Genomic DNA, 461,373 nt, shown 5'->3' with positions numbered 1-461,373 from the left:
GGTCCTCGGCGTCCTGGTCCTGCTCTTCGTCCCCCCGGCGCCGGTCCGCGCAGGAGGCCGGTTCGACTACCCGGGCGCCGCCGGTCTGGCCGTCGGCCTGGTGGCGCTGCTGCTGGCCGTCTCCAAGGGCGGCGACTGGGGCTGGGGCAGCGCGAACACGCTGGGCCTGCTGGCGGCGGCGATCGTCGTCCTGCTGCTGTGGGGCGCCTTCGAGCTCCGTACGGTGGATCCGCTGGTCGACCTGCGCACGACCGCGCAGCGTCAGGTGCTGCTGACCAACGTGGCCTCCGTCGTGGTGGGCTTCGCGATGTACGCCCAGTCGCTCGTGGCGCCGCAGCTCCTCCAGCTGCCGGTGGCGACCGGCTACGGCCTGGGCCAGTCGATGGTCGCGGCCGGCCTGTGGATGGCTCCGGCCGGGCTGGTGATGATGGCCGTCTCGCCGTTCGGCGCGAAGCTCTCGGCGGCCCGCGGCCCCAAGGTGTCGCTCCTCACCGGCTCCGTGATAACCGCGATCGGCTACGGCCTGGCGCTCGTCCTCATGGGCTCGACCTGGGGCCTGGTGGCCTTCGCGTGCGTGATCAGCGTGGGCGTCGCCTTCGCCTACGGCGCGATGCCGGCGCTGATCATGGGCGCGGTGCCGCTCTCCCAGACCGCGGCGGCCAATGGATTCAACTCCCTGGCCCGGTCGGTCGGGACATCGGTCTCCAGCGCGGTCATGGGCGTGGTGCTGGCCCAGATGACTGTGGCGTCCGGCGGCTTCACGATCCCGTCGGAGGCGGGCTTCCGTACGGCGTTCGTGATCGGCGGCGCGGTCGCGCTGGTGGCCGCGCTGGTGGTCCTGGCGATCCCGGGCCGCAGCGGGACGAAGCCGGGGCCGGCCGTGGAGGCGGTCCCGGTCGCCGGGAGCCCGAGCCCCTCGGGCGTCTGAGGCCGACCGGCGCGGTGCGGGACCCGGGGCGCCGCGCCCCGGGTCCCGCACCCGCGCTCAGACGAAGTCCAGCGCCCCGGGGCGCAACGCGGGTACGAGCCCTTCCGCCGCCGCCCGGGTGAGAAGCCCGCGGACCGCCGCGTAGCCGTCCTCGCCGAGATCCGCGGTGAACTCGTTCACGTACAGCCCGATGTGCTGGTCCGCGACCGCCGGGTCCATCTCCTGCGCGTGGCCCAGCACATAGGGCCTGGACACCTCGGGGTCGTCCCAGGCCTGCCGGACCGAGGCCCGTACCGTCCTGGTCAGCTCCCGCAGCCGCTCCTCACCCAGCGACCGCTTGGCGATGATCGCGCCCAGCGGGATCGGCAGGCCGGTCGTGGACTCCCAGTGCTGCCCCATGTCGGCCAGCGAGTGCAGCCCGTACTCCTGGTAGGTGAACCGCGCCTCGTGGATGACCAGGCCGGCGTCGACCTTGCCGTCCCGTACGGCGGGCATGATCTCGTTGAACGGCATCACGACGATCTCGCCGACGCCGCCGGGCACCACCTCGGCGGCCCACAGCCGGAAGAGCAGATACGCCGTCGAGCGCTCGCTCGGCACCGCGACCGTCTTCCCGGTGAGGTCCACGCCGGGCCCGGTGGTCAGGACCAGCGGGCCGCAGCCCCGGCCGAGCGCCCCGCCGCACGGCAGCAGCGCGTACTCGTCGAGGACCCAGGGCAGCACCGCGTACGACACCTTCAGGATGTCGAACTCGCCGCGCTCCGCCATCCCGTTGGTGATGTCGATGTCCGCGAACGTGACATCGATCCGTGGCGCGTCCGGCACCCGGCCGTGCGCCCAGGCGTCGAAGACGAACGTGTCGTTGGGGCAGGGCGAGAAGGCGATGTTCAGCGATTCGGTGAGGAGCGGTGCCTCGGTCGCTTCGGTCATGTGCGGGTCCAACCTTCCAGTACGGGCGCGAGCTTCCCGAAGGCCGCGGTGAGCGCGGCCAGCGCGTCGCCGATGCGCCAGGCGTCGCGGTCGCGCGGGCCGACGGCGTTGGAGACCGCCCGGATCTCCAGCACCGGCAGACCGGCCTGCGCGGCGGCCTCGGCCACCCCGAATCCCTCCATCGCCTCGGCCACGGCCGCGGGGTGGGCGGCCAGCAGCCCGGCCGCCCGTGCGGCGGTGCCGGTGACGGTGGAAGCGGTGAGCACGGTGCCGGGCGTCGCACCGGTGGCTTCGGCCACGGCCCGTACGAGAGCGGCGGGCGGGCGGTGCTCGACCGAGCCGAAGCCGAGCTCGGTGACGGGCACGAAGCCGTCGGGCGTCTCGGCGCCCAGATCGGCCGCCACGATCGCGTCGGCGACGAGCAGCGAGCCCGGTGCGGCGTGGAACCCGCCGCCGATGCCCGCCGAGACCACCAGGCCGTACGAGCCGAGCGCGAGGGCGGTCGCCGTGGCTGCCGCGGCGGCAGCGGGTCCGACACCGGCCGCGATCACCTCGAAGGGACCGGTTCCCGCGCCCTGGTCCGCGGGGTCCCCGAACGCGCGCGTGACCGCGTCCCGCTCAGCGGGGACCGCGGTCACGATGAGTACACGCAAGACGTCAGGCGTCCTTCTTGAAGACGAACGACCAGAGGCCGAAGACCTTGGTGGTGCCGTCGCCCTCGGCGATGGCGATGGTCGAGGAATTGCCCTTGGCGCCGTACTGGGAGTTGAAGAACACGTTGCCCGGCACGGTCGTGTAGGTCTTCTTGCTGATGCCGGTCAGCTGCTGACCGTTGAGCAGCAGCACCCAGCCCTTGTCGGCGATCTTCGGGTCCACGCCGATCCGCACGGTCCTGTCCGGGTCGACCTTGACGGACTTGGTGCCCTGCTTGTCCGTGGCACAGGACTTGGTCTTGGCCATGTCCAGGCTCTTGCCGTCGTTGTAGCAGGCGGCCTCGGAGTGCACCGAGTTGGTGCCGACCGTCACGGTGGCCAAGGGGGTCGGCTTGCCGCAGGCGGACAGGACGAGGAGTCCGGCGGACACGGCACCGAGGGCGGCAGCGGTGCGGCGGCCCTTACCAGTAAGAAGCGCAACGGTCATGGGGCGAAGGCTATCGTCCGGCGCAGGTCATGCCACGCGGGGGTGCGGCGAGCCGCGTCGGGCGGCCGTCAGGAGCCCCCGTACGGTCGTGATCGCACCCGTCGCGACCAGCGCGGCCCCCACCGACGCGCCCAGCACGCCGTTCAGCGGCAGGACCATCGCGATGGCGCCGCCCACCACCCAGGCGAGCTGGAGCACCGTCTCGGACCGGGCGAACGCCGAGGTCCTGACGGTCTCCGGCACATCCCGCTGGATCATCGCGTCCAGCGACAGCTTGGCCAGCGCCTGGGCGAAGCCTGCGACCGTGGCCAGCAGCGTCACCAGCACCGAGGTGAAGAAGACGGCGGTGAGCACCGCGGTGCCCAGTGCCACCCCGAGCAGGGTGGCGATCATGATCTCGGGTCCGCGCGAGCGCAGCAGCGCGCCGACTGCCGTGCCCACCGCGTTGCCCCCGCCGGCCGCCACGCCCACGATGGCCAGCGACACGGCGGCGTTCTGCCCGGCCATCGGGTGCTCGCGCAGCAGGAAGGCCAGGAAGAAGATCAGGAAGCCGGAGAGCGAGCGCAGCGCGGAGTTCGCCACCAGGCCGTTCAGCACGGAGGGGCCGACCGTGCGCAGCGACGGCTTGCGCCCGTCGGCCTCCTCCATCAGCCGGGCCCTGCCCTCACCCTTCGCGGAGTCCACCTTGCGGGGCAGCGTGAACGCGAGGAACGCCCCGAACAGGAAGACGGCGGACGCCCCGTAGAGCGGCCAGGCCGAACCGATCCGGTGCAGTCCGGCGCCGATCATCGCCCCCACACCGGTCGCGAGCAGCCCCCCGAGCGTGACCCGGGAGTTGGCTTTGACCAGTGAGAACCGTGGTGGCAGCAGCCGGGGGACCACCGCGCTGCGCACGACGCCGTACGCCTTCGACGCCACCAGTACGCCCAGTGCGGCGGGGTAGAGCTCAAGGCCGCCGGTGGCCACGGCCCCCGACATGACGAGGGCGAGGGCCACCCGGGCCAGCATCGCCGCGGCCATCGCGGCCCTGCGGCCGTGCGGCAGCCGGTCGAGCAGCGGGCCGATCACGGGGGCGAGCAGCGCGAACGGCGCCATGGTGACCAGAAGATAGAGCGCGACACGGCCGCGGGCCTGATCGGTCGGTACGGAGAAGAAGACGGTCGAGGCCAGCGCAACCGTGATCATTACGTCACCCGCGCTGTTCACGGCGTGCAGCTCGATCAGTTTGCCGAGGCCCGACTCGCCCGCCCCATGGGCGTTCGTCGCCCGTCTGATCCCTTTTGCGGTACCAGTGAACGGCCGATGGAGGGCATGCCCGACGGCCCGCCCCACCCTGCGTGCCGGGCTGAATCCGTCGGACGACCTTGCGGTGGTCACCCCGTCATAGTGCCCCAACCCTGTACGACCCGAACCGGGATTCGGACGCGCAGGTGGGACGAGAGCCGGAGAAGGGGTAGCGTGCACGGAGGCTGCCGACCACTCCCGGGCGGGCCCGCGACGCCTGTCACCGCACCTCGCTGCGTTGTCGGAACCACCCAGTGACTTCGGTTACCGGGGCGGTCTCCGCCTTGCGATGCACGGCGCCAGACGCCGCGGGCTCCTCCGCCCGGGTGCGGCCGGCAGCCTCCAGCGCGCCACCGGCGGTTGCCCTTGGCTGTGCGCCTCTCCGTTATCCCGCAGAATGGGTGGGAGAAGGTGCGCCCCCGGGCATGTCGGGCGCGGACGTTGACGCGGTCCTCTGGTCCGCTCCGCCCGTTGCTCGTACGCGATGTTCGTCCGGCGCACCCGTGAGACGGCGTAGGAGAGAAGCGAGACCTGTGAGTGCTGCGACGACGAGAAGCCGTACCCCTGACCGCCTGTGCGCCGAGGCGGTCGACCTCGCCCGCGAGGCGGCGGAGGAAGCTGCCTTCCCCGGGGTGGTCGGCGAACACGTCTCTGTGGTGTCCGAGGGTGACCGGGTGGTCACCCACTACTTCGAGTGCAAGGAACCCGGGTACCGGGGCTGGCGCTGGGCGGTGACGGTCGCCCGGGCATCCCGGGCGAAGCTCGTCACGCTCGACGAGACGGTTCTGCTGCCCGGCTCCGACTCGCTGCTCGCCCCCGAATGGGTGCCGTGGAGCGAGCGGCTGCGCCCCGGTGACATGGGCCCCGGCGACCTGTTGCCCACCGAGGCGGAGGACCTGCGTCTGGAGCCCGGCTTCTCGGGCGAGGACGCGCCGCCGCCCAACTCCGTGCTCTCCGACGAGCTGGCGGAGCGGGTCGACGCCGAGGACGCCGAGGTCACCGACCGCGCGGCGGTTCCGGCCCGCGGCACGGTCGCCGCGGTCGCCGACGAACTGGGCATGCGGCGGGCGCGGGTGCTGTCCCGTTACGGCCTGCACCAGGCGGCGGACCGCTGGGACGAGGAGTACGGCGCGAAGACCCCGATGGCCCAGGCGGCCCCGGCGTCCTGTGTGTCCTGTGCCTTCCTGGTCCCGCTCTCCGGTTCGCTGCGGCAGGCCTTCGGTGTCTGCGGGAACGAGTTCGGCCCGGCGGACGGTCATGTGGTGTCGCTGTCGTACGGCTGTGGAGGGCACTCGGAGGCCGCGGTCATGCCGAAGCCGCTGCGGCCCGCGCCGCTGGTGCTGGACTCGACGGCAGCTGACCCGTTCGCGCTGCGGCCCGACCCGGAGGGCGGCTCGGTCTCGGCGGACGCCGCGTCCGGCGCGGACGACCTGGGGCACTCCTGAGGGGAGCCCCTGCCCGGCTCGGCGTAGTCGTCGCGTCCTGCGTGCTGGTTCTGGCCGCATGCGGATCCGGCTCCGGCTCCGGGGCGAGCAGTTCGCGGGGCTCACGCCATGTGACGAGCGCCGATGGGATCGTCACGGCGGCGAAGGGCAGCCGTGACGATGCTCCACATCTCTCCGGCAGAACGCTGGAGGGGGACGCGCTGGACGTGAGCTCCGCCTACGAGGGGAAGATCGTCGTCGTCAACGTCTGGAGCTCGTGGTGCCCGCCGTGCCGTGCCGAGGCCGGAAGCCTCGAAAGGGTCGCGAAGGAGCTCAAGCCGCAGGGGGTGGAGTTCGTCGGAATCAACACACGTGACGCCTCCACCGGTCCTGCGAAGACGTTCGAGAAGTCGTACGGCCTCACGTATCCGAATCTGTACGACCCGGCGGGAAAGCTCGTTCTCCGCTTCCCCGCGGGCAGTCTGAGCCCGCAGGCCATTCCCTCCACGCTGGTCATCGACCGGCATGGGAAGATCGCCGCACGCAAGCTGAGCGGGGTCGGAGCGGGCACACTGCACACGATGATCGGGCCCGTCCTGGCGGAGAAGTGATCCGGCTGCCTGCGTGAACGGCAGGCCCCTGTGTGCGTCAGGTCCGGGACCGCTCGTGGGGCCTGGTCGTCGAGGACGCGCAGTCCGGCGTCGAGTCCGGGCTGCGGGCCGGCATGACGGTGTGGGGAGTCAACGCTCCCGTTGCCCCGGACGGTGTGCATCGCCACTTCGGCAGCCTGCGCGACGCGGTGCCCGGGATCCTCGCTCTTGCGGGCGGGCGCCCCGGGGATGCCGCGGTCTGAGCGATCCCAGCGATCCAGCGGCGGAATCCAGATCCCAGCGATCCAGCTGCGGAATCCAGCCCTCCGGGGTACGGCCGCGCCCCTTCGGCATGGAGAGGAGGGGGCCCGGGCCGGCGCCCCGGGAAGCGGCGGACGGCAGGGCGGGAAACAAGCCAGCCACAGGGCCCCCGCCCCACCCGCGCCCCGCCCCGTACCCCCTCACGGGGTACCTTCACCCGGGACCGGGACGGTCCCCCACAACCCCGCCCCACAGAGGAGCACGAGCCGTGATCGTGAAAGCGACGGACGCAGCCGACCCCTTCGGGACGGCGCGCCTGAGGCGCGGCGTGCTCGATGCCTGGGCCACCACCCCCGCCCGCTTCCGCGAGGACGCCAACGCCGAGGAGGACCTCGCGCTGGGCGGCTACCGTGACCGCCTCGTCGTCGAGCTCGCGCAGAACGCCGCCGACGCCGCGGCCCGTGCCGGCGTCCGGGGCCGGTTCCGGCTCACGCTGCGGCCGGGCGAGGGTGAAGGCCCGGCCGTGCTCGTCGCCGCCAACACCGGCGCCCCGCTGGACGCCACCGGCGTCGAGTCACTGAGCACGCTCCGCGCTTCGGCCAAGCGCACCGACGCCGACACACACGCCGCCGTAGGCCGCTTCGGGGTCGGATTCGCCGCCGTACTCGCGGTGAGCGACGAACCGGTGGTCGTCGGCCGGCACGGCGGCGTCCGGTGGTCCCTCGCCGAGGCCCGCGAACTGGCGGCCGGCGCCGCCCGCACGGAGGCAGCAGACCCGGCAGAATCCGGAGGCCTCGCCGACGAGCTGCGCCGGCGCGAGGGACACGTACCGCTGCTGCGCCTCCCGCTGCCCGCCGAGGGCACCGCCCCCGACGGGTACGACACGGTCGTCATCCTGCCGCTGCGTGACGCCGGCGCCGAGGACCTGGCCCAGCGGCTGATCGCCGCGATCGACGACGCCTTGCTGCTGACCCTGCCCGGCCTCGCCGAGATCGTGGTCGAGACCCCGGAGAGCACCCGCACCCTGACGCGTGCGGAGCACGGCGCTTACGTCCACATCGACGACAGCGCGGCAGGCGGCGGCATCCACCGCTGGCGCACCGTCGCCCACCACGGCCCGCTGGAGCGGGCGCTGCTCGCCGGGCGGCCCGTCGAGGAACGGCTGCGCCCGTACTGGTCGGTCACCTGGGCCGTCCCGGTCGACGGGGACGGCGCCCCGGTACGCCCCGGCACCGCGCCCGTCGTCCACGCGCCCACCCCGACCGACGAACCCCTCGGTGTACCCGCGCTGCTCATCGCCTCGCTGCCGCTGGACACCGCCCGCCGCCACCCCGCCCCGGGTCCGCTCACGGACTTCCTGGTGGAACGGGCGGCGGACGCGTACGCGGAGCTGCTCGGCGGCTGGGAGCCGGTCTCCGTCGCCACCATCGACCTGGTGCCCGGGCCCCTCGGCAAGGGTGAGCTCGACGGCGCGCTGCGCGCCGCGATCCTGGAGCGGCTGAGCAGGGTCGCCTTCCTCGCGCCCGCGGCGCCGCAGGACGGTGCGGACGGCGGCGGTATGGACGGGGAGCCGGAGCCGGCGGGCGATGAGCGGCGCCACGCCCTGCGCCCCTTCGAGGCCGAGGTCGTCGAAGGGGCGGGCGCGGACACCGTGCGGGTGCTGGCCGAAGTGCTGCCCACCCTGCTGCCCGCCGGGCTCGAACGCCGCGTCGAGCTGCGCACGCTGGGCGTCGGGCGGCTGCCGCTCGGCGACGCCATCGACCGCATCGGCGGCGCCGAACGCGAACCGTCCTGGTGGCACCGGCTGTACGAGACCCTGGCCGGGGTCGACCCGGACCGGCTCGCCGGGTTGCCGGTGCCCCTCGCTTCGGGGCGTACCGCCGTCGGCCCCCGGCAGGTCCTCCTGCCGCTCGCCGACACCCCCGCCGATCTCGCCCGCCTCGGTCTGAAGGTGGCGCACCCGGATGCCGCACACCCCCTCCTGGAGAAGCTGGGCGCGCTGCCCGCCACCCCGCGTGCGGTCCTGACGACCCCCCAGGTGCGCGGCGCTGTCGCCGCCTCGATGGACGCGGGGGAGATCTGGTACGACGAAGGGGACGAGGGCGCGCTGGACGCCGAGGAGCTCGCCGATGTCGTGCTCGCCCTCGTGCGGGAGGCCGAGCTGGCGCCGGGCGACGAGCCCTGGCTCGCGGCGCTGGCCCTCCCCGACGAGGACGGCGAGCCCGCGCAGGCCGGTGAACTGGTGCTGCCCGGCAGCGCGTTCGCCGAGATCATGCGGGAGGGCGAACTGGCCCTCTGCGACAGCGAACTGGCCGAGCGCTGGGGTGAACAGCCGCTGACCGCCTGCGGTGTGCTGGCCACGTTCGCCCTGGTCCGCGCCGCCGATATCGTGCTGGACCCGGACGAACTGGAGCCGCGTGAGGGCGACTTCGCCGAGCCGGACGACGCCGGGCTCCTCGACGCGGTGGACGTCTGGTGCGAGGACGTGCTGGACCGGCTGCCGCAGGGCCCGGTGCCGCCCGTCGCCACGGAGCTCGTCGCCGTACGGGATCTGGAACTGGTCGACGACGACAAGTGGCCGCAGGCTCTCGCGCTGCTCTCCCGGCCGCCGCTGCGGGACGCCCTGACCCAGCCCGTGCGGGTGCTGCTGCCGGACGGGACGACCGAGTCCGTACGCCCGTACACCGCCTGGTGGCTGCGCGGTCACCCGGTGCTCGGCGGCCGGCGCCCTGCCGGACTGCGGGCCGCGGGCGGTGACCCGCTGCTGTCCGGACTGTACGACGAGGCCGATGCGACCGGTTTTGAGGACGAGCAGGTGCTGCGCGCCCTGGGCGTACGGACTTCCGCCGCCGCCCTGCTGGACGAGCCCGGCGGCGCCGCCGAGCTCCTCGACCGGCTCGCCGACCCGGACCGCGAGGTGGCGGCGCGCCAACTGCACGCGCTGTACGGGCAGCTGGCCCGGCTGGACCCGGAACAGGTGACGCTCCCGGACGATCTGCGGGCCGTGGTGGACGGTGAGGTGCGGGTGGTGGACGCCGCCGACGGGCTGGTGGCCGACGCCCCCGATCTGCTCCCGCTGACCTCCGGCGCCGCGCTGCTCCCGGTGGCCCCCGGGCGCGCCGCCGAGCTGGCCGAACTGCTCCAGGTCGCACGGCTCAGCGAGCGGGTCGAGGCCGAGGTGAGCACGGAGGGGGAGGAGCGCGATGTCCCCGACGCGGTCCGGGCGCTGCTCGGTTCCGGCACCCCGGATACGTATGTCGAGCACGCGGAACTGCTGGCGAACGGCGTCGAACTGGACTGGCACCGGACCCGTGACGGGGTGTTGCACGCGGCCACGCTGGAGGGTGTGGCGGCGGGACTCGCCTGGGCGGCGGGTCAGTGGCCGCGCCGTTTCGAGGTGGCGGCGCTGATCGAGGACCCGTCACGCACCGCCGAACTGGAGCGGGACCGCTGGTTCGACTGAGCCGGTGGCCGGTGGCCGGTGGCCGGGAGCGGCGGGGGAGGGCCGGGAAAGGGGCCGGTCACCACTCGGTTTCAAAATCTTCACAACGTGCACAACCATTCGCCCCCGTCGCTTGTCTTGTCTGTGGAGCCACCAGGCTCCACAGACCACATGGGCCACGCGGATGGACGAAACCTCCGCAGGTCCCTTCTCCACATGGGGAACAAAACATGCGCATACGTGCCACCGTGGCCGCCGTCACCGGCGCCCTGGCTCTCTCCGCTCTCGTCGTCCCGGCCGCTGCCCAGGCGGACGGGACCCACGGGGTGGGCCCGACGGCGATCCCCCGTTCCGTGTTCCAGCACACCGCGCCGTCCGGCGCGAAGGTCCGTGCGGCGCTGGTCGCGGGCGACCCGAAGATCAGCAGTGTCACCGTGAACAGTGGCAAGGACATCGTCCTCGGCACCACCGTCGCGAAGACCATCACGGCGAGCGTCACCGCCACCCACAGCACCGGCATCCAGGACGCCGTCATCTACCTGTGGCACGGCAGCAACATCGACACCGACGTCGACGGCTACCTCGGCCCGGACGTGGACGACGACTCCACGCAGATCGCCAAGTGCACCGCGGTGAACGCGACCACCTCGACCTGCAAGGTCTCCTTCAAGGTGGACCCGCGCTCGCAGTACGACCTGTACAAGAACAGCCTGGCCGGCACGTGGAAGGTCGCCGCCGCCGTCCTCGCCAAGGACGGCAGCTCGACCGAGAACACGGCGTACAAGTCCCAGCACGTCCAGCGCGCGTCGACCCAGACGGTCAACGCGGCCCCGGAGCCCGTGAAGAAGGGCAAGACCATCACGGTCACCGGCAAGCTGGCCCGTGCCAACTGGGAGACGTACAAGTACGCGGGCTACACCGGCCAGCCGGTGAAGCTGCAGTTCCGCAAGAAGAACAGCAACACCTACACCACCGTCAAGACGCTGAAGACGAACGGCACCGGCAACCTGTCGACGACCGTCAAGGCGGTCGAGGACGGCTACTGGCGCTTCAACTTCGCGGGCACGACCACGACTCCGGCAGCCATCGCCGCCGGTGACTTCGTCGACGTGAAGTAACCCGGCGCGTCCGGCGTGAACCGGGCCGCCCGCAGCAGCCGGAAGGCTCTGCGGGCGGCCCGTAGTCATCCCGGGTGGTGGCGGTCGACCCACCGCCACACCAGCTCGACGCCCAGTGAGGCGACCGCGGCGATTCCCACGCCCAGCCACGGCATGGACGCGCCCACGAGCTTCAGGGCGAAGAAGTGCTGGAGCGCGGGCACGATCATGACCAGCAGGAACGCCCCGGCCATCGCCAGCACCAGACAGACCCGCCACCAGGTGTACGGGCGGGCGATGATCGCCAGGACCCACATCGAGACCAGGAAGAGGGTCAGGGTCGCGACGCTCGTCTCGGCGTCCAGGGAGCCTGCCCCCACGTAGTAGTGCCGGGCGAGCACGTACGCCGCGAAGGTGGCGACCGCGGCGATCGTGCCGCACGGGATCGAGTAGCGCAGCACCCGCCGCACGAAGTGCGGTTTCGCCCGCTCCTTGTTCGGGGCCAGGGCCAGGAAGAAGGCCGGGATGCCGATCGTCAGGGTGGAGAGCATGGTCAAGTGCCGGGGCAGGAACGGGTACTCGATCTGGAAGCAGGACACCAGGATGGCGAGCAGTACCGAGTAGACCGTCTTGACCAGGAAGAGTGTCGCCACCCGGGTGACGTTCCCGATGACCCGCCGGCCCTCGGCGACGACCGAGGGCAGCGTGGCGAAGCTGTTGTCGAGCAGCACGATCTGCGCGACCGCCCGCGTCGCCTCCGAGCCCGAACCCATGCTCACGCCGATGTCGGCGTCCTTCAGGGCCAGTACGTCGTTGACGCCGTCCCCGGTCATCGCGACCGTGTGGCCGCGCGACTGGAGTGCGGCGACCATGTCGCGCTTCTGCTGCGGTGAGACCCGGCCGAAGACCGAGTGGGAGTCCAGCGATTCCGCCATCTTCTCCTGGTCGGCGGGGAGCTCCCGGGCGTCGACGGTGCGGTCGGCGCCCGCCAGGCCGAGCTTCGCGGCCACGGCTCCCACCGACACCGCGTTGTCGCCCGAGATCACTTTGGCGTCGACGTTCTGGTCGGCGAAGTAGCGCAGGGTGTCGGCCGCCTCGGGCCGCAGCCGCTGTTCGAGTACCACCAGCGCGGTGGGCTGCGCGCCGGACGCCCGGGGTCCGGCGCTGTCGCCGATGTCGTCCAGGCTCTCCGCCGCCCGTGCGAGGAGCAGCACCCGCAGCCCCTCCTCGTTGAGGCGTCCGACCTCCTGGAGGGCCGCGTCCCGCTCGGGCAGCAGCACATCGGGGGCGCCGAGCAGCCAGGCCGACGAAGCGCCGTCGCCCTCGGCGAAGGCGGCCCCGCTGTACTTGCGCGCCGAGGAGAAGGGCAGCGCCCGGGTGCAGCGCCAGCCCGAGGTGTCCGGGTAGGCGTCGGCGATGGCCCGGAGGCTGGCGTTGGGTCGCGCGTCGGACGCGCCGAACGCGCCGAGCACCCGGCGGACGTACGCCTCGTCCGCGCCGCCCAGCATGCGCAGCCCGGTCACGTTCATCCCGCCCTCGGTGAGCGTCCCGGTCTTGTCCAGGCAGACCACGTCGACCCGGGCGAGCCCCTCGATCGCGGGGAGCTCCTGCACGAGGCACTGCTTGCGGCCGAGCCGGATCACGCCGATGGCGAAGGCGATGGAGGTGAGCAGGACGAGCCCTTCGGGGATCATCGGGGTGATGCCGCCGACGGTCCGGGCGATGGAGTCCTTGAGGTCGTGCCGTTCGTGCACCAGCTGGCTGACGACGAGCCCGGCCGCGGTGGGGACCATCATCCAGGTCACGTACTTGAGGATGGTGGAGATACCGCTGCGCAGTTCGGAGTGGACGAGTGTGAAGCGGGACGCCTCGTCGGCGAGCTGCGCCGCGTACGCCTCCCGGCCGACCCGGGTGGCGGTGAAGGCCCCGCCGCCCGCGACGACGAAGCTGCCGGACATCATCGGGTCGCCCGGCTTCTTGAGCACCGGGTCGGCCTCGCCGGTGAGCAGTGACTCGTCGATCTCCAGGCCGTCGGCCTCGACGGTCTCCCCGTCCACGACGACCTTGTCGCCGGGGCCCAGTTCGATGAGGTCGCCGAGGACCAGGTCGGAGGTGGAGACCTCGCCCGCGGACCCGTCGCGCCGGACGGTCGGTTTGGCCTCGCCGATCACCGCGAGACTGTCGAGGGTCTTCTTGGCGCGGCGCTCCTGGATGATGCCGATGCCGGTGTTGGCGATGATCACGAAGCCGAAGAGGCTGTCCTGGATCGGTGCGACGAACAGCATGATCACCCAGAGCACGCCGATGATCGCGTTGAACCGGGTGAAGACATTGGCCCGGACGATGTCGGCGGTGGACCGGCTGGACCGTACGGGGACGTCGTTGACCTCGCCGTTGGCCACGCGCTCGGCCACTTCGGCGGTGGTCAGTCCGGTCGCGCGGGCCGGTTGCGGCAGCTCGACGGGGTGGACGGGATCCATTTCGGAACCCGCGTCGATATCCGGCCCTTGCGTCATGGATCCGACGTTAAGGCCAGAAGCACACGTTTACCCGGTGAGGGAGCGGAAGATCAGCCCTCGGGAGGAGCCGGGGCGGGGCGGGGGTCGTCCTCCAGCCGTACGGGCCCGGAGGGGACCCGGGGGGAGAGGGGCGGCGCCGGAGTGCGCTGCCCGGCGCGCGGGCCTACGCGGAAGCGGCGCCCGGGCCCGGGCCGGCGTCCGTTCCGGCCGCCGCGCGCTTGATCGCCGCGTCGCGCCCCCGTACGTACCAGATCCCGATGAGTCCGAGCGCGCCGCCGGCGGCGCAGGTCCAGAGCCACCACAGGTGCCCGTGGTCGTCGAACCAGCCGTAGAAGGGCAGCTGCACCAGGAAGAGGGCGAACCAGATGATCGTGCCGCCGGTGACGGTCGCGACGACGGGCCCCTCCAGGGGCTCGGGTGCCTCATGTACGGGTGTCCACTTCGCCATGGCGACAGTCTATGCGGGGGAGCGGGAGGCGGTGCCGGGCCAGGTGGCCCAAGGCTCTACGCGCGGAGATAGCGATCTTCGACTTATGTATTCATACTGAAACGGCTCTCGATTGGCTCGTTCCTTTCGTTTAAACGTCCAAATATGGCCGTTTCTCATCACATGACATTTGAGGTCGCGCGCATGTCACCCTCGGCCACCGCTCCGGTCGACGCTGTCCCACCATCGCCATCCGGCGGGCCGCAGAATGCCTTTGACCGTTATTTCAAGATCACCGAGCGCGGCTCCAGCATCGCCCGGGAGATCCGCGGCGGCTTCGCGACCTTCTTCGCGATGGCCTACATCATCGTGCTGAACCCGATCATCCTGGGCAGCGCGCACGACATGAACGGGCATCAGCTCAACGGGGGCCAGCTGGTCACCGCCACCGTTCTGACCGCCGCCTTCTCCACGCTGCTCATGGGTGTCATCGGCAACGTGCCGATCGCCCTGGCGGCCGGACTCGGGGTCAACACCGTCGTCGCCCTCCAGCTCGCGCCCCGGATGACCTGGCCGGACGCGATGGGCATGGTGGTGCTGGCGGGCATCGTGGTGATGCTGCTGGTCGCCACCGGGCTGCGGGAGCGCGTGATGAACGCCGTCCCGCTCAGCCTGCGCAAGGGCATCGCGATCGGTATCGGCTTCTTCATCCTGCTCATCGGCCTGGTCGACTCGGGCTTCGTCTCCCGTGTGCCGGACGCCGCGCACACCACCGTCCCGCTGCAGCTCGGCTCGGACGGCCATCTGCACGGCTGGCCGGTCCTGATCTTCGTCGTCGGTGTACTGCTGACGCTGGCCCTGATCGTCCGCAAGGTCTCCGGCGCGATCCTGATCTCCATCGTCGCGATGACGATCGCCGCGATGATCTTCGACGCCGTCGCCACGGTCCCCAGCTGGGGTCTGACCAGCCCGCACTGGCCTGGCAATCCGGTGGCGTCCCCGGACTTCGGGCTGGTCGGTCAGGTCAGCCTGTTCGGCGGATTCCACAAGGTCGGCGTGCTGACCGGAATCCTCTTCGTCTTCACCGTGCTGCTCTCGTCGTTCTTCGACGCCATGGGCACCATCCTCGGCGTCGGTGACGAGGCCAAGCTGACCAAGCCGGACGGCTCCTTCCCCGGTATCAACAGGGTGCTGTTCGTGGACGGCATCGCGGTCGCCGCGGGCGGCGCGACCTCGTCCTCCGCCAACACCTGCTTCGTCGAGTCGACGGCAGGGGTCGGCGAGGGCGCCCGTACGGGGCTGGCGAGTGTCGTCACGGGTCTGCTCTTCACGGTGGCGCTGTTCCTCACCCCGGTGGCGACCATGGTCCCCTCACAGGCGGCCACCCCGGCGCTGCTGGCGGTGGGCTTCCTGATCCTCGCGGGCTCGGTCAGGGACATCGACTGGTCCGACTTCACCATCGCCATCCCGGCGTTCCTCGCGATGGTGATGATGCCGTTCACCTACTCGATCACCAACGGCATCGGGATCGGCTTCATCTCCTTCACCGTCCTGCGGATCGCCGTCGGACGCTGGCGTGCGGTGCCGGCCGCGATGTACATCGTCTCGCTGGTCTTCGTCTTCTACTACGCGATGCCGGCTCTCGGCCTCACCTGACGCGGGCGGGTGCCCGGCCCCGGGTGACGCCGGGGCCGTCCGCGGGCGGTGCCTCCCACGGTTCCGCCCGGTGCCGGGCCAGGTCACTACCGGGCTATGTACGCCCGTAGAACTTCTCCGTCTCGTCGACGGCGGACTGAAACCGTTCGTCGAAGTCGTCGCGAATGAGCGTCCGGACCACATAGTCCTGGACGCTCATTCCGCGTTTGGCCGCGTGGTTCCGGAGCCGGTCGAGCAGCTCCCCGTCTATACGCAGGCTGAGCACGGTCGATGCCATACCGCACAGCGTCGTGCGACGGGCCGCCACCGCGCGTCACTTTCGCGCCTCGTCTCACTCGTATGGGTGATGTCGCTCACCGGATGGCATACGGGTTGGTCTTTAGCATAGGTAATGAGTTACGCTAACGAACATGCCTGACCTTTCGCCCGCCGACAAGGCTGCCGCCGTTGACTCACTGCGCTCCACCGTGATGCGCCTGAGCCGCCGGCTCAAGCACCAGCGCGTCGACGAGTCCCTGAGTCCGACCGAGATGTCGGTCCTGGGGACCCTCGCCCGCTGTGGCTCCGCCACCCCCGGTGAGCTGGCCCGCAAGGAGCATGTGCAGCCGCCCTCGATGACCCGCATCGTGGCGCTCCTGGAGGCCAAGGGCCTGGTCAGGCTGGAACCGCACCCCGACGACCGCAGACAGAAGGTCGTCAGCCAGACCGAGGAGGCGCAGGCGATGCTCGTGGAGAGCAGGCGCCGCCGCAACGTCTGGCTGGCCGAGCTGGCCGAGGGGCTGAACGAGGACGACTGGGTGAAGCTGCGCGCTGCCGCCCCCGTCCTGGAGAAACTCGCCCAGCTCTGACCCCCGTACGCGGTCACGCAGGTGACCTTGTCTATGCCCAGGAGGCGACCACTGTTGAGTTCGGGACCCGGAGCAGACTCCGCCCCCGCACCGCAAGAAACTGCTACCCGGACTTCGATGTTCAGCTCGTTGAAGATCCGTAATTACCGGCTGTTCGCCACCGGCGCCGTCGTGTCCAACACGGGCACCTGGATGGCGCGTATCACCCAGGACTGGCTGGTCCTGAGCATCACGGGATCGTCCGCGGCCGTCGGGATCACCACGGCCATGCAGTTCCTGCCGATGCTGCTCTTCGGCCTGTACGGCGGAGTCATAGCCGACCGCTTCTCCAAGCGGAAGCTGCTCTTCTGTACCCAGGGCGCGATGAGCATCGGCGGCCTCTTCCTCGCCGCGATGACCCTCACGGGCAACGTCGAGGTCTGGCACGTCTATGTCACCGCCTTCTTCACCGGGCTGGTCACGGTCATCGACAACCCGACCCGGCAGTCCTTCGTCTCCGAGATGGTGGGCCCGGACCAGGTCCGCAACGCCGTCAGTCTGAACTCGGCGAACTTCCAGTCCGCCCGCCTCATCGGCCCCGCCGTCGCGAGTGGACTCACCGCGGCTGTCGGCCCCGGCTGGGCCTTCCTCGCCAACGGCCTCTCCTTCCTGGCCCCGCTCACCGGCCTGCTGCTGATGCGCAGCAGCGAACTGCACCACACCTTCCGCACCCCACGCGGGAAGGGGCAGCTCCGCGAGGGCCTGAACTACGTCTCCAAGCACCCCGATCTGATCTGGCCGATCGTCCTGGTCGGCTTCGTGGGGACCTTCGGCTTCAACTTCCCGATCTGGCTGAGCGCGTTCGCCAACAACACGTTCCACGGCGGCGTCGGGATGTACGGCTTCTTCAACACCCTGATGGCGATCGGATCGCTGGTCGGAGCCTTGCTCGCGGCCCGGCGCGGGACCTCACGGCTGCGCATCCTGGTCGGAGCCGCGATCGTCTTCGGCGCTCTCCAGGCCGTCACTGCCTGGTCCCCGTCGATCTGGATGTTCGTCCCGCTGATCACGGTGATCGGCATCCTCGGCCTGACGGTCAACGTCACCGCGAACTCCTCGGTGCAGATGGGCACCGAACCGGAGATGCGGGGCCGGGTGATGAGCCTGTTCATGATGGTCTTCACCGGCGGTACGCCGCTGGGCGGCCCGCTCTTCGGCTGGCTCACGGACACCTACGGCGTCCGGGTGAGCTTCACCCTGGGCGGCGCGATCTGCGCACTGGCGGCGATGGGCGTGGGCCTGATGCTGGCCCGCGCGGCCAACCTCCGCCTGGAGGTCGACCTCAGGCGTGGCCGCAGGCATGTGGGCTTCGTACCGCGCGAACAGCTCGCCACTGCGGCGTGAGCACCGGCGGCTCCCGGGCGGGCCGGGACCGGGCGGCCGGTTCCGGTCACCCGGGACACCGGCCCGCTCGTGGGGTGCCCTGGTGCGGCCGGGTCAGTCGCGGGGGAAGTCGCCGGTCTCCAGGGTGAGGGCCACGGCGGTGCCGGTGAGGTCGATGGGGTAGCCGAAGTCGAGGGTCACCGTGCCGTGGTACTCGTCGTCCTTGGGCAGGGTGTGCAGCTGCCACCTGCCGGTGTACGGGTCGGCGATGACGTACACCGGAACGCCGGCGGTGGCGTAGGTGGCCTTCTTCGGCCCGTAGTCATTGGCCGCGGTGTTCTTGGAGATCACTTCGGCGACGAACTCGATGTCCTGGTAGCGCCAGCGCCCCTTCTCGTCCTTGACGGCCCCCTCCACAAGGGCCACGACATCCGAGGCGAAGCCGTTCAGCAGCCCCGGGAAGTCGATGCGTACATCGGACTTCACCCGCTGACGGGGGTAGACGGTGCGCAGCTGGTCATAGATGTCCGCGATGATGTCCCAGTGCGTGTCCCGCTGCGGTGACATGAAGATGTTCCCCCCGACGATCTCGACCTTGAATCCCTCGGGGGTCGGCTCAAGCCACTCGAACATCGAGTCCAGAGTGCGCTCGTCGCTGGTGTCGGCCATCTCGATCCTGTCGTCGACGACGGTCATCGTGGCGCTCCTCCCCACTGCCGCTGGGTGCGGGCAGTCGCGCGGTTCAACGATACGCACGGTGACCGCGATACGCCGGGAACGGGCCGCGCCCGGCGGCCGGTTCCGGTCACCCGGGACACCGGCCCGCTCGTGGGGTGCCCTGGTGCGGCCGGGTCAGTCGCGGGGGAAGTCGCCGGTCTCCAGGGTGAGGGCCACGGCGGTGCCGGTGAGGTCGATGGGGTAGCCGAAGTCGAGGGTCACCGTGCCGTGGTACTCGTCGTCCTTGGGATACGTGAAGACATGGCAGACGCCGGTGTACGGGTCCGCGATCAGGTAGACGGGGACCTGGGCGGCGGCGTACGCGGCCTTCTTCGGGCCGTAGTCGTTGGCGGCCGTGCCCTCCGAGATCACCTCGGCGATCAGCTCGACGTCCTGGTACCGCCAGCGGCCCCTGGCATCCTTGGCCGCTCCGGTGCTCAACTTCGCCACGTCGGGGGCGAACCCGTTCAGGTGGCCGGGGAAGTCGATCCGGACGTCGGACGTGACGTTGACGTCCATCCCGAACGTGTCCTCCAGCGCCCGCACGATCCTGCGGATGATCTGCCAGTGCGCGTCCCGTTGCGGCGACATGTGGATGGTTCCCCCGACAATCTCGACGTGGTAGCCCTCGGGGACGGACTCCACCTGCTCGAACAGCAGGTCCAGACTGTCGGCCATCTCGATCCTGTCGTCGACGACGGTCATCGTGGCGCTCCTCCGCACTGCCGCTGGGTGCGGGCAGTCGCGCGGTTCAACGATACGCACGGTGACCGCGATACGCCGGGAACGGGCCGCGCCGGGCGGCCGGTTCCGGTCACCCGGGACACTGGCCCGCATGAGGCTTTTCGTGGCACTGCTGCCCCCGCAGGAAGCGGCTCGTGAGCTCGGGGCGCCGGTCGCCCGGGCGCAGGCGTTGCCCGGCGCGGGCCGGCTGCGCTGGACCGAACGGTCCGGCTGGCACTTCACGCTCGCTTTCCTGGGCGAGGTGGACGACGGCCTCGTCCCCGCCATCGGATCCCTGATCGCGCGGACCGCGCAGCACCACGTGCCGTTCGCGCTGCGCATCGCCGGTGGCGGCCGCTTCGGGGACCGTGCGCTGTGGGCGGGCGCGGCCGGGGACGTGGACGCGGTGGAACGGCTGGCCGAGTCGGTGGGGGAGGCGGCGCGGGAGGCGGGCGCACCTCCGGAGGGCGCGCACCCCTACGTGCCGCATCTCACCCTCGCCCGCGGGGACGGTTCCACCGCTCTCACGCCGTACGCGGAGACCCTGGACGGGTTCGTGAGCAGCCCGTGGACCGTGCGGGACCTGGCTCTCGTGCGCAGCGGTGTGCGGCCCCGGTACGAGGTGGTCGCCAGCCGGCCGCTCGGGGCCGCCAAGTAACCTCGGAGCGTGGACCCGAAAACCAGGAACCGGATCATGGCCGGTGTGCTTGTGCTGCTGTTCGTCGTCGTCGCTGTGGCGGCCGCCGTCGGACAGTGACGGCGGCCGCCCGCGAGCGGCCCGGAATCACGCCTGCCCCGCGTGCCTGACCGGCCGGCCGGGGAGGCGTGCGGCTACCAGGCGAATGCCTCCGGCGACGGGCCCGGGCCCGGGAAGATCTCCTCGACGCCGGACACCACGGCCTCCGGGAGCTCCAGCTCGATCGCGCGCAGCGCCGAATCCAGCTGCTCCGAGGTCCGCGGGCCGACGATCGGACCCGTCACGCCCGGCCGGGTGAGCAGCCAGGCAAGACCGACCTCGCCGGGCTCCAGACCGTGCTTGTCGAGCAGGTCCTCGTACGCCTGGATCTTCGTCCGCACGGCCTGGTCGCCGAGCGCGTCGGCCGAGCGGCCCGACGTGCTGCGTCCGGTGCCGCCGTCCCGCTCCTTGCGGATCGCCCCACCGAGCAGCCCGCCGTGCAGCGGCGACCACGGGATGACCCCCAGGCCGTACTCCTGCGCGGCCGGGATGACCTCCATCTCCGCGCGGCGCTCCATCAGGTTGTAGATGCACTGCTCGCTGACGAGCCCGACCGAGCCGCGGCGGGCGGCCAGCTCGTTCGCCTGCGCGATCTTGTAACCGGGGAAGTTCGACGAACCGGCGTAGAGGATCTTGCCCTGCTGGACCAGGACGTCGATCGCCTGCCAGATTTCCTCGAACGGGGTGTTCCGGTCGACGTGGTGGAACTGGTACACGTCGATGTGATCCGTCTGGAGGCGCTTCAGCGAAGCCTCGACGGAGCGGCGGATGTTGAACGCCGAGAGCTTGTCGTGGTTGGGCCACGCCTCGGCGTCGGCGCTCATGTTCCCGTACATCTTGGTGGCGAGCACGACCTTGTCGCGCCGCCCGCCGCCCTGGGCGAACCAGGTGCCGAGGATCTCCTCGGTGCGGCCCTTGTCCTCGCCCCAGCCGTAGACGTTGGCGGTGTCGAAGAAATTGACGCCCGAGGCGAGCGCGGAATCCATGATCGTGTGGCTGTCGGCCTCGCTGGTCTGCGGCCCGAAGTTCATTGTGCCGAGGACGAGTCGGCTGACCTTGAGTCCGGTGCGTCCAAGCTGCGTGTACTTCATGGGGCTCAGCCAACCGCTTGGAGTGCGCTCGAATCAAGGATGTGCGAGCCATCCGGGGCTGCTGTCCGCCGGGCGCCGTCGCGGGCGGGGCGATGCCGGCCGGTGGGCCGTGTGCGGGCGGTCCTGCGTGCGGGTGGGGTGGCCGGAGGCCGGCTCAGTGCTGGAGCCGGGGCTGCGGGGGCGCGGTCCGCAGGACTTCCTTCGCGTGGGCGTTCCACTCGCGGAGGGTGTCGGACAGGGGTATGGACCCGGGCATCAGCAGGGAGTCACGGCGGTGGACCACCGTCTTCCCGTCCGGCTCGCGGTACAGGTTCTGCCACTGCACCAGTTCGGCCTGGTCCAGTTCGGTCTGTTCCGGGTCGGTGTTCAGGAGCCGCTCGACCTGCCCCGCGAGTCTGAGGAACTCGTGGTACAGGGTGCTGCGCTCTTCGGCCTTCCCCATGCTTTCCTCACAGTTGGATCAGCGAACCCGCATTCTGTTCACAGTATCCGCACACGGGTTCGGCGCGAAGGGGGGCCTGCCCCTCACTGTTGTCGTGGCGCCCCGGGGGTGTCCACGGCGTCTTCCGCGCACCACGGGGGGCCGCGCTTGTCGCGGGGCTCATGCCGGAGCCGCCGGTGAGCCGGGTGCCCGGCCGGGCCGCCTTCCGCCGGTGAGCCGGGTGCTCGGCCGGGGCGCCTTCCGCCGGTTGACCGCCGAGGGAAAATCAGCTGCGCCCGCCGCTCAAGTCGCCTACCGTCGGGCTGATTTGTGCGCGTGCTCGGGCCCGGCCGGCGATCTAGATATTGGGGATGATGGTGCGATACCGCACATTGGGACGCAGTGGACTGTCCGTGTCCGAGATCGGTTACGGCGCCTGGGGTATCGGTGAGACCAGCTGGGTGGGGGCCACGGAGGACGAGTCCGTCCGCGCTCTGCACCGGGCCATCGACCTCGGTGTGAACTTCATCGATACCGCGCGCGGGTACGGTGAGAGCGAGCGGATCGTCGGCCGTGTCGTCCGCGAGCGTGCCGGTGACGAGGTGCGCGTCGCGACCAAGGTGCAGCCCAAGAACGGTGTCTGGCCGCCGCCCTTCGGTCTCGACCCGGCCGATGCGTTCCCGGGTGAGCACATCCGCACGACCCTGGAGACCAGTCTGCGCCTCAGCGGCCTGGACCACTTCGACGTCCTGCAGTTCCACGTGTGGAGCGACGACTGGGTCGGCCGGGGCGACTGGCTGGAGACGATCGCCGCGCTGAAGCAGGAGGGGAAGATCCGCCTGTTCGGTGTCTCCGTCAACGACCACGACCCCGGCAACGCCCTCGCTCTCGTACGCAGCGGCACCGTGGACAGCGTGCAGGTCATCTACAACATCTTCGACCAGGGCCCCGCCGATGCGCTGCTGCCGGCCTGTGAGGAGCACGGCGTCGGGGTCATCGTGCGGGTGGCGTTGGACGAGGGCGGCCTCACCGGCCGCATCACCGCGGACACCACGTTCCCCGAGGACGACTGGCGCAACCGCTACTTCCGGGGTGACCGCCCGGCACAGGTCGAGCGGCGCGTGGCTGCGATCACCGCCGACCTCGGAATCGCGCCGGACGGGATCGCGGAGACCGCCCTGCGTTTCGTGCTGAGTTCACCGGCGGTCTCCACCGTCATCCCGGGGATGCGGACCGTACGCAATGTGGAGCGCAACACCGCCGTGAGCGACGGCCGGTTGCTCGGCGCGGACCAGCTCGCCGTTCTGGGGAAGCATCGGTGGCAGCGGAACTTCTACGCCTGAGGCTGCCGGCCGACGGCGGGCCGACGTTCCCGGGGGGCCGCTGTCAGACCTCGCTGGCACTCTGTGACCCATGACGAACACCGAACGGCCGATGCCCCCTCTGAACGCGGACGAGCGGGTGAATATGGAGAGCTGGCTCGACTTCTACCGGGCCACACTGGCTGCGAAGTGCGAGGGCCTCACGGAGGAACAGCTGCGGACGGCCTCCGTGCCGCCTTCGCCGCTGACGCTCCTGGGGCTCGTCCAGCACATGGCCGAGGTCGAGCGGAACTGGTTCCGCCGGGTGTTGGCGGAGGAGGACGCACCGGCCGTCCACGCCCGGCAGGCCGGCCCGCAGGGCCGCGACGGAGGCTTCGACCTCACCGATGACGGCTCGTTCGGGACGGCCCTGAAGACCTGGCAGGACGAGATCAGCAGGGCCCGTGCCAACTGCGCGGCGCGGTCACTGGACGACACCGCGCCATTCATGGGCGGCGCGGTGAGCCTGCGGTGGATCTACGCCCACATGCTCGGGGAGTACGCCCGGCACGACGGCCACGCCGACCTCATCCGCGAGCGGATCGACGGCAGCACGGGGGTCTGAGGCGCCTGTTGTACGGGTCGCGGGGGCCGGGGGCCGACAAGGCGCGCGTGACGCGGGCAGTTACCGGCTGCGATCGGTGGCGACCGGGTGCCCCGTCGACCAGGGGAGGAAGTGAACCCGGGGGAAGGCATCCGGCAGTATGCCGGGCAGGACCTCCATGCCGCCGGGCTCGCGCTGCGCCATCGATGCCCATGACGTGGGAACCGGCTCGAAACTCATGTCTGCGCCAGTGCCCCCACGGGTGACGAGGGGGCCGGCCCGCCGACCCCCCAGCCCTGGTACAGCGCCTCCGCGAAGGCGCTCGCCAGTTTCCGTTCGCCGCTTTCGTTCGGGTGCGTGCCGTCGTACGTGTCGGAGTGGATGTCGTACGACTCGGGCCGCGAGGCCAGCAGCAGCGGTGAGCGGGGCGCGTCCAGGTCCGCGACCACCTTCGCCAGCAGGTCGTTGAAGTGGGCGACCTCCACCGCGAAGGGCGCGTCGGTCTCGGCGCGGGTGTTCGGGATCACCGGGAGGACCACGGCGCGGATGTGCGGGTTCGCCTCGCGCGCCTCGGTCAGGAAGCGGCGGGCGTTGCGGGCGGTCTCCTCAGCGTCCGTGTAGAAGCCGAGGTCTATCAGGCCCAGGGAGATGAGCAGCAGGTCCACCCGGTGTGCGGCCACCGTCTCGCGGATCACCGGGGCCATGTGCTGCCAGCCCTCGCCCCAGGCCGAAAGATGACGGCGGGCCTCGGCGGGGAAGGCGGGATCCGCGTACGCCGTGCTCGACTCGTACAGCTCGGTGCGCGGTCCCACGATCTCGCAGCCGTCGCCCAGGTGCTGCCACATGCGGTAGCGCCAGGTGTAGTCGCCGGCGCGGCCTATGGTCATCGAGTCACCGACGAACATCATCCTCAGACGCATCCCGTCATCATCGCCGATGGCACGGGGATGGCAGTCTTGGGGGCATGCGTTCGCTTCAGTACGTCGCCGGGGCTGCGGCCACCGTCCTGTTCGCCCTTGTCCCGGCCGTGCCGGCGGCTGCGGACGACGGTGGCTTCACGATCAAGGACCCCCGCATCACGGAGTCCAGCGGCCTGGCCGCGAGCCGGCTCCACCCCGGTATCTACTGGACCCACAACGACAGCAGCGACGGCGCGTACGTCTACGCGGTGGACTCGAAGACCGGGCAGACCGTGGCCCGGGTCACGATGCGCGGGGTCGGGGCGCCGCGCGACGTGGAGGCGATCTCGATCGGGCCCGACGGTGACATCTACGTCGGGGACATCGGCGACAACCTCGACGGCAGCTGGGACCACGTCTGGATCTACCGCTTCCCCGAGCCGAAGCAGCTGAAGAAGGAAGAGACGGTCCGGGCCACCCAGTTCACCGTCAAGTACGCCGACGGACCACGCAACGCGGAGGCGCTGATGGTCCACCCGAAGACCGGCCGCGTCTACATCGCGTCGAAGAACCAGAGCAAGGGCGGGCTCTACGCGGGGCCCGCGAAGCTGTCCGCGACGAAGACCAACGTCTTCCGGCGGATCGACGACGTGCCGTGGGTGACCGACGGCGCGTTCTCGCCGGACGGGAAGCAGCTGACCCTGCGCGGCTACCTCGGGGCGGAGTCGTACGACTGGAAGCCGGCCGGCGGGCTCGGCACCGAGCACGAGCTGGGCGTGCCGTTCCAGGGACAGGCCGAGTCGGTGACGTACACACCGGACGGCTCGGCCCTGATGATGGGCTCCGAGGGGGCGCAGAGCCGGGTTCTGCGCTTCCCGGTGGAGAAGCCGAAGAGGACGGACAGTCCCAAGTCGTCCTCCGGGGGCGGGAGTTCGTCGAGCGTGGGAGGCGGCAACGGGTCCGGCGGCTCTCCGACGGCGTGGGGCATCGGTGTCTTCGCCGCGCTGTTCTTGCTGTTCATGGCGGTGAGGCGGCTGTTCGGGCGGGGGCGGAAGCGAGGCTGACGACGCTGTACGACGGTGCGCACCGTCCGTCTTCCGTGTCTCAACTCCGGCCGGGCGCCTCCCTTTCCCGACCCCCGCACACCCAGTGATCCGGCCGGGCAAGCGACGGAGGGAGCCTGGTCGTCGTGTCGCCCTTCGCCGCGTTCAGCTGGGGCTGGGTGAGGAAGAAGCAGCCGCTGAGGTCGGCTCCGGTGAGGTCGGCGTCCCGGAGGTCCGCGCCGATGAGGTCGGCCAACCGGAGGTCCGCGCCCGTCAGGTCGGCGGCTATCAGGCAGGCGCCGCGCAGCGTGGCACCGCGCAGATCGGCGCCCCGGAGACGGGCACCCATGAGGTCCGCGCCCCGGTGGTCCTTCTGCGCCCGGCCCGGCTGCGTCCGGCCCTTCCCTGCGCGGCCCTTCCCCGCCCGGCCCGGTGTAGCTGCTGTCGTCCCGGCGGGGGCGTCCGCTGCCGTCCTGGCCGGGGTGTCCGCCGTGGCGCGGACCAGGTCGCTGACGCGCACCAGCAGCGCATTGACCTGATGGTGGTGGGAGTCGACGTCCAGCGCGACCAGCTCCTCCGGCCCGAGGCGGGTGAGTGCCTCCGTGGTGCCGAGGAGACGCCGGAGATCCGGATGGACCGGGCGGGCCGGGGCGAGGGTCAGGGCCTCGGTCAGGTACCTGAGGAGTTCACGGAGCCGCCGTACGACGGGGAAGACGGCGAACATCTGCTGTGCGGTCTCCGGGGCCTGCCGCCAGTCCCGGCCGCCGAAGGTGACCTGGGACACCTGCTGCCCCGCGCCGAAGCAGTCGTACACGGTGCAGCCCGGGTAACCGCTGTCGCGCAGCCGGGTGTGGATGCCGCACCGGAAGTCCGGCGCCAGATGGGTGCAGGGACTGCCCGCGCGTTTGCCGGCGGCGAAGTCGGCGGACGCCGCGAAGGGGAGGGCCACGCAGCACAGCCCGAAACAGTTCGCGCAGTCGCCGTGCAGCGCGGGTTCCTGGGGCGTGGGGAGGGACACGGACCGAGCCTTCCGGAGAGGTGCGCCGGTGCCGGTTGCTCCGGGCCCGGGTGGTCATTTTATCGACCGTGCGCCATACCCGTACCAGAGGGAAGGCGGGTGCGGGCGGCGGGGGCCGTGGCCCGCAGCCGAAGCCCGGCCGGCGAGAGCCTGCACCCCGCACCCGAAGCCCGGCCGGTACGACGTCCCCGCCCACGCGCAACCGCGCCAGCTGCTCCGGGTGCTGGAGGAGGGTGAAGGTGCCCAGCGAGATCATGTTCGCGGTCGTCTCGTGGCCGGCGACGAGCAGGATCTCGGCCAGCTGGACCAGCTGGTCACGGTCCATGGCCCCCGATTCGAGCTGCCGGGCGGTCAGTTCGTCCAGCAGCCCCTCGCCCCGTTCGGTCCTCTTGCGCTCGATGAGCGCCCGGAAGTAGTCGTCCAGGGCTTCCCGCGCGGCGTCCACCTCGGCGACCCCGGGGCCGCGCAGCAGCTTGAGCGACTGGGTCTCGAAGAACTCGTGATCGCTGTACGGGACGCCGAGCAGCGCACAGATCACCATCGAGGGGACGGGCAGCGCGAAGGCGCTCACCAGATCCGCGGGAGCGCCCTGCGCGATCATCGTGTCCAGCAACCGGTCGACGGTCTCCTGGATCCGGGGGCGCAGGGCGGCGGTCCGTTCGAGCGAGAAGCCCGGGATCAGCATCCGGCGCTGGGTGTTGTGCTCGGGGTCGTCCACGCCGAGGAGCTCGACGCGTCGTCTGCTGCTCCCGGCCAGCCGTGCGGTGAGCATCGGGAAAGCGGGGTGCTCGCGGTCGGACGAGAGCCGTGGGTCGACGAGGAGTGCCCGGGCCTCGGCATGTCCGGTCACCAGCCAGACCCGGCGGCCGTCGAAGAGGGTGGCGGGCGTCAGCGGTGATTCCCCGGAGCCCGGGGGCCGGTACCCCGTCGGCGGCTGGTACGGGCAGGTGCGGTTCTGGGGGAAGGAGACGGCGGGCTGCCGGACCGCACACGAGACCGCTGCCGGACCGTACGCGGGACGGCCGCCCGGGCGGTGCCGGGCGCCTTAGCCTTCCGGTGTGCCCACTACGACGAACGACCCCGAGGCCTTCGCCACCGGGCGGCTCGACCTGGTCCCGCTCCGGGCCGCGCACGCCCAGGAGATGGCCCGGGTGCTGTCCGATCCGGCCCTCCATACGTTCATCGGGGGCAGCCCAGCGACCGCGGACGAGCTCCGCGCCCGGTACGCACGTCAGTGCGCGGGCTCACCGGACCCTGCGGTGACCTGGTGGAACTGGGTGATCCGGTTGCGTACGGAGGGAGTGGCGGCCGGGACCGTCCAGGCGACGCTGTCGGGTCCGGTGGCCGAGATCGCGTGGGTCGTGGGTACGGAGTGGCAGGGGCGCGGGATCGCGTCGGAGGCGGCGGTGGGGCTGGTGGCGCTGGTCGGCGAGGTGCCGGGAGTGCGCACCGTGATCGCGCACATCCACCCGGACCACGTGGCGTCCGCAGGCGTGGCCCGGGCTGCGGGGCTCAGGCCGACGGGGGAGTGGCAGGACGGCGAGGAGCGGTGGCGGGTGTCGCCGCTCGGGGTGCCTCCGGCCCCCGGCCTCTTCCCGGCGGGCGGCTGAGCCGCCCACGGCCCGACAGGGCTCCCGCACTCCCCTTGCGGCCGCCTGGTTCCGACGGGGTGCACAGGCGTTTACCCTGGGGGTGAACGTCTGTGCACCCCCAGGCCGTCCCTGGCCGGGGCCCACGTCACCCAGCCAGCCCGACGGAGAGCCATGCCCCCAGCGATACCCGGACCCCCAGCGACCTCAGGACCCACGGAGCCGGCCCGGCCGGCCGGCCGGACCGCGGCCGGCCCGACCGGCCAGGCAGCCGGCACCGGCCCCGCCGGCGGTACCGGGTCCGCGGGCTCCGCGACCGGACCCGGTACCGCCGCCCCCGGTGCGGCACCGCACCCCCGGATGTTCGTCGGGGTCCTCGCCTTCTGCGGTGTCGTCGTCGCCGTCATGCAGACGCTGGTCGTGCCCCTGCTGCCGCACGTTCCGGCGCTCACCGGAGCCACCCCCGCCGCGGCCAGCTGGCTCGTCACCGTCACGCTGCTGACCGGGGCCGTCTGCACGCCGGTGCTGGGGCGGGTCGGGGACATGTACGGAAAGCGCCGGGTGCTCGTCGCCGCGCTCGGGGTGCTGGTCGCCGGGTCCGTGCTCTGCGCGGTCAGTTCACAGATCGGGGTGCTCATCGCCGGGCGCGCGCTCCAGGGCGCCGCGCTCGCCGTCGTGCCGCTGGGTATCAGCATCATGCGCGACGAGCTGCCGCCCGCCCGCGTCCTGTCGTCCGTCGCGCTGATGAGTTCGACGCTGGGCATCGGCGCGGCCGTGGGGCTGCCGGTCGCCGCGATGGTCATCGAACATTCCGACTGGCACACCATGTTCTGGGCGTCCGCCGGGCTCGGGGTGCTCGACATCGTGCTGGTGCTCGCCGTCGTACCGGAGTCGCCGCTGCGGGCGCGCGGGCGGTTCGACGCGCTGGGGGCCATCGGCCTGAGCGGCGCGCTGGTCTGCCTGTTGCTCGCCACCACGCAGGGCGGCGAGTGGGGCTGGGGGTCCACGAGGGTGATCGCCCTGTTCGTGGCCGCCGTCGTGATCGGGCTGGTCTGGGGCCGGTACGAACTGCGGGTCGCCTCCCCCATGGTCGACCTGCGTGTCTCCGCCCGCCCCGCGGTGCTCTTCGCCAACCTCGCCGCGCTGCTGATCGGCTTCGCCTTCTACGCCAACTCCCTCTCCACCGCCCAGATGGTGCAGGAGCCGAAGAGCACCGGGTACGGCCTCGGCGCGTCCATCGTCGTGGGCGGACTCTGCCTGCTGCCCGGCGGGCTCGCCATGGTGGCGCTCTCCCCGGTCTCCGCGCGGATCTCCGCCCGGTACGGGCCGAAGGTCACGCTGGCGCTCGCCGCGGGCGTGCTGGCCGTCGGCTATCTGGTGCGCTTCTTCACCAGCCACAGCCTGTGGCTGATCATCGTGGGCGCGACGGTCGTCGCCTCCGGCACCGCCCTCGCCTACTCCGCGCTGCCCTCCCTCGTGATGCGCGCGGTCCCGGTGAGCGAGACCGGGGCGGCCAACGGGCTCAACACCCTGATGCGCTCGGTCGGGCAGGCCTTCTGCAGCGCCGTGGTGGCCGCCGTGCTCGCCAACGTGACGTTCCGGGTCGGCGGGCACACCGCGCCCACCCTGCACGCGTATCTGCTGGTCTTCCTGATCGCCGCCGGGGCCGCCCTCGCCGCGCTGGCCGTCACGCTCTGCATTCCGGGGCGTCCGGCCGGTGCGGCCGGTACCGTCGGGGAGCGAGGTCCGAACGCGCTTGTCCGGGAGGGTGCATGACCGTCGGTGGTACGGAAACCAGTACGGAAGCCGGTACGGGCCCCCGTGCGGGCGCCGGTGCGGGAGCCGTCGCCACGGGGCGTGACGCCATTCTGCTCGCTGCCCGGCGGGCGTTCACCCAGCGTCCGTACGCCGAGGTGACGATGCGCGGTATCGCCGCCGACGCGGGGGTGAGCGCCTCGCTGATCGTGAAGCGCTTCGGCACCAAGGAGGAGCTGTTCAACACGGTCGCCGACTTCGGTGCGGCAGCCGACGAGTTGTTCGACGCGTCCCTCGGTTCACTGGGCCGGCATCTGGTGCTCGCTCTCGTGCGCAGCCGCCGGGAACGTCAGGCAGATCCCCTGCTGCGGGTGGTCTTCTCGCTCGGCAACCGGGACGAACGCTCCCTGCTGAAGGAGCGCTTCCGGGAGCAGGTCACCTCCCGCCTGGCCGCTCGCCTCACCGGTGACGACCGTGAACTGCGGGCCGAGCTGATCGCCGGCCAGCTGCTGGGCATCGGCGCCGCTCTCAGCCTGCACCGTCCCGGCGCGGGCGAACTGGCCACCCCGGAGCGGCTGGCCGAGCTGTGCGGGCCCGCGCTCCAGCGTCTGATCGACGGGGCCTGATCGGCCGGGACGATCCGACGGGGCCTGATCGGCGCCCCCCTGCCGGTACGGCGTCGGGCCCGGAGACGGGCCGGACACGCCGGAGCCCCGGCGCCTCAGGGGCGGCCGGGGCTCCGGGACACGGATCCTGTGCGGAGCGGGACCTTACAGCTGCCCGATCACGTAGTCGATGCAGGCCGTCAGCGCCTCGACGTCCTTCGGGTCGATCGCCGGGAACATCGCCACCCGCAGCTGGTTGCGGCCCAGCTTGCGGTACGGCTCGGTGTCCACGATGCCGTTGGCGCGCAGCGCCTTCGCGACGGCCGTCGCGTCGATCTCGTCGGCGAAGTCGATCGTGCCGATCACCTGCGAGCGCTTCGCCGGGTCGGTGACGAACGGGGTCGCGTACTTGGACTCCTCGGCCCAGCCGTACAGGGCGCGGGCGGATGCCGCCGTGCGCGCGACCGTCCAGTCCAGGCCGCCCTGGGTGTTCATCCAGGTCAGCTGCTCGTTCAGGAGGAACAGCGTGGCGAGGGCCGGGGTGTTGTACGTCTGGTTCTTGAGCGAGTTGTCGATCGCCGTCGGCAGGCTGAAGAACTCGGGGATGTGCCGGCCCGACGCGTGGACGCGCGCCGCGCGCTCCAGCGCGGCCGGGGAGAACACCCCGATCCACAGGCCGCCGTCGGAGGCGAACGACTTCTGCGGGGCGAAGTAGTAGACGTCGGTCTCGGTGATGTCGACCGGCAGACCGCCCGCACCCGAGGTGGCGTCCACCAGGACGAGGGAGCCCTCGTCGGCGCCGGTGACGCGCTTGATCGGGGCGGCGACGCCCGTCGACGTCTCGTTGTGCGTCAGCGCGTAGACGTCCACCCCGGCCTCGGCCGCCGGGTCCGGGTGGGTGCCCGGGTCGGAGGCGATCACGGTCGGGTCGGCCAGCCACGGGGCCAGCTTCGACGCCTTGGCGAACTTGGAGGAGAACTCACCGAAGTTGAGGTGCTGCGACTTGGACTCGATGAGCCCGTGGGTCGCGACGTCCCAGAAGGCGGTGGACCCGCCGTTGCCCAGGATCACCTCGTAGCCCTCGGGGAGCTGGAAGAGGTCGCGTACGCCTGCGCGCACCGCGCCGACCAGGTTCTTCACCGGGGCCTGGCGATGGGAGGTGCCCATCAGGGAAGTACCGGTCGCGGCGAGGGCGTCCAGCGCCTCCGTACGCACCTTGGAGGGGCCCGCGCCGAAACGGCCGTCGGCGGGCTTGATGTCAGCGGGAATCCGGATCTCAGCCACGAGCCGGAGCGTAGCCGGTTCCGGGCGCTCGCGGACAAAGGGTCCGCTCGGTGAGACGGACGACACGGGGTGTGACGGGGGTCTCCCGGCGGCCGGGCGACCGCGCCCTCCGCCCGGCCCGCCCCGGGCCCCGGGGGACGCGGGCCGGGCCGGGCGGTCGGGAGCGTGGGGGAGCGGGGCGGGCGGCGGTGCTCAGCCGCCGAGCTTCACCGGCAGCGCGTAGAGGTCGTTCTGAGTGACCACCGGCTTGTTCCGCAACTCCGTCGCGGGGACGGCCAGGTGCAGCTCGGGGAAACGGCCGAAGAGCGCGGGCAGGGCGACGCCCGCTTCGAGGCGGGAGAGCGCGGCGCCGGGGCAGACGTGCGGGCCGTGGCCGAAGGAGATGTGCCGGTTCGGGGCGCGGGTGATGTCGAAGCCGTCCGCCGTCGGGCCGTGCGCCTCCTCGTCGCGGCCGATCGCTCCGAACGAGACGATCAGCCCCTCGCCCTTCGGCAGGATCCTGTCGCCCACCTCGATGTCCTCGGACGCGAAGCGGATCAGGACGTGCGAGGTCGGGGTGGACCAGCGGAGCGTCTCCTCGATGACGTTCTCCCACGGCACCTCGCCGTCGAGCACCATCCGGCGCTGCTCGGGGTGGGCCTGGAGGGCGACGACCGCGTTCACGATCAGGCTGATCGTCGTCTCGTGGCCTGCGGCGATCATCAGCTGGAGGGTGTTGGTGATCTCCTCGGTCGTGAGGTGGTCGCCGTCCTCGGAGGCCGCGATCAGCGCGCTCGTCAGGTCGTCACCCGGTTCGGCCCGCTTGGACTCGACGATCTTCGAGAAGAGCCTGCCGAGGTCCGCCATCATCTGCGGGACCTCCTCCGGCGGCGTCTGGGTGGAGAAGAACTTCTCGAAGAGGGTCTTCAGCCTGGGGTGGTCGACGGCGTCGACGCCCATCAGCTCGCTGACCACGTTCATCGGCAGCGGGTACGCGAACTCCGCCTTCAGGTCGACGGTCTCCCCGGCCGGCACCTCGGCGAGCCGGTCCAGCATCCCGGTGGTGAGCTTCTCGATGCCGGCGCGCAGCCGCTCCACCCTCCGCACGGTCAGCGCCTGCGCCACCAGGGTGCGGAGCCTGCGGTGCTCAGGGCCGTCGGCGGTCAGCATCGAACGGCCCGGGTTGGCCAGCCCGATCAGCGGCCAGTCCAGCGGGATCTCCCCGCGCTGCCACGCGCCCCAGACCTCGATGTCCTTCACCAGCCGGGAGTCGGTGAGCAGCTGCCGGGCCTCGGCGTGCCGCGTCACCGCGTAACAGGCCACCCCGCCCGGCAGGACGACCCGGGCCAGCGGCCCCGCTGCCCGCAGGGCGGCGCTCTCGCCGTCCAGATCCCGGACGAAGGGGTCCAGGGCGATGCTCTCGGTGTGGCTTCCGTGGTCGACCGGGCAACTCATCTGTGCCTCCTGGGGCGCGAACGGCCGTGCTGGGTGGGTCTTCGGGTCACAGTGCGGGAACCGGAGTGAAGGTGACGGGCAGGCTGGACAGACCGCGCAGCCAGGGAGAAGGACGCTGGGTGAGGCTCTCCCCGGGGGCCGCGAGGTCGATGTCGGGGAGGCGGTCGAGGATGACCTCGATCCCCGTACGCGCGACGACCTCCGCGATCTCCTGGGCCGGGAACGGACAGCGGTGCTCGCCGTGGCCGAAGGAGAAGAAGGCGTTGTTGCCGCCGGTCAGCGTCGAACCGTCGGTGCGGACCTGCGGGTCGGCGTTGGCGGCGGCGAGACCGAGCAGCAGCATGTCGCCGGTCTGGATGTGCCGCCCGCCGAGGTGGGTGTCGCGCGAGGCCCATCGGCCCGCGACGTTCTGCGTCGGGGTGTCCTCCCAGAGGACCTCGTTCATCGCCTCGGCGACGCTGTGCCGGCCGCCCGAGAGCGAGGCGGCGAACCGGTCGTCGGTCAGCATCAGCCGCAGCGAGTTGCCGATCCAGTCGGCGGTGGGCTGGTGGCCCGCGGCCAGCATGACCATCAGGTCCTGGGCGACCTCGTCCAGGGAGAACCCTGCCTCGTTGCCCAGCATGTGCGAGGCGACGTCCTCGGCGGGCGACGCCTGCCGGGCGATGAGCAGATTCATCATCGACTGCCCGAGGTGCTGCTGTCCCGCCAGGGCGAGTTCACGGCCGTCGATCATGTCGTTCAACGCCTTGACCAGGGCCGGGCCCTCGTCGTCAGGGAAGCCGTAGATCCTGGCGAGCACCCGGACCGGCAGCAGCATCGCGTACTGGCCGATGATCTCCGTGACGCCCTTGCCGCAGAAGGAGTTGATCAGCTCGTCGGCGTACTGCTCGGCGATGCGCCGCAGGGCGAACGGGTCGACCGACTCCAGCGCGTCGCCGATCATCGCGGCGCGCTCGCGGTGGCGCTCCCCCACGGTGTAGAGGATCGACGGCTGCTTGCGGCCGATCATCGGCAGCAGCGGCCAGTCGCCCGGGATGCGGTCCCACTGATTCCACAGGTCGGAGTCCCGGCTGAAGAGCACCGGGTCCGCGGTGACCTGGTGCAGCTCGCGGTAGTCGAGGACCAGCCAGGCCGGTACGTCCCCTTCGAGCAGCACCGGCGCCACCGGGCCGTGCGCGCGCCGCATCTCCCGGTAGAGCTGGGTGGGGTCCGTCTGGAATCGGGGGCCGCTCAGCCGAGTCGGCGGGGTGTCGGTGGTCATGTGGTGCTTGGCTCCCGTGCGGACGTCGCTGCGGATGTCGCTGCGGATGTCGAAGGCCCTGAGGGCGCTGTGGACAGGGCGTGCAGGTGCTGGAGGAGGGTGATCAGTACGTACTTGCTGGACGTACGGTCACGGGCGTCGCAGTCGATCAGCGGGATCTCGGGGGAGAGGTCCAGCGCCTCACGGAGCTGCTCCAGCGAGTGCACCGGGCCGCCGAAGTCGTTGCAGGCGACGATGAACGGCGTGCCGTGGTGCTCCAGCCGGTCGATGGCGTACCAGGAGTCGGCGATCCTGCGGGTGTCGACCAGGACGACGGCTCCGAGCGTGCCGGAGAACAGCCGGTCCCAGAGGAACCAGAAGCGCTCCTGGCCGGGCGCGCCGAAGAGGTAGAGGATCGTCCGCTCGTCGATGCTGATACGGCCGAAGTCGAAGGCGACGGTGGTGGCGGTCTTGGCCTGCACCCCGTCGAGGTTGTCGACGGCCGCCCCCGCCTGCGTCATCGTCTCCTCGGTGTTCAGCGGACGTATCTCGCTGACCGACCGGACCATGGTGGTCTTCCCTGCGCCGAACCCGCCGACGATGACGATCTTGAGACCGTTGTCGGCGGTGCCGGCCAGGGCGTTCTGGTTAGAGGTTGCGGAGTCCAACGAGCACCTGCTCCAGGATGTGAGGGTCGGGAAGGCTGTCGGCGCCGCGTGCGGTGCGCGGATGGCGGGCGCTGATCCGCCCCGTGTCGAGCAGGTCGCAGAGCAGGATCCGGGTGATCGAGACGGGCAGTCGCAGCCCGGCCGCGATCTCCACGACGGCCGTGGGACGGCCGCACATCCGCAGGATCGCGACGTGCTCGGACTGCATCCCCGGCGTGGGGTCGCACTCGCCGACGACCAGGGTCACCAGGTCGAAGACGGTGGCGTCGGACCGGCTGCGCCCCCCTGTGACGGTGTAGAGGCGGTCCGGGTCGTCGTCACGGCCCGGCCTGTGCCGGGGCGCCGGGGCGTTCACGCGCGCGGCTCCGCGCTGAGGTGTTCGCCCAGCTGCTCGACCAGTTCGCTCATGTTGTGCCCGATGAGGCCGACGTCGGCGGACTCGTCAGCGACGACGGAGAGGTGGGCGCCGTCGCCCGCCTCGACGATGAACAGCACGCCGCCGTAGAACTCGGCCATCGCGGTCCGTACGCCGCCGGTGCCGTCGCCGAACTCGATGGACGCGCCGTGCGAGAGGGACTGGATGCCCGCCGAGATGGCGGCCAGCTGGTCGGCCTGGTCGACGGAGAGCGCGTTCGTACGGCAGAGCTTGAGGCCGTCACGGGAGAGCACCAGGGCATGGCGGGCGCCCGGGGTGCGCTCAAGCAGGCTCTCCAGGAGCCAGTTGAGCTTCTCGTCGGTGGTGGTCGTGCTCATGAGCTGCTGCCTTCCGGGTTCGGGGAATCGCCACGTACGGCCTGGCGGAACGTGCTGAACCTGGCGGCGGATGTCGTGGACGAGGTCGAGTCGACGGGCTTGGACGACCCGGGGATCCGGGTGCCTTCCGGGTGTGCCGCCGCCAGGGTCTGGCCGCGCCGCCGCTGGGGCAGGCCGCCCTCGTTCGGACCGGCACTGGAGTGGGAGGGTTCCGGCTCGGCGGCGGGCGCGGGCGGGGACTGCTCCCCGGTGGCCTCGGCGGGGGCGGGGAGGCGCGTGGGCAGGGCCGCGGGAGGGGCGGTGCCGTCGGCCCGCCCGTGCGCTGCGGCCTCCGGGAGCGGGGCGGCCTGGGTCTGCTGCCCCTGCGGTGCCTGTACGGCCTGCGGCGCCGGTGCGGCCGTCCGGGAGGTGCGGGTGATCAGCTCGTGCGGGAGGAGGACCAGGACACCGGTGCCGCCGCGCGCCGAGGGGCGGAAGGAGACGGTCAGTCCGTGCTTGCGGGCCAGCCGCCCGACCACCGCGAGGCCCAGCCTGGTCCCGGAGAGGCCGGCCAGGTCGGTCTGCTGGGTGGTCTCCGATGTGACGGCCCGTTCGGCGCGGCGCAGCTGGACATCGCTCATGACCAGGCCGCTGTCCTCGATGGTGAGGATCACACCGGCCGGGACCTCCTCGACGTACACATGCACTTCGGCGGTGGGCGGCGAGAAGTTGGCCGCGTTGTCGAGGAGTTCGGCGAGGGCGTGCATGATGCCCTCGGCCGCGTGGCCGGCGATGGCGATCTCGCTGGTCGAGTGGAGCCGGACCCGCTGGTATCCGGCGATCCGGCCCATCGCGCCGCGCAGGATCGACTCCATGACGATGGGTTTGGCCCAGCGGCGCCCGGAGCGCGCACCGGCCAGGACGGCGATCGAGTCGGCCAGCCGGCCCGCCTGGGCGGTGCGGTGGTCGAGGTGCAGCAGATCGCCGAGTACGTCCTCGTCGGTGTGACGGTGCTCCATCTCGCGCAGGTCGGCGAGCATCCCGGTGGCCAGGGCCTGCATCCGGCCCGCGGCGTTGGACGCCGCGGACAGGGCGGCCGAGCGGGCGGACTCGGCGCGGTTGATCCGTGCGGTCAGCTCGGCGCTCTGCGCGTTGTACCGGGCGGTGAGCCCGGCAGCGGTGGCTTCACGCTGCGCGGTGAGCTCGGCCGCCTTTGCCTCGTGGGCGGCGGTCAGCTGGGCGGTCCTGGCCTCGTACTCGGCGGAGAGCCGGGCGGTACGCGCACCGAACTGCGAGTTCTCTGCGCTCAGTTGCTCGATTCGGGCGCGGAGCGTCCGAGACGTTCTGCCGGCGTGCAGCACCGCGTGGACGGCGGTGGCCACGGCGCCGCTGAACAGCAGGGCTGCCCCGGCCGAGCACCAGGCGAGTGGGGTGCGTACCGAGGCGGGGGCCACGGCCACCGCCCATACGCACAGCAGGCCCGAAGCGATCGCGGAGATCAGCAGAGCCAGTACGGTCGGGCGGAGCGGGGGGCGCTCTGTCATCTGGCGGAGTCCTCATGGACGGATAGGTCAGAAGGGGCGGGAGTGGGGTAAAACGGTCAAGCGTGACTCAAGTGACTCAGGTATTCCTGAGTAACACCTGTCAACTATAGGAGGGTTGGTGATCGGTTTGGGAAGTTGACGGTGTGGAAATTGTTTACTTGGGTACACATTTTGCACAGGGGCATGCTGGAGCCATGGGCGAGCAGCGGGACGGCCGCAACAACGGCCGCAACAACAGTCATGACAGCGCCGAGAACGCCGGTGATCTGGAGCGGGCCCTGCGCCGTTCTGTCCGCGGGGATGTCGAATTCGGGGTCACCGCCCGCTCCCTGACGACCATGGACGCCTCCAACTACCGCCGGGTCCCGCTCGGCGTCGTCGCCCCGCGCGACGCGGGCGACGTGGCCGCCGCGCTGGACGTGTGCCGCGCCCACGGCGTGCCCGTGGTGCCGCGCGGCGGCGGCACATCCATCGCGGGGCAGGCCACCGGCACCGGCGTCGTCCTCGACTTCACCCGGCACATGCGCGCGATCGTCTCACTGGACCCGGATGCCAGGTCCGCTGTGGTCCAGCCCGGCGTGATCCTCGACGACCTGCGGGCCGCGGCGGGCGCCCACGGCCTGACCTTCGGCCCCGACCCGTCCACGCACAACCGCTGCACGCTCGGCGGGATGATCGGCAACAACTCCTGCGGCTCCCACTCGGTCGCCTGGGGCACCACCGCGGACAACGTCATCCGGCTCACCACCGCTGCCTACCAGGGCGGCACCCACCACCTCGGACAGGGCTGGGACGGCGCGCCGCCCGGCCTGCGCGAACTCGTCGGCTCCCGGCTGGAGCTGCTCCGCACCGGCTACCCTGCCGGTCTGCCGCGCCGGATCTCCGGATACGCGATCGACGCCCTGCTCCCCGAGAACGGCCCCGACCCGGCCCGCGCCTTCTGTGGCAGCGAGGGCACCCTGGGTGTGCTGACCGAGGCGACCGTACGGCTGGTCGAGGCGCCCCGCGCGCGGGCGCTCGCCGTCCTCGGTTACGCGGACGAGGGCGACGCCGCCGACGCGGCGGCCGGGCTGCTGCGCCACCGCCCGCTGACCGTCGAGGGTATGGCAGCCGACCTGGTGCGCGAGCCCACAGGACTGCCGCGCGGTGGCGCCTGGCTCTTCGTCGAGACGGGCGGCGCCGATGAGGCGGAGGCCCGCGCGCGGGCCGGTGCGATCGCGCGGGCCGCCGACGCGCTGGACACCCTGGTCATCGACGACCCGGCGGCCCAGCGCACCCTGTGGCGCATCCGCGAGGACGCGAGCGGCACCGCGACCCGCACCACGGACGGCTCGGAGGCCTGGCCGGGCTGGGAGGACTGTGCCGTACCCCCGGCCCGGCTCGGCGCGTATCTGCGGGATTTCCGCGCGCTGCTCACCGCACACGGGCTCCAGGGCACCCCGTACGGCCACTTCGGGGACGGCTGTATCCACGTACGGATCGACTTCGACCTCCTCACCCCGGCCGGTGTCGGACGCTTCCGCACCTTCTCCGGCGAGCTGGCCGCGCTCGTCGTCGCGCACGGCGGCTCGCTCTCCGGCGAACACGGCGACGGGCAGGCCCGCGCCGAGCTGCTCCCGCAGATGTACGGGGACGAACTGGTCGCGCTCTTCGGCCGGTTCAAGGACGTGTGGGACCCGGAGGGCGGGATGAACCCGGGCATGCTCGCCAGGCCGCACCGGCTGGACGAGAACCTCCGCTTCGCGGTGCTGCCGCGAGAGCCGGTGGACGTGGAGTTCGGCTACCCGCACGACCAGGGGGACTTCACCGCCGCCGTACGCCGCTGCGTGGGCGTCGCCAAGTGCCGTACGGAGACGGCGTCCGGGACGGACGTCATGTGCCCCTCCTTCCGGGCCACCGGGGAGGAGCAGCACTCCACCCGCGGGCGCGCCCGGCTGCTGCACGAGATGCTGGCGGGCGAGGTCGTCACGGACGGGTGGCGCTCGGAGGAAGTCCGCGACGCCCTGGACCTCTGCCTCTCCTGCAAGGGCTGCCGGAGCGACTGTCCGGTCGGCGTCGACATGGCCACGTACAAGGCGGAGTTCCTGCACCACCACTACGCGGGCCGGCGCAGGCCCGCCGCCCACTACGCGATGGGCCGCCTGCCGCGCTGGCTGCGGGCCGCGGCGCCGTACGCCCGCACGGTGAACGCGCTGTCCGGGGTGCGGCCACTGGCCTCGCTCGCCAAACGGCTGGCGGGGATCGCTCCCGAGCGTACGATTCCGGCGCTCGCACCGCAGACGTTCCGGCGGTGGTTCGGCCGCCGCGTCCAGCCGCCCGCGCGCGTCGTCCTCTGGCCCGACACCTTCACCGATCATCTCTCCCCGGAAGTGGGCAGGGCTGCGGTGCGGGTCCTGGAGTCGGCGGGACTCGGCATCGCGCTGGCGCCGGACGGAGTGTGCTGCGGACTGACCTATGTCACCACCGGCCAGCTCGACCAGGCCCGCGCGGTGCTGCGCCGCACCCTCGACCGGGTGGAGCCACTGCTCGACGCGGGCCTCCCCGTCGTCGTCCTGGAGCCGAGCTGTGCGGCCGCCCTCAGGACGGATCTGCCGGAGCTGCTGGGGGACGACCCCCGTGCGCACCGGCTGGCGGCGGCGGTACGGACCTTCGCACAGGCCCTGGAGGAGGAAGCCCCGCAGTGGCGGCCCCCGGTGCTCGGGCGGGAGGTTGCCGGGCAGACCCACTGCCACCAGCACGCGGTCCTCGGCGACGCGGCCGAACGCCGGCTGCGCGTCAAGGCGGGCCTGACCGGCGAACTGAGCGGCGGGTGCTGCGGTCTCGCCGGCAACTTCGGGTTCGAGCGCGGCCACTACGAGGTGTCGGTCGCCTGCGCCGGGGAACAGCTGCTGCCGGCAGTACGGGCGGCGGCGCCGGGGGCGGAGATCCTGGCCGACGGCTTCTCCTGCCGCACGCAGCTGGCACAACTGTCTGAGCTGGGCGGGCGCCCGGCCCGGCACCTGGCGGAGGTGCTGGCCGAGGGGCTGGCGGCCGAGGGGCGGACCGGCGGGCCGGCCGGGGGGCGGGCCGCGCGGGGGGCGGACGGGACGTGACGGGACGGGCGGGCGGTGACGGGTGGCCCCCGCCCGGGCCCGTGAGCGCCCGGGGGCCCGAGGCTCCGCAACCGTAAGCGGGAGATACCGCTCCGGGCCCTTACTGTGGACGTCATGGATCCGATCGCCCCCGCCGACGCCAAGGCCCTCGACACCGCGCTGACCGACCCCTCCGCCGTGAGCGACGCCGCCCCCGGCGGCTCGGAGGCCGGCGGACTGCGCAGCCGTCTCGGGCCGCTCGGGCTGGTGCTGTCGGGCGGGATCTCGGTGCAGTTCGGGGCCGCCGTGGCCGTCTGGCTGATGCCCAGGGCCGGAGCGCTCGGCGTCGTCTCGCTGCGCCTGGCCGTGGCCGCGGTCGTGCTGCTCGTCGTGTGCCGGCCCCGGGTACGCGGGCTGTCGCGGACGGACTGGAGCACGGTCCTGGTCTTCGGGGTCGCGATGGCCGGCATGAACGGCTTCTTCTACCAGGCGGCGGACCGAATCCCGCTGGGCGCGGCCGTGACGCTGGAGGTCCTCGGCCCGCTCGCCCTGTCCGTGATCGCCTCACGCAGGCTGATGAACCTGCTGTGGGCCGGGCTCGCGCTCTGCGGGGTGGTGCTGCTGAGCGGCGGCGGCTTCGGCGGTCTGAACCTGGTGGGTGTGGCGTTCGCGCTCGCGGCGGGCGGGATGTGGGCCGCGTACATCATCTTCAGCGCCCGGACCGGCGCTCGCTTTCCCCGCGCCGACGGACTGGCCCTCGCGATGGCGGTGGGCGCCCTGCTGATGCTGCCCCTGGGCATCGCGGACGCGGGCTCGAAACTGCTCGTCCCGAGCACGCTGGGCCTGGGCGCGGCGGTGGCGCTGCTCTCGTCCGTACTCCCGTACACCCTGGAGCTGCTCGCCCTGCGCCGCCTCCCCGCTTCGACCTTCGCCGTCCTGATGAGCCTGGAGCCGGCCATCGCCGCGACGGCGGGCTTCCTCGTCCTGCACCAGGCGCTCTCCGGGGTGGACGCGCTGGCCATCGCGCTGGTGATCGTGGCCAGCATGGGGGCGGTCAGGACCCAGGTCACCGGGAAGTGACGCGGCGCGGGCGGCCCGGCCCCGGCCGCGCCTGTCCTGTGCCGGGTCAGCCGGTGGCGGCCTCCCGCGGCAGCTTCCGGAAGAAGGCCCGGATGTCCTCCACCAGCGGGCCCGGTTGTTCCATGGCCGCGAAGTGCCCGCCCCTCTCGTGCTCCGTCCACTGCACGATGGTGTTCGACCGCTCCGCGATGTGCCGCAGCGGTACGAAGTTCTCCTGCGGGAAGTCGGCCAGCGCGGTGGGGGCCGCCGACGGCTCGGGCGGCGCGCCCCAGTAGTCGGCGTGCGCCCGCTCGTAGTAGATACGGGCGGACGAACCGGCGGTCCCGGTCAGCCAGTACAGCATCACGTTGGTGAGCAGCTGGTCGCGGTCGACGGCGTCCTCGGGGCGGTCCTGCGAGTCGGTCCACTCCTTGAACTTCTCGGCTATCCAGGCCAGCTGCCCCACGGGTGAGTCCGTCAGTCCGTAGGCGAGCGTCTGGGGGCGGGTGGACTGGATGTCGGCGTACCCCTGACGGTCACGCGCCCACCGCCGGTTCCGCTCCCAGGACGCCTGGGTGCGTGCGCGTTCCGCCGGGCTCAGCGGGGCCAGCTCGGCCTCGGTGGGCTCCTCCGTCGCGGCCGAGCCGGGGAGCAGATTCAGATGGACGCCGATGACCCGGTCCGGATGGACGCGGCCCAGCTCACGGGAGATGGCGGCGCCCCAGTCGCCGCCCTGGGTGCCGTACCGCTCGTAGCCGAGGCGCCGCATGAGCGCGGCGAAGGCGGCGGACACCCGGCGGTACTCCCAGCCCGTCTCGGTGGTCGGACCGGAGAGACCGAATCCCGGGATGCTCGGCAGGACCAGGTGGAATGCGTCGGAGGGGTCGCCGCCGTGCGCCCTGGGGTCGGAGAGCGGTCCTGCCACGCGGGCGAACTCCACGATCGACCCGGGCCAGCCGTGCGTCATGATCAGCGGGGTCGCGTCCGGCTCCGGCGACCGGATGTGGGCGAAGTGGATGTTCGCCCCGTCGACCGTGGTGGTGAACTGCGGCCACTCGTTCAGCGCGGCCTCCGCCGCCCGCCAGTCGTAGGTGTGCCGCCAGTGGTGTGCGAGCTCCTTCAGGTAGGCGCGCGGAATGCCGTAGGACCAGCCCACTCCGGGCAGTTCGTCGGGCCACCGGGTGCGGTCCAGGCGGTCGTGGAGATCATCGATCTCGCTCTGGGGCACATCGACACGGAAGGGCCGGAGGCTCTCGGCGGAGGTCGTCGTCATGCTGCCGCATGCTAACGACTGCCCCGTCGCGGCGCCGGGCCGCCCGCTCCGGCGGGGCGAGCGGTACAGCGGGGCGGGACGACGCAGGCCGGGACGGGCCGATTCCCTGACCGTGTCCGGCCGGCGGTGATGAGGTGCCGCTCTCGTTGACAGCGGCTCCCCGCCCTCTCGATACTGACCGGTGGTTCAGTATGGCGGCCTGACCCGATCGCTGACCCGATCGCCGCCCCGATCGCCGCCCCGATCGCCGTTCCGGAGGAGAGGCACCCCGATGACCGCCCTGCCGACGCCCGCCCCGCCCGCCCCGTTGGTCTCCCTGACCTGGACCGATCACGTGACCGGCCGCATGGGCCATCTGGTGATCGACCGGCTGGTGCGGGGTGTGTCCAGCGGCGGTCTGCGGATGCGGGAGGGCTGCACGCTCGACGAGGTCGCCGGTCTGGCCCGCGGTATGACCATGAAGGAGGCCCTGCACTACGACGGCGATGACCCGCAGGCCCGGTACATCCCGCTGGGCGGGGCCAAGGGCGGCATCGACTGCGATCCGCGGAGCCCCGGCGCGTACGGCGTCCTGGTGCGGTATCTGCGGGCGATGCGGCCGTACATCGAGCGCTTCTGGACCACTGGTGAGGATCTGGGTCTGAGCCAGGACACCGTGGACAGGGCCGCCGCCGAAGCGGGCCTCGTCTCCTCCATCCAGGCCGTCTATCCGCTGCTGGACGACGAGCCCACGGCACGCCGTCGGCTGGCGGACGCCTTCGCGGTCGAGGTCGGGGGCATCGGCCTCGACGAACTGGCCGGCGGCTGCGGTGTGGCCGAGTCGGTGCTGGCGGTCCTGGACCGCGCGGGCGTCCCGTACGAGGGGACCCGCGTGGCGGTGCAGGGGTTCGGCACGATGGGCGGGGCGACCGCCCGGTTCCTCGCCCGGGCCGGCCTGAGGGTCGTGGCGGTGGCCGACGTCGAGGGCACGGTCGCCAACCCCGGCGGGCTCGACGTGGAGGCGCTGCTGGCCGCGCGGGACGCGTACGGGGCGGTGGACCGCACCGCCCTCGGCCCCCATGACACGGAGTTGCCGGGGAGCGACGCCTGGCTCGCCGCCGACGCAGATGTGCTGGTGCCGGCTGCGGTCTCCTACGCGATAGACGCGGACAACCAGGCGCGGATCACGGCGCGCTGGATCGTCGAGGCCGCCAATATGCCCGTACGGCCGGATGCGGAGGCACTGCTCGCGGAACGCGGCATCGCCGTGCTGCCCGATGTCGTCGTCAACTCCGCGACGAACGCGTGGTGGTGGTGGACGCTGTTCGGTGACATCGGACCCGACGCGGACGAGGCCTTCGCCCACATCCGGCGCTCGATGCGGGCCCTCGTCGGGCAGGTGCTGGCCCGGTCGGACGCCGGAGGGATCACCCCCCGCGCGGCGGCCCACGCGATCGTCGCGGACCGGCTGCCGGTGATCGCCGAGCGCTTCGGGTGGTACGGGGGGTGACCTCGGGCCTCCGTGCGTCCGTGCCTCCGTGCGGGGCGGCGGCCTCCGGGCGACCCCGGGCCCTGCCCCTCACGTGCCTGGCGTCCGGTACCGGCGGCCCGTGCGCCCGGGCGGCTTAGGGTGACGGGCATGGCGAGGGTCAGGTTGAGCGTGGAGGAGCGGCGTGGCGAGATGCTGCGCGCGGCCGTCGAACAGATCGAGGCGCGGGGCGTCTCCGCCGTGCGGATCGCCGACGTCGCCTCCGCGCTCGGTGTGAGCAACGCGCTGGTGCTCTACCACTTCTCGACCAAGGAGCAACTCGTGGCGGCAGCGTTCCGCCACGCCGCCGACAGTGACCTCGCCCAGCTGCGGAAGCTGCTCGGGCGCCGCACCACGGCAGCGCACCGGCTGCGGGCGGCGGTCCGCTGGTACGCGCCGACGGGGCAGGCCAAGGGGTGGCGGCTGTGGATCGAGGGCTGGTCGGCGGCGCTGCGCGACGCGGACCTGCGGGAGACGGCGCGCGAGCTCGACCAGGAGTGGAAGGCCGCACTCGCCGAGGTCGTCGCGGAGGGCGTGGCGGCGGGCGAGTTCCGGTGCGCCGATCCGGTGGCCGCGGCGTGGCGGCTGACGGCGCTGCTGGACGGACTCGCCGTGCAGATGACCTCGTACACCGGCTCCCTCGCCCGCGCCACGATGCTGGAGTGGACGGACGACGCGCTGGCGCGCGAGCTCGGCGTCGACCGCGCCGTCCTCACACGGACGGGTACCGCCTGCTTGCCGACGACCCGGCGCACACCGGGAGCCACGACACCCGGGTGAACGTGGGCTCTGGCAAAGGAAGCTGACGCGCCGTTATGCATCACCGCAGCGTGCCGGCCGCCGCCCGCCCGCAGGACGGCAATCGCTTCGAAAAAAGAATGCAAGCACGCTTGCTTGTTTTCCCGGGCGCTGCCATGCTCCCGGACACGAAGCCGTGCCCGGAGGGAGTGCCCCGTGTCCGATGCAGGTGCCGTACTGGATGATCTGGTCGATGAGAGCGCCGAACTGGACTCTCTCGTGGCCGGGTTGGGAGACGGCCAGTGGGCTGCCGCAACCCCGGCGCCCCGGTGGACCGTCGCCCATCAGATCGCCCATCTCGCCTGGACCGACCGGGCGGCGCTGCTCGCCGTGGCCGGGCCCGATGCCTTCGCCGGGGAGGTCGAGAAGGCGCTCGCCGCACCGGAGACCTTCGTGGACGACGGCGCGGAGGAAGGCGCGGAGCTCGACCCGCCCGTCCTGCTCGCCCGTTGGCGGGACGGCCGCGAACAGCTCCAGCGGGCGCTGCGCACCGCCCCGCCCGGCGCACGCTTCCCCTGGTACGGCCCGCCGATGAGCACCGCGTCCATGGCCACCGGACGGCTGATGGAGACCTGGGCGCACGGCCAGGACATCGCGGACGCGCTCGGCGTGGAGCGCCGGCCGACCGCGCGGCTGCGGCACGTGGCGCGAATCGGCGTGCGGGCCAGGGGATTCGCCTTCGGGGCGCGCGGACTGGACGTGCCCGCCGACGAGTTCCGGGTCGAGCTGAGCGGGCCGGGCGGAGAGCTCTGGGAGTACGGTCCCGCCGACGCCGTCCAGCGGGTCACCGGGCCGGCCCTCGATTTCTGTCTGCTGGTCACCCAGCGCGCGCACCGTGACGACCTGGCCCTGCGCGCGGAGGGTGCCGACGCCGACCGGTGGCTGGGGATCGCGCAGGCCTTCGCCGGGCCGCCCGGAGCCGGGCGCGCGCCGAAGGGCGCGGTGTGAGGCCGCTGCGGATCGGGAACGCCTCCGGCTTCTACGGCGACCGGTTCGGCGCGATGCGGGAGATGCTCACCGGGGGCCCGCTGGACGTGCTGACCGGCGACTACCTGGCCGAGCTGACCATGCTCATCCTGGGCCGCGACCGCCTCAGGGATCCCCGCCTCGGATATGCCAGGACGTTTCTGCGCCAGCTGGAGGAGTGCCTCGGCGAGGCCCACGACCGGGGGGTGCGGATCGTCACCAACGCCGGCGGTCTCAATCCGGCCGGACTCGCGGATGCGATAAGGGAGTTGAGTGGCCGTGTCGGCGTGCCGGTGCGGGTCGCGCAGGTGACGGGCGACGCCCTGCCGCTGCCCGAGGGTGCGCTCACCGCCAACGCCTATCTGGGCGGCGCCGGGATCGCGGCCTGTCTGCGGGGCGGCGCCGATGTGGTGGTCACGGGCCGGGTGACGGATGCGGCGCTGGTCACAGGACCTGCCGTCTGGCACTTCGGCTGGGAGCCCGGCGACCTCGACCGGCTCGCGGGCGCGGTCGCCGCCGGGCATGTGCTGGAGTGCGGGACCCAGGCGACCGGCGGCAACTACTCCTTCTTCACCGGGCACGACGTACGCCACCCCGGCTTCCCGGTCGCGGAGATCGGCGCCGACGGATCGGCCGTGATCACCAAGCACGACGGTACGGGCGGGGTCGTCGACATCGGGACGGTGACCGCGCAGCTGCTCTACGAGACGGGCCCCGCCCGGTACGCGGGTCCCGATGTCACGACCCGGCTCGACACCGTACGGCTGACCGAGGAAGGGCCCGGCCGGGTAAGGATCTCGGGCGTGCGCGGGGAGCCCCCGCCCCCGACACTCAAGGCGGGCGTGAGCCGTATCGGCGGCTGGCGCAACGAGGTCGTGTTCGTCCTCACCGGACTCGACATCGAGGCCAAGGCGGCGCTGGTCCGCGAGCAGGTGGAGGACGCCTTCGGCCCGGCCCGCCCGGCACGTGTGCGCTGGGAGCTGGTCCGCACCGACCGGGCCGACGCCGACAGCGAGGAGTGCGCCAGTGCGCTGCTCAGGCTGGTGGTGCGGGACGGCGACCGGGAAGCGGTGGGGCGGGCGGTGAGCGGGGCCGCCATCGAGCTGGCGCTCGGCAGCTACCCGGGCTTCCATGTGACGGCGCCGCCCGGGAAGGGCGCGCCGTACGGGGTCTTCGATGCGGTGTACGTGGACCAGGACGCGGTGGAGCAGGTGGCCGTACTCCCGGACGGGGAGCGGCTGGTGGTCCCCGCCCCGGCCCGTACCTCCGCCCTGGCCCCGGTCGCCACGCCCGCGCTCCCCGATCCGCTCCCCGGGGGCGGCGAGGTACGCCGGGTGCCGCTCGGGCGGGTGGCCGGTGCCCGCAGCGGGGACAAGGGCGGCGACGTGAACGTGGGTGTGTGGGTGCGGACGGACACGGCGTGGCGGTGGCTGGCGCACGCACTCACTGTCGAGCGGTTCCAGGAGCTGCTGCCCGAGACGCGCGGACTGGTGGTCTCCCGCCATGTGCTGCCGAATCTCCGGGCGTTGAACTTCGTGGTGGAGGGGCTGCTGGGGGAGGGGGTCGCGGCGCAGGAGCGCTTCGACGCCCAGGGGAAGGGGGTGGGGGAGTGGCTGCGGTGCCGCACGGTCGAGGTGCCGGAGGGAGTGCTCGGCCCGCCGTGACCGGGGAGCGAGCACCGGGCCACGCACGGGCCCCCGGCCGTGTCCCCGGGCCGTGGCCCGGGGCCCCGCCCCGCCGTGCCCGGCACCGAGCCCCGGGCGAATCCCGCGCACAGCCGTCCCCCGTCCAAGGAGCCCCGGATGACCACCCTCCGTACCGCCCTCGACCCCGAGTCCGCCGAGTACGCCGCACACCGCGAAGCCATGCTCGGCAAAATCGCAGCGCTGGAGGCCGAGCACACCAGAGCGCTCGCGGGCGGCGGTGAGAAGTACACCGACCGCCACCGCAAACGCGGCAAGCTCCTCGCCCGGGAACGCATCGAGCTGCTGCTCGACCCGGACACACCCTTCCTCGAACTCTCCCCGCTCGCCGCCTGGGGCACCGACTACCCGCTCGGCGCCTCGATGATCACCGGTATGGGCACCGTCGAGGGGGTCGAGTGCCTGATCACCGCCAACGACCCCACCGTGCGCGGCGGTGCCAGCAACCCGTGGACGCTGAAGAAGGCCTTCCGGGCCAACGAGATCGCGTACGCCAACCGGCTCCCCTGCATCAGCCTCGTCGAGTCCGGCGGCGCCGACCTCCCCTCGCAGAAGGAGATCTTCATACCCGGCGGCGCCCTCTTCCGGGACATCACCCGGCTCTCCGCCGCGGGGATTCCCACCATCGCCGTGGTGTTCGGCAACTCGACCGCGGGCGGTGCCTACGTGCCGGGCATGTCCGACCACGTCATCATGATCAAGGAGCGGTCGAAGGTCTTCCTCGGCGGACCCCCGCTGGTCAAGATGGCGACCGGTGAGGAGTCGGACGACGAGTCGCTCGGCGGCGCCGAGATGCACGCCCGGGTCTCCGGGCTGGCCGACTACCTCGCACTCGACGAGCCCGACGCGCTGCGCCGGGCGCGCCGCGTCGTCGCCCGCCTCAACTGGCGCAAGGCGCAGCCGGATCCCCCTGGCCCCGTCTCCCCGCCCCGGTACGACGAGGAGGAACTCCTCGGTATCGTGCCCGGCGATCTGAAGACCCCGTTCGACCCGCACGAGGTCATCGCGCGGATCACCGACGGCTCGGACTTCGACGCGTTCAAGCCGCTCTACGGGCCGAGCCTGGTCACCGGCTGGGCCGAACTGCACGGCTACCCCATCGGTATCCTCGCCAACGCGCAGGGCGTCCTCTTCTCCGAGGAATCCCAGAAGGCGGCCCAGTTCATCCAGCTGGCGAACCAGCGCGACATCCCGTTGCTCTTCCTGCACAACACCACCGGCTACATGGTCGGCAGGGAGTACGAGCAGGGCGGCATCATCAAACACGGCGCCATGATGATCAACGCCGTCTCGAACTCGAAGGTCCCGCACCTCTCCGTGCTCATGGGCGCCTCGTACGGCGCCGGCCACTACGGCATGTGCGGGCGCGCCTACGACCCCCGTTTTCTCTTCGCCTGGCCCAGCGCCAAGTCCGCGGTCATGGGACCGCAGCAGCTGGCGGGCGTGCTGTCGATCGTCGCCCGCGCCTCCGCGCATGCCAAGGGGCAGCCGTACGACGACGAGGCGGACGCCGCGCTGCGCGCCATGGTCGAGCAGCAGATCGAGTCGGAGTCCCTGCCGATGTTCCTCTCCGGGCGGCTGTACGACGACGGGGTCATCGACCCGCGGGACACCAGGACCGTGCTGGGTCTGTGTCTGTCCGCCATCCACAACGCACCGGTCGAGGGCGCCCGCGGCGGCTTCGGCATCTTCCGGATGTGACGCCGCCATGCGACCACCGAGCGCGAACGTGAGGACGCACATGATCAGCACTCTGCTCGTCGCCAACCGCGGCGAGATCGCCTGCCGCATCTTCCGTACCTGCCGGGCGCTGGGCATCGCCACCGTGGCGGTCTTCTCCGACGCGGACGCGGACGCGCTGCACGTACGGGAGGCGGACACCGCCGTACGGCTGCCGGGGTCGGCGCCCGCCGACACCTACCTCCGCGGAGACCTCATCGTCGCCGCGGCCCGCGCCGCGGGCGCCGACGCCGTCCACCCCGGCTACGGCTTCCTCTCCGAGAACGCCGGGTTCGCCCGTGCGGTCACCGGCGCCGGGCTCCTCTGGGTCGGCCCCTGTGCCGACGCCATCGAGGCGATGGCGTCCAAGACCCGCGCCAAGAAGCTGATGGCCGGGGCCGGTGTGCCCCTGCTGGCCGCCGTCGACCCGGCAGGTGCCACCGCGGACGATCTGCCGCTGCTGCTCAAGGCGGCGGCGGGCGGAGGCGGACGCGGTATGCGTGTCGTACGCGAACTCTCCGTGCTGGATGAGGAGATGGCGGCGGCCACCGCCGAGGCGCGGGCCGCCTTCGGGGACGACGAGGTCTTCGCCGAGCCGTACGTGGAGCGCGGGCGCCATGTCGAGGTGCAGATCCTGGCCGACGCGCACGGCACGGTCTGGACGCTCGGCACCCGGGACTGCTCACTCCAGCGCCGCCACCAGAAGGTCATCGAGGAGGCTCCAGCCCCCGGCCTCCCCGACGCCCTGCGCGCCACGCTGCGCGAAGCGGCCACCGCCGCCGCCCGCGCGGTGGACTACCAGGGCGCGGGCACTGTGGAGTTCCTCGTCGCGGAGAGCGGCGACCGGGCGTACTTCCTGGAGATGAACACCCGGCTCCAGGTGGAACACCCCGTCACCGAGGCTGTGTTCGGGCTCGACCTGGTCGCGCTCCAGCTCAGGACCGCCGAGGGCGCGCCGCTCCCGCCCGGAGGTCCGCCGCCCGCGTACGGCCACGCGGTGGAGGCCCGGCTGTACGCCGAGGACCCGGCCGCCGGATGGGCCCCGCAGACCGGCACCCTGCACCGGCTGGACGTGCCCGGCACCGGCGGGGCGCCCGGCGGCCGGCCCGCCGGAGCCACCGTCCGGCTGGACACCGGATACGCCGGGGGCGACACCGTCGGCATCCACTACGACCCGATGCTCGCCAAGGTCATCGCCCACGCCCCCACCCGCGCGGAGGCGTTGCGCGCCCTCGCGTACGCGCTCGACCGGGCGCGCATCCACGGCCCGGCCACCAACCGCTCGCTGCTCGTACGGTCGCTGCGCCACCCGGACTTCACCGCCGCCCGGCTCGACACCGGCTTCTACGACCGGCACCTGCCCGGACTCACCGCCCCGGCCCCCGACCCGCTCGCCGCGCTGGCCGTCGCCCTCGCCGACGCGGCGCGGGCACGGACGGGCGGCTGGCGGAACGTGCCGTCGCAGCCGCAGATCAAGACCTACCGCTCCGAGCCCGACGGCGATGTGCACGAGATCCGCTACCGCCTCACCCGGGACGGGCTGCACGCCGAAGGCTTCCCCGGCGTACGGCTGCACGCCGCCGCGCCGCACCGCGTCTCGCTCGAAGCGGGCGGGGTGCTCCGCCACTTCGACATCGACGTGTACGGCGACCGCGCCCACGCCGGACCGCACACCTTCACCCTGCTGCCCCGCTTCCCCGACCCGGCCACCCGCACGGCGCCCGGTTCGCTGCTCGCCCCGATGCCCGGGACGGTCGTCCGGGTCGCCGACGGACTCACGGCCGGGGACACCGTCACCGCAGGGCAGCCCCTCATCTGGCTGGAGGCCATGAAGATGGAGCACCGCATCACCGCTCCGGCATCCGGCACCCTCACCGCACTGCATGCCGCCCCCGGCCGCCAGGTCGAGGTCGGCGCGCTGCTCGCCGTCGTACAGCACGCACAGCCGGACACACAGGAGGCCCTGGAGTCATGAGCACGAGCACTGGTACGAGCACTGGCACACGTACGGGTACCGGCACCGCCGTCACAAGCGCGGCTGTGGAATCCGACGAGCGCGCGGCCCTGCGCGCGGCCGTCGCCGCCCTCGGCAAGCGCCACGCGGGCACGAGCCACCGCGACTACGACCGGCAGGCGCTCTGGGACGCCGCGGCGAAGCTCGGCTACCTCGGGGTGAGCCTGCCGGAGGAGTACGGCGGCGGCGGTGGCGGCATCGCCGAACTCTCCATTGTCCTGGAGGAGTTGGGGGCAGCCGGGTGCCCGCTCCTGATGATGGTCGTCTCGCCCGCCATCTGCGGCACGGTCATCGCGCGGTTCGGCACCGACGCACAGAAGCAGCGGTGGCTCCCCGGCCTGGCGGACGGATCCCTCACCCTCGCCTTCGGCATCACCGAGCCGGACGCCGGTTCCAACTCGCACCGCATCACCACCACCGCCCGCCGCGCCGAAGGGGGGGACTGGCTGCTCACCGGGCGCAAGGTCTTCATATCCGGCGTCGACATGGCCGACGCGACCCTGATCGTCGGCCGTACCGAGGACGCCAGGACCGGACGCCTCAAGCCCTGCCTCTTCCTCGTGCCCCGGGACGCCCCCGGATTCCGCCGCACGCAGATCGACATGGAGATCCAGGCGCCGGAGAAGCAGTTCGAGCTGGTCCTCGACGATGTGCGGCTGCCCCCCGACGCCCTGGTGGGCAACGAGGACGCCGGGCTGCTCCAGCTCTTCGCCGGGCTCAACCCCGAGCGCATCATGACGGCCGCCTTCGCGATCGGCATGGGCCGTTACGCGCTGGCGAAGGCCGTCGACTACGCGAAGACCCGGCAGGTCTGGAAGGAGCCCATCGGCTCCCACCAGGCCATCGCCCATCCGCTCGCCCAGTCCCACATCGAACTCGAACTCGCCCGGCTGATGATGCAGAAGGCCGCAGCCCTCTACGACGCGGGCGACGACCTGGGCGCGGGCGAGGCCGCGAACATGGCCAAGTACGCGGCGGGCGAGGCCTGTGTGAAGGCCGTCGACCAGTCCGTGCACACCCTCGGTGGCAATGGCCTCACCCGCGAGTACGGGCTGGCGGGGCTCATCACCGCGTCCCGGGTGGCCCGGATCGCACCGGTCAGCCGGGAGATGATCCTCAACTTCGTGTCCCACCAGTCCCTGGGCCTTCCCAAGTCCTACTGACAGGAGCGATGACGGTGTTGTTCCACAGTGAGTACGAAGACGTCCCCGTCCTCGACCAGCCCGTCCACGAAGCGGTCCTGGGCCGGGCGCACGCGTACGGAGACACCCTCGCGCTGATCGACGCGGTGGACGGCACCACGGTCAGCTACCGGCAGCTCGACACCTTCCACCGGTCGGTCGCCGCCGGGCTGGCCGGTGCCGGGGTGCGCAAGGGTGATGTGATCGCCCTGCACAGTCCCAACAGCATCGCCTACCCGGCCGTCTTCCACGGCGCGAGCCGGGCGGGCGCCACGGTCACCACCGTGCACCCCCTCGCCACCGCGGAGGAGTTCGCCAAGCAGATGGGGGACTCCGCCGCACGCTGGATCATCACCGTGTCCCGCCTGCTCGACGTGGCCCGCCGGGCGGCCGAACTGGTGGGCGGGGTCGAGGAGATCTTCGTCTGCGACCGCGCCGACGGGCACCGCTCGGTGCTCGACCTGCCGGAGTCCCCGGGGGCCGCGGCCGGACCCGCTGTCGCGTTCGACCCGGGTGAGGACATCGCCGTACTGCCCTACTCGTCGGGCACCACCGGCACCCCCAAGGGCGTCATGCTCACCCACCGGTCGGTCTCCACCAATCTCGCGCAGCTGCAACCGTTCGCCCGGATGGGGCCGGGCGAGCGGATTCTCGCGGTGCTTCCCTTCTTCCACATCTACGGACTCACCGCGCTGCTCAACGCCCCGCTGCGGTACGGCGCGACGGTGGTGGTGCTGCCCCGGTTCGAGCTGGGCCAGTTCCTGGCCGCCATCGAGGAACACCGCATCAACGGGCTCTATGTCGCACCGCCGATCGTCCTGGCCCTCGCCAAGCACCCGGCCGTGGCGCGCTACGACCTCTCGTCGCTGGAGTACATCGTCAGCGCCGCCGCCCCGCTCGACGCCGGGCTGGCCGCCGCGTGTTCGTCCCGGCTCGGGCTGCCGCCGGTCCGCCAGGCGTACGGCATGACGGAGCTGTCACCCGGGACCCATGTCGTCCCGCTGGACGCGGAGGACCCGCCACCGGGGACGGTGGGCAAGCTCCTTCCCGGGACCCAGATGCGCATCCTGTCCCTGGCAGGGCCTGCGCGTGATCTCGGCGTGGGCGAGGAGGGCGAGGTCGCCATCCGGGGGCCGCAGGTCATGAAGGGGTACCTCGGCCGGCCGGGAGCCACCGCCGGGATGATCGACGAGGAGGGCTGGGTGCACACCGGGGACGTCGGCCGGGTGGACGAGGACGGCTGGCTCTTCATCGTCGACCGGGTCAAGGAACTCATCAAGTACAAGGGCTTCCAGGTGGCCCCCGCCGAACTGGAGGCGCTGTTGATCACCCATCCCGCGATCGCCGATGCGGCGGTCATCGGCGTGTACGACGCGGACGGCAACGAGGTGCCCAAGGCGTTCGCCGTCCGGCAGGCCTCGGCGCGGCTGACGGAGGAGGAGCTGATGGCGTACGTCGCCGAGCGCGTCGCCCCGTACAAGAAGATCCGGCGGGTCGAGTTCATCGGCGCCGTCCCGCGTGCGACGTCGGGGAAGATACTCCGGCGCGAGCTGCGCGCACGGGAGCGGCGTACCGGCGGTCCGGAGAACGGGACCGGCGGCGCGGAGACCGGGGGGCAGCGCGTATGACGTCCACCTCGGGCACGGTCAGGACAGCGCACGACCGGGGGATCACCACGCTCACCCTGGACGCGCCGCAGCGGCGCAACGCGCTCTCCGCGCAGCTGGTCGCCGAGGTACAGGAGGCGCTGGCCAGGTCGGCCGCCGACGCCTCCGTACGCGCGGTGATCCTCACCCACACCGGGAACACCTTCTGTGCGGGCGCCGACCTCAAGGAGCCGCCCGACCCGGCCGCGTTCGTACGGCTGATGCGGGCGATCGTGGCACACCCCCGGCCGGTGGTCGCCCGTGTCACCGGGCACGTCCGGGCCGGCGGGCTCGGACTGCTCGGCTCCTGCGACATCGCGATGGCGGGCCCCGGGGCCACCTTCGCCTTCACCGAGTCCCGGCTCGGCCTGGCCCCCGCCGTCATCTCGCTGCCGCTGCTGCCGCGGATGGACGCGCGCGCCGCGGCCCGCTACTACCTCACAGGGGAACGGTTCGACGCCGCCGAAGCCGCGCGGACCGGACTGATCACCGGCGCGGCCGAGGATGTCGACGCGGCACTCGCGCCGGTCGTCGACGGTCTGCGCCGGGCGTCCCCGCAGGGCCTGGCGGCATCGAAGTCCCTGGTCACCGATACGGTGCTGGAGAACTTCGACCGCAGGACGGACGAGCTCATCGCCCGCTCCGCGTCCCTCTTCGCCTCGGCCGAGGCGCGCGAGGGCGTACAGGCCTTCCTCGAACGACGGGACCCCGCATGGGTGTGGTGACGGACCGGGAGGGCGGCAGCGGTGCGGGCGGCCCCGGAAGGGGCCCGAAGCAGGACCGCAGCCGCGCCACCCGGCAGCGCCTGCTGGAGGCGGCGGTGTCCTGCCTGGCCGAGCACGGCTGGGCGGGCTCCACAGTCTCCGCCGTCGCCGAACGGGCGGGCGTCTCCCGGGGCGCGGCGCAGCACCACTTCCCGACCCGCGAGGACCTCTTCACGGCGGCGGTCGAGTACGTGGCCGAGGAGCGCTCCACCGCCCTGCGCACCCTGCCCTCGCAGGACCGCCGCACGGTGGTGGCGGCCCTGGTCGGCCTCTATACCGGCCCGCTGTTCCGTGCCGCGCTGCATCTGTGGGTGGCCGCGTCGAACGAACCGCAGCTGCACGCCCGCGTCACCGAGCTGGAGGCCCGGGTGGGCAGGGAGTCGCACCGGATCGCCGTGCGACTGCTGCGGGCGGACGAGTCGGTGCCCGGCGTACGCGAGACGGTGCAGGGACTGCTGGACATGGCGCGGGGGCTCGGCCTGGCCAACGTACTCACGGACGACGGGGCGCGGCGGGAGCGCGTGGTGGCCCAGTGGGGCGAGCTGGTGGAAAGGGCGCTGCGGCCCGCAGACGCTGGGTGACCCGTTCCCGGAAGGCCCGTTCCCGGACGACCTGTTCCGGACGACTCGTTCCCGGAGGGGAGCAGCCGGGCCCTCCCGGCCCACCGGGCCTGCTCCGGCCGGCCGGGCCCGCCCCGGTCCGGGGGACCGCAATCGTTCACCCACGCGGAGCGGCCCGTTCCCGTCACGCCGGGGAACGGACCGCTCTCACCCGTCTCCGGGCCTGTACGGCAGGCTACGTCAACCCGCCGGAGCGCAGTGCGCGTACGAGGCAGCGGACTTGGCCCGCCGCGCTACTATCGGCGGCTGAACGCCCTTGACCAACAAGCCAGTTGGAGAAGATCTCATGCGGATACGTTCAGCCCTGCGCGCCCTTGCCGTCCTTCCGTCCCTCGCGCTCGTCCCGCTGGCGGCCGGACAGGCCGCCGCCGCAGCCCCCGTCACCAGCACCGCCGGGTCCTTCGACCCCTACGCCCATTCGCATGCCGTCTTCCAGTGGGGCGGCACCAACAGCCTGACCGGCATCACCCTGACGGGGTACGACGACGGCTGCGACGGCTACAAGATCGCCGTCCGCCTGGTGACCCTCACCAACAGCGGGGCCAAGCACTACTGGCCCTGGCACGGGTACACCACGGGATGCGGCACTTCGTACACCTACGACACGTACGCCAACGACTCGAACGGCATCCAGTACGCGACCCTGGACGTCGGGGTCTTCAGCGGCAGCACCCTGAAGGGACTCAGGGAGGCGAGCCCCTCCAGGCGCCCGAGCGCCTGACGCGGGGGCGGCGGCGCAGCGCCCGTACCCGCGCCGCCCGTACCCGGGCCGCCGCGCCCGGGCAGCCGGCGGCCCCGTCCTCGGTCATTCGGCCCGGACCGGGCCGGGGGAGGGCGCAGCACCCCGGCCCGCGCCCGCCTCAGCGTGTGGCGATGCTGCTGTATCCCTCGATCTCGCGGGGGTCGCGCGTCCCCGGACCCACATACGTGGCCGACGGCCGCACCAGCCGTCCTGTCCGCTTCTGTTCCAGGATGTGCGCGCTCCAGCCCGCTGTGCGCGCACAGGTGAACATCGACGTGAACATGTGCGCCGGAACCTCCGCGAAGTCCAGCACGATCGCCGCCCAGAACTCCACGTTCGTAGCCAGTACGCGGTCGGGGCGCCTGGCGTGCAGTTCCTCCAGGGCCGCCTTCTCCAGGGCTTCGGCGACCTCGAAGCGGGGCGCGGCCAGCTCCCTGGCCGTGCGGCGCAGGACCCGGGCGCGCGGGTCCTCGGCGCGGTAGACCCGGTGGCCGAAGCCCATCAGCCGCTCGCCCTTGTCCAGCGCCCGCTTGACGTACGCCGTCGCGTCACCCGTCCGCTCGATCTCCTCGATCATCCCGAGGACCCGCGACGGCGCACCGCCGTGCAGCGGCCCGGACATCGCACCCACCGCACCCGAGAGCGCGGCGGCCACGTCGGCGCCGGTCGACGCGATGACGCGGGCCGTGAAGGTGGAGGCGTTCATGCCGTGCTCGGCCGCCGACGTCCAGTAGGCGTCAACAGCCTTGACGTGCTGGGGATCCGGCTCGCCGCGCCAGCGGATCATGAAGCGCTCGACGACCGAGTCGGCCTTGTCGATCTCGCTCTGCGGGACCATCGGACTGCCCTGGCCGCGCGCCGACTGGGCCACGTACGAGAGCGCCATGACCGCCGCGCGCGCCAGATCGTCGCGGGCGGTGCGCTCGTCGATGTCGAGCAGGGGCTTCAGGCCCCAGACGGGCGCGAGCATGGCCAGCGCGGACTGCACGTCGACCCTGATGTCACCGGAGTGCACCGGGATGGGGAACGGCTCGGCGGGCGGCAGACCGGGGTTGAACGCCCCGTCGACCAGCAGACCCCAGACGTTCCCGAAGGACACGTGGCCGACGAGATCCTCGATGTCGACGCCGCGGTACCGCAGGGCGCCGCCTTCCTTGTCCGGTTCGGCGATCTCGGTCTCGAATGCGACGACTCCTTCGAGTCCGGGTACGAAAGCGGCTGCGGCGTCGGACATCAGGCGGCTCCTCGTGATGTGGTCGACCTACGGGTTCGGGCCGGCGGGGTTCGGCTTTCCGGTGCGGTTCACAGTGCGCCGGCGCGTCTGCGTGCGGAGGGACGAGTCTGACGGCTCCCGCCGGTGCGGGGAAGCGTGACATCCGGCACACCGGCATCCGTGCGGCAGGATGGCTCCGTGCCGAACCCTGAACTGAACCCCGCAGTGATGCGCGAGCAGTACCGTTCCGCCGTCCTCGACGAGAAGGACCTCGCCGCCGCCCCGATGGACCAGTTCGCCCGCTGGTTCGCCGACGCCGTCGCGGGCGGTCTGCACGAACCGAACGCCATGGTCGTCTCGACCGCGACCCCGCAGGGCGGTCCCTCCGCCCGTACGGTGCTGCTCAAGCACTTCGACGCGGACGGCTTCGTCTTCTACACCAACTACGGCTCCCGCAAAGGCCGTGAACTCGCCGCCAACCCGCAGGTCGCGCTGCTCTTCCCCTGGCACCGGATCGCCCGCCAGATCATCGTCACGGGCACCGCGTCCCGTATCGACCGTGCGGAGACGGTGGCGTACTTCCGGACCCGGCCGCACGGTTCGCAGCTCGGCGCGTGGGCGAGCGCACAGTCGTCGGTGATCGGCTCGCGGGAGGAACTGACCAGTCGCTATGAGCAGTTGGCGGCCCGCTATCCGGAGGGCACCGAGGTGCCGGTGCCGGAGGACTGGGGCGGTTACCGGGTCGCCCCCGGTACGGCCGAATTCTGGCAGGGCCACGAGAACCGGCTGCACGACCGGCTGCGGTACGTGCGCGGGGAAGCCGGCTCCGGGTGGTGTGTGGAGCGGCTCTGCCCGTGAACGGCGGGAGGGAAGGCGGCCGGGCCCCCGGCGGTCCTTCCGCACGCAGAAACCCGCGGGCTCTGGTTCCTCCTTGCGGAGGAGCCGGCCGGACTTACCGGCGAGCCCGCGGGTCGGTGACTGCTTGGGATTTCGGCCGGCGGTCCACCGGCACTGCACAGAGTGCGACGACGGGCGTCAGCCCGCAGCCACCTCGCAAGTCCGAGAAGAAATCACTTCCGGAACACCTCCCTTCTGGCGTGTGACACACATTAGGCACGGCTCCGGCGGCCCTCAACCGATTTATCCGGGCCCACCTTTTTATTCGGGCCCACCTTTTTCCGCGAACGGAGTGTGGGCTGCGTCACGGTCGCGTTGAATGATCCGACGTGCGGTACATGCAGTACATGCGGCGGACGCGTCCTGTTGGGGGTGCCGGATGAGTGGTTCCCGGATCGAGGCAGCCAGCGCGCTGGGGCCCGATGAGCCCGAGCCCCGTGGGGACGCGGGTGCAGGAGGGACCCCTGCTCCGGGTGTTCCGCCCGGTGCCGCCGACGCCGGGGGCCCCGGTGGCCCAGGGGACAGCGCGGGCCCGGATCTGCTCGCCGCGCTGCTCGACGGGATGGACGCCGCGCTCTGCGCTTTCGACGCCGGCACGGTGATCACGCACTGGAACCGGGAGGCCGAGCGGATTCTCGGCTGGTCCGCAGCCGAAGCCGTCGGCCGTACCGGCTTCGCGGGCTGGGCGGTGCGGGCCGCGGACGCCGACGAGGTGCAGGGCCGGCTGATGGCGGCGATGCACAGCCCCGGCCGTCAGGTCCACGAGTTCGCGCTGCTGCGCAAGGACGGAAGCCGGGTGCTCGTACGGACCCAGTCCTCCGGGGTGCAGGGCCCCGACGGCGAAGCGGCCGGGGTGTACTGCGCGTTCAGCGAGGTCCATGCGCAGATCGATCTGGAACGGGCGATCGCGCTCAGCGAGGCCCTGTTCGCCGATGCCTCCTGGGGGGTCGTACTGGTCGATGTCGATCTGCGGCCGACCGTCGTCAACGCCCATGCGGCGAGGGCGTTCTCCACGGGCCGCACCACGCTGCTCGGGCGCCCGCTGGGCGACCTCGTCGTGCAGGGTGCCGAGGAGCTGGAGGGTGCGCTCCAGCACGTACTCGCCGAAGGGGCGCTCTCCGCGCCCGCCGAGATGTGGGTGACGCTGCGGACCGCGGAGGGCGAGCGGCGGCGCTGCTGGCGCTGCGGCTTCGTCCGGCTGGCGTCACCCCTCGCGGAAGAGCCGGTTCCGCTCGGTGTCGGCTGGCTGTTCCGCGACGTCACCGCGGACCGGGAGGCCGAACAGGAGGCGAACCGGCTCCGCTTCCGCGGCAACCAGCTGCACCGCGCCTCGCGGGCCGCCGCCGAGTGCGAGGACCCGGTGGAGGCGGCGATGGCGTATCTGGACTTCGGGCTTGCCGGGTTCGCCGACCACGCGCTGATCGACATATCGGCCGATGCCGCCGTCTCCGATGCCCCCGCCTCCGGTGCCCCCGCCGTGGAGGCGCCGGGCGGCGGCCGGCTCGTACGGCTGGCCGGGACGCCGTCCGGAGGCGAGCCGGGACCGTGCCTGCCGGTTGCGGGCGCCGCCCTGCCGGTGCGCTACCGGACGGGACACCCGGCGCTCCAGGCGGTGGCAAGGACCGGAGCGGTGCGGACCAGCGCGTCGGCGGTGCGCCCGGTCCCCTCGCAGGGTGCGGCCCCGGACGAGGCCCGGGCGTGGGCGGAGGAGCGGCAGTGGCCCCCGGGCGCCGTGCACGCGCTGTGCATGGTGCTGCGGAGCCGGGGCCGGACGCTGGGGGTCGTGACGTTCCTGCGCGGTGCGGGCCGTCCCGCCTTCGAGCGGCCGGACGCGGTGTACGCGGAGAGCGTCGCCGTGCGGGTGGCTTCCGCCCTCGATCTGGCACGGTCGCTGGAGGAGAGGCGCTGAACGGCCCCGGGGGCGCCGCGGCCCTCATGAGGGGCCGTGACGCCCCCGGCCCGCCGCGCGCAGGGGGTCGGCGCGCTCTCAGTGCTGGTAGAAGATCCGGTCGCGGTACTCCGCGAAGACGCGGCCGTTCCACTCGTGGCCGCCGTCGACGTTGCCCGAGCGCAGCAGCGGGGGCTCGATGCCGCGACGGGCCAGCTCACCCGCGGCCGAGGCCATCATGGCCTGCATCAGCGCACTGGTGACGACCGTCGACGCCGGGGCGAAGGGCGCCTCGACACCGTCTGCGGTGAGCTCCGCGTCGCCCACCGCGATCCGGCTGTCCAGCACGATGTCGCAGTGGTCCTTGAGGAACGTACCGGAGGCGTGCCGCGACGTTGTCTCCTTCGTGTACGCCACCGAGGTCACGCCGATGACCTTCAGCCCGAGCGCGCGGGCGCTCATCGCCATCTCGACGGGGAGTGCGTTGCGCCCGGAGAGCGAGATGATCACCAGGAGGTCGCCCGCCGCTGCCGGGCTTGAGTCGAGCACCACGCCCGCGAGGCCGCCGACGCGCTCCAGGGCCGAGCCGAGCGTGGCCGGCCGGACGTCGACGCCGAGCGTCCCCGGGACACCGAGCAGGTTCATCAGGGCCAGGCCCCCCGCGCGGTACACCACGTCCTGTGCGGCGAGCGAGGAGTGACCCGCGCCGAAGGCGAAGAGCCGCCCGCCTGCCTGTACGGTGTCGGCGATCACGGAACCGGCTGCCGTCACGTTCTGTGACTCCTCGTCCCGCACACGCCGCAGCAGGCCGATCGCGGCATCGAAGAACTCGCCTGCAAGGCCGCTGCTCCCGCTGTTCTCGCTGCTCATGCGCCTCACGGTGCGGTCCGTACCAGGGCAGTGTCAATACCGCCCACGTCCTGCGCGGGCCGGTTGTCGGAGGTATGCGTCAGAATTGAACGAGGGCCATAGCAGTAGCGGAACATAGGGGCACGTATGAGCGGGCTGATCGACACTACGGAGATGTACCTCCGCACCATCCTTGAGCTGGAGGAGGAAGGTGTGGTCCCCATGCGGGCCCGGATCGCGGAGCGGCTCGACCAGAGCGGCCCCACGGTGAGCCAGACCGTGGCGCGCATGGAGCGTGACGGCCTGGTGGCCGTCGCGAGCGACCGGCATCTGGAGCTGACGGAGGAGGGCCGCAGGCTGGCGACGCGCGTCATGCGCAAGCACCGGCTCGCGGAGTGCCTCCTCGTCGATGTGATCGGACTGGAGTGGGAGCAGGTCCACGCCGAGGCGTGCCGCTGGGAACACGTGATGAGCGAGGCGGTGGAGAAGCGGGTGCTCGAACTGCTGCGTCACCCCACGGAGTCGCCGTACGGCAATCCGATCCCGGGCCTTGAGGAGCTGGGCGAGAAGGCCGAGGCCGATCCGTTCCTCGACGCGGGCATGGTGAGCCTGGCCGACCTGGACCCGGGCGCCGACGGGAAGAACGTGGTGGTGCGCCGGATCGGCGAGCCCATCCAGACCGATGCCCAGCTGATGTACACGCTGCGTCGCGCGGGGGTGCAGCCAGGCTCGGTGGTGAGCGTCACGGAGTCGGCCGGCGGCGTCCTGGTGGGCAGCAGCGGCGAGGCGGCCGAGCTCAACCCCGAAGTGGCTTCGCACGTCTTCGTTGCCAAGCAGTAGCAGTAGCAGGAGCAGGAGCAGTAGCAGTAGCAGGAGCAGTAGCAGGAGCAGTAGCAGGAGCAGGAGCAGGACCGGCGGCTGCGGCTGCGGAAGGACGGGGAGCAGGGGCGCCCCGCCCGGCAGGAGGAGTGGAGCAGGGGGAGCGGAGCAGGGCCGGAGGCTCGTCCGGTGCCCGGGCGGTGCGGTCGGTCCGTGCAATGGTGCGGGAACGGCCCCGGCCGCAGGCATCCCGTGCGAGGCTGGCGCCTACGGCCTGATGGCGCCGGCCCGACGCGAAGCGACCCGGCATGGTCCGTCCGGCAGGGAGGGAGCAGGTGCATGCGTCTGTCGCGGACCCACGGGGCTGTGACCCCTCGCGCTGCGAACCGCCGCGCCCCCACCCGCCGGCGGGCTCAGCGGGGCCGCACCCTGCCCCACCGGCCCTTGCCTCGCCTGGCCTCGAACGGAGAGGGCCCCGGCGCTCAGGAGCGCCGGGGCCTGACCTCCCCCGCACCGACCTGGAGCCCCGAGCTCTCAAGGTCGGTCTGGCCGGACCCTCATCCCCGAGTGGTCCGTCCCCCGCACGGAATCTCCCCCGGGCAGCACCCCTCAATCCTGCGGGGATGTCACTCGAAGGTGGGGTGTTGAGAGCCGGAACCGCATTTTCGAATGCGAGTTCGATAGCCTGGGGGCGTGACACCGGCTCGACCGCCGAGCCGGCACTGATCCAGCCACTGAACGAGCCCGAGCGGCCTGCCGCAGGTGCGGGGACCGATCACCCATCAGGGGATTGAAGGGGGTGCCAGAACAATGGTGCAGCGCATCGACGTGACCGGACCCGACGGCGTACGCCTTGCTGCCTGGGAGTTCGCCGACCCGCCCAAGGAGAGCGAGGGGGACGCGGAGCGGGCTCCCGGCGTCTTACTGCTGCACGGGCTGATGGGGCGCGCCTCGCACTGGGCCTCCACCGTCCGCTGGCTCTCCGAGCGCCATCGCGCGGTCGCTCTCGACCAGCGGGGCCACGGCCGCAGCGGAAAGCCCGCGGACGGCCCGTACACCCGCGACGCCTATGTGGCCGACGCGGAGGCCGCGATCGTCCAGCTGGGGCTGGCCCCCGTCACCCTCGTCGGCCACGCGATGGGCGCCCTCACCGCCTGGCAGCTCGCCGCCAAGCGCCCGGACCTCGTCCGGGCCGTGATCATCTGCGACATGAGGGCCTCCGCCCTGGGGATAGCCTCGCAGCGCGAGTGGGAGGACTGGTTCGCGGCCTGGCCCGTCCCCTTCGCCACGCTCGCGGACGTACGGAAGTGGTTCGGTGAGGACGACCCGTGGGTGGAGCGCCCGAACCCGTCACGCGGTGAGTTCTTCGCCGAGGTGATGGCGGAGAGCGCCGACGGCTGGCGCCCCGTCTTCTCCCGCCGCCAGATGCTGAAGTCCCGTGAGGCGTGGGTCCTCGACGCGCACTGGGAGGAGCTGGCCCAGGTGCAGTGCCCGGCCCTGGTGGTCCGCGGTCTGGACGGTGAGCTCGGCCGGGCGGAGTCGCAGGAGATGGTCCGGGTGCTGCCCCGCGGCGAGTACGCGGAAGTGGCCGAAGCGGCCCATCTGGTCCACTACGACCAGCCCGGGGCGTGGCGCGCGGCGATCGAGCCGTTCCTGGACGCGGTGCTCGCGCAGTAGCGGGAGAGCGCCGGGCCCCGGCGAACGGGCACAAGGCCCCGGCGGGTCCCGGCCGGCGAGCACCCGGCGGATGAGCGCCGGGACCCGGCGGGACAACGCCGCGCACACCGGGGCTTCACCCCTTGCTGACCGCCAGCAGGATCTCGGGCAGCCGTCCGGCCGCCTGGGGTGCGGCCAGGCGGAGCCCCGCCCATGCCGTCGCCGTCCCGTACAGGGCACCCAGCGGCAGCAGGAGCCACAGATACGGCTCGTTGCCCGTGACATGCAGGGCGATGAGCAGGGTGATCACCGGCGAGCAGAGCAGGGCGGCCGAGACCATGCCGCCGAAGACGGAGATCCAGGCGAGCCCGGCCTGGCCCGGAGCGACGTTCTTGTGGGCGTTGTCCTGCGGGATCGAGTACGGGAAGCGGGCGGATGTCACGGCTCCTGTGCCCAGCATGGCGCCGAGCAGGGCGAAGGCCAGCCCCATCGCCTCGGGGAGCGCCCCCCAGTCGCCCAGCAGCCCGGCTGTGACCACGGTGACCAGCGCCGTGTACGGGACGGTGACCAGGGCCAGCGCCATGGCGCGCGACCGCAGTTCGGCGAACGCGTCCCGGGGCGACGCGATGGTCTGCGCGACCATCCAGAACGCCGAGGTGTCCTGGCCGAACTGGTTGTACATCTGGATCCCGAGCATCCCGGCGGCGAAGCACGAGAAGTAGATGGAGCCGCCGCCCTGCACCGCGTTGAGCAGCGGCACGATCAGCCCGATCGCGAGCGAGGCGATCCACGCGGCCTTGGTCTTCGGGTCGCGCCAGATGTAGCGCAGGGTGCGCAGCATCACCGTCCCCGTACGCCCCTCGGGCAGCAACCGCGACAGGCCCCCGGCCGACTCCTTGCGGCTCGGCCCGGCCGCCGCGAGCGTCGATCCGTCGGGCGACGTCATCAGCCGCACCAGGGTGCGCCGCCAGGCGCTGAGCATGACCACCAGGAAGGCCGCGGCGATGGCGAGTTGGGCCACGGCCGGACCGTACGATCCGCTGCTCGCCGAGTCGACCGCGCCGATCGCGGACGCCGGCGGCAGCCACCGCACCACGTCACCGGTCGGGTCGAGCGCGGAAAGCCCGCCCGCCCTGCCGAGCCGCTGGGCGCCGAAGTTGACGGCCTGGATGCCGATCGCGATGACCAGGCCGCTCAGTACGGCGAGGTCGCGTCCCTTCCGCGAGGTGAGCAGCCGGACGTTGGCGGCGGCCACCGCGCGCGCCAGCGCCACACAGATCAGCACGGTGAGCGGCACGGCGATGACGGCGACCACCGCGGCCGCCGCGTTCGTCGCCACGGCGAAGGCCGAGCCGGTCGCGAGGCAGAGGGTGAACAGCGGTCCGATGCCCACCAGCGAGGCGGCGAGCAGGGCCCGGACGAGCGGTTCCGGGCGCAGCGGCAGCATCACCAGCCGGCTCGGGTCCAGCGTCTCGTCGCCGCCGGGGAAGAAGAGCGGCATCGCCGCCCAGCCCACCGCGAGCACGAGTGTGAGGATGACGGTCAGGGTGCCCGCGTGCGCGTGGCCGTGCAGCAGGACCAGACCGAGGAGCAGCAGCGCCGCGAAGACCAGGGAGACGGCGGCCGACGCGATGTACGCGGCCCTGCGGCCCGACGACTGGCGCAGGCCGTTGCGGAGCAGGGCGAGCTTCAGCCGGACGAAGACGGGGGTGAGGGCGGGCGCGGTCAGCTCGGTGCCGGGGGTGTCCGGGGTGGTGGTGAGGGCGGTGGAGGCGGTCATCGCGGGCCTCCGCCCAGCCAGTCGAGGCTGTCACCGGCGTTCCTGTCGTGCGCGCCGACCAGCTCCAGGAACGCCTCCTGGAGCGAGGGCGCGCTCCCGCGTACCTCGGCGAGCGGGCCCTGTGCGCGGATCCGGCCGCCCGCCATCACCGCCACCCAGTCGCAGAGCGACTCGACCAGTTCCATCACATGGCTGGAGAAGACGACCGTCGCACCCGAGCGCGTGTAGCGCTCCAGGACGCCGCGGATCGTCTGCGCGGACACCGGGTCGACACCTTCGAACGGCTCGTCCAGGAAGAGGACTTCGGGGTTGTGCAGCAGCGCGGCGGCCAGCCCGATCTTCTTGCGCATCCCGGTCGAGTAGTCGACCACGAGTTTGTGCTGGGCACCCGCCAGGTCGAGCACGTCCAGGAGCTGGGTCGCCCGCTTGTCGACCTCGGCGCCCGGCAGTCCGCGCAGCCGCCCGCTGTACGCGAGGAGCTCCCGCCCCGAGAGCCGCTCGAACAACCGCAGCCCCTCGGGCAGTACACCGATCCGGGACTTGACCGCGACGGGGTCCTGCCAGACGTCGTGACCCGCCACTTCGACGGTGCCCTGATCGGGCCTGAGCAGCCCCGTCACCATGGAGAGAGTGGTGGTCTTGCCCGCGCCGTTCGGGCCGACCAGGCCGATGAACTGCCCTGCGGGCAGTTCGAGGTCGATCCCGGAGACCGCGATCTGCTCCCCGAACCGCTTCCACAGTCCCTTTACCCGTACGGCCGCCTGGCCCGGCATGGTCTGGTCCGGCATGGTGCAGCGCCTTTCGGAGTCCCCGCTCTTGCGCCCACCCTACGGTCGGGGGGCGGCGGGCCGGGCCCGTACCCGGGGACCCGGGCTCTCACCGGGGCAGGGCCTACCCGCGGGGTTCCCGGGTCTCCTGGCCGCAGGCGTACGCCAGGGGGGCGGTCAGCTCGTCCGCGTCCGGCAGCCACCGGTTGGCGGCCGTCGGCCGCCGCGCCCACTGCACGGCCCCGGCGGCCCCGACCCGGGTGGGCGGCGCCGCGACGTAGTCGCCCTCGCCCCGGACCGACAGGTCGATCGTGGCGGGCGCCCACCCCAGCCTCCGTACCAGGCCGGGCACTTTGGCACCGGCACCCGGCAGCACGAAGAAGAGCATCCGGCGGCCGGGTGTGCGGGTCACCGGGCCGAGGGAGACGTTCAGCCGCTCCATCCTGGCCAGCGCGAGGAATCCCGCGGTCTCGGGGACATCGATGGCGTCGAAGGTCCGCCCGGTCGGCAGCAGGATCGAGGACCGCGGCTGCGCGGACCAGAGGGCGCGGGCGGCGACGGCGCTGCCGGTGGCCTCGGCGGCCCAGTCGGGGCGCGTGGGGTGTGCGCCGGGCGCGGAGCACGCCACGTCGCCGCAGGAGCACCGCTCGCCCCCTTCCCCCGCCACCAGCCAGGTGCCGGGGAGCACGTCCCAGTGGCGTTCCTCCGCGTACCGTGCGGCGCTGTCCAGCAGCGGTTCTGTGCGCTGCTCGGGGATCGGTGCGGCTTGCGTGCCCGTGGTGGTCTCTTTCACGAACAGCTCAACTCCCGCCGTCACCTTGGGTTACGGGGTCCCCAGCGATAGACGCGGGGCCGTCCGCCGGGTATCGGCCGGGGGCCAGGCGCGGGATCAACACGGCGGGTTCCGCGGCAGCTTGGCGGCATGTGGGGCGCATGGAGGCATGGGTGGGGGCGCGCGGGCGAATGCACCCCCGGGAGCGGGTATCCCTCACCGGGGCGGAAGGAGAATGCCGGGATTACTCCCGTCTTTCACCGCATTCTCCCGACATTTCCCGGGCAGTGATCAACCCGACCGGATCAGTGATCGCCGCACGTCTCAGGGGGTATTCATGGCCGCCAGGCCGCTCGTCGCCCGTCAGCCCAATGAACGGTTGCAGGCACTCATCCAGGAGGCCGGCTGTTCCAACGCCGGTCTCGCCCGACGCGTGAACATGGTGGGGGCGGAGCGCGGCGTCGATCTCCGCTACGACAAGACGTCCGTCGCGCGATGGCTGCGCGGGCAGCAGCCGCGCGGCCGGGCGCCGGGCATCATCGCCGAGGCGCTTGGCCGCAAGCTCGCCCGTACGGTCACGATCGACGAGATCGGGATGGCCGACGGGAAGAACCTGGCCTCCGGGGTCGGGCTGCAGTTCTCGCCGACGGTGCTCGGCGCGATCGAGCAGGTCTGTGAGCTGTGGCGCAGTGACGTGGGGCGCCGTGACTTCCTCTCCGGCTCCTCGGTCGCGGCCTCGGCTCTGGTCGAGCCGAGCAGGGACTGGCTGATCACCGGTGCGGACGCGCAGGTGGCACGGGCCGCGGGCGCGCGGGTCGGGCCGTCCGACGTCGAGGCGGTGCGGGCGACGACCGCCGCGCTCACCGAGCTCGACCACCGGTTCGGCAGCGGCCATGTGCGGCCGATCGTCGTCCACTACCTGAACAGCGTGGTGTCCGGGCTGCTGGCCGGTTCGTACCGCGACGGGGTGGGCCGTGAGCTCTTCGGCGCAGTCGCCAGACTGACCGAGCTCGCCGGGTACATGGCGGTCGACACCGGTCAGCCGGGGCTCGCCCAGCGGTACTACATCCAGGCCCTGCGGCTGGCGCAGGCCGCGGGGGACCGCGGCTACGGGGGCTATGTGCTGGCCGCCTCGATGAGTCATCTCGCCGCTGAGCTCGGCACGCCGCGTGAGATCGCGCAGCTGGCGCGGGCGGCGCAGGAGGGAGCCCGCGGCCGGGTCACCCCGCGCGCCGAGTCGATGTTCTACGCGGCGGAGGCGCGCGGCCATGCGCTGATGGGCGACGCCCGCACGGCGGAGGCGGTGGCGGGCAAGGCCCTGGCGGCGATGGACCGCGCGGAGTGCGGCACGGACGCGGGCGACGACCCGCAGTGGATCGCCCACTTCGACGGCGCGTACCTCGCCGACGAGCTGGCGCACTGCCACCGTGACCTGGGCCAGGGAGCGGCGGGCGCAGGCCGCGCCGAGGAGGCTCTGGCGGGCCTTCCTGAGACGAAGGCGCGCCGCCGGGGGATCGGGCTGGTCCTGCTGGCCACGGCGCAGCTCCAGCAGCGTGAGGTGGAGGAGGCCTGCCGGACGGGGGCCCGCGCGGTGGAGCTGCTGGGGACAGTGCGGTCGGGCCGGGGCTCGGACTACCTGGACGACTTGCGGGGGCGGTTGGAGCCGTTCGCGGAGGTGCCGGCGGTCCGGGAGCTGGGGGCGCGGATGGAGGTCCAGGCGGCGTAGCCCCCGCGAGGCGGGGAGAGGGCGGGAGAGGGCGGGACGGCGCTGCCGTGCTCGGCGGGCAGCGCCGCCCGCTCCCGCCCGCTCCCGCTCCCGCCCCGCCCGCTCCCGCCCCGCCCGCTCCCGCATGCGGGACAACTCGCCTGCTGCAGGGGCGAGAACAAGCCACTCGGCCGCGCGCACAGGCGTCCAGCGCCCCAAGTACAGCGCCGGGCGCCCCGCATGTGTTACATCGCACACCCCCAGCCCCTGCCCCGTGGCAGACGGCTCGGTTCACCCGGTAGCGTGAACCGACGATTCCGTAGGTCCACGTGCAGTAGGAGTCCCGGTGACGCAGAACGGACAGGGCGACGAGCCGCAGCTTCCCGCTGTACGGCCCGCGCACGAAGGTGTCGTACTGCCGTCCGACGGGAGCGGGCCGTACATCCCGGAGGTCGCGGGCGAGCACGCGATTCCCGCGGGTGGCCAGCCGTGGGGTCAGCCCTGGGGGCCGCCGGACGACGGCCGGCCGCAGCTGCCCCAGCAGCAGGGGCGCGCACCGCAGCCGCCGCACATACAGCAGCAGCCCCAGCAGCACCTCCCGCAGCTTCACCAGCCGTACTACGAGCAGGCGCAGCAGGATCCCCATCACCAGCAGCCGCAGTTCCCGCAGCACATGCCGCCGGAGCAGCCGCAGCACCAGCAGCACCAGAACGCACAGCACCAGAACCAGCAGCACCAGAACCAGCAGTACCAGAACCCCCAGCAACAGCAGCAGGGCCAGTACCCGTACCAGAACCAGCAGCAGCCCGCCGCGCAGCCGCTGCCCCCGGCCGCGCAGCCGCCGTCCGGTGGGCACCGCCGCCCGCAGCACGGCGCCCCCGCTCCGCAGCCGCAGCAGCCTTCTCCGTACGCACAGCCGTTGCCCCCCGAGGCCGTTCCTGGCGCGGGCGACAGCGATGCGACGCAGTTCATCGCCCCCGTCCCCGCGCTGCCCGAGAACCCGGCGGAGGCCACCCAGTACCTCGGTCACCACCGGCAGTCCGGGCCCGCCCCGGCGGCCCCCGGGTCCGACGCGGACCCCACCCAGTTCCTGCCGCCGGTCCCCGCCGGTCCGGCCGCCCCGGCCGGTGGCCCCTACGGCATCAGACCCGGCGCCCCCGAGGACCGGCAGCCGCCCGCCGAGTTCGACAGCCTCTTCCGTACGGACAACGCGGCGGCGGGTCCGCAAGCAGCCGGTGAGACGCAGCAGTTGCCGGTCTTCGGCCAGCAGGACCCGTACGGCGGCGCGCCGCAGGGCAACGGCCCGTACGGCAGGGCCCCGCAGCAGCAACCCGCCGCCCAGCCACCGCAGTACACCCCCGAGCCGGCCTCCCGGGAGACCGCGGGGACCGGCCGGCGCAAGTCGTCCCGTACGCCGATCATCGCTGCAGTCGTGGTCGGCTGCGCCGTCGTCGGGCTCGGGGCGGGCGCGCTGCTCAGCTCGGGTGGCGATTCCGGCAAGAAGGACGACAAGCAGCCCGCAGGCGCCACATCGACCGCCGGTTCGACGGCGCCCGAAGCGGCGAAGGACCCGGCGCAGCCGCAGGCCGTCGCGCTCGACAAGCTGCTCGCCGACAGCAACAACAGCCGCTCCGCGGTGATCGCGGCCGTGGGCAACATCCGGTCCTGCCAGAGCCTGCCGCAGGCGGCGGCGGCCCTGCGGGGTGCGGCGAAGCAGCGTCACTCGCTGGTCACGCAGCTCGGCGCGCTCTCCGTCGACAAGCTGCCGGACAACGCCAGGCTGAAATCAGCCCTGACCACCGGGTGGAACGCCTCGGCGACCGCGGACGAGCAGTACGCCGCCTGGGCCCACGCGGTCGCGGCCAACAACAAGAAGGAATGCAAGCACGGTCACGCGAAGCGGACCCCCGCAGCGGGCCGCGGGGACGCGGCCAGCGGTCAGGCCACCTCGGCCAAGAAGCAGGCGTCGGACCTGTGGAACGCCATCGCGGACAAGTACAGCCTGACGCAGCGCAGGGGCGACCAGCTCTGAGGGCCGGGAGCGGCGCTCCCGCGGCGCCCCCCGTTCAGGGTCGACGTCGCTCACTCCGAGAGTGACGCCTTCTCCAGGGTCGGGCCCACATCCACCGGGTCCTTCCGCAGCGCCACCAGCCGCCCGCCGCGCACCACTTGGTACGTCACCCGGCGGTTGACCAGCCGGGGGAAGTCCCGTGACGCCAGCATGTCCTGGAAGCGCCACTGCAGGGTGGGAGTGAGCCCGCCGGTCCGCACCGCGAAGCCGCCGTCGAGCGCGCGGGTCAGGTCGTCCGCCGTGATGCGGTCCTTGCCGAGCGACTCGATGACCTCCCGCAGCGCCGTGTACGCGATCCAGGTGGTCTCCGCGCCGGCGTCCGCCGGATCGATCCTGTTGTCGTCGAAGGCGTACGTGTCGATCACGTCGCGCATCGGCTGCCAGCGCGGGTCACCCGCCACCGGGTACCAGCCGGTGACGTAGGCGCCCTCGTACGGGCCGTCCTTGCCGCCCGTGCTGTCGACCAGCCCCTGTCCGACGCTGCCCAGCACGGAGGCGATCCGTACCTGCCCGCCGGTCCCCTGCTGCCGCCGGAACGAGTCGACGAAGGTCTGCGTACGTCCGCCGAGCACCGCGCTCACACACCCGGGGCCCGCCCCGCTGCCGGCGGACGGTGTGCCCGTCCCGGCGCCCACGGCCCTGAGCGCGGCGGCGGCCTGCGCGCCGTACTCGCCCGCGTCCTCGGTGGTGCGGATGTCCGTGGCCGGGGGCCGTCCGCTCTCCGCGAGGCCGGTGTCGAGGAGGATCGGCAGCTCGTCGCCGTCGACGGTCTCGGGCCTGACCAGCGCGACCCGGCCGCACTCCCCGGCGAGCTGCCGCCCGCTGCCCGCGAGCAGCGCCGCCTGGCCGCCGTTGACCGGGTAGGAGAGCGCGGAGCGGAACTCCTCGGCGGAGACGCCGTATCCGCCGATGTACGGGATGCCCGCCGCTTCGAGCGGCGGCATGAACGACTGGCCGTAGAGGCTGTACGAGCCGACGACCGCGACCGCGCCCTCCTTGACCGCCCGCTCGGCGCAGGCCCCGGCGCCGATCAGGTCGTTGTGGTCGTTGCAGGTGAGGACGCGGAGCCGGTGGCCGCCGATACCGCCCCGGGCGTTGACCCAGCGGGCGTAGGCGGCGGCCATGGCGGGCATTCCAGGCATGTCGGTCGCGCGGGTGGACTCGGGCGCCCAGGTCATGACGGTGACGGTGCTCCTGGAGCCGCCGGCCCCGCCGGGAAGCGCCCCGCAGCCGGCGAGGGAGGAGGCCCCGACGGTCGTGCAGAGCGCGAGGACGGAGAGGGAGCGTCGCCAACCGGTCATGGACAGCGACCCTGCCGCCCCACGGGTAACGCGGCGGTGGTCGGGTGTTGACGCTGGGTGATCGCAGGGTGAATTACGGGGGTCCGGAAGGCTCCGCCCGCAGGGAACGTACGATCGAAATCGTGCAAGGTTCCCCGAACGCTTCCCGCTCCGGCCGTCGCTCCACCACCATGGACGGCATGCCGTTGACTGACATGCCGTGGTGGCGCTGGCGCGCCAATGTGCGCTCCGCGCTGCATATGCTCTCCGATCCGGCCTTCCACCAGGAGTGCTGGCTGGCGGGCCGCCCGGAGTACGGGGACGTCACCGACGCCGTGTACCGGCTGGTCGAGGACACCTGGCTCGACAACTGGTCCGCCGAGAAGTACGTCGGGACGGTCTTCCGGGACTCCGGGGAGGCCGCGCTGGTGGATGTGGCCGTGCTGCGCGTGCTGCGCATCATGCACCAGGTCGGTGCGGATGCTCCCGTATCGGTCTATATGGAACATCACGGCTGGCCGGAGGCCGTACGGGCCGCGCGTGAGGCCCATGTGCGGCTGGCGGCTGCGGACGCCGACGATCCGGATGTGCCGCCGCGCACCCTGGAAGTGCTCCGCATCGTGACCAGGGCGGCCTGACGGCGGCCGGTTGTGGCACCCTGCTGTCATGACCGACCAGTACGTCCTCACGCTCTCCTGCCCGGACAAACAGGGCATTGTGCATGCCGTGTCGAGCTATCTGTTCATCACGGGATGCAACATCGAGGACAGCCAGCAGTTCGGGGACCGGGACACCGGGCTCTTCTTCATGCGGGTGCACTTCGCCGCGGAGCAGCCGGTCTCCCTGGAGAAGCTGCGCGCCAGCTTCTCCGCGGTCGGTGACGCCTTCCAGATGGACTGGCAGCTGCACCGCGCCGAGGACCGGATGCGGATCGTCCTGATGGTCAGCAAATTCGGCCACTGCCTGAACGACCTGCTCTTCCGCTCCCGTACGGGGGCGCTGCCCGTCGAGATCGCCGCTGTGGTCTCCAACCACCCGGACTTCGCCGAGCTCGTCGGTTCGTACGGGATCCCCTTCCACCACATCCCGGTGACCAAGGACAACAAGGCGGCGGCCGAGGCCGAGCTGCTCGACCTGGTCCGCAGGGAGAACGTCGAGCTGGTGGTGCTCGCCCGCTATATGCAGGTCATCTCCGACGACCTCTGCAAGGCGCTGAACGGCCGGATCATCAACATCCACCACTCCTTCCTGCCGAGCTTCAAGGGCGCCAAGCCGTACCACCAGGCGCATGCGCGCGGCGTCAAGGTGATCGGGGCCACGGCGCACTACGTGACGGCCGACCTCGACGAGGGGCCGATCATCGAGCAGGAGGTCGAGCGGGTGGGCCACGAGGTCACCCCTGACCAGCTGGTCGCGATCGGGCGTGACGTGGAGTGCCAGGCGCTCGCACGGGCGGTGAAGTGGCACGCGGAGCACCGGATCCTGCTGAACGGGCGCCGCACGGTGGTGTTCACGTAGCAGCAGGACACCCTCCGGAGCTGTACCCGGTCAGGCGGCGCCGTGCGGGTCCGGCGGCGCCGCGCGGAGTACCGGCGCCGATGATGTGCGTGGCCTCCGCGTCACATCCGGCTCAGCGATGCGGCGGCGAACAGCACGTCCCGGATCGCCTCGCGGTCGCCCTCCTGCCCGGCGACCGCCTCCTCCGGCTCCACATGCCCGGCCGCCAGCCGGCAGAACTCCACGCCGTCCAGCGCGACATGCGCCACCGCGTGGTCCGGGGAGCCCCTCACGGCCGTGGAGTCCAGCGGGATGTACCAGTCGCCGCCGCCCGCGCCCTCGATCTCAAGCCGCAGTGACCTGCCCGGCGCGCCGTCCCTGCCCGGTGGGCGGGGCGGGCTCGCCAGGCCGGAGCGGCGGCGGCCCGCCAGGGTGGCGGGCAGCATCCGGGCGGCCAGGTCGATCATGAGGTTGAGATGGGCCGAGGCCGGCGGGTCGTACGGATAGTCCACGGCGTCGGCGATATCACCCGCGTGCACCCAGCACTCGAAGGCCCGGTCCAGGAGCGAGTCGCGCAGCGGCAGGCTGAACTCCCCGTACGGCACGGAGATCCCGGGGAGGTCCTGGCCCGCGAAGGAGACCGTGCGCAGCAGGGTGTGGCTCCGCTCGCGCCACGGCTCGCGGATCGTACGGGTCGGGGGAGTGTCGAGCGCCCGCCAGTACTGCCGGGTGCGTTCCGTGGGGGAGTGCGACGGCGGCTCGCCGCCCGGGACGTCGGCCGACCCGTCGTCCAGGCCGAGCGCGGTCGAGACCAGTCCGTCGACGGTCAGCAGATGCCCGATGACCCCGGCGACGGTGGTCCGGTGGGCGGTGGCGTGCTCGTCCTCGTACCACTTCAGCCGTACCGGGGCGTGCCACTCGGCGTCGCCGAAGTCGTTCAGCAGGGCGTCCAGCCTGGCGGTCTCCGCGTCGTACGGCGCGGCCCACTCCGGGACCGGGATCCGGGCCGGCCGGCGGCCGAGGCAGCCCTGGAGCACCCGGGACCGCAGCATCGGGTCCAGGTCGAGGCTCCGCTCGGTGTGCAGCAGCGCCACGGCGTCGCGCAGCCGCAGCCCCTCGTCCGCACAGGGCGCGCAGTCGGTGAGGTGGTCCTCGACCGCCTCGGTCTCCTCGGGGGAGCAGGCCGACAGCGCCCAGGCGCCGAGCAGCGACTTCAGGACCTTGTGCGAGAGCTCCAGCGGCGGCGCGGGAAGGAAGGCCAGGTCGTCGGCGGCCCCGCGCGGTCCCGGTATCCGGGCCGGGAGCTCCTCGTCGGGAGGTCCGGCCGGTTCCCCGGCGGGCCCCGTCACAGGGCACGGCCGTATCCGGGCGGCGAAGCCCCTTCGGGGGTCCGGGTGTTGGCCGTGGAGAGCAGCTGGAGCCCCAGCCGGAGCCGCCGTCGCGCCTCGTCCTCGGTGACCCCGAGGTCGGCGGCGGTCTGCCGGTAGTCCCTGCGCTGGAAGTACGCGAGCTCCAGCGCGGCGCGCAGCGGCGCGGGCATGGAGGTCACGATGTAGTCGGCGCGGGCCGCCGCAGAGGCCCTGCGCACCTTCTGCTCCAGCTTCTCGGCCTCCGCCGTGGTGCTCTCGCCCCGGGCGGCCAGCGACGCCGTCTCCGACTGGCGCAGCCGCTCGACGGCCTGGCGGTGGGCGAGCGTGGCCACCCAGGAGCGCATGGAGCCGTGTTTGGGCTCGTACTCCTCCGGGTTCTCCCAGACGTGCGCGAAGACCTCACGGGTGATGCGGTCGGCGGACTCGTCGTCGTCCAGCACGCGGTGGGCCAGGCTGTGCACCAGGGAGGCGAGCCGGTCGTACAGCTCCCCCAGCGCGGCTGCCTCACCCCTCGTGAGCCGCTGCTGCATCCTGCGGTCCCACCGGGGTGGCGTGTCCTTCGGCATCAGACCCCCAAACCCCACACATCTGCCCCTCGTTCTTTCGACAGTAGCCGGAGGGCCCGTCGAGTGCGCCTCTTTGCCCCAAGTGCGCCCCCGGAGCGCCGACGGGTGGTAGGGGGAATCCACCCCTCTTCACCGCTGGTCGCGCCCCTGGTGCAGCCGTCGATCGCCCTTCCCCTGCCGCCGGTCCCGCCCCCGGGCCGGCCGTTGGGCGGCCCCTTCCGAGGGGGAATAAATATGATCTTTTCTGTCCGAAAACACCGGGCGTTTATGGTGGGGAAGGTGTTTCATGGGGGGCCAGTGGGGCAGCCGCCTGAGTGGAACGCAAACTTCCGGATTTTTCGGACCGGCAGACCGACAGCGGAGAGGTCCAGTCCCGTGATGCTGAACGTGATCGAAGCCGAACGCGGTGCATGGCTCGTCCTGCGCATATCGGGCGAGATGGACCTGGTGAGTTCCCCCGAGGTCAGGCAGCGGGTGCACGACGCGGTGGCCGTGGGCTGCCACGACGTGGTGCTCGACCTCTCGGACGTGGTGTTCTGCGACTCCAGCGGTGTCGGCGTCCTGATCGCGGCCCGCAGACTGATGCGCTCCTGCCAGGGACGGCTGAGGCTGATCCTGCCCGGCGACGGCGAGGTGGACGGCATGTCCGGCCAGGGCGGCGCCGCGCATGTGAACAAGGTGCTGGGCGCGCTGGGTGTCCGGCGGCTCTTCGAGGTGTACGCGGACGTGTACGAGGCCACGGCGGACGACGCCCAGCCGATCTCGGCGTAGCCGCGGGGCGGGCCCGGGTGCGACCGCGTGCCGCCGGCGGGCTTCGCCCGCGCCGGCGGTGATCCGCGGGGCCGGTCACAGGGTCCGGGGCCGGGGACGGCTCACCCGTACAGCTCCCGGAGCTTGTACTTGAGCACCTTCCGCAGTGCCTCGTTGCGCGGCAGGGCGTCCACCACCTCCAGCTGCTCCGGCAGCTTGTGCACGGAGAGGCCCTCGCCGCGCAGGAACGCCGACACGGCGGCCAGGGTCGGCTCCCCGGCTCCCGGCCGCCGTTCGACCACCGCGCACACCCGCTCGCCGCGCTCCTCGTCCGGGAGCCCGACGACCGCGGCGTCCGCCACCGCCGGGTGCTGGTGCAGCAGGTCTTCTATCTCCTTGGCGGAGATGTTCTCGCCCTTGCGGATGATGATGTCCTTCATCCGCCCGGTCAGTACCAGATGGCCGCTCTCCTTGAGATGGCCCACATCGCCGGTGACCAGGAAGCCCTCGGTGTCGAAGGAGTCCGCGCCCTGGGCCGGGTCCGTGTACCCCTGGCAGACCGCCTCGCCCCGCAGCCGGATCTCGCCGTCGACCCCGGCCGGCACCGGTGTGCCCGTCGCGTCCACGATGCGGATCTCCATCCCGGCCGGTGGACGGCCCTCCGTGGTGGCGAGGTTCTCGGCCGTGTCGTCGGGGGCGCCCATCGTGATCATCGGTACCTCGGTCATGCCGTAGCCGTGGGTGAGCCGGACGCCCATCTCCCGTACCACCGCGTGGTAGATCTCCGGCGGCTTCGGGGCGCCGCCCCCGGCCAGCAGCCGCAGGGTCGGGACCAGCCGCTGCCCGGGTACCTTGCGCTGCTCGGTGAGGAACATCGAGTAGAACGCGGTGGAGCCGCCCGCGACCGTCACTCCGTGCCTGCGGTACTCCGGCAGCGCCGTTTCCATCGCGAAGTGCTCGAAGAGCACGGCCGGAAAGCCGTAGAGGAGCAGCATCACCACGTAGTCGGGGCCGCCGATGTGCGCGAACGGAAAGGCCACCGAGCCGATGTCGTCCGCCGTGAGGTGCAGGGCGTGGGCCAGGCAGGAGCCGCCCGCGATCAGCGAGCGGTCGGTGTGCAGCACGCCCTTGGGGTCCGACGTGGTGCCAGACGTCCAGTAGATCCAGCGGACGGCGTTGCCGTCGGCGGGCGGTGGCGGGAGTACGGCCGGGTCGCCGTCCGGGAGGGTGTCGTACGCCTCGAAGACGCCCCGGGCGCCGAGCCGTCCGGCCATGGCTGTGTGGTCGTGGCCGCGCCAGCTGCCCGGTACGGCGAAGAAGCCGGCCCGGGACTCGCGGAGCGCGAAGCCTACTTCCCGGTCCCGGTAGTACGGGATCACCGGGGACTGGACGGCGCCGAGCCTGGCCAGGGCGAACGAGAGCAGCACGGTCTCGATCCGGGTGGGCAGCTGCCAGGCGACCACGCTGCCCGGCCGCACCCCCATCCCGTACAGGCCGGCCGCGGTGCGCTCGGCGCCGTCCCGCAGCTCTCCGAAGGTGAGGGTCCTGTCGCCCTGGAGCAGGACGGGCCGGTCCGGGGTCAGTCCGGCGCGACGGTCGACCAGTTCCCACAGCGTGCGGGACGCGCCCAGTGCGTGTGCGGTCTCGTTCATGCCTCTAACTCCCTCACCCTCGAACATAACTGACGGGTAGTCAGATCATTGCGAGAGCGTAGGACTCCGCGCCTTGTCGGTCCAGGGGGCCAGGGCTACCCTTATTTCTGACGACCCATCAGGTAATGGTCCGGACGGACGCCAGGGGAGGGGCACCATGACCGAACTGCCCGGGAGGCTCCCGTAATGGACCTCAGGGACACGGCGGACGAGGAGGCCTTCAGGGGGCGGCTGAAGGAGTGGCTCGCGAAGGCCCTTCCGGCGCTGCCGCCCGCACCGGACCCGCTGGACTGGCCGGGGCGGCGCGCGTACGACACGGCGTGGCAGCGGATGCTGTACGACGCCGGGTACGCGGGGCTGCACTGGCCGGCCGACGCGGGCGGGCGGGGTGCCACCCCGGCCCAGCATCTGATCTTCCTGGAGGAGACGGAGCGGGCCGGGGCGCCGTACGTGGGGGCCAACTTCGTCGGGCTGCTGCACGCGGGCCCGACGATCGCCGCCGAAGGGACGGCCGGGCAGCGGGCCCGCTGGCTGCCGCCGGTGCTGCGCGGGGACGAGATCTGGTGCCAGGGGTTCAGTGAACCCGGCGCGGGGTCGGACCTGGCGTCCCTGCGGACCAGGGCGGTCCGCGACGGCGATCACTATGTGGTCAGCGGATCCAAGATATGGACCTCGCACGCCGAGGTCGCCGACTGGTGCGAGCTGCTGGTCCGCACGGAACCGGTCGGCGGCGCGGTGCCCAAGCACCGCGGGATCACCTGGCTGGCGATGCGGATGGACGCCCCCGGTGTGACCGTGAGGCCGTTGCGGACGCTCGCCGGGTCCACCGAGTTCGCCGAGATGTTTCTCGACGAGGTGCGGATCCCGGTCTCCGACCGGGTCGGCGCGGAGAACGACGGCTGGCGCGTGACGATGGTGACCCTCTCCTTCGAGCGCGGCACGGCCTTCGTCGGTGAGGTCGTCGCCTGCCGGCGCACCCTCGGCGCACTCGCCCGTACGGCGCGGGGCGACGGGCGCTGGGCGGCGGACCCGGCGCTGCGCCGCAGGCTGGGCCGGCTCGGCGCCGAGTTCGGCGCGCTGTGGCGGCTCACCCAGTGGAACGTCAGCGAGGCGCAGGGCGGCGCGGGCGGGAAGGGCGGGGGATTCGGTGTGCCGGGTGTCGGCGGCTCGGTCTTCAAGCTCCGCTACTCGCAGGCCCGGCAGGAGCTGTACGAGGCGGCTGCCGACGTCCTGGGCCCAGACGCCCTCGACCTCGCGCACCCCTGGATCCAGGACCGGCTCTCCTCGCTCTCGTACACGATCGCCGCGGGCACCTCGCAGATCCAGCAGAACATCGTCGCCGAGCGAATCCTCGGCCTCCCCAAGGAGCGCTGATGGAGTTCCGGCTCACCGACGACCAACTGGCCCTGCGCACCGGCTTCCGCGCCCTGCTGGCCGGCCGTTTCGGGCCGGAGGCGCTACGGGCCGCCGTCGGGCGGCCGGGCCTCGACCGCGCTCTGTGGCGGGAGCTGGGCGAGGCCGGGCTCTTCTCGCTCCGGCTGCCGGAGGAGGCGGGCGGGGCCGGGCTCGGACTGCCCGAGGCCGTCCTCGTCTTCGAGGAGGCGGGGCGGGCGCTGCTGCCGGGACCGCTGGTCGCCACCCATCTCGCCGCAGGCAGCGTGCCGGGCGCCGACACGGGGCGGACGGTCGTCGCGGCGTCGGACGGCGCCCTGGTGGAGTGGCTCGCGGAGGCCGACGAAGTGGTGGGGGAGCCGGTGGACGCCCGGCCCGTGAGGTCGGTGGACCCGCTGACACCGCTGCACCGTGTCCACGGGCAACGGTTCCCGCGCCCCGCTGCCGTCCTGCTCACCGCGGCCCTTCAACTCGGCAGCGCGGCCCGCACCACCGAACTGGCCGTCGATCACGCGCGGCAGAGGGAGCAGTTCGGCCGCCCCATCGGCTCCTTCCAGGCCGTCAAGCACCTCTGCGCCCAGATGCTCGTACGGACGGAGGTCGCCAGGGCGGCGGTGTACGCGGCATCGGTGACCTGCGAAGCGAACGGGGGCGGACCGGGCGGGGACGGGGCGGACGGGGGCGGGCCGGACGCGGAGACCGCCGGGGCCAAGCTGCTGGCAGACGAAGCGGCCGTCCGGAACGCCCGGGACTGCCTCCAGGTACACGGAGGAATGGGATTCACCTGGGAGTCAGATGTTCATCTCCATCTGAAGCGGGCCTGGGTGCGGGCCGGGCAGTGGATCACCGGGGCCGAGGCGGAGGAGCTGATCGCCGCCGCACTGTGAGGGTCACCGGAGCGTCACCGAGCGTCGATACCGGGTTGTGTCCTTCGACAGGGCCGTCACGGGCCGGAGTCGGCGCCCCGCTCCGGTACGCTCCGGGGAATGCGAATGACCGTGTTGTGCGGATGCTCCGTTGGCACCTCAGAGGTGACAGCGGGTCGGGGAATGCGCGCCGTTCGCACCGTACGTGGGTGCGAGAAGGGCCCTCGTTCGACTGACCGCGACAGGCGTCGCACAGTATGCACCACGCCTACTCCTTCGCGCTGGAATATGCCCGAAGCGCTTGTTGCGGTGACTGTACGTCAACCATGCTGTCTCCCACGGGAATCACGGTCCGTGATCCCTGAGAGGCGCTAGGCGATGTTCCCTCAGTGCTCGCAAAGCCCTGGGTGGTTCCCCCGGCCGGTTCGGATGGTGTGAGCGGTGCAGGTGCTTCAGGTTCAGCTGGAGGTCGGACCCGATCCCGCAGAGGTGGGGCGGGCCCGCAGGTGGGCGCGATCCAGGCTTGTCGGGTGCGGGATAAGGGCCGACGAACCACTCGCCGAGACGTTGATTCTGCTGATCTCGGAACTGGTGACCAACGCCGTGGTTCACACCGGGTGTCCGGCGGTGCTGCGCATGCTGTTCGGTCCGGCCGACGACTCCGGCACGGTCCGGGTGGAGGTGGCCGACACCAGTGCCTGTCCGCCCCGGCCGCGCCACGCGGAGGGCGAGGACACCAACGGCCGCGGTCTCGAACTGGTCGACGGGCTCGCCGACCGCTGGGGCTGGCAGCCCGAGGGGCACGGCAAGTCCATCTGGTGCGAGGTCGACCGGGCCGGGTGCGAGATCGATCCGGGCGGATGCGAGGCGGACCGGGGCGTGTGCGAGGGCGCCGGAAGTGCGCCGGAGCGCATGGACGTTATCCGCGAGCCGGGGATCTACGACCCGCCACGCGCCGTCACATATCGGGTGTAACTCGCAAAGGTCTGCCCTGGTGTTGACGCGGAGTGGTGACCTGATCACTCTTGCAGGAGCGGTCCGCCCGTGGGGGGACGCCGAGGGTGCCGGGGGGTGTGGGGGCTCGGATCTCGGTGTGAATGGATCGCGGTCGGCGCGGCCCCTCTCGGGCAGGGAGGGGCGGTGCCCGCGTCGTTCCGGGTGGCGGCTGACGTGCCGCCGCCACCCGGAACTCGCCGTACGGCCGGGCCGTTGCCCACCACCGGGGCTGTCGCGCCTCCCCGTCGCGACCACCGCATCCCGCCGCTCGCCCCGCCCCTCAGAGCAACGCGACCGGCGCGACCGGCGCGCCCGTCCCGCCGGTGAAGGGCTCGGGTGTCGCGGAGAGCAGGAAGGTGTAGCGGTCCTCTTCTGCACAGGCTGTGGACAACTCTTCGAGATTCCAGTTCTGCCCCTGGGGCATCCCCATCTCGACCAGGTGCAGGGCGTGGACGGGCAGCCAGAGGTCCTCGTGCTCGGGCGGGAAGATCTCGAAGGTCACGGTGTCGTTGGCGACCGCCGCCACGTCCCGTGCGTGGAACCACTCCGGGGCGCGCACCGAGAGACCCGGTGACGGGTAGGTGTAGCCGTTCCGGTCGCCGCCGAGATACAGCCGGACCTGCCCGGTCCGCACGAGCACGATGTCCCCGGCGCGCACCGTCACCCCGGCGAGCTCCTGCGCCGCCTCCAGGTCCTCCGGTGTCACCGCCCGGCCGCCCTCCAGCCGGTCCACACCCCGGGCCCGCGCCACGTCGAGCAGCACGCCGCGCGATACGAGGTGGCGCACCGTGCCGATCCCGCTGAAGCCCGCCCCGCCGTGGGCCGTGATGGTGTCGGCGGGGCGGCCGTTGTAGAGCATCCCGGAGTGCGACGCGTGGGTGAGCGCGTCCCAGTGGGTGCCCGTCTGCAGGCTCATGGTCACGATGTCGTCGCTGGTGGCCACGGTGCCAGGACCGAAGAGCTCCTGGTTGATCTGGACCATCGCGTGCAGCGGGTTCACCCGTCCCGGGATCATCCCGGTCTGGACGCCGTCCTGTTCCAGGGCCAGCGCCAGCGGGACGCGGCGGCCTGTCCGCACGGTCGCCGCTGCCTCCCGTACGACCTCGTCGGTGATCAGGTTCAGCGTGCCGATCTCGTCGTCGGCGCCCCAGCGGCCCCAGTTGTTGACGCGTGCGGCGATGTCGTGGAATGCGGCCGGCAGGGACATCGGGCCTCCGGGGGTCTTGTGCTCGGCTGTCTGACTACCCGTAAAATCTAACGGTCCGTCAGAAACCGCGGGAAGGGGCCGGGCATGGGGAACTTCTTGGCAGGCAAAGTCATCGCTGTGACAGGCGCGGGGCGTGGCATCGGCCGGGCGGTCGCCCTCGCCGCCGCGGCCGAGGGAGCCCGGGTCGTCGTCAACGACTACGGCGTCCCCGTCGAAGGCGGTGCACCGGAGAGCGCGGTCGCGGAGGCCGTGGTCAAGGAGATCGTCGCGGCCGGCGGCCAGGCAGTCGCGGTCGCGGACGACATCTCGACCATGGCGGGCGGTCAGCGGATCGTCGATGTCGCGCTGGCACGGTACGGGCGGATCGACGGGGTCGTCTGCGTCGCCGGGATCCTCCGTGAGCGGATGCTCTTCAACATGTCCGAGGACGAGTGGGACCCGGTGGTCGCCACCCATCTGAAGGGCACCTTCACCGTCTTCAGGGCGGCGTCGGCGGTGATGCGCAAACAGGGCAGCGGCACGCTGATCGGCTTCACCAGCGGCAACCACCAGGGCAGCGTCGCACAGGCCAACTACAGCGCCGCCAAGGGCGGCATCATCTCGCTGGTGCGCAGCGCCGCGCTCGGCCTCCACAAGTACGGGGTGACTGCGAACGCGGTGGCCCCGGTGGCCAGGACCCGGATGTCCGCGAACGTCCCCATGGAGCTGAAGGAGATCGGCGAGCCGGAGGACGTGGCCGCCCTCGTCACGTACCTCCTCTCGGACCGGGCCCGCGACGAGCGGATCACCGGGCAGGTCTACACGATCGCCGGCCCGAAGATCGCGGTCTGGGCCCAGCCGAGGGAGCTGCGCGCCGGGTACGCGGAGGGTGCCGCGTGGACTCCCGAGCGCATCGCCGACTTCCTTCCGGGGACGGTGGGGGTGGATCCGATGCCGATGCTGGAACGGCTGGAGGAGATGGCGCGGGCGGCGGCGGCCAAGGAGCGGCCCCATGCGTGAAGGACCCGTGCCCGACGGCCGGGCCCCGGGCCGCGGCAGCACCGCCTGCCGGACGGGGGAGGCGCGGCATGGACTTCGCCCCCGGCCCTGACGACGCCGCGTTCCGGGCCGAGGCGCGGGCCTGGCTGGCGGACCGGTCCACCGGCCGGTTCGCCGCCGCCGAAGCCGTCGGCGGCCCCGGCAGCGAGCACGAGGGCGCCCGGCTGCGCCGGGCCTGGGAGCGGGAGCTGGGTGGCGGCGGGTGGATCGGCATCGGCTGGCAGGGCGACTTCGGCAACCGCCGGGCCACCCTGACCCAGCAGGTCGTCTGGGCCGAGGAGTATGCGGCGGCCCGCGCCCCCGGCCGGGTCGGGCACATCGGCGAGAACCTGCTCGCGCCCACCCTCATCGCCTTCGGCGACGACGAGCAGAAGGCCCGGTTCCTGCCGCCCATCGCGCGCGGCGAGACGCTCTGGTGCCAGGGGTACAGCGAGCCGGGGGCCGGATCCGACCTGGCGGCGGTGCGCACCGCGGCCGTGCGCGACGGCGACGGGGCCTACCGCGTCACCGGCCAGAAGATCTGGACCTCGCTCGCCCGCGAGGCGGACTGGTGCTTCGTGCTGGCCCGTACGGAACCGGGCGCGCGCGGCCACCACGGACTGTCCTTCCTGCTCGTCCCGATGGACCAGCCGGGCCGCGTCGACGTACGGCCGATCCGCCAGATGTCGGGCACCAGCGAGTTCAACGAGGTCTTCTTCGACGGCGCGCGGGCCGAGTGCGCCGTCGGCGGCGAGGGAAACGGCTGGCAGGTCGCCATGGGTCTGCTCGCGCTGGAGCGCGGGGTGTCCACCCTGGTCCAGCAGATCGGCTTCGCCCGTGAGCTGACGGAGGTCGTCGCCGCCGCGGTCGCCTCGGGCGCCGTCGACGACCCGGTCCTGCGCGACCGGCTGGTACGCCAGTGGGCCGAGCTGCGCACCATGCGGTGGAACGCCCTGCGCACCCTGGGGCGTACCGGCGACGCGGGAGCACCCAGCGTCGCCAAGCTGCTCTGGGGCGGCTGGCACCAGCGGCTGGGGGAGCTGGCGGTGCTGGTGCGCGGGGCGGGCGGCGCGGTCGGACCGTACGGCTGGACGCCCGATACCCCCTACGAACTCGACGCGCAGCAGCGGCAGTTCCTCTTCAGCCGGGCCGACACGATCTACGGCGGCTCCGACGAGATCCAGCGCACCATCATCGCCGAGCGGGTGCTCGGCCTACCGAGGGAGCCGAGATGAGGGGTGTCGTCTTCGACGGCAAGCAGGCCCAGGTGGTCGACGATCTGGAGATACGCGACCCGGGGCCGGGCGAGGTCCTGGTCGATGTCGCGGCGGCCGGTCTCTGCCACAGCGACCTGTCGGTGATCGACGGGACCATTCCGTTCCCGGTGCCGGTGGTGCTGGGGCACGAAGGCGCGGGTGTGGTCGAGGCGGTGGGGGCGGGAGTGAAGCATGTGGCACCCGGTGACCATGTGGCGCTCTCCACCCTCGCTGCCTGCGGGGCGTGCGCGGACTGCGACCGGGGCAGGCCGACGATGTGCCGCAGAGCCATCGGGATGCCGGGCCGGCCGTTCTCGCGGGGCGGGAGCCCGCTGTACCAGTTCGCATCCAATTCGGCCTTCGCCGAGCGCACGGTCGTCAAGGCCGTCCAGGCGGTCAGGATCCCGGTCTCGATCCCGCTCACCTCGGCGGCGCTGATCGGGTGCGGGGTGCTGACGGGCGTCGGAGCGGTACTCAACCGGGCGAAGGTCGACCGGGGGGAGTCGGTGGTCGTCATCGGCACCGGCGGAATCGGCCTCAACGTCCTCCAGGGCGCCCGGATCGCCGGTGCGGCGACGATCGTGGCCGTCGACGCCAACCCGCAGAAGGAGGCGGTGGCCCGGCAGTTCGGGGCGACCCACTTCCTCACGTCGGCTGAGGGTGTCCGGGACGTCCTCCCGACGGGCACCGACCACGCCTTCGAGTGCGTGGGCCGGGTGGAGCTGATCCGTCAGGCCGTCGACCTCCTGGACCGCCACGGCCAGGCGATCCTGCTCGGCACCCCGCCCCCGACGGCCGAGGCGTCGTTCCTGGTGTCGTCCCTGTTCCTGGACAAGGCCATCCTGGGCTGCCGGTACGGGGCTTCGCGCCCGCAGCGGGACATCCCGCTGTACGCGGGGCTGTACGAGCGGGGGGCGCTGCTCCTGGACGAACTGGTCACCCGGACGTATCCGGTGGAGGACTTCGCGGACGCGGTCTCCGATGCGGAAGGAGGAAGGGTGGCGCGGGGGGTGCTGACGTTCTGACGCGCCCGCCCCGGGAGCCGGTACGTGACTCCGCCCGGCCCCTCGGCCGCCGGGCGGGCCCGGCAGCGGGGCGGAGCCCCCGGAGGGCTCAGCCGTCGCACGGGGGCGGCGCGCGCAACGTCCTCACCTGCGGCGCCAACAGCGCACCGCAGGTGGCCAGCACCGTGAACCCCGCGCATCCGGCGAGTGCGGCGCGGGGGCCGACGGCCGCCGCGACCGGCCCCGCGGCCACCAGCCCCAGCGGGGCCAGGGCGAGGGAGCCGAACCAGTCGTAGGAGCTGACCCGCGACAGGATCTCCTCGGGGATCTCCCGCTGCATCGTGGTCTCCCACAGCGCGCCGAACACATCGCTGGAGAGGCCCGAGCAGAACATCGCCACACAGACCCCCCAGACCGGTGTGCCGGAGGCCAGCAGCGCCATCGGCGCCGCCACGGGGAAGACCGCCAGCACCGCCACCAGGATGGGGCGGCGCACCCGCAGCCGCAGGGCGAACGAGGCCCCGGCGACGGTCCCCACCGCCTGCGCGGCGACGATGGCGGACCAGGCGCGGGGCCCGCCGAGGTGCGCCTGAGCCTCCAGCGGCCCGAGGACTCCGGCCGTCGCGGAGGTGGCGGCCACCATGACGGCGGCCTGGCAGACCACGACCCACAGCCACTGCCGGGAGACGAACTCCTGCCAGCCGTCCCGCAGATCGGCCCAGCCGGACGACGCGGCCCGCGCGGCCGTCGTCAGCCGCAGCCCCCGGACGAGCCCCGCGCTCACCACGAAGGACGCGGAGTCGAGGGCGAGTGCCCAGCCCGCGCCGAACCGCGCGACGGCCGCGCCGGAGAGCGCGAGCCCGAGCAGCATCGCGCCGTTCGTACCGATCCGCAGTGAGGCGTTGGCCTGCTGGAGCCGCGCGGCGGGAACGATCTGCGGGACGACTCCGGACATCGCGGGAGCGAACAGCGCGGTCGCTGTGCCGGCCACCACCGCCAGCAGGCACATCGCCGTCAGCGGCGCATGACCGGTGAGCACCATCGCGGCGAGTCCGCCGTACGCGGCGGCCCCCAGGCAGTCCGCGATCACCATCAGCCGGGAGCGGGACATCCGGTCCGCGATGACGCCGCCGACCAGGATGAGGGCGAGTTGCGGCAGCGCCTGGCAGGCGAGTACCAGCGACAGCCGCCCGGGGGTGGCACCCGGCAGCGAGAGCACGGCGAAGGCCAGCGCCACCCGGGCGAAGGCGTTGCCCAGCACCGAGACGGTCCGCGCGGAAGCGAGCAGTGCGAACCGCCGGTCACGCCAGAGCGACGGCAGCGCCGCGGCACCGGACGGAGCGGCCGGGGCCACCGGGCCGTCGCCGGAGGCAGGAGCCGGGATCGTCACGGGGGCGAGTGTTCCCGGGTCGGCGGCGGCGTGTGCGGCGGGGTCCGCACCGGGGTCGTGCGGGGTCGCGGATGTGTCGGGGGGAAGCGCCATGGGCGGTCACCCTACCGAGAGGCGAACGAGCGGAAGCGGCTGCCCCAGCCGCCCATTCGGGCCAACTTTCTGTCCCGTACGGAGCAGTCGCGATTCAGCCGGAATTCGGCTTGCCCTCCCGGCGCGGAAGCCGTAGAGGCCAGGTGGCCCAAGGTATTTCGTGCGGCCGGGCGCCGCCGGTCCGATGCTTCCGGGAACTGTCATGCGCACGATGCGTGGCGTTCAGCCCCTCGGCCACCTCGTCCTGTGAATCTCAAGCGCGACAAGAGACCCCACAGGAGCCAGGGAGTCAATCCGTATGTCCGCAGACGACGCAGCACGCTCCGCTCTCACCGGCCGCCGCAGGTTCCTCGCAGGATCGGCCGCCGCGCTCGGCGTGGCCGCCGCCGCCCAGCTTCCGCTCTCCGGCAGCGCGTCCGCCGCAGCCGCCGGTACCGCCGTGTCCGCCTCCTCCGCCGCGGCGGCGAGACTCCCTGACGGGTTGTTCGGACTCGGTGTCGGGTCGGGCGATCCGCTGCCGGACGCGGTCGTGCTGTGGACCCGCCTCGCGCCCGACCCGCTGAACGGCGGCGGCATGCCCGACGCCCCCGTCACCGTCGAGTGGCAGGTCGCCGACGACGCGAAGTTCACCAAGATCGTGCGGAGCGGCACGGAGCGGGCGGTCCCGGCGCTGGCGCACAGCGTGCACGCCGACGCCAAGGGCCTCAGGCCCGGCCGCCAGTACTGGTACCGCTTCCGCTGCGACGGGCAGATCTCCGCCGTCGGCCGCACCCACACCGCGCCGTCGCCGCTCACGGCGGGCGGCACCCTGCGTATCGCGCTCGCCTCCTGCCAGAACTGGCAGCACGGCTACTTCACGCCCTACGCCGACATGCGCGCACAAGACCCCGACCTGGTGCTCTTCGTCGGCGACTACATCTACGAGTCCGCCCCGGCGGCAGGCTCGGTACGGCTCCACACCGGCAAGGGCGAGCCGTACACGCTGGACGAGTACCGCAACCGCTACGCCCAGTACCGGACCGACCCGGACCTCCAGGCGATGCAGGCGTACGCGCCCTGGGTGGTGACCTTCGACGACCACGAGGTCGACAACGACTTCGCGGGCGAGGTGCCGCAGGACCCGGCGAAGCAGTCGCACGACGCCTTCGTCGCCCGGCTCACCGCCGCGTACCAGGCGTACTACGAGCACATGCCGGTGCGGGCCGCCGCGGTGCCCGACGGCCCGCACATCCAGATGTACCGGCGCTTCGACTACGGGCGGCTCGTCCGGCTGAACATGCTCGACACCCGCCAGTTCCGGACCGACCAGGCCGCGACCCAGGCGGGTGCCGAGGACCCGGCCCGCACGATGCTGGGCGCGGCCCAGAAGGACTGGCTGCTGCAGGGGCTGACCCGGTCACCGGCGCGGTGGAACGTCATCGCCTCCCAGATCATGATGGCCGAGACCGACCTCCTGCCCGGCGCGGGCAAGCTCTGGTACTACGACGCCTGGGACGGCTACCAGGTCGAACGGAACGCGCTGATGCGGCAGTTCCAGTCGGTACGCAATCCCCTGGTGCTCTCGGGCGACCGCCACCTGACGATGATCAGCGATCTCAAGAAGGACTTCGCCGACCCGAAGTCCGCAGTGGTCGGAGCGGAGTTCGTGGGTACGTCCATCTCCAGCAGCGGCGACCAGGACCAGGCCGTCTTCCACGAGCAGTGGGACCCGCTGAAGGCGGACAACCCGCACTGGAAGGTCATCGACGCGCACCGCGGCTACCACCTGTTCGACATCGGGGAGACGTCGGTGGACGCCCAGGTGCGGGTGGTGGACACGGTGGTCAGCAAGAAGGCCACGGCCAGCACGCTCGCCCGGCTCCAGGTGCGGGCGGAACGGCCGGGCGTCGAAGTGGTGGGCTAGGTCCCGTCGTCCGGAACCGGCGGGAGCCGTCCGGAGCCGGATGGCGGCGCCGGGCGCCGGGGGGCGTCCGGAGCCGGCCGTGCGCCTCAGGCCGTGGCCCGTGTCCGGAACGTACGCCGGTACACCGTCGGCGGGACGCCCAGCGCCGACTGGAGGTGCTGGCGCATGGACTGGGCGGTGCCGAAGCCCGCGTCCCGGGCCACTTGGTCGACCGAGAGGTCCGAGGACTCCAGGAGGTACCGGGCACGCTCGACCCGCTGCTGGGTGAGCCACTGGCCGGGGCTGATTCCGGCCTCCTCGCGGAATCTGCGGGTGAAGGTGCGTACGGACATCGACTCCTGCGCGGCCATGTCCCGCAGCTGGATCGGTTCGTGCAGCCGGTCGAGCGCCCAGGCCCTGGCGGCGGTCGTCGTCGCCGACCGCTCGTCGGGCAGGGGGCGCTCGATGTACTGGGCCTGGCCGCCGTCCCGGTGCGGCGGGACGACGGTGTGGCGCGCCACGTCGTTCGCCACCGCCGTTCCGTGGTCGCGGCGCACGATGTGCAGGCAGAGGTCTATGCCCGCCGCCACGCCCGCCGATGTCAGGACGTCGCCGTCGTCGATGAACAGCACGTCCGGATCGACCAGGACCGAGGGGAACAACCGCTGGAAGCGTGCGGCGGACGACCAGTGCGTGGTGGCGGGGCGGCCGTCCAGATATCCGGCGGCGGCCAGTACGAAGCTGCCGGTGCAGATGGAGACGAGCCTGGTGCCGGGTCTGATGCGGCCGAGGGCCGCGGCCAGTTCGTCGGTCAGCCGGCCCGCCTCGTACACCGGGCCCAGTTCGAACGAGGCGGGGACGACGACCGTGTCCGCGGTGGCCAGCGCCTCCGGGCCGTACTCGGCCATGATCGAGAAGTCGGCGTCGGTGCGGACCGGACCCGGCGGGCGGACCGAGCAGGTCACCACCTCGTACAGCGGATTGCCCGCGGCGTCCCGGGGGCGGGTGAAGATGCGGTGCGGAATGCCTAGTTCGAAGGGGAGCAGCCCGTCCAGTGCGAGCACGACGACGCGGTGCGGACGTGGGTTCGGACGGGGCACGGGACCTCCCTGGTCGGTACGGGCGGCGCCGGCCCGAACGGGGCGGCGGCCGATGAGACGGGTCTGGTGGTCCAGACCTGTCCTTGATATGCATCAGACACTGTGACTGATAAGCACCCGACCGACCAGGTCATTTCCCGCACGACCCTCGTTCCGCCCGCACAGGCCGGGCCGCATACCGCACAGGCCGGGCCGCATACCGCACAGGCCGGGCCGCATACCGCACCGCCGGGCGGGCCGGCGGCCGGGTCTCCGGGTCTCTGGAACCGTAACTTCCGCTTCTTCTTCAGCGCCCGCACGGTGGCCAGATTCGGCGACGGCATGGTCCCGGTGGCCCTGGCCGCAGGCCTGCTGGACACCGGACACGGCGCCTCGTCGGTCAGTTTCGCCCTCGGCGCCTGGATGGTGTGCTTCGCCGGCTTCGTGATCGTGGGCGGGGTGCTGGCCGACCGGTTCACACCGCGCCGGATGATGGTGCTCGCCGACGCGATGCGGCTGGTGGCGACCACGGTGCTCGCGGTGGTCTTCGTGGCGGGCGCGCCGCCGCTCTGGCTCGTGTACGGGCTGAGCGCGGTCAACGGCCTGGGTGCCGCGCTCTTCCAGCCGGGAGTCGCCAGCATGCTGCCCAGGGTGGTGCCCGACGTGCAGCGCGGCAACGCGCTGCTGCGGGTCGCCGAGTCGCTGACGACGATGGCCGGCCCGGCGGCGGCGGGCGCGCTGGCGGGAGTGGGCGGGCCCGGCACCGTCTTCGGTGTGAACGCGGCGACCTTCGCGGTCAGTGGTGCCTGCCTCTTCCTCATCCGGATGGCGCCGATGGCCCGTACGCACGGCGAGACGCTCGTCGCTGAGATCGTGGGCGGCTGGCGGGAGTTCAGGGCCCGCAACTGGCTCTGGGGGGTCATCGCGGTCTGGACCGTGTACGGGGTGACGGTGCTCGGGCCGCTGACCCCGCTCGAAGCAGTCGTGGTCACCGAGCGGCACAGTTCGGCCGTCTACGGGCTCATGATGACGGTCAACGGCGCGGGCAACGCGGTCGGCGGGCTGATCGCCATGCGCGCGCGGCCCCGGCGCCCGCTCTTCGCGGGCACCTTCGCGCTGTTCGGGGTCATCGCCAACCTGCTGGTCCTGGCGTACGACGTACCGCTCGCGCTGCTGTCCGCCGGATTCTTCGTCGGCGGCGTGGCGTTCGCGTTCTGGCTGGTCATGTGGTCGACCACGGTCCAGACGCACGTACCCACCGAGGCGCTCAACCGGCTGCACGCCTATGACGTGGCCGGGTCGCTGATCATGCTCGCGGTCGGGCGGGCACTGGCCGGCCCGGTCGCCGACGCGGTCGGCGTCAAGCGGGTCCTGGTGACCGGAATGGCGATCAACGTGCTGGTGTGCGCGGTGTTGTTCGCGGTTCCGGCGATCAGGGGACTGAGGCGCAAGGGGGAGGAGTTGCGATAGGTCCGAGTGTCGTGGCCCGATCGTATCGAATGCTGTCCTCCCGGCCACTCACGCGGCTGGGGCCTGCCCGGTGATGCTGAACGTGTGACTCAGACATCGGAACCCCACGCCACCCAGCGCGGGCCGCGGCCACCGTCCCCGGTCCGCCGCCGACCGCGGGTGCACCGCGCCTGGTTCGTGGCCGCGGTCACCTTTGTGACGATCATCGGCGCAGCGGCCTTCGCCTCGCTGCCGGGGCTGCTGATCGACCCCCTGCATGATGAGTTCCACTGGTCGCGCGGCACGATCGGCCTCGCGGTCTCGGTGAACCTCGCGCTGTACGGGCTGACGGCGCCGTTCGCCGCTGCGCTGATGGACCGCTTCGGGATCCGCCGCGTGGTGGCCGTCGCGCTCACCGTCATCTCGGTGGGCTCGATGCTCACGGTGTGGATGACGACAGCATGGCAACTGATGCTCTACTGGGGCGTGCTGGTCGGCCTTGGCAGCGGGTCGATGGCGCTGGCGTTCGCGGCGACGGTGACCAATCGGTGGTTCGTTGCCAGGCGAGGGCTGGTCAGCGGTGTTCTCACGGCGGCGAGCGCGTCGGGCCAGCTCGTCTTCCTGCCGGTCCTCTCGTGGCTGGTCGTGCACCAGGGCTGGCGCCCCGCCGCCGTCACCGTGGCGCTCGCGGCGCTGGCGGTGGTACCCCTGGTGTGGATCCTGCTGCGGGACCATCCCGCGGACGTGGGACAGTCGGCCTACGGGGCCGAGGAGTTCGTACCGAAGCCGCCACCGGTGTCGGGGGCCGCACGGCGGGCGATCGGGGCGCTGGCCAGGGCGGCCAGGACCGGTCCTTTCTGGCTGCTCGCCGGGACGTTCGCGATCTGCGGGGCGTCCACCAACGGCCTGGTGAAGACCCACTTCGTCCCGGCGGCGCACGACCACGGCATGCCGGTCACGGCCGCCGCGTCGCTGCTGGCGGTGATCGGCGTCTTCGATGTCGTGGGCACGATCGCGTCCGGCTGGTTCACGGACCGCTTCGAACCCCGCCGGCTGCTGGCTGTCTACTACGCGCTGCGCGGGGTCTCGCTGCTCATCCTGCCGCTGCTGCTGGCGCCTTCCGTCCACCCGCCGATGGTTCTCTTCATCGTCTTCTACGGCCTGGACTGGGTCGCGACCGTGCCCCCGACGCTCGCCCTGTGCCGCGAACACTACGGCGAGGACAGCGCCATCGTCTTCGGCTGGGTACTCGCCTCGCACCAGGTGGGCGCGGCGCTGGTCGCGTACCTGGGGGGCGTGGTGCGGGACGTCTTCGGCTCGTACGACGTGATCTGGTACGCGTCCGGTGCGCTGTGCGCGGCGGCGGCCCTGATGGCTCTGATGCTCAGGCCGCGTGCGGACCGGCCGGCGGGTACGGCTGGTACGGGCGCGGTGGCGGGAGCGGCTGCCTGAGCCCGGAGGCGGGGGAGGAGGGGAAAGGGGGCGGACGGTCAGGACGCGAAGCGGCCGAAGGTTCAGGACGCGAAGCGGCCGAAGGCGCCCCGGTGGAAGAGGAGCGGGGAGCCCTCGGCGGATCCGCCCAGCGCCTCCACCCGGCCCACCACGATCAGATGGTCGCCGCCCGTGTGCACGGCATGGATGCGGCAGTCGACCCACGCCGGTACGCCGGAGAGCAGCGGCGCCCCCGTCACCGGGGCCGGCTCGTGGGCCACGCCCGCGAACTTGTCCGCGCCGCTCACCGCGAAGGCGCGGCAGAGACCGCCCTGGTCCGAGCCGAGGATGTTGACGCAGAAGGTCCCGGCGCGCGCGATGCGCGGCCAGGTCGTCGACGTACGGGCCACCATGAAGGCGACGAGCGGCGGGTCCAGCGAGAGGGATGCGAAGGACTGGCAGGCGAAACCGGCGGGCCCGCCGTCGTCCTGCGCGGTGATGACGGTGACGCCGCTGGCGAAGTGGCCCAGGACCCGCCGGAATTCACCCGGGCCGACCGGCGGCCTCTCGCCGTCGGCCACGGCCCGCAGATCGGGACGCGGGAGCGGATCGACCGGCCCGGTGGCCGTCGGGGCGCCTACCGACCTGAGATATCGGACGGCGGCGACCGCCATCCCTGCGTGTCCCATCATCTCCGTATTGAAACTGACGGCGTGTCAGATGTGAAGGGGTGTGCATTGCGCGTACCGCGTCCGAGGGGGGCCTCTCACCATGCCTACCGCCCCCGGTACACCGGCGTCCTGCGTTCCACGAAGGCTGCTACGCCCTCGTTCGCGTCCGCCGTCGTCATGTTGATCTCCTGGGCCGCCGCCTCCGCCGCGAAGGCCGTGGCGCGGTCCGATTCCAGTGAGGCGTTCACCAGGTGCTTGGTGAGGGCCAGGGCCCGGGTGGGGCCCTGGGCCAGCCGGGCGGCCCACTCCTGGGCCGTCTTCCGCAGCTCCTCGTCCGGCACCACCCGGTTGACCAGGCCGATGCGTTCGGCTTCCGCCGCGGCGAGCGCGTCGCCGAAGAACATCAGCTCCTTGGCGCGGTGCGGGCCGATCAGGCGGGGGAGCAGATAGGCGCCACCGCCGTCCGGGACGAGACCGCGGCGGGCGAAGACCTCGATGAAGCGGGCCGACTCCGCGGCCAGTACGAGGTCGCAGGCGAGGGCGAGTTGTGCGCCCAGGCCGGCCGCTGTGCCGTTGACGGCGGCGATCACCGGCTTCTCGCAGTCCAGCACGGCCGCGATGAGGCGCTGCGCGCCGAGCCGGATCGTGCGGGCCACGTCGCCCGCGACGCGTTCGGCCGGGGGGCGCGGGCCGCCCCGCAGGTCGGCGCCCGCGCAGAAGCCCCGGCCGGTCGCGGTGAGGACCACCGCGCGGATGCCGGGGTCGGCGGAGGCGGCTGCCAGCAGGGCGATGACCCGTTCGCGCTGGTCCCAGGTGAGCGCGTTCATCGCTCCCGGACGGTTGAGGGTGATGGTGGAGACATGGTCCGCCGTGATGTGGAGGATCTCTTCATCCTCGGGGGGAAGCGGCATGGGGTCGGTCGCCTTTCGGATCGGAGCCGGGGCCGGGCGGCGCCGGGGATGCAGCCCCTCCAGGGCCTGAGGAGCGGGAGCCGGAGCGGGGCCCCGGTGCTGCGAACCGGGGCCCCGCTCCCCTCACCGGCAGACCGCCAGCGCGTCCAGTGCCACCGCGCCCTGTCCGCGGCCCAGCACCATCAGCGGGTTCACGTCCAGCTCCGCCAGCTGGTCGCCCAGCTCAAGGGCCATGCGCTGGATCCGCAGCACCACCTCGACCAGCGCGTCCACGTCCGCCGGGGGCGCCCCACGGACGCCACCCTCCAGCAGGGCATGGCCGCGGAGTTCGGCGAGCATCGTGCGCGCCTGGTCCTCGCCGAAGGGCGGTACGCGTACGGACGTGTCGTCCAGGAGCTCCACCAGGACCCCGCCGAGTCCCACCGTCACCGTCGGGCCGAAGAGTGCGTCGGTGGTGACGCCCACGACCATCTCCACGCCCCGCTGCACCATCTGGCAGACCAGGATGCCGTCCAGGTCGACCGCCTCGTAGCGGGCGATGTCGCTCAGCTCCCGGTACGCGTCCCGCACCTGGCTCGCCGAGGTCAGGCCGACCTTCACCAGGCCCAGTTCGGTCTTGTGCCCCAGCTGCGCGCCGGACGCCTTCATGACGACCGGGTAGCCGACCTGTCCCGCGGCCCGGACCGCCGCCGCAGCGCTGGTCACCAGCTGTTCGCGCGGGACCCGGATCCCGTACGCCCGCAGCAGCTGCTTCGCCGCGTGCTCGCTCAGCTGCTGGTGGGGGCGCATCAGGGCCTGAGCTTTGCGGTAGGAGGGCGAGGGGGTCCGGGGGGCCTCGTCGAAGGGGGAGCGGTAGCCGGTGGTGAAGCGGTGGTGGTCCAGGTAGGCCTTCACCGCGGTGACGCAGTTGCCGAAGGTACGGAAGGTGGCCACCCGCGACGAGCCCAGCAGCGTCGTGCGGTACGCCTCCTCCGTGCCCACGGGTGACCCCCACACCACGCACACCAGCTTCTCCGTGGCCTCCGCCGCGTCCACCAGGTCCTGGGCCAGCCTGTCGCTCATCGGGGGGAAGGGACCGGTGATCGGACAGATCAGCACGCCCACCGCGGGGTCCGCCAGAATCGCGTCGATGATCTTGCGTCCGCGCCAGTCGCCCACCGGGTGACCGCCGTTGTCGACGGGGTTCGCGACGTTCAGGTACCCGGGTATCCAGGTGTGCAGCTCCGCCTGCTTCGCCGCCGACAGGACCGGCAGGCCGATCCCGGCGGCCGTCGCCAGATCCGCGAAGTGGGCTCCCGTACCACCGGAGATCGAGTACACCACCACGCCGTCGGCCTGCGGTTTCCTCGCACGGGCGAGCAGGGCCGAGGTGTCCTGGAGCTCGTCCAGGCCGTTCACCCGGATCACTCCGTACTGCCGCATCGCCGCGTCGACCACCCGGTCGGCGCCGGTGAGTTTCCCGGTGTGCGAAGCGGCCGACCTGGCGCCCGCTTCCGTGCGGCCCACTTTCACCGCTACGACCGGCACCCCGGCCCGCGCCGCGCGGTCCGCGGCCAGCAGGAAGGACCGGCCGTCCTTGAGGCCCTCGACGTAACAGGCGATGGCACCGACCTCGGGGCGCTCGGCGAAGTACGAGATGAAGTCCGCGGTCTCCAGGTCGGCCTCGTTGCCCGTGGGTGCCCAGTGCGAGAGCCGGATGCCCAGCTCCTGCATGGCGAAGACGGGGCGGCCCTGATGGCCGGACTGTGTGATGAGGGCGACCGCAGGGCCCTCCAGGTCGTCACGGAACCGCTCGAAGGCGTTCAGATTCGTGTTGGGGCCGAGCATCCGCAGCCCCGAACCTTCGACGGCCGCGGCCAGCCGGGTCTGGGCGTCCGCGCCCCGCTCGCCCGTCTCGGCGAACCCGGAGGCGAAGGCGACCGCGAACTTCACTTTGGCGTCCGACAGTTGGGGGATCAGTGGCAGGGGGTCCGCGACCAGCAGCACGGCGAGGTCGACGGGCCCCGGCAGCTCGGCCACCGAAGGGGAGCAGGGCAGCCCGAACACGGCCGTACGGGTCGGATGCACCGGGTGCAGTGTCGCGCCGACCCGTTCCGACCAGGCGATCAGCTGGCGGGTGATCCCGGTGTTGGGCCTGCCCTCGGTGTCGGACGCGCCGATGACGGCCACCGAGCCCGGCCGGAAGAACCGGTCGAGGTCCGGTACGGGGGCGTGCACCGGACGCCCGCTGACGTCCAGGTCGCCCTCCGCCGCCGCTGAGCCGTGGACGGCGACGGGGGGCTGCTCCCCGCAGGCCACCACGCGCGCATGGAAGTCGGTGGTGAGGGTGCCGTGAGTCGATCCAAGCATCGTTTCCGCCCGATCCTGCTCGATGGCCGAGTTACCTGACACTTAGTCAGATTACTGAACTGACGGCCCGTCAGGAACACTGCTGCACGCAAAAGACTGCGGCGGCGGGGGGAGCGAACGGGCGCCGCCCGGGAGGCGCCCCTGCGGCACCACCCGCCCCGGGGAGGACTTCCCCGCACGGCACCGGCCAATGCGGCCCGATGGGGCAGTCGGCCGTTTCTCGCCCCCCGGTCAGCCGGACGGCACGGCGCGGCGGTGGCCCCGCAGCGCGTGCAGACCGGCCGCCGTCGTACCCACGCAGAGGGCGGTGGCGCTGAAGCCCAGGGACGCGTGGACGCCGATGGCGGAGCCCAGCAGCCCGACGGTGAAACCGCTGCCCGCGCGCAGCCCGTTGGCGGACATGCCGTACACGCCGAGCACCCGGCCGCGGTCGGCGGCGGGAGCGAGCAGCTGCACGACCGTCTGGCCGATCGACATCGAGGCCAGGTTGGCGACGCCGCCGGCCAGCAGCAGCGCAAGGGCCAGTGGGTAGCTGGTGGTGAGGGCGAAGAACAGGCTGGTCGCGCCGTAGATCGCCGTACTGATCACGGCGGCCGGCACATGCGGTTTGACCCACCCGGTGGCCTCCAGCACGATGCCGCCGACGACCCCGCCCGCGCCGTTGGCGAACAGCAGCACCCCGTACGCGGTTCCGGCGCTGCCCGCGCCGAGGTCGTGCGCGAAGATCGGCATGGAGGACTGGAGCGAGGAGCCGACGAAGAAGGAACCGAGGCCGCCCAGGATGATCATGCTGACCAGGGTCCTGTTGGCGCCCACCTCCCGCAGTACGCGCAGTGACTCCAGCACCCCCACCCGCGGCCTGCTGTGGTGGTCGCGGGTGTGGCCGGTGAACCGGGTGCGGAAGAGGAAGAGCGTCAGCGGCAGATAGAAGGCGATGTTGGCGAAAATTCCCGCTGTCGGGCCGAGACCCAGCAGCAGCGCGGACCCGACCACCGGCCCGAAGAGGACCCCCAGACTCCGGAAGGTGGCGTTCAGCCTTACGGCGCTGGGCAGTTCGGCCGGGCCGACGAAGTCGTGCAGCATCAGCTGTTCGCCGGGGCTCCACAGGGATCCGGCCAGCCCGTGCAGGACGAGCAGGACGCACGCCTCCCACATGTGCAGCGAGTGGGTGAGGAACAGGACGCCCCAGGTCGCCGAGACGGCCATGAACAGCACCTGTGCGGCCTGGATGATGCGGCGGCAGTCGTAGCGGTCCGCGAGGGAGCCGAACCACATCGACAGCAGCAGGAACGGCACCCAGTGGCTGATGACCTGGAAACCGGTCAGGGCCGGGGAGTGGAACGTCTGCCACAACACCCAGTAGGTGATGACGTGTTCGATGTTGTCGGCCATCATCGCCAGGGCCGCTCCGAAGAGGTACGGACGGCAGTCACGGTTGCGCAGCGCGGCGAACTTCGGGGGCGGGGCGCCGGGCGGGGCGGCGGGCGCCCCGGTGGGCCGGGCCTCGGCGGGCGGTATCGCGTCCGGGGCGGCCAGGTGGGTGGGGACGCCGCAGGCAGCACACATCCTCGGTCTTCTCCTCGTTCGGTGTAGCGGGCCGGGTGTCCGTCCCGGATCGCTAGACTAGACGCACCGTTGCGTTGAGTCTAGGGTCCCCGACTATCCTGGGGCAGAGGGAGGCACCATGGGAGCCGATACGGACACCGCCGGACAAGGGGGCGCCGGTGCAGCGGGCCGACGCCACCACGGCAACCGGCACGGGCGCAGCGAAATCGCCCGGAGTGCCGTGCTGGAGGCGGCCGACGGCCTGCTCGCCGAGAAGGGCTTCGCGGGCGTCACGATGGAAGGCATCGCGGCTCGGGCCGGTGTCGCCAAGCAGACCATCTACCGCTGGTGGAGCGCCAAGACGGATGTCCTGATGGACGCCTTCCTGCAGGACGTGGCCGAGGAGCCGCCGCTGCCCGACCACGGCGATGTCGCGCGCGACCTGAACGACCACCTGGGCAGGCTGGGCCGTTTCCTCGGCGAATCAGATCCCGGCGCGGTCTTCCGGGCGCTCATGGCCCAGGCCCAGCACGATCCGGCGTTCGCCAAGGACTTCCGGGCCAGGTACCTCGACGAGCAGCGCCGCCGTGACCGCGCACCGCTGGAGCGCGCCGTGCGGAGGGGGGAGCTGCCGGCGGATTTCGATGTGGCGGCCGAGACGGACCAGCTCGTGGGGCCGCTCTACTACCGGATCCTGGTGACGGGCGAGCCGGTCGGCCCGGATTTCACCGAGCGGCTCGTCGAATCCTTCCTGCGCCGGCTGGGCTGACGGGACCGGGCGGCGGCTCCGCGCCCCGCCGTACCCCTCCGAAGCCTCCCGTGGCGCCCGCGCCGCTCCGTCGCCGCTGTCCCGGCCCCGGGCGCTCGCCCCGGGCACTCGCCCCGGATACTCGCCCCGGGTACTCGCCCTGGACGGGGGCCCGTCAGTGCCGCGCGATCGCCGAGGCGATCTTCCGTGCGTCGGCGGCCAGTTCCCGGAACATGCCACTGATCGGATTGGTGAACCCGGTGAAGTACAGGCCCGGTGCCTGCTTGGGGGTACGGCGCCCGTGCGCCACCGGGCGCCCGCGCCCGTCCAGTACGCCGAGGTGCCCCACCAGCGGTTCCAGCGCCCGCCGGTAGCCCGTCGCCGCGACTACCGCGTCCGGCTGGATCCGGGTGCCGTCGGCCAGTACGACCTTGCCGTCGTCGAAGGAGGCCACCGCGGCGACCGGTTCGACCCGGCCGGTCCGCACCGCGTCGATCAGCCCGACGTCCTGCACGGGGATCGCGCCCTCGCGTACCCGTGAGTAGAGGCCCGTGGCTGGCCGCGGCAGCCCCTGCGCGGCCAGGTCCGGCACCGCGATCCTGCACATCAGCGCGCCCGCCAGGTCCACCAGCCGCGTCGGGAGCCTGCGGACCAGGATGCCGGTGCGCTGTGCGGGCCAGCCGAGTGTGGAGCGCCGGACGATGTGCGGGACGGTGCGGACGGCGAGCCGCACCCGCCCGGCGCCGCCCTCGACCAGGTCGACGGCGATTTCCGCGCCGGTGTTCCCCACCCCGGCCACCAGTACGTCCCGGCCCGCGTACGGGGTGGCGTTGCGGTACTCGCGTGCGTGCGTCAGCTCCCCGGTGTACGTGTCCGAGCCCGGCCAGCCGGGCAGCTTCGGGGTGTGGTTGTAACCGGTCGCCACGACCACGGCGCGCCCGGTCAGCTCCCGCCCGCCGGTCGCGTGCAGCAGCCAGCCGGAACCGTCGGCGCGGTCGATGCGGGTGACCTCGACCCCGGTGACGATCTCCAGGCCGTGGTGGTCCGCGTACTTCGCCAGGTACCGCACGACGTTGTCCCGCGAGACCCAGCGTCCGAAGGAACGCGGCATCGGCAGCCCCGGCAGTGACGAGAGCCGCCGGGTGGTGTGCAGGTGCAGACGGTCGTAGTGGCGGCGCCAGGAGGCTCCGACGTCGTCGGACTTCTCCAGTACGACGGCCCGTACCCCGCGCTCGCGCAGTGCGGCGGCAGTGGCAAGTCCGCCCGGCCCGGCGCCGATGACGTAGACGGGCCGGTCGTCCTTCGTGTCGTCCATGGAACGGAGCGTAATCGCCCGTTCGCTTGATAGGTCTCGGTCAAGGGCAGAAGCGATTGCGAATTGATCACGCCTGCACGCCTCTTGCGTACGACGGCTTCCATCCGTTGAACTGACATGGCGTCAGATAGCTGTGGCGGGCGCGAGTCCCCGGAGACGAGTCGGGGCGGGCGCCCGGCCCACCTTCGGCAACCGGCCTACGCACAGGGCCTGTTGCCCGGCCGCGATGCACTGTCCCGGCAGGGTCCGGCCAGACGCGGTCACCCGGTCACCCGACCGTCCGCCCACCCGACCACCCGCCCACCCGCCCACCCGACTGCCCGACCACCTGATCGGACTCTCACATGACGGAACCAGCCCTCCCCGCCCCGGCGCGGGCACGCGTATCCGCCCCGGCCGCGCGGTTCGATCTGCCGGAACCGGACGCCTTCACCGCGCCCTACTGGGCCGCGGCGGCCGGGGGCCGACTGCTGATCAGGCGGTGCGCCGCCTGCGGCAAGCCGCACCACTACCCGCGCGAGTTCTGCCCGCACTGCTGGAGCGAGGACGTCACCTGGGAGCGGGCGAGCGGGCGGGCCACGCTCTACACGTGGTCGGTGGTGCACCGGAACGACCTGCCGCCGTTCGGGGAGCGCGTCCCTTACGTTGCCGCGGTGGTGGACCTGGCGGAGGGGCCGCGCCTGATGACCGAGATCGTCGACTGCCCGCCGGAGCGCCTCCGTATCGGAATGGCGCTCGACGTCACCTTCAGCGAACCGGCCCCCGGTGTCCATGTGCCGGTGTTCCGGACCGGCGGCTGAGCGGGCCTGCGCGCCCGACCGCCCGTCACCAGCCACTGAGCCCACCTCACCCGGCCCGCGGTCCCCCCTCGTCCCGCCCCGATCCCCCCGCGTGTTGAATAGCCGCATGACCGACATACAGGCTCAGCCGGAGGTGCGCGGGCTCGGACTGGGTCTGCGCCCCTGGGGCGCCGCCGATGCCGACGCGATGCTGCGCGGATTCACCGATCCCGAATTCCTGCGCTGGAACACCCCGCTGGGCCCCTTCACCGATCTCGCCGGGGCCCGCCTCGCGATCGGCAACCGCAACGCGGGGTGGCTGCGCGGGGACCTCGCGCAGTACGCCATCACCGAGGACGGCGTGGTGGTCGGCAGCGTCGGGCTCTCCGCCATCAACCGCCACATGTGCCGGGCGACCGTGGGCTACTGGGTGCTGCCCGAAGCGCGCGGCCGGGGCATCGCCACCCGCGCGCTGGAGCTCTGCACCCGCTGGGCCTTCGAGGAGGCGGGCCTCCACCGCATCGAACTGGGCCATGCTGTGGCCCACACCGCCTCCTGCCGGATCGCGGACCGCTGCGGTTACGCGTACGAGGGCACCCGGCGGGACGGTATGCACCGCGCCCAGCGCCCCGGCACCTACCGTGACGCGCATCTGCACGCCCGGCTGGCCACGGATCCGTACCCGGACCCCGGAGCGGACCCCGGCCAGGACCCCGGCACCGGGACCACCCGGCAGTGACCGGAAGGCCGCAGTCCGTATCCGCCGGGTAACGATCCGGGAGATCCGTACGCAGGAAATGATGACGAGGGAGGTCCGGTATGCGCGCTGGGCGTGGACTGACGGTCACTGGGTGGGTATTGGGCGGTCTGGGCGTAGTGCTCCTTGCCGTTGCCTCCCTCTGGGGATTCCGTGGGTACGAGTCGGTCAGCGTGACCAGCGACGCGATGGTCCCCGCGTACGCCAAGGGTGACCGGGTGGCCATCGAGAAGAACGACGGCGGCGGCCTGCACCACGGGGACGTGGTGCTCTACCGCACACCGGCCAGGTACGACGGCGCCGACGCCCTCCAGCGCGTCATCGGGCTCGGCGGCGACCACCTCGTCTTCGACGGGGAGCAGCTGGTGCTCAACGGCGAACCGCTGGACGAGCCCTACCTCGCCGACGGCGAGGGCCTGTCCGACGCGTACGACGTCGTCGTCCCGCCGGGCCGGATGTTCACCCTCGGCGACAACCGCGCCGAGGCGACGGACTCACGCCACTTCCTGACGGACCAGGCGGGCACCCTGCCGGTGAAGGCGGTCCGGGGCCGGATCATCGACAACCCGGCGATGCCCCTGCTCCTCGCCACCAGCGTGCTGGCCGGCACGCTGCTCGCGCTGGCGGGGGCCGGGTTCGGGCTCGCGGGCCGGGTGGTGCGGCGCCGGCGGCTGGCCGCGATGACGCGCTACGGCCAGAGCAGCTCCCGCACCCAGTCGCGGCTCTCCGTACGCCGGTAGCGCAGCCGGACATGGCGGCGCCGCGCGTCGCCCTGGAAGAACTCGACCTCGACCGGATCCAGTACGTACCGCGTCCAGCTCGGCACGGGCGCCTCCGGTTCCGCCTGTGCCCGCTCCCAGGCATCGGCCGATGCCCGTTCCAGCTCGTCCGCCGACCCGAGCACGTCGCTCATCCGCCCGGTGAGCGCGGCGGCCAGCGCCCCGGTCGAGCGGCCGTGCAGATCCGCCTGGCTCTCCGCCGCCGGAGCCGCGGTCACCGGCCCGCGCACCCGGACCTGCCGTGCCTGCGCCGCCCAGTAGAAGCCGAGCGCCGCCACCGGCCGCGCCGCCAGCTGGCGGCCCTTGGCGCTCCCGGAGTGCGAGGCGAAGTGCCATCCGCGGGCGTCCGCGCCGTGCAGCATCAGCGTCCGCACGTCGGGGCGGCCGTCGGCGCCGGCGGTGGCCAGCGTCATGGTGTGCGGCTCGGGCTGACCGGCCTCCGCCGCCGAGCGCAGCCACCCCCGGAAGAGGGGGAGGGGCGCGGCCGGGGCGGTACCGGGGTCGAACTCCGGCAGCTCCGGCAGGTCCCAGACCCGCAGGGTGTGCAGGAAGTCCGTGAAAGCGGCGTCGTCCTCGGCGGTGGGGTGCTGGGGAGTGGAATCCATGGCAGTCATTCTGGACCGCCGGGCGCGGCGCACCGGCCGCACGCCACGGCCGGTCACGCGTCGCGCAGCCAGGCCCTGAAATCGCCGAACCAGCCGAGCACGTCGCGCAAGTGCTGGTCAGGGTCGGTGAAGAGGGTGAGGAGCCTGGCGGCGGGGTCCACCACCGGGGTCGGGTCGCCGTCCTCTTCCTCCTCGCGGGCGAGCAGCTCCTGTTCGGCGTCGCTCAACTCCGCGCGGGGAACCGTCACCAGGGGATAGCCTCCCGCGACCGGCGGCCGGTCGGGCTCGTCCGGGTCGCAGCGCCACCGCACCCCACCGTCGTACCGCATCTGGACCTCCCCCAGATACCAGGACGCCACCTGCAGCAGCGTGGTGTCCCGCGCGCGGTCGGCGTCCTGCCAGGTGGAGAACCGGGAGCGGACGAGTTCTTCGAGCCGGTCGAGCGAGGCGGCCGTGAAGTCCCAGCCCCCACCGTGCTCGGCGGACCAGGCGGGGAAGGCCTCCCGCTGTGCGGTCAGCCAGGCACCGAGGCGGGGGTTGTCGGCCCATTCGGGAGTGTCGATCGCATCCATGCGCACAGAGCCTACGAGTGCCCATGCTTCCCCTTGTAACGATCCTGTGCGCAAAGGGAGTTGACCGGATACGCGCCCAGGAAACTGTGCGGCTCCTGTGCGTGGGGCGGGCTAGGGTCGGGCCTTCGGCGGCGCCATACATGTCACGGGGGCCCTTGGCGCCGCACGCACATCCACGTCCGGGCTCCCGTCGGAGAACCCACAGTGAACCGACTCATACCCGCGCAACACATCCGTAGTTCCAGCACACCGGGGCATCCAGGGCGCCGCCGCCGCTCTCTCGCGCGCACCACGCTCGCCCTGGCCACCGCCGGCGTCCTCGCCGTGGTCGGCCTGCCACAGCTGTCGGGTACCGCGTACGCGGACAAGGGCAAGCGCTGCGACGAGAAGTACGACATCAGGGACGGGACCGCCAACCCGGTCCAGCCCTGGGACCGGAGTATCCACGTCCGTGACAGAAGGGACTGGGACTCCTACACCTATGACGCCCCGCGTCAGGCCATGGACGGGCTCACGCTGAAGGGCACTCCGCAGGAGCAGCGGGCGTTCCTCGGAGGGCTCAAGCCGTACCAGCAGTACGCCAAGAACACCCCTGACCGCGTCTACGCGCAGTACCGCGACTACATGGCCAAGAAGTCCTGGAAGGACACCCGTTACGGCAGCTTCGAGAAGTGGCTGTCGGACGCGTGGATCCTGCCGAACAACAACAACCAGCGCGGGTCCTCCTTCGAGCAGAAGGCGGTCAGGGATCTGGGGCTGCTCGGCCCGGACTGGCTGTGCAACGAAGAGATCGAGATCAAGGACAAGAACGGCAAGACCGTCATGGTCAAGGACCCCAGAACCGGCAGGATGAAGCCGCTGGTCCGCAAGTTCGACGCCGTGAACTACAAGCAGGACAAGTTCGTCGAGTTCAAGGCCGGGCCCGGCCGGGACACCGGCCAGGACGCGGCCAACAAGGCGTTTCTCGAGGACCCCCAGCGCCGCAATGCCCGAGTCACCTACGTCAACGGCGAGTCGAAGGACTCCGCCACGACGAAGTACCTCGGAAGGCTGGGCGACCAGGCCGGGATGGACAACCGCGGCCGGCCCCGCGTCACAGCCTACGAACACCGCACCGAGAGCCTCCCGCAGTACAAGGCCGTCAAGGGCGTGACCAGGAGCGACCCGAACTTCGCCGCGGGCGGCAGCAACCGTGCCGCCGGTGGAGCCTCCCGCACGGTCGACCAGTCCCCGGCGACCCCGAAGGACATGGCCGACCAGCTCAGGCGCATCGGTGCGAGCGGCCCCCGGGGGGCCGGTGTTCGCGGGCCCGGAGGAGTCGACTTCTCCACCCTCGACCTCGCCTACGTCGGCAAGCCCGTCAAGGGCGAGGGCATGCCGTACGCCTTCTCCGCCGACAAGGTCCAGGACGAGTCCGCCCAGTACGGCTGGGGCGGCCGGGCCAAGGCACAGCTCATCTCCGACAGCTTCTTCGCCTGGCTGGCCCTGACACCGGACAAGTTCTGGGTCAACCTCAACCCGGACCAGCCCGACAAGATCATGGACCCGGCGTTCGGGAAGACCGACGCCGGGCGGGTGCTGCTCCAGGCCGACCTCCAGATGAAGCACGACTACGCGAGGGACCTGGACCCGCGCCAGGGCCTGGGCAAGAAGTACTGGGACGCCATGCGGGCCGCCGGGCTGCCGTGCGGCACCTCCCTGCGCAACTGGATCGTGCCCCAGCAGGCCAAGGTCCGCGCCGACGACAACGGCCTCTACATCCTCGACACCCCGCTGAAGGTCAACACGCTGGAGATCGACTTCAGGACGCCCAGCCCGAACGGTGACTGCCACCTGACGAAGGCGCAGCAGAAGACCGCCGCCGACCTGGCCCGGCAGACGATCACCCCGGACATCCAGAGGAAGGTCAACACCGCACCGGAGTACGCCGATCTGCGCCGCGTCTACAGCGCACGCGTGGCCGCCGAGTACATACGCCAGCAGGATGCCAGGGTGCCGTCGGAATACCACGCGATCATCAACAGCAACAACGTGAAGCGGTGGCCGCTGCGCAGCCCCAACACCTCGTGGACGCCGAGGAAGACGTACGACGACTACGTGACGTCGTTCACCAAGGGTGACTACAGCTACCCGTGCGAGTACGCCGGGCAGCAGAAGACCTGCGTCATGGGCGGCGTCGACTTCTCCAAGGCGCCCAAGCAGAACGTCAGCCGCGTCCAGTTCCAGACGCAGCACCGCTACCTGCCCAGGTCCGCCAAGATCAGTGCGCAGGCCATCTCGGACAGCGCCGAGAACGACCGCCTGGCCCTGCTCGGCGGTGACGGGCGGACCAGGGCCGCCGGCGGAGGCGGCGGCAGCACGCCGAGCCCGACGCCGACCCACTCCGCCCCGCCCACCGGTACGCCCAGCAGCCCGGCCTCGCACGCGCCGGTCCCACCGTCCACCCCGCCGGGCGGACACCGGGCCCCGTCCACCCCGGCAGGCCAGGGCGGCGGCGGCCTCGCCGACACCGGCACCCAGGTGCTCACCGTCGCCGGGATCGCCGTGGTGCTCCTGGCCGCCGGTGGCGGGCTGGTCTGGTGGCGGAGGCGCCGTACGACCGGCTGACCGTACGCCCGCAGCAGCGCAGCGCCCCGTCCGGGATATCCGGGCGGGGCCGTTGCGTGCTGTCGCCGTGCGCCCGCCAGGGATTGCGGGAGAGCCCTCAGCCCGGATCCCGGCAGAGCTGCGCCGTGACGACCGCGTGCAACAGCCCCGGGTCGACGAACGTCCCCTCCACGGGCGGTTCGCAGCGCCAGTGCAGCGGATACGTGTTGCCGTGCGGTGCGGGGATCCCGACGTACTGATCGCGGGCGGCGGGCCCGAAGCAGGTGACCCCCGGCGGCCAGTCGAAGTCGTACGAGGACCCCGGCGGAAACCGGAAGTACGTCCACCGGCCCCCGGCGACTTCCCGCATGGCGGGACCCGGCCGCCCCGTCCGTGAGCGTGGCGAGGTGGTGCAGCACGGCCTCACCGCGTACGCCACGCACCCGGATGGCGTCGAAGTGCACTTCGGTGAGACGGAGTTGGTGGCCCGAAGCCGGTACCCAGGCACGGAGATTTTCACTGGTCATGCCTGCAGGCATCGGCATGATTGCGTAGCGTGACCAGAGGATGTGGTGCACATCGGGACGATGTGGAAAGGCAGGGTGATCTTGTGGCAACCAGTAAGTCGAGTGACGCGAACACGGTGCAGCAGCCGTCCCCGGCACGCAAACACGTAGGGGATCTGATCAGGAACTTCCGCTCCCGGGCCGGCCTGACGAGACAGGACGTGGGCGAACGGCTGCTCATCTCGGAGTCCCTGGCAGGGGCGTACGAGCGGGGCGAGCGCATCCCGACGACGAGCTTCCTCAAGGACGCCGACCGAGCGCTGGACGCGCGGGGCGCGCTCACGTCCTGTATCCCGCTGATGGAGGACGAGAAGTACCCGCGCACGTTCGTGGGGTGGGTGCGGCTGGAGAAGATCGCGTCCAGCGTCAGTGCGTACGAGAACATGTTCTTCCCGGGGCTGTTGCAGACCGAGGAGTACGTCCGGGCGCTGTACGAGGAACGCGTTCCGCAGTTCTCCGAGGCGGAGATCGAGAAACACATCGAGGCGCGGCTGGAACGGCAGGCGGTGCTCGGCCGGGACCCGCTGCCGATCGTGGCGTACGTCATCGAGGAGTCGGTGCTCCAGCGGCCCATCGGCGGGAAGACGGTGTTGCGCAACCAGATGCTGCACGTACTGAAGTGCATGCAGACGATGCACCATCTGACGGTGCAGGTGATGCCCACAGCGAGGACTGCGCATGCGGGACTGAACGGCCCGTTCGCCATGCTCAGCACGCTGGATGGCCGCAACTGGGCCTACGAAGACGGCCAAGGCGGAGGTGTGTTGATCTCCGAACCGCAGCACGTCGACCAGCTCATCGACTGTTTCGGAAAGCTTCGGGCCCAGGCGCTCACGCCCTGGGAGTCCGCAGAACTGATCGAGGGGACGGCAGATCAGCTATGAACAGCGAACTGACCTGGTTCAAGAGCAGCTGCAGCGGTAACGAGGGCGGGAACTGCATCGAGGTCGCCTGCGACTGGCGCAAGTCGAGCTACAGCAATAATGAGGGCGGCAACTGCGTGGAGATAGCAGCCCACCCCAGCGCCGTCCACATCCGCGACTCCAAGGTCCCCGACGGCCCGGTCTTCACGGTCGCCCCGACCGCCTGGGCGGCCTTCGTGGAGCGGCTCCCGGCCTGACCGCCGTGCGTCGACCCGGCAGGACGGGAGGCGGGACCGCGTGGCCCGCTCTCCCGTCCCGCCTTCCGTCCGGTGGCACCGGTGGGCAGGCGGCCGGTCTTGGGCAGGGGTGCATAACGCTGAGGCGCGAGGGCCTTTCCGGCCGGTGCGGACGTCGCGATCCACACCGAACCCGGAAGGGCCTCGCCCGTTCAAGGTCGCTCAGCCGAGACCTCGCTCACCCGTCCACGGGCTCCCCGGACAGAACACCTGGATGGCCCCGGCCCCGACGGTGGAACCCTGTGCCCCGGGCCACTGCGTGTCCGGCATCTCGCCGGTGGCCTCGTGAACCACGGCAGAACCCTGCGCCCCGGGCCGTATGGCATGTGCATGCCCCTCGTGACGGCGCGATCACCTACCGTCGGCCGGGCGCCTGGTCTTGGCGACTGCTTTCCTGACCCTCGGGTGCCTCGTGACCCTCGGGTGCCTCGTGCGCACGCGAACGGCGGCTGCGGAGGCGTTCCAGGAGGGCCGTGCCAAGGAGCACGAGCCCGATGGCGACGATCTTGCTCACCTGGTAACCGGCCATCGGGCCGCCCGCGCCGCCGGACCCCAGGAACGCCCACAACGCCCAGGCGATCCCTGCGACGACGAGGAGGACGGCCCCCGCCGGGCCGATGCCCCACCACCACGGCGCCTGGGGGTGCTCCTCGTGTGCTTCGTGCTCCTCGTGCGCCCCGTTTTCCCCGTGTTCCTCGCGTTCCTCGGGACGGTCGCGTTCGTCGTGTGCCAAGGCTGTTCTCCGGGGGTGATGAGGGCGGACAGGGGCGCCCCATGCCGTCGCGGGCCGGGAAGGGGAAGACGCGTGGGCGGGTCACCCGGTTGCCTCCGGCGTGGTGGTTCGCACCCGCTGTCAGCGTGCGGGTCCGGCGTTCTCCTGGGTGCCGAGGACGGCGAGCAGGTCGAGGACACCGGCGCTGTCGGTGCCGACTGCGGGGGTGAACCAGAGCAGCCGCTGCCGGCCGTCCTCGCTGCTTGGGTTGAGGCAGTTGACCTCGATCATCTGCTCGGAGGGCTGGGAACCGGCGCCTCGTTCGAGTTCGTTGTAGTAGTCCGCCGATGCCCCGATGCCCCGATGCCCCGATGCCCCGATGCCCCGATGCCCCGGCGAGCCGGGCGACCTCGTCGCGGCGCAGTCCGGGCACCCGGCGCCGGGTGCCCGTGGGGGAATCCCACGTCGGCCGGGCGGATGCGTGCACGCCGCGAGCGCAAAAGGCTCCCAGCGCGGTGTACTTCGTGGAGGAGACAGTGGCGGAGATCACCGCCATCGGCGGGCGGGCGGTCTGCGCGCAGGCGGACGTGGCGGACGAGCCCGGTTGAGCACCCCGGAGGACATCGCCCAGGTGGTCGTCTTCCTCGCGAGCCCGGCGGGGCGCTGGGTGAACGGCCAGGTTCTGCGGGCCAACGGGGGCCTGGTGCGAGGACGCAGCCGGGGGCTGGGGTGTCGGCGGCAACGTCCTGACCGCCGCCCTGCGCAACGGCGGTTTCTGAACCGTCAACGGCGGCGCGAGACCCGCACCTTGAGCGGCTCCTGACGGTGCCCCTTTGCTTCCCCTTGCGCCGCGGGGCGGATTTCGTGCAGAGGCCGCATCGCCGCGACGGCGGTCAGCCCCGCCCCAGTACCACCGTGCCCGACGAGCAGAACCAGCCGCCGGTCCCCGACGCGACCGCCAGCTCCGGCAGCCGGCCGCCCGCCTTGTGCACCTGGCGGCCGGGACCCGCCTCACCGCGCAGTTGCCGTACGGCCTCCACGAGCAGGAACAGCCCGCGCATTCCCGGATGGCAGGCCGAGAGGCCGCCGCCGTCGGTGTTCACCGGCAGGTCACCGTCCCGCAGTAGCCGCCCCTCCCCGACGAAGGCGCCGCCCTCGCCCTTCGCGCAGAAGCCGAGATCCTCCAGGGTCACCAGCGTCATGTAGGTGAAGGCGTCGTAGACCTCCGCGAGGTCGATCTCCGCCGGGCCGACCCCGGCCCGCTCGAAGGCCAGCCGCCCGCTGACCGCCGCGGGGGAGACCGTGAAGTCGTCCCACTCCGACATCGTGGTGTGCGAGACGTGCTCCCCGGCGCCCAGCACCCACACGGGCGCCTTCGCACAGTCCGCCACGTACTCCTCTGCCACCAGCAGCACCGCGCAGCCGCCGTCGCTCCGGATGCAGCAGTGCAGCTTGGTGAACGGGTCGGCGATCATCGGGCCTGACAGCACCTCGTCCACGGTGATCGGGGTGCGGTACAGGGCGTCCGGGTTGTGGGCCGCGTTCGCACGGGCCTGTACGGCCACCGACGCGAGCTGCTCCAGCGTGGTGCCGTACTCGTGCATGTGACGGCGGGCGGCCATGGCGTACTTGGCGATGAGCGAGTGCCCGTAAGGGACTTCGAACTGGAGGGGGCCGCGCGCGCCGAAGGAGAGGTTCGACGTACGGCGCCTCGCCCTGATGTCCGCGCGGGCGGTGGAGCCGTAGACCAGCAGCACCGCGTTGGCGTGGCCAGCGGCGATGGCGTCCGCGGCGTGCGCGGCCATGACCTCCCAGGTGGAGCCGCCGACGGAGGTGGAGTCGATCCAGGTGGGCCGCAGCCCCAGGTACTCGGCGACCTCCGCAGGGGCCAGGGTGCCGAGCCCCGCCGAGCCGAAGCCGTCGATCACCTCGCGGCCGAGGCCGGAGTCGGCGAGCGCGCGGCGCGCGGCCTGGGCATGCAGGGCGTACGCGGTGGCGTCGTCCACCGCGTCGCAGTCCGACAGGGCGACACCGGCGACGGCGACCCGCCGCCGGGCGGATATGACAGAGGACATGAATCTGACGGTACATCAGATCCGCTGCGGGGCAAGGTGCCGGTGGTGGTCCGGAGTGTGGTGGGGGGTCGTGCCGCGCGGTGACGGCCTCCCGGCTCCGCACCGCGTCGCCTCTGTGCATCTGGGTCGACGCGCTCTACTATGACGCGCCGTCAGATCAGGAGAGGGGCCCGCCCATGGATGCCGCCTTCACCCCGGAGCAGGACGAGATCCGCCGTACCCTGCGCGCACTGCTGACCAAACGCTGCGGCCCGGAGAGGGTGAGGGCCGCGGTGGCCACCCCGGCCGGGTACGACCATGAGCTCTGGCGCACTCTCGCCGGACAGCTCGGGCTGCCCGGCCTCGCCATCCCGGCGGAGTACGGGGGCGTGGGGTGCGGACCCGCTGAGCTGGTGCTCGTCTCCGAGGAAGCGGGGCGGGCGCTGCTGCCGTCCCCGCTGTTCGCGACCGCCGCGCTGGCCGCGCCGCTGATCACCGCACTCGGTACGGAGGCCCAGCGCGCACGGCTGCTCCCGGCCCTCGCGGGCGGGGAGCTGACCGCCACGCTGGCGGCGCCTCTCGGCCCCGCGCTCGGTCTGCTCGGCGACAACGCGGGCGACTGGGCGGGCGGCGGCCGGGCCGGCGGTGTCCAGGCGCGGCCCTCCGGTGCGGGCTGGCGGCTGTACGGGCAGGCCGATCAGGTGCTCGACGGCCACAGCGCCGGGGTGCTGCTGGTCGCCGCGCACACCGGAGGCTTCGCGCGCAGCCGCACCCTGCTCTTCCTCGTACGGGCCGACGGGGCCGGGATCTCCCGCGTGCGGCAGACCGCACTGGACGCGACCCGGCCGCAGGCCCGCATCGAACTGCGTGACGCGGAGGCCGAGTTGCTCGGCGCGAGCGATGAGGCGGATGTGCTGGGGGCGCTGTCCCGTGCCGGGTGCGCGGCAGCCGCCGTACTGGCTGCCGAAGCCGTCGGGGCGGCGGACCGGGCGCTGGAGCGCACGGTCGAACATGTGCGGCAGCGTGAACAGTTCGGGCGGCCCATCGGTTCGTTCCAGGCGGTGAAGCACCGGCTGGCCGGGCTCTATGTGCAGGTGCAGGCGGCCAGATCCGCTGCCTACTACGCGGCCTGGGACCCGGCGGCAGGCGGACTCGCGCTGGCGCAGGGGCTCGAAGCGCTGCGGAGTGCGGCGTCCGACGCGGTCCAGCTGCACGGCGGGACCGGCTTCACCTGGGAGCACGACATCCAGCTGTACTTCAAGCGGGCGTCATCGGACGAGCTGCTGTTCGGGCCGGTCCACGGTCTGCGCGCACACGCGGCTGAGTGTGCCGGGCTCTTCACCGGCCGGGCCGCGGTGGCGGTCTGATGCTGCCGGGAACCCGACTTGTGCAGAAGGTCTCGTCCACCCGCACGTTCGCCAGGATCGCGCCGCATCTGGTCCCGGCGATGGACCGCACGGTGCACCGGCTGACCAGGGGCAGAGTGCTGCTCAGCGCGCAGATGCTGCCCGGGGTGATCCTCACGGCACGGGGGGCGAGAAGCGGTGTGCCGCGGGTTACGCCATTGGCGTGCATGCCCGAGAACCCCGCGAAGGGGGAGGCGGGGGACGGCGGGGAGGAGCGGCCGTGGCCGCGTACGTGGATCCTCGTCGGGTCGAACTTCGGGCGGCCCGGTCATCCCGCGTGGACGGCGAACCTGCTGGCGCACCCGGATGCCGAGGTGAGCTGGAAGGGGCAGGACATCCAGGTCAGGGCGCGCCTCCTGGAGGGTGCGGAGCGGGCGGCCGTGTGGGCCGCGGCGCTGGCCTTCTGGCCGCCGTACGCCGCGTACCAGGCCAGGGTGGACCGGGAGATCCGGCTGTTCCGGCTGGAGCGCCGCTGAGGCGGGCCGGCATGCCGGCGGGCCGGTGTGACGCTGTGCTGCCGTACGGGGTGGTGCTGTTGTGCTCCGTGCTCCGCCGTGCCCCGTGCTGTGGGTACACGGACGGCGGACCACCTCGGTGGTCCGCCGTCTGCGCGACAGGACGAAGGACGTGGTGGCGCCCCGTGGTTACTTTGTCGGCTTCTTGCCGGTGATGCCCAGGTGGACCAAGAGCGCCAGGTTCGGGCGGAGTTCCGCCTGTTTCACGCCCCAGGTCTGGAAGCCCTTCTGGTGGGCGGCGACAGCGGCGAGCATGGCGACCAGGGAGCCTGCCATCGCGGCGGGGCTGACGTCCTTGTCGACCCGGCCCTTGGCCTGGAGCTCCTTGACCGCTTCGGTCAGGGAGTTGGTGACGGAGTTCAGGATCTTCATGCGGATCTTGTAGAACCGCTTGTCACCCTCGGCCGCGCCGAGGTCGACCACGCGGAGGATCGCGTCGTGGCGGCGCCAGAAGTCGAGGAATCCCTCGACGAGTTCTTCGGCCGTCTGCCACCCGGCTTTTCCGGTCCAGGAGCGGCCGGAGACCAACTGGGTGAGCCCCGCCCCCTCCTTGGCCATTTCCTCGGCGATTTCGAGGACGGCGCCCTCGACGTCGGGGAAGTACTGGTAGAAGGTCGCGGGCGAAGTCCCCGCCTTCCGGGCCACGTCGATGACCTTGACGTCCCGGTACGGCGAGGAGCTGAGCATCTCGCTGAGGCAGTCGAGCAGCTTCTGCCGCGTCGCCTGACCTCGTCGACCGGCCACGCGGCCGTCGACGGTGCGTACTTGTCCTGTCATGCCGTCAGCTTACCGAGGGGTGATCGGAGCGCGATTCGGCTGACTGCAAATGGGGTTCGGGCTGGTAAGGGGGCGGTGTGCGGGCGGGGAAGTCATATTGTTATCAACAGGCTGTGGATAACTTCCGTGGACAACTTCCGTCATCGAATGTGACGGGCGTCACTTCTGGCGAGGCTTCACCGTACAAGCGGCGGGGCCGCCCCTCCGGCCCACGGGCGGCGCTGTGGGGCGCCATGTCCGGATCGCGGTGAGACACCCCGATCCGCCCCCGGGTTCGCAACGAGCACGTCAGCCAGGAACAATCGGGGTGCGCACCGCCGGGTGGTGCCCAGTGGTGAGACGCTGAACGCAGCTGTATGTCGCGGTCCCCCTTCCCCGGGGCCCGTACGGGGAGGTGGGAGGCGCGTGGTGGAGCAGCTGACGCAGCACGATCCGAGGCGGATCGGCCCGTTCGAGGTGCTCGGGCGGCTCGGGGCAGGCGGTATGGGGCTGGTCTATCTCGCCCGCTCGGCGTCGGGCAGACGCGTGGCGATCAAGACCGTGCGGACCGAGCTCGCCGAGGACCAGCTGTTCCGTGTCCGCTTCTCCCGCGAGGTCGAGGCCGCCCGCGCCGTCAGCGGCTTCTACACGGCCGCCGTGGTCGATGCCGACGCACGGGCCGCCGTGCCCTGGCTGGCCACCGCGTATGTCCCCGCACCCTCTCTCGAAGAAATAGTGAATGAGTGCGGGCCGATGCCGGCCCAGGCGGTGCGCTGGCTGGCCGCCGGGATCGCCGAGGCTCTCCAGTCGATCCACGGGGCGGGGCTGGTCCACCGGGACCTCAAGCCGTCCAATGTGCTGGTGGTCGAGGACGGGCCGCGCGTCATCGACTTCGGTATCGCGTCCGGCGTCTCCAACACCCGCCTGACCATGACGAACGTCGCGGTGGGCACCCCCGCTTACATGTCACCCGAACAGGCCAAGGACTCCCGGAACGTGAAGGGCGCGAGCGACGTGTTCTCGCTCGGCTCGACGCTGGTGTTCGCGGCCACCGGCCATGCGCCCTTCCACGGGGCGAACCCGGTCGAGACGGTCTTCATGCTGCTCCGCGAGGGCCCCAATCTGACGGGCCTGCCCGATGAACTGCGCCCGCTGATCGAGGCGTGCATGCAGCAGGAGTTCACGCGGCGGCCCAGCCCGGAGGATCTGCAGGCGCAGCTGGCGCCCCACCTCTTCGCGTCGGGCGGGGACGACAGCGGCACCGCGTCCGCCTGGCTGCCGGCCCGCGCCACCGCGATGATCGAGACCCGGCGCGGCGGCCGTCCGCCCGCGGTGCCGAGGCCCGCGAACCCCTCGCCGCCGCCGAGACCCGCGTACGAACCGCCGCAGCCGCCCCAGCAGCCCCGGCCGCAGCCGCAGCCGCAGCCGCAGCAGTCAGCCGTGGGCCGGCAGCCACAGCCGCAACAGCCGCACCGGACCGACTGGCGAGAAGGGTCCGTACGACTGCCCGGTGCCCAGGTGCCGATCGGCCCCGGACCACGCGTCTCCGAGGCCCGCGCCCATGCCGCCGCGCCCGCCGGGCCCGCGACCGGCTGGGTGCGCCCCCCGACGGGCCGGCACAGCGCCGAGGCGCCGCCCGCCACGGCGGCACCGCCCGCGCCCCGGGCCCCCGAGGAGGCCACCCGCTGGCGGCCCTGGCGCTTCCGTATGTCGAACGACGTCTGGGGGACCCCGGCCGTCGACGGCGACTTGCTGTACGTCACCTCCTTCGAGGTGCACGCCCTCGACGTGGGCAGCGGCCGGCGCCAGTTCAAGACCAAGGACGTGGCGTGGGCGATGGACGTCTCGGGCGGCCGGATCCACGCGTCCGACGGGCCGACGCTGTACGCGCTGGACGGCACCGACGGCACCGACCGGTGGCGCCTCTCGACCGACGCCTGGGTCTACTCGCTCCGGGCCGAGCGCGGCACGGTCGTCACGGGCACGCGGGGCGGCGGCGTCCAGGCGTGGGAGGCGGCCAGCGGCGAGAAGCTGTGGGAGCTGAGCGGTGCCCAGACGGACTTCGAGACACCGGAGTCCGGGCCCGCGATCCACGGGGACACGGTGTACGTCTGGAAGGACGGACGCCTCCTGGCGCTCGACCCCCGCACCGGCGCCGAGCGCTGGTCCTACCCGGTGGGGGACGCCGCCGCGTGCGGGGGAGTACCCGTCCGGGTGACGTCCGCCGACGACGGCTGTGTGTACATCGCGGCCGGAACGCGCGTCCTGTCGGTCGACCGCTCGTCCGGCCTGGTCCGCTGGCACTTCGAGGCCCCGGCGGTCTTCCTCTCCGCCCCGGCCTTCGCCCCCGGGCCCGCGGTGGCCGGAGGCGGCGTCTATCTCGCCGACTACCTCGGCACGGTGTACGCCATCGACGCCACGACCGGCAAGGACCGCTGGCGGATCGCCACGGAGTCCCGGCAGTCCCTCCATCCGCTGCTGATCGCGCAGGGCAACGTCCATGTGGGCAGCGGAAGCGCGCTCTACACGCTGGACGCGGTGACCGGCACCCCCAAGTGGCGGTTCGCGGCGGGCGGCGAGGTGGTCGGCGCGCCGGTGGTGGCGGACGGCCGGATCCACTTCGGCTCGGCCGACCACTGCCTGTACACCCTGGACGCGGTCGGCGGACAGCTCCGCTGGAAGCTGGCCACGGGCGGCGAGATCACCGGGTCCCCGGTGGTCCGCGGCGGTGTGGTGTACGCGTGCAGCAAGGACCGCTGTGTCTACGCGCTGGACGCGGCCAAGGGAACGGGGACGGGCCGGACCTGAGGGCTGTCCCGTAATCCCCGGCGGGCGCACGACGACAGCTACGGCGCCTCGCCGCGTTGTCGGAACGCCCGAATACATCCAGTATGCGAGCGCCCCCTCCGCCTTGCGATGCACCGCATCTGACGCCCCGCGCTGATCCACCAGGGATTACGGGACAGCCCTTAGGGCCTGTCCGGCGGATCAGCCGTCGCAGGTCACTCGCCGGGGGTCACCCGCCGCGGTCACTCGCCGGGCGGACGTGCCCGGGTGGCCCCGCCCGCCGTCCCGCCCGGTTCCTCGGGGTCCGTCAGCTCCGCGGGCAGGTCGGCCGATGAGAACGACAGCGTGTCGTGTTCGGCCCCCGGTTCGTACGGCCGGGCCGGCGGCGGCGCTCCCGCTCCGGACCCGGCGGCATCGTGGGGCGCGGGCGCGTCGTGCGCCGCCACGTCATGAGGCGCGTGGCGGGGGGCGGGGCCCGGCTCGTACGGCGGCGCGGCGGCGTAGGCGCCCGTACCCCCCGGCGCGGTCCCGGCCTCCGGCGCAGCCGCCCGCACCCGCCGCCCGGCCATCAGTCCCGCTCCCAGCAGCATCAGCACCCCGCCCACCAGCGCGTCCCCGACACCGAGGCCCAGCCCGCGACCTCCGGAGCTGATCGCGAGGCTGTGCTCGGCGATGCCGACGCGGACCATCCACAGCACGGTGAAGGCGAGGGTGATCAGGCCCGCCACCGTGACCAGCAGGCGGGAGCGGAGCAGGATGCCGATCACGACGAGGAGTGCCGAGAAGGCGAACGGGATCAGGATGGAGCCTCCCGCGTCGCCGGGCCTGCCCGTCGTGACGCCGTTGAACAGGTCCTGGATGCGGTACTCGGTGCCGTGGCGGCCGTCGTACCAGTTACGGAAGGGGCTGTATACGGCGGCCGCCGCTCCGACGAGAGCGACGAGGGAGCCAAGGACATTGCGCATCATCATCGGTCTCCTCCGACAGATCTCCACTCCGACGCTACGCCGGGGTCACGACAGCTGCCACCACAGCGCGGCGCCTGCTGTTAACGTGTCCGCCGAACGGGGGAGATGACATGATCATGCGACGTTTGCGATTCGGTGCCGTCCTGGTGGGGGTGGTCCTCGCGCTGACGGGCTTCTCGCGCCACAGCAGCCACAGCCACAGTTCCGGCGGCGGCTGCTCCAGCAGCAAGAGTCACAGCAGGTCCACCACGCACCACGACTACGACGACGACAGCTACGGCTCGTCGAGCGGGTACACCACGGGTTCGACGACGGGTTCCTCCAGCCGTTCCACCACGGGATCCACCGGTGGCACCAGAAGCCGTACGCCCGACCCCACGGCCACCGGCACCGTGGTGCGCTGTGCGAAGAAGGGCGACCCGGTGGCGACCGTACGGGTGTCGGCCACGGCGCCGAGCGGGCGGCACAGCTACCGCGTCCGTATGAGCTTCCTGGACGCGGACGGCTCCGTCACCGACACGGGCGACGCGGTCGTGCAGGTGACCGGCAATGCCAGTGTGACGGCAAGGGTGCCGATGTCGGTCCCTTCGGAGGCGGTCTCGGTCACCAAGTGCCGCATCGACTCGGTGACGTACGCCTACTGATTCCGGCGGCCTCCGGCTCCGCTATCGCACCCGGAAACCGCCCTTCCTGGCACCGAACAGCGCCGACTGCCGGTCCGGCGGCAGATTGCCGAGTGCCACCAGATGGGGGGCCTGCGCCAGTGCCTGCGCGCGGGCCCCTTCCTTCGCGGCCCACACCGCCCGCACCGTCCCCTGCACGGCCTCCGTCGGATACGAGGCGATCGTCTCGGCGCAGCCGACCGCGGCAGCCAGCTCATCGCCCGCGGGTGTCACCTCGCTGACCAGCCCGGTCTCGTACGCCCGCCGGGCCGAGACCCGCTCGGCCGTCCCCATCAGCGCCATCCGGGCGACCTCGCCGAACGGCATCCGCTGGGCCAGGTAGATGGTCTCGTAGGCGCTGACCATGCCGTACGTCGTGTGCGGGTCGAAGAAGGTCGCGTCATCGGCCGCGATCACGAACTCCGCCTCGCCCAGCAGGTAGAACGCGCCGCCGCAGGCCATCCCGCGCACCGCCGCGACCACCGGCTTCCAGAGGTCGTTGGCCTTGGGGCCGATCGCGATGAGCGGATCGTCGACGGAGTACGGGGACGGTGGCTGCGGCACCTCCGCAGAGCGGTCGATGCCGGTGCAGAAGGCGCGCGTCCCCGCTCCGGTGACGACGACCGCGCGGACCGAGGTGTCGAAGCGGAAGTCCCGCCAGACAGCGCCGAGTTCACCCGCGGTCGCCAGATCGACCGCGTTGAGCCGCTCGGGACGGTCGAGGGTGACGACCGCGACGCCCGTGCGCCGGTTCCGTTCGACGCGCAGGCTCACGGCCGCTCCAGCAGCCAGCGCGGCACGGTCGTCCCGCCGGACTCGGTGAAGGCGACCTGCACCCGGGCGCCGATGCGCAGCCGCTCCTGGGCCACCGAGTTCAGCGGGGCGTCCGGCTCCGCGACCACATTGCCCACCAGACGGATGTGCGGGGCGTCCGCCAGCTCCACCACGACCGCGTTGTACGGGGCCTGGGCCGCGTAGTCCGGCAGCAGGGGCGGGTGGGGGAAGACGAACGACCAGATGCGCCCCCGCCCGGACATCCGCCGCCACTCGCTGTCGAAGGACTGGCACCGGGGGCAGCAGGGGCGCGGCGGGAAGCGCAGCCGGGAGCAGGCGGTGCAGGACTGGACGCGGAGTTCGTGCCTGGCGGCGTACTCCCAGAAGGGCGCGCCGTCGTCATCGGTGACCGGCTGGAGCATCTGGTCTCAACTCCTCAGCAGAATCGCGGATGTGGGGACGCCCTCGCCTGCCGTGACGAGGCAGGTGCCGGCGTCGGGCACCTGGGCGGTGGAGCTGCCGCGCAGCTGTTTGACCCCTTCGGTGATCAGGTTGAAGCCGTGCACGTACGCCTCGCTGAGCCCGCCGCCGCCGGTGTTGACCGGCAGCCTGCCGCCGATCTCCAGCGCACCGCCCTCGGTGAAGGCCGCGCCCTCGCCGCGCCCGCAGAAGCCGTACCCCTCAAGAGAGAGCGGGACGAGCGGGGTGAAGGCGTCGTAGATCTGCGCCACGTCGACGTCGTCGGGGCCGAAGTCCGCGTGCTTCCAGAGGTGCCGGGCGGCGGTCCAGGCGGGGCCGGTCAGCGGGTCGTCGTTCCAGTAGTTGACCATGCCGTGGTGCTGGGCGGGCAGGCCCTGGGCGGCGGCGTGGACGTACACGGGCTTGCGGCGGCAGTCCCGGGCGCGGTCGGCGGAGACGACGACGCAGGCCAGCGCCCCGTCGGTCTCCAGGCAGTTGTCGAAGAGGCAGAGCGGGTCGCTGATCCACCGCGAGGTCATATACATGTCCCGGGTCAGCGGGCGCTCGTACATGATCGCGGCCGGGTTCTGGTTGGCGCGGTTGCGGCAGGCGAGGGCGACGTTGAAGAGGTGGTCGCGGGTGGCGCCGTACTCGTGCATGTACCGGCGGGCGAGCATGCCGATCTCGTCGGCGGGCCTCAGCAGGCCGAAGGGGCGGGTCCACTGGGCCGGGGTCGGGAGCTGGACGGCCGTGTTCTTCCAGGGGCGCGGGCCGCTGCCGCGCTTGCGCGAGCGCCAGGCGACCCCGACGGTGGCCTGTCCGGTCGCCACGGCGGACGCGAGGTGGGCGACGGTCGCGCAGGAACCCCCGCCGCCGTAGCCGGTCTTCGCGAAGAAGGTCACGTCCCCGGCGCCGATGGCCTTGGCGACCTCGACCTCGTCGGTCTCCTCCATCGTGTACGAGGAGAACGCGTCCACCTCGGACGGCGCGATGCCGGCGTCGTCGAGCGCGGCGAGGATCGCCCGGCAGGCCAGCGTCTTCTCGGATTCGGGGAGTTGCCTGGCGAATGCGGTCTGGCCGATCCCGACTATCGCCGTTGCGTCTTTGAGCGTCGCCACTGCCATCGCCACCTCCGGGGACGTCATGACTGCTGACAGCGGGGAAGGCTACAGCTAATCTGACGGATAGTCAGCTAACTGGTCTGGGAGGCATACGATGCGCGGGGACGTGGAGTGGGGCAGTGTTCCGGCGCTGGTACGGTCCGCTGCCGAACGGTACGGCGCGCGGGAGGCGGTCGTCGACGGCCGTACCCGTATCTCCTACGCGGAGTTGGGCGAACGGGTCGAGCGGGCCGCCGCCGCCTGCATCGCCTCCGGGGTGCAGGCCGGAGACCGGGTCGCGGTCTGGGCACCGAACACCACCGACTGGATCGTCTCCGCCCTGGGCGCGGTGACGGCGGGCGCGGTCCTGGTGCCGCTGAACACCCGCTTCAAGGGCGCCGAAGCCGCGTACGTGCTGGAACGCAGCCGCGCCAGGCTGCTCTTCGTGACCGGAACCTTCCTCGGCACCTCGTACGTGGCGTCGCTGCGACGCGCGACCGCCGCGGGGAGCGGATCCGGTCCGCTCCCCGCGCTTCCGCAGCTGGAGCAGGTGGTGGTCCTGTCGGACGACGCCCCGGAGTCCTTCCGCAGCTGGAAGGAGTTCCTCGCGGGCGGCGAGCACATCACCGGGGCGGCGGTGCGGGCGCGCGCGGACGCGGTCGACGGCTCCTCGCCATCGGACATCATCTTCACCTCGGGCACGACGGGCCGCCCCAAGGGCGCGGTCATCACCCATGCGCAGACCCTGCGCTGCTACGGCATCTGGTGCGAGCTGGCCGGGCTGCGGGAGGGCGACCGCTACTTGATCGTGAACCCCTTCTTCCACACCTTCGGCTACAAGGCGGGCATCATCGCCTGTCTGATGCGGGGCGCCACGATGGTGCCGCAGCCGGTCTTCAACGTGGACACCGTGCTCGCCAACGTGGCCGCCGAACGCATCTCGGTGCTGCCGGGGCCGCCCACCCTCCACCAGTCGCTCCTCGACCACCCGGCCAGGGACCAGCACGACCTCAGCGCGTTGCGGCTGGTGGTGACGGGTGCCGCGGTCGTCCCGCTCCGGCTGGTCGAGCGGCTGCGCTCGGAGCTGCGCATCGCGACGGTGATCACGGCGTACGGCCTCTCCGAGGCGAGCGGCATCGTCACGATGTGCCGCAGGGGCGACGACGCCGGGGTCATCGCCTCCACGTCGGGCCGTGCGATCCCGGACACCGAGGTACGGGTGTCGGCGGCGCCCGGCGAGCCGGGGGAGGTGCTGGTACGCGGCTTCAACGTCATGCGTGAGTACTTCGAGGCCCCGGAGGCGACGGCCGAGGCGTTCACCCCGGACGGGTGGCTGCGCACCGGTGACGTGGGCGTCCTGGACGCGGCGGGCAATCTGCGGATCACCGACCGGATCAAGGACATGTTCATCGTCGGCGGCTTCAACGCGTACCCGGCGGAGATAGAGCAACTGCTCGGCCTGCACCCGGATGTCGCGGATGTGGCGGTCGTCGGTGTGCCGGACGGCCGCCTGGGCGAGGTCGGCAGGGCGTATGCGGTACGGCGGCCGGGTGCGACGCTGACGGCGGACGAGCTGATCGCGTGGTCACGCCGCGAGATGGCCAACTACAAGGTCCCGCGCGAGGTGGAGTTCGTACCGGAGCTGCCGCGGAACGCGAGCGGGAAGGTGGTCAAGGGGGCGCTGCGGGGGCCGGGGCAGGGGGCCCGGCCTCGCGTGCCGCGCCCCCCGGGCAGGACGGCTCCGCCGCCCCGCTGACCGTCACCTCGCCCGGTACTCCGCCGGGGCGGCGGTGATGTGACCGTTGTCCGGGCCCACAGTGGTGTCGGCATGGAGGCTCGCGGCGCCGGTGGCCGTCGCGTGGACGTCGGCCAGGGCCGGCGCGGCGGACGCCGCAGCGGCGGCGACGACCAGGGCGGCGGTGGCGAACAGCTTCTTCGTCAGTGTCATGGCAGCTCTTTCCTTACGGGTGGGTGCGGACATGCGGCAGCGGCCGTGGTGGCTCCCCCTCCGGGCCACCACGGCCACTGTTTTCCCCCGGTTCCCCCGTGCCCCGTCGTGAAGGTCTCAGATCACACGGGCTTGTCGGTGATGTGCGCGTTGGCCGGCGATATCGCGGTCGGCTTGTCGGTGATGTGCGCGTTTGCGGGCTTCGCCACCGTAGGCTTGTCCGTGATGTGCGCGTTGTCCGGGTCGACAGCGGTTTCGCTCTTCGGCTCTGCGGTCATGGTCGTCAACTCCCCTGTTCGTGAAGGTCTGTGATGCTGAAGTCCGTCCGGCTGCTCCCCCGAGCGCTGCCGGACGGACGTTCCGCAGGCCGCTCACCTTAGACCGGCCGGCAATCGCCGGACGATCCAATTGGCCGGTGCGGGGCCCCTCCTGACGACCGCCTGCCCCCCGACGCGACGGTTCGTCGTGGAATGAGAATGTCGGGTCGCGATAAACAAACGATGAACGCCCCCTGCGCCGGGGGGAACCGGCTCGGTGCGGCGCGGTTCCGGAGCCCGGACCCGCTCGCTCCGGGGCCGGGCGCGGCCGGGATCGCGCCGCCCGGACCGGCGCGGCCGCGACGCCCCGCCCCGGCGGAGGGGTGATGCGCGGACCCCGGTCATGAGGTGACGACCGGGCCACCGGGTGCACGGGCCCGGCGCGCCCGTGTCAGGCCGCTGTCACCGGCGTCAGCAGCTCGCGTACCCCGTCCGCCTCCGGCGACTTGAGCTCCTCGTAGATGGCCAGCGCCTCCAGCCAGCAGACCCGCGCACGGCCGGACTGCCCTATGCCGGTCAGCGCGCGGCCCAGCACGGTCAGCACATTGCCGCGCCGCCACTCGCCGCCGATGCCGCGCAGGACGGTCAGCGCCATCTCCGCCCCCGCCGCGGCCTGGGCGCTGCGGTCCGCCGCGATGTCGACCTCGGCCAGCCGGAAGAGCGCCATCCCCTCCCACAGCCGCTGCCGGCTGTCCCGGAACACCTCCAGGGCCTCGGTCAGCCGTTCGGCGGCGGCGTCGAGCTGTCCGTCCTCGGTCAGCGCGAGCCCCAGCGCGTAGCGGCCGTTGGCCCCCTTGAGAGCGTGGCCCATGCGGTCGTACATCTCGGTGCCCTGGCGGGAGAGCGCCACCGCGTCGGTGACGTCCCCTGCGACGAGGTGCAGCCGCGAAAGATTGCACAGCGCGCTCGCCTCGCCCGCCATGTCCTCGCAGGCGCGGAAGCCCTGAAGGGCCCGGGTGAGATGTTCCGTCGCGGTGTCGAAGTGGCCCTGGTAGAAAGCCATGATGCCGAGGAGGTTGGCCGCCCAGCACGCGGACAGCCGGTCGCCGGTCCGCTCGGCGAGCCGGTCCGCCTCCTGCGCCTCCTGGCCGGCCTGGTCGAAGCGGCCCGCGACGTGGTGCACATAGGTCAGGGCGATGGCCGCCCGCCCCTCGGCGCGCGCGTCCCGCCCGGTCCTGGCGGCGTCCCGCAGCGTCGCCGCCGCGCTGCTGTACTCCTTCGAGTTCGCCCCCGACTCCGCGAGGTCCAGCGCCGCCCACAGCAGGTCCACCGCACGCCGCAGGGTGCCGGAGCCGGTGGCCGACTGTCGGACGCAGGCCAGCAGGGACATGGCCTCCGCGTACAGCCAGTCCTGGGCGTCGTGCCGGTCGGTGAAGGACAGCCCCTCGTACGTCGTCGGCTCCAGGTGATCGACCAGCCGGTCGCCCGGCCGCTCGATCGCGTACACCCGGGCCGCCGTCGCCAGATAGAAGTCGAGCAGCCGGGAGAGCGCCAGCTCCTGCTCGACGGGCGGCTGTTCGTCGCGCTCGGCGCAGGAACGCGCGTAGAGCCTGACCAGGTCGTGGTAGCGGTACCTGCCCGGCGCGGCCGATTCGAGGAGCGAGGTGTCGACGAGCGATTCCAGCAGGTCCTCCGCCTCCCGGGCGGGCATGTTCAGTACGGCGGCGGCGGCGGCCAGCGAGAGGTCCGGGCCCTCCGCCAGGCCGAGCAGCCGGAACGCCCGGGCCTGCTGGGGCTCCAGCTGCCCGTACCCCAGCTCGAACGTGGCCTTCACCGCCAGGTCGCCCGCCTGGAGCTCGTCCAGGCGGCGGCGCTCGTCGGCGAGCTTCGCCGCCAGCACCGAGACCGTCCAGGTGCGGCGGGCCGCCAGCCGGGAGGCCGCGATACGGATGGCCAGCGGCAGGAAGCCGCAGGCCGCCACCACGTCGAGGGAGGCCTGGCGTTCGCCGCCGACCCGCTCCGCGCCGACGATCTTGGTGAAGAGCTGGAGCGCCTCCTCGGGCGACATCACATCGAGGTCCACCAGATGCGCGCCCGCCAGATCGACCAGCCGGGCGCGGCTGGTGACCAGCGCGGCCGATCCGGCCGTGCCGGGCAGCAGCGGGCGTACCTGGGCGGCGTCGCGGGCGTTGTCGAGCAGGACCAGCACCCGGCGCCCGTCGAGCGCGGTGCGGTAGAGCGCGGCCCGCTCGTCGAGGGAGTCCGGAATGGCCGAGTCCGCAGTGCCGAGCGCGCGCAGGAACGCGCCGAGCACGGTCTCGGGTTCCGCCGCCCGCGACCCCGCCCCCTGGAGGTCCACGTACAGCTGTCCGTCGGGGAAGTGCGGCCGGGCCGCGTGCGCCACGTGCACGGCGAGCGTCGTCTTGCCCACACCGCCGATGCCCGCCAGAGCCGACACGGCCATCACCGATCCCTCCGCGGTGACCAGCCGGTCGCCCAGCTCCCGTACGAAGGCGGCCCGGCCGGTGAAGTCCGGCACGGTTGCGGGGAGCTGGGCCGGGTGCACGGCCGTCGGCGCGGGCGGCGCCGCCTCCTCGGCCGGCCTGGCGAGCTCCGCGTCCGCCTGCAGGATGCGCTGCTGGAGCCTGGCCAGCTCGGGCCGGGGGTCCACCCCCAGCTCGTCGGCGAGCAGCCTGCGGGTGTCGGCGTACACGGCGAGCGCCTCGGCCTGCCGTCCGCTGCGGTAGAGCGCCAGCATCAGCAGTTCGCGCAGCCGCTCCCGCAGCGGGTGCGCCGCGGTCAGCGAGGTCAGCTCGGAGACCGCCTCCGCGTGGCAGCCGACCTCCAGGTCCATGTCGAGCCGCGACTCGGTCAGCTGCAACCGCCACTCCTCCAGCGCGGCCCGCTGGGTCTCGGCGTACGGGCCCGGCACGTTCGCCAGGGGCTCGCCGTCCCACAGTTCCAGCGCCTGGTCGATCAGGGCGCGCGCCGTGGCGCGGTCGCCCGTACCGGCGGCCTTCTCGGCGTTCGCGGCCAGTTGCTGTGCCCGGTGGAGGTCGACGGCCTCGGCCCGGGTCCGGATCGCGTAGCCGCCCGACTCGCTGACCAGGACGCCGGGGTCCAGGACCTTGCGCAGCCTGGAGGCGTACGTCCGTACCGCTGCCAGCGCCTGCGATGGCGGGTCGTCGCCCCAGATCGCGTCGATCAGTTCGCCCGCGGTCGCGGTGCGGCCGTCCCTGGTCAGGAGGGCGGCGAGGAGGGCGCGCTGCTGCGGTGAACCAGGGGGCAGCGCCTCTCCGTCGCGCCAGGCGCGCACGGGTCCGAGCACGCTGAACGTGAGCCCGCCGAACGTGAGCCCGCCGTCCGGGCCCTGCTGCGGAGTCCGCTGCTCCGGTACGCGCGGCCCGCTGTCACGGTCCATAGCTGCCTCTGCCTCCTGCCCGTGCCTGCTGCCGTGCCCCTGCTGCCGCGGACGGCGACCGGTCGTCGTCCGCCCGCTGCGGGGGCCCTTGCATGATGCCCGCCCGGGTGGCGCGCCTCGTGCAAGGGCCCCTGTCGCACTGGCCAGTTTGCCTTGTTCATGGCGAGTACGTCAGCTCTGGGGGGCCCTCTCCACAAGCTCTTCGCCAACCGGCGCGCCGGAGCGTTGCCGCATCTTTCCGCAGGGAGGGCCGTACCGCTAGCTGACGGTTCGTCAGATCGGCGCTACGGTGGAGAACATGGAGACTTTCCCGAAGATCATCTCGGTGGACGACCACACCGTGGAACCTCCCCATGTCTGGCAGGACCGGCTCCCGTCCAAGTACCGGGACATCGGTCCGCGCATCGTCCGCGCCCCCCTCAAGTCCATGTCCTTCCTGGGCGGCAAGTTCGCCCCGGTCATGGGGGCCAAGGGCGACGACGGGCCGATCGGTGACTGGTGGGTGTACGAGGACCTGCACCGGCCGCTGACCCGCCTGGACACGGCGGTCGGATACGACAGGGACGACATCAAGCTCGAAGTCATCACCTACGAACAGATGCGGCCGGGGTCCTTCTCGGTGCCCGACCGCCTCGCCGACATGGACGTCAACCACGTCCAGTCCGCGCTCTGCTTCCCGACCTTCCCGAGGTTCTGCGGGCAGACCTTCACCGAGGCGTCCGACCGCGAGCTGGGGCTGCTCGGCGTCCGCGCGTACAACGACTGGATGGTGGAGGAATGGTGCGGTCCGCAAGCGCGCGGCCGCCTCATCCCGCTGCCGATCGTCCCGCTGTGGGACGCGCGGCTCGCGGCGGCCGAGGTCCGGCGCAATGCCGCCCGCGGGGTACGCGCTGTCGCGTTCTCGGAGATCCCCCCGCACCTGGGGCTGCCGTCCATCCACAGCGACGAGTGGGACCCGTTCCTCGCCGCCTGTGACGAGACGGGCACGGTGATCGGGATGCACATCGGCTCGTCGTCGAAGATGCCGTCCACCTCGGCCGACGCCCCTCCGGCGGTCGGGTCCACGATCACCTTCGCCAACTGCTGCTACTCGATGGTGGACTGGCTGATGAGCGGCAAGTTCGAGCGCTTCCCGAACCTGAGGATCATGTACGCGGAGGGCCAGATCGGCTGGATCCCCTACATCCTGGAGCGCGCCGACGTGGTCTGGGAGGAGAACCGCGGCTGGGGCGGGGTGGCCGACAAGGTCCACCGGCCGCCGTCCGAACTCTTCACCGAGCACGTCTACGGATGCTTCTTCGACGACGCCTTCGGACTGAAGAACCTCGACTCGATCGGGGTGGGCAACGTGCTGTACGAGACGGACTACCCGCACTCGGACTCCACCTGGCCCAAGTCGCGCGAGGTCGGCGAGGCGCAGATGGGGCATCTGGCTCCGGATGTGGTGGACCGCATCGTGCGCGGCAACGCGATCGAGCTGCTCGGCCTGACCGAGGACGGCCTCTGGGCGGGGTGACCCTGCCGCCCGGTGAGCACCGCAGACACCCACACACGAGGGGTACGTACCCATGGCACGGGTCTTTCCCGAAGGGCAGCTCGTCTACGGGATGCAGCTGCCCATCCAGTCCCAGAGCACCCTCTACGCGGAGGCGTGGGAAGCCGCCGCCACCCCGCACGACCTGGCGGAGATCGCCCGCACCGCCGACCGCACCGGCTTCGCGTACATCGCCGTCTGCGACCACGTGGCCATCCCGCGGCGGCTCGCCGGGGCGATGGGCACCGTCTGGTACGACCCGGTCGCCGCGCTCGGCTTCCTGGCCGGGATCACCGAGCGGGTACGGCTGATGAGCCATGTCGCCGTCCTCGGGCTCCGGCACCCGCTGCTGACAGCCAAGCAGTACGCGACCCTGGACCATCTCAGCGGCGGCCGGCTGATCCTCGGGGCCGGGGCCGGTCACGTGCCGGAGGAGTTCGACGCTGTCGGGGCCGACTTCCCGGGGCGCGGAGCTGTACTGAACGAGTCCATCGACGCGCTGCGGGCCGCCCTCGGCCCCGACGAGTACCCCGAACACCACGGTGAGCTCTACGACTTCGCCGGCCTCGCCCAGCTTCCCCGGCCCGCGCAGCGCCAGGTGCCCATCTGGGTCGGCGGGTCGTCACCGGCCGCCGTGCGGCGGGCCGCCGAACGGGCCGACGGCTGGCTGCCGCAGGGCGATCCGCGTGACCGGCTGCCCGGACAGATCGCCCGGGTGCGGGCGCTCAGGGAGGCGGCCGGGGTGACGGATCCGATCGAGATCGGCGCCATCACCGAGCCGCTGTACGTGGGAGAGCCCGGCCGGCCGGTCGGCCGCCGCACCCTGACCGGCAAGCCGGACGCCATCGCCGAGTCGCTGCGCGCCTACGCGGCCATGGGCGTCGACCAGATCCAGGTGCGGTTCCGCAGCAGGAGCCGCACCGAACTCACCGACCAGATGGCGGCGTTCGCCGCCGGCGTTGCTCCGCACCTCAACCAGTAGGGAGAGCGGTATGGGCAAGCTCGACGGGCGGGTCGTCGTCATCACCGGCGCGGCGCGCGGACAGGGCGAGCAGGAGGCGCGGCTCTTCGTCGCCGAAGGGGCGAAGGTCCTGCTCGGCGACGTACTGGACGAGCAGGGCTCGGCGCTCGCCGAGGAGCTGGGGGAGTCCGCCGCCTATGTGCGGCTCGACGTGACCCGGGAGGCCGACTGGAGCGCCGCCGTCGAGGTCGCCAGGGAGACCTTCGGCAGGATCGACGGCCTGGTCAACAACGCGGGGATCCTGCGCTTCAACGAGCTGGTGACCACTCCGCTGGAGGAGTTCCAGCAGGTCGTGCAGGTGAACCAGGTCGGTGCCTTCCTCGGGATCCGCACGGTCGCCCCGGAGATCGAGGCGGCGGGCGGCGGGACCATCGTCAACACCGCGTCGTACACCGCGCTGACCGGTATGGCGTTCGTCGGCTCGTACGCGGCGACCAAGGCGGCGATCGTCGGGCTGACGCGGGTGGCCGCGATGGAGCTGGCCGCGAAGGGCATCCGGGTCAACGCGATGTGCCCCGGGGCCATCGACACCCCCATGAGCAACCCGGCCCAGCTGGACCCGGACGCCGACCCCGCGGAGTCGTCCGCGGCCCTGGACGAGCTCTACCGCAAGCTCGTGCCGCTGGGGCGGGTGGGCAGGCCCGAGGAGGTCGCCAGGCTGGCGCTCTTCCTGTCGGGCGATGACTCCTCGTACATCACGGGACAGCCGTTCGTCATCGACGGCGGCTGGCTGGCCGGCGTGAGCATCTTCTGAGCCCCCGCCATCGGCCCGGCCGCGCAGCACAGGGCCGACTCCACGAAGGAGCTGACTGCCTGTCAGCTATTGACGCTCCCAGTGTGCGGTGCCACAGTCGACCTCACCACGATCTGACGGTGTGTCAGGTAGTCGGTCAGAGACCTAGGGACGGTGAACCCCTTTGGAATTCGGGCTCTTTGTACAGGGATACGTACCGAAGCAGCGCGCCCAGGCCGATCCCGGGGCCGAGCACAAGGCGCTGATGGAGGAGACCGAGTACGTCATCCAGGCGGACAAGTCCCACTTCAAGTACGCCTGGGCCTCCGAGCACCACTTCCTGGAGGAGTACTCGCACCTCTCCGCCAACGACGTGTTCCTCGGGTACCTCGCACACGCGACGGACCGCATCCACCTCGGATCCGGCATCTTCAACCCGCTGGCGCCCGTCAACCACCCCGTGAAGGTCGCCGAGAAGGTGGCCATGATGGACCACCTCTCCGAGGGCCGCTTCGAGTTCGGCTCGGGCCGCGGTGCGGGCAGCCACGAGATTCTCGGGTTCATGCCGGGCATCACCGACATGAACCACACCAAGGAGATCTGGGAAGAGACGATCGGCGAATTCCCGAAGATGTGGCTCCAGGACGAGTACGTCGGGTTCCAGGGGAAGCACTGGTCGCTGCCGCCGCGCAAGATCCTTCCCAAGCCGTACGGGAAGGCGCACCCGGCCATGTGGTACGCCGCCGGGTCCCCAGCCTCGTACGCCATGGCCGGCAAGAAGGGTCTCGGGGTGCTCGGGTTCAGCGTCCAGAAGGTCTCGGACATGGAGTGGGTCGTCGAGTCCTACAAGAACGCGGTGAAGGAGGCCGAGCCGATCGGCGCCTTCGTCAACGACAACGTCATGGTGACCTCGACCGCGATCTGTGCCGAGACCCACGAGAAGGCGGTGGAGATCGCGGTCGGCGGGGGGCTCAACTACCTCCAGTCGCTGCTCTTCCGCTACCACGACACCTTCCCCAGGCCGGAAGGCATCCCCGAGTGGCCCGAGCTCCTTCCCGAGTACAGCAAGGAGATCATCGAGCTGCTCATCGCCGAGGAGCTGATGATCTGCGGTGACCCGGGCGAGGTGCTCCAGCAGTGCAAGCGGTGGGAGCAGGCGGGGGCGGACCAGCTGTCGTTCGGCCTGCCGATCGGGATCTCCTCCGAGGACACCCTCAACACCATCAAGCTCATCGGCGAGCACGTCATCCCGCAGATCGACACGGACCCGGTCCACCGGACGACCCGCTTCAGGCAGGCCGGCGAGTAGGCCCGGCCCGGGCCGTCGACAGGAGCGGACGGCAGCTCCATCCCGGACGGCTGCCGTCCGGTTCCGGCCGGCGGATACGGGGGAGCGGCCTTCCCGTACCCGCCGGCCGGAGCCATGCGCCGGGCCGCACACCAGGGACTGCGGCCCGGCCGGCCCACCGAAGCCTGCGGCCCGGCCGGCACGCCGCTGCCTTCCCGCACCGCAGCCCGCCACACCGAAGAATGCAGAGAAGGGACCAGACCACATGCTCGACCACCTCATCCGCGGAGCGACCGTCGTGGACGGCACCGGTGCCCCCTCCTACGTCGCGGACCTGGGCATCCGGGAAGGCCGCATCGCCGTCATCGCGGAGCCCGGCACCGTCACCGAGCCCGCCGCGACCACCGAGGACGCGACCGGGCTCGTGCTGGCCCCCGGCTTCGTCGACCCGCACACCCACTACGACGCCCAGCTCTTCTGGGACCCCTACGCGACCCCGTCCATGAACCACGGAGTCACCACCGTCGCGGGTGGCAACTGCGGCTTCACCCTCGCCCCGCTCAACCCGGACCGCCCCGACGACGCGGACTACACCCGCCGGATGATGTCCAAGGTCGAGGGCATGTCGCTGGTCGCGCTCGAAGAAGGCGCGCCCTGGAACTGGTCGACGTTCGCGGAGTACCTGGACGCCCTGGAGGGCCGTACCGCGGTCAACGCCGGCTTCATGGTGGGGCACTGCGCCCTGCGCAGGCACGTCATGGGGCCCGACGCGATCGGGGGGCAGCCGACCGGCGAGCAGCTCGACGCGATGCTGCGGATCTTCCACGAGGCGATGGACGCCGGCGCCTGGGGGTTCTCCACCACCCAGTCCTCCACCCACTCCGACGGCGACGGCGCACCGGTCGCGTCCCGGCACGCGGCCCCCGCCGAACTGCTCGCTCTCTCCAAGGCGGTGGGCGAACACGAGGGCACCCAGATCGAGGCGATCGTCGCCGGCTGCCTCGACCAGTTCAGTGACGAGGAGGTCGACCTCTTCGTCGCGATGAGCGCGGCAGCGGGCCGCCCGCTCAACTGGAACGTCCTGACCATCGACGCCGCCGTGCCCGAGCGCGTACCGCGCCAGCTCAGCGCCAGCGACCGGGCACGCAAGGAAGGCGGCCGGATCGTCGCCCTCACCATGCCGATCCTCACCCCCATGAACATGTCGCTCGGCACCTTCTGCGCGCTCAACCTGATACCCGGCTGGGGCGATGTCCTGGCTCTGCCCGTGCCCCGGCGGATCGCCGAGCTGCGCGACGACGCGGTCCGTACGGAGATGCTGCGGCGCGCGAACAGCAAGGAGGCGGGCGTGTTCCGGCGGCTCGTCAACTTCGGCAGGTACGTCATCGGTGACACCTACTCCGAGGCCAACGCGGGGCTCAGCGGCCGGGTCGTGCAGGACATAGCGGCCGAGCGGGGGCAGGACCCGTTCCACTGCCTGGTGGAGATCTGCGCCAACGACGGCCTGCGCACCGTGCTCTGGCCGATGCCCACGGACAACGACCCGGACTCCTGGGAGCTGCGGCGCAGGACCTGGGAGCACGAGGACGTGATGCTCGGCGGCTCCGACGCGGGCGCGCACCTGGACCGGATGTGCGGCGCCCCGTACACGACACGCTTCATCGGCGACTGTCTGCGCGGGCGCAGGCTGGTCGGCCTCGAAGCAGCGGTGAAGATGCTCACCGACGACCCCGCCCGGCTCTTCGGGCTGCGGGAGCGCGGCCGGATCGAGGAGGGCTTCCACGCCGATCTGGTGCTGTTCGACCCGGAGCGCATCGCGGCGGGCCCGGCGACACTCGTGCACGACCTGCCGGGTGACAGCCCCCGCCTCGACTCACGGGCGATCGGCATCGTCTCGGTACGGGTCAACGGCGTCGAGACGATCAGGGACGACGAGATCACCGGTGCCGTGCCGGGCACCGTGCTGCGGTCGGGCCGCGACACCAGGACGGTGGCGACCCGTTGAGCGCGGGCCAGGGGCGAGCCCGCGGCGAGCAGGGCCTCTTCATCGACGGCGAGTGGGTGGCCCCGGACGGCGGCCACTACGACGTGGTCAACCCGGCCACCGAGGAGAGCGTGGGTCCCGCGCCCGAGGCGAGCCGCGAGCAGGTGTACGCGGCGGCTGCCGCAGCCCGTGCGGCCTTCCCCGGCTGGTCGCGTACCGCGCCCGGGGAGCGGGCCGCGATCCTCGACCGGGCCGCGGCCCTCATGCAGCGGGAATTCCTGCCGTACGCGGAGCTGGCTCAGGCGGAGAGCGGCGCCACCACCGGTACGGCGCGCGGGATGCAGGTCGGCGTGGGGGTGGCCCGCTTCCGGCGGTACGCGAAAGGCGCCCTGGAGCCGGTCGAGCAGGGCCTTCCGCCACAGATCAACGAAGCCGGGCCGATGGGGAAGGCCGGCATCTTCGGCGCGATCGCCGCCCGCAGGCCCGTCGGGGTCGTCACCTGCATCACCTCGTACAACAACCCCTGGGCCAACCCGGCGGGCAAGGTCGCACCCGCGCTCGCCATGGGCAACACGGTGGTCGTCAAACCGGCCCCGCAGGATCCGCTCTCCGTCTACCGCATGGCGGAGGCCCTGGCCGCCGCGGGAGTGCCGCGCGGGGTGGTCAACGTGGTGAGCGGCACGGGTACGGAGGCGGGCGAGGCGGCTGTCGACTCCCCGGACGTCGACATGGTCAGCTTCACCGGCTCCACGGTGGTCGGCCGGCGTATCGCCGAGGTCTGCGGCCGGGGCATGAAGCGGCAGCTGATGGAGCTGGGCGGCAAGGGGGCGGCGCTGGTCTTCGACGATGCCGACCTGGATTCGGCGGTGTCCGGGATCGGCACGACCTTCTCCTTCTACAGCGGCCAGATCTGCACGGCCCCCACCCGGGTGCTCGCCCAGCGCGGCATCCACGACCGCCTGGTGGAACAACTGGCCGCCTGTGCGGCCCGGTTGAAGGTCGGCGATCCAAGGGAGCGGGGCACGGTGGTCGGCCCGGTGATCTCGGCGGCCCACCGGGACCGGATCGAGTCGTACGTCGACCTCGGCCGGAAGGAGGGCGCGACGGTCGTGGCGGGCGGCGAACGGCCAACGTTCGAGCGGGGTTTCTACACCGCGCCTACGCTGCTCGCGGGGTGCACCAACGACATGCGGGTCGTCCGCGAGGAGATCTTCGGCCCGGTCGTCGTGGTCGTCCCCTTCGACGACGAGGACGAGGGCATCGCCCTGGCCAACGACAGCGATTACGGCCTGCTCGACTACGTGTGGTCCGAAGACGTCGCACGCGCCTTCCGCGTGGCGGGGCAGCTCCGGGCGGGCGGGGTGGGAGTGAACACCATCGGCCGCAACATGGAGGCGCCGTTCGGAGGCTTCAAGCAGAGCGGCGTGGGCCGCGACGTCGGCTCGTACGCCCTGCACGCCTACAGCGAGCTGCAGTCGATCGTCTGGCCGGGCTGATCGGGGGCCGGGCACCCAGCCGAAGCGCGACCGGACGACGGTATCCGGAACAGGACCGCGCCGTCCCGCTGGTACACCGGCGGGACGGCGGTTCCATCCCTTGCCGACGAAGGCGGACACCCCCTTCGAGCGAGCGGTACCGATCAGCATCGAGACGAATCCGCGTGCATCCCCCGGCGTGCGCCGTCGGCGACAACCGCACCGACGACGAACGCAATCCGGGCTCGCCCATGGCCAGGACAGACGCCCCCACCGGAAGCCGCAGAGCGGCGGTGTCCGGAACAACGGGTGGTCTCCTCGATCAGCAGCCGCCCCGGCGTACGGCCGATGACCCCCGAGTTGACGAAGGGGACTTGCCGGTGCGTTCCAGCACGGAACCGATCGCCCCCAGACCTTAGGGTTCAGAGAAGGAACGTCCCACGGGGAGGGGGGAACAGCATGACCGGCGCAAAACCGAAGGTGGACAACCCGTACCGGGCCCGACTGGTCGCCTTGAAGCATGAGTTGACTCTTGAGGTCGACGATCTCAAGAAGCTGCTCAAAAAGCCCGCAGCCGATGTCGGCGGCAAGCACGCGCCCTCTTGGGTCGGCAAGAATGCCCGGAAGTGGCATGCGGACGTCGAAGGTCACCGCACCCATCTGCAGAAGCTCGTCAGCGAGCTCGTCCCCGCAGTTCAGGCCGAGATCGACAGGGCTCCCGAAAAGGTGAGCCCTGAAGAGGCCAAGATGATGCGTATGGACCTGCAGGACTACTGAGAAGGTGCGGAGGGGGATCGAAGTGGTCAGGCCCGACGAAGGCGGAAATGGCGGCAATTTCTCAGGGATCAACCCGGAGAGATTGAAGGAGACGATCAGCGCACTCGAACGGGACCAGAAGTCGCTCCACTCCAGGGCGTCGTACTACAAGCAGCAGTTCGAGCGCTACGGCATCACGACGACCAGCGTGAACGGGCTGATCAAGATAGCTGGTTGGGCAGACGGCGAACTGCCCATGCTGCGCAGGCGTCATCACTTGGCGCTGAACATGGAAGTGGACTTCCCCGGCTTCAAGGGCATGACCCAGATCAACGAGAACGACGTGAGCAAGTCCGCCGTGACACAGGCGCGAAAGGATGGGAGGGCGCTCGGGGAGGAGTTCAAGAAGGCGCTGGACAGCGGAGACGTGGCCTCCGAGGACCTCTTCGACACCCTTGAGGCCCACTCCAGCGACGCAGACTTCGTCAACTCCTTCTACAAGGCGCTGGGCCCGGACCGTCTGGCGTGGATCTCCAACAGGATGGCTTCGCATCCATACGGTGATCGCTACGAGGACCACCCGGAGCAGTTGGCCCACGACCGGAACCTCATAGCGAAAACATTCGGCTCCTTCTCCCAGACGGCCTTCGATGGCCAGGCCGAGAAGCAAGAGCAGGAAAGCTGGAACAAGTGGCTCGACAAGTTCGTCTCTGACCCCAATGGAGGTTTCGGTCCGGAACGGCTCCTGCCCTTGCTCAAGGGGGGAGATTTCGACAAGGACTTTCTGGTTGCGGTGGGCGACCGTGTCTTTTCGAAGAAGAAGACTGATAACTATCAGTGGATGAATGGGACTGGTAGTGGTCAGGGGCCGTGGGGTTCAGATCACTACGCGCAGCTGTTCGCCGCCCTAGCGAGCAACCCTGTAGCAGCCGGCGAGTGGATGGACCATAACCCCAAGGTCGTGGATTCCGGCATCTATCCGGGCGGAATAACTGATAACGACAGTAGTCCGGGACGGGCGAAAGAGTTCGCCAAGGTCCTGCGTGCCGGCACCATCGGAATCGGCAAGGTGTCCCCCGTACTGTCCGAGAAAAATACGGCCATGCTCATGGTTAACAACTTCCACCACCAGAAGGACGACAAGCTCAAGGGGATCCATGCTCTCCCGGGGGTTCAGCTGCTGTACTCCGAACTCATGGCGAAGAATTGGGGCGCCATGGAGGATGCCGTCACCTCTCCGGCGCAGGATGGATACTGGAATTCTGGGAAATGGGATTACAAGGCGTTCAGTAAGAGCCAGAACCCGGACAAGCCCGGGGTTGAGGTGTCACCCGACCTCTGGCAGGCCCTCATGCAGGAGTCGATCCGCGAGCCGCATGCTGCGGCATCCATGAGTGCACTCTTCGACACGAGTCAGAGGAAGTATTCCCTCGCGACGACGCTCACTACTGTTTCGGATGACGACGCCAAGTCCTTCATCGCATTCAAGCAAGGGTTGATGGGTAACTTTTATGCCACGGCCTATGACGCAACAGAAAAGGCGCTCGGTGATGATGCGCAAGCGTGGGCTGATGACATCAATGGCTTCCGGGACGGAATGATCGATAATGCGATCGCACTTGGTAAGGGGGCGAAAAGCGGTGGTGGAGCCGGTGTCGCAGCTGCTGCGGGCGGCATCGGGCAGGAGTATGCGATGGGGCTGTTGACTAAGTGGCTGAAGGGCGGGGTCGAGGTGAAGCCGAGTCAGGCTCCGAAGGATCTGCTCGGTGCCATCAAGGCCTTGAAGGAGAATAAACTGGAGAACACGTGGCGCAGTGCGTTCAATAGTAAGGTCCAGATTATGGCCGCTCAGAACTTTGATCCCCGTAAGATTCCCAATTTTGTACCGGTTTCCTACGCGGAAGACGGAGAATCGAATCATGTATATACGGGCAGCCCCTGGGGGGACCCGAAGTACATCACGTCATCGAAGAATGACTTCGTCAAGGCAATCAAGGACAACGGTGGTGAAGTCGACGTAAGTAAAATGACTCCTCAGCAACGGGAGTCGTACAGTCGCTGGCTCGGGGACCCCGCGGTCGTAGCGAAGTTCGGGAGCGACCGGGTTTGGTTGCAGGTGCTTGGGCAGAAGTAGCGACTGCTGGGTTCAGGTTGTGCGGAAGGAATATCAAGAATCCTTGGAGTCCCTCTGCACTACCTGCCAGGCAACGAAACCGTCAGCATGCGACGGGCGAACCTCGAAATAGAAACCCGCTCCGTCGTGAAAGGCGAAGGAGTTCGGCCTGCGATCGCACAGAATGTCACTGTCGCCGTAAGCCCCGGTACTCTTCGCCGTAAAGTGCATCACTGCCTTGCCCGCTCCGGCGCAGACGATCTCCAAGACGTACCGCTTACCCCAATGGAGGTTCGTCGGCGTACGGCGGGTCACGCCGTCCTTCGCCAGAGCCCCGCCATGCAAGGCCGCCTTCCCCTCAGGAAGCGCAGCCTCGGCCTGCTGGCGGAGTTGTGTATCGCTCAGGGTTGTCGAGGGCGACGGAGTGCTGGACGCGGGAGAGGGGGAAGCTCCACTCTTCGGCTCCGAACCACCCGACGTGCAGGCGGCAGTTGTCAGGGCCAGGATGACGGTCGCACCGAGAGCAGGCGCGGCTGTCCGAAGCTTCCGGTTCAGTGTGCTGGGCATCGCTGCCGTGACTTTCCACGTGGACGTCGACATTGGCTGATGGTACTGGTGACCGCTGACCGAGCCTGCGAGAAGCCTGCCCCGCAGGTCACCGCGAGCGCAGGGCGGCTCCGCCCTGCGCTTCCGGCGGTGCGTGCCACCGGCCGGCCGTCAGCCGCCCGCCCCCAGGAACACCGGATTGGTCAGCGCCGCCAGTGCCCCCGGCAGTCCCGCCGCGGCCGGTGTGTGCCGGACCTCCGCGCGGACGTAGGTGGCATACGCGGGCGTGGTGTTCCACTCCACCGTGCCCGCGCCGGACGTGGGCAGCGGCGTGGAGTACAGCGTGCCCTGGTCCGTGACGAAGTGCGCCGTGCAGCCGGGGGCGCCCGTGACATCGAGGCGGACCGTCACCGGGGTGTCGGCCTCCACGCGGAGACGTTCGCCGATGCCGGCGTGGGCGGCCCGGCCGCCCGTGGCGCCGAAGGTGAGGGAGATCGCGGAGGACTCGGTGATGTACGAGTGGCCTGCCCGGATGCCCGCCAGGATGGCGTCCCTGCTGAGCTCGTCGGCCAGGACGACCGTCTGCGGGGTGCCGATCCGGTCGGGGTCCTTGTGGGCGTCACTGTTGCCCATGGCCGGGGTCCAGTCCGCGCCACCGCTGACCAGTGTGTTGTCCCAGTCCGCCACGGACACCTCGTCGTCCAGGGTGTACGGGCCGTTCCACACCTCGACCGCGTCCGCTTCGCCGAAGCCGAACTTCCAGTTGCACCCGATGCAGGTCGCGTGCGGGTGCGCAGGGACGACCAGGCCGCCCGCGCGGCGGATCTCGCGGGCGTAGTGGCCGAAGCGGTTGTCCCGGGCCCGGTAGCGCCAGTCGATCCAGCTGCCGTGGTCGGTCGAGATGCCCAGTACATGGCCGTTCCGGGTGGTGATCTCCTCCCCGGTGAGGATGAGCAGGTCGTCACCCCACAGCCCCTCCCACGCCCGGTGGCCCGAACTGGTGTTGTGCTCGCTGGTGTTGATGAAGTCGAGTCCGGCCGCACGGGCCAGCGCGGCGATCTCGGCCGGGGTGCGCCCGCCGTCCGAGTGCACGGAGTGGATGTGGCAGTCGCCCCGGTACCAGGCGCGCCCGCGCCCCTTCGCGCGCACCGGCGGGTACACCGGCTCCGGTGTCGCGGGCGTCGGGCCGAAGCGCAGGGTGAGTGTGACGGTGTAGGCGAGGCCTTCGGGGGCGGTGGTGTACGGGCCGAGCGCGATGTTCCACCGGCCCGCCCGTACCGGTCCCGGCAGATAGCCGGGGGTCGCCTCGTCGGCGCGGATGAAGAACTCACTGCGCGCCCCGCCCGACCAGCCGCGGAACCCCCGCCCGCCGAGCCCGGTGCCGTGTTCGTCGAAGATGCCGATGTCCAGGGCGTTGCCCTGGGTGCCGACCGGTACGGACGGCTTGTCGTACGTGTAGGAGACCGCCAGCTCGCGGACCCCAGCCGGGACGTCCACCGGCAGATAGACGTAGTCCGGGGAGCCGGGCGGCAGCGTGCCGCGTATGGTCTTCGTCCGGTCCGGGACGGCGCCACCGCCGCCGCCGTGTCCGCCCTCCCCGTCCGCCGCGCTCGCGAAGCTCACGCTTCCCAACGTAAGCGCGGCGGCGGCTCCCGTCACCAGCAGGCCGCGCCTGCCCAGCTCGCCGGGGGTCAGGTCTCCAGGGTTCATGCCAACGGCTCCAGGGGTCTGGGGGCTGGGGGGGGGACACGAGGGGTGCACCTGAACCCTGGTATTCAGCCGTGAACCGGATGAGAAGTGAAGGGGGCGGGCCGGAGACCGTGACACGGCGCTCGGATTTTCGCCCCGTACGCCATAGCCTCTGCGGCCACGGCCACGGCCACGGCCACGGCCACGGATCACGAGGCGAATGAGGGCGGACGTCATGCGGCTGAGTACCACGATCTTTCTGACCGACCGGACCATCACCCCGGTGCGGCTCGCACGGGAGCTGGAACAGCGCGGGTTCGCCGGCCTGTATCTCCCCGAGCACACCCACATCCCGGTCGAGCGGGCGACGCCGTATCCGATGGGCGGCGAGCTGCCCGCCGAGTACGGCAGGACGCTCGACCCGTTCGTCGCACTGGGGCAGGCCGCCGCGGTGACGGACGCGCTCGGCCTGGGCACCGGGATCACTCTCGTCGCCCAGCACGACCCGATCGACCTGGCCAAGCAGATCGCGACCCTGGACCATCTCTCGGGGAGCCGCTTCACGCTCGGCATCGGCTACGGCTGGAACAAGGAGGAGGCCGCTGACCACGGGGTCCAGTGGACGCGCCGCCGGGAGGCGGCCCGGGACCGGATGGCCCTGATGCGGGCGCTGTGGGCGGCCGAGCCGACGCCGTACGCGGGGGAGTTCGGCTCCGTACGGGCCAGCCAGGCGTATCCGAAGCCGCGGGGCGGCAGCGTGCGCACCCTGATCGGCGGCGCCGCCGGGCCGAAGCTCTTCGCTCACATCGCGGAGTACGCGGACGGCTGGCTGCCGATCGGGGGCGGAGGGCTCGGTGAGTCGATCCCGGTCCTGCGGCAGGTCTGGCAGGAGGCGGGCCGCGACCCGGAAGCGCTCCACGTGGTGCCGTACGCCGTGCTGCCGACGCCGGGGAAACTCGCGCACTACGCGGACCTGGGCATAGAGGAGGTCGTCCTGCAACTCCCCTCTGCGAACGAGGAGTCCGTCCTGAAGGTGCTCGACGGGTACGCGCCGCACCTGGCCTGAGCCGCTCCCCGGTGGTCCGCGTACGCGGGCACCCTGCGTACGCGCCGCACGTGTACGGGGCAGCCGGAGCCGGAGCCGGAGCCGGAGCCGGAGCCGGAGCCGGAGCCTGGGCAGGGCGGGGCGGGGCAAGGCAGAGCTGGGCAGGGCGGGGCGCGCCGGGCGACGGGGGAGGGGCCGGCCGGGGCTCCTCGACATGCGGCGACCGGCGAGTGGGCGGATCCTGGGTGTTGTGCTCCAGGAACCGAAGTACAGCGGCCAGGCGGTCCTGGTCATCCACAGCCACGTCCTGCCTGTGGCGGCCACGCTCGCCTTCTCGGCCGACGGGTGCTCGGGCGTCCTGCGCACCCAGGTCATCTCCGACGCCGATCTCGACTTCCCGGCGGAGCCCGTGCCGCTCACCCTGCTGCAGGAGCCCAAGGGCGAGGTCTGGGGGACCGTCTCGGTCTGCCGCCGCACGCCCGAGGGTGCTGTGTCGATGAAGTTCAGGGGCGTCGGCGGCTGATCGAACCGGGTGGCCCCGGCTCCCGGGGGGCCGGAACGGCCGACGAGGAGCACGCTGGATATATGAAAATGCCAGTCATCATCTACCCGCCGGACTCGTCCGGCGGGCGACATGTGCGATCCGGTACGGAGGACCTCGGCGTCGCCCACAGTCAGCACGACGTGGTCGAGCTGCTGCACGGGGCCGGTCTGGAGGGCATTGACGAGGTGGAAATAGCGACGACGTCGGTCATCGACTGGCATGGCGGCGGCCCTGATGTGTGGGCGCCGCCGGACCGGTGACCGGGCGGCGGCACACGCGGGCCGATCGACGGGGCCCGGCCGGCCGGGCCGCTGTGTGTTACCGGCGTAACGGCACGTCACTGTGGGCCCGGCGCCGCAGACAGTGCGAAATGGCGCTCGTATGCTCGCTGCATGACTGATCCGCAGCCCGCAGTACCCACCGCAAATGCCATGCGCCGCGCGCTCAGGCGGGCCAGGGACGGGGTGGCCCTCGACAGGGCCGAGGCTGCCGTGCTCCTCCAGGCCCGCGGCGACGACCTGCGCGACCTCTCCGCATCGGCGGCGCGTGTGCGGGACGCCGGCCTTGAGGCGGCCGGGCGGCCCGGAGTCATCACGTACTCCCGCAAGGTGTTCATCCCGCTGACCCGGCTCTGCCGGGACAAGTGCCACTACTGCACCTTCGTCACCGTTCCCGGCAAGCTCAGGGGCGCAGGCCACGGCATGTACCTCTCCCCCGACGAGGTACTGGCGATCGCCCGCCAGGGCGCCGAACTGGGCTGCAAGGAAGCGCTTTTCACGCTCGGCGACCGCCCTGAGGAACGCTGGCCGGAGGCGCGTGAATGGCTGGAGGCCGAGGGGTACGACGACACCCTGGCGTACGTACGTGCCATGGCCGTCCGGGTCCTGGAGGAGACCGGCCTGCTGCCGCACCTCAACCCGGGCGTCATGTCCTGGACCGACCTCCAGCGGCTCAAGCCGGTCGCCCCCTCGATGGGCATGATGCTGGAGACCACGGCGACGCGGCTGTGGAGCGAGCCGGGCGGCCCGCACTACGGCTCGCCCGACAAGGAGCCCGCTGTGCGGCTGCGCGTCCTGGAGGACGCCGGACGCTCCAACGTCCCCTTCACCACCGGCGTGCTGATCGGAATCGGCGAGTCCTACGAGGAGCGCGCCGACGCCTTCTTCGAGCTGCGGAAGGTCGCCCGCTCCTATCACGGCGTCCAGGAAGTCATCGTCCAGAACTTCCGCGCCAAGCCCGACACGGCGATGCGCGCCATGCCCGACGCCGAGCTGGAGGAGCTGGCCGCCGCCATCGCGGTGGGCCGCCACCTCCTCGGTCCTTCCGCCCGCATCCAGGCCCCGCCGAACCTGGTCGACGCGGAGTACGCCCTGCTCATCGGCGCCGGGATCGACGACTGGGGCGGGGTCTCACCGCTGACGCCCGACCACGTCAACCCCGAGCGCCCCTGGCCGCACATCGACGAGCTGGCCGAACGGACGGCCTCGGCCGGATTCCGGCTCCGTGAACGGCTCACCATCTACCCCGAGTTCATCCAGCGCGGTGAACCCTGGCTCGATCCCCGGCTGGTGCCGCACGTCCGGGCCCTCGCAGACCCGGAGACCGGACTGGCCCGCGAGGGCGTCAAGCCGTCCGGGCTGCCCTGGCAGGAGCCCGAGGAGGGCTTCACCGCCACCGGTCGCACCGACCTGCACACCACGATCGACAGCGAGGGCCGAACGTCGGACCGCCGTGACGACTTCGACGAGGTGTACGGGGACTGGGACGCCCTGCGCGAGCAGGCAGCCCCCGGCATGGTCCCGTCCCGGATCGACGCCGACGTCAAACAGGCCCTCGCCCAGGCCGCCGCCGATCCGACACAGCTCACCGACGACGAGGCGCTCGCCCTGCTGCACGCGGACGGCCCGGCGCTGGACGCCCTCACCCGGATCGCCGACGACCTGCGGCGGGACGTGGTCGGTGACGACGTCACGTACATCGTCACCAGGAACATCAACTTCACCAACGTCTGCTACACCGGCTGCCGCTTCTGCGCCTTCGCGCAGCGGCGCACCGACGCCGACGCGTACACGCTCTCGCTCGACCAGGTCGCCGACCGCGCCGCCCAGGCGTGGGACGTCGGTGCGGTCGAGGTCTGCATGCAGGGCGGCATCCACCCGGACCTGCCCGGCACGGCCTACTTCGACATCGCGAAGGCCGTGAAGGACCGAGTCCCCGGGATGCACGTCCACGCCTTCTCCCCGATGGAGGTGGTGAACGGTGCGACCCGCACCGGCCTGTCCATCCGCGAATGGCTCACCGCGGCGAAGGAGGCAGGTCTCGGCTCGATCCCCGGTACGGCCGCGGAGATCCTGGACGACGAGGTCCGCTGGGTCCTCACCAAGGGCAAGCTGCCCACGGCGACCTGGATCGAGGTCGTCACGACCGCCCATGAGCTGGGCATCCGCTCCTCGTCCACGATGATGTACGGCCATGTCGACCAGCCCCGCCACTGGCTCGGCCACTTCCGCACCCTGGCGTCGATCCAGCAGACCGCGCTGGCCAACGGGGTCGAGGGGTTCACGGAGTTCGTGACGCTGCCCTTCATCCACACCAACGCCCCGGTGTACCTGGCCGGTATCGCCCGTCCCGGCCCGACGGTCCGCGACAACCGCGCGGTGACCGCGATGGCCCGGCTGCTGCTCCACCCGTACATCCCCAACATCCAGACCAGCTGGGTGAAGCTGGGGGCGGAAGGTGCCGCGGAGATGCTGCGCTCCGGGGCGAACGACCTGGGCGGGACGCTGATGGAGGAGACCATCTCCCGTATGGCAGGCTCCAGTTACGGTTCGTACCGCTCGATCCAGGACCTGGTCGCCATTGCCGACCTGGCGGGCCGCCCGGCCCGCGCACGGAACACGCTCTACGGGCCGGTGCCGGACGAGCGGATGCAGGCGGCCCGCTCGTCGGACGGACATCTGCCCGAGCTGCTGCCGGTGCTGGACTGAGCAGTCCGGGTCGGGGAGCCATTGCGCGGAGGGGTGCGTACGGCCGGGTCTCGCCGCTCCGCGGCGGGGCCGGACCGCGATCGAGTCGTCACAGTCGAGTCGTCACAGGGGAGAGGCCATCGCATGGGTACGCCACCGCGCGGAGCGGACCGGGCTGACGGGCCACCGGTCCGGATCGGTGCTCTCGTCCCGCTGACCCGGCCCGGCTGGGCCGAGGCAGGACACCGTCTCCTCGCCGGATGCGAGTTGGCCGTCCGTGATGTCAATGACGCCGGCGGGATCGAAGGGCGACCGCTCGAACTGCTGGTCAGGGACACCGCGGCTGATCCGCAGCGGGCCGCGGCGGCCGTGGACGAATTGGCCGGCCTGGGAGTGGCCGCCGTGACGGGGGAGTACCACAGCGTCGTCGCGCGCACCGCTGCCGCCAGGGCCGACGCCCTCGGCCTGCCGTTCCTCTGCTCGTCAGCGGTGCTCGACGCGCTCACCGAGCAGCCGACGGACTGGGTGGCGCGCCTCGCCCCCGCACAGTCCCATGGCTGGCAGATCTACGCGGACTTCCTCATCGGCGCGGGGCACAGCCGTATCGCCGTTGTCACCGTGCCGAGTGTCTACTGGGCGTCCGGGGTCCGCATTCTCCGGGACCACCTCGCTCCACGCGGCGGCACCGTCGTCGAACTCGACATGCAGGAACTCACCCCCGCGGACGTGTGCGACGCACTCGCCGAACGGGGTGCGACAGCCCTTCTCCTCCTGGTCGGCACCCCGGAGCCGGCGGTGCCGATCGTCAAGTCGGTCCGCAGCGACCAGCGCCTCGCCGAGGTCCTGATCGGTGCGCCGGCCGGGCAACCGGAGTTCAGCGGGTGGATGGCGCTGCTGGGCGACGACGGCGCAGGGATCCCTTTCCTCCGCTATCTGCCCGAGCGGCTCGGCCCACTCGGTGTACGCGTCGGGGCGGCTCTCCACGAGCAGTCGGCCGAAGGGCCCTCCTTCGTCGCCTTCGAGGGGTACGACGCGGTCACGGTGCTGGCCGATGTGTTCCGTTCCCACGGTACGGACCCGGCCGATGTGGCCGCAGCGTGGCCGCACGTCGCGACCGAGGGCACCCGAGGGCCGATCCGGTTCTCCCGCACGCCGGGTATCAGCGTGTGGCAGTGGGCCTGGGCGCCGGTCCAGGTCGTCGACCGGGACCCGGCGGAATTGGGCCGCTTCCGGATCCTGCACACCGGCTGACAGGGGCGGGTGCAGGGGCGGCTGCCCCGGCGGAGAGTGGCTGCCCCGAGGTCCCCGCTGTCCCTTCTGCCACAATCGCCCCATGGCCGAAGACGAGACGGAGCACGGATATCTGCTGGACAACCAGCAGTCCGAGGCGGGGATCCGCTTCGGCGCCCTCAGCGAGCTGTTCGATCCGGTGACGTTCCGCCATGTCGACCAGCTCGGGATCACGGCCGGTATGCGGTGCTGGGAGGTCGGGGCGGGCGCTCCGTCCGTACCCCTCGGGCTGGCCGAGCGGGTCGGCCCGGCCGGAGCGGTGATCGCCACCGACATCGACGTGTCGTGGGCCCAGGACGCGGCCGGGGGCGTGATCGAGGTACTGCGCCACGATGTGGCGGCCGATCCCCCGCCGCCCGGCGGCTTCGACCTCGTCCACGCCCGGCTGGTCCTGGTCCACGTCGCCGATCGCGCCGAGGCGCTGCGCCGCATGGTCCAGGCGTTGCGGCCGGGCGGCCGACTGCTCCTGGAGGACGCCGACCCCGGATTGCAGCCACTGCTGTGCCCGGACGAGTCCGGCCCCGAACAGCGGCTGGCCAACCGGTTGCGCTCCGGCTTCCGCAGCCTGATGGCGGCGCGCGGCGCGGACCTCGCCTACGGGCGGACCCTGCCGAGGCTGCTTCGCGAGGCCGGTCTGGAGGACGTCCGGGCCGACGCCTACTTCCCGATCACCTCGCCCGCGTGCGGCGTGCTGGAGGCCGCGACCGTGCGGCAGATCCGTGGCCGCCTGGTGGCGGCGGGCCTCGCCACCGACGAGGAGATCGACCGGCACCTGGCGAACGTCGCCGCCGGGGGCCTCGACCTGGCCACGGCCCCCATGATCTCGGCGTGGGGCCGCCGCCCCTGATCCCCTGATCCGGCGGTTGCAACGCCCCTGTCACGGCACGGCCTCCGGCGGCCACTGTTCAGCTGTCGATACTGAACGCCACGAACTCAGCCCAGACGGCGGCAGGGAAGACGAGCGCGGGGCCGGCGGGGGCTGTCTTGCTGTCGCGTACGGGTGCGATGCCCGGGAAGTCGAGTGAGACCTCGACGCAGTTCGTGTCGCCGCCGTCGCTGAAGCTGGACTTGCGCCAGGTAGCGGTGGAGAGGTCGGTCACGGGGTGCCCTTCCGCACGGCCTCGATGAAGCAGCCCCAGGCCGGCCCGGGAAAGAGCAGCGCGGGGCCGGCGGGGACCTTGCTGTCGCGTACGGGGATGAGGTCGGGGATGTTGTCCGCGATCTCGACGCAGTTCGTCTGTCCGCCGTCGCTGTAGCTCGACTTGTGCCAGTGAGCGGTGGAGAGGTCGGGCGTTCGGTTCATGATCTGTGCTCCTCCAGGACGCCCCGGATAAACGCCATCGAGTCCGACGGGGACAGCGCCAGATCTCGGATTCGATCGTAAGCCAGGCGGTAGCTGGTGACCTTGTCAGGATCGTCGATCAACTCGCCGAATCCGTTGCCCTCGACGTAGGCAACAGAGCTGCCGTCCGGCTGCCACAAGACGGAAAGATGGCTACCCATGAGACCGTGAACGCCCGCGTCGAGCGGCAGAACTTGGACGACGACGGACGTGAGCTGGGCGACCTCCCCACCGCGTTCGCTGGTGCGGATCAGCCGCCCTGGCCGGCGCTTCCGATCGGGCCGATCTTCACCGGGGCGCCGGTGCCGTCCGTGACGGGCAGAGTCCTGGCGCCCGGCCAGTCGAGAGTGACCGACTTCGTCTCGTCCGGAGGGGTCACCACCAGCCCTGTGATGCGGATGCCGCTCCCGCCCGTCTTGTTGAACGGGTAGCTGATGGGAAAGTCGATCGCCTTCCCGTTCTTGAGGGTGGCGGAGATGGTCTCCTGGCCGGTGCGCTTCGCGGACAGCGGACCCGAGGCGGTCTTCAGGTCGACGCCCGCGTACCCGGATATCGTGCAGTCCCGGCCGCTGTGGTTCGTCAGCTCCACGACGACGGTGGCGTCGGGGTCGCCGTCGATGGTGCCGTCCTTAGCCGTGATCGCCAGATCGTCGGTGCGGCACTTGCCGCCCTTGCTGCTCCCGCCGGAGCCGGTCCCGGCAGCCGTGCCCTTCCCGCCGGTGCTCTTCCCGGCAGAGGCCTTCCCGCCGCCCTGATCCGAACTGCCCGAGCCCGAACCGCCGTTCGCGGACGAGGTGGAGGACGCGGTGGACGCTGCCGACCCGGCGGATGCGGACGACGATCCGCTCTGTCCTGCACCGGCATCGTCGTTCTGGCAGGCCGTGAGCGAGAGACCGGCGGCAACGGCCAGGGCTGCGAAGGTGAGCTTGCGAACGCGCATCGTTTCTTCCTCAGTATCGGTGGGCGGTGCGGGCCGCTCGGTACGGGTCGGTACGAGCGAGCGTTTCTGATCACCAGGACTCACCCGGCCCGGTGATCCGTTCCGCACAGCCACCTCCTAGGACATTCCTGTTACACACACAGTCCGGCCCGGCGCGCCCACCACCGGCCGCACCGACCGGTCGGCGCACGTCGAACGAACACCGCGACCAGAACCCACTTGGCGCGGTCTGGGGGCGGCTTGGCCTTCTCTGGCGAGGAGTTCGACGCCGGCGGCCACAAAGCCGCTGACGTGTTCGCCGCGGTCGTCGTCACGCCGACGGATGCCTGAGGGCTTTCCCGTCATCCCTGGCGGGGGCACGCCGTTGCCCGGTCAAAAACGACCTGCGGGACGTTGTTCCACATACCTACGTGTACCCGGATCGCACCTTCGACCGAGCGTTCCCGTTCCATTACAGTGCTGCGCAGTCGCAATCGAACGGACCGACGGGGAGGGGCCGGGTGAGCGCATCATCCACACCCCTCTGGGGCCGCAGCGAGCAACAGGACTTCCGCAGCCGCGTGCGCGGATGCCTGCTGGGCGGCGCCCTCGGCGATGCGCTCGGGGCAGGCGTCGCGGGGCTCGGGCTCGACGCGATACGCGAGGCCCACGGCGCCGGGGGCCTGACCGATCTTGTGCCGGTGTACGGCAGACGCGGGGCGGTCACCGCCGCCACCCAGCTCTCCCTGTTCACCGTCGACGGTCTGATACGGGCGCAGGTCAGGCGGGACACGGGCGCCTGGCACCCGCCCACCGACGTGTACCGGGCCCATCTGCGGTGGGCCGCGACCCAGCGCGACTGGGGGCCCGACGAGCGCCGTAAGGACAACGGCTGGCTCGCCTGCGAGGAGTGGCTGTACGACCGCCGCGATCCCGCACGGTGCTGTCTGGCCGGGTTCGGCGACGAGGTGATGGGCACGCTGGACAAGCCCAGGAACCCGGAGGCGGGCGACGCGTCGGCCGTGAGCCGGTCCGCCCCCTTCGGGCTGCTCGTCGGCTGGGAGCCGGGGCTGGTCTTCCAACTGGCCGTCGAGTGCGCCGCGCAGACCCACGGCATGCCCACCGGGTACCTCAGCGCCGGGGCGTACGCCGTCATCGTCCACGGGCTCGCACGCGGTGAGAGCCTGGACGCGGCGGTGCAGCAGGCACTGGGGCAGCTGGCCCCCCGGCCCGGCCACCAGCCGGTCACCGACGCCCTCCAGCACGCGCTCGGCGCCGTGCGGCAGGGAATGCCCAACCCGGCGCGCGTCGAGTCGCTCGGCGACGGCGAACTGGCCGAGGACGCCCTCGCGATCGGCGTGTACTGCGCGCTGGTCGGCGAGGACATCCGCCACGGACTGCGCCTCGCCGTGAACCACAGCGGCCCGTCCCAGGCCACCGGCGCGATCTGCGGCAGCCTGCTGGGTGCGCTGCACGGCGAGACTGCGCTGCCGCCCGGCTGGCTCGCGGAGCTGGAAGGGCGCTCCACCGTGCTCCAGCTGGCCGACGACTTCGCGATGGAGATGACCCAGGGCCCGGCGCTGCACGGTCCGGCCCTCACCACTCCGGCCTGGCTCTCCCGCTATCCGAGGGGCTGACCGGCCCGGAAGGCACGGTGGGGGCTCGCCCCGTCCGGAGCGAGCCCCCTCGCGTACGTACCTCCGACGGCCGGCGGCCGTACCCCTCGTCAGTCGTCGGTGTGCCCCCTGCCCAGCACCTTGTCGTCGGCCGGTGCGCCCTGCGCCGGCACCGCAGCCGCCGCCGCGTACGGGCCGCCGCCGTCCGTGTTCACCATCGCGATGATCGCGTCCCGCTCCGGCGTGTCCTCCGGCTTGACGAAGCCGATGAGGACGTACAGCACGAGCGAGATGGCCAGCGGCAGCGAGACCTGCCACTCCAGGGCGACGTCCGTGTTGGCCGAGCCGTCCAGGTGGTAGTTGGTGAAGTAGAACGCGAGCAGCCCGGCCGCCCAGCTGACCAGTGCCGCTGTCGGGCCGGACTTCCGGAACGAGCGCAGCAGTCCGAGCATGAACGGGATGGCGATCGGACCCATCAGCCCGGCCACCCACTTGATGACGACCGAGATGATGTCCTTGAACGTCGGCGAGTTTATCTGCGTCGCCAGCGCCATCGACAGGGCGAGGAAGCCGAGCGTCGAGATCCGCGCGGCCAGCAGTCCGGTGCGGCTGCTCCACTCGCGGGCCGACCTGGACATGGCCGGGGCGATGTCCCGGGTGAAGACGGCGGAGATCGCGTTGGCGTCCGATGAGCACATGGCCATCGTGTGCGAGAAGAAGCCGACGACGACCAGCCCGAGCAGCCCGTGCGGCAGCAGCGACTGGCTCATCAGGGCGTACGCGTCGGAGGCGTCCGGCTTCTGTGCGTGCACCAGCAGGGGCGCGCACCACATGGGGAAGAAGAGGACGACGGGCCAGACCAGCCACAGAAGGGAGGAGAGCATCGCCGAACGCGTCGCGGAGCGCGGCGAGTCGGTGGCCATGTAGCGCTGGGCCTGGTTCCACATGCCGCCGTTGTACTCGAAGGTCTTGATGAAGAGATACGCCAGCAGGAAGGTCATCGTGTACGGGCCGGCCGTCGGGTCGGTGTGGCCGCTGGGGAGCTTGTCCCAGACCGTCCACAGCGTGCTGAAGCCGTCGAGCTTGCCCATCGCGGCGACCAGCATCGCGACCCCGGCGATCAGCTGGATGATGAACTGCCCCAGCTCGGTGAGCGCGTCGGCCCACAGGCCGCCGACCGTGCAGTAGACGGCGGTGATCACGCCGGTGATGAAGATGCCCTGGGTGAGGGTGATGCCCGTGAAGACGGAGAGCAGCGTGGAGATGGCGGCCCACTTGGCGCCGACGTCCACGATCTTCAGCAGCAGCCCGGACCAGGCCAGGGCCTGCTGGGTCGGGAGGTTGTACCGGTCCTTCAGGTATTCGAGCGGCGACGCCACGTGCAGCCGGGAACGCAGCCGGTTGAGGCGGGGCGCGAAGAGCTTCGCGCCGATCCCGATGCCGATGGCGATCGGGAGCGACCACGTGACCATGGATGTGATTCCGTACTGGTACGAGATTCCGGCGTACCCGGTGAACATCACCGCGCTGTAGCCGGACATGTGGTGGGAGATGCCCGACAGCCACCACGGCATTCTGCCGCCGGCGGTGAAGAAGTCGCTCACGTCGTCCACGCGCTTGTGGGACCAGAAGCCGATCGCGATCATCACGCCGAAGTAACCGATGAGCACGGTCCAGTCGAGACTGTTCATGTGCCCCTCCAAGGGGTCCGCCTGTACTGAGTTCATCTCGAACGAACCTCGATGAACGGGAAACGCTTCGCCAGTACGTCGATCGGGCGGTGCCCCCGTGCGGGACCGGGGGACTGCAGGGATTGAACCCTCTTCGCCAAGGACCGGTCAAGGGTTCAGCGATCACAAACATGAACGCAGGTCAGTAATCAGAACGAATTTACTTCCTCTTGACCTCCGGACCCGTTGCTCTGGGAGTGACGGGGGCCACACCATGAGCGGGCACTTCGCCAGTGGCGGCCATCCGGAGGCAGGACGGCAGGGCCGCACGGGATGCGGGTCCCGTGCGGTCGAGAAGAGGAGGTCCGACTGAGGACGACCGGCAGGAGCGCTTCAGCGCATCAGTTCACCGGCGTTGACCAGCAGGGACTGGCCGGTGATGGCCCGCGAGCGGTCGGAGGCCAGGAAGACCGCGGCATCCGCCACGTCACCGTCCGTGGCCAGCTCGGGCAGGGCCATCCGGCCGGTCAGCCGGCTCAGTACCTCGGCCTCGGGGACGCCCTCGCTGCCCGCGGTGAACTGGACGAAGGCCTGCACAGGCGGCCCCCACATCCAGCCGGGCAGCACCGTGTTGACCCGGATCCGGTGCGGACCCAGCTCACGCGCCATGGAGTACATGGCCGAGGTGAGCGCGCCCTTGGACGCCGCGTACGCGGCCTGGTGGACCTCTGACGGCGCGGCCACCGACGACTGCGTCCCGACGATGACGACCGCCCCGCCCCGCTCCTTGAGTCCGGGCAGGCAGGCCCGCGTCATCCGCAGCGTGCCGAGCAGATTGACGTCGATCACGCCCTGCCAGGTGGTGAAGTCGGCGTCCTGGAGTCCACCGAAGTAGCTGTCCCGGGCGGCGACATGGACCACCGCGTCGATCCCGCCGAACCGCTCGACGGCCAGCGCGGCGAGCGCGTCGCACTGCGACTCGTCGCCGATGTCCGTGGGCAGGTGGGCGGTCCTGGTGCCCGCCGGGTCGATCTCGGCGGCGGATTTCACGAGGTTCGCCCCGGTCCGCGCACCGAGTACGGCGTTGCCCCCGTCCCGCACGACGGCCGCGGCCACCTGGTGGCCGAGACCCGCCCCTACGCCCGACACGATGACGGTCTTCCCGGCGAGCACCGCGCCCGGGGTCGCGGTGGGCCGGGGTCCCGTGGACCCGGATTCCGCGGGACGGCTTTCCATGGTGGCCCTCCGGACTCTGGCAGTTTGCCTGACGGACCGTCAGAGTAGGTCCGTAAGACGGCGGAAGGAAGAGGAAGGATGGGGTGCGGATGAGCGACGAACCGTCCAGCGGGCGCGGGGGCAGCGGTACGGGGAGCGAGGTGTACGGCGAGCTGGCCTCGGTCGGCCCGTACGGGGTAAGGCCCGGCCACGCGCTGATCACCATGGTGGAGCCGCACCAGGGCCACGAGTACGCGTACAACCGCTGGTACGAGGACGACCACTACTACGCCGGTGCGATGGCGATGCCCTGGATGTACGCGGGCCGCCGCTGGGTCGCCACCCGTGACCTCCAGCGCCTGCGCTACCCGGAGGAGTCGGCGGTCGCCCGGCCGGTGACGGCGGGGTGCTACATCACGACGTACTGGGTGACCGAGGGCCGCTACGACGACCACATGAAGTGGACCGTGGGCATCAACAAGCGGCTGAACCGGGACGGCCGGGTCTACCAGGACCGTACGCATGTCTTCACGTCGTTCCAGGACCACGAGGCGACGGTCTACCGGGACGGTGCCGCGGGACCGCGCGATGTCCACGCACTCGACCACCCGTACGCCGGTCTGGTCGTCGAGGTGATCGACGCGGAAAGCCCGGGCCGGCGGGGCGAGTTGCTGGAGTGGCTGCGGGCGACGTACTTGCCGGAACGGCTCGCGGGCGGGCCGGCGGCGATGGTGACGGTCTTCCGGCCGACACTGCTGCCCGGGGACCGGATGACGTATGTGAAGCAGGTGGAGGGCGTGGACACCCGGCTCACGCTGCTCTGGTTCCTGGAGACCGATCCGAGGGAGGTCTGGGAGGCGCGCTTCACCGGACTCGACGGGGACTTGGTCGAGCGCGGCCTGGGGCGGGTGGAGCTGGTGGCACCGTTCATACCGACCGTGCCGGGCACCGACCGCTACGTCGACCAGCTGCGCTGACCGGTGCGGATACGGCCGCCGTTCAGGGGCGAGCCCCCTCGGCCGGGACGGCGATCCAGTCGAGAGGGCTCTTGTCCACGGTCGGGGTCTTCACGGGGCCGGGGATCAGTCGAGAGTGAAGGCGCCCTGGCCCGCTTCGGTCACGAAGCTGTTCCAGGAAGAGGGAACAAAGGTGATCGACGGGCCGTCGGTGACCTTTGAGTCCCGGACGTCGATGGCCTGAGTAAGGGGTGACTTGACCTCGACGCATGCGCCGTTTCCCGTGGAATAGGAAGACTTGGTCCAGTTCTCGGTCGCGCCCTGCTGAATTGCCATTTGTTCGCTCCGGTAAGCAGTGGTCGTGTACGCCAACGTTCTCGATGGCGTGATCGACGCTACTCGCGAACTCTTATGTCTGAGGCGGCCGTTCACTCGACCGGATGGCTTATAGCGGTTCGGTCTTCCGCTCCGGGGCGGCTGGGGTGTACCGTGCCGACCTCGATGTCGGGAATCGGACATACTCGTCTATTCAGCGCGCATAGCCCTTTGCGATATCCATGATGAACTGCCGCGTCTGATCCACGTTGAGGGCCTGCGCACGCAAGTGCTCGTACATCACGCTGTACTTCTGCACATCGTGCGCTTTCTCCAGATACAGGTCGCTGGTGACGCCCTCGATGTAGACCACGCTGGAATCGGCGGTGTCCGGGAATTCCAGAATTGCGTACTGGCCGTTGATGCCCGGGTGTGCGCCCACCGAGAACGGCAGTGCCTGCACGGTGACATGGGGAAGCTGGGACAGCTCGACGAGGTGTTCCAGCTGGGCGATCATCAGCTGCCTGTCACCGATCACCCGGCGCAGCGCCGACTCGTCGATCACGACCCAGAGGCGGAGCGGTGACTCGTCCGCGCTCACCCGCTCCTGGCGGCGCAGCCGGACCTGGACCCGCTTCTCGATGTCGGTCACCGCGGTCTCCGGCAGCGCTCCGGCGATCAGGGCCTCGGCGTACTGCCGGGTCTGCAGCAGTCCGGGGACGACCTGCGGGTCGTACACGCGCAGGCTGGCCGCGTCGGTCTCCAGACCGATGTAGACGCTGTACGGGATGTCGCCGAAGGCGTGCCACCAGCCCTGCTGGCGCGAGTCCTTGGCCATCTGCATCAGGGAGTCGACGATGCGGTGGTCCTCGACCTCGTACACACCGCAGAGATCACGGACATCGCGCTGGCTGATGGAGCGGCGGCCGTTCTCCAGGCGGCTGATCTTCGACTGGGAGACGAGCAGGCGCTCGGCGACCTCTTCGGCCGTCATGCCCTTGAGTTCACGGAGCCTGCGGAGCTCCTGGCCGAGCCGGCGCCGCCTGACAGTGGGATTGACGTTGGACGCCACGGGAACTGCACCTCCGGCTTTGACGTACTGAGCCCTACCGAGATGTGCCGGTAGGTCTTACTGCTCAGCAGATTGCCATCAATGCGACACGCTGCGCTGGCAAATGGCCAGAGAGTGAGGGCGCGGGGCCGGCGATATGCCGGCCCCGCGCGCTCGTACTGCGGCTCCCGAACCGGGTCTTGGGGACATCGGTGCGGCGGTTCTGGAGCTGCGCTCGTCCATCGTGCTGAGGCTGAGCTCACCCATTGCGGCTGGGCTCAGTGCGCCGCCACGCGGGCCATGGGCCCGTGGTGCGACTGCATCGGCGCGGCATTGCCCGGTGCCGGTGCGGCACGGCGCGGCTGTACCGCCGCGCCGTTCTGGACGTCCATGACCGCGTGGGCCACGAGACCGCCCATGGGGTCGTGTCTGATCAGATCCCTGAGACGGGAGCGCGATGAACGCCCCTCGTTGCCGGGATAGAGGTGCTTGCCGAGTCCCACTGCGTGAGCGAGCGCGGCGAGCGCCGCGGTCCGCGGGTCCGGCGGTACGCCGGTGCGGATCGCACTGTCCAGCCGGGCTCGGATGTCCCGGCTGATTGCTGTCTCCGTCGCCTGGTAGCGAGTCGTCGGCAGCACTCCGCACATCTGGCCCGCCACGGCATGCACCATGCCGCACCGCTCCAGATGAGCGAGGTAAATCTGACGGAGCCCCAGCCGGGGCCCGCCGATCCAGTGGACTGCCCGGACCGGGCTGCCGCGCCTGCGCAGCAGTTCCAGTGCGGAGTCCAGTGTCGGATCTCCTGTCGGCCGTGCCATCACCACGGCGATACGATCCCCGTCCGGGGCTATCCGTCCTGCCAGAGCCAGCTCCACTAGCTGGGCTCCGGCCAGGCCGAGGTCGAGCGACTGCGGCTGCGCTGTGGTACCCGTGGTCGGGTCCAGAGCGAGCAGTAGAAGCTCTTCCGGAATCGTTCTGCGGCTCCTGCCCATCCATGCCTCCCCGCGTGGATGAGTGACAGGGTGACCCCTCTCACATTGGTCTGTCGAGAGTGCCTGGGTGTTTTGTACGTGAATCTAGACGTATGTCGTTCTTGTTCAGTGCAGCGGTTAAGCGCCCACACAGGACACTGGTAGATGGTTCGGACAGGCGGGATAACCCGCGCGGCGTATCCAGGAGGCATCGGTGGCGGGCGAGTCCCCCGACAGGTCGGAGCAGCGGAAGTCGTCAGAGGGGACGACTCCCGGTACGGGTGATCCGAGGCTTGCGGTCTTCCGCTCTGTGCCGGATCCGGAAGCAGGCGCGGTGTCCGGGTCGCAGTCGGGCGACGCCCGGTTGCGTGAGGCGGTGGCGGCCTGGGTCGCGGGCGCGGACGATGCGGCGGACGCGCCGGGCGGCTCCGGCGGGGAGAGCGCGCCGGACGCATCGGAGACCCGCGTCATGCCCGTGTTGCCCGCCGACGCGCCCGAAGCGGGCAGCGAGGCGGCCGGAACGGGCAAGGACGACCCGCGGTCGGACGGGGAACCGGCGGACGAGGGCGCTCAGGGCGCTTCCGCGGCCGTGACGGCCTCCGGAGTACCCGGGGACGCCCCGAAGGGCGCGGAGGCGCGTACGGACGCCTCAGGGGCCCCGGATGCCCCGGCTGGGACGGACGGCGAAGCGGAGGCCGGTGCGGCCGGCGCGAAGCCGGACACTCAGGCTGACGACGTGTCCGACGCCCAGGCCGACGACGAGTCCGACGCCGAGGCCGGGTCGGGCCCGGTTTCCGGCGTGGACGCGGACGACGCCGGAGCGCAGGCCGGTACTCCCGGTGCGAAGCCGGACCCGGACGCCGACGCCGGCGACGTGCCCGACGACACGCCCGAGACTGCTTCCGGCATCGCAGCTGCAAAGGTCACCCGGCCGGCGGCTCGGGAGAGCGGCGCGAAGACTGCCGCGAAGGATGAGGCCGCGAGCAAGGCTGCCCCGAAGGCCGACGCCCAGGCGGATGACGCGGCTGACGACGTGGCCGACGGCAAGGCCGGTACGACGACCGGCGCAACGACCGGCGCAACGACCGGCGCAGCGTCCGACGCGACCACCGAGGGCGCAGCGGACCCCAAGAGCGACACCAAGGCCGAGCTCAAGAGCGACCCCAAGAGTGACGCCAAGGCCGACCCCAAGACCGACCCCAAGACCGACCCCGAGAGCGATGCCGGTGCGGAAGGCGCGGCCGGCGGGAAGGGCGACGCGAAGGCCGGGCCGGCTGCGGACGGGGGAGCCGTCGATCAGCCGACCGGTGTATTCCGGGTGCCGTCCCGTCCGGTGGTCGACCAGCCCACCACCACGCTCAAGCGCAGCACCTTCGTGCCGCTGCGGCCCGACGACGTACCCGGCGAGCGCAGGAAGCCGACGCCCGCGACGTTCCCGTCACCGGCCAAACCGCCCGCCGCGGTCCCCGCCGCGAGCGGTGCCGCCGCGGCCGGCGGAGCCGGAGGAGCCCAGCCGAACATCGTCGAGCCCACCAGGCAGCAGCCGCTGCCGCCCAAGCCGCCGCTCGACCTGCTCGCCGAGCTGACCAACAGGCCCGCCCCGGCGGAGACGCCGACGCGCACTGTCGTACGGCGGTTCAAGATCTGGACACCGCTGGTCGCCCTGCTGGTGATCATCTTTGCAGCCGTACAGGCTTTCCGGCCGCTGCCTGACCCGAGTCTGACCTTGACCGCGGCGCCGTCGTACTCCTTCGGCGGCTCCAAGGTCTCGCTGCCCTGGCCGAACGAGGGGCAGGGGCAGATCTCGGTGGCCGGGCTCGGCACCGTGGACGGGTTCGGTGAGGAGAAGCCCGTACCGATCGCCAGCATGGCCAAGTCGATGACCGCGTACCTGATCATGCAGGCCCACCCCATGAAGCCCGGCGCGAAGGGTGCCTCGATTCCCGTCGACGCCACGGCGGAGAAGGAGGGCGGCTACGACAAGACCGGTAATGAGTCGACGCTGAACACCATCAAGAAGGGCGACGTCCTCTCCGAGAAGGACGCCCTCAGCGCGATCATGATCCCGTCGGCGAACAACGTCGCGCGGCTGCTGGCCCGGTGGGACTCCGGTTCGGAGGCGGCCTTCGTGAAGAAGATGAACGACGCCGCCGAGAAGCTCGGGATGACACACACGAAGTACACCGACCCCTCGGGTCTGACCGCCTCCACGGTCAGCACCGCCGCCGACCAGGTGAAGCTTGGCCAGGAGCTCGTGAAGATGACGGCGCTGATGGACATCACGAAGCTGCCGAGCTGGACCGACCCGTCGGGCAAGACCTGGAACAACTTCAACCGGCTGGTCCCCTACAACAACACGCTCGGCATCAAGACCGGTTCCACCACCAACGCCGGCGCCAGCCTGCTCTTCGCCGCGAAGCAGCAGGTCGGCGGCACGACGCAGTACATCGTCGGAGCGATCCTCTCGCAGCACAAGACGCCGATCATCGACACGGTGAACGCGGTGAGCAAGACGGCGCTCCTCGCCACGCAGTCCGCGCTGACGTCACGGAACGTGGTGAAGAAGGGGCAGGTCGTCGGGTATGTCGACGACGGGCTCGGCGGACGGACCCCCGTCGTCGCCACCAAGAACTTCGAGGCCGCCGGCTGGGCCGGCCTGAAGGTCGACATCAAGATCGGTTCCGGCAGCAGCACGATCCCGCACACGGCGAAGGCCGGAACGGTCGTCGGTCAGCTGACGGTCGGCTCCGGTCCCGGCAAGGTGACGGCCCCGGTCGCGCTCCAGAAGGACCTCGCCGAGCCCGGCTTCGGATCGAAGCTGACCCGCGTCGGCTGAGCCCCTGGCCGGGCATCCGCGTGAGCAACAGGGCTGCCCCCGCCGGTCTCCACGACCGGCGGGGGCAGCCCGTTTCGTACGTGTTAGCGTCGCTGGGCAACTCTGGGCGCGGGGACTGCGTCCTCCTTCGCAGGAGAGCGAGCCTTGGTGACCACTGCAGATCCGATACGTGAAGAAGGCAGAGAGAGCCCCCGTGCCGGGGGCCGCACCGGCCTGCTCACACGGTCCGGCGGCCCGGAGCAGCGGCCCTCGGACCGGATGCCGTGGTCCTGGCCGGCCGCCCACCCCGTCGTCACCGCGACCGCCGTCGCCGCCGTCACCCACATCCTCTGGTTCCTCTTCTTCGCCAACAGCGGCGGCGACCTCGCGGCGCAGGACGCCTGGGCCGAGTTCGTCGGCCGCCACCCGGCCTCCGCGTACAACCTCGCCTGGTACGGCGGGATGCACCCCGTCTCGTACAGCGTGGTCTCGCCGTATCTGATGTCCGTGCTCGGTGTCCGTTCGACGATGATGATCGCCGGTACGGTCTCGGCCGCGCTGACCGCGCTGATCCTCGTCCGGCTGCGCGCGGTCCGCAATCCGCTGCTGTGCGCGCTCGCGGCGGACTTCGCGTTCCTCTGCAACGCGCTGTCCGGACGGGTCACGTTCGGGCTCGGCACGATGTTCGCGGTGGGCGCCGTGGCCGCCGTCTTCTGCTGGCCGCGCCGCTGGCGCGAGCGCCGCTGGGCGAAGGCCTGGGTCGCCGCCCCGCTCGCCGGGATCGCGACCGCGAGCAGCCCGGTGGCCGGGCTCTTCCTGGGTGTGATCGCCGCAGCCCTGTTCCTCAACAAGCGGCGGCCCGGCGCCTACGCGGTGGGGCTCGCACCGGTCGTCGTGGTCGCGCTGTCCGCGTGGCTGTTCCCGTTCTCCGGCACCCAGCCGATGTCGGTCGGGACGGCTTCGCTCCCCTTCGTCTACGGGGTGTTCGTTTTCTTCCTGGTCCCCAGGGAGTGGCGGACGGTCCGCACCGGCGCGGCCGTCTACGCGCTGGGTGTTGTCCTGACCTGGCTGATCGACTCGCAGATCGGGTCGAACGTCTCCCGTCTGCCGATGATCTTCGCCGGGGTGGTGCTGCTCGCGGCGCTGCCGTACACGGTGCCGAAGTCACGCAAGTGGTACGCGGTGGTCATCGCCTTCGCCGGGCTCAATGTGTGGATCGGCTTCAAGGGCGTCGACGATGTGGTGCGTACCGCCCCCGCCGCCTCCTGGACCCGGGAGCTGGCACCACTGGTCAACGAGCTCCAGAAGCACGGCGCGGCCAGGGGCCGGGTCGAGGTCGTCCCCGCCAAGAGCCACCGGGAGGCCTCCGCGCTCTCCCCGTACGTCAATCTCGCCCGCGGCTGGAACCGCCAGGCCGACATGGAGCGCAACCCGCTCTTCTACGACGACACGCTCGACTCCGTCAGCTATCGCGCGTGGCTGTCGCGCTGGGCGGTGCGGTACGTCGTCCTGCCCACCGGCGCGCCGGACACCGGGGCAGGCCAGGAGGAGAAGCTGGTCCAGGACGGGCTGCCGTATCTCAAGCGGCTCTGGGGCGACGACAACTGGCAGCTGTTCGCTGTCGACCGGCCCACACCGATGGCCGATCCGCCGGGCACCGTGGAACGCGCGGAGGAGGGCGAGCTGACCGTCCGGGTCCGGAAGCAGGGCCGGGTGCTGATCAGGATCCCGTACTCGCCGTGGCTGGGTCTGGTCGACGGCGAGGGCAAGAGCGTCGAGCCGCCGCAGGAGACCGAGGCCTCCAAGGGGCGCGACGAGGGCGAGCCGAGGGTCTTCTCCAACACGCACGGCTGCCTGGTGAAGACGGACAAGGACGCGGACGGCGACGAGTGGACGGAGCTGCTCGCCCCGAAGGCCGGTGTCTACCACCTCGCCTCGCCCTACCGGCTGCCGCGCGGGACGCCGTGCCCGGACGAGCTGAAGGACACGCTTCCCGCGGGCGGACCGGACCAGCGGCCGGCCCCGGCCCAGCCCTGAGGCAGACCGGGCCCGGCGCCCGGCCCTGCCCCGGCGCCGGATCCGGCGGCGCCGGATCCGTCCGGTGTCAGATCCGCTTGGCGCTCCGCAGCGTCGCCGCGTAGTACCCGTTGCCGTCGAGGCGGGAGGTGCCGCCCTTGTCGCCGATGGTGGGGCCGTTCACCTCTTCGCGGCTGGAGACGAAGATCAGGTGGCCGTCCGTGTCGTGGCCCATGTACATGCCGACGTGGTCGAGCCGCTGCCCTGTCCGCTGGTCGAGCTTGAAGAAGACCAGGTCACCGGGTTGCAGGACGTCGATCGAGGTCGGCCGGTCCGCCGGGGTGATGCCCTTGAGCGGGAGGACGTCGGAGCCCAGCTTCGAGCGGGCGATGCCGTTCGCGGTGCGGGGCAGGCCGTCGCCCTGGCCGTCCAGCGGGGCCAGCGGGTAGCGCGCCCGGTAGCCGAAGATCGTCCGCATGAACCCGGAGCAGTCGATCGACCGGTAACGCGCCTTCTGCGGCTGGCGGGTGACCCCGTTGCGGAAGGTGTACGGGATGCCGAGGTAGTCGAAGAAGTCCGACTGTTCGAGGCGCAGGTCGTTGCCCTCACTGCCCACGGGGTTGATCGGCCCGAAGCTCGCGTCGCCCGCGTAGGAGACGCCCTCGTCGTCCTTCTTGACCGGCGCCCCCTCGACGTACTGGAAGGCGAACGCGAAGAGGTCGTCCTCCTCGCTGCCGTAGTACTTCTTGAACCAGTCCTGGAACCACTGCTGCTTCTCGGCGCCCTTCTTCCACTTCTCGGGCATCAGCCGTACCCAGCTCTCGGTGACCACCCGGGACTTGGTGTTGGCGGGCTCGGCGAAGGTACGGGAGGGGCCGGTGAGCGTGGCGGTACGGGCGTTGTCGGTGAAGGTGGCGAGCACCTTGCCCGCGGCGTCGCGCAGGACGGTGCGGGCGGGCGAGTTCAGCCGTTCCCAGGTCTTGCCCGCCTTCAGCGAGTCGCCCGCCGTCCGCAGCCCCGGCTTGTCGGTGACGGCCTGCACGGTGGGCGCCTTGGCCTGTTCGTCCTTGCGCAGCTCCACCGTGAAGTAGGCACTGGCCGCGAGCAGCGCGAGGACGGCGGTGGCGTGCAGGACCTGGCGGCTGCGCTTCGACTGCTTGGTACGCGGAGCGGTCATGGGATCACCTCAGGCAGACGGGAGGGCGCCGAGCAGGATGCCGGCGGTGAGGACGACGTAGGCGAGGAGCGAGACCGAGCCGGTGGCCAGCAGCGTCGCCCCCTTCGGCTGGCGGACCAGCTGGTAGGCGATGAGGCCCGGCACGATGAAGCCGAGCGTCTGGTTGGCGTACATCAGGGGGAACTCCACCTGGAGCACGATCATCACCGTCGCCTGGAGGATCACCCCGGTCAGGACCACGGCCGAGAAGAGCCGCTTGCCGTAGAGGATGACGACCTTCTGCAGCAACAGCACCGAGACGTAGGTGAGGACGGTGACCCCGACGACCATCGCGGCGCGCTGCAGGTCCTCGACGAGGGTCAGCGCCAGCCAGCCGGGCGTGATCATGCCGCCCGGCGAGAGGTTGGTCGTCAGATAGCAGACCAGGGAGAACATCAGGCCCAGCGCGATGCCGATGGCGGCGATCTCGGGCGTCAGGACGGTGGGGATCAACGGGGGTCTCCTGCGCTGTTCTGCCGGTTCTGCTGGTACGGGTCGTGCGACGGGTCCGGGTAGGCCTGTTCCGGGTGTGCGTGCTCCGGGGACGCCTGGTGCGGGTGGACGGCGGGCTCGAACATGCCGCGTGGCTGCGGCTGTTGCTCGTCCTGCTGGTACGACTGGTGATGCGGCTGGTAGCGGTTCTCGTACGCCTCCGGATAGGGCGCGTACGGATCCAGATGCGGCCGGTACTGCTGGAGCCCGAGCGTCTCGTCGTGCCGCGGGTGGTGCGGGTGCTGCGGGCCGCGCTGCTCCGGTACGGCGGGCTCCGTGTCCGGGGTCTCGTCGGGCGGGAGCTCGGCGAGGTGCTCCAGGAGCAGTTCGCCCTGGCCGTGGATGTTGCCGATGGCGATCAGCGAGGAGTCGGGGCCGAGCTGACCCAGCAGCGCGCCCATGAACTCCTCCGGGTCGCGTCGGTCACCGCCGAGGTCCACCGCACGGTCGCGCCACTCGGCGGGTATCGCGTCGATGGCACTCTTCGCGGGGTGGCCGATGACGAAGACCTTGTCGGGCTGGAGATCGGGGATGATCTCGCCCATCTGGCCATTGCGCTCGACCCGGTCGGGACGGCAGTTGATCACGACGTGCAGCGGGCGGTGCACGGCGCCCAGGTCGAGCAGCTGGTTGACGTTCATCAGCGTCGACTCGGGGTCGTTGGCCGCGAAGACGTTGGCGAACCTGAGCTTCTTGCCCTCGGGCGTCACATACCGCTCGACGGAGAGGACACCCGGGTCCGGCGGAGCGTCGTACATCCCCTTCAGTGCCGTCTCCCTCTCCACGCCCAGGAGCTCGGCGACCTTCAGCGCGATGGCCACGTTCTCCTTGAACGTGAACCAGCTGAAGCCGCGCAGCTCCTCGTCGCTGACCGTCTCCGGATCGGCGTACACCAGCTCGCAGTTCCGGGCGTCGGCCTCCTCCTGGAGGATCGCGAACCGGTCGACCTCGGCGGTGACACAGATACCGTCCTCCGGCATGGAGCGGCAGAGCGAGCGCGCCACGTCGTCCAGGGTCGGGCCCATCTCGGCCAGGTGGTCCTCGCGGACGTTGCAGAGCACGCCGATCGTGGAGCGGATCAGCTTGGACTGGTTGATCTCCTGGAGCGCGGGCATCACCGCCATGCACTCGATGACCAGCGCCTGCGGGTCGTAGGAGGCGGCGCGGCGCACGATGCCGATCTGCTCGACCACGTTCGCCAGGCCGAATTTCCGGTAGACCGGTTCCTCGGTGGCGTCGGGGTGGATGAAGCGGGCCGCGGTGCCCGTGGTCTTGGCGACGGTCACCAGGTCCCCGCCGCGCAGTGCGCCCGCGCAGAGCCGGGTGATGGAGGACTTGCCGCGGATGCCGTTCACCAGGACCCGGGCGGGGATGCGCTCCAGGTTGATGAAGTGGCGGCGCTGCTCGACGATGCCCGCAACCAGCAGGATCGCGCAGCAGACCACCAGCACGGTGTAGAGGAACAGCACGTCCGGTCAGGTCCTTTCGGCGTGGGTCGCGGGCGCCGCGGGCGCGTTGTCGCGCTTCGGCTGCGCCGGGAGCTGCTGGCGTACGAGCTCCAGCGAGCGGGTGACGGCGCCGACCTCGTCGTGGTGGCGGGGGTACAGGACCGTGCGGCGGTCTCCGTCGGCGAGGGCCTCGGCCTGGTCGGCGAGCGCCCGCAGCGGGCGTACGACGACGATGTGCAGCCAGCCGAGGCAGGCGGCGACGGCCGCCATGCCGAGCAGCCCGCCGAGCACGGTGAGGTTCTGCCTGCGGTACTCGGGGATGGCCAGGGAGCGTGCCGGCTGCTGGCTGACCACGGTCCATCCGAGGGTCTTGGCCGCTCCGCCGCCGACGAAGGGCGCGGCTGCCGCGATCTGCACGCTGCCGCCGTCGCGGTAGAGGATGCCGCTGGGGTGCGGGCTCATGCCGGTCTTCTGGTTGGTGCCCGCGACGAGCGTCCTGAGGCGTTCCCCCTTGAGCGGGTGGAAGGCCTGGTAGCCGGTGTTCCCGGCGATGAGCCGCTGGTCGGCGTCGACGACGCGGACCTCACCCAGCCCCGGCCGCTTCAGCAGAGCGTTCAGGAACTCGATGTGGAACTCCCCGACCACGGTGGAGCCGTTGCGGCCGGGGATCCCGGCGTAACCGACGATGACCGGCTTCTTGCCCGACTGGTTGAGCACGCGGATCAGATGGCCCGCCTTCGCCCGGCTCACCGGCTGGTGGGGGGTGTCCCCGGCGTGGGCGACGACCTTGCCCGACGGATCGACGACATACAGCGACTGGTACCGGTCGTGCTCCAGGCGGGTGCGTTCCAGGACCTTGCCCATGTCGGCGGGGGTGGCGTCGCTGCCGATCAGGGTGGCCACCGACAGCAGGTCGGCCTGGCCTTCGTTGAGGGCGCGGCGCACCCGGTCGGTGAGTGTGTCGGTGCGCTCACGCTGGTCGTTGACGAGCTGCTGCGGTACGACGGCGGTGTCGTCGGCGCGGTTGAGGAGCAGCATCATCGGGGCGCACCAGACGAGCAGCAGGGCGCCGCAGATCAGGAGGAGACCGCGGCTGCCGAAGCCGCCGATGCGGGCGATCCGGCCGCGCGGCGGGGCACCGGTCGCCCCGGCCGGCTCACCGAGCAGCTGTCGGCGGAGCCGCTCCAGTGCGCGTCCGATCCTTGCGGCCTCCCCGGCCGAGGGGGAGTTGACGGGCCGGGTCAGGTCGCCGCGGGTCAGTCTCCGGCTCTCCAGGAAGAGCCGGATCAGTGGCCGCTGGACGGTGCCGAGCAGCAGCGCGACCGCGAGGGCCCCGATGACGACCAGGGCGCCGGCCGCGATGAGACCGAAGAGCGGCCCGGCGACGGCGGTCGGATTCTCGGAGACCGGGACCATGGCCACGACGCTGAGTCCGAGGCCGGTGGCGATGGTCGGCTCACCGGGCTGCGGGCCGGCGAGCGAGGCGTACCCGGCGATGCTGCGGTCGCCCGAGTGCACGGCGCCGACCAGGCTGCCGCTGACACCGGGGAAGCCGCCGGAGCCGGGCTCGCGGGCGGAGATGGGATTCCGGCGGACCTTGACCGACGCCGTCTTCGCGAAGCTCTTCAGCTGCTTGTCGGCGCGCTGGGCGTCGGCGCGCTGGGTGGCGGTGCGGACCTGCTCGGGCTCGGGAATGCCGTCGCTGGAGAGGATCTCCGCGTCGGAGTCGATGACGGCGATGGAGCGGAACTGTCCCAGGCTGATACCGGGGAAGCGCAGATTGCTGGAGGCGACCAGGAGTTGCTGCGGGACGCCGGGCCACGACAGCAGGGCGAAGGAGAGCAGCCGCGTCTCACCGTTGGCGAGCCGGACCATGCGGGGGCTCAGGCCGTCCTTGGTGCTGAGCTTCGCGGTGTCGACGGCGCTGAGGGGGACGTTCTCGCCGCGGGCCGCCAGCAGTTTGCCGGACGAGATCTGGACGACGGCCGTGCCGGTCCACTTCTGGTAGACGCTGCTGACCTTGTCGAGCACCGCGTCGGGCGAGGCGGGCGCACCGGCGTCGAAGAGGCTCGCGGTCCGGCTCAGGTCGGTGAAGCTCTCGTCGATCGAGGCGCGCAGGGCGATGGCACCGTCCTCGGCGAACTGCTGCTGCGAGGTCAGTACGGCGTCGGCCACGGGATCCTGGACCGTGCGCCCGAGATTCAGGGCCGTGATCCCGGCGAGGGAGAGCAGCAGGACCGAGAGGACCGCGATAGGGGGTCGTATGCCACCCAGCAGCGACATGTCGGCCCGGCGGCGGACCTTGTGTCGCCGCTTCGCAGGCGAGGCGGCCATGAGCGTTCCCTTTCTGGCGCCTTCGCGTCCGGTGCAGGTCCCCGTGCGGGACCTTCGTTCCGGGACGTCCGGCGTGGTGTGGTGGTGCAGGCGGTGCGGGCCGTGCCGAGGCACAGGTGATCGGAACAGCGCCCGCGGAAATGCATGACACGTTCGAATTGGGAACGGTTGTAGAGAAATCGGCGGGTGTGACCGAGGCCACGTGGCGGCCCGTGCGACCCGTCGGAGCGGTACGCCCGGACGCCGCCCCGGCGCCGCCTCCCGTTCACCGGGCGACGGCTGCCGTCCCGGCCGCGGCCGTGGCTCAGCCGGGCAGGTTCTCCAGCGGCTTCAACCCGTCCTGCGCGGCCCCGCGGTTGAGCATCGTGCCCTCGGTGCGCTCGTACGCCAGCCGGTAGCGGGCCTTCTCCTCCGCGGTGAGCTTCCCGTCGCTGCGCAGTGCCGCCGCCACATCGATGAGCCGGTGATCCTTCACGGCACCGGGCGCCGGCGGGTTCGCCGCGTCGGACATGGGCGGAATGGAGACGAGCGTCGGCACATACCGCGCCTCGACGTCCCATGTGCCGCCCCGCTTGCGGAACTCGAACCAGCCGATGATGCCCTCCTCGGTCAGACCGGTCGGCACCTCGTGGCGCGCGACCTGGTTGCCGAGGCCGTACGCGATCCAGGTCCCGTCGACCTTCTCCATCGGCTGGACCACATGGGCGTGGTGGCCGATGACCAGGTTGATACCGGTCTCCCGGGCGATCCGGCGGGCCAGCCCGATCTGCCCCGCGCTCGGCTCGGGGTGGTGCTCGCGGCCCCAGTGGATGCTGAGGATCACCACGTCGGCGCCGGCGGCGCGGGCGTGCTGCTCGGCCTTCTTGATCCGGTCGAAGTCCGTCTGGTTGGTGAGCCAGGGCTTGTCCGCGGGGATCTCGCGCCCGTTGAACCCGAAGGCGTACGAGATCTGCGCGACCTTGACGCCCTTCACATCCATGATCAGCGGCTTGTCGGCCTCGGCGCGGCTGCGCGCCGAACCGGTGTGCTTCAGCCCGGCCTTGTCGAGCGCGTCGAGTGTGCGCTTCACGCCGGTCGCCCCGTGGTCGAGGGTGTGGTTCGACGCCGTGGAGCAGGTGTCGTAGCCGATCTTCTTGACCGCGGTGGTGATCTGCGGGGGGACCAGGAAGTCGGGGAAGCTGCGGAAGGGACCGTTGGGCTCGCCCACCACCGGCTCGAAGTGGCAGATCGCCAGATCGGCCCGGGAGATGACGGGCTGCACCCCGGCCATCAGCCGGTAGAAGTCGAGCCCCTTCTCCCCATCGGCCCTGGCGTCCTTGCGGGCCTGCTCGATGAGCGGCGGATGGATGAGGATGTCGCCGGCCGCGGCCACCGTGAAGGACTGGCCGTCACCCTTGGCCGGTGCGTCCGTTCCCGACGCGTCCGGGCCGCCGTCCAGGAGTGAGCACCCCACGGCGGCCAGCGCGAGGAGCGCCGCTGCCGCAGCGCGCGTTGTGAAGGGAACATAAGTACGTCGGGTCACCCGTGTATTTTTACTTGAATATGACGACTCCTTGGGCCGGTAAATCGGTGATTTTGGCAATATCGCTGGTCACGGCAGTGGTAGTGATTGCTGTGGTGCTCGTCACAGCGGGCGGGGGCGGGGATTCCGGTAAAGACCGGCCGCAGCGCGCCCGGCCCCCCGAGAGCGTCGACCTCGCCGCCCGGATCGACGAGTTCACCCACCAGGTGATCCGCCACAGCGCCTTCCGGCCCCCCACGGCCCTGGAGCGCCGCGCGGTCGCCGACGGTGTCGGCCTGTACCTGGACGGCCGTCGCACCGAGGCCGCCCGGCGCCTGGCCGAGGTCGACTTCGGTGTCTCCGCCTTCACCGACAGCGCCACCGGCCGCCCCTTCGCCGAGATCGCCGACCGGGCGCGGGAGTCCACCCGGGGGTGGGGCCGGATCTATATCGACCTGCCACGCGGCGGAGGCCATACGGCGTCGGGCAGCACGCCCGGGGCGTCCGGCGGGACATCCGGCGCCGCACGGCCTGCGGCCACCTGGTCCGTCCAGGTTCCGCACCCGGTCGCGGACGCCGACAGCGAGAAACTGGGCGTGGGCGCCTGGCGTGCCACACCCGGCGGGGTGCTGGTGATGGCGGGCGCCAACCGCAGAGCGGGCGAGAACGGCGCGGCCGATGTGGCCCACCGCCGCGACACCGTCTTCCACGCGGTCTGCGCCGAACTGGTCGACCACCGGCTGCCGGGCATCCAGGTGCACGGCTTCGCCGACTCCACCGAGCCCGACTACGACGTGATCGTCTCCACCGGCCGGGGCGACCACGGCCGCCTCTGGGGCGAGGGCCTGGCCGCGGCGCTGTCCCGGCGGGACTTCGAGGTCTGCCGGGTCTGGGTGCGCCGCTGCTCGCTCGAAGGCCGTACGAACGTACAGGGAAGGGAAGCCGCCGATGCCGGACTGCCCTTCCTGCACGTGGAGTTCAGCCGTACGGTGCGCGCGTCCCCGGCGCGGATCGCCCGCGCGGTACAGGCGATCGGAGAGGCGGCGGGGCTCGCGGGGCGGGCCGTCCGGGCAGGTGCCGCCGCGGTGCCGGACGTCAGTGCGTCCGCACCGGTGGTCGCGGCGGGCGGGCCGGTCGTCCCCGCCCGGATCGCCCGCGGCCCCCAGGACCGGCTCGTGGCCGGTCCCGGCGCAGGACACGACGGGCCGGGGCCGGATCACGCGTAGGGGGCCGGAGCGCGGTCAGGGGGCCGCACGGCGGTCAAGAGGCCGGATCGCGGTCAGGGCCGTCACCCGTGGGCGCCGGGCCGGGACGGGCGGCCCCCCGAGGGGAATTCCCCTGCCCGTGCCCGCGCCGGGTGGCAGGATCCCCTGGTGTGAGCAACGACCGCAGCGCGTTCATGACCATCGCGCGGACCGCGGCGCCGCTCTACGCGACCACCCTTGCCGCATCGGCGGGTTCGCTCGTCGACACGGTGCTGCTGGGGCGGCACGCGACGGCCTCACTGGCGGCGTTCGCGGTGGCCATCGCCGTCTTCGCGCCCGCGACCGCCACCGTGGCGGGTGCCCTGCGCGGGGTGATGCCGTTCATCACGCCCCACCGCGACGCCCCGGACGAACTGCTGCCCCTGGTGCGCGGCGGTATGTGGCTGGCGGTCGCGGTGGGCGGGGTGTGCGCGGCCGTGGTCGCAGCGGTGCCGCTCATCGCCGGACTCTGGGACGTGCAGCCCGCCGTGCTCCGGCAACTGGGGCTGCTGCCCTGGATGCTGGCGATCAGCGTGCTGCTCATCGCCGCCGGCGGTTCGGCCACCTCGGTCCTGGTCGCGCTGGGCCACTCCGCCCAGGTGATGCGCTCAGGTCTCGTGGGCACCGCGGTCTCCATCACGCTGTCGGTCCTGCTGGTCGGTGGCCCCGGTCCGCTCCCGAGTCGTGGACTCACGGGCGCGGGCGTGGCCATGCTCGCCTCCAGCCTGATCAGCACCGGCCTCAACCAACTGGCCCTGCGCCACCGGACGGTACTGGCGGGACGCCCGCTGTGGCCCGGCCGCCCGGACCCGCGGCGCGTGCTGCGGCTGGCCGCTGTGGGTATCCCGCTCGGCGGCACGGTCCTGGTGAAGTTCGCGGTCCTGGGCGTGCTGACCTTCGCGGCGGCCAGGATCAGTACGGACGCGGCGGCCGTGCACGGCGTCTCGGAATCGCTGGTGAACGTCATCTTCACGGCGGCGGTCGCGGTCGGCCAGTCCACGGTCCCGCTGATCGCCGACCACGCGGCGCGCCGCGATCTCGGCAGGGTCCGCGGCAGTGTGGCGGCGGGGGCCTGGGTGGCCCTGAGCGCCGTGGCCGTGCTGGGAGTCGCGCTGCTGGTGTTCCGCGCCCCCGTGATGGGCCTGTTCACCACGGACGACGCGCTCCACCACCGGGTGGCCGGACTGCTGCCCCTGGCCCTCGCGGTGGTGGCCGCGGACGCGCTGCAGGCGGTGGCGGGCTTCGCCCTGGTCGGCCTCAGGCGCACGGGCCCGAGTCTGGTGTCGACGGTGCTGTGGTTCGGGGCACTTGCCGCGCTGGCGGTGCCGGTGGCGGACACCTACGGCCTGACGGGCCTGTGGGCAGCGCTTGCGTGCGCGAACCTCCTGCAGGCCGGCACGAAGACGTACTCCTTCCTGCGCCACAGCCGCCTGATCGTGGGTGCGGAGGCGCCGGGCGGGACAGCGACCGGCATCGGGGCCAATGGTGTGGGTGCGGACGGTGACGTCGACGGTGCTGACGCCGGGACCGGGGACCGCGGCGCGGCGCGCCACGGCTGAGCATCCACTCCCGGCGCACCCCGCGGTGGTGCCGCACCCCGGCTGCTCCGTAGCCCGTACGGGTGGCCGGCGGCGGGTCCGCAGGACGCACCACGGCAGAGGGACAAGGCTGAGGGGATGGCCGAGAAGAGATCCGCATGGTGCTGAGACCTCCCCCGCAGTGCCCGCACTGCCGGGAACACCGTCCGCTGTGGAAGGACACCAGCACGACGGGCCCGAAGCGACCGGACCACTGGCGCTGGTACTGCACAGGGTGCCGGCAGGTGTGGGAGCCCACGCACGACCACAAGACGGCCTACCGGGAAGGGGCCCCCGCGGGGCCGGCCATGCCGTCCCTGCGCTGATCCGGGCTGATCCGGGCTGATCCGGGCCGGGGCGGGCCGGGGCGCGGCGGGCCCGGTCCGGCGCATCCCACGGCCGGACGCCGCAGGACCGGGCTGCCGGCGCCGGTTGAGCGTTGCGGCGGGCAACCCGCAGACCTCGGGGGCGCCGGGGCGTCAGCAGGTCAGCGGCCGGTGTCGGCCCCCGTATGAAGCCGGAGGCCGGGCGGCCCGCCGTGCCGTGCGGACTCCGGATGCGGGCCGCCGCTCAGCCGAGGTGGGTCAGGTTCTCGATCGCGGTCCGCGCCCACTCCTGCGCCCCCGTCGCCGTACCCGCCACCACCCCCGTGGCGACCGGAGCCAGCGCCCCCTTCAGCGTGGCCAGGGCGCGGCGGAGCCTGCCCGGTTCAGGGGTCTCCGGCTGGGTGACCGCTGCCAGGACCTCCCGGGCCGCCGCGTCGGCGTCCTCACGGTCCTGATCGGTGAGCCCCGCCCGGGGCAACTGCCGCAGCAGGTCGGTGACCAGCCGGGCGAGGTCCTCGAAGCCGGGGGCCACGGCGCTGTTGTTCTGCTGGTTCTGGTTGACCGAGCCGTTGTTCCAGGCGAACTGGGCTCCCGAGACAGCGGCGTTGAACACCGGCCCGTCGTAGTTGTTGACGTTCTGCGGCTCGTTCATGCGCGGGGACCGTCCTCGTTGTTCTGCTGCTGACCGGCGTTGGTGTTGTTCCATGACAGCTGCACTCCGTGGACCTCGGCGTTGAATACCGGGCCCGCGTAGTGGTTGACGATCGTGGGGGGCTGCTCGACCGGCTTCTCGATGTGCTTGACGACCGGCAGCGACGTGTGGAGGGAGACCAGGTCGACGAGGCCGTTGTCCCGTACGGCCACACCCTGCGTCCCGCGCACGGAACAGTTCACCAGCCGCCCGCCGCACGTGCCGTCGAAGCTCGCACCCGCTGTCGCGCAGTCGGTGAACTCGCTGTCCACGACGTCCAGACGGGCGGTGTCCGTCCCGCCGATACCGAAGCCGCCCGAGCCGGTCACCGTGAGGTTCCGCGCGACGAGCCGCCCCTTGCCGAAGCCGATGGCCCCGCAGGAGCTCACCGCGGAGACGGCACAGTCGTGCACGAACAGCTGGGCCTCCTCGCCGACGCCGAAGCCCAGGACGCCCCGCTCCGCCGACACGCCCTTCAGGGTGACCCGGGAGCGGCCCAGGACCTCCACGGCGGACATGTCGAAGTCCCGGAACACCGAGTCCGTGACGTCGGCCGTGGTCCCGCCGTCGCCCCGGGCCTCCAGGTGGGACGGGCAGCGCTCCACCCGGATCTGCTCGAACACCGCCTTGGCCCCGTCATGGACCCGCAGGGCGACGCTGGTCAGATCCGCCAGCTCGACCCGGGTGAAGCGGCCCCGGCCGGCGTCGGTGACGGCGATCCCGACGTTCCCTCCCGAGATGCGGCAGCCGTGCACTTCGGGTGCGCCGCCCTTGGTGGAGAAGACCGCGATGTTGCCCGCGCCGAAGACCTCGCACTCCTCGAACCTGCCGCGGCCGGAGGAGTGGACGTTGATACCGGTGTCACGGCAGGCACGGAAGGTGCAGCCGCGCACCACCGGGTCGGCGCCGCTCATCACCGCGATCCCGTGCTCCGCGTCGGTGACGTGTGTGCCGGTGACGGAGCCTTTGGACTGCTCGATGAAGGCGATGGCCTCCGCGTGCACCGCGTCGACCGCGCAGCCGGTCACGGTCAGTTCCGCCTGTGAGTCCGCCATGACGGCCGCTCTGCCGGTGCCGGTCAGCGTGCACCCGTCCACCTGGGCACGCGCACCGCTGACCCGCACCCCGTGGATCATGCTGCCCCCGATCCAGCTGTTCCGGACCGTTACGTCGGCCCCCTTGATCACCGCTAACGCGTTGTCGGTGGCGTCGACGAACCGGCAGCGTTCGACGAGCCCGGCCGCCCCGCTGAACAGGGCCCTGCCGTGCAGGAACACGCTGTCCCGCAGCGTCACCGAGGTGTTGGGCCTCGCGTGCACGCCGACACCGTTGTGCGCCCGGATCTCCGCGTGTTCCAGCGTGAGCGCCCCGGTGTGGCAGCCCACGACATCGGAGTCGTGGCCGATCAGTACGAGACCGTCCACCTGCACCGAACCGTGCGCGTCGAGGACGGAGCCGTGCGGCCGGCTCACCACCACGGAGCCCGGACCGCCGAGCGCGACCAACCGCACGTCGCCCCGGACGCTGAGCGCCTCCTCGTACCGTCCGGGCGCGATCTCGATCAGGGCGGCCCGGCCCCGCACGGCCGCGGCGGTGAGAGCGGACGTGATGTCGGGGTGCGCGCGCCGGCCACCGTGCGGCGAGACGAAGTACCTCGTGACCATTCCCGCCCCCCATGCGCGGTCCACGTACAGGTCGTGCGAGGCCGGATTCCTGCCGTCGCGCAGGGCGCCGGGTCTCCGGCCTGCTGCTTCTCTGTGCCCGGCAGAATCCGGACCCGCGGCACCCGCCTGCCCGGGCGGGTGCCGAATCCCCGCCGGGTGATTCCCGGCGCTGTTGTGCGCTGCTGATTCCCCCTGGTGGGCCTCAGGTTACCCGCGTCCGACGCTCCGTGGTGATACCTCAGTGCCGGACAGTTCCCCTGGCGCTGCCCCGGTACCGGACCGCTCCGGGGTGCTTGCCCCCGCACCGGACGGTCCCCTCACTCGTGCGGTCCGCCCCCTCGTGGCACGCGCGGGCGGCCGGTGCGCGCCGGATCGGACGGGCCCGTGCCGCACCCGCCCGGGCGGCTCACTACGCCACCGGGCTGTCAGCGTTAAGAAGGCATCAGAATTCTCGCAAATCCGGGCATGAATGGTCGGGATACGTACGCTGGCTCGGCTGTCGTATCGATGGCTTGATCCACGCCGTACGACAGGAGCACCACCGATGGCGACCTCCGTCCGCACCGATCGCCTGCGCGCCTGGATGCTGGAAGGCCTGACCGACCGGCCGGGGGAGCGTTCCGGCCCCGGTGGCCAGGCCCCCGCCTCCCCCAAGGGGCAGCGTTGGTGGCGGGTGATGTGCCTGACCGGTCTGGACTACTTCTCCACCCTCGGCTATCAGCCGGGTATCGCGGCCCTCGCCGCGGGGCTGTTGTCCCCCCTCGCGACCATCGTGCTGGTGGTGCTCACCTTGTTCGGCGCGCTGCCGGTCTACCGGCGGGTGGCGGAGGAGAGCCCGCACGGTGAGGGTTCCATCGCCATGCTGGAGCGTCTGCTGACGTTCTGGAAGAGCAAGCTGTTCGTCCTGACGCTGCTGGGATTCGCCGCGACCGACTTCCTGATCACCATCACGCTCTCCGCAGCCGACGCCACCGCGCACATGGTGGAGAACCCGCATCTCACCGATGGCCTCAAAGGGCACGAAGTCCTGATCACCCTGATCCTGGTCGCACTGCTCGGCGCCGTCTTCCTCAAGGGCTTCGGTGAGGCGATCGGCGTCGCGGTGGTCCTCGTGGGGACGTACCTCGCACTCAACGTCGTCGTGGTCGCGACAGGGCTGTGGCAGGTGATCACCCACCCGCATGTCGTCACGGACTGGACCACCGCACTGACCGCCGAACACGGAAACCCGCTGATGATGGTCGCCATCGCCCTCATCGTCTTCCCCAAACTCGCCCTGGGACTGTCGGGATTCGAGACGGGTGTGGCGGTCATGCCGCACATCGAGGGCGCCCCTGGCGACAGCGAGGAGAAGCCCGCCGGACGTATCCGGAGGACCAAGAAGCTCCTGACCACGGCCGCCGTGATCATGAGCGTCTTCCTCATCACCAGCAGCTTCATCACCACGCTGCTGATCCCGGAGAAGGCGTTCAAGCCGGGGGGCGCGGCCAACGGACGCGCGCTGGCCTATCTCGCGCACGAGTACCTCGGCTCGGCCTTCGGCACGGTGTACGACGCATCGACGATTCTCATCCTGTGGTTCGCGGGAGCATCGGCCATGGCCGGCCTGCTCAACCTGATGCCGCGCTATCTGCCCCGCTACGGCATGGCCCCGCACTGGGCGCGCGCGGTCCGCCCCATGGTCATTGTCTTCACCCTGGTCGCCTTCCTGGTGACGTGGATCTTCCACGCGAGCGTCGACGCCCAGGGGGGTGCGTACGCCACCGGTGTGCTGGTCCTGATCACCTCCGCCGCCGTCGCCGTCACCATCGCGGCCCGCCGGGCCGGCCAGCGAGGGTGGACCATCGCCTTCGGCGTGATCGCCGCCGTCTTCGTCTACACGAGCGCCGTGAACGTCGCCGAGCGCCCCGACGGTGTGAAGATCGGTGCCTGCTTCATCGCGGGGATCATGGGCCTCTCGCTGCTCTCCCGGCTGGCCCGCCTCTTCGAGCTGCGCGTCACCGACGTCGAGCTCGACGACACCGCCCAGCGGTTCCTCCGCGACACCGCCACGCGGACGATCCGGTTCATCGCCAACGAGCCGGACAGCCGTGATGCCACCGAGTACTGCGACAAGATCGAGCAGATCCGGGACGACAACGACATCCCGCCGGGCGACGACCTGATCTTCGTCGAGGTCACCGTCCTCGACCCGTCGGAATTCGAATCCGGACTGCGCGTACGGGGCGAAGTGCTGCACGGCCGCTACCGCATCCTGACGATGGAGAGCCCGACGGTGGCCAACGCACTGGCCGCGCTGCTGCTCCATGTCCGCGACACGACCGGCCGGCGGCCGCACATCTACTTCGAATGGACCGAGGGCAACCCGATGGCCAACTTCCTGCGGTTCTTCCTCTTCGGCCAGGGCGAGGTCGCCCCCGTCACCCGCGAGGTGCTGCGCGAGGCCGAACCCGACCGCACGCGCCGCCCGCACGTACACGCCGCCTGACCGCTGCCGTCGTCCGACCTGAGCCGTCCGCCCGCTCGCTGGCCGGCACACCGTCCGACCGCTCAGAGGCCGACATCGCGGGCCCGGTAGTCGTCCAGCGTCTCCCGGCGTACGAGCAGTCTGGCCCGGCCGTCGTCCACGGCCACCACCGGCGGACGTCCCACCAGGTTGTATCCGGATGCCATGGACAGCTGGTAGGCCCCCGCGACCGGTACGGCGAGCAGATCGCCGGGCCGGATGTCCCCCGGCAGACCGACATCGGCCGCGAGGATGTCGCCGGCTTCGCAGTGCCGGCCCACGACCGTGGCCGTGCGGGTCCCGGCGGTGGAGTGCCGCCCGATCAGCCTGGGCGCGTAACGGACCCCGTACAGCGCGGGTCTTGGGTTGTCGCTCATGCCCCCGTCCACCGCGACGAACGTCCGCTCTCCGGTGCGCTTGACCGAGAGCACGCGGTAGAGCGCCACGCCCGCAGGCCCGACGACGGCGCGGCCGGGCTCGATGATGAGGCGGGGGACGGGCAGCCGTGCGGCCGCGCAGGCCTCAGCCAGCTCGGCGCGGAGCCTGCGGGAGAGCGCGATGATGTCCAGCGTGGACTCTCCCGGCCGGTAGGCGATGCCGTGACCGCCGCCCATGTCCAGCTCGGGCAGGACGACCCCCTGGGTGTCCCGCACCCGCGCCATCAGTCCCACCATGCGGCGTACGGCCACGAGGTAAGGCCTGACGTCGGTGAGCTGCGACCCGATGTGGCAGTGCAGACCGGTCAGCCGGAGCTGTGGCTGCCCGAGAACACGGGAGATCGCGTGGTGCGCCTGTCCGTCGGTGAGGGACAGGCCGAACTTCTGGTCCTCCGTGCCGGTCCGGATTTTCGAGTGGCCGCCCGCGGATACGCCCGGTACCACGCGGACCATGACCCCCTGACTGCCGCGATGCCCTACGGCGGCGGCCAGTTGGGCGATCTCGGAGGGGCTGTCGATGACGATCCGGCCGACTCCGAGCCGCAACGCGGTCTCCAGGTCGTGAGGTGACTTGGCGTTGCCGTGCATGACGATCCGGGACGCCGGAAACCCTGCCGTCACGGCGAGTTCGAGTTCTCCGGCGGAGCAGACGTCGAGTCCGAGCCCTTCCGAGGCTATCCAGCGCACCATCGCGCGGGAGAGGAAGGCCTTGGCCGCGTAGAGGATGTCGGCGTCCGGGAAGGCGGCACGGTAGGCCCGGCAGCGCTCGCGTACTTCGCCCCTGTCCAGGACGTACGCGGGCGTCCCGAATCGCCCGGCGATCTCGGCGAGATCGACACCGCCGACGGCGAGGCCCTCGTGGGGGAGCCGTGTCGTCGAACCGGGCCAGACCGACAGATCGTCGTCGGCCGCGAACACGGGGGGCTGAGCAAGGGTGGTCGTCACGGTGTCAGCTTCTCCTCGCGCGGCATGGGCGGAGAGTCGGGCCGCCGGAGCTCAGCGACAGCACGGGCGGGGGCGCCGGCCCGGGCCGGAGGCGCGGTGAGCATCGGGTCGAGCGTCAGCCGTGTCACGCCGAGCGGTCCGGCCATCGCCCGCAGCGCGGGCTCGGAGAGGACGATCCACGCCTGGCCCTCGCCCAGCGTCGCGGTGAGCCGTGCCGCTCCGGTGAAGGCGACGGTGGTACGAACGCCGAGCGGGGTGCGGAAGAGACGGAGGGCAGCGCGCGCGGGTCCAGGCCGGACGGGTACGTACAGCGGCCCGGCCGGGGCCTGTTCTCCGGGCTCGGGGTCGTCGTAGCGGTGCAGACACATGGGAACCTCCCGGAGGAACCACGAGTAGCGGGTGACGTCCCGGGTGCGGGGAGGCAGACCGGGATACGGCACCGAAGCTATGCCCCGTCCGGGCCCCGGCCGGCGCCTCATGATGTTCCCCTGATGCCCGCCGGCCGAGTCATGACGGATCGCTGACGGCCGGTCCGCAGCGGCGTCAGAGGTACGTCAAGGATCGACCTCGCGGTGTCAGAAGGACGTCAGCAGGGCGCGTCACCCGCCGGAACGGCGATTACCTGAGACAGCTGCAGAGGACGTGCGAGAAGGGAGCGGCGATGGGCGACCGGGCGAACGAGGTCCGCCGTGACGTTTCCCGGCAGGCCTCCGGGTGCTGTGCGAGCCGGCGCCCCAGCCGGGCGGCGGCCGTCCGCCCTGGTACCGGCGGGGTGACGACGCGGTACGCCGGTGACAGCCGCTGGGCGGCCGACGCTCTCGTGGCGATCGGTGTCTCCCTGCTCCTCCCCGTGCTGCTGCCCACCGTCGATGCCATGGCCGGCGCCGCGGCCGGCGGCCGGTCACTGCTGTGGGCCGCCCTCGGCGTCGCCCTGTTCGCCGTCCTGTGGCCCACCCGGGTCACCGGTACCGCCGGCCTGCTCGTCTCCCGCGGCCTCGTCCAACGCGACCACGTCCATACGGATCGGCTCGTCGCGGTCTCCCGGCCGGACGGAGTCACGCAGCGACTGATCCTCCGGGACACGGACGGCAACCGCCTCGAACTCGGCATCCGTGTCCTGGTCGCGAACCCGTCCCTGTGGCAGATCCTGCACACGGGCGCCCGCATGAGCGTGGCCCGCGGCACTCTGACGACAGGCCGACTGCCCCTGCAGGAGGTGTCGCTCCGTATCGACCGGGAGCTGGCACGGAGCATCCTCGCTCTCTCCGGCCTGCGCTGAGCTCCGGCGGCCCTGCCCGTCCCGGCTGCCGTGACCGCGGCTGCGGCCCAGGAACTTCAGGGGCCGTGCAGCTCGGTCTCCCACGCTTCGAACGGCGGCTCCACCCGGTAGCCGGGGTCGCAGCACCTACGGATCCACTGGGCGGCGCGGTACTGAGCCTCGCCGTCGTTGAGTGTCTGTCCGTCTGCGTCTACTTCGAGGACGTTGGCGAAGATCGCGAAGATCATTTCGAGGTCGGAGCCGAACGTCACCAGGCGGGCACGGTAGTCGATCCCGTCGAGCAGATCGATATCGAGGGTGCCGTTGCCCAGATAGAACGCGAAGAACCGGAACGCGGCTCGCACGTCGGCCGGAAGGTGTGCCACGGGATCGTCCAAGCTGTCGGCGGAGCGCCGGTGTCCTGGTCAAGAACCGGTACACCGGAGGGCGGAGCCCCAGTGTGGAAGATCGCGCAGCGGGATGGAACGGAACCCCACGACACACGACGCGCCCCGGCGCGCCCGCGGCAGCTCTTCGGAACGCTCGGCGGTTTCTCTGCCAACACCCCGGCAACAGCGCCTGGCCCCGGTATTCTTGACGGGCGTGTTTGCGGCGTGGGCCGGGGCGGGTATGGCCGTGAATACAGGCCTTTGCCGTACCGGCTGCTCAGCCGACGGTGCGCGAAGGGCATCGTGGGTTGGGCGTCGGGGGCAGTGTGTGTGCCCCGTAGCCTGGTGACATGGCGTCATGGTGGTGGCTAGTGTCCGGCGCGTGAGCATCTGGACCTCTCTGGAGCCCGCTTCCACCACGGTGGACCCGGGCAGTACGGCCACGGTGCGGCTTCGGCTGCGCAACACGGGCGACGTCGTGGACGAGTACCGGTGCGTACCCGTCGGTGACCTCGCCCCGTACGTGACCGTCGAACCGCCGACCATCCGCCTCTTCCCCGGCACGACCGGCACCGTGGACCTCGTCTTCGCCCCGCCGCGTACCCCCGACGCCATCGCCGGGCCGAACCCGTACGGCGTCCAGGTCATCCCCACGGAGCACCCCGAGGCGACCACGGTGCCCGAGGGGAACATCACGATCACGCCGTTCTCCGAGATCCGCGCGGAGCTCGTGCCGCACACCGTCAAGGGCCGCTTCCGCGGGCGCCCCAAGCTGGCCATCGACAACCTCGGCAACACCAAGCTCACCGCTTCGGTCAACGGCAGCGAGAACGGCGACCAGCTCTCGTACGAGGTCCACCCGGCCAACGTCCAGATCGAGCCCGGCCGTGCCGCGTTCGTGAAGGCCACTCTGCGCCCGCGTCAGATCATCTGGTTCGGCCGCAAGCAGGACCGCCCCTACCGCCTCGCGATCCAGCGCTCGGGCACCAAGCCCCTCGACGTCGACGGGACCTACGTCCAGCGCGGGTTCCTGCCCCGCTGGCTGGCCACCTTCTTCGCGGTGTGCATGGCCATCGCGATCATCTTCATCATGGCCTGGTTCACCCACAAGCCCCAGGTCGCCACCCGTGCCACCGCCAAGCCCCAGGAAGCCGGCGTCGCGATCCCCGCACCCTCCGCGACACCGACCCTGCCACCGCCCGCGGCGAGCGTCCCGCCCCCCACCCCGTCAGCCCCCGTCCCCGACACCGGCAGCAGCGGCGGCGGCGCAGGAGGCGGCGGAGGCGGCGGCGGGGCCAAGAAGAAGCCGGCCGACCCGGCGAACCAGAAGCACGTACTGATCAAGAACCCGGTGACCAAGCTCTGCGCCGAACTCCCCGGCAGGGACAACGGCAAGATCAACGGCCCCGTCATCGAGAACGACTGCAACCCCACGGACGCGGACAACCAGGTCTGGGACCTGGAGATCCAGCATCCGCACGGCGGCCCCAACAACAACAGCCTCTTCCAGATCCGCAACATCAAGGACCGTCTCTGCATGGACCTGCCCGGCGGCGGCGCACAGCCGATCGGGGCCCCGGTGACCGAGTTCACCTGCGCCGGCACCCAGCCCGACAACCAGCTGTGGTGGCTCGACAAGCAGCGCGACGGCCACTACTACATCCACAACGCCGCGAGCAGGGACCTCTGCCTGAACGTCGACGGGTACAGCCCCCCAGGCAAGCCGATCACCACCAAGAACACGCTCAGCATCCAGAATTGCATCACCACGGACGACCGTGAGTGGGACATCGTCAAGGTGCCCCCGGGGCTCTAGCCCTGCGAACGGGAACGCCCGCCGTGCCCGTTGATGTCAGCTGTAGACGTCGAAGACCCCCAGCCATGACCGGCTGGGGGTCTTTTCGCTGGTGCGACCTGCGGTCACCGCTGACCATCGGTGGGCGAAGACCGACGATGGTCAGCGGTGACCGCAGTCTTCCCGCAGCCGGCCTACGAGCACGATCAAGGTCTATGGCTGGAGGTCCCGCTGGTACCAGGTGCCCGACTTGCCGCCGAGATCGGCCGGGGTGGCAGGACCGACCGGGACGAACCCGGCCTTGGTCAGGACTCTCCGGGACGCGGCGTTGTCATGGGAGGTGGCCGCCCGCAGTGTGCGCAGGCCGTACCCAGCTGTCGCCATCCGGCACAGCTCCCGGACGGTCGCGGTCGCCACGCCGCGGCCGGCGACCTGCTCAGCGACCCGGTAGCCGACCCTGGCGGCGCCGTCCTCCACGTCGTACAGGTTGAACCTGCCGAGCACCGAACCGTCCTCGGCGACGAGTACGTAGAAGGCGCAGCTGCCGGCCTCGTGCTCGGCCAGCGAGGCGTTGTACCGGTCGGTGAACCGGTCGAAGAAGTCGTCGCCGCGGTCGGAGATCGAGGCGGCGAAGTAGGTGCGGTTCGCCAGCTCGAAGGCCAGGACCGCAGGGGCGTGGTCGGCATGCAGCCGCTTCAGCTCGGGCATCGCCCGACTCTACCCAGAACGTGCGCTGAGGCCATCCGGGTTTCCGCCAGTGACAGACAGCCCCAAGACCAGGGCACACAACGATCTACGGCTGGAGTACCAAGCCCGATGCCGGTTTCCGGCCAGTGGTGGCACGGACGCGATCATGAAGAAGGGCCAGTTCGAGAGGATCAAGCCTCCGAACTGGCCCTTCAATGTTGTGCCCCCGGCAGGATTCGAACCTGCGACACCCGCTTTAGGAGTTCGATCCGGGCCCGCCCCGGACGCCTTCGTTGTCTGGTCCGACGGTTGTTCAGAGGTGCGGGTGCGTGCCGCCGTCCGACCTCGTTGATGTCAACTGTGGATGTCAGGAATCAGGATCGACGCGGCATCGGTCGTGTGGGCACTCGTCGTCTCGCTGGTGCGACTGTCGGAGGTTGTCCAGTGCGGCGCTGGGGAAGTCGTGCTGGACCCATCTCTTCCGGTAGCCGGCTTCGCCGTGGAGCCGCAACACCGTCTCGGCAGCCTCCGTGACTACATGGCCCAAAGAGCTACGCGGCTGTGTCGAACTCCAACAGGGGATGCCCTGATCATCGGGCGCGTTCCAGCTCTCGGACACGTCCGGGAATTGGGAGATGGTGATTTCCACGCTCGCTTCGTGGCGCCGGAGCCTCCACCTGACTTCGACAGGTTCAAGGTCGAAGGAGACCCGCTGGGCAGCGTCTGTCTCGTAGAGACCAGCGACCGCGTACAAGAGGTCGGAGAGGGCGTTGGTGCAGTAGCTGACGGTGTCCTTGCGTGCCGACGTGCTGTCTGCGATTTGGTACGTCGCCCACCCGCTGCCGCTCAGTTCCCAGGTGAACTGGAGGTCACCCTTCATTTCGCCCCTCCCGCGTCCGTTCAAGGACGGTACCGCCTGCGTCAACGGTCTCGACGGTTGATCGGGACCTCGTAGACGATCTCGCAGTGAGCGGCGGGCACGATGATGTCCGCCGTCTCTACGGGCCGTCCCTCGTCGCTGTAGTACGTCCGTCGGATGTGCGTGACGAGTGCGGCCTTCTGGATGCCGAGGAGAGACGCCTCCTCGGTGGTCGCCTGCCGCGGCTCCGGCTGTTCCACCGCGTGGCTGACGGTGATGCCGATCTCGGCCATGCGGTTCACGACGCCCGCCCCGGCGTGCGGCCCACCCTCGGGAAGGACGACAAGTGTGCCGGCGGTGAGGTCGTACGGTTCCCAGCTCGTCGACAACTGCACCGGCCTGGCGTCGGCCAGAAACTCGTACACGGTACGGACGCACAGGTCGCCTTCGGTGATACCGAGCCGAGCCGCGATGTCCGTCGGGGCAGGGACCTTGGCCTCGGTCCTGCTCTCCCAGTCCCCCTGCTTGCCCAGGGCCTTCATGTCCGCGCGGAACGGGGAACCGTCGCGCTGCTCGCGCGCCGTGGAGCGGACCACTCGCACGCGCCGGCGGGGCTCGGCGACGTACGTGCCAGAACCGGCGCGTCCTTCCAGAACACCTTGGGAGATCAGTAGCTCCTGAGCCCGCCGGACCACGTTCTCGCCGACGCCGCACTCCTGGGCGATCTGGGCGCGTGAGGGCAGCCGATCGCCCGGCGTCCACTCGTGATCCGCGATCCGCTGCCGAAGGGTGTCGGCGATGCGGAGATAGGGCGGCTGCTCAGGCATATGGAAAATCTAGTCCACTAGCTCTAATCTAGTTAACTAGCTTCACGTAATGTGATCACCTGGCGACGGAGACACCTGTGCCCGCTTCCGAACTGAGCGCCGAGAACATCGCCGCCCGGTTGTCCGCCGCCGGACTCACCCCGCGCGTGGAGCAGTACGCGCGACACACGTCGATCGAAGTGGAGGTGCCGGACGACTTCCCCGCCGGCTCATGGAGGGAGGTCCTGGAGGTGGTGGCGGTTGCCGATCGTTTCGGCCTTCTCGCCAGCAACGTGAACGGCCGCACTTTATGGGCCGCCGTATGCAGAACGGTCCCCGCGACGGGCGATGTCCGGGGACCTGGCCATCAGCGATAGGAGCTGATCAGCTTGTTCAACCGTATCCGCCGTGCCCTCTCACGCACCAGTGAGCGGTGCCTCTCGAAGAGTCTGCACAGCCACCCCTTAACACCCACCCGAACGAGAGTCGTTCACCTCAGCGCCTCCAATCCGCCCTCGCCGTCGACAGGGCGGCCCCAAGGCCACACCGAGGTTCTCGTCGGGCAGGAGATGGAGCTTGTCCGCCCATATGTGCTGGCCAGTGAGGAACGGAGGCGGCGACACCAGGCAGTTGTACTGCCCGCCTCCCTTCTCCGCACCCGGCTTACCGCGGCGGAGGCCCTCTGATGCCCGCTCGTCAGCAGCCACGCGTGGCGATGAAGGCGGCCTCCTACAAGTCGAGTTCGTGCTCGATCGGTACTCATCGCGAATGCGCGCACTCCACTCCGGCCGTGGCACCGGTCGGAGTCCCCGTGATCTACGAAGTGTGCGACTGCTCCTGCCACCCGATCGTCGTCCCGCCCACCCAGAGGGAGTTGGCCACATGAGGAGATGGGCGCCCAGCGGGGGTATCGCAGCCAACGTCGAGATCACCTCGGCCAGCGTCCAGCGCGGCGACGTCATCCAGATCGGCGGCCAGCCGTGCCGCGTGGCCGACATCTTTCAACTGCCGGGATTCGCAAAGCGGCTTCGCTTCGAGTCCGGCGAACTGCTCACCATGCACTCGCGGACCCGGCTCGTCGCACTGCGGATGTCGGGAAGGTGGTGACGGTGCCCGTGGCTTCCCGCCGTCAGGTCATCGCCGACGATCTCAGGGAGCAGATCTCGACCGGCCGCATCAAAGCCGGCGAACGACTGCCCTCGGAGGCAAAGCTCGCCACTCGCTACACGGCACCGACACTGCGCAGCGCTCTCGCGATTCTCCAAGGAGAAGGGCTTGTGGAGAAGATCCACGGCAGGGGGAACTTCGTCCGGTACCCCCTGCGCAGAATCACGTACATCGGCGGCGGTCGCACATCCGATATGGCAACCCCGCCCCCGGCACCCCTCCGCATCAACGTCCGCGCCACCCAGCTTCATGCACGAGGACATCTGGCCAGTCTCTTGCGTGTGCCGGCAAGCAGTCCGCTGACGGAATTCCTCTGCCTCTGCCACGACGGGAACTCACCGCACAGCCTGGCCCACATCTACGTTCCCCGCGACCTGGCACCTGTTGACGGGTACGACGAGTCGCTCTGGCACGAGGGAGTGGATTCCCGGCTTGCTCAACTCCGCCCGCCTTTGGCCGAGGTCCAAGAACAGGTCACCGCGCGCTTCCCGACACCATCGGAAGCAGCGACTCTCCGAATCAGCTCGGCCCTGCCAGTGCTCGCGATAACTCGCCTGGCGGCCGACACCACGGGACGCGTCGTCGAGGCGGCACTCCTGGTGCTTCCCGGCGACCGCGCAGACGCCCTGTTCACCAACCGCACGACGAGAGAAGAGAGGGGAACGGAAGGATGATCACCCATAACGAGCTGCGACTCCTCCCATGGTCGGGCCCCGAGGGCAAGCCCTGCTACCTGAGTACCGACGACGCCGACAGCTACCTGTCCCGCCTGGCTGACAACACCGAAGCGGTACAACTCGGCCTGGCTGCCGAACTCCTGGAAGCGACGGATGTACCTGGCGATAGGGATGCGGACCTGGAGGAGCTGCGCGTCTTGGCGGTGGACTTGACGGGAGCTCTGCGCGATGTCCTCCGCGTAGCGATCAGCCGCGGTCACCGTCTGTCTGCACCGGAGTTCGGTGATGGCGAAGAGGACGGCGAGGGTCCGCGACTCCCGGCAGCAGCCTTTGGCTAGCAACAAAGGAAACCTCCAACGCAGGGGAGCCCCAGCCCCCGTCTGGGGCTCCCTTACACTGATCCACCAGCTCGACATACACCTCAGCGCATAGCAGAGGCTGGGGTTTCTACACGACCTCTTCGTCCCGAAGCAACTTGGGATGCGCTCTGCTCCTGGTCTCCTGGGCCTGTCACCTGCGCTGGTGGTCCGCTGAGGTCCACGGTTGTTCGCGGTTGGCGTTGCGATTGTCAGGCAGTTAGGCACGCCGTGCACTCTCCCTTGGCATGCCTGACCGGACGGCAAGCCCCCAGTCTCGGACTCATGTGGTGCGACCAGTTCTGCCGAGATCTTCAGCGACCATGATCCGGAGGGGCGCCCGCGTCACGACCGCTGCCTTTTCCTCTATTGCGGTCCTGTTTCTCGCTTTTCTTTGCTGGTGGCACCTTATGGCGAAATTCCGCCATCACGGAGCGGCCAATCTCGGAAAAAGTCCTGTATTCTTTCCTCTTGTGTTTTTTCTCATTGTCTGAGCGGGCTTGCCTTCTATCGTGGTCGCTTAAAGAGTATTCACTCATTACCTCTAGGGCCAAAGCTGGCACTGCGTAAAGGGCTTCGTCTAGCAAATGCTCGATTGGGACTGCTTGTTTGCTTGTGTCGACGTTCACGGCAGTCGCCCAAGTTGCGGGTTCGTAGCGGGCCAGCATGGAGAGTGCGTGTAGCGCCGCCCACCATGCAAGTAGCGGGTGCATGGGAAGGGAATTCCCGGTAAGTGCCGGAAAAGCGATTGAGCGGCCGCGGTATCGAGTCCCATGTAAAGAGGCAAAGCCACCTGAGGCGTACCTGCGTAGAGGGTTCAGATAAATTTGCCCTTCCAGGCCGCCTCTTGGGGATGCTAGAAAGCTGTACTCCTGCAAGCCCTCCAGCGGCCACACTGTTGGATAATGCTTGAGGAAATCCCCGAGCGACGGCAATTTTTTCGGGACTCCAGTCAGCACAAGCACGCCCGGCGAACCGCGGTCCCCCCAGTCGTCGCGAGTGCGATCCGAACCTTCTGAAATTTCCAAGGCCGGATAATGGTCCCTGTCGGAGAGTGTGTGCCCCCTCATTTCTGGGATGGAGTCCCAAAGTTCAGCGAGTTGCACGGGGGCGGGGAGTGATGGAGATTCCAGGAAGCGGGCCAGCTGAGTAAAAGATCCTTTTCCCTGGTCGCGAATCGTCAGCGCGCCAATGTTTCCTCGTGTGGCAGCTTGGGATATCCCTGGGACTCTAATTCCGTGACCGAAGAGTTGCCAATCCTCGGGGTCGCTCAACCTGTCGGTATGCGTTGCCGCCGCGATAGCTCTACCCATCTGGGAAAGGCCATAGAAAGCGAGCACGGGGCGAGTTTCATACCCGACTTCTTCTGCGGCTCTAAAATATTGTTCCGACTGCTCTAGTGAGGCAGAAAAAACGTCCTTCTTCCTCTTGTTCTGCCTGACAGGGTCAGGTGGGGAAGAGCGTAAGGAACGCAGGGATCTCCACGTCTGCTGCATATCTGTCATTTGCCCTCCAAGTAGCCCTCGCTTGCCCCATGATTGCTGGTCTCAGGTGGCCTGTCGACAGGTTTGCGCGCCTTGCAACTAGTAATGCGGCGTCCTGCTCGGAATGGTGGCCCTGTTAAGGCAACCCCATCTCCACCCCCTGTTCCCATCCCGTCCGCCGTCGACCCACACACCGTGGACCACGTCTGCTCGGCTCTGCCTGGGTCGACGGTGGACGGGATGGGAGACCTCCCCACGCTCACCACGATGTGCCCGCGGCCGGGAACGGCGCCCCCTCCCACCCGGTGCCGGCCGATCCCCCGCCGGAGGCATCGTCCTTGAGCGCGGAACGGGCTGGCCCGGGTCCTATCCACACGTGGACGAGTGTTCAACGCAGGTCGAGCACAAGGCAGCCTGTGCTCGGCCCAGTCGTAGTGCTGTGCTGTTGAGCCACAACTGATCATCGGCGGCCGTGACCTGTGGCTTTCTACTGGATCATCGCTCTGAACTGCGGCGCAGCAGTCGTCAGTTGTCAGCGCTGGTAATCAATGAGCGTCCTTGCGCGGCCCCAGGACGGTCCGGGAGCGCTCGTTCGTACAGCTAAGAACAACTGGACGCCACTTTCAGCGACTTGGCCGGGTGCGAGCCCGGAGAACCGTTGCGCGGAGTGGTTTCGCTAACAGCATCCCGATTGTCAGTGGTGCGGTGGATGATGGTTGTGTGACGGAAACGCCTCCTGCTCCCAAGCCTGTCCCAAACGCCGACCACGCATGGAAGGCGTTGGGATTGGTCATAGATTGGATCAAGCACGCTGAGACCAAGGCTGCTGCGGCTTTGGCCGCTGCTGGTGTCACTGGTGGAGTGCTTTACAACATCGTCAAGGACGTTGGGTCGCCGTCCACTTGGCTGATCTTCAGCTCGATGTTCTGCGGACTCGCAGTCGCCGGGGCGGGGGTGTGCGCCGGTCTGGTGCTCTGGCCTCGTCTCAAGATGTCCGAAGAACCCACCAGCCTGCTCTATTTTCACCACATCGCGCGAGGGCATGCGGATAGTGGTACATATGCAGAATCTTTGATCGCTCTCACACAAAATGCCGAGGCTCTCGTTACTGAGATTGCAGGGCAAGGGTGGGCCAACGCGAAAGTGGCGCATAGGAAGTACATGTGGGGCGGTCGGTCGATTCGCTTCCTGCTCGTCGCTCTTTTGCTGCTCGCTATCACGTCAGCGCTGCGTGTCGTCAACTAGAATGGTGGTGCCTAATGGACAGTAATCACAAGGCGTATAGCCATGTCGCGAGTGCCGCCAGGATTCGAGAGTATCTGACCGGATCGCAGACTTTCGAGGAAGTGGACTCGCTGCCGGACCGGAGCAAGTTGACTTTCTCGAACGGATTCTATGCGAACTGTTCGGCAATCTTCGTTGACATTCGAGAGTCATCCCAACTCCCCAATCATTACAAGCGTCCTCGGCTGGCGCGAATCTATCGCGCCTACCTTTCCGAGCTAGTTGCCATCTTCAACGGTGACACGAATACTCGAGAGGTCAACATTGCTGGTGACGCTACGTGGGCCGTGGTTAACACCCCGCTCAAGAGGGATATTGATGCAGTATTCTCTATGGCGGCTCAGGCTAATTCCATGGCGAATATTCTGAACTATGAGATGAAGAAGGCGCAATATTCTGTCCCAATCAAGGTGGGCATCGGAATGTCCTGGGGGCGGGCTTTGATGATCAAGGCGGGCTATAACGGGAGTGGGATTAATGACGTGGTCTATATGGGGGACGTTGTGAATCACGCGGCCAAGCTCGCCAATCACGGGAACAGTAGCTGGAACGTGCCTGCTCTCGTAACGTCGTCTGTGTTTTATGAAAATCTAAACGACCACAATCAAAAACTGCTCAATTACGACCACGGTCGCCAGTGCTATACGGGGGATGTCGTTTGCTCGGCCATGGAAGAATGGTTCAAGGAGAACTGCAAGTGAAGCACTCGAATCTGACCGGTGCTCTGCTTAGTTCGGTCGGCGGCGTGCTTGGTGAAGTCGCAAGGTCGGCGGAGCTGATTTGGGACGAGTGATCATGGCCCGTTAAGCTGATGGCGAGTCGGGCAGTCTGTGGGCCTGCCCGCTAAAGCACGACGTTGGGCCGTGATCTTAGAGGCTCGCCCCAAAATGGCTGCCTAAAGCCGTGGAGCCGACGAGCAATGCTGGAGACCTGTGGATCAGTTCCGGCAGGAACGCGGAAGGCGTACCTTCCCGAATGATCCTTTGATGGTCTCCGAGTAGGCCCGCGTTGCAGCGCGGGTCGGGAAGGCACGCCCGTGCTCAGCGTAATCACTGACGACGGCTCGACCCAGTCCGGCTCCTTGATCGACGAGATCGTCCGCGAGGGCGCCCGTCGGATGCTGGCCGCCGCGCTGGAGGCGGAAGTCAACCAGTACATAGCCGAGTTGGCTGCCGAGACCGACGAGCGTGGGCACCGCCTGGTCGTCCGCAACGGCCACCACCGGCCCCGCACCGTGGTCACCGCGGCCGGCCCGGTCGAGGTCACCGCGCCGCGGGTGAACGACCGACGCGTCGACGACGCAACGGGCGAGCGCAAGCGGTTCTCCTCGAAGATCCTGGCTCCGTGGTGCCGCAAGTCGCCGAAGATCTCCGAGGTGCTGCCGCTGCTCTACCTGCACGGACTGTCGTCCGGGGACTTCGTCCCCGCGCTGGAGCAGTTCTTCGGCGGCGCCGCCGGCCTGTCCCCGGCCACTGTCACCCGGCTGACGAAGCAGTGGAGCGACGACCATGCGGCCTTCCAGACCCGGGACCTGTCCGACCGTGACTACGTCTACGTCTGGGCCGACGGCGTGCACCCGAAGGTCCGCCTCGGCCAGGCGCACTCGTGCGTGCTGGTCCTGCTCGGCGTGCGACTGGACGGCACGAAGGAGCTGATCGCGCTGGCTGAGGGCCTGCGGGAGTCCACCGAGTCGTGGGCCGACCTGCTGCGCGACTGCCGACGCCGCGGCATGCGCGACCCCGAGCTGGTCGTCGGCGACGGCGCTATGGGCCTGTGGCGGGCGCTCGCCGAGGTGTTCCCGGCCGCCCGGCCGCAGAGGTGCTGGGTTCACAAATCCCGCAACGTCACCAACTGCCTGCCCAAGTCCGCGCAGCCGGGGGCGACGAAGGCGATGCAGGAGATCTACAACGCCGAGGACCGCGGCCACGCTGAGAAGGCGATCGAGGCGTTCGCGAAGACCTACGGCGCCAAGTTCCCCAAGGCCGTCGCGAAGATCACCGACGACCGGGAGGAACTGTTCGCGTTCTACGACTTCCCGGCCGAGCACTGGATCCACCTGCGGACCACGAACCCCATCGAGTCCACGTTCTCCACGGTCAAGCTGCGAACCAAGGTCACCCGGGGAGCCGGCAGCCCGGCGGCCGCGCTCGCGATGGTGTTCAAGCTCGTCGAGTCCGCCCAGGCGCGATGGCGCGCGATCACCGGCGCCCACCTCGTGGCCCTGGTCCGTTCCGGTGCGCGCTTCGAGAACGGCGTCCTGGTCGAGCGGGTCGAGGTGGCGGCATGAACGACGTGTTTGCGGCACTTGAAGCGCTGACTGACCGTGATCCGAACCGTCGGGATGTCGCCGCCGCCGACCTCGGGGACCGCCTGCGCGGCACCGCACTCGACACCGACACCGCCCGCCTGGTCGTCGGTCGCCTGGTCAGCCTGGCCCTCAACGAATCAGTGACCAGGGTCCGCGAGTCCGCCCTGAACTCGATCAGCGAGGCGTTCAACCACCACCGCCTGCCACTGGACCTTGTCGAACCCCTGGCGTCCGCCATGCCGACGATGGAGCGCGAACTCCTCGAACACGCTCTCTACATCCTCGGCGCCACCCACGACCCGCGGGCCCGGCTGCTGATCGAGCCGTTCCTCCACCACTCCGACCCACAGGTGCGCGACGAAGCCGGGCTCGCAGCAGCCGAGATCCCCGCGTCGGAAGGCCCCACCCACAACTCTTGACTATTGCTCGGAGCCGACCGCCCCAGCCATAGAGGGTGTTTTTTCCTGACCTCGCCCGCATGCACGCAGCGGGCCGCCGGGCCCGGCCAGCCGGGGCGCAGACGGGAGGCAGGCCGGGCCGCTGAGGCGGCCCGCGCCCGCGCCGTGCGCGGGCCTTGATGAAGTAGAGAAACTCTTACCGCACCAGCCACTCAGGCGGCTTGGGCGTCCTAGCCCTCAGAGAGCGATCGGCCTTTAAGCCAACGCCCGGTCGGCAACTCGCTCAGCCGTCGGCTCGGATCGAAGTCCCAGAAGATGTAGTCGCTGACGTGGGGACACGCCAGGCTACGCACCAACGCTTCGAGCAGCTCGTCTGCCTCCGCCTCAGTCGCGGTGTCGGCTTCCATGAGGCGCCGTGCCAGTCGGACCGCGTCCTCGTGGCTCATCCTCCGTAACGGGTCCGCGCTCACCGGCTCGTGTTCAGCCGGCGCCCATCATGGCGCGATCGCGATGGGCCTTCGGCGGGGCGAGCTGATTGTGCCGTGGGGTTCTCTACGACGACGATCCCAAGAGCCGTCGCCGTCGAACCGTTCCGCTGCCCGCGCTGTGCATCGCCCCGTTGCGCTGGCACCGGATGCGTCAGGCGGCTGCACGCGTCAAGGCGGGGGAGGGGTGGCAGGAGTCCGACTACGTCTTCACCACCCGTACCGGTCACCAGGTCGAGCCGAGGAACGTCTACCGCTCCTTCACTCGCGTCGCCCGGTCCGCCGGACTGCGCGTGGTCCGCCTGCACGACGCCCGCCACGGAACGGCGACGCTCCTCACAGCGGCCGGAGTGGCGCCCCGGGTGGTGATGGAGATCCTCGGCCACAGCCAGATCAGCATGACCATGGACGTGTACGCGCACGTCGTACAGGACACACAGCGCGAGGCCATCAGTCACATGGACCGGCTGCTCAAGAGGCGTCCCGGTCGTCAGTGACCGTGCCCGTTGATGTCAAAAGTAGATGCCAAAGGCCCCCCACCTACGGATTTCCGTAGGTGGGGGGCCTTTGACCTGTGTGCCCCCGGCAGGATTCGAACCTGCGACACCCGCTTTAGGAGAGCGGTGCTCTATCCCCTGAGCTACGAAGGCGAGCGGTCGGTCAGTGACCGACCCCCGACAGGGTACCGGATGGGAGCTCCGAGGGTCTTGCCTGTCCCGCCCCGGCTCTGTGGCCGCGCCGGGCACCCGGGGTTGGTGGTGACCGGCGCGGCGCGACGTGGAGTGGAGCGGGGGGCGTGCGGATTACTCCTCCACGAGCATTCCGCTGCGCAGGCTCTTCAGGATGCGCGACAGGAGCCGGGAGACGTGCATCTGGGAGATGCCCAGCTGCTGGCCGATCTGGGACTGGGTCAGCTCCTCGCCGAAGCGCATCTCCACGATGCGGCGTTCGCGGCTGTCCAGCTTGCTCAGCAGCGGCGCCAGGGCGTGCAGATCCTCGACCGTCTCCATCGCGGGGTCGGCCTCGCCCAGGACGTCCGCGAAGGTGCGGCCGCTCTTGGTGGCCTGGCCGTCGCCATTCGACTCGTTCGGCATGTCCAGCGAGCCGGCCGTGTAGCCGTTGCTCGCGACGATGCCCTCGACGATCTCGTCCTCGGTGAGCCCGAGGTGCTCGGCCAGTTCGGCGACGGTCGGGTCGCGGTCGAGCAGGACCGCCAGGTGCTCCTTGCCCTTGGCGATCTCGACGCGCAACTCCTGGAGCCTGCGCGGGACATGGACGGCCCAGCTGGTGTCGCGGAAGAAGCGCTTGATCTCGCCGACAATATAAGGAACGGCGAAGGTGGTGAATTCGACTTCGCGGGACAGGTCGAACCGGTCGATGGCCTTGATGAGACCGATCGTGCCGACCTGGTTGATGTCTTCCATCTCGCCGCTGCCGCGGTGACGGAACCGGCTCGCCGCAAAGCGGACCAGTGAAAGGTTCATCTCGATAAGGGTGTTACGGGCGTACTGGTATTCGGGCGTGCCCTCTTCGAGGACCTGGAGCTGGTCAAAAAAGATCTTGGAAAGTGCTCGCGCGTCCTTCGGGGCCACCTTGCCCGCGTCCTCGATCCAGGGGAGGTCGCCCACCTCCGCCGGCGCGGTCGCGGCAAGTGTCGCCAGCGCCGACTCGGCCGATGCCGACACGCCAGGTGCCGACTCAGTCGTGGCGGCATGCGCGGAATTCTGCGTCATGTTCTTCAGCCTCCCCAAGTAGCGGACCCCGTTCAATATTCGCTCCTGCCCTGGGGTCGCGGCTTCAATCCCCTCGGTAGAAAAGAGGGGATGAATGGGGTGGTTTGTCTGTGTTTCTCCCTGTGGTGCTCCTCCGATTTGTCGTATATCTACCGAGCGGCTGTCCGTCGGGTAGCTGTCTGCCGAGCGGCTGTCCGCCGGGCGGCCGGTCCTCGGATGCGGCGGGGTCGGGCGCCGCCCGGGATCTGCCTGCCAGGTGCCCGCCGCCTGCGCCTGCCACCTGCCGCCTGTCACCTGCCCCGGACCGGGGCGAAGGGAGCGGTGTGCCGGTTCCGACGGTGCCCGCCGGAACTGCGGCTGCCCAGCCCTTTCCGTTCCATGCATACGAGTGAATTGAGGCGCATTACTACTGGATCCTCTCGCCGGGGGTAAGCGCGCCATCACAAGGAAAGCGACGGGCGTGCCCAAGAAGGGCGTTTCCAGGGAACGTTTCTATCGGCGGGGTGAGTCGTATGCAGCAGGAGTTCGAAAAGCAGCGCATCGCTGTCGAGGCCCGTGATGAGTCCGGCGTCGATGGCCCCCGTCCCGCCGACTGGTCCTGTCGGCCGCGTCTCGCGGCCGAGGCCAGGGAGGCGGTCTCCGGGTTTCTCGCGGAACTGCATCCAGCTCCTCCCGCGCACACCGCGCAGAGTCTGGTTCTCGTGGTGTCCGAGCTCGTCACCAACGCATTGCGGCACGCCGGAGGTGTGACCGTCATGCGGCTCCGTGCGGACCGGCGGAGTGTCGAAGTCGCCGTCGCCGACCCCAGTCCGGCGCATCCGCAGGACCGCACCCCCGACCTCACCGGGCATACGGGCGGCTTCGGCTGGCCCATGGTGCAGCGGCTCGCCCGTACGGTCGCCGTGCGGACCGGACCAGACGGCGGAAAGGTCGTCTGCGCCACTGTGCTGCGTTGAGCCGCCGCCACGTCGAGCCGGTCGCCGGGTGGCGCCGCCTTGCGGTGGCGGCCCGGGGCTCCTGACGGGCGGTGGCGGCCCGGGGCTCCTGGCGGGCGGCCGGCGGCGGAGTGGTGCGTGTTCTTGACCCGGTGCAGATGCGGGCATAGCGTCCCAGGGGACTGAGCAAGCGCTTAGAAAGGGTCTTCAGTGCCGCAGACCGAGCCCCCCGCCGCTTCCCCCGATCCCGCCGCCCCTCCTGCGTCCGGCCTCGATCCTGCCGCGGTCGAAGCCGCACTGCGTGCCCCCGGCGCCCCCTTCGCCGTGGTCGCCGCGGAGGACGGCTCGCCGGTGTACGCGAGCGGACCGCGCACCCTGCGGGAGTTCGTCGAATCCGTCTGGGCCTTCGGGGACCAGCCGTTCCTTGTCGCCGAGAGCGGTACGTACACCTACGGCGAGTTCTTCGCCGCCGCCTCCGCGCTCGCCCGGCGGTTCGTGGATGTGTACGGGCTCGCGCCGGGTGACCGCGCCGTGATCGCCATGCGGAACCACCCCGAGTGGCAGATCGCCTTCTGGGCCGCGCAGTTGGCCGGGCTCGTCGCCGTACCGCTCAATGCCTGGTGGACCGAGGACGAGTTCACGTACGCCCTGGACGACTGCGGGCCACGGCTGCTCATCGTCGACGGTGAGCGGCTGGGGCGGGTGCTGCCCTGGGCCGGGCGGCAGGGCCAAGGTAAGGGCCAGGCCGCGGGAGAGGTGCGCGACCGGGGCCGGATTCCGGGGCAGGACGCCGGGCCGGGGGAGCCGCGGGGCGGCGACCGGCCGTGGATCCTCGCGTTCCACCACGGTGCGGATGACACACCCCTCGGCGGGGCGGACCGTTTCGAGCGCTACGCCGAGCTGCCCGCCGCCGATTCGGCGCTCGGCCCGCCCGATGTGGAGGTCCGCCCCGAGGACGACGCCACGATCATCTACACCTCGGGCACCACGGGCCGTCCCAAGGGCGCGGTCGCCACGCACCTCGCGCAGGTCGGCGCCATGATGAACCCGCTCTACCACGCGGCAGCCTCCGCGCTGGCGCGTGGCACGGTGCCCGGCCAGGGGCCCGCGCCCATCGCGCTGATGACCTTCCCCTTCTTCCATGTGGCCGCCTTCACCAGCGTCTATTCGGCGATGGCCGTGGGCGGCACCCTCGTCCTGATGCGGAAGTGGGACGCGGACAAGGCCCTGGCAGCCATCCGGGCGCACGGCATCACGCACTACGCGGGCGTGCCCGCCACCGCCCTGCAGCTGCTGGAAGCGGCCGAGCGCGGTGGCGACGGACTGGACAGCCTCGCCATGCTCAGCACCGGGGGCGCGGCAGCCCCGCCCGAGCTCGTACGCAGTGTCGTGGCCCGCCACAGCGGACGGATCGAGCCCCGGAACGGCTATGGGCTGACCGAGACGAGCGGCGGCGTACTGGCGAACTTCGGAGCGGAGTACCGCGCCCACCCCGGGAGTGTCGGCCGTCCGACGCCTGCCACCGAGGTGCGGATCGCGGACCGGGCCGGCCGCGCGCTGCCCGACGGCGAGGTCGGCGAGCTGTGGCTGCGCGGGCAGGCCCTGGTCCGCGGGTACTGGAACGCTCCAGGCGCCACCGCTGCCGCCTTCCAGGACGGCTGGTTCAGGACCGGTGATCTCGCGACCGTGCAGGAGGGGCGGGTCAGCGTGGTCGACCGGATCAAGGACATGGTCGTCCGCGGCGGCGAGAACGTGTACTGCGTCGAGGTGGAGTCCGCTCTGTACGAGCATCCCGATGTGCTCGACGCTGCGGTGCTCGGGGTCGCGCACCCGGTCCTCGGTGAGGAGGTCGCCGCCGTCGTGCAGCTGCGGGCCGGCAGTGCGGCCACTCCCGACGCGCTCCGGGCGCATGTCGGGACCTCGCTGGCGGCCTTCAAGGTCCCCGCGTACGTCTTCCTGCGGGCGGAGCCGCTGCCGCGCAACGCGACGGGCAAGGTGCTCAAGCGGGAGCTGCGCGGGCCGGTCCAGGAGCAGGTGGCCGCGGGGCGGTAGGTCAGGAGCGGGTGATGCGCACCCGGTAGTCGCCGGCCTTGTCCTTGCCGGTGACGTTGATGATGATCCCGTGCGCCGCGTCGGTGAAGGTCTGGCCGACCGCGTACGGGGCGTCCGACAGCTCCGCCTGCACATTGGCCCGCAGGGTGCAGCCGCCGCTGTCGGGTGTGCTGTCGCGGACGGAGACCGGGCCCTGTCCGGTGTCGACGTCGCCGTCGACGCGGTAGACCAGCACGCCCGGGCGGCACACCGCGTCGTCGTTGCCTGAGCGGGTCCGGGCCTCGACCACGTAGGCGGCGGACTCCGACATCGGGATCACGGCCAGTTTGGTGCCGCCGCGCGTCGCCAGAGGGGACAGTGCCGCCTCGTGGGTGCCGGGCGTCGAGGCGCAGCTGACCTGGTTGTCGTCGATCCAGCCGAGCTTCCACTTGTGCCAGCCCAGCATGTCGTTGTTGGCACCCCAGTCCTCGGACATGATGTCCCAGTGCCCCACCGAGCCGCCGCCGCTTGAGGTGTAGAGGTCGGGGAGACCGAAGGTGTGGCCGTTCTCGTGGGGCAGGACGCGGTAGCCGGTGCGGCTGAACGAGCCGGATCCGTCGTCCTGACGGCTGTAGATGAACGACATGTTGGAGAGTTTCACGCCGTCCGCGACGGGCGCCTCGTCGTTGCCGGAGAAGGTCACCGAGAGCACGGTGTCCAGGGCGGAGGGGCCCGCGTTCGGGGTGGCCAGCACATTGATCAGGTCGTACTTGCGGAAGTCCACCTGTCGGTCGGCGGCCTTCACGATGTCCTGGGCGAGCCGCCGGTACCCCGGCTGATACGGGGAGCCCCGCTGTATTCCGTACGAGCTGAAGGGTGACGGCATCCGCAGCCAGCGCCTGACAGGGGCCTCGGGGTGGTAGGCGAGCCGGCCGTAGGAGCTGGTGCGGTACCAGGCGGAGGTCTGCGGGAAGAACTCGCCGTACCGCTTCATCGCGGGTTCCGACCCCATGGCGTCCGGAAAGTCGATCATGAGGGTGAGGGCGTGGACCGAGCCCGTCGAGCGGGCGTAGCCCGGTGCCGTGGGCAGGCCCTCGGACATCTGGACGCCCAGGGCGCCGCCGATCCGGCACGGGCCGAGCGAGACGGCGGAGCCCGTGTGGTCGGCGCGGACGGAGAGCTTCCCCGTGGTGGCCGCGGGGCCGCCCGGCGGTGTCCGCTGCATCAGGGTGGTGCTGCCCGACGTCAGCGCGGCCAGCGCGAGCGCCGCCAGGGTGACGACGGCGAGGGGACGGCGGGGGGAACGTATCCGTGAGCGGGGGGTGCCGGAGCCGGAGGGGCTGCCGCTCGACCTGGGGCGGGTCTGATGCATGCCTTCGCCTTCGGGCCGCGGCAGCCGACGGTTCCGAACTGCACTCGTTCGATCACCCTGTGTCGGGCGGGGCGGGGGCGCGCGCTGGGTGAGCCGATCGTGGACTTTCCGGGGCATTTCCGGCGTGACGCAGGTCACATGAGGCCGGGGAAATAACCGGGGACCGTTTCCCCGTTTGAACCCCTGTAACTGCGAAGCGGGGAGTCCTTCCCCGGTTGCGGGAACCAGAACACTTCGGGACCGACAGGGAAAGGGAAGGGGAGCGCCGTGGACACCGCCACCGCAGTCCGGCCGCGCACCAGGGCCGACGCCCTGCGCAACCGGGAGCGGATCGTATCGGCCGCGCGTGAGATCTTCGTGGAGTACGGGCCGGACGTGCCGCTCGACGAGATCGCCCGCCGGGCCGGCGTCGGCAACGCCACGCTCTACCGTCACTTCCCCGACCGGGTCGAACTCTTCCGGCACGTCGTTCTCTCCGTCATGGCCCGCGTCGCGGACCAGGTGGAGGCGGCCATCGCCGAAGAGCCCGACAGCTTCGCCGCGCTCCGCCGTTTTGTGCACGCAGCGGCCGAGGAGAAGATCGGCGCGCTCTGCCCGATGCTCTCCGACGGCTTCGACCGTGCGGACACGGAGATCATGGCGGCGCGTGACCGGCTCGCGGAGTCCGTGGAGGACCTCATGAGCCGGGCACGCCAGGAAGGGCGGCTGCGCTCCGACGTCGCGGTCGGGGATCTGTTCGTCGCCCTCTCCCAGCTCACCAGGCCGCTGCCCGGCGCGGGTTGTCTGGGCCTCGACCGCTTCGTCCACCGTCATCTACAGCTGTTCCTCGACGGGCTTCAGGCCTCGGCGCGGACGGCACTTCCTGGGTCACCGGCGACTCTTGAAGACCTGCGCCGGCCGTCGTAACGCAGACGTAATGGCCGGACCCCACGCTTGAACACGGACCACAGCCCGAACACGGACCACAGCCCGATCACGGACCACACCCAGAACACGACGAGGTCCGGACGGACCGGGGCCCGGACCCGCCGCACGGACACGCTGCTCGATCTCGACGTTTGATCACGACGCCTGAAGAGGACGCCCGAATTGCACGCCTGACCTCGATGCCCGACGCCCGTGTACGCGCTTGAAGCGCCCACCCGGAGCGCACGACCGCGAAACGCCCGCCCGTGAGCGCACCCTGCAGTGCGCTCCGGGAGTGCGCCTCACGACCCCTGTCCAGGAGCTCTGACTCGCTCCTGCGCGGACTTCTCGTTGCCCTGTCTTGACCTCTCCGCACCCCTAGGTGGCTCCCACCATGTCGAAAACTGCCGACATATCACTCCCTGATCCCAATCGCTGGAAAGCACTCGTCTTCATCGCCCTCGCGCAGCTGATGGTGGTGCTCGACGCGACGATCGTGAACATCGCGCTGCCGCACGCCCAGGTCGACTTGGGCATCTCGGACGCCAACAAGCAGTGGGTCATCACGGCCTACGCCCTCGCCTTCGGCGGACTGCTGCTCTTCGGTGGCCGCATCGGCGACCTCTGGGGCCGTAAGCGCGCCTTCGTCATCGGGCTGCTCGGTTTCGCCGCGGCCTCCGCCGTCGGTGGCGCCGCAGGCAACGAGGCGATGCTGCTCACCTCCCGTGCCGCGCAGGGTGTCTTCGGCGCGCTGCTCGCGCCCGCCGCGCTCTCGCTGCTCGCCGTGACCTTCACCGATGCCAAGGAGCGCGCCAAGGCGTTCGGTATCTTCGGGGCCATCGCCGGTGGTGGCGGCGCCGTGGGCCTGCTGCTCGGCGGGTTCCTCACCGAGTACCTGGACTGGCGCTGGACGTTCTTCGTCAACATCCCGTTCGCCGCTGTCGCCGCGCTCGGTGCGTACTTCGTGATCCGTGAGCCCGCGGGTGGCCGCAACCGTTCGCCGCTGGACATCCCCGGTGTGCTGCTCTCCACGACGGGCCTGGTCGCCCTGGTGTACGGCTTCACGCGCGCCGCGTCCGACGGCTGGTCGGACCCGGTCACCATCGGCATGTTCGTCGCGACCGTCGTCCTGCTCGGCGCGTTCGTCGCCGTCGAGTCGAAGGTCAAGGCACCGCTGCTGCCGCTCCGCGTGGTCGCCGACCGCAACCGCGGTGGCATCTACGCCTCGCTCGGCCTGGCCATCATCGGAATGTTCGGTCTCTTCCTCTTCCTGACCTACTACCTCCAGGTCGTGCAGGGCTACTCCTCGGTCAGGACCGGTTTCGCCTTCCTGCCGATGGTCGCCGCCATGATCACGGGCTCCACGCAGATCGGCGCCCGGCTGATGACCCGGGTGCCCGCCCGGTTCCTGATGGGCCCCGGCTTCGCCGTCGCGGCCGTCGGCATGCTGCTGCTGACCCGCATCGAGGTCGGTTCCTCGTACGCCGGAGTGATCCTGCCGGGCATGCTGCTGCTGGGCCTCGGGATGGGTACGGCGTTCATGCCCGCCATGTCCCTCGCCACGCACGGCATCGCACCGCGTGACGCCGGTGTCGCCTCGGCAATGGTCAACACCTCGCAGCAGGTGGGCGGCGCGATCGGTACGGCGCTGCTGAACACGATCGCCGCCTCCGCCACCACCGCGTACCTCACGGGGCACGCGGCGGCCGGCGGCAACGTCAAGCTGATCCAGGCACAGGCCCTGGTGCACGGCTACACCCACGCGATCTGGGTGGCGGTCGGCATCCTGGCGATCGCCTCGGCGATCGCGCTGACCCTCATCAACGCCGGTCGTCCCTCGGTCACTCCGACGGCTTCGGGCTCCGGCTCCGGGGACTCCGACGCGATCGAGGACGAGCTGCAGATCCCGGTGATCGCGCACTGAGCCGAGCGGGCTGACGCGTGCGGGGGCACGCGCCCCGCCGCACGTACGGGGCACGCGCCCCGCTGCAGAAGATCTGCCCTGGTTCCGCAGGGACGTCTCGGGAGTCCGGAGGCGTCAGCGGAGCCAGGGCAGATCCGCGTCCTCGCCCGGTGGCTGCAACCCTTCGGCCAGCACGCGCATGATCTCGCCGAGCTGGTCCGTCTGTTCGGGGGAGAGCCGGTCGAACAGCGCCTGCCGTACGGCGGCGACGTGGCCGGGAGCGGTGCGTTCCAGCACCTTCGTACCGGCGGGCGTCAGGACCGCGTTCTGGCCCCGCTTGTCGGACGGGCAGTCCTCGCGGCGCACCCAGCCGTTCCGCTCCAGCCGCGCGATGGCGTGCGAGAGCCGGGACCGGGTGATCTTCGCGTCCCTCGCGAGCTCGGTCATCCGCATGCGCCGCCGCGGCGCCTGGGCGAGCTTCACGAGCAGCCCGTAGTAGATGTGCGGCATACCGGCGTCCCGCTGCAGCTGGCGGTCGAGGTGGTCCTCCAGGAGCGTGGTGGCATGGAGGTACGCGCGCCAGATGCGCTGCTCCTCGTCGCTGAGCCAGCGCGGTTCGTCAGGGGGCGGTGCCGAAGTCATGTGCTCCACTGTACGACTCTTTCTTGAATATTAAACTAGATATGATTAAGGTTCCGGGTAAACGCTTGATACTTCAAGTAGTTCATCGAGGGAGTTGCCGCCCATGACCGCCGTCGCCCCGGAACGCATGCCCGCCCTGTACCTCTCCCATGGCGCGCCACCGCTCGCCGACGATCCGGTCTGGCCCGGCCAGCTCGCTGCCTGGTCCGCCGCCCTGCCGCGCCCCAAGGCCATCCTGATGGTCTCCGCGCACTGGGAGGACGCCCCCCTGGCGCTCGGCGCGACCGGCGCGGTCCCCCTCGTATACGACTTCTGGGGCTTCCCCGAGCACTACTACCAGGTGACGTACGGCGCCCCCGGCGCACCCCTGCTGGCCGAGAGCGTACGGAAGCTGCTGCGCGGCGCCGGTCATCCGGTCCAGGACGTACCGGACCGGGGGCTCGACCACGGGGCGTACGTCCCGCTGGTGGAGATGTACCCGGACGCCGGCATCCCCGTGCTGCAGATCTCCATGCCGACGCTCGACCCGCGGAAGCTGATGGACATCGGGCGCAGGCTCGCCCCGCTGCGGGACGAAGGCGTGCTGATCGTCGGCAGTGGCTTCTTCACCCACAACCTGGCGGCGCTGCGCCACGGAGGCACCCCCGGCTGGTCCGTGGAGTTCGACGCCTGGGGGCGCGAGGCGCTGGAGGCCCAGGACATCGACGCGCTGCTCGACTTCGAGCGGAAGTCCCCGTCCGCGCGGCTCGCCCACCCGCGGACCGAGCACTTCGCGCCGCTGTTCGTGACACTCGGGGCGGCCGGGGACGGGCTGGAGGACCGGCGCGATGTGATCGACGGCTTCTGGATGGGGCTTGCGAAGCGGTCGGTGCAGTTCGGGTAGTCCGGCTGGTCCGGGCAGGGGGTGCGCGGGTCCCGGACAGGGTGGTGGGGGCAGGATGCGGGGCCGGGCTGTGGGTTATCCGGTCGTGGGCCCGCCGACAGCCCCCGCCGCGCCGACAGCCCCCGCTGCCCGGGCCCTCCTGTCGAGAGGTCTCTCGAACCAGGCGACATCGTGGTAGACGCCGAACTTCCGCCCCACCTCGCGGTACGTGCCCACCGGGGTGAAGCCGAAGCGCGCGTGCAGAGCGGCGGAGGCGTCGTTGGGCAGGGTGATCCCGGCGTACGCCCGGTGCACGTCCTCATCGGACAGCGCATCGAAGAGCGCTTCGTAGAGCAGGGTGCCGATCCCGCGGCCCGCGGCGCCGGGGGCGCAGTAGACGGTCACCTCGACCGAGGTGGCGTACGCCGCCTTCGGCCGGAATGCACTGCTGGTTGCATACCCCAGAATCCGGGCAGACGGTATTTCCTGAGCAACCAGGAGCCTGTGCGGGCCGTCTTCAGGATGGGAGAGCAGCCATGGGCGGCGCTCATCGGGAGCGAAGACATTCGTGTCAAATGTGATCGCAGTCTCACGGACGTAGTGGTTGTAGAGGTCGGTCAGGGCCTCCAGGTCGGCCTCCCGGCCCGGCCTGACCTGCACGTCCGTACGGTCCGCTGACATGTGCTCTCCCTAGGTGGCCGGACAGGGTACTGCACGATCACTAAAAAGAGAGCGTACCTGGGGAATTCTGTCCGGATTCCAGTCGTTGTTTCCATCAGATGCAGGACACCGGAGAGGGTGTTCCGCACCACACCGCACCATCGAGCCACTGATTCGCGACCTCATCACGTTACTCACGTAAGGGAGCACGCATGGCAACCCGTGCCGTCGCCCGTCGTTCCGACCGGGCAAGCAGCGTTCGCGCCGTAGGCGGGGAGATCGCCGACCGCGACCTGGTCGGCATGTACCTCGATGAAATCGCACGTACGCCGCTGCTCGACGCCGAGAAGGAGGTCGAGCTGTCCCAGACCATAGAGGCCGGGGTGTTCGCCCAGCAGGTTCTCGACGGTTCCGTGCAGAGCGAGGCGGCCGGGGCCTCGCACGGTGAACTGGAGGCGCTGGTCGCCGCCGGGGAGCGCGCCAAGGATGTCTTCATCCGCTCCAACCTGCGTCTGGTCGTCGCTGTGGCGCGCCGCTATCCGCGCGCCGGTCTGCCCCTGCTCGACCTCATCCAGGAGGGGAACGCCGGCCTGGTGCGCGCGGTCGAGAAGTTCGACTACGCCAAAGGCTTCAAGTTCTCCACGTATGCCACCTGGTGGATCCGGCAGGCGATCACCCGGTCCATAGCCGACCAGTCGCGTACCATCCGGCTCCCTGTCCACCTGGTGGAGGAGCTGGGCCGGATCCGCCGTGTCCAGCGCGAGTTCAACCGCGAACACGGCCGTGACCCGGAGCATGAGGAGATCGCTGCCGAGCTGGACACCAAGCCGTCCCGTGTGAGCGATGTACTGGACTGGGCCCGTGACCCGGTCAGCCTGAACATGCCGGTGGACGACCAGGGCGAGACCCAGTTCGGTGACCTCCTGGAGGACACGTCGGCGGTATCGCCCGAGCAGTCGGTCATGACGCTGCTGCGCAGTGAGGAGCTCGACGAGCTGATCGGCAAGCTCGATCACCGCACGGCTTCGATCATCAAGATGCGCTTCGGTATCGACGACGGCCGGGAGCGGACGCTGACCGAGGTCGGTAAGGAGCACGGTCTGACCCGCGAGCGGATCCGCCAGATCGAGAAGCACGCGCTGCTCGAACTGAAGAAGATGGCGGACGACGTGGGCTTCGACGCGGCGGCGTGAGCTGCGCACCCGTCACTTTGTGGCCCTCCTGCGACCCTGCCCCCGGACCCGGCTACCGGGCGGCGCCGAGTGCGGCGCCGCCCGGTATTCGCAGGCCGGGGCGTATGCGTGAGCGCGCGAGCCTGAGGGAGTGAGCGCGGAGCGGCTTCCCGAGCGCCGCCCGGCCGGGGGAGCGGCGGGACTGCGCCCTCAGACGGTGAACACCGCTTCCCTGGGCGTCTCGTCCGTGTCGGCCCCCTCCTCCGCCGGTCCGGCGGCCGGCTCCGCCCCGCTGCCGGCAGGCGCCCGCTTGGGCAGGGCGAACATCAGCAGGAAGATCACACCGAGCACCCCGGCCACCCACCACAGCGAGTGCATGAAGGCGTGGACGAAGGCGTCCCCGGTCGCGCTCGGCGCCAGCCGGTCGCTGATCGAGCCGAAGAACACGACGGACACCAGGCCGAGCCCCAGCGCGTTGCCCATCTGCTGCACGGTGTTGATCAGGCCGGAGGCCGACCCGGCATGCTCCTTGGGGACGTCCGCGAGGACCGCGTCCGTCAGCGGCGCGACGATCAGCCCCATACCGACCCCCATGACCGCCAGCGGCAGCACCATCTGCCAGGACGTGATCGCTGTCCCGTACCGGTCCGCCTCCCAGATGTAGAGCAGCAGCCCGGCCGCCATCAGCAGCGCGCCCGCCTGGAGCACCTTGCGGCCGAAGCGCGGGACCAGCTTCTGTACGGACATACCGGCGGCGGCCGAGACGGCCACCGAGAACGGGATCCCCGTGACCCCCGCCCGCAGGGCGCTCCAGCCGAGGCCGATCTGCATGTACAGCGTCCAGACCAGGAAGAAGATACCCAGCGCCACGCCGAACGTGGCCTGCACCGCGATGCCGGCGGCGAAGCTCTTCACCTTGAACAGCTCCAGCTCGACCAGTGGTGAGCCGTCCTTCCGCGCCTTCAGCCGCTCGTACGCGACCAGCCCGCCGAACACGACGACGCTGCCCGCCATCGAGACGTACCCCCAGACCGGCCAGCCGAGCTCACGGCCGCGCGTCAGCGGGTAGAGCAGCATCAGCAGACCGACGACCACCAGCAGCACACCGACGATGTCCAGCCTGAGCGCCTTCGGGGCCCTGGACTCGGTGATGAACCTGCGCCCGAGGAAGAGCCCGATCAGCCCGACCGGCAGGTTGATCAGGAAGATCGGGCGCCACTCCAGGCCTGCGATGTTCCACTCGGTCAGCAGCGCGCCGAGCAGTGGGCCGGAGACCGCGCCCAGGCCGACGATCGCGCCGAACAGCCCGAAGACCTTGCCGCGCTCCTCGGCGGGGAAGGTGGCGTGCACGATCGAGAGGACCTGCGGCACCATCAGCGCCGCCATCGCACCCTGCAGGATCCGCGAGGCCACCAGCATCTCCGGGTTCGCCGCGAAGCCGCACAGTGCGGAGGCCAGCGTGAAGCCGCCTATGCCGATGAGGAAGAGCCTCTTACGGCCGTGGATGTCGCCGAGCCGCCCGCCGGTGATCAGTCCGGCGGCGAAGGCCAGCGCATAGCCCGCGGTGATCCACTGGATCTGGCTGAACGAGGCGCCGGTGTCCTTCTGGATGGACGGGATCGCGATGTTGACGATCGTCACGTCGACGAGGTCCATGAAGGCCGCGGTCATCACGATGGCCAGCGCGAACCACCTGCGACGGTCCGCCCTGAGCGCGGCCCGGGCGGCCTGTGCCGCCGGGGTGTCCGGCGCGTCCTGGGCGGTGGGCTGGGGTGTTGAGGTCATGCGGTGAAGCTAGTCGGTATATAGGTCAACCTGTGTCCCAGTTCCCGGGCATCCTGGGTCTCATGACGGACACGCCGGTACGGCTGCTGCACCTTCTCTCGCTGCTCCAGACCCCGCGCGAATGGCCCGGCAGTGAGCTCGCCGGGCGCCTCGCCGTCAGCAGGCGCACCGTGCGCCGGGACATCGACCGGCTGCGTGACCTCGGCTATCCCGTCCAGGCCACGAGGGGAGCCGAGGGCGGCTACCGGCTGGTGGCGGGCAAGGCCATGCCCCCGCTGGTCCTCGACGACGAAGAGGCGGTCGCCATCGCGGTCGGGCTGCGCGCCGGGGCCGGGCACGCGGTCGAGGGCATCGAAGAGGCTTCCGTACGGGCCCTGGCCAAACTGGAACAGGTGCTGCCGTCCAGGCTGCGGCACCGCGTGGCCACGCTTCAGGCCGCGACGATCCCGCTGACCAGCGGGGACGGCGCGACGGTCGATCCGGACACGCTGACGGTGATCGCGGGGGCCGCCACCGGGCCCGAGCGGCTGCGCTTCGGCTACCGGGCCGGGGACGGTACGGAGACGAAGCGGCTGGTCGAGCCGTACCGGCTGGTCTCCACCGGCCGCCGCTGGTATCTCGTCGCATACGACATCGACCGGGACGACTGGCGGACGTTCCGGGTCGACCGGGTGAGCCGGCCCTTCGCGACGGGGGCGCGATTCGTCCCGCGGGAGCTGCCCGCGGTCGATGCGGGGGAGTTCGTCAGCCGGTCCCTGTCGCGACGGCAGCCTTCGGTGGATCTCGACGTGACCTTCGAGGCCCCGGCGGAGTTCGTGGCGGCACGGCTGCCGAACGGGATGGGTACGCCCGAGGTACTGGACGAGCGACGCTGCCGTCTCCGGGCGCCGGTGGCGGACTCGCTGGAGTGGCTGGGGCTGCGGCTGGCGGTGGTGGACGCGGAGTTCACCGTGCACCACCCGCCCGAGCTGGTGGAGTACGTGGCGGAGCTGGGCGCCCGGCTGGGCCGTGCGGCGGGGACAGGGCGCGACCGGTGAGCCCCTCGGCCTGCCGGGAGCGACGAGTACGGCGGGTGAGCCGGGGGCGGCGAGGTGCCGGTGCCGGGGGAGTCGGAGTGCGGGTGCCGGGGTGCCGCGGTGTGGGCATGGGGTGGTGCGGGTGTCGGGGCGGTGCGGGTGTCGGGGGTGACGCGGGGTTCAGCGCACGCGGGCGCGGAGCTCCATCGCCGTGCGGGCCGCGCTCTGCGACGCGTACACCTCGCACATGTGACGGCCGTCGGGTGTCGCCGTGTGCTCGACCTCCCAGAGGCTGACCTCCTGGCCGTCCAACAGCAGGAAAGCGTGCTCGTAGAGGGTGAAGGCCGCGGGGCCCGCGCTCTCGAAGCGGCACTGGCTGCCGAGGGCCTGGCTGATCTGGTGGGCGAACGCGGAACGCAGCCGTCGCGCGATCTCCTCACCGGGGTGGTCCGGATTCTCCGCGCGGCGCAGCACCCGGCGGGCGTGGTCGGCCGATCGGTCCGCCGTGTACGTCCTGGCCGCCGCGGGCGGAGGAGGCGACTGGAGCGTGGTGAGGATGCCGAGGTCGTCCTCCGGGTCCTCGTCGGGGAACATCGCGGCGGCGTCGGCACCGCGGATCCGGGTCACGGCGAGCCTGGCCTCGGCCTCACCCGGATACAGCTCGTACTGCGGGCCCGTGCCGGTGCCCGTCTCGTACACCAGCTCCCACAGGGTCAGGTCGGTGCCGTCGGCGATGAGGAACGTGTGACGGTACGTCTCGCGGTGCAGCCCGGCGCCCGAGCTGTGGTGCGAGGAGTGCAGCGCGGTGCTGTGCGCCAGCGCGGAGCCGAGCCGCTCGACAGCGGCGTCGGGCAGCTCGAAGGCGTTCAGTGCGCGGTCGAGGAGTCGCGCGAGGTGCTCCTCGGTCGTCTCATGCGAATGGCTCAAGGTCTCTCCAGGCCGTCGCGGCAAGTCATGAGGTCGGAACTCAACGTAGCCCCTGGGTCTGACAACGTGGCCTTCGTTCGGCAAAACGAAGGGGGCGTGCGCGAAGTTCCCGGGCGCCCTGCCAACTCACGTGTCCGGCAAGTCAGTAGATGCTGTGTCAGTTCGGTTCGGTTCCCGGCCCCGTCCCGTACAGGTCACGATAGGCCGGAAACCGCCCACCGGGCCCCTCCACCGGCTCCGCGGCCCGGACGGCCCGCACCACGGCGCGGCTCAGCGCGTCGGCCCCGGCGGCCAGCACGTCGTTGAGGACGCTCAGGTCGGGGTGGTGTCCGGTGCCGGTGGCAAGTGCGAAGACGGTGTCGCCGTCATGCATCAGGTGGACGGGCCGCACGGCTCGCGCCAGGCCGTCGTGCGCCGTGCCGGCGAGCTTCTGCGCCTGGGCGCGGGTGAGTTCGGCGTCGGTGGCCACGACCGCCAGGGTGGTGTTCAGCGGGGGGCGCGTGCCGTCCTCGCGCGCCAGAGCCAGTTGTCGCTGTGCCTCCTCGTGAACGGCGGTCGCGGGGTAGTCGGGGCGGCCCTGGCCGTACTCGCCGTAGAGCACGCCCGTCAGCGGATCGACCGGTGAGCCCGCCGCGTTCACCACGGCCAGCGCGCCCACCGTGATGCCCGAGGCGAGGGTGATGCTCGCCGAGCCGACCCCGCCCTTGAGCCCGCCGGCCACCGCACCCGTACCGGCGCCGACGCTGCCCTGTCCGGCCGGTGTGCCGGGCGCCGTCTCCGCTGCGGCCTCCACGGCCGCCCGGCCGGTGGCCGCGTCCGGCCTGGCCCGCCAGTCTCCCCCGCGGCCCAGGTCGAAGATGCAGGCGGCGGGGACGACCGGTACCACCTGCGCGGGATCGGGGCCGACCTGGACGCCGCGGCCCTGTTCCTCCAGCCAGGCCATCACGCCGGAAGCGGAGTCCAGCCCGTAGGCGCTGCCGCCCGTGAGGACGACGGCGTCCACGCGCTGGACCAGATTGCGTGGGTCGAGGGCGTCCGTTTCCCGGGTGCCGGGGCCTCCCCCGCGCACGTCCACGGCGGCCACCACACCGCCGGGCGGCGCCAGGACGACAGTGGTGCCGCTCAGCGCGCCCGCGCCGGGTACCTGCGCGTGCCCGACCCGGAGCCCGGCCACATCGGTGATCGAATCGGGCTGCCGCGTGGGCGTGTTCGCGTTCGGGCCCACGGGGGAGTCCGGGTGTGCGGGAGAGCCCGGGTGTACGGGAGAGCCCGGGTGTGCGGGGGATCCGGGGTGCGCGGGCGGCTTCGGGGCGCCCTGGGCGCCGTCCTCACCCGCGAGCGGTGTCATACGGCGTCCTGACGGGGTGTCTGCTGCGGTCATGCCTCCATGGGACCACCCCTGCCGGCGAGGTGGCGCCCGCTGCTCCTGGCCCGTCCGGTCCCGGTCCTTCCGCTGCCCCTTCTCCCTCCCTTCGTGGCGGCCGGACCGGTCACGGCAGGGGGCACGCCACCAGGCACACGAATAGCGCATAAAAGGGATATCGCGGACTACGGTGACGCAGTGACCGAGTCCGCCTCCGCCGTACCGCCGCCGCACACCGGCTCCGTACGCACCGCACCGGCACGCACCGTGTCCGTGCGCGCGGCGGCCGCGGGCGCCGCGGTCTCGCTGGCGCTGATCGTGGCCATCGTGCTGGGCAGCCGTTTCCTGCACGACTTCGACTCGGCCCTCCTGCCGTACGCCGTCGCCAGCGTCTTCCTCGCCTTCGGCGTCGCCTACCGGTACACGGTGTGGATCTCCGCGCCCGGGGCGCGCAGGCTCTTCAACAAGGGCTGGAGCAGCTTCTTCTCGCGCGCCAACTTCCGCAGGGCGCCCACCGCGCTGCCGAAGATGATCGCCACCTATCTGGGCTTCCAGAAGTTCCTCGGCGCCAGGTCGCACGCCCGCTGGGCGGCGCACCAGCTGATCTTCTGGGGATGCGTCCTCGCCTCCCTGATCACCTTCCCGCTCACCTGGGGCTGGTTCACCTTCACGTCGGGCAGCGGCTCGGGGCCCGGATACGAGATGCGGATCTGGGGCTTCAAGATCCTCGGGTTCGACTCGCTGAACATCCTGGGCTGGCTGATGTTCCACGGCCTCGATGTCGCCGCCGTCCTGGTCATCCCCGGTGCCTCGTACTTCCTCTGGCGGCGGATGAGGGACCGGGGCGCCATGACGGGACAGCGGTTCGCCTACGACCTGGTGCCACTGCTCGCGCTGATCGTCATCTCCGTGACGGGACTCCTCCTCACCTTCTCCTCGGTATTCCTGCGGGGCGGCGGCTACGAGTTCCTCGCTGTGCTGCACATGGTCTCGGTGATCTTCACCCTCGTCTACGTCCCGTTCGGCAAGTTCTTCCACATCGTGCAGCGGCCCGCGGCCGTGGGAATGCAGCTGTTCAAGTACACCGCCCGCCAGGACGAAGAGATCTTCACCTGCCGCCGCTGCCACGAGCCGATCGACACCGGGCCGTACGTCGACAACCTCCGTGCCACCATGCGCGATCTGGACCTGGGCTTCGACGCCTGGGCCGAGTACTGCCCGCGCTGCAAGCGGGTGCTGCGCGGCAACGCCTACCTCACCCAAGTGAAGAAGGGCTTCAAGTGAGCACCCCGCAGGCCCCGGCTGTCCCGCACGGCGCACCCATCCCGCTCGACCCGTCCATCGCCCCTCCTGGCACCCGCAACTTCCGGGACGCGGGCGGTATCCCCGCCGACCAGTGGCACGCCGACCAGAACGGCGAGACGCTCGTCCCCACCCACTGCTGCTTCTGCGGGGTGCAGTGCGGCATGTACCTCCGTGTGAACAGGCACGGCAAGGTCTTCGGAGTGGAGCCCCGCAACCACGACATCAACCGGATGCGGCTCTGTCCCAAGGGGATCAACGCCTATCAGCAGGTCAACCACCCGGACAGGCTCACCGCGCCGCTGATGCGCCGCACACGCGACGAGCCCTTCGGAGAGGCCTCGTGGGAGGAGGCGCTCGACTTCACCGTCTCCGAGATCCGCCGCATCCAGGGGCGGTACGGCAACGACGCGTTCGGGCTGCTCGGCGGTGCCAGCCTCTTCTCCGAGAAGACCTATCTGGTCGGCAAGTTCGCCCGGGTGGCGCTCAAGACCCGACACGTCGACTACAACGGCAGGCTCTGCATGGTCAGCGCCGCCGGCGCCAACAAGCTCGCTTTCGGCATCGACCGGGCGGGGAACCCTTTCTCCGACATCCTCCTCACCGACTGCCTGCTCATCGCCGGGTCGAACGTCGGGGAGTGCTTCCCCGTGCTGACGCAGTACCTGTGGGGGGCCAGGGACCGTGGCGCCTCCCTCATCGTCATCGACCCGCGCGAGACGGCCATCGCCCGGACCGCCGACATCCATGTCGCGCTCAAGCCCGGCACCGACTCGGTCTTCTTCAATGCCGTACTGAACGTGGTGATCCGCGAAGGCCTCGACAACAAGGACTTCGTCGGGGCGCACACCACCGGCTGGGAGGAGGTCCGCGCCAAGGTCGCCGAGTACACCCCGGAACGCGCCGCAGGGATCTGCGGCATCCCGGCCGGGCAGGTGGTCCAGGTCGCCCGGACCTTCGCAGGCGCCGAGCGGGCCATGGCCTGGCACGCCCGCGGTATCGAGCACCACTCCCAGGGCGTCGAGAACTGCCTCTCCGTCATCAACCTCTGCGCCGCCACCGGCCACATCGGCCGCCCCGGCGCCGGCTACGGGACCCTCACGGGCCAGGGAAACGGCCAGGGTGGCCGCGAACACGGCCAGAAGTCCGACCTCCTTCCCGGTGGCCGGTCGATCACGAACCCGGAGCACCGCAGGCAGATCTGTGAGATCTGGGGCATCGAGGAATCCGAACTCCCGCCCGCGGGAACCTCGATGATGGAGATGGTCTGGCAGATGCGGCGCCAGGAGATCCGCGGACTCATCGGTATCTGCAACAACCCCTTCGTCTCCCTCCCCAACTACCGGGTGGTCAAGGAGGGGTACGACACCACCGAGTTCCACGCACAGTTCGACTTCTTCCTCTCCGAGACCGCGGCCAACGCTCACGTGGTCTTCCCTGTCACCACCTGGGCCGAGGACGAGGGCGTGATGGCCAACGCCGAGGCCCGGGTGGTCAAGCACAACAAGGCGCAGGACCCGCCCCCCGGGGTACGGACCGACACCTGGGTGATCGCGCAGCTCGCCCAGCGGCTCGGCGTCGGTGACAAATTCACCTACGCCGGTTCCCGCGAGGTCTTCGAGGAACTGCGCATCGCGTCGGCGGGCACCGTCAACGACTACTACGGCATCACCTACGAACGGCTTGAGGAGACCGGCGGTATCGCCTGGCCCTGCCCGTCCACCGATCACCCCGGCACTCCCCGGCTCTTCGAGGACGGCACCACGTACCACCCCGACGGCAAGATCCATCTGCAGGTGGTCGAGTGGCACCCGCCGATGGACCCGTACGACGACGAGCACCCCATGTCGCTCACGACGGGCCGCACGGTCGCGCACTTCCTCTCCGGCAACCAGACCCGCAGGCTGGGCGCGCTCGTCGAGCAGACCCCGCGTCCCTGGGTGGAGGTGCATCCGTCCCATGGCTTCACCTCCGGAGATCCCGTACGGGTCGTCACCCGGCGGGGCAGCGAGGTCTTCCCCGCGCTGGTCACCGAGGCCATCCGGCCGGACACCGTCTTCATTCCGTACCACTGGGCTGTTCCCACAGCGGCCAACGCCCTCACCATCGATGCGCTCGACCCCCGTTCCAAGATTCCCGAGTACAAGGTCTGCGCCTGCCGCATCGAGGCCGCCGAGCGGGTCGACGAGGTCCCCGCGCCGCCCGTCGCCCCCGGCGGGACGGCCTATGCCGGGACGCGGATCTCCCGGACCGACCCCCTGCCGCCGTCGGCCCCGCAAGGGCGTGGCACGGCGGAGAGGAGCTGAGCCCCGCCATGATGGGCAGAACGATCTTCATCGATCCCGGGCGCTGCATCGGTTGCCAGGCCTGTGTGTCGGCCTGCCGCGAGTGCGATTCGCACCGGGGCACGTCGATGATCCACCTCGACTACACCGATCCCGGCCAGTCCGTGGCCTCCCTCCCCACGGTCTGTATGCACTGTGAGGACCCGGTCGCACCGTGCGCCGAGGTCTGCCCCGCCGACGCGATCCTGGTGACCGCCGACGGTGTGGTCCAGGAGGCCGACACCACGCGCTGCATCGGCTGCTCCAACTGCGTCAACGCCTGTCCCTTCGGTGTACCGAAGATCGATCTCCAGGCGAAGCTCCAGCTCAAGTGCAATCTCTGTTACGACCGCACCGCGTACGGCCTCGCCCCCATGTGCGCCACGGTCTGCCCCACGGGGGCGCTCTTCTACGGAACGCTTGAGGAGCTCCGGGCCGAGCGGCCCGGTGTGCAGGTCGCCGACTCCTTCGCGTTCGGCGATGTCGTGGTCAGGACCGGTGTGGCGATGGTGGTCCCCGCCGACAAGGTCCAGTGGCCGGTGCCCGGCGGGCTTCCGGTTGTCGAGGTCAATGGAGTCGATGTGAGAGACGCGCCCGGTGTCGGCGGCGCCGGTGTATCCGGTGGCGGGGTCGGGGGTGCCGGTGGCGCCCGTGGTGTGCGCGGCGCCAGCAGCACCAGTGGCCCCGCGGCTGCCGGTGGGCCCGACGGCGCCGGTGGTGGTCCTGCCTCCGGTCCCGGGCCCGACGGCGCCGGTGGCGCGGCAGGCGGGGGCGGACGATGAGCGTCACCCAGCACCCTCCAGGCCAGCACTCTCCAGGCCAGCACCCTCCAGGCCGGCAGCCGCCCGGGCAGTCGCCGGGCACGCCTTCTCCGGGGGGCGGTCCGATGGACAGCGACGGGGCCCGCGAGGCGCTGAACGACCGGATCAGCGCGGACTCGCTCACCACGCGCCGCGACTACCTGCGGATCGTCACCACTGTGTCCGGGGGCCTGGCCGTCGGCGGCCTCGGTGTCGCCGGGGGAGTGCTGAAGCGGCACGGTGACAGTGAGGCGGCTCCCACCCCCAGGAAGGTCACCGACCGGTTGCAGCCCGGCGAGTCGGCCGACTTCCGGTTCCCCGGTGAGGAGGACCGCGCGGTGGCCGTACGGCTGGCGGACGGCACCCTCGCCGGGTACTCAGCCGTCTGCACCCACCTCGCCTGCGCCGTGCTGTGGCGCAAGGACCGCGGCACCGAGGGCGAGCTCTACTGCCCCTGCCACGAAGGTGTCTTCGACGCCAGGACCGGCGAGGTCACCGCGGGACCACCCCCTCGGGGGCTGCCACGGGTGCTCCTCGTGGAGCGGGAGGACGGCAGCGTCTGGGCCCTTGCCACGGCCCGCTCGGGTGAGGACACCAAGGACGCCGTCTGCCGGCAGTTCAGAAAATCCGACCCGGAGTCGACGGCGCGGCTCGGCTGTCCCGGTGTGACACGGGCGACACATGAGCGAGGGAAGCAGACGTGACTGACCGTGACTGACCAGCCGCTCCAGCCCGGATCCCGCCCCGAGCCGCAGCCCCGCTCCGAGCCGCAGCCCCGCTCCGAGCCGCAGCCCCGCTCCGAGCCGCAGCCCCGCTCCGAGCCGCAGCCCCGGCCGGGACCCGAGTACCGGCCGGGCAGCGCACAGCCCCGCCTCAACCGCCCGCTCGCCGAACGCTATCCACAGATCCGTCCCACCAGTGGGTACGCCGACCCGCGGATCCGGCACACCGGCCCCGGCCCCGGGGCGGGGAGCGAACAGGAACCGGAACGCTCCTCCAGGCTGACCGCCCGGCTCGTCCTCGCGATGTCCGTGGTGATCGGCCAGCTCTGGGCGCTGACCATCACCGTGAACGAGTGGATGGAGGGCAACACAGGCACAGCCTGGTGGGCCGCCGGCTTCCTCTGCCTGTCCTTCCTGGTGGTGCTGGGGCTCTGGCGCCTGGATCCGAAGGACCGCTGACGGCACAGGCCGGACAACGGGCCGAAAGGGCTGCCGGCCGGGCCGGGGGCGGGCGGGCCCGCACCGCGGCCGGGCGCCGTACCCTTGCCGTATGAGCACTGCCCCCGCCTCCGGCCCCCGCGACGACGGTGACCGCGGCCCCGAGACCCGCCCCGGCACCACGCCGTCGGCCTCCGGGCCGGAGGCCGTGTCCAAGCCGCTGCCGAAGCCGCGCGCCAAGGTGGTCTTCGACGATCCGCTCGACCAGCAGTCCGCCGACGAGACGGACCGCGGCTGGGGCGAGCAGGCATCGTCGGGCGGCAGCGCGGCGGACCTGGCGCGGTTCCTCGACGAGAAGCCGCCGCACCACATCTGAATCTGAGCCGCCCCTGGCCCCGGGAGCTGCGCCCCCAGGAGTGCCCTCAGGAGCTGTGCCCCGAACCGCGCTGGGCGAGCAGGATGTCCCTGATCTCCCGCAACAGCGCCACCTCGGCCGCCTCCGCCTCGGCCGTCTCCTCCTCCAGCGTCTGCTCCCTGGCTGCCTTGCGGGCGAGGTACTTGGCCATCGGCAGCACCATCAGGAAGTAGACGACGGCCGCTGTGATGACGAAGGTCAGGACGGCGTTGAGCACCGACCCCCAGAGGATGTAGATACCGCTGGTCACGTCGCCGGAGGCGCTGACGGCACAGGGTGCCTTGAAGCAGGACTTGTAGGAGTCCAGCTGTGAGGTGCCGAAGGCGCCGACCAGCGGGCTGATCACGCCCTTCACCACGGAGTTCACCACGGCCGTGAACGCGGCGCCGATCACCACGGCGACAGCGAGGTCGATGACGTTCCCCCGCATCAGGAAGGCCTTGAAGCCCTCCAGCACGGTGGGACTCTCTCTGCTCATCAGTCGGTCCTTCTCCCTGTGCGCCGGTGGCGGAACAGCCCGTCCCGCCACCTAAGGCGCTGCGCCACGAAGGTGTCCAATTGGCCTGCCCCGACAGGGGACATGGCCGCTCGTCAGTGCTAATCAGCACAGGGTCACCGCCAGTTTCGAGGTGGCTCCGGCGCCTGCAAGCGCGGTCGCCGTCGCACGGGAGACGGAGAGCACGACGAGCGCGCCCGCCTCGACGGAGGTGTCGCCCGCGACCGGCACATCGGACACCCGGACTCCGGTCGCCACCACCCGCGCCGTACGGCCGGCCGTCGGCGGGCCGGAACCCGCCGGGTCGACACCCACCGGACCGGCTCCCACCGGGGTGTCGCCGAACGCGATGACATCGACACGGTCGCCGCGGGCCAGCAGCCGGACGGTCGCAGCGTCGGCGATGCGTACCGGCGCGGATACCGGGGCGGTACGGCCGGAGGCCGCGGGGGAACCTGGCGGGCGGGCCCGCACGCCCGCCGGCCCGTCCGGCCCGGGGCGGGCCCTGGCGGCGGCGGCCGGGGGTTCCGCGTCCCCGGCGTCGCGTGGGGCCCAGGTAGCCAGTGCGGCAGCCGCGAGCATCACCCCTGCCACCGCCGTGCGCCGCCGGCGGCCCAGAGCGCGCCGCAGGCGATACCGCCCCGGACGCACCCGCAGGGGAGCGAACGGCGGCACTCCGCGCGGCTCGGGCGCGGACACGACCGGTACGGGCATGGGGATCATGGCAACCACCGCCTGGTGTGAGGAGTCTGGGGCGAGCTCCTCCCACGATCCGGCGTCCCGCGACATCCCGCCGAGAGCTGTGGACTACTCGCGAGTTGTGGACAACCGACTCACCCCGGCCCCGGCGCCCTACCCCTGTGCCGGCCCCAACCCCCGTACCGGCCCCAACCCCTGTACCGGCCCCGGCACCCGTACCGATACACCGGCATCGGATCCCGCCCCCTGCCCGGCACAGGGCCCTGCCCCGGCACAGGGCCCCCTGCCCCGGCACAGGGCCCCCTGCCCGGCACTCCCGGCACGGGACCCCTGCCCGGCACTCCCGGCACAGGATCCCACCCGCCGCTCAGGGCAGTTCGATCCCCGGGTCGACCCCGTCCAGCGACCGTGCGCAGTGGCACCCCTGCGACTGCTTCGCGGGCAGTCCGGCCACCGCGTCGAAGAGCACCGTGCGCAGCCGGTCCACATTGGCGGCGAAGACCCTCAGCACCTCGTCGTGGGAGACGCCCTCGCCGGCCTCGGCCCCCGCGTCGAGGTCCGTGACCAGCGTCATCGACGTGTAGCAGAGGCCCAGTTCGCGGGCGAGCACAGCCTCGGGATGACCGGTCATGCCCACCACGGACCAGCCCATCGCGGCGTGCCAGCGCGACTCGGCCCTGGTGGAGAAACGCGGCCCCTCGATGACGACCAGGGTCCCGCCGTCCACCGGCTCCCACGCATGCCTGCGGGCCGCGGCCAGCGCCGCTCCGCGGCCCGCAGGGCAGTACGGGTCGGCCAGCGACACATGGACCACGTTCGGGACGGTGCCGTCGGGCAGCGCCCGGCCGTCGAAGTACGTCTGCGTGCGCGCCTTCGTACGGTCCACCATCTGGTCCGGTACGAGCAGCGTCCCCGGCCCGTACTCCGGCCGCAGCCCGCCCACCGCGCACGGGCCGAGCACCTGCCGTACGCCCACGGAGCGCAACGCCCAGAGGTTCGCCCGGTAGTTGATGAGGTGCGGGGGCAGATGGTGGCCCCGTCCGTGCCGGGGGAGGAACGCCACCCGCCGCCCGGCGACCTCGCCGAGGAAGAGCGAGTCGCTCGGCTTCCCGTAGGGGGTGTCCACCGCGACCTCGGTCACGTCCTCCAGGAAGGAGTAGAAGCCGGAGCCGCCGATGACACCGATGTCCGCCGTCGGGGCCGCGGTGTGCCCAGCGGTCGCCTGGTCTGCCGAGTTCGCCACATTCACCATGCCGGTCACACTATCGGGGGCGGGGGAGTGGCCCCGGACACACCGAAGACCCCGCCGTCGGTGACGGCAGGGTCCCGGGAAACCGGTATCAGGCGGCCGAGCTGCCGCTGGAGGAGCTGCTCGACGAGGAGGCCGACGCCGAACCGGCCGTCTTCGACGCACCGGCCTTCGCGTCGGAGCCCGAAGAGCCGGACGAACCCGAAGAACCGGACGAGCTCGAAGAGCCCGACGAGGCCGAGTCCGACGAAGAACCCGCGGGCTTGGAAGACGCCGCCGTGCTGCTCGACGAGGAGCCGCGGCTGTCGTTCCGGTAGAAACCCGAGCCCTTGAAGACAATGCCGACCGCCGAGAACACCTTCTTCAGGCGTCCTTCGCAGTTCGGGCATACGGTCAGGGATTCGTCGGTGAACTTCTGCACCGCCTCCAGGCCCTCGCCGCATTCGGTGCACTGATACTGATAGGTCGGCACTTGCTCCTCCTGGCACTCTCACTCAGTGAGTGCTAACGACGCTCTATAGTGACGTATTCCGCTGGATCAGTCCACTGAGACCGGCACACGGTGACCGATCCCACGCGCGGCGCCGGGCTTGGTGCCGCGCCCGATCCCACGACCGACGCCTGTCGACGCGTCGAGTTCCGTGCTTCCGGACACTTCCCGGCCGACGGCCTGCTGCGGGTCCGCACCCGGCCCCGCGTCGCGCGGCGTCAGCCGTGACCGCAGAGCCAGCAGGGTGATCAGGGCCAGCACTGTGCCGCCCATCGGCACCAGGAACCCGGCGCTTGAGCTGTACGCGTCGGTCAGCTCGCCCGCCACCGATACCGCCGCGGCCTGTCCCAGTGCCACGGACCCGGTCAGCCAGGTGAAGGCCTCGGTGCGCGCCGAAGCGGGCACCAGGGTGTCCACCAGGGTGTATCCGCTGATCAGCGCCGGTGCGATGCAGAGGCCGACCAGCAGCCCGAGCCCCGCTATCAGCGGCGCCGTGTGCATCGCCCAGAGCCCGGACGCGGTGATGGCCAGTGCCGTGTACGCGACGAGCAGCCGGGACTTCGGTGCGATCTTCCAGGCGATGGCGCCGCAGATGATGCCGGCGAGCATGTTGCCCGCGGCGAAGACCCCGTACAGCAGACCGTTCACGCCTGGCCGGCCGATCTCCTCGGCGAACGCGGTCAGGGAGACCTGCATGCCGCCGAACACCGCGCCGATGCCCAGGAAGGCCACGGCGAGCACCCGGACACCGGGGACCGAGAGCGCGGAGACGGGCCGCACGGACGTGTGTCCGTTGTCACGGCCGCTCACCGCGGGCTGCGTGCGGCGCTGCGCGGCGAAGACGAGTCCGCCGATCAGGGTCAGGGTGGCCTCGGTGATCAGGCCGGCCGCCGGGTGGATCCCGGTGCACAGCGCGGTCGTGAGCACCGGGCCGATGACGAAGGTGAACTCGTCCGTCACGGATTCGAAGGCCGCGGCCGTCGACATGAGGGGCGAGCCCTCCAGCTTCGCGGCCCAGCGCGCGCGGACCATCGGGCCGACCTGCGGGACGGACGCACCGGTCGGTACGGCGGCGACGAACAGCGCCCACAGCGGGGCGTCCGCCAGCGCGAGGACCGTCAGGACGACCACCGAAGCGGTGTGGACGAGCACCCCGGGGAAGAGCACGGCACGCTGGCCGAAGCGGTCGGCGAGCTTGCCGCTCTGCGGCGCGAACAGCGCCATGGAGACACCTGTCACAGCGGCGACGACGCCGGCGCTGCCGTACGACCCCGTCGTGTGCTGTACCAGCAGCACGATGCCGATGGTCAGCATGGCGAAGGGCTGCCGCGCGGCGAAACCGGGCAGCAGGAACGTCCATGCGCCAGGTGTGCGCAGCAGTTGCCCGTACCCCGGACGGGTCTCGGAGACCGTGGACACCACGGCCTTGCCTTTCTGCCGCCTGGTGGCGCTCCCCTTGTCGTACGTGCATGCGCAGGCATGCGTACGGGAGCTGCCGAGAGCTGTCCTCTTGCGCGGAACTGCGGTAGGCCGGGCCGTTTCGTCGTGCGGAACACCTGCGCGGATACCGCGCACGCACCGCGACGGGGGTGCCTCGACCGCCATACGGTCGCGCCAGCTCTGCATCAGGCAGAGTTGGTCGATCAGGTCAATCAAGTCGATCGGGTCAAGCCGATCGCTTCATGGTACCGCTATTGGCGAGCCAGCCTGCCAGCTTGCCGCCCTGGCCGATGGCCCGCAGGCGTGCCTCGGCCGCGTCGCGCACCGGGTCGGTCGCCACCACGAGGAGTTCGTCCCCGCGCCGCAGCACGGTCGAGGGCAGTGGCACGAAGCTCGTGCCGTCCCGGACGACCAAGGTCACCGCCGCGCCCTTGGGCAGCCGCAGTTCGCCGACCTCGACACCGTGCATCCGCGATTTCTCCGGGATCGCCACCGACAGCAGATGCCCGCGCAGCCGTTCCAGCGGCGCCGATTCGATGCCCAGGTCCGACGCGGCCTCCGAGTTGTCGCCGAGGTTGAGCTTCCTGGCCAGCCAGGGCAGCGTCGGCCCCTGCACCAGGGTGTAGACGACCACCAGTACGAAGACGATGTTGAAGACGCGGGAGCTGCCGTCGATCCCGGACACCATCGGGATGGTCGCCAGGATGACGGGAACCGCTCCGCGCAGCCCGGCCCACGACATCAGGGTCTGTTCCTGCCAGGTCACCCGGAACGGCGCCAGGCTCAGCAGGACGGAGACCGGCCGCGCCACCATCGTCAGGACCAGTCCCACGATGACCGCGGGCCAGAAGTCACTGCCCAGCTCATGGGGGCTCACCAGCAGACCGAGCAGGACGAACATGCCGATCTGGGCTATCCAGCCGAGCCCCTCGGCGAACCCGCGGGTGGCCGGCCAGTGCGGCAGCTTCGCGTTCCCGAGCAGCATCGAGGCGAGGTAGACGGCGAGGAACCCACTGCCGTGGGCGATGGCACCGCCCGCGTACGCCATGATCGCGATGGCCATCACGGCGATCGGGTAGAGGCCGGACGCGGGCAGCGCGACACGGCGCAGCCCCCAGGATCCGAGCCAGCCGACGGCGAGGCCGATGGAGGCGCCGATCGCCAGCTCCAGGGCGATCTTGCCGACCAGTACGTACCAGTGGTCGACCGGTCCTGCCGTCGAGAACGCGATGACCAGGATCACCACGGGGGCGTCGTTGAAGCCGGACTCGGCCTCCAGCACTCCGGTGATCCGGGAGGGCAGGGGGACCTTGCGCAGGACGGAGAAGACCGCGGCGGCGTCCGTCGACGAGACCACGGCGCCGATGATCAGGGCCTGGCGCCATTCGAGACCCACCAGGTAGTGCGCACCCGCCGCGGTGATCCCCACGCTCACCGCGACGCCGGCCGTCGACAGCACGACGGCCATCGGCAGGACCGGCTTGATCTCTTTCCACTTGGTGCCCAGGCCGCCCTCGGCCAGGATCACGACCAGGGCGGCGTAGCCGATCACCTGCGTCATCTCGACGTTGTCGAACTTGACGTTGAAGATGCCGTCCTGGCCTATGGCCATCCCGATGCCGAGGTACAGCAGCAGGCTGGGGAGGCCGCTGCGCGAGGAGATGCGCACGGCGGCCACGGCGATCAGCAGGACGAGCGAGCAGATCAGCAGGAGCTCGTTGAGATGGTGGACAGTCAGTGGCCGTTCCTTCCCTCGTACGCCTGCAGGTACTTCGTTACCCTACCTAATCCTTGACGCTTCCTTGACGCTTCGCTTACTTGTGCGATGCCGGTGGGGATACCGCGTCCGGTGCGGACGGGCGCTGCGCCTATGGTTGCTCCAGCGCTCCGTCGGTACTACAGACCACCCTGCCCCTCGAAGGACAGCGATGCCCGCCGCCACCACCTCAGCCGCCCCTTCCGGCACGCAATCCGGCACGAAATCCCGCAGGAAGAAAGGGCGTCGCGCCAGGCTGATCGTGATCGTCCTGGTGCTGGCGCTCGTCGCGGGCATCGGGTACGGGACGTACTGGGGCGTGAGCACCGTGCGGGCGTCCCTGCCGCAGACGACCGGTGAGATCAAGGTTCCCGGTCTCTCGGGCAACGTCGATGTCGAACGCGACAGCTACGGCGTCCCGCAGATCTACGCGGACACCGACGCCGACCTCTTCCGGGCCCAGGGCTTCGTCCAGGCGCAGGACCGGTTCTACGAGATGGACGTCCGGCGCCACATGACGTCCGGCCGGCTCTCCGAGATGTTCGGGTCGGGGCAGGTCAAGACCGATTCCTTCCTGCGCACGCTCGGCTGGCACCGGGTCGCGCAGCAGGAGTACGACACCAAGCTGTCGCCGGGGACCAAGAAGAACCTCCAGGCGTACGCGGCCGGGGTCAACGCGTATCTGAAGGGCAAGGACGGCAAGCAGATCTCCGTCGAGTACGCGGCTCTCGGACTCACCAACGACTACAAGCCCGAGTCCTGGACACCGGTCGACTCGGTGGCCTGGCTCAAGGCGATGGCGTGGGACCTGCGCGGAAACATGCAGGACGAGATCGACCGTTCGCTGATGACCTCACGGCTGAGCACCCAGCAGATCAGCGACCTGTACCCGTCCTACCCGTACAGCAGGAACAAGCCGATCGTGCAGCAGGGCGGCATCGACCCGGTGACCGGGAAGTTCGACCAGGACGCGAACCCGGGCGGTGCCGCGGGCGGTTCCGGCACCGCGGGCGGCGCGGTCCAGGGGATGCAGTCGCAGCTCTCCTCGCTCTCGGACACCCTGGACAAGATCCCGGCGCTGCTCGGCCCGAGCGGCAGCGGTATCGGCTCCAACTCCTGGGTGGTCTCGGGTGACCTGACGACCACCGGCAAGCCGTTGCTGGCCAACGACCCGCACCTCGCGCCGCAACTGCCGTCCCTCTGGTACCAGATGGGTCTGCACTGCCGCACGGTCTCCAGCAGCTGCCACTACGACGTGGCGGGGTACACCTTCTCCGGGATGCCCGGCGTGATCATCGGCCACAACCAGGACATCTCCTGGGGCTTCACCAACCTCGGTGCCGATGTCACCGACCTCTATCTGGAGAAGGTCACCGGAGACGGCTACCTCTACGACGGCGAGGAGAAGCCCTTCACGACCCGCAAGGAGACCATCAAGGTCGCCGGCGGCGCGTCGCGGCAGATCGTCGTCCGTGGGACGAACAACGGCCCGCTGGTCTCCGACCGGGACACCGAGCTGGAGAAGGTCGGCCAGAAGGCCCCGGTGACCTCGGCCGCCCCTGACCGCAGCGACGGTTACGCGGTGGCCCTCAAGTGGACCGCGCTCCAGCCGGGCAACTCGATGGACGCGGTCTTCGACCTGGACAAGGCCAAGGACTGGACCGGTTTCCGGGCCGCCGCGAAGAACTTCGACGTCCCCTCGCAGAACCTGATCTACGCGGACACCAAGGGCAACATCGGCTACCAGGCGCCCGGCAGTATCCCGATCCGCGCCAAGGGCTACGACGGCACGATGCCCGCACCGGGCTGGGACCCCAAGTACCAGTGGAAGGGCACGATCCCCTTCGACCAGCTGCCCTACGAGTACAACCCGAAGCGCGGCTACATCGTCACCGCCAACCAGGCCGTGATCGACCCGAAGAAGTACCCGTACCTGCTGACCGAGGACTGGGGCTACGGCACCCGCAGCCGGCGGATCACCGACCTCATCGAGTCGAAGACCAAGGACGGCGGGAAGATCTCGACCGAGGACATGCAGAAGATGCAGCTGGACAACAGCAGCGAGATCGCCAAGCTGCTGACACCGTTGCTGCTGAAGCTGAACATCAAGGACCCCGACGTCCGCCAGGCCCAGAAGCTCCTCGAAGGCTGGGACTACACGCAGGAGTCGGACTCGGCGGCTGCCGCGTACTTCAACGCGGTCTGGCGCAACATCCTCAAGCTCGCCTTCGGCAACAAGCTGCCCAAGGAGCTGCGGGTCGAGGGGCAGTGCCTCAACGTGCCGCCGGCCGACAGCGCCTCGGGCCCCGCCGACGAGCAGGACAAGCTGGTGCGCGAGTGCGGCCAGCGCTCGGCCGACTCGGCGCAGCCGGACGGCGGTGACCGCTGGTTCGAGGTCGTGCGCAAGCTGCTCGACAAGCCGGACAGCGACTGGTGGAAGACGCCGAGGACCCGGCTCGACAAGGCCACCCACAACCGGGACGAGCTGCTGGGGCGGGCCATGAAGGACGCCCGCTGGGAGCTGACGGCCAAGCTCGGCAAGGACGTCGACACCTGGAACTGGGGCCGGCTGCACCAGCTGATGCTCAAGAACCAGACCCTCGGCACCGACGGCCCGGGCGTCCTCAAGTGGATGCTCAACCGCGGCCCGTTCAACCTGGGCGGCGGCGAGGCGGCGGTCGACGCCACGGGCTGGAACGCGGCAGGCGGGTACGGCGTCGTCTGGGTCCCCTCGATGCGCATGGTCGTGAACCTCAAGGACCTCGACAAGTCGCAGTGGATCAACCTGACCGGGGAGTCGGGGCACGCGTACAGCGCGCACTACACCGACCAGACGGAGAAGTGGGCCGACGGGTCGCTGCTCGACTGGTCCTTCAGCAAGAGCGCCGTCGACAAGAGCACGGTCGACAGGCTGGTGCTCAAGCCCTGACGGGGCGCGCCGGCGCCCGGGCGGCCCCTGGCGCCGCCCGCGGGCCCGCCGCGGGCAGGGGCGGGCCCGTCGGGTCAGGCGCTGAGGCGGCGGGCCCCTTCCGGGGTCACCACGGCTTGTACGGGGTGGTCGTGCGGTTCCTCCGGGACCCGTGCGACCACCTCGTCGCCGTACAGCAGCACCACCAGGGCGGGGTGCTCGCCCGCCCGCGCGAGCCGGGCGAGCACCCGGTCGTAGCTGCCGCCCCCGCGCCCCAGCCGCATCCCGCGCCCGTCGACCGCCAGCCCGGGCAGCAGGACGGCATCGGCTTCGAGCACCGCGCGTACGCCGAGCCGTGCGCCGCCCGGCTCCAGGAGCCCGCGCCCGGCGGGCACCAGCGAGTCCGCGCCCTCGTACGCGCCCCAGTCGAGGTCGTTGTCGGGCAGCAGCACAGGAAGCAGCACCCGGACCCCGCGGTCGCGCAGCGCGTCCAGGAGCGGGCGGGTGCCCGGCTCGCGACCGACCGACACGTAGGCGGCGACGGTGTGTGCGCGCGCGAGTTCCGGGAGTGCGACCGCGTGACCGGCGAGAACCGCGGCGGCCGATTCCACGTCTTGAATGGTCAGGAGGGCTCTCGCGGCGAGGAGTTGCTGCCGCAGGGACGTTTTGTCGCAGTTTCCGGGCGTCATCAAAAGTTCGCAATCCTCTCGTAACCTCAAATATGAGGATCTATTAAGCGGAGTATCATCTTCCGCCTCGAAGTCAACGGATATGGTGCTACGTATGACTCAGTCGCCACCAAGGATCAGCAAGGCTGTCATCCCGGCAGCGGGCCTCGGCACCCGGTTCCTGCCGGCCACGAAGGCCACTCCCAAAGAGATGCTGCCCGTGGTCGACAAACCGGCCATTCAGTACGTCGTCGAGGAGGCGGTCTCGGCCGGGCTCTCCGACGTACTCATGATCACCGGTCGGAACAAGCGTCCGCTGGAGGACCACTTCGACCGCAACTACGAGCTGGAGTCGGCGCTCACCCGCAAGGGCGACGCCGAGAAGCTCGCCAGGGTCCAGGAGTCCAGCGACCTCGCCACCATGCACTACGTGCGTCAGGGCGACCCGAGGGGCCTCGGCCACGCCGTCCTGTGTGCGGCCCCGCACGTCGGTGACCAGCCCTTCGCCGTCCTCCTCGGTGACGACCTGATCGACCCGCGGGACCCGCTGCTGGCGCGCATGGTGGAGATCCAGGAGCGCGAGGGCGGCAGCGTGGTGGCGCTCATGGAGGTCGAGCCGTCACAGATCCACCTCTACGGCTGCGCGGCCGTGGAGCCGACCGGCGAGTCGGACGTGGTCAAGGTCACGGACCTGGTGGAGAAGCCCGCCGCGGCCGACGCCCCCAGCAACCTCGCGATCATCGGCCGCTACGTCCTGGACCCGGCCGTCTTCGGCATACTGCGCAAGACCGAGCCGGGACGCGGCAACGAGATCCAGCTCACCGACGCCCTCCAGCAGCTCGCCCACGACGAGAAGGCGGGCGGCCCGGTGCACGGCGTCGTCTTCAAGGGCCGCCGCTATGACACCGGTGACCGCGGTGACTATCTGCGGGCCATTGTCAGACTCGCGTGCGAACGTGAGGACCTGGGACCGGACTTCAAGTCCTGGCTTCGCCGTTATGTCACCGAGGAGATGTAGCACGTGAGCAACACCCCGATCTGGTCGGTGGACGAGCACCTGGACGACATTCTCGGTGCGGTCCGCCCGCTGGAGCCGATCGACCTGCAGCTTCCGGACGCCCAGGGGTGCGTCCTCGTCGAGGACGTCACCGTCGAGATCTCGCTGCCGCCCTTCGACAACAGCTCGATGGACGGGTACGCGGTCCGTACGGTCGATGTCGAGGGTGCGAGCGAGGAGTTCCCGGCTGTCCTCACCGTCATCGGGGATGTGGCGGCCGGCGCGGCCGAGCTGCCCACGGTGGGTCCGGGCGAGGCCGCCCGGATCATGACCGGCGCCCCCCTGCCGCCCGGCGCGCAGGCTGTCGTCCCGGTCGAGTGGACCGACGGCGGCACCGGCGGGGGAGCCGCGACCACCATGCGGGCGGCGAGCGGTGCGCCCGAGGGCGCGAGCGGCGAGGTCCGGGTGTACCGCGCGGCCGAACAGGGCGCCCATGTCCGCGAGCGCGGCAGCGATGTCCGCGCGGGCGATCTCGCGCTCGAAGCGGGTACGGTGCTCGGCCCGCCGCAGATCGGGCTGCTCGCCGCGATCGGCCGGGGCTCGGTGCGCGTCCGCCCGCGCCCGCGCGTCGTCATCATCTCGACCGGGAGTGAGCTGACCCAGCCCGGCGAAGTCCTCGCCGAGGGCCGGATCTACGACTCCAACAGCTTCGCCCTGGCCGCTGCCGCGCGGGACGCGGGCGCCATCTCGTACCGCGTCGGGTCGGTCACCGACGACGCCGGGACGCTGCGCGCCACCATCGAGGACCAGCTGATCAGGGCCGACCTCCTGGTCACCACCGGTGGCGTGAGCGTCGGCGCGTACGACGTGGTGAAGGAGGCGCTGTCGTCCGTCGGGGACGAGGACGAGCACGGCAGCGGCATCGACTTCCGCAAGCTGGCGATGCAGCCGGGCAAGCCCCAGGGCTTCGGTTCGATCGGCCCCGACCACACCCCGCTGCTGGCGCTCCCCGGCAACCCGGTCTCCAGCTATGTCTCGTTCGAGTTGTTCGTGCGGCCGGCGATCCGCGCCCTCATGGGGATGAAGAACGTCCGGCGTCCGGTCGTCCGCGCCACCCTGGAGACCGCCAAGGCGATCACCTCGCCCGCCGGGCGGCGCCAGTTCCTGCGCGGCCGGTACGACGCCGAGAAGGGCACCGTCGCCACCGTCGGAGGCTCCGGCTCGCATCTGGTCGCGGCCCTCGCCCACGCCGACTGCCTGATCGTGATCCCCGAGGAGACCGCGGTGGCCGAGCCCGGCACCGAGGTCCAGGTGGTCCTCCTGGGCTGAGGAGGGCGCCGTGGCGGTACCGTGTCTGACCACACAGGCCTGACCGGGAGCACCACAGCAATGAGTACGCAGCAAGGGCTCACGCACATCGACGAGGTGGGCGCGGCCCGCATGGTCGACGTCTCGGAGAAGGACGTCACCGCGCGCACCGCACGCGCCAGCGGACGGGTCCTCGTCTCGCCACGCGTCGTCGAACTGCTCAGGGGCGAGGGAGTTCCCAAGGGAGACGCCCTCGCCACCGCCCGGATCGCGGGCATCATGGGCGCCAAGCGCACCCCGGATCTGATCCCGCTCTGCCACCCTCTGGCGGTCTCCGGGGTGAAACTCGACCTGAACGTCGCCGACGACGCGGTCGAGATCCTCGCCACCGTGAGGACGACGGACCGCACCGGGGTCGAGATGGAGGCGCTGACGGCCGTCACGGTCGCCGCGCTCACCGTGATCGACATGGTGAAGGCCGTCGACAAGGGGGCGGTCATCACCGACGTCCGGGTCGAGGAGAAGACGGGCGGCAAATCCGGCACCTACCGCCGCCCGGACCCGAAGGGGGCCGGAGCATGACGACGCCCGCCACCCCGCCCGGCCGCCCCTACACCGCGCTCGTGGTGACCGCGTCGAACCGGGCCTCGGCCGGGGTCTACGCGGACCGCGGCGGCCCCCTCATCGCCGAGGCGCTCACCGGACTCGGCTTCACCGTCGAAGGGCCGCGGGTCGTCCCGGACGGCGACCCGGTCGAGCGGGCGCTGCGCGACGGCGTCGCGGCGGCGTACGACGTCATCGTCACCACCGGCGGCACCGGCATCTCGCCCACCGACCGCACTCCGGACGCCACCCTGCGAGTCCTCGACCGTGAGATCCCGGGCATCCCGGAGGCCATCCGCGCCGAGGGGCTCGGCAAGGTCCCGACCGCCGCCCTCTCGCGAGGCGTCGCCGGGCTGGCCGGCTCGACCCTCGTCGTCAACCTCCCCGGTTCCACCGGCGGGGTGCGCGACGGACTCGCCGTACTCGGACGGCTGCTGGTGCACGCCGTGGACCAGATCCGGGGCGGCGACCACCCCAGACCCGCCGGGAGCATGAGCTGAACCTCTCACCGTGGCCCGTGGAACTGGCAGAAGGCCCTGTTGCCCTGCGCCCGATAAAACTGCGGGACCAGAAGACCTGGCGCGAGGTGAACCGGCGCAACCGCGACTGGCTGCGCCCCTGGGAGGCGACCGTCCCGCCGCCCGCGCCGGGCGGCCCGGTCGCGCAGCGCCCCACGTACCGGCAGATGGTGCGGCACCTGCGCTCGGAGGCGCACGCCGGGCGGATGCTGCCCTTCGTGATCGAGCACCAGGGACGGCTGGTCGGCCAGTTGACCGTCGCCGGGATCACCTGGGGGTCGATGTGCTCGGGCCATGTCGGTTACTGGGTCGACCGCGAGGTCGCGGGGCGGGGCGTCATGCCGACCGCCGTGGCGCTCGCCGTCGACCACTGTTTCCGCACCGTGGGTATGCACCGCATCGAGGTCTGCATTCGTCCGGAGAACGCGCCGAGCCGCCGGGTCGTGGAGAAACTCGGATTCCGCGAGGAGGGGCTGCGGCCGCGTTATCTCCACATCGACGGGGGCTGGCGTGACCATCTGGTCTACGCGCTGACCGCCGACGAGGTCCCGGACGGGCTGCTCAGCAGGTGGCGCCGGGCGCGTCCGGGAACGCCCGGGAAGCTGCTCTGACGACCGCCGGAATCCGTTCCGGACGCACTGCGGCCGGTTCTCCGACATCTCACCCGAAGAGCCCGTAAATAAAATAAGTGTTCGAAAGAGGCGGCCAATCGAGCGCGTTCCGTAGTGAACACGCCCACATTCGGAGACCGTTGATCCGAACAATCACAAAAAAAGTTCGAGATATCAGCGTGATCGCGCGACACACCGGGCCAATTGGCAGATGGCCCCATGCGGACCCCTCTACGGTGTGAGGGTGAGCAGTAGTGGCCTCATCTACGCAGTCATCGTCGGGGCCTGGGCCGCCTACTTGGTGCCGATGTGGCTCCGCAGGCAGGACGAGCTGAACGAGGCCCGTCCGACGGAACGCTTCAGCACCGCCATCCGGCTGCTGTCCGGACGGGCGGGAATGGAGCGCCGGTACGCCAGGGAGCTTCAGGAGCGCGCAGCCGGTGAGGGTGCTCCCGACGATGCGGTGCCGGACGGTGCGACGGACTCCCCGAGTTCTGTCGACGTCCGGGCCTTCGCCATGTCCTCGGTGGATCTGCAGGAGCCGGAGGACCGCCCGGAGCGGCCCGCTCCGCAGCCACGCAGGGGCGCCCCCGCCGGCGGCCCCGCCGCCGAGCGTGCCCGGCGCCTGAAAGTCCTCGCCCGCCGCAGACGCACCACCGTGCTCATCTTCCTGGCGTTCACCGTCGGTGCGATCGTCGCCGCGGTCGGCGGGCTCGGCCTCCTCTGGGTGCCCGCCGTGCCCGCGGTGCTGCTGAGCACCTACATCGTGTATCTGCGGACCCAGGAGCGGCGCCGCTTCGCCTTCACGATGGACCGGCGCAGGGCCGAGGTCGCCGCGCAGCGGCTGCGGGAGAACCGTCCCCGCCGCCCCGGCGCGGGCGCGGCCGGGCAGCACGACGAATCCACCTCCCGGCACCCCGCGCCCGAGCCCGCTCCGGCGGTCTCCGCGCAGGAGGCCGGCCGCCGTGCCCTGGTCGAGCAGACGGACCACGCGGAGTGGGTCGACCAGCAGCGCGAGCGCGGCCGGGACCACGGCGACAGCTGGGAGCCCGTCCCGGTGCCGCTGCCGACATACGTCACCGCACCGGTCGCGCCCCGCGCGCCCGGCAGCATCGACCTCGGGGCTCCCGACACCTGGAGCTCCGCCCGCTCGTCCAGCGTGGCCGAACCGGCACCGGAGGACGGCCCCGACCCGGACGCCTCCCAGGACCGGCAGGCTTCGGCGGCCCGCCGCGCTCGCGAGCGCGGGCGCACGCCGCTCTTCGACCAGTACGAGGACGAGGACCGGCCGCGCGCGGCCAATGAGTGAGCGGCCGGAGCGGGAACCGTGACCAGCGGGGGAGCGGATTTCCGAGTACCCCGGCCGGGGTGCTAAAGTTTCACTCGTTGCAAGGGCCTGTGGCGCAGTCTGGTAGCGCACCTCGTTCGCATCGAGGGGGTCTGGGGTTCAAATCCCCACAGGTCCACCGCAGCTCAGAGCCCCCGCCGGATTCGTCCGGCGGGGGCTCTTCGGCGTGTCCCGCGGTGCAGGTGACCGAGCCGCCGGTGATCACCGGCGGGCGCCCTCCACACCGGGCCCGGCCATGGACCGGGGCGATCCGCCGCCCGGCCCCCGGCCCTGAGCCCTACTCGAACGCCGCCGCCGCATCCTTCAGCGCGGCCGCGACCGCATCCGGGGAATCCGGCCCCGGTTCCCCGGGGCGGTAGGTCACCGACCGCAGCCGGCCGCTGTGGCGGAACGCGCCGTGCCGCTCGTACAGGGGCCAGGAGACCGGGGACTTCCGGTCGATCCCCACGCTGATCCCCTGGAACGGGGCCATGCCGATGAGCTGGTGCACGCTGGGCGGCGCGGCCCGTACCTCGCCCCCGGCGCGCACCGTGAACGCCCAGCGCAGACCCGGCTCCGCTGTGGCGGTGAGGGTGATCAGCTGTGTGCCAGGTGCCGCCGGGCCGGCGTCGGTCTCGTGGAGCACTCCGTACTCGTTGTAGGCGAAGCGGAGCCGGCCGTCCTCCACGTACAGGCTGTAGCCGCCGCCCTGGTCGCCGTGGGAGACCAGCACCCCTTCCCCCTGCTCGTCCACGGCCACGTCGATGGTGAACGAGCGCAGCGCGATCAGGCGGGACGAGCGGTAGCGCTCCAGCTCCGGGGTACCGGGCAGCAGGGTCAGCGGGCGGGACAGCCGTTGTTCCGCCGGGTTGCGGCGGGCGAGTGCCCCGCTCCCGTCGGGCAGCGGGAAGACGCCGTTGATCCGGGCCGCCTCCTCCCAGGCCGCCGACAGCTCCTTGACGAGTCCGGGCTGTCCGTGGGCCAGGTCGTGGATCTCCGTCGGGTCGGTCCTGATGTCGTACAGCGCCCACTCGGAGTCGTCGTACGGCGTGCCGGGCCTGTGCAGGGTGACGAGCTTGTGGCCGTCGCGGTAGTAGCTGCGGTTGCCCGTCATCTCGCAGTACTGCTCGGGGTGGGTGGACCGCTGATCCGCGTCGGCGAGTACGGGCGTGAAGTCGGCCCCGTCCGGCTCCTGGACCGCGACGCCGCGCCGCTCGGCCGGGCGCTCAAGACCGGCCAGCCGCAGCAGGGTGGGGGCGACGTCGGTGACGTACTGGTACTGCGTGCGCAGGCCGGGGGCGAGCCGGCCTTCGCGGGCGCCCCGGGGCCACGACAGCACGAACGGCACGCGGACACCACCGGCGTAGGTGTGCCCCTTGTAGAGGCGGAAGGGGGTGTTGGAGGCCATGCCCCAGCCGCGCGGGTAGTGCACCAGGCTGCGCGGGCCGCCGATGAGGGCCGGGTCGCGGTCCACGTCAGGGGTCCAGTCGCCGGGCAGCGCGGGGTGGTGCACGAAGCGGCTGAAGTAGGAGCGGGTGCCCTCGGCGCCGCCCTCGCCGGTGCCGCCGTTGTCGGAGGTGAAGACGATGATGGTGTTGTCGAGCTCCCCGAGGGCTTCGAGGGTCGCGGTGAGCCGACCCAGGTTCTGGTCGATGTTGTCGACCAGTGCGGCGTACACCTCCATGTAGCGCGCGTACAGCTTCTGTTGCTCCTCGGTCAGGCCGGCCCAGGCGGGCACCGAGAGTCCGGCCTCGGTATTCCGCTCGGGCAGTTCGGTGCCTGGCGGGAAGAGCCCGCCGTCGAGCTGGGCGGCGAACCGCCGCTCGCGCAGGACGTCCCAGCCCTCGTCGTAGCGGCCCCGGTGGCGGTCGATGTCCTCCTCCTTGGCCTGGAGCGGACCGTGTACGGCGTTGTGCGCCAGATAGAGGAGGAAGGGCTTGTCGGGGTCGTGGGCGCGCAGCGACTTCACCATGGAGATCGCCTGATCGGTGATGTCGTCGGTGTAGTAGTAGTCCTCGGGGAACTCGTCGATGTCCAGCGGGCTGTTGTCGCGGACCAGCTGGTGCGGGTGGAAGAGGCTGGTGAGACCTTCCAGGACGCCGTAGTACTGGTCGAAGCCCTTGCGCAGCGGCCAGTTGGCCCGGTCGTCGGCGGCGCTGGAAGCCGAGTCGCGCACCAGATGCCACTTGCCGACGGCGTACGTGGCGTAGCCGGCGTCGTGGAGCAGCTCGGCGAGGGTCGGGATGTCGTCGGCGATCTCCATGCCGTAACCGGGGAAGCCGGGGTCGGAGTTGGCGACCATGGCGTAGCCGACGCGGTGCGGGTTGAGGCCGGTGAGCAGTGCGGCGCGGGCCGGTGAACACAGCGGCATGGTGTGGTAGTTGGTGAGCCGGACACCCTCCTCGGCCAGGGCCGTGAGGGTGGGCGTGGCGATCTCGGAGCCGAAGGGGCCGATGTCGCTGTAGCCCATGTCGTCGACGAGGACGACCACGATGTTCGGGGCCTTCTCCGGTGGCGCGGTGCGCGCCGGCCAGGCCGGCTCCGACTCGGCGAAGGTACGGCCGACGCGGCCGGGGAAGCCCTCGTACGGGTCGCGTCGGGCGGGGTTGGTCCTGGCCTTCATGGGGCGGGCCGTCCTTCCGGGGCGGTGGGCGCTGTCAGGTCGCGGGCGCAGCGGAAGCCGCCGTGGCCCGTCGAGGAGCCGGGGGTGTTGTGGGAGCGGGCGGCGACGCGGTACCGGTTGCAGTACGAGGCGTGGCACAGGTAGGAGCCGCCGCGGATGACACGTTCTCCGGGGCCGAAGGCGTCGGCGCACCACTCCCAGACGTTGCCGGACGTGTTGTGGAGCCCGTGGCCGTTGGGCTCGTACGCGGTGACCGGCACGGTGCCGGTGCGTCCGCCCGGGCGGTCGGAGCGGTGCGGGAAGCGGCCCTGCCAGGTGTTGCACATCTCGCGCCCGCCCGGGGTGAGTTCGTCGCCCCACGGATAGCGGGCGCCCTCCTTGCCGCCGCGGGCCGCGTACTCCCACTCCGCCTCGGTGGGCAGCCGGGTCCCGGCCCACGCGCAGTAGGCGCGGGCGTCGTCGTACGAGATGTGCACGACGGGGTGGTCGGCCCGGCCCTCCAGCGCTGACCCCGGCCCCTCGGGGGCCGCCCAGGACGCCCCGGCGACCCCGAGCCACCACGGGGCTCCGGGCACCTGGCCGATGACGTGGCGCCCGGCTGCCGGGTGGAGCAGCAGGTGGAACACGTAGGAATTCCCGTGGTGTTCGGCGTCGGTGCGGTAGCTGGTGGCGTCCGCGAAGGCCGCCCACTCGGCGTTGGAGACGGCAGTGGTGGCGATGGCGAACGGCGCCACCGTCACCTCGCGCACGGGTCCCTCCCGGTCGGCCGGGTATCCCTCGCCGAAGGCGTCGCCCATCCGGAAGGAACCGCCCGGCAGTTCGGCCATCGGCCGGTGGGCGGCGGGCCGCGCCGGTACGGCCCGCGCTCCCGCCCCGCGCAGGGCGGGGACGGGAATCGGAGCCGGGCCCCCCTCACCCGTACAGGCACGTCCCGGGGCGCAGCACGCGCTCACGCGGGCACCTCCTTCCGCTGCGGGTGCGGCGCCCGGGGTACGGGTTCGGGCGCGGCGGCCAGCAGGGCGCGGGTGTACGGGTCGCGGGGGTGCTCGCAGACCTCGTCGGCCGGGCCGCTCTCCACGATCCGGCCCTGGTGCATCACCGCGATGCGGTGGCTGACCTGCCGGACCACCCCCAGGTCGTGGGCGATGAAGACCAGGGCGAGACCGAGGTCGCGCTGGAGGTCGGTGAGGAGGCCGACGATCTGTGCCTGGACGGAGACGTCGAGTGCGGAGACGGGCTCGTCGCAGATGAGGACCGACGGTTCGGGGGCCAGGGCGCGGGCGATGCCGATGCGCTGGCGCTGCCCGCCGGAGAAGGAGCGGGGGTACCGGTCGGCGACGGCCGGGTCGAGCCCCGCCCTGCGCAGCAGCCCGGCGACGCGCCGCTCCCGTTCCTCCCGGTCCCCGATACCGAAGGCGACCAGGGGCTCGGCGACGATCCGGCCGACCGTCATCCGCGGGTTGAGCGAGGCGTACGGGTCCTGGAAGACCATCTGTACCTGGCGGCGCACCGCGTGCAGTTCGCGGCGGGACGGCCGGGTGACGTCCGTTCCGTGCAGCCGCAGACGGCCGGCGTCCGCGGCGTGGGCGTGTGCCAGGACCCGGGCCAGGGTGGATTTCCCGGAGCCCGACTCGCCGACGATGCCGAGTGTCTCTCCGGCGGCGAGGGTCAGGGATACCCCGTCGAGCGCGGTGAAGCGGCGCCCCCGGGCGCCGCGGCCCCTGTACGTCTTGCGCAGGCCGTCTGCTTCCAGGACGGTCGCCCCGGGCGCGGGGCGGTCGATGGGGGCGGGTGTGCCCGGCGGGGCGGTGCGGCCCGCGGCGGGCGGGCAGGCGGCCCGTACCCCGTCCCCCGCGGGCGTGAGCGCTGGGGTCTCCGTACGGCAGCGGTCCTCGGTGAAGGCGCAGCGGTCGGCGAAGGCGCAGCCGTCACCGAGCACGGTGAGGTCGGGCGGGCTGCCGGGGATGCCGGTGAGCCGGGTGCCGGCAGGGGCGGAGAGCCGGGGGACCGCTGCGAGCAGGCCCGCGGTGTAGGGGTGGCGGGGGCGGGCGAGCACCTCTGCGGTGGGGCCGTCCTCGACGACGGTGCCGCCGTACATGACGAGGACGCGCGAGCAGGAGCGGGCGACGACGCCCATGTTGTGCGTGATGAGCACCAGCGCGGTGCCGGTCTCCCGGTTGAGGTCGGCCAGCAGGGTGAGGATCTGGTCCTGGACGGTGGCGTCGAGCGCGGTCGTCGGTTCGTCGGCGAGGAGGATGTCCGGCTCGCCGGCCAGGGCCGTCGCGATCAGGATGCGCTGGCGCTGACCGCCGGAGAACTGGTGCGGGTAGTCGTCCGCCCGGCGGTGCGGGTCGGGGATGCCGACGCGGTCCAGGAGCTCGACGGCGCGGGCCCGGCGGGCGGCCCGGTCGTGGTTGCCGTGGGCGCGGAGCACCTCGTCGAGGTGGCGGCCCGCCGTCAGTACCGGGTTCAGGGCCGTCATCGGGTCCTGGAAGATCATGCCGATCCGGGCACCGCGCACCCGGCGCAGTCCCTCCTGGTCCGCGGCGGCCAGGTCCTGGCCGTCCAGGCGGACGGAGCCGGTGGTGATGCGGCCGGTGCCGGGCAGCATCCGTGTCAGGGCGAGCGCGGTGGTGGACTTGCCGGAGCCCGACTCCCCGACGACGGCCAGGGTCTCGCCGCGGCGCAGCGTGAAGGAGACGCCCCGTACGGCACGCAGGGCCGCGCCGCCGGGGGAGGTGAACTCGACGCCGAGGTCGTGGACCTGCAGCAGTTCCGGTTCTGTCATCGGCGTATCTCCCGGTTGAGCGCCTCGGCGACGAGCGAGAGCCCGAGGACGAGCGCGGTCACGGTGATGAGGGGACCCGTCGCGAAGGCCGGGGCCTGGGCGAGATAGGGCATGGACTGGCTGAGCACGGCTCCGAGCGTGGGTTGCGGAGGCCGCACGCCCACCCCGAGGAAGCTCATCGCCCCCTCGATGAAGACGGCCACGCCCAGCGACACGGCGACCTGGACGATGAGCGGGTCGGCGGCGTTCGGCAGGATGTGCCGCACCAGCACCCGGCGGGCCGAACTGCCGCCGACCCGGGCGGCCGTGACGTACTCCTGTTCCCGCTGGACGAGGATGCCGCCGCGCAGCAGCCGCCCGAAGGCGGGGACCTCGGCGAGAGCGATGACGAGGATGACGGGAAGCCTGCCGGGACCGAGGATCGCGGTGATGGCCAGCGCCAGGATCAGCCCCGGGAACGCGAGCACGAGGTCGAAGACGCGCTGGACGACGGTGTCGGCGACCGGGTGCGCCGCCGCGGCGAGCGCGAACAGGCAGCCGATGACGGCGCCGCCGGGGACGGCGAGCGCGATGATGCCGAGGTCGGCCCGGATGCCGTAGAGCACCCGGCTGAGCAGGTCGCGGCCCAGGTCGTCGGTGCCGAGCGGGTGCCCGTGGGTACCGAGGGCGGCCAGGGTCCGGCTGCTCTGGTCGGTGGGCCCGTGCCCGGCGATGACCGGTGCCAGCAGCCCGGCGATTACCACCGCGCCGACCAGGACGAGACCGGTGCGGCCACGGGCGGTGGACAGGGCCCTGCGGTAGGGGTGGCGGCTGCGGGCCGGGCGGCGCGGTTCGCGGGTCGCTGCGGGCGGGGGCGGCCCGGCGGCCGGGAGATCGGTGGTCGAGGTCATGTGGTTACTCCCACCTGATCCGGGGGTCGACCCAGGCGTACACGAGGTCGGTGAGCAGCTGGACGATGACGAAGACGGCGACCAGGAGCAGCAGGAGGTCCTGGACGACGGGGTAGTCGCGGAGGGTGAGGCCCTGCTGGGCGAGCTGGCCGAGGCCGGGCCAGGCGAAGATCGCCTCGACGAGCACGGCTCCACCGAGCAGCTGGCCGGTCTGCATGCCGAGCAGGGTGACGACGGGGGGCAGGGCGTTCGGCAGGGCGTGCCGCCACAGCAGCCGGCGGGGCGTGACCCCGGCGGCGGTGGCGGTGCGGATGAAGTCCTCGGCGAGCGCGCGCTCGACGCCGTCCTTGAGGTAGCGCCCGAGGACGGCGGCGCTGGGCAGCGCAAGGCAGAGCGCGGGCAGCAGGAGGTACTGCGCGGCCAGGTCGGGGGCGGTGAGGAAGGAGACCCGGCCGCCGGGCGGGAGCACGGCGAGCGCCACGGCGAACAGCCACACCAGCAGGACCCCGCTGACGAACGGCGGTACGGCGAGGGCCGCGGTCGTGGTCACCCGGACGGCGCTCCGGATCCAGCGGCTGCGGGAGGTGGCGCCGAGCACGCCGAAGGCCGTGCCGCCCACGACGACCAGCACGAGTGCGCCCAGGGTGAGTTCGGCGGTCGCGCCGAGACCGTTCCCGATCAGGTCGGCGGTCCGGCCGCCGACCGCGTACGAAGGCCCGAGGTCTCCCCTGAGCAGGGAGCCGATCCAGTGCGTGTACTGGGAGAGCAGCGGTGCGTCGAGACCGAGCCGGTCGCGGATGGCGGCGACGGTCGCCGCGTCCGCGTCGGGTCCGGCGAGGGTGGTCGCGGGGTCGCCGGGGACGAGCCGCAGGATCGTGAAGATCAGGAAGGAGGCGGCGAGCAGGACGAGGAGGGCGGACGGCAGCCGCCGGAGCAGGTAGCTGCGCATGTCACACCAGGTAGGCGTGGTCGAGGTCGAGGTACGAGAACTTGTTCAGGGTGATGCCGTGCAGCCCGCGGGCGGCGACCTGGACCTGGCCGCGGACGACCAGGTCGATGATGAACGCCTCGTCGAGCAGGATCCCGGAGATCTCGTCGTGCAGGGTGTTGGCCCGCGCCGTACTCGTCTCGGGCTCGGTCCACGCCTCCCGCACGACCTGCGTGTAGTGGGCGGAGCGGTACTTCGAGGTGTTCTTGGCCTCGTTGAACGGATAGGCGCTCACAGCCAGGGTGGAGGGCTGCACCTGGGCGAAGCCGTGGCTCATGGTCCACAGGGCCGGCATGTCCTGGGAGATCAGCTTCTTCTGGGCGGTCGCCGAGTCGGTGGGCTGGAGCGTGACGTCGATGCCCACCTGTTTCAGGTCGTACTGGAGGGCCTCGGCGATCGCCGTGTCACTGGGCAACGCGATGTGCAGCAGGTCCAGTTCGAGCTTGCCGTGGCCGGCGGCCCGGAGCAGTTCGCGGGCCTTCCCCGGGTTGTGGGTGTAGTGGGTGCGGTGGGCCTCGGAGTAGGCGGGCGACGACTTGGGCCACGGGGCGGCGGAGGCGAGACCGTAGCCACCGAGGGTCTGCGCGAGGAGCCGCTCGCGGTCGACGGACCAGGCGATGGCCTGCCGTACGGACCGGTCGTTCAGCGGGGAGACCGTGGTGTTGGCGCCGAGGTAGACGGCGCCGGCGCCGGTGTCGTAGGTGGTGATGCCGAGCTTCGGGGCGGCCTTGACCACCCCGAGACTCTTGCCGGGGACGTCGAAGGAGAGCTGGGACTGGCCGGAGCGCAGGGAGGAGATCAGGGCGTCGGCCTGGGGTATCACCCGTATCTCCACCCGGTCGAGATACGGGCGGCCCGGCAGCCAGTAGCCGTCGTGACGGGTCAGGCTCAGCCCGGAGCCGGGGCTCCACTTCTTCAGCGCGAACGGGCCTGTGCCGATCAGCTTCTTGCCGGTGACAGCGGACTCGACCGAGGACGGATCCGTGATGATCATGAACTCGAAGAGGTCGAAGAGATTGTTCACGCGATGGGCGAGCTTCAGGACGAGCTCGTGATCCCCGCGCTTCTCGAAGCCGGTGACCGTGGCAGCGGTGCTCCGCAACTGGGCCGCGCGCACCGGGTTCTGCAGATTCTTCACCGCGAAGATGACATCGTCGGCGGTGAACTTCCGGCCGTTGTGGAAGGTGACGCCCTCACGCAGCCTGAGCGTGATGCTGCGCCCGTCCTCGGCGTACGTCCAGGAGGTGGCGAGCTCCGGCTGCGGTTCCAGGCGGTCGTCGTACCGGGTCAGGGTGTTGTAGATCAGCCGGTGCTGCAGGGACTGGTTGCTCTGCGAGAAGAGCAGGCCGGGGGTGAAGTCGCTGTTGACGGCTGCGTTGAGCGTGCCGCCGCGCCGGGGTGCGGCAGCGGTGCTCTTCGACCCGGACGAGGCATCCGAGACCGCCGACCGGCAGCCCGCCAGCCCCAGCGCCGACATCAGGGTGCCGCCCCCCGCGGCGCGCAATGTGGTGCGTCGGGAAGGCCCGTTGGGCATGGAGGGATGGAGCTCGGTCATCGAAACCTGCCTGTGACGGTGAGGGACGGTGAAGGACGGTCAAGGGCGGCGGTCCGGTGGGGCGGGCGCGCCGGGGTATTGCTTCCGCTGCGGTACGAATGGATCCGCAGCGGGGTACGGCGTGACGACTGAGGGGCTGTGCGGGGCCCCGGGCGCGTGAAAGGTGTGGGGGTCACGGATGAGCGTGGCCGCGGGGGAGAGCCGACCGGCCTGGCGGAGGTGGCGGGCCGGTGGCCGGGACCGCCGGGCAATCCGGGGGCCGGCTCGGTCGGACCGGGAGCGTGACGCCGAAGGGGCCGCGCCGACCGGGGGCTACGGGCATCCGGACCCGGCCCGCAGGGAAGCTGTTCCAGTCAGCCGTTCCGGTCAGCCGTTCCGGTCAGCCGTGGACGGCACAGACCGCGCTGGCCTGCCGACAGAGGTCGACGTGCCTGCGGGAGACGAGGCGCATGTCCGGGTTCACGGGAGCAATATGACAGCGGCTCCGGCGGACGGTCAACACACTCCGTCCGGATCCTGATACCGGGGCTGCCCGTCTCCCCGCCTCCGCCGCCTACTGGCCGGACACCGTCAGAGGGTTCCTGAACAGCGGGTTCAGCAGGATCGTGCCCGCCGCCACGGGCAGGGCCGCCGTTCCGGCATGCGGCCCCACAATCCGTTCGGGGTCGCCGCAGACGTGCGACAGATCGACCGCGGCGCCCCGGATCTCCTCCAGGTACCCGGGATCGACAAGGCTGGCGTACTCCGTGACCACGATCAGGTCCGGGTTGAGGACGTCCAGCAGCAGGGCTGCGGCCCGGCCCACCGCGCGGGCCCTTTCCCGCAGCAGCCGGTCCGCGCGCCGGTCGCCGGCCGCCGCCGCGTCCACCACCAGGGACACATCCGGTTCGGGAACGATCCCACGCCGTACGGCGGTCCGCCCGACGGCCGTGTTGGAGACCGTCGCCTCCAGGCAGCCCGACCGCCCGCAGGGGCAGGAGACCGTGGAGTCGGGGACGGGCAGATGCGCCACGTCGCCCGCGCCGGAACCGGGCCCCTGGTGGACGACACCCGCGATACCGAGAGCGGCGTCGACCACGTTGCCGATGAAGAGGTGGACCAGACTCCGGCGCGCCTCCGGGCGGCCGAAGAGGATCTCGGACTGGGCGATGGCCCGGGCATGATTGTCGATCCGCACCTGAAGTCCGCCCAGGCCACGGGCGAGTTCAGCGGCGAGCGGCCGGCCGCGCCAGCCCAGCGCGTCATGGCGTACGGCCGTCCCGGGACCGGGGTCCACCCAGCCGCCGAGCGCCGCGCCCACCCCGAGCAGTGGGCGGCTCCCGGCCGTGTCGGCGAGGAACCCGCGCAGCCCTTCCAGGATCCGGCGCGGAAGGTCGGCCGGGTCGATGCCGTCGTGCGAGAGCCTGCGCCCGTCCAGCAGCCGGCCGCGCAGGTCCAGCAGGCCGAACGTCGACGCGGGCACACCGATGTGCACACCGCCCGCCACCGGACCGCCCGACTCCCCGGTGTGCAGGTCGACCGGGATCTGCGGCCTGCCGACACCGGTACTCGCCGTCAGATCCGGCAACTCCCGTACCAGGCCGAGGCGGACGAGGTCGGTGCACTGGCGTGAGACGGCTGCCGGGCTGAGGCCGGAGAGCGTGGCGATCGTCCGCCGGGCGACGGGCCCGTGGTCGAGCACGGTGCGCAGCACCGAGGCGGCGTTGGCCTCGCGGCGGCCGTCACCGGTCGTACGGGTGGCCCGGGGAGCGGCTGTCATGAGGTCTTCCTTCGGTCCTGCGGCGCCGGGGCGGTCGCAACATTACGGTGGCATGAAATCGCGCCACCGTCCCCGGCCGGTGCGGGAGCGGGGGGCGCGGCTCGCCTCAGGGCCGGGGAAGAACCCATGGTCAGAGGCGATTTCACCGTGCGTGGGCCGGGGTTTCGCAGGCCCCGTGCAGGCGCCGATTCAACCACCGCACGACACCGCCCGGGCGCCGGGGCACTCTTGACGCGGGCCGACGGGCGCTGGAAACCTCCGGGGCATGTCCGCGACGGCCGTTCCCGAGGCGTGGCCCGCCCACGCCGCCCGCTCCGCAGCGCCGCTGGCGTGTCCGGGCTTCTGTACCGCCGCCTGACCGCACGCTCCGGTCGCGCCGTTCCGTAGCCCCGGCGGCTCCGCACCGCCCCATGACGCCGGCTCTCCACCCGCCTCGCCCACCGTCTGCTCCTCCCATTCCGACGCTCGGCCTCATTAATTCCTCTCCGAGATTAATCACTCGACGATCTCGGCTCCCGAAGGGAATCCCGTCATGTCCTCAGCGACCACCGCTCCCGCCACCACCGTCACCGTCCAGAAGCTCGGCGGCCGGATCGGCGCCGTCATCTCCGGAGTGCGCATCGGGGGCGACCTCGACCCGGCGACCGTCACCGCCGTCCGGGACGCGCTGCTCGCCCACAAGGTCGTCTTCTTCCGCGGCCAGGACCAGCTCGACGAGGACAGCCACGAGGCCTTCGGCCGGCTGCTCGGCACGCCGGTCGCGCACCCCACCGTCCCTTCGGCCGACGGCCGTTACTCGCTCGGCATCGACTCCGACCACGGCGGCCGGGCCAACCAGTGGCACACCGACGTCACCTTCGTGCCCGCCTACCCCGCCTTCTCGATCCTGCGCGCCGTCGTCATCCCGCCGTACGGCGGCAACACCCTGTGGTCCAACACCGCCGCGGCCTACGCCGGGCTCCCCGCACCGCTGCGCGCCCTCGCCGATGTCCTGCGGGCGGTCCACTCCAACGACTACGACTACGTGGCCCTGCGTCCCGAAGCCCGCCCGGAGGCCCTCGCCCAGTACCAGAAGGTGTTCACCTCGACGAAGTTCCTCACCGAACACCCGGTGGTACGGGTCCACCCCGAGACCGGTGAACGCGTGCTGCTCCTGGGGAACTTCGTCCAGCGCATCAGCGGGCTCACCGGCCGGGACTCCCGGGCTCTCGTCGATCTGTTCCAGTCGCACATCGAGCGCCCCGAGAACACCGTGCGCTGGCAGTGGCAGACGGGCGACGTCGCCATCTGGGACAACCGCGCCACCCAGCACTACGGCGTGGACGACTCCGACGACCACGAGCGCAAGCTGCGCCGCGTCACCATCGACGGTGACATCCCCGTCGGCGTGGACGGCCGCCCCTCCACCCTCATCTCCCCTGCGGAGGTGCCCGCACCCGCCTTCGGCATCGCATCGGGTGGCTCGGACGCCCGGGTGGCGGAGAAGGCGGGCGTGTGAGCGGCTCAGCTCCGTACGGCGGCGGCGCACCGGCGGACGGGGGCGCCACGGCGCCCGGGGCCGCCGGTGCGCCGCCGCAGGTGATCGTGGTCCTCACGGACCAGCAGCGCTGGGACACGGCGGGCGTGCACGGAAATCCGGCGGGGGTGACACCGGAATTCGACCGCGTCGCCCACGGGGGCACCCTGTTCGAGCAGGCGATCACCCCCAACCCGGTCTGCGCGCCCGCACGTTCCGCTCTGCAGACCGGGCGCTTCCCGACCGCGACCGGAGTCTTCCGCAACGGTCTCCCGCTTCCGCAGGACATCCCCACCCTGGCCGGCGCGTTCGCCGGGGCCGGGTACACGACCGGGTACATCGGCAAGTGGCACCTCGCCGGGGACGAAGGCCCGGACGGTCCCGTACCGCCCGGCCGGCGCGGCGGGTACGAGAAGTGGCTCGCGTCGGACCGGCTGGAATTCACCTCCGACGCCTACCGCACGGTGGTGTACGACGAGGAGGGCGAAGCGGTCAGGCTGCCCGGTTACCGCTCGGACGCGCTGATCGACGCGGCGATCCGGTTCGTGGCCGACCACCACGACCGCCCGTATCTGCTCTTCCTCTCCCTGCTGGAACCGCACCACCAGAACCCCACCGACGACTACCCGGCCCCCGCCGGCTTCCGCGAGCGGTACGAGGGCGCCTGGCTGCCACCGGATCTGGCCGCTCTCGGGCCGGGCGCCCCGCAAGGCGGCGCGCACCGCCACATCGCCGGATACCTCGGCCAGATCAAGCGGGTCGACGAGGGGGTGGGCCGGCTGCGCGACGCACTGCGCAGTCTGGGGACCGAGGACAACACGGTGCTTGCCTGGACCGCGGATCACGGTTCCCATTTCCGTACCCGCAACAGCGAGTACAAGCGCTCGGCCCACGAAGCGTCGGTGCGTGTACCGCTGGCGCTGACCGGTCCGGGCTTCACCGGCGGCGGACTCGTCCGCCGGCCCGTCGGCACCGTGGACCTGATGCCGACACTGCTGGACGCCGCGGGCATCGCCGTACCGGACGGTGTACAGGGGCGCTCCCTGCTGCCGCTGACCGGCGGCGGCCGTGATCCGGGCCGCCCCGACTCCGTGTTCGTGCAGATCAGCGAGGACCGGGTGGGCCGGGCCCTGCGTACCGGCCGCTGGAAGTACGCCGTGGAGGCTCCGGGCGCGGACGCCTGGAACGAGCCGGACGCGGAGCGCTACCGGGAGGCGGAGCTCTACGACCTGGCGTCCGACCCGTACGAGCTGGACAACCTGGCCGGACTCGACTCGCACCGGTCGGTCGCGGACGGGCTGCGGGACGCCCTGCTGGAGTGGCTGGAGCTGATCGAGGAGGCGAAACCCGTGATCGAGCGGGCCGCTCCGCGCCCCGCCGGTCAGCGCAGGGTGGAGTCCTTTCCCGCTGAAGTGCCCTGGGAGGGGGTGCGGTTCGGGCACTGAAGGCCCCGGCTCCCGCGAGTCTGCCCCGCCGGCTCCCCCGGCCCCGCACGTCAGCCCCGCATGTCAGCCCTCTGCCCCCTCGGACCCCCCTTAGAATTGGAGGAAGTTTCCAGAAACCACGGGGGTGGCGGAGAGGCGATCCATGAGCCCGAAGCAGCAACGCGGCGAGGCCACGGCCGACTTGCTCCTCGACGTCGCACTGCGCCTCTACGCGGCCGAGGGCCCGCGAGGCGTCACCGTCGGCGCGGTCACGCAGGTCAGCGGGGTCAGCATGGGGAGCCTCTACCACCACTTCGGCAGCGTCGACGGGCTGGTCGCCGCGCTGACGGACCGCTGGCTGACCCGGTTGCTCGGCGAGCTGGCGGCTGCCCTGCAGGGTGCGCGCACCGCCCGTACCGGTATCCGCGCTCTCGTCCGGGCCTATCTGTCCTTCATCCAGGAACACCCGGGCGCGGCCGTGCTCCTGCACTCCGCAGCGGCCGACAGCCGCACCATGGGGCAGGCCAGGGAGTTGCGCGACAGCCAGGAGGCGCGTATCTCGGCCTTCGCCCAGTGGATCGGGCCGCGCGTCCTCGCCGGTGAACTCGCCCCGCTTCCGCTGCCGCTGATCGAGTCGCTGGCGCTCGGGCCGGTCGTCGGAGTGGCCCGCCGGTGGCTCTCGGGCGTCGGCGACGTCGATCTCGACGAGGCCGCCCGGATCCTGCCGGAGCGGATCTGGCGTTCACTGGCTCCGTGAGACCAGGGCGCGTGAGGCCAGGGAGCGGGAGACCAGCGGGTCCCGTCGACGGGTGCGGCCGGCGGTGGCCGGCCGCACCCGCGCGCGTTCCGGTCAGCCGCCGAAGGTCTTCGTCGGCGGATGGGCCGACAGGGCCGGCTGGTTGAAGGTGACGGCCACTCCGTGCCCGCGCAGCCGGGAAGCGTGCTGGTCGATCTTCCAGCCGTCGATCCGTACGCCGATGTCCTGGTGGCGCCTGGCCTGCTCGCTGTCCAGCCGCACCCGGGCGGTGCCGGATTCGCCGGCTGCCAGGTTCAGGTAGTTGTCGCTGAACGTGGCGGGCAGGACGCGTTCGCCGGTCCGGGTGTCGTACACCTGGAGGTGCAGCATCAGCGCTACCGCCCGGCCGGTGTTCTCGACCTCCACCGTCAGCCCGACACCGTCCCGCCCGTGCTGTGCGCGGGCCACGACGGAGACGGCGGCTGCGGGTGCGTCGTCCAGGCTCACGAATCCCGCTGCCCGGACCGGATTCTCGACCCAGTAGAAGTTGCGGACCAGCTCCGTGCCGTGCGCGTCCTTGAACAGGAGCCGGACGAAGGCGACGTCGGACGGCGCGCTGCCGAGCTGTGGGGCGAGGGTGCCGATCACGGTGTGGTCGGACGCCGCCGCCCCGCCGACGCGCAGGGAAGCAGCGGCGAACTCCTTCCCGTTCAGGTCGTAGAGCGTGACGGCGACGGTGCCCCGCACCGCTGCCCGGGTGTGGTTGGCCACCACCACGTCGAGGGTCTGGCTGTCGAGGATCACGTTGACCCGCCGGCACGCGTGCTGGACCGCGTAGAACGACGCATGCGCCTCAAGGTCGTGGCTGTACATCTGCCAGACGAAACTGGGCTGGGCGGGATTGGTCATCCACATGATGACGCCGGTGCGCGGATACGGCTTGCCCGGTGCGGCGCTCGCCATGTTGGCGGCGTGCGCCTCATAGATCGCTTTGATGCACTCGTAGTTCATCAGCTGGGACTTGCGGGCGAAGTCCGGGAGGTTGCGCAGCTCGCCGTAGCGCTCCGCGGTGAGCTTGAGATATCCCGCTCCGCCGCCGTTGCCCCCGTTGCCGTTGACATCGCGGTCGGCCCAGAAGTCGTCCGGGTGCTCCCACGACGCCTCGGGCAGCATCTTCTTGATGAATTCGAGCGTGGGGATCGAGTACGAGCCGACCTCGTTGTGGAACGGAGGCCAGTGGGTGCCGTCGTTGAGGGAGAAATGAGTGCTCGGGGTGACCCAGTGGTACGGACCGCCCGAGCTGTACCCGCCGATCGGGTCCTTGCCGGTGTCGCCGGCCGAGCTGGTCAGCGCGGCGCGTCTGGGGTCCAGTTCGGCGACCAGCGAGTCCAGGCCGTCGATGAGCGGCTGCGGCGGAGGGCCTTCGTTGCCGCCGCACCAGAGCAGGACCGACGGGTGGTTGCGGAACCGCACGATGCAGTCGCGGATGTTGTCCAGGTCGCGGGCGACGTTCGCCGCCGGAGGGCCTTCGGTCGAGCAGAAGAAGTCCTGCCAGACGAGGATGCCGTACGCATCGCACGCGTCGAAGAAGTCCTCGGTGCTGCTCTGGCCGTTCCAGTTCCGGATCAGGTTGAGGTTGGCGTCGCGGTGCAGCCGCACCTGCGCACGCAGGCGTTCGCGCGGAATGCGCCTGAGTGCCTCGTCCAGGCCCCAGTTGCCGCCCATCACCAGGATCGGCTGGTTGTTGACGGTGATCGCCAGGCAGTCGGCCGGGGCGCCGGACGGTGACTGGACCGGCTTGGTGTACTCGATCCGCCGGATGCCGAAATCCACCGTCCGCTCGTCGTGGACCTGCCCACCGGACTCGACACCGATCGTGAGCCGGTAGCGGTAGGGCTCGCCGTAACCGTTGGGCCACCACAGCTTCGGGTGGTTCAGCCGCAGGGCGGCGATGTCCTCGGACGTCACCGTGACCGAGGACGAGCCCGCCGGTACGGTGACGGTCCTTTCGAACGCGTGCCCGTCGAGGGAGCCCTTCACCACCACGGACCGGGCCTTGGCGAACGCGCTGTCGACGGTGAGGTCGATCGCGATGTCGGCCGTGCGCAGATCGGCGGAGAGTTCCGGGTCGACGCGGACGTCGGCCAGCCGGACCGGTCCCGTGGTGGACCAGGTGACCGGCTGCCAGATGCCGAGGTCGCGGTCGGGGATGGTGGGCAGCCAGTCCCAGCCGGCCGTGCAGAAGGTCGTCGGCCCGTTCTTCAGGGTGATCCCGGTCTTGCCGCCGTTGCGCCCGCCGCGGGTCACGCCGCTGGCGTAGCTCGGCAGGGCCGGCGGGTCGGTGTAGTCCAGCGTGCCGACCAGCACCGCGAGATGAGCCGTGCCGTCCGCCTTCGCGACGATGTCCGTGACGTCGAAGACACCGCGCTTGAACGCGCCCTCGACGGTGCCGACCTCGGTGCCGTCGAGCCAGATGGTTCCCAGGTAGTTGATGCCGTCGAATTGCAGCCAGAACCGCTGCCCCGGGACCAGCCGCGGCACGGGGAACGCGACCCGGTACCAGTAGCCGGTGTCCTTGAGGGTGTCCGGGACCGTGTCGGTCACGATGTGGCCGTACAGCGGATCCGGGTACTCGCCGTTGGCGATCATGCTCGTGAGCGGCGTTCCCGGCACGACGGCCGGCTTCATCCCGGCGATGTGCTCCGCACTGGCCTGTCCGCCGCCGGGCACGGCCGTGCCGTCGGCCGCCGTGAAGGTCCAGCCGCTGGTGATCTCGTGGCCGCCGGTGCGGAGGGGGCGGGTGCCCGCGGCGGCGCCCGGCGCTGCGGCGGCGACGCCGGGCAGCCCGATCGCTCCGAGGACACCGGCACCTGCGATGGCGGTCCCACTGGACAGGAATCGCCTGCGATTCAACTGGGTCACGTCGCTCCCGATACGTTTGACAACGTTGTCAAGCTCTGTGAATTCCATGCTCGGCAGGCCCGGTTCCTTTGTCAAGGGATCGTGCAGGAACCCTGCTTGAGCGGCGGCGGTCCGACCGGTCGCTCACCCCCGCGCCCCCCGGCCGCATGCCCGGCTACCTTGTAGGCACGCGATTCGAACACCCGAGGAGCATCCCGTGACGGCCGGCAGTGACAAGCCTCTGATCGACACCAGCAGACCCCATCCGGCGCGCGTCTACGACTGGCTCCTGGGCGGCAAGGACAACTACCCGGTCGACCAGCAGGTCGGCGAGAAACTGCCGGTGGAGGCGCGTGGCAACGCCGCACGGAACCGGGCCTTCATGCACCGTGCGGCCGCGTGGCTGGCGCGCAACGGGGTGGATCAGTTCCTCGACATCGGTACGGGCATTCCGACCGCGCCCAATCTGCACCAGGTCGTCCAGGCGGTCGCGCCCGCCGCCCGGGTCGTCTACGCGGACAACGACCCGATCGTGCTGCGCCACGCGGAGGCGCTGCTCATCAGCAGCCCCGAGGGCGCCACCGACTACATCCACGCGGATGTGCGCGAGCCGGAGCTGATTCTCGAACGCGCCCGGGAACTGCTCGACTTCGGTCGGCCGGTCGCCCTGTCGCTGATCGCGCTGCTGCACTTCCTTCCCGATGACCAGGACCCGTACGGCATCACGCGCACCCTGGTGGACGCGCTGCCGCCGGGCAGCTGGCTGGTCCTCTCGCACGGTACGGCGGACCAGCACCCGGAGCTGGCGGACGAGACGAGGGCGGCGTACCGCAACGGCGCCATCTCGCTGCGGATGCGCACCCGGGCCGAGGTGGAGCCGTTCTTCGAGGGGCTCGACCTCGTCGCGCCGGGGCTGGTGCCCGCGGCGGAGTGGTACCAGGACGGGCCTGCTCCGGAGAAGGAGCGGAGCGGTTTCTACGTGGGTGTCGCCCGGGTCGGCTGAGCGTTCGCCTGCCTGCCTACCTGCCTACCTGCCTGCCTGCCTGCCTGCCTGCCTGCCCGGCTGCCCGGGTGGGGTCGGGCCCGGTCAGTCCGCGGCCGGTGTGAGCGCCTTCGCGAAGCAGCGGCTGCTCTCGTACTCCCGGTAGTGGCCGAACTTCGTGCAGGGCGCGTAGCCGCTGGAGGTGTAGAGCGCTATGGCCTCGGGCTGCCGGTCCCCGGTCTCCAGCACCATGCGGGTACGGCCCGCCGTACGGGCGCTCTCCTCCAGGGCGGCCAGGATGCGGCGGGCCAGACCCAGACCGCGCGCCTCGCGGACCACGTACATCCGCTTCAGCTCGGCGTCGCCGGGGGAGTACCCGTGGTCGGCCGCGCCGTCCTGGTTCCGCCAGCCGCCGGTGGCCACCGGTCTGCCGGTCTCGTCGTACGCCAGCAGGTAGAGACCGGAGGGCGGATCGAACATCGTGGCATCGAGCGGGGTGATGTCGCCCTCGTCGCCGTAGCGCTCGGCGTATTCGAGCTGGACCTGGTCGTTCAGCTTGACGGCGTCGGGGTGGTCGTAGCGGACCGGCAGGATATTCATGCGGAGAACCGTACATCTATGCAGAGGTGGGTGGGGATGAGCGGTGTCGGTAGGGTGCCGTGATGCTCACTGTGACAACCGTAAACGTGAACGGACTGCGCGCCGCTGCGAAGAAGGGCTTCGTGGAGTGGCTGGCGCGGACCGACGCCGATGTGATCTGCCTCCAGGAGGTCCGGGCCGAGCCCCAGCAGCTGACCGGCGAGGTCCGCGAGCCGGAGGGCTGGTTCACCGTGCACGCCCCGGCCGCCGCCAAGGGGCGCGCGGGCGTTTCGCTGTACGCCCGGCGTGAGCCGGAGCGGGTGCAGATCGGATTCGGCAGTGCGGAGTTCGACGGCAGTGGGCGGTACGCCGAGATCGACCTGCCCGGTGTGACGGTCGCGAGCCTCTATCTGCCCTCGGGCGAGGTCGGCACGGAGCGGCAGGACGAGAAGGTGCGGTTCATGGCGGAGTTCCTGCCGTACCTCCAGGGGCTCAGGGAGCGGGCGGCGGCCGACGGCCGCGAGGTCGTGGTCTGCGGCGACTGGAACATCGCCCACCAGGAGGCCGACCTCAAGAACTGGAAGGGCAACAGGAAGAATTCCGGTTTCCTGCCCGAGGAGCGGGAGTGGCTGACGCGCGTCTTCGCCGGGGACGGCGCGGCCTACGTCGACGTGGTCAGGGCGCTGCACCCCGATGTGGAGGGGCCGTACTCGTGGTGGTCCTACCGGGGGCGCGCCTTCGACAACGACGCGGGCTGGCGCATCGACTACCAGGTGGCGACCCCCGGGCTGGCCGCGAAGGCGGTCAAGGCCTGGGTCGAGCGGGCCGTCACGCATGACGAGCGGTGGAGCGACCACGCGCCGGTGACGGCGGTCTACGACCTGTAGGCGGGCGGCTCGGCCGGGGGCGCGCGGGGGCGGACGACGGCAGGCGGGCGCCGGGGCCTACTCCGGCCCCGGGCCGTTCCCGCCGTCCTTCTCCGCCCGCACCCGCCGGTCCAGTGACATCGAGAGCTCCGCCCCCACCACGTCCTTCGCCAGGGGTCGCACCCGCTCCATCGCCCCGGCGAAGTCCTCGTCGGGCAGGTGGGTGCGGACCAGGGTGGAGAAGAGTTCCGTGAGGGTCTCGGTGTGCTTGCGGACCTCGTGCCCCGCCGCGAGGACCGCGGCGAGCGGGACGCCCTGGCGGACCAGGGCCGCCGACACGTCCAGCAGGCGGCGGCTGATGTGGATGATGTCGTCGCCGTCCGTGGCGAGGTAGCCGAGGTCCAGGGCGGCCGCGAGGTTGTCCGCCGTGACCTCCCCCTCGAAGTAGTCCGCGAGCCGCTCCGGGGTGAGGCGGACCGGCTCCTCCTCGGTCCAGGCCGGGGGTTCGGTCGCGGCCAGGCCCAGGAGCCCGCCCACGTCCCGGCCGCTCTCGAAGGCCGTGGCGAGATCCGCGATGCCGCTGAGGGTGTGCCCGCGCTCCAGCAGGGCGGCGATCGTGCGCAGCCGGGCCAGGTGGTGCTCGTCGTACCAGGCGATACGGCCCTCGCGCCGTGGTGGCGGGATCAGTTTGCGCTCGCGGTAGAAGCGCAGGGTGCGCACGGTGATCCCGGCCGCATCGGCCAGCTCCTCCATGCGGTACTCGCGCCCCGTTCTTTCCTCTGCCACGCCGGAAGCCTATGCCGTACCGGCGTGAACTTTCCTTGGTCTGCCCCCTACCCATGAGTACGAAGCTGCTCTACGCTCCAACAGTGCCAGTGATTACTGGCAGAGTCCGGGTACTGCGGGAGGCGGCAGCATGGCCGAGCACGAGCACGTACGAGTGGCGGTGATCGGGTCCGGATTCGGTGGCCTGGGGGCCGCCGTCCGGCTGCGCCGCGAGGGGGTGACCGACTTCGTCGTCCTGGAGCGGGCCGGCTCGGTCGGCGGGACCTGGCGCGACAACAGCTACCCGGGGTGCGCCTGCGACGTACCGTCCCACCTCTACTCGTTCTCCTTCGCCCCCAATCCGGACTGGCCGCGTACCTTCTCCGGCCAGCCGCACATCCGCGCCTACCTGGAGAACGTCGCCGACACCTTCGGGCTGCGGCCGCACATCCGTCTCGACCACGAGGTACGGATGATGCGCTGGGACTCCGCCGGACTGCGCTGGGAGATCGAGACCACCCAGGGCACGCTGACCGCCGATGTGGTCGTCTCCGCGACGGGGCCGCTCTCCGACCCGAAGATGCCGGACATCCCGGGCCTCGACTCCTTCGGCGGCAAGGTCTTCCACTCCGCCCAGTGGGACCACGGAGCCGATCTGCGCGGCAAGCGCGTCGCGATGGTCGGGACCGGGGCGTCCGCGATCCAGATCGTGCCGGCCATCCAGCCCGAGGCCGGCCGGCTCACCCTCTTCCAGCGCACCCCGCCGTGGGTGATGCCCCGGATGGACCGCGCGATAAGCGGCGCCGAGCGGTGGCTGCACGGCAAGGTGCCCTTCACCGCGTCCGCGCGCAGGCGGCTGCTGTGGAGCATACGAGAGCTCCAGGTCAGCGCCTTCACCAAGCACCCCAACGAGCTCGGCCTGATCGAGTCGATAGGCAGGGCCAACATCGGCCGCTCGATCAAGGACCCGGCGCTGCGCGCCAAGCTGACGCCTTCGTACCGGATCGGATGCAAGCGCATCCTGCTCTCCAGTACCTACTACCCGGCGCTGGCGCAGCCCAATGTGGACGTCGTGGCGTCCGGGCTCAAGGAGATCAGGGGAAATACGCTGGTCGCCTCCGACGGGACCGAGACCGAGGCGGATGTGATCATCTTCGGTACCGGCTTCCATGTGACGGACATGCCGATCGCCGAGCGCGTGGTGGGTGCCGACGGCAGCACCCTGGCCGAGGCGTGGAAGGACGGCATGGAGTCGCTGCGCGGCGCGACGGCCGCCGGATTCCCCAACTGGATGACGATCATCGGCCCGAACACCGGCCTCGGCAACTCGTCGATGATCCTCATGATCGAGTCCCAGCTGAGCTATCTCGCCGACTACCTGCGCCAGTTGGACGTACTGGGCGGCCGGGTCGCGCTCGACCCGCGGCCCGCGGCGGTCGACGCGTGGAACGTACGCGTCCAGGAGCGGATGAAGCGGACCGTCTGGAACACCGGCGGCTGCACCAGCTGGTACCTCGACGCGAACGGCCGCAACACCACGATCTGGCCGGGCACCACGGCCGAGTTCCGCAAGGCCACCCGCGCGGTCGACCTCGGCGAGTACCGGGTCGTACGGGCCGGAGCCGGGGCCGAGCCGCCCATCGTGCGTCAGCGCACCGGCGACCACGACCGCGTCGCGGACGGCGGGACCGCCGGTGACCAGGGCCGCGCCACGGACCGGGAGTCGGTGTGAGCGGCGCCGGAGTGCGGGAGCTGACCGCCGTCTCGGCGGACGGTGCGCGGATCCATGCCGAGGTGCACGGGCCCGAGGGCGCCCCCGCCGTGGTGCTCTCGCACGGCTGGACCTGTTCGACCCTCTTCTGGGCCGCCCAGATCGACGCGCTCGCGCCGGACCACCGGGTGGTGGTGTACGACCAGCGCGGACACGGGCGTACCCACGTGGCGGATCCGCGCGGGTACACCACGGACCTCCTGGCGGACGACCTGGAGGCGGTGCTCGCCGCCACCCTGGCGCCGGGTGAGCGCGCCGTGCTCGGCGGTCACTCCATGGGCGGGATGACCATGATGGCCGCGGCCGGGCGGCCCGGGTTCAGGGAACACGCGGCGGCGGTACTGCTGTGCAGTACGGGCAGTTCCCGGCTGATCGCCGAGTCGACCGTACTGCCGCTGCGCGCCGGACGGCTGCGGACCCGGCTGACGGGCGCGGTGCTCGGGGCGCGTGCCCCGCTCGGTCCTGTCACACCCGTCTCGCGGCGGATCCTCAAGTACGCCACGATGGGCCCCGGTTCGGCCCCGGACCGGGTCGCCGAGTGTGCGCGGATCGTGCACGCCTGCCCCCGGGCGGCGCGGGTGGGCTGGTCGCACGTGCTCGCCGGGCTGGATCTGGGAGCGGGCGTGCGGGAGCTGACCGTGCCCACGGCCGTGATCGCCGGTACGGCGGACCGGCTCACCCCGGTGGTGCACGCTCGGGAGCTGGCCGCCGCGCTCCCCGACTGCCACGGCCTCACCGAGCTGGTGGGCGTCGGGCACATGACACCGGTGGAGGCACCCGGGGAGGTCAGCACGCTGCTGCGTGAACTGGCCGCCGCGCACCTGCCGGTGGACCTGGCTGACCGAGTGGAGAAGGAGAAGGCCGTATGAGCAGGAACAGCATGGAGGGCCAGGTCGCGGTCGTCACGGGGGCCGCGCGCGGGGTCGGTGAGCTGCTGGCCCGCAAACTCTCCGCGCGGGGCGCGAAGGTGGCGCTCGTCGGCCTGGAGCCGGACGAGCTGAAGGCGGTCTCCGGGCGGCTGCACACCGAGAGCGCGCACTGGCACGCGGACGTCACCGACCATGTGGCGATGGCGGCCGTCGCGCAGGAGGTCAAAGCGCGCTTCGGCAAGGTGGATATCGTCGTGGCCAACGCAGGGGTGGCCTCCGGCGGGCCCTTCACCGACTCGGACCCCGAGGCGTGGCGGCGGGTCATCGAGGTCAACCTGGTGGGCGGGGCGGTCACCGCGCGGGCGTTCCTTCCGGTGCTGACGGAGAGCCGCGGGTACTTCCTCCAGATCGCCTCGCTGGCCGCCATCACGCCCGCGCCGATGATGTCCGCGTACTGCGCGTCCAAGTCGGGTGTCGAGGCCTTCGCGCACTGTCTGCGGGCCGAGGTCGGCTACAAGGGCGTGCGGGTGGGCGTCGGCTATCTCTCCTGGACGGACACCGACATGGTGCGCGGTGCGGACGAGGACGAGGTGATGCGGGAGCTGCGGCAGCGGCTGCCGTGGCCCGCGAACCGCACGTATCCGCTGGGCCCGGCCGTCGACCGGATCGTGGCCGGCATCGAACGCCGCTCCTCGCACGTGTACGCGCAGTGGTGGCTGCGGGGGATGCAGTCCGTGCGGGGGTATCTGCCCGCCCTGATCGGCACGGTCGGCCAGCGCGAGATGCGGCGCTTCGAGCCGCGGCTCGCCGGGGTGGGCCGGGGGCTGGTGGGCGCCGGTGGCGCGGCGGACGAGAAGGCGCGTACGGAACGTCACTGATCGAAATGCGGTGAATCTTCCGTCGTGTCAATCTGGTCGAGGCCTGGAGGGCGCCGCCCTCCACCCCTCACACGTCACCGGGAGTTGAACCCCATGGGCATGAAGGACCAGTTCAGGGAGAAGGCGCAGCAGCTCGCCGAGCGGGGCAAGCAGTCGGGGGGCGGTGCGAAGGACGAGGCTCCGGAGCGTTCGGCGCGGCCCGGCGACGAGGCGGGCGAGCGCGGCGGGAACGCCGCGGACCGGGCCCGGGAGCGCGGCCAGGACGGAGCCGACCAGGTCCGGGACCAGTTCGACTCCTGACCGGTGCCGCATGGGCGCCGAGCGGTTCTGCGAGGGCGCGTCTCCCCGAGGGGGAGGCGCGCCCTCGCCGTGTGCGGGCCGTACGGCCGGCCCACGCACACGGCGATCGATGCCTCCGCGCCGCCTGTCGTGCCCCGCTCCCGCGGCCCCTACCGGGGCGGCAGCTCCGGCCGCCTCTTGTCCGGCACGTCCGAGTAGTCGGGCGGTTCCACCGCCGGCTTCGCCGCGAGCAGGTCCAGTGCGGTCCAGACCGCGTCGTCGAGTTGACCGTGGCGGCCCTCCGCCCAGTTCAGCGGGGTGCGCAGCGCCTCGATGTCCGGGTCCACACCGTGGTTCTCGACCGACCAGCCGTAACCGTCGAACCAGGCCGCGTTCATCGGGACCGTGATCACCGTGCCGTCCCCGAGGCGGTGGCGGCCTGTCATGCCGACCACGCCGCCCCAGGTCCGCCGGCCGACCACCGGGCCCAGGCCCAGGAGCCGGAAGGCCGCAGTGATCATGTCGCCGTCGGACGAGGTCGCCTCGTCCGCGAGGGCGACCACCGGTCCGCGCGGTGCGTTCGACGCGTACGACACCGGCTGGGCGTCCCGGGTGAGGTCCCAGCCCAGGATCGTGCGGGTGAGCTTCTCGACCACCAGCTCGCTGATGTGACCACCCGCGTTGCCCCGTACGTCGACGATCAGCGCGGGACGCGAGACCTCCAGGCGCAGATCGCGGTTGAACTGGGCCCACCCCGAACCGCCCATGTCGGGGATGTGCAGATAGCCGCACCGTCCGTCGCTCAACTTCCGCACGGCAGCGCGCCGTTTGGCCACCCAGTCCTGATAGCGCAGCGGGCGCTCGTCGATCAGCGGCACCACCGCCACCCGGCGGGAGCCGCCCGTGCCGTTCGCCGGGCTGAACGTCAGCTCGACCGTGGTGCCGCCCGCCGCCGCCAGGAGCGGGTAGGGGCCGGTGACCGGGTCCACCGGGCGGCCGTCGACATGGGTCAGTGCGGAGCCCTCGCGGATGCCCGTGCCGGCCAGCGGGGAGCGCGCCCTGGAGTCGGACGAGTCGCCGGGCAGGATGCGCTTGACCACCCAGGCGCCGTCCCTGCAGACCAGATTCGCACCGAGCAGGCCCATCACCCGCTGGTAGTGCGGCGGCCCCTCGTTCCTGCGGGCCGCGGTGACGTAGGCGTGCGAGGTGCCGAGCTCGCCGAGGACCTCGCGGAGCAGGTCGGCGAACTCGTCGGGGGAGGCGACCCGTTCGACCAGGGGGCGGTACTGGGCCAGGATCTGCGACCAGTCGATGCCGCACATCCGCGGCTCCCAGAAGTAGGCGCGGATGATGCGTCCCGCCTCCTCGTACGCCTGGCGCCACTCGGACGGCGGGTCGACATCGTGCAGGATGCGGCGCGGGTCGAGGAAGACCGTGGTGTCGTTGTCACCGGTCTCGGTCGCGGGGACCGCCCGCAGCTCGCCCAGGTCCATGACCACCAGCCTGCTGCCGTCGCCGCTGACGGCGAACCAGTCCAGGTGGTCGACCAGTTCGGCCTTGCGGGCCCTGGCGATGGCGAAGTGTTCGAGCGTGGGGCGGCCGGAGGTGTCGGCCGGATTGACGAAGGTCTCGCCGAGCGCGCCCGAGATGGGCCAGCGCAGCCAGACGAGGCCGCCGCCGCTGACCGGGCAGAGCGACGAGTACTTCGACGCGGGCACGGGGAACGGCGTGACCCGGCTCTCCAGGCCCTCGATCTCGACCAGTACCTTGCTGCCGTCCGCGCTGTCGTCCGACAGGGCGTCGACCGGGTCGAGACCGCCCGCCGCCGGACGGCCGTCGGGGGAGAGCGCGAAGGGCGAGGGTGTCGCGGAGGTGAGCGGCACCAGGTACGGGCGGCAGCCCAGCGGGAACGACAGGTCGCCGGTGTGCACGTCGTACACCGGGTCGAACCCCCGCCAGGAGAGGAAGGCCAGGTAGCGGCCGTCGCTGGTGAAGACCGGGTTCTCGTCCTCGAAGCGGCCGTTGGTGACATCGACGACGGTGGGGGCCATCGGCCCGGCGATCTTCGCGATCTTGATCTGCCGCAGCGAGCGGCCGATCCCGGGGTGCGACCAGGTCAGCCAGGTGCCGTCGGGCGAGAAGGCGAGATCGCGCACCGGGCCGTTGAGGGAGCGGATCAGCTCGGTGACCTCACCGCCGGCCTCCGTGCTCTCCGCGCCCTCCCCGCCTGCGCCGTCCGCCGCTCCGCCGTCCGCCGCTCCGCCGTCCGCCGCTCCGCCGTCCGCCGCTCCGCCGTCCGGCGGGCCGGCCAGGGCCTCTTCGGGTGCGTCCTCCGCGACCGTGAGCAGCAGCAGCCGCCCGTCGTGCGAGGCGATGGCCAGCCGCTCCCCCGCGGGGTCCGAGACGATTTCCTGGACGCGTCCCAGTTCCCCCGCGGCGAGCCGCCGGGGCGGCCGGTTGCCGGTGGCGCGCGGCATGTAGGCGATCTCGACGGCGTCCTCGCCCTCCGCGTCCGTGATGTACGCGATCCGTCCTGCGCTGCCGAGCATCTCGGGGAGGCGGACCCGTACCCCGGGGGTGTCCGTGATGGTGCGGGCCGGGCCGTCGCGGTGGGTGAGCCAGTACAGGCTGCCGCGTACGACGACCGCGCTCGCCCGGCCCGTCTCGTCGACGGACAGGCCGTCCACGTTGGCCGACGCCGGGACCTGGTAGCCGCGCCGGCCGGTGCGCGGGCTGCCGATGCGGACCTCCAGCTTGCGCGGTACCGCGCCCGGCGACAGGTCGTCGGCCAGCCAGATGTCGCCGGCGCACTGGTAGACCACCCGGTGGCCGTCGGTGGACGCGTTCCTGGCGTACCAGCTGTCGTGGTCGGTGTGGCGGCGCAGGTCCGTGCCGTCCGGCAGGCAGGAGTAGAGGTTGCCGATGCCCTCGTGGTCGGAGAGGAAGGCGACCCGGCCACCGACCAGCATCGGGCAGCCCAGATGCCCGTCGATCCCGGCGAGCAGCCGCTCCCCGTGCAGCCACAGGCGGCCGGTGGCACCGCCGCGGTAGCGCTTCCAGGCGGCCGGCTCGTGCGGGGGCTTCCCGGTGAGCAGGAGCGTGCGGCGCTCGCCCGCCACATCACCGACCGCGATGTCGTGGACCGGGCCCCAGGGCAGCTTGGCGCCCGGTGAGCCGTCGGTGGCCACCGTGTAGGCCCAGCTGAAGTGGGAGAACGGCTGGTTGTGCGAGGCCACGGCCAGGATGTCGCCCTCGGGTGTCCAGCCGCGGACCCGGGTGTCGAGCGAGCCCCAGTACGTCAGCCGCCGGGACGGGCCGCCCTGGACGGGGGCCAGATGGATCTCCGGGTCGAGGCTGCGCCAGGACGTGTACGCGATGTGCTCGCCGTCGGGGGAGAACCGCGGCTGGCCCACCCGGGTCCTGTCCGCCGTGATCCGCCAGGCCCGCTCGGGGCGCCCGGCCCCGGCGGCCAGCGGCGCGACCCAGAGGTCGTCCTCGGTCACGAAGCACAGCAGCTCGCCCCGGAGGTTCGGGAAGCGGAGGTACGCGGCGTCTCCCGCATCGGCTTGGCTCACCCCCCAATGCTTTCCGCGCGGAGGGGGCCCGGCAACTCGTGGGCGGACCGCCTCCGCCCCCGGCCGCTCTTATCCCGGCCCGACAACCGTGATCGAGTCCACAAGCGAAACGTTGCCGTTTCGCTCGGACGCGGCGTACCGTCATGGTGTACGAAACCGTTTCGCTCGGGAAGGCCGGGGATGGCGAGCAGACTGACACCGGAGCGCGAGGGTGAGCTGTACGCGGCCACACTCGATCTGCTGCGCGAGGTCGGCTACGAAGCCCTGACCATGGATGCCGTCGCCGCCCGTACCAGGTCCAGCAAGGCCACCCTCTACCGCCAGTGGGGGAGCAAGCCGGAGCTGGTCGCCAGGGCGCTGCGGTACAACAAGCCCGTCCGTATCGACGAGGTCGACACCGGTTCGCTGCGCGGGGACTTCCAGTCCATGGTGGCGCGCGGGGACGACTGCGAGATGGAACGGAACACCGCCTTGATGCGGGGTCTGATGCATGCCGTGCATGAGAACCCGGATCTCTTCCAGGCACTGCGCGAGCTGTTGATCGAACCCGAAGTGACCGGGCTCAACCTCATGCTTGAGCGTGCCGTGCAGCGCGGCGAGGTCAGCGCCGACAACCCAGCGCTGAAATTCGTCCCGCACATGATGGTCGGCGCCTTCGTCGCCCGTCAGCTGCTGGAGGAGCAGCCTGTCGACCAGGCGTTCCTCTCCTGTTATCTGGACGCCGTGGTACTCCCCGCTCTCGGCGTCCGGCAACCGGTCACCACCGTGACCACCACCTGAGCCACCGCCTGACACACCTGAACACCTCTCCACCTGACACGCCGCTCTCGTCGTCGGGCTGGTTCACTACGCCCTTTTCCACCCGACCTGACCGGGAGACGCCCTCGTGGCCACGTACCTCTACAAGCTCGGACGGTTCGCCTTCAGGCGCCGCCGTTATGTCGCCCTGGTGTGGGTGGCGCTGCTGGCGCTCGCCGGCTTCGGCGCCTCGTCCGCCGCCACCGCGACCGCAAGCTCCTTCTCGATACCCGGCACGGAGGCCCAGAAGGCCTTCGACCTGCTGGGACAGCGTTTCCCGGGCGCCAGCGCCGACGGCGCCACCGCCCGGGTCGTCTTCAAGGCCCCCTCCGGCGAGAAGATGACATCCGCGCCGAACAAGGACGAGATCAAGACGGTCGAGAAGGAGCTCAGCGCCGGCTCCTCCCAGATCGCCTCGGTGAAGGACCCCTACAAGGCGAAGGCCGTCTCCAAGGACGGCAGCACGGTCTACGTCCAGGTCACCTACAAGGTCAGCTCGATGGAGCTGACCGACAAGTCCAAGGACGCGCTCCAGGACACCGCGGACAAGGTCCAGCACAACGGGTACACGGTGGAGATCGGCGGTGACGCGCTCCAGGCCATGCCGGAGACCGGCTCCGGCGAGATCATCGGTGTCGTGCTCGCGGCCCTCGTGCTCGTGGTGACGTTCGGCTCGCTGATCGCCGCCGGGCTCCCGCTGCTGACCGCGCTCATCGGCGTCGGTATCGGCGTCTCGACCATCACCGCGCTGGCCAATGTGCTGGACCTGGGCAACACCACATCGACGCTGGCGATGATGATCGGTCTCGCGGTCGGTATCGACTACGCGCTGTTCATCGTCTCCCGCTACCGCGCGGAACTCGCCGAGGGCAGAGAACCCCAGGAGGCCGCGGGACGGGCCGTCGGGACGGCCGGCTCGGCCGTGGTCTTCGCCGGGCTCACCGTGGTCATCGCCCTGGTCGGCCTGGCCGTCGTGAACATCCCGATGCTCTCCAAGATGGGCTTCGCCGCCGCCGGTACGGTCGTGATCGCCGTCCTCATCGCGCTCACGCTCATCCCCGCGCTGCTCGGCTTCGCCGGAAAGCGCGTGGTGGGACGCAAGGCCCGCAAGAACCCGCCGGTCCCGGGCGCCGAGGTCAAGCCCAACGGCGGAACCCGCTGGGCGCGCGTCGTCCTGCGCCGCCCCGTCCTGGTGCTGCTCGTCGGTGTGATCGGCCTGGGTGCCATCGCGATTCCGGCGGCCTCCCTGCAGATGGGCCTGCCCGACGACGGTGCGCAGCCCACCAACACCACCCAGCGCCGTGCGTACGATCTGCTCTCCGACGGCTTCGGCCCCGGCTTCAACGGTCCGCTGACGACCGTCGTCGACGTCAAGGGCGTCGGCGACGGCAAGGCCGCGGTCGACGAGGTGCACCGGAAGATCTCCGGGCTCGACAGCGTGGTCTCGGTGGCGCCGCCGTTCTACAACAAGGCGCACGACACCGCGACGATCAGCGTCATTCCCAAGGACCGGCCGTCCTCGGTGCAGACCGAGGACCTGGTCCACTCCATCCGTGACGCGGGTGCGCAGGTCAAGTCGGACACCGGTGCCACGGTGCTGGTCACCGGCGCGACCGCGATGAACATCGACTTCTCGCAGAAGATGAACGACGCACTGGTCCCGTATCTGGCGCTCGTCGTCGGGCTCGCGTTCCTGCTGCTGATGCTGGTCTTCCGCTCGGTGCTGGTGCCGCTGAAGGCGGCGCTCGGCTTCCTGCTCTCGGTGGTCGCCGCCCTGGGCGCGGTCGTCGCTGTCTTCCAGTGGGGCTGGCTCGGCTCGCTCTTCGGCGTCCAGCAGACCGGCCCGATCATGTCGATGATGCCGATCTTCATGGTGGGTGTGGTCTTCGGTCTCGCGATGGACTACGAGGTCTTCCTGGTCACCCGCATGCGGGAGGCGTACGTCCACGGCGAGACACCGGGCCAGGCCATCGTCACCGGCTTCAAGCACGGTGCCCGGGTGGTCACCGCGGCCGCCGTCATCATGATCGCGGTCTTCTCCGGCTTCATCGGGGCCAGCGACTCGATGATCAAGATGATCGGTTTCGGGCTCGCCATCGCGGTCTTCTTCGACGCCTTCGTCGTACGCATGGCCATCGTGCCCGCCGTCCTGGCGCTGCTCGGCAAGCGTGCGTGGTGGCTGCCGCGCTGGCTGGACCGGGCGCTGCCGAACGTGGACGTCGAGGGTGAGGGCCTGAACAAGCACATCGAGGCGCAGACGAAGCGTGAGCTGATCGACGCCTGAGCGACCGGGCCGTCCGGGCGGCTCAGGTCCGCAGAGGCCCCCCGTGCCCCACGGCATGGGGGGCCTCTGCCCGCTCCGCGGGCCGGGGTGCTTCCTCGCGGGCCGCCCGCTTCGCGGGTGCCTCCTCGCTGGGCGCGGGGGCTGCGGGTGCTTCCTCGCGGGGCGCCCGCTCCCTGGCCTCCTCCGCGTGGGTACGGCGCAGGAACCGGATCAGCGGCGCGTTGTCGAACTGCACCACCGCCACCCCGTCCGCCGAGTAGAACTCCAGCACCACCTGGGCCCGCCCGCACGGCCAGATCCCGATGTCGCCGGAGCGCTGCGGAGTGCGCAGCCCCGCTTCGAGCAGCTCCCGCGGGAAGGACCACTCGTTGTCGCCCGGGAAGGCGAAGCGCACGGCACCCGGGTCACTTTCCGGCTCGTACCGGAGCGCGACGAAGACCACGGTCCACTGGCCGGGTACGTCGGTCACGACATGGCCTCGTACGGGTACCTCCACGGGGGACATGCGCGCTCCCTTGATCCGGTGATGCGGCTGACCGGTGTGCGAGTGACCGGTGTGCCGGTGATGCGTGCAGCGATCGAGATGCTGACCTTTTTGGGCTATTTACATCTAATGTCCCATATTTTCGCAGAGATGCCACTGCCGGGACGGTGCCGCCGGGGCGCGGACCCGCCGCTGACGGGCCCGCAGGCGCGGCCCGGCTCGCCGCCCGCTGCCGGCCCGTGGCCGCAGCTGGGAGGAAGGCGCTCTTGCGAGCCGTTCGCAACAAGGCTCTATCATCGAACGGTTCACCACCGCCGGTGCGCCTTCGAGGAGAGAGTCACCACATGCATGTCCCCGACGGATTCATCAACGCCCCCGTTTCGGCGGTGACCGGTGTCATCGCCGCGGGCGCGATCGCCGTCAGCCTCCGGGGCGCCCGCCGCGAGCTGGACGAGCGCACCGCTCCGCTCGCCGGCCTGGTGGCCGCTTTCATCTTCTCCGTGCAGATGCTGAACTTCCCCGTCGCCGCCGGTACCAGCGGCCATCTGCTGGGCGGCGCGCTCGCCGCGATCCTGGTGGGGCCGTACACCGGGGTGCTCTGTGTCTCCGTCGTCCTGCTGATGCAGGGCATCCTCTTCGCCGACGGCGGGCTCACCGCGCTCGGTGTGAACATCACGGACATGGCCATCGTGACGACCGTCGTCGCGTACGCCGTCTTCCGCGGTCTGGTCAAGGTGCTGCCCCGCCGCCGCAGCTCGATCACCGCCGCGTCCTTCGTCGCCGCGCTGCTCTCCGTGCCGTGCGCCGCACTCGCCTTCACCGCGATGTACGCACTCGGCGGCACCACCGACGTACCGGTCGGGAAGGTGCTGACCGCGATGGTCGGCGTCCATGTCCTCATCGGAATCGGCGAGGCCGCGATCACCGCACTCACCGTCGGCGCCGTGATCGCCGTCCGCCCCGATCTGGTCCACGGCGCCCGCGGCCTGACCGCCCCGCTCAAGCTCCGGGTGGGCGGTGAACTCGTCGACGCGCCCGCGGCCCGGCCGGTCCCGGCCGCCGCGCGCTCCGCACGGTCCACCCGCAAGGTCTGGGGCATCGGGCTGATCACGGCCCTCGTCCTGGCCGGGTTCGTCTCCTTCTACGCCTCCGCCAGCCCCGACGGCCTGGAGAAGGTCGCCCACGACAAGGGCATCGACGCCAAGGAGCAGCCGCACCACACCGGGGACTCCCCGCTCGCCGGGTACGGCGTCAAGGACATCTCCGACGCCCGGCTCTCCGGCGGTCTCGCCGGGCTGATCGGGGTCGGCGCCACGGTCGTCGTGGGCAGCGGGGTCTTCTGGGCGGTCCGCCGCCGCCGTGCGCAGTCGCCGGCCGGCCCGCACGCGGAAGCCGTCTGACATGGGCGCCGGCCACGCGCACAAGCTCTACCGGCACGGCCACTCGCCGGTCCATGACCTGCCACCGCACTGCAAACTCGCCGCCGTGTTCGCCTTCGTGATCGTGGTGGTCTCCACCCCGCGCGAGGCGATGTGGGCCTTCGCCCTGTACGCGGTGCTGCTCGCGGGAGTGACCGCCGTGGCGCGCGTCCCGGCCGGGTTCCTCCTGAAGCGCCTGCTCATCGAGATCCCGTTCGTGGCCTTCGCGGTGCTCATGCCGTTCGTCGTCCCCGGCGACCAGGTCCATGTCCTCGGCCTCTCACTCAGCGAGCCCGGCCTCTGGGGTGCCTGGAACGTCCTGGCCAAGGGCACCCTCGGCGTCGCCGCCTCCGTACTCCTCGCCTCCACCACCGAACTGCGCTCCCTGCTGCTCGGGCTCCAGCGGCTGCGGCTGCCGCCGATGCTGGTGCAGATCGCGTCCTTCATGATCCGGTACGGCGATGTGATCACCGACGAGATGCGCCGGATGTCGATCGCCCGCCGCTCGCGCGGGTTCGAGGCCCGTGGCGTACGGCAGTGGGGGGTGCTCGGCAAATCGGCGGGGGCGCTCTTCATCCGCTCCTACGAGCGGGGTGAGCGCGTACATCTGGCCATGGTCAGCCGGGGATACACCGGGACCATGCCCGTCATCGACGAAGTGACCGCGTCGGGCGCGCAGTGGCGGTCCGCCGCGGCACTCCCCGTCGCGGCCCTCTGTATCTGTCTGCTGGGATGGACCTTGTGACTACGACCCCCGCTGCCCCGCCCTCCCTTGAGGTCGCCGGTCTCGCGTACGCCTACCCCGACGGCCACCAGGCCCTGTTCGGGGTGGACCTGGCCGTCCAGCGCGGCCAGCGCGTCGCGCTGCTCGGGCCCAACGGCGCCGGCAAGACCACGCTCGTCCTCCATCTGAACGGCATCCTCACCGGCGGTGCGGGCACCGTGTCGGTCGCCGGACTGCCGGTGGCCAAGGCCAACCTGGCGGAGATCCGCCGCCGCGTCGGCATCGTCTTCCAGGACCCCGACGACCAGCTCTTCATGCCGACGGTCCGCGAGGACGTGGCGTTCGGCCCCGCCGCCTCCGGGCTGCGCGGCCCGGAGCTGGAGGCCCGGGTCACCGCCGCGCTCACCCAGGTCGGCATGGAGTCCTACGCGGACCGCCCCCCGCACCACCTGTCGTACGGCCAGCGCCGCCGGGTCGCGGTCGCGACCGTCCTCGCGATGGAGCCGGAGATCCTGGTCCTGGACGAGCCCTCGTCCAACCTGGACCCGGCGTCCCGCCGTGAACTCGCGGACATCCTGCGGTCGCTGGAGGTGACGGTGCTGATGGTGACGCACGACCTGCCGTACGCCCTCGAACTGTGCCCGCGCGCGGTGGTGCTCAGCGACGGCGTGATCGTCGGCGACGGACCGACCGGCGACATCCTGGCCGACGACGCGCTGATGAGCGCCCACCGGCTGGAGCTGCCGTTCGGATTCAACCCGCGCACGGTGGTCTGAGCCCGTGGACCTGCGCCTGGGCCCGCGGCTCCGCGACCGCGCGGGCCGGACCCGCTACGGCTCGTCCGCGGGCCTCGCGGGCACCTCGCGCAGCGACCAGGCCAGGACCGCCTCCCGTACGGGGGCGGGAAGCATGAGGACCTGCGGTTCGGCTTCGACCCAGCCCGGCTCCTTCGTGCGCTTGGCCTGCTCGATGTGATCGCGGTCGATGGGCAGGCCGGGATCCGCACCGGCGCCGTTCTCACCCTTGACGGTGACCCAGTACAGGTACTCCTCGCCCTCCTCGCGCAGCCTGAATACGATCTCGATGGCCATTCGTTCCCGGTCCAGCGTCGCTACGCACTCGTCGAGCCGGTTGTTGAGCATCTGCATCCAACGGTCGGCCTCCGGGCCCCCGTCGGGTCTGACCTTGGCCCGGGACAGCTCAACGACCAGGCCTTCGGGGATGCTTGCGGGTCTGTCGGCAGTCATGAACGCAGAGCCTGCCAGATCCCGCTCCCGGGTCGCCGCGTGGTCCTGCTGTCCTCCGCCCGCCACCCGGCGGGCCCGCGCCTTCGCGCACACGCAAGACCCACCCCCCGGCGACTCCCGCCCGAGCCGCACCGCACCATGGACCCTGTACGCCGGCCGGGCGTACCGCTAGACGTGGGAGCGCGACGTGGTGGACGTCCAAGGCACAGTGGCGGACGGATTCGAGACGGTCCGGGACGCCTTCGAGCGGAACTTCACACACCGTGCGGAGCGCGGCGCGGCCGTCACCGTCTACCGCGACGGGCACAAGGTCGTCGATCTCTGGGCCGGTACGAAGGACGTCGACGGCGCCGAACCGTGGGCGCTGGACACCGCCCAGGTCGTCCGGTCCGCGACCAAGGGGGTGGCCGCCGCGGTCCCGCTGCTCCTGCACCAGCGCGGCCAGCTGGACCTGGACGCCCCCGTCTCCACGTACTGGCCGGAGTTCAAGGCGGGCGGCAAGGAACGCGCCCTCGTCCGGCACTTCCTGGCCCACCGCACCGGCGTCCCCCTGATCGACCGCCCGCTCACGCCTGCCGAGGCCATCGACGGGGTGTCGGGGCCGCGAGCCGTCGCCGCCCAGCAGGCCCTGTGGGAGCCCGGCACCGAGCACGGCTACCACGCGCAGACGTACAGCTGGCTGCTGAGCGAGCTCGTCCGGCGGGTCACCGGCCGCACCATCGGCCGGTGGATCGCGGAGGAGATCGCCCGCCCCCTCGACATCGACTTCTGGGTCGGGCTCCCCGCCGAGGAGGCCCACCGCGTCGGCCGGATCGGCCCCGTCGCCGCCCCGCCGGTCGGTACCGGCCTCAAGCTCAAGCCGAAACGGTCCGTCACCGACGCCTACCAGGACCCCCACTCGCCGACCAGCCGCGCTTTCGGAGCCATCGAGCCGTTCCCCGACGAGAACGACGACGCCTACCGCGCGGCCGAACTCCCCGGCTCCGGCGGCATCTCGACCGCCCGCGCCCTGGCCCGTGTCTACGCCGCGATGATCGGCCACGTCGACAACGGGTCCCGCCTCTTCGCGCCCGCCACCCTCGCCCTGGCCCGCACCGAGGAGTCGTCGGGCCCGGACCGGGTGCTCGTCGTCAACACCCGCTTCGGCCTCGGCTTCATGCTGCACGGCCCGTCGGCCCCGCTGCTCGGCCCCGGCTCCTTCGGCCACCCCGGCCGGGGCGGCTCGCTCGGCTTCGCGGATCCGGAGTCCGGAATCGCGCTGGGGTACGTGACCAACGCGCTCCAGAAGGGCGTCACCGCCGATCCGCGCGCCCAGGCCCTGGTCAGGGCAGTGCACTCGGCGACATGATCGGAGCATGGATGCTACGAGGCGGTTCGATGGCCATGCGGTTCTGATCACTGGCGCGGGGAGGGGAATCGGCGCTGCCACCGCCCGCCGGTTCACCGAGGAGGGGGCCCGCGTCCTGGTCACCGACCTGGACGGGGCCCGCGCGGAGAAGACGGCGGCTGAGCTGCCCGGCGCGCTGCCTTTCACCTGCGATGTCACCGACCGGTCCGCCGTCGAGGCGGCCGTGGCGTACGCGGTGGGCGAGTTCGGCGCGCTCGATGTCCTGGTCAACAACGCGTACGCCTGCTCGCCCGACGCCCCGCTCTTCGAGGACGAGGACGACGAGTCCTGGGACCGCGATCTGGACGCCACGCTGAGCGGTGCGTTCCGGGTCTCGCGCGCCGCCATGCCGCATCTCGCCGCGGCGGGCGGCCGGGGCGCCATCGTCAGCATCGGCTCGGTCAACGGCGCCCAGGACTTCGGCAACCACGCCTACAGCGCGGCAAAGGCCGGCCTGGCCAGTCTGACCCGTACGCTCGCGGGCCACGCGGCGCCGCGTGGGGTCCGCGTCAACCTGGTGGCGCCGGGCACGATCCACACCGATGTGTGGGCGCTGCGCGGAGTCGAGGAGACGCTCGAACAGGCCGCGAAGCATTACCCGTTGGGCCGGGTCGGGGTCCCGGACGACATCGCGGCGGCCGTGGCGTTCCTGGCCTCGCGTGACGCCGCGTGGATCACCGGGGTGACCCTGCCGGTGGACGGCGGCCTGCTGACCAGCAACCTGGGTCTGCGGAACTCGCTGGGCTGAGGCAGGTCGCGGGCGGGCCTGGCGTGGGGCGGGTGTGCCGCGTCGCGGAAAGTGGGCTGGGTGCGGAATTCGTTGCGTGGAATGTGCGACGCAACGTATTCAGCTAGTGATCTGGTCATTCTGCTGCGAGATCAGTAGTGTTCCCGGTCGGCCACTCGACGAAAGGGACTCCCATGACCCGGTCCCCCCAGGACGCGCCCCCGGCCCGGCCGCTGGCGGAGACGGAGCGGACGCGCCACCGGCGCCTGCGCGAGCAGGGCAGCCTCGACCGTTCCGATCTGGACTCCATCCTGGCCGCCGGCTTCGTCTGCCACCTAGGGGTGACGGTCGACGGCACCCTGACAGTGGTGCCCACGGCCTACGGCTCGGACGGCGAGACCCTGTACTTCCATGGCTCGGTCGCCAGCCGCAGCCTGGTCGCGGCCCCGGACGCGGCCGTGTGCGTCACCGTCACCCACGTCGACGGGCTCGTCCTGTCCCGCTCGGTCTTCGAGCACGGCATCAACTACCGCAGCGCCATGCTCTTCGGCGTCCCGCGCCCGGTCACCGATCCGGACGAGAAGCTCGCGGGTCTGCGCTGCCTCACGGAACAGGCCGCGCCCGGTCAGTGGGACTACGCCCGGCGTCCCAGCCGCAAGGAGCTGGCCGCGACCGTGCTGCTCGCCCTCCCGCTCGACGAGGCGTCGGTCAAGATCCGCACCGGCCCCCCGGAGGACGGGGACGACCCGGACGCCGCACGTGAGGTGTGGGCGGGGACCCTCCCGCTCCACACCTCCTGGGGCGCTCTCGTACCGGACCCGCTGCTCAGGCCGGGCATCGAGGCCCCGCCGCACCTCGCGGAGCGTGCGGGGACACCCGCGCAGGAGGCCTGACGCGCCGGGCCGGTTCAGGCGGGCGCGGGGGCGGCAGCGGGCTCCGCCGTCCCGGGCAGCGGTGGATTGAGCCGCGCCGAGGCGACATGGCAGACCACCACCGCGACGATCACCAGCGGCATGACAGTGACACCGTCATGTCCCAGCAGCAGCGTGGCGAGCATGACGGAGGTCAGCGGCAGCCGCAGCAGCGCCACCGACATCGCGCCCATCCCCATGGCGGCGGCCGGGACGAACGGCAGCCCCGGGAGGTGGGAGAGCAGGATCCCGCCCGCGGCGCCGAGGAACAGTGCCGGGAAGATCGGCCCGCCGCGGAAGGCGGACAGCGAAACCGAGTAGGCCAGGCTCTTGCAGGCGAGCAGCAGCGTCAGCGCCCCCGCGGAGTACGTGCCGGTGCTGAGGAGGAGGTGCGGCAGCGCGCTCTGCCCGGAGAACAGCACATCGGATGTGCCCTTCCCGCTCCCTTCGGCGTACGCGATGGCCAGCCCCGCCACGACCAGGCCGGCCACCGGGGTCCAGACCGTGCGGCGGCGGTTCACACCCGGCTGCAGCCGCAGCGCCAGCCGGCGGACCCCGGTGCCGAGGAGCGCGGCGGCGATCCCGATGACCAGCGCGTAACCGAACTGGGCCACGTCGGGGCGCCCCGCGTGCGGCAGGTCCGGAATGGTCAGTGTCCCGACACCGACCCCTGCCCAGGTGCCGAGTCCGGTGAAGACCAGTGCGCCGATCCCCGCGGCGAGCAGGCCGGGGACGAGCACGATCCCCAGCAGCGGGCCGCCGAGCCCGGAAGCCTCCATCAGCAGAAAGGCCCCCACCAGCGGCGACCCCAGCAGTGCGCTGATCGCGGCGAAGCTTCCGGCTGCCGCGACCAGGGCCTGTTCCCGCGCGCCGGCACCGGGCCGCAGCAGGCGGAAGCCGTAGAGGGCGAGTCCGCCGCCGAGCGCGATCAGCGGAGCCTCCGGCCCGACCACCGCGCCGAAGGCGAGTGACGCGACCGCCGCGAGAAGGATGCCCGGCAGCTCGGCAGCGGGCGCGGCCCCTCCCGTCTTGAGCCCCTCCGCGGGCTGGTGACCGCCGTTGCCCGGCAGATACCGCACGATCAGGGCTGTGAGCAGGCCGCCGACGGCGAGCAGGGGCAGCGGCCACCAGACGGGCACCCCGTGGAAGCCGAGAGCGTGGGGCAGGCTGGAGAAGAGGGCCTTCTGGAGGTGCGCGACCGCCTGCAGGAAGCCGTAGGCACCGGCCGAGAGCACCACGCCGAAGAGCGCGGTGAGCAGCAGGAGCATGAGGTAGCCCCGGGTCCTCAGCGGGCCGAACGGATCCGCGCGCAGGGCGGCTTGCTGGTCTGCCGCCGGCTCGTCCGCTGTCATCGGGGCGTCTCCTCAGGGCTGTCCGGGAAGTCGGCTGTCCGACGAGCATGACAGCACGGCGGATGTTTCCACGTATACCTGGACATAATGCACCTCGGAGGCGGAACGCTCCTCCCTCTCAGCGACCTGGTTCCAGGCCGCTGAAACCATCGTGAAACCGCGTTGAATGCGGCCTGCCGGAACCTCATCGGCATGACGACAACGACTCCGCACTCCCTCGCCATCGAGGCCAGGGGAATGTGCAAGGCCTACGAGGACAAGACGGTCCTCGACGGCATCGACCTCGCGGTACCGTCCGGCACGGTCTTCGCGCTGCTCGGCCCGAACGGCGCCGGCAAGACCACCGCCGTCAAGATCCTCTCCACCCTCGTCACCGCCGACGCCGGCGACCTGCACGTCGGGGGCCACGACCTGGCAGCCGACCCGCGGGCCGTGCGGGCAGCGATCGGTGTCACCGGGCAGTTCTCCGCCGTCGACGGCCTGATCACCGGCGAGGAGAACATGCTCCTCATGGCGGACCTGCACCACCTCTCCCGCGCAGAGGGCCGCCGTACCGCCGCCGAACTCCTGGAGCGCTTCGATCTGGTGGAGGCCGCGAAGAAGCCCGCCGCCAGTTACTCCGGCGGTATGAAGCGCCGCCTCGACATCGCCATGACGCTGGTCGGCAGCCCGCGGATCATCTTCCTCGACGAGCCGACCACCGGCCTCGACCCGCGCAGCCGCCACACCATGTGGGGCATCATCCGCGAGCTGGTCTCCGGAGGCGTCACCGTCTTCCTCACCACCCAGTACCTGGAGGAGGCCGACGAACTCGCCGACCGCATCGCGGTACTCAGCGACGGCAGGATCGCCGCCGAGGGGACCGCCGACGAGCTGAAGCGGCTCATCCCGGGCGGGCACGTCCGGCTCCGCTTCACCGACCCGGACGCCTACCGGTCCGCCGCCGTCGCCCTGCGCGAGGCCACCAGGGACGACGAGGCGCTGTCGCTGCAGATCCCGAGCGGCGGCAGCCAGCGCGAGCTGCGCTCCATTCTCGACTGGCTGGACTCGGCCGGCGTCGAGGCGGACGAACTGACCGTGCACACCCCCGACCTCGACGACGTGTTCTTCGCCCTGACCGGCGGCACCGACGTACCCGGCCAGTCCACCCGGCCCGGCCAGTCCACCCACTCCACCCAGCCCGGCCAGACCGGCCAGTCCAAGGAGACAGTCCGATGAGCGCACTCTCCCTCGCCGTACGCGACTCGTCCACGATGCTGCGCCGCAACCTGCTGCACGTACGGCGCTACCCGTCGATGACGCTGAACCTGCTGCTGACACCGATCATGCTGCTGCTGCTCTTCGTCTACATCTTCGGAGATGTGATGAGCGCGGGCATCGGTGGCACCGACCGCTCCGACTACATCGCCTACATCGTCCCGGGTCTGCTGATGATGACTGTCGGCAGCACCGTGATCGGGGCCGCGATCTCCGTCTCCACGGACATGACCGAGGGCATCATGGCCCGCTTCCGCACGATGGCGATCTACCGGGGCTCCCTGCTGATCGGGCACGTCATCGGCAGCGTGCTGCAGGTACTTGCCAGCCTGGTCCTGGTCGGCATCGTCGCCGTCGCCATCGGCTTCCGCTCCACGGACGCCACCCCGCTGGAGTGGATCGCGGCGTTCGGGCTGCTCACGCTGTTCTCCCTGGCGCTCACCTGGATCGCGGTAGGGATGGGCATGGCCAGTCCCAACCCCGAGGCCGCCGGCAACATGGCCATGCCGCTGATCCTCCTCCCGCTCATCTCCAGTGCCTTCATCCCGGCCCACACGATGCCGGGCTGGTTCCAGCCGATCGCCGAGTACCAGCCGTTCACACCGGCCATCGAGACCCTGCGCGGCCTGCTCCTCGGCACCGGGATCGGCAACAACTGGTGGATCACGATCCTCTGGTGCGTCGCGCTGACGGCGCTCGGCTACCGCTGGTCGACGGCGCAGTTCAACCGCGACCCGAAGTAACCGCCATGACAGCGCGGGCAGCCTCCCGCAACTCGTCACGCCCCAGGGCGGCGTACTCCGACACCGCGTCGGTGTACGCCGCCCCGGCGGCGTTCCCGGTGGCCACGACCGCCTGCCGGGCGCGCTCCGCCGACATCGTCGGCTGGAAGTCACGCAGCACCCGGAGCCGTTCGGCCAGCGCGATCATCCGCCCGGCAGAGGCGTCACCGGTCACGAGCCCCGCCATGCCGAGCGCGTGCAGCACCGTCCCCCACACCGGCAGCTCCAGGAGCGAGCCGGGCGGCTCGGAGAGCAGGGTCCGCAACCGCTGCCGCAGCCGGTCGACCGAGTCCGCGACCGGTTCCAGGCGCCCCGCGTGGGCGTGCGCCGTCACCGCCGCCGACTGGATCTGCAGCGCCCAGGGGCCGAGCCAGGGATCGCTGCTCAGGACCGAGCCGGACGCGGGCATCCGCTCCACCGCGCGGCGCCACAGCCGGAGCCCGACCTCCGTCAGCCCGCGGGCGAGCGCTATCTCGGCGCGCCCGCCGAAGTCGGGGTTGTAGAAGTCGTCCTGCGGCTGGGGGTTGTCGCTCTCCGCCTGCCGCGCCCAGTACTCGGCCTCGTCGGGTTCGTCGCGCTGCAGGCAGGCGAGGACGAGGGACGTGCGGATCCCGATGTAGTCGCGCCCGTCGCCGAGCCGCGGCAGTACCGTGAGCGCCGCTCTGAGGTGTTCGTACGCTTCCTCCCCCCGCCCGGTCCGCATGCACAGCTCGCCCAGCCGGGAGTGCCCCATGAGCTGCAGGGACGGGTTGTCGAGGGGAGCCAGCGCGGGGATCATCCGCCGGGCCGATACGAGGGCCCGGTCGATGTCGTGCTCGTACTCCCAGACGTACGAGGCGATGCACTCGGCGATACCGGCGACCAGCGGCTGCTCGCTGTCGCAGAGCTGGTGCAGCACGTCGTAGCCGGGCGGGCGCATCTCGGGAATCGCGCTCAGTACGACCGCCGTGGCGCGCAGCAGCGTGTCAGGCCTGGCCGGAGGCAGCCTGCGGAGGCTGACGAGCTGGCGTACGGCCTGCAGGCCATAGCCCATGAGCAGGCTGGCCGCGCACAACACCGCGGCGGCGCGGGCGACTTCGACGTACTCGGGCGCCGGACGGTAATGCGAGAGGGCCGGTCCGGTATCGGCGGAGAGGGAGACGAGGCGCGGAAAGTTGGAGTCGGTGGACCACTGGGCGGCGAGGACGGCGGTGAGGGCGGCGGTGGTGGGCCCATCGGTATGGGCCAGCGCGTGCCGCAGGGCCAGCACGAGGTTGTCCTGTTCGGCCCTGATGCGCTCCCAGGCAGGCAGCCGGTCGGGGCCGAAGAGCACGTCGTGGTGGGTGACCCCGAACTCCCGCGCCCAGTCGAGGAACCTGCCGACCGCCTCGCCGTCCTCGCCCGCCTCCGCGCACCGGGCCGCGCAGAACTCCCGCACGGTCTCCAGCATCCGGAACCGCACGCCCGCCGGGGCCTCGGCGACGGTCAGCAGTGACTGACCGGCCAGCTGCTCCAGGAGGAACAGCGCGTCCTCCCCGAGGACCCGCTCGGCCGCCTCGCCGGAGAAGCCGCCGGGGAAGACCGAGAGCAGACGCAGCGCCGCCCGCGCGTCCGGTGCGAGCAGGTTCCAGCTCCACTCGACGACCGCGTGCAGCGTGCGGTGGCGCTCCGGTGCGTCCCGCGCCCCGCCGCTCAGTAGCGCGAACCGGTCGCCGAGACGCCTGGCGATCTCCGGCACCGAGAGCACCCGCACCCGCGCCGCTGCCAGCTCCACGGCGAGGGGCAGGCCGTCGAGGTGGCGGCAGAGCCCGGCCACCGCGTCCGGCGGCAGCTGCACGCCGGGCCGGGCGGCGCGGGCCCGCTGGGTGAACAGCTCGATGGCGGTGGCGGGAGCGAGCTCCGGCAGCGCGTACACCGCCTCCGACGTCAGGCCGAGGGGGGCCCGGCTGGTGGCGAGCACCCGCAGGTCCTCCGAGGACGAGAGCAGCGCCCGTACGAGGTCGGCGGCGCCCCGGACGACCTGCTCGCAGTTGTCGAGAACCAGCAGCGCCGTCCCGGAGCCGAGCACGCCGAGGATGCCGGACACCTGGTCGGCCGCGACGTTTCCGCTCAGGGCGCCGGGGCGGCCCTCGCCCGCGCCGAGCGCGGAGGCCACCTCCGCGGCCACGTCCTCGTCCGCGGTGACGCCGGCGAGCGGCACGAAGTACACGACCCGCTGCCCGGCCCGGCGGCTCACGGCGTGCGCGAGCCGGGTCTTGCCGAGGCCGCCGGGGCCCATGACGGTGACGGCCCGGGAGCCGTGCAGCAGCCGCTCCACCGCCGCGATGTCCTCGTCCCTGCCGAGGAGCTGGTTGGGCTCGTGCGGCACCCCGTGCCTGGCCACGGGCGCCTCGCCGCGCAGCAACTCCTGCTGTACGGCCCTGAGCCCGGCGCCCGGGTCCGTACCGAATTCGTCGCGCAGCTCACGGCGGTACGCCTCGTACCGCATCAGCGCTGCGGACGGGCCCGCCGTCGCCGCCTCGCCGCGCAGCAGTTCGGCGAGGACCTCCTCGTCGCGCGGGTGCTCCGACGCGGCCACGCCCAGGGGCCCGGCCGCCTCCGCGCGCCGTCCGAGGCGGGCCAGCGCGAGTGCCTGCGCGCGGACGAGCGCGCTGCGGACGGGGGCACGCTCGGCGCGCAACGCGGCTGCGGGGTCGCCGGATTCGGCGGTGGCTCCGTCCGCGGAGCCCTCCCACAGGGCGAGTCCTGCCCCGGCCGCGGCCAGCGATCCCGCGTGGTCCCCGGCCCTGGCCCGGTCGGCGCTCGCAGCGGCGTGCAACAGCAGGGCGGAGCTGTCCACCTGGTCGTCGGCGAGCGCGAGCCGGTACCCGGTCGGCGTGCTGACGATGACGTCGGCGCCCAGCTGCGTCCGGGCCCTGGAGACGAGGACCTGCAGCGCCTTTCCCGGCCGCTCCGGCAGTGCGTCCTGCCACAGCCCGGCCACGAGCCGCTCGGTGCTGCAACCCGTGCGCAGATCGCCCGCGAGCAGCGCGAGCAGACCGCGCAGCCGGGGCGCGGTGACCTCCTGACCGCGATAGGCGACACGCGGCAGCAGGGTCAGGTCGGTGGTCATCCGTGCAGATTAGCCAAGGCCGGCCCGCCGGGTTCCCGTCGCGGCCCGAACTCCCGGCGGACGGAGGGCTTCCGCCCCTCGCGCGGTGTTACGCGGTGAGGTGTCCGCCCTTCACGGCGGTGACGAAGGCGGCCCAGCCGGTGGCGGGGAAGATCAGGGCGGGGCCGTGGGGGTGCTTGGAGTCGCGGACGGGGATGGCGGTGTACCCGTCGGCCACTTCGAGACAGTCGTTCTGTTCGACGCCGCTGTGGCTGGACTTGCGCCACCCGCTCAGGACCGTGGCGTCTCTTACGACCTGCTCAATTCGAAGCATGCGCGTATTCCTTCGCTACGGCCCGTACCAGGGCCAGTGAATCTGCGTGTGACAGTGCATCACTCAGCGCCAGATCGTAGGCGGTCTGGCATTTGCTGACCAGCGCTGGATCGTCCATCAGATGCCCCATGCGCACACCCTCCGTGTAGGCAAGCGGAGGGGCGTCAGCGAACTTCATGAGGAAGAGCATTCCTTCTGCCAGGGCATGACACCCCACGATGAACGGCATGACGTGCAGCCGCAACCGCCCGGCTTCTGCCATGTCGGCGATTTTGTCGAGCTGGTCGGTCATAACCTTCGGGCCCCCCACTGTCCGGCGGAGCACTGCCTCGTCCAGCAGGCACCAGAACTGGGGCCTCGACGGCTTTTCGAACAACACGGCCCGAGCCTGACGGATTGCAACGGCCTCGTCCAGCTCTTTGTCCTCAGGGTTCGGTGAGGAGGTGCGGAAGACCGACCGCGAGTATTCCCTGGTCTGGAGCAAGCCCGGGACGAGCGACACCGAATAGTGCCGGATCTCGATCGCCTGTTGCTCCAACTCTGCCACGGGGGCGAAGTATTGGGTGTACTTCGTGTCGAGGTCATGCAGCCAGCGGGCGAAGAAGCCGTCTGTCCCCAGAACCCGGTCCAGGCGCTGCGCATCGTCCGGGCTGGGCAGACGCCGCCCCGCCTCCCAGTGACTGACCAAGGTCGGTGAGCAGACCACCCCCTCGCTCACCGCCTCCTGCGTCAGGCCCGCAGCGACACGCCGGATCCTCAGCTCCTCGCCGTACTTCTGGCGGATCGAGCGCGACTTGGGTGATCCGGTCACTGGGCCAACTCCTTCACTTGACGGTCCCGTTGTCAGGTCGAAACCCCTGGAAGCGTAGCGACGGACGCCACAGGCTGTGAGTTATTCGTCACAGTGCGACAGGAGCACGCAAGACCCCCGCGACCGCTGCAACGGTCCGGGGGCGTGGTCAACGCCTATCGAGGAGCGCCGACATGCTGCATTTTATTGACCGTCTCACCGGCCCGGTGGTCCGATTCCTGAATCGGCGGGGGCGGCGGCGGCCCGGCCCCCCGCCGCCCCCGCTCGTACTCCGCAGGCGCCGTCTGCTCGTGTGCCGGGCCTATCTGCCGCTCGGCCACCGGCTCCGCCCGAATCTCGGCTCGTTCTCGGCCCTGGCCTACGAGCGCCTGGAGTACAGCCGGATCGCCTGGTTCGACCTGCACGGCGCCGAGGCCGGGCCGCGCTGCCCGCTCCACGGGGTGGTGGTGCGCTGATGGAGCGGAACGCAGTGAACGCCGTGGTGCGGCGGTGGAGCCGACACCCTGCCTGTGTCGCCAGGGCGCGCACGGAACTCCGTACGACGCTGGAGAGTTGGGGCCTCGCACCGCTCACGGATGCGGCTTCGGTTGTGCTCTCCGAGTTGCTGACCAACGCCGGACGGCACGCCGTCGTCCCCCCGGGCCGGGAGATCGAGACCCGCTTCCTGCCGGTGGCGCACGGGCGCGGCATCCGGATCGAGGTGCACGACGCGTCGTCCGTACCTCCCCGTCCGCTCGATCAGGACCCGGAGGCGTCCGGCGGCCGGGGCCTGTTCCTGGTCGACGCGCTGGCCGATACCTGGGGTTTCGGCGAGCGGACCGGTCCCGGCAAGGTGGTCTGGGCGGAGCTGGGCCAGGACGGCGGTGGCAGCCGTGCCGGGTGAGCAGGATGTGTGCGCCGTCCTGGTGGTCCGTGGTGACCGCGTCAAGGTCCAGGGGGCGTGGCACGAGGTGCGGGCGTCGCGGCTGGACCGGTCCGCCACGGGCGGCGCCGTCATCGTGCTGACCCTGGCCGGAGGCTCGCCGCTCAGGGTGCCGGTCTTCCTGCGGCCGGTCGTGTCCCGTCGGGACCGCGATCCCGAGCCGGGTCCTGGCACCGATGAACTACGTTGATCATGCACGGATCCATGCCGGGTCGTCGTGCGGGTACGGAGGATGAGCTGCCTGTCGGCGCAGGGTGCCAGGTCGCCTCCGCCCGACCGGCTCGCCATGGGCGACGCCGGTGCGGGGGCGACGGCCGGTGACGACGTCAGCAGAATCGGAGAGACAGCATTGCGGTACGAGTCGTCCGCTCATCCCGACCCGACCGGCAGGTCCCAGGGCGGGAGGCCGGCCTCGCGCCGCAGGTTGCTGGGAGTGTCCGGTGCGGCCCTCCTCACGGCGGCGTGCGGCACCACGACGGGCAAGCAGCCGGGCGGGAGGCGGAGTGCGCAGCCGGACCCGGAGGGCAGCGGCGCACCCACCCGCCCGGCGCCGGACGGCGCGCTCGGGGTGAACTTCAACGAGGACCCGTCCGACATGGATCTCGCCCAGGTGAGGGCGCTTTCGGCGCAGTGGGTACGCGGCTTCGTCCCGATGACGGATGACCTCGACTCTCACGCCGCGGACCGGCAGCGGGCCGTCGCCAGGCTGCTCGACGCGGGCGGGAACGGCTTCCGGACGATCCTCTCGCTGAAGTTCCCCTTCCTGACGGCCGGGAGGCCGCTGCCCGAGGCGGGCAGCAGGGAGATGGAGGCGCAGCTGGCCCGCGTGGACCGGGTGCTGCACGCGGTCCTGGGGAGGACGGACATCCTCACCATCGGGAACGAGCCCTTCCTGGAGACCATGAAGGACGAGTGCGACGCGCGGCTCAACGTCTTCTACGAGCAGGTCGCCGAACACGTCATCGCCTACCGCGGGAAGCACTTCCCGCACGGCTGCAGGACCCGGCTGTACATGGGCGCCCTCAACCACCTCGACAGGGCGGAAGGGCGCACGCAGGCCACCGAGCGCTGGGTCGGCTTCGTCAACAGGAAGCCGGAGATCGAGGGCCTCGACATCCATCCGCACGTCGACTCCCTGGAGGCGGCCGGCACATACGTCCAGTACGTCGTGGACCGCCTGGGCAAGGGCAAGAAGTTCCTGGCCACCGAGTTCTCCCTGGTGCGGTACTGGCAGGACCACATGGGCGACAGGATTCCGGCGGCCTATGCCGCGAAGTACCAGGTGCCTCCGGGCACCCGCGTGTGGCAGGTGATCGGCAACGCGCTGGAGAGGCCCTTCCCGCAGCGGAGGTGGGACGACTTCCTCGCGATGAGTCCGTGGTTCGCAGCGCACGCGGACTATCTGACGCAGCAGGTAAGGATGTTCCGGGAGACCGGGAAGCTCGCGGTGGCCACCTACGGGGTGGTGCAGATCGAATCCATGCGGAAGGGCTGGGGCCCCCGCAAGGAGCCGTGGATCCTCAACCCCCTGTATGCGAACCGCACGGTCAGGCAGGAGGAAGGAAGGACCGGGCGGACCACCGTCTGGTTCGACTCGTTCCGCGCTCTGCAGAATTCCTGAGGGGTCCCGGCGACGGCTGTATTTGGCGCTCGCCGAGCATCCGAGCGGGGTGCCCGGCAACGGTTTTGTCAGTGCCGTACAAGCTGCCGGGGCGCCGCCCGCAAGGGCTCGTGGGGCGGTGCGCGGGCAGCTATCGTCACCGGTCATGACCGCATACGAGACCGTGATTGTCGGCACCGACGGGTCGACCTCGTCCTACGCGGCGGTGGACCGGGCGGCCGCCCTCGCCGTAGCGAACCGCGCCCGGCTGATCGTGCTCTGCGCCTACCGCCCCCTCGGCCGCGACGACCGGATCGCCGCCCAGGAGGCGCTCGGTGACGAGGCGTTCCAGGTCGAGGGGTCCGCGCCCGCCGAGCAGACCCTGCGGATCGCCCGGGGGCGCGCGGAGGCCGCCGGCGCGGGAGAGATCGAGACGGTCGCCGTGGAGGGGGACCCCGTCCAGGCGCTGGCCCGTGCGGTCGCCGACGGCAGCGCGAGCCTGGTCGTCGTCGGCAACCGGGGGCTGAACACCCTCGCCGGCCGGCTGCTCGGCTCCGTACCGTCCGACATCGCCCGCAAGGCGGCTGCCGACGTCCTCATCGTCCACACCACCTGATGCCCGGATGACCGGCCCGGAGCCCGACCGCACCCCGGCTGCCGGGCACGCCCGCGCCGCGGCCGCGGCGCTGGGGCTCGAAGAGATCCTCCTCGGGGGCGCCAGGAGCTACACCCGTGAGCAGGTGGCCGCGCTCTCCGGGCTGCCCGCGGAGCGGCTGCGCGGGCTGTGGCAGGCTCTCGGCTTCGCCGCAGCCGAAGACGATGCCGTGCTCTTCACCGACGCCGACGTGACCGCCGCCCGCACCGCCGCCCGGCTGTTCGGCTCCGGTCTTGTCGCGCCGGCGCAGGAGTCCGCCGTCACCCGGGCGCTGGGGCATCACCTGGCGCGGCTGGCGGAGTGGCAGGCGTCGCTCGTCGTAGCCGAGGACGGCAGGCTCGTCGGCGCCGGGGACGGCGGCGACAGCGCCGGTGCGGCAGGGACGGCCGCCGCGGTGCTGCCCGCACTCGAACACCTGCAGGGTTATGTCTGGCGCCGCCACCTCGCCGCCCATGCCGGCCGCGTCCTCGCCGCACCGCCGGACGCCGCACGCGCGGGTCAGGTGATCGGTTTCGTGGACATGGTCGGGTACACCACGCTGACCCGGCGCATCGGCGAAACGGCGCTCGTGGACGTCCTGGAACGCTTCGAGTCCCTCGCCACGGACATCGTCTCCGGACACGGCGGGCGCATCGTGAAGACCATCGGGGACGAGGTGCTCTTCGTCTGCGACAGCCCGGAGGCAGCCGCGGAGACCGCCCTCCGGCTGACGGAGGCGGCCGAACGGGACCCCGCCCTGCCGGAGTTGCGCACCGGGCTGGCCCACGGGCAGGTGGTGCACCGGCTCGGTGACGTGTACGGCGAGGTGGTCAACATCGCCGCCCGCCTCACCTCCGTCGCGCGGCCCGGCACGATCGTCACCGACGGAGCGTTCGCGGCCCGCATCGGCCGCACCCCGGGGGCGGACGGCGCGGGCGGGAACGGCGGCGGGGACGTCGCGAGCGGCGAAGGGCACGACACCACGGACGGCGGCGGTACGCCGTACCGGCTGCGCTCGCTGCGCCCGGTCTCGGTGCGTGGCTACAGCAAGCTCCGCGCGTACGCCCTGCGCCGGGCGCCGCACCCCCGCACCCGGCCCTGAACCGCCCGACCGGCGATGTCCTCCGCCGTCATCGCCGCGAAACCGGGCCCGTCAGGGGGTCGGCCGCGGCGTGCGGCACGGCCGCGGGTGCCCGCTCGCTCCGCGGCCGTTGCGGGGCTCCGCTCGCCGATCCGCAGGGCACTCGCCGGAACGGGCCCTAAGCGGTGTGCAGCATCAGCCCGATACCGACGACCATCAGCCCGGCCGCCGCGATTCTCGGTGCGCCGAACTTCTCCTTGAAGAAGAGCGCGCCGATCGCCGCGCCCACGATGATCGACGACTCGCGCAGCGCGGCGATCGGGGCCAGCGGAGCGCGGGTCTGGGCCCACAGGACCAGCCCGTACGCGACCACCGACATCGCCCCGCCGACCAGTCCGACGGTGGCGTGCGGGCGCAGTTGGGCGCCCAGCCGGCCACGGCGGCGGTACAGCGCGTACACCGGGATGGCGACACCCTCCAGGATCATCAGCCAGGCGATGTACCCGAGCGAGGAGCCCGAGTCGCGGACGCCGACGCCGTCGACCGTCGTGTACGAGGCGATCGCCAGGCCGGTGGCGAGCGCCGCGATGATCGCCGGCCACTGCGGGCGGGAGCCCTTCAGCCCCCAGAGGGCCACGCCGACGAGTCCGGCGCAGGCCACCGCCACGCCCGCCAGCTGCCAGCCGTTCGGGATCTCATGGACGAAGACCGCGGCCAGGACGGTCACGACCAGCGGCGCCGTGCCGCGCGCGATCGGATACATCTGGCCGAAGTCGCCGAGGCTGAACGACCGCATGAGCAGCAGCATGTACGTGACGTGCAGTGCGGCCGAGACGAGCAGAAACGGCCACGCGTCGGCGGCCGGGAAGGGGACGAACGGCGCGGCCAGCGCGCCGATCAGCAGTCCGCCCCCGGAGATCAGCGTGAAGGAGACCAGCTGATCCTTGATGTGGTGGGCAATGGCGTTCCAACTGGCGTGCGTGATCGCTGCGATGACGACGGCGAGGATGACCGTGAGTGTCACGCGGCGGACTCCCGCACACGCGGCGCCCCGGCGGGCCGGGGATGGGCAGTGGGTTCGGAAGTACTCATGGCCCCTCACGCTAGCGTCCGGTGTAGGTACCACGCGAACCGATTGATCCCCTGCCCGGAAGACCCCGGTACCGGGTCCCGTGGCGCCGGCCGCGGGCCACCGGCCCGATGCCCCCTGCCAGGGTCCACCGGCCCGATGGCACCGGCCCGATGTCACCGGCCCGATACCACCGGCCCGATGTCACTGGTCCGGATGTCACGTGCCCAGGCGTACCACCAGGGCGAAGAGCACGAGCGCGGCGAAGGCCAGCACACTGGCGCACGGCACGGCCCACAGCTCCCGCAGCCGGGCCTGCCGCTGCCATTGGCTCCGTACGCCGTCGGTATCCGCGGCACCCGCCAGGCACAGCAGCAGGGCGAGCACGGCGCCGAGCACGCACACCCCGTTCCACCCCGCGTGGGCGTGGACCACCCCGACCAGGGCCGAGCCGATCGCCCCGCCGGCGAAGTAACACGTCATGTAGGCGGAGGTGATACGGCCGCGGGCGTCCGGGCGAAGAGCGTAGATCAGCGACTGGTTGGTGATGTGCACGCCCTGGTGCGCCAGGTCCAGCAGCACGATGCCGGCGATCAGCATGGCCAGTTGATGCCCTCCCGCGGCCAGCAGCCCCCAGGAGCCGAGCAGCAGCAGCGCGCTGACCATCGTGGTCTGCGTGGTACGTCCGCGGTCCGCCAGCCGCCCGGCGAGCTGGGCGGCGACCGCGCCCGCTGCGCCGGCCAGCCCCAGCAGCCCGATCTCGCCGTCCGACCAGCCGTAGGCCGGACCGGAGAGCAGGAAGGCCAGCGACGTCCACAGCGCGCTGAAGCAGGCGAAGGCCAGCAGCCCGATCAACGCCCGTGCGCGCAGCACCGGTTCCTCGACGAGCAGCCGTGCGGTGGAGCGCAGCAGCCGTCCGTAGCGCAGACCGGTGGTTCCCCGGTACTGCGGCAGCGCCCGGTGCAGGGCGGCGGCCAGGAGGACCATCGCCACGGCCGCGGCCCAGTACACCGTGCGCCAGCCGCCGACCGATGCCAGGGCGCCGGACGCGGTACGGGCGAGCAGCATGCCGAGCACCAGCCCGCTCATCACCGTCCCCACGATCCGGCCGCGCCGGTGCGGGGCGGCCAGATCGGCGGCGAACGGCACGAGCACCTGCGCGGTCACCGACAGCAGGCCCGTCAGCGCGGTGCCGGCCAGCAGCAGCCCGGCACCAGGGGCCGCCGCGGTCAGCGCGAGCGAGCACGCCGTGGCCAGGGTCAGGCCGCACACCAGCCGACGGCGTTCCAGCAGGTCACCCAGCGGCAGAATGAGGACGAGTCCCAGCGCGTAGCCGACCTGGGCGACCGTCACCACCAGCGCGGCGGAGGCGGCGGAGAGCCGCAGATCCCGGGCGATGGTGTCCAGCAGGGGCTGGGCGTAGTAGTTGCTCGCCACACACAGGCCGACGGCCACGGACATCAGCACGACCGTGCCGCGCCCCGGGCCGTCGGCGGTCGCGCCGCCCGCGGGGAGCGGGGGAGTGCCCGCGGTGGACGGGGGTGGTGCGGCCGGGGAAGCCGATGAGGTGGCCACGTCCGTTTCCTTCCGGGAGTCCGCCGTCCGGATCCGCGGCACAGCGCCCTCGGCGCCGGCCGGTCCGGACTCGCGTTTCATGCTCCCCGGCCAGGGTGGATGAATCCAACAGATGGTTGTCATGCCAGCGATCGCGAAACACGATGAATGTCCTGCGGGGGTGACACGATGGACGGGTGGAACTCCGTCAGCTCACCTACGCCGTCGCCGTCGCCGAGACCGGCAGCTTCACCCGCGCCGCTCACCGCTGCTTCGTGGTCCAGTCGGCGCTGAGCCACCAGATCGCCCGGCTGGAGGGCGAGTTGGGGACCCTGCTGTTCGAGCGCACCAGCCGCCGGGTGCGGGTCACCGAGGCCGGTGAGGCGTTCCTCGGGCCGGCCCGCGAGGCCCTGGCCGCCGTCGAGCGGGCCCGCGGTGAGGTGGCGGCCTGCGGCAGCGAGGTCCGCGGCCGGCTGAGCATCGGCACCATCACCCCGCTCACCGCGGTGGACCTGCCCGACCTGCTCGCCAGCTACCGGGACCGGTATCCGGCCGTGCACGTCACCCTCTGCGCCAGACCGGTACGGGACCTGCTGCAACAGGTGCGCGACCACGTCTTCGACCTCGCGTTCGTCGACACCCGCCCCGGGGGACCCCCGGCAGGACTGGCCGGGCGGGTGCTCGCGTACGAGGACCTGGTCGCCATCGTCCCGCACGGGCACCGGCTGGCCGGGGCCGCGCCCGTCGGGCCGGGCCTGCTGGCCGGGGAGGACATGGTCGACATGCCGCCGGGCTCCGGCATCCGGCGGCACAACGACGCGGCGTTCGCGGCGGCCGGGGCCACCCGTACCGTCGCGTACGAGGCCGACACCATGGCGCTGCTCGAACAGCTCGTGGGGCACGGCCTCGGTATCGGCCTGGTGCCCGCTGCCACGGCCGCGGGCATGCCCGGGGTGAGCGCGGTGGCGACGGAAGGCGTGCCGCCGCGCACGGTGCGGGCGGTCTGGACCGCCTCCGCGGCCTCACCGGCGGCCCGCGCCTTCCTGCAGCTCCTGCGGGAGCGCACACCGGAGGCCCCGGACGGGGCGCCGGAGGAGACCCCGGCGGGGGAGACCCCGGCGGGGGAGGGCGGGCTCCCGGAGAGCTGACCACGGGAGGGCCGGGCCGGGGATCCGGCCGGTGAGCCGCCCCCGGGAGCCCGCCCCCGGGAGCCCGCCTCCGGGGCTCGCGCCCCCCCCGGCGGGGAGCCGGCTCAGGAACCCGCTGCCAGCACCGCTGCCACCACCGGACCTGCGGCATCGCCGCCGTGGCCGCCGGACTGGACGACCGCCGCCGCGGCCAGGTCGTCGCTGAACCCGGCGAACCAGCTGTTGGACTTGCCCTGTGCGTCGACCTCGGCCGAGCCGGTCTTGGCACCCTTGTACCCGCCGACACCGGCCATCGCCGCGGTACCGGTCCCGTACCCGGCCGTCGCTGTCGTGTGCATCATGTCCCGCAGCTGCTGCGCGGTGTTGTACGGCAGGGGCTGCGCGGTGGCCAGGGCCCCGCCGATCAGCGACCTGGGCACGATCACCGGCTGGCGGAACGCCCCGCTGCGTGCGGTCGCGGTGACGGACGCCATGTTGAGCGGGTTCATCTGGACCTGGCCCTGACCGATCATCGCCGCCGCGGTGTTGGGCCCCGCCGCCTGCGGGACGCTGCCGTCGAAGGTCGGGACGCCGACGTTCCAGACCGAGCCGATGCCGAAGTACTTCTTCGCGGTGTCCGGCAGCGCGCTGTCGGCCGCGATGTGGTGCTCGCTGAATCTGCCGAGCGGCTTGATGAAGGCGGTGTTGCAGGAGCGGGCGAAGCTCTGCTCCAGGGTGCCGCCCGGGATCGAGAAGTTGTCCAGGTTGTGGAATGTCTGGCTCTGCCACGTGACCGAGACCGGGCAGAGGATGGGGCTCTTCTCGCTCGCCAGCCCGTTGTTGATGAGCATCGCCGCCGTCATGATCTTCATGGTCGAGCCCGGCGCGAGGGTGCCCTGCATCGCCGCGTTGAAGCTGTCCGAGCGGTTGTTGGCCACCGCGCGTATCTCCCCGGTACTGGCCTTGACCGCCACCACGGACGACTCGCCGAACTTCTTCACCGCCCCTTCGGCCGCCGCCTGCGTCCGCGCGTCGAGTGTCGTGTGCAGCAGCGCTGGCGTGCCCTTGGAGAGGGTCAGCAGGGTCTTGGCCGGGGCGTCGCTGTCCGCCGACCCGTCCGCCCCGATGTACGTCTCGACGCCTGGCTTGCCGCCCGCCTTGTCGCCGTACTTCTGCCGCAGCGCGTCCAGGACCGGCCCGAGCGAGGGGTACTTCTCCTTCGTCAGCACGGCGCCGCTGCGGTCGACCGCCTTGATGGGCGCGGACTCCGCCTCGCCGGTGGTGAGCGTCTCGCCCTTCTTCAGGTCCGGGTGGACGACCGAAGGGTCCCAGTCCACCAGGGCCCGTCCGGTCGTCACCCCGCGGACGACGCTCAGCGAGGACGCGTACGACCAGGGCTTGGTGCTCCCCTCGAACGAGACGGTGGCCCGCACCGTGAACGGCACCTGGGCGCCGGTGGCCGCGCCGGGCGTCAGGGTCACCCGGGTGACGTGCGCGTCGGCGCGGTAACCGGCCAGCAGCGGCTGCGCGTCCGCCGCGTCGTTGGTCAGCTGCGCCGCGGCGGACGCGTCACCCTTCGCCCAGGCGGCGAGGAAGTCCTTCGCCGTACCGCTGATCTCGTCCGCGGTCGGCGGTCCGGTGCGGGCGGGCGCGGCCTGGGTCGTCCCCGTGGAGCCGCCGCTCCCGCCGCCCGAACCGTTCAGCCCGTTCCAGAGGTTGTACGCGCCGTAGCCCACCCCGCCGGCCACGACCACGAACACCCCGCCCGCGATACCTATCTTTGCCCCGTTCCGCACTGCTGCGTCCCCTCCCCAGGAGTCTCTTGAACATGTTCAAGAGAGTGATGCCGAGCAGCGTACGGGACCCGGGTGACGCCTGGGGAGTCGTTACCCGACCGGGACCATGGGCCCTGCCGTACGGGGGAGTTGCGGGGAGCGGCGGGCGGCCCGGGTCAGATCCAGGTACTCAGCCACATCCGGTTGTTCCACTGGCTCAGCGGGATCGCGTCCCCGGTGAACAGCGGCCAGAAGTAGATGAAGTTCCACACGATCAGCAGCACCAGCACACCCGCGCCGATCGCTCCCACGGCTCTGCGCCGTTCGCTCGACCCGGGCGGCCCCAGGATCGCCCCGATCATCATGGCGACGGCCAGGCACAGGAACGGCACGAAGACGACCGCGTAGAAGAAGAAGATCGTCCGCTGCTGGTACATGAACCACGGCAGGTACCCGGCCGCGATCCCGCACGCGATGGCCCCGGCCCGCCAGTCCCGGCGGAAGACCCAGCGCCACAGGATGTACAGGACCGCGAAGCACGCCGCCCACCAGAGCAGCGGGGTCCCCATCGCCAGTACCTCGCGGGCGCAGCTCTCGGTGCCCTGCGGGCATCCGTCGGTGCCCGGCTTCGGGGACTCGTAGAAGTACGAGACGGGGCGGCCCACGACGAGCCAGCTCCACGGGTTGGACTGGTACTGGTGCCCCTCGGTCAGGTTGACGTGGAAGCTGTAGACCTCGGCCTCGTAATGCCAGAAGCTGCGCAGCGACGCCGGGACCCAGCTCATGTCGAACTGCGGCAGGTGGACCGTGCCGAGCACCGGCAGCTTGACGTGGTCGGGGGAGAGGCCGGCGCGCCGGTCCGCCCAGTCGCGGAAGTAGCCGCCCCTGGTGGCGAACCAGCCGCCCCACGAGAGCAGGTACGTGACGACGGCGACCGGCACCGTCGAGACGAAGGCCGGCAGCACGTCGTGGCGCAGGGCGGCCCGGTACGGGCGGACCGCGCCGGCCGTGCGGCGGGCGCCCACGTCCCAGAGCACCGACATCACCGCGAAGAAGACCAGGACGTACAGGCCGTTCCACTTGGTCGCGGTCGCCAGGCCGAGCAGCACGCCGGCGGCGAGGCGCCATGGACGCAGCCCGAGCCGGAGCGTGCTCGCGATGTCGCTGTCGGGGCGCAGCCCGCCCTCCTCGCCCACCGGCAGTGCGGCGGCGAGCCGGGCCCTGCTTCTGTCCCGGTCGATCAGCAGCGCCCCGAAGGCCGCCACGACGAAGAACATCACGATGAGGTCGAGCAGCGAGGTGCGGCTCATCACGAAGTGCAGTCCGTCGACCGTCAGCAGCGCACCCGCCAGGCACCCGAGGAACGTCGAGCGCAGCAGCCGCCTGCCGATCCGGCAGATCATCAGTACCGACAACGTGCCGAGCAGGGCGGTCATGAAGCGCCAGCCGAACGGTGTGAACCCGAAGAAGTGCTCACCGATCCCGATGAGCCACTTGCCCACCGGGGGGTGCACCACGTAGCCGGGGTCGGAGGGCACCGAGACCCGGGACGGGTTGGCCAGGATCGCGTTGTTGATGTTGTCCGGCCAGTGCCCCTCGTACCCCTGGTGGACCAGCGCCCAGGCGTCCTTGGCGTAATACGTCTCATCGAATATCACGGCGTGCGGGCTGCCGAGATTCCAGAAGCGCAGGATCCCGGCGACCAGTGTGACCAGCAGCGGGCCGCCCCAGGCCGACCAGCGCAGCATCCGCGACGCGACGGCAGGGGGGAGCCCCAGCACGCTCCACAGCTGCGTGCCGGGGGTGTTGTACGGCGGCACCAGCCGCTCGCGCAGACCCGTTTCGTCCCGGCCCGCGTAGCCGAACCGGCGCAGCCTGCGTCCCCAGGCGGGCGGCTGTTCCCCGGCGTCGTGGCCCTGCTGGGCTTGAGGCGCTGTACTCGTCACCGCGCCATCGTAGGGAACCCGACTGTGTGAGTGGTGTGCACGGGGCTGGGAGAATGGAGTCGTGACAGGAATGCTGGTACTCGCAGGGACCCCCATCGGTGACGTGTCGGACGCGCCGCCCCGGCTCGCCGCGGAGCTGGCGACGGCTGATGTCGTCGCCGCCGAGGACACCCGGCGGCTGCGCCGGCTGACCCAGGCGCTCGGCGTCCAGACCACGGGACGCGTCGTCTCGTACTTCGAGGGCAACGAATCGGCCCGCACCCCGGAGCTGGTCGAGGCGCTGACCGGCGGTGCGCGGGTGCTGCTGGTCACCGACGCGGGGATGCCGTCGGTCTCCGACCCCGGCTACCGGTTGGTCGCCGCGTGCGTGGAGAAGGACATCAAGGTCACGGCGGTGCCCGGCCCGTCCGCCGTGCTGACCGCGCTGGCGCTCTCCGGGCTGCCGGTGGACCGCTTCTGCTTCGAGGGCTTCCTGCCCCGCAAGGCGGGCGAGCGGCTCGGCAGGCTCCGCGAGGTCGCGGCCGAGCGCAGGACGCTGGTGTACTTCGAGGCCCCGCACCGGCTGGACGACACCCTCGCCGCCATGGCGGAGGTCTTCGGTGACGACCGCAGGGCGGCGGTCTGCCGTGAGCTGACCAAGACGTACGAGGAAGTGAAGCGCGGCGGGCTGAAGGCGCTGGCGCAGTGGGCGGCGGAGGGCGTACGCGGTGAGATCACCGTCGTGGTCGAGGGCGCCCCCGACGCGGGCCCGCAGCAGCTCGACCCCGCCGAGCTGGTGCGCAGGGTGCAGGTGCGCGAGGAGGCGGGGGAGCGCCGCAAGGAGGCCATCGCGGCGGTCGCCGCCGGTGCCGGCCTGCCCAAGCGCGAGGTGTTCGACGCGGTGGTCGCGGCGAAGAACGCGGCCCGCACGGCACCCGGCGCCGGGCCCGTGCCACCGGGAGGTAAAGGACCCGCGTGATTGGCAAAGCGGGCAACGTGATCACGGGCCCTTTGGCCACGAGCAGGCCAAAAGCGGTCCAATAGTCGGCAGCACCTGATGCATTCCGGGAGCCGGAGGCGTCCACTGGAAGTGGGACGGAATCGCCCCACGGAAGGCTTGTCCGTCGGACAAGAGGAGCTGGCATGAGTGAGATAGTCGAGAGCACCGCACACGAGGCGTATTCATTCGCGTGCATGCGGTGTGGACATGGCTGGGAACAGGCCTACGAGATAGAGCACCACGTAGGCGCTTCCGGCGAGAACTTTGTCGTATACAGGGCCGACGGCGAGCGGGTGCCCTCGCCGCTTTCCAATCCGAACTGCATGAACTGCGGCGGTCATGTCGTACGCATCATGAGGTCGGGCCGGGTCTCATCGGTGCAGAATCTGCTCCATTACCCGAACAGCGTCACGACCCCGGCCGCTGCCGTCGCGACGGGTGCCGGGGGCGCCCCGCACCAGGAGGCCGGTGCCGGGTCCGAGCCGTCCACGAGCGCAGACGGGGCGCACCCCGCTCCCGGCGAACGCCACCACTGGCAGTTCCGGGATCTGCTGCACCCCTTCCACCGCGGCTAGTCCGCCCCCACCGGAGCGCGTGCGCCACCCGGCGGCCCGTAGGATCGGGCGCCATGAGCAAGGACACCGCCCCGCCGCTGCCCGCACCGCTCGCCGTGCCGGTGGCCGACTCGCACACCCATCTGGACATGCAGGACACCACGGTGGAAGAGGCCCTGGCCAGGGCCTCTTCGGTCGGGGTGACCACCGTGGTCCAGGTGGGGTGCGACCTCGCGGGATCCCGCTGGGCGGCCGAGACGGCCGCCGCCCACGCGAACGTGCACGCGGCGGTCGCCCTGCACCCGAACGAAGCGCCCCGCATCGTGCTGGGGGACGGGCCCTCCGGGGGAGGACGGCCGGGGCAGGAGGCGCGCGCCCCCGGCGGCGACGGCGCACTGGACGAGGCGCTCGGCGAGATCGACCGGCTGGCCGGGCTCCCCCAGGTGCGGGCCGTCGGCGAGACCGGACTCGACCGCTTCCGCACGGGACCGGAGGGCACGGCCGCCCAGGAACGCTCGTTCCGGGCGCACATCGAGATGGCAAAAAGGCACGGCAAGGCGCTTGTCATTCACGACCGCGAGGCCCACGCCGATGTACTCCGCATTCTGGAGGAAGAAGGGGCGCCGGACCGCACCGTATTCCACTGCTATTCCGGAGACGCCGAAATGGCCGAAGTCTGTGCGGCACACGGCTATTTCATGTCCTTCGCGGGAAACGTGACGTTCAAGAACGCCCAGCCGCTGCGCGACGCACTTGTCGTCGCCCCGCTGGAGCTCATCCTCGTCGAAACGGATGCGCCTTTCCTTACCCCTGCCCCCTACCGGGGGCGTCCCAATGCGCCGTATCTCATTCCGGTGACGGTACGGGCGATGGCAGAGGTACGGAACACCGGAGAAGAGGCACTGGCCGCCGCGATCATGGACAACACGGTCCGGGCGTTCGGGCTCGACGACCGCACCGCGTGACGCCCGGCGCGAGTCCGGGGCGCTCTCCACGGCCGTAGGCTTGACGGGTGAGCAGCACTGAACCCGAGGCATCCGAAGTCTCCGACGCCCTTCTGGGCCCCGCCGACATCCGCGAACTGGCCACCGCGCTCGGCGTGCGCCCGACCAAGCAGCGCGGCCAGAACTTCGTCATCGACGCCAACACGGTGCGCCGGATCGTGCGGACCGCCGGGGTGACCCGGGACGACGTGGTGGTCGAGGTCGGCCCCGGCCTCGGCTCGCTGACCCTGGCGCTCCTCGAAGCGGCCGACCGGCTGGTCGCCGTCGAGATCGACGACGTCCTGGCGGGTGCGCTGCCCGCGACGGTCGAGGCCAGGCTGCCCGCCCGCGCCGACCGCTTCACCCTCATCCACTCCGACGCGATGCAGGTCACCGAACTGCCGGGGCCGCCGCCCACGGCACTGGTGGCGAACCTCCCGTACAACGTGGCTGTTCCCGTCCTGCTGACGATGCTGGCCCGTTTCCCCTCCATCGAGCGGACGCTGGTGATGGTCCAGGCGGAGGTCGCCGACCGCCTCGCGGCCGAACCTGGCAACAAGGTGTACGGGGTGCCCTCCGTCAAGGCCAACTGGTACGCGCACGTCAAGCGGGCCGGCTCCATCGGCCGCAATGTGTTCTGGCCCGCACCCAACGTCGACTCGGGTCTGGTGTCGCTGGTCCGGCGCACCGAACCGATCGCGACGACGGCCTCCAGGGAAGAGGTCTTCGCGGTCGTCGACGCGGCGTTCGCTCAGCGCCGCAAGACCCTGCGGGCCGCGCTCGCGGGCTGGGCAGGGTCGGCGCCGGCTGCCGAGGCCGCGCTGGTCGCCGCGGGGATCTCCCCGCAGGCGCGCGGCGAGTCGCTGACGGTGGAGGAGTTCGCCCGGATCGCGGAGGGCAAGGTATGACGCTCCCCAGCGGTACGGGCGGGACGACCGGTACCGGCACCGGCACCGGCACCGGTACCGGCACCGGTACCGGGGACACCGCAGGCGTGACCGTCCGCGTCCCCGCCAAGGTCAACGTCCAGCTCGCGGTGGGCGGCGCCCGCCCGGACGGCTTCCACGACCTGGCCAACGTCTTCCTCGCGGTGTCGCTGTACGACGAGGTCACCGTCACCCCCGCCGACACCCTGCGCATCACCTGCACCGGCCCCGGCGCCGACCTGGTCCCGCTGGACCGTACGAACCTGGCGGCGCGGGCGGCCGAGCTGCTCGCGGCCCTGCGCGGCATCGAGCCCCGCGTGCACCTCCACATCGCCAAGGACATCCCCGTCGCGGGCGGCATGGCGGGCGGCAGCGCGGACGGCGCGGGCGCCCTGCTGGCCTGTGACGCGCTCTGGTCCACCGGCGCTTCCCGCGACGAGCTCCTCGGCCTCTGCGCCGAGCTGGGAAGCGACGTGCCTTTCAGCCTGGTCGGCGGAGCGGCGCTCGGCACCGGCAGGGGCGAGCGGCTGACACCGCTGGAGACGGGCGGCGCCTTCCACTGGGTCTTCGCGATGGCCGACGGAGGACTCTCCACCCCGACGGTCTTCCGCGAGTTCGACCGCCTCACCCCGGACGCGGGCCCGCCGGAGGCATCACCCGCGCTGATCGAAGCCCTGCGCACCGGCGACACCGTGGCCCTGGCAGGCGCCCTGTCCAACGACCTCCAGCCGGCGGCGCTCTCGCTGCGCCCGTCCCTGGCGGACACGCTCGCGGCAGGCACCGCGGCCGGGGCGCTGGCCGCGCTGGTCTCCGGCTCCGGCCCGACGACGGCGTTCCTGGCGAAGGACGCGGACGCGGCGGAGCGGATCGCGGCGGAGCTCCTGGAGTCGGGGACGTGCCGGTCCGCGCGGGTCGCGGTGTCGGGCGTGGCGGGCGCGACGGTCGTCCGCGGCTGAGCGCGGGGCCGCTGCTCCGATGGCAGCGGCCGCAGGACCTGTCGGCCGGGGCCAGTACGCTGGAGATCGATCACCCCCGTCCCAGGAGCGTCAATGGCCGTCAACCTCGTCAATGTCGAGGCCGTCAGCAAGGTCTACGGCACCCGTGCCCTGCTGGACGGTGTCTCCCTCGGCGTCTCCGAGGGCGACCGCATCGGCGTCGTCGGCCGCAACGGAGACGGCAAGACGACCCTCATCCGGATGCTCGCCCGTCTTGAGGAGCCCGACACCGGCCGCGTCACCCACAACGGCGGCCTGCGCAGCGGTGTCCTCACCCAGCACGACTCCCTCGACCCGCAGGCCACCGTGCGGCACGAGGTCATCGGCGACCTCGCCGACCACGAGTGGGCGGGCAACGCCAAGATCAGGGACGTCCTCACGGGGCTCTTCGGCGGGCTCGACCTGCCCGGCTTCTCCGAGGGCCTGGACACCGTCATCGCCCCGCTCTCCGGTGGTGAGCGCCGCCGGATCGCCCTGGCGAAGCTGCTCATCGCGGAGCAGGACCTGATCGTGCTCGACGAGCCCACCAACCACCTCGACGTCGAGGGCATCTCCTGGCTCGCCGGCCACCTCCGCGCGCGCCGCTCCGCGCTCGTCGTCGTCACCCACGACCGCTGGTTCCTGGACCAGGTCTGCACCCGGATGTGGGACGTCCAGCGCGGCGCCGTCCACGAGTACGAAGGCGGCTACAGCGACTACGTCTTCGCGCGGGCCGAGCGCGAACGCATCGCGGCCACCGAGGAGTCCAAGCGGCAGAACCTGATGCGCAAGGAGCTCGCCTGGCTGCGGCGCGGCGCTCCCGCCCGTACGTCCAAGCCCCGCTACCGCATCGAGGCGGCCAACGAGCTCATCGCCGACGTCCCGCCGCCGCGTGACACATCCGAGCTGATGAAGTTCGCCAACGCCCGGCTCGGCAAGACCGTCTTCGAGCTGGAGGACGTCACCGTCCGGGCCGGCGACAAGCTGCTGCTCCAGCACCTGACCTGGCAGCTCGGCCCGGGTGACCGGATCGGTCTGGTCGGGGTGAACGGCGCGGGCAAGACCTCGCTGCTGCGGGCGCTGGCCGAAGCGGCCCGTACGCAGGGCGAGACCCAGCCCGCCGCCGGGAAGGTCGTCGTCGGTAGGACCGTCAAGCTCGCCTACCTCTCGCAGGAGGTCGCCGAACTCAAGCCCACCCTGCGGGTGCTTGAGGCGGTGCAGCAGGTACGGGACCGGGTCGACCTCGGCAAGGGCCGCGAGATGACGGCGGGCCAGCTCTGCGAGCAGTTCGGTTTCTCCAAGGAGAAGCAGTGGACGCCGGTGGGCGACCTCTCCGGCGGTGAGCGGCGCCGGCTGCAGATCCTGCGGCTGCTGATGGACGAGCCCAACGTCCTGTTCCTCGACGAACCGACCAACGACCTGGACATCGAGACCCTGACCCAGCTGGAGGACCTCCTCGACGGCTGGCCCGGCTCGATGATCGTGATCTCGCACGACCGGTTCTTCATCGAGCGCACCACCGACCGGGTCTTCGCGCTGCTCGGCGACGCGAGCCTGCGGATGCTGCCGCGCGGAGTCGACGAGTACCTGGAGCGCCGCCGCCAGGTGGTCGACGCGCAGACCCCGGCAGCCGTGCAGGCGGTGGCCAAGGAGGCCCCCGGCACGGTGTCCGCCAAGGACGGCCGCGCGGCGAAGAAGGAACTCCAGAAGATCGAGCGGCAGCTGGGCAAGTTCTCCGACCGGGAGAGCAAGCTGCACGCACAGATCACCGAGAACGCCACAGACTTCGGGAAAGTGGCCGAACTGGACGCGGAGCTCCGCGAACTGACCACTCAGCGAGAAGAGTTGGAGATGCGCTGGCTGGAGCTGGCCGAGGACGCGTAGCTCTTTCCTGCCGTACCGCGCCGGCCGCGTAACGAGGGCATCACGGCCCGGTTCTCCCTTGGGCACAGGGGCGGACCGGGCCCTCTCGCTGCGCTCTTCGGGTGATAGAAAGAACTCCCGCTCGACTGACGTTGATGTGTGGGATCCACACCCGATTCGCTCCTTTCCGGTGGTTACGGCTGCCGGAATTGCGGGGGAGGCCGGTCGGGCAGTGGACCCCGCGTGAAGAGGTATGTGCTGATGACTCAGCCGCCCGACCAGCAGCCGCCGCAGGGCGGTTTCGGCGCGCCGCAGGACCCTCCGCCGGGTGGCTTCGGCGCCCCGCCGCCGCCCGCCCAGCCGCCGCAGATGCCGCCGCCGCCCCAGGCACCGCCGGGGCAGCAGTCCGCGCCCGCCCAGCCGCCCGTGCCGCCGCAGGGCCCGCCGTCCGGGCCGCAGCCCGGCTACGGCTACCCCCAGCAGGTGCCGCAGCCGGGCCCCTACGGATACCCGCAGCAGCCCCAGCAGCCCGGTCCGTACGGGCAGCAGCCCCAGCAGCCCGGCGGCCCGTACGGGCAGCAGCCGCCGCAGGGCCCCTACGGTCAGCAGCAGGGCCCCTATGGCTACCCCGCGCAGCAGTACCCGGGTGCGCCCTTCCCGCCGCAGGGCGGCGGGGGCAAGAACCCCTTCAAGGGCAAGCCGGGCGTCATCATCGGCGCGGCGGTCGCGGCACTGCTCGTCGTCGGCGCCGGGGTCTTCTTCGCCGTCGGGGGCGGTGACGACGGCGACAAGAAGCCGGTGGCGAGCGACAGCAAGAACACCGACGACAGGCCGACCTCCTCCGCGAGCGTCGATCAGGGCGACGGCAACGGCGACGGGCGCGCCGCGAACGACGACCTCAACGCCGGACGCAAGGCGGGCGAGGACAAGGTCCTGTGGCTGCAGACCAATGACGTGGCGCTGCCGCAGAACGGCGCGCAGAACTACGGCATGTGGTTCTCCGGGGACGTCGTCGTCCGCGCGATGTACAAGAAGGTCACCGCGTACGGGGTGAACGACGGCAAGGAGAAGTGGAGCGTGCCGGTACCGCACGCGATCTGCGCCGCGCCGCGCCAGACCACCCCCGACGGCAAGATCGTCATCGCGTACAAGAGCAACGACACCGACAAGGCCGACTGCAACCAGATGCAGGCCATCGACCTCAAGGCGGGCAAGGGCGGCTGGAAGAAGCAGATTCCCCAGGAGGGCAGCTTCGACATCATGAGCTCCCTGGAGCTGACGATCGCGGGCGACACCGTGACGGCCAGCCGGATGGGCCCCTCCAGCGCCTTCTCGGTCAGCGACGGGCACAAGATCTTCGGGCGGATGGAAGGCGCGTGCCAGCCGGACGCGTTCGCCGGGGGCGCCAAGCTGATCGCGGTCGAGTCGTGCACCAAGAACAGCCAGCCGGACGCGACCGAGCAGGTGCAGGAGCTCGACCCGTCGTCCGGCAAGTCCAAGTGGACGTTCAGGCTCCCCGCGGGCTGGCAGGTCAAGAAGGTCTACTCGCTGGACCCGCTGGTCATCTACTCGGCCAACGAGAAGAAGAAGTCCTGGAACATCTCCGTCCTCAAGCACGACGGGACCCGGCGCTCCCAGCTGACCACGAAGGACAGCTTCCGGCCCGAGTGCGGTCTCTCCATCATCGACCGTGACCTCCAGGGCTGCGTCGGTACGGCCGCCGACGCCAACACGCTGTATCTGCCGACCGAGGTGAAGAGCGGTGCGAACGCGGTGGTCGCGTTCGACCTGAACAGCGGCAAGGAGAAGTGGCGGGTGCCCGCGGGCGGCGACCGTACGATGCTGCCGCTGCGGATGGACGGCAGCAACCTCATCGCGTACAAGGAGCCTTCGTACGACGGCGGCGGCGCGGTCGTGTCCATCCCGTCGACGGGCGGCAAGGCGAGTGTGCTCCTGCAGAACCCGGCGTCGACCCAGACCATCGAGAACTCCTTCTACTCGAAGCTGGTCGCTTACCAGGACGGCCGGTTCTTCCTGATGTCGGGCCAGGTCAGGGGCAAGAAGGGCGACACCACCGAGAAGACGATGCTGGTCTTCGGCAAGTGAGCTGTCCCCGGACCCCCAACTCCCCCTCCACGAAGGCAGAACGATGACACAGCCACCTCAGCCACCGCAGCCGCCCAACGGCCCGCCGCAGGGAGGGTTCGGCGCGCCCAAGGACTCCCCGGCGGGCGGGTACGGTGCACCGACACCACCCCCCAACAGCCCCCCGGTCCCCCCGCAGATGCCGCCCGGGGCGCCGCAGACGCCCCCGCCGCCGCAGGGGCCCCCGCCTGCGGGTCCGCCCGCCGCGGGCCCTCCGCAGCACAGTGCCCCGCAGGACCCCGGGTACGGCTACCCGCAGACAGCCCCCGCCGGCCCCGGCTACGGCTATCCGCAGCAGCAGCAGCCCGGCGGGCCCGCGTACGGCTTCCCGCAGCAGCAGCAACAACCCGGCGTGCCTGCGTACCAGCAGTACCCGACGCAGCCCATGCAGCCCCAGCCCGGCAGCACCGGAGGCGGCGGGAAGTTCGGCATCGACGCGAAGATCATCACCGCCGCGGCCGTCGCGATCGTGCTGATCATCGCCGCGGGCTTCGTGTACGCGTCGGGCAAGGACTCCGACGCGCCCAATGTGTCCAGCGCAGGCCCGACCGGTGGCGGCGACAAGAACGGTGACACCGGCAAGGGCGCCGGGGGCAAGGAGAAGGTGCCCGCCGACACCAACTCCCGGGTCCTCTTCCAGATGCCGGCTCCGAAGGTCAAGGACGTCACGGCCGTCAACGGCTCCTGGACCACCGACAAGCTGTACGTGAAGTCCGGGGTCGACGAGGTCGTCGGCTACGACGCCGTCAAGGGCACCCAGGTCTGGAAGCTTCCGCTGCCGGGCCCGCTCTGCGCCGCGACGAGCCACGTCAGCAAGGACCACAAGACGGCCATCGCCTTCCAGCCGAAGGTGCCGACGAAGGCCAAGCCCTTCTGGGGCTGCTCCGAGATCGCCGCGCTCGACCTCGACAGCGGGAAGCTCCTCTGGCAGAAGTCGTACAACGACGGCGACCGCAAGGCCAGCGTCGACGAGGTGACCCTGGGCGCCGACACCGTCGCCACCGGCAGCACCAGCGGCGGGGCCGCCTGGGGGCTGGAGAAGGGCGAGCTGCGCTGGTCACCGAAGGTCTCCACGGACCAGTGCGAGGACGCCGGATACGCCGGCGGCCCCACCGCCCTGGTCGCCGTCCGCAAGTGCGGCGACTACGACAGCCCACAGGTCAGCGTTCAGAACCTGAACCCGAAGACCGGCGCGCCGCTCTCCACGTTCAAGATGCCGTCGGGTGTCGAGTACGCGCACATCGTCTCCGCCGCCCCGCTGGTGGTGGCCGCCGACGTCGGTGACACCGCGGGCGACGGCAGCGGCATCTCGGACTACTTCTCCGTCGACGCGAAGACCGGCAAGCTGCGCGCCCGGATCCCGGCCGAGGGGGACAAGTACGCCGGGAAGTGCGACAGCACCGAGGTCGAGCAGTGCAACAACCTGGCCGTCGGTGACGACCGGCTGTACGTCCCGACCGAGCAGCACGACGGCGTCGGCGACGCCGTCGGCCAGACCAACGAGATCGTCGCCTTCGACCTGGGCACCGGCAAGCCGGTACCGGGCCGTGCCGACGCGGGACCGGGCTATACGTCCTATCCCGTACGGATGGACGGCTCCAACGTCCTCGCGTACAAGACCGGCCCGTACAACAAGGGCGGCCAGGTCGTCTCGATCAACGGCACGACCCTCAAGCAGACGCTCCTGATGAACAATCCGGGCGAGGAGTCGGTCCGCGGGGCGGAGTCCAGCTTCGTGGTGGACAGCGCCGAGATCCGCTACTCCGAAGGCCGGCTCTATCTGGCCGACGACATGCTCAGCGAGTTCAGCGGCGACTCGGAGAAGCACTACCTGGCCATCGCGTTCGGTACCGGCTGACCGAACCTCCCGGGCTCGTCCCGGACATCCCTGCGGGGGCGCCACCCGGCGACGGGCGGCGCCCCCGCAGGCGTACCCGGCAGTACGTACGGCCCCTGCCCCCGGCGGGACAGCGCCTGGAACACCGGGAATCCCGCGATGCGGGGGCCTTCGCACCGGAAGGGGCGCGCGGCGCCGGACAAGCGTGTAACTTGCCGGGGCAGGAAAGCCGGGAGAGCGCTCCCGGCGCGGGGGGACAGGGGGGACCGCTCCATGGGCGTGCGGCTCATGGTGGTCGATGACCACCGACTGCTCGCCGAGGCGCTCGCCTCGGCGCTGAGACTCCGCGGGCACCGGGTGCTCGCAGCGGCGGCGCCCACGGCGGGCGCGGCCGACCTCGTGGTGAGCCGGGCGCCCGACGTCTGCCTGTTCGGCACGGCGGCGCCCGCAGAACCCGGGGTGTTCGACCCGGTCGCGCGGATCAAGAAGGAACGGCCTCAGGTGTCCGTCGTGGTGCTGGGGCCGGTGCCCGACTCGCCGGGCATCGCCGCGGCGTTCGCCGCCGGCGCCTCGGGCTACGTACGCCACGACGAGCGAATCGAGGGCGTCGAGCGGGCCATGGTGCAGGCGTGTGCGGGGGAGACCGCGGTCGCGCCGCAGCTGCTGCGGGCCGTGTTCACGGAGCTGCTCAATCCGGTGGCCCGGCCGGACGACGAGGGGCGGCGGCTGCTGGGCCTGCTCACCCAGCGCGAGGTGGAGGTGCTGGCCCGGGTGGCGGAGGGCGAGGACACCCGGCTGATCGCGGCCGGCATGCGGATCGCGCCGAGCACCGCCCGTACGCATGTGCAGCGGGTCCTGGTGAAGCTCGGCGTCGGTTCCCGCCTGGAGGCCGCCGCGCTCGCCGCCCGCACCGGGCTGCTCGACCACGCGGTGGTGCGAGCGCTGCCCGGTGGCCGGGACACGCAGGAGGGGCCGGACCTCACCTGAGTGAAGTCCGGCCCCTCCCCGGGCCGTTGCGGGACTCTCCTACGGCGTCCGCTGCTCCGCCGGGGCGTCGTCCGGGGTGGGCGGAGCCACCGGACGCAGCTTCAGCCAGACCAGGAAGAACAGACCGAGGGCCAGCATGGCGAGCCCGGTCCAGAGGTTGATGTTGATCCCCTGGGCCTTCTTCAGATCCGCGTCGGACGCGGTGATCCCCGCGATCGTCACGATGATCCCGTAGACCACGAACAGTCCGCCGATGATGCGCCGGATGTCGAAGAGGCGGGCCGCCGTCGCGGACTTCTTCTCCAGTTCGGAGACTTCGTTCTGCAGTTCAGACATGGTGGGTGCCTCCGATCAGAGCGAGTAGGGCAGGTAGCACAGGGCCGCGACGACGATCGCGCCCCAGCCGAGCAGGGCCGGCTTGCGGTACCAGGCGTCGTCGCCCTCGGCCGGTGCCTCCGGGGCGTCCGGCGACTCCGTCCCGTACACCAGACCGGCCAGTTCGGCCTCGGGCTTGGGGGCGGTGAAGAGCGTCACGAGGACCATGACGACCGCACCGGCGACGAAGCCGACGATCGCCGAGACGAAGTTGGCGCCCTGGTCGGTCGGGATGGTGATGATGCCCTGCTTGTAGATCCAGAAGTAGTTGACCATCGCGGCGGTGGTACCGGCGAGCAGCCCCCACACACCGGACTTCATCGAGGCGCGCTTCCAGAACATGCCGATGATGAAGACCACGAACAGCGGGACGTTGAAGAAGGAGAACAGCGTCTGGAGGTAGCTCATGATGTTGGAGAAGCTGGCGGCGATGAAGGCCGTGCCGATGGAGGCCAGCACGCCGATCGCGGTGATCAGCCGTCCGAAGCGCAGGTAGTACGCGTCGGGCTTGTCCTTCTTCACGTACCGCGCCCAGATGTCCGTCGTGAAGACGGTGTTGAACGAGGAGACGTTGGCGGCCATACCGGCCATGAAGGCGGCCAGCAGACCGGTCACGGCGATGCCGAGCACACCGTTGGGCAGCAGCTCCTGCATCAGCAGCGGGATCGCGTCGTTGTACGTGAGGTCCGAGCCGGGGGTGCCGATCTTCGGGGCGATGACGGCGGCGACCAGGCCGGGGATCATCACGATGAAGACGATGAAGATCTTCGGGATGGCGGCGATCAGCGGGGTGCGCTGGGCGGCCGAGAGGTTCTTCGCGGAGAGAGCGCGCTGCACCTCGGCGAAGTTCGTCGTCCAGTAGCCGAAGGAGAGCACGAAGCCCAGACCCAGGATGATCGTCAGCCAGTTCGCGCCGAGCGGGTTCGCGTGGCCGATCGATGTGCCGCCCCAGGCCGTCATGAAGTCATGCCCGTGGCTCTTGGTGAGGCTGTCGGAGAGACCGTCCCAGCCGCCGACCCGCTTGAGGCCGAGGATGGTCAGGGGTATCAGCGCGGCGAGGATGACGAAGAACTGCAGCACCTCGTTGTAGATCGCCGAGGAGAGACCGCCGATGGTGATGTATACGAGCACGAAGAGGCCCGCGACCACGATCGCGACCCACTGCGGCCAGCCCAGGAGCGCCTCCACGACGATCGACAGGGCGTAGAGGTTCACGCCCGCGATCAGCACCGCCGAGAAGGCGAAGAGTATGGAGCTCAGCAGGTGCGCCGACTTGTCGAAGCGGTGCAGCAGGAACTCCGGTACGGAGCGCACCTTCGACTTGTAGTAGAAGGGCATCATCACCAGGCCGAGGAAGACCATGGCGGGGATGGCGCCGATCCAGTACCAGTGGACGACGGCCACGCCGTACTGCGCGCCGGTCGCGGCCATACCGAGGATCTCGGTGGCGCCGAGGTTGGCGGCGACAAAAGCCAGACCGGTGACCCAGGCGGGCAGTGAGCGGCCCGACAGGAAGAAGTCGAGGCTCGTCTTCACGCTCGCTCTGGCAGCGAACCCGATGCCCAGAACCACGATGAAGTAGATCGCCAGAATCGTGTAGTCGAGCCCGTTCGTGGGGAGCCGGAGTCCGGCAGCCAGGTATTGCATGAGTACTCGCTTCGTTGCCAGAACTTTTCCGCTGTGGAACCTACGCCTAGGTGTTCAAAAATTGAACACATGCCTGGTGTTCTTTGTTTGATTGTGATCGGGCTGGTTGGTATGTCCTGATGAAAGCGCTTGCTACTTCCCCATTGACTGAACTGTTGACTTGTGGTTTGTTGTGTGCGGTTATGTTTGATAGGTCGCAGTGGGCGAGGAGCGCCAGCGTGAAGAAGACATCGACCCGTCTCGCCGACGGTCGTGAGCTGCTCTACTACGACGGCCGGGACGACACCGTCCGTGACGCTGTGGACCGGCGCCCCCTCGGCCCCGTCGCCACCGCGTCCGAGATCCGCACCGACCCGCTGCTCGGTGACGCCGTCGCCATCTCCTCGCACCGCCAGGAGCGCCCCTACCACCCGCCGGCCGACGAGTGCCCCCTCTGCCCCTCGCGCGACGGACGGCTCAGCGAGGTCCCCGAAGCCGACTACGACGTCGCCGTCTTCGAGAACCGCTTCCCCTCGCTCGCCGGCGACTCCGGCCGCTGCGAGGTCGTCTGCTTCACATCCGACCACGACGCGTCCTTCGCCGACCTCACCCCCGACCAGGCCGGCCTGGTCCTGGAGGCCTGGACCGACAGGACCGCGGAGCTCGCCGAACTCCCCTCGGTCAAGCAGGTGTTCTGCTTCGAGAACCGCGGCGCCGAGATCGGTGTGACCCTCGGCCACCCGCACGGCCAGATCTACGGCTACCCCTTCATCACCCCGCGCACCGCGCTGATGCTGCGCTCCGCAGACGCGTTCCAGGAGAGCAGCGGCGGGCGGAACCTCTTCGACGAGAACGTCGCCCGCGAGACGGCCGACGGCACCCGGGTGGTCCTGGACGGCGCGCACTGGGTCGCGTTCGTCCCCTACGCCGCCCACTGGCCGTACGAAGTGCACCTCTACCCGAAGCAGCGCGTGCCCGACCTGCGCTTCCTCGGCGACGAGGCGCGCGCGGAGTTCCCGGAGATGTACCTGGAACTGCTGAGGCGCTTCGACCGGATCTTCGACGGCCCGGACGGCGGGAAGGACGGGGCGGGCGAGCCCCCGACCCCGTACATCTCCGCCATCCACCAGGCGCCCTTCGGCGAGCTGGAGGGATACGGCATCAACCGGGACGAATTCGCCCTGCATCTTGAGCTTTTCACCATTCGCCGCACTTCGGGCAAGCTGAAGTTCCTCGCGGGTTCCGAGTCGGGCATGAACGTCTTCGTGAATGACGTGCCGCCGGAGACCGCGGCCGAGCGACTTCGAGAGGTAGCGAGCAAGTGAGCAAGAAGTATCTGGTCACCGGTGGCGCGGGATACGTCGGCAGCGTCGTCGCCGCCCATCTCCTGGAGGCCGGTCACGCGGTGACCGTGCTCGACGACCTCTCCACCGGGTTCCGCGTCTCCGTCCCCGAGGGCGCCACGTTCGTCGAGGGGCGCATCCAGGACGCCGCCCGGTGGCTCGACTCCTCGTACGACGGGGTGCTGCACTTCGCCGCGTCCTCGCAGGTCGGCGAGTCGGTCGTCGACCCCGAGAAGTACTGGCTGAACAACGTCGGCGGCACCACGGCGCTGCTCGCCGCGATGCGGTCCGCCGGAGTCCGCACCCTGGTGTTCTCCTCCACCGCCGCGACCTACGGCGAGCCCGCGACCGTACCGATCAGGGAGAGCGCCCCCACCGCGCCGACCAATCCGTACGGTGCCACCAAGCTCGCCGTCGACCACATGATCAGCGGCGAGTGCGCGGCGCACGGTCTGGCCGCGGCCAGCCTCCGTTACTTCAACGTCGCCGGCGCCTACAAGACGTACGGCGAGCGCCACGACCCCGAGTCGCACCTCATTCCGCTCGTCCTCCAGGTCGCCCAGGGCCGCCGGGACGCCATCTCGGTCTACGGCGACGACTACCCCACGCCTGACGGCACCTGCGTCCGCGACTACATCCACGTCGCGGACCTCGCCGAGGCGCACCTGCTGGCCCTGGAGGCCGCGGCAACCGGCGAGCACCTGATCTGCAACCTCGGCAACGGCAGCGGGTTCTCGGTCCGCGAGGTCATCGAGACCGTCCGCAAGGTCACCGGGCACCCGGTCCCCGAGCAGGCGGCCGGCCGCCGCGCCGGCGACCCGGCCACGCTCGTCGCCTCCGCCGACACCGCACGCGAGCGGCTCGGCTGGGCCCCCTCGCGCTCCGATCTGGCCGGGATCGTCTCCGACGCCTGGGCCTTCGCGCAGAGCACCCGCGCATCCGCGCAGGACAGTGTTGTCCCACAAAAGGGGAGTTGCTGAGGAATGAGTTTCGAGGAGCTGTACGGAAGTGCCCCCGAGGGCACCTGGGCCGCGCCGGGCCGGGTCAACCTCATCGGTGAGTACACCGATTTCAACGACGGCTTCGTCATGCCGCTCGCCCTGCCGCACACCGCGGTCGCGCAGGTCTCCCGCCGCTCCGACGGCGTGCTGCGCCTGTACTCGGCCGACATCGAGGGCGGCATCGTCCAGCTCCGCACCGACGAGCTCGAACCGCTCACGAACACCAGCTGGGCGGCCTACCCGGCCGGCGTCGTCTGGGCGCTGCGCGAGGCGGGCCACCCCGTCACCGGCGCCGACATCCACCTCGGCTCCACCGTCCCCACCGGCGCCGGGCTCTCCTCGTCCGCCGCCCTGGAGGTCGTCACCGCGCTCGCCCTGAACGACCTGTACGAACTGGGCCTGGACTGCAACCAGCTGGCGCTGATCGCCCAGCGCGCCGAGAACGCCTTCGTCGGCGTGCCCTGCGGCGTCATGGACCAGACGGCGTCCGCCTGCTGCGCCGAGGGCCACGCGCTGCACCTCGACTGCCGGGACCACTCGATACGGCAGGTCCCCTTCGACCTGGCCGCCCAGGGGCTGCGGCTGCTCGTCGTGGACACCAGGGTCAAGCACGCCCTGGGCGACGGCGCGTACGCCGAGCGGCGCGCGGGCTGCGAGGAGGGCGCCCGGATCCTGGGCGTCCCCGCGCTGCGCGACGTGCCGTACGAGCAGCTGCCCGACGCGCTGGCGAAGCTCGCCGACCCCCGGGTGCGCGGCTATGTGCGCCACGTCGTCGCCGACAACCACCGGGTGGCGCGGACGGTCGCGCTGCTCGACGCGGGCGACGTACGCGGCGTCGGACCGATCCTCACCGACGGCCACGCCTCCCTCCGTGACGACCTGCTGGTCTCCTGCGAGGAACTCGACCTGGTGGTGGCGTCGGCGAACGCGGGCGGCGCGCTCGGCGCGCGGATGACCGGCGGCGGCTTCGGCGGATCGGCGATCGTGCTGGTCGAGGAGGTGCAGGCGGAAGCCGTCTCCAAGGCGGTGACGGAGGCCTTCGCCGCGGCCGGGCACACGGCGCCGCGCATCTTCACGGCCACGGCGTCGGCGGGGGCGCGCCGCCTGGCGTGAGCTCCGCCGGGCGCCCCGGGCGAGAGCCCCGGGGCGCCCGGCACGTCCGTGTGGTGTTCCCCAATCACCGGACGAGCCCGGTGGACGCCCGTAGGCTGAATCAGAGCCACCGGTGGGGGCCGGTGCGCGGGCGTGGGGGTTCCAATGGTTCATATCCGTGTTCTGGTCGTCGACGACCACCGCATCTTCGCCGAGTCGCTCGCCGCGGCCCTCGCGGCCGAACCCGATGTGGAGGTCAAGGCCGCAGGCAGCGGGCCGGCCGCGCTGCGCTGTCTGGACCGGGCCGCAGCCGACGGGCGCGCCTTCGACGTGCTGCTGGTCGACGCCGACCTCGGGGTCTCCGCGGGCTGGGGCCCGCGTCCGGCGCCCGTCCCCGGTGAAGGGGAGGGCGAAGCGGTGGACGGCATCTCACTGGCCGCCGCGGTGCGCGCGACCCGGCCCGCGGTGCGGACGGTCGTCCTCGCGGCGCGCGACGACCCGGCCAGGGCGGCGCTGGCCCTGCAGACCGGGGCCTCGGGGTGGGTCGCCAAGGACTGTTCGCTCCAGCGGCTGCTGGCGGTGGTCCGGGGGGTCCTGCGGGGCGAGACGCATCTGCCGCCCGCTCTGCTGACCGGCGTGCTGCGCGAGCTGACAACGGCCCGCAGGCACCGCACCGAGGGCGAGCTGCTGGTCGAGGCGCTGACGCCGAGGGAGAGCGAGGTGCTGCGGTGCATGGTCGCGGGGCTGGGCCGCAAGGCGGTGGCCGAGCGGCTCTTCCTCTCCCCGCACACCGTCCGTACGCACATGCAGAACGTGCTGGGCAAGCTCGGGGTGCACTCCACACTGGCGGCGGTCGCCCTCGCGAGACGCGCGGGGGTGGGGCCCGCCGACCTCGCGGGCCTGCCGTCAGCCGGGGATGTTGTCGAACGGGGCGGTCAACTGGCGTAGCAGGCTGGCCAGTTCACCCCGTTGGGTGCGGGAAAGCTCGGCGAGCAGCGCACGCTCCTGGGCGAGCAGCCCCGCGAGTGCCTGGTCGGCACGGTCGCGCCCCTCGGTGGTCAGCCTGACCAGGACTCCGCGCCGGTCGCTGGGGTCGGGCAGCCGCTCGACGAGCCCCTTGGTGGCGAGCCGGTCGATGCGGTTGGTCATGGTGCCCGATGTGACCAGCGTCTGGGTCAGCAGCTGCCCGGGGGAGAGCTGGTACGGGTCGCCCGCGCGGCGCAGCGACGTCAGGACGTCGAACTCCCACGGCTCCAGATTGTGCTCGGAGAACGCGATCCGGCGGGCGCGGTCGAGATGGCGCGCCAGCCTCGACACCCGGCTCAGGACCTCAAGCGGTTCCACGTCGAGGTCGGGACGCTCTCGACGCCATGCAGCGACCAGCCGGTCGACCTCATCCTCCATGTGGATCAGTGTAGAGGGTCTGTCGACATGAAGTCTCTTGGCGTCAACTATCTTGGAAGCAACTATCTTGACATCGAGATAAAACCGGGGGAATGCTGAACCCATGACAGCACCCCTCTGGGATCCACAGCAGTACCTGCGCCACGCGGACCACCGCACCCGCCCCTTCCACGACCTCATCGGCCGGATCCCCGGCACCCCCGCCACCATCGCCGACCTCGGCTGCGGCGCCGGAAACGTCACCGCCCTGCTCGCCGAACGCTGGCCGCACGCCCGGATCACCGGCTTCGACAACTCCCCCCAGATGCTGGAGCAGGCCCGCACCTACGCCGGACCCCGGCTCGGCTTCGCCCCCGCGGACGCCGCCACCTGGACCCCCGCCGAACCGTACGACCTGCTCGTCTCCAACGCCCTGCTCCAGTGGGTCCCCGGCCACGCGGACCGCTTCCCCGACTGGCTGGACGCCCTCGCCCCCGGCGCCACCTTCGCCTTCCAGGTCCCCGGCAACTTCACCGCCCCCAGCCACACCATCCTCGCCGCACTGCGCGAATCCCCGCGCTGGAAGCCCCGTCTCTCCGGCGTCGGCGACCGGGCGGGCGCCGTCCTGGAACCGGCCGCCTACCTCTCCCGCCTCACCGGCCTCGGCTGCACCGCGGATGTCTGGGAGACCACCTACCTCCAGCTCCTCACCGGCGATGACCCGGTCCTCGACTGGGTCAAGGGCACCGCGCTGCGCCCCGTCCTCACCGCGCTCGCCGGCGACGAGGAGGCCACCGCCGCCTTCCTCGCCGAATACCGCGACCGGCTCCGCGAGGCCTACCCGCCGGGCCCGCACGGCACGGTCTTCCCGTTCCGCCGCATCTTCGCCGTCGCCCGCAAGGAGCACCGATGATCACCGCCGTCGACCACGTCCAGCTCGGCGCCCCGCCCGGCACCGAGGACGAGCTGCGCGCGTACTACGCCGGGGTGCTCGGCATGACGGAGATCCCCAAGCCACCGGTGCTCGCCGCCCGCGGCGGCTGCTGGTTCCAGTCCGGCCCGGTCCAGCTGCACCTCGGCATGGAGGAGGGCCACCGCCCCTCGGCCAAGGCCCACCCGGCGCTGCGCGTCACCGGCATCGAGGCGTACGGGCGGCTGCTGGAGTCCCGCGGCGCGAAGGTGGTCTGGGACGGCGACCTGCCGGGCCACCGCCGCTTCTACTCCTGGGACCCGGCCGGAAACCGCATCGAGTTCCTGGAGCCGGTGGCCTGACGGCCTTCGGTGACCACAGCGCGTCCCGCCGCACCGCCGGGGATGCCAGACGCCTCCCCAGGCCCGGCCAGAGCTCCTTCAGGGCGTCCAGCGTGATGTCGATGCCGATGTCGTACGGGACGCCGAGCTTGAGCTGATCGTGGTGGATGCCGGTCAGCGCATACGCCTTGGTCACCGGGTCGAGCTCGTACACCCGCACCACCGGATGCCGGCTCTCGCCGGTCATCTCGACCAGCCAGAAGTGCTCGATACCGGCAGCCGCGTACTTGCGCGGCTTCGTGTCGCGGTCACGGGCCTCCGAGTCGGGCGACACGACCTCGACGGCGAGCAGCACATCCGCAGCCTCGAAGCTCGTCTGCTCCGGGCCGGTGACGGCACCCGCCCGGATGACGGAGATGTCGGGCTCGGGGCCGTTGCGGCGGTCCAGGACGACCGTCATCTCCCGGCGGACCTTGAGGTGCCCGGGTGCGGTACGCCGCAGGCCCGTCATGAGCAGGTCGATCATGGTGCTGTGAAAATCCCGCTGTGGACTTACGAAAGGTGATGCCACGGCCATCGGACCGCAGCCAGGACCGTCCCCGTCAGCCCTTCCGGTGCCCTATGAGTCGTGGTTTCGGCTCCAGACCGTCCAGACCGTGCCACGCCAGGTTCACCAGATGCGCCGCCACCTCCGCCTTCGGTGGCTTGCGCACATCCAGCCACCACTGGCCGGTCAGCGCCACCATGCCGACCAGCGCCTGCGCGTACAGCGGCGCCAGCTTCTGGTCGAAGCCCCGCGCCTTGAACTCCATCCCCAGGATGTCCTCCACCTGGGTGGCGATATCGCTGATCAGCGACGCGAACGTACCCGTCGACTGGGCCACCGGCGAATCCCGCACCAGGATGCGGAAACCGTCCGTGTACTCCTCGATGTAGTCGAGCAGCGCAAAAGCGGCCTGCTCGCACAGCTCACGCGGATGGCCCGCCGTCAGCGAACCCGTCACCAGCTCCAGCAGCTGACGCATCTCGCGGTCGACCACCACCGCGTACAGGCCCTCCTTGCCGCCGAAGTGCTCGTACACCACCGGCTTGGAGACCCCGGCCTTCGCCGCGATCTCCTCCACCGACGTGCCCTCGAACCCCTTCGCGGCGAAGAGGGTGCGGCCGATGTCCAGCAGCTGCTCGCGGCGTTCCTTCCCGGTCATACGGACCCGGCGCGCACGCCGGGCCGCGGGCGGGCGGTTCTTGCCGCTGGTACTGCTGCCTTCGATCGCCACGTCTGTCATCATGCCGTTTCTGTGAGCTCGCTCTTGCGCCGGGCGTCGATCCGGTCGGCCGACGGCCAGCGCACGTCGTACGCCCAGCCCAGCTGCTCGAACCAGCGGATCAGGCGGGCGCTGGAATCCAGCTGGCCCCGCAGCACACCGTGCCGGGCGGATGTCGGGTCCGCGTGGTGCAGGTTGTGCCAGGACTCCCCGCAGGACAGGATCGCGAGCCACCACACATTGCCCGAGCGGTCCCGCGACTTGAACGGCCGCCGGCCCACCGCGTGGCAGATCGAGTTGATCGACCAGGTGACGTGGTGCAGCAGCGCCACCCGGACCAGCGAACCCCAGAAGAACGCCGTGAAAGCGCCCCACCACGACATCGTCACCAGGCCGCCCACCAGCGGCGGAATCGCCAGTGACGCCAGCGTCCAGTAGATGAAGTTCCGCGAGATCCAGCGGAGCGCCGGGTCCTTGATCAGATCCGGTGCGTACTTGTGCTGCGGAGTCTGCTCCTCATCGAACATCCACGCCATGTGCGCCCACCACAACCCCTTGAGCAGGGCAGGGAACGTCTCCCCGTACCGCCACGGGGAATGCGGGTCGCCCTCGGCATCGGAGAACTTGTGGTGCCTGCGGTGATCGGCCACCCAGCGCACCAGCGGCCCCTCGACCGCCAGGGAGCCCATCATGGCCAGCACGATGCGCAGCGGACGCCTGGCCTTGAAAGCACCATGCGTGAAATACCGGTGGAAACCGATCGTGATGCCGTGGCACCCGACGTAATACATCACCACGAGCAGCCCCAGATCGAGCCAGCTCACACCGCCCCAGCGCCAGGCCAGCGGCACCGCCGCGGCGAGAGCGAGAAACGGCACGATGATGAAGAGCAGCAGACCGAACTGCTCTACGGAGCCCTTGCTGTCCCCGCCGAGCGTCGCGGAGGGCAGTGGCGGGCCGGTCGGGGTCTGGGCGTCATCGATCAGATCGGGACCAATGGTCATAAGGGACGTCCCCCGTGGGGTGAGGAATGCGGCTGATGCCCGGCTACGGTTCCGTAACCTACGGCCTCGTAAGTATGTCAGCGAGCAGCCTCGCGGCAAGAGGCCTGTGGACGTCCCGGCGAGGCGGACACCTATCCTTGGTGCGTGTCGTCGGACAGCGCGGTCCGTTCTGTGACTTCTGGGAATGACACCCAGACCCCTTTGCCAGTCGTGCCAACACTGCAAGGAGCCGCACCTGTGAGCAGTGCCGACCTGACCTCCAACCCGACCGCCAGCCCCGAGCTGCGCGCCGATATCCGCCGTCTCGGTGATCTGCTGGGCGAGACCCTCGTACGCCAGGAGGGCCCCGAACTCCTCGAACTGGTCGAGCGCGTCCGCGCCCTCACCCGCGAGGACGGCGAGGCAGCCGCCGAGCTGCTCGGAGACACCGGCCTGGAGACCGCAGCCAAGCTGGTGCGCGCCTTCTCCACCTACTTCCACCTGGCGAACGTCACCGAGCAGGTGCACCGCGGCCGCGAAATGCGCGCCGTACGCGCCGCCGAAGGCGGACTGCTGGCCCGCACCGCGGACCGGCTCAAGGACGCCGACCCCGAGCACCTGCGCGACACCGTGCGCAACCTCAACGTACGGCCCGTCTTCACCGCACACCCCACGGAAGCCGCCCGCCGCTCCGTACTCAACAAGCTCCGCCGCATCGCCGAGCTCCTCGAAACCCCCGTCATCGAGGCCGACCGGCGCAGGCACGACCTGCGGCTCGCCGAGAGCATCGACCTCATCTGGCAGACCGACGAACTGCGCGTCGTGCGGCCCGAACCGGCCGACGAAGCGCGCAACGCCATCTACTACCTGGACGAACTGCACGCCGGGGCCGTCGGCGACGTCCTGGAGGACCTCGCGGCCGAACTCGACCGCGTCGGCGTCGAGCTGCCCCCCGGCACCCGTCCGCTGACCTTCGGCACCTGGATCGGCGGCGACCGCGACGGCAACCCCAACGTCACCCCCGCCGTCACCTGGGACGTGCTGATCCTCCAGCACGAACACGGCATCACCGACGCCATCGAGCTCATCGACTACCTGCGCGGACTGCTCTCCAACTCCATCCGCTACACCGGCGCCACCCAGGAGCTCCTCGACTCCCTCCAGCTCGACCTGGAACGCCTCCCCGAGATCAGCCCCCGCTACAAGCGCCTCAACGCCGAAGAGCCCTACCGGCTCAAGGCCACCTGCATCCGGCAGAAGCTCGTCAACACCCGCGAGCGCCTCGCCAAGGGCACCCCCCACCGTGACGGCCGCGACTACCTCGGCACCTCCGAGCTGCTCAGCGACCTCACCCTCATCCAGGCGTCCCTCCGCGACCACCGGGGCGGACTCTTCGCCGACGGCCGCATGGACCGCACCATCCGCACCCTCGCCGCCTTCGGCCTCCAGCTCGCCACCATGGACGTCCGCGAACACGCCGACGCCCACCACCACGCACTCGGCCAGCTCTTCGACCGCCTCGGCGAAGAATCCTGGCGCTACGCCGACATGCCCCGCGAATACCGCCAGAAGCTCCTCGCCAAGGAACTCAGGTCACGTCGCCCCCTGGCCCCCAGCCCCGCCCCCCTCGACGCGGCGGGCGAGAAGACACTCGGCGTCTTCCACACCATCAAGCAGGCCTTCGAGCGCTTCGGCCCCGAAGTCATCGAGTCCTACATCATCTCGATGTGCCAGGGCGCCGACGACGTCTTCGCCGCCGCCGTACTCGCCCGCGAAGCCGGCCTGCTCGACCTGCACGGCGGCTGGGCCAAGATCGGCATCGTCCCGCTCCTGGAGACCACCGACGAGCTGCGCGCCGCCGACGTCATCCTCGACGAAATGCTCGCCGACCCCTCCTACCGGCGCCTCGTCTCCCTGCGCGGCGACGTCCAGGAGGTCATGCTCGGCTACTCCGACTCCTCCAAGTTCGGCGGCATCACCACCAGCCAGTGGGAGATCCACCGCGCCCAGCGCCGGCTGCGCGACGTCGCCCACCGCTACGGCGTACGGCTCCGGCTCTTCCACGGCCGCGGCGGCACCGTCGGCCGCGGCGGCGGCCCCTCCCACGACGCGATCCTCGCCCAGCCCTGGGGCACCCTCGAAGGCGAGATCAAGGTCACCGAACAGGGCGAGGTCATCTCCGACAAGTACCTCGTGCCGTCCCTTGCCCGCGAGAACCTCGAACTGACCGTCGCCGCCACCCTCCAGGCATCCGCCCTGCACACCGCGCCCCGCCAGTCCGACGAAGCGCTCGCCCGCTGGGACGCCGCCATGGACGTCGTCTCCGACTCCGCGCACGCCGCGTACCGCAAGCTGGTCGAGGACCCGGACCTGCCGACGTACTTCCTCGCCTCCACGCCGGTCGACCAGCTCGCCGATATGCACCTCGGCTCCCGGCCCTCCCGTCGCCCGGGCTCGGGCGTCTCGCTCGACGGCCTCCGCGCCATCCCCTGGGTCTTCGGCTGGACCCAGTCCCGGCAGATCGTGCCCGGCTGGTACGGCGTCGGCTCCGGCCTCAAGGCGCTGCGCGAGACCGGACTCGACACCGTCCTGGATGAAATGCACGAAAAGTGGCACTTCTTCCAGAACTTCATCTCCAACGTCGAGATGACCCTCGCCAAGACCGACCTGCGGATCGCCAAGCACTACGTCGACACCCTCGTGCCCGACGAACTCAAGCACGTCTACGCCAGCATCGAAGCCGAACACGAACTGACCGTCCGCGAAGTCCTGCGCGTGACCGGCGGCCAGAAGCTGCTCGACTCCCACCCCGCACTCCAGCAGACCTTCGGCATCCGCGACGCCTACCTGGACCCGATCTCGTACCTCCAGGTCTCCCTGCTCGCCCGCCAGCGCGCAGCGGCCGAACGCGGCGAAGAAGCAGACCCGACCCTCGCACGGGCCCTGCTGCTCACCGTGAACGGCGTCGCCGCGGGGCTCCGCAACACGGGGTGACCCCCGGACGAAGACAGGGGGCCCGGGCGGACACCGCCCGGGCCCCCTGCCCTTTCCGCGACCTGCCCTTCCGAGACCCGGGGCATCCGCCCCGATCACACCGGGCCACCGCACGCCCGGGACGACGCGAGAAGAAGAGGGCCTGAAGAAGAGGCGCCGGAAGGGCAGGCCCGGGGAGAAAGCGCCGGAGAACCGGCGCGGGCGGAAGACGCCGGAAGGACAGGCGCCGAAGCAAGGCGCGGCTCAGAGCGCCACGAACGCCGCGATCAGCAACCCCGCCCCTGCCGCCCCCACCACCCAGGCCGTACGCGCCAACCGCAGACCGCCACCGATCACCAGAGCCGCGAGCAACAACGCACCACCCAGCGGCACCCAGGCATGCAACGCGCCCGCCCAGCCCGTCCTGATCGCCTCATCGCTGCCCGGACGGACCACCACAGGCAGCCGCTCGCCCTTCTCCGCCGCCGTCGACCTGTCGATCACCAGCCCCCGGTGGGCGGCCGAACCGGCCGACGGCACAAACGGCCCCGAACACAGGTCACCCGCACACGAGACCACCGTCAGTGTCCCGTGATCACGGCCCTTCGCGAGCAGCACATGCTGCGCGGTCCCCCACGACGACCAGAACCCGGCCACCACGATCAGCACCGCGACACAGCCCATGGCTGCCCGGCACGCGTACAGCAGGATGCCGCGACTCCGCTTCATGGGGCGCGATCCTTGGCCATAGGACCACGCCAGGTCAACCCGTCAGGCCGCGCACCGCCGACCCGGCAGCGCGCACACCCGGACACCCCACCCGAAGCCGCACCGGCCCCCACGTCAGGAGTTGTACGTGGTCTGCGCCCGCTCCAGCCCTTCGATGACCAGCGCCTCCACCGCATCCGCCGCCCGGTCCACGAAGTACCCGAGCTCCTTGCGCTCCGCGGGCGAAAAATCCTTCAGCACGAAATCCGCGACCTGCATCCGGCCCGGCGGCCGCCCGATACCGAACCGCACCCGGTGGTAATCAGGCCCCAGCGACTTCGTCATCGACTTCAGACCGTTGTGACCGTTGTCCCCGCCACCCAGCTTCAGACGCAACGTGCCGAACTCGATGTCCAGCTCGTCATGGACCGCGACGATATGGGCCGCCCCCACCTTGTAGAAATCCCGCAGCCCGGTCACCGGGCCCCCGGAGAGGTTCATGTACGACATCGGCTTCGCCAGTACCACCCGCCGGCTCGCAGGTCCCGGCGGTCCCAGCCGCCCCTCCACGACCTGAGCACGAGCCTTGTGCGCCTTGAACCGGCCCCCGATCCGCTCGGCCAGCAGATCCGCCACCATGAACCCCACGTTGTGACGGTTGGCCGCATAGTCAGGGCCAGGATTACCGAGGCCCACGACGAGCCACGGAGCGGTCGGATCGGGCGTCATCCCCACGTCTCCCTCTGCATGAATCCGCGCCTCCGCGCGGAACCGGCCCCCCGGCCAAGCCCGGGAAAGCCGGTGAACAGCCGACCGCCGCCCGCACCTTGCGGTACGAGCGGCGGTTTCGGACACACCCCGGGACACCACGGCCCCGGACCGCCGGACCAGCCGACGGAAATCAGCGCAAGGCTCAGGCCTCGGCGCCGGCAGCCTCATCGGCGTCCGCGGCGGGCTCCTCGGCCTGCGCGGCCACGACCTGGATCACCACAGCGTCCTCGTCCGTGGCAAGCGTCGTACCCGACGGCAGCGGAACGTCCTTCGCCAGGATCGAGTCGCCCGCGTCCATGCCCGCGACCGAGACGGTGACCGACTCGGGGATGTGCGTGGCCTCGGCCTCGACGGTCAGGGTGTTCTGCACGTACTCCAGCAGGTTGGCACCCGGCGCCAGGTCGCCCTCGGCGTGCACCGAGACCTCGACCGTGACCTTCTCGCCCAGCTTGACCGCGAGCAGGTCGACGTGGGTCAGGTTGCGCCTGATGGCGTCACGCTGGATCGCCTTCGGGATGACCAGCTCGGTGCGGCCCTCGATGTCCAGACGGAGCAGCGCGTTGGCGGTCTTCAGCGCCATCATCAGCTCGTGGCCCGGAAGCGTGATGTGCACGGTGTCGGCACCGTGACCGTAGATGACCGCGGGAACCTTGTTCTCGCGACGGATCTGGCGGGCAGCGCCCTTGCCGAACTCGCTACGGACTTCAGCGGTGAGCTTGACCTCAGCCATGTGGCACTCCTCGGAGGTGACGGAAACGAATGGGTCACCCGGCCACGTATCGCGGCCTGCTACGAAGAGCGCGTCGATAACGGAGCCCCGTACCCATGAGTACGGCCTCCCTCGCCGAGCAACTCCGTGAGTCTACCCGGCGGGGAGGCCGTCCCAGAAATCGATCTTCAGACCGCTGCTACGCCTGCTCCTCGAAGAGGCTGGTGACCGAGCCGTCCTCGAACACCTCACGCACCGCGCGGGCGATCGTCGGCGCCATCGACAGCACCGTGATCTTGTCGAGCTCCAGGTTGCCCGGGTCGGGCAGCGTGTTCGTGAAGATGAACTCGCTCACCTTGGAGTTCTTCAGACGGTCGGCGGCCGGACCCGACAGCACACCGTGCGTCGCCGTCACGATGACGTCCTCGGCCCCATTGGCGAACAGCGCGTCCGCCGCGGCGCAGATGGTGCCACCCGTGTCGATCATGTCGTCCACCAGGACGCAGACGCGGCCCTTCACCTCACCCACGACCTCATGGACCGTGACCTGGTTGGCGACGTCCTTGTCACGGCGCTTGTGCACGATCGCCAGCGGCGCACCCAGCCGGTCGCACCAGCGGTCCGCGACGCGCACCCGGCCCGCGTCCGGGGACACGATGGTCAGCTTGGAACGGTCCACCTTCGCGCCCACGTAGTCCGCGAGTATCGGCAGCGCGAACAGGTGGTCCACCGGGCCGTCGAAGAACCCCTGGATCTGGTCCGTGTGCAGATCGACCGTGAGGATACGATCCGCACCCGCCGTCTTCATCAGGTCCGCGATGAGACGGGCCGAGATCGGCTCACGGCCGCGGTGCTTCTTGTCCTGCCGCGCATAACCGTAGAACGGCACGATCACGGTGATGCTCCGGGCCGACGCCCGCTTCAGAGCATCGATCATGATCAGCTGCTCCATGATCCACTGATTGATGGGAGCCGTGTGGCTCTGCATCAGGAAGCAGTCCGCACCGCGGGCCGACTCCTGGAAGCGGACGTAGATCTCACCGTTCGCGAAGTCGAAAGCCTTAGTCGGCACCAGGTCGACCCCCAGTTGGGACGCGACCTCCTCGGCCAGCTCGGGGTGGGCGCGGCCGGAGAAGAGCATCAGCTTCTTCTCGCCGGTCGTCTTGATCCCGGTCACAGCACAGTCTCCTCAGACGTGTTGATTGCTGCTGGGCGAGCCAGCCGGAGGTATGTCCCGGGGCGTACCCCGGTGGCCCGGCCCGTGAGCCGAGCATGCGTCTATCACGGTACGCGCAGATGAACGCACGTGTTTCCGGTCAGCTTTCGCCGCCGGCCTCCCCGGACGCCGCCTGGGCCGCCCGCGCGGCGGCACTTCCCGGCCGCTTCCGGGCCACCCAACCCTCGATATTCCTTTGCTGGCCCCGGGCGACGGCCAGCGCACCCGCCGGCACGCTCTTCGTGATCACGGAGCCCGCAGCGGTGTAGACACCGTCCCCGACCGTGACGGGAGCCACAAACATGTTGTCCGAGCCGGTCCGGCAGTGCGACCCGATCGTTGTGTGGTGTTTGTCCTGTCCGTCATAGTTCACGAAGACACTGGCCGCACCGATGTTGCTGAACTCACCGATCGTCGCGTCCCCCACATAGGAGAGATGCGGCACCTTCGAGCCCTCGCCGATCGTCGCGTTCTTCGTCTCCACATACGTCCCGATCTTGCCCCGCGTGCCCAGCCGGGTACCGGGCCGCAGATAGGCGTACGGACCCACCAGGCCGTGCTCACCGACCTCCGCGCCGTCCGCCACCGTGTTGTCCACCCGCGCGAACGCACCCACCACGGTGTCCTTCAGCCGCGAATTGGGCCCGACCTCCGCACCCTCCGCCAGGTGGGTCGCGCCGAGCAGCTGCGTACCCGGGTGGATCACCGCGTCCGGCTCGAACGTCACCGTCACATCGATGAAGACCGACGCGGGATCGATGACGCTCACCCCGGCAAGCATCGCCCGCTCAAGGAGGCGGGCATTCAGCAGCGCACGCGCCTGCGCCAGCTGCACCCGGTTGTTGATCCCGACGATCTCCCGGTGGTCACCGGCGACGGACGCCCCGACCCGGTGCCCCGCGGCCCGCAGAATGCCCAGCACGTCGGTGAGGTACTCCTCGCCCTGGCTGTTGTCGGTACGCACCTTGCCCAGGGCGTCCGCCAGCAGGCGCCCGTCGAAGGCGAACACCCCCGAGTTGATCTCCCGGATCGCCAACTCCGCCTCGGACGCGTCCTTGTGCTCGACGATCGAGATCACCGCGCCGGTCGCGTGGTCGCGCACGATACGCCCGTACCCGGTGGCGTCCGGGACCTCGGCGGTCAGTACGGTGACGGCGTTGCCGTCCGTGGTGTGGGTCGTGGCGAGCGCCGCCAGCGTCGCACCGGTGAGCAGCGGCGTGTCGCCGCAGACGACGAGAACGGTGCCCTCGGGGGCCGCACCCAGCTCTCCGAGCGCCGTACGGACGGCGTGCCCGGTGCCGTTCTGTTCCTGCTGCACGGCGGTGCGTACGCCTGCGTCGGTCTCGGCGAGGTGGGCCTGGACCTTCTCGCGCTCGTGCCCGACGACCACGACGAGCTGCTCGGGCGCCAGCTCGCGGGAGGCGGCGACGACATGTCCGACGAGCGAGCGCCCGCTGACCTCGTGCAGGACCTTGGGCGTGGCCGACTTCATCCGGGTACCCGCACCCGCCGCGAGAACGACGACGGCGGCCAGGGGGACCTCCCCTGTTCGAGCGGATCCGAGACCTTGGGGGGGATTGGCGCTCACGGTGGTGCCCTTCGGGTGCGGGTGGTGGACGTCCGCAGAATACCGGGGGGCAGGGGCTCGGAAATGAGGGCGGGCCCTGACCGTGGAGGTCAGGACCCGAATTCTGTGCTCCCGGAGAAGGAATCGAACCCTCATTCATCGGACCAAAACCGATTGTCCTGCCTTTAGACGATCCGGGATTGAACACCCTTTATGTCCGATTCCAGTGACCGGGCGATTGGGCAGCCCCTACTATGCCGTACCACCAGCCTTCGATGCGACGATAAAGATCGGCGCTTTTGTTTACGCGGACCACGAGGCAGCCGTGGTAGCGCTCGCCGGTGTTCCGGCGGTTGGTCAGCGGGTTGTGCTTCTTGATGCTGGTCTTGCCGAACGAGCCGACCCCGTCCACCGCATCAGCCCAGTAGCGCTCCGCTGCGGAGGCGTCAGCCGTCTCGTGGATGTGGACGTGGAACTTCAGGTTGGCGGGGTCTACCTTCAGCAGGCGCAGCCATGCGAGGAACAGCCCGATCATGTGCGGGTCACTGTTGACGAAAACCACTCGCTCCTGCGGCCGGTGCGACTTGCTCTTGGTCCCTTCGGCCCAGTAGAGCGCGGCCCCCGTGATCATCAGTTCCCGCTCGGACAGGGCGCCGATCTCGTCCCGGGCCGCCTGTCTGGTCTGCTGCCGTTCCACCTCGCGCCGCTGAAGGGTGGCCTCCCAGCCGCGCTTCGCGATCGCCGAGGCGTCCTCTCGTGTGCGCCGGGGCGGCTTCGGCAGGTCCCGCACCCAGAGCGAGATCGAGCTCTTCGAGCACCCCAGCTCCACCTGTATCCCGTCGTACGTCATGCCCTGCAGCCGGAGTTCGCGTGCCTTCGCCCGCAGGTCGTCTCTCGCTTTCGGGCGCTCGGTCCGCCCGGGTGCGGGTTCGCCCTCCAGCAGGCGGTTCAGGATGTCGTTGTTGTCGATGAGGAGCCGGTCGCGGATCCGGCGGCGGCTGAGCCCCTCCCGGCGCAGCGCGATGGCTTGTTCGCGCAGGCCTTCGAAGTCGGAGTACTTGCTGTTTTTGCTGCGGATATCGGTCACGGTGACAGACTCGTCCGGAATGCGGACGTCCGGCTCGAAAGTCTGCTCGATTCACTGGATCGAGTGATCAGGGCGTAATGCGCGTAACCTCCCACATCGAAATTCGTGAGGCAGGGGCGCGCCCGCCCGTACGCTGGTTGCCATGACCGCAACGGGGGCGCAGAACGCCACTGCCACGGGGCTGACCACCCGTGGCTGGTGGTGGTGGGAGCGGCGGCGCAGTGCCGCGCTGGATGTGGGGCTGGGCGTCGTCTCGGCCCTGGAGTGTGGGCTGGAGGGGGTGGACTTCTCCGGGCAGGCCGGGCTCCCCGTGCCGTTCGGCGTGGTGTTCGGGCTGCTGGCCGGATTCGTACTGGTGCTCAGGCGGCGGTGGCCGATCGCTGTGGTGCTGGTGTCGATCGCCACCACGCCTGCCCAGATGGGTTTCCTGATGGGTATCGCCGGGCTCTACACGCTGGCCGCGTCCGACGTGCCGCGCCGTTTGACGGGTGCGCTGACCGTGATGGCGACGCTCGGCACGCTGATCGTGACGTTCATGCGGCTGCGGCACGGGGTGGGGGCCGAGGACGGGAGCCCGGGGCCGCTGTTCGTGGTGCTCGGGTCGGTGTTCATGTCGCTGGGGCTGACGGCCCCGCCGGTGTTGTTCGGGCTGTACATAGGGGCCCGCCGCCGGCTCATGGAGAGTCTGCGGGAGCGGGCGGACAGTCTGGAGCGTGAGCTTTCCCTGCTGGCGGACCGGGCCGAGGAGCGGGCCGAGTGGGCGCGAACCGAGGAGCGGACGCGGATCGCGCGGGAGATGCACGACGTGGTGGCGCACCGGGTGAGTCTGATGGTGGTGCACGCGGCGGCTCTGCAGGCGGTGGCGTTGAAGGACCCTGCCAAGGCGTCGAGGAATGCGGCGCTGGTGGGGGACATGGGGCGGCAGGCGCTGACGGAGTTGCGGGAGATGCTCGGGGTGTTGCGTTCGGGGGAGCCGGTGAGGGCCCCGGCGCCGGTGCCGTTGGCTGCGGTCGGGGTGGCTGCGGCGGCTGCTGCGGCGGCGGCCGTGGAGGACGGGCCGTGTCTGGACGAGCTGGATGTGCTGGTGGGGCAGTCGCGTGCGGCGGGGATGGCGGTGGAGCTGTTGGTGGAGGGTGCCGCCGTTCCGTATGACGCGTTGGTGGAGCAGACGGCGTACCGGGTGGTCCAGGAGGCGCTCACCAATGTGCACAAGCACGCGGCGGGGGCGAGGACGCGGGTGCGGCTGGCGCACCGGGGCAGTGAGGTGGCGCTGCAGGTCGAGAACGGTCCGTCGGACGCGGGGGCCGAGGACGCCGGTCTGCCGAGTGGGGGGAACGGGCTGGTGGGGATGCGGGAGCGGGTGACGGCGTTGGGCGGGGTGTTCGTTTCGGGGCCTACGGAGGCCGGGGGATTCCGGGTGTCGGCGGTGTTGCCGGAGCAGCGGCCCGCCGGGCGGGTGTGAGGTCTGCCGGGCGGGTGTGACCGTCGCTGGGACCGGGGGTGGCGCTGTCGGCCCGCTGGTCCGTATACCTGCCCGTCCGCCCGTCTGCCCGTCTGCCCGTCTGCCCGTCTGCCCGTCTGCCTGTCTGCCCGTCCGTCCGCCCGGTTGTCGGGTGGGGTCAGCCGGAGCCCAGCCGGGTGGGCTGCAGTCCGGTGATGAGCGTGGTGAGGCCTTGGTCGATGTCGTGGCCGAGGTACCAGTCGCCGGTGTGGTCGATGCTGTAGGTACGGCCTTCGGAGTCGATGGCGAGCAGTGCCCGGCCCTCTCCTTCGTCGCCGAGCGGGGCGATTTCGGTGTCGAGTGCGCGGCCGAGGTCGGCGAGGGTGCGGGCGAGGTGGAGGCCGCTGAGGGGGTCGATCCTGACGGGGGCAGGGGCTGTCTGGCGGCCGGGTGCGGGGCCGGTGATGCGCAGTCCGCCGAATTCCGCCCAGGCTTCGACGGCTGCCGGGAAGACGGCGTGCTGGTGGCCTGCGGGTGAGGTGTGGGCGCGCAGGGTGTCGGCCCACTGTTCGGCGCCTCTGATGTCCCAGCGGCCGGGGAGCCAGCCGGCTTCGCGCAGCGCGGTGTCGACGGTTTCGGGGAAGCGGGTGCTCGGGAGGGCGGCTGTGTCGGGTGCGTCCTGCGGGTGGGGCGGCATCGGCGGTGGCTCAGCCCTTCTCGGTGGTGGGGTCGACTGCGCGTACGCCGAAGTGGGCGAGCATCGCCGTGCAGGAGCGGCAAGGGGGTGCGTAGGTGCCGTGGAGGGGGTCGCCGTCCTCGCGGATGTGGCGGGCGGTGATTTTGGCGTGTTTGAGGGTGCGGCGGGCTTCGCCGTTGGTGAGGGGTTTGCGGGAGGCGCGTTTGGAGCGGGTGCCTTCGACGCCGGTGAGGTGGCGTGAGAGCAGGATCGCTTCGGGGCAGCGTCCGGTGAATCGTTCGCGCTGGCCGCTGGTGAGGGTGGTGAGGAAGTCCTGGACCAGGGGGTGGAGCGTCGGGGGCTGGTCGGCCTTGCCCGCGGTGGAGGTGAGGGTGTCGGCCCCGCGGACGGAGAGCGCTGCGGCCACCGTGGGGAGGATGCCGTCCCTGCGGTGGCGGAGTCGGGGCGGGCGGGATTCGGTGCTGCTCCAGCGCAGGCGTGGGTCGCCGGCGGCCCCGGTCTGTGGTGACTGCGACGTGTGTGGTGTCTGTGCGGTGTGCATGGTCGTGCTACCCCTCCCACCCCGCGGCGGCTGCCGCCGGTGTTGCGCCCCCCGGTGTTGCGGGGTCAGCCTGCCAAATGGGGCGCGGGATGGGGAAGCTGGGGCCTGTGATCGGTGTGGTGTGTCGGCTGCGGGTCACTCGAACGTGACCGTCCGTTACGTCGGTGTGCGGGGGCCCGGACTGTGCGGCGATGGGGCGGGACCGTCTCTTGCACCACCGCATAGGCTGTCGTTCCAAGCCATTCGCAGCAGGGGGCAACCGCCATGACGACAGGTCGGCTCGGGCAGCAAGCCGCGCCACCGAATGCGGCCTATGCCGGGCAGCTCGTGAGCTTCCCGGACCCGGTCCGGGCCGCGCGCCATCCCCGCGGCGTGCGGGTGGACGGGAACGGTTTCCCGGATTTCTCTCCGTACGCGCGTGCGGCTGCGGAGATCGCGGAGCCTCCCGAGGGTTTCGGTGTCGACGAGTTGAGACTCACGGACTACGTGTCGGCCAATGCCGCGCTGGCGGCGTCGGGGCACGAGTTGTGGGACACGATTCCGGCGGTTGCCACGCCGCACGGCTGGACCTGGCACCACGTGCCGGGTGTGCGCCGGCTGGAGCTGGTGCCGGTCGAGGTGAAGGCGCTGCTGCGGCATCACGGTGGGCTCGCGACGGCGGCTGTCGACCAGGACAAGCGGGGTACGCGGCCGTTGCAGGACACCCGGCCGGCTCATTTCGGGTTGCCGAGGGGGTCGGTGGCGGTGGGCGAGCAGCTGGTTCTGGGCGCCGAGGAGGATCTGGGGTACCGGCTGCCTGCCGCGTACCGGTCGTTCCTGAAGGCGGCGGGTGGCTGTGCGCCGGTCGGTACGGCGCTGGACGCGGAGTTGGGGCTGCTGGTGGACCAGCCGTTCTTCACGGTGCGCGACGAGGCAGCGGTCAATGACCTGGTGTACGTGAACAAGTGTCTGCGGGACCACCTGACGAAGGACTACCTGGCCGTGGGTTTCGTCCAGGGCGGGATCGTCGCGGTGAAGGTCAAGGGCGGCGGGATCGGCACGGTCTGGTTCTGCGCGTACGACGATGCCCGCGACCACGACGCGTGGCCGCCGGCGGAGCGGGTGGAGCGGTTGCTGCTGCCGTGCGGTGATGATTTCGATGCGTTTCTGGAGCGGCTCGCGGGCAACCCGCCGGAGCTGGAGACAGTGGCGAATCTGATGGTGGACGGCGGCTTCGCGCAGGCTGTCCCGGTCTCGGCCGAGGGGTGATGAGCCGATGGTGACCTTTGCGCAGGCGCAGGAGCGCGCGGAAGAGTGGGTCAACGGGGACGTTCCCGCGTATCAGCACCGTGAGGTGCGGGTGCGGGAGTTCGAGCTCGGTTTTGTGGTGTGGGCCGAGGACCGGCAGGACGGGCCTTCGGGTGGCGGCGGCCGTCAGCGGCTGGTGATCGCGCGGGACGGCGGTGAGGCGACGCTGTGGCCCGGGTTGCCGGTCGGCGAGGTGGTGCGGCGGTACGAGGAGGAGTACGGGGTGGCGGCGGGCGATGCGCCTGTGGCGCCTGAGCCGCCGCAGCGGATCGATCTGAATCAGACGTCGTTCCTGCTGACTCCGCCGGAGTGGTTGCAGGAAGCGGCGGACAAGCTGGGGATCCCGGACCGGCGTTCCGGCGCCGGTACGGGGGCGGGTTCCGGCGCGCTGTCCGGTGGCGGTGCGCCTGCTGCGGGGGACAGCTGGGGTGCGCCGGTTGGGAGCCCGTCGGCCGGAGGACATGAGTCCACGGCCGATGGCGGGGTGCCCGTGGACGGGACGCCCTGGGCGGGTACGGACACCAGTGTGGTTCCCGGTGGCGCGGACGGCTCTGTCCCGCTGCCCGAGACCGTGTTCGCGCCGCCGCTTGCGGGTTCGGACGACGAGGCGGCCCCGCCGCCCGCCGTGGCGCCCGAGGCCAGGACGACGCTGATGTCCGGGGGCAGCGGGCTGCCGAAGACATCCATCGCGCCCGCCCTTGACGTGTCCGAGCAGCCGCAGCAGCCTCCGGTGCAGCCGCAGCAGCCTCCGGCCCCGCAGCAGTCCTGGCAGCTTCAACAGCCGTCGCAGCCGCAGCCGTTGCCCCAGCCGCCGTCGCAGGTGCCGCCGCCGGGCCCGGGTGTTCCGCCGCCCGCGGCCGGGCAGGTGCCGGGCCCGGGTCCCGGTGCCGGTGACATCTCCGATGCCGCGACCAGCAAGGCCGTGTCGCCGCCGCGGGCGCCGCGGGGCAGTGGTGCGACCACGCCGCCGCCGCCCGGGGCCCCGGGCACGCCGGGTGCGCGGCCCGGCGCGGCTCCGCCGTTGCCGCCGGGTGTCCCGGCGGGCGGGTACGTACGGACGCAGATGGTCTCGAACCTCGGCCCCGGGGGCTCACCGCCGCCCGGCCCTCCGGCGCCTCCGCCGCAGGGCGGGAGCCAGGGTGGCGGCGTGCACCAGGCCGCGACGATGCTGGCCGGTCCGAGTCTGGGTGGCCAGGGGAGTCTCGGCGGGCCGAGGCCTGCGGGCCCGCCCGGTGCGCCGCAGCCGCCCGGTCCGCCCGGTGTTCCCGGTGCGGGCGTCCCGCAGCCGCCCGGTCCGCCGGGGCTGCCGGGCCAGGCAGGTCCGCCGGCGCCTCCGGCAGCCGGTGGCGGCGCGGGTGGGGACATGCACCACGCGGCGACGATGCTGGCCGGTCCGAGTCTGGGTGGCCAGGGGAGTCTCGGCGGGTCGAGGCCGATGGGTCCGCCCGGTGCGCCGCAGCCCCCCGGCCCCGTGCCCGCCCCGCAGGGCGCCGCGTACGGGTACCCGCAGCAGCCCCCCAGCGGTCTGCCGACGGTGGGTCCCGGCTATCAGGCCGTGCTGCGCTACCGCGCGCAGGACGGTTCGGAGCAGCAGCTCATCCGCCGTTCCGCGCCCGGCACCCCGCATCCGGAGTGGCAGATGCTCCATGAGCTGCGGGCCATGAACGTGCCGCCGCAGCAGGTCATCGAGCTGCATACCGAGCTCGAGTCGTGCGAGCTGCCGGGTGGGTACTGTGCGCGGATGATCCGGGAGACCTGGCCGCAGGTCCGGATCACCAGCGTCGCTCCGTACGGCAGGGATCATGCGAGCCGTCAGCAGGGGATGCAGCACCTCCTGACCCACCAGGGCGAGCTGCACCAGGTCGCGGACGGCCCGGCGCGGCCGGCTCCGGTGCGTGCTCCGCTGCCAGCGGTGCAGCCCGCGCCGCCGGTCCCGCCGCAGGGTGTCGCGCACGAACTGGGGCAGGCCTTCGGGCCGCAGGGCGTCTTCCGTTTCGATCAGCGGGCGGTGTCCCGCCAGGGTGTGCCGGAGATCGTGGCGCAGACCCTGGTGTGGGCGGGGTTGCCGGTCGACTTCGGACCGTTCTTCTGGGCGCAGGCGGTGCCGGGGCAGCCGGTGCCGACGCTGGCCGAGCTGGCGGCGCAGCGGCAGGTGCAGCCGGCCTCCGACGCGGGGTCGTACCTGGTGATGGGCTCCGACTTCGGGCGGGCGATCTGTGTGCAGTACGGCACGGCGAACATCGTGGCCGTGCCGGTGGAGGCGGGACCTGGCGGGCAGCCGGTGGCGCCGCAGTTCGTGAACTCCGGGCTGCCCGAGTTCGTGAGGTCGATGGCGCTGCTGGGGAGGATGTGGCGGCTCCGCTTCGGTCTCACTCCTGAGCAGGCCGGCCGGTGGACGGTCGACTTCCAGGCTCAGCTGATGATGCTGGATCCCGCGGCGCTCGGTTCGCCGGAGAGCTGGTGGTCGGTCCTGCTGGAGCAGATGTGGGACGGGCTGCTCTGACGTAGTCCTGGCACGACTTCCGTACGCCGTCGAGGCGCCCGGCCGCGAGCTGCGGCCGGGCGCCTCTGCCGTGCGCCCGTACGGGCCCGGCTTCCTCGTCCGCACGAGAGCGATTCGGGCACTCGGGTGAGGTTTTCGCCTCGTATCGGCGCGACCGCGTACGTCCGTGCGTACGGATACGAGGTCCGAAATCAGCCGTCCCGGACGGCGATGCCGACTTCCCGCGCCGGGTGGCGCATCCTGGAGGGACGGGATGGGCGGAGTGTCGCGGTATGGGTACTTCGCGATGATCTACCAAGATGTGCGCCGGGTCGCGTGGAGCGTCCTGTCGCGCATCGTGTTCGAAGAGGGGCTTGAAGGATGAGTTCAGCAGCGGTGTCACCTCATGGCTTCGCCGGCGTCCGGGGTCGTGGGTACCGGCCCGAGCAGGTCGACCGGTTCTTCGCGGAGCTCTCCGACGAGCGCGACGGGGCCTGGGAGCGCGCGGCGCGGCTGACCGTCCTCACGAAGGAGATGCAGGCCGCGTCCGCCGCGCTGGCCGAGCAGGTGGCGGCGCTGGCCCCGCAGACGTACGAGACGCTGAGCGAGCGGGCCCGGACGCTGATCGCGCTGGTCACCGAGGAGGCTGCCGGGCTGCACAGCGACGCGCTGGCAGCGGCCCAGCGGCTGCACGACGAGGTGGGCGGGGCCGTGCGTGAGCTGCGGGACGCGGCGCGGGCGGACGCGGACGCGGCGCTGGCCGCGGCAGAGGCGCACGCCCAGCAGGTGCTGGCGGCAGCGCAGAGCGCATCCGACGAGCTGCGGGTCGGCTCGCGCCAGGATGCGAAGCGGTGGCGCACTGAGGCGCTTGCCGTGCTGCGGGAGATGCGTGAGCGTACGGCGTCGGCGCTGGCGGAGCTGGAGAAGGAGCAGGCGGAGCGCGCCGAGGCGGCGGAGCGTGAACTGGCTGCCCGGGAGGCCGACTTCGACGCGCGTCATGCGGAACTGATCACCCGCGCCGAGGCCCGGCTGGCGGAGGCGCAGCGGATGCTGGCGGTGACGGAGGAGTCGGCCCGGCACGGTCAGGAGGACGCGGAGGCGCGGGCCGGGGAGCTGATCGCGCATGCGCGGGTCCGGGTGGAGCGGACGGAGCGTGAGACGGAGCGGGTGCTGCGCGAGGACGGCGAGGCGCAGGAGGAGTTGCGGGCTCATATGTCCCATGTGCGGAACAGCCTGGCGGGGCTGACGGGGAGGGCTCCGGCCACCGACGGCAGCTGACCGGGCCGGCGGCCCGCCCGCCCTGCCCGTCCCGCCGCCCCTGCCGCTCCGCCTCCCGCAGCACGCGGGAGGCGGAGCGGCAGGGGCGTGGTGGTCTCCCGGGCGGAGAAGTCCTCGGCTGCGCCGGTGCCTCGCTCCTCCCAGCACTGCCCAGGGCCGCGCTTCCGCGCGGCCCTTTTCACGTTCACGGGCCCGTGTACCGCGTTCCCCGTACACCTTTCCGGCCCCCCGTGACTGCCCCGTGCGTCTTCCGTGGCCGTCCGCGCGCGCCCTCCCCCGACAGGTGGCCTCCCCGTGCCGGGAACCCCTTAGGGGCCGCCCCCTACTTACGGGCCGGGAGCGTTCGTCCCGGCGGAGGACGTGGCGGGCCGGGCTGTTCCTTAGCGTTTGTTTACGGACGCCCGCAGTGGTGGGGGTGGGGAAAACCCCAGGGCGGATGCGGCTACGTGCACCAGTGTGCTGTGCGCCGCCGATCGACAGACTTCTCACATACCTGCTGACAAGCACGGCAGGACCGACTTAGGAGACAAACCGTGACAACGGCTGTGACCATTCCCAGGCACGGGGGCACTGGAGGGCGTACGGCCGTTGCCGCGCGAGCGCGGCAGGTCGTCAAGGCGTACGGGTCGGGGGAGACCCGGGTCGTCGCGCTCGACCACGTCGACGTGGACATCGCCCGTGGCCGGTTCACCGCGATCATGGGCCCGTCGGGCTCCGGCAAGTCGACGCTGATGCACTGCCTCGCCGGGCTCGACACGGTGAGCGGCGGGCAGATCTATCTGGACGAGACCGAGATCACCGGGCTCAAGGACAAGAAGCTCACCCAGCTGCGCCGGGACCGTATCGGCTTCATCTTCCAGGCGTTCAACCTGCTGCCCACGCTCAACGCCATCGAGAACATCACGCTGCCGATGGACATCGCGGGGCGCAGGCCGGACGCGCAGTGGCTGCGGCAGGTGGTCGAGACCGTGGGGCTCGCCGACCGGCTCAAGCACCGGCCGACGCAGCTCTCCGGCGGTCAGCAGCAGCGCGTCGCGGTGGCGCGCGCCCTGGCCGCGCAGCCCGAGATCATCTTCGGGGACGAGCCGACCGGGAACCTGGACTCCCGCGCGGGGGCGGAGGTGCTGGGGTTCCTGCGCAAGTCGGTCTCCGAACTGGGCCAGACCATCGTGATGGTCACGCACGACCCGGTGGCCGCCTCGTACGCGGACCGGGTGCTGTATCTCGCGGACGGCCGGATCGTGGACGAGATGTACGGTCCGACGGCCGACCAGGTCCTCGACCGGATGAAGGACTTCGACGCGCGCGGGCGGACGTCATGACCGTCTGGAAGACCTCGATGCGCAACTTCTTCGCGCACAAGGGGCGGATGGCGCTCTCCGCCGTCGCGGTCCTGCTGTCGGTCGGCTTCGTGTGCGGCACGCTCGTCTTCACCGACACCATGAACACCACGTTCGACAAGCTCTTCGCGGCCACCGCTTCGGACGTCACGGTGAGCCCCAAGTCGGCCGGGGGAGCCGACAACAGCACCCAGAACGGGAAGCCCGAGTCGCTGCCCGCGTCGGCGGTGCGCCAGGTGGCGAAGGCCGCCGGGGTGCGGTCGGCGCAGGGGGGCGTCAGCAGCATGAGCGTCACGGTCGTCGACGCCCACAACAAGGACATGGGCTCCAGCAATGGCGCTCCGACGATCGCCGGCAACTGGACGTCCGGCGAGACCCGGTCGATGGAGATCACCTCGGGTCACGCACCGCGCGGCCCGACCGAGGTGATGGTCGACGCGGACACCGCGGAGAAGCACCACCTCAAGCTCGGGGACGAGCTGCGCACGATCACCGTCAGCGGTGACGTCAGGGCCCGGATCTCCGGTGTCGCCACGTTCAAGGTGACCAACCCCGGCGCGGCCGTCGTGTACTTCGACACCGCCACCGCGCAGCATGCCCTGCTGGGCGCCCCCGGCCGTTTCACGAACATCTCCGTCGACGCCGAGTCCGGTGTGAGCGATGTCCGGTTGAAGCGGAACGTGGAAGCGGTCCTGCACGGCCCGTACACGTTCGAGACGCAGAAGGAGAACGCGGACTCCAACCGTTCGGACGTCGGCTCGTTCCTCGACGTGATGAAGTACGCGATGCTCGGCTTCGCCGGGATCGCCTTCCTCGTCGGCATCTTCCTGATCATCAACACCTTCTCGATGCTGGTCGCCCAGCGGACCCGTGAGATCGGTCTGATGCGGGCACTCGGCACCAGCCGCAAGCAGGTCAACCGCTCGGTGCTCGTCGAGGCCCTGCTGCTCGGGGTCTTCGGCTCCGCCCTCGGCGTCGGTGCCGGTGTCGGTCTCGCGATCGGCCTGATGAAGGTGATGGGTTCCATCGGCATGGACCTGTCCACGGAGGATCTGACGGTCAGGTGGACGACCCCGGTCGCCGGCATGCTGCTCGGTGTCATCGTGACGATCGTCGCCGCGTACGTCCCGGCCCGCAGGGCCGGGAAGATCTCCCCGATGGCCGCGCTGCGGGACTCCGGTATGCCCGCCGACGGAAGCGCGGGCTGGGTCAGGGCCGCGATCGGCCTGGTGCTCACCGGTGGCGGCACGGCGGCCCTGTTCGGCGCGGCCGCCGCGGACAAGTCCGGTCAGGGCTCGCTCTGCCTCGGGGCGGGTGTGGTTCTCACCCTCATCGGCTTCGTGGTCATCGGCCCGCTGCTGGCGGGTGTCGTGGTCCGGGCGATCAGCTCGGTCGTGCTGCGGATGTTCGGCCCGGTGGGGCGGATGGCCGAGCGCAACGCGCTGCGCAACCCGCGGCGTACGGGAGCGACGGGCGCCGCCCTGATGATCGGGCTCGCCCTGGTCGCCTGTCTGTCGGTCGTCGGCTCGTCGATGGTGGCATCGGCATCCGACGAGCTCGACAAGTCGGTCGGCGCCGACTTCATCGTCCAGAGCGACAGCGGCCAGCTGATCGTGCCGCAGGCCCGGAAGGCCATCGAATCGGCACCGGGTATGGAGCACGTCACCAGCTACAAGTCGATCGAGTCCCGGCTGACCGGGCCCGACGGGAAGAGCGAGGACGAGTCCGTCGTCGCGGCCGACCCGACGTACGCGCAGGACGTGCGGCGCGAGACCGTGGCGGGGGACCTGCCGGCGGCGTACGGCAAGGACGCCATGTCCGTCGGTGACACCTACGCCAGGAAGCACCACATCAAGGTCGGTGACACCCTGTCCGTCGCGTTCAAGGGCGGGCGGACGGCGCGGCTCAGGATCGCGGCCGTCACCTCCGACGACACGAGCATCGACCAGGGGGCGATGTACCTGAACATCACGACGGCGGCGCGTTATGTGCCCGCCGCCAAGATGCCGCCGAACGTCATCATGTTCGCCAAGGCCAAGGACGGCCAGGAGAAGGCCGCCTACGCGGGGCTGAAGAAGTCGGTGGCCGCGTACCCGCAGTACAAGGTGCAGGACCAGACCGACTTCAAGCAGGACCTGAAGGACCAGATCGGGCAGCTGCTCAACATCGTCTACGGGCTGCTCGCGCTGGCGATCATCGTCGCGGTGCTCGGTGTGGTGAACACGCTGGCCCTGTCGGTCGTCGAGCGGACCAGGGAGATCGGCCTGATGCGGGCGATCGGCCTCTCGCGCCGGCAGCTGCGCCGGATGATCCGGCTGGAGTCGGTCGTCATCGCACTCTTCGGCGCGCTGCTCGGTCTGGGCCTCGGGATGGGCTGGGGCACGTCGGCGCAGCGGATCCTGGCCCTGGAGGGGATGGGGGTCCTGGAGATTCCGTGGACGACGATCCTCACGGTCTTCGTCGCCTCCGCGTTCGTGGGCCTGTTCGCCGCCCTGATCCCGGCGTTCCGGGCGGGCCGGATGAACGTGCTGAACGCCATCGCGACCGACTGACGGCGGCCCGCTCCCCTCGCTCCGGCGCTGCCCGGAAAGGAGGCGAGCCGGGCGGCACGGAGACCGGGGGAGCACGGGGGGACGGGGGATCGGGGGAGCACGGGGGAGTTCCGGCCCCGGCGGACGCCAGGCGCGTCTGCCGGGGCCGGACCGCGTCCGGGGGCGGGGCGGGTACGGGGCGGCGCGGCGAAGCGGCCCCCGTACGCGGTCCGGCGTCAGCCGGGCGGCGACGACGGGGCCGTCGTGCGGGGAAAGGTGGGCGACCCACCCACCGTGCCCGAAGGGGAGGCACCGGACGACGCGCTCGGTGTGGCCGAGCCGGCCCCGGGGGGCGGGCTCGGGTGCTCCCGGTCCAGGGAGTGCCGGGGGCCGGGCGGCGCGGCGGGGAGGGCGGGGGCGGTGGGCTGGAACTGCAGCACGGCCGCCACCACCCCGCTCGCCAGGACGCACACGGTGCCGGCGGCGGCCGACGCCAGGACCCGGCGCCTGCGGACGGCGCCCCGCGCCGAGACAGAAGCGGCCGGGGCGGGCCGGGCCGCGCGACCCGCCGACTCCGCGGCCTGCTTCATCGCCCGGGCCAGCGCACGGTCGGCCCCGGTGCCCGTTCCGTACGCGGGCTGGTAATCGGTCTCAGACACCGTGCTCCTCCTCGGAGAGATGCGGCGCGAGCGAGGCCCGGGCGCGGGACAGATGGGTCTTGACGGTTCCCGCCGATATCCCCGTCTCGGCGGCCACCTGCTCGACGGTGAGGTCGCACACGTAGTGCAGGACGGCCACCCGCCGCTGCCGCTCGGTCAGCCGGCGCAGGGCGGAGACCATCGCGACGGTGCCCGGATCGGGCTCGGGTGCGGCAGCGGGGAGGGTGTCGCTGTGGCGGCGCCACGCCTCGGCGCTCCGGCCCCGCCTGCGCCAGCGGCTCACCGCGAGACGCCAGGCCACGGTCCGTATCCACGCCTCGGGCCCCGCGTCCCGGTACAGCGCGGAGCGCCTTCCCCAGGCCCGTACGAACGCCTCCTGCACCACGTCCTGGGCCTCGTGGAGGTCGCCGGTCATCAGATAGACCTGCCCCACCAGCTGTTTCGCGGAGTGAGCGTAGAACTCCTCGAACTCCTCGACGGTCATGCGGCTCCCAGGCGTGGACAGATCTCAGGCGTGGACCGGTCTCGGGCGCTGACAGGTCACGGGTCTCATGGAGGAATACGAGCGGAAGGCCCGTCCGGTTGACACGGCACGCCGACTTCTTCGCGAAGTCGTAGGCTGGAGACCCCCCGGCCCGTGCGACGTGTCGGGTCCTTCGCGTGGCACACCGCACCGCCCGTGCCACCCGCCCGATCCTGTCCGTCACCACTGATCTCCGGTTCCACCGGACGGAAAGCGTTCTTCATGAGCCTGCACGGTCTGCTCGATGCCGCCCTCTCGGACCCCGCGCTCGCCGAAGCGGTGAAGGCCGCCGGTGACGGGCACCGGATGCATGTCGACCTGGTCGGCCCGTCCGCCGCCCGCCCCTTCGCCATCGCCGCGCTGGCCCGCGAGACCCGCCGCACGGTGCTGGCGGTCACCGCCACCGGCCGTGAGGCCGAGGACCTGGCCGCCGCGCTGCGTTCGCTCTTCCCCGCGGACCAGGAGGACGCGGTGGTGGAGTACCCGTCGTGGGAGACGCTCCCGCACGAGCGGCTCTCGCCCCGGTCCGACACCGTGGGGCGCCGGATCGCGGTCCTGCGCAGGCTGGCGCACCCGCGCTCCGACGACCCGTCCGCCGGACCGGTCAGCGTGGTCGTCGCGCCGATCAGGTCCGTCCTGCAGCCGCAGGTCAAGGGGCTCGGTGACCTGGAGCCCGTAGCGCTGCGGTCGGGTGCGTCGGCCGATCTGATGGAGATCACCGAAGCGCTGGCCGCTGCCGCCTACGCCCGGGTGGAACTGGTCGAGAAGCGCGGCGAGTTCGCCGTCAGGGGCGGCATCCTCGATGTCTTCCCGCCGACCGAGGAGCACCCCCTTCGGGTGGAGTTCTGGGGCGACGAGGTCGAGGAGATCCGTTACTTCAAGGTCGCGGACCAGCGCTCCCTGGAGATCGCCGGGCACGGGCTGTGGGCGCCGCCCTGCCGGGAGCTGCTGCTGACCGACGACGTACGGGAGCGGGCGGCCGCGCTGGCGCTGGCCCATCCCGAGCTGGGCGAGCTGCTCGACAAGATCGCCGAGGGCATCGCGGTCGAGGGCATGGAGTCCCTGGCCCCGGTCCTCGTGGACGAGATGGAGCTGCTGATCGACGTGCTGCCCGCCGGGTCGATGGCCGTGGTGTGCGACCCCGAGCGGGTCCGCAGCAGGGCGGCCGACCTGGTGGCGACGTCGCAGGAGTTCCTTCAGGCGTCGTGGGCCGCCACCGCGGGCGGCGGGGTCGCGCCCATCGACGTGGGCGCGGCCTCGCTCCGCGGTATCGCGGACGTCCGGGACCGGGCGCGGGAGCTGGGCATGATGTGGTGGGCGGTGAGCCCGTTCGCCGCGGACGAGGACATCGCCGACGACATGATCAAGCTGGGGATGCACGCCCCGGAGACGTACCGCGGTGACACCGCGCGGGCCCTCGCGGACACCAAGGGGTGGATCGCCGACGGCTGGCGCACGGTGTATCTCACGGAGGGCCACGGTCCGGCGAGCCGCACCGTCGAGGTCCTCGGCGGCGAGGGCATCGCGGCCCGGCTGGACGCCGACCTGGGTGAGCTGACGCCCTCGGTGGTGCATGTGTCGTGCGGCTCCGTCGACCACGGGTTCATCGACCCGGCGATCAAGCTCGCGGTGCTCTCCGAGACCGACCTGACAGGACAGCGCACCGCCTCCAAGGACCTGGGCCGGATGCCGGTGCGGCGCAGGAAGACCATCGACCCGCTGACGCTGGAGACGGGCGACTTCATCGTCCACGAACAGCACGGGGTGGGCCGCTACATCGAGATGGTGCAGCGGACGGTGCAGGGCGCGACGCGTGAGTACCTGCTCGTCGAGTACGCCCCCGCCAAACGCGGCCAGCCCGGCGACCGGCTGTACATCCCCACCGACCAGCTGGAGCAGGTCACCAAGTACGTGGGCGGCGAGGCCCCGACACTGCACCGGCTCGGCGGCTCGGACTGGACGAAGACCAAGGCGCGCGCCAAGAAGGCGGTCAAGGAGATCGCCGGGGACCTGATCAAGCTCTACTCGGCGCGGATGGCGGCGCCCGGCCACTCCTTCGCCCAGGACACTCCGTGGCAGCGGGAGCTGGAGGACGCCTTCCCGTACGTGGAGACGCCCGACCAGCTCTCCACGATCGCCGAGGTCAAGGAGGACATGGAGAAGACGGTCCCGATGGACCGGCTGATCTGTGGCGACGTCGGGTACGGCAAGACCGAGATCGCGGTGCGTGCGGCCTTCAAGGCGGTCCAGGACGGCAAGCAGGTCGCGGTCCTCGTCCCGACGACCCTCCTGGTGCAGCAGCACTTCGGCACGTTCACCGAGCGGTACGCGCAGTTCCCCGTCGTCGTGCGCGCGCTGAGCCGCTTCCAGTCGGACACCGAGGCGAAGGCGACCCTGGAGGGTCTGCGGGACGGCTCGGTCGACATGGTCATCGGCACCCACCGGCTCTTCTCGTCGGAGACGAAGTTCAAGGACCTGGGGCTGGTCATCGTCGACGAGGAGCAGCGGTTCGGTGTCGAGCACAAGGAGCAGCTGAAGAAGCTCCGTGCCAACGTCGACGTCCTGACGATGTCCGCGACGCCCATCCCCCGTACGCTCGAAATGGCGGTGACCGGCATCCGTGAGATGTCGACCATCACCACGCCCCCGGAGGAGCGGCACCCGGTGCTGACCTTCGTCGGCCCGTACGAGGAGAAGCAGATCGGCGCCGCCGTCCGCCGTGAACTGCTCCGCGAGGGGCAGGTGTTCTACATCCACAACCGGGTCGACTCGATCGACCGTGCCGCGGCCCGGCTGCGCGAGATCGTCCCGGAGGCGCGCATCCAGACCGCGCACGGGCAGATGGGCGAGAGCGCCCTGGAGCAGGTCGTCGTTGACTTCTGGGAGAAGAAGTTCGACGTCCTGGTCTCCACGACGATCGTGGAGTCCGGTATCGACATCGCGAACGCCAACACGCTGATCGTGGAGCGCGGCGACAACTTCGGTCTCTCGCAGCTGCACCAGCTGCGCGGGCGGGTCGGCCGTGGACGTGACCGCGGGTACGCGTACTTCCTCTACCCCCCGGAGAAGCCGCTCACGGAGACCGCGCACGAGCGGCTCGCGACGATCGCGCAGCACACCGAGATGGGCGCGGGCATGTACGTCGCGATGAAGGACCTGGAGATCCGCGGCGCGGGCAACATGCTCGGTGGCGAGCAGTCCGGTCATATCGCGGGTGTCGGCTTCGACCTCTACATCCGCATGGTCGGCGAGGCGGTGGCCGACTACCGCACGGCCGTCGACGGTGAGGCCGAGGAGGAGCAGCCGCTGGAGGTCAAGATCGAACTGCCGGTCGACGCGCACGTCCCCCACGAGTACGCGCCCGGTGAGCGGCTGCGTCTCCAGGCCTACCGGGCGATCGCGTCCGCCACCACCGACGAGGACATCAGGGCGGTGCGCGAGGAGCTCACCGACCGGTACGGCAAACTGCCCGAGCAGGTCGAGAACCTGCTGCTGGTGGCGGGGCTGCGGATGCTGGCGCGGGCCTGCGGGGTCGGCGAGATCGTCCTGCAGGGGCCCAACATCCGCTTCGCGCCGGTCGAGCTGAGGGAGTCCCAGGAGCTGCGGCTCAAGCGGCTCTACCCCCGTACGGTCATCAAGGCGACGGCCCGTCAGATCCTGGTGCCGCGCCCGACGGCCGGGAAGATCGGCGGCAAGCCGGTGGTGGGCCGCGAACTCCTCTCGTGGACCGGGGAGTTCCTGGCGTCGATCCTGGGGTCGTGAGGCGGCGCCCCCGGGTTTCCCCCGGGCAGCCGCCCCTGGAGCGGCGCCCGGGGCGCGGACGCGCCCGGCACGCGGGCAGATCGGTCATCAAGCCCTCAAAGGGTAGAATCACCGCATTTGCCTCGGCTGTTTGATCTCCGCACCCTCCTGGGGGACGCATGAGCGCGCAGAGCGGTAAGGGCACGGGCGCGACCCCGGCACCCGGCGCGGGGGCGGGCCGGCTGCAGCGGCTCGGTGAGTGGTGCGCCCGCCATTTCGTGATCGTCATCGTGGGCTGGCTGGTCGCGCTCGGCGCGCTGCACGCTCTCCAGGCCGGCTTCGGGGGCACGTACTCCGACGACTTCTCGCTGCCGGGTACGCAGTCGAACACGGGCGCCGAGGTGCTCGGCCGCCACGACCCGGCGGCGGGCGGGATCGGCGCGCAGGTGGTGCTCCACGACGGGCAGAAGTCCCTGACCGCCTTCCAGGACCAGATCGGCCAGGCAGTCGGCTCACTGGGGAAGCTCCCGCACGTCCTGTCGGCGTCGAACCCGCTGCCGGCCTCGTCATCGGCCCCGCCCACCGGCGCGCTGTCCTCCGACGGCAGGACCGGCTACATCACGGTGCGCTTCACCGCCAACCCCACCTCGTTCGGGACGTCGTATCTGAAGGGCGTCGACTCCGCGGTGGCGCCACTGCGGTCGGCGGGCGTCGAGGTCGAGTACGGCGGGCCGCTCGGTGAGCTGGCCCGGCCCGAGCCCGCCGACCTGACCAGCGAGGCCATCGGGTTCGCGGTGGCCGTGGTCGTCCTGCTCGTCGGCTTCGGCAGCGTCATCGCCGCAGCCGTCCCGCTGGTCACCGCGCTGATCGGCGTCGTCGCCGGGCTGAGCTGTCTGGCGCTGCTCGCCGCCGCGTTCACCTTCGCGAGTGTCTCGCCGACTCTCGCCACGATGATCGGGCTCGGGGTCGGGATCGACTACGCGTTGTTCCTGATCACCCGTCACCGGCAGCAGTTCGCCGACGGCGCCGACCCGGTGACGGCCGCGGGGCGGGCGGTCGCCACCAGCGGCCGGGCCGTCCTGGTGTCGGGCTGCACGGTCGTCGTCGCACTGGCCGGGCTGTACGTGTCGCAGGTCGGCTTCATCGGCAAGCTGGGAGTGGCGTCAGCCGTCACGGTCGTCACCGCGGTGACCGGCGCCATCACCCTCGTGCCTGCGCTGCTGGGGCTCGCGGGGCGGCGGATCGACCGTTACCGGGTGCGCAGACCGGTCGCCGAGGGGACGGGCGCGCCGGGTGCGGGACCGGCCGCCGAGCCCGGCGGGCAGGTCGGTGGCTGGCACCGCTACGCGCAGCGGGTGGAGCGTGGACCCTGGCGGTTCCTGGTGACCGGTGTGGTCGTCCTCGGGGTGCTGGCGATCCCGCTGTTCTCCATGCGGCTCGGGCACATCGATGACGGCGCCGACCCCGGCAGCTTCACCGACCGGCGGGCGTACGACCTGATCGCCTCCGGCTTCGGCCCCGGCGCCAACGGCCCGCTGACCCTGGTCGTCGACCAGAGCAGAGTGCCGTCGGGCGACAGGTCCGCGCTGGCGGACAGCCTGAAGAAGGCGCTCACCGATGTCCCGGGCGCCGTCGGCGCCAGCAGCCTCACGCCCACCGGTGACGGGCAGTTGCTGACCGGGACGTCGGTCTCCCGTACCGCACCCCAGGCCGCGGGGACCAGCTCGCTGTTCAAGGAGCTGAAGAACACCGTCCTGCCCGGGGCGGTCTCCGGGACCGCCGCCACGGCCTATGTGACGGGCACGACCGCGGCCCAGGAGGACTTCCTCGACATCATCGCGGCGCGGCTGCCCCTCATCATCGCCGTCGTCGTCGCGGTCGCCTTCGTCATCATCCTGGCCGTGTTCCGCGGGTTCCTCGTGGCGCTCAAGGCCGCCGTGCTCAACCTGCTGTCCATCGCCGCCTCCTACGGTGTGGTCGTCGCCGTCTTCCAGTGGGGGTGGGGCGGGCCGTCGCTGGGCGTCCACGGGACGGTGCCCATCGAGAGCTACGTCCCGATGATGATGTTCGCCATCGTCTTCGGGCTCTCCATGGACTACGAGGTGTTCCTGCTGGCCCGGGTGCACGAGGCGTGGGTGCGCACCCACGACAGCCGGGGCAGCGTCGCGCACGGGCTGGAGATCACCGCCCGGGTCATCAGCTGTGCGGCGCTCATCATGGTCAGCGTCTTCGCCGCGTTCCTCCTCAGTGACGACATCGTCGTCAAGATGCTGGGTCTCGGGCTGGCCGTCAGCGTCCTCATCGACGCGACGGTCGTCCGGCTCCTGCTGGTCCCGGCCGTGATGACCCTCCTCGGCAGGAGCGCGTGGTGGACGCCGCGGTGGCTCGGCCGGGTACTGCCGCGCCTCGACACCGAAGGCCGCCAGGGCGCGAGCTGACGGCCCGGCAGCACACGCCGCCGCGCGCTGCGGGGCGCGGGCCCGGTCCTGCCGGGGGCCGTCAGGTGTGACGGCGGGCGTCCGGGGCAGCCGTATCCAGGATTGTGCGGTCACGCCCCCTATTCGCAGGACGGCTCTCCTTGATACGTAAGCGCTCCGCCCTCCCCGCAGTCCTGGCCGTCGCGGCCGCACTCGCCGTCGGCGGCTGCAAGGGCGGCGACCTCGGCACCTCCGGATCGTCCAGCGCTCCCGCCGGGCCCGCGGGCAAGGCCGCGCACGGCTCCGCGCTGGCCGCAGCCGACGCCCTGACCGTCAAGGGCCGTGCGCCGAAGACCGGTTACGCGCGCAAGGAGTTCGGCAGCGCGTGGTCCGACACCGACCACAACCACTGCCCGACGAGGGACGACGTGCTCAAACGGGATCTGCGCGACGTCCGGTACAGCAGCGGTGACTGCCAGGTCGCTGCGGGGACCCTGGCCAGGGACCCCTACACCGGGACGACGGTCAAGTTCGTCCGTGGCCACAGCAAGGTCGACATAGACCACGTGGTGGCGCTCTCCGACGCCTGGCAGAAGGGCGCGCAGCAGTGGGACAGGACCAAGCGGACCGCTCTCGCGAACGACCCGCTGAACCTGCTCGCCGTGGACTCGTCCACCAACCGCAGCAAGGGCGACGGTGACACCGCGACCTGGCTGCCCGCGTACAAGCCCTCGCGGTGCGACTACGTCGCACGCCAGGTGGCGGTGAAGAAGAAGTACGCCCTGTGGGTGACGGGCGCCGAGAAGAACGCGATGAAGCGGGTCCTCTCCGGCTGCCCGACGGAGAAGCTGCCGACCGGCTGAGGAGGCCGCGCCCGGTGCCGCGGAGCGCCCGAGGCCGCAGCCGGACGCGGAACGACCACGGCTGACGGACCGCCCCCCGGACGGCCCGTCAGCCAAGGCTGCCCGCGTGGTCCGGGCAACCGGGCAGGTCAGCTCCCGGTCGCCGGTACCCAGCGGATCCGGGTGGCGCAGACGGCGACGAGGAGGGCGGCTGCCGCCACCGCTCCCATGCCCCACACCAGGCTGCTGGCGTTCGCGATGAAACCGATCATCGCCGGTCCGGCCAGCAGGCCGACGGTCCCCATCGCGGCGACCAGCGCCAGCGCCTGCGGCCCCTGCCGCGCCGCGGCGACGTACACGCAGGGCGTCACGGCTGCCACCCCGAGCCCCACACAGGCGAATCCGATGAGCGCCGGGACCACACCGCCGGCCAGCAGGGCCAGCGCCAGACCCGCGCCGGCCAGCACGCTGCCGACCAGGACGACCCGTCCGTCGCCCCAGCGGGTGCGCCAGCCGTCGGCGAAGACACGGGCCAGCACCATCATGACCGAGACGACCGCGATGCCCAGCGGGGCCACGGACGCGGCTGCCTTCAGGACGTCCTTCATGTACAGCGCCGACCAGTCGTTCATGGCGCCCTCGGTCACGGTGCCGAACGCCATGGCGCACCCCATCCACAGCGTCATGCGTGACGGTACGGACATCCGGCGGCGGCTCTGGCTCTTCTCCGCCGGCTGCTGGTCCTCCGTCAGCAGGCCGGTCTGGGCGAAGGCGACCAGCAGCAGCAGGACCACGGCCGCCGCGCCGAAGTGGGCCGCCAGGGACGGGGTCAGCGTGTTGACGCCCGACGCCAGCAGAGCGGCGCCCAGCGATCCGGCGCTGAACGTCGCGTGCAGTTTGGCCATGGCCGTACGCCCGTAGGCGGTTTCGAGTGCGGCACCCTGCGCGTTCATGGAGACGTTCAGACAGCCGACGGCGATACCGTCGCAGCCCACGATGATCACGGCCACCGGATAGTCCGGCACCACGGCCAGGGCCAGCAGGAGCAGCCCGAGGCAGAGCGCCGACAGCGTGGCGAGGCGCCGGGAGCCCAGCCGCTTCATCAGCACGGTGACGAGCGGGAAGGAGACCGCCGCGCCCGCCCCGCAGGCCATCAGCAGCAGGCCCAGCTCCGCCTCGGTCAGATGGAGCTGGGTCTTGAGGGTGGGCAGCCGCGAAGCCCAGGTGCCGTACTGGAAGCCCAGGAAGCAGAAGAGCGCGGCGATCGCCACCTGCGCCCTGCGGAACGGATCGCGTATCCGGACCGGACGGCCCGGCCACCGGCGGCCGGCGGCGGCCGGGACGGCGTCCTGCGGGCCCGCCCCGGTGACGGGCCCCGTGGTGGCTGTGCCCGTGGCCGGGCCGGTGCCGGGGTCGGTGCCGATGTCGTGATGGGTCACTTCATACCGCCTTGGACATGTACACCGCGTTCGTCCCGTAACTTCCCGGGAGTGCGATGTCGCGATGGGCCGCGTATCCGTTCGCCGACCAGAAGGTCTCGCTGCCCGCGACGGAGATGAGGGAGATGCGTTCGTGCGTCCTGGACCGGGCCGTCACGGTGAGGTGGTGCAGCAGACGCTTCGCCAGCCCCCGGCCGCGCAGGCGTTCGGCGATGACGAGATCGTGCAGATGGAGGTTGTGCGAGCGGAAGACGGTCTTCTCCGTATGGGTCAGATCGGGGTACTGGAACAGCGGGTAGGGCAGCGCCAGGAGATACCCCGCTATCTGCCGGTCCAGGCGCAGCACGAAGCAGGTGGCCGGCGAGGGCCGCGCCCGGGACTCCAGGGCGGCCCGCCCCTCGGAGAGGGCGCAGGCGGCATAGGTGCTGGCTTCCAGCGCCGCGATGCCGCTCCAGTCGTCGGCGGATATGTTCGCTATCTGAACGTCCTGGTCCATTACGGCAGGCCCTTCGTGGAGGTCCCGGCGGCAGCCTGCCCGGCGGGGACGGCCCCCGCGCCCGATGCCCCGGCGGCGGACGCCGGCCCGTCCACGACCGTGTACGGAAGCGGGCTGAATCCGTTGAAGCCCTGCGTCGCGTAACTGGTCGCGTAGGCACCGGAGGAGAGGACCCAGACCGGGTCCCCCGACGCGACACCTTCGGGCACCTGGACGAGCCGGTGCGCATGGGCGTAGGCGTCGTCGCTGTCGCAGGTGGGGCCCGCGACCACGGCCGGCACGGTGGCCGCCTCCGGGTGGGAGGGGAAGGCCAGGCGGTACTGCAGCTGGTCCATCTCGTACAGGCCGTTGAACTTCCCGCAGCTCAGATACAGCCAGTGCTGGCGTTCACCGTTCAGCTGCTCCCTCGTGGACAGCCGCGCCACATGCGCCCGGATCGCCCCGTGGTCGGCGACCAGATGGCGCCCCGGCTCCATGACGAAGTCCAGCGGGGTGCCGGAGACCGTCCTGAGCTGCCGCATGCCCTCCCGGATCGCCGCGAAGATCTTGTCCATCGGCGGCTCCAGCGGAGTGCCCCGGCTGTCGAGGTATCCGAGTGCGGGCAGCCCGCCGCCGAGATTGACGTGGTCGGGGCGGATCCCGCGGTCCCGCAGGGCCGCCAGGACGCCGGAGATGCTCGCGAACGCGCCCTCCCAGGCCTCGGCGGTCATCTGCTGGGATCCGACGTGCACGGACAGCCCCGCGGGGGTCAGGCCCGCGTCCCGGGCCGCTTCCAGGACGCGTACGGCGTCGGCTCCCGAGCAGCCGAACTTCTTGCTGAGCCCCCAGAGCGCACCCTCCCCGCTGGTGGCCAGCCTGCAGAACACCCGTGAGCCGGGGGCGTGTGCGGCGATGGCGGCCACGTCCTCCGTGCTGTCGGTCGCGAAGTCCCGGACGCCGAGCCGGTAGGCGTCGGCGATGTTCCGGTCGGACTTGATGGTGTTGCCGTAGTGGATACGGCCGGCAGGGACGCCGGTCGCGATGGCCCGCACGATCTCGCTGGGGCCCGCCGCGTCGAACCCGGCGCCCTGTTCCGCGAGGCAGCCGAGCACCTCGTCCACCGGACAGGCCTTCATCGCGAACCGGATGTCCACGCCCGGGAGTTCCCACGTCAGCGACTCGTACTGGCCCCGGATGCCGCCGAGGTCGAAGACGATCCGGTCGTCGGTCGCCGCTGCCAGCGCGGCGTGCAGGGCGGTGTTCGGATGTCTAGCGCTCATGGATGCCTGCTTCCCTGCTCACCCGTATCAGTGGTCCCCACGCCTGGATCAGCAGCGCGAAGTCCTCCATGTCCCGCTGGGCCTCGTTGAGCAACTGCCCGCCGCGTGCCGCCAGGAGGTCCGCGAAGACGGCGTACCTGCCACCGAGCGTCCGGTACGAACGGTCGATGCTGCGCAGCCGCTCCTCGTTCTCCGCCCGGTCGAGCCAGCTGCTCTCCCGTACGAAGGTGAGCACCGTGTCCGCGCTGAGGCGGAGCCCGTCCTCCAGCAGCGCGTCGCCCGCTGTGGCCATCCGCTGGTAGACGGAGTTGAAATAGAGCATCGAAAGGAAGAACTTCACCAACCGCAGCTGGTACGCCATGAATCCGGCGTCGGTGCGCCGTTCCCCGGTGTAGTAGTTCACGATGTGGCGGTTGTGCAGGACACCGGGGAGCCCGGCGTCGTGCACCAGGTGCATCAGGAAGTAGTCGCTGCCGATGGTGTCGGTCGCGGGCGGCAGCGGCACACTCTCGTACACCTCGCGGTGGAAACTGACGTTGCACATGTCCACCCGCATGGGATCGACCAGGCCGACCGCCGAGTGGTCGTGGGTGAACGGGTCGGTGCCCGCCCCCGTGAAGGCCTCGGCGACCAGCTGTTCCTTCGCCTCCTCCGACCACTCGCGCGGGGCCCACAGGCTCACGACATCGTGGTAGACGGCAGGGTCGAGCCGCTGGATCTCGCTGATGTCCACGGACAGTTCCCCCACGAAGGAGCTGCCCACCAGTGACACCGTCCGCTGCGCGTGGGCCGGGTCGAGGCGGCTCTCCGACACCCCGGCCACCGCGTCGGCGGCGCGCTTGCCGAGTGACATCAGCTCGTGGTGGACGGGGAAGACCGTCCGGCCGTCCCGGGTCTGGTAGGTGCTGTCCGAGTCCCTCCGGTGCACCGAGTCGCAGCCGAGTGCGGCGGCGATCAGGAAGGCACGGTTCGTGCAGGCGCCGTACGAGACCCCGGACGGCAGCATGAGGTCGAGGAGGAGATCCGGCTTGGGCACATCGGCGAGGCTGATCATCCGCCGCAGTAAGGAGCGCTGTGCCGCTTCGTCCAGGTGGTGCACGATCACCTGCGGCGTTCCGGTGGCCTCGCCTGCGACCTTCGCGTGCTCCGCGAAGTCCTGCTCGCCTGAGGAGTCCAGGATCAGCAGGCGCACTTCGACGCCGAAGTGCTCCGCCGCGTACGCGGCCTCGGCGCGCATGGCCGATATGGTCGCGGCGCAGGCCCTGTTGGTGGGAAGAGTCAGACAGATTCGCTGCATGCCAGTTCTCCGGTCGTGCGCTCGGCGTTCCGGCCGCCGTGCCAGGTTTCGAGCCCCAGCAGCTTCGCGCCGAGGTCGCTCAGTGCGGCTCTGCCGTACCTGAGGGATTCGTGCCGGGTCGCGTCACCGACCAGCGTCTTGTTCCAGTCCGGTGTGGAGAGGGTGCGCCAGGATTCGATCCGGGACTTCCGCATCTCCTCGTGGGACTCCAGCGCGGGCATCATCGAGAGGTACTGGACGGCGCGGACGCCGCTCTCCGAGATGTTGCGCGCCACACCGTGCGCGAGCAGGCCGTTCCAGATCAGCAGGTCGCCCGCTTTCAGCTCCGGCTGTACGACCGGGAATTCGGCCCGGTCGGTGCCCGGCCTGATCGGGTCACGGCCGGCCGGCTGCTGGAGCTTCCACCGGTCGAACTGGCGGAACAGCTCGGGCGAGCACTGGAATCCGCCCCGCTCGGGCTCGGTGTCGTTCAGCGCGATGATTCCCTGGACCCGCTGGGGCAGCACGCTGAGCGTGGTGTCGACGTCCCAGTGGAGCTCGATGTCGAAGCCCTCTTCCGTGGGCGCGATCAGTGCGCGGTCACGGTTCCTGACGTTCGGCGGGTTCAGGTTGAGCCGGTCCAGGGTGACCCACAGCTCCTCGCAGTCCCACACGTCGACGAACGCGTCGTAGACGCGCTGCGCCTGGCGGCTGTCCCAGACGAGCTGGTGGTGGTACGCCTCCACGAAGCCGTAGATGTGCAGCTCCCGGTCGAGGTCCGACCGGAAGTTCCGGTCCGCGTACCAGGTGTCCGGACGGTCCGGGTCGAGCCCCTGGAAGTCCCACGTGAAGTCCAGCAGGCGCTGCGCCGCCGCGGCGGGAATCGCCTCTTTCACGACGATGTAGCCGTAGGTCTGCCAGAAGGCGAGGTCCTCTTCCGACAGCACGCGCAGCGGCTGCGACTTCTTGATGTCCCGCAGCGGTGTCCGGGCCAGGTACATCTCCCCGTCCGTACTGAAGTAGGGGGTGTCCGAAGAGGCTCGATGCAGATAGGGGTCGGACGTCGACATGCAACCACTCCAGGTCTGAATGTGCTGGTTCTGATCGGATCGAGCGCGGCCGTCCGCCGGTGCGGGGCGCGCCGCGCACCGGGCGTCCGCCGGCCGCGGGGAGCGGCCGGCCGGGCGCCGGGCAAGCGGTGTTCGCGGCCGGAGACGGGCACCGGACCGCGGAGGGGAGCCGTCGGCGGACCGTGGTCCTGCGGGACGGCTGCGGGGTGGGGAAGGTCAGGGCGGACAGAGGCGGGGCGGGGGAGGTGGCTTCACCCGCGTGACGTGGCTGCGGCAGCGTCGCCGCGTACGTCCCCGGGACCCGCACCGCGCGGCGGGAGGCTGTCCCGCCGCGCGGTGCGGGGACGAGTGGACCGGGGGGTGCGGTCCGGGGGCCGGTCAGCCCGCCAGGGCTTCGGCCGCGGCCACACCCGAAGCGGTGGTGGCTCCGTGGGTCGCGATGTGGACCGCCCCGCTGGTCTCCGCGGCGGGCAGTCCCATCTCGACCACGACGGAGTCGGGCCGGGCGGTCAGCAGGTGCTTGAGGGAGTCCGTCATCCAGGTGTGCCGGCAGGCGTCCCGGACCACGACCACCAGGGGTCGTCCGGCCGCAGGTTCCAGCGCGTACCGGTCGAGCACGGTCAGGTCGGCAGCCACGTCCTCCTCGTGGACCCCGGTCGAGGTCGTCCCGGCCAGCCGCTCGCGCAGCGGGGCGGCGACACCCCAGGGGGTCTCCTTGGCGATGGCGAGGTTCATCGTCGGGACGAGCTCCACGACGTGCGGCGCCCCGCCGAGCGGCAGGGATCCGCCGTCCGCCAGGGTCACGCGCAGGGCGCGCCGGGCGGCCACGAAGCCGATGTCGGACTTGATCCGGTGGGGTGGTGCGGCGTGGAACAGGCCGTTCGACCAGGCCGAGAACTCCGCTACCCGCGCCACGGCCTCCCTGAGCCGTTCCTCCGGGAGCTCACCGTTGCGGACCGCGGACACCAGAGCCGTACTCAGCAGGTCGACCACCTCGGGATCCGCGCTCTCGCCACCGACGCACACCGCGTCCGCGCCGCCCGCCACCGCCCGCACCGTGGCACCGTCGATGCCGTAGAGACCGCTCACGGCCCCCATCTCGATGGCGTCCGTGATGACCAGTCCGTCGAAGCCCATCTCCGTGCGCAGCAGGTCGACGAGGAGGCGCCGGCTCAGCGTGGCGGGGAGGTCGGTGTCGTAGGCGGGGACGAGCAGATGGCCGCTCATGACGGCCCGCACCCCGCTCTCCATGGCGGCGCGGAAGGGCGGCAGGGCCTGTTCCCTGATCTCGTCGGCCGACGCGTCGTAGCGGGGCAGCCCGAGGTGGGAGTCGACGGCGGTGTCGCCGTGTCCGGGGAAGTGCTTGGCGCAGGCCGCGACTCCGGCGGACTGGAGGCCGCGGATCCAGGCGCCGGTGTGCCGGGCCACCAGTGCGGGCGTCGAGCCGAAGGACCGGACGCCGATGACCGGGTTGTCGGGGTTCGAGTTGACGTCCGCACTGGGTGCGTAGGTCAGGCTGATGCCGGCGGAGCGGAGCTCGTGTCCGATGTCCCGGGCGACCGCTTCGGTCAGGTCCGTGTCGTCGATCGCACCCAGCGCCAGGTTCCCGGGGCGGGTGCTGCCGGTCAGCGACTCGATCCGGGTGACGTCGCCGGCCTCCTCGTCGATGGCGATGATGAGGTCCGGGTTCTCCGCGCGCAGCTGCCGGGTGAGTCGCATCAGCTGACCCGGGTTGGCGATGTTGCGTGAGAAGAGCACGACGCTCGACAGGCCCTCACCGATCCGGCGCAGCAGCCAGTCCGGTGCCTCGGTGCCCTTGAAGCCAGGTTGGAGGATCTTGTAGGCGAGGTGCGTCAGTTCACTGCTGGGTGTGCTGGGCAAGGTCAGCCGGGCCTTCCTGGCGTGCCGATAAGGGACCGAGCCGCCGCGTGCTTGGTCCAGACCAATTGGATAGTGGCCTGGACCACGCGTCACGTCAAGTGCCGTGTTCCCTCGCGCTCGCCCTTGTTCACCCGATATGACTGCCCGTCAGTACCAGCCCATCTGCCCTGTAATGGGACCGCGCGGCTCTGCCCGCGCGGCCTTCGCGCGGGGTGGACCCGTTCCCTCCGGAAGGGGCCCGCCCCGCCGAACAGGCTCCGCTTCGCCGGGAGTTCGCCCCGCGTTGCCGGAGCCGCCTCGCGCATCCTGCGATGCCGGGCGCCAGCGGCCGGCGCCGTCAGTCGTCGTGGCCGCGCACGATCTCCTTCACCTTGGCCACCGCGAAGCCCCACCCCTGCTCGGCGGTCGGCTTGGCCGGTACGGCGATCTCGTCCGGGTTGGTGAGGACGTCCAGCAGGACGGGGCCGGGTGTACTGAGGGCCCGCTGGACCGACCCTTCCAGATCGGCCGGGTCCGTCACCCGGATCCCGGTGATGCCCATGGCGGTGGCGACGGCGGCGAAGTCGGGGTTGTCGAGCACCGTGCCGAACTCCGGCAGGCCCACCTGCTCCTGCTCCAGCTTGACCATGCCGAGACGGCGGTTGTCGAAGACCACGAGCTTGACCGGGAGCTGACTGCTCCTGAGCGTCATCAGGTCTCCGAGGAGCATGCTCAGCCCGCCGTCCCCGCAGAACGCGACCACCTGCCGCTCCCGGTCCAGGCACTGCGCGCCGAGCGCGTGGGGCATCGCGTTGGCCATGGAGCCCAGGTTGTACGAGCCGAGCAGCCGCCGAGACCCGCGCATCTCGACGAAGCGGGAGAGCCAGACCGTGGCCATCCCGGTGTCGGAGGTGAAGACGGCGTCGTCGGAGGCGAGCCGGTCCACCGTGGCGGCCAGCGCCTCGGGCCGGATCCCGTGCTCCGGATTGTCCAGAGCCGAACGGGCCCGCCCTGCCGCCTTCTTGTCGTGCTCGGGGTCGGCCAGCCGGGCCTGCCCCTCGCGCCAGCTCTCGAAGTGCTTGCGTGCGCGGTCGAGATGGGCGCGGTCGCGGTCGCCGCCTGCGGTCAGCTGCCCCAGCAGGTCCCGCACGGTGGCGCCCACATCACCGACCAGCCCGGCCTCGACCGGGACGCGCCGCCCGATGTGAGTGGCCTCGGTGTCCACCTGGATGACGGTCCGGCCCTCCGGATACCACTCCCGGTACGGGAAGTCGGTGCCCAGGAGCAGCAGCGTGTCGGCGTCATGGAGGGCCGAGGCGGCCGCCGGGTTGCCGATCAGGCCGGTCTGACCGACCTGGTACGGGTTGTCCGCGCCCTCGAATCCCTCCTTCGCCTTGAGCGTCAGCACCATCGGCGCGGCGAGCCGCTCCGCCAGGGCCAGCACGTCCGCGCGGGCCGCGCGGGCGCCCTGGCCGACGAGCAGGGTGACCCGTTCGGCGCGGTCGAGGAGCCCGGCCGCTCCCCGGGTGGCCGACTCCTCGGGCCGGGTCACCGCCTGGCTCAGCGAGAAGCGGGCCTTGCGGTCCGTCGTCAGCTTCCGCCCTCCGATGTCGGCGGGCACCGTGAGCACGGCGACACCCTTGTGCCCGAAGGCGTTCCGCACGGCCGTCTCCAGCAGCTGCGGCAGCTGGTCGGGTGAGGAGACCGTCGCCCGGAAGACCGCCACATCGCTGAAGAGGGCGTCGTTGTCGACCTCCTGGAAGGCGTTGCTCCCGATCTCGGCCAGCGGCACCTGCCCCGCGATCACCAGGACCGGTGTGCGGCTCTTGGCCGCGTCGTAGAGGCCGTTCAGGAGGTGGACGGAGCCGGGCCCGACCGTGCCCATGCAGACACCGAGGCGCCCCGAGAGCTGGGACTGGGCGCTCGCGGCGAAGGCCGCCGCCTCCTCGTGGCGGCACCCCACCCAGTCCACGCCCTCGGTGGTGCGGATGGCCTCGGTCAGGGGGTTGAGCGCGTCTCCGACGACGCCGAAGACGTGGCTTACGTCGAGTTCGCTCAGGGCGTCCACGATGACGCCGGCAACGGTACGGGTCACAAGGTCCTCCAGTTCGTGCGGGCTTGTCGGTGATCGGCCTGCCGCAGGCGCGGGCGCGGGCGCGGCGGCAGGCCGGCGGGTGTACGGGGCACGCTCAGACGGTGAATCGGTCGGGGTCGGCGGTCTTCCAGTCGGCCGCCCAGGACTCGGGCGCCTCCGCGAGCAGCTGACCGGGTTCGAGCCACTCGTACATCTCCTCGTACGAGCGCACGGTGAACGGGTCGATACGGCGTCGCAGCATGTGCGGCCGCAGGTCCGCCGGGTCGGTCACGCCCATGCTGGCCATGATCTGCTGGGCGCTCGCCACAGTGGACCGCTGGAGCCGCTGGACCCGGAGCGTCTTGTCCCCGACGTCCAGCGCGCGGGCCCGCCGGGGGTCCTGGGTGGTGACGCCGGTGGGGCAGGTGTTGGTGTGGCAGCGCTGCGCCTGGATGCAGCCCACGGCGAACATCATCGCGCGCGCCGCGTTGCCGTAGTCCGCGCCCTGCAGCAGCCGCTTGACCAGATCCGCACCGGTGGCGATCTTTCCGCTGGCGCCGATCCTGATGCGGTCGCGCAGGCCGGCGCCGACGAGGGCGTTGTGCACGGTGATCAGGCCGTCGGTGAGCGGGGTGCCGATCTGGTCGGCGAACTCCAGCGGGGCCGCGCCGGTGCCTCCCTCGGCGCCGTCCACGATGATGAAGTCCGGTGCGGTGCCCTCCTCCAGCATCGCCTTGCAGACGGAGAGGAACTGGCTCCGCGAGCCGGGGCAGAGCTTGAAACCGGTCGGCTTGCCGCCGGACAGCTCCCGCATCCGTGCGAGGAAGCGGACCAGCTCGCGAGGGGTGGAGAACTCCCGGTGGTACGGGGGCGAGATGACGGTCTCGCCCTGCGGCACCTCGCGCACCCGGGCGATCTCCGCGTTCACCTTGGCGCCCGGCAGTACCCCGCCGATACCGGGCTTGGCACCCTGCGACAGTTTGAGCGACACGCACTTGACCTGGTCGTGCGCCGCCTTGTCGGCGAACTCCGCCGGCTCGAAGGCGCCGTCGCCTGTGCGGCATCCGAAGTACCCGGTGCCGATCTCCCAGACGAGGTCGCCGCCGGGCCGCAGATGGTATTCCGACAGGCCGCCCTCGCCCGTGTCATGGGCGAAACCACCGGCGGCGGCACCCCCGTTGAGCGCCAGCACCGCGTTCGCCGACAGCGAGCCGAAGCTCATCGCCGACACGTTCAGCAGCGCCATGTCGTACGGGCGGGTGCAGTCGGGCCCGCCGATCCGCACCCGGGGCGGAGTCTCCGGCACCGGGCGGGGCGCCATCGACGGCACCAGGAACTCGAAGCCCGGCGCGTACACATCGCGCTCGGTACCGAACGGCTCCTCGGCGGCCGTGCCCTTCGCACGCTCGTAGACGATGCTCCGGGTGTCGCGGTCGAAGGGCCGCCCGTCGTAGTTCCGTTCCACGAAGTACTGCTGCAACTCGGGGCGTATGCGCTCCAGGAGGAAGCGGGCGTGCCCGATGACCGGGTAGTTGCGCAGCACCGAGTGCTTGCGCTGCACCAGGTCCGCCACGCCGAGCAGCCCGGCCAGGGTGAGCGGTACGGCGGCGAACAGCCACCACCACGAGGCCCCGCCGGCGGCTCCCCATGCGGCGATTGCCGCAAAGACCGTCAAACCAACACAACCGATTCGTATCACTCAGGACGGCTTGCCCCGTTCGGCTCTTCCACACCTCGGGGAGCCCCAAAGGAGTCTCAAGGATCACGCGCGGAGGGCTTCGTCGGCCTGCGAGTCAACCCCTCACTTCTCCTGTGAACAGCAGGATCGAAACGCTGTTCACCATTCAATTGAAGCCTTGAGGACCGGGATTCCTGGCTCCCTTTGCGAGGGTCGGGTTCGTGGGTTTGACTGGAACCGCAAGGAACGAATCCCCCCATAAGGATGGGAAGCGTCATGAACTCCACTGAACCGCTGACCGACCGCCTGGCGACGACGGACCTCGATGAGGATGTCGAGGCCGCACTCAACCCGGGCGAGGCCGAAGGCGTCTTCCGTGACTCGCGTGAATGCGCGAGCCTCGCGCTGATCGGCGGATCGGGCGCCCTGCTGCTCTCGCCGCCGACCCCGCGCCCGAAGAAGGCGTAAGCAGTCGCACATGGACCAGTCAAGTGCGTCCTCCCGCATCGCGGGAGCTGTGCGTGACCTGGCGTCCGAGGTGGTCTTCGCTCTGCAGAGCGAAGACCACCTCTCCACGGTCTGCGGTGCCGCCGGAATCGGCGAGGACGACAGAACGGGGATCGCCGCGGTCAGGGTCATCGGAGCCGATCTGCTGCTGCCGAGCCTGCTGTACGGACGTGATCCGCACCCCGGTGACGTGGCGGTGCTCCAGCGTGCCGTCATCGACTTCCCGCCGCGCGCGGACGCGCCGGCGGCGACCGCCTGGAGCCACTGGGCGATGGAGTCGGCGCTCGCCCCGCCCCGCCCCGGCGGTGTGGTGACGGAGCCCGACACGGCCTGGCTCGAACAGGCCCCCTGGCAGGCGCTCACCCATCAGCTCTCCGTCCTCGCCCCGCTCGCCCGGCCCGCCTCGGCGTCGGCGGTCAACCGGGTCGCGAGCCGCCGCCCGGCCGATGTGGCCCGAGGCTTCGTCCGGGCCGTACGCCGCCGCGACTGGCTCCAGGCGGCCGGGGCCGGCCGCTGGCTGGCCACGCTCGACGGAGTGCCCGACACCCTGGGCCTGGCCGCAGGTCTGGACTTCGTCCAGCTCATGGGCGGTCAGGACCCCCGGGTGGCCCTCCATCTGCGCGCGGCCGGACTGATCAGGTCGGGACCGGCCCGGTGACGGCCGCCCCCGAAGCACGCACGCAGCCCCGGTCCCGCGCCACCGCACTCGTGCACGGTGTCGCGGGCGCGGCCCTGGACTGGGTACGGGACAACCGCGCCGGATTCGAACTGCCCGACGACGTCCTGGAACCCCACACCGACGTCAACCGCACCATGAAGCCGCTCGGCGAACTGGCGCAGCTGTGCACCACGGTCCGGCGCCGCAGTCACCCCGACGACCCGCACCGCACCGCCGCGGCCGCGCTCGTACGGTTCGCCTGGGAGCAGGTCCGCGAGGGGGAACTCCTCCTCGACCTGGCTCGCAACGAGCCGTTCGCCACCTATCCCTTCGAGATCTACGCGGCCTTCGCCGGTGAGGGGCTGCGCCACGAGGGCTTCGAACGCCTCGCGGCCGTCGTCGCCACCACCCGCTGCTGGGCGCGCACCGAACAGCACGCCAACCGCGAGCTGGGGCTGCTCAACTCCGAGCGGCGCGTCGGTGTTCCCCCGCACACGGCGGCGGAGCCGGTCCTGCGCCGCACCTGGCTCGGCGGGCTGTCCGAGCCTTGGACCTTCGAGCGTTCCTCCGGGTACGCCCTGACGCACGTGGTGTTCCACCTGACCGACTGGGGCAACGCCCCGCACCGGATGCCGCACGACGTCGCCGGATATCTCGGCACCTGGCTCCCGGCGTGGATCGACGGCTGCTTCGAGAACGGACAGTGGGACCTCGGCGGTGAACTGCTCGCCGTCGCCGCCTGTCTGCCGGGACCGCCGCCGGCGGAGCTGGTGGAGACCTGCTGGCCGGTGCTGGCCGCCGTACAGGACGCCACGGGCGCGGTCCCGGAGACGGGCCCGCCGCTCGTACCGGCCGGCGGAGCGCGGCCGGACGGGGAGGCGGAGCGCGAGGCACCCGTTGAGTTCCTGAACTGCTACCACTCGACGCTGGTCACGGCCTTCGCGGCCGCTCTGACCCTGGGCAGGAACGGTGCGGCGGATCCGGGACCCGACTCAGGAGGCTCCGTATGAACGACGACCCGCGGACCGGGAGCGGCGACGCCCGGGGCGGCAGCGGCAGTGACACCGCCGGCGCCGCGGACACGGGCGCGCGCATCCGCCAGATCCACGACGTCGGGTCACGCGCCCTGGAGTGGCTGTACGCCCACCGGGACGGCTTCCGCCTGGAGGACCACCCCGACCCCGAGGTCGGGGTGCTCGACCGTTTCAAGCCGCTCGGCGAGCTGGCGCTGATCGGGAAGGTCATCTTCCGCGAGGGTGTCGCGGGCTCGCAGCAGGCCGCGACCGCGCACAAGCTCCTCGACCACGCCTGGCACGAAATCCTCGACTCCGGGGCCAGGCTCGCCGATGGCCAGACCCGCGAGCCGCTGTCGCCGGTGCCCTTCGAGGTCTACGTACCGTTCAAGGAGCTCGGCTACAGCAACCCGCAGGTCGAGGCAGCGGCCCGGCTGAACCACCGGCTGCTCAGCCGGCAGGTCCTGGAGGTTCTGCCGGTCCGCAGGCTCGGGCTCTCCGCGATGGAGCGCCGCTTCGGACTCGCGCCCGGCCTGCCCGAGGACGAGGCCGCCGGGCGGACCTGGCTCGCCCACCGCCCGGAGCCGTGGACGGTGGAGGGCCACATCGGCTACGACATCACGCACACGGTCTTCCACCTGACCGACTGGGGCGAGAACCCGTCCGGTCTGCCCCCGGACATCGCCGGCTACCTGGCCACCTGGCTGCCGGTCTGGCTGGACGACTGGCTCGACCTCGGGCGGTGGGACCTGCTCGGCGAGCTGCTCGTCGTGGACGCCTGCCTGCCCGAGCCGACCCTGGACCCGGCCGCCTGGCGTGGCTTCGCCGCCGCCCAGCAGCCCGACGGCGCGATGCCCGTCCAGGCGGCGATGCCCGAGGGCGACGAGGAGTACGTCTTCGATCTCGTCTACCACCCGACCCTGGTGGCCGCTTTCGCCTCCGCGCTGGCGGTCTCCCGCGCCATGGCCGACCTGACCGCGCCGTCCCCTTCATGACGGCGACCGGCCAGGAGACGCGCACCGGGACCGGAACGGCGGGCCGCCTGGCCGCCGCCGCGCAGGCAGTCGACGCGCCCGGCGTGGTCATCGCCGTCAGCCACCGGGGCCGCCGTACGGTCCACTGCGGCGGCAGCGCCCCCGCGCCGCAGCTCCCGCGCGACCGGCAGCGGTACGAGATCGGTTCGGCGTCCAAGACGTTCACGGGGCTCCTCCTCGCGGATCTGGTCCACGCCGGCCGCCTCTCCTACGACGAGGCGGCAGCCGCTCACCTGGCCCCCGGCAGGGACGCCGCGCTCGGTAACCCCGCGACCCTGCTCCACCTGATCACGCACACCGCAGGGCTGCCCGCCCTGCCGGCCGGCTTCTACCCGCAGGCGCTCCGGCACTGGTCGACCGACCCGTACAGCGGCTACCCGGCGGAGAGCGTCGTGGCCGCCTTCCTCCGGTCCCGGCCGCGTCACCGGCCGGGCACCCGCTGGCACTACTCCAACTTCGGCGCCTCGGTCCTGGGCCACACCCTCGCCGCTGCCGCGGCCACCCCGTGGGAGGAGCTGATCGACCAGCACGTCCTGGCCCCGCTCGGACTGACCGGCACGAGCCTGCATCCGGACGCCGTGATCCCGGACGCCGAGCCCCAGGACGCCGCGGGCCCCGGCCCCGCGACGCCGGACGGGCCGGGCGCCGACGCCCAGGGGCACCGCCCGGACGGCACCACACCGGTACCGGGTCTGGCCATGGGCGGCTTCCAGCCCGCAGGCGCCGTACGCGCGACCCCCGGCGATCTCCTCACCTACCTGGAAGCACACCTGGACCCGGCCGGCTCCCCGCTGGAAGCCGCGCTCCGCGAGGTCTGCCCGCCGGTGCTCCGCAGAGGCCTCGGCCACCGCCACACGCACACCCTCACCTGGTTCCAGCATCCCTCGCCCCAGGGGCCGTTGTACTTCCACGCGGGCGCCACCACCGGCCAGCAGGCCTTTCTCGGCTTCCGGCCGGCCACCCGCACGGCGGTGGTGGCGCTGACCACCCGCCGTATCCGCCTGCGGGACACGTTCATCGCCACGGCGTACGCCCTCCTCAGCGAGGCCCCCGGCTGACCGCGGGGGCGGGGGGAGTGCGGGGCGGAGTGCCGTGCGGAGGGCGGACCGGAGCCGGGCGGCTGGTTCCGGTCATTTCCGCGAGATGCGCGGAGCGCTCTTCTTCCGTTCCGCCATTCGGCCTTGGGGCGTCATAAACTCCGCGATGCGGAGGTTACTTTCCGAACTTACTTCATCACGTGTAGTGTTTGTCGCGCCCACTTCCGACGCGGTCGTATTCCGTGAATCGTCTGCTCTGCGTGCCCCGATGGGAATGAGTAGCCCATGTCCACAGGCATTTTCAGAACACACAGTCCGACCGGGACCGGATGGCATGCCGTGGCGGGCCGGCCGCCGACCGCCCCGGCGGCAACGGCCCCGGCGGCGCCTTCCCCGGCCGCTGCCGCACCGGCCGTGACCCCACCGGCCGTGACCGTCGAACCCCTCTCGCAGGGGCGGTGGATGCTCGCCGCTCAGGGATACGTCCCCGTCTCGGTGCGCCAGACCTCCTCCGAGGTCCATCTCGTGTTCGCGCCGTCCCCGGGTCCTGGGGGCATTCCCGAGTGCCCGGCCGAAACAATTGAAACAATGGAAACAGTCGATTCGACCGCGCCGGTGGAACAACTTCCGGACCCCGTCCAAGTCGACCATGCCGCCCGCACCGTTCATGTCGCCGGACGCCAACTCGAACTGCCGCGGCTGGAGTTCGACCTGCTGGCCTATTTCGTCTCCCGACCGCGCCACGTTCACGCGCGCCATCAGCTCATCGCCGCCCTCTGGCCCGACGCGGGCGGCAGCGAGCGCACCGTGGACGTCCATGTCGCCCGGCTACGCAGGCGGCTGGGCCCGCAGTACCGAAAAGTCATCGCGACGGTCGTCGGCGTGGGCTACAAGTACGTCCCGGTGCTCGCCGGCCCCTAGCCGGCCGGGCCGCCCGCGCCGCCGCCTCCGTACCACCGCGGCCCCGGCGAGCACGGCTGCCGCGAGCCCCCCGGCCGCCGACCCGATCCGCAGCCCCGGCGGGCGGAACGTGCAGCTCACGCTTGACGCGCCGCCGGTCAGCGGTACCGCGACCAGGCCCAGATACGAGCGGGCGGGCCGGTCCGCGTCATGGCCCGCGTGGCACTGCCAGCCGGAGATGCGGGGCATCGCGAACACCGCGGTCCCCCGTGAACCCGCGGGCAGCCGGGCCCGCACCGCATCGCCCGTGACCCGGACCGAGCGTGCCCCCGTCGAGCTCAGACGCGCCACCGCCCTCGCCAGCCGGGGGCGGGAGAGACAGGCCGTCCTGCCGTGCGGATGCGGGGTGACCGCAGCGCCGCCAGGCGCCGGACCCATGGGCTGGAGTGCCGCGCGCCGGCCCCGCTGCCCGCCGCGCAGTTCCACCGCGGTGCCGCCGCCCAGCCGGACGGGCCCCGTGTGGTCCGGCGCCGAGTAGAAGACATCGGTCCCGGCCGGGCAGGCGTCCGCGTACGTATAGACGCGCGCGCCCAGCAGCAGTTCCTGGTTCCGGAACGGGGAGCGCCCGAAGCGCGGCACCGGGCCGGGCGGTCGCACGGTCACCAGTGGCGGAGCCGCCGAACGCGTCACCGTCACCGCACCCGCACCTCTGAAGCCCGGCGCCGACCGCACCCGGGCGCCCACCGAGAAGATCGCGTCCGTCACCGGACTGTCCAGCGACTGGACGCTCCGGCCGCGCGAGGTCCAGCCGCCCCCGAGCGCGGCCATCATCCGGGTGTACGGGTCCGGCGTCATGCTGCTGTAGTACGAGCCGCCCTCCCCGCCGACCAGCAGCGGGTCGTTCCCGGTGGTCTGCTCACGCCCCGGGTCGGTGCGGTAGCGCGGCCAGCCGTCGGCCCCTGCCACGGCTGCCGCCTCCTCGTCCAGATGGCGGCCCCAGGGCGCGTAGTCGTCCAGCCGGTGGATCTTGACCCGGTCCGCGTACGCCGTCGTCGCCGCAGCCTGCCCTGCCTGCGCTCCCACCAGCAGCAGAGCGGCGACGACCGGCGGCCACCCGCGCACCGCAGCCCGGCCCCGCGGGGTGCTCGCCGGGTGCGCGGACCTCCCCAGCAGCAGCAGTCCGGCCACCACGGCGGCCAGGCCGAGACCGAAGAGCGGATACGTATATACGGTGACCGTCCGCGAGGAGGCCGCGAAGCCGGCACCCGCCGCGAGCACCCCCGCCCCGCCGGCCAGGGCCCGGCCGCGCGGCACCCCGTAGGAAAGTGTCGTCCAGGCCGCGATGACCAGCAGACCGCTGAGGACGAACGTCTGCCGGTAGGGGCTGCCGTTCGGCGTCGCGAACGCGTGCCAGAGCAGATGCGTGGGCCGCCACTGCAGCGACAGCGTGACCAGCACCACGAGCCCTGCCCAGGCGGCCCGTTCGCGGCGCGGCACCGCGTGGTGGAAGACCAGCGCGCAGGCGAGCAGCAGGGTGCCCGTGCCGAGGAAGAGCGCGGGGGTGGAGAAGCTGTACGTGGCCGGGAGCGTGCGGGCGAACACATCGGTCCAGGAGGCCGGTGCGAAGGTCCTGGACCAGCCCGGGTAGGCATGCCGGGTCCCGAGGAAGACCGTACAGAGGAGCGGTGCGGCGAGTCCGGTACCCAGCAGGACCGTTCCGGCGGCCCGCAGCAGCACCCGGATCCGGCGGCGCTCCCCGCCCTCCTCCACCAGCAGCCGGACGAGCAGCACCAGCGCGGCCCCGATGGTCGCCATGTAGGCGGTGTAGAAGTTCGCCGTCCAGGCGAGCGCGACGACCAGCGGGCCCAGCAGCGGTCTGCGCTTCTCCCGGACCCACTCGCCGACCAGGCACAGCAGCGGGAAGGCGATCAGGCCGTCCAGCCACATCGGGTTGTACGAGGCCTCCAGGACCGACCAGCCGCAGAGCGCGTACGAGGCGCCGAACAGGCCTGCCGCCCACCAGCGGCCGGGCCGCAGGGCGAGGAGCAGTGCGGCCATCGCCGCCGCGGCCGCCGCCGTCTTGAGCAGCGTGACCAGATACACCGCGAGGTCGATCCGGTCTTTCGGGAAGAACGCGACCAGCAGCGCGAACGGACTGCTCAGATAGGTCCCCAGATCCGGCAGGAAGGATGTGCCGTACCCCGACTGCCAGTTGAGCAGCAGCCCGCCGTGTGCCCGGCCGTGCAGCAGGTCCTGGAGGTGGGCGTGGAAGGGGACGTACTGGTTGCCCAGGTCACTGATGCTGCGGTGGCGCGGACCGAAGGGGTCGATACGGGCGGCGGCGTCCCCGGCGCACACGGCCAGTACGGTGAGCAGGGCGGCCAGTACCGTGGCACGGAGACGGGGCGTCGCTGCCGGGCGGGGTCTCATGTCTCGAATATGGCAGTGAATGCGAGGAATCGGCCTGGAATGTGCCGAGTTCACCGACTGGTCGCCCGGACTTCACCGAGGCCGGACAGGATCCGGGCCACCGGGCTCCTGGCCGGTGCCACCCCCCGCTTTTCAGGAGCGCGTACGCAGATGAACACCGCACGGCCGGCCTCCAGGGCGCACCTCGGCCAGCTGGTCCGCTTCGCTCTGGTCGGCGTGGTGAACACCGGTACGTACTACGGCTGTTATCTGCTCCTGCTCACACAGCTTCCCTACCTCGCCGCGCACACCGCCGCCTTCTGCCTCAGCATGGTCGGTTCGTTCTTCATGAACGCCCGGTTCACCTACCGGATCCGGCCGACCTGGCGGAAGTTCCTGCTCTTCCCGCTGACCAACGCGGCCAACTTCGTGATCACCACCTGCGGGGTGTACCTGCTGGTGGACCTGGCGGGGCTCGGCGCCCACCGCGCGCCACTGGTGGCGGCAGCGGCAGCGATCCCGCTCACTTTTGTCATCTCGCGCACGATCATGCTCCGCCCCGACAACCGGGAAGCTCCCGAATCGTTGGTCGAACCAGTGGCCCCCGCCACGCCGAATGCCTAACATCGATCAACGCAAGGCCTTGTGCGCCCGCCCGTCGCCCGACCACCACCCTTCAAGGAGGCGCCGGGCGCCGCACCAACGTCCGCACAGACTCGCCGCCAGGAGGCTCCTTTGCACCGCCGCCGTCGCACTGCGCTCTCCGTATCCGCCGCGCTCGTCGCTGCGGCCCCGCTCCTCGCCGCCTGCGGCGGCCAGCCCCATCCGGGGGCCGCGGCCGTCGTGGGCAAGGACCGGATCACGGTCGCTGCCCTCCAGACGCAGGTGAACGCCGTGCGCGAGGCACAGAACAAGTCGCCGCAGGCGGCCGAGATGATCCGGAGCAGCAACAACCTCAGCGGGATGAAGCTCGGCAACATGATCTTCGACCGGGTGCTCGCCAGGGCAGCGGAGGACGCCGGGGCCAAGGTCACCCGCAAGGACATCCAGGACGCACGGGCCCAGCTGGTGAAGCAGGCCGGCAGCGAGCAGCGGCTCCAGCAGGTCTACCTCCAGCAGAACGGCATCGCCCCCGGCCAGATCGGGCAGGCGCTCCAGGAGCAGGTCACCGCGACGAAGCTGGCCGAGAAGCTGGGCGCGTCACTCGGGACCCCGCAGGGCCAGAGCGCCGTGCTCCAGGCGATGACGAAGACGTCCAAGGCCATGGGCGTGGACGTCAATCCGCGCTACGGGGTGTGGGACGTGAGGAAGAGCCAGCTGGGCGCGTACAAGACGCCGTGGATCACCCAGGTCACCAAGGAGCAGGCGGCGCCGTCCGCCGCGACCGGGGCGTAGCGCGGCGGGGTAGTTTCGACGGGTGACCGCTGACAACACCCCCGATGCCGCAGCCTCCGCCGTTCCCGGGGAGCAGGACGCCCCCGGCAGGGTCGTCCTGCTCACCACCAGTCACCGGGTCGCGCCAGGACTGCTGTCCTGGCCGGCCTGGCAGCTGCTGCACGGCGCGGACCTGGTGGTCTGCGCGGACACCGACCACCCGCAGCTGCCGTATCTCCGCGAGGCCGGGGTGACCGCGCGGCACGCGGCGCCCGGCGCGGGGCAGCTGGTGGAGGAGTGCGCGGGCGGCCGTACGGTCGTCGTCCTGCTCACGGGCGAGGGCGACCGCCGGCTGACCGACGGGCTGGCCGCCCTCGCGGGCAGCGGGCGGGTGCGGATGCCGGACCTGGAGCTGCTGCCCGGCTCGTACGACCTGCCGGGCGCGCGCCTGCTCGACCTGGTGCAGGTGATGGACCGGGTGCGGCGCGAGTGCCCGTGGACCTCCCAGCAGACCCACCGGGGGCTCGCCAAGTACCTGATCGAGGAGGCGTACGAACTCGTCGAGGCGATCGAGGACGGCGACCGCGAGGAGCTGCGTGAGGAGCTCGGTGACGTCCTCCTCCAGGTCGTCTTCCACGCGCGGATCGCGCAGGAGGGCACCGGGGAAGAAGGGGACGAGCCGTTCACCATCGACGATGTCGCGGGTGGCCTGGTCGGGAAACTGATCCACCGCCACCCGCATGTGTTCGGTGACGCGACGGCGGAGACCGCCGAGGACGTCCACGCCCACTGGAACCGTACGAAGGCGATCGAGAAGCAGCGGACGTCGGTGACCGACGGCGTGCCGGTCGGACAGCCCGCCCTCGCGCTCGCGGCGAAACTGGCCTCCCGGGTGCGGGGCTCCGGGCTCCGCGTACCGCTCCCGGCGGGGGAGGGCGTCGGCTACCGGCTGCTCGCCCTGGCCGCGAGCGCGGAGGAGGCAGGCACGGACCCGGAGTCCGCGCTGCGCGCAGCGGCGCGGGCGTACCGGGACGCGATCCGGGCCGCGGAGAGCGCGACGGACGGTACGGCTACCGTCGAGGAGTGACCGACAACAGCACCGCAGGCCCGGCCCCCGCCCTCTTCACCTGGGAGTTCGCGACCGACCCGTATCCGGCCTACGCCTGGCTCCGGGAGAACGCGCCCGTCCACAGGACCGCGCTCCCCAGCGGGGTGGAGGCCTGGCTGGTGACGCGGTACGCGGATGCGCGGACGGCGCTCGCCGAGCCCCGGCTGTCGAAGAACCCCGCGCACCACGCGGAGTCCCCGCACGCCAAGGGCAAGACCGGCATCCCGGGCGAGCGCAAGGCCGAGCTGATGACGCACCTGCTCAACATCGACCCGCCGGACCACACCAGGCTGCGGCGCCTGGTCTCCAAGGCGTTCACCCCGCGCACCGTCGCGCTCTTCGCACCCCGTGTCCAGGAGCTGACGGACCAGCTGATCGACGCCTTCGTGGCGAACGGGGAGGCCGACCTCATCCATGACTTCGCCTTCCCGCTCCCCATCTACGCCATCTGCGACCTCCTCGGCGTCCCGCGCGAGGACCAGGACGACTTCCGTGACTGGGCGGGGATGATGATCCGTCACGGGGGCGGGCCGCGCGGCGGTGTCGCGCGGTCGGTCAAGAAGATGCGGAACTACCTCGCGGAGCTCATCCACCGCAAGCGCGAGAACCCGGGCGACGACCTCATCTCCGGGCTCATCAGGGCGAGCGACGACGGCGAGCACCTGACCGAGAACGAAGCAGCCGCCATGGCCTTCATCCTGCTCTTCGCCGGGTTCGAGACCACCGTGAACCTCATCGGGAACGGCATGTACGCGCTGCTGCGCAACCCCGGCCAGCGTGCGCGCCTGGAGGCGTCGCTGGCCGCAGGCGAGACCGGCCTGCTGGCCACCGGCGTGGAGGAGCTTCTCCGCTTCGACGGGCCGGTGGAGCTGGCGACCTGGCGGTTCGCCACCGAGGAGCTGACCCTGGGCGGGCAGTCGATCGCGGCGGGCGATCCCGTACTCGTCGTGCTGGCCGCCGCCGACCGCGATCCCGCGCGTTTCACCGAACCGGACACGCTCGACCTCTCCCGTACCGACAACCAGCATCTGGGGTACGGGCACGGCATCCACTACTGCCTCGGCGCACCCCTCGCCCGGCTGGAGGCGCAGACCGCGCTCGCCACCCTGCTGCGCCGCCTTCCGGAGCTGCGGCTCGCGGGGGATCCCGGTGATCTGCGCTGGCGCGGCGGGCTCATCATGCGGGGGCTGCGCACGCTCCCGGTGGAGTTCGGGACACCGTCCGGCTGACGGTCCGACCAGGTCGGGAGTGACGGGCCGTCAATAATGTGACTTTCACGTGATCTCCGCTGCATCGACTTGTGACTGACGTTCGAGTGCGGCTACGTTCACCCCTCGACTCATCCGTCACATGGAAGGCCACCGCATGCGCAACGGGAACGGTCGGCACCGCCGCCCCCGTCAGGCTCCAGCTCTTGTCGTAGCGGCAGGAGTTACGGGCTCTGCCATCGCCCTTCCGCTGCTGGCGTCGACCGGCGCCCACGCGGCCGACGCCACGACCTGGGACCGGGTGGCGCTGTGCGAGAGCGGCGGCATCTGGAGCGCCGACCTGGGCAACGGGCACTACGGCGGTCTCCAGTTCTCGCAGGCCGGCTGGGACAAGTACGGCGGCGGGCAGTACGCGGCCCGCCCCGACCTGGCCAGCCGCTCCCAGCAGATAGCCGTGGCGCAGAAGGCCTACGCGGCCGAAGGGGCGAAGCTCTGGGCCAGTTGCGCGGTCATCGCCGGGCTCACGAAGGACGACGCGGCCACGGCCTCCGTCGATCCGGGCGCTCCTGACACGGTGACCCCGGCCCCCGGGAAGCCGTCCGGCGCGGCCACGGACCCGGACGGCGACACGGGTACGGGCGGCGACACGCATACGGGCGGGACGGGGCAGGCGCCGCCGAGCGCGAGTCCGTCGGATTCCCCCTCCGGGTCGTCCGGCTCGCCCTCCCCCTCCGGCACCTCGAAGCCCCCATCCCACGCATCTCCGTCATCCAATCCTTCTTCGGATAGTTCGGGCTCTTCGGGTGATTCGGGCACTTCGCACGGAAGTGCGTCCGGCGCCCCCTCCTCGCGCTCCACCCCGTCGGGCGCGGCCGGTGACGCCGACTCCGCTTCCGGGGGCTCCCCGGCGTCGCCGGGGGCCGGGAGGCACCGGGGCGGCGTGGCCGGCGACGGTGCCGGCGCGAGCCGTGACGAGGCCGGGCGACATGCCTCGCGCGTCGACAGACCCTCCCGCGATGACGCCCGGACGGACGGCAATTACACCGTCCGCGCGGGTGACAATCTCTGGGTCATCGCCAAGGCGCACGATCTGCCCGGCGGATGGCCCGCGCTCTACGCGGCGAACCACGCGACGGTCGGGGGCGATCCGGACTTCATCGTTCCTGGCCAGAGCCTTGATCTCGACCAGAAACAGGGGTAGTTCGAGGCTGTATGTCCGCTTCTGTTCGAGTGAGACATGGCTCTCGTCGGGCCGACTGAATGTCCGGACTGTCCGCCCGGCGCACGCCGCCCCTCACCTGCGAAAACGGAAAAAGCGCGGTCGTAAACCCGTGACTTCCCCGCCGATGGTCATCTTTGAATATCGGTGGGTCCTGTGATTACGGTCAGACCGCTCGCACCGCGGGCCTCTTCGATCGCCACGCCGAATCCTGCCATCGGTCGAGGGGAAGCAGTTGACGCTAAGAAGCGCCGCAGGCAGGAGCGGGGGACCCAGGTAAGTGCCGGGTCCGGCCGTCCGTTCAGAGTCACAGAACGGTACGAACCGGGAACGGCTTGGGGTGAAGCTGTGCGCTAGGTCGCGCAGCCGGGCAACTCATTGGCCCGAACCCGACAGCTCACCTCGTAGGCGTCGGTGAGGAGATTCTTCATGCTGTTTTCCAGCAAGTCCAAGCACCGTCGCCCCTCGAAGGCCGTCCGTATCGCCACGCTCGCCGGTGTCGCCGGTGCCGCTGTGGCCGTGCCGATGATCGGCGCGACCTCTGCCTCTGCTGCTTCGGTCTCCACCTGGGACGCCGTCGCGCAGTGCGAGTCCGGTGGCAACTGGTCCACCAACACCGGCAACGGCTACTACGGCGGCCTCCAGTTCAACAACTCCAGCTGGGCCGCGGCCGGCGGCACGCAGTACGCCCCGCGTGCCGACCTCGCCACCAAGGGCCAGCAGATCGCCACGGCGGAGAAGCTCCTCAAGATGCAGGGCCCGGGTGCCTGGTCCTGCGCCGGCGCCGGCAACCTGAGCAACGACGGTGTCGACCCGGGCGTCTCCACCTCCGGTGGCGGTTCCTCCAGCGCCGGCCAGCAGAGCCACAGCGACCAGCAGGCCGCTTCGCGCAGCGAGGCCCGCAGCAGCGCCCCGGCCGCGCCCAAGCAGGCCGCGCCGAAGCACGCCGCGCCCACCACGATCGAGAAGGGTGACGGCGAGTACAAGGTCAAGTCCGGCGACACCCTCGCCACGATCGCCAAGGCGAAGCACGTCACCGGTGGCTGGAAGAAGGTCTTCGACCTGAACAAGGACATCGTGAAGGACGCCAACCTGATCTACCCGGGTCAGCAGCTCCACCTGAGCTGACAGCAGCTCTCCTCAGCACCCCGGCCCGGCGCGACTCCCCCGTACGCGCCGGGCCGGGGGTCTCTCCGCCGGAGCAGCGCCGCGGTCCGCCCGCCGGTCCGGCAGGGGTGACGATCCGGATAGCATGGGATGGTCTGCTGACTTTCACACCGTCATACGATCTTTTGGACCCTTTTTCATTCAGGGTCCGGGCGCCCTTGCGGGCTGATGGCGCGGAGCCGGTTAGGCTCGTGCCGCAAGACCAAAGTGACCCTGCGCCCATAGCGTCACATTCCAGAAGGAGATGCTAGTGCCGTCCATCGACGTCGTCGTAGCCCGGGAAATCCTGGACTCCCGAGGCAACCCCACGGTCGAGGTCGAGGTCGGCCTCGACGACGGCAGCACGGGTCGTGCCGCCGTTCCGTCCGGCGCCTCCACAGGTGCGTACGAGGCCATCGAGCTCCGCGACGGTGACCCCAACCGCTACCACGGCAAGGGCGTCGAGAAGGCGGTCCTCGCCGTCATCGAGCAGATCGGCCCGGAGCTCGTCGGATACGACGCCACCGAGCAGCGCCTGATCGACCAGGCGATGTTCGACCTGGACGCGACGGAGAACAAGGGCTCGCTCGGCGCCAACGCCATCCTCGGCGTCTCGCTCGCCGTGGCGCACGCCGCATCCGAGGCATCCGACCTCCCGCTCTTCCGCTACCTGGGCGGCCCGAACGCGCACCTGCTGCCCGTTCCGATGATGAACATCCTGAACGGTGGGTCGCACGCCGACTCCAACGTCGACATCCAGGAGTTCATGATCGCCCCGATCGGCGCGGAGTCCTTCTCCGAGGCACTGCGCTGGGGCGCCGAGGTCTACCACACCCTCAAGAAGGTCCTGAACACCAAGGGCCTGTCGACCGGTCTCGGCGACGAGGGCGGCTTCGCGCCGAACCTGGACTCCAACCGCGCTGCCCTCGACCTGATCATCGAGGCCATCAAGGAGGCCGGCTACGCGCCGGGCAAGGACATCGCGCTCGCGCTCGACGTCGCCGCGTCCGAGTTCTACAAGGACGGCAAGTACGAGTTCGAGGGCAAGTCGCGCTCGGCCGCCGAGATGACCGAGTACTACGAGGAGCTCGTCTCCGCGTACCCGCTCGTCTCCATCGAGGACCCGCTGTACGAGGACGACTGGGACGGCTGGAAGGTCATCACCGACCGGCTGGGTGCCAAGGTCCAGATCGTCGGCGACGACCTCTTCGTCACCAACCCGGAGCGCCTGGCCCGCGGCATCGAGGAGGGCTCCGCCAACGCCCTGCTCGTCAAGGTCAACCAGATCGGTTCGCTGACCGAGACCCTGGACGCCGTCGAGCTCGCCCAGCGCAACGGCTTCAAGTGCATGATGTCCCACCGCTCCGGCGAGACCGAGGACGTCACCATCGCCGACCTCGCGGTCGCCGTGAACTGCGGTCAGATCAAGACCGGCGCCCCGGCCCGCTCGGACCGTGTCGCCAAGTACAACCAGCTGCTGCGCATCGAGGAGATCCTCGACGACGCCGCGGTGTACGCGGGGCGCTCGGCCTTCCCTCGCTTCCGCTCCAGCTGATACAGCCAGAGAACTGAATATAGAGCTGAAACAGCAGTAAAGGCGCAGCCATGCGCAGCCGTCCCCGTACCCGGTCCCGTACCGTGTCCGGGGACGGACGTGCGTGCATAACGGGGAGGCGGCATGGCAGGGAACCGGGACCGGTTCTCCACCGCGACCAGGCTCAAGGTGCTCGGAGAGCAGACCGCGGCCCGCGTCTACCGCTCCCAGTCCAGGCGCCAGGCCCGCAGACCCCGGCTCACCGGCCGGGCGGCCATGCTGCTGATGGTCCTCTGCACCCTGGTGGTGGCGCTCGCGTATCCGATGCGGCAGTACGTCTCGCAGCGCAACGACATCGCCGATCAGCGGCGCCAGGTCAGCGAGGCGAAGGCACGCGTCGAGGAGCTGCGGGACGAGAAGGCCCGGCTCCAGGACAACGCGTACGTGGAACGGCTGGCCCGTGAACAACTGCACTACGTGCGGCCGGGGGAGACCAACTACACGATGGTCGACCCCGACGCCCGGGCCCGGCCTTCCGGCAGCAAGGGCGCGACGGACCGGCCGTGGTACGCGAACATGTGGGACGGCGTGGACAGCGCCGACCGCACCAAGGCCCCCTAGGCCGTCCTCGTGCCGCAGCCGCCGGGCTTCCCTCTCTCACCGGCACCCCATTCTCCGGCACTCACTTCACAGACACTCAGATCCAAGGCAGGCATGGAAACGCCCCCTCCGCAGACCGACCGCACCGAGCCCACCGACGCGGACATCGCCGCGTTCAAGGAGCAGCTCGGCCGACCGCCCCGCGGCCTGCGCGCCATCGCGCACCGCTGCCCGTGCGGCAACCCGGACGTCGTCGAGACGGCCCCGCGTCTGGAGGACGGCACGCCGTTCCCGACGACGTATTACCTGACGTGCCCGCGTGCGGCCTCCGCGATCGGCACGCTGGAGGCGAACGGCGTCATGAAGGAGATGACCGAGCGTCTGCGCACGGACCCCGAACTCGCCGCCGCCTACCGCGCCGCGCACGAGGACTACCTCGCGCGCCGCGACGCGATCGAGGTCCTGGAGGGTTTCCCGAGCGCGGGGGGCATGCCCGACCGGGTCAAGTGCCTGCACGTCCTGGTGGGTCACTCGCTGGCCGCGGGACCGGGCGTCAACCCGCTGGGCGACGAGGCGCTCGCGATGCTGCCCGAGTGGTGGGCGAAGGGGCCGTGCGTGCCACGCGCGCGGGACGGCGAGGACCCCGCCCCGCTCGGCGGCTGAGAGCCCGTCCGGCGGCCCCCGCCGGGGCGGCCGCACTCCGGCGGGCAGGCCTCCCGCGTTGTTGGAATGTCCCGGTGGCTTCGCCATCCGGCAGGCTCCGAGGATCCGGGCCGGGACGCAACCCCGGCTCCACGAGAGGACACCCATATGACCCGCGTCGCTGCCATTGACTGCGGCACGAACTCCATTCGTCTGCTCGTCGCGGACGCCGACCCCGAGACCGGCGAACTCGTCGACCTGGACCGCCGGATGACCATCGTCCGGCTCGGCCAGGACGTCGACCGGACGGGCCGGCTCGCCCCCGAGGCGCTGGAGCGGACCTTCGCGGCCTGCACCGAGTACGCCGAGGTCATCAAGGCCCATGGCGCCGAACATCTGCGCTTCGTCGCCACCTCGGCGTCCCGTGACGCCGAGAACCGCGACGAGTTCGTGAGCGGGGTCCGCGACATCCTCGGCGTCGAACCCGAGGTGATCACCGGCGATCAGGAGGCCGAGTTCTCCTTCACCGGTGCGACGAAGGAGCTGGCAGGGCAGGGCGGCGAGTACCTGGTGGTGGACATCGGCGGCGGCTCCACCGAGTTCGTCGTCGGCGACGAGTCCGTCAGGGCGGCCCGCTCGGTGGACATCGGCTGCGTACGGCTGACCGAGCGGCACATCCGGCACGATCCGCCGACGCTCGGCGAGATCACCGCGATGCGCGCGGACATCGACGCCGCGCTGGACGAGGCGGCGGAAACAGTCCCGCTCTCCGGCAACCACACGCTCGTCGGTCTCGCGGGATCGGTGACCACGGTCGCCGGCATCGCGCTGGACCTCGACGCGTACGAGTCGACCGCGATCCACCACTCCCGCCTCACCGCGGCCCAGGTCGGCGAGATCGCCGGGAACCTGCTCATCTCCTCCCACGCCGAGCGGGCGGCGATCCCGGTGATGCATCCGGGGCGGGTCGATGTCATCGGGGCGGGCGCGATGATCCTGCACTCCGTGATGAAGCGGACCGGCGCCGGCGAGGTGGTCGTCAGTGAGCACGACATCCTCGACGGCATCGCCTACAAGGTGGCAGAAGATGTCGAAGCGGGACGAAAGCGTCACTGACCTGCGGTGATGCTCTGACGTGCGGCGGCCCCTGCCCTCTGGCGCTACGGGGCCCAGCGGTGACCGGAGGCAGCGCCTCTTGCGGCGCATGGGTGAACAGCGGTCTGTGCGCGATGAGTTCAGTGGCGCCCCATATGGGCCGGGGCTCGGCCGTGGTCACCGTCGGGCGTCCCTGGGCCAGGACCGCTTCGGCCTCCCGGGCCGGCAACCGGGCCGCCAACACGTCGGCTGCTTCCTCCAGCGCGTCGAAATCCGCGATCGGCACCAACGCCTACGCCCGCGACGGGCGCGCCGTCGCGGGCGATGCCCGACGGGATCGCAGGGGCTGCGCGCGGGGACGCCGGGCAGCGCCGAGGAGGCCCGCCCGCCGCGCCGCCCGCTGCCCCGGTGGGGTGTCTCCGAGGCGTCTCGGGGACCCTCCATGACAGCGTTGTCAGGCTTCCGGGGCGCCGCCGGGGGCCCGGCGGGCGGACCGCCGCGAGAAAGTTCGTGAACTTCTTCACAAGGAATTGGGGCCTGTCGGCCGAAGATCCCGGGACATGGGGCCCTGTCGGTGGTCCGCAGGGCCCTGTTCCGACTTTTACGGGCGGTGACGTGCGTGTTGCAGACGGATGACGCGGCGCGGTGGTCTATTCGGCGCGACACGGTCAGGGCCTGCTCAAGAGGGGTGAACAACGTTCGCCGGGGGGTGCTGGTTCCCTTGTGGGGGAGTGACCTCCGTCATGCGAGCCGCGCAGTGTAGCAGAGGTGCCCACCGACCTTGTGAAGGGGCGCACGAGGTACCCCCTCCCGAGAGGTGGATACTCGTTGCCATGAGCACCACGGAGCGTCCCAGGATCCTCGTAGTTGGAGGCGGGTACGTAGGCCTGTACGCAGCTCGACGCATTCTCAAGAAGATGCGCTACGGCGAAGCGACCGTCACGGTCGTGGACCCGCGCTCGTACATGACGTACCAGCCCTTCCTCCCCGAAGCTGCTGCCGGCAGCATCTCGCCTCGGCATGTCGTCGTCCCGCTGCGACGCGTGCTGCCCAAGGCCGAGATCCTCACCGGCCGTGTCACCACGATCGACCAGGACCGCAAGGTCGCCACGGTCGCGCCGCTGGTCGGCGAGGCCTACGAGCTGCCCTTCGACTACCTGATCATCGCGCTCGGCGCGGTCTCCCGCACCTTCCCGATCCCCGGCCTCGCCGAGCAGGGCATCGGTATGAAGGGTGTCGAGGAGGCGATCGGCCTGCGCAACCACGTCCTCGAACAGCTCGACAAGGCTGACTCGACGACCGACGAGGACGTCCGCCGCAAGGCGCTCACCTTCGTCTTCGTCGGCGGTGGCTTCGCAGGTGCGGAGACCATCGGTGAGGTCGAGGACATGGCCAGGGACGCCGCGAAGTACTACACCAACGTCAAGCGCGAGGACATGCGCTTCCTGCTGGTCGATGTGGCGGACAAGATCCTTCCCGAGGTCGGGCCGAAGCTCGGCGCGTACGGCAAGGAGCATCTGGAGTCCCGTGGTGTCGAGGTCTACCTCAAGACCGGCATGGACTCCTGCGTCGACGGTCACGTGGTGCTGAACAACGGCCTTGAGGTCGACGCCGACACGCTCGTCTGGACCGCCGGCGTCAAGCCGAACCCGGTCCTGGCCCGCTACGGCCTGCCGCTCGGCCCCCGCGGCCACGTGGACACCTCCGAGAAGCTCCAGGTGCAGGGCACGGACTACATCTGGGCCGCGGGCGACAACGCGCAGGTCCCGGACATGGCCGCCCGCAAGGCCGGTGTCGAGAACGCCTGGTGCCCGCCGAACGCCCAGCACGCGCTGCGCCAGGCCAAGGTCCTCGGCGACAACGTCATCTCGGGCATGCGCGGCTTCCCGCAGGGCGACTACGAGCACGCCAACAAGGGTGCGGTGGCCGGCCTCGGCCTCCACAAGGGCGTCGCGATGATCGTCATGGGCAAGGTGAAGATCAAGCTCAAGGGCCGTCTCGCCTGGTACATGCACCGTGGCTACCACGGTCTCGCGGTGCCGACCTGGAACCGCAAGATCCGGGTCGTCGCCGACTGGACGCTCGCGATGTTCCTCAAGCGTGAGGTCGTCTCGCTCGGCGCGATGGAGACCCCGCGCGAGGAGTTCTACGAGGCGGCCAAGCCGGCGCCCCGTCCCGCGGCGGCGAAGGCCGAAGCGGCTGCGCCCGACGCGGGGAAGAAGGCCGACGCCGAGAAGGCCAAGGCCTGACCCCGTAGTACAGCAGGTCCGTTCAGGTCCGGAGGGGCCGCCCGCCATCCGTGGTGCGGGCGGCCCCTCCGGCGTACCGGGACAGATGTACATGTATCCACCACGGATTTTGCGTTCCCGTTACGTGGTATTGGGACTGTGGCGGCAGGCGTTCGGTGTTTACCTACTGCTGAGCCTTTTCCATCTGTACGGAGGTGTGCGCCATGGCCGACGCCGCGCTGCGGCTGACCACTCTCGCCGAGGAGCTGCTGGGGGCCCCGCTCCCTGTCCGCATCCGGGCCTGGGACGGCAGCGAGTCGGGCCCCCCGGGGAAGCCCGTCCTGGTGATCCGTCACCGGCGGGCCCTGCGGCGGCTGTTGTGGAAGCCGGGGGAGCTCGGTCTGGCCCGTGCCTGGGTGGCCGGTGAGATCGATGTGGACGGCGACCTGTACGCGGCGCTCGATCTGCTCGCCGGGCTGATCTGGGAGCGCGAGGACCCGGCCGGCGTCCGGAAGGCACGTGTCCCGCTGCTCGACCCGAAGCTGCGGGCCGCCGCCCGCGGACTCCTCGACATCGGCGGGCTGCTGCCCCCGCCGCCTCCGCCCGCGGAGGAGATCAGACGCCGCCGCGGCCCCGTCCACACCAAGCGCCGCGACCGGCAGGCCATCAGCCATCACTACGACGTCGGCAACGACTTCTACGAGCTGGTGCTCGGGCCCTCGATGGTCTACTCCTGCGCCTACTGGGACGGGGACTCCACGCTGGAGACCGCCCAGCGCGACAAGCTCGACCTGGTCTGCCGGAAGCTGGCCCTCAAGGAGGGCATGCGGCTGCTCGACGTCGGCTGCGGATGGGGCTCGATGGCCATCCACGCCGCCCGCGAGTACGGCGCCCGGGTCACCGGTGTGACGCTCTCCCGCGAGCAGGCCGTGTATGCGCGCAAGCGCATCGCGGAGGAGGGGCTGACCGACCGGATCGAGATCCGCGTCCAGGACTTCCGGGACGTCAAGGACGGTCCTTACGACGCGATCTCCTCGATCGGGATGGCCGAACACGTCGGGTCCGTCGGCTACCGGAAGTACGCCGACGACCTGTTCGCGCTCCTCAAGCCCGGCGGCCGGCTGCTCAACCACCAGATCGCCCGCCGCCCGGAGCGCGACGAATCGGCCTATGAGATCGACGCCTTCATCGATGCCTATGTCTTCCCGGACGGTGAGCTGTCACCGGTCGGCCGGACCGTGGAGCTGCTGGAGGAAGCCGGGTTCGAGGCCCGGGACGTCGAGACGCTCCGCGAGCACTACGCGCTGACCCTGCGGGAGTGGGTGTCGAACCTGGAGGCGCACTGGGCGGAGGCCGTGCGGCTGACGAGTCCGGGCCGGGCGCGCGTCTGGCGGCTCTACATGGCGGCGTCCGCGCTCGCCTTCGAGAACAACCGGATCGGTGTCAACCAGGTGCTGGCCGTGAAGACCCCCGAGGGCGGGGCCTCGGGGCTGCCGCGCAGGGCCCGCGACTGGCGCTGACCCGCGCGATACGCCGCAGCACGGGGGCCCGGGACACTGTTGATGTCCCGGGCCCCCGTGCTGCGTATGACCAGTGGCGCCCGGCCTACTCCGTCTTGATCGCCGTCAGCATGTTCAGCCGTGCCGCGCTGCGGGCCGGCCAGAGGGCGGCCAGGATGCCGACGAACGCCGCGAGCAGCAGGAAGATGCCGATCCGGCCCCACGGCATGACCAGGACGTAGTGCGGGATGCTCGACTTGATGGTCTGGCCGATGGCCCAGGCCAGGAAGGTTCCCAGCGCGATACCGACCACCGCGCCGAAGACCGAGATCACCACGGCCTCCAGCCGGATCATCCGCTTCACCTTGGTCCGGTCCAGGCCGATCGCCCGCAGCATTCCGATCTCCTGCTGACGCTCGAAGACCGACATGGCCAGGGTGTTGACGACGCCGAGCACCGCGATGATCAGGGCCATCGCCAGCAGCCCGTACATGATGTTCAGCATGGTGTTGATCATGCCGCCCATGGCGTTGCGGATGTCCTGCTGGTCCAGGACGGAGATGGCCGGGTTGTCGCCCATCGCGTCCACCAGGGCCTGGTCGCCGGAGCCGCCGCCGTCCGTCTTCACGAAGACCTGCTGAATGTCCGGCTTCTTCTCGTGCGGGGTCAGCACCGACATGGGGGCCAGGACGGGCTGGACGAACTGGTTCTCCCTGAAGACCGCGCCGACCGTCAGCGAGCCCTTCTTGTCGTCCAGGAACTTCGCGGACAGCTTGCTGCCGGGCTTCCAGCCCTCCTTCTCCGCCGTCTTCTGCTCGACGGCGATCCGCCCCCGGGCGAGCGAGTCCAGCGAGCCGGAGACCACGGAGAGGTTGAGCACCCGCTGGATGTCGCCGGGCTTCACCCCGGAGACGCCCTGGTCGCTGCCGTCGATGACGATCTGGCTGCCGGCCTGCGGGGAGACCGCGGTGACGCCCTTCGCCTTCTCCAGTGCCGTGACCGTGGAGGGTGCGAGCGACATGCCGTTGGCCATCTCGACCATGTAGTCGCCCTTGAAGTTGTCCGTGGTCATCCGGTCCACGGACTGGCCCACCGTGACACCGATCACCGTGAGCCCGGTGACCAGCGTCAGTCCGATCGCCAGCGCGGAAGCGGTGGCCCCGGTGCGGCGCGGGTTGCGGACGGCGTTCTGGCCCGCGAGCTTGCCCGCCACCCCGAACACCCGGGTCAGCAGCGGCCGTACGAGCGCGATGACCGGGCGGGAGAGCAGCGGGATCAGCACGATCACGCCGATCAGGGCCAGGAAGGCACCTGCCGCGATCATCATCCGTCCGCCCGAGCCCGCCGACGCGCCGGCCATGATCACCGCGGCGCCGATCAGCGTGATGACGGCGCCGATCGAGTTCCGTACCACCAGGGACTTCGTCGTGGCGGGCAGGTGCTGGCTGCCCATCGCCGCGACCGGCGGGATCCGCGCCGCCCTGCGGGCGGGCAGCCAGGCGGCGAGCATCGTGATCAGCACGCCGACGAGCAGCGCGGCGAGTGCGGTGGTGGGCGCCACGACCAGCGGGCCGCCGGGCACCTTCGCCCCGAAGGAGCCCATCGCCGAGCGCAGCCCCACGGCCAGTCCGATGCCGAGTACGAAGCCGGCCGCGGAGGCGACCGAGCCGACCACCAGCGCCTCGGCGAGCACCGAGCGGGTGACCTGCTTGCGGGAGGCGCCGACGGCGCGCAGCAGGGCCAGCTCCTTGGTGCGCTGGGCGACGAGCATGGTGAAGGTGTTGGAGATCAGGAAGATCCCGACGAAGAGCGCGACCGCGGCGAAGCCGAGGAGCATCTGGTTGAGACCCGACATCTCCCGCTCGATCTGCTTGGCCTGCTCGTCGGCGAGCTGCCCGCCGGTCTGGGCGTCGGCGTTCTTCGGGAGGAGGGGCTTGACCGCGGAGAGGATCTTCGCCTGGGAGGCGCCGGGGGCCGCGGCGATGTCGACGTCCGCATACCAGCCGGGCTGCAGATAGAGCTTCTGGGCGACCGCGGTGTCGAACAGGACCAGGCTGCCGCCCGCGCCGACCGCGCCGTCGTCGGTGGTGAAGATCCCGGTGAGGGTGTACGTGCGCACCGGCCCGTTCGTCGCGACCCGCACGGTGTCACCGACGTGGTAGCCGCCCTTGTCCGCGGTGTCCCGGTCCAGCGCGATCTGACCGCTCCTGACAGGCCCGGAGCCGTCGGTGAACGCGTACCGGCTGTCCTTGCCCTGCTTGCCGGGGGAGTAGCCGGCGCCCTTGTTGGACCAGCCGTTGCCGATCAGCTTGCCCTTGTGGTCGGCGACGCCGGCGAATCCGGACACCCGGCCGGTGGCCGAAGCGACCCCGTCCAGGCCACGTATGCGGTCCAGGGTCTTCGTGCTGACACCGGGGGCGCCATCGGGGTCGTCCGAGTCGGCGTACGAGGTGACCGCGACGGCCACGTCGGAGTAGCTCTTGGCCGACTGGTTGCGGAAGGCGTGGCTGAGGGTGTCGGTGAAGACCAGGGTGCCGGAGACGAACGCCACGCCGAGCAGTACGGCGAGGACGGTCATCAGCAGCCTGGCCTTGTGCGAGAGCACATTGCGCAGGGCGGTACGGAACATGGTGGGTGTCAGTCCTGAGGTGAGGAGCAGGCGGGGCGGGCGGAGACGCTGGGGCGGTACCGGGTCAGCTGGTCCGGCCCCGGGCGTCGAACTCCTTCATCCGGTCCAGCACGGCGTCGGCGCCCGGCGAGAGCATCTCGTCGACGATCCGGCCGTCGGCGAGGAAGATGACCCGGTCCGCGTAGGCCGCGGCCATCGCGTCGTGGGTGACCATGACGACGGTCTGGCCCAGCTCGCGCACGGAGTTGCGCAGGAAGCCCAGCACCTCGGCGCCGGAGCGCGAGTCCAGGTTCCCGGTCGGCTCGTCACCGAAGATGATCTCGGGCTGGGAGGCCAGCGCACGGGCCACGGCGACGCGCTGCTGCTGTCCGCCGGAGAGCTGGGTGGGCCGGTGGCCGAGCCGGTCCTTGAGCCCCACCATCTCGATGACGCTCGCCAGCCACGCCTTGTCGGGCTTGCGGCCCGCGATGTCCATCGGCAGGGTGATGTTCTCGGCCGCCGTCAGCGTGGGCAGCAGGTTGAAGGCCTGGAAGATGAAGCCGATCTTGTCCCGGCGCAACTGCGTGAGCTGCTTGTCCTTGAGGGTGCTCAGCTCGGTCTCGCCGATGCGTACGGATCCAGAGGTGAAGGTGTCGAGACCGGCGACGCAGTGCATCAGCGTCGACTTCCCCGAACCGGACGGGCCCATGATCGCGGTGAACTCGCCCTTCCGGAAGTCCACGGAGACGCCGTCCAGGGCGACCACCTGGGTCTCCCCCTGGCCGTACACCTTGGAGAGGTCGGAGGCGCGGGCGGCCACCGCGGTGACGCGGCGGGCGGTGGTGGTCGAGGTCACGTGGAGCTCCTGTTCGGGACGGGATGCGGGGACCTCTTCATCCTGTCTGCCGCCCGGCGCCGGAACGTCCCTCCGCATGCCCGTTCCTCCGGCCGCCTTGAGAGTGACCGGGAGGCCGCCGCCTCCTCCTCCGGTATGACACCGCCCCTGAGAGCGTCCCCCGCCGGTACCCCGGACGGCCCTGCGGGCGGCAGGGCGGCACCCGGGCCCGGCCGCGTCAATGACGAGGCCGCCGGGCGGGGGCCGATGACCCCTGTCGGCGGCGAGTTTCCGTCATTCCCGTACCCCCCGGTACAGGGCCGTCACCACGTGCGGCATGTGCCGATGGCGCATCCACCGGCTGACGGACCTTCAGGCATCAATAAAATAAGACAACATCGGGTTAAGGGCCCGCAGTCCGGGCGGCGCATCCGGATAGTCTTTGAGACGCGAAAGCGGTGCCGCGCGTCTTGCCCGGATGGTGGAATGCAGACACGGCGAGCTTAAACCTCGCTGCCCCTCGGGGGCGTACCGGTTCAAGTCCGGTTCCGGGCACATCGCCGAGTGGCGGGCCGGCCGGCGTCAGGATCGCGAAAAGATCCTTCCCAGGCACTACGGCCTTCTCTTTGCTGTCCCATTACTCTGTTCATGAGGCCACGCACCGTGGCCACTGAGGAGTGAGATGAGGAGCAGCAACCCGGTCTTCTCGCGACGGGGCTTCAGCCGCGACAACGGCTACGCGGGATTCAACGCGGCGCCGCAGGCCGGGGGCGCCGCGGTAGGGACCAACCCGTACGCACCGAACCCGGCCGGCGGGAACCCGTACGCCACCAATCCGTACGCGACCGACCCCTACGGCCCGCAGGCGCCCGCCCGCACCGGCGGGATGACGATGGACGACGTCGTCTCGCGCACGGCCCTCACACTCGGCACGGTCGCTGTCGGCGCCGCGCTGGCCTGGGTACTGCTGCCGGTCTCCTCGACCAGTTACGGGCTGGCCTTCGGCGCCGCTCTGGTGGCCTTCGTGCTGGCGATGGTGCAGTCCTTCAAGCGCACGCCGGTGCCCGCGCTGATCCTCGGCTACGCGTTCTTCGAGGGCATCTTCCTCGGCGTGATCAGTGAGATGTACAACAGCCAGTGGTCGGGCGCGCCCTTCCAGGCGGTGCTCGGCACGATGGCGGTGTCGGCCGCCACCCTGGTGGCGTACAAGCAGCGCTGGATCCGGGTCACCGCGCGGTACGCGCGGATCGGCATGACCATCGCCCTGGCGTTCCTCATGGTGATGGTGGTCAATCTGCTGCTGGTCGCCTTCGGTGTGGCCGGGGACGGCGGGCTGCGCGACTTCGGCCCGCTCGGCGCGCTCGTCGGAGTGCTGGCGATCCTGATCGGCTGCTTCTTCCTGACGCTGGACTTCAAGCAGATCGAGGACGGCATCACCTACGGCGCTCCGCGCGAGGAGTCGTGGCTGGCCGCGTTCGGTCTGACCATGTCGCTCGTCTGGATCTACCTGGAGATGCTGCGGCTGGTGGCCATCTTCAGCGGCAACGACTAGGACCTGTCAGACAGGGCGGCCTCCGGTGAGGGCCGCCCTCGCGTGAGGGGCCCGTCCGGAGGTGTTCCGGACGGGCCCCTTCACGTTCCTCCGGCGGTGCGTTCCCCGGGCGGGTGGGCGCCGGTGGTGCGGGTCCGGTCGCCCGCAGGGCCTAGAGCAGCCGCCGTGCGGCTCGTCTCAGGTCGTACTCGTGGATGATCGCCTTGGCGTGGCCGTACGCGAGCTGGTGTTCGCTCCTGAGCCAGCTGACCTTCTCGTCGAAGCGGAGAAGAGTGGGGCCCTCGTCGACGGCGCGGAGCCAGTCGGACACTTCCCGGCCCGTGCACTCGGGGATGCGGGAGAGCAGGTTGCGGTGGGTCTCGTCGGAGAAGACTTGGGACATCGGCGCCTCCGGAGGCATTGCGCTGAGCCGGCCCTGGGGCCGACCGGTCTTACTGTGCCTTCCCTGCACCGTGCCTCAGCGCGGGCCCGTTGGCAACAGTCAGGACCGGGCGCGTAGGGTCGCGGCGTGCTCGATACGACGCCCCTCACCGCCGCGGCGGACCGCTTCGCCGACCGGCTTCGCTCGGCCCCGCAGAGCAGGCTCCAGCGCGGCGCTGCCGCCGCCGGGCTCGCCCTGGCCCGGGAACTGTCGTCGCGGGCCCAGCGCCTGGAGTCCCCGGACGCCGCCGTGCGGATCATGCCGGACGCCGGGGTGTTCGCCGTCGCCGACCAACTCACGGTCGCGGCCCATGATGTGGCCGAGGCGCTGCGAACGGCCCCGCCCGTGGAACTGGACGAGGCCGTGAAGTCGGTGGTGGCGGCCGAGGCCGGATCGGGGCTGTGAGGTCCGGGCCGGCTGCCGCGGTACTGCGGGGTGCGGTGAGGTTCCGTGCGCGGGGTTCCGTGCCTACAGCGACGCTATGACGCGGTCCGCGAGGATGTAGACGTTCTCCTCGCCGCACGTGAAGGTCAGCGCGTACGCGCCGGAGATGCCGGAACCGCCCAGCAGGACCGGGTTGTCGCCCGTGCGCAGGGCCTCGGAGAGCCGCTCGGCGGTCTCGCGGTGCCCCGGCGTCATACAGAGCGTGGTGCCGTCCGCGAAGACGTACACATCGAGCGTGCCGAGCGGACCCGGGCGGACGTCGGAGAGCGCGGTACGGGTCTCGGCGAGCTCTTCGAGGCGCGTCACCATGCGCTCGTGCTCCGTCACCACGGGGGTCTGCACCGGGACGAAGTCAGGGTGTGAGGGGTGCCGGCGGCGGGCCGCTGCCAGTTCGGCGCTGTCGGGCGCGTACTCGTCCGTGCCCGGCTCTTCGTCCGCGTCGACTGCCGACTCGACGGCCGGTTCCAGCTCGGAACCGAAGCCGGTCTCGAAGGCGGGGTCGAGGCCGGTGAAGTCGGTCTGACGGGGCAGGAAGAACGCGGCGTCCTCGCCGAGGCCCGCCAGGCCGCCCAGCAGGGACGGGGCGTCCGCCGCGTCCCTGGACTCCTGCGCGGCCCAGAAGGCGCGCGCCTCGGCCAGCTCGCGTTCGCGTTCCTCGGCCAGCGCTTCCGCGACGGCCGCGCGTATCTCGGCCGCCGGGGTCTCCTCACGCGCGGCCGGTACGGTCGCGCCCCGGGTGCCGCCGGTCGCGCCCGCGAGGTCGTCGCGCAGGGCGGCGATCTGGCGGCGCAGGCCGTGTGCGGCATGCAGGGACGCAGCGCCGACGGCCGTGGCGGTGGCCGTCGTCAGCAGCAGGGCAATCGACAAAGTGCTCACTGACTTACTCCCGGATTCAATCGTTCCCCGACTTCCTACATCAGCTTGTCGTGGGAGTGCTTCCGTCGGCAGTGCATTACGTCATGAATTGGACAGGTCTTTGGGCCCTGGTTTTCCCTTTGGGACAGCTGTGACCTGCGGGAATGAAAATCCCCGGGAGATAGGTCACATCCTGGGGGAGATTCGGTCACGACTGAGCGGCGAGCGGCATGGGCGGGGTCGAGTTGTGACAGTGCCGTCATCAACCATGCCTCTGTGTAGCGGAGTTGTGAAAGCCCCGGCCCCTCCTGAGGGAGGGGCCGGGGCTTTCACGCCGACGCACGGTGGCCGTTCGGATCCGTTGCGTGCGCGCCTGTGCCGTGGCTGTGGACGGCGGGGTCAGCTCAGGCGCTCGATGACCATGGCCATGCCCTGGCCACCGCCCACGCACATCGTCTCCAGGCCGAACTGCTTGTCGTGGAACTGGAGGCTGTTGATCAGCGTGCCGGTGATGCGCGCGCCCGTCATGCCGAAGGGGTGGCCGACGGCGATGGCACCACCGTTGACGTTCACCTTGTCCAGGTCGAGACCCAGGTCGCGGTAGGACGGGATGACCTGGGCGGCGAACGCCTCGTTCAGCTCGGCCAGGTCGATGTCGCCGATCGTCAGCCCGGCGCGCTTCAGGGCCTGCTTCGACGCCTCCACGGGGCCGTAGCCCATGATCTCCGGGGAGAGGCCGGTGACGCCGGTCGAGACGATCCGGGCCAGCGGGGTCAGGCCCAGCTCGCGCGCCTTGGTGTCACTCATGATCACCAGGGCCGCCGCGCCGTCGTTGAGCGGGCAGCAGTTGCCCGCGGTGACGCGGCCGTCGGGGCGGAAGACCGGCTTCAGGCCCTGGACGCCTTCCAGCGTCACACCGGCCCGCGGGCCGTCGTCGGCGGAGACGACCGTGCCGTCGGGGAGGGTCACCGGGGTGATCTCGCGGGCCCAGAAGCCGTTCTTGATCGCTTCCTCGGCGAGATTCTGCGACCGCACGCCGAACTCGTCCATGTCCTGCCGGGTGATGCCCTTGAGTCCGGCCAGGTTCTCCGCGGTCTGTCCCATCGAGATGTACGCGTCCGGGACGAGGTTGTCCTCGCGGGGGTCGTGCCAGGAGGCGCCCTCGCTCTTCGCCACGGCCTCGGTCCGCTCCTCGGCCTTGGCGAAGAGCGGGTTGTGCGTGTCGGGCAGGCTGTCGGAGTTGCCCTTCACGAACCGCGACACCATCTCGACACCCGCCGAGATGAAGACGTCACCCTCGCCGGCCTTGATGGCGTGCAGCGCCATCCGCGAGGTCTGGAGCGAGGACGAGCAGTACCGCGTGACCGTACAGCCGGGGAGGTGGTCCATCCCCATCTGCACGGCGACGATGCGGCCCAGGTTGTTGCCCTGCTCGCCGCCGGGCAGCCCGCAGCCCAGCATCAGGTCGTCGATGTCCCGGGGATCCAGCTCGGGGACCTTGGCGAGGGCAGCCTGGATGATGGTGGCGGTGAGGTCGTCGGCGCGCAGGTCCTTCAGCGAACCCTTGAAGGCGCGGCCGATGGGGGAGCGGGCGGTTGAGACGATCACGGCTTCGGGCATCACGGCTCCAGAGGGTGCGGTGGGGCTTGGGGGTCGGGTGACGGCAGGGGGCGTGCGGCGCCTCGGTGCGGGGCGGCTTCGGGCGATGAGCGGGCAGGGCTGATTGGAAGTTACCCGGCCGTACCCGTGAGGTCACCGGAGTCGGTGTGTGATGCGGGACTCTTTTCTAAGCGACCGCTCAGGATGGCCGGAGCCGGAGCCGGAGCCGGAGCCGGAGCCGGGGCCGGAGCCGGGGCGGGGCCGGGGCCGGGGCCGGGGTGGTGACGCGCTCCCGGCCCCGCCCCGGCCCCCGGGCTTTCTACCCGTGTGGCGCAGTGTCCGCCGGTTCCGGCGACTCGGGCGACTCCGGGAGGCGCCGGCGCCTGCGGTGCTTCAGCAGGGCCCAGGGCGCACGGGCGCCCGTGACCTCGGTGCCCGCCTCCGACGCCGCGGCCGACGCGGCCTTGGCCACCGGCAGGATGTCCTCGTCGCGGGCCGCGTCCAGGTGATCGGTCTCCGGCCACAGGCCCAGCACCGCGCAGAGGGTGGGCAGCACCGCCATCGCGGCCGTCGCGTAACCCTCCGCCGACGGGTGGTAGTTGTCCGGCCCGAACAGCTCCCGGGGGTTCGCCGCGAACTCCGGGCCCAGCATCTCGCCCAGGGACACCGTCCGCCCGCCCTGCTCGATCACTCCGATCGTCTGGGCCGCCGCCAGCTGGCGCGAGACCCGCCGGGCCAGCCACCGCAGCGGCTGGTAGACGGGCTCGACCGTCCCGAGGTCGGGGCAGGTCCCGACGACGACCTCGGCCCCCGCCGTACGCAGTCTGCGGACCGAGGTCGCCAGATGGCGTACGGACTGGGTGGCCGGCATGCGGTGGGTCACGTCGTTGGCGCCGATCATGATCACGCAGACCTCGGGCAGCCGCTCGGGATCGGCGAGCACCAGTCCCACCTGCCGGCCCAGGTCGTCGGACATCGCACCGGGAAGTGCGACGTTCCGCAGGTCAACCGGGCGTTCCGCCACCGCGGCGAGCCCCGAGGCCAGCAGGGCGGCCGGTGTCTGGCCCGCCCGCCGTACGCCCTGGCCCGCCGCCGTCGAGTCACCGAGCATGACGAGCCGTAACGGTTCCAGGTGCCCCGTACGGCCCGCGAAGGCCAGTCCGTACCGCCCGTCCGCACTCGGCGCCTGGGGGGCCCGCCCGCCGCCCACCGAGCGCTTCGCCAGCTGGACCTCCGCCAGCATCACCCCCACCGCGGCCGCCCCGACCAGGCCGATACTCCCGCCTCCGTATGCCGCGCCTGCGGCGATCCGTCGCGCCACCCTCGCTCTCGACACTGCCACCTCCTCATAGCCGTACACGTGCCAGGCGGTGTCCGGCCGGCCGGTCCGTCCGCCGCCTGGTGCGGCGACCGGCCGCCCGACCGGGCTCCGTCGTCCGGCGCGCACTTCTGCCGTAGTACCCGGACCCGCGCATAGTCCCGCTATGCCCTGATCCGCCCGTCCCGCAACTGCACGCACCGGACGCCGCTCACCGGTCCGCCCGGGAAACCGGACAACACCTAACTGCCCGGAGACCGGTGCTGCCCAATCTTGTCCAATACGCTGACCGCCATGGTGCACTTCCACGACTCGATGATCAGTCTCGTCGGCAACACCCCGCTGGTGAGACTCAACAACGTGACCGAGGGGATCAGGGCGACCGTCCTGGCCAAGGTCGAATACTTCAACCCGGGCGGCTCCGTGAAGGACCGGATCGCCGTCCGCATGATCGAGGCGGCCGAGCAGAGCGGCGAGCTGCAGCCCGGCGGCACGATCGTGGAGCCGACCAGTGGCAACACTGGTGTCGGGCTGGCGATCGTCGCCCAGCAGAAGGGCTACAAGTGCATCTTCGTCTGCCCGGACAAGGTGTCCACGGACAAGATCAACGTGCTGCGGGCGTACGGGGCCGACGTCGTCGTCTGCCCCACGGCCGTCGATCCGGACCACCCCGACTCGTACTACAACGTCTCCGACCGCCTGGTCAGGGAGACGCCGGGAGCGTGGAAGCCGGACCAGTACAGCAACCCGAACAACCCGCGCTCGCACTACGAGACCACCGGGCCCGAACTGTGGGAGCAGACGGAGGGGCGGATCACGCACTTCGTGGCCGGCGTCGGTACCGGCGGCACGATCAGCGGGACCGGGCGGTACCTCAAGGACGCGTCCGACGGCCGGGTCAAGGTCATCGGCGCCGACCCGGAGGGCTCCGTGTACTCCGGGGGCTCCGGGCGGCCCTACCTCGTCGAGGGCGTCGGTGAGGACTTCTGGCCTTCGGCCTACGACAGGACCGTGACCGACGGCATCGTCGCCGTGTCCGACAAGGACTCCTTCCAGATGACGCGCAGGCTCGCCAAGGAGGAGGGCCTGCTCGTCGGCGGCTCCTGCGGGATGGCGGTCGTGGCGGCGCTGCGGGTGGCCGAGGACCTCGGGCCCGACGACATCGTCGTCGTGCTGCTGCCGGACAGCGGGCGCGGCTACCTCTCGAAGATCTTCAACGACGAGTGGATGAACGACTACGGCTTCCTGGAGCAGCCCGGCACCGAACCCCGCGTCGCCGACGTGGTGCTGGGGAAGGAGGACGGCATTCCCCACCTGGTGCACATGCATCCCGAGGAGACCGTCGGCGACGCGATCGACGTGCTGCGCGAGTACGGCGTCTCCCAGATGCCGATCGTGAAGCCGGGGGCCGGGCACCCGGACGTGATGGCCGCCGAGGTGATCGGCTCGGTGGTGGAGCGCGAGCTGCTCGACGCGCTGTTCACCCAGCGGGCCTCGCTCGGCGACGCGCTGGAGAAGCACATGTCCTCCCCGCTCCCGCTGGTCGGCTCGGGCGAGCCGGTCGCCGACCTGATGGCCGTGCTCGGCAAGGCGGACGCGGCGATCGTGCTGGTGGAGGGCAAGCCGACGGGCGTGGTCAGCCGCCAGGACCTGCTGTCGTACCTGGCCCGCGCGGCGCGCTCGGCCTAGGTCCTGCCCGGCCGGGACCGACCCGTCCCGGCCGGGGCTGCCGTCGCTCTTCCCGCGCATGCCGTGCGCGGGAGAGCCACAGGCACCGCGCGGGCCGGCACGGAGCCTGCCCGTCCCGGCCGTCCGCGGCCGGCCACCGGCCGTCAGCCGCCCGCCGTCACGGCCTTGAGCTCGGCCAGCGTCTCCCTGATGAGCCGGGAGAGATCCGGCTCGCCGGTCCCGCTGACCCAGCTCTCGAAAGCGACCCGGAAGACCGCGATCCCCGCCTCGGCGGCCAGGCTCGCGGCCGGCTCCCCGGTGCCGCGCTTCCGCAACGCCCCGGCCAGCGCCGACGCGAGGGACGCCAGCTTGATCAGCTCGCGCTCCCGGAGCTCCGCGTTCGCGGCGATGACGCCCTGCCGCTGCCGGGCGTGTTCACGGCGGTCACGGAGGTAGCCGCCCAGCGGATCGAGCGCCGCGGCCACGGCGTCGATCGGCGCCGTCGCAGCGGGTGCATCGGCGAGATGGCTCACGAGAAGCTCCTGCATCGCCGCCGCCCCACCGAACAGCACCTCGCGCTTGTCGGCGAAGTGCCGGAAGAACGTGCGCTCCGTGAGCCCGGCCCGTTTGGCGATCTCCGCCACGGTGGTCTGTTCGTACCCCCGCTCGACGTAGAGCTCCAGTGCGGCCTGCTCCAGCCTGCCGCGCCCGTTGGGCTCCCATCGACTCATGCCGCAGATCCTACGTGATGACAGGCTCTGACATCAGGTGTTACGGTCGATGACAGGAACTGACATCGGGGGTCCGGTGCGGCCCACCCCGCACCGGACCCCGGCCATCTGGAGGTTTTCGCATGCGCGTCTTCGTCACCGGAGCGTCCGGCTTCATCGGCTCGGCCGTCGTCCCCGAACTCATCAACGCCGGTCACCAGGTTGTCGGGCTGGCCCGGTCGGACACCTCGGCCGCAGCCCTCACCGCGGCCGGGGCCGAGGTGCACCGCGGCGCTCTCGACGACCTCGCCGCCCTGCGCGCCGGGGCCGCCGCCTCCGACGGGGTGATCCACCTCGCGTTCATCCACGACTTCTCGCAGTTCGAGAACGCGGCAGCCGTCGATCTGCGGGCGATCGAGGCGCTCGGCTCCGCACTGGAGGGGTCCGGCCGGCCACTCGTCGTCGCCTCCGGCACGCTCGGGCTCCGGCCTGGGCGCGTGGCGACCGAGAACGACATGCCGGAGGAGGGTCCGGGCGGCGGGCTCCGGGCCGCTTCCGCGCGGGCGGCGCTCGCCTTCGCCGGGCGCGGTGTCCGCTCGTCGATCGTGCGGCTCGCCCCCTCGGTGCACGGCGAGGGGGACCACGGCTTCGTACCCGCGCTGATCGCCACCGCACGGGAGAAGGGCGTCTCCGGATACGTCGGCGACGGGGCCGCCCGCTGGCCGGCGGTGCACCGGCTGGACGCCGCCGAACTCTTCCGGCTGGCCCTGGAGAAGGCCCCGGCGGGCTCCGCGCTGCACGGCACGGAGGAGGAGGGGGTGCCGGTGCGCGACATCGCCGGAGCGATCGGGCGCCACCTCGGCGTTCCGGTGGCCTCCGTCGATCCCGGGGAGGCGGCCGGGCACTTCGGCTGGATGGGGGCCGCCCTGGCCGCGGACACACCGACCTCCAGTGCCCTGACGCGCGAGCTGCTGGGCTGGCGGCCCGCCCGCCCCGGGCTCCTGGCCGACCTCGCCGCGGGCCACTACTTCGGGGGCCCGGCCGCCTGACGGCGGCTCCCACCGGGGTGCGTCCGGCGGCCGTACGCCCCGGGCCACGGGGGCGGGGGCAGGCTTCGCCCAAGTGGTACACGGGCGACACGCCCGCGCAGCACCGGCTTAACACGGCTGCGGCAGATTGGTGGGTGCCGGCAGGGCGACCAGCCGGCACCACGAACGGCGTCACGGACCTCCGGAGCGGCTCCCGGCTTCCAGGACGCCTGGATGCGGCACCCCGGCCCTGACCCGGACCCGCGTCTCCTCGCGGGGACCGCCGTCGTCCCGCCCCCCGGCCAGCCGGGGGTGCGGCGGTCCCCGCGATCACCCCTGTCCGGCGCGCGTCAGTCCTGCCAGCTCGATTCCCGCGGGGACTTCGGGCGGGAGCGCCCGTGGAAGAGGCCGCCGTCGCGTGCGGCGTGGACGACGTTGACGCCCACGATTCCCAGCCAGGTGACGATCAGGCCGTCGAGACCCGCGTTGATCACCCCGATCGCCGACAGCGGGACGGCAAGGACCATCATCACGATCCCGAATCCGAACCGCTCACCGAACCCGCCCTCCGGCTGCTGCGGGCGGCTGCCGCCCCGGGCGGCGGCTATCTGCTGTTCGGCCATCTGCCGGCGCACCCGGCGGTCCACTGTGTCGTCGAGCCGCTGCTCGACCTTCTCCAGGAACGATTCGACCAGGGCCGATTCGTAATCCTCGCCCAGTTCCCTGCGGGCGTGCAGGGCTGCGTCGAGTTCCTTCTTCAACTCCGGGTCGCTGGCTTCCATGGGACCACGGTACGAATGCGGAGCGCGCGGAGCAGTGGGGCTAGCCCCCCAATTCCGCTGGGGTTGCACCCCCGGCCCCGTGGGCGCCTACGGCGCGGGCACCTGCTCCGGTACCGGCTCGGCGGCCCGGGTCAGGATGGTGGCCGCCGGGATGTGCGAGGTGTCGCGCCGTGCCAGCGCCCAGTAGAGCACCGCCGGGACCACGAGACCCACGATCCAGGAGATGTCGGCGCCGCCGAGCGGTCCGACCAGCGGCCCGGTGTAGAAGGACGTGGCCAGGAAGGGGAACTGCGCCACGAGCCCGATCCCGTAGACCACCAGCGCGTCCCACCGCCAGGCGCCGTAGCGGCCCTTCGGGTCGGAGAGGGCCGGGATGTCGTAGCGCTCCCGCGAGATCAGGTAGTAGTCGACGAGGTTGACCGCCGACCACGGGGTGAAGAAGGCCAGCAGGAAGAGCAGGAAGTCCTTGAAGGAGTCGAGGAAGCTGTCCTTGCCCGCGAGGGCCACCACGGTGCCGGCGACCATGATGACCAGGATGTAGAGCGTGCGGCCGCGCGGGGTCAGGGTCTTCTGGCCGCGGAAGCCGCTGACGCTCGTCACCATCGACATGAAGCCGCCGTAGGTGTTGAGCACGTTGATCGTGAGCTTCCCCAGCGCGATGACGAAGTACAGGACCGAGGCCATCAGTCCGGTGCCGCCGAGGCCGACCACGTACCCGACCTGGCTGTTGAGGAAGGCGTCGCCCGCCGTGGCCGCCACCAGGACGCCGAAGGTCATCGACCACTGCGAGCCGAGCGTCGTGCCGCCGAGCGTCCACCAGAACGTCGCGCGCCCGCTGGTCGTACGGGGCAGATAGCGCGAGTAGTCGGCCACGTAGGGGCCGAAGGCCAGCTGCCAGGAGGCCGAGAGCGAGACCGCGAGCAGGAACAGCGGGAAGGAGAAGCTGTGGTCGTGCAGGACGGTGCCCAGGTCGATCCGGTCGAGCAGCCGGATACCGAGGTAGACGAAGGCGATGGCGCAGATGACGCTCGCCACCCGGCCGAGCGTGTGGATGACCCGGTAGCCGACCACGGCCATCGCCGCGGTGATCACGGCGAAGACGATGATGCCCGTGGTGTCCCCGAGGTGGGTCAGCTTGCCCACCGCCTGGCCCGCCAGGACGGTGCCGCTGGCGAAGAACCCGACGTACATCAGGATCACCAGGGCCAGCGGGACCACCGCGCCCTTGACGCCGAACTGCGCGCGGGACGAGATCATCTGCGGCAGCCCCAGCCGCGGGCCCTGCGCCGAGTGGAGGGCCATCACCGTTCCGCCCAGCAGATTGCCGAGCAGCAGTCCGACGATCGACCAGAGCGCCCCGCCGCCGAAGACCACGGCCAGCGCGCCCGTCACGACCGCGGTGATGTGGAGGTTGGCGCCCACCCAGAGGGTGAACTGGGAGAAGGCGCTGCCGTGGCGCTCCTCGTCGGGTACGACATCGATCGACCGCTGTTCCACCAGGCCTGCCACTGGACGGCCTCCCTCTCACCACTGCGCTGCCACCGCCGGGCGGTGTGCGCCGACCGGCGATGTATCGATCTATGCAGAGTGTGGTGTGGTGAATGGAAGGTCAATAGGTTCCGGTCAATTAGCTGCTTCTTCAGACCGCCGGGCTGTCCATTGGGCGAAGTTCGTCCGCATATGAGACGGAAATTCGGCGCATCAGGCCGTCGTCGGTGATGTCGTACTGGCCGAGCCGCCAGAGCGGCGGCGAGTACGCGTGGATCGAGACCGCGTCGTCCGTCTCCCCGGTGAGCCGGTGGATGTGGTCGGGACCGAAGCAGAAGGAGGCCCCCGCGCCGACGGACGAGGCGAGGTGCCGGCCGCCGATGCGCGGGTTCGACTCGGTCAGCACGCCCTGGACCACGCGGACCGCGCCCGACGAGATGTCGTGGTCGTGCCAGCCGGTGTCGTTCTGCCGGGTCCAGCAGAGCAGCCAGATATCGACGTACTCGTCACGGTGCAGCGAGGCGTAGTGCCGGTCGGTGTCCGAGAAGGCGACCTCGGAGCGCCAGAGCTCCGGACGGGTGGCCAGGTCGTCGACCAGGGTCCTGAGTTCACGCTTGTCGAGATTGCGGTCGGGCAGTGCGGCGTCGTACGTCACGGGGTTGCTCCCTTCAGGAGGCGGGCGGGGTTACCGGCGCGCAGGGCGTGGACGGCCGCTTCGGCGCCGAGATCGGGGATGACCGGCGGGGCGTAGGGGCGGTCGCTGCCGGATACGACCACGTCGATGCCGACCGCCCGGACCAGGGCGTCCACGGCCCGGGTGCCGTACGAGGAGGTCTCGTAGAAGGCGTCGAAATCGACCGTCCCCCGGCCGCCGCCGCGGGCCGAGAGCCGCTCGCCGTGCAGCGGGGCGAGGCCGGCGAGTGCCGCGAAGCAGACCCGCAGCCGCGGGTGGCGCGGTCGGCCGAAGGCACGGAACGCGAACCAGGAGGCGTGCATCTGCTGGACGTACGGCACCAGCGCCGGCCACCACGGCGGCGTTCCGGGGGCGCTGGGGGGCGCCGCGCCGGGATGGACGAAGAGCGGCTTGTCCGCGCGGACGAGGGTGTCGACCAGCGGCGCGCAGTGCGCCCAGCCCGCCTCGTCCAGCAGCGCGGTGGCGGGCAGCTGGAGGCCCGCGCACCCCTGGTCCAGGGTGCGGGCCAGTGCTGCGGGGTCCGGCGCGACGAGTCCGGCCGACGCCCAGACGCCGAAGGGCGCGGGGAGCGCCAGGGCTCCGCTGTGGAAGGCGTTCAGCAGCGGGTCCGCCTCGGCGGGCGGCAGGTACTCGATGCCGAGCGGGCTGGAGAGCGAGACGAGCGCGAGGCCGAGGCCGTCCGTGTGGGCCAGCGCGGTGCGGGCGGCGACGTCGTGGTCGGCCGGGTCGACCACGTACGGCGGCTCTCCTCGCAGGTGGAGCGTCCAGCCGTCGAGGTACGGGGCGGTGGTGCGGGTGCGCAGCAGCTCGGTGAAGGCCGGCGGCCAGAGGTGCTGGTGGACGTCTGTGAGCACGACTCACCCTTCTGCCGAGCGATCTGCCGGGTCTGCCGAGCGATCTGCCGGGCCGGCTGTTAAGCGATTAAGTGACGCGCTTCAGTGAAACGCTTAACAAGCGCGGGTGTCAAGACGCGGCCCGGAGCGGGCCCAGGAACGGGCGCCACCGGTGTGCCCGTTGGCGGGGCGGGCTGTCGGAGGCGGCCGGTAGGCTTCTCGCATGGCCAGGCCGAGCAAGCGCACCACCCTCCGCGAGGTGGCAGAGGCCACCGGCCTCTCCACCGCCGCCGTCTCGTACGCCCTGCGCGGCAAGCAGGTCTCCAAGGAGACCGAGGAGCGGGTCCGCAAGGCCGCAGCCGAGCTGGGATACGAGGCCGACCCCATCGCCCGGGCGCTCGCCAGCGGCCGTACGAGCATGGTCGGCGTCCTCGCGGGTGACCTCCAGGACCTCTGGCAGCAGCAGTTGATGGCGGCCATAGGGCGCGAGCTCCTGGCGGGCGACCGCTACGCGCTGATCCTCGACGCGGGTGGCGACCCCGTGCGGGAGCTCGCCCTCGCCAAGCAGCTGCGCGATCAGCGGGTGGACGGTCTGCTCGTCTCGCCCGTCGACCCTTCGGCCGAGGGCTGGGCGAAGATCGCCGAGGCGGTGCCGGTGGTCTCCATCGGTGACTCGCTCCAGCAGGCCAGGACCGCCGGAGAGGTGCTCTTCGACAACCGGGCCGGGATCGACGCGGTGCTCACCTATCTCGCGGGCCTCGGGCACCGGCGGGTGACGGTGCTGACCCCGACGGGCCCCAGTACCCCCGACCGGCCGGCCGACGTCTATGTGCGCGAGGCCGCGGACCGGCTCGGACTCGATGTCGAAGTGGTGCCGTGCGCGCAGGAGTTGGGTGAGGCGACCGCCGTGGCGCGCGGGGTGGTCGGGGGTCGTTCCACCGCGGTCTTCTGCTTCTCGGACTCGATCGCGTACGGCGTGTACGCGGCGGCGGCCGAGGCGGGCCTGACCGTCGGCCGGGATCTGTCGGTCGTCGGTTTCGACGACCACCCGGTCTCCCGGGTCCTGACACCCGCGCTGACAACCCTGGACTGGGGCCTCGCGGAGATCGCGGCCGAGGCGGCACGGCTGGCCGTGGCGGCGATCGAGGGGCGCCGGGTGCGGCGCAAGCGGATCCTCTGCGCACCGCGGCTGGTGGAGCGCGGATCCGCCGCGGGGGCGCTGCCTCCCGGCCCCGGGCCGGCGGCCGGCGACCGGAACTGACCGCGGTCACCTGGAGCGGGGCCCGGGGGCCCGGCCGGCCGCCCGGCAGCCGGGAACCGGGACCCCCGGTTCCCGGCCGCCGGACAGGACGGGCCGTCCTGCGCCCGGGAGCCGGGAGCCGGGGCGGTCAACCGGTCAGGCCGGCACCTTGTGCTGCTTCAGCCACTCGTCCGCGACCCGGTCCGGGTCCTTCTTGTCCTTGTCGACCATGCGGTTCAGCTTCGTCAGCTCCTCCGTCGTCAGCACGTTGCCCAGCTGGGCCAGCGCCTTGCGGACCTTGCCGTCCGCCTTGCGGGCGGCGATCAGCGGGACGATGTGCTGCGCGGGCACCAGGTGCTTCGGATCCTCCAGGACGACCCAGTTGTTCGCCGCGACGTCCACATCCGTGGTGAAGATGTTGGCGACGTCCACGTCGCCCTTCTTCAACGCGCCCTTGACCAGGGGGCCCGACGAGTCGAGCGCCTTGAACTCCTTGAACTCCACGCCGTAGACGTTCTTCAGGCCGACGACCCCGACGACCCGCTTCTTCATCTCGGCCGCGGCGCCGAACACCAGCTTGCCGTTGGCCTTCTTGAGGTCGGCGAGGGTCTTGAGCCCGTACTTGTCGGCCGTCTCCCGGGTCACCGCGAAGCTGTCGCGGTCCTCGGCCGCCGCGTACGGCAGGACCTCCAGACTCGCGGGCAGCACGGCGGCCAGCGCGTTCTGCATCGCGCCCGCCTCCGTCTCGGTGGCCTTCTGGTTCAGGTAGAGCAGCAGACTGCCCTGGTACTCGGGGAGCAGATCGATGTCGCCCCCTTTCAGCGCGGGGACGATGATCTCGCGGGAGCCCAGGTTGGGCTTGACCGTGGTCTTGATGCCCGCGGCCTTGAGTGCCCCCGCGTAGAGGTAGCCGAGTATCTGGTTCTCGGTGAAGTTGGCGGTGCCTATGACCAGCCCGCCCGAGCTGCTTCCGGCGTCGCCGCCGGAGCCGCCCCCGTTGAGGGACGTGATGCCGGACGAGCAGGCGGCGAGCACGGGCGCCGATGCGCCGGCCAGCAGGGCGGTGAGTGCGGTACGTCGGTTCATCTCGGTCTCCAGAAGTCAGCGGGCGGTGTCGGGACGGCCGCGCAGCAACAGCCGCTGCACTCCGCCCAGGGCCAGGTCGGCGAGGACGGCGAGGACGGCGACGAGCACCGCACCCCCGAGCACCTGCACCAGGTCGCGCTGGGCGAGCCCGTCGAATACGTACCGGCCGAGTCCGCCGAAGCTGACATAGGCGGCGATGGTGGCGGTGGCGATGACCTGCACGGTCGCCAGCCGGATGCCGGTCATGATCAGGGGCAGCGCGAGCGGGAGCTCGACCTGCCAGAGGACCTGGTGGCCGCGGAGCCCCACGCCCTTCGCCGCGTCCTTGACCTCCGGGTCGACGGCGACCATGCCCGCGTAGGTGTTGGTGATGATCACCGGCACTGCGAGGGCGACCAGCGAGATGTACACCGGCCAGATGGAGAGCCCGCCGGCCAGGAAGACCAGTGTCACCAGACCGACGGTGGGCAGCGCGCGTCCGAAGGACGCCAGGTTGACCGCGATGAACGCGCCGCGCCCGGTGTGGCCGATCAGCATCCCGATCGGGAGGGCGATGACGGCCGCGATGACGGTGGCGAGCAGTGAGTACTGCAGGTGTTCGACGAGCCGGTGCGCGATGCCGTCCTGGCCCGACCACTGGGCGGAGCCGGTCAGCCAGGACGCGAGGTTCTTGAGGAGTTCCAGCATGGGTCAGGCGCCCCTCTTCATGGAATGGCGCTGCCGGGTCCAGGGCGTGCACAGCCACTGGACGGTGACGAGCAGCGCGTCCGCCACCAGGGCGAGCAGCAGGGTCAGGATCACACCGGCGACGACCGGGGTGGGGTAGTTGCGCTGGAAGCCGTCGGTGAAGAGCTGGCCGAGGCCGCCGTAGCCGATATAGCTGGCGACGCTCACCAGCGAGATCGACATGACGGTGGAGACCCGGATCCCGGCCATGATCACCGGGAGCGCCAGCGGCAGTTCCACGGTGAGCAGGGTGCGCAGCGGCCGGGTGCCCATGGCGGTGGATGCCTCGCGGACCCTGGCGGGCACCGCGTCCAGGCCCTCGACGGTGTTCCGTACGAGCACCACCAGGGTGTACGCGGTCAGGCCGGTGATGGCTGTCGTGCGGGTGAGCCCGGTGATGGGCAGCAGCAGGACGAAGAAGGCCAGCGACGGGATCGTGTAGAGGATGTTGGAGAGGCCGAGGACGAAGCCGCGCAGTGCGCGTACCCGGTGGGCGAGTACCGCGAGCGGCAGCGCGATCAGCAGGCCGATGAGGACGGCGGGCACCGCGGTGGAGAGATGGTCCGCGGTGAGGTGAGCCATCTCACCGGTGTGGTCGGGGAACCAGCCCCAGTCGATGGTCATGCGGCGCTGCCGGTCTTCGACGGGGCGTCGCCGGCGGCTCCGGCGCTCGTGTGGGCCTCGCCCGCACGGTCGTGGATGGCGTCCCGGGAGGTGACGCCGGTCAGTACGCCATCGGCGTCCACCCGGGCCACCAGCCCGGCCGGGGAGGAGACCGACTCGTTGAGCGCGGAGAGCAGCGAGTCGGTGTCGCGCAGCGCCCGTACGGGCAGCAGCGGGGCGTCGCCCGCGGTCCCGGCCGCCGGGGCGGTCTCCGTGTCGAGCCAGCCGAGCGGCCTGTTGTCGGCGGATACCACCAGCTGCCAGCGGCCGGTCCGCTCCGCCGCGGATTTCCGCTCGTCGGCGCGGACGACCGGGGCCGGCGTCTGCGGTATCCCGGCGAGGGTGGAGAGGGACAGCAGCTTCAGGCCGCGCTCCGCGCCGAGGAAGTCCGCGACGAAGTCGTCGGCGGGCCGGGCGAGCAGTTCGGCGGGCTCGGCGCACTGGACGAGATGGCCGCCGGTCCGGAAGACCGCGATGCGGTCGCCGAGCCTGACGGCCTCGTCTATGTCGTGGGTGACGAAGACGATGGTCTTGTTCAGGTCCTTCTGCAGCCGCAGCAGCTCGTCCTGGAGCTGGGTGCGGACCACCGGGTCCACCGCGCCGAACGGCTCGTCCATCAGCAGGACCGGCGGGTCGGCGGCGAGCGCGCGGGCCACGCCCACCCGCTGCTGCTGGCCGCCGGAGAGCTGGTGCGGATAGCGCTTGCCGGTGTCGGCGTTCAGCCCGACCGTTTCGAGCAGCTCCGCGGCGCGGGCCCGGGCCTTCTTGCGGCCCCAGCCCAGCAGCAGCGGTACGGTCGCCACGTTGTCCAGGATCGTCCGGTGCGGGAAGAGCCCGGACTGCTGGATGACGTATCCGATGCCGCGCCGCAGCTCGGCCGCGTCCGCTTCGAGTATGTCCTTGCCCGCCAGGCGGATGGTCCCCGACGACGGGTCGACCATGCGGTTGATCATCCGGAGCGTGGTGGTCTTGCCGCAGCCGGACGAGCCGACGAGGACCGTGATCTGCCCTTCCGGCATGTCCAGGCTGAGGTCGTGCACTGCGGTGGTGCCGTTCGGGAAGCGTTTGTGCACGGCGTCGAATTTGATCATCGGTCATCCCTTGCCCGGCTGCATATGGTCATGCAGAGTTCTCGGTGTCTGAATAATTTGTCAATGGGCTGCGGTAGAACACTGGCGACGTAGGTCCATCAGGCAAGATCGAATGTCGGAAAAGGAGGCGTTCGCGCATGATGCCGTACCGCACGGTGGACACCCAGACCGGCATTGTGGTCCTCGACGGTGAGTCCCTTCCGGTCGCCGACGTGGTCCGGCTGGCCCGCAGTACGGCCAGGCCCGTACCCGGGACCGGGGCGATGAAGCGTGTCGAACAGTCCTGGGACGCGGCGCGCGAGCTCGCCGCGTCGGGTCGGGTGTACGGCCGCTCCACCGGTGTCGGCGCCAACCGTAACGAGTCGGTGCCCTCCGGCGCAGCCGCCGACCACGGACTGCGGCTGCTGCGCTCGCACGCGGGCGCCATCGGGGACCCGCTGCCGGCCCACGAGGTCAGGGCCATGCTCGCAGTCCGCGCCAACCAGCTGCTCGCCGGAGGGGCCGGGCTGCGCCCCACTGTCGTCACCGCGCTCTGCGAGGCCCTGGAGTCCGGCGCCCACCCCGTCGTCAACGCCTTCGGCTCCGTCGGGACCGGCGACATCGCGGCCCTGGCCCAGATGGGCCTCGCGCTGGCCGGTGAACACCCCTGGGAAGGCGGCACACCGCCCGCCGCACTGCGCCTCGACAACAACGACGCCCTCGCCCTGATCAGCAGCAACGCCCTCACCCTCGGCCAGGCGGCGCTCGCGCTCGACGAGCTGCGCGGGCTCGTCGACGCGACCCAGGTGGTGGCCGCGCTGTCGCTGCTCGCCGTGGACGGATCGTTCGAGGCCTACGCGGAGCCGGTGCACTCGGCCCGCCGGCACCCCGGCTCGTACGCGGTCGCGGCCCGCAGCCGCCTGCTGCTCGGCGCAGCCGAGCGGCCCACCCCGCCGCTGGGCCGCATCCAGGACCCGTACGGCTTCCGCTGTGTCCCGCAGATCCACGGGCCCGCCCAGGACGCGGCGGACCTGCTGGAGCGCACCCTGGCCGTCGAGATCAACGCGGCGGCCGAGAATCCGCTGATCCGTGCGTCGGACATGGCCGCCTACCACCACGGTGGCTTCTACATGGCCCAGGTCGTCCTGGCGCTCGACCACTTCCGGCTGGCTCTCACCCAGACCGCCCGGCTCTCCACCTCCCGGCTCTCCGCGCTGAACGAGCCCGGCTTCACCCGGCTGAGGCCCTTCCTCGCCGACGGCGAGGCCGCGTCGTCGGGAGTGATGATCCTGGAGTACGCGGCCGGGGCCGCCCTCGGTGAGCTCACCGCCCTCTCCGCCCCCGCGTCCCTCGGGCACGCCGTCCTCTCCCGCGGCGTCGAGGAACAGGCCAGCTTCGCCTCCCTCGCGGCCCGGCAGGCGCTGCGGGCCGGGCGCGCGTACCGCTATGTGGTGGGCTGTGAACTGGTCGCCGCCGTCCGGGCGCTGCGCCAGCGCGAACTGCGGATCGACCCCGGTCTGCCGGTCGGCCGCGCCTTCGCCCTGGCGGACGAGGTGCTCGACCCGGATCTCGCGGACCGGCCGCTCACCGACGACGTGGAGACGGCGACCGCCCTTCTCGACCGGTTCAATGAGCTCTGACGCGGGCGGTTACCCGAAGCGGGGGGCTCCCCGCGGGGCGGGCGGTTCAATGAACTCTGATGTGGATGTGGAACTTGAGGGGGACGACGGTATGAGCGAGAGCCCGGCCGCACGGCTGCAACAGCTCTTCGAAGGGCACCGGCTGACACCGACCCAGCGGCGCATCGCGCACTGCATGGTGCGGCAGGCCGCCGACGCACCCTTCCTCTCCTCCGTCGAACTGGCCGAACTGGCAGGGGTCAGCCAGCCGTCCGTCACCCGGTTCGCGGTCGCGCTGGGCTTCGACGGGTATCCGGCGCTGCGCAGGCACCTGCGGGAGGTCGCCCCGGCCGGGCGGGAGGCGGCGGACGACAGCCTCAACGAGTACCAGCAGGCCGTCCGTGCGGAGATGGAGAATCTGCGCAGGCTCGCCGAGGTGCTCGCTGATCCCTCGCTGGTGGAGCGCGCGGGGCGGCTGCTTGCCGGTTCCCCTGCGCTGCCGGTGCTGGGCCTGCGCGCCGCCTCCTCGCAGGCCAGGGGTTTCGCGTACTTCGCGGCCAAGGTCCACCGGGATGTCCGGCTGCTGGACGAGGGCGGCACGATGCTGGCCGACCGTATCGACGCCTCGGTACGGGCCGGGGCCACGGTGCTGCTCTGCTTCGCGCTGCCGCGCCACCCGCGTGAGGTGGTCGATGCGCTCGCCTACGCGCAGTCGGCCGGGCTGACCGTGGTGACGGTCGCCGACTCGGCCTTCGCGCCGGTCGCCCGGCACAGCGACATCCTGATCCCCGCCGCCGTCGGCACCGGCCTCGCCTTCGACACGGCGTGCGGGCCGATGCTGCTGGGGCGGGTGCTGCTGGAGGCGATGTGCGACGACCTGCCGCAGGCCCAGTCGCGCCTGGAGGAGTTCGACGCGCGCGCGGCGGCGCGGGGGCTGTTCGTCGAGTAGCGGTCGCGAGCGTGGGGGAGCGGCCGCAGTCGCGGGGGAGTGCCGGAACGGATCACCGGTTCCGGCGCTCCCCCGTCTCTCACGGCGTACTCAGAAACCGTCGCTAATCTCCGCTCGGTCCGGAGCAGGGTGCGCGGAGGGAGTACGGACGTGGGGCGCGGCAGAGCGCAGACGCAGACACAGGAACGGAAGCAGGGTCGGCCGGCGGGGCCGGGGAAGGACAGGCCGCGGACCGTGGCGAGGGTCGCGGTGCTGGTACGGGCCGGGGCGGCGCCCCTGTGGTGGCTGGGGCTGGTGGCCGCGGCTGCCGGGACCCTGCCGCCCGGATTCACGGGGCGCAGGACCGGTCTTCTGGCCGGGGCCGCGCTCGCCCTGATCACTTGCGCGGTGGCGGCCCTGGTCCGCAGACGCCGGTTCGTCCATCTGTCGGGGTCGCCCTCGCGCGCGGGCCGGTCCGACTTCCTGCAGGACCGCGCTGTGACCGTACGGAACTGGCGGCGCGCCCACCGCTGGTGGCTGCTCGCGGGCTTCGCCGCGGCGCTCGCCTCGTCGTTCGCCCTTCCCGCCGCGGGCGGAATGGTCCTCGCCGGGGCGGGCGCGGGCCTCTGGCTCAGGGCGGTACTGCTGGGCCGCCGCGAACGCGCCGACGACCTGCTCTTCTGGGTCCGTACGGACTGGATCGCGCGGGGTCCCGCGGGGAAGGCGGTCAGGGGATACCGCTCGACGGGTGTCCTCGCGGGCGACGCCGCACCCGGCGGGGCACGGCGTCGCTGACGGGGGCCGGTCCGGCCGGGTCACACCTCCAGCTCGGCCTCGATCTTCTTGAGCTGGTGGCGGGCCATCGCGAGGTTCGCCCGGGACTTGTCCAGCGCCAGATAGAGGAACAGCCCGTTGTTCCCACGGCCCTTGAGCAGCCGGATCAGGTGGTACTGCTCGCCCAGGGTGATCAGGATGTCCTCGATCTCGTCCTTGAGACCGAGGTGTTCCATGGTCCGCACCTTGGCGCGCACCACGTCGGTGTTCCCGGCGGCGGCCACGGCCAGATCGAGGTCCTTGCCGCCGCCCAGGGTGCCGAGCGCCATTCCGCTGGTGTAGTCGACGAGAGCCACGCCGAGGGTGCCCTCGATCGAGCTCATCGCGGTCTTGAGTGTGGTTTCGGTGTTCGCCATGGGAGGCGTACTTCCTCTCTTGCTGGGGGCGCCGGAGCGAGTGGTGTCCGAGCGGTCGGTGGGCGGGCTGTCGGTGGGCGGGCGATGCGCGTGCGGGGGGTTCGTGTCCGGGGAGTCCACGGGCGGGTCCGCGTCCGTGTCCGGGCGGGCGGCACCGGAACCTGCGGTACGGGTACGGGTGCGGGCGCCCCGCGAAGGGGTGCCGCGCGCAGGCGGGTTGGTCATGGGCTCTCCTGGCGTTCGAGGGCGCCGTCGACCAGCTCACCGATCCGGGTGCTCGACCGGCGGGCCTCCAGGTGCAGCCGCCCCACGTTGGTGCGCGGCTGGGCGAGCAGGGTGAGGACGGCGGACCGGCCTGCCGCGTACGTCGCCACATAGCCGTGCTCGCCGCGGACCAGCAGTTCACGGAAGGCGCCCTGGCCCGTCGTCTCGGTCAGCCGCACCGCGACGCCCAGAGCGGCGGCGGTGAGCGCGGCGACGGACTCGCCCTCGGCCGATGTGGTGTCCTGCGCCAGTACCAGGCCGTCGGCGCTGGCCGCGAGCGCTCCGCTGATCTGGGGCACCCGGGCTCTCAACCGCCTGAGTTCATCCAGTACTTCGGCCTCCGCGGACATCAGTTGTCTCCTCTCGGCGCGCTGCCGCAGAGCGCGGATCACAGCGTGGCCTCCAATGCGTCTCGCAGCCGGCGGAGCAGGGCGACGTCCGGGTCCTGTGACACGTCGGCGACCGCGTCCGCGAACGGTGCGGGGACCGCGGGCACCTGCGGTACGGGCGCGCGCGGGGTCTCGACGGCACCGGCGGCTGCCAGCCTGCGGACGTCGATGAGGGTGTGGAAGGCCGGGCGGCCCAGCGCCCGGGCGATGTCGGGCGGGGTGCGGGCTCCGTCCACCAGGTCGAGCACGGCGCGCTGGCGCGGGGTGACCGGGACGTCGGGGTGGCTCCGCGCCCGCACCACCGGAGCGGTGTCGATGTCCGGGTAGGGCCAGAGCCGGTCGAGCAGTTCACGGCGGCGGGCCACCTCCCGCTCGACCGCGTCGGCGGGGACCGGGTGCACGGTGCCTATCCAGTGGGCGACGCCGTAGCGGAAGCGGGTGGGGCCGCTGCCGGGCGCGAGGGCGAAGTACGCCGCGTCGTGCAGCGCGCCGAGGTGGCAGATCTCCAGCTCGCCGTCCGCGACCTGACCGCTCTCGACCAGGAAACGGCCGACACGGCCATGGGCCCCGGCCCGGTCCAGTGCCTGCTGCCAGCCGTCGGGGCGCAACCGCCCCGACGCGGTCAGCAGGACGTCTATCCCGGGGGCCGCCGGGCTCTCGGCATGCACCACCTGGCCGTCGACCAGATAGAGCGTGCCGCGGTCACGCAGCAGGGCGCCGGTGGCGCGTTCGCCTGCCAGGCGGACGAGCATGGGCGAGATCCCGGCGGGTCTGGTGGCGGTCGTCATCACAGCACCAGTCGCTCGGCGAGGTCCCGCAGTCTTAATCGGGCGAGCGCCAGATTGCCCTCGTCGCGGTCGAGCCAGAGGTGCAGGAAGACACTGCTGTCGAAGGTCGTCTCGACGAAGCGCAGGATGTGGTAGCCAGTGCGGTTGGTGACGATGACGTCCTCCACCGGAGGCCCCGCCACCGCGGGCCCTGGCGCCTGGACTCCGATACGGGGCCCGGGCGCCCCGGCTCCGGTCCGCCCGGCCGCGTCATCCCCGCCGTCCTGCCCTTGAACGGCGGGGGACGGCGCGAACGCGGGGTGCTCGGCGGCCATCCGGGCCAGCTCGGCGGTCTCGGCCGCGGTCGCCTCGTGGTCGTTGTTCGGTGACTCGCCGATGGTCCCGAGCGCCAGCCCGCTGGTCCAGTCGACCACGGCGGCACCGAGGGAGCCGGGCAGCCGCATGGCTTCCAGCAGACACTCGTCGATTCCGGGCACGCGGAACTCCCCTCCCAGCGTGGTGCGCGTGGCCGCGGGGGCGGCTGTGCGGCAGTGACGGCAAAGTTACGCAACGCTCCCCCTGCTGGTGGGAGTTCTGGCATTTTCCAGCGGAACATGCGCGACAGGGTTAGGGTCTGCGTTCCGTCCGTCCGGGGGCAGTTGGCCGGGGGGCCCGGCCGGGCCCCCCGGGGTGACGCCGGGGCCCGGGGCCCGCCCCCCTCAGAGCAGCGCGTCCGCGTGGGCTCCGCCCGACTCGGCCACGATCTCCGCCACGCTCTGCGCGTCCCGTACCGTCGCGAAGCGGACCCCGGGCGCGCCGGACGCGGTCTCCGCGCCCGCGGCGAAGCCGTACACCGCGGGCCTGGCGAGGCTGTTGTACGCGTAGTGGTGCGCGAAGTAGTACGCCCCGGTGTCCAGCACGGCGACATAGTCCCCCTGGCCGAGCCGCGGCAGCTCGCGCTCCTCGGCCAGCAGGTCGCCCGCGAAACAGGCGGGGCCCGCGATGTCCTGGGCGGCGACGGCCGCCGTGCTGGGGCGGCCCTCGCTGTCGTACGCGGCGATCCGCAGCGGCCAGGACGCGGGCGCGTACACCGTCCTGGTGGCCACCTGGACCCCGGCGTGGGTGACCGCGATGGCCCTGCCGCCGGCCGATTTGGCGTACTCGACACGGGCCAGGATCGTGCCGTGCTTGGCGAGCAGCGACCGGCCGAACTCGGTGACCAGGCCGTAGCGGCCGTCGAGCAGGCCGGGCGCGGTGGCCTTGAGGAGCCGGGCGTACTCGGCGTACGTGGGGGTCTCCTCGTCCGACGAGAAGTTGACCGGGAGGCCGCCGCCGATGTCGATGGTGTCGATCTGCTGCCGGCCGGCCGCGGCGTTGATCTCCTCGGCCAGCTCGTGCACGGCCCGTACGCCCTCGGCCATCAGCGCCAGCGGAACGCCCTGCGAGCCGGAGTGGGTGTGCAGCCGGTTCAGCCAGGGGCGGTCGAGGAAGGCCCGGACGACCCAGGCGCGGGCGCCGTCGTCGCGCAGCGCCACCCCGAACTTCGAGGTGGCGGTGGCCGTCGACAGGGCGCCGATGGAGCCGCCGCCGATCTGCGGGTTGACGCGCAGGCCCAGGGGCGAGGTGGTGGGGGCCGACTGGACGAGGGCGTCGAGCCGGTCCAGCTCCTGCGGATTGTCGGCGTTCACCGCGATCCCGATGGCGAGCGCCTCGCGCAGCTCGGCGGGGGTCTTGGCGGGGGAGTCCAGGACGGTGTGCGCCGGGCGCACACCCGCCGCGCGGGCCAGCGCCAGCTCACCGGGGCTCGCGACCTCCGCGCCGATGCCCTCGGCGGCCAGCAGCCGCAGGACGGGCACCAGCGGGGCCGCCTTCACGGCGAAGGCGTGCAGCACGGGTGTTCCGGGCGGTGTGACCTCCTCGAACGCGGCGCGCAGTGCGGCGGCGCCGGCCCGGATGCCGTGGATGTCCAGCAGCCCGACGACGGGGGCCGCGGGGCCGGCGAGCCCGGTGGCCACCGCCGCCCGTACCGCCTGCTCTCGCCGTGCTGCGGCGCCCGTTTCGGAAGGTGTGTCGGAGACCGTTCCAGAACCCGTGTCAGAAGCCATGAGATCCAGCCAATCATCCACCGGGACGGGGTGGGGTTGCCGGCAGCTATTGACTAGTTCTATTCAGCTCGTCAAGATGTGAATAGTTCATGCAACAGTGTGGGATCGAGGAGGCAGACCATGTCAGGACCCCGGCCGGTACGGGCCCCCCGCGGTACGGAGCTGAGCACCCTGGGATGGCAGCAGGAGGCCGCCCTGCGCATGCTCCAGAACAACCTCGACCCCGAGGTCGCCGAGCACCCCGACAAGCTCGTCGTCTACGGCGGCACCGGCAAGGCCGCCCGCGACTGGCGCTCCTTCGACGCGATGGTGCGCACGCTGCGGACGCTCAAGCAGGACGAGACGATGCTCGTCCAGTCCGGCCGGCCGGTCGGCGTGATGCAGACCCACGAGTGGGCGCCCCGGGTGCTGATCGCCAACTCCAACCTGGTGGGCGACTGGGCCAACTGGGAGGAGTTCCGGCGGCTCGAATCGCTCGGGCTCACCATGTACGGCCAGATGACGGCCGGCTCCTGGATCTACATCGGCACCCAGGGCATCCTGCAGGGCACCTACGAGACCTTCGCCGCCGTCGCCGCGAAGCGGTTCAACGGCACGCTCGCCGGGACGATCACGCTCACCGCCGGGCTCGGCGGCATGGGCGGCGCCCAGCCGCTCGCCGTGACGATGAACGACGGCGTCGCGATCTGTATCGACGTCGACCCGCGCGCCATCGAGCGCCGTATCGAGCACCGCTATCTGGACGTCCGGGCCGACTCCCTTGAGCACGCGCTGCAGCTCGCCACCGAGGCACGCGACGCACGCAAGCCCCTCTCCATCGGCCTCCTCGGCAACGCGGCGGAGCTGCTGCCCCGGATGCTCGCCGAGGGCGCGCCCATCGACATCGTGACGGACCAGACCTCCGCCCACGACCCGCTCGCCTACCTGCCGCTCGGCATCGACTTCGACGACATGGCCGCGTACGCGGCCGAGAAGCCCGCCGACTTCACCGTGCGCGCCCGCGAGTCGATGGCCCGGCACGTCGAGGCCATGGTCGGCTTCATGGACGCCGGGGCCGAGGTCTTCGACTACGGCAACTCCATCCGTGGCGAGGCCCAACTGGCCGGATACAGCCGGTCGTTCGACTTCCCCGGTTTCGTCCCCGCCTATATCCGCCCGCTCTTCTGCGAGGGCAAGGGCCCGTTCCGCTGGGCCGCGCTCTCCGGCGAGGCCTCGGACATCCACAAGACCGACAAGGCGCTCCTGAAGCTCTTCCCGGAGAACGAGTCGCTGCACCGCTGGATCAAGATGGCCGGTGAGCGCGTCCACTTCCAGGGCCTGCCCGCCCGGATCTGCTGGCTCGGCCAGGGCGAGCGCGACAAGGCCGGGGCCCTCTTCAACGACATGGTCGCCGACGGCACCCTCGCCGCCCCGCTGGTGATCGGCCGCGACCACCTCGACTGCGGTTCGGTCGCCTCTCCGTACCGGGAGACCGAGGCCATGCTCGACGGCTCCGACGCCATCGCGGACTGGCCGCTCCTCAACGCCATGGTCAACGTCGCATCCGGCGCCTCCTGGGTCTCCATCCACCACGGCGGCGGGGTCGGCATGGGCCGCTCCATCCACGCCGGACAGGTCTCGGTGGCCGACGGCACCCCGCTCGCGGGCGAGAAGATCCGCCGGGTGCTCACCAACGACCCCGGTATGGGTGTCATCCGCCACGTCGACGCCGGCTACGACATCGCCGAGCGGGTCGCCGACGAGCGCGGCGTCCGGGTGCCGATGCGCGAGGGCGACGACGCGACCGGAGCCACCGCGGGCACCGCCGGCGGCGAGGACGATCCCAAGTGACCTCCTCATTCCATGAGATGTGGGCGGAGCTGCTGCCCGTCGGCCGCAGCTCCGCCTCCGGCGGGTACCGCCGCTACGCCTGGACCGCGGCCGACTCCGACTGCCGCGCCTGGTTCAAGGACCAGGCGCTGGCCCGCGGCCTCACCTACGAACTCGACCGCAACGGCAACCAGTGGGCCTGGCTGGGCGACCCGGCCGCCTCCGACGCCGTCGTCACCGGCTCGCACCTGGACTCCGTACCGGACGGAGGGGCCTTCGACGGCCCCCTCGGCGTGGTCTCCTCCTTCGCCGCGCTCGATGAACTCCGCCGCAGGGGAGCCGAGTTCACCAGGCCGCTGGCTATCAGCAACTTCGGTGACGAGGAGGGCGCCCGCTTCGGACTCGCCTGTGTCGGCTCCCGGCTCGCGGCCGGACAGCTCACCGTCGACCAGGCGCACCGGCTCCGCGACGGCGACGGCATCTCCCTGCCGGACGCCATGGAGCAGGCCGGGTACGACCCCACGGCCATCGGCCCCGACCCCCAGCGGCTCGCCAGGATCGGTGCGTTCGTCGAGCTCCACGTGGAACAGGGGCGCGCCCTCGACCTCAGTGGTGACCCGGTCGGCATCGCCTCCGCCATCTGGCCGCACGGCCGCTGGCGGTACGACTTCCACGGCGAGGCCAACCACGCGGGGACGACCCGCCTGGTGGACCGCCGCGACCCGATGCTCACGTACGCCGAGACGGTCATCGCCGCCCGCCGCCAGGCGGAACTCGCCGGTGCGGTCGCCACCTTCGGCAAGATCGCGGTCGAGCCGAACGGCGTCAACGCGATCCCCTCGCTGGTGCGCGGCTGGCTCGACTCGCGCGCCGCCGACCAGTCCACCCTGGACACCGTCATCGCCGGTATCGAGCAGGCGGCCAGGGAACACGGCGAGCGGGACGGCGTCGACGTCCGCGTCACCCGCGAGTCCTTCACCCCCGTCGTCGAGTTCGAACACGCCCTGCGCGACGAGCTCAGCAAGATCCTCGGCGGCGACGGCACCGGGGTGCCCGTTCTCGGAACGGGCGCGGGACACGACGCCGGGATCCTCTCCGCGTCCGTCCCGACCGCCATGCTGTTCGTACGCAACCCCACAGGCGTCTCGCACTCACCGGCGGAGACCGCCGCTGAGGACGACTGCCTGGCCGGGGTGACCGCACTCGCCGATGTACTGGAGGGCCTGGCGTGCAGGTGACCTACTGGCTGGAGCACGCCTGGCTCGACACCCATGTCGAGCCAGGCGTCGTCCTGGAGACCGGCCAGGGCCGGATCACGGCGGTCCGCACCGAGGTGCCGTCCCCGCCGCCCGGCGCCACGGCCCTGCGCGGACTGACCATCCCGGGCCTGGCCAACGCCCACAGCCATGCCTTCCACCGCGCCCTGCGCTCCACCGCCCAGGTCGGCTCCGGCACCTTCTGGACCTGGCGCGACGTCATGTACGGCGTGGCCTCCCGGCTGACGCCGGACTCCTACCACGCCCTGGCCCGCGCGGTGTACGCCGAGATGGCGATGGCCGGGATCACCGTGGTCGGCGAATTCCACTATCTGCACCACACACCGGGCGGCGCCCCCTACGACGACCCGAACGCGATGGGCGAGGCACTCATCGCCGCCGCCGCCGACGCTGGCATCCGCATCACTCTCCTCGACACCGCCTACCTGGCGTCCGGGATGATCGACAAGTACCGCAGCGCGGAGCCGGAGAAGCACCAGCGGCGCTTCTCCGACGGTTCGGCGCAGAGCTGGGCCGAGCGCGCCTCCCTGCTGAAGGACCGCGACCACGCCCGGATCGGTGCGGCCGTCCACTCCGTGCGCGCGGTCCCCGCCGACCAGCTCGCCACCGTGGCCGCCTGGTCCGAGAGCCGCCGGGCCCCGCTGCACGTACACCTCTCCGAGCAGACCGCGGAGAACGAGTCCTGCCTCGCGGCGCACGGCTGCACCCCCACCCGGCTGCTCGCCGACCACGGGGTCCTGGGACCCCGCACCACCGGCGTCCACAACACCCATCTCACCGACGAGGACATCCGCCTCCTCGGCTCCTCTGCGACCGGCACCTGCATGTGCCCCACCACCGAGCGCGACCTCGCCGACGGCATCGGCCCCGCCGCCCGGCTCCAGCAGGCGGGCAGCCCGCTCTCCCTGGGCAGCGACAGCCACGCCGTGATCGACATCCTCGAAGAGGCGCGCGCCATGGAGCTCGACGAACGGCTGCGCACGCGCACCCGCGGCCACTGGACAGCGGCGGCCCTGCTGCGCGCGGCCACCGCGGGCGGCCACGACGCGCTCGGCTGGCCCGAGGGCGGCGTCATCGAGACCGGTGCGCTCGCCGACCTCACGACGATCGCGCTCGACACGGTCAGAACAGCGGGACCGGTACCGCGCCTCGGAGCGGAGACCGCGGTATTCGCCGGCTCCGCCGCCGACGTACGCCACACGGTCGTGGGCGGCCGCCATGTCGTACGCGACGGAGTCCATGCCCTGGTCCCGGACGTCCCGCAGGCCCTGGCCGAGTCGATCGCGGCCCTGCGTCCCTGATCCCGTACCCGTAGGAGCACATCGCGATGACGAACCCCGCGACGACGAACCCCGCGCACACGAGCCCCGCCACCGGTGCCACGGCCATCACCCACATCGGCAGTCTGGTCACCAACGACCCCTCCCTCGGGGACGGATCCCCGCTCGGTCTGATCCAGGACGCGGCGCTCGTCATCGACGGCGACCGCGTCGTCTGGGTCGGTGAATCCAGCAAAGCACCCGCCACTGACAACGCCGTCGACGCGGGCGGCCGGGCGGTGATTCCCGGGTTCGTCGACTCGCACTCGCACCTGGTCTTCGCGGGCGACCGGACGGCCGAGTTCAACGCGCGTATGTCGGGACGGAGTTACTCGGCGGGAGGTATCCGCACCACGGTCGGCGCCACCCGCGCCGCCACCGACGAGCAGCTCTCCGCGAACGTGGGGGCGTACCTCCACGAGGCGCTCCGCCAGGGCACCACGACGCTGGAGACGAAGTCCGGCTACGGCCTGACCGTGCAGGACGAGGCACGGGCGCTGCGCATCGCGGCCGGCCACACCGACGAAGTCACCTACCTGGGGGCCCATATCGTCGCGCCGGAGTACGCGGACGATCCCGACGGGTACGTCGCCCTGGTCACCGGCGAGATGCTGGAGGCCTGTGCGCCGTACGCCCGCTGGATCGACGTGTTCTGCGAGAAGGGCGCCTTCGACGGCGACCAGGCCCGCGCGATCCTCACCGCGGGGCGGGCGAGGGGCCTGCATCCGCGCGTCCACGCCAACCAGCTCAGCTACGGCCCGGGTGTCCAGCTCGCTGTCGAGCTGGACGCCGCTTCGGCGGACCACTGCACTCATCTCACCGACGAGGACGTCACCGCCCTGGCCGACGGCGACACCGTCGCCACCCTGCTGCCGGGCGCCGAGTTCTCCACCCGCGCGGCCTGGCCGGACGCCCGCCGGCTCCTCGACGCCGGGGCGACCGTCGCACTCTCCACGGACTGCAACCCGGGCTCGTCGTTCACGTCGTCCATGCCGTTCTGTATCGCCCTGGCGGTGCGGGACATGGGGATGAGCCCGGACGAGGCGCTCTGGTCCGCCACCGCGGGCGGTGCGCGGGCCCTGCGCCGCACGGACATCGGACGGCTCGCTCCGGGGGCCAGGGCCGACCTGACCCTGCTGGACGCCCCGTCGCACGTCCACCTCGCCTACCGGCCGGGGGTCCCCCTGGTCGCGGGGGTGTGGCAGCGCGGAGCCCGGGTGATCTGACCCGGACGCCGGAGTCCCGGGCCGCCGGCACTCCCCGGACGCGCGAGGCCCCGGACACGCGAGGCCGGACACGCGAGGCCGGACGCGCGAGGCCCCGGTCGCGGACAGCGGCCGGGGCCTCGCGCGCTCACGCTCGGGGAGCGGCGCACGCGGAAGAGCCGGTCCCGGCGAGCGGGACCGGCTCTTCCGCCGAGGCGCTGCCCGGCCGGTGTGCCGGACGAGGCTCCTCGCGGCGGGGTGTCACTGCTCCAGGGTCAGCCCCTTGCGGAGCTTCACCAGCGTGCGCGACAGCAGGCGCGACACGTGCATCTGCGAGATGCCCAGCTCTTCGCCGATCTCCGACTGCGTCATGTTGGCGACGAAGCGCAGCGACAGGATCTGCCGGTCGCGCGCGGGGAGCCCGGCGATGAGGGGCTTGAGCGACTCGATGTACTCGACACCTTCGAGGTCGTGGTCCTCGTAGCCGATCCGGTCCGCCAGGGCGCCCTCGGACTCGTCCTCCTCGGGCTGGGCGTCGAGCGAGCTCGCGGTGTACGCGTTGCTCGCCGCCATCCCCTCGACGATCTCTTCCCTGGTCAGGCCGAGGCGCTCGGCGAGTTCCGCCACGGTCGGGGAGCGGTCGAGCTGCTGGGCGAGCTCGTCGCCCGCCTTGGCGAGGTCGAGACGGAGCTCCTGGAGGCGGCGCGGCACCCGCACCGACCAGGACGTGTCACGGAAGAAGCGCTTGACCTCGCCGATGATCGTCGGCATCGCGAACGTGGGGAATTCCACGCCCCTGCTGAGCTCGAAGCGGTCTATTGCCTTGATCAGGCCGATGGTGCCGACCTGGATGATGTCCTCCATCGGTTCGCTGCGGGAGCGGAACCGGGAGGCGGCGAACTTGACCAGGGCCAGGTTGAGCTCGACGAGCGTGTTGCGTACGTACGCGTACTCGTGCGTGCCCTCTTCGAGGGACTCCAGGCGCGCGAAGAGCGTCTTCGACAGGGCCCTGGCGTCCAGCGGCCCCACTTCGCCGTACGGCGGAATCTCAGGAAAATCCTCGATTCCGGACTCGATCCGGTGGGACGGGGTAGGCCGTGCAGTCGACGCACCGTTGCGGGATTCGTCGAGCCGGGGTGACATGGTGTCCTCCATGGTTCTCGGCATATGGCTGCCGATGCCTGTGTTCTGCGGTGTAGCGGCGCCTCCAAAGCCGGCCGTGTTCGAATGGTGTCGCTCTACCCCTATCGGCTTGTGACGGACAAGCGCAAGTACTAAATGTCCGTATTGTCAAGGTAAGTTGGGGTTGTTCGGCTACCAGTCGGCGTGCGGAAGGCGTAGTCTTCGTCGCACGTCAGCGACATTTCCAACGGCGAAGAGGAACGGACATGGACCGCGGGACGGTCGGCAGCACGAACCGGGGCCGGCTTCTGGTCGAAGTCAGGTCCGTCGGCCGGAGTGAGGTCGTGACTCCGGCGGGTGAGCTGGATCACCACACTGCCGAATTGCTCAGTGAACCGCTGGACGAGGCGCTGGACCGCGGCCGGTCGCGCCTGGTCATCGACTGTTCGCAGCTGGAGTTCTGTGACTCGACCGGGCTGAACGTGCTCCTCGGGGCCCGGCTCAAGGCGGAGGCCGCCGGGGGCGGGGTCCATCTGGCGGGGATGCTTCCGGTGGTGGCCAGAGTGTTCGAGATCACAGGCGCCGAGGCGGTCTTCACCTTGCACGATGATCTCGAAGACGCGCTGCGCGACTGACCGGCACACTCTGTTGAAGAAATTGAGTGTTGTCACCATGAGGCAGGGCAGGAGTCCCTCCGCAATCCCTGTACCGCTGACTTTTTTGAACCGGTGAATCGGTGAGGTGAAGCGCTGATGAGCACCACCCGGCAGCAGCCGCCGGGGGACCTCGGTCCCGAGCGCGACGACGCCGGACCTGCCTCTACCGTGTCCGCCGAAGGCCGCAGTCGCACGCTCTCCCTGCTGAGTGCGAGCGGCATCGTGCCGCTGGCGCGTGATTTCACGCGCCAGGCGCTCTACGACTGGGCCTGGCTGCCCGCAGAGAGCGCCGACCGCCGTGCGGCGGCGGAGGACGTCCTGCTGGTCGTGTCCGAGCTGGTGACCAACGCGTGCCTGCACGCGGAGGGGCCCGAGGAGCTCCGTGTCTCGTACGGGCAGAAAGTGCTCCGTCTCGAGGTGGCCGACCGCGGTGCGGGTCAGCCCGCCCCGCGCAGCCCGCACCGGGCCGGCCGGCCCGGCGGGCACGGCATGTTCATCGTGGAGCGGCTCTGCCTCGACTGGGGCGTGATCCGTACCCCGGGCAGGCCGGGCAAGATGGTCTGGGCCGAGCTGGCGGCACCCGCCTAGAGGTCACCCGCCTGGAGGGCGCCCGGCTCGCGGCGCCGGCCCGGTCGGGCCCCGCGCCGCCCGGAGGGCTCCTGGCCGCCGCCGGACCGGCTCCGGGACGGCGGGGCGCGAACGCCGCGGCGGTGTCCCGCCGACCGCTCCCGTCCCCTCGTTCCCCCCTTCCCCCTGAGCGCACCGATCCGGTGCGCTCTTTGTCTTCCCTCGGCAAGGGCTCCGGCGTACCTTGAGCGCCAAATCTGATGTGCCGTCAGGAACGCAGCGGCGGCATCCGGCATAAGGGGTTCGAGGTGTCGTACCAGAAGCGGACAGCGTGTGCGCTGGCGGCGGCCGTCGCGGGCTCGGTGGTGCTGATGACGGCACCGGCAGCCCAGGCCGACGTGGTGGATGTCAACTACCAGTGCAAGACGCCGATCGGGAACAAGGGCGCCGTCTCGCCCATCGACATCAAGGGCGTCAGGAGCGGGGGCGGCTACACCCTCACCATGTCCTTCCAGAAGGGTGTCTCGTCCAGCCCGGTCGAGCTGGGCAAGGGCGCCATGAAGCCCAGCGCGCTCATCAGGCTCGGCGGTGCGGAGAGCGGGACGGTCGCGGTCTCGGGAGCGACCAACACGGCGGCCATACCCGCCAACTCACCCATCAAGATCAGTGATCTGTCGGGCACCTACACCCCCAGGAAGAGCGGCAAGGTCACCTTCACCGCGTCGACGCTGACCATCAAGGCGCTCGGCACGACCACCACCTGTACCCCGTCCAACAGCCCCAAGCCGTCACTGACCCTGACGGTCGCGGGATCGGGCGGCGGTACGAGCGGGGGCGGCGGCTCCACGGGCGGCGGTGGCACGGGCGGTGGTGGCACGGGCGGTGGTGGCACGGGCGGTGGCTCGCAGAGCTCGACGGGCGGCAGCCTGCCGAAGACCGGTCCGCTCGACTCCACGATGGCGCTCGGCACGCTCGGCGGGACCGTGCTGCTGAGCGGGGCCGCCGGGGTGCTGTGGCTGACCCGGCGGGGCCAGCGGTCCGCCTGAGTCCAGCGGGGCGAGGAGGCGGTCCGAGCCGCACCGGCGACCAGGGGCGGGTCTGAGTCACAGGGAGTCCTTTCATGCTCACGCGTACCATCCGTTCCGCCGTGCTCACGGCTGCCGTACTGCTCTGCTCCGCCGTGCCCGCGCTCGTACCGGCGTACGCGGCGGCTCCGGCGGACGGCGGGCCCGGCTGGACGGTGGCCCCGGCATCCAGCGGCGGGACCAGGCCCAGTGCCGGCGGCCGGCCGTACTTCTATCTGGAGGGCGCGCCGGGGACCGTCCTGGAGGACGCCCTGACCCTGACCAATCCGGGGAAGAAGCCGGTGACGGTGCGGCTGCGGGGGGCCGAGGCGTACCACACGCCGGCCGGTGGGTCCGCGCTCCGCGCCACCGACACCACCTGGATCACCCCGGCGGCCCGCTCGGTGGAGCTCCCCGCGCGGACGAGCGCCCGGGTCCCTTTCAGCGTCACGGTCCCCGCCACCGCCGAACCGGGCGACCACCCGGCCGCGATCGTGGCTGCGGCCGGCGGGCGCGAGACCGGGGTGCGGGTGCGGTTACGGGTGAGCGGGCCGACGCTCTCCGCGCTGACCGTGGAGGACGTACGGGTCGACAAGGGCCCGGGGCTCATCCGCTACACGCTCGTGAACCGGGGCAACACCGCCCTCACCCCGCACCTCGATGTGCGCGCCGGCGGTCTCATCGGCGGCGACCACCGCATCGCCGGGCGCACGCTGCCGGTGGAGCTGCTCCCCGGGCGGCGTGTCTCCCTCACGGAGAAGTGGCCCCATCCGCCGGCCCTCGGCGCGGCGGCCGTCCACCTCGTGGTGACGGCGGGTGGCGGGGCCCGCTCCACCGGGACCGCGTCGGCGGTGTTCGTCCCGCGATGGTGGCCCGCGGGTCTCCTGGTGCCGGCGCTCGCCTGCGCGGGCCTCTGGTCCCTGCGGCGCAGACATGCCAGGCGGCCGGGAACGGGCGCAGGACCGGGGCCGTACGACGGCGAAGGCGCGGAGGGAAGCGACCGCGCGGACGCCGGGGACAGCGGCAGTACGGGCAGCGGCAAGAGCCCCGGTGGTACAGGCGACCCCGGCGGCAGCACCGACAGCGAACCGGCGACGGCGGGAGCGGCAACGTGAAGATCGGACCCGCCCGGTGGCTGCGGGCGCTCGGGAGCTGGGGCGCCGCCCTGGGCTTCCTCCTGGCCCTCCTCCCCGCCCTGGCCCTGGCCCCGGCCACCGGCGCCGCGGCGGCGGACAACCCCGGTGCCACGCTCTCCCGGCAACAGGCGGGCAAGGGCGGGGACATCACGGTCAAGGGCACGGGCTGGCGCCCCGACGCGCTCCTCATGATGCTGATCTGTGGTCAGGCCACCCCGGCCCGTGGGGTGATCGGCGGCACCAACGCCTGCGCCAACGCGGACGGGCGGGCCGTCACCACCGACTCCAGGGGCGGCTTCAGCAAGAAGCTGCCGGTCGCCGAGCCGCCCCGGCCCTGCCCCTGCGTGGTCCACATCGCGACGGTTACCGGTGAACAGGCCGCCGCCGACGTGGTGTTCGAGGTCGCGGGCCATCCGGTCGCGGCCCTGCCGAAGCCCCCGCCGGGCGGGCGGCTCGCCGTCCTGACCGGCGCCCGGCTGGAGGGATCGAGCGGGGTCCTCACCTGGTTCGGCGCGCCCCCCGCCCGCACCATCGTCTTCACCGTCGGCAATCTCGGCTCGACCCCCGTCAAGGACCCGCTCTTCTCGCTCGGCACCTCGCACGGCGTGTTCGCCCCGCAGTGGGAGGACCGGCAGTGGCACGGCACGGTCGCCCCCGGCAAGAAGGCACGGATCAGACTGGACGCCGAACTGTCGGCGGGCGCCCACGGCGACTACCAGGTCGCGGTGAAGTACGCCGGGAAGGTGCTGGTCGAGCAGCCCTGGGGGGTGGGGCGCCCGTGGGGCGTCACGTTCTTCTGGCTGCTGCTGTGCGTGGTCGTGCCGGCCGCTGTCTTCCGTATCGGTATGGCGGTCGTCGACAAGGCGGGGCCGCGGGCCGCGCGCGCCGCGGGCCGGTCCTGGCGCCGCAGGAACGCGCGGCCAGGACCCGCCCCGCGCATGCCCGCCTTCCGCAGGCCCGGGCGGGCCGACGCCCCGCCGCAGCCCTCTACGGCCACGGCTCTGCCGTGGTTCACCCCGGACACCGCACCGTCCGAGAACCACCCGGTCGAGAAGCACCCGACGACGAAGGGAAACTCGTGATCAGAAAACGGAGGATGAGCGCGGCAGGATGCGCGCTGATGCTCGGCGGTGCGGGGATCATGCTGGCCGCGGGCCCGGCTCGGGCCGCGGACGTCTCGTACAAGACCGAGTGCATACCGCCCGCGATCTCCGGGCTGCCGGCCATCGAGGGCACGACCCAGGTGGCCGTATCGGCCCCTGCCACGGCGAAGGTGGGCGACGAGGTCGACGTCGTGTGGAAGACGGTCTCGGCCGCTTCCAAGAACCCCGACATCCTCGACCTGGACTCGAACACCGTGCAGCCGACCGGCACGGTCAAGGTGGGCGGGGCGCAGACCGCGGACCTGGCCATGCAGGGCCCCCGGACGAACCCGCCCATCCCCAAGGGCAGTCCGATGGTCCTCTCCGACATGACGGGCAAACTGAAGCTGACCAAGGCCGGGGACGTCACGCTCACGGCCGACAAGTACAACATCAACGTCAGCAAGCCGATCTCCACTGACACCAAGTGCTCGCCCAAGGAGACGGTGAAGTCGTCGGTGACCATCAAGGTCACGGACGGCGGCGGTACCACCACGGGCGGTACGACCACCGGTGGCACGACGGCCGGTACGACTACGGGCGGTACGACCACGGGCGGTACGACCACCGGCGGCACGACGGCCGGTACGACCACGGGCGGTACGACCACCGGCGGCACCACCACCGGTGGCACGACGGCCGGGACCACTGCCGGCGGGACCACCACCGGGGGCAGCACCTCCGGCGGCACCGGCGGCACGACCGACTTCCCTGGCAAGGAGGTCTCCGTCGCGTACGCCTGCAAGACGCCCATCGGCAACAAGAACGCCACATCCCCGGTGAAGGTCAGTGCGAAGAAGAGCGGCGGGGACTACGGCCTCACCGTCAAGTTCAGCAAGTCGGTGATGGACAGCCCTGCCGACATCCCCGCCGGTTCGGTCGTGCCGTCCATGGAGGTCAAGCTCGGCGGCGCCGACAAGGGCACGGTCCATGTGGCGGGCCCGGCCAACAAGTCGGCCATCAAGTCCGGTGCGCCCATCGAGATCCCCGACCTCACCGGCACCTACAAGCCGGGCGCCGACGGCAAGGCGACACTCAGCCCCGGCGTGCTGACGGTCAAGGCTCTCGGGACGACCACCACCTGCACCCCGCCGGCGAACGTCGCCGTCTCGCTGGAGCTGGACACCTCGGCCCAGCCGGGCGGCGCGTCGGGCGGCACATCGACCGGCGGCACCACCGGCGGCGGTACCGCGGCGGGCGGCACGGGCACCAGCACCGGCGGTGGCCTCGCCGAGACCGGCGCGAGCGACAACGGCGGCCTGCGGGCGCTCGGCCTGGTGGCCGGCACGGTGATCCTGCTGGGCGGCGCGGTGTTCACCTTCACCCCGTGGCGGAGGCTGCGCGGCACCCGCTGACCCGGACCCGGGACGGCGGCGCCCCGCCGTCGTCACGGGGACGGCCCAGCGCCTACGGGACAGGCCCCCGCCGCACCGGTCAGGTGCGGCGGGGGCCTGCGTACGGGATACAGCGAGCGCGGAACGCGTCAGCGCACGTCGCCCATGAGCTCCTTGACCTTGCCGCGGTACATCCAGACCGCGAAGGCCGCGACCACCGCGAGCCCCGCTTCGAGGCCGACCATGCCGGACTTGTTGAGGTTCACGCCGGAGAGCGACATCAGGCTGGTGACGCAGTCGCCCGCCGTGACGGCGAGGAACCACACACCCATCATCTGGCTGGCGTACTTCGCGGGAGCCATCTTCGTCGTCACCGAGAGGCCGACCGGGGAGAGGCAGAGCTCGCCGACGGTCTGGACGAAGTAGATCGCCACCAGCCACATCGGGCTGACTTTCGAGCCGTCCGTCGTCGACATCAGCGGCAGCATGAAGACGAAGAAGGAGACGCCGACCAGGAAGAGACCCGAGACGAACTTGACGACCGTGCTCGGCTCCTTGCCCCTCTTGTTGAGGGCCAGCCAGATCCAGGCGACGACCGGGGCCAGCGCCATGACGAAGACCGGGTTCACCGACTGGTACCAGGACGTCGGGAAGTGGAAGCCGAACAGGCTGTTCGTCGTGGAGTTCTCACCGAAGAGCGACATCGTGGAGCCGCCCTGGTCGTAGATCATCCAGAAGATGGCAGCGGCCACGAAGAACCATATGTAGCCGGATATCTTCTTCTGCTCCAGGCCGGTCAGGTCCCGGTCGCGCTTGATGCGCGCCAGCACGCCGATCGGGATGAGCAGACCGAGCACGGTGATCGGGTAGAGCGCCCAGTTCTCCGTGAAGGTGCCGCTGAAGACCACGATGCCGTAGAAGACCGCGGCGATGATCAGGCAGATCAGGCCCTTGGTCAGGACCGAGTTGCGCTCCTGCGCCGACAGGGGCTTCGGGACGATGGAGCTGCGCTCGTTCAGGTGGCGCGTGCCGAGGAGGAACTGGATCAGGCCCAGCCCCATGCCGACCGCGGCGAGGGCGAAGCCGAGGTGCCAGTTGACGTTCTCGCCGACCGTGCCGATGACCAGCGGCGCGAAGAACGACCCGATGTTGATGCCCATGTAGAAGACGGTGAAGCCACCGTCCCTGCGCGGGTCGTCCGGGCCCTTGTACAGGTGCCCGACCATCGTGGAGATGTTGGCCTTCAGCAGCCCGGAACCGAACGCGACGAGCGCCAGTCCCGCGAAGAACGAGCCCGTGCCCGGCAGCGCCAGGACGAGATGCCCGACCATGATGACCGAGGCCGCGATGGTGACCGTCTTGCGGGCCCCCCAGACGCGGTCACCGAACCAGCCGCCCGGCATGGTGAGCAGGTAGACCATCGCCAGGTAGATCGAGTAGATCGCCGTAGCGGTGGCAGCGCTCAGATGCGGACCGGTGCTGGACACCAGGTACAGCGGGAGCAGAGCCCTCATGCCGTAGAAGCTGAAACGCTCCCACATCTCCGTCATGAAGAGCGGTGCCAGGCCGCGGGGGTGGCCGAAGAAGGTCTTTTCCGGGGTGTCCGGAGCCTTCGTCAGGCTTGACGCCATGGTCGTTCCTTGCTTCTCGGGACGCGCCGCAGATCGGTGACGCGCCCGGTGGGGGGTGGCCGGCACCGGCATGGTCCGCCCCCACCCCACGCCTGAGGGGCCAGCCGGATGTGTTCCGTACCGAGGGGGGAGACCGCACCGGGATCCACGCTCCGTGCGCTTCCTCGCACACGGGGCCCGGCCGCTAGGTCATTCACTGTCCACGCGGCCGGGAGGACCGACCGTGCACAGAAGAAGGGGGTCTTTGCCGCACCATGGCAGGCCAAAGAGCCCCAAGTACTGCTACAGGCGTCTCGCCACCATAAAGAGGCAGCTGCGGCATTTGAAAGGGGTTGAGACATGGATCACAGGCGAACGCCGGAACCAGCCACCGTATTCGAAGGTAGCAACGCGTGTGGCCACCCAGACTCGCAGCCCTTCACCGTCACCTCACGAGCACGACCCGTCGCGGTCTACCATCACCCTCATGACCCGTGTACTGCTCGCCGAGGACGACGCATCCATCTCGGAGCCGCTGGCCCGCGCACTGCGTCGGGAGGGTTACGAGGTCGAGGTGCGCGAGGACGGACCGACCGCGCTCGACGCCGGCCTTCAAGGAGGGATCGACCTGGTCGTCCTGGACCTGGGCCTGCCCGGTATGGACGGTCTTGAGGTCGCCAGGCGGCTGCGCGCCGACGGGCACACCGTGCCCGTCCTGGTGCTCACCGCCCGCGCCGACGAGGTCGACACGGTGGTCGGCCTGGACGCCGGCGCCGACGACTACGTCACCAAGCCCTTCCGGCTCGCCGAACTGCTGGCGCGGGTACGGGCCCTGCTGCGGCGCGGCGCCGCCGACACCGCCCCGCAGCCCGCCACCCACGGCGTACGGATCGACGTCGAGTCGCACCGCGCGTGGATGGGCGACGAGGAACTCCAGCTCACGGCAAAGGAGTTCGACCTGCTGCGGGTGCTGGTCAGGGACGCCGGCCGGGTCGTCACCCGGGACCAGCTGATGCGTGAGGTCTGGGACACCACCTGGTGGTCCTCCACCAAGACGCTCGACATGCACATCTCGTGGCTGCGCAAGAAGCTCGGCGACGACGCGGCGAACCCGCGCTACATCGCCACCGTGCGGGGTGTCGGCTTCCGCTTCGAGAAGAGCTGAGGCCCGCCGCCCGGGCTGTCCCTCCCGGGCGGCCCGGACGGCACTGACCCGTCCCCGGGGGCGCCGACTGCGACACTTGCCGCATGCGCCGCCGACTCATCAACTCCACGCTCGCCGTCGTACTCGTCGTGATCGCCGTCTTCGGCGTCTCGCTCGTCATTGTCGAGACGCGCACCATCAGCAGCAGCGCCCAGGAGAGCGTGGACTCCGAGGCGCTGCGCCTCGCGAGCATCGTCGAGAGCCGCATCGTCGGCGACGAACGGGTCACCGAGTCGGTCCTGCACGACCAGGTCGACGCCGACCGCTACGCCGTGATCAAGATCCCCGGCCGGGAGACCATCAGGCTCGGCACCGAGCCGCAGGGCGCCGTCATCCGGGGCAAGGCGTCCGGCGCGGACGGCGAGGAGGTCTCGGTCGAGGAGGCGGGCTCCACCGTCACCCGCGAAGTGGGCCGCACCCTGCTCATCATCGGCGCGGTGGCGCTCCTCGCGATCGTCTCGGCCGTGCTCCTCGCCGTACGCCAGGCCAACAAGCTCACCTCGCCGCTCACCGACCTCGCCGAGACCGCCGAACGCCTCGGCTCCGGCGACCCGCGTCCCCGGCACAAGCGGTACGCGGTGCCCGAGCTCGACCGGGTCGCCGATGTGCTGGACGCGTCGGCCGAGCGGATCACACGGATGCTGACCGCCGAGCGGAGGCTGGCCGCCGACGCCTCGCACCAGCTGCGCACACCGCTCACCGCGCTCTCCATGCGGCTGGAGGAGATCACCCTCACCGAGGACCTGGACACGGTGAAGGAGGAGGCCACCATCGCGCTCACCCAGGTCGAACGGCTGACGGACGTCGTGGAGCGGCTGCTGACCAATTCACGGGACCCGCGCACCGGCTCGGCCGTCACCTTCGATCTGGACGAGGTCGTCACCCAGCAGCTCCAGGAGTGGCGCCCGGCCTACCGCAGCGCGGGGCGCGCCATCGTACGGTCGGGGAAGCGCGGGCTGCGGGCCATCGGCACACCCGGCGCGGTGGCCCAGGTGATGGCGGCCCTGATCGAGAACTCGCTGATGCACGGAGGCGGCACCGTCGCGGTCCGTACGAGGGTCACCGGCACCCAGACGGTCGTCGAGGTGACGGACGAGGGTCCTGGTGTGCCGCCCGACCTCGGGGCGCGGATCTTCGAGCGGACCATCAGCGGCCGCAACTCCACCGGTATCGGCCTCGCCGTGGCCCGTGACCTCGCGGAGGCGGACGGCGGGCGGCTCGAAATGCTCCAGCAGCACCCGCCGGTCTTCGCGCTCTTCCTGAGCCGGGTCTCGAAGAACCCGCCGGCGCAGAGCGGCCCGCAGGACCAGGAGGACCCGAAGCCGACGATCCGGTGACCGGCCGCGCTTCCCCCCCCGGGGCTACTTCTGGTGGGCGACCAGCGGCTCGGGGGCCGGGGCCCGCTCCGGCAGCGTCCGGAACACCCAGGTGCGGTAGGACCAGAAGCGGAAGAGCGTGGCGACGGCGATACCGAGGAACTTGAAGAAGTTGCTCTGCAGCGGGGAGTTCCAGTCGGCGCCGTACGTCGCCGCGTAGAGGATCCCGTTCTCGATGACCGCCCCGGCCAGGCTGAACAGCAGGAAGAGCCCCATCTCCCGGCCCCTGCCGCTCTTCTCGCGGTCCCGGTAGGCGAAGTAGCGCAGCCCGACGTAGTTGAAGACCACCGCGATGACGGTCGCCAGCAGACTGGCCCGCACCACCGGCAGCGAGGTCGCGTGGCGGAGCAGGTTGAACGCCACCATGTTGACCAGCAGGCCCAGCGCACCCACCGCGCCGAATTTGGCCACCTCGCGCCAGAGGCGCTGCACGCGCGTCCGCATCCCGCCGGAATCGCTCATGGTGGTCGGTAGCCCCGTTCGGTCGGTTGAGTCAACGCGACCATGCTAGCCAGTGCTCCGTTCGGGTGTCCGGTCAAGGCCGTGACGTGCTGGCATGCGGCCCCTGGGCCTGCGGATACCCTGGGGTACGTGACGTTCCCCGTAGTCGGCATGGTCGGTGGCGGACAGCTCGCCCGGATGACCCACGAGGCGGGTATCCCCCTCGGCCTCAGATTCAAGCTGCTCAGTGACACCCCGCAGGACTCGGCTGCCCAGGTGGTCAGCGATGTCGTCATCGGCGACTACCGCGACCTGGACACGCTGCGCGCCTTCGCGCGCGGCTGCGACGTGATCACCTTCGACCACGAGCATGTGCCCGCCGCGCATCTTCGTGCCCTGCAGGCGGAGGGCATCCCCGTCCGGCCGGGCCCGGACGCGCTGGTGCACGCCCAGGACAAGGGGGTGATGCGCGAGAGACTCACCGCGATCGGCGCACCCTGCCCCCGCCACCGCATCGTCGCCGACCCGGCCGACGCGGTCGCCTTCGCCGACGAGGTGGGCGGCTTCCCCGTCATCCTCAAGACGGTCCGGGGCGGCTACGACGGCAAGGGCGTCTGGTTCGTACGCTCCCTCGCGGACGCCGAGGCCCCCTTCAAGGCGGGCGTCCCGGTGCTGGCCGAGGAGAAGGTCGACTTCGTACGGGAGCTGGCTGCGAACGTCGTACGCTCCCCGCACGGCCAGGCCGTCGCCTACCCGGTGGTGGAGTCCCGGCAGGTCGACGGGGTCTGCGACACCGTGATCGCCCCCGCGCCCGGCATCGGCGAGGAGCTCGCGGGCGAGGCCCAGCAGCTCGCGCTGCGGATCGCCGCCGAGCTGGACGTGACCGGACACCTCGCGGTCGAGCTCTTCGAGGTCCGCGGGGCGGACGGCAGGCCGGGCATCCTCGTCAACGAGCTGGCGATGCGCCCGCACAACTCCGGCCACTGGACCCAGGACGGCGCGATCACCTCGCAGTTCGCCAACCATGTGCGGGCGGTCCTGGACCTGCCGCTGGGCGACCCGCGACCGCGCGCCCGCTGGACGGTCATGTGCAACGTCCTGGGCGGCGACTACCCCGACATGTACCAGGCCTATCTCCACTGCATGGCCCGCGACCCCCAGCTCAAGATCCACATGTACGGCAAGGACGTGAAGCCGGGGCGCAAGGTCGGCCACGTCAACACCTACGGCGACGACCTCGACGAGACGCTGGAGCGCGCCCGTCATGCCGCCGGATACCTGCGAGGGACGATCACCGAATGACCTCTCCGTCAGCTTCTGCGGCCGCCGCCGGCCCCGTGATCGGCATCGTGATGGGATCGGACTCCGACTGGCCCGTCATGGAGGCCGCGGCCAAGGCCCTGGACGAGTTCGGGGTGGCGTACGAGGTGGACGTCGTCTCCGCCCACCGGATGCCGCGCGAGATGATCGCGTACGGCGAGCAGGCGGACGGCCGGGGGCTGCGGGCGATCATCGCGGGCGCCGGGGGCGCGGCCCATCTGCCGGGCATGCTGGCCTCGGTCAGCCCGCTGCCGGTCATCGGCGTCCCGGTGCCGCTGAAGTACCTGGACGGCATGGACTCGCTGCTCTCCATCGTGCAGATGCCGGCCGGGGTCCCCGTGGCGACCGTCTCGGTGGGCGGCGCACGCAACGCGGGCCTGCTCGCCGTCCGCATCCTGGCCGCTTCCGACCCGGAACTGCAGGACAGGATGCGGGAGTTCCAGCAGAAGCTGAACGACGAGGCAACGGAGAAGGGCACCCGGCTGCGCGCCAGGGCGGCGGGCGCGGAGACCTTCGGATTCGGAAAGTAGGCGGTCCCATGAGCAATCACCTCACCGAAGCGCTGGACCTGCTCGCCGAGTACCCGGTCGTGGACGGCCACAACGACCTGCCCTGGGCGCTGCGCGAGAACGTCCGGTACGACCTCGACGCGCTGGACATCGCCCGTGACCAGACGGGTCATCTCCACACCGACCTGCACCGGCTGCGCAAGGGCGGCGTCGGCGCGCAGTTCTGGTCGGTCTACGTCCGCAGTGACATGGCCGGCGAGGACGCGGTCAGCGCCACGCTGGAGCAGATCGACGCCGTGGACCAGCTGCTGACCCGCTACCCGGGCGACCTGGTCCGCGCACTGACCGCCGACGACATGGAGAAGGCCAGGGGGCAGGGCCGGATCGCCTCGCTGATGGGGGCCGAGGGCGGGCACTCCATCAACAACTCACTGGGTACCCTGCGCGCCCTGCACCGGCTGGGCGTGCGGTACATGACGCTCACGCACAACGACAACATCGCCTGGGCGGACTCCGCCACCGACGTCGTGAAGGCCCACGGGCTGACCGCCTTCGGCCACGAGGTCGTCCGGGAGATGAACCGCACCGGCATGCTCGTCGACCTCTCGCACGTGGCGGCCTCCACGATGCGCGACGCCCTGGGGACCTCCGTGGCGCCGGTGATCTTCTCGCACTCGTCGTCCCGTGCGGTCTGCGACCACCCGCGCAACATCCCGGACGACGTCCTCGCGCAGCTCCCGGCGAACGGCGGCATCGCGATGGCCACCTTCGTCCCCAAGTTCATCCTCCCCGAGGCGGTCGCCTGGACGGCGCGCGCGGACGAGAACATGCGCACCCACGGGCTGCACCACCTGAACACCACGCCCGCGGGGCTGAAGGTCCAGCGGGCCTTCGAGGAGGCGCACCCGCGCCCGATGGCCACCGCGTCGACGGTCGCCGACCATCTCGACCACATGCGCGAGGTGGCAGGCGTCGACCACATCGGCATCGGTGGTGACTACGACGGCACGGCCTTCACCCCGGCGGGCCTGGAGGACGTGGCGGGCTACCCGAATCTGATCGGTGAGCTGATCGGGCGCGGCTGGTCGAAGCCTGACCTGTCCAAGCTGACCTGGCTCAACGCGGTACGGGTGCTGCGCGACGCGGAGGACGTGGCCCGCGGGCTCCAGTCCGAGCGCGGCCCGTCCCACGCGACCCTGGCCGGGCTCGACGGCTGAGACGGCCCTCGCGGGGCCCGGCAGCCGGGAAGGCTGCCGGGCCCCGCGGCGTCTCCCACCGGCTCCGGCCGCCCCTGGCAGGCTCAGCGGCCGGAGCTCAGGCCCGCGGGCGCCCCATCGCCCGGTACACCCAGCCGGCTTCCCGCCAGGCCACCGCGTCCAGGGCGTTGCGGCCGTCCAGCAGTATCCGCTCGGAGGCCACCGCCCCCAGCGCCGCCGGGTCGAGCTCGCGGAACTCGCGCCACTCCGTGAGGTGCAGGACGACGTCCGCCCCGCGCACCGCGTCCAGCGCGGTCTCCGCGTAGCCGAGCGTCGGGAAGAGGCGCCGGGCGTTCTCCATGCCCTTGGGGTCGTAGACCGTGACCTGGCCGCCCTGGAGGTGGATCTGGCCGGCGACGTTCAGCGCGGGGGAGTCCCGTACGTCGTCGGAGTCCGGCTTGAAGGTCGCGCCGAGCACCGCGACGCGCTTGCCCAGGAAGGAGCTGCCGCCCACGGCCTCCCGCGCCAGCTCCACCATGTGACCGCGGCGCCGCATGTTGATCGAGTCGACCTCGCGGAGGAAGGTCAGCGCCTGGTCGGCGCCGAGCTCGCCGGCGCGGGCCATGAAGGCCCTGATGTCCTTGGGCAGGCAGCCGCCACCGAAGCCGATCCCGGCCCGCAGGAACTTGCTGCCGATGCGTTCGTCGTGCCCGAGCGCCTCGGCCAGCTTGGCGACGTCGCCGTCCGCTGCCTCGCAGACCTCGGCCATCGCGTTGATGAAGGAGATCTTCGTGGCGAGGAAGGAGTTCGCTGCGGTCTTCACCAGCTCGGCCGTGGGGAAGTCGGTCACCACGAACGGCGACCCCTCGCTCACCGGCCCGGCGTACACCTCGCGCAGCAGCTTCTCGGCCCGCTCGCTCTCCACACCGACGACGATCCGGTCGGGGTGCAGGGTGTCCTTGACGGCGAAGCCCTCGCGCAGGAACTCGGGATTCCACGCCAGCTCCACGCCTTCCCCCGCGGGCGCCAGCTCGCGGAGCACCCCGGCGAGCCGGGCCGCGCTGCCGACCGGCACGGTCGACTTCCCGACGACCAGCGCGTCCCGCTTGAGGTGCGGGGCGAGCCAGCGGAAGGCGTTGTCGACGTACGACATGTCACAGGCGTATTCGCCGTGCTTCTGCGGGGTGTTGCAGCACACGAAGTGGACGTCGCCGAACTCGCCCGCCTCCTCCCACGAGGTGGTGAAGCGCAGCCGTCCTGTCGCTCCCTCGATCCCCGCGACGTGGCGCTGCAGGATCTCCTCAAGACCGGGCTCGTACATGGGGACGCGCCCTTGCGAGAGCATCTCGATCTTCTCGGGGACGATGTCGAGGCCGAGCACATCGAATCCCAGCTCAGCCATGGCCGCGGCGTGGGTGGCACCGAGATAGCCGGTACCGATCACGGTGATTTTCAGGGCCATCGGGAAGCTCCAGGGGGCATACGGGATCGGGTGCGCGCCCGAGCATAGTCGGGCTGTTCGGTGCCCGGCTCTGCCCCTGTCGCCAACCTCACGTATCCCTGGGGGCGAGCAGCCCCTAAAATTGGGTTACTTAACGGTAGTTAGCATCTTGGGGAGTGAGTGACCTTGGCAGGTTCGCCCGATTTCGACCTGTACCGCCCGGCCGAAGAGCACGACATGCTCCGCGACTCGGTCCGTGCCCTGGCCGAGGCGAAGATCGCACCCTTCGCCGCCGCGGTCGACGAGGAGGCCCGCTTCCCGCAGGAGGCCCTGGACGCGCTGACCGCCGCCGACCTGCACGCCGTCCACGTGCCCGAGGAGTACGGCGGCGCCGGTGCCGACGCGCTCGCCATGGTCATCGTCATCGAGGAGGTGGCCCGCGTCTGCGCGTCCTCCTCCCTGATCCCGGCCGTGAACAAGCTGGGCTCGCTCCCGGTGATCCTCTCGGGCTCCGAGGAGCTCAAGAAGAAGTACATGAGCCGGCTGGCCAGGGGCGAGGGCATGTTCTCGTACTGCCTGAGCGAGCCCGACGCCGGTTCGGACGCGGCGGGCATGAAGACCAGGGCCGTGCGCGACGGCGACTTCTGGGTGCTCAACGGTGTGAAGCGCTGGATCACCAACGCGGGCGTCTCCGAGTTCTACACGGTCATGGCCGTGACCGACCCCACCAAGCGCTCCAAGGGCATCAGCGCCTTCGTGGTCGAGAAGTCGGACGAGGGCGTCTCCTTCGGCGCTCCGGAGAAGAAGCTCGGCATCAAGGGCTCCCCGACCCGCGAGGTCTACCTCGACAACGTCCGGATCCCCGCCGACCGCATGATCGGCGAGGAGGGCACGGGCTTCGCCACGGCGATGAAGACCCTGGACCACACGCGCATCACGATCGCCGCCCAGGCCATCGGCATCGCGCAGGGCGCCCTCGACTACGCCAAGGGCTACGTCCAGGAGCGCAAGCAGTTCGGCAAGCCGATCGGCGACTTCCAGGGCATCCAGTTCATGCTCGCGGACATGGCGATGAAGCTCGAAGCGGCCCGCCAGCTCACCTACTCGGCCGCCGCGAAGTCGGAGCGCCTCGACGGCGACCTGACGTTCTTCGGCGCGGCAGCGAAGTGCTTCGCGTCTGACGTCGCGATGGAGGTCACGACGGACGCCGTCCAGCTCCTCGGCGGGTACGGCTACACGCGCGACTACCCGGTGGAGCGCATGATGCGCGACGCGAAGATCACTCAGATTTATGAAGGCACGAATCAGGTTCAGCGCATCGTGATGGCGAGGAACCTGCCGTAACTGGGTTTTCGCAGGTCAGCGGCCGTTTTCGATGGCTCGCGGGCCGTGATCGGCTTCCTGTCCGTTCGGGACCGTTTCGGGCCGATCATGGGCGTCATGCTGGGGAAATCCTGGGCTGGCGCTGGGCGGGAAACCGCCCCTCACCTGCATAAACACAACGACCCCCGGCTCTCTGCCGGGGGTCGTTCGCATGGGCTCCCGCAGGCGACTTCCGCCTGTCCTTCGGTGGGGTCGTCCCCCGCGCTCCGGACCGCGCTTCATGTCCTGGACGTGTCCCTGGGCCGCTTCCTGGCCACGCACACCACGTCCGGGATTACGTCCGGAGCGAGCATGGTCAATCACTTGTGGGGCCAGCAGGAGGCCACGGCGGAGACGGAACATGGCCGGGACGTACGGCGTTGGTGGTCGAAGAGGAGTGGTCGGAAGTGCTCCGCAGGGTCAAGCTGGATGCGTCGTTCACGACCAGACTCCGGGCCGCGTGGGACGGCGCCACGCTCCGGAGCACGACGAAGGAAGTACGCGACCCGGCCATGGTGCTGCACTGCCACGTCACGCCCTCCGACTGGTCCAAGTACGTGGGTGAGTCAGAGGCGGCGGGTGGCTCGTACAACCGCATCCTGCCGTTCCTGCTCGGGTCGGTTCCGATGCTCGACGACGATCGCGTGAGCCTGCCGAAGGTCGACGGTCGGGAGCTGTCTGACGCCTACGCGTGGGCGACCGCCCGCCCGCGTGTGATCACGCTCGCCGAGGACGCCCGGCCACTGTGGCGGATCGTGCGGCGGTACGCGCGCATCCTGGGGGAGACCCTGCCCGAGGGACAGGCCGTGTTCATTGAACGGACCGCAGAGCAGACGCTCAGGGTCGCGGCCTGCCTGGCCGCCTCCGAATGCTCCGAGACCATCACGGACGGAATGCGGTCAGCCGCCTTCACGCTGGTTCGCCGGTCTGTCCAGGACGCTGTCCGGATCACCAAGGGAGCGACCGCACCGAAGATGAAGCGGCAGGCGCTCAGCCTCGCCGACAAGGTCCGTGCCCGGATTGAACTGCACGGTGGCCGGGCCACCTCCTCGCAGGTGCTCCCATACGTGGGGGCGTCGGCCGCTGAGGTCAAGGAACTGCCCGAAATAGTCGTCACCGTGGAACGGGAAGGAAAGGCCGGTCGGCCGAGGACTCTTTTCGCGCTCCGCGGTGACACTCCCGTTCACGCAGAGCAGCCGCAGACGGCTCCGGAGACGATGCCGGCCGCTCCGGAGCGTGAGCAGAACCGGTCCACGGTCGTACAGCTGGACTCCTACCGTTCAGCACCCGCGCACGCCCCCGAATCGAAGCGCTCGGAACCGCTCGCTGCCAACCCCTTCCGCGTGTTGCTCTGAACGCTCGAACAGACCGAAGAACACCCCCGCCAGTTCCTGCGGGGGTGTTCGCATGTCCAGGAGATCAGCGTTTTACGCTGCATACGATCAGGGTTCCGATGTGTCCCTCGGTGGGAGCGTCCAGGACGGTTGCGTCGATGTCCTGGAAGCCACTCTTGGCGAGAAGCGCGGACCACTTGCGGGGTGTGTAGCTGTACCGGTAGGTGAACATGGCCTTGCCCGCGAAGCCGCCTTTGTACATGCCCTGGGGGCCGTAGGCCCCTGGGATGGCCGGAGGTTGGGAGAAGACCAACGTGCCACCAGGGTTGAGCCGCTTGGCGATCAGCGGGAAGAGCTTCACCGGGTCGGTGAACCAAACCGCGCCGAAGATTGAGTAGATGGCGTCGTACGTCTCCGTGCTCGTCGCGAGGTGCTCAAGCACTTCCGTACAAATGAACTCCGCCCCCGTAGGCCCCCAGCGTTCGGTCAGGTGCTTGACGGCGACCGGAGACAGGTCCAAGCCCGTGACCTTGACTCCCTGGTTCAGGAGGAACGCCAATGCTCGCCCGGTACCGCAGCCGATTTCCAGTGCCGTTCTTGGTGAACCCAGGAGTTCAGGCCCTGGGCCGTGTCCGGCGTACTGCGTCCAGCAGAGCACCGGTTCAGCCTCCAGGGCCTTGTCCTTTGTGTTCTCGGCGAAGGTGTCCCAGAGTTCGCGTTCAGAGTCGATGTTGTGCTGAGCGGGCAACTGTCGTCCTCAGTTCCACGTTGGTTCGGTGCCCCGCCCTGGGGAGGGCGGGGCACCCCGTACAGGACGCGGCTAGTGGCTGTCGGGCACCTTGTTGTCGCACGGCGAGCACTCCGCCGCGTCCATGTCCCACAGCTCATCGTCTACGGCGAATCCGTTGTCCCGCAGGATGTCGGCCGTCCGCGTCACGGTGCCGTCGCAGCGCCGCTGGATCAGGGGAGCGTGGTGCTTGTACTGGCCGCTGTTGTATTCGTCGCACAGGGCGAAGTACAGCGGAGTGTCCAGGATCAGGGCGTGAACGGCCACGTCCACCGTGTAGCCGACGCCCATGTCCACGCCCTTCCGCTCCATGGCGGTGATCGTGTAGGCGATGGCCTGGCCCAGCAGCCGTTCGGCGGTGTTACGGGTCATGACGCTGTTGTCGCGAAGCAGGAGAGCGATTTCTCGATCCCACAGCGTCGGTTCGGTGTCGGTGATCAGGTGGGGCACTCGATAGGCCAGTGCGTTGAGGATGATCTGTGGCTCACGGGTGCGGGTCTGAACGGCTGTGCTCATTGTGCGTGCCTCCAGGGAGAAGGGTTGCGTGGAGCGTGCGGGCCGGCCAGTTGTGTTCAGACGCTGTCCCGGATGCGGCGCTCGCTCTCGGGAGCGCATGGGTTGTCCGCGTGAACGGGGCAGCGACACAGCGGGAAGCGGTTCGACGCGGAAGGCTCTGAAGCGGGTGCCACCTCATGTTTTGGAACCCGCTCTGTGATGCCGTCCCTCGTCACTCGATAGACCGCGATGGTCATCGCCATGCTTGCCTCCGGCTGTCAACTGGCTGTGCCAAGAACGGTAGGAAGAGGGGCAGCCAGGCAGGGCGGATGTTGCATGGTGTTGTAAGTCTTCATTCCTCGGTAGCGTCGAGGGCCTTCCTGATCAAGGCTTTGGCATGCGAGCCGTACACAGCGGCTCGTGCCATCTGAGCGAACGCGCTCAGGTACACGTCGATCTCGGCTCGATTCGTCACCCGGACCATGGCGGTCAGGGTTTCCACCTGAACTTCGCGATCATCGAATGCGTAGAAGGATTCGATGGGCCATACCGGGCGGCGTGACATGTGGGGGATGATTCCGAAAGCCAAGTTGGGGCGCCCGATGACGGACATGAAGTGTTCCAGTTGTTGCGCATGCTGCGGAGGGGCGGTCATCGGCATGTACAGGGCCGATTCTTCGATGAGGACGGACACTTGATTGCCCCGCAGAGTGGCGGCCGAGCGCTCCAGACGCGCCTGTACGGCGTCCTCAACGTCGTCGGGAAGACTCCTGAAGCGACGGATCTTACGGAGAATGCCCCGCGCGTACGCCTCCGTCTGGAGCATCCCGGGGAGGACCCCGCAGCTATATACCCGGAAGGAACGCGTCTCCTGGTAGATGCCGCTGCGTTGGGCCTTGCTGAGGCCGCCCTTCAGGTACTGGGTCCACTGGACGTACAGGGTCTTGGCCGTGCGCGTGGTCTCTATCAGTGCTTCAGCTTCTTCGGGCCTTCCGCATGCCGTGCACCATGCGCGGATGTCGGCAGGCTTGGGGATCGTCTTCCGGTGCGTGATCCGGTGAGTCTTGGAACGGTCCCAGCCGCACAGAGCGGCCAGCCGGGTCCCCGATAGATCGGCGTCTTCCATCATGCGAGTAAGCCGGTCGGCAACTGCCTTATGGGCCTCTTCAGCCGTCGACAGAGGTGAGGTCATGGACTGGCCGCTGTTCTGTTAGACGTTGTACTTGTTGTGCGGGACAGCTCGCTCCCAAACCGCCTCGAACATGTCAGCACACCGTGCCGCTACGCCCGCGTCTTCTGTGAAGTCCGTGTGCATCCAACGGCCGTCACCGTCAAAGACGTTGAACTGGACTAGCTTGCCGTCGAAGAGCCAGAAGTCGTTCCCGGGCAACAGCAGGTCGGATGCCTGCCGACGCGGCAGCCACCGGACGTCCTCCCCGCAAGCGACGTTGCCATACGTGACGTTGTGCTCCCACTTGATGTAATCCGAGGCTGGCTCACCCACCACCCTCGCGCGGCGCACCGTCACACCTCGGGCGGTGATGTTCTGGATGAGGCCGTGCCAGTCATCGCGCCACCACGACGAACGGTCGTCCCAGTCCTTGCGCTCCCCTGCTAGCCAGGCGTCGAAGGCGGGGTGTTCCCCGGGGACGGCATACGCGTCGCGGGTCTCAAGGTGGACTGCTGAGTGCTCACACTGCCTGAGCAGCTTGGCGAACTCAGCCAGACTCTGCGACACGGATAGCCTCCTTGAGAAGCGGGATCATCCTCGGTTCCAGAACGATCAGCGTCTCATCCTCGGCTCGCGGCGAGTCGGCCACCGTCCGAGCCTTAACGTCTCCCCCAGCTCGCCGCCCCTGTACGAGTAGCCGTCGGTCGTCATCCACCCAAACCGCCGGGCACCCGTTCACGTCGGACTCGGGATCTTTGCCGATGAAGGTGTAACCCATGGTGCGCCCTCCTGCTACGTGCGTTGCACTGCGTTGCAGTCTGTTACATGACCCTCACCCTTTGGGTTGATGAGGTCAAGAGGGCGGCTGTCGGGTCCGCGAGCACGACGGGGCCCGCGCCCGTCATCGCAGCATCCTGACCAGCGGATGGTCCCGCGTGATCATGGGGAAATGCTGGGGGAGACCTCCTGGAAGGAGGTGTTCGTGCAGGTCAAAGCGCTAAAGCCTGTAAAGCACCCAGCTCTACGAGGGTACGAACCAGGTGCAGCGGATCGTGATGGCACGCAACCTGCCGTAACCGCCACCGGTCCGTCCGACACGGGATCCAACAAGAGGGAGCCCCGGCCGTGTGCCGGCGGGGCTCCCTCCGCGCTGTCCGCAGGCGCGGCAGGGCGGGCATGGCAGGGCGGGCTCGGCCGGGAAACGTACAGGTATACGGCAGCACCTGCCCAAGGGGGCCGTTTTCCGCATTTCCCCCGCCCGGTCGTCGTTCCCCTCCGCACACTGGCGCCATGGAGGATCAGAAACAGCAGGCCCCGTCGCCGGAGGGGTTCTTCATCAACGTGCAGCGCCGGGACGACCCGGTCTCCGAGGTCACCGAGCTCGACGCGGTGGCCTCGGCGCGCGCGTACGGCGAGATCGTGGTGCGGGGGCCGCTCTTCGGCTTCGCCGCGCAGCGGCGCGGTGAGCGCCCCCGGTGGGGGCTGCTCGGCGGGATGGACACCGGGTACCCGCAGGACGCCCGGGACGAGCTGAACTCGTTCCTCTGGCTCAAGGCGAAGGACGGGACCGACAACCACCTGGAACGGCGCGAACTGCTCGCAGCGGTGGCCACTCTGGAGACCGAACCGGTGAACGCCGTGTCCGCCTGGGGCACGTGCTACCGCATCGTGCGCGCCGACGAGTTCGCCAGGATCGGCGGGGGCCGCTTGGAGCCGCCCAGGCCCACCGATGTCGACACCGGCGGATGGGACGGGCCGCAGGTCCGCCCGGCGTCGCGCGCCGACGGTTTCGTGATCGACCACGGGGCCGCGGTCGGGCTGACCGAGGGCCTGGACCGGGCCGGCCTGCAATCGCTGGCGTACACCTCACGGCGCTTCCCGCCCGATGTCCTGGCGGACTCCCGGCGCGCGGTGACGACCCACCCCGGCCTCGTGCTGCTGCCGGCCGCATTCCGGGTCATGGAGCACAAGGGCGACGCCTGGTCGATGGTGGGCGAACAGCACGGCACACCGCAGGAGGCGCGGCGGTCCCTGGTCCGGTACCTGACCGAGTTGCTGCCGGTCTCCGGCGGGACCGGCGAAGGGGACGCCGGGGTGTACGCACGGGCCGCCGAGCGGTTCGCCCGGCAGCGCAGACCCGATGAACTCCGGGTGCGGGGGCGCTGCTTCCAGATCGTCCGGGTGGAGCGCATGATGCGCATCGGCCCCGACGGACCCGAGACCCCGCGACGGTCGGACACGGACATCCAGGGGCCCGTCAGGATCCGCCCCGCGATGGACGAGTGGGGCAACCTGACCCACGGCGGCCCGCACCCGGACCGGTGAGCGGGCTGATCCGTAGACTCGGCCGAATGGTCCATGACACCTCGTCCGCCCGCCCGGTCGTGCTTCCGGCGGATCCCGGCTGGCAGGCGCGCGGCCGGGTCATCGCCGGTGGTCTCTCCGGCGCGCTCGGCCCAGCCGCGCTGCGGATCGAGCACATCGGCTCAACCGCGATTCCCGGTATGGCGGCCAAGCCGGTCTTCGACCTCCAGGTGAGCGTCGGCGACCTGGCCGCCGCGGCGGCGTTGTTCGAGGGGCCGCTGGCGGAGCTGGGGTTCCGGCGCTCGCCGTACGAACGCGACCACGTACCGGCCGGCTCCGGCGACGATCCCGCCCGCTGGGGCAAGCGGATGTGGTGGCTGCGGCCGGAGGACGGTGCGGGTGAGGCCGTCAACCTCCACGCAAGGGTGGCCGGTTCGCCCAACGAGCGGCTGGCGCTGCTGTTCCGTGACTGGTTCCGGGCGCATCCCGGCGCGGTGCCCGCCTACGCCGCGTTCAAGCGGACGCTGGCCGGGGCGGTCCCGGACGTCGGGACGTACGCCGATGTGAAGGACCCGGTGGTCGACCTGGTGGTCACGGTCGCCGAGCCGTGGGCGGCGGAGACCGGCTGGCGCCCGTAGGAGCACGCGAAGGACCCCCGGAGCCCGGCTCCGGGGGCCCTTCGCGGGACGCGCGGGGTCAGTTGCCCGAGACCGTCACGGTGTCGTCGTCCTTGAGCTCCTGCACCAGCTGCTTCATCTTGGTCTTGTCCCAGACCAGGTTGCCGCCGGTGGAGCCGGAGATCGGCATGTTCATCTGCTTGCCGTCACCGCCGGACACGCCCTTCATGGCCCAGAACATGGACGCCAGGTTCCACAGGCTCATGTCCTTGTCCACGATCACCGTGTCCAGGCCCGAGCCCATCACCGGGTAGAGCTTGAAGGGGTTCAGGACGGTGGACGGGGTGGCCGTCTGGGAGGCCAGGGCCGACAGGAACTTCTGCTGGTTCTTCGTGCGCTGGAGGTCGCTGGCCGCGAAGGCGTGCCGGGTACGGACGAAGGCCAGGGCCTGGCTGCCGTTGAGGGTCTGCTTCCCCGCCGGGAAGTCGGCGCCGGAGTCCTTGTCCTTGAACGCCTGCGGGATGTCCAGCTGCACACCGCCGACCGCGTCCACGATGCTCGCGAAGCCGTCGAAGCCGATCTCCGCGTAGTGGTCGATGTGCAGACCGGTGTTGTACTCGATCGTGCGCACCAGCAGCTCCGGGCCGTCCTCCGCGTACGCGGCGTTCAGCTTCGTCTGACGGCCGGTGTTCGGGTACAGCTTGCCGGAGTCGGAGCCCTTGTACGAGGGGATCGTGACGTTCGAGTCGCGGGGGAGCGAGACCATGGTGTTCCCGTGGTCACCGACGTGCAGGATGATCATGGAGTCGGTGCGCTTGCCCTCGGCGGAGCCGGTGTGCAGCTTCTTCTTGTCGGCCGCTGACATGCCGTCGCGGCTGTCCGAGCCGACGATCAGGTAGTTCGTGCCCTTGCCGGTGCCGGGACGGTCGATGACCTTGGCCAGGTCGACCTCGCGCCGCAGCTTCCCGTCGGCCCAGAAGTACGTGCCGATGGAGACGCCGAGGATCGCGACGACCAGGACCAGCGCGCCGATCTTGATGCGCCGGCGCCAGTTCGGCGGGGTGCCGGGACGCGTCGTGGGGCGCGGGCCGCCGGTGCCCTGGCCGCCCCCCTGGCCCTGGCGGCTCCCGGGCCCGCTGGGTCCGCCCTGCCCGTAGACCTGGCCCGTGTTGTAGCCACTGTCGTACGGGGCGTCGTAGCCCTCGTCGTACCCCTGGCCCTGCTGCTGTCCGCCGTACTGCCGCTGGGCAGGTGGAGTCGAACGCTGCACGTGCCGCATGACCCGAGCGCTCTCGGGCTGCGCGTTCTCACTGCCGCGTCCGTAACGGTCCCTGTCGTCCATGTGGACCAGTGTGCCGCCACGGTGCGTATGTATTACAGGGCGGGTGTGGAATCGGGTCAGTGCTGTTGCAGAGCTGATGCAAAGTGCCGTGGCGGAGGCCGCGCCTAAGCTGGCACGTATGACTGATCTTCCGGGCAAGCCCACCTCGGCCTCACGAACCACCCTGAGTCACATCATGACGGGCAACGACACCAACCTCCTCGGTACCGTGCACGGTGGCGTGATCATGAAACTGGTGGACGACGCGGCGGGCGCCGTGGCCGGGCGGCACTCCGGCGGGCCCGCGGTCACCGCGTCGATGGACGAGATGGTCTTCCTCGAACCGGTACGCGTCGGGGACCTGGTCCATGTGAAGGCCCAGGTCAACTGGACGGGCCGGTCGTCGATGGAGGTCGGCGTGCGGGTCCTTGCCGAGCGGTGGAACGAGTCGTCACCGGCCCAGCAGGTCGGCAGCGCCTACCTCGTCTTCGCCGCGGTCGACGCCGACGGCAAGCCCCGGGCCGTGCCCCCGGTGGTCCCCGGCAGCGAGCGCGACAAGCGGCGTTACCAGGAGGCCCAGATCCGCCGCACCCACCGGCTGGCCAGGCGCCGCGCGATCAAGGAGCTCAGGGAGCAGCGGATCGCCGACGGCATCGACGACTGAGCCGACGGCATCGACGAACGAGCGGCGGGACCGGCAGCGTGGACCGGGGCGGCAGCGCGGGCCCGGTCCCTACTTGCAGACCACCTGGTCGCCCGTGACCGCCGCGAACCTGCCCGGATCCGGCTCGTCCGCCCGCACCGGCGTCACCGTGGTGAAGTCCGTACCGAGCGTCAGCTTCAGCGTGGGGCCGATCCCCGCCACCGGGCGGAGCCGGGCGTGGGGGAGCGCCGCTGCCAGCGAACGCACCGAACGGTCCCACCGGGGGTCGTACTCGATGACCGTGTGCGCGGCGTCCGCGGCGCCCGGGGCCGTCACCGCGACCGAGGAGAGGAAGCCCGTGGCGCGGAGGCTCTTGTCCGCGCGGGCGGCCAGACCCGTGGTCGATGTGGCGTTGGCCACCTGCACCCTGATCCGGCCGGGGGGCACATCGACCTTCCGGCCCTTCGGCGCAGCAGCCCTGTGCGCGGCGATCGGCACGTCCTCGCGGATCTCCCTGAAGAGCTTCCCCGCTTTCGCCGTGTCCCATTTCACGGTCGAGCCGATACCCCTGACCCGGTAGTTCATCGTCCCGATGGGCACGGAGGTGAACTCCGACGACGCCGGCTCGAAGCCCCGCATGGCCTGCCCGAGGGAGAGCATCTCGTCCGGGCCGAAGCCCTTGTCCGCGCGGACCGAGTCGAAGACCGTGGACGCGACATCGCGGAACTTGACGGGGTTCAGCAGGACGCCGCTGCTGGTCGCCTTGGCGATGAGCGAGGCCATGAAGCGCTGCTGGCGCTGCATCCGGCCCAGGTCCGACGCCGCGTCGAGGTGCCGCGAACGCACGTACTGGAGCGCCCGGCCCCCGTCGAGCTTGCTGGTGCCCACGGGGAGGTCGAGCCCCGTGTACGAGTCCTTCAGCGGGCGGACGGTGCAGATGTCGACGCCGCCGAGCACGTCCACCGTCTTCATGAAGCTCGTGAAGTCGACCTCCAGATAGTGGTTGACCTGCACCCCGGTCATCTTCTCCACGGTCTCCACCGTGAGCTGGGGGCCGCCCTGCGCGTACGCCGCGTTCAGCCGGACCGGGTGGGCGCCGAAGCGCTGCCTGGTGGCGGGGTCGGTGTGCGCGGGCACCATCGCGTAACTGTCACGCGGCAGGCTCACGACGCTCACCCGTGAGTGGTCCGACGAGACATGGACGAGCATGATCGTGTCGGTGCAGTGACAGGGGGCCCCGCCCAGGTGGTACTTCTTCTTCTCCGCAGGTGTGATCTTGTCCCGGCCGTCGGTGCCGACGAGGAGCACGTTCATACCGCGGCCGGGTGCGGGGCGGTTCTTCATGTCCTTGAAGGGATCGATACGGCCGATGCCGTCCAGCTCGCCGATGAGGGCATGACCGATTCCACCGGCGCCCAGTACCAGGACGGACAGGGCGGTCGTGATGCGCATGCCCCAGCGGGGACGGCGCGCACGACGCGGCGGAGGCCTTCTGCGGCGGGGCGGGGACACGGGGGAAACTGGGACACCTCCGCGGAGGACGGGCAAGGGAAGCGGCCACGGTAGGCCGCTGTGATCAACATCCCGGGTAGGCCACCCGGGCGCCGCGCCCGGTGTCCCCCGTTCGCGGTAACGTGACCTCCCTATGAACGCCACGCCCGCTGTTTCTGTGATCATGCCGGTCCTCAATGAGGAGCGGCATCTGCGCAACTCGGTCCGCCACATCCTGGAGCAGGAGTACGACGGCGAGATGGAGGTGGTGATCGCCATCGGCCCGTCGTCGGACCGCACCGAGGAGATCGCCGCCGAGCTGGTACGGGAGGACCCCCGCGTCCACACCGTCGCCAACCCCACCGGCCGTACGCCCGCCGCGCTCAACGCCGCCATCAAGGCGTCCAGCCACCCCGTCGTGGTGCGGGTCGACGGCCACGGCATGCTCTCGCCCAACTACATCGCCACCGCGGTCCGCCTCCTTGAGGAGACCGGCGCGATGAACGTGGGCGGGATCATGCACGCCGAGGGCGAGAACGCCTGGGAGGACGCGGTCGCCGCCGCGATGACCTCCAGGATCGGCGTCGGCAACGCGGCGTTCCACACCGGTGGCAAGGCCGCCTCCGCCGAGACCGTCTACCTGGGTGTCTTCCGGCGCGAGGCGCTGGAACAGCAGGGCGGCTACAACGAGGAGTTCATCCGGGCCCAGGACTGGGAGCTGAACTTCCGGATCCGCGAGGCCGGCGGCCTCATCTGGTTCTCGCCCGAGCTGCGCGTCCAGTACCGCCCGCGCCCCTCGGTCCGGGCGCTCGCCAAGCAGTACAAGGACTACGGCCGCTGGCGCCACGTCGTCGCCCGCTACCACGAGGGCTCGATCAACCTGCGCTACCTCGCCCCGCCGACCGCGGTCTGCGCGATCGCGGCGGGCATCGTGGTCGGCGCGGCCGTCACCCCGTGGGCCTTCCTGGTGCCTGCCGCCTATGCCGCGGCCATCGTGGCGGGCTCGCTGCCGGCCGGCAAGGGGCTGTCGGCGAAAGCGCGGGTGCAGATCCCGGTGGCCCTGGCCACCATGCACATGTGCTGGGGCTTCGGCTTCCTGACCAGCCCCCGCGCGCTGGCCCGCAAGGTCATCGCCAGCCGCCGTCCGGCGGTCCGCGCCGTCGTCTGAGATTCGGGAAAGGGCCGGGCCCGGCCGCCGTGAGGCGGTCCGGTCCGGCCCTTTCCCGTGTGCGCCCCGGCCGGGCGGGACCCGGCTACGTCCAGGTGTACGCCTTGTCGACGTTCATGCACGCCGACTCGTCGTCCCCGTGCAGTGCGTTGGCCGAGTCCGGTGTCTTCCCGTCGTCCGCCGTGGACTTGGGGTAGAGCGTCCCCGTACGCCAGTCGCTCCCGACGACCACCGTGACCCCGGTGACCCGGGTGGACTTCTTCGCCGCCTTCAACGGCACGCCCAGGGCCTTCGCCACCGCCTGCGCGTCGCCCTCCAGATCGGCGCTGGGGAAGAGCACCTCGGTCGTCTTCTGCGGGTCCAGCGTCTGATCGGCCATGGCGTGTGCGAAGCCCTGCCCGGTCAGCAGCGCGGCGACCTCGCCGGCCCGGCCCTTCGACGGCAGCCCGCCATCGCCGCCCGTGCCGTTCCGCACGGTGACGCCGATGTCGGCCTTGGGCGCCGCCGGGTCGTCGGAGACCTTCTCGGCGGGCTTCTTCTTCGCGCCCTTGCCGTCCAGCGGGGTGTCGTTCCTGACCATGGCGAACAGCTTGTCCGCGTCACCCGGCTTCGGATCGACCTTCTCCCCGAACCCGGGCCGTACGGAGTTCACATTCGGCATGGTCGTCATGGTGATCCGCGACGTGGGGACCTTCTGGAGCTCCCCGGCGAGGTCGTACAGCTTCTTGATGTCGCGGATCCCGCTGTCGACCTTGAGCGCGTTGGTGGCCGCCTCGGCGAGGTCCATGAGCTTGCCGGGGTCGGTGAGCTTGGTGCCCTTGCGCAGCTGGCGGACCATGGAATTCATGTACTCGTGCTGGGCCTTGGTCCGCACGACGTCGGTGTCCGGCCAGAACCCGTACCGCGTACGCAGCCACTGGAGCGCCTGCTGCCCCTTGACCGAGGTGGTGCCCTTCTTGAGCTTGAGCCCCGAGCCGTGGCCGTCGCGGGTGTGCGAGTACACGTTGGCGTCCACACAGACCGGCACCCCGCCGATCGCGTCGGCCATGGAGACCACACCGGAGAAATCGATCCTCATGAAGTGGTCGATGTGGATGCCGGTGAGGGATTCCCAGGTGGCGACGGTGCAGCCGGCGCCGCCGCGGCCGAGCGACTCGTTGGCCAGCGTCCAGCCGGTCGCCGGATAGGTCTTGCCCTTCTCGTCCGTGCACTTGGGGATCTTCAGCACGGTGTCACGCGGCAGGCTGACGACCGACATGTTGCTGCGGTCGGCCGACACGTGCAGCAGCATCTGCACATCCGCCAGGGGAGGGGAGCCGAAGGTGTCCTTGGCGCCGCCGAGCTTCTGGTTCTCCTTGGAGTCCCGCGCGTCCGAGCCGATGAGCAGGATGTTCAGCGGGGTCTGGCCCGCCGCGTTGGCCGTCGGCTTCGGGGCCCGGTGGTCGCCGAGGTTGAGGGCGCTCTTCTGCAGATTGCCGTTCAGGTGGCGGTAGTAGAGATATCCCGCGCCCGCGGTGCCGATGATCAGCAGCGCCACGGACCCCGCCACCCAGCGGAGTATTCGGCGTTTCCCGCGTCTGGCCCGGCGCCGGGGCGTCTGCTGTCTGTGGTTCCCGCCGCCGCCCGATGGGCCGGCGGGGGCCGGTCGGGCGGCCCCCTCCTCGTACAGGCTGTCGTCCCAGCCGTGTTGGCGCGCGCCCGGAACGCGAGGCCGAGTCCCCTCCCCTCGCGTGCTGCTCTGTCCCACCAGGTCCCCCCTGCTACTCAGGTATGTCGTATGCCCCGGTGACCTGGCGTCACTTGGCGCACACGGTCTTGTCGGCTTCGACCTTCTGGATGTCGGCCGGCGCCTTTGCCGGAGCTGTGATCGGCGTGCCGGCGGCCTTGAAGTCCGCACCGAGGACGAGAGTCATCGGGGTGAGCCCGACGGAGTCCTTGGTGCCCGGCTTGAGCGCCGCGGCGGGCAGGCCCATGATGTCGGCGAGCTTGCGCGCCTGGTCCGCCTGGTTCGGTGCGTAGGTGAGGGTCGTCTTGGCCAGATCGGGCTTGTAGTTGCCGCCGTTCTCCGACTTCAGTACGCCCTCGGTGTTCTGCAGCCAGGTCAGCGTGGTCTGCGCCGACCCCGGTGTGGCCCCGCCGTTGAGCACCTTGACGCGGACGTCCGATGCGTTGGCCTGCTTCCCCTTGAGGAGTGCCGCCTGCTTGCTCGCGGCCTCACTCTTCTTCTTCTTGACCTCGGTGAGCGAGACGTCGCCGCGCATCATCGAGAACAGCGGGTCCGCCTGCGCGTGGTTCACGACGACGGTGGCGTGGACCTTCTCCGCGGGGTTGTCGAGGACCGGCAGCGTCGTGAAGGTGACGTTCTTCGGGTTCACCGACTTGAGGTCCATCGCGAGGCTCTTCAGATGGTCGATGCTGCCGATGCCGCTGTCGACGGTGAGCGCCTTCGTCGCCGAGTTCGCCAGGCTGTAGAGCTTGGTGGGGCTGGTCAGCGTGTCGCCCGATGTCATCTTGCGTATCAGGGAGGCGAGGAACTGCTGCTGCACCTGGATACGGTCCAGGTCGCCCTGGTTGCCGAAGCTGTGCCGGGTCCTGACGAAGGCCAGCGCCTGTTCGCCCTCGACCGTGGACTTCCCCGCCGGGAGCTTGAGGTGCGACTCCTTGTCGTCGACGGGGTGGGCCACACAGACGTCGACGCCGCCCACCGCGGTGCTGAGCGTCTTGATGGCGTTGAAGTCGGCCATCATGAAGTGATCGACCGTCAGGCCCGTTATGGCCTTGACCGTCTTCATGGTGCAGCCGGGGTCGCGGGAGTCCTGGCCCAGGCTGGTGTTGAAGCGCACCTGCGGTGTGCCCGGGATGGTCTTCGTCGACCCGTCGGGCTGCTTGATCTGGCAGTCCGGGATGTCGGTGATCAGGTCGCGGGGGATGGAGAGCGCGGTCGCGTTCGTCCGGTCCTTGGAGACATGGAAGAGGATGTTGGTGTCGGCGTGGCCGACACTCCCCTTGTCGCCGTAGCCCTCGTTGCCCTTGCCCGTGCGCTTGTCCGTGCCGATCAACAGGATGTTGACGGCCCGGTCCTTGGTCGAGCCCGAGGTGCCGCCGACCACATCGATCTTGTTGATGTTGCCGTTGAAGTGCTGGTACAGCAGGTACGCCCCGGTGGAGCCGGCGACGAGGACGAAGGCGGTCACGCCGCCTGTCCACAGCAGCGCCTTCTTCCTGCGCGACTTCTGCTGCTTGCGCTTGCGACGGCCCGGCGCCGTCTGCGGTGCACCGCCGCGCAGGCCCTCCGGAGCGCTGCCCGGCGCCCGGCGGCTGCGCTGGCCGGGCACGTCGCGGCGCGGTGACTGCTGCGGTACCTGCGGCTGTGAGCGCCGGCGGGAGGACTGCGCGGGCAGGGAATCCATGCGCTGAGTGCGGCCGGAGGCTGCGTCGGGATCCGACCCCGATCTGCTCCCCGACTGCGTTCCGGAGGGGTTCAGTCGCAATTCGTAATTGCCGGTTTCCGGGTTGAGCACCCACTGGTCTGCGGGGTCGATATCGTCCCGACCACGGCTATGCGCGTCCACGGTTGCCTGTGTCCTCCGTCGGTGCCACGCGAGGCGCCCTCCCCCCGGGCGCTCGGTCTTTCGTCCTGCAGTGCGCGACCACGTGGCCGGACGCACCGGATCGCGTCACACTATCTGCCCGGATCAATGTCCAGCGACGTGCGGGACACATTTGATGCCGCTTACAACTGGGCATACCACCCAATCCACATGCCCTGCGGATCCGGGTTTGAGAATTGTTTTACCCGCAGGCCGCAGAAGCCGCATTCGTCCCGGGGAAAGTGGACTGCGGAGAAGGCGACGGCTTGCCCTTCCCGCCGGTGCCTCCGGCGCTCCGCGCTCCCGGGGCCCCGGCGGGGTTCCCGGTGCTGCCCTTGGTCACATTGACCGGGGCGTCGTCCCGCAGCCGCTTGAAGAGCCTGTCCGCGTCCGGCTGCACGAGCTGGTCGCGGTTGCGGTTGTTGACGTACGGCTCGCGGGGCACCGTCAGGAACTGGATCTTGGCGGTGGGGATGTCGCGCATCCGCCTCGTCAGGTCGTACAGGTCCTTGAGGGTGTCCAGGCCGGGATCCGTGGTCAGCGACTTGGTGGCCGCGTCCAGCACCGGGTAGAGCCGGGTCGGGTTCAGCAGCACACCGTTGCTCTGCACCTTCTTCACCAGCGACCCCAGGAACTCCTGCTGGCGCCGCATGCGTTCGGTGTCGCTGCCGTTGCCGATGGAGTGCCGGACGCGCACGTATCCGAGCGCCTGCTCCCCGTTGAGGGTCTGCCGGCCCGCACGCAGCTTGAGATGGGCATCCTTGTCGTTCACCGGCTTCTTGAGGCAGACCTGCACACCGTCGACCGCGTCGACCATGCCCTTGAAGCCCTCGAAGTCGACCACCATGTAGTGGTCGACCCGGACGCCGGTCATGTTCTCCACGGTCCGGACGGTGCAGGCGGTGCCGCCGTACTCGAACGCCCAGTTGAACTGCACGAACTGTTTCTTCGTACGGGACTTGTCGGCCTTGATGCAGCTCGGCACGTGCGACATCAGGTCACGCGGCAGGGAGACCGCCGTCGCGCTCTTCTTGTCCGCGGCGAGATGCAGCAGGATCGTGGTGTCGGAACGCTGCGAGCCCTCGTCCCTGCCGTACTTCTTGTTGTCGCCGGAGCGCGAGTCCGACCCGATGAGCAGGATGTTCTCCGCGCCGGCCGCGACGGGGGCGGGGCGCTCCTTCTCGTATGTCCGCAGCTCGGCGGTGGCCGTGTTGTCCGTCCTGATGTTGTGGTCGAGCTTGTTGTAGAACCACCAGCCGACACCCGCGGCGGCGAGCACGACGAGCGAGACGCCGAGCGCTGTCCAGCGCACCCAGTGCCGTTTGTGCGGGGGTGGCGGCGGGACGGGGTTCGACGGGTCCGTGTCCTGGGCGTCCGTCTGCGGCTCGTCGTCGGGCGTGCCAGCACTGTCCGTCACGTCTGCGTCCATCCTTCACGGAGTCGGCGACGCGCTGGGCCGCCGATCGAACGGATAGACGACTGAACCGCGCGCTTGGTTGTGCTCTCTCCTGATCATGTACCGGAGACCGCGACTGTTCCCGGGGGCTCGTCCTGCGGTGGGCCAGACGGGTGTCCGTCACTGCGCGACGGAGTGGGTGACCCGCTCGCTCTCGACACGCTTCTCCAGGCCGCCGGCGCCCAGCTGGTCGAGATTGCGGCAGAGCACGACCGACGCGCCCGCCGCGAGCGGGGCGTACAGCCCGGCCGAGAGCCCCTCCCAGCTGTCGTACGGACGCCCCGACAGCAGCCGCGCGCCCGGGGCGAGTCCGACGCCCGCCGCGTCGCGCATGGCCTGCTCCACCACCTGCGCGCCGGTCAGCTCGGTCCCGCCGACGGAGAGCGCGGGTGCGTCTGGGCCGACCGGCGCGTACGGCACGAAGCGGTCACCCTGGCCGGGGACCTCGACCGCGTAGTCGGCGAAGCCCGCCGGCGGCTGCGGGAACCGGCCGCCGAGCGGGCGCAGTGCCAGAGCCACCCGCTCCCCGCCGCAGGCGCGCGCCGCGTCCAGGGTGTCGGGGCCGCTGACCACCAGGTCCGCACGGGCGGGGTCGCCGCCGATCTCCGCGATCACGCCCACCGACGAGCAGGCGACCAGCCACACCGCGCTCTGCCAGTGCGCCGGAAGGAGCAGCGCGAGCCGGTCGCCGGGCTCCGCCGACAGCTCGCCCTGGAGCAGATTCGCCGTCTTGGCCACCCAATTGGCGAAGGTCGCCACGGAAAGTTCGACGCGTTCACCGGTCGCGTCGTCGTAGAACGTGACCAGAGGGCGTGCCGGTTCCAGGGCGAGTGCGGATCGCAGCAGGTCGGCGGGGGTGTGGTCGCTGGCAGTCATGCGCGAAGCGTACGTCGCGGGGCCGCGTCACGGACGGTCGTCGCCGTGAGCCGCCGGCCGGGCGGCTGCGCCGGCGGGCCGATGCCGCGTCAGCTCCGGGATGCCGGAGACCAGCGCATATGTCCAAATCGTAGCTATGCGTGCTCCTATGACTTCCTCCGTGCTCTCCGCCTCGATCGCCGTGGCATGTGCCGCCGCGCTCGCCCTCCCGATCGCCGCACCGGCCGGGGCGGCGACGCCCCCCACCGGTTCCGCGGCCACGCCGTTCCCCGGCTCCACCCAGTCGCTGACGCTCCGCCCCACCACCGACCGGTCCACCGACACCTCGGCGGCGGCCGAGGTGTCCCGGCGTACGGTCAAGCCGTTCTCGCTGGTCGGCGTGGTCTGGAAGGACAAGAACCGCCACCTCGACGGCACCGTCGAGGTGCGGACCCGCCCTGTGGGGTCCACGTCCTGGACCGGCTGGCGGGCGGTCGAGACCCACAACGACGACCACGCGCCCGACCCCGGCACCGCGGAGGCCGCATCCACCGCCGTACGCGGGGCCACCGCCCCGCTCTGGGTGGGCAACTCGGACGGCGTCCAGGTCCGGGTCCGCGCCAAGGCCCCCGCGGGTTCCAGCCGCGCAGCGGTCGCGCCGCTTCCGGAGGGGCTGCGGCTCGACCTCGTGGACCCGGGCCCCGACCCCAAGCCGGACCCCAAGCCGACGGACCCGACGGCGACGGACCCGACGGCCGCCGACCCGACAGCGACGGACCCCACCGCTGCCGACCCCACCGCCGCCGACCCCACGGCCGCGGATCCCACCGCTGCCGGCCACCATGCCGCGGACCCCGCCGGTCACGCCCCGAGCACCGCGGGTCCCGAGTCCGACGACGAGTCCGACCCCAGCGAACTGCCCGCCCTCAGCAAGGAGGCCACCGCCGCCGACCTGGAGCGGACCACGGGGGACGAGGCGGGCCCCTACATCGCGCCCCGGCCGCGCATCGTCACCCGCAAGGGCTGGGGCGCCGACGAGAGCGTCCGCGAGTCCGCCTTCCTGTACACGGACTCCGTCAAGGCCGCCTTCGTCCACCACACCGCGACCGGCAACAACTACACGTGCGCGCAGGCGCCCTCGCTCCTGCGGGGCATCTACCGCTACCACGTGAAGAGCCTCGGCTGGCGTGACATCGGCTACAACTTCCTCATCGACAAGTGCGGCACCCTCTACGAGGGCCGCGCGGGCGGGGTGACCAAGGCCGTCCAGGGCGCCCACACCCTCGGGTTCAACGCCGACAGCACCGGCGTCGCCGTACTGGGCAGCTTCGGCTCGGCCGACCCGCCCGCCGCCGTCATCACCGCGCTCTCCCGCTTCACGGCGTGGAAGCTCGGCCTCACCGGCGCCGACCCGGCCGGGAAGACCACCCTGGTGTCGGAGGGCGGCAACCGCTACCCGAAGGGCACAGAGGCGAAGCTGAACGTGATCTCGGGGCACCGGGACGGATTCAGCACCGAGTGCCCGGGAGCACGCCTCTATGCCAAGCTCGGCACGATCCGCAGCGAAGCCGCCCACTACCAGGGGCGCTGAGTACCCGAGAGCTCCGTACGGCCTGCCCGCACCCCGCGCCTCAGCGTCTGCATACACTGGCCAGCCCGTTAACGGACCGCCCCGGCAGGAAGCAGAGACGTCAAGGTGACAGAAGCGATTCTCCTGGTCGGCGGCAAGGGCACGCGGCTACGGCCGCTCACGGTCAACACCCCCAAACCGATGGTCCCGGCGGCCGGAGTCCCTTTCCTCACCCACCAGCTCGTCCGTGCGCGGGCCGCCGGGGTCGACCACATCGTGCTCGCCACGTCGTACCTCGCCGAGGTCTTCGAGCCGTACTTCGGTGACGGCTCGGCCCTCGGCCTGCATCTGGAGTACGTCACCGAGCAGGAGCCGCTCGGCACCGGCGGCGCCATCCGCAACGTCGCCGAGCGCCTGCGCTCGGGACCGGACGAACCGGTCCTCATCTTCAACGGCGACATCCTCACCGGGCTGGACATCGAGGCGCTCGTCGCCACCCACGAGACGTCGGGCGCGGACGTCTCCCTCCACCTGACGCGGGTGGACGACCCGCGCGCCTTCGGCCTCGTCCCCACGGACAGCACGGGCCGGGTGACGGCGTTCCTGGAGAAGCCGCAGACCCCGGAGCAGATCGTCACCGACCAGATCAACGCCGGCGCGTACGTCTTCACGCGCTCGGTGATCGACACCATCCCCGCCGGGCGCCCGGTGTCGGTGGAGCGGGAGACCTTCCCCGGCCTGCTCGCGTCGGGCGCCCACCTCCAGGGCATGGTCGACTCCACCTACTGGCTCGACCTGGGTACGCCGCAGGCCTTCGTACGCGGCTCCGCCGACCTCGTGCTCGGCCACGCGCCGTCCCCGGCCGTCCCGGGCCGCTGCGGCGAGCGGCTGATCCTGGACAGCGCCACGGTGGCCGCCGACGCCAAGGTCAGCGGCGGCACCGTGATCGGAGCCTCCGCGGTCGTCGGGGCGGGCACCAGGATCGAGGGCAGCACGGTCCTGGACGGCGCGGTCATCGAGGAGGGCGCGGTGGTCACCGACTCACTGATCGGGGCCGGCGCCCGGATCGGTGCCCGCTCGGTGCTCACCGGCGCGGTCATCGGCGACGGCGCACAGGTGGGCGCGGACAACGAGCTGCGCGCCGGGATACGGATCTGGTGCGGGGCCGTGCTGCCGGACGGGTCCGTGCGTTTCTCCTCGGACCAGTAGCCTCTACGGAGTGGCAGGACGCTTTATCGCGAGAGGCGGCCCCGTCGACCTCTCCCTGGTCCTCGGGGTGCTCCGCCGTGGCCCCTGGGACCCCACGTACCGGACGACGCCGGACGGGGCGGTCTGGCGGGCCAGCCGTACGCCGGATGGGCCCGGCACGCTCCGGATCACGCCGGACGGCGCGGAGGCCTGGGGTCCCGGAGCCGACTGGCTGCTCGCCGGGGTGCCCGCGCTGCTGGGCGAGCTGGACGACCCCTCGGACTTCGTACCGCGCCACCGGCTCGTCGCCGACATGCACCGCCGCCGCCCGCACCTCAGGCTCTGCCGCACCGGTCTGGTCCTGGAGTCGCTGATCCCGTCGGTCCTGGAGCAGAAGGTCACGGCGGACGAGGCCTACCGCGGCTGGCGGCGGCTGCTCCGTGCGTCCGGCACCCCGGCGCCGGGCCCGGCGCCCGAGCACATGTACGTCATGCCGGATCCGCGCGGCTGGTCGCTCATCCCGTCCTGGGAGTGGCACCGCGCGGGCGTCGACAACAAGCGCGCGGCCACGATCCTGCGCGCGGTGCGGGTGGCCCGCCGGCTGGAGGAGGCGGCGGCGATGGAGCCCGCGGGCGCGGCCCGCCGCCTGGAGCTGATCCCCGGCATCGGCCCCTGGACCTCCGCCGAGACGATCCAGCGGGCCATCGGGGCACCGGACGCGGTCACGGTCGGCGATCTGCACCTGCCGGGCATCGTCGGGTACGCGCTCACCGGGCGCCGGGGTGTCGACGACGACGGGATGCTGGAACTCCTGGAGCCGTACGCGGGCCAGCGCCACCGGGCGGTCCGGCTGATCCTGCTGGCCGGCCGGGTCCCGCAGCGGCGTACGCCGAAGATGCCCCGGACGGACATCGCCCGGCTGTGAGCCGGGGGTTCCGGCCGGTGGACCGCCAGGGCCTCCGCCGTCCGGCGCCGCAGGCCCCGCGCGTGCGACGGCGCCCCGGGCCGGCCCCTACCGCACCGTGACGAAGTCCTCCACGGCGCGCTCCCGGCGCGGGGGAGCGGGGGTGGCGGGGCAGCCGATCGCCACCGCTCCCATCGGCTCCCATCCGGCGGGCAGCGCCAGCACCTCGCGGACCACGTCCCGGCAGAACATGGTCGACGAGACCCAGGCCGACCCCAGCCGCTCACCGGCGAGGGCCACCAGGAAGTTCTGCACCCCCGCACCGGTCGCCACGGTGAACATCTCCCGCTCGGCCGCGTCCCGCCGCGGGTCCCCGTACGTGTGCGAACCGTCGAGCACCATGCAGGGCACCGCCACGTACGGTGCCCGCCGCAGCACTTCACCGCGGCGCACCCGCTTGGCGATGGACTCGTCCGTTTTCCCGTCGCGCCGCAGATCCGCGATCCACGCGTCGCGCATCGCGTCCAGCAGCCGGGTGCGCGCGGACGCGGACTCCAGCAGGACGAAACGCCAGGGCGTCGTGTGGTGCGGAGCGGGTGCGGTGACCGCCGCCGCGACCGCCCGGCGGACCGCGCCCGGGTCCACCGGCTCATCGGTGAAGTCGCGGACCGTCCGCCGCTGGGTGACCGCCTCCCGTACCGCCTCGGACGTACCGAGCCGGAACATGTCGTCGGCTGCGACGCGCACCAGCGCACGGGCGCCCGTGGCGGGCTCCCCGTCCGGCTCCGCGCCCGCACCCGGCGTGACGACGTGCGGCAGACCGCGGACCACCGCGACCGGCAGACCGGCGGCCTTGCCCTTCACCAGGTCGCCCGCCGAGGCCAGTTCGTCCGCGGTGGCGACGACCGTGGCGCTCAGTGGGTTGCCGTGGGCGTCCGTGCCGCCGCGCAGGTCGTCGAGGACCCGCACCCCGGCGGCGCCGATCGCCACATCGGTGAGGCCGTTGCGCCATGGCCGCCCGAAGGTGTCCGTGACGACCACGCCCACCTCCACACCCAGGGCGTCCCGCAGGCCCTGACGGATCGTGCGGGCCGACCTGTCGGAGTCCTCCGGGAGCAACAGCACAGTCCCGGCAGGGGTGTTGGAGGCGTCGACCCCGGCGGCGGCCATCACGAGGCCCTGCCGGTTCTCGACGATGCGGAGCGTGCCGCGCCGTGCGACCACCCGTACCGTCTCGGCGTCGATGGCGGCCTCACGGTCCTCGGCCCGCTGGAGGCGTCCCTCGGCCTTGGAGACGATCTTGGAGGTGACGAGGACGACATCGCCGTCGGCCAGCTCCGGCGCCGCCGCCGCGATCAGTTTGGCCAGGTCGTCGCCTTCCCGTACCTCGGGCAGCCCGGGCACGGCCCAGACGCGGAACGACGTCACGCCCTTACCTCTTCGGCCAGGGCGAGGGCCTCGCGCGCCATCACCGTGGTCGTCTCCAGGTCGGTCATCATCAGCGGCACTGACCGGCAGCGGATCCCCGCCTCCTCGACGCCCGCCACGGACGCGGCGTCGACGGTGTCGACCAGCCAGCCGTCCAGCAGTCCCGATCCGTAGTGACCGGCCACCGCGGCCGCCGTCGACTCGACCCCGACCGCCGCGAGCATCTTGTCGGCCATCCCGCGCACGGGGGCGTCCCCGACGATGGGCGAGAGTCCGACGACCGGCACGCCCGCGTCGGCGATGGCCTCGCGGATGCCCGGTACGGCGAGGATGGTGCCGACGGAGACCACCGGGTTGGACGGCGGGAAGATGACGACATCGGCGGAGGCGATGGCGTCGAGGACACCCGGCGCCGGCTTCGCCTGGTCGGCCCCGACCGGCACCACGGCCGCGGCGTCGACCGACGCGCGCAGCCGCACCCAGTACTCCTGGAAGTGGATGGCCTTGCGCTCGCCGTCGATGTCGACGGCCACATGGGTCTCGACGCGGTCGTCGGACATCGGGAGGAGCCGCACCCCCGGCTGCCACCGCTCGCACAGGGCCTCGGTGACGGCGCTCAGCGGATAGCCGGCACCGAGCATCTGGGTGCGGACGATGTGCGTGGCGAAGTCCCGGTCGCCGAGCCCGAACCACTCGGGCCCCACGCCGTAGGCGGCGAGTTCGTCCTTGACGGTGAAGGACTCGTCGGTACGCCCCCAGCCCTGCTCCTCGTTGATGCCACCGCCGAGGGTGTACATCACCGTGTCGAGGTCGGGGCAGACCTTCAGCCCGAACAGATGGATGTCGTCACCCGTGTTGCCGATGACCGTGATGTCCGCGTCAGGCGCGGCCTGCTTGAGGCCGCGCAGGAATCGGGCACCACCGATGCCGCCGGCCAGAACCACAATGCGCATGCGGACAGTCTGTCAGGCGGAGCGGGATTCCCTGAGGGGTGGTGCCGGGAGCGCGGTGGCCGGGTGAGGGCGTGCGGTCAGGCGGGTACGGCGTCCTGCGCGACCGCGCACCGGGCGCTGTGCATCGGCATCTCGGTCAGGCCCGGATAGTAGATGTGCAGGCTGACGGCCGGTTCCAGCGAGTCGTTGACGACCTCGTGGGCGTATCCGGGTGCGAAGACGCGCTGGGCGCCCGCGCCGAGCGCGTGTCCGCCGCGTTCGGTCCGCTCGGTCAGCGTGCCGTCGAGGACGGTCAGTACACCGGACGAACGCCCGTGGCCGTGCGGCCCGCTGCCCTGCCCGGGGACCCAGCTCAGCAGCCAGACCTCGTAGCCGGGTGAGGCGGGGCCCGCCGGCGCGGAGCCGGGAGCCAGGGGCACGGTGCGCAGCCGGTGGTACCAGCGGGAGACCGCGTCGTACTCGACGAGGTGGGCCCACTGCGCGCGGTCGGCGGCGATGGAGCGTGCGAGTCCGGCGAACTCGGCCACGGTGGCCGGGTGCTCGCGAGCGGGCTGGAGCAGGTGCTGGACGGCGAGGATGTCGCCTGCGATCTGGAGGTCGCTGTCGCTGTTCATGGTGCGGGGGTTCCTCGGCAGTGGAGTGCTGGGGTGTCGCAGAAAACGCAGTCAGAGCTGCGGGAAGACGCTGGAGCTCGGTGGCATCAACAGCTGGAACAGCAACAGCACGCCTGGACAGCGCTGCGGAACCCACGGGCGTGGGTCACGGAGAACGCTGCGGTCGCTGGCATGTGAACTAGAAGAACGGCTGACGCGCCCCTTGTCAACCCAATGGCCGATTTGGTCGAAATGTTTCACCTCATCCGGTTACTCGGCCCGGCGCGAGGTTTGTTCGGGCGCCGTCGCGGAGACATGGCGCAGCAAGCCCCGCCGTAAACACCGCGGAGATCTCGTGACCGGACTGTGATCTTGATCGCTTCGGCGTGCGGGGCGTAACGGAACCGGCCTCGGCGGAGTCCCGGTCCATGAGGGCATCGCTCCTCCCGGACCGGGAAGGCGCAGGTATGGGCCAGTGGCATGTGTCAGGTTTTTCGTGATTTGAACACTTTCCGCATAGCCTTGGTTCCGCAGAGTGAATAAGGGGCCCAATAGCAGATCTCGGCTTGACTGGCCCGGATCCACACACTTGTAATTTCACTCGTGTCGTTCGGCCGAAATCGGTAGCGACAGCAACACGGGGACGCAAAGACGGACAAGGGGCGCACATGACCGAGCTGTTCCAGCAACTGCTGGTCGAGGACGCGGACGAGGAATTCGGCTGGCAGGAGCGCGCACTGTGCGCCCAGACCGACCCCGAGTCCTTCTTCCCCGAGAAGGGCGGTTCCACCCGCGAGGCCAAGAAGGTCTGCCTCGCCTGCGAGGTCCGCTCCGAATGTCTTGAGTACGCCCTCGCCAACGACGAGCGGTTCGGGATCTGGGGCGGCCTGTCGGAACGGGAGCGCCGGCGGCTGAAAAAGGCCGCTGTCTAGCGGCTCTCCGGCCACGTCCTCCGGCCGCCCGGCCGGGAAGCGGGCGCGCGCCCGGACAGCACATCCGGCCCGCCGTCCGTCCCCCTGGGGCGGGCGGCGGACTGCTGTCCGGGGCAGCCGTTAGTGTGGGGCCCCATCCGCGATGCACCAACGTCCCCACGGGGCGCGTGCGTCCACCGCATCCGCACACCAGCCTTCCGGGGGGCAACGGCCACCCGGACTCCGGCCGGAGGGGCCCGTACCTCGATGTCCGTGCACAGCCAATCGACGGCCCCTTACGAGGCCGCAACGCCTGCGTTCGCTCCCGCGCACCCACCCGAATTCCCGCAGCACGTCGTCACCGCGGTGCTCGTCACCCACGACGGCGCCCGCTGGCTGCCCGACGCGCTCGCCGGACTGCTCGGCCAGGAGCGGCCAGTCCAGAACGCCGTCGCGGCCGACACCGGCAGCGCCGACGCCTCCGCGAGCCTGGCCACCGAAGCGCTCGGCGCCGAGCGGGTGTTGCACCTGGCACGCCGCACCGGCTTCGGCGCCGCCGTCGACGAGGCGGCCCGCACCGCCGGCGTCCTCACCCCCGACGACCTGCCGTATCTGAAGCGGCCCAGCGGCTGGGACCCGGTGAGCCGCAGCTGGCGCGACGAGACCTACGACATGCCCGAACTGCCGCACGGCGAACCGGTGCAGTGGCTCTGGCTGCTCCATGACGACTGCGCCCCCGACCCCGACGCGCTCACCGAACTGCTGCGTGTGGTCGACAACGACCCCAGCGCCGTCATCGTCGGACCCAAGCTGCGCGGCTGGTACGACCGCAAGCAACTGCTCGAAGTCGGTGTCTCGATCGCCAACAGCGGTCGCCGCTGGACCGGTCTCGACCGCCGCGAACAGGACCAGGGCCAGCACGACCAGGTCCGCTCCGTCCTGTCGGTCTCGACCGCCGGAATGCTCATCAGACGGGACGTCTGGGAGGAGCTGGGCGGCTTCGACCGCAGACTGCCGCTGATGCGCGACGACGTGGACCTGTGCTGGCGCGCGCACGCCGCGGGCCACAGCGTCGTCGTCGCACCCGGCGCGGTACTGCGGCACGCGGAGGCGTCGGCGCGCGAGCGCAGGCCCATCGACTGCGTGGGCCGCTCCGTCGCCAGCCCGCACCGCGTCGACAAGGCGGGCGCCGTCTACACCCTGCTCGTCAACACCCGCGGCCGGGGTGTGCCGTACGTCCTGCTGCGGCTGGTCGTCGGCACCCTGCTGCGAGTGGTCGCGTACCTGGTGGGCAAGGCGCCGGGACAGGCGCTCGACGAGATCGCCGGGCTCGTCGGAACCCTGCTGCGTCCCGAGCGGATCCTCGCCGCGCGGCGCACCAGGGGAGCGGGCTCGGTCGAAGCGGGCGAGCTGCGACCGCTCTTCCCGCCACCCGGAGCCACCGTCAAGGCCACCGCCGAGCAGGTGGTCGGCCATTTCGGCGGTAGCTCCGACGTAGAGGCCGGTTCGCGGCACGGCGCCGTCGAATCCGGTCCGGGCGGCGACGACGCCGACTTCCTGGAGATCGAGCAGTTCGCCCGGCTGAAGCGGATAGCCCGCAGGCCGGCCCCCGTGCTGTTCGCCGTGCTCCTGTTGGTGTCGCTCGTCGCCTGCCGGGCGCTGCTGGGCGGAGGCGCCCTCGCGGGCGGCGCCCTGCTCCCCGCGCCCGATCACGTATCGGAGCTGTGGAACCGCTACGCCGATGTGTGGCACCCCCTCGGCACCGGCGGCACCCAGACCGCCCCGCCGTATCTCGGCATCCTCGCCGTGTTCTCCGCCGTCCTGCTCGGGCACACCGGACTCGCACTCACCCTGCTGCTGGTCTGCTCCGTCCCGCTGGCCGGCCTCACCGCGTACTTCGTCTCCCGCCCGCTCACCGGGTCGCGGCTGCTTCGGGCCTGGGGAAGCATCGCGTACGCCTTCCTGCCCGCCGCGACCGGCGCGCTGGCCTCCGGGCGGCTCGGCACGGCCGTACTCGCCGTCCTGCTGCCGCTGATCGCCCGCTGCGCCGTCTCGGCCGCCGGGCTCCGCGGGGAGCGCGGAAGCTGGCGGGCCGTCTGGGCCTATGCCTTCCTGCTCACCCTCGCCATGGCCTTCACGCCCGTCGTCTGGCCGCTCGCCGTGGTCGTCGGGATCGCCGTCCTCGCGCTGCACCGTGACGAGATCACCGCGTACGGGCTGCGCTTCCTCGCGGTCGCCGGCACGCCGCTCCTGCTGCTCGCCCCCTGGTCGCTCTCGCTGCTCGCCGGTCCCTCCGGCTTCTTCCGCGAGGCCGGCATGGAGTCCGGCAAGGGCTCGGCCTCCGCGCTGGACCTGCTCGGCATGAGCCCCGGAGGCCCGAAGACCGCGGGCGGGGTGCTGCTCATCGGAGTGGTGCTCGCCGCTCTCGCCGCCCTGCTGCGCGGAGAGCGGCAGTTCGCGATCCGCGGCGCGTGGGCGGTGGCCCTGCTGGGTCTCGTCTTCTCGGTCCTGGCCAACACGTCGGGCTGGGCAGGACCCGCGACGCTCGTCTACGGTCTCGCCCTGCTGGCTGCCGCCGTACTCGGTGCAGAGGGCGCTCGCGGACGGGTCGCCACCCAGAGCTTCGGCTGGCGCCAGCCGGTCGCCGGACTGATCGCCGTCGCCGCGCTGCTCGCCCCGGTCATCGCCGCCTTCGGCTGGATGATCAGCGGTGCGGACGGGCCGCTGGAGCGCCGTGACCCGGTGCAGGTGCCGGCGTTCGTCGCCGAGGAGAGCGGAACCCGCGACCAGGCCCGCACCCTGATCCTCGGCGGGACATCGCCCGCGGAGGTCTCGTACACCCTGGTGCGCGGCTCGGGCGGCCGGCTCGGCGACGCGGAGCTGGCCCGCACGGGCGGCAGCAGCCCCAGGCTCGACAAGATCGTCTCCAATCTGGTCGCGGGCTCCGGCGCCGACCAGTCCAGCCAGCTCAGCGGGTACGCCATCCGCTACCTGCTGGTCAGGGACGGGGCGCCCCGCCAGATGAGCCGGGTCCTCAACGCGACTCCCGGGCTGAGCAGGCTCAGTCAGCTGGACGGCAGCGAGCTCTGGCGGGTGGACCGGCAGGTCGCGCGCGCCACGATCGTCTCCGGCACCTCGCCGGACGCGGGCTCCGAACCGGAGTCGGTCGCCGCAGGCCCGGTGGACATCCACACCACCGTCCCGGCCGGCAAGCCTGGCCGGGTCCTGCGTCTCGCGGACGCCACAGCCCCGGGCTGGCAGGCCACCCTGGACGGCCGTGCGCTCACCAGGACGACCGTCGACGGCTGGGCCCAGGGGTTCGAACTGCCCGCGCAGGGCGGGAAGCTCGACGTGAGCTACAGCGAGCCCCTCACCCACACCCTCTGGATCTGGGCCCAGGTCGCGCTCGCGGTCGTGCTGCTGGTGCTCGCACTGCCCGGCCGCCGCAAGCGGATCGACGACGACCTCCCCGAGGAGGAACCCGGCGTACCCGCGGAGCCGGTGGCGGGCGAGGGCCGCAGGGCCCGGCGGCTGCGCGCCGCCGCCCAGGCCGAAGCAGCCGCGGCAGCGGACACGGCCGGTCCCCCGGAACACGCGGCGGACGGCCCGGCCGGCGAGCCGGACCCGTACGGGCCCTCCGCGGACCCCGTGGCGGAACCCGCAGGTACCGCCGACGACGACGGCTTCGCCCCGCAGTACGGGTCGGAGGTCCCGCAGCAACCCGCCTACGGCGAGTGGGAGCAGGCCGCGTACGCGACAGGCGACTACAGCCAGTACCCGGCCGGGCAGTACGCCGGTGAGCAGTACCAGGGCGGGCCGTACGCCACCGGCCAGTACGGCCAGGGCGACCAGTACGGCACCGGCCCGAGCGGGGACGGCATGCCCGGCGAGTACCCCGGAGGGCAGCAGCAGTACGACCCGTACCAGCAGCAGTCCGACGGCGCGTACGACCCGTACGGCTATGTGCCGCCGCCGCAGCAGCCGCCCTACCCCGACGAGAACGAGCACCGCCCCGACGGGAGCAACCAGTGAACCGCACCGCCATCGCCCTCGCGGCGGCCGTCGCAGCCCTCGCGGCCGTCACCGGTTTCGCCGTGGTCGCCGCGCCGTCGGACGGCGCCACGCCGCAGCAGGCCGCGGCCCGGCTGCCCGTCGAGCGCTCCAGCCTGGTCTGCCCGGTGCCCAGCACGTCCGACCTCGCGGAGACCTCGTACACCGCCTTCACCCCGGCGGGGAAGGGCGGCGGGGGCGCCGGTGGCGCGCAGTTGCTGCCGTCCGTCTCCGGCCCGGGTACGGATGCGAAGAAGGGCGGCAAGGGCAAACCGGGCAAGGGCGGTACGGCGGACACGAAGAAGCCCGTGGTCTCGCTCAAGGAGCCGGGCAAGCCCGTGGTCGACGAGGAGTCCGGCGGCGACACACCGGCTCTGATCGGCTCGGCCGACGGCCCGCTGGCCCCCGGCTGGACCGTCCAGCAGACCACGACGGTCGACGTCGGCGGTTCACGCGGGGTGCTCGGCACCAACTGCACTGCGCCGGACACCGACTTCTGGTTCCCCGGCGCCAGCACGGCTGCGTCCCGCCAGGACTATGTGCACCTCACCAACCCCGACGACAGCGCGGCCGTCGCCGACATCGAGCTGTACGGCAAGGGTGGCGCGGTCAAGTCCGGTGTGGGGGAGGGCATCACGGTCCCGGCGCGGTCCACGGTCCCGGTGCTGCTCTCGACGCTCACGCCCGACCCCGCCGAGAATCTCACCGTCCACGTCAGCACGCGCAGCGGCCGGGTCGGCGCCGTGGTGCAGTCCATGGACAACAAGCTCGGCAGTGACTGGCTGCCCGCTTCCACCGCGCCGTCCCGCAGGCTGGTCCTCCCCGGGATCCCGGCGGACGCCACCTCCGTACGGCTGGTGGCGCTCGCCCCCGGCTCGGACGATGTGGACCTCAAGGTCCAGCTGGCCGGCCCCGACGGCACGATCGTCCCGGCCGGCAACGAGACGCTGCACCTCAAGGCGGGCATGACCGGCTCCGCCGACCTGGGCGACGTGACGAAGGGCGCGGCGGGGTCGCTCGTGCTCTCCCAGACCGGCGGCAGCCGGGCCCCCGTGGTGGCCGCCCTGCGCGTGGTGCGCGGCAAGGGCAGCAAGCAGGAGGTCGCCTTCATCCCGGCGACCGCCCCGGTGGGCGGCCGGGCCTCGGTGGCCGACAACCGCGCCAAGGGCTCGGTGCTTTCGCTGGCGGCCCCCGGCGCCACGGCCAAGGTGCACGTCACCTCGTCGGCGGGCAGCGGCGGCGGCACGAAGACCGTCAAGGAGTACACGGTCAAGGGCGGTACGACCCTCGCGGTCAAGCCGACCCCGCCGCCCGGGCTCAAGGGCTCGTACGCGCTGACGGTGGAGCCGGAGGCGGGCAGCGGCGAGGTCTACGCGGCGCGCACGCTCGAACTCCCGCAGGACGGCGTCCCGATGTTCACGGTGCAGACGCTCCCCGACGACCGGGGCACGGTCTCGGTGCCGCGGGCGCGGCAGGATCTGTCCCTGCTGGACGACTGACCCGGACGGCAGGACCGGGCCGGCCCGGCACGGTCACGGGCCGGCCGGGTCAGTCCTGCCCGTACCGCGGGTCGACCGACTCCGGTGCCAGGCCGAGGAGTTCGGCGACCTGTTCCACGACGACCTCGTGCACCAGCAGCGCCCGCTCGTCGCGGTTCTTGGTGCGGATCTCGACGGGGCGCCGGTAGACGACGATCTGCGCGGACCGGTCCTTCTCGGCGGAGACGGCGCTGCCGAGCGGCACGGCCGTCTCGCCCGGCCACTCGTCGGCGCTCTCGGCCCCCTCGATACGGGGGACGTCGAGCACCAGGAAGTCGACTTCGGAGAGTTGGGGCCAGCGCCGTTCCAGGCGCTCCACGGAGTCCGCCACCAGATCGCGGAAGGAGTCCCCGCGACTGGTCGAGAGCGGGACCTGAGGAGGGGCCACGGGCCCGCGCATACCCCGCCCGTGCCGGTCACGGCGGCGCGGCCTGGGCTCGGCGGGCTCGGGCGGTAGGGAGCTGTCCATCACTGACGCAGGGTAGCTCTCCGTACGACGCGGGGAGGCCGACGGCGGCGGCCCGGCCCGCATGTCGCGCAATGAGTGTTCCTGCACGGTTCGGGATCGGTGGTCCGGCTGCTTTCGATCGGTCGTTTCGCACCGTCTGACTGGATATCGACGTAGGGATGACTGGATTCTTTTCGTCACTCGCTGTGTGTGCCTGTACCCGTGCAGGTCAAGCGAGTTGCTGCCGGGCGGGGTGGGGCGGTCTCCGCTCCGCGACACGGTGGAGTGACGCCGGGGCGAGTCGTCGCGGCCCGCTCAAGAGTGCGGTACGGTCCCATACCGTGAGCCCTGTACGTCGCTGTTCTCGCACTGCGTGCGGCCGCCCCGCCGTCGCGACGCTGACGTACGTCTACGCCGAATCGACCGCGGTTCTCGGTCCGCTCGCGACTTACGCTGAGCCCCACTGCTACGACCTGTGCGCCGAGCACGGTGAGCGGCTGACCGCCCCGCGCGGCTGGGAGGTCGTCCGTCTCACCGACGGGTCCGCCCCGGCGAGGCCGAGCGGTGACGATCTCGAAGCGCTCGCCAACGCCGTACGGGAAGCCGCCAGGCCGCACGAGCGCGCACCCGAGCCCGGCGTGCGCCCGGCCGAGAGCGGGCGCCGGGGCCACCTCCGCGTACTGCGCTCACCGGAGTCCTGACCGCGGTCCCCGGCTTCCGTCCCGTCCGGATCATTGACTTCCGGTTGCCATGAACATGAGCATTCCTCCACCCGTGAGGATCGAGGCCCCGTGTTTGTGCAGCCGCTGGAACCCGTAGCCGATTCACTCGCCCTGTCCGCCCTCGTCGCCGCACTGCCGCTGCTCACCGTCATGGTGCTGCTCGGCGCCGTCCGGATGAAAGCCCACTGGGCGGGCCTGACCGGCCTGGCCGTAGCCGTCCTGGTCGCGCTGTTCGCCTACCGCATGCCACTGGGCCAGACGCTCTCCTCGGGCGCGCAGGGAGCGCTCTTCGGCCTCTTCCCCATCCTGTGGATCGTGGTCAACGCCCTCTGGGTGTACCGGATGACGGTCCGCACCCGGCACTTCGACGTCCTGCGGCGCTCCTTCGGCCGGTTCTCCGACGATCCCCGGATCCAGGCACTCGTCATCGGCTTCTGCTTCGGTGCGCTGCTCGAAGCGCTCGCAGGATTCGGGGCCCCGGTGGCGATCTGCGCGGTGATGCTGGTGGCGCTCGGCTTCGACCCGGTGCGCGCCGCGGTCGTCGCGCTCGTCGCCAACACCGCTCCGGTCGCCTTCGGTGCCATGGGCACACCCGTGGTGACACTCGCGCAGGTCAGCGGGTTGCCCCTGCACTCGGTCGCCTCGGTCGTGGGACGGCAGACCCCGCTGCTCGCCGTCGTCGTCCCGCTCCTGCTGGTGGCGATCGTGGACGGCAGGCGCGGGCTGCGCGAGACGTGGGCACCCGCGCTCGTCTGCGGAATCGCTTTCGCAGCAGCCCAGTTCGCCGCGTCCAACTTCGTCTCCGTCCAACTCGCCGACATCCTGGCCGCACTGATCGGTGCCGCCGCCCTGATGGCCGTGGAGGGCGCCCGCAGGCCGGTCGCCGGACCGGTGCGGGCCACCGTGCTCACCGGCGAACGCAGCGAGGAGCTGCGGCACGCGGACCCGCGCCGCGATGTGGTGCGCGCCTACGCCCCGTACGGGCTGATCGTCGTGATCTTCTCGCTGGCACAGATCCCGCCCCTGAAGGGGCTGTTCGCCCACGCGACCCGGCTCCTCGACTGGCCGTTCCTCCACGTCGCGGACCCGCACGGCACCCCGGTCCCGGGGAACGTCTTCTCGCTCCCGCTCATCGCGACCGGCGGGACGCTGGTGCTGTTCGCCGGGGTGCTGACGGCCGCGGTCATCGGCGTGCGGCCGGTGGCCGCGCTCCGGGAGTGGGCGGCCACCGTGCACGAACTGCGGTACGCGATCCTCACCGTCACCTCCGTCCTGGCTCTCGCCTACGTCATGAACCTCTCCGGACAGGCCGCCACCATCGGCCACTGCGTCGCCGCTGCGGGGGCGGGGCTCGCCTTCCTCTCACCCGTGCTCGGGTGGTTCGGAGTTGCCGTCTCGGGATCCGACACCTCGTCCAACGCACTCTTCGGAGCGCTCCAGGTCTCCGCCGCCCACGAGTCGGGGCTCTCCCCGCAACTGCTGGCCGCCGCCAACAGTTCGGGCGGGGTCCTGGGCAAGATGATCTCCCCGCAGAATCTGACCATCGCGTGCGCGGCAGTGGGCCTCAAGGGCCAGGAGGGAGATCTGCTGCGCAAGGTGCTGCCGTGGAGCCTGGGGCTGCTGCTGGTGATGTGCCTGATCGTCACCGCGCAGAGCACGGCGCTCCTGGACTGGATGCTGCCGTGAGCCCCCCGGCCCCGAGGGTGCGCGGCCGGCCGGCGTGATGTCGCCGCCCGGCAGGCGCGCGCCGCAGGACCGGTGCGCGGAGAGTCCCGATTCCTCCAGGTAGTTTGATGGGCCCGAAGAGGACAGAGCGGATATCAGGAGGACCGACGTGGCTGGTGCTGTCGATTTGTCACAGGTCGTGAAGGCGTACGACGTGCGAGGGGTGGTGCCCGACCAGTGGGACGAGTCGCTCGCCGAGCTCTTCGGGGCCGCCTTCGTGCAGGTGACCGACGCGTCGGCGATCGTCATCGGCCACGACATGCGCCCCTCGTCCCCCGGCCTGTCCGGAGCCTTCGCCCGGGGCGCGGCGGCGCGCGGCGCTGACGTCACCCTCATCGGCCTCTGCTCGACCGACCAGTTGTACTTCGCGTCCGGGCAATTCGACCTGCCGGGAGCGATGTTCACCGCCTCGCACAACCCGGCCCGCTACAACGGCATCAAGATGTGCCGGGCCGGGGCCTCGCCGGTCGGTCAGGACACCGGCCTCGCGGAGATCCGTACGCTCGTCGAGACCTGGTCGGCGACGGGCGCTCCCGACGCCGCGCCGGAACCGGGCGCCGTCACCGAGCGTGACACGTTGAAGGAGTACGCGGCCCACCTCCTCTCCCTGGTCGACCTCTCGGCGATCCGCCCGCTGAAGGTCGTCGTGGACGCGGGCAACGGCATGGGCGGCCACACCGTCCCCACGGTCCTCGCCCCGCTCCCGCTCGACGTCGTCCCGCTCTACTTCGAGCTGGACGGGACGTTCCCCAACCACGAGGCCAACCCGCTGGACCCGGCGAACCTCGTCGACCTCCAGGCGAAGGTCCGCGAGACCGGCGCCGACCTGGGCCTGGCCTTCGACGGCGACGCGGACCGCTGCTTCGTCATCGACGAACGCGGCGAGGGCGTCCCCCCGTCCGCCATCACCGCCCTGGTGGCCGCCCGCGAACTGGCGGCGCACCCCGGAGGCACCGTCATCCACAACCTGATCACCTCCTGGTCGGTCCCCGAGGTCGTACGGGAGAACGGCGGCACCCCGGTCCGCACCCGGGTGGGGCACTCCTTCATCAAGCAGGAGATGGCCACGACCGGGGCGATCTTCGGCGGAGAGCACTCCGCGCACTACTACTTCCGCGAGTTCTGGAACGCCGACACCGGCATGCTCGCGGCCCTGCATGTCCTGGCAGCCCTGGGTGACCAGCCCGGCACCCTCTCCGAGCTGGTCGCCCCCTACGACCGCTACACCGGCTCCGGGGAGATCAACTCCAAGGTCGGCGACCAGGCGGCGAGCACGGCGCTCGTACGGGAGGCGTACGAACACCGGGACGGCATCACGACGGACGGCCTGGACGGGCTGACGGTGACGTCAGCCGACTGGTGGTTCAACCTCCGCCCGTCCAACACCGAGCCGCTGCTGAGGCTGAACGTGGAGGCGCGGGACGGGACCACGATGGCCCGTGTACGCGACGAAGTGCTCCGGCTGGTGCGCGGGACCGGATGACGGCGGCGGCGGAAGCGAGCCGTCCCGCCGCCCCGCATCGGCGGGGGCGTCCCCGATGCCCCGCACCCGCCCCGCCCCGGCGGTACGCTGACCTGGCCCAAACCGTATGTTCGAAGGGACCACCCCCATGCCGCTCGAAGCCGGTCTCCTGGAGATCCTCGCCTGTCCGGTCTGCCACTCCCCGCTCGACGACCAGTCGGCAGCCGAGGAGAACCCGGAGCTGATCTGCACCGGCAAGGAGTGCGGCCTCGCGTACCCGGTCCGCGACGGCATCCCGGTCCTGCTCGTCGACGAGGCCCGCCGCCCCGCGTAGCGGCCGGCGCCGCGACAGCCGCGGCGCACGGCCCCGCCACGCGCCCCACGCCCGCACCCGTACACGCAAGGCGAATCGGAGGAGGCAGACCCCGATGCTCGACGAGTCGTCGCTCGACGCCCCGGAAGCCCTGGCCCGAGCCGACCGCCGCGGTCTCCTCCGCGGCGCAGCCGAGGCCGGAGCCCGCGTCCGCACCGCCGCCCGGAACGCGGCCGAGGCAGGTCTCGCCGACCTGGAACCGGAAGGGCGGCCCCGCGCCGTGCTCGTCGCCGGGTCCGGCGCCGCCGCGACCGGTGTGGCCGACGTACTGACCGCACTGGCGGGCGCGGCCGCCCCCGTCACCCGGCTGCGCCCCACCGGAGTGGCCCCCGCCGCCGGCGCACTGCGCTGGGCCCTCCCCGGCTGGGCCGGCTCGGTGGACCTGCTGCTCATCGCCACCGCCGACGGCTCCGAACCGGGACTCGCGCTCCTCGCCGAGCAGGCGTACCGGCGCGGCTGCTCGGTCGTCGGTGTCGCCCCGCGCCGCTCGCCGCTGGCCGAGGCGGTCGACGGGGCCCACGGTCTCGTCGTACCGATGGCCGAGGCACCGTACGAGGAGCCCGAGGTGCCGTTCACCGAGGCAGCCCCCGGCACCCTCTGGGCACTGCTCACCCCGCTCCTCGTCCTGCTCGACCGGGTCGGCCTGGTCACCGCACCGCCCGAGACCCTCCAGCACGTCGCGGACCGTCTGGACAGCACCGCGGAACGCTGCGGTCCGGCCGTCGCCACCTACAGCAACCCGGCCAAGACCCTCGCGGCGGAGCTCGCCGGCTCGCTCCCGCTCATCTGGACCGAAGGCACCGCCGCGGCCCCCGTCGGCCGCCGCTTCGCCGCCGTACTGACCGAGCTGGCGGGACGCCCCGCTCTCGCCGCCGAACTGCCGGAGGCCCTGCGCGCCCACGGCACGCTGCTCGTCGGCCCCATCGCGGGCGACGCCGACCCCGACGACTTCTTCCGTGACCGGGTGGACGAGCCGCAAGCGCTGCACGCCCGGGTGGTGCTCCTCCGCGACCGCCCTGCGGGCGGTCTCACCGCGGCCCCGGCGGCCCGCGAGCTCGCTCTCGCGCAGGACACCCCGGTCAGTGAACTCGAACCGGAGGAGGGCAGCGAACTCGAAGTCCTCGCGGAGCTGCTGGCGGTCACCGACTTCACCGCCGCCTACACGGCTCTGGCCACGGCCTGACCGGGCACCACGCCCCTGGCCGGGAACGACACCCTCCCATCCGCCGGGTACGAGCACCCACCGCCCGCCGGCCCTGCCCCGAACCGCACAGCCGCCCCAGCAGCCCGGAAAGTAGCTTCATGGACCGCCTCGTCAACACCGTGCGCCCCTACGCCTGGGGCTCGCCCACTGCCATCCCGGCCCTCACCGGCGCCGAACCGACCGGTGAGCCGCAGGCCGAGATGTGGCTGGGCGCCCACCCCGGAGCCCCGTCCCGCATCGATCGCGGCGCCGGCGACCAGGCGCTGTCGGCTGTCATCGCTGCCGCACCCGAGGCCGAGCTCGGCGAGCGGGCCGTGGCCAGGTTCGGCCCAGGGCTGCCCTTCCTGCTCAAACTCCTCGCGGCCGGAGCCCCGCTCTCGCTCCAGGTCCACCCCGACCTGGGCCAGGCGCAGAAGGGGTACGAGGGCGAGGAGCGACGCGGAGTCCCCGTCGACGCCCCGCACCGCAACTACAAGGACGCCAACCACAAGCCCGAACTCATCTGTGCCCTCACCCCCTTCGACGGCCTCTGCGGATTCCGCGCCCCCGAGGACTCCGCCGACCTGCTCGCCGCCCTCGAAGTGGACTCGCTCAAGCCGTACGTGGACATCCTGCGCGCGCACCCCGAAGAGGCGGCGCTGCGCGAGGTCCTGACGGCCATCCTGTCCGCGGACCCCGCCGTGATGAGGACGACGGTCGACGAGGCGGCCGCCGCGGCCGAACGGCTCGGCGGCGCCCACGCCCCGTACGCCTCGATCGCCCACCACTACCCGGGAGACCCGGGTGTCATCGCAGCCATGCTGCTCAACCACGTACAGCTGCAGCCCGGCGAAGCACTCTTCCTCGGCGCGGGCATCCCGCACGCGTACCTCAACGGCCTCGGTGTCGAGATCATGGCGAACTCGGACAATGTGCTCCGCTGCGGTCTGACCCCCAAGCACGTCGACGTCCCCGAACTGCTCAGGATCGTCCGCTTCGAGGCGACCGAGCCCGGCATCCTGCGCCCGGAGGCGGCTCCCGACGGCGAGGAGCTGTACGAGACCCCGATCGACGAGTTCCGCCTCTCGCGCTACGTACGCCCCGAGGACGCGCTTCCCCTCGCCCTGCCGTCAGCCAGCGCACAGATCCTGCTCTGCACGGCCGGCGCCCCGCAGGCGGGCGAACTCGGCCTGAAGCCCGGACAGTCGGTGTTCGTCCCGGCGGGCGAGTCGGTCACCCTGAGCGGTGCGGGGACGGTCTTCCGCGCCACCGTTGTGGCCTGATGCAACAATGTGCGGCCGAATAGCGGTACCAACACCGCAGCACCGACGAAGGGAACACGTCCACCCATGAGTGCGTCAGGTGGAACCAAGGCGATCGTGGCGGCGCTCGGCGCCAACCTCTCGATCGCGGTAGCGAAGTTCGTGGCGTTCCTCTTCAGTGGCTCGTCGTCGATGCTCGCGGAGAGCGTCCACTCGCTCGCCGACTCGGGCAACCAGGGGCTGCTGCTCCTCGGCGGCAAGAAGGCCCAGCGCGAGGCAACTCCACAGCACCCCTTCGGCTACGGCCGAGAGCGCTACATCTACGCCTTCCTCGTCTCGATCGTGCTCTTCTCGGTCGGCGGCATGTTCGCGGTCTACGAGGGCTACGAGAAGGTCAAGCACCCTCACTCGCTGGACAACTGGTACTGGCCGGTGGGCGTCCTGGTCTTCGCGATCATCGCTGAGGGCTACTCCTTCCGTACGGCGATCAAGGAGTCCAACCAGACGCGCGGCGCGCTCTCCTGGGCCCAGTTCATCCGCCGTGCCAAGGCCCCCGAGCTTCCGGTGGTGCTGCTGGAGGACTTCGGCGCACTGATCGGTCTGGTCCTCGCGCTGGGTGGCGTCGGACTGGCCGTGCTGACCGACAACGGCGTCTGGGACGGCGTCGGCACGCTCTGCATCGGCACCCTGCTCATCGTCATCGCGATCGTCCTGGCCGCGGAGACGAAGTCCCTGCTGCTCGGTGAGGCGGCGGGCACCGAGGAGGTCGACAAGATCAAGGAAGCCATCGTCGACCACGCCACCGTGACCTCCGTGATCCACATGAGGACGCTGCACCTCGGCCCCGAGGAGCTCCTGGTGGCCGCCAAGATCGCCGTGCAGCACGACGACACGGCGGCGGAGGTGGCCCGCGCGATCAACGCCGCGGAGTCCCGTGTCCGCGAAGCCGTTCCGATCGCCCGGGTGATCTACCTGGAACCGGACATCTACAGCGAGAGCGAGGCCGCGGCGGGCGAGGACCCGAAGGCGACCCCGGGCGGCCCGGCGCCCGTACCGCACCACTGACACGGGCCACGGGCCCCGCCCCGGCCCCGTCACGAACACGGTCCTGGGCGCGGTATCCGGCCGGTCCGCCCCGTGGGCTGGGGGGCGACGGGCCGGTCGGTGTAGATTCGACGGGAGCCAGACGTCGCTGCTGATGGCGGTCGGGCGGTCCGTACTGCGGACCGGCCGAGGGAGAGAGGGCCTCCGACGGACTGCGCTGCGAGCGCTCGGGCATTCGTGTGCCTTTCCGCCCGTCGCCGCAGCATCCAGCCCGTACACCCTCGACCAACCTTCCGAGGAGCAGCTCGTATGACGACCGATGCCATCACCCAGGACTTCAAGGTCGCGGATCTTTCGCTGGCCGCGTTCGGGCGCAAGGAGATCACTCTCGCCGAGCACGAGATGCCCGGCCTGATGTCGATCCGCAAGGAGTACGCCGCCGCGCAGCCGCTGGCCGGCGCCCGTGTCACCGGCTCCCTGCACATGACGGTGCAGACCGCGGTGCTGATCGAGACCCTGGTCGCTCTCGGCGCCGAGGTCCGCTGGGCCTCCTGCAACATCTTCTCCACCCAGGACCACGCGGCCGCGGCCATCGCGGTCGGCCCGAAGGGCACCCCGGAAGCGCCCGCCGGCGTACCGGTGTTCGCGTGGAAGGGCGAGAGCCTGGAGGAGTACTGGTGGTGCACGGAGCAGGCGCTGACCTGGCCGAACACCCCCACCGGCGGCCCGAACATGATCCTCGACGACGGCGGTGACGCCACCCTCCTGGTCCACAAGGGGGTCGAGTTCGAGAAGGCCGGCGCAGCCCCGGACCCGGCGACCGCGGACAGCGAGGAGTACAGCTACATCCTCAAGCTCCTCAACCGCACCCTGGGCGAGAACCCGCAGAAGTGGACGCAGCTGTCGTCCGAGATCCGCGGTGTCACCGAGGAGACCACGACCGGCGTGCACCGGCTGTACGAGATGCACCGTGACGGCACCCTCCTGTTCCCGGCGATCAACGTCAACGACGCGGTCACCAAGTCGAAGTTCGACAACAAGTACGGCTGCCGTCACTCGCTCATCGACGGCATCAACCGCGCCACCGATGTCCTGATCGGCGGCAAGGTCGCGGTCGTCTGCGGTTACGGCGATGTCGGCAAGGGCTGCGCGGAGTCGCTCCGCGGCCAGGGCGCCCGCGTGATCATCACCGAGATCGACCCGATCTGTGCGCTGCAGGCGGCGATGGACGGCTTCCAGGTCTCGACCCTGGACGACGTGGTCTCCATCGCGGACATCTTCGTGACCACGACGGGCAACAAGGACATCATCATGGCCGCCGATATGGCCAAGATGAAGCACCAGGCCATCGTGGGGAACATCGGCCACTTCGACAACGAGATCGACATGGCCGGCCTGGCCAGGATCCCCGGCGTCGTGCGGGACGAGGTCAAGCCGCAGGTACACACCTGGACGTTCGCCGACGGCAAGGTCCTGATCGTCCTGTCCGAGGGACGCCTGCTGAACCTGGGCAACGCCACGGGCCACCCGTCCTTCGTGATGTCCAACTCGTTCGCGGACCAGACGCTGGCCCAGATCGAGCTCTTCACCAAGCCCGCCGAGTACCCGACCGACGTGTACGTGCTGCCCAAGCACCTGGACGAGAAGGTCGCCCGGCTCCACCTCGACGCCCTGGGCGTCAAGCTCACGACGCTCCGTCCCGAGCAGGCCGCCTACATCGGCGTCGAGGTCGAAGGCCCGTACAAGTCGGACCACTACCGCTACTGAGGCAACCGCTGCCCCTGGTGCGCACCGCGTCGCACCCTCAGCAGCCGGCACCGCAGAAGCAGTAGGTACCAGGCAGGCCCCCGCACCCCCGTGTCGGGGGCCTGCCCCGTACCGGCTCCGGAGAGACCCCAAGGACCCCATGCCCCGCGGCCGATATTCGCTCCACGATCTGCACGACCACACCCCCCTCGGTGAAGAACACTTCCACTGCGCGCCAGGCCCCTCCGGCTGGCGTTACGTCTCCCAGACCACCGCGCCCTCGGGCGACCACGCGGGCTCCGCCGACCTGGCCATCGACGAGCTCGGCCGCCCCATCCGCCTCGAACTCCACGCAGCGAGCTGGCAGGTCCGCGGCGCGGCCATCGAGGGCGTCACCTGGGTCCGTACGGACCCCACCGGGGTTCACGCCATCGAAGGCAACGCCCCCGCCCATGCCTTCACCGGCACGTCCCCCGCCTTTCTCGTCGCCACAGCCCGGCTCCTCCGCCTCACCCCCGCTTCCCCTGCCACGCGCGTCCGCCTGGTCGCCTTCACCGACCCGGTGCTGGCTCCCCGTAC

396 protein-coding genes, 4 tRNA genes, 6 pseudogenes and 1 riboswitch (2 of these 407 cut by a window edge) are annotated in these 461,373 nt (G+C 71.3%); of the genes and pseudogenes, 227 read left to right on the top strand and 179 right to left on the bottom strand.

The features are described from left to right. Positions 1-928, top strand: partial view of an MFS transporter gene (locus OG917_RS15250; protein ID WP_443058960.1) — the 3' portion only. 536 nt of this gene lie to the left of the window's left edge; the window shows 928 of its 1,464 coding nt (coding positions 537-1,464); the start codon falls outside the window, past its left edge; its stop codon occupies positions 926-928. Positions 929-985: 57 nt separating this feature from the next. Here OG917_RS15250 and OG917_RS15245 read toward each other — a convergent pair whose 3' ends face one another. Genes OG917_RS15245 through OG917_RS15230 form a run of 4 tightly spaced genes read right to left on the bottom strand, consistent with a single transcriptional unit; the run spans position 986 to position 4,375 of the window. Next, on the bottom strand, positions 986-1,858 hold the full coding sequence (locus OG917_RS15245; RefSeq protein WP_328318148.1) for a 1,4-dihydroxy-6-naphthoate synthase: 873 nt from the start codon (positions 1,856-1,858) through the stop codon (positions 986-988). Further along, a complete protein-coding gene (locus OG917_RS15240; protein WP_328318147.1) occupies positions 1,855-2,511 on the bottom strand; it encodes a futalosine hydrolase in 657 nt (218 codons plus the stop codon). Before OG917_RS15240 ends, OG917_RS15245 begins: the two co-directional genes overlap by 4 nt. 4 nt (positions 2,512-2,515) lie before the next feature. Next, positions 2,516-2,998, bottom strand: a complete 483-nt coding sequence (locus OG917_RS15235) for a DUF2771 domain-containing protein (RefSeq protein WP_328318146.1) — start codon at positions 2,996-2,998, stop codon at positions 2,516-2,518. Between the two features lie 27 nt (positions 2,999-3,025). Next, entirely contained in the window at positions 3,026-4,375 is a 1,350-nt protein-coding gene (locus OG917_RS15230) for an MFS transporter (RefSeq protein ID WP_328318145.1), read from the bottom strand. Positions 4,376-4,815: 440 nt separating this feature from the next. Between OG917_RS15230 and OG917_RS15225 the strand changes: the two genes are divergently transcribed. The 5 genes and pseudogenes from OG917_RS15225 to OG917_RS15205 all read left to right on the top strand — a co-directional run bounded on the left by OG917_RS15225 (position 4,816) and on the right by OG917_RS15205 (position 11,117). Then, the gene (locus OG917_RS15225) at positions 4,816-5,727 is read left to right on the top strand and encodes a DUF3027 domain-containing protein (RefSeq protein WP_328318144.1); all 912 of its coding nucleotides are present in this window, start codon (positions 4,816-4,818) and stop codon (positions 5,725-5,727) included. Next, on the top strand, positions 5,724-6,317 hold the full coding sequence (locus OG917_RS15220) for a TlpA family protein disulfide reductase (RefSeq protein WP_443059079.1): 594 nt from the start codon (positions 5,724-5,726) through the stop codon (positions 6,315-6,317). The genes OG917_RS15225 and OG917_RS15220 overlap by 4 nt, the downstream gene beginning before the upstream one ends. A 62-nt stretch (positions 6,318-6,379) precedes the next feature. Further along, positions 6,380-6,559: pseudogene (locus tag OG917_RS15215) on the top strand (phosphatase); the annotation flags it as partial. Between the two features lie 272 nt (positions 6,560-6,831). Beyond that, positions 6,832-10,020, top strand: a complete 3,189-nt coding sequence (locus OG917_RS15210) for a sacsin N-terminal ATP-binding-like domain-containing protein (RefSeq protein WP_328321903.1) — start codon at positions 6,832-6,834, stop codon at positions 10,018-10,020. Positions 10,021-10,229: 209 nt separating this feature from the next. Continuing rightward, positions 10,230-11,117 (top strand): calcium-binding protein, encoded by an 888-nt coding sequence (locus OG917_RS15205; RefSeq protein ID WP_328318142.1) that lies wholly within the window; start codon positions 10,230-10,232, stop codon positions 11,115-11,117. Between the two features lie 65 nt (positions 11,118-11,182). On the opposite strand, the gene OG917_RS15200 is transcribed toward OG917_RS15205, so the two are convergent. Together OG917_RS15200 and OG917_RS15195 are read right to left on the bottom strand one after the other, a co-directional pair. After that, positions 11,183-13,612: a cation-translocating P-type ATPase gene (locus OG917_RS15200; protein ID WP_328318141.1), complete on the bottom strand. Its 2,430-nt coding sequence runs from the start codon at positions 13,610-13,612 to the stop codon at positions 11,183-11,185. Between the two features lie 166 nt (positions 13,613-13,778). Then, the gene (locus tag OG917_RS15195; protein ID WP_328318140.1) at positions 13,779-14,063 is read right to left on the bottom strand and encodes a DUF2530 domain-containing protein; all 285 of its coding nucleotides are present in this window, start codon (positions 14,061-14,063) and stop codon (positions 13,779-13,781) included. Between the two features lie 183 nt (positions 14,064-14,246). Between OG917_RS15195 and OG917_RS15190 the strand changes: the two genes are divergently transcribed. Then, positions 14,247-15,698 carry an NCS2 family permease gene (locus OG917_RS15190; RefSeq protein WP_328318139.1) on the top strand — a complete coding sequence of 484 codons (1,452 nt, stop codon included), beginning with the start codon at positions 14,247-14,249 and terminating at the stop codon, positions 15,696-15,698. A gap of 94 nt (positions 15,699-15,792) precedes the next feature. On the opposite strand, the gene OG917_RS15185 is transcribed toward OG917_RS15190, so the two are convergent. Continuing rightward, complete coding sequence (locus OG917_RS15185) at positions 15,793-15,975, bottom strand: ribbon-helix-helix protein, CopG family (RefSeq protein ID WP_328318138.1); 183 nt, start codon at positions 15,973-15,975, stop codon at positions 15,793-15,795. Between the two features lie 133 nt (positions 15,976-16,108). Between OG917_RS15185 and OG917_RS15180 the strand changes: the two genes are divergently transcribed. Both OG917_RS15180 and OG917_RS15175 read left to right on the top strand, forming a co-directional pair. Next, the gene (locus OG917_RS15180; protein ID WP_328318137.1) at positions 16,109-16,546 is read left to right on the top strand and encodes a MarR family winged helix-turn-helix transcriptional regulator; all 438 of its coding nucleotides are present in this window, start codon (positions 16,109-16,111) and stop codon (positions 16,544-16,546) included. Between the two features lie 54 nt (positions 16,547-16,600). Further along, positions 16,601-17,929, top strand: coding sequence for an MFS transporter (locus OG917_RS15175; protein WP_328318136.1), 1,329 nt, complete (start codon positions 16,601-16,603; stop codon positions 17,927-17,929). A gap of 93 nt (positions 17,930-18,022) precedes the next feature. On the opposite strand, the gene OG917_RS15170 is transcribed toward OG917_RS15175, so the two are convergent. Together OG917_RS15170 and OG917_RS15165 are read right to left on the bottom strand one after the other, a co-directional pair. Continuing rightward, complete coding sequence (locus OG917_RS15170; protein WP_328318135.1) at positions 18,023-18,604, bottom strand: Uma2 family endonuclease; 582 nt, start codon at positions 18,602-18,604, stop codon at positions 18,023-18,025. Between the two features lie 156 nt (positions 18,605-18,760). Next, a complete protein-coding gene (locus OG917_RS15165) occupies positions 18,761-19,330 on the bottom strand; it encodes a Uma2 family endonuclease (RefSeq protein WP_328318134.1) in 570 nt (189 codons plus the stop codon). 130 nt (positions 19,331-19,460) lie between these two features. On the opposite strand from OG917_RS15165, the gene thpR reads away from it, so the two are divergent. Further along, positions 19,461-20,006, top strand: a complete 546-nt coding sequence (gene thpR, locus OG917_RS15160; protein ID WP_328318133.1) for an RNA 2',3'-cyclic phosphodiesterase — start codon at positions 19,461-19,463, stop codon at positions 20,004-20,006. A 173-nt stretch (positions 20,007-20,179) separates the two neighbouring features. On the opposite strand, the gene OG917_RS15155 is transcribed toward thpR, so the two are convergent. Next, positions 20,180-21,175 (bottom strand): aldo/keto reductase, encoded by a 996-nt coding sequence (locus OG917_RS15155; protein ID WP_328318132.1) that lies wholly within the window; start codon positions 21,173-21,175, stop codon positions 20,180-20,182. 154 nt (positions 21,176-21,329) lie between these two features. Continuing rightward, entirely contained in the window at positions 21,330-21,617 is a 288-nt protein-coding gene (locus OG917_RS15150) for a hypothetical protein (protein ID WP_328318131.1), read from the bottom strand. 356 nt (positions 21,618-21,973) lie between these two features. Between OG917_RS15150 and OG917_RS15145 the strand changes: the two genes are divergently transcribed. Further along, on the top strand, positions 21,974-22,939 hold the full coding sequence (locus OG917_RS15145) for an aldo/keto reductase (protein WP_328321901.1): 966 nt from the start codon (positions 21,974-21,976) through the stop codon (positions 22,937-22,939). A gap of 70 nt (positions 22,940-23,009) precedes the next feature. Then, the gene (locus OG917_RS15140) at positions 23,010-23,522 is read left to right on the top strand and encodes a DinB family protein (protein ID WP_328318130.1); all 513 of its coding nucleotides are present in this window, start codon (positions 23,010-23,012) and stop codon (positions 23,520-23,522) included. Between the two features lie 215 nt (positions 23,523-23,737). Here the strand turns inward: OG917_RS15140 and OG917_RS15135 are convergent, their stop codons facing one another. Continuing rightward, a complete protein-coding gene (locus OG917_RS15135; RefSeq protein WP_328321899.1) occupies positions 23,738-24,415 on the bottom strand; it encodes a GDSL-type esterase/lipase family protein in 678 nt (225 codons plus the stop codon). A 50-nt stretch (positions 24,416-24,465) separates the two neighbouring features. Between OG917_RS15135 and OG917_RS15130 the strand changes: the two genes are divergently transcribed. Further along, the gene (locus tag OG917_RS15130; protein ID WP_328318129.1) at positions 24,466-25,464 is read left to right on the top strand and encodes a WD40 repeat domain-containing protein; all 999 of its coding nucleotides are present in this window, start codon (positions 24,466-24,468) and stop codon (positions 25,462-25,464) included. 40 nt (positions 25,465-25,504) lie between these two features. On the opposite strand, the gene OG917_RS15125 is transcribed toward OG917_RS15130, so the two are convergent. Next, a complete protein-coding gene (locus tag OG917_RS15125; protein ID WP_328318128.1) occupies positions 25,505-26,461 on the bottom strand; it encodes a pentapeptide repeat-containing protein in 957 nt (318 codons plus the stop codon). A 166-nt stretch (positions 26,462-26,627) separates the two neighbouring features. Continuing rightward, positions 26,628-27,434: pseudogene (locus OG917_RS15120) on the bottom strand (cytochrome P450); the annotation flags it as partial. Positions 27,435-27,519: 85 nt separating this feature from the next. Here OG917_RS15120 and OG917_RS15115 point away from each other — a divergent pair. The 3 genes from OG917_RS15115 (at position 27,520) to OG917_RS15105 (ending at position 30,431) form a co-directional block, all read left to right on the top strand. After that, positions 27,520-28,071: a GNAT family N-acetyltransferase gene (locus tag OG917_RS15115; protein WP_328318127.1), complete on the top strand. Its 552-nt coding sequence runs from the start codon at positions 27,520-27,522 to the stop codon at positions 28,069-28,071. A 339-nt stretch (positions 28,072-28,410) separates the two neighbouring features. Further along, entirely contained in the window at positions 28,411-29,826 is a 1,416-nt protein-coding gene (locus tag OG917_RS15110) for an MFS transporter (RefSeq protein ID WP_328318126.1), read from the top strand. Next, a complete protein-coding gene (locus tag OG917_RS15105) occupies positions 29,823-30,431 on the top strand; it encodes a TetR/AcrR family transcriptional regulator (protein WP_328318125.1) in 609 nt (202 codons plus the stop codon). The genes OG917_RS15110 and OG917_RS15105 overlap by 4 nt, the downstream gene beginning before the upstream one ends. A gap of 144 nt (positions 30,432-30,575) precedes the next feature. Here OG917_RS15105 and serC read toward each other — a convergent pair whose 3' ends face one another. From serC to OG917_RS15070, 7 genes are all read right to left on the bottom strand, one after another. Then, positions 30,576-31,694, bottom strand: coding sequence for a phosphoserine transaminase (serC, locus tag OG917_RS15100; protein WP_328318124.1), 1,119 nt, complete (start codon positions 31,692-31,694; stop codon positions 30,576-30,578). Positions 31,695-31,886: 192 nt separating this feature from the next. Continuing rightward, positions 31,887-33,128, bottom strand: a complete 1,242-nt coding sequence (locus tag OG917_RS15095) for a cytochrome P450 family protein (protein WP_328318123.1) — start codon at positions 33,126-33,128, stop codon at positions 31,887-31,889. A 46-nt stretch (positions 33,129-33,174) separates the two neighbouring features. Beyond that, positions 33,175-34,389 carry a cytochrome P450 gene (locus OG917_RS15090; RefSeq protein ID WP_328318122.1) on the bottom strand — a complete coding sequence of 405 codons (1,215 nt, stop codon included), beginning with the start codon at positions 34,387-34,389 and terminating at the stop codon, positions 33,175-33,177. Beyond that, positions 34,386-35,036 carry a GTP-binding protein gene (locus OG917_RS15085; protein WP_328318121.1) on the bottom strand — a complete coding sequence of 217 codons (651 nt, stop codon included), beginning with the start codon at positions 35,034-35,036 and terminating at the stop codon, positions 34,386-34,388. Before OG917_RS15085 ends, OG917_RS15090 begins: the two co-directional genes overlap by 4 nt. After that, positions 35,017-35,391, bottom strand: coding sequence for a DUF742 domain-containing protein (locus OG917_RS15080; protein ID WP_328318120.1), 375 nt, complete (start codon positions 35,389-35,391; stop codon positions 35,017-35,019). The genes OG917_RS15085 and OG917_RS15080 overlap by 20 nt, the downstream gene beginning before the upstream one ends. Beyond that, positions 35,388-35,789, bottom strand: a complete 402-nt coding sequence (locus OG917_RS15075) for a roadblock/LC7 domain-containing protein (RefSeq protein ID WP_328318119.1) — start codon at positions 35,787-35,789, stop codon at positions 35,388-35,390. The genes OG917_RS15080 and OG917_RS15075 overlap by 4 nt, the downstream gene beginning before the upstream one ends. Continuing rightward, on the bottom strand, positions 35,786-37,312 hold the full coding sequence (locus OG917_RS15070) for an ATP-binding protein (protein ID WP_328318118.1): 1,527 nt from the start codon (positions 37,310-37,312) through the stop codon (positions 35,786-35,788). The genes OG917_RS15075 and OG917_RS15070 overlap by 4 nt, the downstream gene beginning before the upstream one ends. A 194-nt stretch (positions 37,313-37,506) precedes the next feature. On the opposite strand from OG917_RS15070, the gene OG917_RS15065 reads away from it, so the two are divergent. Both OG917_RS15065 and OG917_RS15060 read left to right on the top strand, forming a co-directional pair. Then, entirely contained in the window at positions 37,507-40,404 is a 2,898-nt protein-coding gene (locus OG917_RS15065; RefSeq protein WP_328318117.1) for an FAD-binding and (Fe-S)-binding domain-containing protein, read from the top strand. A gap of 114 nt (positions 40,405-40,518) precedes the next feature. Continuing rightward, positions 40,519-41,463, top strand: a complete 945-nt coding sequence (locus OG917_RS15060; protein ID WP_328318116.1) for an EamA family transporter — start codon at positions 40,519-40,521, stop codon at positions 41,461-41,463. A gap of 46 nt (positions 41,464-41,509) precedes the next feature. On the opposite strand, the gene OG917_RS15055 is transcribed toward OG917_RS15060, so the two are convergent. Next, positions 41,510-42,715, bottom strand: a complete 1,206-nt coding sequence (locus tag OG917_RS15055; protein WP_328318115.1) for an epoxide hydrolase family protein — start codon at positions 42,713-42,715, stop codon at positions 41,510-41,512. 271 nt (positions 42,716-42,986) lie between these two features. Here OG917_RS15055 and OG917_RS15050 point away from each other — a divergent pair, with 271 nt between their 5' ends. The 11 genes from OG917_RS15050 (at position 42,987) to OG917_RS15000 (ending at position 56,354) form a co-directional block, all read left to right on the top strand. Then, on the top strand, positions 42,987-44,204 hold the full coding sequence (locus OG917_RS15050) for a glutamate dehydrogenase (protein WP_328318114.1): 1,218 nt from the start codon (positions 42,987-42,989) through the stop codon (positions 44,202-44,204). A gap of 129 nt (positions 44,205-44,333) precedes the next feature. Then, the gene (locus OG917_RS15045) at positions 44,334-45,002 is read left to right on the top strand and encodes a TetR/AcrR family transcriptional regulator (RefSeq protein ID WP_328318113.1); all 669 of its coding nucleotides are present in this window, start codon (positions 44,334-44,336) and stop codon (positions 45,000-45,002) included. Positions 45,003-45,176: 174 nt separating this feature from the next. After that, positions 45,177-45,968 (top strand): TIGR03084 family metal-binding protein, encoded by a 792-nt coding sequence (locus OG917_RS15040; RefSeq protein ID WP_328318112.1) that lies wholly within the window; start codon positions 45,177-45,179, stop codon positions 45,966-45,968. Between the two features lie 53 nt (positions 45,969-46,021). Next, positions 46,022-47,650 carry an acyclic terpene utilization AtuA family protein gene (locus tag OG917_RS15035; protein ID WP_443059078.1) on the top strand — a complete coding sequence of 543 codons (1,629 nt, stop codon included), beginning with the start codon at positions 46,022-46,024 and terminating at the stop codon, positions 47,648-47,650. 138 nt (positions 47,651-47,788) lie between these two features. After that, positions 47,789-49,390, top strand: coding sequence for an acyl-CoA carboxylase subunit beta (locus OG917_RS15030; protein ID WP_328318110.1), 1,602 nt, complete (start codon positions 47,789-47,791; stop codon positions 49,388-49,390). Between the two features lie 40 nt (positions 49,391-49,430). Continuing rightward, positions 49,431-51,383, top strand: coding sequence for an acetyl/propionyl/methylcrotonyl-CoA carboxylase subunit alpha (locus tag OG917_RS15025; protein WP_328318109.1), 1,953 nt, complete (start codon positions 49,431-49,433; stop codon positions 51,381-51,383). Further along, positions 51,380-52,585: an acyl-CoA dehydrogenase family protein gene (locus OG917_RS15020; RefSeq protein WP_328318108.1), complete on the top strand. Its 1,206-nt coding sequence runs from the start codon at positions 51,380-51,382 to the stop codon at positions 52,583-52,585. Before OG917_RS15025 ends, OG917_RS15020 begins: the two co-directional genes overlap by 4 nt. A 14-nt stretch (positions 52,586-52,599) precedes the next feature. Beyond that, positions 52,600-54,231, top strand: coding sequence for a 4-coumarate--CoA ligase family protein (locus OG917_RS15015; protein WP_328321897.1), 1,632 nt, complete (start codon positions 52,600-52,602; stop codon positions 54,229-54,231). Continuing rightward, positions 54,228-54,974 (top strand): enoyl-CoA hydratase family protein, encoded by a 747-nt coding sequence (locus OG917_RS15010; RefSeq protein WP_328318107.1) that lies wholly within the window; start codon positions 54,228-54,230, stop codon positions 54,972-54,974. The genes OG917_RS15015 and OG917_RS15010 overlap by 4 nt, the downstream gene beginning before the upstream one ends. Next, positions 54,962-55,594, top strand: coding sequence for a TetR/AcrR family transcriptional regulator (locus tag OG917_RS15005; RefSeq protein WP_328318106.1), 633 nt, complete (start codon positions 54,962-54,964; stop codon positions 55,592-55,594). Before OG917_RS15010 ends, OG917_RS15005 begins: the two co-directional genes overlap by 13 nt. Positions 55,595-55,919: 325 nt before the next feature. Beyond that, entirely contained in the window at positions 55,920-56,354 is a 435-nt protein-coding gene (locus OG917_RS15000) for a hypothetical protein (protein ID WP_328318105.1), read from the top strand. Between the two features lie 139 nt (positions 56,355-56,493). Here OG917_RS15000 and OG917_RS14995 read toward each other — a convergent pair whose 3' ends face one another. After that, on the bottom strand, positions 56,494-57,609 hold the full coding sequence (locus OG917_RS14995; RefSeq protein WP_328318104.1) for a citrate synthase 2: 1,116 nt from the start codon (positions 57,607-57,609) through the stop codon (positions 56,494-56,496). Between the two features lie 207 nt (positions 57,610-57,816). Here OG917_RS14995 and pdxH point away from each other — a divergent pair, with 207 nt between their 5' ends. Both pdxH and OG917_RS14985 read left to right on the top strand, forming a co-directional pair. Further along, on the top strand, positions 57,817-58,446 hold the full coding sequence (pdxH, locus tag OG917_RS14990; protein ID WP_328321895.1) for a pyridoxamine 5'-phosphate oxidase: 630 nt from the start codon (positions 57,817-57,819) through the stop codon (positions 58,444-58,446). A gap of 418 nt (positions 58,447-58,864) precedes the next feature. After that, complete coding sequence (locus OG917_RS14985; protein WP_328318103.1) at positions 58,865-60,394, top strand: PAS domain-containing protein; 1,530 nt, start codon at positions 58,865-58,867, stop codon at positions 60,392-60,394. Between the two features lie 78 nt (positions 60,395-60,472). Here OG917_RS14985 and OG917_RS14980 read toward each other — a convergent pair whose 3' ends face one another. Further along, entirely contained in the window at positions 60,473-61,243 is a 771-nt protein-coding gene (locus tag OG917_RS14980) for an SIS domain-containing protein (RefSeq protein ID WP_328318102.1), read from the bottom strand. A 126-nt stretch (positions 61,244-61,369) separates the two neighbouring features. On the opposite strand from OG917_RS14980, the gene OG917_RS14975 reads away from it, so the two are divergent. Then, positions 61,370-62,062, top strand: coding sequence for a metal-dependent transcriptional regulator (locus tag OG917_RS14975; protein ID WP_328318101.1), 693 nt, complete (start codon positions 61,370-61,372; stop codon positions 62,060-62,062). 789 nt (positions 62,063-62,851) lie between these two features. After that, entirely contained in the window at positions 62,852-63,718 is an 867-nt protein-coding gene (locus tag OG917_RS14970; protein ID WP_328318100.1) for an alpha/beta fold hydrolase, read from the top strand. Positions 63,719-63,833: 115 nt separating this feature from the next. Here the strand turns inward: OG917_RS14970 and OG917_RS14965 are convergent, their stop codons facing one another. The 3 genes from OG917_RS14965 to OG917_RS14955 all read right to left on the bottom strand — a co-directional run bounded on the left by OG917_RS14965 (position 63,834) and on the right by OG917_RS14955 (position 67,037). Then, positions 63,834-65,477, bottom strand: a complete 1,644-nt coding sequence (locus tag OG917_RS14965; protein ID WP_328318099.1) for a transporter — start codon at positions 65,475-65,477, stop codon at positions 63,834-63,836. Beyond that, positions 65,474-66,265, bottom strand: coding sequence for an ABC transporter ATP-binding protein (locus OG917_RS14960; RefSeq protein WP_328318098.1), 792 nt, complete (start codon positions 66,263-66,265; stop codon positions 65,474-65,476). Before OG917_RS14960 ends, OG917_RS14965 begins: the two co-directional genes overlap by 4 nt. A 103-nt stretch (positions 66,266-66,368) precedes the next feature. Continuing rightward, complete coding sequence (locus tag OG917_RS14955; protein ID WP_328318097.1) at positions 66,369-67,037, bottom strand: bifunctional DNA primase/polymerase; 669 nt, start codon at positions 67,035-67,037, stop codon at positions 66,369-66,371. 316 nt (positions 67,038-67,353) lie between these two features. Here OG917_RS14955 and OG917_RS14950 point away from each other — a divergent pair, with 316 nt between their 5' ends. Both OG917_RS14950 and OG917_RS14945 read left to right on the top strand, forming a co-directional pair. Further along, on the top strand, positions 67,354-68,742 hold the full coding sequence (locus tag OG917_RS14950) for a transcriptional regulator (protein ID WP_328318096.1): 1,389 nt from the start codon (positions 67,354-67,356) through the stop codon (positions 68,740-68,742). Positions 68,743-69,067: 325 nt separating this feature from the next. After that, positions 69,068-70,753, top strand: a complete 1,686-nt coding sequence (locus OG917_RS14945) for a hypothetical protein (protein ID WP_328318094.1) — start codon at positions 69,068-69,070, stop codon at positions 70,751-70,753. Between the two features lie 50 nt (positions 70,754-70,803). Here OG917_RS14945 and OG917_RS14940 read toward each other — a convergent pair whose 3' ends face one another. Continuing rightward, a complete protein-coding gene (locus tag OG917_RS14940; RefSeq protein ID WP_328318093.1) occupies positions 70,804-72,093 on the bottom strand; it encodes an ABC transporter substrate-binding protein in 1,290 nt (429 codons plus the stop codon). Positions 72,094-72,263: 170 nt separating this feature from the next. On the opposite strand from OG917_RS14940, the gene OG917_RS14935 reads away from it, so the two are divergent. Together OG917_RS14935 and purU are read left to right on the top strand one after the other, a co-directional pair. Next, positions 72,264-72,710, top strand: a complete 447-nt coding sequence (locus tag OG917_RS14935) for an SCO4402 family protein (protein ID WP_328321893.1) — start codon at positions 72,264-72,266, stop codon at positions 72,708-72,710. Between the two features lie 28 nt (positions 72,711-72,738). After that, a complete protein-coding gene (purU, locus tag OG917_RS14930; RefSeq protein WP_328318092.1) occupies positions 72,739-73,590 on the top strand; it encodes a formyltetrahydrofolate deformylase in 852 nt (283 codons plus the stop codon). A 101-nt stretch (positions 73,591-73,691) separates the two neighbouring features. Here purU and OG917_RS14925 read toward each other — a convergent pair whose 3' ends face one another. Continuing rightward, positions 73,692-74,918 carry a maleylpyruvate isomerase N-terminal domain-containing protein gene (locus tag OG917_RS14925; protein WP_443058959.1) on the bottom strand — a complete coding sequence of 409 codons (1,227 nt, stop codon included), beginning with the start codon at positions 74,916-74,918 and terminating at the stop codon, positions 73,692-73,694. Then, positions 74,915-75,505, bottom strand: a complete 591-nt coding sequence (locus OG917_RS14920) for a sigma-70 family RNA polymerase sigma factor (RefSeq protein ID WP_328318091.1) — start codon at positions 75,503-75,505, stop codon at positions 74,915-74,917. The genes OG917_RS14925 and OG917_RS14920 overlap by 4 nt, the downstream gene beginning before the upstream one ends. 375 nt (positions 75,506-75,880) lie before the next feature. Here OG917_RS14920 and OG917_RS14915 point away from each other — a divergent pair, with 375 nt between their 5' ends. Continuing rightward, complete coding sequence (locus tag OG917_RS14915) at positions 75,881-76,276, top strand: STAS domain-containing protein (protein WP_328318090.1); 396 nt, start codon at positions 75,881-75,883, stop codon at positions 76,274-76,276. Positions 76,277-76,377: 101 nt separating this feature from the next. Here the strand turns inward: OG917_RS14915 and OG917_RS14910 are convergent, their stop codons facing one another. Further along, complete coding sequence (locus tag OG917_RS14910) at positions 76,378-77,907, bottom strand: class I adenylate-forming enzyme family protein (protein ID WP_328318089.1); 1,530 nt, start codon at positions 77,905-77,907, stop codon at positions 76,378-76,380. Between the two features lie 186 nt (positions 77,908-78,093). Between OG917_RS14910 and OG917_RS14905 the strand changes: the two genes are divergently transcribed. From OG917_RS14905 to OG917_RS14895, 3 genes are all read left to right on the top strand, one after another. Then, positions 78,094-79,281, top strand: coding sequence for an acyl-CoA dehydrogenase family protein (locus tag OG917_RS14905; protein ID WP_328318088.1), 1,188 nt, complete (start codon positions 78,094-78,096; stop codon positions 79,279-79,281). Continuing rightward, positions 79,281-80,186: an acyl-CoA dehydrogenase family protein gene (locus tag OG917_RS14900; RefSeq protein WP_328318087.1), complete on the top strand. Its 906-nt coding sequence runs from the start codon at positions 79,281-79,283 to the stop codon at positions 80,184-80,186. The genes OG917_RS14905 and OG917_RS14900 overlap by 1 nt, the downstream gene beginning before the upstream one ends. 420 nt (positions 80,187-80,606) lie before the next feature. Continuing rightward, complete coding sequence (locus tag OG917_RS14895; protein ID WP_328318086.1) at positions 80,607-81,140, top strand: ATP-binding protein; 534 nt, start codon at positions 80,607-80,609, stop codon at positions 81,138-81,140. Between the two features lie 301 nt (positions 81,141-81,441). On the opposite strand, the gene OG917_RS14890 is transcribed toward OG917_RS14895, so the two are convergent. Continuing rightward, positions 81,442-82,368 carry a cyclase family protein gene (locus tag OG917_RS14890; protein ID WP_328318085.1) on the bottom strand — a complete coding sequence of 309 codons (927 nt, stop codon included), beginning with the start codon at positions 82,366-82,368 and terminating at the stop codon, positions 81,442-81,444. Between the two features lie 84 nt (positions 82,369-82,452). Here OG917_RS14890 and OG917_RS14885 point away from each other — a divergent pair, with 84 nt between their 5' ends. From OG917_RS14885 to OG917_RS14875, 3 genes are all read left to right on the top strand, one after another. Further along, positions 82,453-83,367, top strand: a complete 915-nt coding sequence (locus OG917_RS14885) for an SDR family oxidoreductase (protein ID WP_328318084.1) — start codon at positions 82,453-82,455, stop codon at positions 83,365-83,367. A 68-nt stretch (positions 83,368-83,435) separates the two neighbouring features. Further along, complete coding sequence (locus tag OG917_RS14880) at positions 83,436-84,620, top strand: acyl-CoA dehydrogenase family protein (RefSeq protein ID WP_328318083.1); 1,185 nt, start codon at positions 83,436-83,438, stop codon at positions 84,618-84,620. Continuing rightward, entirely contained in the window at positions 84,617-85,666 is a 1,050-nt protein-coding gene (locus OG917_RS14875; RefSeq protein WP_328318082.1) for a Zn-dependent alcohol dehydrogenase, read from the top strand. The genes OG917_RS14880 and OG917_RS14875 overlap by 4 nt, the downstream gene beginning before the upstream one ends. A gap of 88 nt (positions 85,667-85,754) precedes the next feature. On the opposite strand, the gene OG917_RS14870 is transcribed toward OG917_RS14875, so the two are convergent. Further along, on the bottom strand, positions 85,755-87,128 hold the full coding sequence (locus OG917_RS14870; RefSeq protein ID WP_328318081.1) for an MFS transporter: 1,374 nt from the start codon (positions 87,126-87,128) through the stop codon (positions 85,755-85,757). Between the two features lie 298 nt (positions 87,129-87,426). On the opposite strand from OG917_RS14870, the gene OG917_RS14865 reads away from it, so the two are divergent. Continuing rightward, the gene (locus OG917_RS14865; protein WP_328318080.1) at positions 87,427-89,031 is read left to right on the top strand and encodes an alkaline phosphatase D family protein; all 1,605 of its coding nucleotides are present in this window, start codon (positions 87,427-87,429) and stop codon (positions 89,029-89,031) included. 86 nt (positions 89,032-89,117) lie between these two features. Here OG917_RS14865 and OG917_RS14860 read toward each other — a convergent pair whose 3' ends face one another. Continuing rightward, complete coding sequence (locus OG917_RS14860) at positions 89,118-90,110, bottom strand: GlxA family transcriptional regulator (protein WP_328318079.1); 993 nt, start codon at positions 90,108-90,110, stop codon at positions 89,118-89,120. 102 nt (positions 90,111-90,212) lie between these two features. Between OG917_RS14860 and OG917_RS14855 the strand changes: the two genes are divergently transcribed. Beyond that, positions 90,213-91,559: an MFS transporter gene (locus OG917_RS14855; protein WP_328318078.1), complete on the top strand. Its 1,347-nt coding sequence runs from the start codon at positions 90,213-90,215 to the stop codon at positions 91,557-91,559. Between the two features lie 84 nt (positions 91,560-91,643). Continuing rightward, positions 91,644-92,990, top strand: a complete 1,347-nt coding sequence (locus tag OG917_RS14850) for an MFS transporter (RefSeq protein WP_328318077.1) — start codon at positions 91,644-91,646, stop codon at positions 92,988-92,990. 62 nt (positions 92,991-93,052) lie between these two features. Here the strand turns inward: OG917_RS14850 and OG917_RS14845 are convergent, their stop codons facing one another. The 4 genes from OG917_RS14845 to OG917_RS14830 form a co-directional block, all read right to left on the bottom strand. Beyond that, positions 93,053-93,643, bottom strand: coding sequence for a flavin reductase family protein (locus tag OG917_RS14845; protein WP_328321889.1), 591 nt, complete (start codon positions 93,641-93,643; stop codon positions 93,053-93,055). A 101-nt stretch (positions 93,644-93,744) separates the two neighbouring features. Then, a complete protein-coding gene (locus OG917_RS14840; RefSeq protein WP_328318076.1) occupies positions 93,745-94,551 on the bottom strand; it encodes an enoyl-CoA hydratase/isomerase family protein in 807 nt (268 codons plus the stop codon). A 123-nt stretch (positions 94,552-94,674) separates the two neighbouring features. Then, positions 94,675-96,900, bottom strand: coding sequence for an acetate--CoA ligase family protein (locus OG917_RS14835; RefSeq protein ID WP_328318075.1), 2,226 nt, complete (start codon positions 96,898-96,900; stop codon positions 94,675-94,677). Between the two features lie 231 nt (positions 96,901-97,131). After that, a complete protein-coding gene (locus OG917_RS14830) occupies positions 97,132-98,466 on the bottom strand; it encodes an MFS transporter (RefSeq protein WP_328318074.1) in 1,335 nt (444 codons plus the stop codon). 118 nt (positions 98,467-98,584) lie between these two features. Here OG917_RS14830 and OG917_RS14825 point away from each other — a divergent pair, with 118 nt between their 5' ends. Further along, positions 98,585-99,214, top strand: a complete 630-nt coding sequence (locus OG917_RS14825) for a TetR/AcrR family transcriptional regulator (protein WP_328318073.1) — start codon at positions 98,585-98,587, stop codon at positions 99,212-99,214. A 154-nt stretch (positions 99,215-99,368) separates the two neighbouring features. Here the strand turns inward: OG917_RS14825 and OG917_RS14820 are convergent, their stop codons facing one another. After that, a complete protein-coding gene (locus OG917_RS14820; RefSeq protein ID WP_328318072.1) occupies positions 99,369-100,508 on the bottom strand; it encodes a flavin-containing monooxygenase in 1,140 nt (379 codons plus the stop codon). A 344-nt stretch (positions 100,509-100,852) separates the two neighbouring features. Between OG917_RS14820 and OG917_RS14815 the strand changes: the two genes are divergently transcribed. From OG917_RS14815 to lepB, 3 genes are all read left to right on the top strand, one after another. Continuing rightward, positions 100,853-101,308, top strand: coding sequence for a Zn-ribbon domain-containing OB-fold protein (locus OG917_RS14815; protein ID WP_328318071.1), 456 nt, complete (start codon positions 100,853-100,855; stop codon positions 101,306-101,308). Between the two features lie 106 nt (positions 101,309-101,414). Next, positions 101,415-102,026 carry a GNAT family N-acetyltransferase gene (locus OG917_RS14810; protein WP_328318070.1) on the top strand — a complete coding sequence of 204 codons (612 nt, stop codon included), beginning with the start codon at positions 101,415-101,417 and terminating at the stop codon, positions 102,024-102,026. Between the two features lie 80 nt (positions 102,027-102,106). After that, positions 102,107-102,784, top strand: a complete 678-nt coding sequence (gene lepB, locus OG917_RS14805) for a signal peptidase I (RefSeq protein ID WP_328318069.1) — start codon at positions 102,107-102,109, stop codon at positions 102,782-102,784. Here lepB and OG917_RS14800 read toward each other — a convergent pair. Both OG917_RS14800 and OG917_RS14795 read right to left on the bottom strand, forming a co-directional pair. Beyond that, a complete protein-coding gene (locus OG917_RS14800) occupies positions 102,733-103,428 on the bottom strand; it encodes a pyridoxine/pyridoxamine 5'-phosphate oxidase (protein ID WP_328318068.1) in 696 nt (231 codons plus the stop codon). The two genes, lepB and OG917_RS14800, sit on opposite strands and share 52 nt — an antisense overlap. A gap of 53 nt (positions 103,429-103,481) precedes the next feature. After that, on the bottom strand, positions 103,482-104,000 hold the full coding sequence (locus OG917_RS14795; RefSeq protein WP_328318067.1) for a hypothetical protein: 519 nt from the start codon (positions 103,998-104,000) through the stop codon (positions 103,482-103,484). Between the two features lie 204 nt (positions 104,001-104,204). Here OG917_RS14795 and OG917_RS14790 point away from each other — a divergent pair, with 204 nt between their 5' ends. Next, positions 104,205-106,607, top strand: coding sequence for an LPXTG cell wall anchor domain-containing protein (locus OG917_RS14790; RefSeq protein WP_328318066.1), 2,403 nt, complete (start codon positions 104,205-104,207; stop codon positions 106,605-106,607). A 97-nt stretch (positions 106,608-106,704) separates the two neighbouring features. Here the strand turns inward: OG917_RS14790 and OG917_RS14785 are convergent, their stop codons facing one another. Then, complete coding sequence (locus OG917_RS14785; RefSeq protein ID WP_328318065.1) at positions 106,705-106,956, bottom strand: hypothetical protein; 252 nt, start codon at positions 106,954-106,956, stop codon at positions 106,705-106,707. Positions 106,957-107,196: 240 nt separating this feature from the next. Between OG917_RS14785 and OG917_RS14780 the strand changes: the two genes are divergently transcribed. Both OG917_RS14780 and OG917_RS14775 read left to right on the top strand, forming a co-directional pair. Further along, complete coding sequence (locus OG917_RS14780; protein WP_328318064.1) at positions 107,197-108,036, top strand: helix-turn-helix domain-containing protein; 840 nt, start codon at positions 107,197-107,199, stop codon at positions 108,034-108,036. After that, positions 108,033-108,272, top strand: coding sequence for a DUF397 domain-containing protein (locus OG917_RS14775; RefSeq protein ID WP_328318063.1), 240 nt, complete (start codon positions 108,033-108,035; stop codon positions 108,270-108,272). The genes OG917_RS14780 and OG917_RS14775 overlap by 4 nt, the downstream gene beginning before the upstream one ends. 394 nt (positions 108,273-108,666) lie before the next feature. On the opposite strand, the gene OG917_RS14770 is transcribed toward OG917_RS14775, so the two are convergent. Both OG917_RS14770 and OG917_RS14765 read right to left on the bottom strand, forming a co-directional pair. Beyond that, positions 108,667-109,044 carry a hypothetical protein gene (locus OG917_RS14770; protein WP_328318062.1) on the bottom strand — a complete coding sequence of 126 codons (378 nt, stop codon included), beginning with the start codon at positions 109,042-109,044 and terminating at the stop codon, positions 108,667-108,669. A gap of 120 nt (positions 109,045-109,164) precedes the next feature. Further along, positions 109,165-109,314 carry a hypothetical protein gene (locus tag OG917_RS14765; RefSeq protein WP_328318061.1) on the bottom strand — a complete coding sequence of 50 codons (150 nt, stop codon included), beginning with the start codon at positions 109,312-109,314 and terminating at the stop codon, positions 109,165-109,167. Between the two features lie 310 nt (positions 109,315-109,624). Here OG917_RS14765 and OG917_RS14760 point away from each other — a divergent pair. Beyond that, positions 109,625-109,729, top strand: a pseudogene (locus OG917_RS14760) (SDR family oxidoreductase); the annotation flags it as partial. 187 nt (positions 109,730-109,916) lie between these two features. Here the strand turns inward: OG917_RS14760 and OG917_RS14755 are convergent. Next, positions 109,917-111,098 (bottom strand): thiolase C-terminal domain-containing protein, encoded by a 1,182-nt coding sequence (locus OG917_RS14755; protein WP_328318060.1) that lies wholly within the window; start codon positions 111,096-111,098, stop codon positions 109,917-109,919. A 176-nt stretch (positions 111,099-111,274) separates the two neighbouring features. Here OG917_RS14755 and OG917_RS14750 point away from each other — a divergent pair, with 176 nt between their 5' ends. Both OG917_RS14750 and OG917_RS14745 read left to right on the top strand, forming a co-directional pair. Beyond that, positions 111,275-112,444 (top strand): acyl-CoA dehydrogenase family protein, encoded by a 1,170-nt coding sequence (locus OG917_RS14750; RefSeq protein ID WP_328318059.1) that lies wholly within the window; start codon positions 111,275-111,277, stop codon positions 112,442-112,444. Beyond that, a complete protein-coding gene (locus OG917_RS14745; RefSeq protein WP_328318058.1) occupies positions 112,444-112,959 on the top strand; it encodes a nitroreductase family deazaflavin-dependent oxidoreductase in 516 nt (171 codons plus the stop codon). The genes OG917_RS14750 and OG917_RS14745 overlap by 1 nt, the downstream gene beginning before the upstream one ends. Positions 112,960-113,127: 168 nt before the next feature. Here OG917_RS14745 and OG917_RS14740 read toward each other — a convergent pair whose 3' ends face one another. Further along, positions 113,128-113,775, bottom strand: coding sequence for a TetR family transcriptional regulator (locus tag OG917_RS14740; RefSeq protein ID WP_328318057.1), 648 nt, complete (start codon positions 113,773-113,775; stop codon positions 113,128-113,130). 408 nt (positions 113,776-114,183) lie between these two features. On the opposite strand from OG917_RS14740, the gene OG917_RS14735 reads away from it, so the two are divergent. Beyond that, positions 114,184-116,562, top strand: a complete 2,379-nt coding sequence (locus OG917_RS14735) for a serine/threonine-protein kinase (RefSeq protein ID WP_328321887.1) — start codon at positions 114,184-114,186, stop codon at positions 116,560-116,562. Between the two features lie 221 nt (positions 116,563-116,783). Here OG917_RS14735 and OG917_RS14730 read toward each other — a convergent pair whose 3' ends face one another. Beyond that, entirely contained in the window at positions 116,784-117,506 is a 723-nt protein-coding gene (locus tag OG917_RS14730) for a hypothetical protein (protein WP_328318056.1), read from the bottom strand. Between the two features lie 119 nt (positions 117,507-117,625). Here OG917_RS14730 and OG917_RS14725 point away from each other — a divergent pair, with 119 nt between their 5' ends. Continuing rightward, the gene (locus OG917_RS14725; RefSeq protein WP_328318055.1) at positions 117,626-118,153 is read left to right on the top strand and encodes a hypothetical protein; all 528 of its coding nucleotides are present in this window, start codon (positions 117,626-117,628) and stop codon (positions 118,151-118,153) included. A 21-nt stretch (positions 118,154-118,174) separates the two neighbouring features. On the opposite strand, the gene OG917_RS14720 is transcribed toward OG917_RS14725, so the two are convergent. From OG917_RS14720 to OG917_RS14710, 3 genes are read right to left on the bottom strand one after another with little or no spacing between them, the layout of a single operon-like run. Then, positions 118,175-118,945, bottom strand: coding sequence for an enoyl-CoA hydratase/isomerase family protein (locus OG917_RS14720; RefSeq protein WP_328318054.1), 771 nt, complete (start codon positions 118,943-118,945; stop codon positions 118,175-118,177). Then, positions 118,942-119,367 carry a Zn-ribbon domain-containing OB-fold protein gene (locus tag OG917_RS14715; protein ID WP_328318053.1) on the bottom strand — a complete coding sequence of 142 codons (426 nt, stop codon included), beginning with the start codon at positions 119,365-119,367 and terminating at the stop codon, positions 118,942-118,944. Before OG917_RS14715 ends, OG917_RS14720 begins: the two co-directional genes overlap by 4 nt. A 6-nt stretch (positions 119,368-119,373) precedes the next feature. Beyond that, entirely contained in the window at positions 119,374-120,549 is a 1,176-nt protein-coding gene (locus OG917_RS14710; protein WP_443058958.1) for a lipid-transfer protein, read from the bottom strand. A gap of 70 nt (positions 120,550-120,619) precedes the next feature. On the opposite strand from OG917_RS14710, the gene OG917_RS14705 reads away from it, so the two are divergent. Further along, entirely contained in the window at positions 120,620-122,260 is a 1,641-nt protein-coding gene (locus OG917_RS14705) for a FadD3 family acyl-CoA ligase (RefSeq protein WP_328318052.1), read from the top strand. A gap of 3 nt (positions 122,261-122,263) precedes the next feature. Here the strand turns inward: OG917_RS14705 and OG917_RS14700 are convergent, their stop codons facing one another. The 3 genes from OG917_RS14700 to OG917_RS14690 form a co-directional block, all read right to left on the bottom strand. Then, positions 122,264-122,452, bottom strand: coding sequence for a hypothetical protein (locus tag OG917_RS14700; protein ID WP_328318051.1), 189 nt, complete (start codon positions 122,450-122,452; stop codon positions 122,264-122,266). Positions 122,453-122,574: 122 nt separating this feature from the next. After that, the gene (locus OG917_RS14695) at positions 122,575-122,730 is read right to left on the bottom strand and encodes a hypothetical protein (RefSeq protein ID WP_328318050.1); all 156 of its coding nucleotides are present in this window, start codon (positions 122,728-122,730) and stop codon (positions 122,575-122,577) included. A 430-nt stretch (positions 122,731-123,160) separates the two neighbouring features. Next, the gene (locus OG917_RS14690) at positions 123,161-126,130 is read right to left on the bottom strand and encodes an AfsR/SARP family transcriptional regulator (RefSeq protein ID WP_328318049.1); all 2,970 of its coding nucleotides are present in this window, start codon (positions 126,128-126,130) and stop codon (positions 123,161-123,163) included. A gap of 298 nt (positions 126,131-126,428) precedes the next feature. Here OG917_RS14690 and OG917_RS14685 point away from each other — a divergent pair, with 298 nt between their 5' ends. The 8 genes from OG917_RS14685 (at position 126,429) to OG917_RS14650 (ending at position 137,055) form a co-directional block, all read left to right on the top strand. Then, positions 126,429-127,646, top strand: a complete 1,218-nt coding sequence (locus OG917_RS14685) for an amidohydrolase family protein (protein WP_328318048.1) — start codon at positions 126,429-126,431, stop codon at positions 127,644-127,646. 52 nt (positions 127,647-127,698) lie between these two features. Next, entirely contained in the window at positions 127,699-128,646 is a 948-nt protein-coding gene (locus tag OG917_RS14680; RefSeq protein WP_328318047.1) for a TIGR03619 family F420-dependent LLM class oxidoreductase, read from the top strand. Positions 128,647-128,656: 10 nt separating this feature from the next. Then, positions 128,657-129,439, top strand: a complete 783-nt coding sequence (locus tag OG917_RS14675) for an SDR family NAD(P)-dependent oxidoreductase (RefSeq protein WP_328318046.1) — start codon at positions 128,657-128,659, stop codon at positions 129,437-129,439. A gap of 163 nt (positions 129,440-129,602) precedes the next feature. Next, positions 129,603-130,727, top strand: a complete 1,125-nt coding sequence (locus tag OG917_RS14670) for an LLM class flavin-dependent oxidoreductase (RefSeq protein WP_328318045.1) — start codon at positions 129,603-129,605, stop codon at positions 130,725-130,727. A 244-nt stretch (positions 130,728-130,971) separates the two neighbouring features. Next, on the top strand, positions 130,972-132,711 hold the full coding sequence (locus OG917_RS14665) for an N-acyl-D-amino-acid deacylase family protein (RefSeq protein WP_328318044.1): 1,740 nt from the start codon (positions 130,972-130,974) through the stop codon (positions 132,709-132,711). After that, positions 132,708-134,186, top strand: a complete 1,479-nt coding sequence (locus OG917_RS14660; RefSeq protein WP_328318043.1) for an aldehyde dehydrogenase family protein — start codon at positions 132,708-132,710, stop codon at positions 134,184-134,186. Before OG917_RS14665 ends, OG917_RS14660 begins: the two co-directional genes overlap by 4 nt. A 438-nt stretch (positions 134,187-134,624) precedes the next feature. Then, complete coding sequence (locus OG917_RS14655) at positions 134,625-134,942, top strand: hypothetical protein (protein ID WP_328318042.1); 318 nt, start codon at positions 134,625-134,627, stop codon at positions 134,940-134,942. A 22-nt stretch (positions 134,943-134,964) separates the two neighbouring features. Further along, complete coding sequence (locus OG917_RS14650) at positions 134,965-137,055, top strand: hypothetical protein (protein WP_328318041.1); 2,091 nt, start codon at positions 134,965-134,967, stop codon at positions 137,053-137,055. A gap of 696 nt (positions 137,056-137,751) precedes the next feature. Here the strand turns inward: OG917_RS14650 and OG917_RS14645 are convergent. Next, the gene (locus OG917_RS14645) at positions 137,752-139,290 is read right to left on the bottom strand and encodes a CehA/McbA family metallohydrolase (RefSeq protein ID WP_328318040.1); all 1,539 of its coding nucleotides are present in this window, start codon (positions 139,288-139,290) and stop codon (positions 137,752-137,754) included. A 214-nt stretch (positions 139,291-139,504) separates the two neighbouring features. On the opposite strand from OG917_RS14645, the gene OG917_RS14640 reads away from it, so the two are divergent. From OG917_RS14640 to OG917_RS14615, 6 genes are all read left to right on the top strand, one after another. Further along, on the top strand, positions 139,505-140,335 hold the full coding sequence (locus tag OG917_RS14640) for an LLM class F420-dependent oxidoreductase (RefSeq protein WP_328318039.1): 831 nt from the start codon (positions 139,505-139,507) through the stop codon (positions 140,333-140,335). 229 nt (positions 140,336-140,564) lie between these two features. Then, positions 140,565-140,837, top strand: a complete 273-nt coding sequence (locus OG917_RS14635) for a hypothetical protein (protein WP_328318038.1) — start codon at positions 140,565-140,567, stop codon at positions 140,835-140,837. A gap of 62 nt (positions 140,838-140,899) precedes the next feature. Beyond that, positions 140,900-141,118, top strand: a complete 219-nt coding sequence (locus OG917_RS14630; RefSeq protein WP_328318037.1) for a hypothetical protein — start codon at positions 140,900-140,902, stop codon at positions 141,116-141,118. Positions 141,119-141,250: 132 nt separating this feature from the next. After that, on the top strand, positions 141,251-143,845 hold the full coding sequence (locus OG917_RS14625; protein WP_328318036.1) for a bifunctional FO biosynthesis protein CofGH: 2,595 nt from the start codon (positions 141,251-141,253) through the stop codon (positions 143,843-143,845). A 123-nt stretch (positions 143,846-143,968) separates the two neighbouring features. Then, a complete protein-coding gene (locus OG917_RS14620) occupies positions 143,969-145,075 on the top strand; it encodes an ABC transporter substrate-binding protein (RefSeq protein WP_328318035.1) in 1,107 nt (368 codons plus the stop codon). Positions 145,076-145,157: 82 nt separating this feature from the next. Further along, the gene (locus tag OG917_RS14615; protein WP_328318034.1) at positions 145,158-145,961 is read left to right on the top strand and encodes a methyltransferase domain-containing protein; all 804 of its coding nucleotides are present in this window, start codon (positions 145,158-145,160) and stop codon (positions 145,959-145,961) included. Between the two features lie 58 nt (positions 145,962-146,019). Here OG917_RS14615 and OG917_RS14610 read toward each other — a convergent pair whose 3' ends face one another. The 4 genes from OG917_RS14610 to OG917_RS14595 are packed head-to-tail and all read right to left on the bottom strand — an operon-like array spanning position 146,020 to position 147,396. Next, entirely contained in the window at positions 146,020-146,214 is a 195-nt protein-coding gene (locus OG917_RS14610) for a DUF397 domain-containing protein (RefSeq protein WP_328318033.1), read from the bottom strand. After that, entirely contained in the window at positions 146,211-146,417 is a 207-nt protein-coding gene (locus OG917_RS14605) for a DUF397 domain-containing protein (RefSeq protein ID WP_328318032.1), read from the bottom strand. The genes OG917_RS14610 and OG917_RS14605 overlap by 4 nt, the downstream gene beginning before the upstream one ends. Then, positions 146,414-146,647: a Scr1 family TA system antitoxin-like transcriptional regulator gene (locus OG917_RS14600; RefSeq protein WP_328321883.1), complete on the bottom strand. Its 234-nt coding sequence runs from the start codon at positions 146,645-146,647 to the stop codon at positions 146,414-146,416. The genes OG917_RS14605 and OG917_RS14600 overlap by 4 nt, the downstream gene beginning before the upstream one ends. Positions 146,648-146,706: 59 nt before the next feature. After that, complete coding sequence (locus OG917_RS14595) at positions 146,707-147,396, bottom strand: DUF4232 domain-containing protein (protein ID WP_328318031.1); 690 nt, start codon at positions 147,394-147,396, stop codon at positions 146,707-146,709. Between the two features lie 500 nt (positions 147,397-147,896). On the opposite strand from OG917_RS14595, the gene OG917_RS14590 reads away from it, so the two are divergent. After that, positions 147,897-149,012, top strand: a complete 1,116-nt coding sequence (locus OG917_RS14590) for an ADP-ribosylglycohydrolase family protein (RefSeq protein ID WP_328318030.1) — start codon at positions 147,897-147,899, stop codon at positions 149,010-149,012. An 89-nt stretch (positions 149,013-149,101) separates the two neighbouring features. Here the strand turns inward: OG917_RS14590 and OG917_RS14585 are convergent, their stop codons facing one another. Both OG917_RS14585 and OG917_RS14580 read right to left on the bottom strand, forming a co-directional pair. After that, positions 149,102-150,682: a sodium:solute symporter family protein gene (locus tag OG917_RS14585; RefSeq protein WP_328318029.1), complete on the bottom strand. Its 1,581-nt coding sequence runs from the start codon at positions 150,680-150,682 to the stop codon at positions 149,102-149,104. Between the two features lie 372 nt (positions 150,683-151,054). Beyond that, complete coding sequence (locus OG917_RS14580) at positions 151,055-151,897, bottom strand: SDR family oxidoreductase (protein ID WP_328318028.1); 843 nt, start codon at positions 151,895-151,897, stop codon at positions 151,055-151,057. A gap of 89 nt (positions 151,898-151,986) precedes the next feature. On the opposite strand from OG917_RS14580, the gene OG917_RS14575 reads away from it, so the two are divergent. Beyond that, entirely contained in the window at positions 151,987-152,853 is an 867-nt protein-coding gene (locus OG917_RS14575) for a hypothetical protein (protein WP_328318027.1), read from the top strand. A gap of 105 nt (positions 152,854-152,958) precedes the next feature. Here the strand turns inward: OG917_RS14575 and OG917_RS14570 are convergent, their stop codons facing one another. The 3 genes from OG917_RS14570 to OG917_RS14560 form a co-directional block, all read right to left on the bottom strand. Continuing rightward, positions 152,959-153,168 carry a DUF397 domain-containing protein gene (locus OG917_RS14570; protein ID WP_328318026.1) on the bottom strand — a complete coding sequence of 70 codons (210 nt, stop codon included), beginning with the start codon at positions 153,166-153,168 and terminating at the stop codon, positions 152,959-152,961. Between the two features lie 193 nt (positions 153,169-153,361). After that, complete coding sequence (locus OG917_RS14565; protein WP_328318025.1) at positions 153,362-154,219, bottom strand: helix-turn-helix domain-containing protein; 858 nt, start codon at positions 154,217-154,219, stop codon at positions 153,362-153,364. Positions 154,220-154,476: 257 nt separating this feature from the next. Continuing rightward, positions 154,477-155,190 carry a GOLPH3/VPS74 family protein gene (locus OG917_RS14560; RefSeq protein ID WP_328318024.1) on the bottom strand — a complete coding sequence of 238 codons (714 nt, stop codon included), beginning with the start codon at positions 155,188-155,190 and terminating at the stop codon, positions 154,477-154,479. Between the two features lie 313 nt (positions 155,191-155,503). On the opposite strand from OG917_RS14560, the gene OG917_RS14555 reads away from it, so the two are divergent. Both OG917_RS14555 and OG917_RS14550 read left to right on the top strand, forming a co-directional pair. Next, positions 155,504-158,005: a D-alanyl-D-alanine carboxypeptidase gene (locus OG917_RS14555; protein ID WP_328318023.1), complete on the top strand. Its 2,502-nt coding sequence runs from the start codon at positions 155,504-155,506 to the stop codon at positions 158,003-158,005. Between the two features lie 147 nt (positions 158,006-158,152). Further along, a complete protein-coding gene (locus OG917_RS14550) occupies positions 158,153-160,021 on the top strand; it encodes an MFS transporter (RefSeq protein WP_443058957.1) in 1,869 nt (622 codons plus the stop codon). Positions 160,022-160,088: 67 nt separating this feature from the next. Here the strand turns inward: OG917_RS14550 and OG917_RS14545 are convergent, their stop codons facing one another. From OG917_RS14545 to OG917_RS14525, 5 genes are all read right to left on the bottom strand, one after another. Then, entirely contained in the window at positions 160,089-161,177 is a 1,089-nt protein-coding gene (locus tag OG917_RS14545) for a C40 family peptidase (protein WP_328318022.1), read from the bottom strand. Between the two features lie 9 nt (positions 161,178-161,186). Beyond that, positions 161,187-161,669 carry a poly-gamma-glutamate biosynthesis protein PgsC/CapC gene (locus tag OG917_RS14540; RefSeq protein ID WP_073738471.1) on the bottom strand — a complete coding sequence of 161 codons (483 nt, stop codon included), beginning with the start codon at positions 161,667-161,669 and terminating at the stop codon, positions 161,187-161,189. Beyond that, complete coding sequence (gene pgsB / locus OG917_RS14535; RefSeq protein ID WP_328318021.1) at positions 161,666-163,177, bottom strand: poly-gamma-glutamate synthase PgsB; 1,512 nt, start codon at positions 163,175-163,177, stop codon at positions 161,666-161,668. Before pgsB ends, OG917_RS14540 begins: the two co-directional genes overlap by 4 nt. 6 nt (positions 163,178-163,183) lie before the next feature. Then, positions 163,184-165,490 (bottom strand): cache domain-containing protein, encoded by a 2,307-nt coding sequence (locus OG917_RS14530; protein ID WP_328318020.1) that lies wholly within the window; start codon positions 165,488-165,490, stop codon positions 163,184-163,186. A gap of 304 nt (positions 165,491-165,794) precedes the next feature. Continuing rightward, positions 165,795-167,012 (bottom strand): CapA family protein, encoded by a 1,218-nt coding sequence (locus OG917_RS14525; protein WP_443058956.1) that lies wholly within the window; start codon positions 167,010-167,012, stop codon positions 165,795-165,797. 77 nt (positions 167,013-167,089) lie between these two features. Between OG917_RS14525 and OG917_RS14520 the strand changes: the two genes are divergently transcribed. Both OG917_RS14520 and OG917_RS14515 read left to right on the top strand, forming a co-directional pair. Beyond that, a complete protein-coding gene (locus OG917_RS14520) occupies positions 167,090-168,217 on the top strand; it encodes a hypothetical protein (protein WP_328318019.1) in 1,128 nt (375 codons plus the stop codon). Between the two features lie 149 nt (positions 168,218-168,366). Then, positions 168,367-169,794, top strand: a complete 1,428-nt coding sequence (locus OG917_RS14515) for an MATE family efflux transporter (RefSeq protein WP_328318018.1) — start codon at positions 168,367-168,369, stop codon at positions 169,792-169,794. A 588-nt stretch (positions 169,795-170,382) separates the two neighbouring features. Here the strand turns inward: OG917_RS14515 and OG917_RS14510 are convergent. Continuing rightward, entirely contained in the window at positions 170,383-170,790 is a 408-nt protein-coding gene (locus tag OG917_RS14510; RefSeq protein ID WP_328318017.1) for a hypothetical protein, read from the bottom strand. Continuing rightward, positions 170,787-172,493: a right-handed parallel beta-helix repeat-containing protein gene (locus tag OG917_RS14505; protein WP_328318016.1), complete on the bottom strand. Its 1,707-nt coding sequence runs from the start codon at positions 172,491-172,493 to the stop codon at positions 170,787-170,789. Before OG917_RS14505 ends, OG917_RS14510 begins: the two co-directional genes overlap by 4 nt. A gap of 544 nt (positions 172,494-173,037) precedes the next feature. On the opposite strand from OG917_RS14505, the gene OG917_RS14500 reads away from it, so the two are divergent. Further along, positions 173,038-174,981: an amino acid transporter gene (locus OG917_RS14500; protein ID WP_328318015.1), complete on the top strand. Its 1,944-nt coding sequence runs from the start codon at positions 173,038-173,040 to the stop codon at positions 174,979-174,981. 62 nt (positions 174,982-175,043) lie between these two features. Here OG917_RS14500 and lysA read toward each other — a convergent pair whose 3' ends face one another. Together lysA and OG917_RS14490 are read right to left on the bottom strand one after the other, a co-directional pair. Further along, positions 175,044-176,381, bottom strand: a complete 1,338-nt coding sequence (lysA, locus tag OG917_RS14495) for a diaminopimelate decarboxylase (protein WP_328318014.1) — start codon at positions 176,379-176,381, stop codon at positions 175,044-175,046. Then, positions 176,378-176,749, bottom strand: a complete 372-nt coding sequence (locus OG917_RS14490; RefSeq protein ID WP_328318013.1) for an SAV_915 family protein — start codon at positions 176,747-176,749, stop codon at positions 176,378-176,380. Before OG917_RS14490 ends, lysA begins: the two co-directional genes overlap by 4 nt. A 404-nt stretch (positions 176,750-177,153) precedes the next feature. Between OG917_RS14490 and OG917_RS14485 the strand changes: the two genes are divergently transcribed. Continuing rightward, positions 177,154-177,660 (top strand): hypothetical protein, encoded by a 507-nt coding sequence (locus tag OG917_RS14485; RefSeq protein WP_328318012.1) that lies wholly within the window; start codon positions 177,154-177,156, stop codon positions 177,658-177,660. A 56-nt stretch (positions 177,661-177,716) separates the two neighbouring features. Here OG917_RS14485 and OG917_RS14480 read toward each other — a convergent pair whose 3' ends face one another. Beyond that, positions 177,717-178,025, bottom strand: a complete 309-nt coding sequence (locus tag OG917_RS14480) for a DUF7677 family protein (RefSeq protein ID WP_328318011.1) — start codon at positions 178,023-178,025, stop codon at positions 177,717-177,719. A gap of 385 nt (positions 178,026-178,410) precedes the next feature. On the opposite strand from OG917_RS14480, the gene OG917_RS14475 reads away from it, so the two are divergent. Then, complete coding sequence (locus OG917_RS14475) at positions 178,411-179,844, top strand: RICIN domain-containing protein (protein ID WP_328318010.1); 1,434 nt, start codon at positions 178,411-178,413, stop codon at positions 179,842-179,844. 192 nt (positions 179,845-180,036) lie between these two features. Here the strand turns inward: OG917_RS14475 and OG917_RS14470 are convergent, their stop codons facing one another. The 3 genes from OG917_RS14470 to OG917_RS14460 all read right to left on the bottom strand — a co-directional run bounded on the left by OG917_RS14470 (position 180,037) and on the right by OG917_RS14460 (position 182,196). Continuing rightward, positions 180,037-180,531, bottom strand: coding sequence for a GNAT family N-acetyltransferase (locus OG917_RS14470; protein WP_328318009.1), 495 nt, complete (start codon positions 180,529-180,531; stop codon positions 180,037-180,039). Positions 180,532-180,877: 346 nt separating this feature from the next. Next, positions 180,878-181,390, bottom strand: coding sequence for a hypothetical protein (locus tag OG917_RS14465; protein ID WP_328318008.1), 513 nt, complete (start codon positions 181,388-181,390; stop codon positions 180,878-180,880). A 41-nt stretch (positions 181,391-181,431) separates the two neighbouring features. After that, positions 181,432-182,196 (bottom strand): GntR family transcriptional regulator, encoded by a 765-nt coding sequence (locus OG917_RS14460; protein ID WP_328318007.1) that lies wholly within the window; start codon positions 182,194-182,196, stop codon positions 181,432-181,434. A gap of 77 nt (positions 182,197-182,273) precedes the next feature. Here OG917_RS14460 and OG917_RS14455 point away from each other — a divergent pair, with 77 nt between their 5' ends. The 4 genes from OG917_RS14455 to OG917_RS14440 all read left to right on the top strand — a co-directional run bounded on the left by OG917_RS14455 (position 182,274) and on the right by OG917_RS14440 (position 184,357). Next, entirely contained in the window at positions 182,274-182,552 is a 279-nt protein-coding gene (locus OG917_RS14455; protein ID WP_328318006.1) for a hypothetical protein, read from the top strand. Between the two features lie 505 nt (positions 182,553-183,057). After that, positions 183,058-183,282, top strand: coding sequence for a hypothetical protein (locus OG917_RS14450; protein WP_328318005.1), 225 nt, complete (start codon positions 183,058-183,060; stop codon positions 183,280-183,282). Positions 183,283-183,290: 8 nt separating this feature from the next. Next, a complete protein-coding gene (locus tag OG917_RS14445) occupies positions 183,291-184,016 on the top strand; it encodes a GntR family transcriptional regulator (protein ID WP_328318004.1) in 726 nt (241 codons plus the stop codon). Continuing rightward, on the top strand, positions 184,013-184,357 hold the full coding sequence (locus OG917_RS14440) for a hypothetical protein (RefSeq protein ID WP_328318003.1): 345 nt from the start codon (positions 184,013-184,015) through the stop codon (positions 184,355-184,357). Before OG917_RS14445 ends, OG917_RS14440 begins: the two co-directional genes overlap by 4 nt. A gap of 332 nt (positions 184,358-184,689) precedes the next feature. On the opposite strand, the gene OG917_RS14435 is transcribed toward OG917_RS14440, so the two are convergent. Further along, complete coding sequence (locus tag OG917_RS14435; protein WP_328318002.1) at positions 184,690-185,880, bottom strand: YaaC family protein; 1,191 nt, start codon at positions 185,878-185,880, stop codon at positions 184,690-184,692. A gap of 699 nt (positions 185,881-186,579) precedes the next feature. Between OG917_RS14435 and OG917_RS14430 the strand changes: the two genes are divergently transcribed. The 5 genes and pseudogenes from OG917_RS14430 to OG917_RS14410 all read left to right on the top strand — a co-directional run. Continuing rightward, positions 186,580-187,104, top strand: a complete 525-nt coding sequence (locus OG917_RS14430) for a Pycsar system effector family protein (RefSeq protein ID WP_328318001.1) — start codon at positions 186,580-186,582, stop codon at positions 187,102-187,104. A gap of 14 nt (positions 187,105-187,118) precedes the next feature. Then, positions 187,119-187,844, top strand: a complete 726-nt coding sequence (locus tag OG917_RS14425) for an adenylate/guanylate cyclase domain-containing protein (RefSeq protein ID WP_328318000.1) — start codon at positions 187,119-187,121, stop codon at positions 187,842-187,844. Between the two features lie 335 nt (positions 187,845-188,179). Beyond that, entirely contained in the window at positions 188,180-189,430 is a 1,251-nt protein-coding gene (locus OG917_RS14420; RefSeq protein WP_328315492.1) for an IS256 family transposase, read from the top strand. Beyond that, positions 189,427-189,870: a hypothetical protein gene (locus OG917_RS14415; RefSeq protein WP_328315493.1), complete on the top strand. Its 444-nt coding sequence runs from the start codon at positions 189,427-189,429 to the stop codon at positions 189,868-189,870. The genes OG917_RS14420 and OG917_RS14415 overlap by 4 nt, the downstream gene beginning before the upstream one ends. A gap of 520 nt (positions 189,871-190,390) precedes the next feature. Next, positions 190,391-190,831, top strand: a pseudogene (locus OG917_RS14410) (tyrosine-type recombinase/integrase); the annotation flags it as partial. An 80-nt stretch (positions 190,832-190,911) separates the two neighbouring features. Here the strand turns inward: OG917_RS14410 and OG917_RS14405 are convergent. Next, positions 190,912-190,984, bottom strand: a tRNA-Arg gene (locus OG917_RS14405). A 153-nt stretch (positions 190,985-191,137) separates the two neighbouring features. Further along, positions 191,138-192,067, bottom strand: coding sequence for an RNA polymerase sigma factor SigF (locus OG917_RS14400; RefSeq protein ID WP_328317999.1), 930 nt, complete (start codon positions 192,065-192,067; stop codon positions 191,138-191,140). A gap of 512 nt (positions 192,068-192,579) precedes the next feature. Here OG917_RS14400 and OG917_RS14395 point away from each other — a divergent pair. Both OG917_RS14395 and OG917_RS14390 read left to right on the top strand, forming a co-directional pair. Then, positions 192,580-193,023 carry an ATP-binding protein gene (locus OG917_RS14395; protein ID WP_443059077.1) on the top strand — a complete coding sequence of 148 codons (444 nt, stop codon included), beginning with the start codon at positions 192,580-192,582 and terminating at the stop codon, positions 193,021-193,023. Between the two features lie 189 nt (positions 193,024-193,212). After that, positions 193,213-195,054 (top strand): class I adenylate-forming enzyme family protein, encoded by a 1,842-nt coding sequence (locus tag OG917_RS14390; protein ID WP_328317997.1) that lies wholly within the window; start codon positions 193,213-193,215, stop codon positions 195,052-195,054. A gap of 1 nt (position 195,055) precedes the next feature. Here the strand turns inward: OG917_RS14390 and OG917_RS14385 are convergent, their stop codons facing one another. Then, entirely contained in the window at positions 195,056-196,405 is a 1,350-nt protein-coding gene (locus tag OG917_RS14385; RefSeq protein WP_328317996.1) for a M6 family metalloprotease domain-containing protein, read from the bottom strand. Positions 196,406-196,672: 267 nt separating this feature from the next. Here OG917_RS14385 and OG917_RS14380 point away from each other — a divergent pair, with 267 nt between their 5' ends. Further along, complete coding sequence (locus tag OG917_RS14380) at positions 196,673-197,311, top strand: TetR/AcrR family transcriptional regulator (RefSeq protein ID WP_328317995.1); 639 nt, start codon at positions 196,673-196,675, stop codon at positions 197,309-197,311. A 394-nt stretch (positions 197,312-197,705) separates the two neighbouring features. Continuing rightward, a complete protein-coding gene (locus OG917_RS14375) occupies positions 197,706-199,235 on the top strand; it encodes an MFS transporter (protein WP_328317994.1) in 1,530 nt (509 codons plus the stop codon). A 114-nt stretch (positions 199,236-199,349) separates the two neighbouring features. Here the strand turns inward: OG917_RS14375 and OG917_RS14370 are convergent, their stop codons facing one another. After that, the gene (locus OG917_RS14370; protein ID WP_328317993.1) at positions 199,350-199,865 is read right to left on the bottom strand and encodes a MarR family winged helix-turn-helix transcriptional regulator; all 516 of its coding nucleotides are present in this window, start codon (positions 199,863-199,865) and stop codon (positions 199,350-199,352) included. Positions 199,866-199,959: 94 nt separating this feature from the next. Between OG917_RS14370 and OG917_RS14365 the strand changes: the two genes are divergently transcribed. Next, positions 199,960-200,739: a dioxygenase family protein gene (locus OG917_RS14365; protein WP_328317992.1), complete on the top strand. Its 780-nt coding sequence runs from the start codon at positions 199,960-199,962 to the stop codon at positions 200,737-200,739. Positions 200,740-200,814: 75 nt separating this feature from the next. Here OG917_RS14365 and OG917_RS14360 read toward each other — a convergent pair whose 3' ends face one another. Beyond that, positions 200,815-201,399 (bottom strand): GNAT family N-acetyltransferase, encoded by a 585-nt coding sequence (locus OG917_RS14360; RefSeq protein WP_328317991.1) that lies wholly within the window; start codon positions 201,397-201,399, stop codon positions 200,815-200,817. A 191-nt stretch (positions 201,400-201,590) separates the two neighbouring features. Between OG917_RS14360 and OG917_RS14355 the strand changes: the two genes are divergently transcribed. Further along, complete coding sequence (locus tag OG917_RS14355; RefSeq protein WP_328317990.1) at positions 201,591-202,571, top strand: sigma-70 family RNA polymerase sigma factor; 981 nt, start codon at positions 201,591-201,593, stop codon at positions 202,569-202,571. A gap of 189 nt (positions 202,572-202,760) precedes the next feature. Here the strand turns inward: OG917_RS14355 and OG917_RS14350 are convergent, their stop codons facing one another. After that, entirely contained in the window at positions 202,761-204,335 is a 1,575-nt protein-coding gene (locus tag OG917_RS14350; protein ID WP_328317989.1) for an MFS transporter, read from the bottom strand. 62 nt (positions 204,336-204,397) lie between these two features. Here OG917_RS14350 and OG917_RS14345 point away from each other — a divergent pair, with 62 nt between their 5' ends. Next, positions 204,398-205,372 (top strand): helix-turn-helix transcriptional regulator, encoded by a 975-nt coding sequence (locus OG917_RS14345; protein ID WP_328317988.1) that lies wholly within the window; start codon positions 204,398-204,400, stop codon positions 205,370-205,372. 159 nt (positions 205,373-205,531) lie between these two features. On the opposite strand, the gene OG917_RS14340 is transcribed toward OG917_RS14345, so the two are convergent. Both OG917_RS14340 and OG917_RS14335 read right to left on the bottom strand, forming a co-directional pair. Continuing rightward, positions 205,532-206,278 carry a DUF6227 family protein gene (locus OG917_RS14340; protein ID WP_328317987.1) on the bottom strand — a complete coding sequence of 249 codons (747 nt, stop codon included), beginning with the start codon at positions 206,276-206,278 and terminating at the stop codon, positions 205,532-205,534. A 157-nt stretch (positions 206,279-206,435) separates the two neighbouring features. Further along, a complete protein-coding gene (locus OG917_RS14335; RefSeq protein WP_328317986.1) occupies positions 206,436-207,659 on the bottom strand; it encodes a P1 family peptidase in 1,224 nt (407 codons plus the stop codon). A 180-nt stretch (positions 207,660-207,839) separates the two neighbouring features. On the opposite strand from OG917_RS14335, the gene OG917_RS14330 reads away from it, so the two are divergent. From OG917_RS14330 to OG917_RS14305, 6 genes and pseudogenes are all read left to right on the top strand, one after another. Next, complete coding sequence (locus tag OG917_RS14330) at positions 207,840-208,925, top strand: MFS transporter (RefSeq protein WP_443058955.1); 1,086 nt, start codon at positions 207,840-207,842, stop codon at positions 208,923-208,925. Beyond that, complete coding sequence (locus OG917_RS14325; protein ID WP_328317985.1) at positions 208,922-211,249, top strand: molybdopterin oxidoreductase family protein; 2,328 nt, start codon at positions 208,922-208,924, stop codon at positions 211,247-211,249. The genes OG917_RS14330 and OG917_RS14325 overlap by 4 nt, the downstream gene beginning before the upstream one ends. An 8-nt stretch (positions 211,250-211,257) precedes the next feature. Beyond that, positions 211,258-211,854 (top strand): annotated as a pseudogene (locus OG917_RS14320) (4Fe-4S dicluster domain-containing protein); the annotation flags it as partial. Between the two features lie 191 nt (positions 211,855-212,045). Then, complete coding sequence (locus OG917_RS14315) at positions 212,046-212,771, top strand: ubiquinol-cytochrome c reductase iron-sulfur subunit (RefSeq protein WP_443058954.1); 726 nt, start codon at positions 212,046-212,048, stop codon at positions 212,769-212,771. A gap of 6 nt (positions 212,772-212,777) precedes the next feature. Continuing rightward, positions 212,778-213,248 (top strand): DUF6755 family protein, encoded by a 471-nt coding sequence (locus tag OG917_RS14310; protein ID WP_328317983.1) that lies wholly within the window; start codon positions 212,778-212,780, stop codon positions 213,246-213,248. A 91-nt stretch (positions 213,249-213,339) separates the two neighbouring features. After that, entirely contained in the window at positions 213,340-213,603 is a 264-nt protein-coding gene (locus OG917_RS14305) for a hypothetical protein (protein WP_328317982.1), read from the top strand. Between the two features lie 46 nt (positions 213,604-213,649). On the opposite strand, the gene mscL is transcribed toward OG917_RS14305, so the two are convergent. The 6 genes from mscL to OG917_RS14275 all read right to left on the bottom strand — a co-directional run bounded on the left by mscL (position 213,650) and on the right by OG917_RS14275 (position 219,754). Next, positions 213,650-214,120: a large conductance mechanosensitive channel protein MscL gene (gene mscL, locus OG917_RS14300; RefSeq protein ID WP_328317981.1), complete on the bottom strand. Its 471-nt coding sequence runs from the start codon at positions 214,118-214,120 to the stop codon at positions 213,650-213,652. Between the two features lie 123 nt (positions 214,121-214,243). Further along, on the bottom strand, positions 214,244-214,861 hold the full coding sequence (locus OG917_RS14295; RefSeq protein WP_328317980.1) for a hypothetical protein: 618 nt from the start codon (positions 214,859-214,861) through the stop codon (positions 214,244-214,246). A 343-nt stretch (positions 214,862-215,204) separates the two neighbouring features. Continuing rightward, a complete protein-coding gene (locus OG917_RS14290; protein ID WP_328317979.1) occupies positions 215,205-216,089 on the bottom strand; it encodes an S-methyl-5'-thioadenosine phosphorylase in 885 nt (294 codons plus the stop codon). Positions 216,090-216,177: 88 nt separating this feature from the next. Beyond that, entirely contained in the window at positions 216,178-216,558 is a 381-nt protein-coding gene (locus OG917_RS14285) for an FmdB family zinc ribbon protein (RefSeq protein WP_328317978.1), read from the bottom strand. Positions 216,559-216,624: 66 nt separating this feature from the next. Beyond that, positions 216,625-217,995, bottom strand: a complete 1,371-nt coding sequence (locus OG917_RS14280) for an MFS transporter (protein ID WP_443059076.1) — start codon at positions 217,993-217,995, stop codon at positions 216,625-216,627. Positions 217,996-218,242: 247 nt separating this feature from the next. Beyond that, positions 218,243-219,754 carry a potassium/proton antiporter gene (locus OG917_RS14275; protein ID WP_328321875.1) on the bottom strand — a complete coding sequence of 504 codons (1,512 nt, stop codon included), beginning with the start codon at positions 219,752-219,754 and terminating at the stop codon, positions 218,243-218,245. 190 nt (positions 219,755-219,944) lie between these two features. Between OG917_RS14275 and OG917_RS14270 the strand changes: the two genes are divergently transcribed. Further along, on the top strand, positions 219,945-222,701 hold the full coding sequence (locus OG917_RS14270; protein WP_328317977.1) for a penicillin acylase family protein: 2,757 nt from the start codon (positions 219,945-219,947) through the stop codon (positions 222,699-222,701). Positions 222,702-222,775: 74 nt separating this feature from the next. Here OG917_RS14270 and OG917_RS14265 read toward each other — a convergent pair whose 3' ends face one another. After that, on the bottom strand, positions 222,776-223,369 hold the full coding sequence (locus OG917_RS14265) for a 5-formyltetrahydrofolate cyclo-ligase (RefSeq protein ID WP_328317976.1): 594 nt from the start codon (positions 223,367-223,369) through the stop codon (positions 222,776-222,778). A gap of 94 nt (positions 223,370-223,463) precedes the next feature. Between OG917_RS14265 and galU the strand changes: the two genes are divergently transcribed. The 7 genes from galU to OG917_RS14230 all read left to right on the top strand — a co-directional run bounded on the left by galU (position 223,464) and on the right by OG917_RS14230 (position 228,851). Next, positions 223,464-224,366 carry a UTP--glucose-1-phosphate uridylyltransferase GalU gene (gene galU / locus OG917_RS14260; RefSeq protein ID WP_328317975.1) on the top strand — a complete coding sequence of 301 codons (903 nt, stop codon included), beginning with the start codon at positions 223,464-223,466 and terminating at the stop codon, positions 224,364-224,366. A 3-nt stretch (positions 224,367-224,369) separates the two neighbouring features. Continuing rightward, on the top strand, positions 224,370-225,674 hold the full coding sequence (gene glp, locus OG917_RS14255; protein WP_328317974.1) for a molybdotransferase-like divisome protein Glp: 1,305 nt from the start codon (positions 224,370-224,372) through the stop codon (positions 225,672-225,674). Between the two features lie 60 nt (positions 225,675-225,734). Next, complete coding sequence (gene moaC / locus OG917_RS14250) at positions 225,735-226,235, top strand: cyclic pyranopterin monophosphate synthase MoaC (RefSeq protein ID WP_328317973.1); 501 nt, start codon at positions 225,735-225,737, stop codon at positions 226,233-226,235. Next, positions 226,232-226,756, top strand: coding sequence for a MogA/MoaB family molybdenum cofactor biosynthesis protein (locus OG917_RS14245; protein WP_328317972.1), 525 nt, complete (start codon positions 226,232-226,234; stop codon positions 226,754-226,756). The genes moaC and OG917_RS14245 overlap by 4 nt, the downstream gene beginning before the upstream one ends. Positions 226,757-226,773: 17 nt before the next feature. Further along, complete coding sequence (locus OG917_RS14240; RefSeq protein ID WP_328317971.1) at positions 226,774-227,385, top strand: GNAT family N-acetyltransferase; 612 nt, start codon at positions 226,774-226,776, stop codon at positions 227,383-227,385. 244 nt (positions 227,386-227,629) lie between these two features. Next, positions 227,630-228,694: a divisome protein SepX/GlpR gene (sepX, locus tag OG917_RS14235; protein ID WP_328317970.1), complete on the top strand. Its 1,065-nt coding sequence runs from the start codon at positions 227,630-227,632 to the stop codon at positions 228,692-228,694. Between the two features lie 83 nt (positions 228,695-228,777). Further along, positions 228,778-228,851, top strand: a tRNA-Ala gene (locus tag OG917_RS14230). Between the two features lie 159 nt (positions 228,852-229,010). On the opposite strand, the gene OG917_RS14225 is transcribed toward OG917_RS14230, so the two are convergent. From OG917_RS14225 to OG917_RS14190, 8 genes are all read right to left on the bottom strand, one after another. Next, on the bottom strand, positions 229,011-231,335 hold the full coding sequence (locus tag OG917_RS14225) for an arylsulfatase (protein WP_328317969.1): 2,325 nt from the start codon (positions 231,333-231,335) through the stop codon (positions 229,011-229,013). Continuing rightward, a complete protein-coding gene (locus tag OG917_RS14220; RefSeq protein ID WP_328317968.1) occupies positions 231,332-232,162 on the bottom strand; it encodes a formylglycine-generating enzyme family protein in 831 nt (276 codons plus the stop codon). Before OG917_RS14220 ends, OG917_RS14225 begins: the two co-directional genes overlap by 4 nt. A gap of 122 nt (positions 232,163-232,284) precedes the next feature. Beyond that, positions 232,285-234,123 carry an ABC transporter ATP-binding protein gene (locus OG917_RS14215; protein WP_328317967.1) on the bottom strand — a complete coding sequence of 613 codons (1,839 nt, stop codon included), beginning with the start codon at positions 234,121-234,123 and terminating at the stop codon, positions 232,285-232,287. Continuing rightward, positions 234,120-235,013 (bottom strand): ABC transporter permease, encoded by an 894-nt coding sequence (locus OG917_RS14210; protein WP_328317966.1) that lies wholly within the window; start codon positions 235,011-235,013, stop codon positions 234,120-234,122. The genes OG917_RS14215 and OG917_RS14210 overlap by 4 nt, the downstream gene beginning before the upstream one ends. Positions 235,014-235,017: 4 nt before the next feature. After that, positions 235,018-235,962 (bottom strand): ABC transporter permease, encoded by a 945-nt coding sequence (locus OG917_RS14205; RefSeq protein ID WP_328317965.1) that lies wholly within the window; start codon positions 235,960-235,962, stop codon positions 235,018-235,020. A 1-nt stretch (position 235,963) separates the two neighbouring features. Further along, positions 235,964-237,556, bottom strand: a complete 1,593-nt coding sequence (locus tag OG917_RS14200; protein WP_328317964.1) for an ABC transporter substrate-binding protein — start codon at positions 237,554-237,556, stop codon at positions 235,964-235,966. Between the two features lie 379 nt (positions 237,557-237,935). Further along, entirely contained in the window at positions 237,936-238,007 is a 72-nt protein-coding gene (locus OG917_RS14195; protein ID WP_328321873.1) for a putative leader peptide, read from the bottom strand. Between the two features lie 102 nt (positions 238,008-238,109). Continuing rightward, positions 238,110-239,315, bottom strand: coding sequence for an ROK family transcriptional regulator (locus OG917_RS14190; RefSeq protein WP_328317963.1), 1,206 nt, complete (start codon positions 239,313-239,315; stop codon positions 238,110-238,112). 532 nt (positions 239,316-239,847) lie between these two features. Here OG917_RS14190 and OG917_RS14185 point away from each other — a divergent pair. The 3 genes from OG917_RS14185 (at position 239,848) to OG917_RS14175 (ending at position 243,012) form a co-directional block, all read left to right on the top strand. Continuing rightward, on the top strand, positions 239,848-240,813 hold the full coding sequence (locus OG917_RS14185) for a TauD/TfdA dioxygenase family protein (RefSeq protein WP_328317962.1): 966 nt from the start codon (positions 239,848-239,850) through the stop codon (positions 240,811-240,813). Continuing rightward, a complete protein-coding gene (locus tag OG917_RS14180) occupies positions 240,810-242,276 on the top strand; it encodes a sulfatase-like hydrolase/transferase (RefSeq protein ID WP_328317961.1) in 1,467 nt (488 codons plus the stop codon). Before OG917_RS14185 ends, OG917_RS14180 begins: the two co-directional genes overlap by 4 nt. Before the next feature lie 142 nt (positions 242,277-242,418). Further along, entirely contained in the window at positions 242,419-243,012 is a 594-nt protein-coding gene (locus OG917_RS14175; protein WP_328317960.1) for a TetR/AcrR family transcriptional regulator, read from the top strand. Between the two features lie 93 nt (positions 243,013-243,105). On the opposite strand, the gene OG917_RS14170 is transcribed toward OG917_RS14175, so the two are convergent. Further along, positions 243,106-245,913, bottom strand: coding sequence for a glycoside hydrolase family 2 protein (locus OG917_RS14170; protein WP_328317959.1), 2,808 nt, complete (start codon positions 245,911-245,913; stop codon positions 243,106-243,108). A gap of 196 nt (positions 245,914-246,109) precedes the next feature. Between OG917_RS14170 and OG917_RS14165 the strand changes: the two genes are divergently transcribed. Further along, positions 246,110-246,895, top strand: coding sequence for an SAM-dependent methyltransferase (locus OG917_RS14165; protein WP_328317958.1), 786 nt, complete (start codon positions 246,110-246,112; stop codon positions 246,893-246,895). Between the two features lie 84 nt (positions 246,896-246,979). Here the strand turns inward: OG917_RS14165 and OG917_RS14160 are convergent, their stop codons facing one another. After that, a complete protein-coding gene (locus tag OG917_RS14160) occupies positions 246,980-247,474 on the bottom strand; it encodes a GNAT family N-acetyltransferase (RefSeq protein WP_328317957.1) in 495 nt (164 codons plus the stop codon). A 62-nt stretch (positions 247,475-247,536) separates the two neighbouring features. Between OG917_RS14160 and OG917_RS14155 the strand changes: the two genes are divergently transcribed. Next, the gene (locus OG917_RS14155; RefSeq protein ID WP_328317956.1) at positions 247,537-248,340 is read left to right on the top strand and encodes an exodeoxyribonuclease III; all 804 of its coding nucleotides are present in this window, start codon (positions 247,537-247,539) and stop codon (positions 248,338-248,340) included. Between the two features lie 57 nt (positions 248,341-248,397). Here the strand turns inward: OG917_RS14155 and OG917_RS14150 are convergent, their stop codons facing one another. After that, positions 248,398-249,072, bottom strand: coding sequence for a MerR family transcriptional regulator (locus tag OG917_RS14150; protein ID WP_328321871.1), 675 nt, complete (start codon positions 249,070-249,072; stop codon positions 248,398-248,400). A gap of 163 nt (positions 249,073-249,235) precedes the next feature. On the opposite strand from OG917_RS14150, the gene OG917_RS14145 reads away from it, so the two are divergent. The 4 genes from OG917_RS14145 to OG917_RS14130 all read left to right on the top strand — a co-directional run bounded on the left by OG917_RS14145 (position 249,236) and on the right by OG917_RS14130 (position 252,902). Then, a complete protein-coding gene (locus OG917_RS14145) occupies positions 249,236-250,816 on the top strand; it encodes a flavin-containing monooxygenase (RefSeq protein ID WP_328317955.1) in 1,581 nt (526 codons plus the stop codon). Then, the gene (locus OG917_RS14140; RefSeq protein ID WP_328317954.1) at positions 250,813-251,724 is read left to right on the top strand and encodes an alpha/beta fold hydrolase; all 912 of its coding nucleotides are present in this window, start codon (positions 250,813-250,815) and stop codon (positions 251,722-251,724) included. The genes OG917_RS14145 and OG917_RS14140 overlap by 4 nt, the downstream gene beginning before the upstream one ends. Further along, positions 251,721-252,602 carry an SDR family oxidoreductase gene (locus OG917_RS14135; RefSeq protein WP_328317953.1) on the top strand — a complete coding sequence of 294 codons (882 nt, stop codon included), beginning with the start codon at positions 251,721-251,723 and terminating at the stop codon, positions 252,600-252,602. The genes OG917_RS14140 and OG917_RS14135 overlap by 4 nt, the downstream gene beginning before the upstream one ends. 93 nt (positions 252,603-252,695) lie before the next feature. Further along, the gene (locus tag OG917_RS14130) at positions 252,696-252,902 is read left to right on the top strand and encodes a hypothetical protein (RefSeq protein WP_328317952.1); all 207 of its coding nucleotides are present in this window, start codon (positions 252,696-252,698) and stop codon (positions 252,900-252,902) included. Between the two features lie 149 nt (positions 252,903-253,051). Here the strand turns inward: OG917_RS14130 and OG917_RS14125 are convergent, their stop codons facing one another. Next, on the bottom strand, positions 253,052-256,456 hold the full coding sequence (locus tag OG917_RS14125) for a S41 family peptidase (protein WP_328317951.1): 3,405 nt from the start codon (positions 256,454-256,456) through the stop codon (positions 253,052-253,054). Positions 256,457-256,636: 180 nt separating this feature from the next. On the opposite strand from OG917_RS14125, the gene OG917_RS14120 reads away from it, so the two are divergent. Both OG917_RS14120 and OG917_RS14115 read left to right on the top strand, forming a co-directional pair. Continuing rightward, positions 256,637-257,236 (top strand): TetR/AcrR family transcriptional regulator, encoded by a 600-nt coding sequence (locus OG917_RS14120; RefSeq protein ID WP_328317950.1) that lies wholly within the window; start codon positions 256,637-256,639, stop codon positions 257,234-257,236. A gap of 106 nt (positions 257,237-257,342) precedes the next feature. Beyond that, the gene (locus OG917_RS14115) at positions 257,343-259,538 is read left to right on the top strand and encodes an MMPL family transporter (RefSeq protein WP_328317949.1); all 2,196 of its coding nucleotides are present in this window, start codon (positions 257,343-257,345) and stop codon (positions 259,536-259,538) included. Positions 259,539-259,560: 22 nt separating this feature from the next. Here the strand turns inward: OG917_RS14115 and OG917_RS14110 are convergent, their stop codons facing one another. Beyond that, positions 259,561-260,043, bottom strand: coding sequence for an SsgA family sporulation/cell division regulator (locus OG917_RS14110; RefSeq protein ID WP_328317948.1), 483 nt, complete (start codon positions 260,041-260,043; stop codon positions 259,561-259,563). 323 nt (positions 260,044-260,366) lie between these two features. Between OG917_RS14110 and OG917_RS14105 the strand changes: the two genes are divergently transcribed. From OG917_RS14105 to OG917_RS14095, 3 genes are read left to right on the top strand one after another with little or no spacing between them, the layout of a single operon-like run. Next, a complete protein-coding gene (locus OG917_RS14105; protein ID WP_328317946.1) occupies positions 260,367-261,422 on the top strand; it encodes an energy-coupling factor ABC transporter permease in 1,056 nt (351 codons plus the stop codon). A 1-nt stretch (position 261,423) separates the two neighbouring features. Continuing rightward, entirely contained in the window at positions 261,424-262,185 is a 762-nt protein-coding gene (gene cbiQ, locus OG917_RS14100; protein ID WP_328317945.1) for a cobalt ECF transporter T component CbiQ, read from the top strand. Continuing rightward, positions 262,173-262,940, top strand: a complete 768-nt coding sequence (locus tag OG917_RS14095) for an energy-coupling factor ABC transporter ATP-binding protein (RefSeq protein WP_328317944.1) — start codon at positions 262,173-262,175, stop codon at positions 262,938-262,940. The genes cbiQ and OG917_RS14095 overlap by 13 nt, the downstream gene beginning before the upstream one ends. A 54-nt stretch (positions 262,941-262,994) precedes the next feature. Here OG917_RS14095 and OG917_RS14090 read toward each other — a convergent pair whose 3' ends face one another. After that, complete coding sequence (locus OG917_RS14090; protein ID WP_328317943.1) at positions 262,995-263,411, bottom strand: DUF6176 family protein; 417 nt, start codon at positions 263,409-263,411, stop codon at positions 262,995-262,997. Positions 263,412-263,601: 190 nt separating this feature from the next. Between OG917_RS14090 and OG917_RS14085 the strand changes: the two genes are divergently transcribed. From OG917_RS14085 to OG917_RS14075, 3 genes are all read left to right on the top strand, one after another. Then, on the top strand, positions 263,602-264,759 hold the full coding sequence (locus OG917_RS14085) for a serine hydrolase domain-containing protein (protein WP_328321869.1): 1,158 nt from the start codon (positions 263,602-263,604) through the stop codon (positions 264,757-264,759). 7 nt (positions 264,760-264,766) lie between these two features. After that, on the top strand, positions 264,767-265,546 hold the full coding sequence (locus tag OG917_RS14080) for an SDR family NAD(P)-dependent oxidoreductase (protein ID WP_328317942.1): 780 nt from the start codon (positions 264,767-264,769) through the stop codon (positions 265,544-265,546). 173 nt (positions 265,547-265,719) lie between these two features. After that, positions 265,720-266,418, top strand: a complete 699-nt coding sequence (locus OG917_RS14075) for a pyridoxamine 5'-phosphate oxidase family protein (protein ID WP_328317941.1) — start codon at positions 265,720-265,722, stop codon at positions 266,416-266,418. A gap of 14 nt (positions 266,419-266,432) precedes the next feature. Here OG917_RS14075 and OG917_RS14070 read toward each other — a convergent pair whose 3' ends face one another. Further along, on the bottom strand, positions 266,433-267,788 hold the full coding sequence (locus OG917_RS14070) for a chloride channel protein (RefSeq protein WP_328317940.1): 1,356 nt from the start codon (positions 267,786-267,788) through the stop codon (positions 266,433-266,435). A gap of 192 nt (positions 267,789-267,980) precedes the next feature. On the opposite strand from OG917_RS14070, the gene OG917_RS14065 reads away from it, so the two are divergent. Then, positions 267,981-269,006: an ATP-binding cassette domain-containing protein gene (locus OG917_RS14065; protein WP_328317939.1), complete on the top strand. Its 1,026-nt coding sequence runs from the start codon at positions 267,981-267,983 to the stop codon at positions 269,004-269,006. Then, positions 269,003-269,788: an ABC transporter permease gene (locus OG917_RS14060; protein ID WP_328317938.1), complete on the top strand. Its 786-nt coding sequence runs from the start codon at positions 269,003-269,005 to the stop codon at positions 269,786-269,788. Before OG917_RS14065 ends, OG917_RS14060 begins: the two co-directional genes overlap by 4 nt. Here OG917_RS14060 and OG917_RS14055 read toward each other — a convergent pair. The 3 genes from OG917_RS14055 to OG917_RS14045 form a co-directional block, all read right to left on the bottom strand. Beyond that, the gene (locus OG917_RS14055; RefSeq protein WP_328317937.1) at positions 269,769-272,918 is read right to left on the bottom strand and encodes an ATP-binding protein; all 3,150 of its coding nucleotides are present in this window, start codon (positions 272,916-272,918) and stop codon (positions 269,769-269,771) included. The genes OG917_RS14060 and OG917_RS14055 overlap by 20 nt on opposite strands. An 88-nt stretch (positions 272,919-273,006) precedes the next feature. Beyond that, a complete protein-coding gene (locus OG917_RS14050) occupies positions 273,007-273,231 on the bottom strand; it encodes a DUF397 domain-containing protein (protein WP_328317936.1) in 225 nt (74 codons plus the stop codon). Then, on the bottom strand, positions 273,218-274,042 hold the full coding sequence (locus OG917_RS14045; RefSeq protein WP_328317935.1) for a helix-turn-helix domain-containing protein: 825 nt from the start codon (positions 274,040-274,042) through the stop codon (positions 273,218-273,220). Before OG917_RS14045 ends, OG917_RS14050 begins: the two co-directional genes overlap by 14 nt. A 173-nt stretch (positions 274,043-274,215) precedes the next feature. Here OG917_RS14045 and OG917_RS14040 point away from each other — a divergent pair, with 173 nt between their 5' ends. The 6 genes from OG917_RS14040 (at position 274,216) to OG917_RS14015 (ending at position 278,300) form a co-directional block, all read left to right on the top strand. Then, positions 274,216-274,497, top strand: a complete 282-nt coding sequence (locus tag OG917_RS14040) for a hypothetical protein (RefSeq protein ID WP_328317934.1) — start codon at positions 274,216-274,218, stop codon at positions 274,495-274,497. After that, the gene (locus OG917_RS14035; RefSeq protein ID WP_328317933.1) at positions 274,497-274,925 is read left to right on the top strand and encodes an ATP-binding protein; all 429 of its coding nucleotides are present in this window, start codon (positions 274,497-274,499) and stop codon (positions 274,923-274,925) included. The genes OG917_RS14040 and OG917_RS14035 overlap by 1 nt, the downstream gene beginning before the upstream one ends. Continuing rightward, on the top strand, positions 274,915-275,154 hold the full coding sequence (locus tag OG917_RS14030; protein WP_328317932.1) for a hypothetical protein: 240 nt from the start codon (positions 274,915-274,917) through the stop codon (positions 275,152-275,154). Before OG917_RS14035 ends, OG917_RS14030 begins: the two co-directional genes overlap by 11 nt. A 42-nt stretch (positions 275,155-275,196) precedes the next feature. Then, positions 275,197-276,585 (top strand): hypothetical protein, encoded by a 1,389-nt coding sequence (locus tag OG917_RS14025; protein WP_328317931.1) that lies wholly within the window; start codon positions 275,197-275,199, stop codon positions 276,583-276,585. A gap of 145 nt (positions 276,586-276,730) precedes the next feature. After that, on the top strand, positions 276,731-277,180 hold the full coding sequence (locus OG917_RS14020) for a universal stress protein (protein WP_328317930.1): 450 nt from the start codon (positions 276,731-276,733) through the stop codon (positions 277,178-277,180). 7 nt (positions 277,181-277,187) lie between these two features. Beyond that, positions 277,188-278,300, top strand: a complete 1,113-nt coding sequence (locus tag OG917_RS14015; RefSeq protein WP_328317929.1) for an adenylate/guanylate cyclase domain-containing protein — start codon at positions 277,188-277,190, stop codon at positions 278,298-278,300. Between the two features lie 157 nt (positions 278,301-278,457). On the opposite strand, the gene OG917_RS14010 is transcribed toward OG917_RS14015, so the two are convergent. Both OG917_RS14010 and OG917_RS14005 read right to left on the bottom strand, forming a co-directional pair. Next, positions 278,458-279,303, bottom strand: coding sequence for an EamA family transporter (locus tag OG917_RS14010; protein WP_328317928.1), 846 nt, complete (start codon positions 279,301-279,303; stop codon positions 278,458-278,460). Between the two features lie 264 nt (positions 279,304-279,567). After that, positions 279,568-280,923, bottom strand: a complete 1,356-nt coding sequence (locus OG917_RS14005; RefSeq protein WP_443058953.1) for an MFS transporter — start codon at positions 280,921-280,923, stop codon at positions 279,568-279,570. A 176-nt stretch (positions 280,924-281,099) separates the two neighbouring features. On the opposite strand from OG917_RS14005, the gene OG917_RS14000 reads away from it, so the two are divergent. Then, positions 281,100-282,050 (top strand): LysR family transcriptional regulator, encoded by a 951-nt coding sequence (locus OG917_RS14000; RefSeq protein WP_328317927.1) that lies wholly within the window; start codon positions 281,100-281,102, stop codon positions 282,048-282,050. Positions 282,051-282,154: 104 nt separating this feature from the next. Here OG917_RS14000 and OG917_RS13995 read toward each other — a convergent pair whose 3' ends face one another. Both OG917_RS13995 and OG917_RS13990 read right to left on the bottom strand, forming a co-directional pair. Further along, positions 282,155-283,825 carry a penicillin-binding transpeptidase domain-containing protein gene (locus tag OG917_RS13995; RefSeq protein WP_328317926.1) on the bottom strand — a complete coding sequence of 557 codons (1,671 nt, stop codon included), beginning with the start codon at positions 283,823-283,825 and terminating at the stop codon, positions 282,155-282,157. Positions 283,826-283,980: 155 nt separating this feature from the next. Then, positions 283,981-285,750 (bottom strand): dolichyl-phosphate-mannose--protein mannosyltransferase, encoded by a 1,770-nt coding sequence (locus OG917_RS13990; RefSeq protein ID WP_328317925.1) that lies wholly within the window; start codon positions 285,748-285,750, stop codon positions 283,981-283,983. 61 nt (positions 285,751-285,811) lie between these two features. Between OG917_RS13990 and rsmI the strand changes: the two genes are divergently transcribed. From rsmI to OG917_RS13945, 9 genes are all read left to right on the top strand, one after another. Then, entirely contained in the window at positions 285,812-286,708 is an 897-nt protein-coding gene (gene rsmI / locus OG917_RS13985) for a 16S rRNA (cytidine(1402)-2'-O)-methyltransferase (RefSeq protein ID WP_328317924.1), read from the top strand. A gap of 164 nt (positions 286,709-286,872) precedes the next feature. After that, entirely contained in the window at positions 286,873-287,304 is a 432-nt protein-coding gene (locus OG917_RS13980; protein WP_328317923.1) for a hypothetical protein, read from the top strand. Between the two features lie 53 nt (positions 287,305-287,357). After that, a complete protein-coding gene (locus OG917_RS13975; RefSeq protein WP_328317922.1) occupies positions 287,358-288,248 on the top strand; it encodes a TatD family hydrolase in 891 nt (296 codons plus the stop codon). Between the two features lie 47 nt (positions 288,249-288,295). Then, positions 288,296-289,174, top strand: coding sequence for a 16S rRNA (adenine(1518)-N(6)/adenine(1519)-N(6))-dimethyltransferase RsmA (gene rsmA, locus OG917_RS13970; protein ID WP_328317921.1), 879 nt, complete (start codon positions 288,296-288,298; stop codon positions 289,172-289,174). Continuing rightward, the gene (locus OG917_RS13965; protein ID WP_328317920.1) at positions 289,171-290,148 is read left to right on the top strand and encodes a 4-(cytidine 5'-diphospho)-2-C-methyl-D-erythritol kinase; all 978 of its coding nucleotides are present in this window, start codon (positions 289,171-289,173) and stop codon (positions 290,146-290,148) included. Before rsmA ends, OG917_RS13965 begins: the two co-directional genes overlap by 4 nt. Before the next feature lie 93 nt (positions 290,149-290,241). Then, positions 290,242-292,050, top strand: a complete 1,809-nt coding sequence (locus tag OG917_RS13960; protein ID WP_328317919.1) for an ABC-F family ATP-binding cassette domain-containing protein — start codon at positions 290,242-290,244, stop codon at positions 292,048-292,050. Between the two features lie 240 nt (positions 292,051-292,290). Beyond that, positions 292,291-294,135, top strand: a complete 1,845-nt coding sequence (locus tag OG917_RS13955) for an outer membrane protein assembly factor BamB family protein (protein ID WP_328317918.1) — start codon at positions 292,291-292,293, stop codon at positions 294,133-294,135. A 43-nt stretch (positions 294,136-294,178) separates the two neighbouring features. Then, the gene (locus OG917_RS13950) at positions 294,179-296,032 is read left to right on the top strand and encodes an outer membrane protein assembly factor BamB family protein (protein WP_328317917.1); all 1,854 of its coding nucleotides are present in this window, start codon (positions 294,179-294,181) and stop codon (positions 296,030-296,032) included. Between the two features lie 252 nt (positions 296,033-296,284). Continuing rightward, on the top strand, positions 296,285-296,998 hold the full coding sequence (locus OG917_RS13945; protein WP_328317916.1) for a response regulator transcription factor: 714 nt from the start codon (positions 296,285-296,287) through the stop codon (positions 296,996-296,998). A 39-nt stretch (positions 296,999-297,037) separates the two neighbouring features. Here OG917_RS13945 and OG917_RS13940 read toward each other — a convergent pair whose 3' ends face one another. Continuing rightward, positions 297,038-297,334, bottom strand: a complete 297-nt coding sequence (locus tag OG917_RS13940) for a hypothetical protein (RefSeq protein WP_328317915.1) — start codon at positions 297,332-297,334, stop codon at positions 297,038-297,040. 15 nt (positions 297,335-297,349) lie between these two features. Further along, positions 297,350-299,020 carry a sodium:solute symporter family protein gene (locus OG917_RS13935; RefSeq protein WP_328317914.1) on the bottom strand — a complete coding sequence of 557 codons (1,671 nt, stop codon included), beginning with the start codon at positions 299,018-299,020 and terminating at the stop codon, positions 297,350-297,352. A gap of 218 nt (positions 299,021-299,238) precedes the next feature. Between OG917_RS13935 and galT the strand changes: the two genes are divergently transcribed. From galT to OG917_RS13915, 4 genes are all read left to right on the top strand, one after another. Then, positions 299,239-300,324, top strand: coding sequence for a galactose-1-phosphate uridylyltransferase (gene galT / locus OG917_RS13930; protein WP_328317913.1), 1,086 nt, complete (start codon positions 299,239-299,241; stop codon positions 300,322-300,324). Further along, complete coding sequence (gene galE, locus OG917_RS13925) at positions 300,321-301,322, top strand: UDP-glucose 4-epimerase GalE (protein ID WP_328317912.1); 1,002 nt, start codon at positions 300,321-300,323, stop codon at positions 301,320-301,322. Before galT ends, galE begins: the two co-directional genes overlap by 4 nt. A 3-nt stretch (positions 301,323-301,325) precedes the next feature. Next, positions 301,326-302,456, top strand: a complete 1,131-nt coding sequence (gene galK / locus OG917_RS13920) for a galactokinase (RefSeq protein ID WP_328317911.1) — start codon at positions 301,326-301,328, stop codon at positions 302,454-302,456. Positions 302,457-302,600: 144 nt separating this feature from the next. Next, a complete protein-coding gene (locus OG917_RS13915; RefSeq protein ID WP_328317910.1) occupies positions 302,601-303,383 on the top strand; it encodes a response regulator transcription factor in 783 nt (260 codons plus the stop codon). Here OG917_RS13915 and OG917_RS13910 read toward each other — a convergent pair. Beyond that, entirely contained in the window at positions 303,342-303,839 is a 498-nt protein-coding gene (locus OG917_RS13910; protein WP_328317909.1) for a MarR family winged helix-turn-helix transcriptional regulator, read from the bottom strand. The genes OG917_RS13915 and OG917_RS13910 overlap by 42 nt on opposite strands. Positions 303,840-303,942: 103 nt before the next feature. Between OG917_RS13910 and OG917_RS13905 the strand changes: the two genes are divergently transcribed. Together OG917_RS13905 and OG917_RS13900 are read left to right on the top strand one after the other, a co-directional pair. Next, positions 303,943-304,731 carry a trans-aconitate 2-methyltransferase gene (locus OG917_RS13905; RefSeq protein WP_328317908.1) on the top strand — a complete coding sequence of 263 codons (789 nt, stop codon included), beginning with the start codon at positions 303,943-303,945 and terminating at the stop codon, positions 304,729-304,731. Continuing rightward, positions 304,728-305,090 carry a glyoxalase gene (locus tag OG917_RS13900; protein WP_328317907.1) on the top strand — a complete coding sequence of 121 codons (363 nt, stop codon included), beginning with the start codon at positions 304,728-304,730 and terminating at the stop codon, positions 305,088-305,090. The genes OG917_RS13905 and OG917_RS13900 overlap by 4 nt, the downstream gene beginning before the upstream one ends. Positions 305,091-305,160: 70 nt before the next feature. Here OG917_RS13900 and OG917_RS13895 read toward each other — a convergent pair. The 3 genes and pseudogenes from OG917_RS13895 to OG917_RS13885 form a co-directional block, all read right to left on the bottom strand. Continuing rightward, positions 305,161-305,628, bottom strand: a pseudogene (locus OG917_RS13895) (Uma2 family endonuclease); the annotation flags it as partial. A 43-nt stretch (positions 305,629-305,671) separates the two neighbouring features. Beyond that, on the bottom strand, positions 305,672-306,358 hold the full coding sequence (locus OG917_RS13890) for a TetR/AcrR family transcriptional regulator (RefSeq protein ID WP_328317906.1): 687 nt from the start codon (positions 306,356-306,358) through the stop codon (positions 305,672-305,674). Then, a complete protein-coding gene (locus tag OG917_RS13885; RefSeq protein WP_328317905.1) occupies positions 306,355-307,338 on the bottom strand; it encodes an acyl-CoA desaturase in 984 nt (327 codons plus the stop codon). Before OG917_RS13885 ends, OG917_RS13890 begins: the two co-directional genes overlap by 4 nt. 237 nt (positions 307,339-307,575) lie before the next feature. On the opposite strand from OG917_RS13885, the gene ppc reads away from it, so the two are divergent. Beyond that, complete coding sequence (gene ppc, locus OG917_RS13880) at positions 307,576-310,311, top strand: phosphoenolpyruvate carboxylase (RefSeq protein WP_328317904.1); 2,736 nt, start codon at positions 307,576-307,578, stop codon at positions 310,309-310,311. 243 nt (positions 310,312-310,554) lie between these two features. On the opposite strand, the gene OG917_RS13875 is transcribed toward ppc, so the two are convergent. From OG917_RS13875 to OG917_RS13845, 7 genes are all read right to left on the bottom strand, one after another. Then, the gene (locus tag OG917_RS13875) at positions 310,555-311,019 is read right to left on the bottom strand and encodes a hypothetical protein (RefSeq protein ID WP_328317903.1); all 465 of its coding nucleotides are present in this window, start codon (positions 311,017-311,019) and stop codon (positions 310,555-310,557) included. A 114-nt stretch (positions 311,020-311,133) separates the two neighbouring features. Beyond that, positions 311,134-311,727 (bottom strand): aminoacyl-tRNA hydrolase, encoded by a 594-nt coding sequence (pth, locus tag OG917_RS13870; RefSeq protein ID WP_328317902.1) that lies wholly within the window; start codon positions 311,725-311,727, stop codon positions 311,134-311,136. 184 nt (positions 311,728-311,911) lie between these two features. Continuing rightward, positions 311,912-312,499 carry a 50S ribosomal protein L25/general stress protein Ctc gene (locus tag OG917_RS13865; RefSeq protein ID WP_328317901.1) on the bottom strand — a complete coding sequence of 196 codons (588 nt, stop codon included), beginning with the start codon at positions 312,497-312,499 and terminating at the stop codon, positions 311,912-311,914. Between the two features lie 178 nt (positions 312,500-312,677). Further along, positions 312,678-313,655 carry a ribose-phosphate diphosphokinase gene (locus OG917_RS13860; protein WP_328317900.1) on the bottom strand — a complete coding sequence of 326 codons (978 nt, stop codon included), beginning with the start codon at positions 313,653-313,655 and terminating at the stop codon, positions 312,678-312,680. 139 nt (positions 313,656-313,794) lie between these two features. Further along, entirely contained in the window at positions 313,795-315,282 is a 1,488-nt protein-coding gene (gene glmU / locus OG917_RS13855) for a bifunctional UDP-N-acetylglucosamine diphosphorylase/glucosamine-1-phosphate N-acetyltransferase GlmU (RefSeq protein ID WP_328317899.1), read from the bottom strand. A gap of 108 nt (positions 315,283-315,390) precedes the next feature. Next, positions 315,391-315,461 (bottom strand) — tRNA-Gln (locus tag OG917_RS13850). Between the two features lie 11 nt (positions 315,462-315,472). Beyond that, complete coding sequence (locus OG917_RS13845; protein ID WP_443059075.1) at positions 315,473-316,339, bottom strand: hypothetical protein; 867 nt, start codon at positions 316,337-316,339, stop codon at positions 315,473-315,475. Positions 316,340-316,490: 151 nt separating this feature from the next. On the opposite strand from OG917_RS13845, the gene OG917_RS13840 reads away from it, so the two are divergent. Next, positions 316,491-317,810, top strand: a complete 1,320-nt coding sequence (locus OG917_RS13840; RefSeq protein ID WP_328317897.1) for a sensor histidine kinase — start codon at positions 316,491-316,493, stop codon at positions 317,808-317,810. Positions 317,811-317,967: 157 nt separating this feature from the next. Here the strand turns inward: OG917_RS13840 and OG917_RS13835 are convergent, their stop codons facing one another. After that, positions 317,968-318,486, bottom strand: coding sequence for an SUKH-3 domain-containing protein (locus OG917_RS13835; protein ID WP_328317896.1), 519 nt, complete (start codon positions 318,484-318,486; stop codon positions 317,968-317,970). A gap of 10 nt (positions 318,487-318,496) precedes the next feature. After that, positions 318,497-319,027, bottom strand: coding sequence for a YwqJ-related putative deaminase (locus OG917_RS13830; protein WP_328317895.1), 531 nt, complete (start codon positions 319,025-319,027; stop codon positions 318,497-318,499). Between the two features lie 264 nt (positions 319,028-319,291). On the opposite strand from OG917_RS13830, the gene OG917_RS13825 reads away from it, so the two are divergent. From OG917_RS13825 to OG917_RS13805, 5 genes are all read left to right on the top strand, one after another. After that, complete coding sequence (locus OG917_RS13825) at positions 319,292-320,275, top strand: SMI1/KNR4 family protein (RefSeq protein ID WP_328317894.1); 984 nt, start codon at positions 319,292-319,294, stop codon at positions 320,273-320,275. A 7-nt stretch (positions 320,276-320,282) separates the two neighbouring features. Next, positions 320,283-322,817 carry an SUKH-4 family immunity protein gene (locus OG917_RS13820; protein ID WP_328317893.1) on the top strand — a complete coding sequence of 845 codons (2,535 nt, stop codon included), beginning with the start codon at positions 320,283-320,285 and terminating at the stop codon, positions 322,815-322,817. A 360-nt stretch (positions 322,818-323,177) separates the two neighbouring features. Then, positions 323,178-324,074 carry a cellulose-binding protein gene (locus OG917_RS13815; protein ID WP_328317892.1) on the top strand — a complete coding sequence of 299 codons (897 nt, stop codon included), beginning with the start codon at positions 323,178-323,180 and terminating at the stop codon, positions 324,072-324,074. A gap of 533 nt (positions 324,075-324,607) precedes the next feature. After that, on the top strand, positions 324,608-325,396 hold the full coding sequence (locus OG917_RS13810) for an ABC transporter ATP-binding protein (protein ID WP_328317891.1): 789 nt from the start codon (positions 324,608-324,610) through the stop codon (positions 325,394-325,396). Next, a complete protein-coding gene (locus tag OG917_RS13805) occupies positions 325,393-327,966 on the top strand; it encodes an ABC transporter permease (protein ID WP_328317890.1) in 2,574 nt (857 codons plus the stop codon). Before OG917_RS13810 ends, OG917_RS13805 begins: the two co-directional genes overlap by 4 nt. Before the next feature lie 215 nt (positions 327,967-328,181). Here the strand turns inward: OG917_RS13805 and OG917_RS13800 are convergent, their stop codons facing one another. Together OG917_RS13800 and OG917_RS13795 are read right to left on the bottom strand one after the other, a co-directional pair. Beyond that, entirely contained in the window at positions 328,182-328,604 is a 423-nt protein-coding gene (locus tag OG917_RS13800; protein WP_328317889.1) for a hypothetical protein, read from the bottom strand. After that, positions 328,597-329,088 carry a SigE family RNA polymerase sigma factor gene (locus tag OG917_RS13795; protein ID WP_328317888.1) on the bottom strand — a complete coding sequence of 164 codons (492 nt, stop codon included), beginning with the start codon at positions 329,086-329,088 and terminating at the stop codon, positions 328,597-328,599. Before OG917_RS13795 ends, OG917_RS13800 begins: the two co-directional genes overlap by 8 nt. 261 nt (positions 329,089-329,349) lie before the next feature. On the opposite strand from OG917_RS13795, the gene mfd reads away from it, so the two are divergent. From mfd to OG917_RS13780, 3 genes are all read left to right on the top strand, one after another. After that, a complete protein-coding gene (gene mfd / locus OG917_RS13790) occupies positions 329,350-332,889 on the top strand; it encodes a transcription-repair coupling factor (protein WP_328317887.1) in 3,540 nt (1,179 codons plus the stop codon). Positions 332,890-333,047: 158 nt separating this feature from the next. After that, positions 333,048-335,306 (top strand): MMPL family transporter, encoded by a 2,259-nt coding sequence (locus tag OG917_RS13785; RefSeq protein WP_328317886.1) that lies wholly within the window; start codon positions 333,048-333,050, stop codon positions 335,304-335,306. Positions 335,307-335,446: 140 nt separating this feature from the next. Beyond that, positions 335,447-336,148, top strand: coding sequence for an HNH endonuclease family protein (locus tag OG917_RS13780; protein WP_328317885.1), 702 nt, complete (start codon positions 335,447-335,449; stop codon positions 336,146-336,148). Between the two features lie 128 nt (positions 336,149-336,276). Here OG917_RS13780 and OG917_RS13775 read toward each other — a convergent pair whose 3' ends face one another. The 8 genes from OG917_RS13775 to OG917_RS13740 form a co-directional block, all read right to left on the bottom strand. Next, positions 336,277-337,425 carry an MFS transporter gene (locus tag OG917_RS13775; RefSeq protein ID WP_328321865.1) on the bottom strand — a complete coding sequence of 383 codons (1,149 nt, stop codon included), beginning with the start codon at positions 337,423-337,425 and terminating at the stop codon, positions 336,277-336,279. Between the two features lie 142 nt (positions 337,426-337,567). Continuing rightward, entirely contained in the window at positions 337,568-338,062 is a 495-nt protein-coding gene (locus tag OG917_RS13770) for a GNAT family N-acetyltransferase (protein WP_328317884.1), read from the bottom strand. Continuing rightward, positions 338,062-339,321, bottom strand: coding sequence for a type III PLP-dependent enzyme (locus OG917_RS13765; RefSeq protein WP_328317883.1), 1,260 nt, complete (start codon positions 339,319-339,321; stop codon positions 338,062-338,064). Before OG917_RS13765 ends, OG917_RS13770 begins: the two co-directional genes overlap by 1 nt. Then, entirely contained in the window at positions 339,311-340,618 is a 1,308-nt protein-coding gene (locus OG917_RS13760; RefSeq protein ID WP_328317882.1) for a DUF6271 family protein, read from the bottom strand. The genes OG917_RS13765 and OG917_RS13760 overlap by 11 nt, the downstream gene beginning before the upstream one ends. Further along, positions 340,600-341,667: a phytanoyl-CoA dioxygenase family protein gene (locus OG917_RS13755; RefSeq protein WP_328317881.1), complete on the bottom strand. Its 1,068-nt coding sequence runs from the start codon at positions 341,665-341,667 to the stop codon at positions 340,600-340,602. Before OG917_RS13755 ends, OG917_RS13760 begins: the two co-directional genes overlap by 19 nt. 378 nt (positions 341,668-342,045) lie before the next feature. After that, positions 342,046-343,548, bottom strand: a complete 1,503-nt coding sequence (locus OG917_RS13750) for a glycoside hydrolase family 3 protein (protein ID WP_328317880.1) — start codon at positions 343,546-343,548, stop codon at positions 342,046-342,048. 337 nt (positions 343,549-343,885) lie between these two features. Beyond that, the gene (locus OG917_RS13745; RefSeq protein ID WP_328317879.1) at positions 343,886-345,622 is read right to left on the bottom strand and encodes a thiamine pyrophosphate-dependent enzyme; all 1,737 of its coding nucleotides are present in this window, start codon (positions 345,620-345,622) and stop codon (positions 343,886-343,888) included. A gap of 94 nt (positions 345,623-345,716) precedes the next feature. Next, on the bottom strand, positions 345,717-347,300 hold the full coding sequence (locus OG917_RS13740; RefSeq protein WP_328317878.1) for an FMN-binding glutamate synthase family protein: 1,584 nt from the start codon (positions 347,298-347,300) through the stop codon (positions 345,717-345,719). 255 nt (positions 347,301-347,555) lie between these two features. Here OG917_RS13740 and OG917_RS13735 point away from each other — a divergent pair, with 255 nt between their 5' ends. The 6 genes from OG917_RS13735 to OG917_RS13710 all read left to right on the top strand — a co-directional run bounded on the left by OG917_RS13735 (position 347,556) and on the right by OG917_RS13710 (position 352,449). Beyond that, complete coding sequence (locus OG917_RS13735) at positions 347,556-347,747, top strand: hypothetical protein (protein WP_328317877.1); 192 nt, start codon at positions 347,556-347,558, stop codon at positions 347,745-347,747. Positions 347,748-347,757: 10 nt separating this feature from the next. Then, on the top strand, positions 347,758-348,444 hold the full coding sequence (locus OG917_RS13730; RefSeq protein ID WP_328317876.1) for a hypothetical protein: 687 nt from the start codon (positions 347,758-347,760) through the stop codon (positions 348,442-348,444). Further along, positions 348,441-349,454, top strand: coding sequence for a DUF6895 family protein (locus OG917_RS13725; RefSeq protein ID WP_328317875.1), 1,014 nt, complete (start codon positions 348,441-348,443; stop codon positions 349,452-349,454). Before OG917_RS13730 ends, OG917_RS13725 begins: the two co-directional genes overlap by 4 nt. Next, positions 349,451-350,452 carry a DUF6895 family protein gene (locus tag OG917_RS13720; RefSeq protein ID WP_328317874.1) on the top strand — a complete coding sequence of 334 codons (1,002 nt, stop codon included), beginning with the start codon at positions 349,451-349,453 and terminating at the stop codon, positions 350,450-350,452. The genes OG917_RS13725 and OG917_RS13720 overlap by 4 nt, the downstream gene beginning before the upstream one ends. Further along, a complete protein-coding gene (locus OG917_RS13715; protein ID WP_328317873.1) occupies positions 350,449-351,549 on the top strand; it encodes a serine hydrolase domain-containing protein in 1,101 nt (366 codons plus the stop codon). Before OG917_RS13720 ends, OG917_RS13715 begins: the two co-directional genes overlap by 4 nt. Positions 351,550-351,957: 408 nt before the next feature. After that, on the top strand, positions 351,958-352,449 hold the full coding sequence (locus tag OG917_RS13710) for a winged helix-turn-helix domain-containing protein (protein ID WP_328317872.1): 492 nt from the start codon (positions 351,958-351,960) through the stop codon (positions 352,447-352,449). Here the strand turns inward: OG917_RS13710 and OG917_RS13705 are convergent. Beyond that, positions 352,357-354,858, bottom strand: a complete 2,502-nt coding sequence (locus tag OG917_RS13705; protein WP_328317871.1) for a YfhO family protein — start codon at positions 354,856-354,858, stop codon at positions 352,357-352,359. The genes OG917_RS13710 and OG917_RS13705 overlap by 93 nt on opposite strands. 150 nt (positions 354,859-355,008) lie before the next feature. Between OG917_RS13705 and OG917_RS13700 the strand changes: the two genes are divergently transcribed. From OG917_RS13700 to OG917_RS13645, 12 genes are all read left to right on the top strand, one after another. Then, the gene (locus OG917_RS13700; protein ID WP_328317870.1) at positions 355,009-355,461 is read left to right on the top strand and encodes a GtrA family protein; all 453 of its coding nucleotides are present in this window, start codon (positions 355,009-355,011) and stop codon (positions 355,459-355,461) included. 111 nt (positions 355,462-355,572) lie between these two features. Further along, entirely contained in the window at positions 355,573-356,232 is a 660-nt protein-coding gene (locus OG917_RS13695) for a SurA N-terminal domain-containing protein (protein ID WP_328317869.1), read from the top strand. Positions 356,233-356,254: 22 nt separating this feature from the next. Next, a complete protein-coding gene (locus tag OG917_RS13690; protein WP_328317868.1) occupies positions 356,255-357,298 on the top strand; it encodes a nucleoside triphosphate pyrophosphohydrolase in 1,044 nt (347 codons plus the stop codon). Next, positions 357,295-358,548 (top strand): cytochrome P450 family protein, encoded by a 1,254-nt coding sequence (locus OG917_RS13685; protein ID WP_328317867.1) that lies wholly within the window; start codon positions 357,295-357,297, stop codon positions 358,546-358,548. Before OG917_RS13690 ends, OG917_RS13685 begins: the two co-directional genes overlap by 4 nt. A 136-nt stretch (positions 358,549-358,684) precedes the next feature. Continuing rightward, positions 358,685-359,728 (top strand): LysM peptidoglycan-binding domain-containing protein, encoded by a 1,044-nt coding sequence (locus OG917_RS13680; RefSeq protein WP_328317866.1) that lies wholly within the window; start codon positions 358,685-358,687, stop codon positions 359,726-359,728. A 257-nt stretch (positions 359,729-359,985) separates the two neighbouring features. Then, a riboswitch (cyclic di-AMP (ydaO/yuaA leader) is annotated at positions 359,986-360,172 on the top strand. 3 nt (positions 360,173-360,175) lie between these two features. Then, positions 360,176-360,874 (top strand): transglycosylase family protein, encoded by a 699-nt coding sequence (locus OG917_RS13675; RefSeq protein ID WP_328317865.1) that lies wholly within the window; start codon positions 360,176-360,178, stop codon positions 360,872-360,874. Positions 360,875-361,157: 283 nt separating this feature from the next. Further along, positions 361,158-362,447, top strand: a complete 1,290-nt coding sequence (gene eno, locus OG917_RS13670) for a phosphopyruvate hydratase (RefSeq protein WP_328317864.1) — start codon at positions 361,158-361,160, stop codon at positions 362,445-362,447. A gap of 123 nt (positions 362,448-362,570) precedes the next feature. Further along, complete coding sequence (locus OG917_RS13665; protein WP_328317863.1) at positions 362,571-363,047, top strand: FtsB family cell division protein; 477 nt, start codon at positions 362,571-362,573, stop codon at positions 363,045-363,047. Positions 363,048-363,140: 93 nt separating this feature from the next. Then, positions 363,141-363,689 (top strand): DUF501 domain-containing protein, encoded by a 549-nt coding sequence (locus OG917_RS13660; protein ID WP_328317862.1) that lies wholly within the window; start codon positions 363,141-363,143, stop codon positions 363,687-363,689. Between the two features lie 147 nt (positions 363,690-363,836). After that, positions 363,837-364,784, top strand: coding sequence for a Ppx/GppA phosphatase family protein (locus OG917_RS13655; RefSeq protein ID WP_328317861.1), 948 nt, complete (start codon positions 363,837-363,839; stop codon positions 364,782-364,784). 812 nt (positions 364,785-365,596) lie between these two features. Then, positions 365,597-367,012 (top strand): NAD(P)/FAD-dependent oxidoreductase, encoded by a 1,416-nt coding sequence (locus OG917_RS13650; RefSeq protein ID WP_328317860.1) that lies wholly within the window; start codon positions 365,597-365,599, stop codon positions 367,010-367,012. 203 nt (positions 367,013-367,215) lie between these two features. Continuing rightward, a complete protein-coding gene (locus OG917_RS13645; RefSeq protein ID WP_328317859.1) occupies positions 367,216-368,511 on the top strand; it encodes a cyclopropane-fatty-acyl-phospholipid synthase family protein in 1,296 nt (431 codons plus the stop codon). A gap of 85 nt (positions 368,512-368,596) precedes the next feature. Here OG917_RS13645 and OG917_RS13640 read toward each other — a convergent pair whose 3' ends face one another. Further along, positions 368,597-371,119 (bottom strand): ABC transporter permease, encoded by a 2,523-nt coding sequence (locus OG917_RS13640; RefSeq protein ID WP_328317858.1) that lies wholly within the window; start codon positions 371,117-371,119, stop codon positions 368,597-368,599. 64 nt (positions 371,120-371,183) lie between these two features. Beyond that, complete coding sequence (locus OG917_RS13635; RefSeq protein ID WP_328317857.1) at positions 371,184-371,954, bottom strand: ABC transporter ATP-binding protein; 771 nt, start codon at positions 371,952-371,954, stop codon at positions 371,184-371,186. Positions 371,955-372,405: 451 nt separating this feature from the next. On the opposite strand from OG917_RS13635, the gene OG917_RS13630 reads away from it, so the two are divergent. Both OG917_RS13630 and OG917_RS13625 read left to right on the top strand, forming a co-directional pair. Beyond that, positions 372,406-372,488, top strand: a tRNA-Leu gene (locus OG917_RS13630). A 127-nt stretch (positions 372,489-372,615) separates the two neighbouring features. Continuing rightward, a complete protein-coding gene (locus tag OG917_RS13625) occupies positions 372,616-373,485 on the top strand; it encodes a Bax inhibitor-1/YccA family protein (protein WP_328317856.1) in 870 nt (289 codons plus the stop codon). A 151-nt stretch (positions 373,486-373,636) separates the two neighbouring features. On the opposite strand, the gene OG917_RS13620 is transcribed toward OG917_RS13625, so the two are convergent. Then, a complete protein-coding gene (locus tag OG917_RS13620) occupies positions 373,637-373,867 on the bottom strand; it encodes a DUF4287 domain-containing protein (protein WP_328317855.1) in 231 nt (76 codons plus the stop codon). Between the two features lie 126 nt (positions 373,868-373,993). Here OG917_RS13620 and OG917_RS13615 point away from each other — a divergent pair, with 126 nt between their 5' ends. After that, a complete protein-coding gene (locus OG917_RS13615) occupies positions 373,994-374,311 on the top strand; it encodes a hypothetical protein (protein ID WP_328317854.1) in 318 nt (105 codons plus the stop codon). A 63-nt stretch (positions 374,312-374,374) separates the two neighbouring features. On the opposite strand, the gene OG917_RS13610 is transcribed toward OG917_RS13615, so the two are convergent. The 3 genes from OG917_RS13610 to OG917_RS13600 all read right to left on the bottom strand — a co-directional run bounded on the left by OG917_RS13610 (position 374,375) and on the right by OG917_RS13600 (position 378,125). Beyond that, positions 374,375-375,226 (bottom strand): hypothetical protein, encoded by an 852-nt coding sequence (locus OG917_RS13610; protein WP_328317853.1) that lies wholly within the window; start codon positions 375,224-375,226, stop codon positions 374,375-374,377. A gap of 378 nt (positions 375,227-375,604) precedes the next feature. Continuing rightward, on the bottom strand, positions 375,605-376,825 hold the full coding sequence (locus OG917_RS13605; protein WP_328317852.1) for an acetyl-CoA C-acetyltransferase: 1,221 nt from the start codon (positions 376,823-376,825) through the stop codon (positions 375,605-375,607). Between the two features lie 298 nt (positions 376,826-377,123). Then, positions 377,124-378,125, bottom strand: a complete 1,002-nt coding sequence (locus OG917_RS13600) for an SGNH/GDSL hydrolase family protein (RefSeq protein ID WP_328321863.1) — start codon at positions 378,123-378,125, stop codon at positions 377,124-377,126. A 294-nt stretch (positions 378,126-378,419) separates the two neighbouring features. On the opposite strand from OG917_RS13600, the gene OG917_RS13595 reads away from it, so the two are divergent. Then, on the top strand, positions 378,420-379,811 hold the full coding sequence (locus OG917_RS13595; protein WP_328321861.1) for a cystathionine beta-synthase: 1,392 nt from the start codon (positions 378,420-378,422) through the stop codon (positions 379,809-379,811). Between the two features lie 143 nt (positions 379,812-379,954). Here the strand turns inward: OG917_RS13595 and OG917_RS13590 are convergent, their stop codons facing one another. After that, complete coding sequence (locus OG917_RS13590; protein ID WP_328317851.1) at positions 379,955-380,521, bottom strand: TetR/AcrR family transcriptional regulator; 567 nt, start codon at positions 380,519-380,521, stop codon at positions 379,955-379,957. A gap of 122 nt (positions 380,522-380,643) precedes the next feature. Here OG917_RS13590 and OG917_RS13585 point away from each other — a divergent pair, with 122 nt between their 5' ends. After that, on the top strand, positions 380,644-381,549 hold the full coding sequence (locus tag OG917_RS13585; protein WP_328317850.1) for an SDR family oxidoreductase: 906 nt from the start codon (positions 380,644-380,646) through the stop codon (positions 381,547-381,549). A 329-nt stretch (positions 381,550-381,878) separates the two neighbouring features. Here the strand turns inward: OG917_RS13585 and OG917_RS13580 are convergent, their stop codons facing one another. The 4 genes from OG917_RS13580 to OG917_RS13565 all read right to left on the bottom strand — a co-directional run bounded on the left by OG917_RS13580 (position 381,879) and on the right by OG917_RS13565 (position 385,346). Beyond that, positions 381,879-382,310, bottom strand: a complete 432-nt coding sequence (locus OG917_RS13580; RefSeq protein WP_328317849.1) for a hypothetical protein — start codon at positions 382,308-382,310, stop codon at positions 381,879-381,881. Between the two features lie 87 nt (positions 382,311-382,397). After that, complete coding sequence (locus OG917_RS13575; protein ID WP_328317848.1) at positions 382,398-383,819, bottom strand: purine-cytosine permease family protein; 1,422 nt, start codon at positions 383,817-383,819, stop codon at positions 382,398-382,400. A 130-nt stretch (positions 383,820-383,949) separates the two neighbouring features. Further along, a complete protein-coding gene (locus OG917_RS13570) occupies positions 383,950-384,453 on the bottom strand; it encodes a cysteine dioxygenase (protein ID WP_328317847.1) in 504 nt (167 codons plus the stop codon). Beyond that, positions 384,450-385,346, bottom strand: a complete 897-nt coding sequence (locus tag OG917_RS13565; RefSeq protein WP_328317846.1) for an amidohydrolase — start codon at positions 385,344-385,346, stop codon at positions 384,450-384,452. Before OG917_RS13565 ends, OG917_RS13570 begins: the two co-directional genes overlap by 4 nt. A 202-nt stretch (positions 385,347-385,548) precedes the next feature. Between OG917_RS13565 and OG917_RS13560 the strand changes: the two genes are divergently transcribed. Further along, positions 385,549-386,586: a LacI family DNA-binding transcriptional regulator gene (locus tag OG917_RS13560; RefSeq protein WP_328317845.1), complete on the top strand. Its 1,038-nt coding sequence runs from the start codon at positions 385,549-385,551 to the stop codon at positions 386,584-386,586. Between the two features lie 135 nt (positions 386,587-386,721). On the opposite strand, the gene OG917_RS13555 is transcribed toward OG917_RS13560, so the two are convergent. From OG917_RS13555 to OG917_RS13540, 4 genes are read right to left on the bottom strand one after another with little or no spacing between them, the layout of a single operon-like run. Then, positions 386,722-387,651, bottom strand: coding sequence for an ABC transporter substrate-binding protein (locus OG917_RS13555; protein WP_328317844.1), 930 nt, complete (start codon positions 387,649-387,651; stop codon positions 386,722-386,724). Between the two features lie 15 nt (positions 387,652-387,666). Then, on the bottom strand, positions 387,667-388,338 hold the full coding sequence (locus tag OG917_RS13550; protein WP_328317843.1) for an ABC transporter permease: 672 nt from the start codon (positions 388,336-388,338) through the stop codon (positions 387,667-387,669). Between the two features lie 3 nt (positions 388,339-388,341). Further along, positions 388,342-389,001 (bottom strand): ABC transporter permease, encoded by a 660-nt coding sequence (locus tag OG917_RS13545; RefSeq protein ID WP_328317842.1) that lies wholly within the window; start codon positions 388,999-389,001, stop codon positions 388,342-388,344. Next, positions 388,998-390,131, bottom strand: coding sequence for an ABC transporter ATP-binding protein (locus OG917_RS13540; RefSeq protein WP_328317841.1), 1,134 nt, complete (start codon positions 390,129-390,131; stop codon positions 388,998-389,000). Before OG917_RS13540 ends, OG917_RS13545 begins: the two co-directional genes overlap by 4 nt. Before the next feature lie 140 nt (positions 390,132-390,271). Between OG917_RS13540 and OG917_RS13535 the strand changes: the two genes are divergently transcribed. The 3 genes from OG917_RS13535 to OG917_RS13525 all read left to right on the top strand — a co-directional run bounded on the left by OG917_RS13535 (position 390,272) and on the right by OG917_RS13525 (position 393,452). Further along, a complete protein-coding gene (locus tag OG917_RS13535) occupies positions 390,272-391,750 on the top strand; it encodes an aromatic amino acid ammonia-lyase (protein WP_443059074.1) in 1,479 nt (492 codons plus the stop codon). A 91-nt stretch (positions 391,751-391,841) separates the two neighbouring features. Then, positions 391,842-392,678 (top strand): MurR/RpiR family transcriptional regulator, encoded by an 837-nt coding sequence (locus tag OG917_RS13530; RefSeq protein ID WP_328317839.1) that lies wholly within the window; start codon positions 391,842-391,844, stop codon positions 392,676-392,678. A 234-nt stretch (positions 392,679-392,912) separates the two neighbouring features. Next, entirely contained in the window at positions 392,913-393,452 is a 540-nt protein-coding gene (locus OG917_RS13525) for a hypothetical protein (protein WP_328317838.1), read from the top strand. A 20-nt stretch (positions 393,453-393,472) separates the two neighbouring features. On the opposite strand, the gene OG917_RS13520 is transcribed toward OG917_RS13525, so the two are convergent. The 5 genes from OG917_RS13520 to OG917_RS13500 form a co-directional block, all read right to left on the bottom strand. Beyond that, positions 393,473-393,847 (bottom strand): hypothetical protein, encoded by a 375-nt coding sequence (locus OG917_RS13520; RefSeq protein ID WP_328317837.1) that lies wholly within the window; start codon positions 393,845-393,847, stop codon positions 393,473-393,475. A gap of 221 nt (positions 393,848-394,068) precedes the next feature. Further along, positions 394,069-394,461, bottom strand: coding sequence for a roadblock/LC7 domain-containing protein (locus tag OG917_RS13515; protein ID WP_328317836.1), 393 nt, complete (start codon positions 394,459-394,461; stop codon positions 394,069-394,071). Positions 394,462-394,499: 38 nt separating this feature from the next. Continuing rightward, entirely contained in the window at positions 394,500-395,288 is a 789-nt protein-coding gene (locus OG917_RS13510) for a transcriptional regulator (RefSeq protein ID WP_328317835.1), read from the bottom strand. Beyond that, positions 395,288-395,764 carry a hypothetical protein gene (locus OG917_RS13505; RefSeq protein WP_328317834.1) on the bottom strand — a complete coding sequence of 159 codons (477 nt, stop codon included), beginning with the start codon at positions 395,762-395,764 and terminating at the stop codon, positions 395,288-395,290. Before OG917_RS13505 ends, OG917_RS13510 begins: the two co-directional genes overlap by 1 nt. A gap of 222 nt (positions 395,765-395,986) precedes the next feature. Further along, positions 395,987-397,372, bottom strand: a complete 1,386-nt coding sequence (locus OG917_RS13500; RefSeq protein ID WP_328317833.1) for a diaminopimelate decarboxylase — start codon at positions 397,370-397,372, stop codon at positions 395,987-395,989. Positions 397,373-397,492: 120 nt separating this feature from the next. Here OG917_RS13500 and hutU point away from each other — a divergent pair, with 120 nt between their 5' ends. Genes hutU through hutI form a run of 4 tightly spaced genes read left to right on the top strand, consistent with a single transcriptional unit; the run spans position 397,493 to position 403,003 of the window. After that, on the top strand, positions 397,493-399,202 hold the full coding sequence (hutU, locus tag OG917_RS13495) for a urocanate hydratase (RefSeq protein WP_328317832.1): 1,710 nt from the start codon (positions 397,493-397,495) through the stop codon (positions 399,200-399,202). Positions 399,203-399,219: 17 nt separating this feature from the next. Beyond that, positions 399,220-400,419 carry an allantoate amidohydrolase gene (locus OG917_RS13490; RefSeq protein WP_328321859.1) on the top strand — a complete coding sequence of 400 codons (1,200 nt, stop codon included), beginning with the start codon at positions 399,220-399,222 and terminating at the stop codon, positions 400,417-400,419. Further along, positions 400,410-401,759, top strand: a complete 1,350-nt coding sequence (locus tag OG917_RS13485; RefSeq protein ID WP_328317830.1) for a formimidoylglutamate deiminase — start codon at positions 400,410-400,412, stop codon at positions 401,757-401,759. The genes OG917_RS13490 and OG917_RS13485 overlap by 10 nt, the downstream gene beginning before the upstream one ends. Before the next feature lie 26 nt (positions 401,760-401,785). Continuing rightward, entirely contained in the window at positions 401,786-403,003 is a 1,218-nt protein-coding gene (gene hutI / locus OG917_RS13480) for an imidazolonepropionase (RefSeq protein WP_328317829.1), read from the top strand. A 240-nt stretch (positions 403,004-403,243) separates the two neighbouring features. Here hutI and OG917_RS13475 read toward each other — a convergent pair whose 3' ends face one another. Further along, positions 403,244-404,137, bottom strand: coding sequence for an RNA polymerase sigma factor SigF (locus OG917_RS13475; RefSeq protein WP_328317828.1), 894 nt, complete (start codon positions 404,135-404,137; stop codon positions 403,244-403,246). 233 nt (positions 404,138-404,370) lie between these two features. Here OG917_RS13475 and OG917_RS13470 point away from each other — a divergent pair, with 233 nt between their 5' ends. The 6 genes from OG917_RS13470 (at position 404,371) to OG917_RS13445 (ending at position 410,024) form a co-directional block, all read left to right on the top strand. Next, a complete protein-coding gene (locus OG917_RS13470; protein ID WP_328317827.1) occupies positions 404,371-404,739 on the top strand; it encodes an STAS domain-containing protein in 369 nt (122 codons plus the stop codon). 117 nt (positions 404,740-404,856) lie between these two features. Continuing rightward, the gene (locus tag OG917_RS13465) at positions 404,857-405,348 is read left to right on the top strand and encodes an ATP-binding protein (RefSeq protein ID WP_328317826.1); all 492 of its coding nucleotides are present in this window, start codon (positions 404,857-404,859) and stop codon (positions 405,346-405,348) included. A 287-nt stretch (positions 405,349-405,635) separates the two neighbouring features. Further along, a complete protein-coding gene (locus OG917_RS13460; protein ID WP_328317825.1) occupies positions 405,636-406,373 on the top strand; it encodes a peptidase in 738 nt (245 codons plus the stop codon). 74 nt (positions 406,374-406,447) lie between these two features. Then, positions 406,448-407,506 (top strand): COG1470 family protein, encoded by a 1,059-nt coding sequence (locus tag OG917_RS13455; protein WP_328317824.1) that lies wholly within the window; start codon positions 406,448-406,450, stop codon positions 407,504-407,506. 2 nt (positions 407,507-407,508) lie between these two features. Next, on the top strand, positions 407,509-408,609 hold the full coding sequence (locus OG917_RS13450) for a hypothetical protein (protein ID WP_328321857.1): 1,101 nt from the start codon (positions 407,509-407,511) through the stop codon (positions 408,607-408,609). 14 nt (positions 408,610-408,623) lie between these two features. Next, positions 408,624-410,024 (top strand): hypothetical protein, encoded by a 1,401-nt coding sequence (locus OG917_RS13445; RefSeq protein WP_328317823.1) that lies wholly within the window; start codon positions 408,624-408,626, stop codon positions 410,022-410,024. 128 nt (positions 410,025-410,152) lie between these two features. Here the strand turns inward: OG917_RS13445 and OG917_RS13440 are convergent, their stop codons facing one another. Continuing rightward, a complete protein-coding gene (locus OG917_RS13440; RefSeq protein ID WP_328317822.1) occupies positions 410,153-411,634 on the bottom strand; it encodes a peptide MFS transporter in 1,482 nt (493 codons plus the stop codon). A 466-nt stretch (positions 411,635-412,100) separates the two neighbouring features. Here OG917_RS13440 and OG917_RS13435 point away from each other — a divergent pair, with 466 nt between their 5' ends. Both OG917_RS13435 and OG917_RS13430 read left to right on the top strand, forming a co-directional pair. Continuing rightward, positions 412,101-412,778: a response regulator transcription factor gene (locus OG917_RS13435; protein WP_328317821.1), complete on the top strand. Its 678-nt coding sequence runs from the start codon at positions 412,101-412,103 to the stop codon at positions 412,776-412,778. Positions 412,779-412,861: 83 nt separating this feature from the next. After that, positions 412,862-414,154 carry an ATP-binding protein gene (locus OG917_RS13430; RefSeq protein WP_328317820.1) on the top strand — a complete coding sequence of 431 codons (1,293 nt, stop codon included), beginning with the start codon at positions 412,862-412,864 and terminating at the stop codon, positions 414,152-414,154. A gap of 24 nt (positions 414,155-414,178) precedes the next feature. Here OG917_RS13430 and OG917_RS13425 read toward each other — a convergent pair whose 3' ends face one another. After that, on the bottom strand, positions 414,179-414,655 hold the full coding sequence (locus tag OG917_RS13425; protein WP_328317819.1) for a GtrA family protein: 477 nt from the start codon (positions 414,653-414,655) through the stop codon (positions 414,179-414,181). A gap of 129 nt (positions 414,656-414,784) precedes the next feature. Between OG917_RS13425 and OG917_RS13420 the strand changes: the two genes are divergently transcribed. From OG917_RS13420 to OG917_RS13410, 3 genes are read left to right on the top strand one after another with little or no spacing between them, the layout of a single operon-like run. Continuing rightward, positions 414,785-415,936: a 5-(carboxyamino)imidazole ribonucleotide synthase gene (locus OG917_RS13420; RefSeq protein WP_328317818.1), complete on the top strand. Its 1,152-nt coding sequence runs from the start codon at positions 414,785-414,787 to the stop codon at positions 415,934-415,936. Further along, on the top strand, positions 415,933-416,484 hold the full coding sequence (gene purE, locus OG917_RS13415; RefSeq protein ID WP_328317817.1) for a 5-(carboxyamino)imidazole ribonucleotide mutase: 552 nt from the start codon (positions 415,933-415,935) through the stop codon (positions 416,482-416,484). Before OG917_RS13420 ends, purE begins: the two co-directional genes overlap by 4 nt. An 8-nt stretch (positions 416,485-416,492) precedes the next feature. Beyond that, on the top strand, positions 416,493-417,680 hold the full coding sequence (locus OG917_RS13410) for a dipeptidase (protein ID WP_328317816.1): 1,188 nt from the start codon (positions 416,493-416,495) through the stop codon (positions 417,678-417,680). 97 nt (positions 417,681-417,777) lie between these two features. Here OG917_RS13410 and OG917_RS13405 read toward each other — a convergent pair whose 3' ends face one another. Continuing rightward, on the bottom strand, positions 417,778-419,121 hold the full coding sequence (locus OG917_RS13405; protein WP_328317815.1) for a UDP-glucose dehydrogenase family protein: 1,344 nt from the start codon (positions 419,119-419,121) through the stop codon (positions 417,778-417,780). Positions 419,122-419,286: 165 nt separating this feature from the next. Here OG917_RS13405 and OG917_RS13400 point away from each other — a divergent pair, with 165 nt between their 5' ends. Beyond that, entirely contained in the window at positions 419,287-420,444 is a 1,158-nt protein-coding gene (locus tag OG917_RS13400; protein ID WP_328317814.1) for an acyl-CoA dehydrogenase family protein, read from the top strand. A 425-nt stretch (positions 420,445-420,869) separates the two neighbouring features. Next, a complete protein-coding gene (locus tag OG917_RS13395) occupies positions 420,870-421,817 on the top strand; it encodes a hypothetical protein (protein WP_328317813.1) in 948 nt (315 codons plus the stop codon). Positions 421,818-421,881: 64 nt separating this feature from the next. Here the strand turns inward: OG917_RS13395 and OG917_RS13390 are convergent, their stop codons facing one another. The 5 genes from OG917_RS13390 to OG917_RS13370 all read right to left on the bottom strand — a co-directional run bounded on the left by OG917_RS13390 (position 421,882) and on the right by OG917_RS13370 (position 425,027). Then, positions 421,882-422,544 carry a class I SAM-dependent methyltransferase gene (locus OG917_RS13390; RefSeq protein WP_328317812.1) on the bottom strand — a complete coding sequence of 221 codons (663 nt, stop codon included), beginning with the start codon at positions 422,542-422,544 and terminating at the stop codon, positions 421,882-421,884. Between the two features lie 72 nt (positions 422,545-422,616). Next, entirely contained in the window at positions 422,617-423,099 is a 483-nt protein-coding gene (locus tag OG917_RS13385; protein WP_328317811.1) for a hypothetical protein, read from the bottom strand. A 331-nt stretch (positions 423,100-423,430) separates the two neighbouring features. After that, on the bottom strand, positions 423,431-424,270 hold the full coding sequence (locus OG917_RS13380) for a DUF5753 domain-containing protein (RefSeq protein WP_328317810.1): 840 nt from the start codon (positions 424,268-424,270) through the stop codon (positions 423,431-423,433). Between the two features lie 18 nt (positions 424,271-424,288). Further along, positions 424,289-424,816, bottom strand: coding sequence for a DUF6879 family protein (locus OG917_RS13375; protein WP_328317809.1), 528 nt, complete (start codon positions 424,814-424,816; stop codon positions 424,289-424,291). Next, positions 424,797-425,027 carry a hypothetical protein gene (locus tag OG917_RS13370; RefSeq protein WP_328317808.1) on the bottom strand — a complete coding sequence of 77 codons (231 nt, stop codon included), beginning with the start codon at positions 425,025-425,027 and terminating at the stop codon, positions 424,797-424,799. Before OG917_RS13370 ends, OG917_RS13375 begins: the two co-directional genes overlap by 20 nt. A gap of 512 nt (positions 425,028-425,539) precedes the next feature. Between OG917_RS13370 and OG917_RS13365 the strand changes: the two genes are divergently transcribed. After that, complete coding sequence (locus OG917_RS13365; RefSeq protein ID WP_328317807.1) at positions 425,540-426,574, top strand: DUF5954 family protein; 1,035 nt, start codon at positions 425,540-425,542, stop codon at positions 426,572-426,574. A 26-nt stretch (positions 426,575-426,600) separates the two neighbouring features. Continuing rightward, positions 426,601-427,191: a GrpB family protein gene (locus tag OG917_RS13360; protein WP_328317806.1), complete on the top strand. Its 591-nt coding sequence runs from the start codon at positions 426,601-426,603 to the stop codon at positions 427,189-427,191. Between the two features lie 58 nt (positions 427,192-427,249). Here OG917_RS13360 and OG917_RS13355 read toward each other — a convergent pair whose 3' ends face one another. Continuing rightward, the gene (locus OG917_RS13355; RefSeq protein WP_328317805.1) at positions 427,250-428,512 is read right to left on the bottom strand and encodes an LCP family protein; all 1,263 of its coding nucleotides are present in this window, start codon (positions 428,510-428,512) and stop codon (positions 427,250-427,252) included. 118 nt (positions 428,513-428,630) lie between these two features. Here OG917_RS13355 and OG917_RS13350 point away from each other — a divergent pair, with 118 nt between their 5' ends. After that, positions 428,631-429,155 carry an acyl-CoA thioesterase gene (locus tag OG917_RS13350; RefSeq protein WP_328317804.1) on the top strand — a complete coding sequence of 175 codons (525 nt, stop codon included), beginning with the start codon at positions 428,631-428,633 and terminating at the stop codon, positions 429,153-429,155. A 69-nt stretch (positions 429,156-429,224) separates the two neighbouring features. On the opposite strand, the gene OG917_RS13345 is transcribed toward OG917_RS13350, so the two are convergent. Further along, a complete protein-coding gene (locus tag OG917_RS13345; protein WP_328317803.1) occupies positions 429,225-430,586 on the bottom strand; it encodes an LCP family protein in 1,362 nt (453 codons plus the stop codon). Between the two features lie 193 nt (positions 430,587-430,779). On the opposite strand from OG917_RS13345, the gene OG917_RS13340 reads away from it, so the two are divergent. After that, positions 430,780-431,793: a glycosyltransferase family 2 protein gene (locus tag OG917_RS13340; protein ID WP_328317802.1), complete on the top strand. Its 1,014-nt coding sequence runs from the start codon at positions 430,780-430,782 to the stop codon at positions 431,791-431,793. An 85-nt stretch (positions 431,794-431,878) separates the two neighbouring features. On the opposite strand, the gene OG917_RS13335 is transcribed toward OG917_RS13340, so the two are convergent. From OG917_RS13335 to OG917_RS13320, 4 genes are all read right to left on the bottom strand, one after another. Next, positions 431,879-433,540 (bottom strand): LCP family protein, encoded by a 1,662-nt coding sequence (locus OG917_RS13335; RefSeq protein ID WP_328317801.1) that lies wholly within the window; start codon positions 433,538-433,540, stop codon positions 431,879-431,881. A gap of 49 nt (positions 433,541-433,589) precedes the next feature. Further along, the gene (locus tag OG917_RS13330; protein ID WP_328317800.1) at positions 433,590-435,365 is read right to left on the bottom strand and encodes an LCP family protein; all 1,776 of its coding nucleotides are present in this window, start codon (positions 435,363-435,365) and stop codon (positions 433,590-433,592) included. Between the two features lie 220 nt (positions 435,366-435,585). Next, positions 435,586-436,812, bottom strand: a complete 1,227-nt coding sequence (locus OG917_RS13325) for an LCP family protein (RefSeq protein ID WP_328317799.1) — start codon at positions 436,810-436,812, stop codon at positions 435,586-435,588. Between the two features lie 147 nt (positions 436,813-436,959). Continuing rightward, the gene (locus tag OG917_RS13320; RefSeq protein WP_328317798.1) at positions 436,960-437,715 is read right to left on the bottom strand and encodes a TIGR03089 family protein; all 756 of its coding nucleotides are present in this window, start codon (positions 437,713-437,715) and stop codon (positions 436,960-436,962) included. Positions 437,716-437,863: 148 nt separating this feature from the next. On the opposite strand from OG917_RS13320, the gene OG917_RS13315 reads away from it, so the two are divergent. The 3 genes from OG917_RS13315 (at position 437,864) to OG917_RS13305 (ending at position 441,377) form a co-directional block, all read left to right on the top strand. After that, positions 437,864-439,285 (top strand): peptidoglycan recognition protein family protein, encoded by a 1,422-nt coding sequence (locus tag OG917_RS13315; protein ID WP_328317797.1) that lies wholly within the window; start codon positions 437,864-437,866, stop codon positions 439,283-439,285. Between the two features lie 105 nt (positions 439,286-439,390). Further along, positions 439,391-440,473, top strand: coding sequence for an NDP-sugar synthase (locus OG917_RS13310; protein WP_328317796.1), 1,083 nt, complete (start codon positions 439,391-439,393; stop codon positions 440,471-440,473). 10 nt (positions 440,474-440,483) lie between these two features. Further along, complete coding sequence (locus tag OG917_RS13305; protein ID WP_328317795.1) at positions 440,484-441,377, top strand: DNA-3-methyladenine glycosylase family protein; 894 nt, start codon at positions 440,484-440,486, stop codon at positions 441,375-441,377. Positions 441,378-441,464: 87 nt separating this feature from the next. Here the strand turns inward: OG917_RS13305 and OG917_RS13300 are convergent, their stop codons facing one another. From OG917_RS13300 to OG917_RS13290, 3 genes are all read right to left on the bottom strand, one after another. Beyond that, on the bottom strand, positions 441,465-442,784 hold the full coding sequence (locus tag OG917_RS13300) for a coenzyme F420-0:L-glutamate ligase (RefSeq protein ID WP_328317794.1): 1,320 nt from the start codon (positions 442,782-442,784) through the stop codon (positions 441,465-441,467). Continuing rightward, positions 442,781-443,737, bottom strand: a complete 957-nt coding sequence (gene cofD / locus OG917_RS13295; protein WP_328317793.1) for a 2-phospho-L-lactate transferase — start codon at positions 443,735-443,737, stop codon at positions 442,781-442,783. The genes OG917_RS13300 and cofD overlap by 4 nt, the downstream gene beginning before the upstream one ends. Positions 443,738-443,814: 77 nt before the next feature. Continuing rightward, a complete protein-coding gene (locus OG917_RS13290) occupies positions 443,815-444,351 on the bottom strand; it encodes a cysteine dioxygenase (protein ID WP_328317792.1) in 537 nt (178 codons plus the stop codon). 647 nt (positions 444,352-444,998) lie between these two features. On the opposite strand from OG917_RS13290, the gene OG917_RS13285 reads away from it, so the two are divergent. The 3 genes from OG917_RS13285 (at position 444,999) to OG917_RS13275 (ending at position 450,790) form a co-directional block, all read left to right on the top strand. Further along, positions 444,999-445,262: a WhiB family transcriptional regulator gene (locus OG917_RS13285; RefSeq protein WP_164266780.1), complete on the top strand. Its 264-nt coding sequence runs from the start codon at positions 444,999-445,001 to the stop codon at positions 445,260-445,262. A gap of 246 nt (positions 445,263-445,508) precedes the next feature. Further along, positions 445,509-449,273, top strand: a complete 3,765-nt coding sequence (locus OG917_RS13280) for a glycosyltransferase family 2 protein (RefSeq protein ID WP_328317791.1) — start codon at positions 445,509-445,511, stop codon at positions 449,271-449,273. Continuing rightward, positions 449,270-450,790, top strand: a complete 1,521-nt coding sequence (locus OG917_RS13275) for a DUF5719 family protein (RefSeq protein WP_328317790.1) — start codon at positions 449,270-449,272, stop codon at positions 450,788-450,790. Before OG917_RS13280 ends, OG917_RS13275 begins: the two co-directional genes overlap by 4 nt. A 49-nt stretch (positions 450,791-450,839) precedes the next feature. On the opposite strand, the gene OG917_RS13270 is transcribed toward OG917_RS13275, so the two are convergent. Then, positions 450,840-451,298 (bottom strand): metallopeptidase family protein, encoded by a 459-nt coding sequence (locus OG917_RS13270; RefSeq protein WP_328317789.1) that lies wholly within the window; start codon positions 451,296-451,298, stop codon positions 450,840-450,842. A 320-nt stretch (positions 451,299-451,618) separates the two neighbouring features. Between OG917_RS13270 and OG917_RS13265 the strand changes: the two genes are divergently transcribed. The 9 genes from OG917_RS13265 to OG917_RS13225 form a co-directional block, all read left to right on the top strand. Further along, complete coding sequence (locus OG917_RS13265; protein WP_328317788.1) at positions 451,619-451,978, top strand: DUF3499 domain-containing protein; 360 nt, start codon at positions 451,619-451,621, stop codon at positions 451,976-451,978. 90 nt (positions 451,979-452,068) lie between these two features. Next, entirely contained in the window at positions 452,069-453,685 is a 1,617-nt protein-coding gene (locus tag OG917_RS13260; protein ID WP_328317787.1) for an L-lactate permease, read from the top strand. A gap of 148 nt (positions 453,686-453,833) precedes the next feature. Further along, on the top strand, positions 453,834-455,207 hold the full coding sequence (locus OG917_RS13255) for a phosphomannomutase/phosphoglucomutase (protein ID WP_328317786.1): 1,374 nt from the start codon (positions 453,834-453,836) through the stop codon (positions 455,205-455,207). A 127-nt stretch (positions 455,208-455,334) separates the two neighbouring features. After that, positions 455,335-455,520, top strand: coding sequence for a Trm112 family protein (locus tag OG917_RS13250; RefSeq protein WP_164267341.1), 186 nt, complete (start codon positions 455,335-455,337; stop codon positions 455,518-455,520). 94 nt (positions 455,521-455,614) lie between these two features. Beyond that, positions 455,615-456,742: an SIS domain-containing protein gene (locus tag OG917_RS13245; protein WP_328317785.1), complete on the top strand. Its 1,128-nt coding sequence runs from the start codon at positions 455,615-455,617 to the stop codon at positions 456,740-456,742. Between the two features lie 119 nt (positions 456,743-456,861). After that, entirely contained in the window at positions 456,862-458,025 is a 1,164-nt protein-coding gene (manA, locus tag OG917_RS13240) for a mannose-6-phosphate isomerase, class I (protein ID WP_328317784.1), read from the top strand. 66 nt (positions 458,026-458,091) lie between these two features. After that, positions 458,092-459,069, top strand: a complete 978-nt coding sequence (locus OG917_RS13235; protein ID WP_328317783.1) for a cation diffusion facilitator family transporter — start codon at positions 458,092-458,094, stop codon at positions 459,067-459,069. 288 nt (positions 459,070-459,357) lie between these two features. Further along, positions 459,358-460,815 (top strand): adenosylhomocysteinase, encoded by a 1,458-nt coding sequence (ahcY, locus tag OG917_RS13230; protein ID WP_328317782.1) that lies wholly within the window; start codon positions 459,358-459,360, stop codon positions 460,813-460,815. Positions 460,816-460,954: 139 nt separating this feature from the next. Further along, on the top strand, positions 460,955-461,373 hold the 5' portion of the coding sequence (locus OG917_RS13225; RefSeq protein WP_328317781.1) for a hypothetical protein. The gene runs 208 nt beyond the window's last position; only the first 419 of its 627 coding nucleotides appear in the window; the start codon lies at positions 460,955-460,957; the stop codon falls past the right edge of the window.

It is taken from the genome of Streptomyces sp. NBC_00388 (assembly GCF_036061255.1).
GTDB lineage: Bacteria > Actinomycetota > Actinomycetes > Streptomycetales > Streptomycetaceae > Streptomyces.
This window is presented reverse-complemented; position numbering and strand designations above follow the sequence as displayed.

What these genes read in the sequence shown, in the direction of transcription:
- OG917_RS15245 (WP_328318148.1), bottom strand. Translation starts at nt 1,858, where the DNA reads ATGACCGAAGCGACCGAGGCACCGCTCCTCACCGAATCGCTGAACATC.
- OG917_RS15235 (WP_328318146.1), bottom strand. Translation starts at nt 2,998, where the DNA reads ATGACCGTTGCGCTTCTTACTGGTAAGGGCCGCCGCACCGCTGCCGCC.
- OG917_RS15205 (WP_328318142.1), top strand. Translation starts at nt 10,230, where the DNA reads ATGCGCATACGTGCCACCGTGGCCGCCGTCACCGGCGCCCTGGCTCTC.
- OG917_RS15200 (WP_328318141.1), bottom strand. Translation starts at nt 13,612, where the DNA reads ATGACGCAAGGGCCGGATATCGACGCGGGTTCCGAAATGGATCCCGTC.
- OG917_RS15195 (WP_328318140.1), bottom strand. Translation starts at nt 14,063, where the DNA reads ATGGCGAAGTGGACACCCGTACATGAGGCACCCGAGCCCCTGGAGGGG.
- OG917_RS15190 (WP_328318139.1), top strand. Translation starts at nt 14,247, where the DNA reads ATGTCACCCTCGGCCACCGCTCCGGTCGACGCTGTCCCACCATCGCCA.
- OG917_RS15185 (WP_328318138.1), bottom strand. Translation starts at nt 15,975, where the DNA reads ATGGCATCGACCGTGCTCAGCCTGCGTATAGACGGGGAGCTGCTCGAC.
- OG917_RS15180 (WP_328318137.1), top strand. Translation starts at nt 16,109, where the DNA reads ATGCCTGACCTTTCGCCCGCCGACAAGGCTGCCGCCGTTGACTCACTG.
- OG917_RS15170 (WP_328318135.1), bottom strand. Translation starts at nt 18,604, where the DNA reads ATGACCGTCGTCGACGACAGGATCGAGATGGCCGACACCAGCGACGAG.
- OG917_RS15165 (WP_328318134.1), bottom strand. Translation starts at nt 19,330, where the DNA reads ATGACCGTCGTCGACGACAGGATCGAGATGGCCGACAGTCTGGACCTG.
- thpR (WP_328318133.1), top strand. Translation starts at nt 19,461, where the DNA reads ATGAGGCTTTTCGTGGCACTGCTGCCCCCGCAGGAAGCGGCTCGTGAG.
- OG917_RS15155 (WP_328318132.1), bottom strand. Translation starts at nt 21,175, where the DNA reads ATGAAGTACACGCAGCTTGGACGCACCGGACTCAAGGTCAGCCGACTC.
- OG917_RS15150 (WP_328318131.1), bottom strand. Translation starts at nt 21,617, where the DNA reads ATGGGGAAGGCCGAAGAGCGCAGCACCCTGTACCACGAGTTCCTCAGA.
- OG917_RS15140 (WP_328318130.1), top strand. Translation starts at nt 23,010, where the DNA reads ATGACGAACACCGAACGGCCGATGCCCCCTCTGAACGCGGACGAGCGG.
- OG917_RS15130 (WP_328318129.1), top strand. Translation starts at nt 24,466, where the DNA reads ATGCGTTCGCTTCAGTACGTCGCCGGGGCTGCGGCCACCGTCCTGTTC.
- OG917_RS15110 (WP_328318126.1), top strand. Translation starts at nt 28,411, where the DNA reads ATGTTCGTCGGGGTCCTCGCCTTCTGCGGTGTCGTCGTCGCCGTCATG.
- OG917_RS15105 (WP_328318125.1), top strand. Translation starts at nt 29,823, where the DNA reads ATGACCGTCGGTGGTACGGAAACCAGTACGGAAGCCGGTACGGGCCCC.
- OG917_RS15095 (WP_328318123.1), bottom strand. Translation starts at nt 33,128, where the DNA reads ATGAGTTGCCCGGTCGACCACGGAAGCCACACCGAGAGCATCGCCCTG.
- OG917_RS15090 (WP_328318122.1), bottom strand. Translation starts at nt 34,389, where the DNA reads ATGACCACCGACACCCCGCCGACTCGGCTGAGCGGCCCCCGATTCCAG.
- OG917_RS15075 (WP_328318119.1), bottom strand. Translation starts at nt 35,789, where the DNA reads ATGAGCACGACCACCACCGACGAGAAGCTCAACTGGCTCCTGGAGAGC.
- OG917_RS15070 (WP_328318118.1), bottom strand. Translation starts at nt 37,312, where the DNA reads ATGACAGAGCGCCCCCCGCTCCGCCCGACCGTACTGGCTCTGCTGATC.
- OG917_RS15065 (WP_328318117.1), top strand. Translation starts at nt 37,507, where the DNA reads ATGGGCGAGCAGCGGGACGGCCGCAACAACGGCCGCAACAACAGTCAT.
- OG917_RS15060 (WP_328318116.1), top strand. Translation starts at nt 40,519, where the DNA reads ATGGATCCGATCGCCCCCGCCGACGCCAAGGCCCTCGACACCGCGCTG.
- OG917_RS15055 (WP_328318115.1), bottom strand. Translation starts at nt 42,715, where the DNA reads ATGACGACGACCTCCGCCGAGAGCCTCCGGCCCTTCCGTGTCGATGTG.
- OG917_RS15050 (WP_328318114.1), top strand. Translation starts at nt 42,987, where the DNA reads ATGACCGCCCTGCCGACGCCCGCCCCGCCCGCCCCGTTGGTCTCCCTG.
- OG917_RS15045 (WP_328318113.1), top strand. Translation starts at nt 44,334, where the DNA reads ATGGCGAGGGTCAGGTTGAGCGTGGAGGAGCGGCGTGGCGAGATGCTG.
- OG917_RS15035 (WP_443059078.1), top strand. Translation starts at nt 46,022, where the DNA reads ATGCGGGAGATGCTCACCGGGGGCCCGCTGGACGTGCTGACCGGCGAC.
- OG917_RS15030 (WP_328318110.1), top strand. Translation starts at nt 47,789, where the DNA reads ATGACCACCCTCCGTACCGCCCTCGACCCCGAGTCCGCCGAGTACGCC.
- OG917_RS15025 (WP_328318109.1), top strand. Translation starts at nt 49,431, where the DNA reads ATGATCAGCACTCTGCTCGTCGCCAACCGCGGCGAGATCGCCTGCCGC.
- OG917_RS15020 (WP_328318108.1), top strand. Translation starts at nt 51,380, where the DNA reads ATGAGCACGAGCACTGGTACGAGCACTGGCACACGTACGGGTACCGGC.
- OG917_RS15010 (WP_328318107.1), top strand. Translation starts at nt 54,228, where the DNA reads ATGACGTCCACCTCGGGCACGGTCAGGACAGCGCACGACCGGGGGATC.
- OG917_RS15005 (WP_328318106.1), top strand. Translation starts at nt 54,962, where the DNA reads ATGGGTGTGGTGACGGACCGGGAGGGCGGCAGCGGTGCGGGCGGCCCC.
- OG917_RS15000 (WP_328318105.1), top strand. Translation starts at nt 55,920, where the DNA reads ATGCGGATACGTTCAGCCCTGCGCGCCCTTGCCGTCCTTCCGTCCCTC.
- OG917_RS14995 (WP_328318104.1), bottom strand. Translation starts at nt 57,609, where the DNA reads ATGTCCGACGCCGCAGCCGCTTTCGTACCCGGACTCGAAGGAGTCGTC.
- pdxH (WP_328321895.1), top strand. Translation starts at nt 57,817, where the DNA reads ATGCGCGAGCAGTACCGTTCCGCCGTCCTCGACGAGAAGGACCTCGCC.
- OG917_RS14985 (WP_328318103.1), top strand. Translation starts at nt 58,865, where the DNA reads ATGAGTGGTTCCCGGATCGAGGCAGCCAGCGCGCTGGGGCCCGATGAG.
- OG917_RS14980 (WP_328318102.1), bottom strand. Translation starts at nt 61,243, where the DNA reads ATGAGCAGCGAGAACAGCGGGAGCAGCGGCCTTGCAGGCGAGTTCTTC.
- OG917_RS14975 (WP_328318101.1), top strand. Translation starts at nt 61,370, where the DNA reads ATGAGCGGGCTGATCGACACTACGGAGATGTACCTCCGCACCATCCTT.
- OG917_RS14970 (WP_328318100.1), top strand. Translation starts at nt 62,852, where the DNA reads ATGGTGCAGCGCATCGACGTGACCGGACCCGACGGCGTACGCCTTGCT.
- OG917_RS14965 (WP_328318099.1), bottom strand. Translation starts at nt 65,477, where the DNA reads ATGACCGCCTCCACCGCCCTCACCACCACCCCGGACACCCCCGGCACC.
- OG917_RS14960 (WP_328318098.1), bottom strand. Translation starts at nt 66,265, where the DNA reads ATGCCGGACCAGACCATGCCGGGCCAGGCGGCCGTACGGGTAAAGGGA.
- OG917_RS14950 (WP_328318096.1), top strand. Translation starts at nt 67,354, where the DNA reads ATGGCCGCCAGGCCGCTCGTCGCCCGTCAGCCCAATGAACGGTTGCAG.
- OG917_RS14940 (WP_328318093.1), bottom strand. Translation starts at nt 72,093, where the DNA reads ATGACCGGTTGGCGACGCTCCCTCTCCGTCCTCGCGCTCTGCACGACC.
- OG917_RS14935 (WP_328321893.1), top strand. Translation starts at nt 72,264, where the DNA reads ATGGACGGCATGCCGTTGACTGACATGCCGTGGTGGCGCTGGCGCGCC.
- purU (WP_328318092.1), top strand. Translation starts at nt 72,739, where the DNA reads ATGACCGACCAGTACGTCCTCACGCTCTCCTGCCCGGACAAACAGGGC.
- OG917_RS14920 (WP_328318091.1), bottom strand. Translation starts at nt 75,505, where the DNA reads ATGCCGAAGGACACGCCACCCCGGTGGGACCGCAGGATGCAGCAGCGG.
- OG917_RS14910 (WP_328318089.1), bottom strand. Translation starts at nt 77,907, where the DNA reads ATGAACGAGACCGCACACGCACTGGGCGCGTCCCGCACGCTGTGGGAA.
- OG917_RS14905 (WP_328318088.1), top strand. Translation starts at nt 78,094, where the DNA reads ATGGACCTCAGGGACACGGCGGACGAGGAGGCCTTCAGGGGGCGGCTG.
- OG917_RS14900 (WP_328318087.1), top strand. Translation starts at nt 79,281, where the DNA reads ATGGAGTTCCGGCTCACCGACGACCAACTGGCCCTGCGCACCGGCTTC.
- OG917_RS14890 (WP_328318085.1), bottom strand. Translation starts at nt 82,368, where the DNA reads ATGTCCCTGCCGGCCGCATTCCACGACATCGCCGCACGCGTCAACAAC.
- OG917_RS14885 (WP_328318084.1), top strand. Translation starts at nt 82,453, where the DNA reads ATGGGGAACTTCTTGGCAGGCAAAGTCATCGCTGTGACAGGCGCGGGG.
- OG917_RS14880 (WP_328318083.1), top strand. Translation starts at nt 83,436, where the DNA reads ATGGACTTCGCCCCCGGCCCTGACGACGCCGCGTTCCGGGCCGAGGCG.
- OG917_RS14875 (WP_328318082.1), top strand. Translation starts at nt 84,617, where the DNA reads ATGAGGGGTGTCGTCTTCGACGGCAAGCAGGCCCAGGTGGTCGACGAT.
- OG917_RS14870 (WP_328318081.1), bottom strand. Translation starts at nt 87,128, where the DNA reads ATGGCGCTTCCCCCCGACACATCCGCGACCCCGCACGACCCCGGTGCG.
- OG917_RS14865 (WP_328318080.1), top strand. Translation starts at nt 87,427, where the DNA reads ATGTCCGCAGACGACGCAGCACGCTCCGCTCTCACCGGCCGCCGCAGG.
- OG917_RS14845 (WP_328321889.1), bottom strand. Translation starts at nt 93,643, where the DNA reads ATGGCGGTCGCCGCCGTCCGATATCTCAGGTCGGTAGGCGCCCCGACG.
- OG917_RS14840 (WP_328318076.1), bottom strand. Translation starts at nt 94,551, where the DNA reads ATGCCGCTTCCCCCCGAGGATGAAGAGATCCTCCACATCACGGCGGAC.
- OG917_RS14835 (WP_328318075.1), bottom strand. Translation starts at nt 96,900, where the DNA reads ATGCTTGGATCGACTCACGGCACCCTCACCACCGACTTCCATGCGCGC.
- OG917_RS14830 (WP_328318074.1), bottom strand. Translation starts at nt 98,466, where the DNA reads ATGTGTGCTGCCTGCGGCGTCCCCACCCACCTGGCCGCCCCGGACGCG.
- OG917_RS14825 (WP_328318073.1), top strand. Translation starts at nt 98,585, where the DNA reads ATGGGAGCCGATACGGACACCGCCGGACAAGGGGGCGCCGGTGCAGCG.
- OG917_RS14820 (WP_328318072.1), bottom strand. Translation starts at nt 100,508, where the DNA reads ATGGACGACACGAAGGACGACCGGCCCGTCTACGTCATCGGCGCCGGG.
- OG917_RS14815 (WP_328318071.1), top strand. Translation starts at nt 100,853, where the DNA reads ATGACGGAACCAGCCCTCCCCGCCCCGGCGCGGGCACGCGTATCCGCC.
- OG917_RS14810 (WP_328318070.1), top strand. Translation starts at nt 101,415, where the DNA reads ATGACCGACATACAGGCTCAGCCGGAGGTGCGCGGGCTCGGACTGGGT.
- lepB (WP_328318069.1), top strand. Translation starts at nt 102,107, where the DNA reads ATGCGCGCTGGGCGTGGACTGACGGTCACTGGGTGGGTATTGGGCGGT.
- OG917_RS14800 (WP_328318068.1), bottom strand. Translation starts at nt 103,428, where the DNA reads ATGGATTCCACTCCCCAGCACCCCACCGCCGAGGACGACGCCGCTTTC.
- OG917_RS14795 (WP_328318067.1), bottom strand. Translation starts at nt 104,000, where the DNA reads ATGGATGCGATCGACACTCCCGAATGGGCCGACAACCCCCGCCTCGGT.
- OG917_RS14785 (WP_328318065.1), bottom strand. Translation starts at nt 106,956, where the DNA reads ATGCGGGAAGTCGCCGGGGGCCGGTGGACGTACTTCCGGTTTCCGCCG.
- OG917_RS14775 (WP_328318063.1), top strand. Translation starts at nt 108,033, where the DNA reads ATGAACAGCGAACTGACCTGGTTCAAGAGCAGCTGCAGCGGTAACGAG.
- OG917_RS14765 (WP_328318061.1), bottom strand. Translation starts at nt 109,314, where the DNA reads ATGATCGAGGTCAACTGCCTCAACCCAAGCAGCGAGGACGGCCGGCAG.
- OG917_RS14755 (WP_328318060.1), bottom strand. Translation starts at nt 111,098, where the DNA reads ATGTCCTCTGTCATATCCGCCCGGCGGCGGGTCGCCGTCGCCGGTGTC.
- OG917_RS14750 (WP_328318059.1), top strand. Translation starts at nt 111,275, where the DNA reads ATGGATGCCGCCTTCACCCCGGAGCAGGACGAGATCCGCCGTACCCTG.
- OG917_RS14745 (WP_328318058.1), top strand. Translation starts at nt 112,444, where the DNA reads ATGCTGCCGGGAACCCGACTTGTGCAGAAGGTCTCGTCCACCCGCACG.
- OG917_RS14740 (WP_328318057.1), bottom strand. Translation starts at nt 113,775, where the DNA reads ATGACAGGACAAGTACGCACCGTCGACGGCCGCGTGGCCGGTCGACGA.
- OG917_RS14730 (WP_328318056.1), bottom strand. Translation starts at nt 117,506, where the DNA reads ATGCGCAATGTCCTTGGCTCCCTCGTCGCTCTCGTCGGAGCGGCGGCC.
- OG917_RS14725 (WP_328318055.1), top strand. Translation starts at nt 117,626, where the DNA reads ATGCGACGTTTGCGATTCGGTGCCGTCCTGGTGGGGGTGGTCCTCGCG.
- OG917_RS14715 (WP_328318053.1), bottom strand. Translation starts at nt 119,367, where the DNA reads ATGCTCCAGCCGGTCACCGATGACGACGGCGCGCCCTTCTGGGAGTAC.
- OG917_RS14710 (WP_443058958.1), bottom strand. Translation starts at nt 120,549, where the DNA reads ATGACGTCCCCGGAGGTGGCGATGGCAGTGGCGACGCTCAAAGACGCA.
- OG917_RS14705 (WP_328318052.1), top strand. Translation starts at nt 120,620, where the DNA reads ATGCGCGGGGACGTGGAGTGGGGCAGTGTTCCGGCGCTGGTACGGTCC.
- OG917_RS14700 (WP_328318051.1), bottom strand. Translation starts at nt 122,452, where the DNA reads ATGACACTGACGAAGAAGCTGTTCGCCACCGCCGCCCTGGTCGTCGCC.
- OG917_RS14695 (WP_328318050.1), bottom strand. Translation starts at nt 122,730, where the DNA reads ATGACCGCAGAGCCGAAGAGCGAAACCGCTGTCGACCCGGACAACGCG.
- OG917_RS14690 (WP_328318049.1), bottom strand. Translation starts at nt 126,130, where the DNA reads ATGGACCGTGACAGCGGGCCGCGCGTACCGGAGCAGCGGACTCCGCAG.
- OG917_RS14685 (WP_328318048.1), top strand. Translation starts at nt 126,429, where the DNA reads ATGGAGACTTTCCCGAAGATCATCTCGGTGGACGACCACACCGTGGAA.
- OG917_RS14680 (WP_328318047.1), top strand. Translation starts at nt 127,699, where the DNA reads ATGGCACGGGTCTTTCCCGAAGGGCAGCTCGTCTACGGGATGCAGCTG.
- OG917_RS14675 (WP_328318046.1), top strand. Translation starts at nt 128,657, where the DNA reads ATGGGCAAGCTCGACGGGCGGGTCGTCGTCATCACCGGCGCGGCGCGC.
- OG917_RS14665 (WP_328318044.1), top strand. Translation starts at nt 130,972, where the DNA reads ATGCTCGACCACCTCATCCGCGGAGCGACCGTCGTGGACGGCACCGGT.
- OG917_RS14655 (WP_328318042.1), top strand. Translation starts at nt 134,625, where the DNA reads ATGACCGGCGCAAAACCGAAGGTGGACAACCCGTACCGGGCCCGACTG.
- OG917_RS14645 (WP_328318040.1), bottom strand. Translation starts at nt 139,290, where the DNA reads ATGAACCCTGGAGACCTGACCCCCGGCGAGCTGGGCAGGCGCGGCCTG.
- OG917_RS14640 (WP_328318039.1), top strand. Translation starts at nt 139,505, where the DNA reads ATGCGGCTGAGTACCACGATCTTTCTGACCGACCGGACCATCACCCCG.
- OG917_RS14630 (WP_328318037.1), top strand. Translation starts at nt 140,900, where the DNA reads ATGAAAATGCCAGTCATCATCTACCCGCCGGACTCGTCCGGCGGGCGA.
- OG917_RS14625 (WP_328318036.1), top strand. Translation starts at nt 141,251, where the DNA reads ATGACTGATCCGCAGCCCGCAGTACCCACCGCAAATGCCATGCGCCGC.
- OG917_RS14620 (WP_328318035.1), top strand. Translation starts at nt 143,969, where the DNA reads ATGGGTACGCCACCGCGCGGAGCGGACCGGGCTGACGGGCCACCGGTC.
- OG917_RS14615 (WP_328318034.1), top strand. Translation starts at nt 145,158, where the DNA reads ATGGCCGAAGACGAGACGGAGCACGGATATCTGCTGGACAACCAGCAG.
- OG917_RS14605 (WP_328318032.1), bottom strand. Translation starts at nt 146,417, where the DNA reads ATGAACCGAACGCCCGACCTCTCCACCGCTCACTGGCACAAGTCGAGC.
- OG917_RS14595 (WP_328318031.1), bottom strand. Translation starts at nt 147,396, where the DNA reads ATGCGCGTTCGCAAGCTCACCTTCGCAGCCCTGGCCGTTGCCGCCGGT.
- OG917_RS14585 (WP_328318029.1), bottom strand. Translation starts at nt 150,682, where the DNA reads ATGAACAGTCTCGACTGGACCGTGCTCATCGGTTACTTCGGCGTGATG.
- OG917_RS14580 (WP_328318028.1), bottom strand. Translation starts at nt 151,897, where the DNA reads ATGGAAAGCCGTCCCGCGGAATCCGGGTCCACGGGACCCCGGCCCACC.
- OG917_RS14575 (WP_328318027.1), top strand. Translation starts at nt 151,987, where the DNA reads ATGAGCGACGAACCGTCCAGCGGGCGCGGGGGCAGCGGTACGGGGAGC.
- OG917_RS14570 (WP_328318026.1), bottom strand. Translation starts at nt 153,168, where the DNA reads ATGGCAATTCAGCAGGGCGCGACCGAGAACTGGACCAAGTCTTCCTAT.
- OG917_RS14560 (WP_328318024.1), bottom strand. Translation starts at nt 155,190, where the DNA reads ATGGGCAGGAGCCGCAGAACGATTCCGGAAGAGCTTCTACTGCTCGCT.
- OG917_RS14545 (WP_328318022.1), bottom strand. Translation starts at nt 161,177, where the DNA reads ATGACCGCTCCGCGTACCAAGCAGTCGAAGCGCAGCCGCCAGGTCCTG.
- OG917_RS14530 (WP_328318020.1), bottom strand. Translation starts at nt 165,490, where the DNA reads ATGGCCGCCTCGCCTGCGAAGCGGCGACACAAGGTCCGCCGCCGGGCC.
- OG917_RS14510 (WP_328318017.1), bottom strand. Translation starts at nt 170,790, where the DNA reads ATGAACGAGCCGCAGAACGTCAACAACTACGACGGGCCGGTGTTCAAC.
- OG917_RS14505 (WP_328318016.1), bottom strand. Translation starts at nt 172,493, where the DNA reads ATGGTCACGAGGTACTTCGTCTCGCCGCACGGTGGCCGGCGCGCGCAC.
- OG917_RS14500 (WP_328318015.1), top strand. Translation starts at nt 173,038, where the DNA reads ATGGCGACCTCCGTCCGCACCGATCGCCTGCGCGCCTGGATGCTGGAA.
- OG917_RS14490 (WP_328318013.1), bottom strand. Translation starts at nt 176,749, where the DNA reads ATGTGTCTGCACCGCTACGACGACCCCGAGCCCGGAGAACAGGCCCCG.
- OG917_RS14470 (WP_328318009.1), bottom strand. Translation starts at nt 180,531, where the DNA reads ATGCCCGAGCTGAAGCGGCTGCATGCCGACCACGCCCCTGCGGTCCTG.
- OG917_RS14465 (WP_328318008.1), bottom strand. Translation starts at nt 181,390, where the DNA reads ATGAAGGGTGACCTCCAGTTCACCTGGGAACTGAGCGGCAGCGGGTGG.
- OG917_RS14460 (WP_328318007.1), bottom strand. Translation starts at nt 182,196, where the DNA reads ATGCCTGAGCAGCCGCCCTATCTCCGCATCGCCGACACCCTTCGGCAG.
- OG917_RS14450 (WP_328318005.1), top strand. Translation starts at nt 183,058, where the DNA reads ATGAGGAGATGGGCGCCCAGCGGGGGTATCGCAGCCAACGTCGAGATC.
- OG917_RS14440 (WP_328318003.1), top strand. Translation starts at nt 184,013, where the DNA reads ATGATCACCCATAACGAGCTGCGACTCCTCCCATGGTCGGGCCCCGAG.
- OG917_RS14435 (WP_328318002.1), bottom strand. Translation starts at nt 185,880, where the DNA reads ATGACAGATATGCAGCAGACGTGGAGATCCCTGCGTTCCTTACGCTCT.
- OG917_RS14425 (WP_328318000.1), top strand. Translation starts at nt 187,119, where the DNA reads ATGGACAGTAATCACAAGGCGTATAGCCATGTCGCGAGTGCCGCCAGG.
- OG917_RS14415 (WP_328315493.1), top strand. Translation starts at nt 189,427, where the DNA reads ATGAACGACGTGTTTGCGGCACTTGAAGCGCTGACTGACCGTGATCCG.
- OG917_RS14400 (WP_328317999.1), bottom strand. Translation starts at nt 192,067, where the DNA reads ATGACGCAGAATTCCGCGCATGCCGCCACGACTGAGTCGGCACCTGGC.
- OG917_RS14395 (WP_443059077.1), top strand. Translation starts at nt 192,580, where the DNA reads ATGCAGCAGGAGTTCGAAAAGCAGCGCATCGCTGTCGAGGCCCGTGAT.
- OG917_RS14385 (WP_328317996.1), bottom strand. Translation starts at nt 196,405, where the DNA reads ATGCATCAGACCCGCCCCAGGTCGAGCGGCAGCCCCTCCGGCTCCGGC.
- OG917_RS14375 (WP_328317994.1), top strand. Translation starts at nt 197,706, where the DNA reads ATGTCGAAAACTGCCGACATATCACTCCCTGATCCCAATCGCTGGAAA.
- OG917_RS14365 (WP_328317992.1), top strand. Translation starts at nt 199,960, where the DNA reads ATGACCGCCGTCGCCCCGGAACGCATGCCCGCCCTGTACCTCTCCCAT.
- OG917_RS14360 (WP_328317991.1), bottom strand. Translation starts at nt 201,399, where the DNA reads ATGTCAGCGGACCGTACGGACGTGCAGGTCAGGCCGGGCCGGGAGGCC.
- OG917_RS14355 (WP_328317990.1), top strand. Translation starts at nt 201,591, where the DNA reads ATGGCAACCCGTGCCGTCGCCCGTCGTTCCGACCGGGCAAGCAGCGTT.
- OG917_RS14350 (WP_328317989.1), bottom strand. Translation starts at nt 204,335, where the DNA reads ATGACCTCAACACCCCAGCCCACCGCCCAGGACGCGCCGGACACCCCG.
- OG917_RS14345 (WP_328317988.1), top strand. Translation starts at nt 204,398, where the DNA reads ATGACGGACACGCCGGTACGGCTGCTGCACCTTCTCTCGCTGCTCCAG.
- OG917_RS14335 (WP_328317986.1), bottom strand. Translation starts at nt 207,659, where the DNA reads ATGACCGCAGCAGACACCCCGTCAGGACGCCGTATGACACCGCTCGCG.
- OG917_RS14315 (WP_443058954.1), top strand. Translation starts at nt 212,046, where the DNA reads ATGAGCGTCACCCAGCACCCTCCAGGCCAGCACTCTCCAGGCCAGCAC.
- OG917_RS14305 (WP_328317982.1), top strand. Translation starts at nt 213,340, where the DNA reads ATGAGCACTGCCCCCGCCTCCGGCCCCCGCGACGACGGTGACCGCGGC.
- mscL (WP_328317981.1), bottom strand. Translation starts at nt 214,120, where the DNA reads ATGAGCAGAGAGAGTCCCACCGTGCTGGAGGGCTTCAAGGCCTTCCTG.
- OG917_RS14295 (WP_328317980.1), bottom strand. Translation starts at nt 214,861, where the DNA reads ATGATCCCCATGCCCGTACCGGTCGTGTCCGCGCCCGAGCCGCGCGGA.
- OG917_RS14290 (WP_328317979.1), bottom strand. Translation starts at nt 216,089, where the DNA reads ATGGTGAATGTGGCGAACTCGGCAGACCAGGCGACCGCTGGGCACACC.
- OG917_RS14270 (WP_328317977.1), top strand. Translation starts at nt 219,945, where the DNA reads ATGCCCGCCGCCACCACCTCAGCCGCCCCTTCCGGCACGCAATCCGGC.
- OG917_RS14265 (WP_328317976.1), bottom strand. Translation starts at nt 223,369, where the DNA reads ATGACGCCCGGAAACTGCGACAAAACGTCCCTGCGGCAGCAACTCCTC.
- galU (WP_328317975.1), top strand. Translation starts at nt 223,464, where the DNA reads ATGACTCAGTCGCCACCAAGGATCAGCAAGGCTGTCATCCCGGCAGCG.
- moaC (WP_328317973.1), top strand. Translation starts at nt 225,735, where the DNA reads ATGAGTACGCAGCAAGGGCTCACGCACATCGACGAGGTGGGCGCGGCC.
- OG917_RS14245 (WP_328317972.1), top strand. Translation starts at nt 226,232, where the DNA reads ATGACGACGCCCGCCACCCCGCCCGGCCGCCCCTACACCGCGCTCGTG.
- OG917_RS14225 (WP_328317969.1), bottom strand. Translation starts at nt 231,335, where the DNA reads ATGAAGGCCAGGACCAACCCCGCCCGACGCGACCCGTACGAGGGCTTC.
- OG917_RS14220 (WP_328317968.1), bottom strand. Translation starts at nt 232,162, where the DNA reads ATGGCCGAACTGCCGGGCGGTTCCTTCCGGATGGGCGACGCCTTCGGC.
- OG917_RS14215 (WP_328317967.1), bottom strand. Translation starts at nt 234,123, where the DNA reads ATGACAGAACCGGAACTGCTGCAGGTCCACGACCTCGGCGTCGAGTTC.
- OG917_RS14210 (WP_328317966.1), bottom strand. Translation starts at nt 235,013, where the DNA reads ATGACCTCGACCACCGATCTCCCGGCCGCCGGGCCGCCCCCGCCCGCA.
- OG917_RS14205 (WP_328317965.1), bottom strand. Translation starts at nt 235,962, where the DNA reads ATGCGCAGCTACCTGCTCCGGCGGCTGCCGTCCGCCCTCCTCGTCCTG.
- OG917_RS14200 (WP_328317964.1), bottom strand. Translation starts at nt 237,556, where the DNA reads ATGACCGAGCTCCATCCCTCCATGCCCAACGGGCCTTCCCGACGCACC.
- OG917_RS14190 (WP_328317963.1), bottom strand. Translation starts at nt 239,315, where the DNA reads ATGACAGCCGCTCCCCGGGCCACCCGTACGACCGGTGACGGCCGCCGC.
- OG917_RS14185 (WP_328317962.1), top strand. Translation starts at nt 239,848, where the DNA reads ATGTCCTCAGCGACCACCGCTCCCGCCACCACCGTCACCGTCCAGAAG.
- OG917_RS14175 (WP_328317960.1), top strand. Translation starts at nt 242,419, where the DNA reads ATGAGCCCGAAGCAGCAACGCGGCGAGGCCACGGCCGACTTGCTCCTC.
- OG917_RS14160 (WP_328317957.1), bottom strand. Translation starts at nt 247,474, where the DNA reads ATGAATATCCTGCCGGTCCGCTACGACCACCCCGACGCCGTCAAGCTG.
- OG917_RS14155 (WP_328317956.1), top strand. Translation starts at nt 247,537, where the DNA reads ATGCTCACTGTGACAACCGTAAACGTGAACGGACTGCGCGCCGCTGCG.
- OG917_RS14150 (WP_328321871.1), bottom strand. Translation starts at nt 249,072, where the DNA reads ATGGAGGAGCTGGCCGATGCGGCCGGGATCACCGTGCGCACCCTGCGC.
- OG917_RS14145 (WP_328317955.1), top strand. Translation starts at nt 249,236, where the DNA reads ATGGCCGAGCACGAGCACGTACGAGTGGCGGTGATCGGGTCCGGATTC.
- OG917_RS14135 (WP_328317953.1), top strand. Translation starts at nt 251,721, where the DNA reads ATGAGCAGGAACAGCATGGAGGGCCAGGTCGCGGTCGTCACGGGGGCC.
- OG917_RS14130 (WP_328317952.1), top strand. Translation starts at nt 252,696, where the DNA reads ATGGGCATGAAGGACCAGTTCAGGGAGAAGGCGCAGCAGCTCGCCGAG.
- OG917_RS14120 (WP_328317950.1), top strand. Translation starts at nt 256,637, where the DNA reads ATGGCGAGCAGACTGACACCGGAGCGCGAGGGTGAGCTGTACGCGGCC.
- OG917_RS14110 (WP_328317948.1), bottom strand. Translation starts at nt 260,043, where the DNA reads ATGTCCCCCGTGGAGGTACCCGTACGAGGCCATGTCGTGACCGACGTA.
- OG917_RS14105 (WP_328317946.1), top strand. Translation starts at nt 260,367, where the DNA reads ATGCATGTCCCCGACGGATTCATCAACGCCCCCGTTTCGGCGGTGACC.
- cbiQ (WP_328317945.1), top strand. Translation starts at nt 261,424, where the DNA reads ATGGGCGCCGGCCACGCGCACAAGCTCTACCGGCACGGCCACTCGCCG.
- OG917_RS14095 (WP_328317944.1), top strand. Translation starts at nt 262,173, where the DNA reads ATGGACCTTGTGACTACGACCCCCGCTGCCCCGCCCTCCCTTGAGGTC.
- OG917_RS14090 (WP_328317943.1), bottom strand. Translation starts at nt 263,411, where the DNA reads ATGACTGCCGACAGACCCGCAAGCATCCCCGAAGGCCTGGTCGTTGAG.
- OG917_RS14080 (WP_328317942.1), top strand. Translation starts at nt 264,767, where the DNA reads ATGGATGCTACGAGGCGGTTCGATGGCCATGCGGTTCTGATCACTGGC.
- OG917_RS14075 (WP_328317941.1), top strand. Translation starts at nt 265,720, where the DNA reads ATGACCCGGTCCCCCCAGGACGCGCCCCCGGCCCGGCCGCTGGCGGAG.
- OG917_RS14070 (WP_328317940.1), bottom strand. Translation starts at nt 267,788, where the DNA reads ATGACAGCGGACGAGCCGGCGGCAGACCAGCAAGCCGCCCTGCGCGCG.
- OG917_RS14065 (WP_328317939.1), top strand. Translation starts at nt 267,981, where the DNA reads ATGACGACAACGACTCCGCACTCCCTCGCCATCGAGGCCAGGGGAATG.
- OG917_RS14060 (WP_328317938.1), top strand. Translation starts at nt 269,003, where the DNA reads ATGAGCGCACTCTCCCTCGCCGTACGCGACTCGTCCACGATGCTGCGC.
- OG917_RS14055 (WP_328317937.1), bottom strand. Translation starts at nt 272,918, where the DNA reads ATGACCACCGACCTGACCCTGCTGCCGCGTGTCGCCTATCGCGGTCAG.
- OG917_RS14050 (WP_328317936.1), bottom strand. Translation starts at nt 273,231, where the DNA reads ATGCTTCGAATTGAGCAGGTCGTAAGAGACGCCACGGTCCTGAGCGGG.
- OG917_RS14040 (WP_328317934.1), top strand. Translation starts at nt 274,216, where the DNA reads ATGCTGCATTTTATTGACCGTCTCACCGGCCCGGTGGTCCGATTCCTG.
- OG917_RS14035 (WP_328317933.1), top strand. Translation starts at nt 274,497, where the DNA reads ATGGAGCGGAACGCAGTGAACGCCGTGGTGCGGCGGTGGAGCCGACAC.
- OG917_RS14025 (WP_328317931.1), top strand. Translation starts at nt 275,197, where the DNA reads ATGAGCTGCCTGTCGGCGCAGGGTGCCAGGTCGCCTCCGCCCGACCGG.
- OG917_RS14020 (WP_328317930.1), top strand. Translation starts at nt 276,731, where the DNA reads ATGACCGCATACGAGACCGTGATTGTCGGCACCGACGGGTCGACCTCG.
- OG917_RS14015 (WP_328317929.1), top strand. Translation starts at nt 277,188, where the DNA reads ATGACCGGCCCGGAGCCCGACCGCACCCCGGCTGCCGGGCACGCCCGC.
- OG917_RS13980 (WP_328317923.1), top strand. Translation starts at nt 286,873, where the DNA reads ATGAGTGAGATAGTCGAGAGCACCGCACACGAGGCGTATTCATTCGCG.
- OG917_RS13975 (WP_328317922.1), top strand. Translation starts at nt 287,358, where the DNA reads ATGAGCAAGGACACCGCCCCGCCGCTGCCCGCACCGCTCGCCGTGCCG.
- OG917_RS13965 (WP_328317920.1), top strand. Translation starts at nt 289,171, where the DNA reads ATGACGCTCCCCAGCGGTACGGGCGGGACGACCGGTACCGGCACCGGC.
- OG917_RS13960 (WP_328317919.1), top strand. Translation starts at nt 290,242, where the DNA reads ATGGCCGTCAACCTCGTCAATGTCGAGGCCGTCAGCAAGGTCTACGGC.
- OG917_RS13955 (WP_328317918.1), top strand. Translation starts at nt 292,291, where the DNA reads ATGACTCAGCCGCCCGACCAGCAGCCGCCGCAGGGCGGTTTCGGCGCG.
- OG917_RS13950 (WP_328317917.1), top strand. Translation starts at nt 294,179, where the DNA reads ATGACACAGCCACCTCAGCCACCGCAGCCGCCCAACGGCCCGCCGCAG.
- OG917_RS13945 (WP_328317916.1), top strand. Translation starts at nt 296,285, where the DNA reads ATGGGCGTGCGGCTCATGGTGGTCGATGACCACCGACTGCTCGCCGAG.
- OG917_RS13940 (WP_328317915.1), bottom strand. Translation starts at nt 297,334, where the DNA reads ATGTCTGAACTGCAGAACGAAGTCTCCGAACTGGAGAAGAAGTCCGCG.
- OG917_RS13935 (WP_328317914.1), bottom strand. Translation starts at nt 299,020, where the DNA reads ATGCAATACCTGGCTGCCGGACTCCGGCTCCCCACGAACGGGCTCGAC.
- galK (WP_328317911.1), top strand. Translation starts at nt 301,326, where the DNA reads ATGAGTTTCGAGGAGCTGTACGGAAGTGCCCCCGAGGGCACCTGGGCC.
- OG917_RS13915 (WP_328317910.1), top strand. Translation starts at nt 302,601, where the DNA reads ATGGTTCATATCCGTGTTCTGGTCGTCGACGACCACCGCATCTTCGCC.
- OG917_RS13910 (WP_328317909.1), bottom strand. Translation starts at nt 303,839, where the DNA reads ATGGAGGATGAGGTCGACCGGCTGGTCGCTGCATGGCGTCGAGAGCGT.
- OG917_RS13905 (WP_328317908.1), top strand. Translation starts at nt 303,943, where the DNA reads ATGACAGCACCCCTCTGGGATCCACAGCAGTACCTGCGCCACGCGGAC.
- OG917_RS13900 (WP_328317907.1), top strand. Translation starts at nt 304,728, where the DNA reads ATGATCACCGCCGTCGACCACGTCCAGCTCGGCGCCCCGCCCGGCACC.
- OG917_RS13890 (WP_328317906.1), bottom strand. Translation starts at nt 306,358, where the DNA reads ATGATGACAGACGTGGCGATCGAAGGCAGCAGTACCAGCGGCAAGAAC.
- OG917_RS13885 (WP_328317905.1), bottom strand. Translation starts at nt 307,338, where the DNA reads ATGACCATTGGTCCCGATCTGATCGATGACGCCCAGACCCCGACCGGC.
- OG917_RS13875 (WP_328317903.1), bottom strand. Translation starts at nt 311,019, where the DNA reads ATGAAGCGGAGTCGCGGCATCCTGCTGTACGCGTGCCGGGCAGCCATG.
- pth (WP_328317902.1), bottom strand. Translation starts at nt 311,727, where the DNA reads ATGACGCCCGATCCGACCGCTCCGTGGCTCGTCGTGGGCCTCGGTAAT.
- OG917_RS13865 (WP_328317901.1), bottom strand. Translation starts at nt 312,499, where the DNA reads ATGGCTGAGGTCAAGCTCACCGCTGAAGTCCGTAGCGAGTTCGGCAAG.
- OG917_RS13840 (WP_328317897.1), top strand. Translation starts at nt 316,491, where the DNA reads ATGACCGCAACGGGGGCGCAGAACGCCACTGCCACGGGGCTGACCACC.
- OG917_RS13835 (WP_328317896.1), bottom strand. Translation starts at nt 318,486, where the DNA reads ATGCCGCCCCACCCGCAGGACGCACCCGACACAGCCGCCCTCCCGAGC.
- OG917_RS13830 (WP_328317895.1), bottom strand. Translation starts at nt 319,027, where the DNA reads ATGCACACCGCACAGACACCACACACGTCGCAGTCACCACAGACCGGG.
- OG917_RS13825 (WP_328317894.1), top strand. Translation starts at nt 319,292, where the DNA reads ATGACGACAGGTCGGCTCGGGCAGCAAGCCGCGCCACCGAATGCGGCC.
- OG917_RS13820 (WP_328317893.1), top strand. Translation starts at nt 320,283, where the DNA reads ATGGTGACCTTTGCGCAGGCGCAGGAGCGCGCGGAAGAGTGGGTCAAC.
- OG917_RS13815 (WP_328317892.1), top strand. Translation starts at nt 323,178, where the DNA reads ATGAGTTCAGCAGCGGTGTCACCTCATGGCTTCGCCGGCGTCCGGGGT.
- OG917_RS13805 (WP_328317890.1), top strand. Translation starts at nt 325,393, where the DNA reads ATGACCGTCTGGAAGACCTCGATGCGCAACTTCTTCGCGCACAAGGGG.
- OG917_RS13795 (WP_328317888.1), bottom strand. Translation starts at nt 329,088, where the DNA reads ATGACCGTCGAGGAGTTCGAGGAGTTCTACGCTCACTCCGCGAAACAG.
- mfd (WP_328317887.1), top strand. Translation starts at nt 329,350, where the DNA reads ATGAGCCTGCACGGTCTGCTCGATGCCGCCCTCTCGGACCCCGCGCTC.
- OG917_RS13785 (WP_328317886.1), top strand. Translation starts at nt 333,048, where the DNA reads ATGAGCGCGCAGAGCGGTAAGGGCACGGGCGCGACCCCGGCACCCGGC.
- OG917_RS13770 (WP_328317884.1), bottom strand. Translation starts at nt 338,062, where the DNA reads ATGGACCAGGACGTTCAGATAGCGAACATATCCGCCGACGACTGGAGC.
- OG917_RS13765 (WP_328317883.1), bottom strand. Translation starts at nt 339,321, where the DNA reads ATGAGCGCTAGACATCCGAACACCGCCCTGCACGCCGCGCTGGCAGCG.
- OG917_RS13760 (WP_328317882.1), bottom strand. Translation starts at nt 340,618, where the DNA reads ATGCAGCGAATCTGTCTGACTCTTCCCACCAACAGGGCCTGCGCCGCG.
- OG917_RS13755 (WP_328317881.1), bottom strand. Translation starts at nt 341,667, where the DNA reads ATGTCGACGTCCGACCCCTATCTGCATCGAGCCTCTTCGGACACCCCC.
- OG917_RS13735 (WP_328317877.1), top strand. Translation starts at nt 347,556, where the DNA reads ATGAACTCCACTGAACCGCTGACCGACCGCCTGGCGACGACGGACCTC.
- OG917_RS13730 (WP_328317876.1), top strand. Translation starts at nt 347,758, where the DNA reads ATGGACCAGTCAAGTGCGTCCTCCCGCATCGCGGGAGCTGTGCGTGAC.
- OG917_RS13720 (WP_328317874.1), top strand. Translation starts at nt 349,451, where the DNA reads ATGAACGACGACCCGCGGACCGGGAGCGGCGACGCCCGGGGCGGCAGC.
- OG917_RS13715 (WP_328317873.1), top strand. Translation starts at nt 350,449, where the DNA reads ATGACGGCGACCGGCCAGGAGACGCGCACCGGGACCGGAACGGCGGGC.
- OG917_RS13705 (WP_328317871.1), bottom strand. Translation starts at nt 354,858, where the DNA reads ATGAGACCCCGCCCGGCAGCGACGCCCCGTCTCCGTGCCACGGTACTG.
- OG917_RS13700 (WP_328317870.1), top strand. Translation starts at nt 355,009, where the DNA reads ATGAACACCGCACGGCCGGCCTCCAGGGCGCACCTCGGCCAGCTGGTC.
- OG917_RS13680 (WP_328317866.1), top strand. Translation starts at nt 358,685, where the DNA reads ATGCGCAACGGGAACGGTCGGCACCGCCGCCCCCGTCAGGCTCCAGCT.
- OG917_RS13675 (WP_328317865.1), top strand. Translation starts at nt 360,176, where the DNA reads ATGCTGTTTTCCAGCAAGTCCAAGCACCGTCGCCCCTCGAAGGCCGTC.
- eno (WP_328317864.1), top strand. Translation starts at nt 361,158, where the DNA reads ATGCTAGTGCCGTCCATCGACGTCGTCGTAGCCCGGGAAATCCTGGAC.
- OG917_RS13665 (WP_328317863.1), top strand. Translation starts at nt 362,571, where the DNA reads ATGGCAGGGAACCGGGACCGGTTCTCCACCGCGACCAGGCTCAAGGTG.
- OG917_RS13660 (WP_328317862.1), top strand. Translation starts at nt 363,141, where the DNA reads ATGGAAACGCCCCCTCCGCAGACCGACCGCACCGAGCCCACCGACGCG.
- OG917_RS13655 (WP_328317861.1), top strand. Translation starts at nt 363,837, where the DNA reads ATGACCCGCGTCGCTGCCATTGACTGCGGCACGAACTCCATTCGTCTG.
- OG917_RS13650 (WP_328317860.1), top strand. Translation starts at nt 365,597, where the DNA reads ATGAGCACCACGGAGCGTCCCAGGATCCTCGTAGTTGGAGGCGGGTAC.
- OG917_RS13645 (WP_328317859.1), top strand. Translation starts at nt 367,216, where the DNA reads ATGGCCGACGCCGCGCTGCGGCTGACCACTCTCGCCGAGGAGCTGCTG.
- OG917_RS13640 (WP_328317858.1), bottom strand. Translation starts at nt 371,119, where the DNA reads ATGTTCCGTACCGCCCTGCGCAATGTGCTCTCGCACAAGGCCAGGCTG.
- OG917_RS13625 (WP_328317856.1), top strand. Translation starts at nt 372,616, where the DNA reads ATGAGGAGCAGCAACCCGGTCTTCTCGCGACGGGGCTTCAGCCGCGAC.
- OG917_RS13620 (WP_328317855.1), bottom strand. Translation starts at nt 373,867, where the DNA reads ATGTCCCAAGTCTTCTCCGACGAGACCCACCGCAACCTGCTCTCCCGC.
- OG917_RS13605 (WP_328317852.1), bottom strand. Translation starts at nt 376,825, where the DNA reads ATGCCCGAAGCCGTGATCGTCTCAACCGCCCGCTCCCCCATCGGCCGC.
- OG917_RS13590 (WP_328317851.1), bottom strand. Translation starts at nt 380,521, where the DNA reads ATGAGTCGATGGGAGCCCAACGGGCGCGGCAGGCTGGAGCAGGCCGCA.
- OG917_RS13585 (WP_328317850.1), top strand. Translation starts at nt 380,644, where the DNA reads ATGCGCGTCTTCGTCACCGGAGCGTCCGGCTTCATCGGCTCGGCCGTC.
- OG917_RS13580 (WP_328317849.1), bottom strand. Translation starts at nt 382,310, where the DNA reads ATGGAAGCCAGCGACCCGGAGTTGAAGAAGGAACTCGACGCAGCCCTG.
- OG917_RS13560 (WP_328317845.1), top strand. Translation starts at nt 385,549, where the DNA reads ATGGCCAGGCCGAGCAAGCGCACCACCCTCCGCGAGGTGGCAGAGGCC.
- OG917_RS13555 (WP_328317844.1), bottom strand. Translation starts at nt 387,651, where the DNA reads ATGAACCGACGTACCGCACTCACCGCCCTGCTGGCCGGCGCATCGGCG.
- OG917_RS13550 (WP_328317843.1), bottom strand. Translation starts at nt 388,338, where the DNA reads ATGCTGGAACTCCTCAAGAACCTCGCGTCCTGGCTGACCGGCTCCGCC.
- OG917_RS13545 (WP_328317842.1), bottom strand. Translation starts at nt 389,001, where the DNA reads ATGACCATCGACTGGGGCTGGTTCCCCGACCACACCGGTGAGATGGCT.
- OG917_RS13540 (WP_328317841.1), bottom strand. Translation starts at nt 390,131, where the DNA reads ATGATCAAATTCGACGCCGTGCACAAACGCTTCCCGAACGGCACCACC.
- OG917_RS13535 (WP_443059074.1), top strand. Translation starts at nt 390,272, where the DNA reads ATGCCGTACCGCACGGTGGACACCCAGACCGGCATTGTGGTCCTCGAC.
- OG917_RS13530 (WP_328317839.1), top strand. Translation starts at nt 391,842, where the DNA reads ATGAGCGAGAGCCCGGCCGCACGGCTGCAACAGCTCTTCGAAGGGCAC.
- OG917_RS13520 (WP_328317837.1), bottom strand. Translation starts at nt 393,847, where the DNA reads ATGGCGAACACCGAAACCACACTCAAGACCGCGATGAGCTCGATCGAG.
- OG917_RS13515 (WP_328317836.1), bottom strand. Translation starts at nt 394,461, where the DNA reads ATGTCCGCGGAGGCCGAAGTACTGGATGAACTCAGGCGGTTGAGAGCC.
- OG917_RS13510 (WP_328317835.1), bottom strand. Translation starts at nt 395,288, where the DNA reads ATGACGACCGCCACCAGACCCGCCGGGATCTCGCCCATGCTCGTCCGC.
- OG917_RS13500 (WP_328317833.1), bottom strand. Translation starts at nt 397,372, where the DNA reads ATGGCTTCTGACACGGGTTCTGGAACGGTCTCCGACACACCTTCCGAA.
- hutU (WP_328317832.1), top strand. Translation starts at nt 397,493, where the DNA reads ATGTCAGGACCCCGGCCGGTACGGGCCCCCCGCGGTACGGAGCTGAGC.
- OG917_RS13490 (WP_328321859.1), top strand. Translation starts at nt 399,220, where the DNA reads ATGTGGGCGGAGCTGCTGCCCGTCGGCCGCAGCTCCGCCTCCGGCGGG.
- hutI (WP_328317829.1), top strand. Translation starts at nt 401,786, where the DNA reads ATGACGAACCCCGCGACGACGAACCCCGCGCACACGAGCCCCGCCACC.
- OG917_RS13475 (WP_328317828.1), bottom strand. Translation starts at nt 404,137, where the DNA reads ATGGAGGACACCATGTCACCCCGGCTCGACGAATCCCGCAACGGTGCG.
- OG917_RS13470 (WP_328317827.1), top strand. Translation starts at nt 404,371, where the DNA reads ATGGACCGCGGGACGGTCGGCAGCACGAACCGGGGCCGGCTTCTGGTC.
- OG917_RS13465 (WP_328317826.1), top strand. Translation starts at nt 404,857, where the DNA reads ATGAGCACCACCCGGCAGCAGCCGCCGGGGGACCTCGGTCCCGAGCGC.
- OG917_RS13455 (WP_328317824.1), top strand. Translation starts at nt 406,448, where the DNA reads ATGCTCACGCGTACCATCCGTTCCGCCGTGCTCACGGCTGCCGTACTG.
- OG917_RS13445 (WP_328317823.1), top strand. Translation starts at nt 408,624, where the DNA reads ATGAGCGCGGCAGGATGCGCGCTGATGCTCGGCGGTGCGGGGATCATG.
- OG917_RS13440 (WP_328317822.1), bottom strand. Translation starts at nt 411,634, where the DNA reads ATGGCGTCAAGCCTGACGAAGGCTCCGGACACCCCGGAAAAGACCTTC.
- OG917_RS13435 (WP_328317821.1), top strand. Translation starts at nt 412,101, where the DNA reads ATGACCCGTGTACTGCTCGCCGAGGACGACGCATCCATCTCGGAGCCG.
- OG917_RS13430 (WP_328317820.1), top strand. Translation starts at nt 412,862, where the DNA reads ATGCGCCGCCGACTCATCAACTCCACGCTCGCCGTCGTACTCGTCGTG.
- OG917_RS13425 (WP_328317819.1), bottom strand. Translation starts at nt 414,655, where the DNA reads ATGAGCGATTCCGGCGGGATGCGGACGCGCGTGCAGCGCCTCTGGCGC.
- purE (WP_328317817.1), top strand. Translation starts at nt 415,933, where the DNA reads ATGACCTCTCCGTCAGCTTCTGCGGCCGCCGCCGGCCCCGTGATCGGC.
- OG917_RS13410 (WP_328317816.1), top strand. Translation starts at nt 416,493, where the DNA reads ATGAGCAATCACCTCACCGAAGCGCTGGACCTGCTCGCCGAGTACCCG.
- OG917_RS13405 (WP_328317815.1), bottom strand. Translation starts at nt 419,121, where the DNA reads ATGGCCCTGAAAATCACCGTGATCGGTACCGGCTATCTCGGTGCCACC.
- OG917_RS13385 (WP_328317811.1), bottom strand. Translation starts at nt 423,099, where the DNA reads ATGAGCACAGCCGTTCAGACCCGCACCCGTGAGCCACAGATCATCCTC.
- OG917_RS13380 (WP_328317810.1), bottom strand. Translation starts at nt 424,270, where the DNA reads ATGACCTCACCTCTGTCGACGGCTGAAGAGGCCCATAAGGCAGTTGCC.
- OG917_RS13370 (WP_328317808.1), bottom strand. Translation starts at nt 425,027, where the DNA reads ATGGGTTACACCTTCATCGGCAAAGATCCCGAGTCCGACGTGAACGGG.
- OG917_RS13365 (WP_328317807.1), top strand. Translation starts at nt 425,540, where the DNA reads ATGGAGGATCAGAAACAGCAGGCCCCGTCGCCGGAGGGGTTCTTCATC.
- OG917_RS13360 (WP_328317806.1), top strand. Translation starts at nt 426,601, where the DNA reads ATGGTCCATGACACCTCGTCCGCCCGCCCGGTCGTGCTTCCGGCGGAT.
- OG917_RS13355 (WP_328317805.1), bottom strand. Translation starts at nt 428,512, where the DNA reads ATGGACGACAGGGACCGTTACGGACGCGGCAGTGAGAACGCGCAGCCC.
- OG917_RS13350 (WP_328317804.1), top strand. Translation starts at nt 428,631, where the DNA reads ATGACTGATCTTCCGGGCAAGCCCACCTCGGCCTCACGAACCACCCTG.
- OG917_RS13345 (WP_328317803.1), bottom strand. Translation starts at nt 430,586, where the DNA reads ATGCGCATCACGACCGCCCTGTCCGTCCTGGTACTGGGCGCCGGTGGA.
- OG917_RS13340 (WP_328317802.1), top strand. Translation starts at nt 430,780, where the DNA reads ATGAACGCCACGCCCGCTGTTTCTGTGATCATGCCGGTCCTCAATGAG.
- OG917_RS13325 (WP_328317799.1), bottom strand. Translation starts at nt 436,812, where the DNA reads ATGGACGCAGACGTGACGGACAGTGCTGGCACGCCCGACGACGAGCCG.
- OG917_RS13320 (WP_328317798.1), bottom strand. Translation starts at nt 437,715, where the DNA reads ATGACTGCCAGCGACCACACCCCCGCCGACCTGCTGCGATCCGCACTC.
- OG917_RS13315 (WP_328317797.1), top strand. Translation starts at nt 437,864, where the DNA reads ATGACTTCCTCCGTGCTCTCCGCCTCGATCGCCGTGGCATGTGCCGCC.
- cofD (WP_328317793.1), bottom strand. Translation starts at nt 443,737, where the DNA reads ATGCGCATTGTGGTTCTGGCCGGCGGCATCGGTGGTGCCCGATTCCTG.
- OG917_RS13290 (WP_328317792.1), bottom strand. Translation starts at nt 444,351, where the DNA reads ATGAACAGCGACAGCGACCTCCAGATCGCAGGCGACATCCTCGCCGTC.
- OG917_RS13285 (WP_164266780.1), top strand. Translation starts at nt 444,999, where the DNA reads ATGACCGAGCTGTTCCAGCAACTGCTGGTCGAGGACGCGGACGAGGAA.
- OG917_RS13280 (WP_328317791.1), top strand. Translation starts at nt 445,509, where the DNA reads ATGTCCGTGCACAGCCAATCGACGGCCCCTTACGAGGCCGCAACGCCT.
- OG917_RS13270 (WP_328317789.1), bottom strand. Translation starts at nt 451,298, where the DNA reads ATGGACAGCTCCCTACCGCCCGAGCCCGCCGAGCCCAGGCCGCGCCGC.
- OG917_RS13250 (WP_164267341.1), top strand. Translation starts at nt 455,335, where the DNA reads ATGCCGCTCGAAGCCGGTCTCCTGGAGATCCTCGCCTGTCCGGTCTGC.
- OG917_RS13245 (WP_328317785.1), top strand. Translation starts at nt 455,615, where the DNA reads ATGCTCGACGAGTCGTCGCTCGACGCCCCGGAAGCCCTGGCCCGAGCC.
- manA (WP_328317784.1), top strand. Translation starts at nt 456,862, where the DNA reads ATGGACCGCCTCGTCAACACCGTGCGCCCCTACGCCTGGGGCTCGCCC.
- OG917_RS13235 (WP_328317783.1), top strand. Translation starts at nt 458,092, where the DNA reads ATGAGTGCGTCAGGTGGAACCAAGGCGATCGTGGCGGCGCTCGGCGCC.
- ahcY (WP_328317782.1), top strand. Translation starts at nt 459,358, where the DNA reads ATGACGACCGATGCCATCACCCAGGACTTCAAGGTCGCGGATCTTTCG.